This is a genomic window from Anaerosalibacter sp. Marseille-P3206 (assembly GCF_900155565.1).
GTDB lineage: Bacteria > Bacillota > Clostridia > Tissierellales > Sporanaerobacteraceae > FUHM01.
Genome location: NZ_FUHM01000002.1, coordinates 576,714 through 1,038,086 on the forward strand (window position 1 = coordinate 576,714; position 461,373 = coordinate 1,038,086).

General features: G+C 31.0%; 465 protein-coding genes, 4 tRNA genes, 3 rRNA genes, 4 pseudogenes, 2 riboswitches and 5 other annotated features (2 of these 483 running past the window's edge). Of the genes and pseudogenes, 58 read left to right on the plus strand and 418 right to left on the minus strand.

Annotation, left to right across the window (positions count from 1 at the left end; all coding sequences use genetic code 11):
• From BQ9840_RS04120 to BQ9840_RS12485, 22 genes and pseudogenes are all read right to left on the minus strand, one after another.
• On the minus strand, positions 1-342 hold the 5' end (the start) of the coding sequence (locus BQ9840_RS04120; RefSeq protein ID WP_077368364.1) for a sensor histidine kinase. Its footprint begins 1,110 nt before the window's first position; the window shows 342 of its 1,452 coding nt (coding positions 1-342); it begins with the start codon at positions 340-342; its stop codon lies beyond the left edge, outside the window.
• A 9-nt stretch (positions 343-351) separates the two neighbouring features.
• Positions 352-1,041: a response regulator transcription factor gene (locus BQ9840_RS04125; RefSeq protein WP_077368366.1), complete on the minus strand. Its 690-nt coding sequence runs from the start codon at positions 1,039-1,041 to the stop codon at positions 352-354.
• Positions 1,042-1,726: 685 nt separating this feature from the next.
• Positions 1,727-2,008 carry a type II toxin-antitoxin system YafQ family toxin gene (locus BQ9840_RS04130; protein ID WP_077368368.1) on the minus strand — a complete coding sequence of 94 codons (282 nt, stop codon included), beginning with the start codon at positions 2,006-2,008 and terminating at the stop codon, positions 1,727-1,729.
• The gene (locus BQ9840_RS04135) at positions 2,005-2,277 is read right to left on the minus strand and encodes a type II toxin-antitoxin system RelB/DinJ family antitoxin (protein WP_077368370.1); all 273 of its coding nucleotides are present in this window, start codon (positions 2,275-2,277) and stop codon (positions 2,005-2,007) included. The genes BQ9840_RS04130 and BQ9840_RS04135 overlap by 4 nt, the downstream gene beginning before the upstream one ends.
• 259 nt (positions 2,278-2,536) lie before the next feature.
• Positions 2,537-3,655: a restriction endonuclease subunit S gene (locus BQ9840_RS04140; RefSeq protein ID WP_369800216.1), complete on the minus strand. Its 1,119-nt coding sequence runs from the start codon at positions 3,653-3,655 to the stop codon at positions 2,537-2,539.
• The gene (locus BQ9840_RS12685) at positions 3,652-4,386 is read right to left on the minus strand and encodes an SAM-dependent DNA methyltransferase (protein ID WP_200804869.1); all 735 of its coding nucleotides are present in this window, start codon (positions 4,384-4,386) and stop codon (positions 3,652-3,654) included. The genes BQ9840_RS04140 and BQ9840_RS12685 overlap by 4 nt, the downstream gene beginning before the upstream one ends.
• Entirely contained in the window at positions 4,340-5,476 is a 1,137-nt protein-coding gene (locus BQ9840_RS12690) for a VRR-NUC domain-containing protein (protein ID WP_200804870.1), read from the minus strand. Before BQ9840_RS12690 ends, BQ9840_RS12685 begins: the two co-directional genes overlap by 47 nt.
• A 2-nt stretch (positions 5,477-5,478) precedes the next feature.
• Positions 5,479-5,703 (minus strand): helix-turn-helix domain-containing protein, encoded by a 225-nt coding sequence (locus BQ9840_RS04150; protein ID WP_077368372.1) that lies wholly within the window; start codon positions 5,701-5,703, stop codon positions 5,479-5,481.
• A 222-nt stretch (positions 5,704-5,925) separates the two neighbouring features.
• Entirely contained in the window at positions 5,926-6,753 is an 828-nt protein-coding gene (locus tag BQ9840_RS04155; RefSeq protein ID WP_077368374.1) for a CPBP family intramembrane glutamic endopeptidase, read from the minus strand.
• Between the two features lie 11 nt (positions 6,754-6,764).
• Positions 6,765-7,340 (minus strand): TlpA family protein disulfide reductase, encoded by a 576-nt coding sequence (locus BQ9840_RS04160; protein WP_159436073.1) that lies wholly within the window; start codon positions 7,338-7,340, stop codon positions 6,765-6,767.
• 32 nt (positions 7,341-7,372) lie between these two features.
• Positions 7,373-8,284: a 4Fe-4S binding protein gene (locus tag BQ9840_RS04165; protein ID WP_369800169.1), complete on the minus strand. Its 912-nt coding sequence runs from the start codon at positions 8,282-8,284 to the stop codon at positions 7,373-7,375.
• Positions 8,277-8,423, minus strand: a complete 147-nt coding sequence (locus BQ9840_RS12695) for a CD1871A family CXXC motif-containing protein (protein WP_200804871.1) — start codon at positions 8,421-8,423, stop codon at positions 8,277-8,279. The genes BQ9840_RS04165 and BQ9840_RS12695 overlap by 8 nt, the downstream gene beginning before the upstream one ends.
• Positions 8,424-8,534: 111 nt before the next feature.
• Positions 8,535-9,668 carry a sensor histidine kinase gene (locus BQ9840_RS04170; protein WP_077368378.1) on the minus strand — a complete coding sequence of 378 codons (1,134 nt, stop codon included), beginning with the start codon at positions 9,666-9,668 and terminating at the stop codon, positions 8,535-8,537.
• Positions 9,658-9,852, minus strand: coding sequence for a winged helix-turn-helix domain-containing protein (locus BQ9840_RS04175; RefSeq protein WP_077368380.1), 195 nt, complete (start codon positions 9,850-9,852; stop codon positions 9,658-9,660). Before BQ9840_RS04175 ends, BQ9840_RS04170 begins: the two co-directional genes overlap by 11 nt.
• A gap of 35 nt (positions 9,853-9,887) precedes the next feature.
• Positions 9,888-10,148, minus strand: a pseudogene (locus BQ9840_RS04180) (ABC transporter ATP-binding protein); the annotation flags it as partial.
• 436 nt (positions 10,149-10,584) lie between these two features.
• Complete coding sequence (locus tag BQ9840_RS04185; RefSeq protein ID WP_077368382.1) at positions 10,585-11,115, minus strand: YcxB family protein; 531 nt, start codon at positions 11,113-11,115, stop codon at positions 10,585-10,587.
• Between the two features lie 17 nt (positions 11,116-11,132).
• The gene (locus BQ9840_RS04190; RefSeq protein ID WP_077368383.1) at positions 11,133-11,870 is read right to left on the minus strand and encodes a DUF4184 family protein; all 738 of its coding nucleotides are present in this window, start codon (positions 11,868-11,870) and stop codon (positions 11,133-11,135) included.
• Positions 11,871-12,167: 297 nt separating this feature from the next.
• Positions 12,168-13,331: an ABC transporter substrate-binding protein gene (locus BQ9840_RS04195; protein ID WP_077368385.1), complete on the minus strand. Its 1,164-nt coding sequence runs from the start codon at positions 13,329-13,331 to the stop codon at positions 12,168-12,170.
• A 25-nt stretch (positions 13,332-13,356) separates the two neighbouring features.
• Positions 13,357-14,169, minus strand: coding sequence for a hypothetical protein (locus BQ9840_RS04200; protein ID WP_077368387.1), 813 nt, complete (start codon positions 14,167-14,169; stop codon positions 13,357-13,359).
• Between the two features lie 43 nt (positions 14,170-14,212).
• Entirely contained in the window at positions 14,213-14,881 is a 669-nt protein-coding gene (locus BQ9840_RS04205) for a hypothetical protein (protein WP_077368389.1), read from the minus strand.
• A gap of 85 nt (positions 14,882-14,966) precedes the next feature.
• Entirely contained in the window at positions 14,967-16,088 is a 1,122-nt protein-coding gene (locus BQ9840_RS04210) for an ABC transporter ATP-binding protein (RefSeq protein ID WP_077368391.1), read from the minus strand.
• A complete protein-coding gene (locus BQ9840_RS12485; protein WP_159436074.1) occupies positions 16,078-16,242 on the minus strand; it encodes a hypothetical protein in 165 nt (54 codons plus the stop codon). The genes BQ9840_RS04210 and BQ9840_RS12485 overlap by 11 nt, the downstream gene beginning before the upstream one ends.
• Positions 16,224-16,409: riboswitch (cobalamin riboswitch) on the minus strand. Its footprint overlaps the gene before it by 19 nt.
• Before the next feature lie 281 nt (positions 16,410-16,690).
• Between BQ9840_RS12485 and BQ9840_RS04215 the strand changes: the two genes are divergently transcribed.
• Both BQ9840_RS04215 and srtB read left to right on the plus strand, forming a co-directional pair.
• Positions 16,691-17,722 (plus strand): FecCD family ABC transporter permease, encoded by a 1,032-nt coding sequence (locus BQ9840_RS04215; RefSeq protein ID WP_077368393.1) that lies wholly within the window; start codon positions 16,691-16,693, stop codon positions 17,720-17,722.
• Between the two features lie 50 nt (positions 17,723-17,772).
• Entirely contained in the window at positions 17,773-18,555 is a 783-nt protein-coding gene (gene srtB, locus BQ9840_RS04220; RefSeq protein WP_077368395.1) for a class B sortase, read from the plus strand.
• A 23-nt stretch (positions 18,556-18,578) separates the two neighbouring features.
• Here the strand turns inward: srtB and BQ9840_RS12490 are convergent, their stop codons facing one another.
• Positions 18,579-18,722, minus strand: coding sequence for a hypothetical protein (locus tag BQ9840_RS12490; protein ID WP_159436075.1), 144 nt, complete (start codon positions 18,720-18,722; stop codon positions 18,579-18,581).
• A gap of 22 nt (positions 18,723-18,744) precedes the next feature.
• On the minus strand, positions 18,745-19,086 hold the full coding sequence (locus tag BQ9840_RS04225; RefSeq protein ID WP_077368397.1) for a hypothetical protein: 342 nt from the start codon (positions 19,084-19,086) through the stop codon (positions 18,745-18,747).
• Positions 19,087-19,376: 290 nt separating this feature from the next.
• Between BQ9840_RS04225 and BQ9840_RS13045 the strand changes: the two genes are divergently transcribed.
• The 8 genes from BQ9840_RS13045 to BQ9840_RS04250 all read left to right on the plus strand — a co-directional run bounded on the left by BQ9840_RS13045 (position 19,377) and on the right by BQ9840_RS04250 (position 23,224).
• On the plus strand, positions 19,377-19,610 hold the full coding sequence (locus tag BQ9840_RS13045) for a DUF6431 domain-containing protein (protein WP_369800217.1): 234 nt from the start codon (positions 19,377-19,379) through the stop codon (positions 19,608-19,610).
• Positions 19,607-19,789, plus strand: a complete 183-nt coding sequence (locus tag BQ9840_RS12495; RefSeq protein ID WP_159436076.1) for a hypothetical protein — start codon at positions 19,607-19,609, stop codon at positions 19,787-19,789. Before BQ9840_RS13045 ends, BQ9840_RS12495 begins: the two co-directional genes overlap by 4 nt.
• Positions 19,790-19,929: 140 nt before the next feature.
• Positions 19,930-20,028 (plus strand): hypothetical protein, encoded by a 99-nt coding sequence (locus BQ9840_RS13050; protein WP_077370095.1) that lies wholly within the window; start codon positions 19,930-19,932, stop codon positions 20,026-20,028.
• A gap of 8 nt (positions 20,029-20,036) precedes the next feature.
• A complete protein-coding gene (locus BQ9840_RS13055; protein ID WP_369800218.1) occupies positions 20,037-20,252 on the plus strand; it encodes a Mu transposase C-terminal domain-containing protein in 216 nt (71 codons plus the stop codon).
• Between the two features lie 103 nt (positions 20,253-20,355).
• Entirely contained in the window at positions 20,356-21,162 is an 807-nt protein-coding gene (locus BQ9840_RS04240; protein WP_077368399.1) for an ExeA family protein, read from the plus strand.
• A gap of 220 nt (positions 21,163-21,382) precedes the next feature.
• The gene (locus BQ9840_RS13060) at positions 21,383-21,508 is read left to right on the plus strand and encodes an excisionase family DNA-binding protein (RefSeq protein ID WP_369800170.1); all 126 of its coding nucleotides are present in this window, start codon (positions 21,383-21,385) and stop codon (positions 21,506-21,508) included.
• An 8-nt stretch (positions 21,509-21,516) separates the two neighbouring features.
• A complete protein-coding gene (locus BQ9840_RS04245) occupies positions 21,517-21,891 on the plus strand; it encodes an IS607 family transposase (RefSeq protein WP_369800219.1) in 375 nt (124 codons plus the stop codon).
• 13 nt (positions 21,892-21,904) lie between these two features.
• Entirely contained in the window at positions 21,905-23,224 is a 1,320-nt protein-coding gene (locus BQ9840_RS04250; RefSeq protein ID WP_200804872.1) for an RNA-guided endonuclease InsQ/TnpB family protein, read from the plus strand.
• A 334-nt stretch (positions 23,225-23,558) separates the two neighbouring features.
• On the opposite strand, the pseudogene BQ9840_RS04255 reads toward BQ9840_RS04250, so the two are convergent.
• From BQ9840_RS04255 to BQ9840_RS04265, 3 genes and pseudogenes are all read right to left on the minus strand, one after another.
• Positions 23,559-23,936: pseudogene (locus BQ9840_RS04255) on the minus strand (replisome organizer); the annotation flags it as partial.
• Positions 23,937-24,119: 183 nt separating this feature from the next.
• Positions 24,120-25,466: a DUF4885 family protein gene (locus BQ9840_RS04260; protein WP_077368402.1), complete on the minus strand. Its 1,347-nt coding sequence runs from the start codon at positions 25,464-25,466 to the stop codon at positions 24,120-24,122.
• Positions 25,467-25,482: 16 nt separating this feature from the next.
• Positions 25,483-26,367, minus strand: coding sequence for a hypothetical protein (locus tag BQ9840_RS04265; RefSeq protein ID WP_077368404.1), 885 nt, complete (start codon positions 26,365-26,367; stop codon positions 25,483-25,485).
• A 460-nt stretch (positions 26,368-26,827) separates the two neighbouring features.
• On the opposite strand from BQ9840_RS04265, the gene BQ9840_RS04270 reads away from it, so the two are divergent.
• The 3 genes from BQ9840_RS04270 (at position 26,828) to BQ9840_RS04280 (ending at position 29,212) form a co-directional block, all read left to right on the plus strand.
• Complete coding sequence (locus BQ9840_RS04270) at positions 26,828-27,145, plus strand: IS66 family insertion sequence element accessory protein TnpA (RefSeq protein WP_077368406.1); 318 nt, start codon at positions 26,828-26,830, stop codon at positions 27,143-27,145.
• Positions 27,139-27,432, plus strand: a complete 294-nt coding sequence (gene tnpB, locus BQ9840_RS04275) for an IS66 family insertion sequence element accessory protein TnpB (protein ID WP_077368408.1) — start codon at positions 27,139-27,141, stop codon at positions 27,430-27,432. The genes BQ9840_RS04270 and tnpB overlap by 7 nt, the downstream gene beginning before the upstream one ends.
• 169 nt (positions 27,433-27,601) lie before the next feature.
• Positions 27,602-29,212, plus strand: a complete 1,611-nt coding sequence (locus BQ9840_RS04280; RefSeq protein ID WP_077368410.1) for an IS66 family transposase — start codon at positions 27,602-27,604, stop codon at positions 29,210-29,212.
• Between the two features lie 21 nt (positions 29,213-29,233).
• Here BQ9840_RS04280 and BQ9840_RS04285 read toward each other — a convergent pair whose 3' ends face one another.
• The 6 genes from BQ9840_RS04285 to BQ9840_RS04310 form a co-directional block, all read right to left on the minus strand.
• Entirely contained in the window at positions 29,234-29,974 is a 741-nt protein-coding gene (locus tag BQ9840_RS04285; RefSeq protein ID WP_077368412.1) for a hypothetical protein, read from the minus strand.
• A gap of 335 nt (positions 29,975-30,309) precedes the next feature.
• On the minus strand, positions 30,310-30,684 hold the full coding sequence (locus BQ9840_RS04290; protein ID WP_077368414.1) for a hypothetical protein: 375 nt from the start codon (positions 30,682-30,684) through the stop codon (positions 30,310-30,312).
• Positions 30,639-30,857 carry a hypothetical protein gene (locus BQ9840_RS04295; protein ID WP_077368416.1) on the minus strand — a complete coding sequence of 73 codons (219 nt, stop codon included), beginning with the start codon at positions 30,855-30,857 and terminating at the stop codon, positions 30,639-30,641. The genes BQ9840_RS04290 and BQ9840_RS04295 overlap by 46 nt, the downstream gene beginning before the upstream one ends.
• Positions 30,838-31,455 carry a DUF3990 domain-containing protein gene (locus BQ9840_RS04300; protein ID WP_077368418.1) on the minus strand — a complete coding sequence of 206 codons (618 nt, stop codon included), beginning with the start codon at positions 31,453-31,455 and terminating at the stop codon, positions 30,838-30,840. Before BQ9840_RS04300 ends, BQ9840_RS04295 begins: the two co-directional genes overlap by 20 nt.
• A 174-nt stretch (positions 31,456-31,629) precedes the next feature.
• Positions 31,630-32,607, minus strand: coding sequence for a copper amine oxidase N-terminal domain-containing protein (locus BQ9840_RS04305; RefSeq protein ID WP_077368420.1), 978 nt, complete (start codon positions 32,605-32,607; stop codon positions 31,630-31,632).
• Positions 32,608-32,911: 304 nt separating this feature from the next.
• Complete coding sequence (locus BQ9840_RS04310) at positions 32,912-33,148, minus strand: aspartyl-phosphate phosphatase Spo0E family protein (RefSeq protein WP_077368422.1); 237 nt, start codon at positions 33,146-33,148, stop codon at positions 32,912-32,914.
• A gap of 167 nt (positions 33,149-33,315) precedes the next feature.
• Here BQ9840_RS04310 and BQ9840_RS04315 point away from each other — a divergent pair, with 167 nt between their 5' ends.
• The gene (locus BQ9840_RS04315; RefSeq protein ID WP_077368424.1) at positions 33,316-33,561 is read left to right on the plus strand and encodes a helix-turn-helix domain-containing protein; all 246 of its coding nucleotides are present in this window, start codon (positions 33,316-33,318) and stop codon (positions 33,559-33,561) included.
• Positions 33,562-33,755: 194 nt separating this feature from the next.
• Here BQ9840_RS04315 and BQ9840_RS04320 read toward each other — a convergent pair whose 3' ends face one another.
• The 13 genes from BQ9840_RS04320 to BQ9840_RS04380 all read right to left on the minus strand — a co-directional run bounded on the left by BQ9840_RS04320 (position 33,756) and on the right by BQ9840_RS04380 (position 48,316).
• On the minus strand, positions 33,756-34,097 hold the full coding sequence (locus BQ9840_RS04320) for a hypothetical protein (protein ID WP_077368426.1): 342 nt from the start codon (positions 34,095-34,097) through the stop codon (positions 33,756-33,758).
• Positions 34,098-34,290: 193 nt separating this feature from the next.
• Positions 34,291-35,151: a S1 RNA-binding domain-containing protein gene (locus BQ9840_RS04325; protein ID WP_077368428.1), complete on the minus strand. Its 861-nt coding sequence runs from the start codon at positions 35,149-35,151 to the stop codon at positions 34,291-34,293.
• Between the two features lie 25 nt (positions 35,152-35,176).
• Positions 35,177-35,428, minus strand: coding sequence for a hypothetical protein (locus tag BQ9840_RS04330; protein WP_077368430.1), 252 nt, complete (start codon positions 35,426-35,428; stop codon positions 35,177-35,179).
• A gap of 704 nt (positions 35,429-36,132) precedes the next feature.
• On the minus strand, positions 36,133-36,495 hold the full coding sequence (locus BQ9840_RS04335; protein WP_077368432.1) for a hypothetical protein: 363 nt from the start codon (positions 36,493-36,495) through the stop codon (positions 36,133-36,135).
• Between the two features lie 108 nt (positions 36,496-36,603).
• Positions 36,604-36,786, minus strand: coding sequence for a hypothetical protein (locus BQ9840_RS04340; RefSeq protein ID WP_200804873.1), 183 nt, complete (start codon positions 36,784-36,786; stop codon positions 36,604-36,606).
• Between the two features lie 316 nt (positions 36,787-37,102).
• Positions 37,103-38,089: a tyrosine-type recombinase/integrase gene (locus BQ9840_RS04345; protein WP_077368434.1), complete on the minus strand. Its 987-nt coding sequence runs from the start codon at positions 38,087-38,089 to the stop codon at positions 37,103-37,105.
• A 1,304-nt stretch (positions 38,090-39,393) separates the two neighbouring features.
• A complete protein-coding gene (rlmD, locus tag BQ9840_RS04350; RefSeq protein WP_077368436.1) occupies positions 39,394-40,740 on the minus strand; it encodes a 23S rRNA (uracil(1939)-C(5))-methyltransferase RlmD in 1,347 nt (448 codons plus the stop codon).
• Between the two features lie 250 nt (positions 40,741-40,990).
• Positions 40,991-41,383: an FxsA family protein gene (locus tag BQ9840_RS04355; RefSeq protein WP_077368438.1), complete on the minus strand. Its 393-nt coding sequence runs from the start codon at positions 41,381-41,383 to the stop codon at positions 40,991-40,993.
• A 15-nt stretch (positions 41,384-41,398) separates the two neighbouring features.
• Positions 41,399-41,809, minus strand: coding sequence for an acyl-CoA thioesterase (locus BQ9840_RS04360; RefSeq protein ID WP_077368440.1), 411 nt, complete (start codon positions 41,807-41,809; stop codon positions 41,399-41,401).
• Between the two features lie 12 nt (positions 41,810-41,821).
• On the minus strand, positions 41,822-43,579 hold the full coding sequence (gene pyk, locus BQ9840_RS04365) for a pyruvate kinase (RefSeq protein ID WP_077370097.1): 1,758 nt from the start codon (positions 43,577-43,579) through the stop codon (positions 41,822-41,824).
• Between the two features lie 29 nt (positions 43,580-43,608).
• Positions 43,609-44,568: a 6-phosphofructokinase gene (gene pfkA, locus BQ9840_RS04370; RefSeq protein ID WP_077368442.1), complete on the minus strand. Its 960-nt coding sequence runs from the start codon at positions 44,566-44,568 to the stop codon at positions 43,609-43,611.
• A 24-nt stretch (positions 44,569-44,592) separates the two neighbouring features.
• Entirely contained in the window at positions 44,593-44,787 is a 195-nt protein-coding gene (locus BQ9840_RS04375) for a hypothetical protein (protein ID WP_077368444.1), read from the minus strand.
• 76 nt (positions 44,788-44,863) lie between these two features.
• Positions 44,864-48,316: a DNA polymerase III subunit alpha gene (locus BQ9840_RS04380; RefSeq protein ID WP_077368446.1), complete on the minus strand. Its 3,453-nt coding sequence runs from the start codon at positions 48,314-48,316 to the stop codon at positions 44,864-44,866.
• A 410-nt stretch (positions 48,317-48,726) separates the two neighbouring features.
• Between BQ9840_RS04380 and BQ9840_RS04385 the strand changes: the two genes are divergently transcribed.
• A complete protein-coding gene (locus BQ9840_RS04385; protein ID WP_077368448.1) occupies positions 48,727-50,085 on the plus strand; it encodes a YjiH family protein in 1,359 nt (452 codons plus the stop codon).
• A gap of 40 nt (positions 50,086-50,125) precedes the next feature.
• On the opposite strand, the gene BQ9840_RS04390 is transcribed toward BQ9840_RS04385, so the two are convergent.
• Genes BQ9840_RS04390 through BQ9840_RS04400 form a run of 3 tightly spaced genes read right to left on the minus strand, consistent with a single transcriptional unit; the run spans position 50,126 to position 51,815 of the window.
• A complete protein-coding gene (locus tag BQ9840_RS04390) occupies positions 50,126-50,389 on the minus strand; it encodes an HPr family phosphocarrier protein (RefSeq protein WP_077368449.1) in 264 nt (87 codons plus the stop codon).
• A 2-nt stretch (positions 50,390-50,391) separates the two neighbouring features.
• Entirely contained in the window at positions 50,392-51,345 is a 954-nt protein-coding gene (whiA, locus tag BQ9840_RS04395) for a DNA-binding protein WhiA (protein ID WP_077368451.1), read from the minus strand.
• A gap of 35 nt (positions 51,346-51,380) precedes the next feature.
• A complete protein-coding gene (locus BQ9840_RS04400) occupies positions 51,381-51,815 on the minus strand; it encodes an NUDIX hydrolase (protein WP_077368452.1) in 435 nt (144 codons plus the stop codon).
• Between the two features lie 110 nt (positions 51,816-51,925).
• Between BQ9840_RS04400 and BQ9840_RS04405 the strand changes: the two genes are divergently transcribed.
• Positions 51,926-52,963 carry a M42 family metallopeptidase gene (locus BQ9840_RS04405; RefSeq protein ID WP_077368454.1) on the plus strand — a complete coding sequence of 346 codons (1,038 nt, stop codon included), beginning with the start codon at positions 51,926-51,928 and terminating at the stop codon, positions 52,961-52,963.
• Between the two features lie 71 nt (positions 52,964-53,034).
• Here BQ9840_RS04405 and yvcK read toward each other — a convergent pair whose 3' ends face one another.
• From yvcK to uvrC, 9 genes are all read right to left on the minus strand, one after another.
• Complete coding sequence (gene yvcK / locus BQ9840_RS04410) at positions 53,035-54,024, minus strand: gluconeogenesis factor YvcK family protein (protein ID WP_077368456.1); 990 nt, start codon at positions 54,022-54,024, stop codon at positions 53,035-53,037.
• Between the two features lie 20 nt (positions 54,025-54,044).
• Positions 54,045-54,896, minus strand: coding sequence for an RNase adapter RapZ (gene rapZ / locus BQ9840_RS04415; protein ID WP_077370098.1), 852 nt, complete (start codon positions 54,894-54,896; stop codon positions 54,045-54,047).
• Positions 54,897-54,918: 22 nt separating this feature from the next.
• Positions 54,919-55,656: a PHP domain-containing protein gene (locus BQ9840_RS04420; protein ID WP_077368458.1), complete on the minus strand. Its 738-nt coding sequence runs from the start codon at positions 55,654-55,656 to the stop codon at positions 54,919-54,921.
• A gap of 12 nt (positions 55,657-55,668) precedes the next feature.
• On the minus strand, positions 55,669-56,583 hold the full coding sequence (gene murB, locus BQ9840_RS04425; protein WP_077368460.1) for a UDP-N-acetylmuramate dehydrogenase: 915 nt from the start codon (positions 56,581-56,583) through the stop codon (positions 55,669-55,671).
• 46 nt (positions 56,584-56,629) lie between these two features.
• Complete coding sequence (locus BQ9840_RS04430) at positions 56,630-57,946, minus strand: ABC transporter substrate-binding protein (RefSeq protein WP_200804874.1); 1,317 nt, start codon at positions 57,944-57,946, stop codon at positions 56,630-56,632.
• 77 nt (positions 57,947-58,023) lie between these two features.
• Complete coding sequence (nifJ, locus tag BQ9840_RS04435; RefSeq protein ID WP_077368462.1) at positions 58,024-61,548, minus strand: pyruvate:ferredoxin (flavodoxin) oxidoreductase; 3,525 nt, start codon at positions 61,546-61,548, stop codon at positions 58,024-58,026.
• A 215-nt stretch (positions 61,549-61,763) separates the two neighbouring features.
• Positions 61,764-62,693: an HPr(Ser) kinase/phosphatase gene (gene hprK / locus BQ9840_RS04440; protein WP_077368464.1), complete on the minus strand. Its 930-nt coding sequence runs from the start codon at positions 62,691-62,693 to the stop codon at positions 61,764-61,766.
• Between the two features lie 15 nt (positions 62,694-62,708).
• A complete protein-coding gene (locus BQ9840_RS04445; RefSeq protein ID WP_077368466.1) occupies positions 62,709-62,894 on the minus strand; it encodes a PspC domain-containing protein in 186 nt (61 codons plus the stop codon).
• Positions 62,895-62,905: 11 nt separating this feature from the next.
• Positions 62,906-64,771 carry an excinuclease ABC subunit UvrC gene (uvrC, locus tag BQ9840_RS04450; RefSeq protein ID WP_077368468.1) on the minus strand — a complete coding sequence of 622 codons (1,866 nt, stop codon included), beginning with the start codon at positions 64,769-64,771 and terminating at the stop codon, positions 62,906-62,908.
• A 116-nt stretch (positions 64,772-64,887) separates the two neighbouring features.
• On the opposite strand from uvrC, the gene BQ9840_RS04455 reads away from it, so the two are divergent.
• Positions 64,888-65,568, plus strand: coding sequence for a hypothetical protein (locus BQ9840_RS04455; RefSeq protein ID WP_077368470.1), 681 nt, complete (start codon positions 64,888-64,890; stop codon positions 65,566-65,568).
• Positions 65,569-65,579: 11 nt separating this feature from the next.
• On the opposite strand, the gene BQ9840_RS04460 is transcribed toward BQ9840_RS04455, so the two are convergent.
• Complete coding sequence (locus BQ9840_RS04460; RefSeq protein ID WP_077368472.1) at positions 65,580-66,305, minus strand: DUF881 domain-containing protein; 726 nt, start codon at positions 66,303-66,305, stop codon at positions 65,580-65,582.
• Positions 66,271-66,705: a hypothetical protein gene (locus tag BQ9840_RS04465; RefSeq protein ID WP_077368474.1), complete on the minus strand. Its 435-nt coding sequence runs from the start codon at positions 66,703-66,705 to the stop codon at positions 66,271-66,273. Before BQ9840_RS04465 ends, BQ9840_RS04460 begins: the two co-directional genes overlap by 35 nt.
• A gap of 192 nt (positions 66,706-66,897) precedes the next feature.
• Between BQ9840_RS04465 and BQ9840_RS04470 the strand changes: the two genes are divergently transcribed.
• Both BQ9840_RS04470 and BQ9840_RS04475 read left to right on the plus strand, forming a co-directional pair.
• Complete coding sequence (locus BQ9840_RS04470; RefSeq protein WP_077368477.1) at positions 66,898-67,143, plus strand: hypothetical protein; 246 nt, start codon at positions 66,898-66,900, stop codon at positions 67,141-67,143.
• A gap of 122 nt (positions 67,144-67,265) precedes the next feature.
• Complete coding sequence (locus BQ9840_RS04475; RefSeq protein ID WP_077368479.1) at positions 67,266-67,880, plus strand: regulatory protein RecX; 615 nt, start codon at positions 67,266-67,268, stop codon at positions 67,878-67,880.
• A gap of 20 nt (positions 67,881-67,900) precedes the next feature.
• On the opposite strand, the gene BQ9840_RS04480 is transcribed toward BQ9840_RS04475, so the two are convergent.
• From BQ9840_RS04480 to BQ9840_RS04590, 23 genes are all read right to left on the minus strand, one after another.
• On the minus strand, positions 67,901-69,679 hold the full coding sequence (locus tag BQ9840_RS04480; RefSeq protein WP_077368481.1) for an aminopeptidase P family protein: 1,779 nt from the start codon (positions 69,677-69,679) through the stop codon (positions 67,901-67,903).
• Between the two features lie 198 nt (positions 69,680-69,877).
• A complete protein-coding gene (locus BQ9840_RS04485) occupies positions 69,878-70,318 on the minus strand; it encodes an OsmC family protein (protein ID WP_077368483.1) in 441 nt (146 codons plus the stop codon).
• A gap of 51 nt (positions 70,319-70,369) precedes the next feature.
• Positions 70,370-70,918, minus strand: coding sequence for a hypothetical protein (locus tag BQ9840_RS04490; RefSeq protein WP_077368484.1), 549 nt, complete (start codon positions 70,916-70,918; stop codon positions 70,370-70,372).
• A gap of 97 nt (positions 70,919-71,015) precedes the next feature.
• Entirely contained in the window at positions 71,016-72,032 is a 1,017-nt protein-coding gene (locus BQ9840_RS04495; RefSeq protein ID WP_077368487.1) for a GerMN domain-containing protein, read from the minus strand.
• Between the two features lie 57 nt (positions 72,033-72,089).
• Positions 72,090-72,614, minus strand: a complete 525-nt coding sequence (locus BQ9840_RS04500) for a DUF2179 domain-containing protein (protein ID WP_077368489.1) — start codon at positions 72,612-72,614, stop codon at positions 72,090-72,092.
• 120 nt (positions 72,615-72,734) lie between these two features.
• Complete coding sequence (locus BQ9840_RS04505) at positions 72,735-74,855, minus strand: N-acetylmuramoyl-L-alanine amidase family protein (protein WP_077368491.1); 2,121 nt, start codon at positions 74,853-74,855, stop codon at positions 72,735-72,737.
• Positions 74,856-75,067: 212 nt separating this feature from the next.
• Positions 75,068-76,762, minus strand: coding sequence for a peptide ABC transporter substrate-binding protein (locus BQ9840_RS04510; protein ID WP_077368493.1), 1,695 nt, complete (start codon positions 76,760-76,762; stop codon positions 75,068-75,070).
• A gap of 326 nt (positions 76,763-77,088) precedes the next feature.
• Positions 77,089-78,051 carry an ABC transporter ATP-binding protein gene (locus BQ9840_RS04515; protein WP_077368495.1) on the minus strand — a complete coding sequence of 321 codons (963 nt, stop codon included), beginning with the start codon at positions 78,049-78,051 and terminating at the stop codon, positions 77,089-77,091.
• Between the two features lie 2 nt (positions 78,052-78,053).
• Positions 78,054-79,079 carry an ABC transporter ATP-binding protein gene (locus BQ9840_RS04520; RefSeq protein WP_077368497.1) on the minus strand — a complete coding sequence of 342 codons (1,026 nt, stop codon included), beginning with the start codon at positions 79,077-79,079 and terminating at the stop codon, positions 78,054-78,056.
• Positions 79,080-79,091: 12 nt separating this feature from the next.
• Positions 79,092-80,039, minus strand: a complete 948-nt coding sequence (locus tag BQ9840_RS04525) for an ABC transporter permease (protein WP_077368499.1) — start codon at positions 80,037-80,039, stop codon at positions 79,092-79,094.
• Positions 80,040-80,051: 12 nt separating this feature from the next.
• Complete coding sequence (locus BQ9840_RS04530; protein ID WP_077368501.1) at positions 80,052-80,969, minus strand: ABC transporter permease; 918 nt, start codon at positions 80,967-80,969, stop codon at positions 80,052-80,054.
• Positions 80,970-81,253: 284 nt separating this feature from the next.
• Entirely contained in the window at positions 81,254-82,684 is a 1,431-nt protein-coding gene (gatB, locus tag BQ9840_RS04535; RefSeq protein WP_077368503.1) for an Asp-tRNA(Asn)/Glu-tRNA(Gln) amidotransferase subunit GatB, read from the minus strand.
• Positions 82,674-84,125: an Asp-tRNA(Asn)/Glu-tRNA(Gln) amidotransferase subunit GatA gene (gene gatA / locus BQ9840_RS04540; protein ID WP_369800220.1), complete on the minus strand. Its 1,452-nt coding sequence runs from the start codon at positions 84,123-84,125 to the stop codon at positions 82,674-82,676. Before gatA ends, gatB begins: the two co-directional genes overlap by 11 nt.
• A gap of 10 nt (positions 84,126-84,135) precedes the next feature.
• Complete coding sequence (gene gatC, locus BQ9840_RS04545) at positions 84,136-84,420, minus strand: Asp-tRNA(Asn)/Glu-tRNA(Gln) amidotransferase subunit GatC (RefSeq protein WP_077368507.1); 285 nt, start codon at positions 84,418-84,420, stop codon at positions 84,136-84,138.
• A 70-nt stretch (positions 84,421-84,490) separates the two neighbouring features.
• Complete coding sequence (gene ligA, locus BQ9840_RS04550) at positions 84,491-86,476, minus strand: NAD-dependent DNA ligase LigA (protein WP_077368509.1); 1,986 nt, start codon at positions 86,474-86,476, stop codon at positions 84,491-84,493.
• Positions 86,477-86,488: 12 nt separating this feature from the next.
• The gene (locus tag BQ9840_RS04555) at positions 86,489-89,746 is read right to left on the minus strand and encodes a UvrD-helicase domain-containing protein (protein WP_077368511.1); all 3,258 of its coding nucleotides are present in this window, start codon (positions 89,744-89,746) and stop codon (positions 86,489-86,491) included.
• Positions 89,747-89,856: 110 nt separating this feature from the next.
• A complete protein-coding gene (map, locus tag BQ9840_RS04560) occupies positions 89,857-90,603 on the minus strand; it encodes a type I methionyl aminopeptidase (RefSeq protein WP_077368513.1) in 747 nt (248 codons plus the stop codon).
• Between the two features lie 26 nt (positions 90,604-90,629).
• Positions 90,630-91,622, minus strand: coding sequence for a tetratricopeptide repeat protein (locus tag BQ9840_RS04565; protein WP_234978614.1), 993 nt, complete (start codon positions 91,620-91,622; stop codon positions 90,630-90,632).
• Between the two features lie 62 nt (positions 91,623-91,684).
• On the minus strand, positions 91,685-93,841 hold the full coding sequence (locus tag BQ9840_RS04570; RefSeq protein ID WP_077368515.1) for a heavy metal translocating P-type ATPase: 2,157 nt from the start codon (positions 93,839-93,841) through the stop codon (positions 91,685-91,687).
• A gap of 181 nt (positions 93,842-94,022) precedes the next feature.
• Positions 94,023-94,832 (minus strand): nitroreductase family protein, encoded by an 810-nt coding sequence (locus BQ9840_RS04575; protein ID WP_159436077.1) that lies wholly within the window; start codon positions 94,830-94,832, stop codon positions 94,023-94,025.
• A gap of 109 nt (positions 94,833-94,941) precedes the next feature.
• Complete coding sequence (locus tag BQ9840_RS04580) at positions 94,942-96,015, minus strand: ABC transporter permease subunit (RefSeq protein ID WP_077368519.1); 1,074 nt, start codon at positions 96,013-96,015, stop codon at positions 94,942-94,944.
• Positions 95,990-96,889, minus strand: a complete 900-nt coding sequence (locus tag BQ9840_RS04585) for an ABC transporter ATP-binding protein (RefSeq protein WP_077368521.1) — start codon at positions 96,887-96,889, stop codon at positions 95,990-95,992. Before BQ9840_RS04585 ends, BQ9840_RS04580 begins: the two co-directional genes overlap by 26 nt.
• Entirely contained in the window at positions 96,882-97,274 is a 393-nt protein-coding gene (locus tag BQ9840_RS04590) for a GntR family transcriptional regulator (protein ID WP_077368523.1), read from the minus strand. The genes BQ9840_RS04585 and BQ9840_RS04590 overlap by 8 nt, the downstream gene beginning before the upstream one ends.
• 191 nt (positions 97,275-97,465) lie before the next feature.
• On the opposite strand from BQ9840_RS04590, the gene BQ9840_RS04595 reads away from it, so the two are divergent.
• Positions 97,466-99,343 carry an ATP-dependent helicase gene (locus BQ9840_RS04595; protein ID WP_234978615.1) on the plus strand — a complete coding sequence of 626 codons (1,878 nt, stop codon included), beginning with the start codon at positions 97,466-97,468 and terminating at the stop codon, positions 99,341-99,343.
• A gap of 126 nt (positions 99,344-99,469) precedes the next feature.
• Here the strand turns inward: BQ9840_RS04595 and BQ9840_RS04600 are convergent, their stop codons facing one another.
• The 13 genes from BQ9840_RS04600 to BQ9840_RS04660 form a co-directional block, all read right to left on the minus strand.
• Positions 99,470-100,474, minus strand: a complete 1,005-nt coding sequence (locus tag BQ9840_RS04600) for a proline racemase (protein ID WP_077368525.1) — start codon at positions 100,472-100,474, stop codon at positions 99,470-99,472.
• Positions 100,475-100,485: 11 nt separating this feature from the next.
• A complete protein-coding gene (gene prdB / locus BQ9840_RS12935) occupies positions 100,486-101,211 on the minus strand; it encodes a D-proline reductase (dithiol) protein PrdB (protein ID WP_077368527.1) in 726 nt (241 codons plus the stop codon).
• A 12-nt stretch (positions 101,212-101,223) separates the two neighbouring features.
• Complete coding sequence (locus BQ9840_RS04610) at positions 101,224-101,496, minus strand: CBO2463/CBO2479 domain-containing protein (protein WP_077368529.1); 273 nt, start codon at positions 101,494-101,496, stop codon at positions 101,224-101,226.
• Positions 101,496-103,370: a D-proline reductase (dithiol) proprotein PrdA gene (gene prdA / locus BQ9840_RS04615; protein ID WP_077368531.1), complete on the minus strand. Its 1,875-nt coding sequence runs from the start codon at positions 103,368-103,370 to the stop codon at positions 101,496-101,498. The genes BQ9840_RS04610 and prdA overlap by 1 nt, the downstream gene beginning before the upstream one ends.
• 339 nt (positions 103,371-103,709) lie before the next feature.
• A complete protein-coding gene (gene prdR / locus BQ9840_RS04620; RefSeq protein WP_077368533.1) occupies positions 103,710-105,452 on the minus strand; it encodes a sigma-54 dependent transcriptional regulator PrdR in 1,743 nt (580 codons plus the stop codon).
• 254 nt (positions 105,453-105,706) lie between these two features.
• A complete protein-coding gene (locus BQ9840_RS04625; RefSeq protein WP_077368535.1) occupies positions 105,707-106,780 on the minus strand; it encodes a M24 family metallopeptidase in 1,074 nt (357 codons plus the stop codon).
• 19 nt (positions 106,781-106,799) lie between these two features.
• Positions 106,800-109,160 carry a trans-4-hydroxy-L-proline dehydratase gene (gene hypD, locus BQ9840_RS04630; RefSeq protein ID WP_077368537.1) on the minus strand — a complete coding sequence of 787 codons (2,361 nt, stop codon included), beginning with the start codon at positions 109,158-109,160 and terminating at the stop codon, positions 106,800-106,802.
• Entirely contained in the window at positions 109,157-110,071 is a 915-nt protein-coding gene (locus BQ9840_RS04635; RefSeq protein ID WP_255371023.1) for a glycyl-radical enzyme activating protein, read from the minus strand. Before BQ9840_RS04635 ends, hypD begins: the two co-directional genes overlap by 4 nt.
• A gap of 269 nt (positions 110,072-110,340) precedes the next feature.
• Complete coding sequence (locus tag BQ9840_RS04640) at positions 110,341-111,306, minus strand: ABC transporter ATP-binding protein (protein ID WP_077368541.1); 966 nt, start codon at positions 111,304-111,306, stop codon at positions 110,341-110,343.
• On the minus strand, positions 111,299-112,339 hold the full coding sequence (locus BQ9840_RS04645) for an ABC transporter ATP-binding protein (protein WP_077368543.1): 1,041 nt from the start codon (positions 112,337-112,339) through the stop codon (positions 111,299-111,301). The genes BQ9840_RS04640 and BQ9840_RS04645 overlap by 8 nt, the downstream gene beginning before the upstream one ends.
• A 10-nt stretch (positions 112,340-112,349) precedes the next feature.
• The gene (locus BQ9840_RS04650; protein WP_234978616.1) at positions 112,350-113,306 is read right to left on the minus strand and encodes an ABC transporter permease; all 957 of its coding nucleotides are present in this window, start codon (positions 113,304-113,306) and stop codon (positions 112,350-112,352) included.
• 56 nt (positions 113,307-113,362) lie between these two features.
• Positions 113,363-114,298, minus strand: a complete 936-nt coding sequence (locus BQ9840_RS04655; protein ID WP_077368545.1) for an ABC transporter permease — start codon at positions 114,296-114,298, stop codon at positions 113,363-113,365.
• Between the two features lie 126 nt (positions 114,299-114,424).
• Positions 114,425-116,125, minus strand: a complete 1,701-nt coding sequence (locus tag BQ9840_RS04660) for a peptide ABC transporter substrate-binding protein (RefSeq protein ID WP_077368547.1) — start codon at positions 116,123-116,125, stop codon at positions 114,425-114,427.
• A 386-nt stretch (positions 116,126-116,511) separates the two neighbouring features.
• Here BQ9840_RS04660 and BQ9840_RS04665 point away from each other — a divergent pair, with 386 nt between their 5' ends.
• On the plus strand, positions 116,512-117,096 hold the full coding sequence (locus BQ9840_RS04665) for a helix-turn-helix domain-containing protein (RefSeq protein ID WP_077368549.1): 585 nt from the start codon (positions 116,512-116,514) through the stop codon (positions 117,094-117,096).
• Between the two features lie 41 nt (positions 117,097-117,137).
• Here BQ9840_RS04665 and BQ9840_RS04670 read toward each other — a convergent pair whose 3' ends face one another.
• The 4 genes from BQ9840_RS04670 to BQ9840_RS04685 all read right to left on the minus strand — a co-directional run bounded on the left by BQ9840_RS04670 (position 117,138) and on the right by BQ9840_RS04685 (position 121,270).
• Positions 117,138-118,235 carry a GerMN domain-containing protein gene (locus tag BQ9840_RS04670; protein ID WP_077368551.1) on the minus strand — a complete coding sequence of 366 codons (1,098 nt, stop codon included), beginning with the start codon at positions 118,233-118,235 and terminating at the stop codon, positions 117,138-117,140.
• A gap of 147 nt (positions 118,236-118,382) precedes the next feature.
• A tRNA-Lys gene (locus BQ9840_RS04675) sits at positions 118,383-118,458 on the minus strand.
• A gap of 135 nt (positions 118,459-118,593) precedes the next feature.
• A complete protein-coding gene (locus BQ9840_RS04680; RefSeq protein WP_077368553.1) occupies positions 118,594-119,469 on the minus strand; it encodes a DegV family protein in 876 nt (291 codons plus the stop codon).
• 385 nt (positions 119,470-119,854) lie between these two features.
• Entirely contained in the window at positions 119,855-121,270 is a 1,416-nt protein-coding gene (locus BQ9840_RS04685) for a DDE-type integrase/transposase/recombinase (RefSeq protein ID WP_077368555.1), read from the minus strand.
• A 377-nt stretch (positions 121,271-121,647) separates the two neighbouring features.
• Here BQ9840_RS04685 and BQ9840_RS04690 point away from each other — a divergent pair, with 377 nt between their 5' ends.
• Positions 121,648-122,427, plus strand: a complete 780-nt coding sequence (locus tag BQ9840_RS04690; protein ID WP_077368557.1) for a ZIP family metal transporter — start codon at positions 121,648-121,650, stop codon at positions 122,425-122,427.
• Between the two features lie 26 nt (positions 122,428-122,453).
• Here the strand turns inward: BQ9840_RS04690 and BQ9840_RS04695 are convergent, their stop codons facing one another.
• The 7 genes from BQ9840_RS04695 to BQ9840_RS04725 form a co-directional block, all read right to left on the minus strand.
• The gene (locus BQ9840_RS04695) at positions 122,454-122,639 is read right to left on the minus strand and encodes an aspartyl-phosphate phosphatase Spo0E family protein (protein ID WP_077368559.1); all 186 of its coding nucleotides are present in this window, start codon (positions 122,637-122,639) and stop codon (positions 122,454-122,456) included.
• Positions 122,640-122,878: 239 nt separating this feature from the next.
• A complete protein-coding gene (locus BQ9840_RS04700; RefSeq protein ID WP_077368561.1) occupies positions 122,879-123,898 on the minus strand; it encodes a lysylphosphatidylglycerol synthase transmembrane domain-containing protein in 1,020 nt (339 codons plus the stop codon).
• Between the two features lie 73 nt (positions 123,899-123,971).
• Positions 123,972-124,715, minus strand: coding sequence for a hypothetical protein (locus BQ9840_RS04705; protein WP_077368563.1), 744 nt, complete (start codon positions 124,713-124,715; stop codon positions 123,972-123,974).
• 46 nt (positions 124,716-124,761) lie between these two features.
• Positions 124,762-126,231 (minus strand): cardiolipin synthase, encoded by a 1,470-nt coding sequence (gene cls, locus BQ9840_RS04710; protein WP_234978617.1) that lies wholly within the window; start codon positions 126,229-126,231, stop codon positions 124,762-124,764.
• 122 nt (positions 126,232-126,353) lie between these two features.
• Positions 126,354-128,180 (minus strand): translational GTPase TypA, encoded by a 1,827-nt coding sequence (gene typA / locus BQ9840_RS04715; protein ID WP_077368567.1) that lies wholly within the window; start codon positions 128,178-128,180, stop codon positions 126,354-126,356.
• Positions 128,181-128,310: 130 nt separating this feature from the next.
• The gene (locus tag BQ9840_RS04720; protein ID WP_077368569.1) at positions 128,311-130,392 is read right to left on the minus strand and encodes a YcdB/YcdC domain-containing protein; all 2,082 of its coding nucleotides are present in this window, start codon (positions 130,390-130,392) and stop codon (positions 128,311-128,313) included.
• Positions 130,393-130,408: 16 nt separating this feature from the next.
• Complete coding sequence (locus tag BQ9840_RS04725) at positions 130,409-130,810, minus strand: ATP-binding protein (protein ID WP_077368571.1); 402 nt, start codon at positions 130,808-130,810, stop codon at positions 130,409-130,411.
• 167 nt (positions 130,811-130,977) lie between these two features.
• Here BQ9840_RS04725 and rd point away from each other — a divergent pair, with 167 nt between their 5' ends.
• The gene (rd, locus tag BQ9840_RS04730) at positions 130,978-131,139 is read left to right on the plus strand and encodes a rubredoxin (RefSeq protein WP_077368573.1); all 162 of its coding nucleotides are present in this window, start codon (positions 130,978-130,980) and stop codon (positions 131,137-131,139) included.
• A gap of 18 nt (positions 131,140-131,157) precedes the next feature.
• Here rd and yihA read toward each other — a convergent pair whose 3' ends face one another.
• From yihA to BQ9840_RS04835, 21 genes are all read right to left on the minus strand, one after another.
• The gene (gene yihA / locus BQ9840_RS04735) at positions 131,158-131,766 is read right to left on the minus strand and encodes a ribosome biogenesis GTP-binding protein YihA/YsxC (protein ID WP_077368575.1); all 609 of its coding nucleotides are present in this window, start codon (positions 131,764-131,766) and stop codon (positions 131,158-131,160) included.
• Complete coding sequence (gene lon / locus BQ9840_RS04740; RefSeq protein ID WP_077368577.1) at positions 131,753-134,113, minus strand: endopeptidase La; 2,361 nt, start codon at positions 134,111-134,113, stop codon at positions 131,753-131,755. Before lon ends, yihA begins: the two co-directional genes overlap by 14 nt.
• Positions 134,114-134,203: 90 nt before the next feature.
• Positions 134,204-135,484 (minus strand): ATP-dependent Clp protease ATP-binding subunit ClpX, encoded by a 1,281-nt coding sequence (gene clpX / locus BQ9840_RS04745; RefSeq protein ID WP_077368578.1) that lies wholly within the window; start codon positions 135,482-135,484, stop codon positions 134,204-134,206.
• 19 nt (positions 135,485-135,503) lie between these two features.
• Positions 135,504-136,088, minus strand: coding sequence for an ATP-dependent Clp endopeptidase proteolytic subunit ClpP (gene clpP, locus BQ9840_RS04750; protein ID WP_077368580.1), 585 nt, complete (start codon positions 136,086-136,088; stop codon positions 135,504-135,506).
• Between the two features lie 21 nt (positions 136,089-136,109).
• Positions 136,110-137,399, minus strand: coding sequence for a trigger factor (tig, locus tag BQ9840_RS04755; RefSeq protein WP_077368582.1), 1,290 nt, complete (start codon positions 137,397-137,399; stop codon positions 136,110-136,112).
• A 158-nt stretch (positions 137,400-137,557) separates the two neighbouring features.
• Positions 137,558-137,641: transfer RNA gene (locus tag BQ9840_RS04760), tRNA-Leu, on the minus strand.
• A 160-nt stretch (positions 137,642-137,801) separates the two neighbouring features.
• Positions 137,802-139,487, minus strand: coding sequence for a peptide-binding protein (locus BQ9840_RS04765; protein ID WP_159436078.1), 1,686 nt, complete (start codon positions 139,485-139,487; stop codon positions 137,802-137,804).
• Positions 139,488-139,795: 308 nt separating this feature from the next.
• On the minus strand, positions 139,796-140,020 hold the full coding sequence (locus tag BQ9840_RS04770; protein WP_143254313.1) for a hypothetical protein: 225 nt from the start codon (positions 140,018-140,020) through the stop codon (positions 139,796-139,798).
• A complete protein-coding gene (locus tag BQ9840_RS04775; RefSeq protein WP_077368588.1) occupies positions 139,995-140,966 on the minus strand; it encodes an ABC transporter ATP-binding protein in 972 nt (323 codons plus the stop codon). The genes BQ9840_RS04770 and BQ9840_RS04775 overlap by 26 nt, the downstream gene beginning before the upstream one ends.
• Positions 140,966-141,943 carry an ABC transporter ATP-binding protein gene (locus tag BQ9840_RS04780; protein WP_077368590.1) on the minus strand — a complete coding sequence of 326 codons (978 nt, stop codon included), beginning with the start codon at positions 141,941-141,943 and terminating at the stop codon, positions 140,966-140,968. The genes BQ9840_RS04775 and BQ9840_RS04780 overlap by 1 nt, the downstream gene beginning before the upstream one ends.
• Positions 141,944-141,958: 15 nt before the next feature.
• On the minus strand, positions 141,959-142,876 hold the full coding sequence (opp4C, locus tag BQ9840_RS04785) for an oligopeptide ABC transporter permease (protein ID WP_234978618.1): 918 nt from the start codon (positions 142,874-142,876) through the stop codon (positions 141,959-141,961).
• A gap of 15 nt (positions 142,877-142,891) precedes the next feature.
• Positions 142,892-143,854: an ABC transporter permease gene (locus BQ9840_RS04790; RefSeq protein WP_077368592.1), complete on the minus strand. Its 963-nt coding sequence runs from the start codon at positions 143,852-143,854 to the stop codon at positions 142,892-142,894.
• A 97-nt stretch (positions 143,855-143,951) separates the two neighbouring features.
• The gene (locus BQ9840_RS04795) at positions 143,952-145,658 is read right to left on the minus strand and encodes an ABC transporter substrate-binding protein (protein WP_159436079.1); all 1,707 of its coding nucleotides are present in this window, start codon (positions 145,656-145,658) and stop codon (positions 143,952-143,954) included.
• Positions 145,659-146,405: 747 nt separating this feature from the next.
• On the minus strand, positions 146,406-147,452 hold the full coding sequence (gene mnmA, locus BQ9840_RS04800; protein ID WP_077368596.1) for a tRNA 2-thiouridine(34) synthase MnmA: 1,047 nt from the start codon (positions 147,450-147,452) through the stop codon (positions 146,406-146,408).
• A gap of 18 nt (positions 147,453-147,470) precedes the next feature.
• Positions 147,471-148,322 carry an HDOD domain-containing protein gene (locus tag BQ9840_RS04805; protein WP_077368598.1) on the minus strand — a complete coding sequence of 284 codons (852 nt, stop codon included), beginning with the start codon at positions 148,320-148,322 and terminating at the stop codon, positions 147,471-147,473.
• Between the two features lie 122 nt (positions 148,323-148,444).
• A complete protein-coding gene (locus BQ9840_RS04810; protein ID WP_077368601.1) occupies positions 148,445-149,866 on the minus strand; it encodes a spore germination protein in 1,422 nt (473 codons plus the stop codon).
• Positions 149,867-149,879: 13 nt separating this feature from the next.
• Entirely contained in the window at positions 149,880-151,034 is a 1,155-nt protein-coding gene (locus tag BQ9840_RS04815) for a Ger(x)C family spore germination protein (protein WP_077368603.1), read from the minus strand.
• Positions 151,021-152,109, minus strand: coding sequence for a GerAB/ArcD/ProY family transporter (locus BQ9840_RS04820; RefSeq protein ID WP_077368605.1), 1,089 nt, complete (start codon positions 152,107-152,109; stop codon positions 151,021-151,023). The genes BQ9840_RS04815 and BQ9840_RS04820 overlap by 14 nt, the downstream gene beginning before the upstream one ends.
• 112 nt (positions 152,110-152,221) lie before the next feature.
• Complete coding sequence (locus BQ9840_RS04825; RefSeq protein ID WP_077368607.1) at positions 152,222-152,695, minus strand: HAD family hydrolase; 474 nt, start codon at positions 152,693-152,695, stop codon at positions 152,222-152,224.
• 63 nt (positions 152,696-152,758) lie between these two features.
• Complete coding sequence (locus BQ9840_RS04830; protein WP_077368609.1) at positions 152,759-153,871, minus strand: YibE/F family protein; 1,113 nt, start codon at positions 153,869-153,871, stop codon at positions 152,759-152,761.
• Positions 153,872-153,979: 108 nt separating this feature from the next.
• Positions 153,980-154,435 (minus strand): DUF134 domain-containing protein, encoded by a 456-nt coding sequence (locus tag BQ9840_RS04835; protein ID WP_077368611.1) that lies wholly within the window; start codon positions 154,433-154,435, stop codon positions 153,980-153,982.
• A gap of 257 nt (positions 154,436-154,692) precedes the next feature.
• On the opposite strand from BQ9840_RS04835, the gene BQ9840_RS04840 reads away from it, so the two are divergent.
• A complete protein-coding gene (locus tag BQ9840_RS04840; protein ID WP_077368613.1) occupies positions 154,693-155,619 on the plus strand; it encodes a radical SAM protein in 927 nt (308 codons plus the stop codon).
• Positions 155,620-155,632: 13 nt separating this feature from the next.
• The gene (locus BQ9840_RS04845) at positions 155,633-156,508 is read left to right on the plus strand and encodes a pyridoxamine kinase (protein ID WP_077368615.1); all 876 of its coding nucleotides are present in this window, start codon (positions 155,633-155,635) and stop codon (positions 156,506-156,508) included.
• Between the two features lie 93 nt (positions 156,509-156,601).
• Here the strand turns inward: BQ9840_RS04845 and BQ9840_RS04850 are convergent, their stop codons facing one another.
• The 4 genes from BQ9840_RS04850 to BQ9840_RS04865 form a co-directional block, all read right to left on the minus strand.
• The gene (locus BQ9840_RS04850; RefSeq protein ID WP_077368617.1) at positions 156,602-157,447 is read right to left on the minus strand and encodes an ATP-binding protein; all 846 of its coding nucleotides are present in this window, start codon (positions 157,445-157,447) and stop codon (positions 156,602-156,604) included.
• A complete protein-coding gene (locus BQ9840_RS04855) occupies positions 157,438-158,268 on the minus strand; it encodes a nucleotide-binding protein (protein WP_077368619.1) in 831 nt (276 codons plus the stop codon). Before BQ9840_RS04855 ends, BQ9840_RS04850 begins: the two co-directional genes overlap by 10 nt.
• 17 nt (positions 158,269-158,285) lie before the next feature.
• Complete coding sequence (locus tag BQ9840_RS04860; protein WP_077368621.1) at positions 158,286-158,651, minus strand: NifB/NifX family molybdenum-iron cluster-binding protein; 366 nt, start codon at positions 158,649-158,651, stop codon at positions 158,286-158,288.
• Positions 158,652-158,814: 163 nt separating this feature from the next.
• Entirely contained in the window at positions 158,815-159,966 is a 1,152-nt protein-coding gene (locus BQ9840_RS04865) for an aminotransferase class V-fold PLP-dependent enzyme (protein WP_077368623.1), read from the minus strand.
• Positions 159,967-160,170: 204 nt separating this feature from the next.
• Here BQ9840_RS04865 and yedE point away from each other — a divergent pair, with 204 nt between their 5' ends.
• Genes yedE through BQ9840_RS04880 form a run of 3 tightly spaced genes read left to right on the plus strand, consistent with a single transcriptional unit; the run spans position 160,171 to position 161,721 of the window.
• The gene (gene yedE / locus BQ9840_RS04870; protein ID WP_077368625.1) at positions 160,171-161,253 is read left to right on the plus strand and encodes a YedE family putative selenium transporter; all 1,083 of its coding nucleotides are present in this window, start codon (positions 160,171-160,173) and stop codon (positions 161,251-161,253) included.
• A gap of 20 nt (positions 161,254-161,273) precedes the next feature.
• On the plus strand, positions 161,274-161,480 hold the full coding sequence (locus BQ9840_RS04875) for a sulfurtransferase TusA family protein (protein ID WP_077368627.1): 207 nt from the start codon (positions 161,274-161,276) through the stop codon (positions 161,478-161,480).
• A 1-nt stretch (position 161,481) separates the two neighbouring features.
• Positions 161,482-161,721, plus strand: a complete 240-nt coding sequence (locus tag BQ9840_RS04880; RefSeq protein ID WP_077368629.1) for a DUF3343 domain-containing protein — start codon at positions 161,482-161,484, stop codon at positions 161,719-161,721.
• Between the two features lie 50 nt (positions 161,722-161,771).
• Here the strand turns inward: BQ9840_RS04880 and BQ9840_RS04885 are convergent, their stop codons facing one another.
• From BQ9840_RS04885 to BQ9840_RS04940, 12 genes are all read right to left on the minus strand, one after another.
• Entirely contained in the window at positions 161,772-162,593 is an 822-nt protein-coding gene (locus BQ9840_RS04885) for a metal ABC transporter permease (RefSeq protein ID WP_077368631.1), read from the minus strand.
• The gene (locus BQ9840_RS04890; protein ID WP_077368632.1) at positions 162,594-163,358 is read right to left on the minus strand and encodes a metal ABC transporter ATP-binding protein; all 765 of its coding nucleotides are present in this window, start codon (positions 163,356-163,358) and stop codon (positions 162,594-162,596) included.
• Between the two features lies 1 nt (position 163,359).
• Complete coding sequence (locus BQ9840_RS04895) at positions 163,360-164,253, minus strand: metal ABC transporter substrate-binding protein (RefSeq protein WP_077368634.1); 894 nt, start codon at positions 164,251-164,253, stop codon at positions 163,360-163,362.
• 79 nt (positions 164,254-164,332) lie between these two features.
• Positions 164,333-166,159: a glutamine--fructose-6-phosphate transaminase (isomerizing) gene (glmS, locus tag BQ9840_RS04900; protein ID WP_077368636.1), complete on the minus strand. Its 1,827-nt coding sequence runs from the start codon at positions 166,157-166,159 to the stop codon at positions 164,333-164,335.
• Positions 166,160-166,181: 22 nt separating this feature from the next.
• The gene (glmM, locus tag BQ9840_RS04905; RefSeq protein ID WP_077368638.1) at positions 166,182-167,528 is read right to left on the minus strand and encodes a phosphoglucosamine mutase; all 1,347 of its coding nucleotides are present in this window, start codon (positions 167,526-167,528) and stop codon (positions 166,182-166,184) included.
• Positions 167,529-167,597: 69 nt separating this feature from the next.
• A complete protein-coding gene (locus tag BQ9840_RS04910; RefSeq protein WP_077368640.1) occupies positions 167,598-168,953 on the minus strand; it encodes a CCA tRNA nucleotidyltransferase in 1,356 nt (451 codons plus the stop codon).
• A 115-nt stretch (positions 168,954-169,068) separates the two neighbouring features.
• Positions 169,069-170,307: a beta-ketoacyl-ACP synthase II gene (fabF, locus tag BQ9840_RS04915; RefSeq protein ID WP_077368642.1), complete on the minus strand. Its 1,239-nt coding sequence runs from the start codon at positions 170,305-170,307 to the stop codon at positions 169,069-169,071.
• A gap of 21 nt (positions 170,308-170,328) precedes the next feature.
• Positions 170,329-170,565, minus strand: coding sequence for an acyl carrier protein (gene acpP, locus BQ9840_RS04920; protein WP_097677463.1), 237 nt, complete (start codon positions 170,563-170,565; stop codon positions 170,329-170,331).
• A gap of 25 nt (positions 170,566-170,590) precedes the next feature.
• Positions 170,591-171,334: a 3-oxoacyl-[acyl-carrier-protein] reductase gene (fabG, locus tag BQ9840_RS04925; protein ID WP_077368644.1), complete on the minus strand. Its 744-nt coding sequence runs from the start codon at positions 171,332-171,334 to the stop codon at positions 170,591-170,593.
• Positions 171,331-172,290, minus strand: a complete 960-nt coding sequence (fabD, locus tag BQ9840_RS04930; protein WP_077368646.1) for an ACP S-malonyltransferase — start codon at positions 172,288-172,290, stop codon at positions 171,331-171,333. Before fabD ends, fabG begins: the two co-directional genes overlap by 4 nt.
• A 1-nt stretch (position 172,291) precedes the next feature.
• Entirely contained in the window at positions 172,292-173,242 is a 951-nt protein-coding gene (gene fabK, locus BQ9840_RS04935; protein WP_077368648.1) for an enoyl-[acyl-carrier-protein] reductase FabK, read from the minus strand.
• A 15-nt stretch (positions 173,243-173,257) separates the two neighbouring features.
• Positions 173,258-174,253: a beta-ketoacyl-ACP synthase III gene (locus BQ9840_RS04940; protein ID WP_304528587.1), complete on the minus strand. Its 996-nt coding sequence runs from the start codon at positions 174,251-174,253 to the stop codon at positions 173,258-173,260.
• A gap of 444 nt (positions 174,254-174,697) precedes the next feature.
• Between BQ9840_RS04940 and fabZ the strand changes: the two genes are divergently transcribed.
• Positions 174,698-175,123 carry a 3-hydroxyacyl-ACP dehydratase FabZ gene (gene fabZ, locus BQ9840_RS04945; RefSeq protein ID WP_369800221.1) on the plus strand — a complete coding sequence of 142 codons (426 nt, stop codon included), beginning with the start codon at positions 174,698-174,700 and terminating at the stop codon, positions 175,121-175,123.
• Between the two features lie 160 nt (positions 175,124-175,283).
• On the opposite strand, the gene BQ9840_RS04950 is transcribed toward fabZ, so the two are convergent.
• The 18 genes and pseudogenes from BQ9840_RS04950 to BQ9840_RS05040 all read right to left on the minus strand — a co-directional run bounded on the left by BQ9840_RS04950 (position 175,284) and on the right by BQ9840_RS05040 (position 191,529).
• Positions 175,284-175,739: an ATP-binding cassette domain-containing protein gene (locus tag BQ9840_RS04950; protein WP_077368653.1), complete on the minus strand. Its 456-nt coding sequence runs from the start codon at positions 175,737-175,739 to the stop codon at positions 175,284-175,286.
• Positions 175,718-176,790, minus strand: a pseudogene (locus tag BQ9840_RS13065) (ABC transporter transmembrane domain-containing protein). The gene BQ9840_RS04950 and the pseudogene BQ9840_RS13065 overlap by 22 nt, the downstream one beginning before the upstream one ends.
• A 27-nt stretch (positions 176,791-176,817) precedes the next feature.
• Positions 176,818-177,534: a copper homeostasis protein CutC gene (locus tag BQ9840_RS04965; protein ID WP_077368659.1), complete on the minus strand. Its 717-nt coding sequence runs from the start codon at positions 177,532-177,534 to the stop codon at positions 176,818-176,820.
• Positions 177,535-177,570: 36 nt separating this feature from the next.
• Positions 177,571-178,512: a N(4)-(beta-N-acetylglucosaminyl)-L-asparaginase gene (locus BQ9840_RS04970; RefSeq protein ID WP_077368661.1), complete on the minus strand. Its 942-nt coding sequence runs from the start codon at positions 178,510-178,512 to the stop codon at positions 177,571-177,573.
• A 72-nt stretch (positions 178,513-178,584) separates the two neighbouring features.
• Positions 178,585-179,130 (minus strand): 2-oxoacid:acceptor oxidoreductase family protein, encoded by a 546-nt coding sequence (locus BQ9840_RS04975; protein ID WP_077368663.1) that lies wholly within the window; start codon positions 179,128-179,130, stop codon positions 178,585-178,587.
• Complete coding sequence (locus BQ9840_RS04980) at positions 179,131-179,877, minus strand: thiamine pyrophosphate-dependent enzyme (RefSeq protein WP_077368665.1); 747 nt, start codon at positions 179,875-179,877, stop codon at positions 179,131-179,133.
• Entirely contained in the window at positions 179,877-180,938 is a 1,062-nt protein-coding gene (locus tag BQ9840_RS04985) for a 3-methyl-2-oxobutanoate dehydrogenase subunit VorB (RefSeq protein ID WP_077368667.1), read from the minus strand. Before BQ9840_RS04985 ends, BQ9840_RS04980 begins: the two co-directional genes overlap by 1 nt.
• 18 nt (positions 180,939-180,956) lie before the next feature.
• The gene (locus tag BQ9840_RS04990) at positions 180,957-181,184 is read right to left on the minus strand and encodes a 4Fe-4S dicluster domain-containing protein (RefSeq protein WP_077368669.1); all 228 of its coding nucleotides are present in this window, start codon (positions 181,182-181,184) and stop codon (positions 180,957-180,959) included.
• Positions 181,185-181,211: 27 nt separating this feature from the next.
• Positions 181,212-181,886, minus strand: a complete 675-nt coding sequence (locus tag BQ9840_RS04995) for a nucleotide-binding protein (RefSeq protein WP_077368671.1) — start codon at positions 181,884-181,886, stop codon at positions 181,212-181,214.
• Positions 181,887-181,900: 14 nt separating this feature from the next.
• Complete coding sequence (buk, locus tag BQ9840_RS05000) at positions 181,901-182,968, minus strand: butyrate kinase (RefSeq protein WP_077368674.1); 1,068 nt, start codon at positions 182,966-182,968, stop codon at positions 181,901-181,903.
• Positions 182,969-182,985: 17 nt separating this feature from the next.
• Positions 182,986-183,888, minus strand: a complete 903-nt coding sequence (locus BQ9840_RS05005; RefSeq protein WP_077368676.1) for a phosphate butyryltransferase — start codon at positions 183,886-183,888, stop codon at positions 182,986-182,988.
• Positions 183,888-184,973: a butyrate kinase gene (buk, locus tag BQ9840_RS05010; RefSeq protein WP_077368678.1), complete on the minus strand. Its 1,086-nt coding sequence runs from the start codon at positions 184,971-184,973 to the stop codon at positions 183,888-183,890. The genes BQ9840_RS05005 and buk (BQ9840_RS05010) overlap by 1 nt, the downstream gene beginning before the upstream one ends.
• 12 nt (positions 184,974-184,985) lie before the next feature.
• Positions 184,986-186,200 carry a CdaR family protein gene (locus BQ9840_RS05015; protein ID WP_077368680.1) on the minus strand — a complete coding sequence of 405 codons (1,215 nt, stop codon included), beginning with the start codon at positions 186,198-186,200 and terminating at the stop codon, positions 184,986-184,988.
• Complete coding sequence (gene cdaA / locus BQ9840_RS05020; RefSeq protein ID WP_200804877.1) at positions 186,178-187,014, minus strand: diadenylate cyclase CdaA; 837 nt, start codon at positions 187,012-187,014, stop codon at positions 186,178-186,180. Before cdaA ends, BQ9840_RS05015 begins: the two co-directional genes overlap by 23 nt.
• 142 nt (positions 187,015-187,156) lie before the next feature.
• Positions 187,157-188,347 carry a CapA family protein gene (locus BQ9840_RS05025; protein WP_077368683.1) on the minus strand — a complete coding sequence of 397 codons (1,191 nt, stop codon included), beginning with the start codon at positions 188,345-188,347 and terminating at the stop codon, positions 187,157-187,159.
• Positions 188,348-188,410: 63 nt separating this feature from the next.
• Complete coding sequence (locus BQ9840_RS05030) at positions 188,411-189,118, minus strand: PrsW family intramembrane metalloprotease (RefSeq protein ID WP_077368685.1); 708 nt, start codon at positions 189,116-189,118, stop codon at positions 188,411-188,413.
• Between the two features lie 63 nt (positions 189,119-189,181).
• Positions 189,182-190,891 (minus strand): phosphoenolpyruvate--protein phosphotransferase, encoded by a 1,710-nt coding sequence (ptsP, locus tag BQ9840_RS05035; RefSeq protein ID WP_077368687.1) that lies wholly within the window; start codon positions 190,889-190,891, stop codon positions 189,182-189,184.
• Between the two features lie 35 nt (positions 190,892-190,926).
• On the minus strand, positions 190,927-191,529 hold the full coding sequence (locus BQ9840_RS05040) for a DUF5317 domain-containing protein (RefSeq protein ID WP_077368689.1): 603 nt from the start codon (positions 191,527-191,529) through the stop codon (positions 190,927-190,929).
• Positions 191,530-191,746: 217 nt separating this feature from the next.
• Here BQ9840_RS05040 and BQ9840_RS05045 point away from each other — a divergent pair, with 217 nt between their 5' ends.
• A complete protein-coding gene (locus BQ9840_RS05045) occupies positions 191,747-191,944 on the plus strand; it encodes a small, acid-soluble spore protein, alpha/beta type (protein WP_077368691.1) in 198 nt (65 codons plus the stop codon).
• A 14-nt stretch (positions 191,945-191,958) separates the two neighbouring features.
• On the opposite strand, the gene BQ9840_RS05050 is transcribed toward BQ9840_RS05045, so the two are convergent.
• Genes BQ9840_RS05050 through BQ9840_RS05060 form a run of 3 tightly spaced genes read right to left on the minus strand, consistent with a single transcriptional unit; the run spans position 191,959 to position 192,988 of the window.
• Positions 191,959-192,531: a manganese catalase family protein gene (locus BQ9840_RS05050; protein WP_077368693.1), complete on the minus strand. Its 573-nt coding sequence runs from the start codon at positions 192,529-192,531 to the stop codon at positions 191,959-191,961.
• A gap of 12 nt (positions 192,532-192,543) precedes the next feature.
• Positions 192,544-192,804 carry a spore coat protein CotJB gene (locus BQ9840_RS05055; protein WP_077368695.1) on the minus strand — a complete coding sequence of 87 codons (261 nt, stop codon included), beginning with the start codon at positions 192,802-192,804 and terminating at the stop codon, positions 192,544-192,546.
• A 13-nt stretch (positions 192,805-192,817) separates the two neighbouring features.
• Positions 192,818-192,988 (minus strand): spore coat associated protein CotJA, encoded by a 171-nt coding sequence (locus tag BQ9840_RS05060; RefSeq protein ID WP_077368697.1) that lies wholly within the window; start codon positions 192,986-192,988, stop codon positions 192,818-192,820.
• Between the two features lie 147 nt (positions 192,989-193,135).
• Here BQ9840_RS05060 and BQ9840_RS05065 point away from each other — a divergent pair, with 147 nt between their 5' ends.
• Together BQ9840_RS05065 and feoB are read left to right on the plus strand one after the other, a co-directional pair.
• On the plus strand, positions 193,136-193,390 hold the full coding sequence (locus tag BQ9840_RS05065; protein WP_077368699.1) for a FeoA family protein: 255 nt from the start codon (positions 193,136-193,138) through the stop codon (positions 193,388-193,390).
• Between the two features lie 4 nt (positions 193,391-193,394).
• On the plus strand, positions 193,395-195,503 hold the full coding sequence (gene feoB, locus BQ9840_RS05070; RefSeq protein ID WP_077368701.1) for a ferrous iron transport protein B: 2,109 nt from the start codon (positions 193,395-193,397) through the stop codon (positions 195,501-195,503).
• A 49-nt stretch (positions 195,504-195,552) separates the two neighbouring features.
• Here feoB and BQ9840_RS05075 read toward each other — a convergent pair whose 3' ends face one another.
• The 4 genes from BQ9840_RS05075 to dapF all read right to left on the minus strand — a co-directional run bounded on the left by BQ9840_RS05075 (position 195,553) and on the right by dapF (position 199,108).
• Positions 195,553-195,663: an OadG family protein gene (locus BQ9840_RS05075; RefSeq protein ID WP_077368703.1), complete on the minus strand. Its 111-nt coding sequence runs from the start codon at positions 195,661-195,663 to the stop codon at positions 195,553-195,555.
• An 11-nt stretch (positions 195,664-195,674) separates the two neighbouring features.
• On the minus strand, positions 195,675-196,787 hold the full coding sequence (locus BQ9840_RS05080) for a sodium ion-translocating decarboxylase subunit beta (RefSeq protein ID WP_077368705.1): 1,113 nt from the start codon (positions 196,785-196,787) through the stop codon (positions 195,675-195,677).
• Between the two features lie 210 nt (positions 196,788-196,997).
• On the minus strand, positions 196,998-198,257 hold the full coding sequence (locus BQ9840_RS05085; protein WP_077368707.1) for a dicarboxylate/amino acid:cation symporter: 1,260 nt from the start codon (positions 198,255-198,257) through the stop codon (positions 196,998-197,000).
• A gap of 14 nt (positions 198,258-198,271) precedes the next feature.
• Positions 198,272-199,108 (minus strand): diaminopimelate epimerase, encoded by an 837-nt coding sequence (gene dapF, locus BQ9840_RS05090; protein WP_077368709.1) that lies wholly within the window; start codon positions 199,106-199,108, stop codon positions 198,272-198,274.
• Positions 199,109-199,406: 298 nt separating this feature from the next.
• On the opposite strand from dapF, the gene BQ9840_RS05095 reads away from it, so the two are divergent.
• Positions 199,407-199,643, plus strand: coding sequence for an alpha/beta-type small acid-soluble spore protein (locus BQ9840_RS05095; protein ID WP_255371024.1), 237 nt, complete (start codon positions 199,407-199,409; stop codon positions 199,641-199,643).
• A 37-nt stretch (positions 199,644-199,680) separates the two neighbouring features.
• Here BQ9840_RS05095 and BQ9840_RS05100 read toward each other — a convergent pair whose 3' ends face one another.
• From BQ9840_RS05100 to BQ9840_RS05110, 4 genes are all read right to left on the minus strand, one after another.
• Positions 199,681-200,196: a ferritin gene (locus tag BQ9840_RS05100; RefSeq protein WP_077368713.1), complete on the minus strand. Its 516-nt coding sequence runs from the start codon at positions 200,194-200,196 to the stop codon at positions 199,681-199,683.
• Positions 200,197-200,357: 161 nt separating this feature from the next.
• A complete protein-coding gene (locus BQ9840_RS12500) occupies positions 200,358-200,501 on the minus strand; it encodes a hypothetical protein (RefSeq protein ID WP_159436080.1) in 144 nt (47 codons plus the stop codon).
• 78 nt (positions 200,502-200,579) lie between these two features.
• Positions 200,580-201,305: a L,D-transpeptidase family protein gene (locus BQ9840_RS05105; RefSeq protein ID WP_077368715.1), complete on the minus strand. Its 726-nt coding sequence runs from the start codon at positions 201,303-201,305 to the stop codon at positions 200,580-200,582.
• Positions 201,306-201,412: 107 nt separating this feature from the next.
• Entirely contained in the window at positions 201,413-202,015 is a 603-nt protein-coding gene (locus BQ9840_RS05110) for a DUF4230 domain-containing protein (RefSeq protein ID WP_159436081.1), read from the minus strand.
• A gap of 203 nt (positions 202,016-202,218) precedes the next feature.
• On the opposite strand from BQ9840_RS05110, the gene BQ9840_RS05115 reads away from it, so the two are divergent.
• Positions 202,219-202,899, plus strand: a complete 681-nt coding sequence (locus BQ9840_RS05115) for a Crp/Fnr family transcriptional regulator (protein WP_077368719.1) — start codon at positions 202,219-202,221, stop codon at positions 202,897-202,899.
• A gap of 25 nt (positions 202,900-202,924) precedes the next feature.
• Here the strand turns inward: BQ9840_RS05115 and BQ9840_RS05120 are convergent, their stop codons facing one another.
• A complete protein-coding gene (locus BQ9840_RS05120; protein WP_234978621.1) occupies positions 202,925-204,277 on the minus strand; it encodes a [Fe-Fe] hydrogenase large subunit C-terminal domain-containing protein in 1,353 nt (450 codons plus the stop codon).
• A gap of 195 nt (positions 204,278-204,472) precedes the next feature.
• Here BQ9840_RS05120 and BQ9840_RS05125 point away from each other — a divergent pair, with 195 nt between their 5' ends.
• The 3 genes from BQ9840_RS05125 (at position 204,473) to BQ9840_RS05135 (ending at position 207,468) form a co-directional block, all read left to right on the plus strand.
• Complete coding sequence (locus BQ9840_RS05125) at positions 204,473-206,221, plus strand: hypothetical protein (RefSeq protein WP_077368723.1); 1,749 nt, start codon at positions 204,473-204,475, stop codon at positions 206,219-206,221.
• Positions 206,222-206,372: 151 nt separating this feature from the next.
• Positions 206,373-206,789 carry a Fur family transcriptional regulator gene (locus BQ9840_RS05130; RefSeq protein WP_234978622.1) on the plus strand — a complete coding sequence of 139 codons (417 nt, stop codon included), beginning with the start codon at positions 206,373-206,375 and terminating at the stop codon, positions 206,787-206,789.
• A gap of 13 nt (positions 206,790-206,802) precedes the next feature.
• On the plus strand, positions 206,803-207,468 hold the full coding sequence (locus tag BQ9840_RS05135; RefSeq protein WP_077368725.1) for a peroxiredoxin: 666 nt from the start codon (positions 206,803-206,805) through the stop codon (positions 207,466-207,468).
• 56 nt (positions 207,469-207,524) lie between these two features.
• Here BQ9840_RS05135 and cobO read toward each other — a convergent pair whose 3' ends face one another.
• Positions 207,525-208,040, minus strand: a complete 516-nt coding sequence (cobO, locus tag BQ9840_RS05140; RefSeq protein WP_077368727.1) for a cob(I)yrinic acid a,c-diamide adenosyltransferase — start codon at positions 208,038-208,040, stop codon at positions 207,525-207,527.
• Positions 208,041-208,178: 138 nt separating this feature from the next.
• Between cobO and BQ9840_RS05145 the strand changes: the two genes are divergently transcribed.
• Entirely contained in the window at positions 208,179-210,137 is a 1,959-nt protein-coding gene (locus BQ9840_RS05145; protein WP_077368729.1) for an alpha/beta hydrolase family protein, read from the plus strand.
• Positions 210,138-210,185: 48 nt separating this feature from the next.
• Here the strand turns inward: BQ9840_RS05145 and BQ9840_RS05150 are convergent, their stop codons facing one another.
• From BQ9840_RS05150 to BQ9840_RS05285, 28 genes are all read right to left on the minus strand, one after another.
• Positions 210,186-210,812 carry a hypothetical protein gene (locus BQ9840_RS05150; RefSeq protein WP_077368731.1) on the minus strand — a complete coding sequence of 209 codons (627 nt, stop codon included), beginning with the start codon at positions 210,810-210,812 and terminating at the stop codon, positions 210,186-210,188.
• Between the two features lie 44 nt (positions 210,813-210,856).
• Positions 210,857-215,329 carry a hypothetical protein gene (locus BQ9840_RS05155; protein ID WP_077368733.1) on the minus strand — a complete coding sequence of 1,491 codons (4,473 nt, stop codon included), beginning with the start codon at positions 215,327-215,329 and terminating at the stop codon, positions 210,857-210,859.
• Entirely contained in the window at positions 215,322-216,074 is a 753-nt protein-coding gene (locus BQ9840_RS05160) for a DUF6063 family protein (RefSeq protein ID WP_077368735.1), read from the minus strand. Before BQ9840_RS05160 ends, BQ9840_RS05155 begins: the two co-directional genes overlap by 8 nt.
• Positions 216,058-217,557 (minus strand): hypothetical protein, encoded by a 1,500-nt coding sequence (locus tag BQ9840_RS05165; RefSeq protein ID WP_077368737.1) that lies wholly within the window; start codon positions 217,555-217,557, stop codon positions 216,058-216,060. The genes BQ9840_RS05160 and BQ9840_RS05165 overlap by 17 nt, the downstream gene beginning before the upstream one ends.
• Positions 217,544-218,656, minus strand: a complete 1,113-nt coding sequence (locus BQ9840_RS05170; protein WP_200804878.1) for a Wadjet anti-phage system protein JetD domain-containing protein — start codon at positions 218,654-218,656, stop codon at positions 217,544-217,546. The genes BQ9840_RS05165 and BQ9840_RS05170 overlap by 14 nt, the downstream gene beginning before the upstream one ends.
• A 93-nt stretch (positions 218,657-218,749) precedes the next feature.
• Positions 218,750-219,244 (minus strand): GNAT family N-acetyltransferase, encoded by a 495-nt coding sequence (locus BQ9840_RS05175; RefSeq protein WP_077368739.1) that lies wholly within the window; start codon positions 219,242-219,244, stop codon positions 218,750-218,752.
• Positions 219,245-219,291: 47 nt separating this feature from the next.
• Complete coding sequence (locus BQ9840_RS05180; protein ID WP_077368741.1) at positions 219,292-219,813, minus strand: GNAT family N-acetyltransferase; 522 nt, start codon at positions 219,811-219,813, stop codon at positions 219,292-219,294.
• Entirely contained in the window at positions 219,810-220,304 is a 495-nt protein-coding gene (locus BQ9840_RS05185) for a methylated-DNA--[protein]-cysteine S-methyltransferase (RefSeq protein ID WP_077368742.1), read from the minus strand. The genes BQ9840_RS05180 and BQ9840_RS05185 overlap by 4 nt, the downstream gene beginning before the upstream one ends.
• A gap of 16 nt (positions 220,305-220,320) precedes the next feature.
• Positions 220,321-221,511, minus strand: a complete 1,191-nt coding sequence (locus tag BQ9840_RS05190) for a hypothetical protein (RefSeq protein WP_077368744.1) — start codon at positions 221,509-221,511, stop codon at positions 220,321-220,323.
• A 39-nt stretch (positions 221,512-221,550) separates the two neighbouring features.
• Positions 221,551-222,573 (minus strand): hypothetical protein, encoded by a 1,023-nt coding sequence (locus BQ9840_RS05195; protein WP_077368746.1) that lies wholly within the window; start codon positions 222,571-222,573, stop codon positions 221,551-221,553.
• Positions 222,574-222,629: 56 nt separating this feature from the next.
• A complete protein-coding gene (locus BQ9840_RS05200) occupies positions 222,630-223,154 on the minus strand; it encodes a GNAT family N-acetyltransferase (protein WP_077368748.1) in 525 nt (174 codons plus the stop codon).
• Between the two features lie 16 nt (positions 223,155-223,170).
• Positions 223,171-223,692 carry a GNAT family N-acetyltransferase gene (locus tag BQ9840_RS05205; RefSeq protein WP_077368750.1) on the minus strand — a complete coding sequence of 174 codons (522 nt, stop codon included), beginning with the start codon at positions 223,690-223,692 and terminating at the stop codon, positions 223,171-223,173.
• Between the two features lie 71 nt (positions 223,693-223,763).
• Complete coding sequence (locus BQ9840_RS05210) at positions 223,764-224,846, minus strand: GNAT family N-acetyltransferase (RefSeq protein WP_077368752.1); 1,083 nt, start codon at positions 224,844-224,846, stop codon at positions 223,764-223,766.
• Positions 224,847-224,944: 98 nt separating this feature from the next.
• Positions 224,945-225,385 carry an NUDIX domain-containing protein gene (locus tag BQ9840_RS05215; RefSeq protein ID WP_077368754.1) on the minus strand — a complete coding sequence of 147 codons (441 nt, stop codon included), beginning with the start codon at positions 225,383-225,385 and terminating at the stop codon, positions 224,945-224,947.
• A 208-nt stretch (positions 225,386-225,593) separates the two neighbouring features.
• The gene (locus BQ9840_RS12835) at positions 225,594-225,893 is read right to left on the minus strand and encodes a hypothetical protein (protein WP_234978623.1); all 300 of its coding nucleotides are present in this window, start codon (positions 225,891-225,893) and stop codon (positions 225,594-225,596) included.
• Between the two features lie 285 nt (positions 225,894-226,178).
• Positions 226,179-226,607, minus strand: a complete 429-nt coding sequence (locus tag BQ9840_RS05225; RefSeq protein WP_077368756.1) for a histidine phosphatase family protein — start codon at positions 226,605-226,607, stop codon at positions 226,179-226,181.
• 81 nt (positions 226,608-226,688) lie between these two features.
• Positions 226,689-228,008 carry an RNA-guided endonuclease InsQ/TnpB family protein gene (locus BQ9840_RS05230; protein WP_200804879.1) on the minus strand — a complete coding sequence of 440 codons (1,320 nt, stop codon included), beginning with the start codon at positions 228,006-228,008 and terminating at the stop codon, positions 226,689-226,691.
• Between the two features lie 13 nt (positions 228,009-228,021).
• On the minus strand, positions 228,022-228,117 hold the full coding sequence (locus BQ9840_RS05235; RefSeq protein ID WP_077368356.1) for a MerR family DNA-binding transcriptional regulator: 96 nt from the start codon (positions 228,115-228,117) through the stop codon (positions 228,022-228,024).
• A gap of 171 nt (positions 228,118-228,288) precedes the next feature.
• Positions 228,289-229,368 (minus strand): hypothetical protein, encoded by a 1,080-nt coding sequence (locus tag BQ9840_RS05240; protein WP_077368758.1) that lies wholly within the window; start codon positions 229,366-229,368, stop codon positions 228,289-228,291.
• Between the two features lie 43 nt (positions 229,369-229,411).
• Entirely contained in the window at positions 229,412-230,272 is an 861-nt protein-coding gene (locus BQ9840_RS05245) for a CPBP family intramembrane glutamic endopeptidase (protein ID WP_077368760.1), read from the minus strand.
• Positions 230,273-231,089: 817 nt separating this feature from the next.
• Positions 231,090-232,364: an RNA-binding domain-containing protein gene (locus BQ9840_RS05250; protein ID WP_234978624.1), complete on the minus strand. Its 1,275-nt coding sequence runs from the start codon at positions 232,362-232,364 to the stop codon at positions 231,090-231,092.
• Between the two features lie 713 nt (positions 232,365-233,077).
• A complete protein-coding gene (locus tag BQ9840_RS05255) occupies positions 233,078-233,545 on the minus strand; it encodes a GNAT family N-acetyltransferase (protein ID WP_077368762.1) in 468 nt (155 codons plus the stop codon).
• Between the two features lie 669 nt (positions 233,546-234,214).
• Positions 234,215-234,883: a class I SAM-dependent methyltransferase gene (locus BQ9840_RS05260; RefSeq protein ID WP_077368764.1), complete on the minus strand. Its 669-nt coding sequence runs from the start codon at positions 234,881-234,883 to the stop codon at positions 234,215-234,217.
• Between the two features lie 17 nt (positions 234,884-234,900).
• Positions 234,901-235,806: a class I SAM-dependent methyltransferase gene (locus tag BQ9840_RS05265; RefSeq protein ID WP_077368766.1), complete on the minus strand. Its 906-nt coding sequence runs from the start codon at positions 235,804-235,806 to the stop codon at positions 234,901-234,903.
• A 53-nt stretch (positions 235,807-235,859) separates the two neighbouring features.
• Positions 235,860-236,381: a cyclase family protein gene (locus tag BQ9840_RS05270; protein WP_077368768.1), complete on the minus strand. Its 522-nt coding sequence runs from the start codon at positions 236,379-236,381 to the stop codon at positions 235,860-235,862.
• A 2-nt stretch (positions 236,382-236,383) separates the two neighbouring features.
• Positions 236,384-236,770 (minus strand): zinc ribbon domain-containing protein, encoded by a 387-nt coding sequence (locus BQ9840_RS05275; protein WP_200804880.1) that lies wholly within the window; start codon positions 236,768-236,770, stop codon positions 236,384-236,386.
• Between the two features lie 56 nt (positions 236,771-236,826).
• A complete protein-coding gene (locus BQ9840_RS05280; RefSeq protein ID WP_077368770.1) occupies positions 236,827-237,285 on the minus strand; it encodes a flavodoxin family protein in 459 nt (152 codons plus the stop codon).
• A gap of 229 nt (positions 237,286-237,514) precedes the next feature.
• Positions 237,515-238,867: an ABC transporter permease subunit gene (locus BQ9840_RS05285; protein ID WP_159436082.1), complete on the minus strand. Its 1,353-nt coding sequence runs from the start codon at positions 238,865-238,867 to the stop codon at positions 237,515-237,517.
• 148 nt (positions 238,868-239,015) lie between these two features.
• Here BQ9840_RS05285 and BQ9840_RS05290 point away from each other — a divergent pair, with 148 nt between their 5' ends.
• Positions 239,016-239,927 (plus strand): helix-turn-helix domain-containing protein, encoded by a 912-nt coding sequence (locus BQ9840_RS05290; RefSeq protein ID WP_077368775.1) that lies wholly within the window; start codon positions 239,016-239,018, stop codon positions 239,925-239,927.
• Between the two features lie 79 nt (positions 239,928-240,006).
• Here the strand turns inward: BQ9840_RS05290 and BQ9840_RS05295 are convergent, their stop codons facing one another.
• From BQ9840_RS05295 to BQ9840_RS05315, 4 genes are all read right to left on the minus strand, one after another.
• Positions 240,007-241,359, minus strand: coding sequence for an ABC transporter permease subunit (locus BQ9840_RS05295; RefSeq protein WP_159436083.1), 1,353 nt, complete (start codon positions 241,357-241,359; stop codon positions 240,007-240,009).
• 11 nt (positions 241,360-241,370) lie between these two features.
• The gene (locus BQ9840_RS05300) at positions 241,371-242,543 is read right to left on the minus strand and encodes an ABC transporter permease subunit (protein ID WP_159436084.1); all 1,173 of its coding nucleotides are present in this window, start codon (positions 242,541-242,543) and stop codon (positions 241,371-241,373) included.
• Entirely contained in the window at positions 242,540-243,460 is a 921-nt protein-coding gene (locus BQ9840_RS05305) for an ABC transporter ATP-binding protein (RefSeq protein ID WP_077368781.1), read from the minus strand. The genes BQ9840_RS05300 and BQ9840_RS05305 overlap by 4 nt, the downstream gene beginning before the upstream one ends.
• Before the next feature lie 366 nt (positions 243,461-243,826).
• Positions 243,827-245,344: an IS1182 family transposase gene (locus BQ9840_RS05315; protein WP_077368785.1), complete on the minus strand. Its 1,518-nt coding sequence runs from the start codon at positions 245,342-245,344 to the stop codon at positions 243,827-243,829.
• 535 nt (positions 245,345-245,879) lie between these two features.
• On the opposite strand from BQ9840_RS05315, the gene BQ9840_RS05320 reads away from it, so the two are divergent.
• Both BQ9840_RS05320 and BQ9840_RS05325 read left to right on the plus strand, forming a co-directional pair.
• Entirely contained in the window at positions 245,880-247,685 is a 1,806-nt protein-coding gene (locus BQ9840_RS05320) for an ABC transporter ATP-binding protein (RefSeq protein WP_077368787.1), read from the plus strand.
• A gap of 12 nt (positions 247,686-247,697) precedes the next feature.
• Positions 247,698-249,521 (plus strand): ABC transporter ATP-binding protein, encoded by a 1,824-nt coding sequence (locus tag BQ9840_RS05325; protein ID WP_077368789.1) that lies wholly within the window; start codon positions 247,698-247,700, stop codon positions 249,519-249,521.
• 25 nt (positions 249,522-249,546) lie between these two features.
• Here the strand turns inward: BQ9840_RS05325 and BQ9840_RS05330 are convergent, their stop codons facing one another.
• The 6 genes from BQ9840_RS05330 to gcvT all read right to left on the minus strand — a co-directional run bounded on the left by BQ9840_RS05330 (position 249,547) and on the right by gcvT (position 255,982).
• Positions 249,547-250,173: a phosphatase PAP2 family protein gene (locus tag BQ9840_RS05330; RefSeq protein WP_077368791.1), complete on the minus strand. Its 627-nt coding sequence runs from the start codon at positions 250,171-250,173 to the stop codon at positions 249,547-249,549.
• Positions 250,174-250,254: 81 nt separating this feature from the next.
• Positions 250,255-251,679, minus strand: a complete 1,425-nt coding sequence (gene lpdA / locus BQ9840_RS05335) for a dihydrolipoyl dehydrogenase (protein ID WP_234978625.1) — start codon at positions 251,677-251,679, stop codon at positions 250,255-250,257.
• Positions 251,680-253,134 (minus strand): aminomethyl-transferring glycine dehydrogenase subunit GcvPB, encoded by a 1,455-nt coding sequence (gcvPB, locus tag BQ9840_RS05340; protein ID WP_077368795.1) that lies wholly within the window; start codon positions 253,132-253,134, stop codon positions 251,680-251,682.
• Positions 253,131-254,477 carry an aminomethyl-transferring glycine dehydrogenase subunit GcvPA gene (gene gcvPA, locus BQ9840_RS05345; protein WP_077368797.1) on the minus strand — a complete coding sequence of 449 codons (1,347 nt, stop codon included), beginning with the start codon at positions 254,475-254,477 and terminating at the stop codon, positions 253,131-253,133. Before gcvPA ends, gcvPB begins: the two co-directional genes overlap by 4 nt.
• 1 nt (position 254,478) lies before the next feature.
• Positions 254,479-254,862, minus strand: a complete 384-nt coding sequence (gcvH, locus tag BQ9840_RS05350; protein ID WP_077368799.1) for a glycine cleavage system protein GcvH — start codon at positions 254,860-254,862, stop codon at positions 254,479-254,481.
• Positions 254,863-254,893: 31 nt separating this feature from the next.
• Positions 254,894-255,982 carry a glycine cleavage system aminomethyltransferase GcvT gene (gcvT, locus tag BQ9840_RS05355; RefSeq protein WP_077368801.1) on the minus strand — a complete coding sequence of 363 codons (1,089 nt, stop codon included), beginning with the start codon at positions 255,980-255,982 and terminating at the stop codon, positions 254,894-254,896.
• Between the two features lie 126 nt (positions 255,983-256,108).
• Here gcvT and BQ9840_RS05360 point away from each other — a divergent pair, with 126 nt between their 5' ends.
• The gene (locus tag BQ9840_RS05360) at positions 256,109-257,242 is read left to right on the plus strand and encodes an aldo/keto reductase (RefSeq protein ID WP_077368802.1); all 1,134 of its coding nucleotides are present in this window, start codon (positions 256,109-256,111) and stop codon (positions 257,240-257,242) included.
• A 169-nt stretch (positions 257,243-257,411) separates the two neighbouring features.
• Here the strand turns inward: BQ9840_RS05360 and BQ9840_RS05365 are convergent, their stop codons facing one another.
• The 79 genes from BQ9840_RS05365 to BQ9840_RS05755 all read right to left on the minus strand — a co-directional run bounded on the left by BQ9840_RS05365 (position 257,412) and on the right by BQ9840_RS05755 (position 317,803).
• A complete protein-coding gene (locus BQ9840_RS05365; protein ID WP_077368803.1) occupies positions 257,412-258,881 on the minus strand; it encodes a 4Fe-4S dicluster domain-containing protein in 1,470 nt (489 codons plus the stop codon).
• 14 nt (positions 258,882-258,895) lie between these two features.
• Positions 258,896-260,068, minus strand: a complete 1,173-nt coding sequence (locus tag BQ9840_RS05370; RefSeq protein WP_077368804.1) for a SpoIIE family protein phosphatase — start codon at positions 260,066-260,068, stop codon at positions 258,896-258,898.
• A 66-nt stretch (positions 260,069-260,134) separates the two neighbouring features.
• Entirely contained in the window at positions 260,135-260,383 is a 249-nt protein-coding gene (locus tag BQ9840_RS05375) for a (2Fe-2S) ferredoxin domain-containing protein (RefSeq protein ID WP_077368805.1), read from the minus strand.
• A 278-nt stretch (positions 260,384-260,661) separates the two neighbouring features.
• Positions 260,662-261,372 (minus strand): N-acetylmuramoyl-L-alanine amidase CwlD, encoded by a 711-nt coding sequence (cwlD, locus tag BQ9840_RS05380; RefSeq protein WP_077368806.1) that lies wholly within the window; start codon positions 261,370-261,372, stop codon positions 260,662-260,664.
• A gap of 184 nt (positions 261,373-261,556) precedes the next feature.
• Complete coding sequence (locus BQ9840_RS05385; protein WP_077368807.1) at positions 261,557-262,009, minus strand: protein-export chaperone SecB; 453 nt, start codon at positions 262,007-262,009, stop codon at positions 261,557-261,559.
• On the minus strand, positions 262,009-262,404 hold the full coding sequence (locus BQ9840_RS05390; RefSeq protein WP_077368808.1) for a helix-turn-helix transcriptional regulator: 396 nt from the start codon (positions 262,402-262,404) through the stop codon (positions 262,009-262,011). Before BQ9840_RS05390 ends, BQ9840_RS05385 begins: the two co-directional genes overlap by 1 nt.
• Positions 262,405-262,409: 5 nt before the next feature.
• Entirely contained in the window at positions 262,410-262,841 is a 432-nt protein-coding gene (locus BQ9840_RS05395) for a hypothetical protein (protein WP_077368809.1), read from the minus strand.
• Between the two features lie 602 nt (positions 262,842-263,443).
• Positions 263,444-264,022, minus strand: coding sequence for a hypothetical protein (locus BQ9840_RS05400; protein ID WP_077368810.1), 579 nt, complete (start codon positions 264,020-264,022; stop codon positions 263,444-263,446).
• Between the two features lie 84 nt (positions 264,023-264,106).
• Positions 264,107-265,426, minus strand: a complete 1,320-nt coding sequence (locus BQ9840_RS05405) for an RNA-guided endonuclease InsQ/TnpB family protein (RefSeq protein ID WP_200804881.1) — start codon at positions 265,424-265,426, stop codon at positions 264,107-264,109.
• Positions 265,427-265,439: 13 nt separating this feature from the next.
• On the minus strand, positions 265,440-265,535 hold the full coding sequence (locus BQ9840_RS05410; protein ID WP_077368356.1) for a MerR family DNA-binding transcriptional regulator: 96 nt from the start codon (positions 265,533-265,535) through the stop codon (positions 265,440-265,442).
• Between the two features lie 279 nt (positions 265,536-265,814).
• Complete coding sequence (rpsI, locus tag BQ9840_RS05415) at positions 265,815-266,207, minus strand: 30S ribosomal protein S9 (RefSeq protein WP_077368811.1); 393 nt, start codon at positions 266,205-266,207, stop codon at positions 265,815-265,817.
• Positions 266,208-266,231: 24 nt separating this feature from the next.
• Positions 266,232-266,660, minus strand: coding sequence for a 50S ribosomal protein L13 (gene rplM / locus BQ9840_RS05420; RefSeq protein WP_077368812.1), 429 nt, complete (start codon positions 266,658-266,660; stop codon positions 266,232-266,234).
• A gap of 117 nt (positions 266,661-266,777) precedes the next feature.
• Positions 266,778-267,512, minus strand: coding sequence for a tRNA pseudouridine(38-40) synthase TruA (gene truA / locus BQ9840_RS05425; RefSeq protein ID WP_077368813.1), 735 nt, complete (start codon positions 267,510-267,512; stop codon positions 266,778-266,780).
• A gap of 10 nt (positions 267,513-267,522) precedes the next feature.
• Positions 267,523-268,320 (minus strand): energy-coupling factor transporter transmembrane component T family protein, encoded by a 798-nt coding sequence (locus tag BQ9840_RS05430; RefSeq protein WP_097677465.1) that lies wholly within the window; start codon positions 268,318-268,320, stop codon positions 267,523-267,525.
• Entirely contained in the window at positions 268,313-269,176 is an 864-nt protein-coding gene (locus tag BQ9840_RS05435; RefSeq protein WP_077368814.1) for an energy-coupling factor transporter ATPase, read from the minus strand. Before BQ9840_RS05435 ends, BQ9840_RS05430 begins: the two co-directional genes overlap by 8 nt.
• Positions 269,173-269,991, minus strand: coding sequence for an energy-coupling factor transporter ATPase (locus BQ9840_RS05440; RefSeq protein ID WP_200804956.1), 819 nt, complete (start codon positions 269,989-269,991; stop codon positions 269,173-269,175). Before BQ9840_RS05440 ends, BQ9840_RS05435 begins: the two co-directional genes overlap by 4 nt.
• A gap of 138 nt (positions 269,992-270,129) precedes the next feature.
• Positions 270,130-270,471: a 50S ribosomal protein L17 gene (gene rplQ, locus BQ9840_RS05445; RefSeq protein WP_077368816.1), complete on the minus strand. Its 342-nt coding sequence runs from the start codon at positions 270,469-270,471 to the stop codon at positions 270,130-270,132.
• A 24-nt stretch (positions 270,472-270,495) separates the two neighbouring features.
• Positions 270,496-271,443 (minus strand): DNA-directed RNA polymerase subunit alpha, encoded by a 948-nt coding sequence (locus tag BQ9840_RS05450; RefSeq protein WP_077368817.1) that lies wholly within the window; start codon positions 271,441-271,443, stop codon positions 270,496-270,498.
• Positions 271,444-271,514: 71 nt separating this feature from the next.
• Positions 271,515-272,138: a 30S ribosomal protein S4 gene (rpsD, locus tag BQ9840_RS05455; RefSeq protein ID WP_077368818.1), complete on the minus strand. Its 624-nt coding sequence runs from the start codon at positions 272,136-272,138 to the stop codon at positions 271,515-271,517.
• A gap of 21 nt (positions 272,139-272,159) precedes the next feature.
• Positions 272,160-272,558 (minus strand): 30S ribosomal protein S11, encoded by a 399-nt coding sequence (rpsK, locus tag BQ9840_RS05460; protein WP_077368819.1) that lies wholly within the window; start codon positions 272,556-272,558, stop codon positions 272,160-272,162.
• Between the two features lie 19 nt (positions 272,559-272,577).
• A complete protein-coding gene (gene rpsM, locus BQ9840_RS05465; RefSeq protein WP_077368820.1) occupies positions 272,578-272,940 on the minus strand; it encodes a 30S ribosomal protein S13 in 363 nt (120 codons plus the stop codon).
• Positions 272,941-273,010: 70 nt separating this feature from the next.
• Entirely contained in the window at positions 273,011-273,124 is a 114-nt protein-coding gene (gene rpmJ / locus BQ9840_RS05470) for a 50S ribosomal protein L36 (RefSeq protein ID WP_077368821.1), read from the minus strand.
• Between the two features lie 16 nt (positions 273,125-273,140).
• Positions 273,141-273,359, minus strand: coding sequence for a translation initiation factor IF-1 (gene infA, locus BQ9840_RS05475; protein ID WP_077368822.1), 219 nt, complete (start codon positions 273,357-273,359; stop codon positions 273,141-273,143).
• A gap of 47 nt (positions 273,360-273,406) precedes the next feature.
• A complete protein-coding gene (locus tag BQ9840_RS05480) occupies positions 273,407-273,682 on the minus strand; it encodes a KOW domain-containing RNA-binding protein (RefSeq protein ID WP_077368823.1) in 276 nt (91 codons plus the stop codon).
• Between the two features lie 104 nt (positions 273,683-273,786).
• Positions 273,787-274,428, minus strand: coding sequence for an adenylate kinase (locus BQ9840_RS05485; protein ID WP_077368824.1), 642 nt, complete (start codon positions 274,426-274,428; stop codon positions 273,787-273,789).
• A gap of 19 nt (positions 274,429-274,447) precedes the next feature.
• Complete coding sequence (gene secY / locus BQ9840_RS05490; RefSeq protein ID WP_077368825.1) at positions 274,448-275,719, minus strand: preprotein translocase subunit SecY; 1,272 nt, start codon at positions 275,717-275,719, stop codon at positions 274,448-274,450.
• The gene (rplO, locus tag BQ9840_RS05495; protein ID WP_077368826.1) at positions 275,720-276,163 is read right to left on the minus strand and encodes a 50S ribosomal protein L15; all 444 of its coding nucleotides are present in this window, start codon (positions 276,161-276,163) and stop codon (positions 275,720-275,722) included. It lies immediately after the preceding gene.
• A gap of 29 nt (positions 276,164-276,192) precedes the next feature.
• On the minus strand, positions 276,193-276,369 hold the full coding sequence (gene rpmD / locus BQ9840_RS05500; RefSeq protein ID WP_077368827.1) for a 50S ribosomal protein L30: 177 nt from the start codon (positions 276,367-276,369) through the stop codon (positions 276,193-276,195).
• Between the two features lie 13 nt (positions 276,370-276,382).
• Positions 276,383-276,889 (minus strand): 30S ribosomal protein S5, encoded by a 507-nt coding sequence (rpsE, locus tag BQ9840_RS05505; RefSeq protein ID WP_077368828.1) that lies wholly within the window; start codon positions 276,887-276,889, stop codon positions 276,383-276,385.
• Between the two features lie 16 nt (positions 276,890-276,905).
• The gene (gene rplR / locus BQ9840_RS05510; protein ID WP_077368829.1) at positions 276,906-277,274 is read right to left on the minus strand and encodes a 50S ribosomal protein L18; all 369 of its coding nucleotides are present in this window, start codon (positions 277,272-277,274) and stop codon (positions 276,906-276,908) included.
• Between the two features lie 16 nt (positions 277,275-277,290).
• Positions 277,291-277,830 carry a 50S ribosomal protein L6 gene (gene rplF / locus BQ9840_RS05515; RefSeq protein ID WP_077368830.1) on the minus strand — a complete coding sequence of 180 codons (540 nt, stop codon included), beginning with the start codon at positions 277,828-277,830 and terminating at the stop codon, positions 277,291-277,293.
• Positions 277,831-277,866: 36 nt separating this feature from the next.
• Positions 277,867-278,262 carry a 30S ribosomal protein S8 gene (rpsH, locus tag BQ9840_RS05520; RefSeq protein ID WP_077368831.1) on the minus strand — a complete coding sequence of 132 codons (396 nt, stop codon included), beginning with the start codon at positions 278,260-278,262 and terminating at the stop codon, positions 277,867-277,869.
• A 30-nt stretch (positions 278,263-278,292) separates the two neighbouring features.
• Positions 278,293-278,478 carry a type Z 30S ribosomal protein S14 gene (locus BQ9840_RS05525; protein WP_077368832.1) on the minus strand — a complete coding sequence of 62 codons (186 nt, stop codon included), beginning with the start codon at positions 278,476-278,478 and terminating at the stop codon, positions 278,293-278,295.
• 18 nt (positions 278,479-278,496) lie between these two features.
• Positions 278,497-279,039 carry a 50S ribosomal protein L5 gene (gene rplE, locus BQ9840_RS05530; protein ID WP_077368833.1) on the minus strand — a complete coding sequence of 181 codons (543 nt, stop codon included), beginning with the start codon at positions 279,037-279,039 and terminating at the stop codon, positions 278,497-278,499.
• Positions 279,040-279,065: 26 nt separating this feature from the next.
• Positions 279,066-279,380 carry a 50S ribosomal protein L24 gene (gene rplX / locus BQ9840_RS05535; protein ID WP_077368834.1) on the minus strand — a complete coding sequence of 105 codons (315 nt, stop codon included), beginning with the start codon at positions 279,378-279,380 and terminating at the stop codon, positions 279,066-279,068.
• Between the two features lie 14 nt (positions 279,381-279,394).
• Positions 279,395-279,763, minus strand: a complete 369-nt coding sequence (rplN, locus tag BQ9840_RS05540; RefSeq protein ID WP_077368835.1) for a 50S ribosomal protein L14 — start codon at positions 279,761-279,763, stop codon at positions 279,395-279,397.
• A gap of 28 nt (positions 279,764-279,791) precedes the next feature.
• Positions 279,792-280,046, minus strand: coding sequence for a 30S ribosomal protein S17 (gene rpsQ / locus BQ9840_RS05545; protein ID WP_077368836.1), 255 nt, complete (start codon positions 280,044-280,046; stop codon positions 279,792-279,794).
• 6 nt (positions 280,047-280,052) lie between these two features.
• Positions 280,053-280,259 (minus strand): 50S ribosomal protein L29, encoded by a 207-nt coding sequence (rpmC, locus tag BQ9840_RS05550; protein WP_077368837.1) that lies wholly within the window; start codon positions 280,257-280,259, stop codon positions 280,053-280,055.
• On the minus strand, positions 280,249-280,692 hold the full coding sequence (rplP, locus tag BQ9840_RS05555) for a 50S ribosomal protein L16 (protein WP_077368838.1): 444 nt from the start codon (positions 280,690-280,692) through the stop codon (positions 280,249-280,251). The genes rpmC and rplP overlap by 11 nt, the downstream gene beginning before the upstream one ends.
• Before the next feature lie 33 nt (positions 280,693-280,725).
• Positions 280,726-281,400: a 30S ribosomal protein S3 gene (gene rpsC / locus BQ9840_RS05560; RefSeq protein ID WP_077368839.1), complete on the minus strand. Its 675-nt coding sequence runs from the start codon at positions 281,398-281,400 to the stop codon at positions 280,726-280,728.
• Between the two features lie 18 nt (positions 281,401-281,418).
• Positions 281,419-281,754 carry a 50S ribosomal protein L22 gene (rplV, locus tag BQ9840_RS05565; RefSeq protein WP_077368840.1) on the minus strand — a complete coding sequence of 112 codons (336 nt, stop codon included), beginning with the start codon at positions 281,752-281,754 and terminating at the stop codon, positions 281,419-281,421.
• Between the two features lie 20 nt (positions 281,755-281,774).
• Complete coding sequence (gene rpsS, locus BQ9840_RS05570; protein WP_077368841.1) at positions 281,775-282,059, minus strand: 30S ribosomal protein S19; 285 nt, start codon at positions 282,057-282,059, stop codon at positions 281,775-281,777.
• Between the two features lie 29 nt (positions 282,060-282,088).
• Complete coding sequence (gene rplB / locus BQ9840_RS05575) at positions 282,089-282,919, minus strand: 50S ribosomal protein L2 (RefSeq protein ID WP_077368842.1); 831 nt, start codon at positions 282,917-282,919, stop codon at positions 282,089-282,091.
• Between the two features lie 28 nt (positions 282,920-282,947).
• On the minus strand, positions 282,948-283,241 hold the full coding sequence (gene rplW / locus BQ9840_RS05580; RefSeq protein ID WP_077368843.1) for a 50S ribosomal protein L23: 294 nt from the start codon (positions 283,239-283,241) through the stop codon (positions 282,948-282,950).
• Positions 283,241-283,864: a 50S ribosomal protein L4 gene (rplD, locus tag BQ9840_RS05585; RefSeq protein ID WP_077368844.1), complete on the minus strand. Its 624-nt coding sequence runs from the start codon at positions 283,862-283,864 to the stop codon at positions 283,241-283,243. The genes rplW and rplD overlap by 1 nt, the downstream gene beginning before the upstream one ends.
• Before the next feature lie 24 nt (positions 283,865-283,888).
• Positions 283,889-284,521 carry a 50S ribosomal protein L3 gene (gene rplC, locus BQ9840_RS05590; RefSeq protein WP_077368845.1) on the minus strand — a complete coding sequence of 211 codons (633 nt, stop codon included), beginning with the start codon at positions 284,519-284,521 and terminating at the stop codon, positions 283,889-283,891.
• Between the two features lie 60 nt (positions 284,522-284,581).
• Positions 284,582-284,905 (minus strand): 30S ribosomal protein S10, encoded by a 324-nt coding sequence (rpsJ, locus tag BQ9840_RS05595; RefSeq protein WP_077368846.1) that lies wholly within the window; start codon positions 284,903-284,905, stop codon positions 284,582-284,584.
• A 337-nt stretch (positions 284,906-285,242) separates the two neighbouring features.
• Positions 285,243-286,436 (minus strand): elongation factor Tu, encoded by a 1,194-nt coding sequence (gene tuf, locus BQ9840_RS05600; RefSeq protein WP_077368847.1) that lies wholly within the window; start codon positions 286,434-286,436, stop codon positions 285,243-285,245.
• Between the two features lie 24 nt (positions 286,437-286,460).
• Complete coding sequence (fusA, locus tag BQ9840_RS05605; RefSeq protein ID WP_077368848.1) at positions 286,461-288,530, minus strand: elongation factor G; 2,070 nt, start codon at positions 288,528-288,530, stop codon at positions 286,461-286,463.
• 50 nt (positions 288,531-288,580) lie between these two features.
• Positions 288,581-289,051, minus strand: a complete 471-nt coding sequence (gene rpsG, locus BQ9840_RS05610) for a 30S ribosomal protein S7 (RefSeq protein WP_077368849.1) — start codon at positions 289,049-289,051, stop codon at positions 288,581-288,583.
• Between the two features lie 138 nt (positions 289,052-289,189).
• A complete protein-coding gene (gene rpsL / locus BQ9840_RS05615) occupies positions 289,190-289,603 on the minus strand; it encodes a 30S ribosomal protein S12 (RefSeq protein WP_077368850.1) in 414 nt (137 codons plus the stop codon).
• Positions 289,604-289,629: 26 nt separating this feature from the next.
• Positions 289,630-289,872 (minus strand): ribosomal L7Ae/L30e/S12e/Gadd45 family protein, encoded by a 243-nt coding sequence (locus tag BQ9840_RS05620; protein WP_077368851.1) that lies wholly within the window; start codon positions 289,870-289,872, stop codon positions 289,630-289,632.
• Positions 289,873-289,983: 111 nt separating this feature from the next.
• The gene (rpoC, locus tag BQ9840_RS05625) at positions 289,984-293,517 is read right to left on the minus strand and encodes a DNA-directed RNA polymerase subunit beta' (RefSeq protein WP_077368852.1); all 3,534 of its coding nucleotides are present in this window, start codon (positions 293,515-293,517) and stop codon (positions 289,984-289,986) included.
• 53 nt (positions 293,518-293,570) lie between these two features.
• On the minus strand, positions 293,571-297,230 hold the full coding sequence (rpoB, locus tag BQ9840_RS05630) for a DNA-directed RNA polymerase subunit beta (RefSeq protein ID WP_077368853.1): 3,660 nt from the start codon (positions 297,228-297,230) through the stop codon (positions 293,571-293,573).
• A gap of 239 nt (positions 297,231-297,469) precedes the next feature.
• Entirely contained in the window at positions 297,470-297,853 is a 384-nt protein-coding gene (rplL, locus tag BQ9840_RS05635) for a 50S ribosomal protein L7/L12 (RefSeq protein ID WP_077368854.1), read from the minus strand.
• 31 nt (positions 297,854-297,884) lie between these two features.
• Positions 297,885-298,412 carry a 50S ribosomal protein L10 gene (gene rplJ, locus BQ9840_RS05640; protein WP_077368855.1) on the minus strand — a complete coding sequence of 176 codons (528 nt, stop codon included), beginning with the start codon at positions 298,410-298,412 and terminating at the stop codon, positions 297,885-297,887.
• 21 nt (positions 298,413-298,433) lie between these two features.
• Positions 298,434-298,588: a sequence feature (ribosomal protein L10 leader region), on the minus strand.
• Positions 298,589-298,631: 43 nt separating this feature from the next.
• Entirely contained in the window at positions 298,632-299,336 is a 705-nt protein-coding gene (rplA, locus tag BQ9840_RS05645; protein ID WP_077368856.1) for a 50S ribosomal protein L1, read from the minus strand.
• A 47-nt stretch (positions 299,337-299,383) separates the two neighbouring features.
• Entirely contained in the window at positions 299,384-299,809 is a 426-nt protein-coding gene (gene rplK, locus BQ9840_RS05650; protein ID WP_077368857.1) for a 50S ribosomal protein L11, read from the minus strand.
• 98 nt (positions 299,810-299,907) lie between these two features.
• Complete coding sequence (gene nusG, locus BQ9840_RS05655) at positions 299,908-300,459, minus strand: transcription termination/antitermination protein NusG (protein ID WP_077368858.1); 552 nt, start codon at positions 300,457-300,459, stop codon at positions 299,908-299,910.
• Positions 300,460-300,511: 52 nt separating this feature from the next.
• On the minus strand, positions 300,512-300,718 hold the full coding sequence (secE, locus tag BQ9840_RS05660; protein ID WP_077368859.1) for a preprotein translocase subunit SecE: 207 nt from the start codon (positions 300,716-300,718) through the stop codon (positions 300,512-300,514).
• Positions 300,719-300,747: 29 nt separating this feature from the next.
• Complete coding sequence (gene rpmG, locus BQ9840_RS05665) at positions 300,748-300,897, minus strand: 50S ribosomal protein L33 (RefSeq protein WP_077368860.1); 150 nt, start codon at positions 300,895-300,897, stop codon at positions 300,748-300,750.
• Positions 300,898-301,119: 222 nt separating this feature from the next.
• Positions 301,120-302,313, minus strand: a complete 1,194-nt coding sequence (gene tuf, locus BQ9840_RS05670) for an elongation factor Tu (protein WP_077368861.1) — start codon at positions 302,311-302,313, stop codon at positions 301,120-301,122.
• Between the two features lie 70 nt (positions 302,314-302,383).
• Positions 302,384-302,459: transfer RNA gene (locus BQ9840_RS05675), tRNA-Thr, on the minus strand.
• A gap of 58 nt (positions 302,460-302,517) precedes the next feature.
• Positions 302,518-303,165: an RNA polymerase sporulation sigma factor SigH gene (gene sigH, locus BQ9840_RS05680; RefSeq protein ID WP_077368862.1), complete on the minus strand. Its 648-nt coding sequence runs from the start codon at positions 303,163-303,165 to the stop codon at positions 302,518-302,520.
• 89 nt (positions 303,166-303,254) lie between these two features.
• Positions 303,255-303,788, minus strand: coding sequence for an NYN domain-containing protein (locus BQ9840_RS05685; RefSeq protein ID WP_077368863.1), 534 nt, complete (start codon positions 303,786-303,788; stop codon positions 303,255-303,257).
• Positions 303,775-304,521, minus strand: coding sequence for a 23S rRNA (guanosine(2251)-2'-O)-methyltransferase RlmB (gene rlmB, locus BQ9840_RS05690; protein ID WP_077368864.1), 747 nt, complete (start codon positions 304,519-304,521; stop codon positions 303,775-303,777). Before rlmB ends, BQ9840_RS05685 begins: the two co-directional genes overlap by 14 nt.
• A 63-nt stretch (positions 304,522-304,584) precedes the next feature.
• A complete protein-coding gene (thyX, locus tag BQ9840_RS05695; protein WP_077368865.1) occupies positions 304,585-305,358 on the minus strand; it encodes an FAD-dependent thymidylate synthase in 774 nt (257 codons plus the stop codon).
• A gap of 18 nt (positions 305,359-305,376) precedes the next feature.
• Positions 305,377-305,730 (minus strand): Mini-ribonuclease 3, encoded by a 354-nt coding sequence (locus BQ9840_RS05700; protein ID WP_234978626.1) that lies wholly within the window; start codon positions 305,728-305,730, stop codon positions 305,377-305,379.
• Positions 305,731-305,799: 69 nt separating this feature from the next.
• Complete coding sequence (gene cysS, locus BQ9840_RS05705) at positions 305,800-307,197, minus strand: cysteine--tRNA ligase (RefSeq protein WP_077368867.1); 1,398 nt, start codon at positions 307,195-307,197, stop codon at positions 305,800-305,802.
• Positions 307,184-307,861: a serine O-acetyltransferase gene (gene cysE / locus BQ9840_RS05710; RefSeq protein WP_077368868.1), complete on the minus strand. Its 678-nt coding sequence runs from the start codon at positions 307,859-307,861 to the stop codon at positions 307,184-307,186. Before cysE ends, cysS begins: the two co-directional genes overlap by 14 nt.
• A 70-nt stretch (positions 307,862-307,931) precedes the next feature.
• Positions 307,932-308,159 (minus strand) — a binding site (T-box leader).
• Positions 308,160-308,211: 52 nt separating this feature from the next.
• A complete protein-coding gene (gltX, locus tag BQ9840_RS05715) occupies positions 308,212-309,696 on the minus strand; it encodes a glutamate--tRNA ligase (protein WP_077368869.1) in 1,485 nt (494 codons plus the stop codon).
• A gap of 78 nt (positions 309,697-309,774) precedes the next feature.
• Positions 309,775-310,635 carry a DUF1002 domain-containing protein gene (locus BQ9840_RS05720; RefSeq protein ID WP_077368870.1) on the minus strand — a complete coding sequence of 287 codons (861 nt, stop codon included), beginning with the start codon at positions 310,633-310,635 and terminating at the stop codon, positions 309,775-309,777.
• Between the two features lie 125 nt (positions 310,636-310,760).
• The gene (locus BQ9840_RS05725; protein ID WP_077368871.1) at positions 310,761-312,485 is read right to left on the minus strand and encodes a proline--tRNA ligase; all 1,725 of its coding nucleotides are present in this window, start codon (positions 312,483-312,485) and stop codon (positions 310,761-310,763) included.
• 96 nt (positions 312,486-312,581) lie between these two features.
• Positions 312,582-312,792 (minus strand) — a binding site (T-box leader).
• Between the two features lie 44 nt (positions 312,793-312,836).
• Complete coding sequence (locus tag BQ9840_RS05730; protein WP_077368872.1) at positions 312,837-314,009, minus strand: ABC transporter permease; 1,173 nt, start codon at positions 314,007-314,009, stop codon at positions 312,837-312,839.
• Positions 314,002-314,730 carry an ABC transporter ATP-binding protein gene (locus BQ9840_RS05735; protein ID WP_077368873.1) on the minus strand — a complete coding sequence of 243 codons (729 nt, stop codon included), beginning with the start codon at positions 314,728-314,730 and terminating at the stop codon, positions 314,002-314,004. Before BQ9840_RS05735 ends, BQ9840_RS05730 begins: the two co-directional genes overlap by 8 nt.
• A 74-nt stretch (positions 314,731-314,804) precedes the next feature.
• Entirely contained in the window at positions 314,805-315,281 is a 477-nt protein-coding gene (gene ispF / locus BQ9840_RS05740) for a 2-C-methyl-D-erythritol 2,4-cyclodiphosphate synthase (RefSeq protein ID WP_077368874.1), read from the minus strand.
• 10 nt (positions 315,282-315,291) lie between these two features.
• The gene (gene ispD / locus BQ9840_RS05745; protein ID WP_077368875.1) at positions 315,292-316,032 is read right to left on the minus strand and encodes a 2-C-methyl-D-erythritol 4-phosphate cytidylyltransferase; all 741 of its coding nucleotides are present in this window, start codon (positions 316,030-316,032) and stop codon (positions 315,292-315,294) included.
• Positions 316,033-316,137: 105 nt separating this feature from the next.
• Positions 316,138-317,235, minus strand: a complete 1,098-nt coding sequence (locus BQ9840_RS05750) for a PIN/TRAM domain-containing protein (RefSeq protein ID WP_077368876.1) — start codon at positions 317,233-317,235, stop codon at positions 316,138-316,140.
• Between the two features lie 79 nt (positions 317,236-317,314).
• Positions 317,315-317,803 (minus strand): CarD family transcriptional regulator, encoded by a 489-nt coding sequence (locus tag BQ9840_RS05755; RefSeq protein WP_077368877.1) that lies wholly within the window; start codon positions 317,801-317,803, stop codon positions 317,315-317,317.
• A 232-nt stretch (positions 317,804-318,035) separates the two neighbouring features.
• Between BQ9840_RS05755 and BQ9840_RS05760 the strand changes: the two genes are divergently transcribed.
• Positions 318,036-318,452 (plus strand): DUF1573 domain-containing protein, encoded by a 417-nt coding sequence (locus BQ9840_RS05760; protein WP_077368878.1) that lies wholly within the window; start codon positions 318,036-318,038, stop codon positions 318,450-318,452.
• Between the two features lie 40 nt (positions 318,453-318,492).
• Here BQ9840_RS05760 and disA read toward each other — a convergent pair whose 3' ends face one another.
• The 7 genes from disA to fusA (BQ9840_RS05795) form a co-directional block, all read right to left on the minus strand.
• The gene (gene disA, locus BQ9840_RS05765; protein WP_077368879.1) at positions 318,493-319,569 is read right to left on the minus strand and encodes a DNA integrity scanning diadenylate cyclase DisA; all 1,077 of its coding nucleotides are present in this window, start codon (positions 319,567-319,569) and stop codon (positions 318,493-318,495) included.
• A gap of 5 nt (positions 319,570-319,574) precedes the next feature.
• Positions 319,575-320,933 (minus strand): DNA repair protein RadA, encoded by a 1,359-nt coding sequence (gene radA, locus BQ9840_RS05770; protein ID WP_077368880.1) that lies wholly within the window; start codon positions 320,931-320,933, stop codon positions 319,575-319,577.
• Positions 320,934-321,008: 75 nt separating this feature from the next.
• Positions 321,009-323,447 (minus strand): ATP-dependent Clp protease ATP-binding subunit, encoded by a 2,439-nt coding sequence (locus tag BQ9840_RS05775; RefSeq protein ID WP_077368881.1) that lies wholly within the window; start codon positions 323,445-323,447, stop codon positions 321,009-321,011.
• A 15-nt stretch (positions 323,448-323,462) separates the two neighbouring features.
• Positions 323,463-324,479 carry a protein arginine kinase gene (locus tag BQ9840_RS05780; RefSeq protein ID WP_077368882.1) on the minus strand — a complete coding sequence of 339 codons (1,017 nt, stop codon included), beginning with the start codon at positions 324,477-324,479 and terminating at the stop codon, positions 323,463-323,465.
• A 10-nt stretch (positions 324,480-324,489) separates the two neighbouring features.
• Positions 324,490-324,996 carry a UvrB/UvrC motif-containing protein gene (locus BQ9840_RS05785; protein WP_077368883.1) on the minus strand — a complete coding sequence of 169 codons (507 nt, stop codon included), beginning with the start codon at positions 324,994-324,996 and terminating at the stop codon, positions 324,490-324,492.
• A 10-nt stretch (positions 324,997-325,006) separates the two neighbouring features.
• Complete coding sequence (locus tag BQ9840_RS05790; RefSeq protein ID WP_077368884.1) at positions 325,007-325,468, minus strand: CtsR family transcriptional regulator; 462 nt, start codon at positions 325,466-325,468, stop codon at positions 325,007-325,009.
• A 228-nt stretch (positions 325,469-325,696) separates the two neighbouring features.
• The gene (gene fusA / locus BQ9840_RS05795; RefSeq protein WP_077368885.1) at positions 325,697-327,760 is read right to left on the minus strand and encodes an elongation factor G; all 2,064 of its coding nucleotides are present in this window, start codon (positions 327,758-327,760) and stop codon (positions 325,697-325,699) included.
• A gap of 264 nt (positions 327,761-328,024) precedes the next feature.
• On the opposite strand from fusA (BQ9840_RS05795), the gene hisC reads away from it, so the two are divergent.
• A complete protein-coding gene (hisC, locus tag BQ9840_RS05800) occupies positions 328,025-329,107 on the plus strand; it encodes a histidinol-phosphate transaminase (protein ID WP_077368886.1) in 1,083 nt (360 codons plus the stop codon).
• A gap of 51 nt (positions 329,108-329,158) precedes the next feature.
• Here the strand turns inward: hisC and BQ9840_RS05805 are convergent, their stop codons facing one another.
• The 50 genes from BQ9840_RS05805 to purR form a co-directional block, all read right to left on the minus strand.
• Entirely contained in the window at positions 329,159-330,664 is a 1,506-nt protein-coding gene (locus tag BQ9840_RS05805) for a M3 family metallopeptidase (RefSeq protein WP_077368887.1), read from the minus strand.
• A gap of 112 nt (positions 330,665-330,776) precedes the next feature.
• Complete coding sequence (gene ileS, locus BQ9840_RS05810) at positions 330,777-333,878, minus strand: isoleucine--tRNA ligase (RefSeq protein ID WP_077368888.1); 3,102 nt, start codon at positions 333,876-333,878, stop codon at positions 330,777-330,779.
• Positions 333,879-333,937: 59 nt separating this feature from the next.
• Positions 333,938-334,144: a binding site (T-box leader), on the minus strand.
• Between the two features lie 59 nt (positions 334,145-334,203).
• The gene (locus BQ9840_RS05815) at positions 334,204-335,193 is read right to left on the minus strand and encodes a lipoate--protein ligase (protein WP_077368889.1); all 990 of its coding nucleotides are present in this window, start codon (positions 335,191-335,193) and stop codon (positions 334,204-334,206) included.
• 83 nt (positions 335,194-335,276) lie between these two features.
• Positions 335,277-336,500 carry an NAD(P)/FAD-dependent oxidoreductase gene (locus BQ9840_RS05820; protein ID WP_077368890.1) on the minus strand — a complete coding sequence of 408 codons (1,224 nt, stop codon included), beginning with the start codon at positions 336,498-336,500 and terminating at the stop codon, positions 335,277-335,279.
• Between the two features lie 124 nt (positions 336,501-336,624).
• A complete protein-coding gene (locus BQ9840_RS05825) occupies positions 336,625-337,887 on the minus strand; it encodes a uracil-xanthine permease family protein (RefSeq protein ID WP_077368891.1) in 1,263 nt (420 codons plus the stop codon).
• A gap of 254 nt (positions 337,888-338,141) precedes the next feature.
• Complete coding sequence (locus BQ9840_RS05830) at positions 338,142-339,011, minus strand: radical SAM protein (protein ID WP_077368892.1); 870 nt, start codon at positions 339,009-339,011, stop codon at positions 338,142-338,144.
• Positions 339,012-339,023: 12 nt separating this feature from the next.
• Positions 339,024-341,297 carry a vitamin B12-dependent ribonucleotide reductase gene (locus tag BQ9840_RS05835; RefSeq protein WP_077368893.1) on the minus strand — a complete coding sequence of 758 codons (2,274 nt, stop codon included), beginning with the start codon at positions 341,295-341,297 and terminating at the stop codon, positions 339,024-339,026.
• Between the two features lie 268 nt (positions 341,298-341,565).
• Positions 341,566-341,682: ribosomal RNA gene (gene rrf, locus BQ9840_RS05840) — 5S ribosomal RNA — on the minus strand.
• Positions 341,683-341,715: 33 nt separating this feature from the next.
• Positions 341,716-344,789, minus strand: a 23S ribosomal RNA gene (locus tag BQ9840_RS05845).
• Positions 344,790-344,910: 121 nt separating this feature from the next.
• Positions 344,911-344,987, minus strand: a tRNA-Ile gene (locus tag BQ9840_RS05850).
• Between the two features lie 108 nt (positions 344,988-345,095).
• A 16S ribosomal RNA gene (locus BQ9840_RS05855) occupies positions 345,096-346,625 on the minus strand.
• Together the 16S, 23S and 5S rRNA genes with 1 tRNA gene alongside form the textbook arrangement of a ribosomal RNA operon.
• A 234-nt stretch (positions 346,626-346,859) precedes the next feature.
• Positions 346,860-347,432 carry a uracil-DNA glycosylase gene (locus tag BQ9840_RS05860; protein WP_234978627.1) on the minus strand — a complete coding sequence of 191 codons (573 nt, stop codon included), beginning with the start codon at positions 347,430-347,432 and terminating at the stop codon, positions 346,860-346,862.
• 5 nt (positions 347,433-347,437) lie between these two features.
• Entirely contained in the window at positions 347,438-348,010 is a 573-nt protein-coding gene (locus BQ9840_RS05865; RefSeq protein ID WP_077368895.1) for a uracil-DNA glycosylase, read from the minus strand.
• 104 nt (positions 348,011-348,114) lie between these two features.
• Complete coding sequence (gene lysS / locus BQ9840_RS05870; protein WP_077368896.1) at positions 348,115-349,617, minus strand: lysine--tRNA ligase; 1,503 nt, start codon at positions 349,615-349,617, stop codon at positions 348,115-348,117.
• 12 nt (positions 349,618-349,629) lie between these two features.
• Positions 349,630-350,106 (minus strand): transcription elongation factor GreA, encoded by a 477-nt coding sequence (gene greA, locus BQ9840_RS05875; RefSeq protein WP_077368897.1) that lies wholly within the window; start codon positions 350,104-350,106, stop codon positions 349,630-349,632.
• Positions 350,107-350,206: 100 nt separating this feature from the next.
• A complete protein-coding gene (locus tag BQ9840_RS05880) occupies positions 350,207-351,121 on the minus strand; it encodes a hypothetical protein (RefSeq protein ID WP_159436085.1) in 915 nt (304 codons plus the stop codon).
• 154 nt (positions 351,122-351,275) lie between these two features.
• Positions 351,276-352,247, minus strand: a complete 972-nt coding sequence (gene dusB, locus BQ9840_RS05885) for a tRNA dihydrouridine synthase DusB (protein ID WP_077368899.1) — start codon at positions 352,245-352,247, stop codon at positions 351,276-351,278.
• A gap of 37 nt (positions 352,248-352,284) precedes the next feature.
• A complete protein-coding gene (locus BQ9840_RS05890; protein WP_077368900.1) occupies positions 352,285-353,058 on the minus strand; it encodes a type III pantothenate kinase in 774 nt (257 codons plus the stop codon).
• Between the two features lie 18 nt (positions 353,059-353,076).
• Positions 353,077-353,823 (minus strand): ECF transporter S component, encoded by a 747-nt coding sequence (locus BQ9840_RS05895; protein ID WP_077368901.1) that lies wholly within the window; start codon positions 353,821-353,823, stop codon positions 353,077-353,079.
• Between the two features lie 208 nt (positions 353,824-354,031).
• Positions 354,032-355,207, minus strand: a complete 1,176-nt coding sequence (locus BQ9840_RS05900; protein ID WP_077368902.1) for a sodium ion-translocating decarboxylase subunit beta — start codon at positions 355,205-355,207, stop codon at positions 354,032-354,034.
• Between the two features lie 25 nt (positions 355,208-355,232).
• Positions 355,233-355,628, minus strand: a complete 396-nt coding sequence (locus BQ9840_RS13015; protein ID WP_077368903.1) for a biotin/lipoyl-containing protein — start codon at positions 355,626-355,628, stop codon at positions 355,233-355,235.
• A gap of 11 nt (positions 355,629-355,639) precedes the next feature.
• Positions 355,640-356,011 carry an OadG family protein gene (locus BQ9840_RS05910; protein WP_077368904.1) on the minus strand — a complete coding sequence of 124 codons (372 nt, stop codon included), beginning with the start codon at positions 356,009-356,011 and terminating at the stop codon, positions 355,640-355,642.
• A 13-nt stretch (positions 356,012-356,024) separates the two neighbouring features.
• Positions 356,025-357,569, minus strand: a complete 1,545-nt coding sequence (locus BQ9840_RS05915) for an acyl-CoA carboxylase subunit beta (RefSeq protein WP_077368905.1) — start codon at positions 357,567-357,569, stop codon at positions 356,025-356,027.
• A gap of 19 nt (positions 357,570-357,588) precedes the next feature.
• Positions 357,589-357,990 (minus strand): methylmalonyl-CoA epimerase, encoded by a 402-nt coding sequence (mce, locus tag BQ9840_RS05920; RefSeq protein WP_077368906.1) that lies wholly within the window; start codon positions 357,988-357,990, stop codon positions 357,589-357,591.
• 13 nt (positions 357,991-358,003) lie between these two features.
• Positions 358,004-358,939: a methylmalonyl Co-A mutase-associated GTPase MeaB gene (meaB, locus tag BQ9840_RS05925; RefSeq protein ID WP_097677466.1), complete on the minus strand. Its 936-nt coding sequence runs from the start codon at positions 358,937-358,939 to the stop codon at positions 358,004-358,006.
• A 15-nt stretch (positions 358,940-358,954) separates the two neighbouring features.
• Complete coding sequence (locus BQ9840_RS05930; RefSeq protein WP_077368907.1) at positions 358,955-359,350, minus strand: cobalamin B12-binding domain-containing protein; 396 nt, start codon at positions 359,348-359,350, stop codon at positions 358,955-358,957.
• 26 nt (positions 359,351-359,376) lie between these two features.
• A complete protein-coding gene (locus tag BQ9840_RS05935) occupies positions 359,377-361,056 on the minus strand; it encodes an acyl-CoA mutase large subunit family protein (protein ID WP_077368908.1) in 1,680 nt (559 codons plus the stop codon).
• 222 nt (positions 361,057-361,278) lie between these two features.
• Complete coding sequence (gene ftsH / locus BQ9840_RS05940; RefSeq protein ID WP_200804882.1) at positions 361,279-363,102, minus strand: ATP-dependent zinc metalloprotease FtsH; 1,824 nt, start codon at positions 363,100-363,102, stop codon at positions 361,279-361,281.
• A gap of 105 nt (positions 363,103-363,207) precedes the next feature.
• Positions 363,208-363,747: a hypoxanthine phosphoribosyltransferase gene (gene hpt / locus BQ9840_RS05945; protein WP_369800175.1), complete on the minus strand. Its 540-nt coding sequence runs from the start codon at positions 363,745-363,747 to the stop codon at positions 363,208-363,210.
• Positions 363,744-365,135, minus strand: a complete 1,392-nt coding sequence (gene tilS / locus BQ9840_RS05950; protein ID WP_077368910.1) for a tRNA lysidine(34) synthetase TilS — start codon at positions 365,133-365,135, stop codon at positions 363,744-363,746. The genes hpt and tilS overlap by 4 nt, the downstream gene beginning before the upstream one ends.
• Before the next feature lie 56 nt (positions 365,136-365,191).
• Entirely contained in the window at positions 365,192-366,055 is an 864-nt protein-coding gene (locus BQ9840_RS05955; RefSeq protein WP_077368911.1) for a protein kinase domain-containing protein, read from the minus strand.
• 9 nt (positions 366,056-366,064) lie between these two features.
• Positions 366,065-366,772, minus strand: a complete 708-nt coding sequence (locus BQ9840_RS05960) for a vWA domain-containing protein (RefSeq protein WP_077368912.1) — start codon at positions 366,770-366,772, stop codon at positions 366,065-366,067.
• 125 nt (positions 366,773-366,897) lie between these two features.
• On the minus strand, positions 366,898-369,255 hold the full coding sequence (gene spoIIE, locus BQ9840_RS05965; protein WP_159436086.1) for a stage II sporulation protein E: 2,358 nt from the start codon (positions 369,253-369,255) through the stop codon (positions 366,898-366,900).
• Positions 369,256-369,541: 286 nt separating this feature from the next.
• Positions 369,542-369,961, minus strand: a complete 420-nt coding sequence (locus BQ9840_RS05970) for a S1 RNA-binding domain-containing protein (RefSeq protein ID WP_077368914.1) — start codon at positions 369,959-369,961, stop codon at positions 369,542-369,544.
• A gap of 76 nt (positions 369,962-370,037) precedes the next feature.
• Positions 370,038-370,364, minus strand: coding sequence for an FtsB family cell division protein (locus BQ9840_RS05975; protein WP_234978628.1), 327 nt, complete (start codon positions 370,362-370,364; stop codon positions 370,038-370,040).
• 46 nt (positions 370,365-370,410) lie between these two features.
• Positions 370,411-370,887 (minus strand): spore cortex biosynthesis protein YabQ, encoded by a 477-nt coding sequence (yabQ, locus tag BQ9840_RS05980; protein WP_077368915.1) that lies wholly within the window; start codon positions 370,885-370,887, stop codon positions 370,411-370,413.
• 15 nt (positions 370,888-370,902) lie between these two features.
• Entirely contained in the window at positions 370,903-371,184 is a 282-nt protein-coding gene (yabP, locus tag BQ9840_RS05985) for a sporulation protein YabP (protein ID WP_200804883.1), read from the minus strand.
• Positions 371,185-371,297: 113 nt separating this feature from the next.
• A complete protein-coding gene (locus tag BQ9840_RS05990; RefSeq protein WP_077368917.1) occupies positions 371,298-371,537 on the minus strand; it encodes an RNA-binding S4 domain-containing protein in 240 nt (79 codons plus the stop codon).
• Positions 371,538-371,554: 17 nt separating this feature from the next.
• Positions 371,555-371,905: a tRNA-binding protein gene (locus BQ9840_RS05995; protein ID WP_077368918.1), complete on the minus strand. Its 351-nt coding sequence runs from the start codon at positions 371,903-371,905 to the stop codon at positions 371,555-371,557.
• A gap of 72 nt (positions 371,906-371,977) precedes the next feature.
• Entirely contained in the window at positions 371,978-372,256 is a 279-nt protein-coding gene (locus BQ9840_RS06000) for an HU family DNA-binding protein (protein ID WP_077368919.1), read from the minus strand.
• A gap of 92 nt (positions 372,257-372,348) precedes the next feature.
• Positions 372,349-373,824: a nucleoside triphosphate pyrophosphohydrolase gene (gene mazG / locus BQ9840_RS06005; RefSeq protein ID WP_077368920.1), complete on the minus strand. Its 1,476-nt coding sequence runs from the start codon at positions 373,822-373,824 to the stop codon at positions 372,349-372,351.
• Positions 373,825-373,911: 87 nt separating this feature from the next.
• Positions 373,912-375,522, minus strand: a complete 1,611-nt coding sequence (locus BQ9840_RS06010; RefSeq protein ID WP_077368921.1) for a putative polysaccharide biosynthesis protein — start codon at positions 375,520-375,522, stop codon at positions 373,912-373,914.
• A gap of 122 nt (positions 375,523-375,644) precedes the next feature.
• Positions 375,645-376,196, minus strand: coding sequence for a stage V sporulation protein T (spoVT, locus tag BQ9840_RS06015; protein ID WP_077368922.1), 552 nt, complete (start codon positions 376,194-376,196; stop codon positions 375,645-375,647).
• Positions 376,197-376,352: 156 nt separating this feature from the next.
• Entirely contained in the window at positions 376,353-377,330 is a 978-nt protein-coding gene (locus BQ9840_RS06020) for a peptidylprolyl isomerase (protein ID WP_159436087.1), read from the minus strand.
• Positions 377,331-377,386: 56 nt separating this feature from the next.
• Positions 377,387-380,893: a transcription-repair coupling factor gene (gene mfd, locus BQ9840_RS06025; RefSeq protein ID WP_200804884.1), complete on the minus strand. Its 3,507-nt coding sequence runs from the start codon at positions 380,891-380,893 to the stop codon at positions 377,387-377,389.
• A gap of 38 nt (positions 380,894-380,931) precedes the next feature.
• Positions 380,932-381,516 (minus strand): aminoacyl-tRNA hydrolase, encoded by a 585-nt coding sequence (gene pth / locus BQ9840_RS06030; RefSeq protein ID WP_077368924.1) that lies wholly within the window; start codon positions 381,514-381,516, stop codon positions 380,932-380,934.
• A 16-nt stretch (positions 381,517-381,532) separates the two neighbouring features.
• Positions 381,533-382,480, minus strand: coding sequence for a ribose-phosphate diphosphokinase (locus tag BQ9840_RS06035; RefSeq protein ID WP_077368925.1), 948 nt, complete (start codon positions 382,478-382,480; stop codon positions 381,533-381,535).
• 15 nt (positions 382,481-382,495) lie between these two features.
• Positions 382,496-383,884: a bifunctional UDP-N-acetylglucosamine diphosphorylase/glucosamine-1-phosphate N-acetyltransferase GlmU gene (gene glmU / locus BQ9840_RS06040; protein WP_077368926.1), complete on the minus strand. Its 1,389-nt coding sequence runs from the start codon at positions 383,882-383,884 to the stop codon at positions 382,496-382,498.
• A gap of 140 nt (positions 383,885-384,024) precedes the next feature.
• The gene (spoVG, locus tag BQ9840_RS06045) at positions 384,025-384,288 is read right to left on the minus strand and encodes a septation regulator SpoVG (protein ID WP_077368927.1); all 264 of its coding nucleotides are present in this window, start codon (positions 384,286-384,288) and stop codon (positions 384,025-384,027) included.
• A 105-nt stretch (positions 384,289-384,393) separates the two neighbouring features.
• Positions 384,394-385,224: a pur operon repressor gene (purR, locus tag BQ9840_RS06050; RefSeq protein ID WP_077368928.1), complete on the minus strand. Its 831-nt coding sequence runs from the start codon at positions 385,222-385,224 to the stop codon at positions 384,394-384,396.
• A gap of 259 nt (positions 385,225-385,483) precedes the next feature.
• Here purR and murC point away from each other — a divergent pair, with 259 nt between their 5' ends.
• Positions 385,484-386,884 carry a UDP-N-acetylmuramate--L-alanine ligase gene (murC, locus tag BQ9840_RS06055; RefSeq protein ID WP_077368929.1) on the plus strand — a complete coding sequence of 467 codons (1,401 nt, stop codon included), beginning with the start codon at positions 385,484-385,486 and terminating at the stop codon, positions 386,882-386,884.
• A 10-nt stretch (positions 386,885-386,894) separates the two neighbouring features.
• Here the strand turns inward: murC and BQ9840_RS06060 are convergent, their stop codons facing one another.
• The 6 genes from BQ9840_RS06060 to BQ9840_RS06085 all read right to left on the minus strand — a co-directional run bounded on the left by BQ9840_RS06060 (position 386,895) and on the right by BQ9840_RS06085 (position 393,505).
• On the minus strand, positions 386,895-387,809 hold the full coding sequence (locus BQ9840_RS06060; protein ID WP_159436088.1) for an LCP family protein: 915 nt from the start codon (positions 387,807-387,809) through the stop codon (positions 386,895-386,897).
• 187 nt (positions 387,810-387,996) lie between these two features.
• Positions 387,997-388,851 (minus strand): 3-hydroxybutyryl-CoA dehydrogenase, encoded by an 855-nt coding sequence (locus tag BQ9840_RS06065; protein ID WP_077368931.1) that lies wholly within the window; start codon positions 388,849-388,851, stop codon positions 387,997-387,999.
• Positions 388,852-388,868: 17 nt separating this feature from the next.
• Positions 388,869-389,648, minus strand: coding sequence for a short-chain-enoyl-CoA hydratase (locus BQ9840_RS06070; RefSeq protein ID WP_077368932.1), 780 nt, complete (start codon positions 389,646-389,648; stop codon positions 388,869-388,871).
• A gap of 349 nt (positions 389,649-389,997) precedes the next feature.
• Positions 389,998-391,305, minus strand: coding sequence for a glucose-6-phosphate isomerase (locus BQ9840_RS06075; RefSeq protein WP_077368933.1), 1,308 nt, complete (start codon positions 391,303-391,305; stop codon positions 389,998-390,000).
• Positions 391,306-391,396: 91 nt separating this feature from the next.
• Complete coding sequence (locus tag BQ9840_RS06080) at positions 391,397-392,530, minus strand: SpoIIE family protein phosphatase (RefSeq protein ID WP_077368934.1); 1,134 nt, start codon at positions 392,528-392,530, stop codon at positions 391,397-391,399.
• A 135-nt stretch (positions 392,531-392,665) separates the two neighbouring features.
• Positions 392,666-393,505 (minus strand): hypothetical protein, encoded by an 840-nt coding sequence (locus BQ9840_RS06085; RefSeq protein WP_159436089.1) that lies wholly within the window; start codon positions 393,503-393,505, stop codon positions 392,666-392,668.
• A gap of 251 nt (positions 393,506-393,756) precedes the next feature.
• Here BQ9840_RS06085 and BQ9840_RS06090 point away from each other — a divergent pair, with 251 nt between their 5' ends.
• Positions 393,757-395,040 carry a methyl-accepting chemotaxis protein gene (locus BQ9840_RS06090; RefSeq protein ID WP_077368936.1) on the plus strand — a complete coding sequence of 428 codons (1,284 nt, stop codon included), beginning with the start codon at positions 393,757-393,759 and terminating at the stop codon, positions 395,038-395,040.
• A 28-nt stretch (positions 395,041-395,068) separates the two neighbouring features.
• Here the strand turns inward: BQ9840_RS06090 and BQ9840_RS06095 are convergent, their stop codons facing one another.
• Entirely contained in the window at positions 395,069-396,208 is a 1,140-nt protein-coding gene (locus BQ9840_RS06095) for a THUMP domain-containing class I SAM-dependent RNA methyltransferase (RefSeq protein ID WP_077368937.1), read from the minus strand.
• A gap of 137 nt (positions 396,209-396,345) precedes the next feature.
• On the opposite strand from BQ9840_RS06095, the gene BQ9840_RS06100 reads away from it, so the two are divergent.
• The 3 genes from BQ9840_RS06100 (at position 396,346) to BQ9840_RS06110 (ending at position 399,192) form a co-directional block, all read left to right on the plus strand.
• Positions 396,346-396,723, plus strand: coding sequence for a class II SORL domain-containing protein (locus tag BQ9840_RS06100; RefSeq protein ID WP_077368938.1), 378 nt, complete (start codon positions 396,346-396,348; stop codon positions 396,721-396,723).
• 309 nt (positions 396,724-397,032) lie between these two features.
• Positions 397,033-398,259: a tyrosine--tRNA ligase gene (tyrS, locus tag BQ9840_RS06105; protein ID WP_077368939.1), complete on the plus strand. Its 1,227-nt coding sequence runs from the start codon at positions 397,033-397,035 to the stop codon at positions 398,257-398,259.
• Between the two features lie 192 nt (positions 398,260-398,451).
• Entirely contained in the window at positions 398,452-399,192 is a 741-nt protein-coding gene (locus BQ9840_RS06110; RefSeq protein WP_200804885.1) for a CAP domain-containing protein, read from the plus strand.
• Between the two features lie 61 nt (positions 399,193-399,253).
• On the opposite strand, the gene BQ9840_RS06115 is transcribed toward BQ9840_RS06110, so the two are convergent.
• From BQ9840_RS06115 to mscL, 25 genes are all read right to left on the minus strand, one after another.
• Complete coding sequence (locus tag BQ9840_RS06115) at positions 399,254-401,443, minus strand: hypothetical protein (protein ID WP_077368940.1); 2,190 nt, start codon at positions 401,441-401,443, stop codon at positions 399,254-399,256.
• Complete coding sequence (locus tag BQ9840_RS06120) at positions 401,430-403,538, minus strand: efflux RND transporter permease subunit (protein WP_077368941.1); 2,109 nt, start codon at positions 403,536-403,538, stop codon at positions 401,430-401,432. The genes BQ9840_RS06115 and BQ9840_RS06120 overlap by 14 nt, the downstream gene beginning before the upstream one ends.
• An 11-nt stretch (positions 403,539-403,549) precedes the next feature.
• Positions 403,550-404,131: a TetR/AcrR family transcriptional regulator gene (locus BQ9840_RS06125; RefSeq protein WP_077368942.1), complete on the minus strand. Its 582-nt coding sequence runs from the start codon at positions 404,129-404,131 to the stop codon at positions 403,550-403,552.
• 148 nt (positions 404,132-404,279) lie between these two features.
• A complete protein-coding gene (locus BQ9840_RS06130; protein WP_077368943.1) occupies positions 404,280-404,936 on the minus strand; it encodes a TMEM165/GDT1 family protein in 657 nt (218 codons plus the stop codon).
• A 301-nt stretch (positions 404,937-405,237) separates the two neighbouring features.
• Positions 405,238-405,792 carry a hypothetical protein gene (locus BQ9840_RS06135; RefSeq protein WP_077368944.1) on the minus strand — a complete coding sequence of 185 codons (555 nt, stop codon included), beginning with the start codon at positions 405,790-405,792 and terminating at the stop codon, positions 405,238-405,240.
• A gap of 75 nt (positions 405,793-405,867) precedes the next feature.
• The gene (locus BQ9840_RS06140) at positions 405,868-406,098 is read right to left on the minus strand and encodes a hypothetical protein (RefSeq protein ID WP_077368945.1); all 231 of its coding nucleotides are present in this window, start codon (positions 406,096-406,098) and stop codon (positions 405,868-405,870) included.
• A gap of 22 nt (positions 406,099-406,120) precedes the next feature.
• The gene (locus BQ9840_RS06145; protein ID WP_077368946.1) at positions 406,121-406,606 is read right to left on the minus strand and encodes a DUF7689 domain-containing protein; all 486 of its coding nucleotides are present in this window, start codon (positions 406,604-406,606) and stop codon (positions 406,121-406,123) included.
• Between the two features lie 514 nt (positions 406,607-407,120).
• Positions 407,121-407,375: a cysteine-rich small domain-containing protein gene (locus BQ9840_RS06150; protein WP_077368947.1), complete on the minus strand. Its 255-nt coding sequence runs from the start codon at positions 407,373-407,375 to the stop codon at positions 407,121-407,123.
• Complete coding sequence (gene cobK, locus BQ9840_RS06155) at positions 407,359-408,108, minus strand: precorrin-6A reductase (protein ID WP_077368948.1); 750 nt, start codon at positions 408,106-408,108, stop codon at positions 407,359-407,361. Before cobK ends, BQ9840_RS06150 begins: the two co-directional genes overlap by 17 nt.
• On the minus strand, positions 408,105-408,824 hold the full coding sequence (cobJ, locus tag BQ9840_RS06160) for a precorrin-3B C(17)-methyltransferase (protein ID WP_077368949.1): 720 nt from the start codon (positions 408,822-408,824) through the stop codon (positions 408,105-408,107). The genes cobK and cobJ overlap by 4 nt, the downstream gene beginning before the upstream one ends.
• 2 nt (positions 408,825-408,826) lie before the next feature.
• Positions 408,827-409,840 carry a cobalt-precorrin 5A hydrolase gene (gene cbiG, locus BQ9840_RS06165; protein WP_077368950.1) on the minus strand — a complete coding sequence of 338 codons (1,014 nt, stop codon included), beginning with the start codon at positions 409,838-409,840 and terminating at the stop codon, positions 408,827-408,829.
• On the minus strand, positions 409,837-410,592 hold the full coding sequence (cobM, locus tag BQ9840_RS06170) for a precorrin-4 C(11)-methyltransferase (protein ID WP_077368951.1): 756 nt from the start codon (positions 410,590-410,592) through the stop codon (positions 409,837-409,839). Before cobM ends, cbiG begins: the two co-directional genes overlap by 4 nt.
• Complete coding sequence (gene cobI / locus BQ9840_RS06175; RefSeq protein ID WP_234978629.1) at positions 410,585-411,253, minus strand: precorrin-2 C(20)-methyltransferase; 669 nt, start codon at positions 411,251-411,253, stop codon at positions 410,585-410,587. Before cobI ends, cobM begins: the two co-directional genes overlap by 8 nt.
• Positions 411,250-411,795 carry a precorrin-6Y C5,15-methyltransferase (decarboxylating) subunit CbiT gene (gene cbiT / locus BQ9840_RS06180; protein WP_077368953.1) on the minus strand — a complete coding sequence of 182 codons (546 nt, stop codon included), beginning with the start codon at positions 411,793-411,795 and terminating at the stop codon, positions 411,250-411,252. The genes cobI and cbiT overlap by 4 nt, the downstream gene beginning before the upstream one ends.
• Positions 411,782-412,378, minus strand: coding sequence for a precorrin-6y C5,15-methyltransferase (decarboxylating) subunit CbiE (cbiE, locus tag BQ9840_RS06185; protein WP_234978630.1), 597 nt, complete (start codon positions 412,376-412,378; stop codon positions 411,782-411,784). Before cbiE ends, cbiT begins: the two co-directional genes overlap by 14 nt.
• A complete protein-coding gene (gene cbiD, locus BQ9840_RS06190) occupies positions 412,375-413,451 on the minus strand; it encodes a cobalt-precorrin-5B (C(1))-methyltransferase CbiD (RefSeq protein ID WP_077368954.1) in 1,077 nt (358 codons plus the stop codon). Before cbiD ends, cbiE begins: the two co-directional genes overlap by 4 nt.
• Entirely contained in the window at positions 413,448-414,068 is a 621-nt protein-coding gene (locus BQ9840_RS06195; RefSeq protein WP_077368955.1) for a precorrin-8X methylmutase, read from the minus strand. Before BQ9840_RS06195 ends, cbiD begins: the two co-directional genes overlap by 4 nt.
• Position 414,069: 1 nt before the next feature.
• Entirely contained in the window at positions 414,070-415,377 is a 1,308-nt protein-coding gene (locus BQ9840_RS06200; RefSeq protein ID WP_077368956.1) for a cobyrinate a,c-diamide synthase, read from the minus strand.
• Positions 415,377-416,426, minus strand: a complete 1,050-nt coding sequence (locus BQ9840_RS06205) for a pyridoxal phosphate-dependent aminotransferase (protein ID WP_077368957.1) — start codon at positions 416,424-416,426, stop codon at positions 415,377-415,379. Before BQ9840_RS06205 ends, BQ9840_RS06200 begins: the two co-directional genes overlap by 1 nt.
• Before the next feature lie 14 nt (positions 416,427-416,440).
• Positions 416,441-417,373: an adenosylcobinamide-phosphate synthase CbiB gene (gene cbiB / locus BQ9840_RS06210; protein ID WP_077368958.1), complete on the minus strand. Its 933-nt coding sequence runs from the start codon at positions 417,371-417,373 to the stop codon at positions 416,441-416,443.
• Position 417,374: 1 nt separating this feature from the next.
• Complete coding sequence (locus tag BQ9840_RS06215) at positions 417,375-418,226, minus strand: cobyric acid synthase (protein ID WP_077368959.1); 852 nt, start codon at positions 418,224-418,226, stop codon at positions 417,375-417,377.
• 107 nt (positions 418,227-418,333) lie between these two features.
• A riboswitch (cobalamin riboswitch) is annotated at positions 418,334-418,507 on the minus strand.
• Positions 418,508-418,588: 81 nt separating this feature from the next.
• Positions 418,589-419,785 carry a patatin-like phospholipase family protein gene (locus tag BQ9840_RS06220; protein WP_077368960.1) on the minus strand — a complete coding sequence of 399 codons (1,197 nt, stop codon included), beginning with the start codon at positions 419,783-419,785 and terminating at the stop codon, positions 418,589-418,591.
• A gap of 32 nt (positions 419,786-419,817) precedes the next feature.
• On the minus strand, positions 419,818-420,852 hold the full coding sequence (locus tag BQ9840_RS06225; protein WP_159436090.1) for a CapA family protein: 1,035 nt from the start codon (positions 420,850-420,852) through the stop codon (positions 419,818-419,820).
• A gap of 66 nt (positions 420,853-420,918) precedes the next feature.
• A complete protein-coding gene (locus BQ9840_RS06230) occupies positions 420,919-421,881 on the minus strand; it encodes a dipeptidase (RefSeq protein ID WP_077368962.1) in 963 nt (320 codons plus the stop codon).
• A 113-nt stretch (positions 421,882-421,994) separates the two neighbouring features.
• Positions 421,995-422,429, minus strand: coding sequence for a large conductance mechanosensitive channel protein MscL (mscL, locus tag BQ9840_RS06235; RefSeq protein ID WP_077368963.1), 435 nt, complete (start codon positions 422,427-422,429; stop codon positions 421,995-421,997).
• Positions 422,430-422,592: 163 nt separating this feature from the next.
• On the opposite strand from mscL, the gene BQ9840_RS06240 reads away from it, so the two are divergent.
• Positions 422,593-423,081, plus strand: coding sequence for a deoxycytidylate deaminase (locus BQ9840_RS06240; protein WP_077368964.1), 489 nt, complete (start codon positions 422,593-422,595; stop codon positions 423,079-423,081).
• Here the strand turns inward: BQ9840_RS06240 and BQ9840_RS06245 are convergent.
• The 7 genes from BQ9840_RS06245 to BQ9840_RS06275 form a co-directional block, all read right to left on the minus strand.
• Positions 423,078-423,695: a ribonuclease H1 domain-containing protein gene (locus BQ9840_RS06245; RefSeq protein WP_077368965.1), complete on the minus strand. Its 618-nt coding sequence runs from the start codon at positions 423,693-423,695 to the stop codon at positions 423,078-423,080. The genes BQ9840_RS06240 and BQ9840_RS06245 overlap by 4 nt on opposite strands.
• A 12-nt stretch (positions 423,696-423,707) precedes the next feature.
• Positions 423,708-424,988, minus strand: a complete 1,281-nt coding sequence (locus BQ9840_RS06250; protein ID WP_234978631.1) for an NAD(P)H-dependent oxidoreductase — start codon at positions 424,986-424,988, stop codon at positions 423,708-423,710.
• Positions 424,989-425,230: 242 nt separating this feature from the next.
• On the minus strand, positions 425,231-425,773 hold the full coding sequence (locus tag BQ9840_RS06255; RefSeq protein WP_077368967.1) for a TDE2712 family protein: 543 nt from the start codon (positions 425,771-425,773) through the stop codon (positions 425,231-425,233).
• 43 nt (positions 425,774-425,816) lie between these two features.
• A complete protein-coding gene (locus tag BQ9840_RS06260) occupies positions 425,817-426,653 on the minus strand; it encodes a CvfB family protein (protein ID WP_077368968.1) in 837 nt (278 codons plus the stop codon).
• Between the two features lie 97 nt (positions 426,654-426,750).
• Positions 426,751-427,020 (minus strand): TIGR03905 family TSCPD domain-containing protein, encoded by a 270-nt coding sequence (locus BQ9840_RS06265; RefSeq protein WP_077368969.1) that lies wholly within the window; start codon positions 427,018-427,020, stop codon positions 426,751-426,753.
• A gap of 56 nt (positions 427,021-427,076) precedes the next feature.
• On the minus strand, positions 427,077-427,826 hold the full coding sequence (locus tag BQ9840_RS06270; protein WP_077368970.1) for a peptidylprolyl isomerase: 750 nt from the start codon (positions 427,824-427,826) through the stop codon (positions 427,077-427,079).
• A gap of 96 nt (positions 427,827-427,922) precedes the next feature.
• Entirely contained in the window at positions 427,923-429,575 is a 1,653-nt protein-coding gene (locus tag BQ9840_RS06275; protein WP_077368971.1) for a Na/Pi cotransporter family protein, read from the minus strand.
• A gap of 168 nt (positions 429,576-429,743) precedes the next feature.
• On the opposite strand from BQ9840_RS06275, the gene BQ9840_RS06280 reads away from it, so the two are divergent.
• Both BQ9840_RS06280 and BQ9840_RS06285 read left to right on the plus strand, forming a co-directional pair.
• Positions 429,744-430,721, plus strand: a complete 978-nt coding sequence (locus tag BQ9840_RS06280) for a diaminopimelate dehydrogenase (RefSeq protein ID WP_077368972.1) — start codon at positions 429,744-429,746, stop codon at positions 430,719-430,721.
• Positions 430,722-430,822: 101 nt separating this feature from the next.
• The gene (locus tag BQ9840_RS06285; RefSeq protein WP_234978632.1) at positions 430,823-431,539 is read left to right on the plus strand and encodes a zinc dependent phospholipase C family protein; all 717 of its coding nucleotides are present in this window, start codon (positions 430,823-430,825) and stop codon (positions 431,537-431,539) included.
• A gap of 28 nt (positions 431,540-431,567) precedes the next feature.
• On the opposite strand, the gene BQ9840_RS06290 is transcribed toward BQ9840_RS06285, so the two are convergent.
• From BQ9840_RS06290 to BQ9840_RS06310, 5 genes are all read right to left on the minus strand, one after another.
• Positions 431,568-432,374: an ATP-grasp domain-containing protein gene (locus BQ9840_RS06290; RefSeq protein ID WP_077368973.1), complete on the minus strand. Its 807-nt coding sequence runs from the start codon at positions 432,372-432,374 to the stop codon at positions 431,568-431,570.
• Between the two features lie 140 nt (positions 432,375-432,514).
• Positions 432,515-434,605: a stalk domain-containing protein gene (locus BQ9840_RS06295; protein ID WP_077368974.1), complete on the minus strand. Its 2,091-nt coding sequence runs from the start codon at positions 434,603-434,605 to the stop codon at positions 432,515-432,517.
• 84 nt (positions 434,606-434,689) lie between these two features.
• Entirely contained in the window at positions 434,690-436,159 is a 1,470-nt protein-coding gene (locus BQ9840_RS06300) for a DUF445 family protein (RefSeq protein WP_077368975.1), read from the minus strand.
• A gap of 159 nt (positions 436,160-436,318) precedes the next feature.
• The gene (locus BQ9840_RS06305; RefSeq protein WP_200804886.1) at positions 436,319-436,858 is read right to left on the minus strand and encodes a DUF2087 domain-containing protein; all 540 of its coding nucleotides are present in this window, start codon (positions 436,856-436,858) and stop codon (positions 436,319-436,321) included.
• 12 nt (positions 436,859-436,870) lie between these two features.
• Complete coding sequence (locus BQ9840_RS06310; RefSeq protein WP_077368976.1) at positions 436,871-437,242, minus strand: hypothetical protein; 372 nt, start codon at positions 437,240-437,242, stop codon at positions 436,871-436,873.
• A gap of 181 nt (positions 437,243-437,423) precedes the next feature.
• Here BQ9840_RS06310 and BQ9840_RS06315 point away from each other — a divergent pair, with 181 nt between their 5' ends.
• The gene (locus tag BQ9840_RS06315) at positions 437,424-438,425 is read left to right on the plus strand and encodes an aminopeptidase (RefSeq protein WP_159436091.1); all 1,002 of its coding nucleotides are present in this window, start codon (positions 437,424-437,426) and stop codon (positions 438,423-438,425) included.
• A 77-nt stretch (positions 438,426-438,502) separates the two neighbouring features.
• On the opposite strand, the gene BQ9840_RS06320 is transcribed toward BQ9840_RS06315, so the two are convergent.
• Together BQ9840_RS06320 and BQ9840_RS06325 are read right to left on the minus strand one after the other, a co-directional pair.
• Positions 438,503-438,775 carry a metal-sensing transcriptional repressor gene (locus BQ9840_RS06320; protein WP_077368978.1) on the minus strand — a complete coding sequence of 91 codons (273 nt, stop codon included), beginning with the start codon at positions 438,773-438,775 and terminating at the stop codon, positions 438,503-438,505.
• Between the two features lie 8 nt (positions 438,776-438,783).
• Positions 438,784-441,372, minus strand: a complete 2,589-nt coding sequence (locus BQ9840_RS06325; protein WP_077368979.1) for a heavy metal translocating P-type ATPase — start codon at positions 441,370-441,372, stop codon at positions 438,784-438,786.
• Positions 441,373-441,655: 283 nt separating this feature from the next.
• Here BQ9840_RS06325 and BQ9840_RS06330 point away from each other — a divergent pair, with 283 nt between their 5' ends.
• From BQ9840_RS06330 to prxU, 3 genes are all read left to right on the plus strand, one after another.
• Positions 441,656-442,366: a radical SAM protein gene (locus BQ9840_RS06330; protein ID WP_077368980.1), complete on the plus strand. Its 711-nt coding sequence runs from the start codon at positions 441,656-441,658 to the stop codon at positions 442,364-442,366.
• Positions 442,353-442,829 (plus strand): QueT transporter family protein, encoded by a 477-nt coding sequence (locus tag BQ9840_RS06335; RefSeq protein ID WP_200804887.1) that lies wholly within the window; start codon positions 442,353-442,355, stop codon positions 442,827-442,829. The genes BQ9840_RS06330 and BQ9840_RS06335 overlap by 14 nt, the downstream gene beginning before the upstream one ends.
• Positions 442,830-442,968: 139 nt before the next feature.
• Entirely contained in the window at positions 442,969-443,688 is a 720-nt protein-coding gene (prxU, locus tag BQ9840_RS06345; protein ID WP_255371025.1) for a thioredoxin-dependent peroxiredoxin, read from the plus strand.
• Positions 443,689-443,753: 65 nt separating this feature from the next.
• Here the strand turns inward: prxU and BQ9840_RS06350 are convergent, their stop codons facing one another.
• The 3 genes from BQ9840_RS06350 to brnQ form a co-directional block, all read right to left on the minus strand.
• Positions 443,754-444,263, minus strand: coding sequence for a GNAT family N-acetyltransferase (locus BQ9840_RS06350; protein WP_077368984.1), 510 nt, complete (start codon positions 444,261-444,263; stop codon positions 443,754-443,756).
• A gap of 89 nt (positions 444,264-444,352) precedes the next feature.
• Complete coding sequence (locus tag BQ9840_RS06355) at positions 444,353-445,117, minus strand: NADPH-dependent oxidoreductase (protein ID WP_077368985.1); 765 nt, start codon at positions 445,115-445,117, stop codon at positions 444,353-444,355.
• 82 nt (positions 445,118-445,199) lie between these two features.
• Positions 445,200-446,531: a branched-chain amino acid transport system II carrier protein gene (brnQ, locus tag BQ9840_RS06360; RefSeq protein ID WP_077368986.1), complete on the minus strand. Its 1,332-nt coding sequence runs from the start codon at positions 446,529-446,531 to the stop codon at positions 445,200-445,202.
• Between the two features lie 115 nt (positions 446,532-446,646).
• Positions 446,647-446,904: a binding site (T-box leader), on the minus strand.
• 235 nt (positions 446,905-447,139) lie between these two features.
• On the opposite strand from brnQ, the gene BQ9840_RS12505 reads away from it, so the two are divergent.
• Positions 447,140-447,280: a hypothetical protein gene (locus tag BQ9840_RS12505; RefSeq protein ID WP_159436092.1), complete on the plus strand. Its 141-nt coding sequence runs from the start codon at positions 447,140-447,142 to the stop codon at positions 447,278-447,280.
• A gap of 149 nt (positions 447,281-447,429) precedes the next feature.
• Positions 447,430-447,870 (plus strand): uroporphyrinogen decarboxylase family protein, encoded by a 441-nt coding sequence (locus tag BQ9840_RS13070; RefSeq protein ID WP_369800222.1) that lies wholly within the window; start codon positions 447,430-447,432, stop codon positions 447,868-447,870.
• Positions 447,871-447,898: 28 nt separating this feature from the next.
• Here the strand turns inward: BQ9840_RS13070 and BQ9840_RS13075 are convergent.
• From BQ9840_RS13075 to BQ9840_RS06465, 20 genes and pseudogenes are all read right to left on the minus strand, one after another.
• Positions 447,899-448,075: pseudogene (locus tag BQ9840_RS13075) on the minus strand (B12-binding domain-containing protein); the annotation flags it as partial.
• A 322-nt stretch (positions 448,076-448,397) separates the two neighbouring features.
• Positions 448,398-448,829: a hypothetical protein gene (locus BQ9840_RS06375; protein ID WP_077368989.1), complete on the minus strand. Its 432-nt coding sequence runs from the start codon at positions 448,827-448,829 to the stop codon at positions 448,398-448,400.
• Between the two features lie 78 nt (positions 448,830-448,907).
• Positions 448,908-449,408, minus strand: coding sequence for a DUF4367 domain-containing protein (locus BQ9840_RS06380; protein ID WP_077368990.1), 501 nt, complete (start codon positions 449,406-449,408; stop codon positions 448,908-448,910).
• Between the two features lie 10 nt (positions 449,409-449,418).
• A complete protein-coding gene (locus BQ9840_RS06385; RefSeq protein ID WP_077368991.1) occupies positions 449,419-449,877 on the minus strand; it encodes a hypothetical protein in 459 nt (152 codons plus the stop codon).
• On the minus strand, positions 449,861-450,418 hold the full coding sequence (locus BQ9840_RS06390; protein ID WP_159436093.1) for an RNA polymerase sigma factor: 558 nt from the start codon (positions 450,416-450,418) through the stop codon (positions 449,861-449,863). The genes BQ9840_RS06385 and BQ9840_RS06390 overlap by 17 nt, the downstream gene beginning before the upstream one ends.
• 476 nt (positions 450,419-450,894) lie before the next feature.
• Positions 450,895-451,269 carry a type II toxin-antitoxin system death-on-curing family toxin gene (locus tag BQ9840_RS06395; RefSeq protein ID WP_077368993.1) on the minus strand — a complete coding sequence of 125 codons (375 nt, stop codon included), beginning with the start codon at positions 451,267-451,269 and terminating at the stop codon, positions 450,895-450,897.
• On the minus strand, positions 451,266-451,508 hold the full coding sequence (locus tag BQ9840_RS06400; protein ID WP_077368994.1) for a type II toxin-antitoxin system Phd/YefM family antitoxin: 243 nt from the start codon (positions 451,506-451,508) through the stop codon (positions 451,266-451,268). The genes BQ9840_RS06395 and BQ9840_RS06400 overlap by 4 nt, the downstream gene beginning before the upstream one ends.
• 63 nt (positions 451,509-451,571) lie before the next feature.
• Positions 451,572-451,853: a hypothetical protein gene (locus tag BQ9840_RS06405; protein ID WP_077368995.1), complete on the minus strand. Its 282-nt coding sequence runs from the start codon at positions 451,851-451,853 to the stop codon at positions 451,572-451,574.
• 195 nt (positions 451,854-452,048) lie between these two features.
• Positions 452,049-453,131, minus strand: a complete 1,083-nt coding sequence (locus BQ9840_RS06410) for a hypothetical protein (protein ID WP_077368996.1) — start codon at positions 453,129-453,131, stop codon at positions 452,049-452,051.
• A gap of 102 nt (positions 453,132-453,233) precedes the next feature.
• Positions 453,234-453,938, minus strand: coding sequence for a hypothetical protein (locus BQ9840_RS06415; RefSeq protein ID WP_077368997.1), 705 nt, complete (start codon positions 453,936-453,938; stop codon positions 453,234-453,236).
• Between the two features lie 122 nt (positions 453,939-454,060).
• Positions 454,061-454,807 (minus strand): hypothetical protein, encoded by a 747-nt coding sequence (locus BQ9840_RS06420; RefSeq protein ID WP_077368998.1) that lies wholly within the window; start codon positions 454,805-454,807, stop codon positions 454,061-454,063.
• Between the two features lie 187 nt (positions 454,808-454,994).
• Complete coding sequence (locus BQ9840_RS06425; RefSeq protein ID WP_077368999.1) at positions 454,995-455,615, minus strand: hypothetical protein; 621 nt, start codon at positions 455,613-455,615, stop codon at positions 454,995-454,997.
• Positions 455,606-455,866 carry a hypothetical protein gene (locus BQ9840_RS06430; RefSeq protein WP_159436094.1) on the minus strand — a complete coding sequence of 87 codons (261 nt, stop codon included), beginning with the start codon at positions 455,864-455,866 and terminating at the stop codon, positions 455,606-455,608. Before BQ9840_RS06430 ends, BQ9840_RS06425 begins: the two co-directional genes overlap by 10 nt.
• Before the next feature lie 22 nt (positions 455,867-455,888).
• Positions 455,889-456,410 carry a hypothetical protein gene (locus tag BQ9840_RS06435; RefSeq protein ID WP_077369001.1) on the minus strand — a complete coding sequence of 174 codons (522 nt, stop codon included), beginning with the start codon at positions 456,408-456,410 and terminating at the stop codon, positions 455,889-455,891.
• Between the two features lie 195 nt (positions 456,411-456,605).
• Positions 456,606-457,175, minus strand: a complete 570-nt coding sequence (locus BQ9840_RS06440; protein WP_077369002.1) for a hypothetical protein — start codon at positions 457,173-457,175, stop codon at positions 456,606-456,608.
• A 92-nt stretch (positions 457,176-457,267) separates the two neighbouring features.
• Positions 457,268-457,717 carry a hypothetical protein gene (locus BQ9840_RS06445; RefSeq protein ID WP_077369003.1) on the minus strand — a complete coding sequence of 150 codons (450 nt, stop codon included), beginning with the start codon at positions 457,715-457,717 and terminating at the stop codon, positions 457,268-457,270.
• A gap of 780 nt (positions 457,718-458,497) precedes the next feature.
• Positions 458,498-459,046 (minus strand): hypothetical protein, encoded by a 549-nt coding sequence (locus BQ9840_RS06450; protein WP_077369004.1) that lies wholly within the window; start codon positions 459,044-459,046, stop codon positions 458,498-458,500.
• Between the two features lie 16 nt (positions 459,047-459,062).
• Positions 459,063-460,070, minus strand: coding sequence for a hypothetical protein (locus tag BQ9840_RS06455; RefSeq protein ID WP_077369005.1), 1,008 nt, complete (start codon positions 460,068-460,070; stop codon positions 459,063-459,065).
• Between the two features lie 98 nt (positions 460,071-460,168).
• Positions 460,169-460,618 (minus strand): hypothetical protein, encoded by a 450-nt coding sequence (locus tag BQ9840_RS06460; protein ID WP_077369006.1) that lies wholly within the window; start codon positions 460,616-460,618, stop codon positions 460,169-460,171.
• A gap of 80 nt (positions 460,619-460,698) precedes the next feature.
• On the minus strand, positions 460,699-461,373 hold the 3' portion of the coding sequence (locus BQ9840_RS06465; protein ID WP_077369007.1) for a DUF4367 domain-containing protein. It continues 12 nt past the right edge of the window; only the last 675 of its 687 coding nucleotides appear in the window; the start codon falls outside the window, past its right edge — the gene reads right to left on this strand; its stop codon occupies positions 460,699-460,701.

Here is a 461,373-nt window from a genome sequence, read left to right on the forward strand (position 1 = left end):
TATTCTTTCTTGTTCCAATTCTGAATATAATTGATCATTTGGTATTAGAGCATTGTAGTTCTCATCAAGTATAACATAGTACACTGTAATGAAAAACTCCGCATCATTTTTGTCATTTCCATCCTTTTGATGATTGTTTAAGTAATTAGTCCCATGGTAATATATGTCATAGAATTCAAACTCTCTATTGATTTCTTTGGCAGTTAGCTTCTCTATATGTTGATGAATGAGAATATTAAATGTTGCTAATATTAAACAAAATGCTATAAGTATTACACTGGATGGGATTAAAAATAGACTTAACTTTAATTTTTTTACTTTTTTTCTTCGTTTTATTTTCATTATTATCGCCTAATCTTTCAGATTTAACTTAAATCCAAATCCCCAAACTGTCTCAATGGATACATTGCTATTATGAGTAAGTATTTTTTTTCGCAACCTTTTTATTGTATCATCGGTAACTCTTGTTTCTACAAAACTATCATAACCCCATATTACATTGAGCAATTCTTCACGAGAAATTGCTTTGTCCTTATTTTCAATCAAATAACTTAGTAGTGAATACTCTGTATTAGTAAGTTTTAGTTCTTCATTTTTACAATATGCTGTTTTTTGCATTGGATATAACACAATATCACCAAAATTCAGTTTGTCATTTGTTGTTTTTTCTTTCTCTTTTGATATTCGTTTGAAAATTGCTTTAACTCTCATGGTCAATTTAGTGGGAGAAAAAGGCTTGGCAAAATAATCATCGCAACCCAATGTAAAACCTGTAACATAATCCGCATCAGTTCCACGAGCAGTAAGCAAAATAATCGGGACATCTGACTTCTTACGAATGGATGAACAAATGCTAAATCCATCTGTTCCCGGCATCATGACATCCAATATAACTAAATCAGCAGGTGTCTCTTCAAACTCACAGAGTAGTGCATCTCCAGTCTCAAATAGCCTGACCATAAAGCCCTCATCTTCTAAAAAAGATTGTATTAATTCTCTTATATTCTTTTCATCATCAGCTACATAAATTAAATAACTCATATATCATTTTTAACCTCCCTTGATTTTGCAATTTTTAGGCAGATAATATTCTTAACAATCGCATTTTTTTATCAATACAAAACTTTATTCTATTCATTTAATTGTATAATAATATAATTATGATTTCAAATATTGCCTTTGGTTAAATAATGATATTGTTCTTTTATAAAAAGCTTTTGCTTTTTTATAACCCTTATTTAGCATCTTCTGGTAGTGTATCAATTTCATTTTCTAGGTAAATAAACGGAAAATATTCTATGTAATATGCTGTGATTACACAGCACTATCCATTTCTTTTAAAACCTCATCTCCGTATTTTTCCACCACACTTATCAGTATATTAATGAAAGTCTCATATTCTTTAGATTGTAAATAGGTGGTTTCTTTGTTAGAGGCAGATTCTTTTATTTAGGAATTGTAAAACTGCCAAACTTTTTGCGAAATTTCATAAAAAATACCTCAAAGCAGATGATCTAATTTTAATTAATTAGACTGCCTACTTTTGAGGCATCATATCAATTTCTGATTCACTGTTATTTTAATCTATGGCTATCGTTTAATTGCTACATACTATTTATAAATTCTCTGACATAATTTTTATAATTTAATCCACAAGTATATACAATAAAAGTTTTTTGATTTTCTGAAAAATTAACTTTTTTAGCAAAATTTATTAATTCATTATTCATTTTTTGAACAATTCTGAGTGTGAACCCAATCTATAAAGCATAAGCACAAGTACATCGTTTCTGTATTCATATACTAAAAGCCAATTAGGTTCTATATGACATTCCCTCGTTCCTTTGTAATTTCCTGATAAGTCATGATCTCTATACTTTGCTTCAAGGTTTTTACCTTGTGCAAGTAAACCTATGACTTCAAATAATTTATATAACTCTTTATTTTGCTTTTTTGCAAGTTTAAGGTCTTTTTTAAATTGAGTTGTAAATTTTATTTCGTACTTCATACTTCCAACGCTTTCTTCAAATCGTCTATATTTGAATATCCTTTGACAGTATCATCATATGCAATTTTTCTTCCTTCTTCAATCGCTCTTATAGTAAGGCTATTAGGAGTATCTAATTTTAAAGCAAAAGGAATACCATTTTCTCTAATTGTTGTTCTTAAAAATATATTGATAGCTGTTGTCATATTAAGTCCCAACTCAGAGAATATCCTTTCAGCTTGGTCTTTAATCTCTTTATCCGTTCTAATATTTAAATTTGTTGTTGTCATAATTTTAGCCTCCATTCTTATCTATATTATATTCATATTTTCGTTTAATGTCAACACATTGTCATTATTTTTGTTTTGAATTATTAATTTCTTATCCACGAATTCAATTTTGTTATTCCTTCTTTTATTTCTTTAACTAAATTATTATATTTTATTATCTCTCTATTGATATTTCCTTTTTCATTTTTCCTCCTTCAACTATTATACGGAATATGGACTAGATTTATATCCTAATTTACTTCTAATTGCTTAGGGTTATTTATCTATTTACAACTACTTTTGTGGCTTCAATTTTTTTATCTGCCCATTCAACTACGTCTTTTATAACTAGTTTTTTTGTTGCCATTATTATTTCTTCCATAAATACCTCATCTATTTTCCCATAGTTATTTACTGGAGCTTTTATTTTTTGACTCTTTATTGCCTTTTCATTAAAACTATTTCTCCCCCAACTAAAAGAACTGAAAGATTTTCTCATACAAGAAATTAGAAACAAAGCTTTATTTTCATTAAAAGATTTAATTTTTGAGTTTAATATCTTTATTTTATCACCTGTGAAATATGGCTTTTTTTGGTAAAACACTGTAGCTGTGTCTTGTCCAAAAGATATTGTGTTTCCTTCATTAAGATATTTATTGTCTTCTTGCAAATAGCCCTTAACTCCATTGTTGAAAGCTGTCCTTACTATATATGGATGCCCGCTTTCATAAATTTCTACTTTATTTGCATCAAATCTCTTTTTATATGAATTAACTTCAAATAATTCTTCTACTGCATACTCTTTCCAATCCAACTTTTCAAATTGTTCAATTGCCTTTTCTTCTTCCCCCGTTAGTTTATAATCTTTTAAGCCTGTAACAGTTAAATAAGCTTCCAGCTCGGCGACACGCTGAGCTTCCAGCTCGGCGACAAAACTTTCCATAAATTCAAAATCTATTTTTCCGTTTTTGGTTGGTAGCTTAAATTTAACTTTTTTTGCAATACTCCAATGTCTAGAATACCCTTTGTTAGGTATACACTTAGCCCACGCTGAAATTATGAATAACAAGTGATTTAAGTTATATTCTTGTAGAGGTTTAAGAACTTTAACATTGTCCATTACAGAAAAATTAGTTTTTGAAATATTAAAAGTTCTCGTGTGGTCACCAAATATTATATAAATTGGATTTTTTTCTTCAACAATATAACTTGGCTTAAGTGTTGTATAACCCATAATTCCATTGTTATCAGAAATCGAAGAATATACCGCAGTATCTCCTATTCCATCTAAATCTGTTTTTGTTAATTTAACACTTGTTGGTAATATTCTAAATAGCTGATTATATGTATATTCGCCCCACTGAACGTGTTCAAGCTTCTCATTCAGTAGGGCATCTATTTTCCCAGGTTATCATTCTCCTTGCTTGAATTTTGAATTAGGTTTGATACTTCCCACGCTAAATAATCAGCTACTGTTTTCTTAAAATCTTCTAACCTTGGCTTGATATCTATTGGTGCCGATTGATTCCAGTCTGCTCCATTTTTAGGATCTATTGTCCCCTCATAGTATTCTTTTTCTGTAAATATATTTAGTTTGGATTTACCAAAACGAACTAAGTCTACTACTTCTTGATATCTTTCCTTCGCCCTATCTGTATCTACAAGATTATTACTTGCTTTTTTTCGATTAGTTCTTGTATATCCATCATTTGAAAAATCTATGAATTTAACTATTTGATCCTTGTGATGTGGCTCGCCTACCCTAAATACATAAATGTTTGTTTGTACACTTGATTTCCCAATGAATAAGTCAACGGGCATTTTTATACTTGCAAGTAATGTGGAATGCTCTAGTATTCTTTTGTTATATTCAATTGCTTTTCCTGAACCCGCTGAGTTTTGAATGATGATAGCTCCATAACCTTTATCCATCATAGACAATGCTTTTTCTACAAATATCATTCCATTTCCCTCTGCTGAATAAGGTGGATTTAAAATAAATGATGTAGCAGGAAACTTTTCATTTTTTTGGTTAAAACTATACATTCCATCAAAATCAGTCAATGAGTTTTTATTTAAGATGTTAGAAGACCCATCTCCCATCATAATCATATTTAAAATTGCTAACATATAGACACTTGACTACATCGTTAAGTTTGTCTTGTGTGAATCCTAACCATGAATACATCTCATTAAACAATTTGCCTGTAAAATCTGTAGTTAACCCTATTTTATAATAAATTCCTAAATCGTCTACTATTTTTACAAAAACCCTTTTTAGTTGACTTTCTCCATTTACTGGTTTGTTTATATTTTCAGTTGTGAGTGTGTTTTGCAAAGTTCTTACAATTAAGTCTTTTTTAGCTTTAGGTAGATTTTTCTCTTCTAAAAAAGAATTTATCTTTCTAAGTATAATATCTCCATCTGTATTGCCTATTTCTATTGATGACTTTAAATCTTCTTTTTCAAGTGGTGTAACTTTTCCTGGAACACCTAGTGTAGCCATAATAGATGCTGCAACAAGATATACCCTATCGTTTTCACTAAGTCCTTTTTCTTCTTTATAGATATCATTATTCAACTTAACTAAACTTGCATTAATTTCTTTCTCTTTTTGTTCTCTAATTCTGTCTAGTTCTTCTTGAGATAATGATAGCTCTTTTAGTTTACTTGTAAAATTATCAAAGTTCTCTTTTTTTAAAAAAGATAAGTCTGTGTATTCACCGACTTCTTGTCCAATACCTAAGTTTTCTTTAGATACATGATATACACCTATTGAATGATGTAATTTCCCCACACCATCTTTATAGCCAGTTATACCGATAGCTATAACTTCTGTATAGCTCGTATAGTGCAATATAGCATTTGCATAATGTATTGCACCATTTACTGCATAGGAATTTATATTCTTATAGTTTGGTTCATTTTTTGCATTTGTGTTTTCAACTTGATTGTTAGAGTCAAGTTTCACTAACTTATCTTTATATCCTTTATATTCAATTAGAACTGGATAATAGTTAAGATTGCTATCTTGAATTAATAGTTTGACATCTGGGCGGTTTCCACCACTTCCACCACTCTTTGATTCATATTCGCTTAAAGCCTTATCTATTTCACTATTTAAGCTTTCCTGTTCTAACTTATAATCTAATTTATAATCTTTTAGCCAACCATTCACCAAATCAGCAATATTTGGTTCAACAGACTGTATCTTTGCCATATCTATATCTCCTTATCCATTCCATATTTATAGTCAAAACTAATCACATCATTTGGTGTGCAATCTAAAGCTTTACATATCTTTTCTAAGTTTTTCATTGAAATATATTCATTTTTTCCCATATTTGCTAATAGATTAGAAGAAATACCCACATATCCTTGAAAATCTGTTTTTTTCATATCTCTTTTAGCAAGTTCTATCCATAATGGTCTATAAGAAACTCCCATACTATCCCTCCTATGTTTGATACTTCATTATATCATGAACCTTGCTAATTCGAAACATTTTCTTTTGCATTCCAAATTTAATTCAATTTTCTTACTTGATTTCCTTCTCTGTTTTAGTATTAATTGATACACACCTTGGGATTTTTGCCAAATCTTCTAACAAAAGCACCAACCTATTGTGAAAATAAGTCAGTGCTATGGACAATACTATTTTCTAAAGCATTAAAATTGCTTTGGTACAGTTTGCTGGATATCTTCTGTTCTTCGCAACATCTTATACAGGAAATAGCCCATAGGAACAATCATAATTACTACGACAATGTTAATTATCATTTCTCCAATACCTTCTGGTATCATGCCTGATATGGCAGACATTAAGTTAATAGCCATGTGACACAGAATGGGATATAGAATATTACGTGTCTTTTCATATATAATAGCTGCAACTAATCCAAACACAAAAGTGTAAACTGATTGGACAAAAATCATATGGCACAAACCAAACAGTAAAGCGGAAACAATTATTGGAAACCAGCCTTTTTTTATTTTTTCCAAAGAACGAAATATTACTCCACGAAAAGCCAGTTCCTCCAAAGTAGGACCCAAAATTACGAAAAGTAAAATGATGATTGCTGGATTTAAGCCCCTCATTGCATATTCAGCTTTTGCTAAAATACTCATACTTTCTGAAAATGAAGGAATCTTTTCTGCAAATGTCAGCCACAAGAAAGAGATGCCTGCTACGCCTAATCCCATAACAATCGATTGTCCAACATATTTCGGTATCAGTCCAATACTGTTTTCCTGTTTTTCTTTCCCAAATACCATCTGGTAAATACCAAAGTATATACCAAGCATTATAGTATTTACAACAATTTCTATCCAAATATCTTGCTGCATTAAGATCTGTGGTGAAATTTTAAGCACATCCATTAGCAAAGCATAGGTTCCCATTAGTAGTAGGTTTTCAAGAAATAAACTGCTAATCACCATTAGAATAATTAAAAGAATATATCCAATTATCTTTCCTGTTTTAGCATTTGTTTTCATACTATGCCTCCTTACTGCTTGTCATTTTCAATGATTTTATCAATACGATTGTTCAAATCATCAATTTGTTTTTGATTGTCAATAGAACCAACAATTGGTTCCCCGATAATATTGCCTTCTCTGTCAATCAAAAGTGTAGTTGGAAAAGCAAAGATATTGTTCAAATAATTGTCAATTTCTTCGCCATGTTCCATAATCAAATTAGGGTAGGTAATATTATTATCTTTTAGGATTTTTTCTGCCTGTGAATAAATGGTTTTATCCATACTTACATCATCTATACACACACCAACTAAAGCGACACCTTTTTCTTTAAGTTCTTTGCTTAATGTCTCAAGCTGTGGCATTTCACTTACGCAAGCCTGACATCCTGTAAACCATAGATTTAATACCGTAACAGGATTGTCCTTGAACATATCCTGTGTAAACTGATTACCTTGAAAATCTGTTGCATTAAAATTGGGAAATATACTTGTATTTGATGATTGGTTTTTAACGTTATCCTTTTGACTTCCACATGCTGTTAGTGATCCAATAATCATGATTGCCATTATAATAATCAAGAGTTTTTTTAATATGTTTTTCATTTTATTCACCTTTCCTTTCATTGATATGTTTTTTATGCTTGTTCTTTTTGTTTAGTTTTAAATTTGTCGCCATGAGATAAAGATGTAAAAATCGCACCAGTTGGACACGATTTTATACATTCTCCACAGCGAATACACTCTAATGAATCTTTACATTTTGTAATATCTACATCCATTTTACAGACTCTACTACACTTACCGCATGAGATGCAGGAATTTTTATCAACATGATATTTGTAAAAAGATATCTTGTTAAAAAGAGAGTAAAATGCACCTAGAGGACAAATCCATTTACAAAACGGGCGATAGAAAATAATGGACAGCCCAGAAATAGAAATCAATATAAAAGACTTCCATGTAAACAACTTTCCTAAGGTGTTTCGAATTGTAGGATTGGTAAGTGCCAAAGGAATACCACCCTCCAATATGCCCTGTGGACAAATATACTTACAAAAATAAGGAGGTGCTATTCCTGAATTATCAACTAAAAATACTCCCATAAGCCATACGACCACAATCAATATGACATACTTCAAATACCGAAGAACTTTTAGTTTTTTGGTACTAAACTTTTTAGTAGGAATCTTATAGAGCAAATCCTGAAACCACCCGAACGGACAGAAGAACCCACAAATCAATCTGCCGACCAAGACCCCAAACAGGATCAAAATTCCCGTAATATAATAGGCGAAGTTAAATTTTGAGGAACCTACTACTGCCTGAAAAGAACCAATAGGGCATGAACCGGTAGCTCCTGGACAGGAATAACAGTTTAGTCCTGGCACACACATTTTTTTACCACTGCCCGTATAAATCTTCCCGCTCATAAAATTAGGAAGATGTATATTGGTAAATAATGTTGCAAAAGCCTGAACCCAGCTACGCCTTGCTCTCAGATGAGAGAATATATTCTTTTCTTTAATTATTTTAAATGGCTTACCCAATTCCGACACACTCCAAACAAATACGTATAGCCTTGGAGAATACTGTGCTCACTTCGCCCCTATAAGCCCCATATACAATAAAACTAAAAGCCAGTATAAGAACTCCAAATCTTATTTCTTTTTTCTTTTTTTCATCCATGCTATCACCTCATATGCTTAGTTTAACAAACAGGGTATAAAGTTTGTGTTAAGAAAGATTTTTCTATAAAAAAACTTGCCAATAAAGGCAAGCTATCTTGAAATTCGATTTTTATTTCTTGAATGCAACTTGAAATATGCTTCCTTGAGGGATATTGTCTGATACCGAAATGCTTCCACCCAATCTTGAAATTATATTTTGCACCAAAGCTAGCCCGATACCATAGCCTCCTGTAACTCTGCTTCTTGATTCCTCAATGCGATAAAACAAATCAAAAATATGCTTCTTTTTTTCATCTGAAATCCCAATCCCAGTATCAGCAACTTGAATTACTACTTCCGATTCGGATTCAGATAACGATACCTCAACAGAGCCACCCTCCACATTATACTTGATAGCGTTATCTATCAAATTTAGCAATGTCCTTTCCAGAAGCATATCATCTGTCAAAACTTCAACATCTTCACCTTTAATTGTCATACTAATTTCTTTTTCTTTTGCCTTATCTTCTACATCAAGCAGTATTTCCTCTAAAAGTGATCGTACATTTACCTGTGAATATTGGGGCTGGGCATCTCTGCTCAAAAACAAAATACCCTCTACCAACTCTGATAGTCGGGTCACATTGTTTTCCATGGTGGAAATAAAGTCTTCAATTTCTGTATCCTTCAGGCTCTGCTTTTTCTTGAAAACATCAATTTTTGTACGGAGTACTGCTAACGGAGTACGAAGTTCATGAGCAACATTTGCGCTGAATTGTTTTTGCTTTTCGTAGCTTTCATAGATCTTATTCAGTGCTGCGTCAAAGCTCTTGGAAAGCTCCTCCAATTCATATCCGCCTTTAGACATTACGATTTCATTACGCAGGCTCTCCACATTATCAATATCAATTAGAGAAACTTTTTCTGTCAGAACCTTCAAAGGCTTAATTACATGCATGATAATAAGGAAAAATGCCAACAAGCCAAGCAGGATAGTTGCAATCATCACAGAAAAAGAATACATTTGAAATTCAGTGGTTGACTTGAGCTGAGCATTATCCACAATCAGAAGCAAAATGTCATTTTCTTGTGAGTCCACAAGCACATTTTCTAATTCCTCTCCCATTTCATTCATTAACGTCTCTTGTCGTTTGCTGATAGCAAAGTTTGAGAGTATTGTCATGGCAATAAAAATCAGTATTACAGATATTAAAAGCTTGAACACGATTGACTTTTGAAAAGGAAATGTTTTTTTACTCTTCACTAATCAAATACCCCTTTCCAATTACATTAGTAATCATATTTCTACCTGTGCTCTCTTTTAGCTTTTTCCGCAGGGCTGACATATGAACACGAACAGCATTGCTGAAACTGTCCGCTTCACTATCCCAAACATGCTCAAATAATTCTTCTTGAGTGACATACTGTCCGGAATGCAACAGTTTCAATAGATTTTAATCTGTGAGATATGATGATTACAGTTTTGTCTTTCTCCACCTGAAAGTTCTGCTCCGTTTTCCCAAATAAAGGTGTTGTAACCCTTTTCAAGTTTTTCTATAAATTCTTTACAATTACCAAGGCGTGCAGCCTCTTTCACATCTTCATCTGTTGCATCTTTTTTTACCAACCCTTATATTTTCTAAGACAGAATTATTAAATAAAATCACATCTTGAAAAACAATAGATATTTTTTCAAAAAACATTTGGTAGATATATCTTTAATGTCCTTGTCATCAATGGTGAGTTAGGCAAAGAGTATCTCAAAGACTATCTCAACGCAAGTATAGTTGAAATGGATGTTCACCAGATAAAATTCTCTAAACCCTTTGATGTTATTTTGTGCCTGCAAAACGGATTGTCTGCCATGGGTGCTTTAAGGCGACGATCCATTCGCCCGAGGATTTGAAAAAATTGGCGAAGAGTCGGGATACCCCTATCAGGTGCAAGAGGTGGATGAGTCTAGTGTGTTTTTAATCGTCTATAAGACTTAAATAAGCTGTAAAGTAAGTGGAAAAATACCCAAGAAGATAAATTACTTTAACATGAACGGAAAAGTTATCCTATGTGGCATATGTGTGGCATAGGGACGTTTTGTTTGCCACCCTATTTGATTTGTATCCAAACTAAAACGCCCATATCTTCCTATTAGCTAGGTGATAGGTTTTCTTTAAATTTATAAATTATATCCTTTTATACTTTTTCCCCATTGTATTTTCATATAAAGATCTCAACATTTCAATGGTTTCCTTATCCATGTCTTTTTTTCTAATTAAAGAAGCCTGATTCATATTAAAATAAGTAATGAAATAATCTTTTGACTCTAATACTTGATAGAACTGGCTATACTTAATCTTAGATTCCCCTTCAAATACTGTGCTCTTAATAATTAAATAATCCTCATAGAAATCTAATGTTTCTTGTGAATTAAATACTCCTGTTTTGTCAGTTTTAATTCGCTGCTTATTTCTCCTCTCAATCTTAAAAATTATAGTAAGAATTGCTACCATAGCTAACAAAATCCACAAGGCAATAAATTTTGTTACACTAAATTGATTGTCACTATAAGCAAGAAAAGCAGCCATCAAGGCAGCTATCAAGAGTATAAAAGGGATTATCATCTTGCTCCTTAAGAATGTAGCTATATATAAAAACTTATGATAGTCTTCTTTTCCCATAGAAGTTTTTACTGTAAATAATTTATTATCGTTCACGTCTATACCTCCCATAATTAATAATGATTACTTTCTATCTTTTTTAGATTAATTCTAATTAAGGAAATTAACAATACAGACAAAAATCCACTATTCATAATAGCTATTACCATCTCACCAATAGAAAAATTTCCCTTTATTATAAAAATCATAAGAAATATAAAGATACTTATTAATATTACCTGTAGCCAATATTTTATTTTTTCATCTATATCGTAATTGTAGACTTCAATTTTTTCTAACTTTAGTATATATCCAATTATAATCATGAAACCTAATATAGTAGAACCATGTTGTAAATACTTGTATATTGGTATATTTAATATAGTATTAGATAATACATCTATTTTGTTTACAAAAAATCCGTTTTTGTGGGTAAAACTATCCCATACTACATGTGTTGCCATCCCTATAAAAGATGAATATGAAAAAATAATAAACTCCTTAAAACTATTTAATTTTATTTTATCATTATATAATACATTTAGATGTTGATTTATTCTCCTAGGCAAGTTTGAAATAAAGTCATTTTTTATAACTTTATAAAAAATTAAATATAATAAAATAACCAAAGGTAAATTTATTAATAAAAACCCTTTTATACTATGACCAATCACACTCATAGGTTTAAAATGTATAAAATATTCAAAATCTGGTGCCATAGTTCCAAGAATCATAGCAGCATTATTTATATATGATTTGTGTTTTTTTGTAAAATTAATTACCGCTGCTGGATGAGCTAAAGTAAAAGCCATATCTTCACCTACTTTATTTTTTCTATATTACTCATAGTAAAATCATATTGAGATACTTTTTATTATATTATAAAATAAGAAAAATAGGCAATCTAATTTATAAACTTCGAAAAGAAAAGAATATGACACAAAAGCAGTTAGCAGATGCATAAAAGAAATTTTATCTGGAGACTTAATTTCTAATGAAAAGGATTAGTTCCATTAATGAGAAAAAGCCTAAAATAATAGCATTTAAAACAATAGCTACTAAATTAGGCTCAGTTCAAAATTTCAAGTATTGGGTTTAATGTTAGCAAATTACTCTAATCTATAAAAGTGTTTCAAATCGGAAAACTTTTCATCATCTTCTGTAAGTATTGTTCTGATTTCTTTTATAATTGTTCCAAATTCACTCGAGTTTTGGTAAAAATTCTGACCTGTACACCATACATTACCTTCTTTTACAGCTTTAAAGTTAGAAAATAATTCATTTTTATCCAAGAGTTCTTTTAAAGAATTCATTCCTCCAGTAATAGTACTATTGTATATAATATAATCTGCATCCTTTGCAGTACTATAGAATTCTTCCATACCCATTTTAGTAGTAGAAGTTGCTTTACTAGGGTCTCCTAAATTTTCAAAAATGTACTTTCCACCTGCCATCTCAATCATCTTAGGAACATAGTCATGTGAATTTCTAGCTGATATGCTACCTGATGAACCTACATAGAAAAATGCAACCGTTTTTCCCGTATTCTCAATATCCTTTAGTTCATCAAGTATCTTTGCCTGTTTGTTAAATATTTCTTCTCCAAGTTCTTCTTTATCTAAGAGTACTGAATATACTTTTATCCATTCTGTACGTCCTAGAGGATGAGGTTCATAACTTGACTGTTCAACTAAAACAGTTAAACCCAATTCTTCAAGTTTTTCTTTTATTTCAGGAGCGTGGGTAATCATACTTGATTGAATTGATAATTTGCAATCCTCCGCCATAATAAGCTCATAATCAGGTTCACTATATTTACCTGAAAATAGTATGTTTCCCGCTTCCATTTCCTTAACTACGTTCTCATTAGCCCATCCTTCAGCCTTTGTTCCTGATAGTCTAATAGTATTAAGTGAATCTAATTCATCAAAAAATGTCATGGCAGCTGTTGCTACTAAGTATATGTTGGAAACTGGTTGTTGTATAACAGCAATATCTTCTTCGATTCCCTCAGGAACTTCCATATTTTCTGGGACCACTAAAAATCTAGTATTATTACTAATAGAAATTAATGCATATCCACCTTCAAAATAATCAACACTAAAATTTTCAGCATATTTAATATCCATACTATGATCAAATTTTAAATTCCCAACTACAGGTAATTCTCTATCAATATTTTTATCAGTACTTACTTTAGATGAACAGCCCACCAGCATTAATAATGTCATTGTTAATATCAGCACTATTGATATAAGTTGTTGCTTCTTCATTACATACTCCTTCTTAATTATATATTTATTGTTTTCTCTTTTTGAACATAATTCCAACAACCGCAACAGCTAAAATAACTATAAAAATTATAATAACTTTATTGGAATCTAGAATACTTTTAGATGAAGGTTCCTGAACTTTAATAGAAGCATCAATTACTTCATCTGCATTATTCTCTAGTGTTTCCTTTTCAGCATCTTCAACTGTAATATTTTCAGTGTTTTTTTCTTCAGCTTTATTACCATTATCAGTAATATTACTTGTACCATTTGATTTTTCACTTTCGCTATCTTTAGAAATTTCGTTTGTATTATCGTCATTTAAATCATTGGAAGTGTTGTTTTTATTATCATTTGCCTTGTCTACTTTTTTTTCATTTGTGTTTTGATTTGCATTTTTTTCTGTATTGTTGCTTGTTCCTTTATCTTTATTGTTAATGGTTCCTTCAGATGAAAGCTTAATTTTATAATCTATTTCCTTAGGAGAACTCATAGCTTCGGTACAAGCCGTAATCTTTATTTCTGAATCAAGTGCTGATATAGGAATTAAAAATGTTGAATTTTCACCTGCAGCTGCAGTATTATAATAGTAATTTCCATCAACAATCATATATGTGTAATTTGAACTTGTTAATGTAATCGTGGCTGTCATTTTTCCATTTGAAACAGTTAAGTCTGTAGGCGAAATTGCAGTTACTCTACCTGTACCTCCAGTAAATGTTAGCTCAACTTTATAGTTTCCATCTAAAGGTATTTCGGATGCATAAGAATTAAAGGTACTAGTTAATATAATCATCATCGTAAAAGTCATCAATAAAATCTGTTTAGTTATTTTCATATCCTTAACCTCTCCAATGCCATGAACTAAATTTTCTATTATTTTAATTACTATTAAGCTTCTCTGTTAATTTTTTGTTTTTAGCAATAATACCTACACATGCAATTAACACTACAGTTGAAATAACTAATCTGTTATTATCCCCTGTTTTAGGTATAGGCTCTTCTTGTGTTGATGACACTACTATTTCTTCGTTAACATTTTGTTGTTCAGCTTGTTGTTCTTGTGTTTCTTCTGTTTTTTCTATTTGTTCTTCTTTTATATCTTCTATTTGTTCTTCTTCAATTGCCACAAGTGTACTTGAGTTAAATGTTAAAGTTCGACCATACCATGTTTGTTTCTTAATTGAAAAAGCTGCAACATTTATTTCTGTATCTAATGCTGAAACGGGAATAGTATAAGTGTACATATTGTTTTCATCAACTACATAGTTTATTGCATCCATTTCACTTGAACTAGCTGCTTCTTCTTCTGTTCCCATATACAACTTTGAATAACCTGTACCGCTAAGTGTAATAACTGCAGACATATTTCCATCTAATACATTAAGTTTAGCATCAACAACCTTAAACATTTTAGAACTAGATGTGACTTCAATTGAATAAGTTCCATCTGCAACTAATTCATCAGCAAATACCACAGATGACATAGCACAACTTAAAACTAACATCATTACTAACATAACCAATTTACTCTTTGAAAATTTTTTCATTATCTTTTCCCCCTTATAGAAATAATATTATTATATTTCTAAAATACAATAGATAATTTATTGCATTTTAGATTATAATCTCTCTTTAAGCTTCTATGGTAAAAAACTCTTGAAAATTATGTACTATCTTAATATTTAAATTTTTCGCTTCATCAATGAGCTGTTTATTTAATTTATTATGTTCTCCTATTTCTGTACCAGCATCGATAAGATATTTAGACTTTTTCAACCCTTCGTAAGCCTTTTCATACAGGAACTTTTCTATTGGCTGGAATGGCTTTGCAACAAAAACCTCACTTCCTAAAGCTCGTGCAACCTGATAATCTATATCATTTTCATAGAGTATACCTGTACGAAAAGCTAATCCATTTTTTTGAAGTTCTCTGTAATAAGGGATTCCACATCCATTACCAGCAACAACAAAAATCTCAGGTACTCCTGCTACTTTAGGTAGTTCTATACTTCCAAAAAACATATTATAACGATTACTTTCAAGATTATAAAGTTCTTCAATTATCTTATCTTTAAAAACCTCTTCTGGTGTTCCGTAGTACTTTATAGTGCTTCCTTTTACACACATAATCATGTCAGAAACTTTCGGTGCTAAGTCAATTTCATGTAAGGACATAATTACAGAAATATTTTTTTCCTTTGCCATTTTTCTAAGAATATTTAGAAGTTTAATTTTGTGATGAATATCCAAAAAAGAGGTTGGTTCATCTAATACAATTATTTCTGGTTGCTGGCAAAGGGCTCTAGCTAATAAAATACGCTGTTTCTGCCCATCACTTAAAGTCATAAATTCTCGATTCTTTAGATCAATTGCTTCAACTTTTTCTAAACAATCTTCTATAATATCACGATCCTCCTTAGTTAAAGTACCGAAATTGTTTGTATAAGGATAGCGACCTAGCCCAACAATATCTTCACAAGTCATGTATTCAGTGGAAATACGTTCTGTAAGAACCACTGAAAGACTCTTAGCAATATCCTTGTCAGATAAGGACCTAATATCATTTTTGTTAATGTATACAGTCCCTGCAACATTTTCTAAATGCTTCGTTATTGTCTTTAATATTGTTGATTTACCTGATCCATTAGGGCCAATTAGAGTAGTTACCTGCCCCTTCTTTATTTTCATATTAATATTATCTATAAGTACTTTACGATTATAGCCTACGGCTAAATCCTTAGTTTCAAAAAACATATTCTTCTACCTCTTCTTCAGAATATTTTTTTACAATAAAAAACAGCTTTTTACAAAAATAGTAAAAGCTGTCCGAATTTACAGAATCAATAGTATAGTACCATCCTAAATCAAAAGCCATATCCCCATAGCTTTGAAAAGTTTTATTTAGCAAGCAGGTCTCCTGACTTATGCTTTAACATTACTTTTTCACCTTCCCAGATAATATCCAGTGGCATTTAATAAAAAGTAACTCGACATTTACAGTGGCGGGTCCGTGTGGGAATTACACCCATCTTCCCTATTATCCTAATAAAAGGAACTCGTAAATATTATATTTAATTTTTACACTATGTATAGTATCATAGAATAAAATCAAAGTCAATTTGTTTTAATTTCATAATTTCTATTAGTTAATTAAACTCTATACAAGTTTTAATATGATTAAAGTTTGACATAGGTTTTAATCAATGCTACAATTACTACGTCTTAATTATTAGAAATTTCATTTATATCCCCAAGTTTTTAAATTGTTTTTTACTTTTATTGAAAGGTTTTTTTATAAATACTTTTTTGTATGTATTTAATTTTTTACAAAAATAATAGAAAAGGAAAATATATTTATGAAAAATTACAATTTAAGTAAAATAATACGCTATCAAATTGCTTTTATTTTATTAATGTCCGCATTTGTTTTATCAATTATATTAAGTATAAACACAGGTACGGTGAATATATCCACTAAAGAAATATTTGAAATTATTTTGTTAAAAGAACATGCAGGTACAATCGCTAGTGATATCATTTGGAAAATAAGATTGCCAAGAATATTCACAGCAGCAATACTAGGAGGGGCTCTCTCTGTATCTGGTTTTCTATTGCAAACTTTTTTTAGAAACCCAATTGCGGGACCTTTTGTTCTTGGTATATCTTCTGGAGCAAAAATGTTTGTGAGTTTTGTAATAATAGCAGTATTAAAACACGTTAGTAGCGTACCTTCTTATGTTTTAATTATTGCTGCCTTTGCTGGCTCTATGATGTCTATGGGTTTTGTTATGATTGCTGCAGGAAAAGTAAATAATATGTCCATGCTCTTAGTAGTTGGTATTATGATTAGTTATATCTGCTCAGCAGTAACAGACTTTTTAATTACATTTGCTATGGAAAGTGATATTGCAAATCTAACAGTATGGTCAATGGGAAGCTTCTCAGGTGCAAACTGGACAGATATTAAAGCTATATCAATGATTGTATTTCCTTCATTGATTGCTATATTTATGCTTTCAAAGCCAATGGGTGCATATCAACTTGGTGAAGGCTATGCCAAAAGTATGGGAATAAATATTAAGCTTTTTCGTTTTCTTCTCATAATATTTTCTAGTCTTTTATCTGCTACTGTAACAGCATTTGCAGGACCTATATCTTTTGTCGGAATAGCTGTACCACATCTTACAAAATTTATTATGAATACAGCTAAACCAATCATTATAATACCTGCAACCTTTTTATGTGGTGGAGTTTTTTGTACTTTTTGTGATTTAATTGCACGTACTGCTTTTTCTCCTACTGAACTTGCTATAGGTACAATAACATCAATTTTTGGAGCACCTATAGTAATTTTGATTATGTTAAATAAAAATATGAGAAAGGCTTAAAATAAGTCTTCCCTGTTTTTTATTTAATTTTAAAGGGGTTATAATAAATAATGAAATATAAAATAGAGCAAAAAAAATATCTACATGTAAAAATTCAGCTTCTATTTCTTTTAGCAGTAATAGCCTGCTGCATTTATCAAATTGGTTCCTATGTACTAAATCTTTATTACAATAATAAATTAAATAGCCAATTGCAGGAATTATATGTAGTTAACAGAAGGAAAATGGAACCTGTTAAAAATAATAAAAGTAGCGAAAACAATGAATCTAAGGAAGAAAACATATCATATTTCGAAGAATTACTAGCAATTAATTCAGATGTGATTGCTTGGATTAAAATCTCTGATACAACTATAGATTATCCAGTTGTAAAAGGTCAAGATAATGAATATTACTTAAATCATAATATAAAAAAAGAAAGTTCTGTTTCAGGATCAATTTTTATGGATTATCGTAATGAAGGAAACAACCAAGACCTTAATAAAATTATTTATGGACATAATATGAAAGATGGGTCTATGTTTAAAGCTTTAACTAATTACAAGAAAAAAGAATTTCTTATAGCTCATCCCATTATTGAATTAAACACATTAAATGAGTCTACACAATGGGAGATTTTTTCCGTATATATAACTGATACAAATTTTAACTATATAAAAACAAATTTTGATAACAAAGAAGAATACAGTAGCTTTTTAAAAGAACTTAAAAATAAATCTCTTTACGATACAGGTGTAAATATTACTAGTGACGACATCATTTTAACATTATCTACTTGCACCTATGAGTTTTCAAATGCCAGATTTGCTATTCATGCAAAACTTGTTAAATAAAAGATGGAATAATTGTTAATGCACTAATAAGATGTACATGATTTGTCATATACAACAAAATCACTTTTCTCCCTTGTCCCTCTTGGCATAATATCACCCCTATTTCTCATTATTTTAATTGGTGACAAACAAAACGTCCCTTCGCCACTAGTGCCACACCCTACCAAATTTTCCTCCTATCATCTTTGTTTAAGAAAATTTAGATATTGTTTTATTAATCTTTTTCAAAAATTCTTCGTATTCATACTCCAAACCATTTTCATCAATTAATTCTTCAAGTTTTTTAATCCACTCCTTGCTTCTATAGTGAATCTTATACTTACTATCATATTCATTAAAAGAACTAATACCTTCTTTTTCACATTTAGATGAAAACATTTCATAAGCTTCAATCAAATATGAAATCATAATCATCTCTTCTTCAAATCTGTCTCTCTTAATCCAAATAGGAATGGCTCGGTAATGCAATGCTAGATATACTAATTTATCAATATCTATGGACTCTCTATCAAATATATTGTTATAAAGCAAATTACCTCAGCCTAAAAACTCCTTTAAAAATCAAAATATTTCATCTCTTAAAGCATAGTCAAATTAATTAATCTGACTAATTTCTAATCAAATTATTTAATCTGATGTTTTAAAATATAAAAGTCATGGCAATAATCCTAATAAAAAAGAAATAGGAAAAGAGTCCTCAGCTATAGACCCTTCTCCTAAATCCAAATTCTTTTTTATTAAATTATACTATGATTATTAACAACTTTCTCAAAAATATAACTGAATATTTGAATTTATAAAAAGAAATCTATATTTCCCCTATATATGGTTGTAAGTTTTGTGGTTATGAAGGAATGCTCCATAGACATGGATACTATTCCCGTAATGTTATTACTAAGCATTGTATTAGAAGAATTAGTATTCTTAGGGTAAAGTGTCCTTCTTGTGGTAATACTCATGCTATTTTACCAAGTTTTCTTATCCCATATTATCAGTACTCCCTTGAATTTATCTTTAAATGTCTGTATTTATCTTTTGTTTTAAAAAACGTATGAAAGAGAATGTATCTATTACAAATTCATTTTTTGCTGATTTTGATTCCCTTTATTATGATATGGATAATCCTAAAGTATCTTCTATTCTTGATAAAATTAAACGTTTTCCAAAAGATATTTTTGATTTTAATTATATATTCTTTAAATCTATGCCAAGGTATTTCTTTTCTAAGATTTAACACCATTATTCCAAGGGATAGCTATGCCCATTTTTATATTATTGTTGCTTTTCTTATGGCTTTTTCCCTATTTATATTAATTTTTTCATTTTAAGGAGTATAATACTTCGCAGGGTGTTAGGGAATATGCCCCTGCAACCATTAAAGAATGGCTTCGCCTATACAGAAAATTCGGTATTGATGGTCTTTATCCTAAGATAAGATCAGATAAGGGTAAACCTAGAAATCTATTGATTTAATTAAATTTATACCTACTAAGCAAGAGCTCGATTACGTTTTTCTCTACAGAGTTACTCGTAAGGTTAAGAATGATGCAACTATTTCTATACAGAATATATTATTTGAGGTTCCTTTAAAGTATGTAGGCGAATCTATTAATGTTAGATATGATCCTACTGATATGGGTAAAGCATATATATTTTCTGATGATAATTTATTGTTAGATACTATATATCCTATTTAAAAGATTGATAACTCTAAGATTAGAAGAGAACATAATGCAAAAGCTGTTGATTTCTCTTCTTTTAACCCTAATGAAAAAGATAATGAAAGGAGCATGAATTAATATGTTTAAATCATTTTACGGATTAACTAGTGATCCATTTTTAAAATCTATCGAAACCAAAGAACATTTTAAATCTAAAGATTTTAATGAAGCTTTAAGCAGGCTAGAGTTTTTAAAGAATACTAAGGGTTTTGGTTTAATTACTGGTGAACCTGGTGTTGGTAAATCATTTCTTCTTAGATACTTTGTTAATTCTCTAAATCCTAATCTTTTTAAACCTGTATATATCCCTATTTCAACCTTAACGGTTATGGATTTTTACAGGGCATTATGTAGTGGTCTTGGAATAATTCCTTCTCATAAAAAGGTAATTATGTTTAAACAAATCCAAGAATCTATCTATACTTATTATCAAAGCAAAAATATTACTCCTGTAATTATTGTAGATGAGGCTCAGTTTCTTAAAAATTCAGTACTTGATGATTTAAGAATTATATTTAACTTTGAAATGGATTCTAAGGATTATGCTATATTAATTTTATCAGGGCAGACTCCATTTATTACACAGATAAGCAGGCAACCTCATGAAGCTTTACGCCAAAGAATTGTTGTAAATTATTATCTTAAAGGTCTTACAAAAGATGAAACTAAGGAATATATTAAATCTAGACTTGAATCTTGTGGATGCTATGAACCAATATTTACTGATAGTGCCTATGAATTATTATACTCAAGTTCCAACGGTTCTATTAGAACATTAAATTCTTTGGTAAGAATGTGTCTTATTTCAGGTGCTAATGAAAAACTTAAATCTATTGATAGTGAAGTAGTTTTTATGGCTCAAAATGAATTAAATATTGTTGCGTAAATTCTAAAGGTGTGCCTTCTTCTTTAGGAAGGATAGGGCTCTGCAGGGATGCAACTCGAGCGTCCTAAAGAGGTTATACCCTTAATCTCCCCTTCCTCGGGGAGAAGGCACACCTTTTTTTACACATTAAGGGGTTTTAAAACAGTATACTTAAAACTAATTAAAATTACTTAAAAACATTGCATATTAAATAAATTTATACTATACTTTATAGTAAGGGGTGATTATCATAAAACTTACTATAAAAGAAGCAAGTGAATATTTAGGAGTTGCAAAATCAACTCTAAGAAGATGGGAAGATGAAGGGAAGATAGAGTTTCTTCATCAGATCAAAAAGAAGATTTAGAAAGGCAAATTAAAACAGTAAGTGATTATTGTAGTGCAAGAGGATATCAATTTAAAATAATCAAAGACATAGGAAGTGGCTTAAATTACAATAAAAAAGGGTTAAAAGAACTAATAAAATTAATATGCGAAAGAGAAATTGACAGGATTGTAATTAATTATAAAGACAGATTAATAAGATTTGGATACGACATAATAGAACAAATGTGTGACTTTAATGGTGTTAAAATTGAAATAATAAATTATACAGAAGATAAAACTTATGAAGAAGAACTAGTAGAAGATGTTCTATCAATAATAACAGTATTTTCAACAAAACTATATGGCAGTAGAAGTCATAAGGCAAAAACAATTCAACAAGAAAACAAGGAACTATTCAAATAGCCGAAGGCGGTGAATGAATGTAATGATATTCAATAGAAAAATAGAAGTTATCTTTACAAAACAAGATGAATTAATTCTAGATGGACAATCTAAAATATGTAATTGGCTATACAATTATCTTTTGGAAATGACAATAAAAGATTATAAAGAAAATAATAATGACAAAAAACTCTTGACAGGAAGGAACTTAAGAAATCAAGTTCCAATACTAAAACAAGAGTTTATTTTTTTGAATACAGTACATTCATCACCACTCAAAAACACAGCAATAAGACTGAAAGAAACATACAAAAAATTTTTCAACAATGAAACAGGATATCCTAAATTCAAATCATGGAAAAAACATTGGTTTTCACTATATTATGATGAACCAAACAAAGGCTTTAAACTAATAGAAAACAAAAATTTACAAATAACCTTAGGAATAAATAAAGAAAATAAAAGAATAAAAGTAATAGGAAAACTAAAAGAAAATTTAAATTTAAGAAACACAGACAAAATAAAAAACTTCAGATTATGCAAACAACAAGGCAACAAATTCTATGCAATATTTTGTATAGAAAGAAAAGACATAGACAAAAAAGAAACAAACAAATGGATAGCAATAGACCAAAATCATAAAAACTTCTTTGTAGCCATAGACAATACTGGAGTAAGTTATGAATTTGAAAAACTGCCACAAACAAAATATTGGGACAAAGTAATAGATGAAATAAAATCAAAGAGAGATTTATGCAGCAGAAAATCAAAACTAATAGAAACAGAAACAGGGAGAAGCTATTACCTACCAAGCAAAAGATGGACAAAGCTAAACAATGCATTAGACAATGCTTACCACAAGAGACGAGAACAAATAAAGTCAAGTTGTTATAGCATTGCTAATTGGATAGCAAAAAACTATGACTATGTAGCAATAGGAGACTATACTCCTAGTCTTAATACTGCAACTTATGATAATATGCATAGAAGCATGTTAAATCAAGAAATAATAGGAGAATTTAGAAACATACTAAAATGGGTAATGGAAAGAAGCGGTAAACACTATTCAAAAGTAGACGAAAAAGATACAACTAAAAATTGTTGTATATGTGGAAATAAAGAAAAAAAAGATCCACAGATAAGAGAATTTACATGTCAAAAATGTAAAACTAAATTATCAAGAGATATAAACAGTAGTGTTAATATAGCTAAAAAAGATAAATTATTGTCTGGTTCGGACTATGTTGATTGGGATTTATACAACTCAACATATACAGCTAAATGGAATTTTAAAAAAAGTAAAATTCTATTTACTGGCCATACGTTAGAGAAATCTAATATATGGATGAATTAAATCGAGAAGGTGATACTTCTTGAGCAAAATCTATTTGTATAAATATATTTTGATATATTTGAGTAGGTTTTGTAGAACGGTAACCTTAAAGGCGAAAAATCCTAGGGGTTTAAGGGGACAAAGTCCCCTTTCTTTTATTTTCAAGGTGCAATAATTTGACTTATTTCATTAAAATCTAGCGGTCAGATTGTTTAATTTGCTTTTTTATGTACTTTTCATCCTAATTTTAGGCTAATTTAATTTGATATTTGTGGGGTGGAATAATCTGCTTCGTAACAATCAGTTATAGTGCTTTCTATAACTGTGTTGTTATTATAATCAATTTTCAAGTAAGTAACTCTATATCTATCTCTATCTCTCCGTTACAGTTTTCTTGCAGTGGTGTTGCATTGCAATGCTTTTTGATTATTTTTAATCTACCTTGATTTTTTGAACGTCTTGTAGAAGCCGTTTCAGAACCTATAACACTTGTTATTTCTGTTAAAAAACACTCGTCATTTTCTACGATAACTTCCATCAAACTTTGTGCTACAAGATAATTTGCTGTAACCATTACATCGTCTTCTGTTTCATCAATCGTTAAAGCAATTTCTTTTAAAAAATCCGTTTCTACTCCGTCATAATATATTTTCCTTAGCCTTTTTATCCTCTTGTCCGTGAAAAAATTTTCTTTTAGCTTTAACCAATAATATCTTCTGTTTTCTGTTGACATTCTTTTTCCTCCTGTTTTTGAAATAAAAAAAGGCAATAGCTTTTTTCTCTACTACTGCCCACATACATTTCTATTTCGAGACGGTGAAAAGGCGTTTTTAGTCTTTTATATCGTCTTTAACAGATTTCCTTGTCCTTGCTCTTAAAGTTCGGCTCAAGGCTTTATATTGTTTTTTATGATAACTTATATTTTTACTGAAAAATTCATCGTTGACAACTGAGAAAACAAATTCAGCAATCCTTTATCCTTATTGATGGATGTATTGACCATTTCAGAGATAACACTATTTTGAATGCCGTACACAAAAAGTTGATTTGGAATTTTTTCGTAAAGAATATTAAGATTTGTTCCAATAGGGATATCAAACAGGTTTTTGCTAAAAAAGTCATCGAGAGCTTTTTTTACATCAAATTTTTGCGGCAAATTCTCATTTTGTTGATAGGTATTTTGATACGCATGGACTTTTTTAGAATCCACAAAAAAAGACTTTCCCTTGTCAATGAGTTTAATCCCATCCTTAGAGAGTTCATAATCGTCTACACCTTTTTCTCTTGCCATATCATGTATCCAGTCATTTTGTCCTACCCCATATTTGTATTTTTGGTGCATATCCACTAGATGACCATTTTGAAACCCGATATCTATGAAGTCATTTTCTTTCAGAATTCCTTTTTTTGAAAAATATTTAATATCCAAGCCTAATAGACCGAGTGCGTCCCTCTGTTCTTTCTTGGTATTGCCTTTAGTTGCTTCTTTGACACCTTCAGAGATTTTAACTAAAATATCTTCGCCATCTTTTGTAAAGAAACTGCCGTCTCTTGCTTCCAAATCTCTCATATCAAGACCTGTATATTTGAAAATTTTATCCGCTAAATTCCAAAGTCGACTCTTTTCAGGATCATATTGTTGAGACAGGCTTATCCCTGAAGAAGACTGAACCATGTGCAAGGATAAAACAAATGAATTCTGATCTTGGTTTAAAATATTCTCAATATCTTGTTTTAACACATCATCTATATTTCCTAAAACGGAGATCCTTTGAGTATATAAGTCACTTCGAAAAATCAAAGGAACATCATTCGGAATATAAATACCGTTTTCCTTAAAAAGTTTAGACACTTGAAAATCCATGTTTAGGCGATCATGTATTCGACTCCTATAACTCTCTATTTCGCCATGAATTCGAGGAACTTCATTGCCATAATATTTATAGTCCTCCACAGAATAGAAAATAGGGTTACCTCCATCCAAAACATTCATCTCATTTTGATAAGCATTCATACGATCTGCTGAAAGATATTTACCATCTAAAACCCGATAGTGGGCGTAGGTTTTATCAAAATACTTTCTTCGTATATGTTCTTTGGGATCCGCAAAAGACTTATTCTGACGATTGATTTCTGCATACATTTTATCAATTTTGTCTTTTAATTCTCCTGACGGACCCTTATATAAATTTTTAGCTGTTCGTCCTTCCAATTTATAGGGAGAACTGCCAGAATTAGTCACAGTAATCCTTGCAATATTCATTGTATCCTCAATCCTCCTATCTAAAGTTCCAGCCAGAAGTTATGTCATAAAGATAGTTTACTCTTAATTTCACATTACTCATAGTTGATCTTGCTGTTGCTTTAGCATTATATTTGAAAGACCACCTTTGTTTTACTGGTATTTCATCAGATAAGTCGATGTAATAATAACCGCTTGTAGCACTAGAAACCCTAGATTCATACCAAGTAGATTCAGTTTGAGGCATAAGCATATGTCTTACATTTCCCTGACTTGGAGACATACGGCTACTCGTTTCTACGCTTTTTACAATAGCACCATCTGGAATACTCGATTCTCTGGATAAGTCGACTGTAATAACACTGGAATCAACTCCAGATAAAGACATACTAGAGTTGCCATTATTTCGTGCTGTTCCTCGAAAATCAAAGGTTTTTGTTGTGCTTTTCATCCTATCAGCAAAATTTAGAGAAAAGAACATATCTCCTATATAATTTCCTCTCTCTACTTTTAAGAAATAAGAGGTAGCTCTAGAACCATCGGCTCTTACTGCCAAAAACTTAATAAAATTTGACGGATTAGCAATTTGGCTCACACGCATTACTTCGTCCATAGTATTTGCATCATATAAGACAAAATTCATGCCATCGTAATCATTACTACGAGAGCAAGTAACATAAATTTGTTCATCTGAACTCATGTTAAATTTAAACCAAGCTTCTGTTTGATCTTTATCAATAGCACAAGTTTTGATATTTTTGTATTTCCAATGACCAATGTTATAAGCAGTACTTGGACTATTGTTACCAATAATAGCATGTTCTGGATTGATTTCCGCATGTACCACAATTGCATTTGTAAATAGCAATGCAAACACAAATAAATTAACAAGCACTTTCTTTAACAAACCAATTCTTTTCATAAGAAAATCCCTCCTTTTTAAAATAAATTTTTATGTATAGTTTAGCATGACCTGTTATTAATTATATCGGATATTACCATCAAAAGTTAAGGGGATTAGTAAAAAAGCAATTAATATTTAATCCGCCCCTTTTCCCTGTCAATGGTAAAATGCACGAGCTATCCCTCGCCCTTGACAGTAAAAAATTTTCTTTTAGCTTTAACCAATAGTATCTTCTGTTTTCTGTTATTTCTTCTCCTTATATAATGTATTTAAGTTGTTAGAGGTGTCAAATGTATTATTTAGGTATTGATATTGGTAAAAAACACTCGTGTTGCTTCACTTGTTGATGATAAAAAGCAAGTTGTATTCAAGGCTTTCTCGTTTTCAAACGTAAGCGTCAAATCCACCCCACATTTTAAAGAAATACTTTCTATGAGATAATACCTTTAAACATCATCAATAAGGGAGGTTATCTCAAATGACTGAAGAAGAAAGAAAACTTTGGACTGAAAGAATCGAAGATTATAGAGCCAGTGGTTTAACAGCTATTAAATGGGCTGAAGAAAACAATGTTTCTGTCCATACACTTAGATATAAGATTACTCAATTTAACAAAGAAAAGGAACAAATATCTAAAGGAACACAGTGGGCATCAGTTGTTCTTGAAAAATCAGTAGTTGAAAAAGAAATTTATCCATCATTAAAAGTTACCGTAGGTAAAGCAACTATTGAAGTAGCCAAAGGATTTGATTCAGATACTTTTAAAGATGTTGTGAGGATACTTTCACAATGTTAAACCAAAGTCGCATAGATCAGGTTTACTTAGCATTAGGAGCAACAGATCTTAGAAAGTCTATTGATGGATTAGCTGTTCTTGTGCAGGAAAGTTTTAAGTTGAATCCTTTTTCTAGGAGTCTATTCGTTTTCTGTAATAGAAAGAAAGATAAAATTAAAATATTAGAATGGGACATCAATGGGTTTTGGCTCTACTACAAAAGATTAGAAAAAGGTACCTTCAAATGGCCGAATGATTCAAATTCTAAAACTATTTTAATTAGCATAGAGAATTTAGATGGCTTTTAGATGGTTTATCAATAGAACAAAAAGATGTACTCAAAGAAGTTAATGAAAGAATAATTATATAGATTGCTTCAAAAATCAAATTTGGAAAAGTCTTAAAGAATATTGATAAGTGGATATTTTAAGACTTTTTTTGCTTTTCTTTTTACACCCATGATAGTATGATTAATACATGAAAACATTAGAGAAAACATCCAACAAAATTGAAAACGATGAATTTAATATAGAAGAAGCTTTTAAAGAACTTCAAAATCAAAATATACTTTTAACTCAACAAATTGAAGAATTAACTGCTAAATTAAATTGGTATGAAGAACAATTTCGTTTGAGTCAACAAAAACGTTTTGGCTCATCAAGTGAAAAAATTAATCCAGACCAATTATCTATCTTCAATGAAGCTGAAAAAGAATCTAGACCTGAAAAAGAAGAACCCACCATTGAAGAAATTACATACAAACGTAGTAAAAATAAAGGATTAAATAAAAAACCTTTCGAAGATCTACCAGTGGAAGTAATAGAATACGATTTAGACGAAGAAGAAAAAACTTGTCCTGAATGTGGTAGTCTCCTTCATAAAATGAGTAAAGAAGTTAGGCGTGAATTAAAGGTAATTCCAGCAGAAGTTAAAATAGTGGAACATATATGCTATGTTTATGCTTGCAGACAATGTGAGAAAAATAATACATTTACACCAATTGTAAAAGCTAAAATGCCAAACCCTGTTTTAAAGGGTAGTTTTGTATCACCTTCTTTAATGGCATATGTGATGGATCGTAAATACTCTGAGGCAGTTCCATTATACAGGCAAGAACAGCAATTTAAAAATTTTGGAATAGATTTATCTCGTCAAAATTTAGCTAACTGGATTATCTATGGAGCTAATAATCATTTAAAGGTTCTTTACGATAGGATGCATGATCTTCTTCTAAAAGAATCAATAATCCATGCAGATGAAACCAGTATGCAGGTTTTAGATGAAGTAGGCAAAAAACCTACAAGTAAATCATACATGTGGCTCTATGCTACAGGAGTATATTTTCCTCAAATTTTCTTGTATGAGTATCAACCTTCAAGAGCTAAAAAGCATCCAAAAGAATTCCTAAAAGGATTCAGTGGATTTCTTCAAACTGATGGATATCCAGGATATAATGCTGTAGAAAATATAACTCTAGTTGGGTGCTTTGCTCATGCAAGAAGAGGATTTACCGATGCACTGAAAGCATTGCCTAATGATTCAACTCTGGCGAGAACTAATGCCGAAGAAGGCATTGAATTTTGTAACAAACTATTTAAACTTGAAAAAGAATTCAAAAAAGAAAACTTATCCCCTGAAGAACGTTACAAACAGAGACTAAAGAAAAGTCGACCAGTTCTTGAGGACTTTTTGTCATGGCTAAAAGAAAAAGAGAAGCAAACCTTGCCCAAAAGTAGTCTTGGAAAAGCCATCAGCTATTGTTTAAACCAGTGGGATAAACTAGAATCATTTATGCTAGATGGAAGATGTGAAATAAGCAACAACAGAGCAGAACGGGCAATTAAGCCATTTGTAATAGGAAGAAAGAATTTTCTATTTTCAAAGTCCCCTAAAGGTGCTCAGGCCTCTGCCATAGTTTACAGTATAATAGAGACGGCAAAAGCAAATAATTTAAATCCATTTTACTATTTAACATATCTATTTGAAAAACTGCCTAATATAGATTTAGATAATCTAGAAGAGTTAGATAATCTTCTACCTTGGTCAGATTCAATTCCACAAGAATGTAAAGTTCCTAACAAAGAATAGTATAATATATGGCCTCCATCTTTAATAGGTGGGGGCTATTTGACCCTTTCCCCTGCTTTTAACACACATTTCAACAATGATTTTTGCCAACAAAAACCCTTCATCTCCGTATTCTCTTTCATCCACATTTATAATTAAAGATTTATCTCCCCTTGAAACAGATGCTATATCCAGATAGTTTTTAATATTAGAACTATTAGTAGAGTCTGATAGCGATTTAAGGATATATCTTAATTGAACTATATTAGCATAATCATTGTTTTCTTCATAAAAAAAATCATAAAAGAAACTAGATATGTCTGCCAATATTGGATTGTTTGAAATCTCAATACTTTTAAGCATTTCTGTGACACATCCATTTATATTGGAAGGGAACTTATATAGGTCATATAGGTTAAACTCCTTATTTGGGAATCCTTCTAATAAAAAAACTATTACATTCTTCAAAAAAATTAACTGATAGTAATAATCCTTTTCATGTTTTTCTGAAAAATCAAATTCGTATAATCTAAGAGTATCCATAATTGTGTCCAAATCCAATATAAGTGGATTGAAAGTATATTCTTTATTATTAAAAGGATTCACTTTATAGTATCCCCTATTCTTTTCAATATGCATATTTATAATTTTATTAAATTCAGTTGTAGATTCTGCAATAAATATATTGCATGATTTCTCTTTAAGCATGCTTTCTTCAGAAGAGATATTTACTAAGTCATTATACAATTCAATTGTTTTATATAGGTCTTTTTTAAAATTCAAAAATTCTCAACTCCTTTATGTTTTATATCTTATAATATACATAATGGAGTTTAATTATGAAAATTAAATTATTCATCATAGTTTAAATAAAGTGTTAAGAGAATAAGAATAAGAGTAAAAGTTACCCCTTGTCTTTAATCTTTGTCCCTTATATCTTAAACCTCCTTTTAACCCTTATTCCCGTCTTTTAAGACTATCTTAATTCTATTCCATTGAAGAATGAATTCATGTCTATATCTCTTATTAATATGTATATATCCTATTTGGTAATGTAACCCTCTATCCTTATTAAAAACATCTTCATGATTTAAGCCATACTTCATAGTTCTTTTTTCTCAATTTATCTCAAAGGATTGAGCCTTTGGTAAATATGTTTTGGGAAACTGATTAGTTTTATATTTTCCAAAGCAATTTTCAACTGTAAACATTTTAACTTTATTTCCTTCTATTTTAATTAAAATATCTGAAGCCTGAATATTTTCCATATTCCATGCCAATATTTCTGATATAAAAAATTTTTCAAATGGAAATTCTACCTCATAAGATATATTCTTAAATATCTCTTGTTTTTCAACCCCTAACCCTTGTACCTGCATTATCTCTGTATTAAAAAAAGAGCCAAAGTCCAAGTCTAAAACTTGAACCTTGACCCTTTTTTCCGTTTTTAACTCTGCATTTCCATTTGCTCTAAATATTTTTTTGCTATCCATGACAATCCTTTATGCATAAGAGCTGAATTATCCCAATCAATCTTTTTTACCACTTCTTTAGCCAATCTTTCTACTTCAATTTCTTCCATTGGTCTTTTTAAGAATGTTAACATTTGATTTTTAATTTCTTTTTCAGCAAAGTCTAAAAAAGATTTATCTATTGTAGTAATCATTTAAATTCAACTCCTTTCTTTCATTTGTTTTTATATCTAATACATATACTTCTTTTAACTTTAATATATCACATAATTCTTGACTATGCAAAGATAATTGTTTCATACTTGTTTGTTTCTTTAGTTTTTCAATTGCTTCTTCTTTAGATATTATACCCATTTTGTATTCAGTTATTATTTTTATGGGAATACTATCACTCATCACTCCAAAAATAATATCAAAATTATGTTGATTTTGTCCTCTAACATTTTTAGTCCTGTTTTCGAATACAAAAGATGCAAATTCATTATCATATGCATTTAATATTTTAAAATTATAATTTTCGTTCTGTAAATATACTAATGGACAAAATTCAAAACCTAAAATAATTGGTTCTGAATCTATTAAAACTCCTACCTTTAACAAATCTGATATATATTTTTCAGCTCTTTCTTTAGTTGGAGATAAATAAAAGCCATATCCAAAATCTAAAGCATCTGATGTGTCTTTGTTATAATCAGCTAAAATTCCCCTATTACAAATACTATTCCAATTATCTAAAGTTGTTGCATGATACCACATATCATTACTTAAATATTTTTTTATTTTATTCGACAAGTCTATTTTAATTACCCCCTTTTTTTGCTACTTCTATTAAAATTATACCATTTTTATTTTCTCAATTATTTATCCAATAAATAAACTTTAATAGGAGCTAAGGCTAAATATCCTTAACCCTAGCTCCTATTCCTTGAACCTGTTTCTTATCCCTGTCTTTATCCCTTGAACCTGCTACTCCACTTCATGCATTCCACCAAGTTTTATCGTAAATGGATATACCTTAGTAGTATTGCCGTTTCTTATGGAGATTTCATATTTTACTACATCTCCACGTTTAGCACCATATTTCATTGGCAAGCCAGCAGTAGGGAAATATCCATTCATACTCTTCCATTTTGTTCCCTTGGTATATTCAGGATTACTTACACATTCAAATTTAATTTCATAATTTTTTCCCTTATATTCTTCTTCATTCATAACACTAAAAGTAAACCATAACCCATTATTACTTTCTGCATCTAATTGTATCACCGGTTCAATAAATCCATTCTTCTGATTCTTTTTATAATCAAAATAATGTCCTTCACCTAAATTCATAGTACTATAGTTGTATTTTTTAGCTAAGTCAACTATATGTTGATTGTATCCTTCGCCAACTTTAGTCAATTCTGCTTGTTTTGTTGTAACAGTTGTTGCATTTGTTGGCTTTTCTGGCTTCTTTCCTGTATTGATTTCAATACAATTTACTCCATTTTTTCTTTCATATTTTACATCTGCACCCATTGCTTCAGATACAAATCTAAGTGGTACATATGTTCTATGACTACCTTTTGCAGGAACTAGCATTGCCTTAGTATCAACAGGCTTTCCATCTTGAACATCAATTGGTACCATCTTGCCATTTACAATAGCAGTATTCTTACCAATTTGTAGTTCAATTTTAGTTTTTTCATTGCTTACAAAAACCTTTTGGTTCCCACCATCCCATTTTACATCATATCCCATATTTTCAGATATAATTCTAACTGGAATCATGGTTCTACTAGTCTTCGTAAGATATGGATGTCCTAACTCGTCAGTAAAATTAACTACTTTGCCGTCTATAGACAGGTTGTAGGGCTCTAATTCATCTGCATAACTTGTAAGATTTAAGCTAAGCCCTACAAGGATTAAGGAAAATAGGATTAAGGTTTTTATGTACTTGCGCATAATATTCCTCCTCTGTTAGTATTTACTATATTATTATATCATAAAAGTGAGGACAGGGGCAGGGGCAGGGGCAGGAACAAGGAAAATAAGGGGTAAGGATTAAGGAACATAAGCAGGTTCAAGGGGGAAAAACAGAAAAAACAGGAGTAAGGGACATAATGCATAAGGCTTAAAAGGTAAAATGAGGATGTCTCGCTGGGCGAACTTGGAGAGGCAGGAATAAGGATTAAAGCTTTAGGAGTAAGAATTATATGCCTTTTGCACCCTTCTATTCACTCTCATTCCTTGAACCTGCTTTTATTGCTTAACCCTGCTTTTTCCCCTTACTTCTTAAACCTGTTTTTTTCTTCTTCAAATACTCTACTATAATTTCATCCAATCTCTGACTTATTTCTAATATTCCCTCACTGTTTACTTCGTTGTCATTTACCAAAATACTCTGATATAATTCATCCCTATTTTCTTCAATCACTTTCTTTAAATCTTTCAAACTATCTTTTCTATCTTTATTTTGTTTTTGCATAATTCTTTCACTTTTCATTAGTTTTTCCCCCTGGTTTTTATATGTTTATAACCGAATGAATAGTAACTAAGAACTTAAATAAAGCTAATCACATAAAAATTATTTTTTGTTCTTTATTAGAACATAACAATGCAATTCCTTGGATAAAATACAATTGTTCCAATAAAGAACAGAGGTGATTGGTAATGAAATTAATTATAGATTCAGAATTACGTAATATAGCAGGACCTAGGATAAAAGAAGCTAGATTAAAAAATAATATGACACAAGAAGAACTATCAATTAAACTTGAAACATTAGCTGTATATATTGATAGAGCAAGTATTTCTAAACTAGAACAACAAAAAAGAATTATCACTGACATTGAGCTCATAGCTATATCCCAAATATTAAATGTTAGTATCAACTGGCTTTTAGGACTAAATAATTAGCTTTGTTCTAATAAAGAACATTATACCATTTGGTCTTGTTTTTGTAAATTTAACAACATTATTTTTATAAAAAAAGAGTATAGTAAAACACCTTAGTTTTCTCATAAATAAACCAAAACCTAAATTCTTAAAGTTATCTAAACAACTTCAATAAATAAACAAAAAAATAAAAGAACCATAAATAATGGCTCTTATTATTTTCTAGCAATTCTTCTATTTTTAAAAATTTCATTTAATAATTCCTGTAAAAATTCTTCAATTTCATCTCTCTCAAATTCTTTTTCATAAAACTTTTCTCCTAAAACTTCTTCAGATAAGCTATTTAATGTTTTTATACCCTCTACACATTTTTGATATTTTTCTTCTGCTTCTCTTTCAGCTTCTTCGTTTCTTCTTGAATATATTTGAGCTTTTGCTTCTTTCTTAGCTACTAAGGTTACATACTCAGCAAGACATATTGTTATATTACCAACTATTATTTTATCTTCTTCATTAACCCTCGACATTAATTTATCTATTTTATTCATAATTTCCATTATTAATTCCCCCTCTTTTTTAGTATCTTCATTTCTTAAGATTACATGTTTTTAATTATAGCAACTATAAAAAATCCAATTAAAAACCATGCAGTAGAATCTAATATTTCATAAACAAATCTTTCCTTTATTTCTTCATTAAAATTATTCATACTTATATCTCCCTTCTATATTAAATATTAATTTCACATCATTAATACATTTTGTCTTCTACAATTCTCATTATTTTTCCTCTAACCCGTTCCTCTTCTTCCTTAACTTGATTAATTTTGAATACTACTTTATCTCCTTCTGATATTTCCATATATTGAGGATTTGAACACAGTGCATCTAGCCCTTCTGTAATAGTAACGAATACTCCCCATTCCTTTATACTATTAATAACCCCTAATACAATATCGCCACTGTTAAATTTACTTAAATCAATTTCATATTCTCTATTATACTTTTGGACACTTTCAACATTTATTTTTTGATTAGAGTTAATTTCTCTGAACTTTACATCTATTTTATCTCCTATATTAAAAAAATCACTTATTTTCAAATGAGTATCGCTAAAGTCTGAATTTTTAAGGATTGCTGATATCCCCATTATATCAACATATGCTCCATATTTCATAAGACATGTAATTGTAGCATTAAATACTTCCTCATTCTTCAATCTTTCTATTATGTCATCTTCAAGTATTTTCTGTGCTCTTTTTCTAGAACAATATATAGTCTTGTTCTCTTTATCAATATCTTCAACTGTAAAACAAACTTCAAATCCTACAAATCTTCCTATATCTTCCCAATCAATTTTGTAATCAATATCTTCTTTTTTTATAATACCTCTAAACTCTCCTAAATCTATATTTAAAACCTCAATTCCTAATTTTTCATCAACTTTAGCTGAAATAACAAATGCATTTAATATATCCCTATTAGCTTTAGCCCTTGCATAGAATTTTTCATCTCTAATATTTTCATCAGATTTTTTAAATTTAAATAAATTCTTCAATTTCAATATGATATTTTTACTTTTTAAAACAGCTTCTTTGTAACCCTTAATCATAACGAATCCTCCTTTAATTTTTAATTTACATATTAACTTCTATAGTTTTGGTAATTAAATAAACTGTTAACATAATAATATTGCTTTCCAAATATTCTACTTCACCATACAAACCATAAGGTTTCTGATTCTTTTCAAATTCATATAAAAACTCACCTTCTTCTTTCGGTAAAGTCTTCCCTATGTCTTTAATCAGTAATTTTACTTCTTTATTTGTAAGCTCAATTTTTTCTGCACTTCTTCTAAAATCCTTGCCTATTTTTAATATACAATCCATTTTACATACTCCTTTTTTAGTTTTTTCACATAGACTTTATGCCATCTTTTGTCGCAGCCTATATGCTCCATATATAATTTTCAAAAAACAAAAATAAAAAGGTTAGAATTTTGGACACACTGGTAGTGGGTCTCCAAAATTCTAACCTTTAAATATCTATTATTAAAAATTACTTTCTTTGATTCTAAGGCTTTAATCACAGCTACTCCTCCATGATTATATATTTTTCCTAGCATCACAAGAACAAGCAATTTTTCTCCTGAAAATCACTTGAAAACTTGTTTTTGATAATGCTAGGTAGGTATAAATATAATCACCATGAAGGTAATTTAAAATCAAAGTTAATATTTAACTAAATATGAATTATTAAGTTGTATACATATGTTAGCATTCAAAGTCTAAAATGTCAACTGTAATTTCTAGTTTCTTCTAGAAACTAAATAATATTAAATTAAACTCTCTGCAGCTAAGGTGAAAATTTGGCATTTTACTCATTTGTAGCGATTTTTCATGTTAAAATCATGTACTTATTGTATGGATTATTGCAAAATAATAACACGGTTCAATCATTATAAGAAATTATAAGAATTTATCTTGTAATAATTTAATGATTATAAGAAATTATAAGAATTTATACGAATTTATAAGAAAAGCAGGTTAAAACTTTAGGGATAGGGATTAGGTATAAAAGAAAAACCTTGAATCTAAATGTTGTCTTCATCATAAATTTTTTGTGGTAACAATTCTTTAAAATACTGTTCAGAAAATAATGGAACATGATAATCTCTATCGACCATCAGCATCATATCTTCTTTTTTAATATACTCATGATATATTCTTATAATTATATATTCTAATATTTTATAATTGAATTTTAAGGTATTCTTATATTGCTCTGATGAGAGTTCTAAAAAATCTTCTTTAATACTTATTTCCGTCACTAAAGGGTACCATTTTGTTTCTTTTAACCCTATAAGTTTGAATTTGAGGCTAAATCTACACTCTGGACCTAAATTCTGTATATAGTTAATTATTTCTATAGGAGAAGCGTAAGTGATGCAATCCAATATAATAACCTCCCTTACATCCTTATTCCTTAACCCAACTTTGTATATTCCTATCCTAGTATAATAAGCTACAACGGTTTATCAGGCCTATTAATACAAAACATACAATTAGGGTCTCCACAACTTTTTTTCTGTCCATTCGTTACAATTAGCACAAAAGTATGAATCATATTTCTTATAGTAAATCAATTTATTGTTACATTTACTGCACTTTTTATCTGTAACAAATCCATCTATTTTTAGATTATCAATTATTACTTCTTCAGAATTATTACTTTCAATAATTTTCATATATTTCACCACGCTTATATATTGTCACTTAAAATACCTTAATAAATATTCCAAACACTTTCTATATAATACCACATTTTCTACAATATTTCTTATGTTTGGGAAAACAAGGACAAACATTAGAAAAATCCACAAGAGAGTTTTTAATGGACCAATTATAGATTGTAAACTTCAGCTTGAGATGCAATTTGAATAAGGAATAACATTGGATATACTTTGTATTCAATTGAGCATTTCCACTCAAATATATTCTCTAACTTAATCTCTAAATACTTAATTAAACTTGATTTTGCTACATCATCTTCCTTATGAAAAACTAAATTATTATATTCTTATATGGATGTTTATAATAAAAATAATTGATAACTTCAGTTTCAATTCCACTATTGTTAGGTCTATAATATTTTAATGTAGACATATCTATACCTATACTTTCACTAATAAATTCTAATGATTTACCTGATTTAATCATTTTTTTAATGACAGTATGTCTGATATTTTTTAGAGATAACTTTTTATGTGAAAAGCTACTTTTCTTTTTAATAGAACTTATTCTACCTTGTAAAGAACTATAATGTAATTTTTTTAATGCCTTTGTTTTCCCATATGTAGTTAAAAATAAATTTGCCCCATTTGGTATTTTTTCTTTATCTATTTTTTCAGACACTATTTCATGATAATTCATTATATCTTCAATAATTTCATCATACAAATAAAATTTTCTCACATTAGGCTCTCTAAAATAAATTTCCTTTTTATCTAAAATAATATAATTGTCATCATCAAGTGCCATATCTGATTCTTTTTGATAAATCCTTATTGAATCTATTTCTTTTAAAGTACACCCTGTATAAAACATTATTGAAAAAAGAATTCTATTACTCAATTTTATCTGTTCATTTTTATCTTCATTAATAATTTTAAATAATTCCTTTATCTCCTTATGGGTAAACACTTCATAATTAATATTTCTAATTCTTTCAATTCTAACCTTGTCATATTCCATTACTGTATTATCGCCATTTTTCTTCAAAAAAATAAAAAAACCTTTTAAGTATGAATAATAATTATTAATCGTTACAGGGGATGTTCCTTTTTCCAGCTCCTCATCAAAAAATTCTTCGATAGTATTGTGTTTCACATCTCCTATCTTTTTCTCTTTTTTATTTATGAATTTTATAAATTTCTTTGAAGTAGAAATTCTATTATCTGCTGATAATCTTGCAGTATAATACTTTCTGCAATATTCCCCAAACCTTTCTAAGCAATTTTCATTTATATAACTTATTTCCTTATTGTTCATATAATCATCCTTTCAATTTTAGATGTTACAAAACAAAATACTTATCTAATGGTATAAATATATTATATTTCCTTACTATTTAGACCTCTAACAACATTAGTGTCTTTGCTAAGTTTTCTTTCTGGCTTTTTATACCTAGAATTATAAATAATTATTTTATAATTCTACATAAACTCACCTTGCCTATATTATCTTCCCTCCCCTATTTCCTACCAAAAATTAAGGTTCCCCAAAGAATTGTGACAGAAATAAGAAATAAAAAATAACTATTTATATGAAAAAAATCAAGATAAAATAATTGAATAAACAAAGAATTTTCCCCTATTAATTCAACCTTTTTTTATACCTTATCTTCTGTCTTTTCCCTTATTCCTGTTTCTATCCTTATTCATATCTTTCCTCCCTTAATCCTTATTCCTTTTTTTTACTTACCCCTTAAGAAAAGTTCATCCCATTTTCTTCCACGATTTTGAATTCGTTTTTATTTTTTCCCTATTTCCTGTCCTTACTATGTTCCTTTATAAAAAAGTTTTGCTTTTTCACCCCCCTCAAACCCTGATACCTTCGTCGAAAATTTAATAAAGTTTTGCTTTTTTCCTCTCTTTTTTCCCAATTTATTCCACGAATTGAAAGCAAGACTCTATTAAAATTAGAATAAAGTTTTGATGGAAAAGCAGGGTTAAGGATTAAGGATTAAGGCTCAAGGGATTAGGATTGGGGACAGGCTCAGGGATTAGGGTTAAAATTAGCAGAGGTCAAGTTTAGACAGGGCTTAAAGGCAGGTTCAAGGGTTAAGGAATAAGTATAGGTTCAAAATTTTAGATTAAATCTAAGATAAAGAAGGAAATGATAATGTGATAAAATGCAGGAATTAGAGATAAAAAATAAGGATTTATATGAAAAAAAGAAGGATAAAATAATTGAATAAACGAAGAATTTCCTATCATTATTTCAATCTTTTATCACGTATTATTCCTTGATTCTTATACCTTTCTTTTCTCCTATCTTCTATCCCTTATTTCTGTACTTTCCTGCCTTTCTTCCTTATTTCCCGTATTTCTTCCTCTCTTTTCTCCCTTATTCCTTGCTCGTGCCTTTGTTCCTGTCTTTTATCTCTTCCTTGAACCTTAGAGCATTGTTCCTTTCTTTATCCTTGAACCTTGTCCTATTTTTATCCTATCTTTTTCCATCTTTTCTCCTGTTCTTTTTCCTTTTAGTCTTAGAGAAAATATTGAGGAAAATTTGAAAGAAGCAAATGTTTTTTATAATAGAAGCAAGAGTTTATTTAAAAGAGCAAAGGTTTTTTATATTAGGACAATTTCCTTTTGTATCAACGCTATGCACTCAACATGTCCAGTCCAAGGAAACATGTCCACTGGCTGTACTTCTTCTACCTTATACCCCTTCTCCACTAAGTATCCAACATCTCTTGCTAGGGTTGATGGATTACAGGATACATAAACTACTGATTGTGGTTCTATTTCTATTATTGTATCTAGTACCTTTTGGTCACAGCCTTTTCTTGGTGGATCTAGAACTAACTTGTCTGCTTTGATACCCTTCTCTACTAACTTTGGAAATACTTCTTCACTTGTACCATGGATGAACTCTACATTATCTATTTTATTTAGTTTTGCATTTTCCCTTGCATCTAATATAGCTTCTTTTACTACTTCTATTCCATATACCTTTTTTGCTTGTTTTGAAAGGAATAATGATATACTGCCTATACCACAATATAGATCAAATACGGTTTCATCTCCTGATAATCCTAGAAATTCTATGGCCTTTTTATATAATACTTCTGTTTGAATTGAATTTACTTGAAAAAATGAATTAGGTGAAATATTGAACTTCAAATCTCCAATATAGTCTATTATCTTTTCTTTACCATATAGCTTTATAAATTTATCTCCATATACTACCGGACCTTTTCTCCTATTTATGTTTTGATAAATGCTTACTACATTAGGACATTTTTTAATTATCATATTAATTAGATCATCATTATGAGGTAATTGACGAGATTGTGTAACTAATATTACCATAACTTCATTATCTTTATTTGTCCTTATACCCAAATGACGAATAGCTGTTATATTGTACTTATTTATAAACTCCTTTAATATTCTAATGATTCTATCTCCTGTTTCCCCTTGTAAAATACAAGTATCCGTTTCTACTATTTTATAGCTACCTCTTTCATAAAATCCTATGAGAGATTTGCCTTTACTTATTGCAACTGGTATTTGAACATTATTTCTATATCTATATGGTGAATCCATTCCAATAGTATCATTAATTTTTATATCTTCTAGGCCTGCTATTTTTATCAAATCATTTTTTACTTTTTTCTTTTTCCACTCCAATTGAGCCTTATAGTCAAAAGATTGAAACTGACAGCCACCACATCTATTTGAAACATTACATTTTGGTTTTATTCTATAATTTGAAGATTTAATAATATCTAATACCTTACCCATACCATAAGATTTTTTTAGTTTTGCGACTTCAAACTTTACAATATCTCCAATTAATCCCCTATCTAAAAATATGGTGAAATTATTAACCTTTACAATTCCACCACCTTCATGACTTATATCCACTATTTCTCCTTCTACTATATCTCCAACCATTACTGGAACTTCCATGTAAATCACTCCTATAATTAATGTAATTTTAAAATATATCAATATTTGATATTTGTCAACAATATATAAATAAGTTATTGCAAGGGAAAAACAGGGACAATGAACCTGTCCCCATGTCCCACATGGCCTCGAACCTGTCCCCATGTCCCAAAAAAAGAGAGCACATATAAATGTGCTCTTAGAGAATCAGTATGCCTATGTCATTAATTAATATGATTATAGACTTAAATCTAATATTTTATACATTAATTTACCATTTCAAAAATAAACTTGCATTTCCTCTGCGAATCTTATTTTGAAGTATTCTCTTTATATAGTTTTTATAGAATTCCCTAGTTCCAGGAAAAATCATTGTTATACCTATAATATCAGTTACAATACCAGGAACAACTAAAAATACTCCTCCGATTATAATACACAAACCTGTAAGTAAATCATCACTTGGAATATTGCCTTGTGAAAGTTGTCTGTTTATACTTGATATAACTACTTTTCCTTCACTTCTTGCTAAATAGTATCCTGCTATTCCTGTTGCTATTATCAAAAGAATTGTAGTCCAAAATCCCATATTTTGTGATGCCTTAATCAAAATATATAAATCAATTATAGGTGTGACTATGATGAAAAATAATATTTTTGACATTTTTCATTCTCCTTTTTACAACAAGTTTTCTAGAGTCCTCCAAGCTTCAGGATGTCTTCTTCTAAAGTTAATAGGTTTAAGTTCACTATCAACAAAAGCATGTCTAGTAAATCCTTCTGCGATCAATGTATTGTCGCTAATTCTATATATTGTATAGTTTAAGCGAAATCTAACACCTTTTAATTCAACTAATTCAGTTTTTATTAAGACCTCATCATCAAATTTTGCTGAATTGATATACTCACAACCTGCTTCTATTACTGGTAGGAACACATCTTTTCTTTCTAGTTCGCCACATTCTAAATTCAAATTTCTAAAAAACTCATTTCTACCAACTTCAAACCAAGTAAAATAGTTACCATAATATACTACACCCATTTGGTCTGTTTCTTTATATCTTACTCTAATAACCGTTTTGTTCTCCATATTATGTCCCCCTTACAGTATTCTAGCCTCTCCTTTATAAATTGAACCAGTTATACTATCTACAGTTACTATATCTCCATCTTTTAACTCAACTGTAGCATCTTGAACACCTACAACAGTAGGTAAATTTAAGTTTAATCCTACTATTGCTGCATGGGATGTAAGTCCCCCTTGTTCAGTAATTATTGCTGAAGCACTTTCTACATACTTCATCATATCCCTGTCTGTGGAGTTGCAAACTATCACATCTCCATCGTTAAACTTACTTTCTAACTCTTTTGCACTATTTCCTACTACTACTTTACCAGTAATTGCTTTGTTTCCAATTCCTACACCTTTTAATAATCTTTCACTTACAGTATGGACTTTGATTAAATTAGTAGTACCTGATACTCCAACTGGTATACCTGCAGTAATAACTATTAAATCCCCTTGTGCAATAAAGTCTTTTTCAAGTGCACTATGAATTGAAAGGTCTATAACTTCGTCTGTGGAACTAGTCTCTTCTGACAGTACAGGATATACTCCCCAGACAACAGATAATCTTCTCATTACAATTTCAGTAGTAGTAGCTGCAATAATTGGAGCCTTTGGTCTAAATTTTGAAACTGCATTAGCAGTATAACCTGAAGAAGTTGCAGTCAAAATAGCACTGGCGCCTAAATCTTGAGCTGTAGTACATGTTGCTTTACTAATAGCATTAGTAGATGACACGCCATTTACTTCAGATTTAGTTTTAAATATTTGTTTATAATCAAGTGCAGACTCAGCTTTTATTGCAATATTGTACATAGTCTTAACTGATTCTAATGGATATTTCCCTGCTGCTGTTTCCCCTGAAAGCATAATGGCATCTGTACCATCAAAAATTGCATTAGCCACATCCGTTACTTCTGCTCTAGTAGGTCTAGGATTTCTCATCATAGAATCAAGCATCTGTGTTGCAGTAATTACTGGTTTACCCATCTCATTACATTTCTTTATTAATTGTTTTTGAACTATCGGTATTTCTTCAGTTGTAATTTCAACTCCTAAATCTCCTCTAGCAACCATAAGTCCATCAGATACCTTGAGTATTTCATCAATATTATCTACTGCTTCTTGATTTTCAACTTTAGAAATAATATGAATATGCTCTCCACCATGTTCTTCTAATATCTTTCTTATTTCCAATACATTTTCAGCTTTCCTAATAAATGAAGCTGCTATAAAATCAACACCATTTTCAATTCCGAACAATATATCTTCATAATCCTTTTCAGTAACTGCAGGTAAATTAACTTTTACCCCTGGCACATTTACCCCTTTGTGGTCAGTTACTGACCCACCATTTTTAACAAGACAACAAATATCTGTATTGTCTTTAATCTCCTCAACATTTAACTCTATTAGTCCATCATCAATTAGTATTCTATCTCCTAATTTTACATCTTTAGGTAGTCCTTCGTAATGAACATTGACAATGTTTTTATCTCCTAAAACATCTCTAGTAGTTAGGGTAAAATATTGTCCCTCTTCAAGATAAACCTCTTTATCCTTAAAATTTCCAATCCTTATTTCTGGACCTTTTGTATCTAACATTATTCCAACTGGCAAATCCAGTTCTTCTCTTAGTTTTTTTATGGTCTCAATTCTTTCTTTATGCTCTTCGTGACTTCCATGAGAAAAATTAAGTCTAGCAACATTCATCCCAGCTAACATTAGTTTTCTTAGAGTTTCTTCCTTTTCTGAAGCAGGACCAATAGTGCATATTATTTTTGTCTTCTTCATTGTCTTTTTCATACTGTACACCTCACCTTTTAAATAGAAAGTATCTTTGCTATATCATACATTTCACTATCAAACTCATTATTGATACTAAGAGCTTCTTCAAAATCCATATCTACTATTGAATTTTCCTTAACACCTATTGCTTTTCCTGACTTTCCTTCCAGCAATAATTCTACAGCCCTATAACCCATTTTACTAGCTATTATTCTATCAAATGCTGTAGGTACTCCTCCTCTTTGAATATGCCCTAGTATTGTTACTCTAGTTTCAGTACCTGTTTTTTCTTCAATTTCTTTTGCAAACTCATATGCATTACCCACACCCTCAGCAAGAGCTATAATGCTATGTAATTTACCTCTATTTCTACTCTGAATAAGCTTTCTACAAACTTCATCAATATCTATTCCTTCTTCTGGAACAATAATACTTTCAGCTCCTCCTGCAAATCCTGCATATAAAGCTATATCTCCACATCTTCTCCCCATTACCTCTACTATATTTGCTCTACCATGTGAACTAGAAGTATCTCTGATTTTGCTTATAGCATCTACAACAGTTTCTACTGCAGTAAAAAATCCTACTGTATAATCAGTATATCCCATATCATTATCTATAGTACAAGGCACTCCAACAGTTGGAACTCCATTATCACTTAAAAGTTTTGCTCCTCTAAAAGAACCATCACCACCAAGAACAACCAATCCATCTATATCAAATATTTCAATAACATTCTTAGCCTTTTTTATTCCACTTTCAGTTGCAAACTCTTCACATCTAGCCGTTCTTAGTATGGTACCACCACGGTGTATAATGTCTGCAACACTTGACAAATTCATTTCTTCAATATTTCCATTAATAAGTCCATTATACCCTTGTTTAATCCCTAATATTCTCACATTGTTATATATACCAGTTCTCACAACAGCTCGTAATGCTGCATTCATACCTGGTGCATCTCCACCACTAGTTAATACTCCAATAGTCTTCATATACTAGCCTCCCATATTGCGTATTTATATATATCCTAAATCTATCAATACATTTTGAACTTCTTGTGCTTCAAATTCAGGAGCCAATATTTCATAATAGACAATATCCCCTTCTTTCGAAAATAAATTAGATTTTATAAGAAATCCTTCTTTAGTTAATGCATCTACAATTTCTTTTGTTTTTTCATATCCTTCAGCTACATACACTGCAGTCCACATTTTTAGCACTCCTTATCAAATATACTAAAATAATTATAACACAATATACATTTTTTGTTCGCATATTTGATATTTATTAACGTACTTTTACACAATTTTCTCCAACTACACTTTTTAGTTCACTAAGCAATTTCTCGTTTTTTATGTCTATCCATAGATTTCGTTCCGCCATTACTACTTTGTCTTCTCTTTCCAAATATATATATACAGGAATATCTCCCCTGTAATTTGAAAATATATCCTTTAGCATATTAAACGTATTCATGTATTTTTCATCGCTTATTTTTATATATAATTTACCACTCTTAAACGAGTTTAATGGTGTGATTTTTTCACAAATTATTTTTGGTTCTTCTTCCTCCGCTGAACTAATACTTCCTTCTATAACAACTATACTATCTTCACTTATATATTTTAAATATCTATCATATATTTTGGGGAAAACAATGACTTCTATAGCCCCATATAAATCTTCAAGGGTAAGAAACGCCATCATATTGTTATTCTTTGTTATCTTGTTTTTTACATAAACAATAATTCCACCAATAGTAACTCTCTTGCCATCAAAATGCTCTATACCCTCTTTCATTTGAAATAATTCAGATGTGGTTATATTAGAGACATTTTTTAATTCATCTTCATAGGGGGCTAGCGGATGACCACTTATATATATTCCTAGCATTTCTTTTTCCATTGCAAGTAATGCCTTTTGTGTAAACTCGTTTAAATCTGGTAGATTGTCTTCTTCTATTTTTGTATCGAAAGAATCAAACAACGAAACTTGCCCTTCGATATTTCTTCTTCTATCATTGTGAACCCCATCCATAATATTTTCAAATACCGCCAATAGTTGAGCTCTGTTTCCTCCTAGAGATTTCATAGCATCACATTTAATCAAGCTTTCAATGGCTCTTTTATTCATTACTGAAGAATCTATTTTTTCTATTCTTTGGCAAAAATCTGTAAAACTATTAAATAGTCCATCTTCTCTAGCTTTTATAATTACCTTTATAAGATTATCCCCTACATTTTTTACTGCACTTAGTCCAAATCTGATTTTTCCATTTGATACTGTAAACTTTCCATAGCTTTCATTTACATCTGGAGGTAGAATATCAATATTAAGCTTTTTACATTCTTGAATATATAGAGAAACTGAATTTGTATCTCCCATAACACTAGAAATTAGTGCTGCCATAAACTCAACAGGATAGTAATATTTTAGCCAAGCTGTTCTATATGCTACTACCGCATAAGCTGCAGAGTGAGACTTGTTAAAAGCATATTTAGCAAAATCAATCATTTCATCATAAATCTTGTTAGCAGATTTTTCATCTACTCCATTTCTTATTGATCCTGGAATTACCACTTCACCACTTTCATTTACTTGTCCATATATAAAATGCTTTCTTTCCTCCTCCATCACATCCATTTTCTTCTTACTCATAGCACGTCTTACTAAATCAGCTCTACCCATAGAAAATCCACCAATATCTCGTACTATTTGCATAACTTGTTCTTGATATACAATACAACCATAAGTAACCTCTAGTATTGGCTTTAGTTTAGGATGGAAATATTCAATCTTTGATGGATCATTTTTGCTTTCTATATATTTTGGTATCTGATTCATAGGACCAGGTCTAAATAGTGAATTGGCTGCGATAATATTCTCAAACTCTGTAGGCTTTAGTTCCTTGAGAAAATTTCTCATACCTGCACTTTCAAATTGAAATACACCTAATGTATCAGCATTGCTAAACATCTTATATACATTTGGATCATCATATTCAAAATCCGAAAAATCTATTTTTATTCCATGGTTTTTCTCAATTAAATCAATAGCATCTCTAATAACAGTTAGTGTTCTAAGCCCTAGAAAATCCATTTTTAGCAAACCTAGTTCTTCAAGCTCTGTCATATTAAACTGAGTCGTTAAAGAATCGTTGTTCCTAGATAGAGGAACATATTTAGTTATAGGTTCTTTAGATATAACAACTCCTGCAGCATGAGTAGATGTATGCCTAGGTAATCCTTCTACGGCAATGGCTAAGTCTATTAGCTTTTTTACCTCTTCCCTTTCTTCATACGCTAAACGCAATGTTTTATTTACATCTAAAGCTTTTTTAATAGTCATACCTAATTCTGTAGGAACTTGCTTTGCTATAAAATCAACATCTCCATAAGGCATATTTATTGCTCTTCCTACATCTCTAATAGCTCCCCTAGCAGCCATAGTACCAAAAGTTGCTATTTGGGCTACTCTATCTTTACCGTATTTTTCTACAACATAATCAATTACTTCTTCTCTTCTCTCATAACAAAAATCCACATCTATATCCGGCATAGTAACCCTTTCTGGGTTTAAAAACCTTTCAAATATTAGATTATATTTTAAGGGATCTATATCTATAATTCCTAACGCATAAGATACAATACTTCCAGCAGCAGAACCTCTTCCTGGCCCAACCATTATCTCATTGTCTTTGGCATATTTAATAAAGTCCCAAACTATGAGAAAATAATCAGTATAGCCCATATCTACTATAGTGTTAAATTCGAAGTAAAATCTTTCTTTAATTTCACTTGTTATCTCACTGTATCTATTTTTTAGACCCTCAATACATAATTCTTTTAAGTATTCGACATTTGTATAACCCTCTGGAATTTCATACTTGGGTAGATGAAGATTACCAAATTCTATATCTACATTACATCTTTCACTTATATTCACAGTGTTTTCTAAAGCCTCGTGGGGAAATAACTTTTGCATTTCCTCATAGCTTTTTAAATAAAACTCACTGGTTGGAAATTTCATTCTATCTTCTTCATCTATAGTCTTACCAGTTTGAATACAGAGAAGTACATCATGAACTATTGAATCTTCCTTTTTTAAATAATGAACGTCATTGGTTGCTACTAAGGGTATACCTGTATCTTCACTTAACTGGATTAACTTTTCATTTACAAGTTTTTGTTCTCTCAATCCATGGTCTTGAAGTTCTAAGAAAAAATTATTTTCTCCAAAGATATCTTTATATAATAGTGCTGTTTTCTTTGCTCCTTGTATATCTCCATTTAATATTTTCTTTTGTACTTCTCCACCTAAGCAAGCACTTAATGCTATAATTCCTTCACTATATTTCCTTAAAACATTGTGATCCACTCTTGGTTTGTAATAAAACCCGTTAACATAGCCTTCTGAAACTATTTTCATTAAATTTAAATATCCAGTATTGTTTTCTGCAAGTAATACTAGATGGTATTGGCTTTTGTCTTTTGGATCCTTATCTGTATATAAACCCATAGCCACATAAACTTCACAGCCTAATATAGGCTTTATTCCTCTCTTTGTAGCTTCTTTATAAAAATCAACAACTCCAAACATAGCTCCATGGTCAGTAATGGCAATAGAATCCATTCCTAATTCTTTAGTTCTATCTAACAGTTCTTCAATTCTATTTGCTCCATCTAAAAGACTATACTCAGTATGAACATGAAGATGTACAAATTTACCTTTATTATTCATATGGATATCCTTTCTATTGTTTTTTCTATCTTTATTTTATCATAAAAAAGGCTTCTATCGAAATATTATAAGAAAGCCTTTTTGAAACTCATTTATAAAACATTATTCATCATACTCATAGGTAGAATTTAGATTTATTATATGATATACTTGAATAAAATTGCAAAATTTGTTGACAAGTGCAAAATATTTTTTGCATTTATCTTAGGTTTATATTGGATTTAGTGAATATATTTTCCCAAAATAGATATTTTACACTGTTTTTATATTATTTATGATGGCATGAAATTTGCAACTATATTTACAATTGAGAAGTATAATAATTTTCAAAATAATTTAAATTTGTATTGGGGGTGTTAAATAAAAAAATGGCTTTTAGTTTCTAAAAATTATACTAGGAGGTATTATTAATGGACGAACTTGCAAAGAAAAAATTTACTGCAGCAGATTATATTAAGTTTATTTTACCTTCAATTATAGGAGTACTACTATTTATGATTCCTTTTAAAGTTGAAGGTGATACTACAATCTTTGTTGCACTACTTGCTAGCAAACTTACTAATTTAATCGGTCCAGTATTACCAGTACTTGTTTTACTAATAATATTATTTTCAGGAATAATGACAATTATTTATAAAGCCTTTAAACCGGCTTCATGGGAAAACAGTAGTTTCTTAAAGGATACTTTTGATGTAAGTACTTTTTGGTTAATTGTAAGAGTAATCGGTATGATATTAGCAGTAGTAGTATTCTTCGAATTAGGACCTGAAGCTTTATGGTCAGAAGATACTGGCGGATTGATATTAAATGACTTGTTACTTTCACTATTTGCTATATTTTTATTTGCTGGATTTTTACTTCCATTCTTAACAGACTTTGGTCTATTAGAATTCATTGGAGCAATGCTTACAAATGTAATGAGACCAATATTTATGTTACCAGGCCGTTCATCAGTTGACTGTATTGCTTCTTGGGTTGGCGATGGTACTATAGGAGTTGCTCTTACTAACAAACAATATTTAGATGGATACTATACAGAAAAAGAAGCTTGCGTTATATCTACAACATTCTCTGCTGTATCTATTACATTTTCATTAGTTATTTTGTCCCAAGTAGGACTAGAAAGATACTTTGGTCAATGGTATCTAGCAGTTTTAATAGCAGGAGTTGTAGCTGCTATAATCGTACCTAGAATACCACCTCTATCTAGGAAAAAAGATGAATATTATCGTGGTGTAAAAAAAGACATTACAGAAAATGTTCCTGAAGGATTTTCAAACGCTAAATGGGGAGCTTATATGGCTGCTAATAGAGCACAAGAAAGTGGACATATTGGTGGCTTTGTAAAAAACGGTACAAAAACTGTTTTAGACATGTGGCTTGGAGTTATGCCAGTTATAATGTGCTTCGGTACTTTGGCATTAGTAGTTGCAGAAAACACACCAGTTTTTGATTGGTTAGGAATTCCATTTATACCACTACTAAAACTACTAAAAATTCCTTTTGCAAAAGAAGCATCAACAACTATGGTTGTTGGATTTACTGATATGTTCTTGCCTTCAGTTATAGGTGCTAGTATAGAAAGTGAACTTACTAGATTTGTTATTGCAGGAGTTTCAGTAACTCAACTTATTTATTTATCAGAAGTTGGTGCAGTAATACTAGGTTCTGACATTCCAGTATCTTTTGGTGAATTGTTCATCATATTCTTAGAAAGAACTATTATTACACTACCAATACTTGCAATAGCAGGACATCTTGTATTTTAATATTAAAATCCGGATAAGGGACTATTCCCTATCCGGATTTTTAATCAATCATTCTGTTTTCAATTAAATCTATTAAGTCTTCTAATGCTTCTGATTCGTCTTCGCCTTTAGTAATAATGGTTAATTCCTCTCCTTGGTAAGCTCCAAGACTCATTACACCCATTATACTCTTACCATTTACCTTTTTGTTGCCAGATTCTATGTATACATCACATAAATACTTGTTTGCAACTTGTACAAAAAGTGCAGCAGGCCTAGCGTGAAGACCTACTTCATTTTTAATTATCACTTTTCTTTTTTCCAATATTAGTCACCCTTCCTTAGTTTGTCAGCTATTTCTTCTATTCTTCTAAATCTGTGATTTATTCCCGATTTACCTACTGGTGGATTTAACATACTCCCCAATTCTTTCAAACTTGCATCTTTGTGTTGTAAGCGCAATTCTGCTATTTCTTGAAGATTTTCAGGCAGCTTTTCTAAACCAATTGTTGCTTCAATACATTCAATATTCTCTACCTGTCTTAATGAAGCATTTATAGTTTTCTCTAAGTTTGCAGTTTCACAATTTACTATCCTATTTATATTATTCCTCATATCTTTTAGAACTCTGATATCTTCCAATTTTAATAAGGCTAGATGAGCTCCCATTATATTTAAAAGATCTACAATTTGCTCGCCTTCTTTTAAATATACTACATAGCTATCTTTTCTTAAAACTATCTTTGAATTGAGTCCAAAGGTATTAATTAGCTTTGAAAGATTTTCTGCATGTTGTTCATTGTTTGTAACAAATTCTAAATGATAGGTTTTTTCTGGATTGCTTATAGAACCCCCTCCTAAAAAAGCTCCACGAATATAAGCTCTCTTACAACATCTATTTTTTATAATAGCATGTGGGATTTTATAATTGATTTTAAATAGATCACTACTATCTCCCTTAATAAGTCCCACATCGTTTAAAATCTTTTTTGTAACATTTGTACTACTTACAGCTATTAAATAGTTGTTGTTTTTTTTCAGTTGTTTATTCTTCCTTACCATAACATCCACATTAGTTTCATATAACTTTTTAAGTAAGGAAAAGGTTCTCCTAGCAATTGCAGCATTCTCTGTTGTAAATTTTAAATAGACTTTATTATTGCCACTTATTTGAATAAAGCCATTCATTCTGACTAAAGCAGCTAGTTCTGCAATAGCACAACATCTATCTTCTAATAAAATACGCGAAAGTTCATTTTTAGTTGCTGACGAAAAAGACATCTATATCTCTCCTAAACCTTTAATACTTTAATATACTATACTTCATTAATACTCCCTTGTAAAGAGGTTTTTATTGCTTTTATTGCTTTTGTCATTATAGCCTTTTCATCTTCATATTTAAGTAGACTAGTAGCTCTACTTATATGGACATATCTAGCCTCAATAAAACCTTCTTCTTTCTGAGGAACACTATTCATATCACTTGCTCTCATTAAAAACCAATGAACCGTTTTGTTAACTAGCTCATTTTCCCTGATACTTTTAAAATCATAATTTATTTCTCCTAAATATTCTATTATTTTAGCTTTAACTCCACTTTCTTCTAATACTTCTCTTAATGCAGCACTTTTCAATCCTTCACTATTTTCAACCTTACCTTTTGGAAGTACCCAATCTCCATTGAACTTTCTTAACAACAGCACTGCATTTCCAAATACTACTACACCTCCAGCACTCACTTCCCTAATCATAGTACCACTCCCAAATACTTTTTCTTTTCAATTATTATTATACCATTTATCAAGGATTTTTTGACTATTTGTAGTATAATTATATATAGAATATTTAAGGAGGTATTGAAATGGACATCAAAATGGATTATGTAACTAAAACACTTTCTGAATTATTAAACATTCCTAGCCCTTCTGGGAACACTGAAGAAGCAATAAACTTTGTTGAAAATGAATTCAAATCCTTAGGAATAAAAACCTATAGGACAAACAAAGGAGCATTAATTGGAACAATCGAAGGCGAAAACAAAGACAAGGAAGTAACTCTATCTGGTCATGTTGATACCCTCGGTGGTATGGTTAAGGAAATTAAATCAAATGGCAGACTAAAAATCACACAAATCGGGGGTTATATATGGAATTCTATCGAAGGTGAATACTGTACGATAGAAGCTAGCAATGGTAAATCTTATACAGGTACTATATTGACCACAAAAGCATCTACTCATGTTCATGGTGGGGAAGCAAAAGATTTAGAGAGAAATGAAAACAGTTTAGAAATTAGAATTGATGAAAAAGTTCTAAATGATAAAGATGTTGAAAAATTAGGAATATGTGTTGGTGACTATGTTTTCTTCGACCCAAGATGTGAAATAACTCCTAGTGGTTTTGTTAAATCTAGACATCTAGATGATAAGGCAGGAGTAGCTTCTATATTAGCTATAGGAAAATATCTAGTTGAAAACAATTTAACTCCTAAATATACTACAAACTTTTTCATAAGCAACTACGAGGAAGTTGGACATGGTGCTAGTGCCGCTATTCCAGAAAAAACATTTGAATTTATAGCAATAGATATGGCTGCTCCAGGAACTGGGCAAACTTCTGATGAATATAGCGTTACCATATGTGCAAAAGATTCTACAGGTCCTTATGATCTAGAACTAAAAAAACGACTAATAAATTTAGCTAAAGAAAATGATTTAAATTACAAAATAGATATATATCCTTATTATGGTTCTGATGGTAGTGCTACCTTAAGAGCTGGACATGATTTTAAAGTTGGCCTTATAGGACCTGGTGTTGATGCATCTCACTCCCATGAAAGAACACATATTGAAGCATTAGAAAACACAATTATACTCGGAATATTGTATTTGATAAGATAAAAAATGTTAAAGCGACACTCGGACGGTATACTTCTCAGGATGAGACAAAAAGAACCGTCCCCGCTGTCGCACTAATGTCTTAGTTTTGTTATTATTTCGCTTACTTTTAATGTATCATGACGAATGTAGTCTTTTTTTACATCTATTAAATTGTCTTTTATAACTGTAATTCCCATATTACTTAATTTTACTTCATCTTCTTTTGTCAAAATAACAGGTTTAGCTCCATCTTCTTTGTATTTTTCAAGAATTTCTTCTGGTATCTCTTCTATATTTGCTATACAATAGTCTATTAAATTTTCTCTACTATGATTGAGTATAGCTTCAACATGTTCAAATACAGTATATCCATCTGTCTCACCTGGCTGAGTCATAACGTTTGAAACATATACTACAATAGCTTTTGAGTCATGGATATGATTTATCATATCATTTACAAGTAGATTAGGTATAACACTTGTATAAAGACTCCCTGGTCCAAGAACTATTATATCTGCCTCTTCAATTGCAGAAACAGCCCCTTCCAAAGGATATGTCATTTCTGGTTCCATATAAACTCTTTTTATTTTACTTAAATATTCTTTGTTTTTTAATGGAATATTTGATTCTCCTTGAACTTTCATACCATTTTCCAATTCAGCATATAAGGTTACATTTTCCAATGTCATTGGCAAAACTTTTCCTGTAACTGCTAATACATTAGAAGCTTCTCTTACTGCAACTTCAAAACTACCGCATATTTCATTCATGGCTGCCAAAAATAAATTTCCAAAGTTCTGACCCTTCAGTTTACCTTCTTTAAATCTATATTGAATTAATTTTTCCATAATAGGTTCTGTATTTGCTAATGCTAAAATACAACTTCTAATATCCCCTGGTGGAAGCATACCTAAATCCTCTCTAAGTATACCAGAACCTCCCCCATCGTCTGCTACTGTCACTATGGCAGTAATATTAGACGTATACTCTTTTAGACCTCTTAGTAGTATAGATAGTCCAGTACCTCCACCAATAGCAACTATTTTAGGTCCTTTAGACAATTGTCTCTCTCTATAATTCATTTCATTTAACTCCTCTTTATTTATTTGCTATCCCTGTGACTTAATATAACTCTATTACCCTCTTTCGAAAGAATTTCCTGTATGAAATTAGCTATAGCTACAGATCTATGTTTTCCTCCTGTACAACCTATTCCTATAACTAATTGAGTTTTTCCCTCTTTTATATAGTAAGGTATAAGAAAATTTAACATATCAATTAACTTATGAATAAATGTTTTTGTTTGCTCCCATTTTAATACATATTCCCTGACATTTTCATCATTACCAGTATAATCCTTTAGTTCTTCTATATAATATGGATTAGGTAAAAATCTGACATCAAATATTAAATCTCCATCCAATAAAATCCCATATTTAAATCCAAAAGAAACTACTGAAATAGTTAACTTTCTAGACTCCTCACCTTCAACAAATATTTTTCTTATTTCTTCTTTCAACATACCAATAGTAAAATTTGAAGTGTCTATTATATAATCTGCTTTACTTTTTACTTCTTCTAGTAACTCTCTTTCTTTATTTATACCATCAATCAATCTACCATTAACGCTTAGTGGATGGGGTCTCCTTAACTCTTTATACCTTTTAATCAATACAATATCAGATGCGTCTAAAAAAAGTATTCTATATTTTAAACCCTTTTCACTTAGCTTTTCTAAGCTATTAAAAAGCGCATCAAAGAATTTCCCACCTCTAATATCCACCACTACAGCTACCTTTTTTATATTTCTTTTAGATTCATAACATAACTCTGCAAAACCAGGTAATAATTGTGGTGGAAGGTTGTCCATACAATAGTAATTAATATCTTCCATTGCTTTCATAGCCTGACTTTTCCCAGCTCCAGATAATCCTGTGATTATAAGAAATTCCATATCCATATTTTCCCTCCGTTAATTAATCCTTGATGTTTATTATCCTTTCTAGGGGTACTTTAACCTGTTTTGCTCTTTTTATACCTTTTTCCAAATTACCAACATCCTCTGGTCTATGTGCATCACTACTAATGTAGAAATTAACACCTTCTCTTAGAGCAATTTCTATTTCGTCTACAGTTAAATGGCTGTGACTTGAATTTATCTCCAATGCTGTACCCTTTTCTCTTGCAGCTCTAGCTAATCTTTCTATATCAACATATACCTTAGAACCAGGATGTGTAATTATATCTATAGGATACCTATCCATAGCCTTTATTAATGCTTCTGTATTCATTTTCATAGCCTTAGACTTTAGTCCAGAAAACATCTTAGAAAGTCCATTAAAAATATAAAGTTTATAGAAATCTATTGGATTTCTAGGCATAGCACCAAAATGATATCCTAATAAAAGTATATCTAAGTATTTTAAATCTTCTTCTGTCACATCTATAGTTCCATCATAGCCAAGTAAATTTGCTTCAACGCCTAGCAGTATCTTTAGGCCTTTTGGCTCAAATTCCTTATTTAATTCATCAATCTCTTCTCTCATTACTTTTAAGTTTTTTCTTTTTACTCCATAACCAACATGCCCAGGACCATGATCACATATTGCAATCTCCTTCAAACCCTTAATATAGGCTTCTTCAGCGTTATCTCTTATAGTACCCTTTCCATGGCTATATATGGTATGAGTATGATAATCTCCGTAAATTTTCATATATTTACCTTCCTATTCTTCTCCAACAAATTTTATTTCTGGTTCTAATAACACATCATATTTATCTCTTACTATCTTTTGCACTACCTTAATGAGATTAACAACATCATTACAAGTAGCATTGTCAACATTTACTATAAAACCACTATGCAATTCGGAAACTTGCGCTCCTCCTAGGCGTATACCTTTTAGTCCTGAATCTTCTATTAATTTTCCAGCATAATGTCCTTCAGGTCTTTTAAAAGTACTTCCTCCACTAGGAAGATTAAGAGGTTGTTTAGTAGTTCTCCTTTCTGTATAGTCCTTCATTTTTCCTGAAATTTCATCGTAATCTCCTTCTTCAAGTTCCATTTCCACTTCTACTACTATAAGACCTTCATCTTGTACTCTACTTCCCCTATATCTAAACTTCATTTCTTCATTAGATAGTTCTATAATTTCTCCATTCTTATCTATACACTTTACCTTAGTAACAATATCCTTCATCTCTCCACCATAGGCACCTGCATTCATGGTAATAGCTCCACCAATACTTCCTGGTATACCATTGGCAAACTCTAATCCTTTAAGGGAAGCCTTAAGAGCTCTTTTGCTCACAACTGTAAGTAAAGCTCCTGCCTGTGCTTTCAATTTAGTCCCATTTACATTTATATCTCCTAATGCTTCTGCTATTTTTATTACTACACCTCGTATACCAGTGTCACTAACTAATATATTAGACCCATTTCCCATTACAATATAATTTATATTATTATTCCTACAAATATTAATAGCCTCAATTAACTCTCTCTCATTTGCAGGTATTATCATCAAATCAACTGGTCCACCTATTCTAAAAGAAGTATGTTTTTTCATAGGTTCATCTATTAGAACTCTTGCACCTTTCAATTCCTCAACAAACAAATTATATAAATCAGTTTTATTCAAACAAACCACTCCTACAATTAATATTTATATCAATGTATATTATAACTCATTCTGTCAATAATTCTACACGCTTCACCCCATCTAATATGGCTGACTCAGTAGTTTTCTCACCTAATATGGCTTTTCTTACTTCCTCTTGAATTATAATATCAATATCTTTCCAATCATTATCTTTTGGTACAACCTTAGTATAGTAAATAGTATTTTCTATTTTCTTCATCATAGGTTCAGTTATATACATATCATCTATACCCTTTTTAACTGTAAACATGCCTAATTGTTCCAATGTTCTTTGAGTACTATCTTCTGTTAGATATTTTAAAAACTCTACACACATTTCCATTTTCTTTATATCTTCATTTTGGAATACACCAAAAGCTGCAACACCATTAGACAATGTCACAGGAAAGTTAACATCTCCAATAGGAAAGTTAGCTACATCATAATTAAATCCCTTTCCTTCATCTTGAAGCTTTCTTAATACCTTTACAGCCCAAGCACCTGTTGGATATACTGCAACTTTCTTTTCTTTGCTAAACATATCCCAACATTCTCTCTCCCCTATTATACCAAAATATTCAGGTGTTACTCTATATTTATATTTTAAATCCACTACTTTTTGTAAACCTGTTATTGCACTCTCCCCTTTAAATACAAATTTACCGGTTTTATTATCTATAATATCTGCTCCATCACTAAGTATTATTCCCCATAAATTATAATAATTAGGCTCTATAAATGAAATAAATCCAAAATAATCATTTATGCCATCATCATCTGAATCAAATGTAAGTGCACTCATACTATCTACAAATTCTTCATAAGTCCAATTTCCATCAATAGGTGGAGAGATACCCCTTTCATTGAATAAATCTAAATTTAAATACATGGTATATGTAGTTATAGCAAAAGGTACTCCTACTAAATTACCATCATTGGTTACTGATTTTATAGTTTCAAATTTAAACATATCCAATTCCTTATCTGTAAAATATTCATCAAGTGGATGTAACTTGTCAAAATCATGGAAGTCATAACTTATAGGCACAATATCTGGCTTATCACCAGATTCTATTCCTTGATTTATAATATTAGAACCACTTTCCCAATCTAAGGGAGTAAATTCTATATATACACCAGGATTTTTCTTTTCAAAGGACTTTATTTTCTGTTGAATCCAACTATATCTGCTTCCTGTTTCCACATTTAATCTAGGATAGTCCCACAATTTTATTACTCCTGTATATTTTTCATCATCCTTCTCTGTCAATGACTCTACATCATTGTAATGTATGTAAATTGACCAAAATATAAAAAAAGCAATAAGCATCATAGCAATAATTTCTAGTTTCTTGTTTTTCAAAAAAGCCACCCCCTAAATATAAATATTCAGAGGCAATATCTATTATGAAAAAAAGGAGCCATTCTGGCTCCTTTTTATTATTCAGCTAATCTCTTATATTTTTCATATCTTGCTTTTGCATCTGCTTCAGCTTTCTTAAATAAATCTTCTGCAATTTCTGGGAAGGTTTGTTTTAATGAAGTGTACCTTACCTCAGTATTTAAGAAATCAATAAATTCTTCTGTTGGTTCTTTTGAATCTAATATAAATGGATTCTTTCCTTCTTCTTCAAGAAGTGGATTGTATCTATATAGATGCCAGTATCCTGACTCTACAGCTTTCTTTTCTTGAGCTTGGCTAGTACCCATTCCTGACTTGATTCCATGGTTTATACATGGTGCATATGCAATGATTAATGATGGTCCATTATAGCTTTCAGCTTCTTTTAGTGCTTTTAATAATTGATTCTTGTCTGCTCCCATTGCTACTTGTGCAACATATACATAGCCATATGAAGCAGCAATCATACCTAAGTCTTTCTTTCTAACTTTCTTACCTGAAGCAGCAAATTTAGCTACAGCAGCTGTTGGAGTTGCCTTAGATGATTGACCACCAGTATTTGAATATACTTCTGTGTCAAATACCAATACGTTCACATCTTCTCCAGATGCTAGAACATGGTCTAATCCACCAAATCCTATATCATATGCCCAACCGTCTCCACCAAATATCCAAATTGATTTTTTGATGAAGTAATCTTTAAGTTCAGCAATTTCATTTAATAATCCACTGCATTTTTCACAAGGTAATTTTTTGTCTAGTAATGGTAGAATCTTTAATGTTGCAGCTTTTGAAGCTTTTGCATCATCTTTACCTTCTAACCATTCTTTAAATGCTGCGTTTAATTCAGCATCTATGTCTAATTCTATAAATTCTCTAACTAAATCCTCTAATTTGCTTCTAATTTGCTTAATAGCTACACTCATTCCATAGCCTTGCTCAGCATTGTCTTCAAATAGTGAATTTGCCCAAGCAGGTCCTTTACCTTCTTTGTTCTTACAGTAAGGAGTTGATGGTGCACTAGCTCCCCAAATTGATGAACAACCTGTAGCATTAGCAATGATCATTCTATCACCAAATAGTTGAGTTACTATCTTAGCATATGGAGTTTCTCCACATCCTGCACAGGCACCTGAGAACTCAAATAGAGGTTGAGCAAATTGGCTTCCCTTAACATTCGATTTGTCCATAAGATCATCTTTAACATCAACTGTCATAGCATAATCCCAATTTGTACTTTGTTTCTCTACTTGTTTTTCTAGTGGTTTCATAACTAATGCTTTTTCCTTAGCAGGACAGACATTAGCACAGTTTCCACATCCTGTACAATCTAATGGACTTACTTGAATACGATATTGTAATCCTTCAAGTCCTTTGCCCATTGCCTTTTTAGTTTCAAAAGATTCTGGACTATTTTTAACTTCTTCCTCAGTCAATAATATTGGTCTAATAGCTGCATGGGGACATACGAAAGAACATTGATTACATTGGATACAATTATCTATTTGCCACTCTGGAATATTAACAGCTATACCACGTTTCTCATATGCTGCAGTTCCATGTGGGAATACACCGTCTTCTCTTCCAACGAAAGTACTAACAGGAAGTTTGTCTCCTTCTTGTCTAGTCATTGGGATCATAACATCTTTAATGAATTCTGGAACTTCTTTGCAACTAGCTGCTTCTTCTTCAGCAGAGTCTTTCCAGTTTTCTGGTATATCAACCTTAACTAATGCATCGATTCCTCTATCCACTGCCTTATAGTTCATTTCAACAACATCTTGGCCTTTCTTTCCATAGCTCTTAACTATAGAATCCTTTAAATGTTTAACAGCTTCTTCTATTGGAATTACATTAGCAAGTTTGAAAAATGCTGATTGCATTATCATATTTGTTCTATTTCCTAAGCCTATTTCATTTGCAATCTTAGTTGCATCAATAGTATAGAAATCAATATTGTGTTCTGCTAAATATTTCTTTACACTTCCTGGTAATCTTTCATCTAATTCATCAATTGACCAATCAGTGTTTAATAAGAATGTACCATTATCTCTTATTCCATCAACTACATTGTATTGATGTACATAAGATTGTTTTGAGCAAGATACAAAATCTGCTTCATCTATTAAGTAAGTAGACTTAATAGGTTTCTTTCCAAATCTTAAGTGAGATATAGTTACTCCACCTGATTTCTTACTGTCATATGCAAAGTATCCTTGAGCATACATATCTGTACCATCACCGATAATCTTAATAGCACTCTTGTTTGCACCAACAGTACCATCAGAACCTAATCCCCAGAATTTACATCTGATAGTTCCTTCTGGAGCTGTTTTTATTTCTTCTTTTATTTCTAAAGATGTATTAGTAACATCATCTACAATTCCTATTGTAAATCTATCTTTTGGATTTTGTTGTTTTAAGTTTTCAAATACCGCATTAATTTGTGATGGAGTAGTATCTTTTGAACCTAATCCATATCTTCCACCAACAATTACTGGAGCATTTTCACTTCCGTAGAATATTGAACGAACATCTAAGTATAGGGGTTCTCCAATTGCACCTGGTTCTTTAGTTCTATCAAGAACTGCTATTCTCTTAACAGTCTTTGGTAATACATCAAAGAAATACTTCTCTGAAAACGGTCTATATAAATGTACATTTATTACTCCTACTTTTTCTCCTTTAGCCATTAAGTAGTCTACAGTTTCTTCTATAGCTTCAGTTACAGAACCCATAGCTACTATTATGTTTTCAGCTTCTGGATGACCATAGTAGTTGAATGGTTTGTATTCTCTTCCTGTTAAATCAGATATTTCCTTCATATAATCATTTACTATATCAGGAACTCTGTCATAATATGGATTTGCAGCTTCTTTTGCTTGGAAGAAAATATCTGGGTTTTGAGCTGTACCCTTTGTATATGGATGTTCAGGATTTAATGCTCTATTTCTAAATGCTTTAACTGCATCCATATCTACTAATTTTCCAAGGTCTTCATAGTCAATTAATTCGATCTTTTGAATTTCATGGCTTGTTCTAAATCCATCGAAGAAATGAACGAAAGGCACTCTACTCTTAATAGATGTTAGATGTGCAACACCAGCCAAATCCATTACTTCTTGAACACTTCCTGCCGCAAGAAGACCAAAACCTGTTTGTCTTGTTGCCATAACGTCTGAATGATCTCCAAATATAGATAGTGCATGACCAGCTACTGCTCTTGCAGTAACATGAAATACGCCTGGTAATAATTCTCCTGCTATTTTGTACATATTAGGTATCATTAAAAGCAAACCTTGAGATGCTGTAAAAGTAGTTGTCAATGCTCCTGCTGATAATGAACCATGAACTGCTCCAGCTGCACCTGCTTCTGATTGCATTTCAGTAACACGAACTTCTTGTCCAAAAATGTTTTTTCTACCATGGGCAGCCCAATCATCGATTAATTCTGCCATAGTTGATGATGGTGTAATAGGATAAATTGCAGCTACATCAGTAAAAGCATATGCTACATATGCTGCTGCAGTATTTCCATCCATGGTTTTCATGACTTTTGTCATTTATAGACCCCCTTTGGATATTAGTACTTTGTATAATAAATTTGACACTCCCATATATAATAGGATGCGTCTATTCATTTCAACACAATTTTAGTATATTAAACATCATTCGTAAAGTCAACCAACAAAAGATATTTTAATAGGCAAAAAATCATGGATTTTATGCAATTATCGATGTTATAGTATTCTTTTGTTAATAAATTGTCAAGTTTTAATTATACATTTTTTCTCATATTCATCATCTCTTTTACTCTTTCATCTAGTGCTAATGCTGCATTATAACCTAATAATTTTTGTCTATTATTTCTTACAGCTACTTCAACTATCATAGCTGTATTTCTTCCAGGTCTTACTGGAATAACTAATTTAGGTACTCTTGTTCCAAGTATATCTATGTATTCCTCATCTAATCCAACTCTATCGTATTCCTTTTCTTCATCCCAAAATTCCAATTCTATAACCAAATCAATAAATTCCCATTGTTTTACTGCACTTACTCCATAAAGTCTCTCTATATCTATTATTCCAATTCCTCTAATCTCCATAAAATGTCTTATAAGTTCTGGACTAGTTCCTCTAATATCATCTTCTACCTTCTTTATCTCAACAGCATCATCAGCTATTAACCTATGTCCACGCTTTATAAGTTCTAAAGCTGTCTCACTTTTACCTACACCACTTTTCCCCATTAAAAGTATTCCCATGCCATAAACTTCAACTAAAACCCCATGAATTGTAATTTCAGGTGCTAGAACTTCATCTAAGTAATTTATGAGATGATTTATGAATTTTGTTGTTGATAAATCAGTTCTTAAAATTGTTCTGTTTTTTTCTTTCCCTGACTTTAGTATTTCAGGGAAAACATCCAAATCCCTACATATGATTAATGCAGGTATAGGATAAGAAAAAAGCATTTCTGCAATCTTTAACTTCCTATCATCTGATAAATTATCAAAATAACGCCATTCTACATTGCCGATTATCTGCAATCTCTCATATGCAAAAGATTCAAAATACCCTGCAAGTTGAATACCAGGTCTATTCATTTCACTTATTGTAATCTTAATATCATGAATATTGTCTGCCTCATGTATTACTTCTAGTTTTAAATCTTTAATTATTTTATCTAAAGTAACATATTCCATATAATCACATCCTAATCATTCTGGTATTATTAAACAAGCTATAAAATAAGCAATAAGTCCAGGAAATCCACAGCTAAATAAAGATAAAAATACCCACCCAAGCCTTACAATCGTAGGATCAATATTAAAATACTCACCTATTCCTCCACAAACACCACAAATTTTTCTATCAACAATGGATCTTCTCAATTTCTTTTCCATTTTTAGCCCCCTTAAGATTTTTTAGCTTTAAAATAATTATACACTTCTTCTGCTACTAGTCTATTCATCCCATCTACTTTCGCTAGTTCTTCTAAAGTTGCATTTTTTATACCCTCTACACTTCCAAAAGATTTAAGAAGAGATTTTTTTCTTACTTCTCCTATTCCTTTTATATTGTCCAAATCTGATTTAAACATCTTCTTACTTCTTAAACTTCTATGATAACTAATGGCAAATCTATGTGCCTCATCCTGAATTCTAGTTATAAATCTAAATGTAGAACTATCCTTAGCTAGTTCTATCTCTTTATTATTATAGATAATTCCTCTAGTATTGTGATAATCATCTTTCACTAATCCACATACTGGCACATCTAATCCTAATTCAAATATTACCTTTTCTGCAATATTTACCTGTCCTTTTCCTCCATCTATCATTATCAAATCTGGAAAACTTGAAAATCCTTTTACTTCTATAGAATTTTCTTTCATAAGTTCTTTTTCCTTAATCCCTCTTCTAAATCTCCTTTCAATAATCTCCTCCATGCTAGCATAATCATTGGGTCCTTCTACAGTTCTTATTTTAAATCTTCTATAGTCACTTTTCTTCTCATCACCATTTTCAAATACAACCATTGAGCCAACAGGCTCTACTCCTTGGATATTGGATATATCAAAAGCTTCAATCCTATAGGGAATATGTTCTAAATCCATTAGTTCTGCAAGTTTTTCTAAAGACTCTTCTCTCTCTTTATACTTTCTCCTATTTTGTTCTCCATATTGATTAAGAGTATTTAATGCATTGGTTCTTACCATTTCCATTAGCTTACTCTTTTCGCCCCTCTTAGGGATTCTAATAGTAACCTTAGAACCTCTCTTTTCACTAAGCCATTTAGATATTAACTCTAAGTCTTCAAATTCCTCTTCTACAAATACCTCTTTTGGCACATATGCAGTTCCCAAATAAAACTGCTTTATAAAAGAACTTAATACTTCACTTCTATCTAAATGTTCAACATCATATATTATAAAATGCTCCCTTCCTACTACTTTACCTGATCTTATAAAAAATACTTGAACACAAACTTCTTCAATTCCTCTAGCCATTCCTATAACATCTTGATCTACTATATTTGTAGAAACAATTTTTTGTTTTTCTAGTATAACTTTTAGAGAGTTAATTTGATCTCTGTATTTGGCTGCACTTTCAAAATCCATTTTACTTGAAGCGTAAAGCATTTTATTCTGTATTATTTCTACTAATTTATCTTCTTTTCCATTTAAAAACATTATTATTTCATCAATCATTTCATTGTATTTTCCTTCATCAATATTACCTTGGCAAGGTGCCAAACATCTGCCAATATGATAATTTAAGCATGGTCTATCTGTAACTTTACCTCCATCAAGTTTCAAATTACAAGTTCTTATGGGATAAAGATTTCTAATTATCTCTAGGGTATCATTAACAGCATATCCACTTGGATAAGGTCCAAAATATTTTGCTCCATCTTTCAAAACCTTCCTTGTCTTTATCACCCTAGGATATTTCTCATTAGTAGTAACCTTTATATATGGATAGGATTTGTCATCCCTCAATAATACATTATACTTAGGTTTATGCTTTTTTATTAGATTTGATTCAAGTATAAGAGCTTCTATCTCATTGTCAACTATTATATATTCAAATTCATAAATATTTTTTACTAATGCATTTAATTTAGGAGTATTACTTCTTGAGGATTGAAAATACTGTCTCACCCTATTTTTTAAAGATATAGCTTTTCCTACATAGATTATCTCTCCGCTGTCATCTTTCATAATATATACCCCGGGCCTATCAGGTAGTTTTTTTAATTCCTCATCTATATCAAACACAATATCACCCTTCTAATAACTTATTATAATTATAATATCATATTTTTAAGTCTAAATTGAAGATACATTTTTTATAGGTTATAATATACTAAATAAACAATTTAGGGGGTTTTATTATGGTTGGAATGAAAAAATCTATAGCACTTTTCATATCATTTATAATAACTATAGTTTTTATCTCATCTATATCTATTTTATTTAACCCAATATTTAATAAATTATCCGAAAATCAAATAAAAAACATAGTCCTTCCCATTACATTATCTTCCGGACTTATGTTTTTTATATTATTTCAAGCTACATTAAAATTAAAATGGAATAAAAAATTATTAAAGCAAAGCGAAATATTAGTTAAGCTAAGAGGTGATAATTTCACTAATTTAGAAAAATCATGGCTTTATATATTTTTAGCACTCATTTATTTTTCTCCAATATTGAGTAATATTCCTATTAAGTCAATTTCTACAAACACAATATTTCCCTTTATAGCTTTCTGTATAATAATATCATTGTTACTAAAATTCTCAGAAAAAACTATAAATATTATATTTACTAAAAAAGGAATTATAATTACAGGACTAGATTTAAGAGTAAATATACCGTTAGGTCAAGCCCTTCGAAATGCTACAGGATACTATCCCTATAGTGTAATTACAGGATTCTTACCTTTAGAAAACAGCATTGAACTTTTCCTTCAATATGAGCAAGGAAAAATAATCGTCAAAGCAGAAGGGGAAGTGAAAAATCAAATATTAGGTATATTAAAAGCTAATAAAATAGAGATTAGAAAATTCTAATAGATATATACCTATTTACTTGATTCTTCTAAAGGGTTTGCATATTTAAATTCTATAGCTTTATTGTTTTTAGGCATCAATATTTGTTCCTCTTTTGTAATATTTATGCCAAAAAAACAATCTTCTCCTAAATTTTTAACAATATTATAAAGGTGATCCTTATCTCCCATTGCTTTAATGACAAAGGGAGTATTTGTTGATTTGCCATTTATCTCAAAATGATTGTTAGCTAACTCCATCTCTGTATAATTGGTTATTCTAATATCGTTTACCGAAATAGCCTCTGCATTACCAATTCTTAATAAATTAATGGTAGTGAACAATATTTCCTTTTTGTCATTTAAAACTTGAGGGTCATAATTATAATAATAATCATCATATAAATCATAAATTTCAATTATAATTCCAGAGCCCTGTATATCTTCAAACCCACACATCATTCTATAATTTTGTATTTCATTAAAAATCTCATCAGTTTCTTTGTCTTTTATTACCTTTTTTTCATGTTTTTTTACTGCCCTATTAATCCTTCTTATCTCATTATCCAAATGCCTATTCTCTTCTTTAAGCTTTTTTATATCTGCTGAAAGTTTATTGTTTCCCCTACTATAAGGAGTATTCAAATCTGGTACACTCTGCACAGTCTTAGCCTGAAAAGCCATTAATATACCTAAGAAAATACTTACAATAAAAATAAGCAATCTATTTGTTATTTTGATTTCTTTTAATTTTGTCATAATCCCAATCACCTGTTTTTGTTGTTTTCTTTTTCCTTTCAGTTTGAATATTAGCAAATAGCAAATAAGCTAGTATAGAAATTACAAATGAGATAATTGTACTGTGAGGAATCCTGCTAGTAATTCCTTTTAAATTACTTTGGCATATTTGAATCTTTTTCTCTGTTAAACTGAAGCCTTCAGGATTTTCTAATGCCTTCATTATGTCTATACCCATTTTTCCCTCAATAACACAGCTTGCTGATATGAATATTCCTATAACTAAAAAAGATATCATTATTACATTTTTGTATAATTTGTTACTTCCTTTGTATTTAATAAAAAAATTTCTAAATATGAAAATAAAGTTAAAGAATACGATTATTAAATTTAAAAAAACTAATAATCTAAGTAATGTCATCCCAATTCCTCCTTTTATTGTTTGATTCTATAATCTATTATACTATTATACTATTATATTATTATATTTTTCACAATATTTGAAATTAAGTGTTAATTTTTCGTCAAGGTATGTTATCATATAAATAGACATATTAAACATTTTTAACAAATAAATATATTATGGAGGTTAATATTTCAGGGGGTGAGATTAGTGGTTTCTCATAAAAAGCTAAGAACTCTAAATATTGGGGTAAAAGAATTAAAAGATGATGCCATTTATTTCTGTGAAGCAAAAAACAAAAAAGGGGAAAAAATGAGAGATGAATTAATCGAAATTACAGGAAGAGAGCTTAAAGTTCTAACAGAAATGCAAGGTTTCAAAAAAGGCATGGTTAGATATAGTAAGATATTATTCTATGATGTAATAAAAGAAAAGCCAACAGTTCCAGTGGATTAAGTAATGAAAATAGGGTGAATAGACGTATTATATTGGTCTATTCACCCTATTATTCTATCAACAAAGTAAATATTATGTTAAACTAATAGTAGCTAAAAATTCAAAACAAAAGAGGGATTAAAATGAAAATTACAAAAATACAATCACAAAGAGATGTAAATAGAGTCAATATATACATAGATGAGAAATTTGCCTTTGGACTTTCTATTGAAATTGCATATAAGTATAATCTTGAAAAAAATATGGAAATTGATGAAGAATATATTGAAAATGTATTAAAAGCTGAGGAACAAGATAGAGCTAATAATTATGCTATAAAATTATTGTCTTATAGATGGAGATCAGAAAAAGAAATTCGAGATAAAATGATAGAAAAAGGCTATGAAATAGATGTCATTGATAATACAGTTGACTATCTATATAGGCAAAATTTATTAAATGATAAAAGATTTGCACAAACCCTCGCACGTGACAAAATAAACCTTAATAAATGGGGTAGTTACAGGATTAAACAAGATCTATATATGAAAGGCATATCCAAGGATATAATAGATGAAGTTCTAGATGAATACTGTGATGATGAATATGAAAGAGCCATGATATTAGCTAAAAAGAAAATTACTTCTTATAAAAAAGATGATAAAAATGCTACTTATCGTAAGTTAGGAGGGTTTTTACAGAGAAAAGGATATTCATATGACTGTGTATCTAGAATTTTGAAAGAATTGTTAGGATGAAAAAAGCCCTAAAATAGGGCTTATATATTTCTAGTTTCATTTTTCAACCATTCTTTTTCATTTTCATTTAAATATGGTGAAAGCTTGTTATAAACTTCTTCATGGTAGTTATTTAACCATGCTCTTTCACTTTCATCTAACATATTTACATCAATTCCGTCTAAATCTATAGGACAGTAAGATATTGTTTCAAATTTCATAAATTGACCTGAATCAGTTTCTATATCTTTTCTAACTATTACATCATTCTCTATCCTTATACCATGTTTTCCTTCTTTATATACTCCTGGTTCGATAGTTATTACCATACCTTCATCTAATACTACTTTGTTTGGAGCTGGAGAAATTCTATGTGGACCTTCATGAACATTTAAGAAAAATCCTACACCGTGACCTGTTCCACATTTGTAGTCAATACCTTCTTGCCATAGAGGAAATCTTGCTAATACATCAAGATTTGAACCAGTAGCTCCATATAAGAATCTAGCCTTTATAAGATTAACATGACCCTTTAGTGTCAATGTAAAATCTCTTTTTTCTTCTTCTGATATAGGTCCTAATACTAAAGTTCTTGTAATATCTGTAGTTCCATCTAGATATTGTCCGCCAGAGTCTATTAAAAGCATTCCTTCTTTTTTAAGTTGATAATCTGATTGTTCTGTTGCACTATAGTGCATCATAGCAGCATGTTCTTTGTATCCTGCAATAGTACCAAAACTTGGTTCTATGAAATCTTTTTGCTGACTTCTAAACTCTATTAACTTTTCTGCAACTGACATTTCTGATATAGGAGTTTTTCCTATATTTTCATCTAACCAATACATAAATTTAACTAATGCCACTCCGTCTTTTATGTAGGAGTTCTTTAGGTTTTCTATTTCAACATTATTTTTAACTGCTTTTAAATCAGTTGTTATATTTCTTCCTTCAACAATCACACATGATTTTGGAATACCACTATATAGCCAACTATTGATTCTACTTGGGTCTATGAATACCCTACTATTTTCTTTAATGCCTTCAACAGTTTTTCTTACATCATCATATTCTTTAAGCTCTATACCATTATCATTTAAATATCCTTTTACTTCTGTTGGAACTTTTTCACCATGAACAAATAAGTATGCACTATCTTTAGAAATAAGAGCATAGGAAGTAACCACAGGATTTGACTCTACATCTTTTCCTCTAATATTATAAACCCAAGCTATATCATCTAAACTTCCCAATATAAAATAATCAACATTTAATTCATTCATCTTTTCTCTTACATCATCTAACTTTTCCTTAGCAGTTTTTCCAGTATATTTTACATCATGTACAAAAATTTTATCCATTGGAAGTGCTGGTCTATCTTCCCATAGTTCACCTATAAAATCATATTCATGAACTAATTTAATATTCTTATAAGAAACTTTTTCTTCCATTTGTTTTACATCTGATTGTGGAAATACCTTTCCATCAAAACCAATAGTTTCACCTTCTGATAAATTGTCCTTTAGCCAATCCATATAAGAAGGGACTCCTGGTATGCCCATTTTGAAAAGCTTTATTTCACTATTTGCTATTTGGCTTGCTGCTTGTATGAAATATCTACCATCAGTCCAAAGACCTGCAGCATCTTTAGTTACAACTACAGTTCCAGCTGAACCTGTAAATCCAGATATCCATATTCTACTCTTCCAATGATCCCCTACGTATTCACTTTGATGAGCATCATAGGTAGGTATGATATAAGCATCTATACCCTTTTCAGCCATTAGTTTCCTCAATGATGAAATTCTTTCATTAATATTCATGTTTTCTCCCCCTTGCTTTTGAATTACAATTCAATTATATCATAAATTTATATTGTAATGAAAAATTATCACTTTTTTATATTTTTATTAAAAGCATTGCTACAAAGATCACACTAAACCTCTTTCTTTAATTGATATATTTAAGTAATAAAGTTTAAATAAAAAATATTGGGCTTAGCCCAATATTTTTATATTATTCTATTCATATATAATCTCTGTAATAAGTTCTGGTGATTTTTCCAATGTATCAGCTACAGGACATGTTCTATCTATAAATTCAACAAATTTTTCTATATCTTCTTTAGGAGAACTTGATTTTATGTGTATTTTAGATGTTATGGACTGTAAACCTACTTTTACATCTTTATTCTTACCCATAAATCCATCTGGGTCTAATACTCCTTCTACTTCTATCCAAATCTCTTGAAGGTCAATTCTTTTAGCTCTTGCGTAACAACTAGCTACTATACATTTACATCCACCTAATGCACATAGTAACGCTTCTATAGGATTCATACCTTCATCTGTACCACCTAATTCTTTTGGTTCATCCATAATTATTTTGTGATCTCTTGCTGTACATTCTACTTTCATACCTTTTGATAATTTTGCAGTACCTTTGAATACTTCATTTGCCATCTAAATCCCTCCTAATATGTTTATTATATAAGAAAAGGGACAACCCTTTACTCATTTTGACATTATTATACCCCTTACCAAACCAAATCTATCAAATATTATTCCGACTTTATCATTTACATTTAAATCTTTAAAATCTATATTCATCTTGTTATTATTTCTCTCTAAAATAATTACTACATCATCTCTTACTTTTAATCTTGATGATATCTTTGTACTGTTATCATCAAGATACTGTTCAATTCCTAACTCTCTATTTTGAAAATCAATGCTCATTAGAATTCCATAAACAAATATTTCTCCATTTGATGGATTACACTCAGGAATATCCTTATAAGTCCTTAAGGATATTTCATTTTTCTTTTCATTTAATAATCCTTCTCCATCAATTACTTTCACCATTGTTGAAACAGGAGCATATAGCTTGTTATTATAATAAAATGTCTCACCCTTTAAATCAAACTTACCTCCCTTACCAACCAATACCGTATCTTTAAAAGATACATCAATTTTATTGTAATTTCCTTGAGAAAAAACCATGGTATAAACTGAAAACAATAAACAAAATATTATCAAAGCTGAAAAAATCCCCTTTTTCATCTAAATCCCTCCTTCAAAAGGAGTATTGACAAAATTTGAGGATTTATACAAGTCAGTGAGTCAAGGGACCGTCCCCTGACTCACTGACTCACTTGACTTAATATTCATTTGCAAAAACAGGTATAGACTCATTTAGTTCATATTCTATACCAGCTTCTTTTAATGTTTTTCCTTCTATCAACATTTCAACCTTTTCTATATCTTCAAACTGACTTAGTGTAAGTCCTACACTTTTATATATTTCATCTAATATATATCTTTCATTAGCCTCATCTAGAGAAGCAAATGATAAATCTACATAGGCCACTCCTTCTCTAACTTCTACTCCCTGTAGATTGGCTTCAGATGGGATGCTTGAGTAAAGATTTATATCTGAAGGAGCTCCTTTGAATAATTCTTCAAGAGCTGTAAATACATTTGGCATTGGAGCCAATGTAGGAATAGTCACAGGAACAAAATACTCAAATTCCTCATTGTCATTGCCCTTAAAATATACCACAACTTTTGACCTATATTCCCCATCACCTTTCACTAAATTAATAGCTTCTCTTCTAAGTGGTTGATTTATCTCAGTACCATATTTTAGAGAATCTAATGCCTTACCCTCAACAAGTATATTTACTTCCCTAATTGCTGGAAACTCTGTAAGAGTATACACTACCCCTTTAATCAAATTTTCTTCATCTGCTTCCGTTTGATAATTTAGAAATTCTTGAGAAAAATCAACTTTGCAAATACCTGTATCGGCATCGATAGTCATACCCTTAACGATTGTTCCAGGAGGAATAACTGGAATAAGACCTGTGGAAGCTAAATTTTCCCTTAAAGAAGGATTATCAGTCATATTCTTAAGTGCTAATTTTGCAATTCCCTCTTCCCATGGTATCTTCCTCATAACAGGAACTAAAAAACCTTCACCATTTTGAAAATAGAGTACTGTATTTCTTAGTCCATCATCTTCAGTTACATCAACATTCTCTTCATCGCTTCTAATTATTTCTATATCGTCATCCTTTGAAAATAAATTACTTAGAAAACTCTTCTTTTTACATCCGTATAAACTAATTCCTATACATAATATAAGTACTATACAAAGAAACCTTTTTATTTTCATCCCCTACCCCCCTTAGCTTTTCTAATATATTATATTAGAGAGTAGAAGATACTATGATTATTTCTTTTTTATAGTTGAAAAATAACCTCCACTTATTGGCTTTGTACTACTAACTGTTATAAATGCATTTTCGTCATACTGATTAAGTATTTGTCTTAATCCTGTTAAATCTTTTCTTTTTAAAGTAATATTTAATATATCTCTTGTACCTTCTTTGCCATATCCTTTTAAAACTGTAACACCAAAACCATTATCACGTAATTCATTTACTAGTTTTTCATTTTTATCACTACTAGTTATAACCTGAGCAGATAAATTTCCTAGTGCAATTTTCTCCTCTATACTTATACCTACAAAGTTTCCACATGCAAATCCCAATGCATAAGCAAGTAAATTTCCTGGATTGCTTAATCCACTAACAACTTTTCCTAAGGCTATTACATAAACAATAACCTCAAAAAAACCTATTAATGCGGCTTGAACTTTTCTTCCTTGCACTACCATTAGTGTTCTTACTGTTGCCATTGAAACATCCACTATTCTAGCGAAAAAAATCAATAAATACCCTAAAAACAAATCCATCTTAATACCTCCCTATAAAATAATAATAAAGACTTTATTAAGTATACCTTATAACAAAGTCTTTATACAAGGATAATTCCTATGTTTTGCAAAACAAGACAGGGAATTGTCCCTGTCTTATTAATACTCTTTGAAATATCTTTCTATAGCTTTAACTATACCATCTACAACCTTATCTTGAAACTCGCTATTTGTTATAAGTGCTTGATCTCCTTGATTACTTATAAAACCTACTTCTATAAGAGCTGCAGGCATATGAGATGTTCTAAGCACTGCTAATTTAGGTCGTTCTACTATACTCCTATCCTTAAATCCAGTAGTCTTAATTACTTCTTCTTGTATCATCTTTGCTAAATCAAGACTACTACCATCACCTTCTGATTTACTTGGGTGATATAATGTCTCTAAACCTGAAGCATTTCTATTATTATTTGCATTAGAATGAATACTAATAAATATGTCAGCATTATTATTATTTGCAATGTCTGTCCTCTCATATAATCCCTTATAAGAGTCATCACTTCTTGTCATTATAGTATTATATCCCAATGATTTTAATCTATCATTTAATTTATGAGAAATACTGATAGTTACTTCTTTTTCCTGTGCACCATAGCAAGCACCAGGGTCAGAACCACCATGTCCAGGGTCTATAGCTATCAGTCTTTCACTAGGTGATACATCTTGATTTCTTACAAATGTTATAGCTATTTTATTGTCAATTTCCCTAGATATTACATTGTATATAACACTTCTTTTAAAATTAACTACTACTTTTTTATAGCCTAGTTCTTCTCCAATAACTATATTGTCAATAAGATTGTCTCCAATATTTAAAGTGCCATTATTAAGTTTTACATTTTCTAAGGGGACCATGATCTCCATAGTCTTTTTTACCGAATCATAATTCACACTATAATTAGTATCGTTTAATGCACTAATTATTAATTTTCTCTCACTATCAACTTTAGAAAAATCTATTCCTTCCCAAGCATTTTTCTCTGGTATAATAATTATTCTATTTCCTTCAGATTTTACATTGACATTTTCTTTACTAACTCCATCTTTAATATCAATTACAGCTCGCACAATTTTATCCTCTAAAGAAAATTGAGAAACCCTTACGCCTTTTACAATTCCCAAATCATAATTGTAATTTTTTTGTTTATCTAAATCAATTGTAGAATCTAAAATGTCTATTACCATTCTATTTGGATTAGTCATTTTGAAATTATTTGTTTTAGGGATAGTACTATTATATATTACAATAGCATCTTCTCCATTAACATTTTCTATTTTAATATCTAAAAATTTGTTTGAAGGCTGCACTGGTTTTACTGGTTGTGTTGGTTGTACTGGTTCAATAGGTTTAACTACTGGAGTTGATGGAACTTGTGAAGTCGGAAATGAAATTTCTAAGTTTTTTCCATCACCAGATTGATCAATATTATACTTTATATCTTCTGTCAAATGAATCACTACTCTAGTTACATTTGGATTAACTGAAAACTGAGAAGTGCTTATTTGTTTTATAGGATCTTGTCCCACTGGAATATTTACTATTCCAGAACCATCACCATTACCTTGATTCTTAAGATTTAATTTGGAATTGGGAATGTCAATAACTAGCCTTGGTGGATATTCAAGATTCATTTTCTCATACTTGAAAGAACTAGAACCTGAAATTTTTATTTTAAGAAGATTATCTGTTTCAGTTTCTATGCTGATATTGTTTATTTCAGCTTCGTTCTCACTACTTCCACTTTTGATGTTAACAATCCCTCTATTATTATCCCAAGCTACACTATAGCCAAGTGTTTCAGAAATAAATCTTATAGGAACCATAGTTCTTGAATCATTTACTAGTTTAGGCGGTGGTGTGTTTTTAGGTAATTTTTGTTTTTGTCCGTTTATGTATACATTTGGACTTTCTATACCTAGTACTACTTCTTTTCCCTTGTCTATTACTGTAACTGTTTTATTCTTTTGGTTCCACTTCACTTCTGCTCCTAGTCCATTTGCAACAAACCTTACAGGTACCAATGTACTGTCTTTATAGATAAAAGAAGGTATGTCAGAACTAACAGATTTGCCGTCAATTAACACTGGTACAGTTCGTACCTTCTGAGTTCTACCATCGAAATTCATGGTAGTATAACTGTACTTAGAAGCCGCAAAGGAATTGGAACTAAACAATAAAAAAACTACTAGAAGGGTAAATACTATCTTCACTTTCTTCATAACTTTTGCCCCTTTCTACAGTTTTCTACTAAATTATAATCTTCTTAAATAATTTATATCATTACTATATTTGTTATGTCAACTAAATAGGGGTTTTGTAACCATAATGTAATATTAATTATCTACCTTTTACTTCTCCAATAAAGTTAAATAATATGCTATAAAACCAAATAGAGGCCTATCAATTACTGATAGGCCTTATTAAAAATATATTATTCTTCTACTATATATGCCCATTTCAAATCTAAATCTGATCCAACTGGGAATCTAGCAACATCTCTAACTTTGCTTTTTTGCATTATGTTTCTTGCTGGAACATAGATAGGGAATATAGGAAGTTCTTCTGCCAATACATTTTCAGCTTCAATCATAGCATCAATTCTTTCATCCCCGTCACCTTCAATAGCGTTCTTGATAGCAGCGTCATATTTTGCATTGCTCCAATAAGCATCATTGTTACCACCATCAGTTACAAACAAGTCCATAAATGTTAGTGGATCATTATAGTCTCCACTCCAACCAGCTAAAGTAGTAGTATAATCTTTTTGATTGTATTTGTCTAAACGAATCTTAAATGCAACTGCTTCAATTTTAACTTCTATACCAAGATTTTGTTTCCACATACTTTGAATAGCTGCTGCATATTTCTTAGCATTATCTGATTCACCTGTTAAGAATGATAAATGATCCTCAACTTGTTCTTTAGTTGCACCTAATTCTTCTAGTGCTTTATCAAAATATTCTTTTGCTTTTGCTGCATCATGTTTTGGAATTACAAATCCACGATTTTCAGCAAATTCTTTCCCATCTTTACCTGGTAGTAATGGTGGACATAATCCGCCAGCTACAAGTGAACCATTTGCTAATACATTGTTAACAAAAGATTCTGAATCTATAGCATATGCTAATGCAAATCTTAAGTTTTGATTGCTTGTGTATTTATCTTCACAGTTAAATTGTAAATACCAAGTAAGTGCATCTGCAAAACTTTGGAATTCAGATTCGTTCTTATATCTATCAATAAATTCTGCTGGAACTGAAGTTATATCAAGGTCATCACTTTCATATAGATTGATAGCAGTATTACTATCTACAATCATATCACCTTGTACTTCTTCAAGTTTTACACTTTTAGCATCCCAATAGTTTTCATTTTTCTTAAGGTTTAATTTTTGTTCGTGTTGCCACTCACTTATAACAAATGGACCACTGTAAACCATTTTGTCAGGAGCTGAAGCAAATTCATCACCGAATTTTTCAACTGCAGCTTTTTGTGCAGGTACAAATGTTACAAATGAAGTTAGACTTAGGAAAAATGGTACTGGTCTTTCTAGTGTAACTTCGAAAGTCTTATCATCGATAGCCTTAATACCTACAGTTTCCTTATCTGTAGTCTCACCATTAAAGAATGCAGCTGCCCCTTTGATTCCTGCTGTATCTGTCAATTGGTATGAATATTGAGCTGCTACATCTGGATCGATAGCTCTAAACCATGCGAATTCAAAGTCATAAGCAGTTATTGGCGTTCCATCTGACCAATTTGCATCTCTTAAATGGAAAGTATAAACTGTTTCATCATCACTTACATCCCAACTTTCTGCAAGTCCTTCACCTACAGTTCCATCTGGATTTAATCTTACAAGTCCTTCATAACAAGCAGTAAGGATTTCAATAGAAACGGAGTCAGTTGTAGTCTGTGGATCTAAATCTGGTGGTTCTGCACCCCAGTTTAATTTTAAAACTTGCTCATCTGCTAATTTTTCGCCTTCTTCTGTATCTGGTGCTTCTTCTTCCCCACCTTCTGTATCTACTGGTGCAGGATCATTTTCTTTACCACAACCAGTCAAAGCCAATGATAATACCATAGATAATACTAGTAAAAACACTAACCATTTGTGCTTTCTCATGAAGCTTTCCCCCTTATCATTTATAATTTATTATAAATATGGTCCTTAATAATTATAAAGGAATCACCTCCCGATTTAATTTTCTTACTATTTAAACTATTCTATATAATTTTGAAAATTCCTTCATTTTTGCAAATAATTAATAATAAAAAGTAATTAATTATCGACATTTTTTTTACACTTATTTCTTTTCATTATTATTATGTTTGTTTTTGTTTAATTAATTTAATGAAATTATAAAGAATATTTAATATATTGTCAAGTTAAAGTAATACATATTCTATATTTATGTTATATTTACCATTTACATTACTTATTTTTATACTTTATTTAACCAAATGACAAGCAACAAAGTGTTCTGGTTTTACTTCCCTTAATTCAGGTGTTTCTTTTCTGCATATATCTTCCGCATAACTACATCTACCTTGGAATTTGCATCCAGGTGGTGGATTAATTGGACTTGGTACATCCCCTTCAAGAATAATTCTCTTTCTTGTTCTCTCTATAGCTGGATCAGCAATAGGTACTGCTGAAAGTAGTGCTTGAGTATATGGATGTAGTGGATGGTCATATAATTCATGACTCACTGCCTTTTCAACTAGTGCACCTAAATACATAACAGCAATCCTATCTGAAATATGCTTAACCATACTTAAATCATGGGCTATAAACAAATACGTCAACCCAAGTTCCTCCTGCAAATCCTCAAGAAGATTAACTACCTGAGCTTGTATAGATACATCAAGAGCTGAAATAGGCTCATCACATACTATAAATTTTGGTTCAATAGCTAATGCCCTTGCAATTCCTATACGTTGTCTTTGTCCTCCACTAAACTCGTGTGGAAAACGACTGGCATGTTCTCTACTAAGTCCTACTATCTCTAATAATTCATAAATCCTTTTCTGTCTCTCTTTTCCCTCATACAAACCATGAATATCAATACCTTCACCTACTATATCAGTAACTGTCATTCTTGGGTTAAGAGAAGCATAAGGGTCTTGAAATATCATCTGTGCCATACGTGCAAATTCTTTTTTCTCGTCCTTTTTTAATTGTGCAATATTCATATCATCAAAAATTACTTCACCGTCAGTTGCTTCATATAAGCCTATAATGGTCCTGCCTACAGTAGACTTACCACATCCTGATTCTCCTACAAGACCAAGGGTTTCTCCTTCTCTTATATAAAAAGTAATATCATCTACTGCCTTTAATGAAAGACCTCCTCCTACATTAAAATATTTTTTTAAATTTTTTACATCAATTAAAGTCTTTTTTTCTTCCATAACTAATTTGCACCTCCTTTTACCAAATCATTGTCTACCTTTGGTGCCAACTCATGATGTAACCAACAATGTGAGTAATGGGAATCAGTTATATTAAATCTATTAGGATGATAATCTTTACATATAGTCATTGCATAATCACATCTAGGCGCAAATGGACATCCTGGAGGTGGTGCAAATAAATCCGGTGGAGTACCATATATTGGTATAAGCCTTTCTTTTTGTTTTCTATCGAGCCTTGGAACTGATTTTAAAAGTCCCCAAGTATAAGGATGTTTAGGATCATGGAATATTTCGTCACTAGTGCCGCTTTCAACAATTACTCCTGCATACATAACCGCTATCCTATCAGATACCTTTGCAACAACTCCTAAATCATGAGTTATTAGTATTATTGCAGTATCGAGTTTTATTTGAAGTTCTTTCATAAGTTCCATTATCTGAGCTTGAATAGTAACATCTAAAGCAGTAGTTGGTTCATCAGCAATTAACAACTTTGGATTACATGCTAATGCTATAGCTATCATAGCTCTTTGTCTCATACCACCACTAAACTCATGGGGGTATTGATTAGCACGTTTTTCTGGCGTTGGTAATCCAACTAATTTAAGCATTTCTACAGCTCTTTCCTTTGCTTCAGCTTTAGATAAATGTTGATGCTTTATAAGTCCTTCCATTATTTGCTTTCCAACTTTCATAGTTGGATTAAGTGAAGTCATAGGATCTTGAAATATCATACTTATATCCTTACCTCTTACAGCTTCCATCTCTTTATCGCTATATTTCACTAAATTGTTACCTTCAAAAAATATATTCCCTTCCTTTATTCTTCCTGGTGGCATTGGTATTAATTGCATTACTGTCTGAGCAGTAACTGACTTTCCACAACCAGATTCTCCTACTATCGCTAAAGTTTCTCCTCTATTTACATGAAAGGATACGCCTCTAACTGCTTTTACTTCCCCTGCATAAGTGTCAAAAGACACATGTAAATTATCTACCTGTAGCAGTAATTTTTCATTATCCATTTTATTCCCTCCTTATTTCCTTAGCCTTGGGTCTAGGGAATCTCTTAGACCGTCTCCTAAGATATTAAAAGCCAACATGGTTATACATATTAGTAATGCAGGGAAAAACAATTGATAAGGATGTATTAGAAGCATTCTAGTACCTCTTTGAGCAAGTGTACCCCAACTAGCATATGGTTCAGGTATTCCTAATCCAATATAACTTAACATTGCTTCTGTAAATATTGCCCCTGGTACTTGGAAATTTAAATTAATTAATATTGGTCCCATAGTATTTGGAATTAAATGCTTTGTAATAATTCTTGAAGTATCTGCTCCTAAAGTCTTTGCAGCAAGAACAAACTCCATCTGCTTTAATTGAAGAACTTGCCCTCTTACAAGTCTAGCCATACCACCCCAACCTGTAATAGATAATGCAATAATAATTGTACCAAGCCCTTGCCCTAATACTACCATTAATAATATTACCCATAGTAATTCAGGTATTGAATATATAATCTCTATAAAACGCATCATAATCATATCTGTTCGGCCACCTAAATAGCCAGATATACCACCATATAAAATACCTATAGTTACATTTATTATTGTTGAAACTAATGCAACAAACAGAGATACTTTTGCACCTTCCCAACATCTTACAAATATATCTCTACCAAGTTCGTCTGTACCAAACCAGTGCTCAGCACTTGGCCCCTTATTTATAGCAGAAAAATCTTGAAAATCATATTCCCAAGGTCTCATCTTAGGTCCTAAAAATGCCATAACTACAACTGCTAATAATATAATAAGGCTTACAATTGCCAATTTATTTTCTTTAAGCCTTCTCCAAGCATCTGCCCAATAAGTAAGACTTGGTCTTACAATTTTATCATAGCTAGCTTTATCTTTACCTATTATTTCAAACATATCTTTGGTAAATTGTACTTGTTGAACTTCAGTTGTTTTAACATTAGACATTTCCTTCCCCCCTTAATCAAGCCTTATTCTTGGATCTACTAAACCATATACAATATCTACAATAAACATCATCACTATTAAAATAATTGCATAAAATATTGTGGTTCCCATGATAAGAGTATAGTCTTGGTGGGTTATACTCTGTACAAAATGCTTACCAATTCCAGGTATAGCAAATATATTCTCTATAACAAAGGACCCTACAACAACTCCAGCAATTGAAACACCTAATATAGTTACTATCGGTAGTATTGCATTTCTAATTGTATGTTTCCAAGTAACAGCTGCTCTAGAAAGTCCCTTTGCCTTAGCTGTTCTTACATAGTCTTGACTCAAAACATCTAACATACTTGTCCTCATCATCCTAGCAATATAAGCTATTTGTCTAAGACCTAGTGCAAGAACCGGCATTACATAGTGAGCTGGCGTTCCCCATCTAGCAACTGGAAGCCATTGTAATTTTACCCCAAAGAAATATTGCAATAATGCAGCAAATACAAAACTTGGTACTGATACCCCGATAACAGCTATAATTATTACAAAGTAATCAAAAAATTTACCCCGCTGAAGTGCAGCTATTATTCCAAAAGTTATTCCTACTATTGCTCCCAAAGCTAAAGACATCATTCCTACTTTGGCTGAAACTGCAAAACCTTCTTCTATAATGTCATTAACAGACCTATTTTTATATTTCATTGAATCCCCTAAATCACCTTTTAATAAATTCTTAAGATATGTTCCATATTGCACTATTAAAGGTTTATCTAAACCATATTTTTTCTTAAGTTTTTCCATGATTTCTGGTTGGATTCTCTTTTGATCAGTGAAAGGATCCCCTGGTATTGCACGCATTAAAAAGAATGTAACAGTTACTATAACCCAAAGAGTAATAATAGCTACCCCTATTCTTTTTAAAGTATACTTGAGCATATAAACACCTCCATAAAATTGTATTATTGTGAAAATTTAATCTTATTTGATTATTAAGAAAATTCCAAACCCTCCTTTCCTTCAATATATAAATTTAATTAAAGGGTTTCCCCACTTCTATTTGAAGATTGAGCAAACCCTATTTAAATACAAATATAATTTTCAGAAAGTTTTAATTGTTCACAATATATTCTTATTTCTAATAATATATAAAAATACTGATTTTTACAATTAAATCTTTGTTAAAATTCTATTAAAAAATTGTAATATCATTGTATAGTTTATCATTTTTTCTCTATTATTTCAAGTACCAATTTATTCACAAGTTGGGGATTAGCCTTACCTCTAGTAGCTTTCATTACTTGGCCAACTAAAAATCCTAACGCTCTATCCTTACCATTATGATAATCTGTTACAGATTGTTCATTTTCACTAATTACTTTTTCTATAATTGTTTTAAGTTCTCCTTCATCACTTATTTGAATTAGGCCTTTTTCTTTAACTATAGTACTTGCTGATTTTCCTGATTCAAACATATCCTTTAAAACTTTTTTGCCTATATTATTGCTTATCTTGCCATCTTGTATAAGAATTATAAGTTCAGCTAAGTCTTTTGGCTTTAAGGTTAAGTCTTCTGCTTCTATTTCTTCATCTTTTAATCTTCTTAAAACATCTCCCATTACCCAGTTACTTACCTGTTTTGGATCATTTACGTATTTAACTGTTTCTTCATAGAAATTAGCCAATTCTTTTGTTTGAGTTAAAACTCCTGCATCGTATTCAGGTAAATCATATTCCTTTATAAATCTTTCTTTTTTGTCTTGAGGTAGTTCAGGTAAGTTCTTTTTAATTGTTTCAATCCATTCTTCTTCTATTTTCATCTTAACTAAATCTGGTTCAGGAAAATATCTATAATCTGCAGCATCTTCCTTTGTTCTCATAACTATTGTTTCATTTTTTACTTCATCCCATCTTCTAGTCTCTCTAACTGCATCTTTTCCCTCTTTAAGAAGAGCAATATGCCTTTTTTCCTCATATTCCATAGCTTTTACTGCTGCTTTAAATGAGTTTAGATTCTTTAGTTCTGTAATAGTTGTTCTAACTCCTGTTTCTTCGTCAACTACATTGATATTCACATCACATCTTAGAGAACCTTCTTCCATCTTGCAGTCAGAAACTTCAATATATCTTAAAGTAGCTTTTAACTTTTCAAGAAACTCTCTTGCTTCCTCTGGAGAGTTCATATCTGGCTGTGTAACTATCTCAATCAGTGGTACTCCACTTCTGTTGAAATCAAGTAGAGAACCTCCATCTTCTGAGTGAATTGATTTTCCAGTATCTTCTTCTATATGAATTCGAATTAATCTTATAGTCTTAGGTCCATTTTCATTTTCTATTTCAATATATCCTCCATCACATAGAGGAATATCATATTGAGATATTTGATATCCCTTAACTAAATCAGGATAAAAATAATTCTTTCTATCCATTTTAGTTTCTCTTGCAATTTTTGAGTTAAAAGCAAGTCCTGCTTTTATACCATATTCAACTACTTTTTTATTTATAACTGGAAGTGCACCTGGAAGACCTAAACATACAGGGCAACAGTGAGTATTTGCTTCTCCACCAAACTCTGTAGTACAACTACAAAATATTTTTGAATTAGTCATTAGTTCACAATGTATTTCAAGTCCTATTATGGTTTTATAAGCCATTTATATCACCTCTGTTTCTCTCATAGTTATAGGCTAGTTTAATTATTTTTTCTTCTTCAAATCTATTCCCAATTAATTGAAGACCTACAGGTAGCCCTTCTACAAAACCACATGGAACTGATAATGCACATACTCCAGCTAAATTTACAGATACTGTAAGGATGTCAGACATATACATAGCTAGAGGATCATCCGTCTTTTCTCCAATTCTAAATGGTAGTATTGGTGCTGTAGGAGAAATAATAGCATCAAATTTTTCAAATGTCTTATCAAAATCTCTTTTAATAAGAGTTCTTACTTTTTGAGCCTTTTCATAGTACGCATCATAATACCCACTACTCAATGCATAAGTTCCAAGCATAATTCTTCTCTTTACTTCTTCACCAAATGATTCTGTTCTAGAATTTATATATAATTCTTCTAAATCATCATATTTTTCTGCTCTATATCCATATCTTACTCCATCTAATCTAGCTAAATTAGAGCTTGCCTCAGAAGTAGATATTAGATAATAACAGGAAAGAGCATAGTCTGTATAAGGTAGTGAAATTTCCTCAATCTCTGCGCCTAAGCTTTCTAACACTTTTACAGCATTATAAACTCTTTCTTTTACACTTTTATCTATGCCTTCACCAAAATATTCCTTAGGTAATGCCAATCTCATACCTTTTATACCTTCAACTGTTGCTTTTGTATAGTCGATTTTCTCTTTGGAAACAGATGTAGAATCTCTTCTATCAAGTCCAGATATTGCATTTAATAGTAAAGCTGCATCTGAAACATTTCTTCCAAAAGTACCTATTTGATCTAAACTAGATGCAAATGCAATCAATCCATATCTAGAAACTAATCCATATGTAGGCTTTATCCCTACTATACCACAGAAACTTGCTGGCTCTCTAACAGAACCTCCTGTTTCTGATCCCAATGATAATGGCACTTCAAATGAAGCAACTGCTGCTGCTGAGCCACCACTTGAACCTCCAGGAACTCTCTCTAAATCATGAGGATTTTTTGTCACTTTAAAATATGAAGTCTCAGTAGAAGAACCCATAGCAAACTCATCCATATTGGTCTTTCCTATGATTATTCCATCTTCACCTTTTATCTTTTCTATAACTGTAGCATCATAAGGGGGTACAAAGTTTTCTAACATCTTTGAACCACAAGTAGTTTTTATACCATTAGTCACAATATTGTCTTTGATTCCTATTGGAATACCTGCTAGGTAACCAATTTCCTCATTGTTAGCAATCTTTTTATCTACTAATTCTGCGGTTTTTAATGCTTCTTCACCATTGGTGGTTATAAAAGCTCCAATAGAACTCTCCATTTCTTCTATTTTTTTTATGTGACTCTTTACTATTTCTACACTTGATACTTCTTTATCAATAAGCTTTTGTCTTAGTTCAATAGCTGATAATTTTGTTAAATCCAATATACTCACCTCTCTATTCTAATACTTTAGGTAGTTTGAAATATCCAAATTGACTATCTGGAGCATTTAAAAGTGCTTCTTCTCTAGAAAGACTTTCCTTAATTTCATCTTCTCTCATAAATTGATACTCTTCACTAATTTGGTAAGTTGAATCTATGTTTTCTGTATCAACTTCACTTAATTTATCTACATACTCAACTATTTGAGAAAATTTATTGGTAAAATCAACTATTTCCTCTTCGCTAAATTTTAACTTTGAAAGATAAGCTATATGTTTTACATCATCCTTTGAAATCATTGCAATCCTCCTTCACATAACAAATTCTATTTATGAACTATTTTATCACTTATGCATTGATAAAATCAAATTAAATCAACTCCATAAGCCTTACTGAATCTATTATTTCAATTCCTAAACTTAATGCCTTTTCATATTTTGAACCAGGAGATTCTCCAACTATTACATAATCCGTCTTACTGCTTACACTTCCTGTGACTTTTCCACCCATTTTCTCTATTTTTTCTTTTATTTCAGCTCTTGAAATTCCTTCTATAGTTCCTGTTATAACCACAGTTTTCCCACTAAAGAAACTTTCACCTACAGTATCATCTTCTTCATAAACAGGATTCACTCCTTCATTTAAAAGTTTCTCTATACTTTCTAATATCTTAGAGTCATGGAAAAATTCTATAATGCTATTTGCTATTACATCTCCAATATCAGGTATAGTAATTAGTTCTTCGTGTTTAGCATTCTTAATGTATTCTAATGATTTATAATGATTTGCTAAATCCTTAGCGGTTTTTATTCCTACATTCGGAACACCTAGAGCATATATAAATGAAGCTAAATTAGTTTCTTTGCTCTTTTCAATAGCATTAAGTAAATTGTTAGTCTTCTTTTCTTTGAAACCTTCTAAATTAATTAAGTCATCATATTTAAGCTCATATATTTCAGGGATATCTGTCAAATTTAATTCTTCAAAAAGCTTTTCAGCAGTTTTTTCATTGAAGCCTTCAATGTTCATAGCATCTCTACTTGCAAAATGAACCATTCTAGAAACTAATTGAGGTTTGCAGGATAATGAATTAGGACAAAATATATGAACCCCATCCTGTACCAATTCACTTCCGCAAGCGGGACAATATTCTGGCTTCTCTATAGGCTGAGTTTCATCATCTGTATCCATAACTCCCATAATCTCAGGAATTACCTCATTAGATCTTCTTATTAGTACTCTAGAATTTAACTGTACTTTTTTTCTAAGTATATCATCCCAGTTGTTTAGTGTTGCCCTCTTTACTGTTGCGCCTCCTATTTCCACTGGTTCTAAAATTGCTGTAGGTGTAACCTTTCCAGTCCTCCCCACATTCCATTCTACACTTAATAGCTTAGTAGTTGTTTCTTCTGCCTCAAATTTATAAGCTATAGCCCAGCGTGGAAACTTTTGAGTATATCCAAGTACTTCCCTTGTTCTCATGTCATTTAGCTTAATTACTACCCCATCTGTTAGAACGTCTAGAACTTTTCTTTCTATATCTATTTTGTCAATCTCTTCAATTACTTCTTCCATTGTATTGCAAACAACTCTATAATTATTTACAGGTAATTTATTGTCTTCTAAGAACTTAAGCATCTCCATATGTGTAGAAAACTCTTTTCCTTCTATATATCCAACATTGTAACAATAAGCTATAAGATTTCTTCTCTTTGTCTCCTTTGGATCAAGATTTCTCAATGCTCCGGCAGCAGCATTTCTAGCGTTTTTAAGTGGTTCAGAGCTGATTTGGTTGTAGTTCTCTAAGGCTTTTAAAGGCATAAGGCCTTCTCCTTGAATTTCAATCTTACCTTTAAAAGGAATCTTTAGAGGAATAGTTTTTATAGTTTTTAATTGAGGTAATATAGCCTCACCAACTATACCATTTCCTCTAGTGGCTCCTTGTATTAGTTCACCATTTTCATAGGTAAGATTGATAGTTAATCCATCAAACTTATACTCTGTAACATAAGTAGGAAGAGGTAATTTTTCTGTATTGTTTTGATTGTACTCTTCAATTAATCTTTTAATTCTGCTGTCCCAGTTTTTTAATTCTCCAATACTTTGACTTTTATCTAAACTCCAAAGTTGATTTATATGAATATGTTTTTCAAACTTTTCTAATGGTTCTCCACCTACTCTTTGAGTAGGTGAATAGGGAAAAATCTTCCCTGTTTCCTTTTCTAAATCTACTAACTCGTCATAAAGCCTATCATACTCAACATCACTTACTTTCGGATCATCTAATGTATAATAGTGGTAGTTTAAATCATCAAGAATTTCTATAAGTTCTTTGATCCTTTCAATTTTATCCATTTAACAACCTCCTTATATTATTTCTATAGGTGCTAAGGATAAAAGAAGCTTCTTTATTCCCTTTTCTTCAAAAGCTACAACCAACTCCATATCTCCACCTCTATCTACTGTTTGAACTACAGTACCTACACCCCACATCTTATGTTTTACTTTTGTACCAACACTAACATCTTTAACATCTACATTTGTATTTTTAATATTATCATTTTTTCTAGAAAAATGCTTTACAATCAAATCCTTTTTACTAGTTTCTTCTTTTTCATCTTCCATATTGATTAATTCTTTAGGAATTTCCTCCAAAAATCTAGAAAATCTACAATAATTAGTATTACCATATATAGTTCTCATATTTGCATAAGATATAAATAATTGTTTTTCTGCTCTTGTGATAGCCACATAACAAAGTCTTCTCTCTTCTTCCAATTCACTTTCTACATCTAACGCCCTTGCAATAGGAAATAAACCTTCCTCCATACCAACAAGAAATACAACAGGAAACTCTAATCCTTTGGCGCTATGAACAGTCAATAGTGTAACAGATTCTAAATCATCTTCAGTCTTGTCCACATCAGAAAGAAGTGAAATATTTCCTAGGAAATCTTCAAGAGTTCCCTCTGGATTTTTGAATTCAAAATCTACTGCAACAGAGATAAATTCTTTTAAGTTCTCTATTCTAGTATTAGATTCGATTGTATCTTCCGCTACTAGTTCTTTAATATATCCAGTACCATTTACCACTTCTTCAACAAAATCCTTTAATCCCAAAATCTCCTTCATAGCTAAAAATTTATTTATCATAGTAGTGAAATCACTAAGATTGTTTTCCGCTCTTTTTGATAATCCTGGTATTTCTCCTACATCTAATAATGCACTGTATAAGCTTTCTCCTCTTAGAGAAGCATATTGTTCTACTTTTTCAATAGTTGCATTTCCTATGCCTCTTTTAGGAACATTTATAATCCTCTTTAGAGACACATCATCTAGTGGATTTTGAACAAGTCTTAAATAAGAAATAACATCCTTTACTTCTTTTCTGTCATAGAACTTTACTCCTCCAACTATTTTGTAGGGGATACTTCTTCTCATGAAAATTTCCTCAAAAATACGAGACTGAGCATTGGTTCTATATAAAATAGCAAAATCACTAGGTTTAAATCCTTCACTTTTTATTAACTCTTCAATTTTACAAGCTACAAAATCCCCTTCTTCTCTTTCATCATTTGCCATTTTAACTACTACTTGTCTTCCCTTATCATTAGAAGTCCAAAGAGCTTTGTCTTTTCTCTCAAAATTATTTTTAATAACTGAATTAGCTACATCTAATATATTTTTTGTAGAACGATAATTTTGTTCTAATTTTATTATTTTTGTATTTGCAAAATCCTTTTCAAAATTCAATATATTAGAAATATCAGCACCCCTCCACCCGTATATGGAGTTATGAATTACAATATCTTCACAAATATATTGTCTAAAATTAGGAACTGAAATATCATATACAAATCCACTATATTTTTCTAATGAAGTTTCCTCAACTATATCTTCTAATATTTTCCCATCTTCATATACTGGAATACTCATATTAGGCCTTATATGAGATGCAGGCATATAAGTAAAGTAAATATCTTCAGTTAATCTAGCTCTTTTCACAACTTCGATATCTTCTTCTAACTGTTCTAATTTTTTGCTATATTCAACTGCCTCATCATAATCTACTCTTTCCGTCTCCACCCTCCAAGTTTCTCTTTTCCCAGCTCTTACAGGAAAATTTGCACTTACAACATTATCTTTTAATTCGTCACCACTTGTATTAAATTGTATTCTATGACTATACCATCCTAATTTTTCGCCAGTTTTTTTTCCACTAAAGAAAGATAAATTTACAATTCTCCTTGCAGTTTGTCCTCTTATAACACCATTTGGTCTATGGTGTGGGTATTCTTCAAATAATAATAAATCCTCCATTAGCTTAACTACATTTTTTCTAGTATCTATTTCATCAAATAATTTATCTATATAATCCTGTCCTAAAGTCATATTTCTACTTGCAACTTGAAAAACCGAAGTAGGTATTTGATATTTCATAGAAAATAATTGTTCATAAAATGCTGCTTCTTCTTTGCTTTTGCATGTTTTAAGAATCCATGACCTATCCCCATGTTCCTGATTCAATCTAACCATAAGACCATTTACTATTTCCCTATCTCGTGATCTCACTCCTTGAGTCATGCCTATTCTGTATCCCTTATCTCTTCTATACATCAAATAAACATAGTATACACCTGGTTCTGGATTAAGTTTACCAAACATAATATGATTTGGAGTAGTTTTAATTATTTTTCCTGATTTAGTTTTTATCCTTATTATAGGGCCCTGATACTCTTTCTTCATTATTTTATCAACAGTACCTTCTAATATTTCTCCTCTACCAGATGCTGAATAAATCTTATCATTTTCCTTTAAATCTTCTATAGGAATTTTACCTCTTGTTGTAGTAATTTTAGAACCTTTTAGTACGCATTGATCATCATCTCCAACAACACATAGGTTCTTATACTTTTGTGATAATAGTTTCACCAATTCATATTGAGCCTTGTTCGTATCTTGATATTCATCTACAAATATATATCTAAACTTTTTTTGATAGTATTCAAGTACATCTGAATAGCCTTTTAGTAAATCTATAGCCTTAAGTATTAAATCATCAAAATCCAAAGCATTGTTGTTTTTTAACTTTTTCTCATATAAAGCAAAGATTTCACCAACATTTCTATTGTAGAAGTTTCCATAGTTTTCATTTATATACTCATCCGGTTTTACCATTGTATTCTTGAGTGAACTAATAGTGCTTAGAATGCTTCTTTCCTTATATGTGTCCTTATCTAAGTTTAATTCCTTGATACATTCTTTTACTACAGTCTTTTGATCATAACTATCATATATTACAAAACTACTACTATAACCTAATTTCTCAATATTCATTCTAAGAATCCTAACACATATAGAGTGAAAAGTACCTATCCACAAATCATCTAATTTATCTCCTATAAGACTACCAACCCTTTCCTTCATCTCATTAGCAGCCTTATTAGTAAAAGTAATAGCTAAGATATTGTATGGAAGTACATCCTTTTCCTCTATTAAATAAGCAATCCTATGAGTTAAAACTCTAGTCTTACCACTTCCTGCTCCCGCTAAAATAAGTAAAGGCCCTTCTCCATAAAGAACGGCTTCCTTCTGTCTATCATTTAGCCCACTTGTATAATCCATATTTTCACCATCCTAAAAAACATTTGTTTCTTTCTTATTATATAATAAAGTCAACAAGTATTCCAATAAATTATTTACAACACAAAGGGACGGTTAAAACCGCCCCTTATCTATTGTTGTGTTATAATTATAGGACCATCTTTAGTTATTGCTAGTGTATGCTCGTATTGAGCTGAAAGTTTTCCATCTGTTGTTCTAGCAGTCCAACCATTATCATCAACTTTACATTTATATGTTCCCATGTTAACCATAGGTTCAATAGTAATTACCATTCCTTCCATAAGTCTAAGTCCTCTCCCTGGACGACCAAAATGAGGTACTTGAGGGTCTTCGTGCATATCTCTTCCTATTCCATGACCAACAAAATCCCTTACAACTGAAAAACCTTTAGACTCTACATAAGTCTGAACAGCATGAGAAATATCTCCAATTCTATTCCCTATTACAGCTTTCTCAATTCCAATATAAAGTGATTCCTTAGTAACTTCTAAAAGTTCATTTACCTTAGGGGAAACATTTCCAACTCCATAAGACCAAGCTGAATCTGCTAACCATCCATTCAAGTTAACCACCATATCGATTGTAACTATATCTCCGTCTTTTAGTGGTTTTTTGTTTGGAAAACCATGGCATATTTCATCATTTACAGAAGCACATGTTGCAAAAGGATAGCCCTGATATCCTTTTTGTTCTGGAGTTGCATTGTGTTTTTTTAGAAACTCCTCTGTAAATTGGTCTATTTCATATGTAGTTATACCTGGCTTTATTATTTTTGCAATTTCCTTATGACAACTTGCTAATATTTCGCCAGCTTTTCTCATATTTTCTATTTCTTCTCTAGTCTTTATTATTACCATATTAACCATACTCCTTTTCTAATTTATTACTTTATTTTTTCTATTTTGTTCAATAAATCTTTAAACCTCTCATCATCATATAGATTTTCTAAATCCGAATCTTCTTTCATTATATTTATGAAATCAGGATAAAGCAATATCGCTTTTCTAAGATCATTAAATGCTTCATCTTTCTTGTTTAATTTTGCATAACAGCAAGCCCTATTATAATATAAATACTCTGCATATGGGTTATATTCAATTCCTTCTGTTAATACATCTATGGCTCCTTTTATTCTTCCTTGTTCAATATAAATAACAGATTTATTTAAAAATGAATAAGGATATGTGTTATTCTCATTAATGGATTTATTATAGTATTCTACTGCTTTCTTAAGATTTTTTAACTTTTTTTGTATTACACCCATATTAAATAATGCCTTATAATAATTTGGATTAATATCAATGCTTTTTTTTACCATTTCATAAGCTTTATGATAATCATTTAATTCTTCAAATATACTTCCTAGATTGTTATATGCAATATAATCTTCTGGAACTAATTCAATTACTTTTTTATAGAACTTTATAGCTTTTTCTTTTTCACCTATTTCATCAAATATATTGGCTATGTAAAAATAAGCTCTATCATATTCAGGATTTATTTCTGCTGCTTTAAAGTAGTTTTCTAATGCCCTTCTTTTTTCACCTAATCTCTCATAAAGAGTTGCCATCCCATAATACGCTCCAGCTTCTTTATTATCTGCCTTAGTTATTTCTCTATAAGCTTTCAACGCCTCTTTGATATTGTCCATTTCATCATATATGAAAGCTATATTATAAAGTATATCTATTGTATCATCTTCATCTCCAGGAAATTTCAATGCTTTTTGATAAAACTTTATTGCTTTTTCTTTAGAATCATCTAGATAAAAATTTTCAGCTAGTATTATATAATTATATCTTCTATCAAGACTATTTAAATAATTTTTCATTAATTCTGCACCTCTTAGATTTATTATCTCCTTATAGTCTATCATATTTTCTATGATTATTAAAAATAATAAATTTTTAAAAATAAACAAAAAAAGTAGAGAAATATCTATTCCTCTACTTTTAATGCTCTCATTGAATTTAAAATTGCAATAATTGACACTCCAACATCTGCAAATACTGCTTCCCACATTGTAGCTACACCAAAGGCTCCCATTATTAAAACTATAAACTTGACCCCTAAAGCCACAACAATATTTTGAGTAACTATTCTCTTAGTTCTCTTTGAAATTTTTATTCCAGTAACTATTTTTTTAAGCTCATCTGTCATAATAACTATATCAGAAGCTTCAATAGCTGCATCGGAGCCTAATCCTCCCATTGCAATTCCCACATCTGCTCTTGCCAATACCGGTGCATCATTTACTCCATCGCCAACAAAGGCTACCTTGCCTCTTGTTGATTTTTCTAGCATTATTTTTTCTAATATATTGACTTTATCCTGAGGTAATAGTTCTCCATATACAGTATCAATACCCAAAGTTTTGCTCACTTCATTAGCTACTATACTGTTATCTCCTGAAAGCATTATAGTTTCTCTTATACCTAGTTTTTTTAATTCCTTTATAGTATCACTAGCCCCTTCTTTTATCTCATCTGATATAGTAATATATCCTACATATTGTTTGTTTATTCCTACATGGACTATAGTTCCAAAGGCATTTGTTTTTTTTACTGCAATACCTCTTTCTTCTAGAAATTTACTGTTCCCTACAACTATTTTATCCCCATTAACTTCTGCCTCTATTCCCTTTCCTGAAACTTCTTTGTAATTTTCAATTATACTTTTATCAATTTCATTTCCATAAGCTTTTAATATAGATTTCCCAATAGGATGGTTTGAAAATGCTTCTCCATATGCTGCATACTTTAGCAAATCATCTTCAGTATAACCTTCCATAGGTTTTACATCTGTTACTTTAAAAACTCCTTTTGTGAGAGTTCCAGTCTTATCCATAACTATAGTATCAACTTGATTCAATGCCTCTAAATAATTTCCACCTTTGATTAGTATTCCAGATTTAGAAGCACCGCCTATACCTCCAAAGAATCCTAGTGGAATAGATATCACTAGTGCACAAGGACACGATATTACTAAAAATATCAAAGCTCTATAAACCCAGTCACTTAAACTTAAACCAAATAATAATGGTGGAATAAGTGCTATAACAAGTGCACTTATAACTACTACTGGCGTATAGTATCTAGCAAATACAGTTATAAAGTTTTCAGTAGCTGCCTTTTTACTAGATGCATTCTCAACTAGATTTAATATTTTAGAAACTGTAGACTCACCAAATTCTTTAGTTACTTCTATTTTCAATAAGCCATCATTATTTACAAATCCACTTAAAACCATATCCCCTTCTCTGACACTTCTAGGCACGTTTTCTCCAGTTATATTTGAAGTATCTACCATAGAAATTCCTTCAATAATAACCCCATCTAGAGGTATTTTTTCTCCTGGTTTGACTATTATATGACTTCCTACATGGACATCTTTTGGATCCACTTTAGTTATTTCATCTTTACTTATTAGATTTGCATAGTCTGGTCTAATATCTAATAATGCTTTTATAGATTTTCTTGAATTGTCAACTGCAAATCCTTGAAAAAGTTCTCCTACTTGATAAAATAGCATTACTGCTACACCTTCAGGATACTGACCAATAGCAAAAGCTCCTATTGTAGCCACTGCCATAAGGAAGTTTTCGTCAAATACTTGTCCTCTACTTATGTTCTTAATAGCTCTAATGAGAATTTCTCCTCCAACAATAATATAGCTTAAAAAGAAAAATATAAACTCCTTAGTTCCACTCAATTTAAACAATATTGGTATTAAAAATAGAATTGCACTAATTGCTATTTTAAAAATCTCATTTTTTTCAGGTTTTCCATGTTCATGAGTATGACCATGATTGTGAGAATGATCATGGGAATGATTATGATCATGAGTATGATTATGTGCATTTAAATCTTCATTTTCTAACACTTTTACATCTGGTTCCATTTTATTAACCATTGTTTTAATCTCTGTAATAATTTCATCTGAATTATTTTCTGTCTCTATTTGTACTTTTAGCTTTTTTGAAATAAAATCCATAGTTGCATTGTCAACACCAACTATGTCATTTGTCTTTCTCTCTATTTTACTGGCACAATGTGCACAATTAAGTCCTTCTAATGTCAATACTCTCTCTACCATCTTTCTCCCCCTTTACTTGTGAATATATGAATAAGTGTTCATATGTTTAATCATATTATACTTTCTATTTATCCCCCTGTCAATAGAAAACAAAAAATTAAAAAGGAGACCACAAGTCTCCCTAAAATTAAATATTTATTAATATATTGAAAAAACTTAGATCTCCAACACTATGGATAATTTATAATTTGAACTCCCCTATTATTTTATAAACATTTCCATCCATTTCTCTGTTATCCATACTTAGAAAATCCCATTTTCCACTTATACCTATAGCTTTAGCCATGTTTTCAAAATAGTACATAATGATACCTGCATCTACTAATCTAAATTTTTCATCATTACATTTCAAAATTAAAACCACTCTGTCATCTTTTAAAACAAATCTCCAAGGTTGATTGTTGTAACTTGATGGAGCAAATCTTATATAATAGAATAAATCACTTAATCCTCTATTTTCAATTTCATCTAATTCAATATTTTTTCCTATCTCATCTTTATAAACAATTTCTTCTATAGACAATCTACAACTTGCTACATCTTCTTTAAAAGGATTTTTAACTGCGGGATATCCAACAGCCAATAAATAATTAACTTGACTTCCGTTATCTAGTATTTCTTTCTTTGTCTTTTCATCAACATTTTCTATACTAATCCAACAAGTTCCCAATCCTAATTCAGTAGCTTTTGTTATCAAACTTTCCATAGCATAAGAGGCCTTTACAATTGACTTTGTTGAATCATTAAGTATATCAAGAGATATATAATGAGGACTTTTAATCATAACACCAGCATATCCACCTTTTCCTATTAAAGCTTCATAAATACTTTTCCCGTTCCTATAAAGAGAAAACTTAAAATGTCTAATATTAACACCTGATTCTAAAACATTACCATAATCAATTAACTCATTTAGTATATCTTGATTAACTTCTTTGTTTTTATACTCTCTTATAGACTTTCTATTTGTTAAAAAATTTCTAATAAGCACAATATATCATCCTTTCTTCAAAGTATCTAATACTCTTATACCACCAAAAAATGTTTTTAATCTTTTATGCTAATTTAAAAGGCTTCTTTTAAAAGAAGCCTTTTTTTATTTATTCTTTAATTCTATTAAACTTAATACTTAATTTTGATAAGTACCAACCTAGAAGTCCTCCGACTATATAGCCAAGAACAAGGAATATACTTTTATATGCATATACATGATAGGTTAAATCTTCAAATATCCAAACAGAAATAAGTCCCATCAAAAGTGCTGTACAAACAGTAACCCCTACTTTGAAAAATGTTTCTATGTTTTCAAACTCTAGAGTCTCTCCACTTCTCTCGATTTTGTTTTTGTCAAATAGTATCTTTGATATAATAAATAGTACAATTGATAATGTTATATAATAGATATAGTGTTTTGATCCTCTATAAGAGCTATTAAACACTTCAAAAAAGCTATACTCTGCTACCTTATCCCATATATCACTAAAACCACTTAATCTCCAAAATCCTGATCTAAGCCAGCAGCTTATATTAGAAAATAAAAGATAGGTAAATCCCATAGGAAATACTAAAAATATTGCTGTTAGAATAAATTGTGCAATAGTTGTTCCTGCTAATGTTCCAAACAAAAATGCAAAACTTAAAAAAGGTAATTGATAATAAATAAATTTAATAATCCAAGTTAACACTTGTATTGCTGAATAAAATATCCTCAAATTTGAATTTAAAACTAATGCTAAAAGCATTATTAAACCATTTAGTAAAAATGGAAAAACTATAGCTACTAGTGCTACCAATAATTTGCTAAAAAATATTTCATATCTGGTAAAAGGCATTGTAGACAATACTTCAAATGTCTTTCTCCTCTTTTCCTCTCCAAACAATATTGCTGCAACAACAACTGGAACAACTATTACGATAATTGGATAAAATTCATTTACATCTTCTAATTGATAATTTACATCACGTATACGGCTTTCCAGTATTTCATCTTCATTATACTCATAACCTTCACTTTCATAAAATGTAATTTCATCTTTATATCTTTGATATGCTGTAGTTATAGGTAATGTGGTTACAAAGAACATGATTATAGCAACAATAATAATAATTGGAATAATCATCTTTAAATCTTTTTTAAATAGAGATTTATTAAAGGGTAATGTCTTCAAATACATATCCTTCCCCTCCCATCTTATATATAAATATTTCTTCTAAGGACATATCGATAGTTTCAAGTAATATTGGATTATGCTTTTTAAGCAATTCTATAAATTCATCAATATTATCATTAGTAATTATCTGATATACCTTTCCTTTGTTTTCTATACTTAAAATAGCCTTGTGATTAACTATTTCCTCAGGTATACTATCTTTAAATGCTACCTGAATTTTTCTAACCTTAGTCTTTAGCTCATCTATATTTTCTTCTGCAAGTATTTTTCCATTATAAATTATTCCTATATGGTCACAAATACGTTCAAGTTCACCTAAATTGTGAGTAGAAATAAGTATTGTAGTTTCATTCATACTTACTTCCTCTACCAAAAGATTAAGCACTTCTCTTTTGATAACTGGGTCAAGTCCTGAAGTTGGCTCATCAAGTATAAGTACATTTGGCATTATAGATAAATTTAATAATAATGAAACTTGAGTTTTCATTCCCTTAGATAAATGCCTAATTTTTTTATTTTCATCTAACTTAAATAGTTTCTTTAAATTTTGATATCTTTCTTCATTCCACATAGGATAAGTGTTTTTATAAAACTCTTTCATCTCAGCGATTTTAAAATTTGGATAAAAGTATTGGTAATCAGAAACATATCCTATCCTAGATTTAACTTTAGTATTCTCTATTATATTTTCACCAGTTATAATTGCGCTTCCACTTTCAGGTTTATAAATTCCTACTAAACATTTAATAAGTGTAGTTTTTCCTGCTCCATTTGGACCAATAAGGCCATAGATAGAACCCTTCTTTACCTCTAGATTTACATTGTCTAATATTTTCACTCCACCTAAGTACTTATCTATATTTTCAGCTTTAATCATCTTTCTCCACCCCCTCTAATTCACTTATCAATTTTTCAATCAAATTACATATATCTTCTTTTGTAAGCCCCATATAATAGGCTTCAACTATTCCTTTTTTAAACAGTTCTGATACTTCCATTAATCTTTCCTCATCCTTTCTTGGCTGATAATCCTCTGAAACAAAAGTACCTCTACCTCTAATAGTAACTGTCACCTTTTGTCTTTCTAGCTCTTGATAAGCTTTTTGTATAGTATTAGGATTTAAAGTCAACATCTTTGCAAGTTCTCTAACAGAAGGTAGTTTTTCTCCAGGTTCTATTATTCCTTTCAAAATTCCTTCCTTCACTTCATCAATAATCTGTTCATATATTGGAGTACTACTTGTAGCATCTATATTTAACACTTTATCACCTCCACGTGTACAGTGTGTATTAGTTGTATTAGTACACTATAATCAGTATAGTTCACAAAAATATAAATGTCAAGATGTTTTTATTAGTCAATATTTATGTGAGTCAGGGGACGGTCACCTGACTCATTGCCTCCATTATTGTTAATGAAATAATAATATGATACAATCAAAAAGGTGATATTATGAAAATTGAATTAAATAAAAATCAGAAAAGTGCATCTCTTCATAAAGATGGTCCAGCTTTGGTATTAGCTGTACCAGGGGCAGGAAAAACTACTGTTCTAATTCAAAGAACACGAAACTTAATTAAAATGTATAATGTTGAGCCAAACGAAATTCTCTCTATAACTTTCAGTAGAGCTTCAGCTAATGACATGAGAGAAAGGTTTGATAGTATGTTTGGCTCTACTTGTTTTCAATCTGTAAAATTTTCTACTATTCATAGTTTTTCTTACACAATATTAAGAGAATATGCCTTTAGAAAAAATATCAAATACACATTAATTGAAGGTCAAAATCAATATACAAATAAAAATAAACTCCTAAAAAAAATCTATTATGATTTAAATGGAGAATATATAACAGAAGAAAATCTAGAAGGCATTGTAAATACCATTGGATATATAAAAAACATGATGTATACAATAGATGATTTCTTAGAAGAAAATAAAATTGATATAAAAAATTTCAAAGAAATATACAATATCTATGAAGACTATAAGTCAAAATACTATTTATTAGACTTTGATGATATGCTCTTATTTACATATAGAATACTAAAACAAGATAAATATTTACTCAATAAATATAGGAACAAATACTCGTATATACAAGTAGATGAAGGACAAGACACATCAAAACTTCAATTAGAAATAATAAAAACTATTGCTACTCCTAAGAACAATCTATTCATTGTTGCAGATGATGACCAATCTATATATGGATTTAGAGGAGCTTTTCCAAAGGGACTACTAAATTTTGATAAGGACTATCCAAATGCTAAGCTATTTTACATGGAAGAAAACTACCGCTCGTCTAAAAATATAGTAAATGTATGTAACAAATTTATAAAGCAAAATACCTTAAGATATAATAAAAATTTATTCACTAAAAATAAAATCTTAAAACCTATTCAAATAATTAGAGCTGAAACTGTACTTGATCAATATGAGTATTTGATAGGTGAATTAAAAAAATACAATGATTATCCAAATACAGCAATTCTATATAGAAATAATATCTCTGCCTTAGGTCTTATAGAGTACTTAGCAAAAAATGATATCCCTTTTTACATAAGAGATAAAAAGATTAACTACCACAATCAATGGATAGTAAAAGATATAGTTGAGTTTTTAAAACTTGCATATGATGATACAAATATACAGGCCTTTGAAAATATCTACTACAAGATGAGAGGATTTACATTTAAAAAGTATGTTAGTTTTGCAAAAACTTTAGATTACAATATGTCTGTATTTGATAGACTCCTTAAATATCCTAGATTAAATGAAGACTATGTAAAATTATATAATGAATTAAAAAGGGACTTTAAATATTTAGCAAAGCTAAATCCAAAAGATTCAATTGCGTTTATAGAAAGCAATTTGAAATATGAAAGATATCTTAAAGAAAACTCCATCAAATTTGGATATACTTATGATTCACTTAAAACAATACTGTTTGATTTAAAAATGATTGCAGAGAATACAGAAGATATAAATGAATTTTTAGGTCGCCTTAAATATTTAGATTATTTGATTAGTCAATCCTCTAAGGAAAGAAATGGTGTAACTTTAACTACAATTCACTCTGCAAAGGGACTTGAATTTAAAAATGTATATATGGTAGATTTAATTGATGGAGATTTTCCAACTTCTAATAGTATTGAAGCTTTTTTCAAAGGTAATCTCGATCTTTTAGAAGAAGAAAGAAGACTTTTTTATGTTGGAATGACTAGAGCTAAAGAAGTATTAGATCTTATAACTGTTAAATTTAGAAATGATAAAATAGTGGAGCCTTCTAGGTTCTTAGTTGAACTTGAAGAGTTGTTTAAAGAATAAGCTAATGTATATTAGTTAATGTATTACATTAACCTCTTTAGAACTGTAAAAATAGCCAATCTAGGGTTAAAGTTGAACTTTAACTTTAACAAAAAAATATAGAACGACTCCTGTCGTTCTATATTTTTATAATAAAAAGCCATCTTTAAATGGATCATCTGGATCAACTACAATTTGATTAAATCCTGTTATATATGCTCTTCCTGTAATTTCAGGAACAATTCCAGAATATTCTCCTATTTTTGTTTCTTTTACAACTCTTCCTCTAAATGTAGTTCCAGTAATACTTTCATATACAAATGGTTCATCTATACCGATTTTCCCTTTAGCATATAGTGTTGCTAATTTTGCACTGGTTCCAGTACCACAAGGAGAGCGGTCAACCTGTCCCATCCCAAATATTACTACATTTTTCAAATCTGCTCCTTTAGTTGAAGGTAAGTCATATATTTCTACTAAATCAATTGTTTTTATATGAGGCTTTTCTGGATGTAATATATTAACATCTCTGTTTAATATATCTCTTATAGCCATTCCAATATCTACTAGTTCATTAACATTTTCTAAATCTACCTTCATTCCCAATTCTTTTGCATTAACTAATGCAAAAAAACTTCCCCCAAAGGAGATATCTAATTTTACTTTTCCTACATTAGGTACTTCAATTTCTAGGTCTTCTTTGTATAGGAATGATGGAACATTAGTTATAGAAGTACCTTTAACTTTTCCGTTTTCTACTTCTACTCTAGCCTTTATAAGTCCAGCTGGAGCTTCTAATACTATTTCTGTCACAGGTTCTACCTTTTCAACCATGCCAGTTTCCACAAGCATAGTAGATACACCTATAGAACCATGTCCACACATGTTTAAGTAGCCTCCACCATCCATAAATATAACACCTATATCAGCCTCTTGACAAGTTGGTTGGGTGATTATAGCACCAAACATGTCCTTATGACCTCTTGGTTCATGCATTAGCATTGTCCTTATATGATCCATATTCTCTTCTAAGTATTTCTTTTTCTCTGGCATGGTGTTACCAGGTATTACAGGGAGACCACCTACTAGAATTCTAGTAGGCTCTCCCATTGTATGAGTGTCAACAACATTAATGCTCTTAACAAATTCCATGATATACCCTCCTATACCTTAGCTACATATTCGTAAGGTAAAGTTATTATCCTTCCAGGAGTCTCTATTTCTACTAATTGCTTTAATGTATCTTTAACTATTCCTGTTTGCATTGGTATATTGTTAGGTTCTCCAGCATTAGCTCCCATTGGTACTAATGGAGCTGTACATCTTGGTGTACCAGTTTGTCTTACAACAGGAGGAAGAGCAGCAATAATTATAGTTGGTATTCCTGCTTCCTCAATCGCTCTCTGCACAAGCACGGCAGAGCGGTGACAAGTACCTCACCCTCCTGTCATTATTACTCCGTCTACTCCTTCTTCCTTTAAGATTTGAGCTATTTCAGGTCCTGTATGTTCGATGAAGTATTGAACGTCTCCACCGCCACCCATGAAACCTATATGTTTCGGAGCTACACCTTTTATAAATCCTTCATCAGCTAGCTCTCTAAGTCTATCTATAGGGAACATACAATTTATATCTTTATTTACATCACTATTATCGTATCCACCATGAGATACCATTAAATCTTCTGATTTTACGTCACCAGGAACAATTCTATAGGAAGTATCTCCTGATAAATTAAATCTTTCATCAGATTTTAAATGCACACCTGCTGCTGTGGCTATAGCAATAACCATTTCATTTAATGGCTTAGTTACTGGAGTCCACACAGGTTGTGGTGTAATAGGTACATATATCTCAGATTGAATACCTTTTATCACTGTAAGACCCATCATTTTCCCTCCTTATAATTCACTACCGTTATCAATTCTTTTTTGAAGTTGTCTTTTTCCATATAAATAATGCTCATTTATTTCTTCATCAATAACCTCAGGATAGGTCATTAAAAATCCTACTATCTGTCCTTCTTTGAGATTATTTTCACTGATGACCATTCTTTTAGGAACCCTCATCTGTCCCATTCTTCCCTTAAAATCAATAACTACAGATCCATCAGTTACTTCTATTATTATACCTTCATAATATCTTTCTGAAGAAATATATTTAAGTTTATCCATTATTTTTCACCATCAAGGTCTTTTTCATATTTTCTTCTTCTCTTTTCACTCATTTTTAGAGAAGTTTCATTTTTAACAAGCTCTATCTTTCTACCAGTTTGTTCTTCAATTAATTTTATATTGTTTTTCTTAACTTCAGGATTGAACTTTCTTTCTGGAGCTACTACTTCTTCTCCAGCCATCTTAGTTTTTAACATGCTTAAAGCTCTTATAGCATCTTCATGGCATAGACAGTTATTACCTAATACTTCATTTTCAATACCTTGTCTTGACTTATTATTGTCAATCATAGCGTCCATATATTTGTTTCCTACAACAAGTTGTCCTTGAACTGCTGAGAATGTCATTCCAACTACTGATACATCTCTCATACCTATTTCTTCTATATGGCTAGCAAAATCAACGTGGTTGTTTCCAAAGCCTTCTGTTGTAACAATAGCTCCATCAACATCCATTGCTTCAATTGCCATTCCAAGAAGTTTTGATACATAGAATTTCTCAGTATTTGCTTGAGGTGAACCAACAAATACTACAGCTGCTAAATCTATTTCATCATCTTTCATTGCTTCTAATACTAATGGTTCTCTGAAATAATGTCTTGAAGTTTCTTTTGAAGCTGGCCCTATACAAGTTAATGCATGAATACATCCATCTAATACTTGTAATGGTGAAACTACTATAGGCACATTACCTAAGTCAACATTTGCCTTAGCTCCTATTACTCCTACAGGTTCTTGAGGAAGTATATAGTTATCATGCATAGCACCTTGTCCCATTATTTCTTTAACTATAACTACTTTCTTCTTGCCAGGTCTTCTCTTTTGAACAAATTCTTCATTTCTTACAACTAAACTTTCATCAGCTTTCTTCAAAGCTTCTCTTATTTCTTGTGTAATAAAGTCAGTAGCTTTGTGAGCAGCCATAGGTCCTGGTCTTTCCATGTTCTTACCAGCTTTTATTATTACATTTGTCTTTATAAATATTTCTCCCATTTCTGGTGAACCAGGTCTGCTCCACATGATATTTTCTTCAAGTATACCTTCTGATGAACCAAACTCACCTATTTGTACACCATTCACATCTGTTCCTGTTACCATGACAATTGCACCATCAATAACCCTAGTTACTCCTCCACCTACTTCGCCTTCTTCTTTTGTAGCTATAGGTTGAACATCCATGATAGTATCTGAATATTCATTGTATCTTTCAGGTGTTATGATATCTAAAGTCATACTTACTACTAAATCTTGTGTTTTTACAGCATCTTCACAAATACCTTCTCTTATATAAAGAGTTGTTCCATCTATTTTAGTTTCTTCTCCAAATTTTACTTCATCAATTTTGAAATACTTTCTTTCAAGTTTTCTTAATTCTTTTTCTTCTTGAACAACCTCTTCACTTTTGCTTTCTACTTGTGGCACTTCGATAGCTTCCACATTTTCAGCAAAGCCTTCTCCCATCATAGGATAAGGAATTTCAATATCTATATCTTTACCTTCTCCGATATGGATTTTAATGTTTCCAACACTAATTTCTTCTTGACTATTTGTGTTTGCAACTTTAATTTCTTTTTCTGGTGATTTTTCTTCTACTTCTTTACTTTCATCTTCACTTTCAATTTCAGTTATTCCTTCTAGTAAATCTTCTGTTAGGGGGGTAAGTGAATCTATTGTTTTTAAAAGTTTTGCTCCTAATACCTGTCCTATTTTAAGGGCATTTTCTGGTATTGTTACAAGTCCAGAGTCTTCTAAATCTGGAATTAAATTTGGATCTTCCAAATTTTCAGGACTAATAATAGTTCCTTCTTCAAATCTACAGCAAGTAACTGCATAAGAATTCTTATGCTCCATAGCTGTTTCCATTGTTATTGACATATTATCCCTCCAATCTATATTTTGTTATATTAATAACATGCTTAAATATCATATCACCCTCACCATATTATATTGCAATATTCATGCCAAAGAAATAGTTCCTGAAACATTGATTATTGATACCTTTTCAGGAACTAAAATATTTACTTATGACTATTTTTAGACTATTATTGTTTTTTTGCTTTGAATGCTTAAGTTTTCAAGGCAAAATCTTCGACTACATAAAGTCATTAGTCTATTATTAGTCGTGTATTTTACTTATTGCGATTTTTAAAAACAATATTTTTAAATTCTAAACAATCCCCTCTATTATTTTAACATATTATTTTATTAAATCAATTAATTATCCATTCCATATTTTTTAAGTTTAGAATGAAGTGTAGTCCTAGGTATATTCAAGAGTATAGACGCTTCTTTTTTGTTACCATTTGAAATTTCCAATGCCTTTTTTATAATATTTAATTCAAATTTAGCTAATGATTTATTTAAATCAAAACCATCAACATTATAATTATAAAAATCACTAAAGTCTCTCTTAATAATATATTTTGGCAGATGTTCTAACGAAATAACTCCATTATTACACATTATAGCCATGTGTTCTACAACATTTTTTAGTTCTCTTATATTTCCTTTCCACTCATTTTCAACTAGTATTTCCACAACATTGCTTTCTATTTTAGGTAGTGGTTTGTTATTTTCTTTACAAAATTCTTTCAAAAAATAATCTACTAAAGGAACAATATCTTCCTTACGTTCTCTTAATGGTGGCAATTTAATTTCAACTACATTTATCCTATAAAAGAGGTCTTCCCTAAATGTTTCTTCTTTTACCATCTCAAGTAAATCTTTATTGGTAGCAGAAATAATTCTCACATTTAATGGTATATACTTTTCTCCTCCTACTTTTCTTATCTTTTTGTCTTGTAGTACTCTTAGTAGTTTTCCTTGCATAGATAATGGCAAATCACCTATTTCATCTAAAAAAAGAGTCCCTTCATTTGCCAACTCAAAAAAACCACTTTTACCTTCCCTATTTGCCCCAGTAAAAGCTCCCCTAGTATATCCAAAGAACTCACTTTCAAATAATTCATAAGGTATAGCACTACAGTTTACTGGAACAAAATTTCCACTTAAACCACTGCAAAAATGTATTGCCCTCGCAAATTCTTCTTTTCCAGTACCACTTTCTCCTGTAATAAGTACTGAAACATTGGAAGGAGCTATCTGTTTAGAAATATTAATTTTCTCTTGAATCTTATTGCTACTTCCTATTATTCTTTTAAATGGTTCTTGAGCATAGCCTTTTATCTGTCTTTCCAATATCTCTAACTGTTGTCTTGCCTTATTCAATTCATTTTGCAGTTCTTCAACTTCACTTATATCTTTTTCTGTACTTACTACTCCATATAGTTTTCCATCTATAATAATAGGTGAAGCACTTATTATTACATGATATCCTTCCTTTGGAGAGTGATAGATGTTTTTAACACCCTCTTTTGTATCAGAAACCTTTAAATCCATAGCATTGGGAAAATATTTTTCTAATAGTTTTCCCTTAAGCTCAGTTTCACTAAAACCATAGAGTTTTTCTGCGTTTTTATTCCATATTACTATTCTTCCTTTACTATCAACAACGCATACTGCTTCGTGAATATTATCAAATATATGTTTTATAGCTAATTCTGCTTCTTCAACACCTTTATAAAAATAATCTCCAATATGTTCTTCTCTTAGAATACCTACAATTACTCCATTTTCCAAAACCAAAAGCCTTCTAATATTGTTTTTAATCATTATACTTCTACAATTAAATATACATTCATTAGAATCAACTGAAATAATATCTCTTGACATAATCCTATCTAATGACACTTTAGAAAAATCTTGACCCATTACTTTTTTAATATCTGACATAGTGACTATTCCACAAATATTATCTTCATCATATACTATTATTTCTTTTTTGATATTGTGAAGTAAATGCTCAACTGCAACATCTAAATTTTCTTCTCTATTCATTTTGAAAAAATCACTACTCATTACATCTTTAACTGGAATACTGTAGGATTGTAAAAACATATTAACACCTCTCTTATCTAATTAATAATAGTTTACACTATTTATAAATTAATCTCAATTTTATTGTTAATTTTTATAAAAATAGAAATACTATATTATGAGGATTGAACATTTTTAAGAAGGGAGTGCAAGAAGTGGCAAAAGATAAGAACAATAAAAAAGGTTCTAACAAAAAACAAAAAAGTAGTAAAGACAACAATAAAGAAGAAGGTTAGCAAAACCTCAGGCCAAAGCCTGAGGTTTTGTTAAGTAAATTATATTGTAATAAGTTCTTTAGGGGAATGTGTAATTATGTCTATTCCATCTTCTTTTATAACTACTGTATCTTCTATTCTTACACCGCCCCATCCTGGGATATATATTCCAGGTTCAACGGTTACAACAAAGTTTTCCTTAAGAACTGTAGTACAATTTACTCCCATAAAAGGAATTTCATGAAGTTCAAGTCCCAATCCATGACCTAATCCATGTCCAAAATACTTATTATACTCGCCCATGGACTCTCTTACTTTTTTGTCTACTTCTTCACCAGTGATACCTGCTCTTACTGTATCTAATCCTATTTGTTGCGCTTTCTTAACTAGATTATAAATCTTAAGTTGCTCTTCACTAGCTTCACCAACAACAACGGTTCTAGTCATATCAGAATGATATCCTTTGTATAATGCTCCAAAATCCATTGTCACGAAATCTCCATATTCAATAACCTTATCAGAAGGTTGCCCGTGAGGAAGAGATGTCTTCTTGCCAGATATAAATATGGTATCAAAACTAACATCTTCAGCTCCTAATTTCCTCATCTTATAGTCTAGTTCCAATGCTAATTCTATCTCTGTCATGCCAACTTTTATTTGTTTAAGTATATGTGAATATGCTTCATCTGCTATTTCTGACGCTTTCTTTATAAGGCTTATTTCTTCTTCATCCTTAATAATTCTTAATCCTTCAACTAAATAAGAAGTTGGTACCAATTCTATATCTTGAAGTTTTTTAGACATATTCTCATACATACTAAAAGTCAAATATTCCTTTTCAAATCCTATTCTCTTAACCCCATCCTTTTTTGCCAAATCATTTACTGTTTCCATAAGTGGCTTCCAAGGTGAAGTTGAACCATATCTTACAACATCAAAACCATCGCATTGAGCTTCTGCCTGTTCTGTATATCTAGAATCTGTAATGAAATAATTATTTTTACTTGTAATAAATACAAAAGAATCACAACCAGTAAATCTACTTATATACCTTACATTTGGTACAGTAACTAAGAAAAGCCCATCAATATTATTTTCATCCATTACTGTTTTTAATGCATCTATTCTTGACATCAAAACACCTCCAATTATATTAAAAGCTGTCATGTTCTGTACGATTAATAATCTCATTTTGTAACTCTGTATTTAAATCACAGAAATAATCACTATATCCTGCTACTCTTACAATTAAATCCTTGTACTTTTCAGGATACTTTTGTGCTTCCTTTAAGGTTTCAGCATTTACTACATTAAATTGAATATGATGACCACCCATTTTGAAATATGCTCTAACTAAATGCAACAAATTGTCTATTCCTTGTTCATCCTCTAATAACCTAGGTGTAAACTTTTGATTTAGAAGTGTACCACCAGTTTTTATATGATCCATTTTTGAAGCTGATTTAATAACTGCTGTAGGACCATATTGATCACGTCCCTGTACTGGAGAAATACCTTCAGATAGTGGTTCCTTAGCTTTTCTACCATCTGCAGTTGCTCCTAATACTGAACCAAAATAAACATGACATGTAGTAGGAAGCATATTTATTCTATACTGTCCGCCCTTCATATTCACTCTACCATTAACAGATTCATAGAACATATCAAATACTACTTTCATTATATCATCTGCATAGTCATCATCATTACCATACTTAGGAGTATGATTTATAAATCTACTTCTTATATCTTCATAGCCTGCAAAATCTGAATCTAGAACTTCTAGCAATTTGTCCATAGACAAATATTTTTCATCATAAACATTCTGCTTAATAGATGCTAAAGTATCTGTTATAGTTCCTATTCCTACCCCTTGAATGTAACTAGTATTGTATCTAGCTCCACCAGCATTGTAATCCATTCCATTTTTTATACAGTCATCAATTATTATTGATAAGAATGGACAAGGCATATATTTTTGGTATATCTTTTCAATCATATTGTTTCCTCTAATTTTTATATCTATAAAATGATTCAATTGTTTTTCAAAAGCTTTCATTAATTCTTCAAAAGTTTTAAATTCTCGTGGATCTCCAGTTTCGATCCCAAGTTTCTTTGAAGTAACAGGATCAACTCCATTGTGCAATGTTATTTCTAATACTTTGTTTAGATTAAAATATCCTGTCAATATATATGCCTCTTTTCCAAAAGCTCCAGTTTCAACACAACCGCTATTCCCACCACATCTGGCATCTTCTATAGACTTTCCTTGTCTTAGTAATTCTTCTACTACTGCATCTGCATTGAATATAGATGGTTGCCCCCAACCTTTTTTAATAATATGAAGGGCTCTTTTTAAGAATCTATCTGGATTTTTTTGACTAAGTTGAATATTTGAACTAGGTTGTAATAGTCTCATTTCATCTATAACATCTAAAACCATATAAGTTACATCGTTAACTCCATCTGAACCATCAGCTTTTAGTCCTCCACTATTTATATTAGCAAAATCTGTATAGGTACCACTTTCCTTTAAAGTAACTCCTACCTTTGGAGGTGCTGGATGGTTGTTGAATTTAACCCAGAAACATTGTAACAATTCCTTTGCTTCTTCTTCAGTCATTTTACCTTCTTCAATGTCTTTTTTGTAGAAAGGATATATATGTTGGTCTAATCTTCCTGGATTGAATGAATCCCAAGGATTTAATTCAGTTATGACTCCAACATGGACAAACCAATACATTTGAAGTGCTTCCCAAAATGATCTTGGTTTGTTAGCAGGTACATGTGAGCATATCTCACTAATCTTAAGTAGTTCTTCTTTTCTCTTTGCATTAAATTCCTTTTCAGCTAAAGCCTTTGCTGCCTCACTATATCTCTTTCCATACTCTATTATTGCATCACAACATATGAGCATAGCTTTAAGTTGCTCTTGTTTTTCATAAGAACTATCATCATTAAAATAATCAATTTTTGATAAACTTTCTTTTATCTCTTCTTTAAAATCTAAAAATCCTTTTTCGTATATTTTCCCATCTCCAGCAGTATGCCCTGGTGCTCTTTGCTCCATAAACTCAGTAAATACCCCTGCGAAATAACAATCTTTCCACTCATCAGTCATTTGATCAAATATTTTTTCTCTTATACTTTTGCCTTTCCAAAAAGGTATTATTTCCTCTTTTTGAATATTAGCTACTTCTTCCGATACTTGAAAAGAAATTTTTTCCCTATCATTGATCATTTTAAGATCTTCTAATGTATGACAGCATACTTCTGGATAAGTTGGAGTTCCCTTAGGTTTTTCTCCTCTTTCTCCTACTATTAACTCACCCTCATTAATACATATAGCTTTCTTCTCCATTATAGCCTTAAATGTTAAAGCTCTCAAAACAGGAGTTGAAACTTTTCCATAATACTCTTTATAAGTATCTGTTACGATTTTTGCCCTTTCAATTGACATAAAAGGTTGTGCATTAAGACTATTTTCTCTCAACAATCTAACTCTTTCATTCATTTGCTTAATCCCCCTCCCAAGATAATGTTAATTCCTTTTTTTAGAAACTGTTCAGCTACTATTGTCTTTTTATCTTCAGATAAAATTAATTTTTCTTGAATCTTATATTCTTTTCCTGTCCTAATATATTTTTCTCTTCCAAAATCATGATAAGGAAGAATATTAACTTCTCTAAATCCAAGACTAGCTAAAAACTCTGCAAATTGTTTTATATCTTCTATATCGTCATTTACTCCAGGTATTAATGGAATTCTTGGAGCAATCTTTGTTTTTTCATTAACAAGCTTCTGCATATTTTTAAGTATAATCTCATTTGATACACCCATATACTTTTTGTGTTTTTCATCATCTATAAGTTTAATATCATATAAAAATAAATCTACATACTCTACTAATTGTTTGAATTTATCCCATTCTCCGTACCCAGATGTATCAACAGTTACATGAATACCCTCTTTATTTAATAATTTTACCATACTTAATAAAAATTCAAACTGCATTAGAGGTTCTCCACCTGAAATAGTTACCCCTCCACCAGACTGATCAAAAAAGATAATATCCTTTTTTACTTCTTTAAATAACCATTCATCAGTAACTAATTTTCCCGCAAATTCCAATCCTCTAGTAGTACAATTTTCTACACATTTACCACATAGATTGCATTTTTCCCTGTCAAGTACAACTTTTCCATCTTTAATTGATAAAGCTTCTCTCTCACAAACTTTAACACAATTTCCACAGCCTATACATCTATTTTTGAAAACAAGTAATTCTCTATCTAAAAATTGTCCTTCTGGATTGTGACACCACCAACACTTAAGTGGACAACCCTTTAAAAAAACTGTGGTTCTTATTCCTGGACCATCATGAATAGAAAATCTCTGTATATTAAAAATATAACCTTCAGTCAAGAGATCACCTCTTTTAGTCATGTAATATTATTTAAGTATATTATATGTTATATTTAAAAATATTTCAATAATTTTCATATATATGAATTTTTACTCTTATGTAAGATATTATTATAAAATCATACAAATAAAATAAGCACAATTAATGTGCTTTTTAAAAATATCTTAGAAATAGGGGGAGAACAGTATCCTTTTTTGGATACTGTTCCGAGTTTAGTGTTTACACTAATATATTATTAAAATATTTAATAATCAAGAAATTAAAATAACTATTTTTGAATCAAATGACAAGCAACAAAATGTCCCTTCTCAACTTCACGAAGTTCGGGCATTTGTTTTTTACAAATTTCTTTTGCCACCTTACATCTAGACTCAAACTTGCAGCCTGGAGGTGGATTAATAGGACTTGGTATTTCACCCTCTATTGGTATTCTTTTTTTCTTTCTTTCTTCTTCAGGATCAGGTATTGGTATAGATGACAATAATGCCTTTGTATACGGATGTAGTGGATTTCTATAGAGCTCTTCACTTTCTGCAAGTTCAACTAAATGCCCTAGATACATTACTCCTACCCTATCAGAAATATATTTTACCATTGATAAATCATGAGCTATAAATAAATATGTTAAGTTTTTCTTTTTTTGCAATTCCATTAAAAGATTAACCACTTGTGCTTGGATTGAAACATCTAGAGCAGAAATTGGCTCGTCACAAACTATAAATTCAGGTTCTATAGCTAATGCCCTAGCAATTCCAATTCTCTGTCTTTGACCACCTGAAAACTCATGAGGAAATCTAGAAGCATGTTCTTTATTTAATCCAACTGTTTCAAGTAATTCAAAGATTTTATCCTTTCTTTCTTTTCCTCTATAAAGATGATGTATATCAATACCCTCTCCAATGATATCTTCAACAGTCATCCTAGGATTCAAAGAAGAATATGGGTCTTGAAATATAATTTGAGCCCTTTTTCTAAATTCTTTTTTCTCTTTTGAATTAAGTTTGTGAATATTTATACCATCAAACAAAACTTCTCCATCTGTAGCCCCATATAAACCTAATATAGTCTTTCCACAAGTAGTTTTTCCACAACCCGATTCTCCAACAAGACCTAGAGTTTCACCTCTATGAATATCAAAACTTATATCATCAACAGCTTTTACTGTTGCTTTTCTTCCAGCTTTAAAATGTTTTTTTAAATTGTTAACTTGAACTAATACTTCATTGTTATCCATTTAATTCACCCCTTTGTAGCAATAGCTCTGGAACATCACTAGTATCTGCTTTTTCGTGGTGTAACCAGCAGTAAGATTCATGATTCTCTCCAAAAGTTGTTGTAGCAGGATATTTCTCCCTACATATTTTCATTCCGTACTTACACCTTGCAGCAAAGGGACATCCAATTGGTGGATTAATTAAATCTGGAGGAGTTCCCGATAAGGAATATAATTTTTCTTTCTCATGAACATGTAACTTTGGTACAGATTTTAAAAGTGCAAAAGTATATGGGTGTTTTGGACTATAAAATATTTCATCTTTTGTTCCTTTTTCAACTATTTTACCAGCATACATTACTTGTATTCTATCTGCAACACTAGCCACTACACCTAAATCATGAGTTATTAAAATTACACCTGTATCCAATTCTTTCTTTAAATCATCTATCAAATCCATAATCTGCGCTTGAATAGTTACATCTAGTGCAGTTGTTGGTTCGTCTGCAATTAAAATATTAGGATTGCACGCAAGAGCAATTGCAATCATTACTCTTTGACGCATACCTCCCGAAAACTCATGAGGATATTGATTTAACCTTTCCTTAGCATTTGGCATCTTAACAAGCTCTAACATTTTAAGTGCACGTAATTGAGCTTCTCTTGGCGATACATTCTCATGGATGATAATACTCTCAGCAATTTGTTTACCTATTTTCATAGTAGGATTTAAAGATGTCATTGGATCCTGAAATATCATAGAAATTTCTCTGCCTCTAACTTTAACCATCTCTGATTCACTCAATTGAAGAAGATTTGTCCCTTTAAAATTGACTTCTGAATTTTCTCTGTCAATTATAGTCTGAGAACTTGGTAATAATCCCATAATTGCCTTAGAAGTAACAGTCTTCCCACAACCAGATTCTCCAACAATAGCAAGTGTTTCACCTTTATCCAAATGAAAATCAACACCCCTAACCGCTTTTACAATTCCTGCATAAGTCTTAAATGAGACATTTAAGTTTTTTATTTCCAAGATTCTTTCACTATTCATATAATTTCACCTACTCCCTCAATTTTGGATCTAATGCATCTGAAAGGCCATCACCAATTAAATGAAATGATAATGTAGTAATAACAATCATTAAACATGGGAAAAACAATTCATGAGGATAAAACATTAATCTCAACTGTCCCGCTGAAGCTAATGACCCCCAACTAACTTCAGGTGGCCTAACTCCTATCCCAATATAACTAAGGAATGCCTCTCCAAAAATAAATCCTGGTACTGACATTGTGATGTCAACCATTATAATTCCCAATACATTTGGTAAGAGATGCTTAAAAATAATTCTATTCATATCTGCACCCAATGCAACTGCAGCTTCTATATAATCATTCTCTTTTATTTGTAGCACTTGACCTCTAACCATACGAGTAGTACCAACCCAAGATGTAATACTCATTGCAAATACTAAAGAAAATATACTTCTTCCCATCACCAAGGTTAGTATTATAACAATAATTAAATACGGTAGATTTCCAATAAATTCACAAACTCTCATTATAAGATTGTCTACCCAACCACCTTTTAATCCTGCAATTACACCTAAAAGTGCACCAATAACAAACATTACAAGTGTACAAAGAAGACCTATTAATATAGAGATCCTTCCACCTACACACACTCTTGTAAAAATGTCTCTACCCATATCATCTGTACCAAACCAATACTCGGAATTTGGTTTTAAGTTTTTAACAGAAGAATCTATATATTGATAGTCTTTGCCTGAAATTGTAGGCCCTAAATATAAAGTAACAATTACTGCTACTAATAAAATTAACCCTACTATAGCTAATTTGTTTTCTTTGAATCTCCTCCATACATCAGCCCAATATGTTATTGAAGGCTTGTTTAGTTTTTCAGAAGATAGTCCTTCAGTACCCACTCTTTCAAACATATCATCTGTTAAAGCTACATCACCTTCAGATACATCTATATTGTCATTTATAATATCCACGTTACTACCTCCCTTACTTTTTCAGGGTAATCTACAAAACTTACCTTTTATAATCATTAATCTTCAGAACTTGCAATTCTAATCCTTGGATCAACAATTCCATACATAATGTCTACAATAATCAATGATAAAACATATAATGCTGCAAAAAATATAGTAAATCCTAATATCATAGTATAGTCATTGTTTGTAACAGCATTAACATAGTAAGAGCCAAGACCTGGTATTGAGAATATCCTCTCAATTACAAAAGAACCTGCAAATATGCCTGCAATTGCAGGACCAGTCATAGTAACAATAGGAATCATAGAATTCCTCATAATATGCTTTCCAATAACTCTTCCCTTTTTACATCCTTTTGCCTTTGCAGTAAGAATGTAATCTTCATTGATTACAGAAAGGGTACTGCTTCTCATAAATTTTGTATAACTTGCAATACCACCAATAGCATATGCTAATACAGGTAAGATATAATGCTTCAACTCACCCCAACCAAATACAGGAGCTAGACCCCACTTAAAAGCTAAAAAGTATTGAAGTAATGCCGCAGATACAAAACTTGGTACACATATAGCTAACACTACAAGAACCCTTATCACATGATCAGGCACCTTACCCCTATTAATAGCTGATATTAACCCCAATAAAACACCTATAGTAATTTGAAGTGCCAAAGCAATAATACCTATCTTTGCTGAAATTGGAGCATTTTTCTTTATGATATCATTTACAGATTTTCCAGTATATACTATAGATTCTCCAAAATCCCCTTTTGTTAGAAGGTTTTTCATGTATATGCCATACCTAACAACCACAGGCTTATCAAGTCCATATTTTGTACGAATTACTGCTTGTGCCTTTTCAGGCATTTGTCCTACTTTTGATGCAATAGGGTCTCCTGGAGCACCTGCTATTAAGAAAAATGTTGCTGTTACAAGTAAAAATAAAGTAAGTAAACCATAAAACGTTCTCTTAAGAATAAACTTAAACATAACTTCACCCCTCATCATATACTGATACAACATTTTGATAAACAAGACATAAATTGATCATGTCTTGTTTATCAATAAATTTAATTTTTACAAATTGAAATTCTCTTAAGCTATATTTATTTATTCTTATTCCATAAATATCTTAGTATAATCTACTCCAGCATTGGGACTTAAAACATAGCCCTTTAAATAATTAGCTTTATAATATGTTCCTACTGCACAATAAACAGGTGAAATAACTCCTGTACCAACTAATATCTTTTCTGCTTCATAGAATAATTCTGCTCTTTCCTTATCATCAGTGCTCAAAGATGCCTTTTCTATTAATTCATGATACTTATCAGCATCAGGACCAGTCCATCCTGATTTTTTGCTATTAAAGTATCCATTAACAGGATCATATATACTTAATAATGTACTAGGATCATTGTAATCAGGACTCCAGCCAGCAGTACATATATCATAATCTCCTTCATCAACCTTATCCCACATGATATTCCATTCCATCATATCGATAGTAATTGTAACACCTAATTTTTCTTGCCATTCTTGCAACAGCCACTCTGCTGACTTTTTAGAATATTCAGAAGTTCCTCTTGTTGCATATCTAACTTCCATCTTTGATGGATCTGGATCAAGTCCTTCTTCTTTAAGTCCTTCTATTAAAAGTTCCTTTGGATCTGGATATTCTTTTTCCAAATCTTTTAATATATTAATATCTTCATCAATCATATCTTTATATAGATTTTCACCACAGTTAATAACCTCTGGTACCAAAGAATAAAGTGGTGAAGAAGCACCATGATTTAAGTCTTCATTGTATTTATCTCTATCTATTGCTAAAGAAAATGCCAATCTTATTTTTGGATTCTTAAAGTATTTGTTTGAACAATTAAATCCATAAAACTCAGGCGCATTATCTACTAATTCAAATTTTGTATATTTATCTCCTTCTGTTTCAATTTTTCCTTGCCAGTCAGGATCAGTTGTTCCTACAAAATCAGTATCTCCAGAAAGTAATGCTTGAACTGCAGCAGATGGTTCTTCAACAATATATCTATTAATCTTTTCAAGTTTTACACTTTCTGCATCCCAATACTTATCATTTTTCACAAAAACCATCTTAACATTTGGTTCCCAAGTTTCAACGTTGAATATTCCATTGGTTACCATTTTATCTACTGAAGAACCATATTCTTCTCCCCATTCTTCATACTTGTCCTGTCTAATTGGCTTTGCTCGATCAAGTAATTGAACAAAATATGAACATGGTTTAGTCAATGTAAATTCAACTGTTTTTTCATCAACAGCTTTTACACCAATATCCTCTGGGTTTTTTCCTTCTTCATAATGTGCTTCTGTAAAATTAAGAATAATACCATCAAATAACCAAGCATTGGTAGATCCTACTGCTGGTGTAGCCATTTGTCTGAATGTATAAACAAAATCGTCTGCCTTTACAGCTTCTCCATCATTCCATACAGCATTATCTCTAATCTTAAAAGTATATACAGTACCATCGTCATTCATTGACCAGTCTTCTGCAACTCCTGGCTTTATTGTTGCGACACCGTTTTCATCAGATACATAGTAAACTAAACTTTCAAGAATCATTCTTTGTACTCCATAATCAGGTTCTGTTGTATTAGTTATTGGGTTCAATCCTGTAGGCTCATCTAAAGTACTAAATCTATATATTTGTTCTCTACCTTCTCCACCACCAGTATTTTCCCCGCCAGTTGTAGATTCCTTGCCACAACCTGCTAGTAATCCCATACACAATAATACACTCATTACTAATGAAATAATCTTTTTAGTTTTCCCCATAATTACCCTCCTATTTGATGTTACTTTTTTCTTAACATTTAAATTTTTCTGATATTTATGCTTTTACTTCAAATAATTATGATATACTTCCCCCCTTTAATTTTTCTACAATACAAAATTTTCAGTTATTTTTAAGTATTTTTAAAAATGCGAATATTAGTTTATAACTTTAGTATAATATAGAATTAAATTTTTTTCAATACAAAACCACTATATTTTTCACAAAAATGAATAATTTGCTTAACATTTTTGATATTTGCAAATTATATTCATCAAATTATAATGATTTTCATAAGTATTATAAATTATTTATTGAATCAACCACCTTTTAATGGTAATATAATAGATGTATACAATATGCAGGCATTTATTAATGGAGGTTAAAAATGGGTCAAGAAATTGGAGAGAAGCTTAAAGAATTAAGAACATCACAAAAAATGACACTAAAAAAACTAAGCGAACAAACTAATTTATCAATAGGGTATTTATCTCAACTTGAAAGAGGGCTGACTTCTGTTGCCATATCTTCTTTAGAGAATATTGCAACAGCCTTAGGGGTAAGCTTAAGTCATTTTTTCGAACCCCCTTCTACTAATAAAAATAGAATAACACGAAGCTTTGAACAAAAATTATCTATTATTGAAAATTCTAGATTTATATATCACAATATAGGAAATGATAAAGAAACAGAAAATATGTCTCCTTTTATCATTACAATACTTCCAAATTACACACATGAAGAGGTTATTCCCTATTCCCACGAAGGAGAAGAATTTGTTTATGTATTAGAAGGTATTCTAAGTGTTTTTTTAGAAAATCAAAGATATGAACTCTATCCAGGGGACAGTATGCATATAAAATCTACATTAAGACACAATTGGGATAACTATACTAACAAATTAGTTAAAATATTATGTAATTATTCTCCTAAGATGTTTGAATTAAAAGACCGAGCAAATATTAATTATTAAACCAAAAAGAACAACTTTTAAAAAGTTGTTCTTTTTTATAACTATTTTAATTCAATTATATCTGTCTCATCTGTAGTAAAGTACTCATTTTCTCTGATTTCATAATGCCCAGAGCTGTAAGGATTGCCTTCTGTAGATATATAAACTTTATTTACTCCATAGTAACTACCAAGAGTGTTTACAATACTGTTTAAAAATTGAGTTTCTTGAGAACTTCCAGCATTCATCTCTTGAATTAATTCTTTAGAAAAATCTATTCTTACTATACCTTCATCTTTATTAAGTACAATAGAATTAATTTTTGTGTTTTGCGAAATAGGTGAAATTACTTTTTGTGATGGAGGATTTTTAAAAGTTCTCTCAATCAATTCTTCCACTTTGTCATTTGTTCTAATTTGTACATCTATATCTGTATATGCTATATTTAAATCTGTTGAAGTTGGATAGTAAAACCTCACACTTTGATTAAGTCCATAATCTTCTTTTAAATCCTGAAGAAGTGTTTTTACCTCATAATCACCATCTTTGTAAATACTCGCTACAAGTCCTATTCCTTGTGCGTAGTAGTCTAACTGTTTAATATTGTTTCCTAACTCAGTTGTAACTTCTAGAGCTTTTAACTTGTTGTATGGAGTTTCTATTTCAACATTATAACCAGTGATAGTTCTTTTGTTTCCGTTTTTTAATCCCCAAGTAGAACCTACTTTTAATGGTTCTTTTAATACCACTTCATAACTTTCTTCTTTTTCTACAGTATCAAGTAAGTTTTCAGTATGATAGACTTCACCTTCAGAATATATTTCTCTCAATTCTCCATCTTTATATTCAAGTATCGTAACCATATTTGTCCCTGGGTTCATAGTTTTAAGCTGAGCTCTATCATCACTAATGTATTCAAAATATGTCTTCATTTCTGCGTACTCATTGCCTTCACCTTTGTAAGAGTAAAGTGTATTCTCTTTAAATGGAAAATAGTCTGAAATACTAGTAGATACTTCTATCTCTTCTTCTGCTTTTTTGTTTTCTTCAACTTTTTCTTGATCTTTTTGAATATCATCTTGTCCATTCGTATTAGTACATCCCGTAACTAAAGTAGTTACTAAAATCAATATTAAAAATATATTAATTATTTTCTTCATGAATATTCACTCCTTAAACATTTAAACTCATATTTAACTATATATTTCCATATTACATCAGTTATTATTCTTTTTTAATATTATATCATCTTTTATGTATAAAGAAAACAAAAGCCTTGTAGTAAAATCTACAAGGCTTTAAAATTATGGTGCACCTTCAGGGACTCGAACCCTGGGCCCACTGATTAAGAGTCAGTTGCTCTACCATCTGAGCTAAAGGTGCTAATCTCAAGGACAAGAATCATTATACTATGTTTTTTTCATTTTGTCTAGTGTTTTTTTGATTTTATTTTATTTTTATTGAATAAACTTATGATTACTTAATTATTGGCATTGTATCCCATAAAAAGTCAGGATTTTACTCCTGACTTGGGCTTTCATTTAAGAAAAATACTGATAATGTTCCTGGACCAGAATGTGCTCCTATAGCACATCCAATAATATTTAGTACAAAATCTGTACAACCATATTTTTCTTCAATCATTTCTTTTAATTTCAAAGCTCCTTCTATATCGTCTCCATGATTTATTCCTATTGTCTGATTTTTAAGATCTGCACTACCACCACGTTCTTCCATTATCTCTAACATTCTCTTTAAAACCTTATTTCTTCCTCTTACCTTTTCTACGGGACGAAGTGTTCCATCTTCGGGTATATCTAGTATTGGCTTAATATTAAGTAATCCACCAACTACTGCTTGTGCTCTAGATACCCTACCACCTCTAAATAGATATTCTAAATCATCAACAGTAAAAATATGTTCTATATGTTTAACATAAAAATCTAACATATTAAGTATTTCTTTTTTACTCTTTCCCGCTTTGGCCATTTTGGCTGCTTGATAGACTAATAATCCAAAACCTACAGATGCAGATTTAGAATCTACTATATCAATATCTAAATCAGGATATTTATCCTTAAGTGACTCCTTAACTAATACAGAAGTATTGTAAGTACCTGATAACCCTGATGAAAAACAGATATATATAGTACTTTCTTTGTTTTTGGCTATTTCTGTAAACTTCTCTTCAAAAACATATGGTGGTATTTGTGCGGTTTGGTAAACCTGACCATTCCTCATATCTTCATACATTTTCTCAGGTTTTAATGTCACCCCATCTAAGTACTCTTTTCCATCTTTACTTAGCAGTATAGGTATGGTATCAATATCGTATTCTTTTAGTATCTCTTTCGGTAAATCACATGCACTATCAGACAAAATCTTTACTGCCATTAAAAACACCCCCTATATACTTAACTTAATTATAATATAAAAAAATGTACATGTAAATCCTGTTATTCAAAAGAAATAATAGTAATATATAAAATACTAAAGAATAAAATATATAAGGAATACTTGGTAATGTAAAAAGTTTTATGAAAAAATAAAAGTCAAAAATAATACTTTTCAATTAAATTTTGAGTGGGATCTCCCGCCACCCTTGACAAAAAATAAGAAAATGCTTAGTTAAAACTAACAAGGGCGAGGGGAACTCAAAAACAAGACAACGCAAATAAGCCCTTGAAATGTTCATTATAGCATTTTCTTAAACATTTTTGTCAAGGGCAAGCCTACGGTGGCTAGTGCTGCTGGGCTCAAAGAATCTAAAAACAAGACTTTAAGCACAAGAAGATATGTATTCTTCAGACAGTTGTATTAATTTAATCCATCTTGCAGGCATATTGGGTAAATCCTCAAGTTCAGGAATAACAACAGGTACACTAGCTTCCAATGAAGCATGAGGTCTTAAAAAGTTGAAATAAACAGCAAACAATGTAACAAAAGTAACAGAACCATGCTGGGCACCAAATCCATGAGAGGATTTGTAATTGCCTTTAAAAGTGCGATTAAGACGTTCGATAACTTGCTTAAGTGGTCTAAATTCTTTTGAAACAGGATCATCATTAGTAAGACCAATGACCTGTGAAACATCAAAAAATATATCATGTTGGGCAAAAAAATGTTGAGCAAGAAGGTAAATAGGATTACCATCAACAATGATATTAAGATTCTTTGGAATTTCCTTAAATTTAGACAAAACATCATCTAAAGCAATAATAGCTGAAGGAGTGTCACGATTAGGAGAAACATGGTAAGACAAAATAATCTTCTTAACAGCATCAAAGAAAAAGAAGATATAATGCCATTTACCATTAACCCTAATATAAGTTTCATCACCACAAATAGAGTCAGATAGCTCATAAGGGTAATTGTCAACAAATGGCTTAGTAATAACACTTACAGTGTTAGCATAATTAAGAACAGTTTGATGAGAAATATCAACCTGATGAATATCTTTCATGATAGCAGCAGTCTTTCTAGCACTTAGGCCATAATTAACATAATAAGTTAAAACAAGACCTAAAACATGATTGGAAGCATAAATCCTTGGCAAAGAAACAGAACCTTTAACAGGAGAAGTTCTAGATAAAGGCTTAAAGTTAATATTAAAAGCTCTGTAAATATAATGCATTTTAAAAGAATGAGGCTTAATCTCAAACAGCTCCTTTTGTTCTTTAGATAAAGAATTTTTGTTTTTAAGATAAAAAGAGCACTCATTGTTTTTACACTTGTAGATAACAAAGAATTTACGATCCTTAATAGGCTCAAGAGCCTTGTTACAATGAGGACATCTTAAAATAACAGACTTGGAAAATTGATTTTTTCGGCTAAAAGTTGATTCACAAACCTTGCATTTAAATTGGCCTCTGCCACCGTTGTTATCGTATATGTAAATGTGAGGAGCACCACAACAAGGACAAGAAATAGATTTAGGAACAGGAACTTTAGAGTTAACAGGTTTAAGCTCTTTTCCTTTATCCAACAAATAATTCTTTAAAAGAACTTTGTGATCATATTTCTTAACCTTATCAAAGATAGGCATTTCGTCGACTTTCAGTTTACGATAAGGCTTATCAATGGGTTCATCAGGTAGCTTCGAAGCTTTAATAGCACCTAAACAAAATAGAAGATATAAAATAATGTTATTTTGGACTTGAATAAAGTATAGTAAATAAGTTATAATATCGAACATGGATGACAATTCCTTTCTAGTTAGATTTGTTTGACGACGATATTATAACTAATGAATGGATATTTGTCATCCATTTTTGTATATAAAAACAAAAAATATTTAGCTCTCTTTAGGGGGTAAATATTTTTATTAAGATAAATGTTTGAAAATCAAGGATTGTCAGAGATGTATATTAATATTTTTGACAATACCGAATACTTATGAGGGGTGAATCTATGAAATTTTTCTTTATTAGAAAAAAAGTTATATATTTTATTGTAGGTATTGTAATTGGAATAATTCTATTATTAGTATTTTTATCTCAATAGGTTTATATTCTAGGATGCTGGGTAATTTTAAGATATTGAATCTATTATAACTTGAAAGGATGTTTGCTTATGAATTTTATTGACCCTAATAATACTTTTCAAGTGGGAATGTTAGCAAGTATTATAGCAGGCCTTTTAACTGGTGTAGGCGCATTACCCATCTTTCTTACAAAAAATATATCTAATAAAATGCTAGATACACTATTGGGATTCGCAGCAGGTGTCATGCTGGCGGCTACATCTTTTTCGCTAATCATACCTAGTATTGAATTTGGTGGAGGCGGAGCAAAAGCTGCATTAATTACTGCTATAGGAATACTGGTCGGAGGTGTTTTTTTAGACATAACAGACAAGTATTCTCCTCATGTACACTTGTTAGATAAACGTGAAGAAGGTAGAGATTCTTCATTAGCAAAAATATGGTTATTCATTATTGCAATAACAATACACAACTTTCCTGAAGGTCTAGCAGTAGGTGTAGGATTTGGAAACAATGATATTAAAAATGGATTGACTTTAGCATTGGGCATTGGTCTTCAAAATATGCCTGAAGGATTAGCTGTAGCTCTAGCATTAGTAAGCGAAAAATACAAACCATCTAAGGCTTTTTTTATTGCATTACTAACTGGACTAGTAGAACCTATTGGTGGACTATTAGGTTTGTGGCTTGTAAGAATATTTGAACCTATACTCCCATTTATATTAGCTTTTGCAGCTGGTGCAATGTTGTTTGTAATAAGCGATGAGATAATACCAGAAACCCATAGAGGTGGTCATGAAAGGGCCGCAACATATGGTATTTTAATTGGATTTGTTGTAATGATGTTTCTAGATGTCACTCTTGGATAAAATGGTTAAAAAGAAGCAAGGGTATTTTACATCCTTGCTTCTTTTTTATTGCGTTTTTCAAACTCATAATATTTAAATATTAACTTGTCCAATTCCATACTATGTTTTAATACTTTATCTCTGTCTATTTCAGCACACATAAGCCTATTTAACTCATCTCTTTTTATCTCTATGTTTTCCTTTAACTCTATTATGTATTTCTGTTTTCTCATCTCTATTCCTTCCTCTCTACATTCCCTATTACATGGATTATCTTTATATGTATTTTAAATTCACTCCTTATTATATTTATTACCATGTATTATAAATAATAAACAAAATTAGTAAAAAAACTCAACTTCTCTATTATATCAATTTTTGATAAAAAATCCATATATCTGTAACCATTTTTAAATATAATATATTAAGTTTTATTAATAAATTTTAAACAGCTCTGATTGATCAGAGCTGTTTAAGCAATTACTTTTTTCTTTCTCATTATATAGTCAATTAAAGTTACCAAACCTGTGAAAATAATTCTAAAATAATAACTAATAATTCTCCATAAAAGTAGAGCATATACAATTAAGTTTTTTGTAAATAAGGGTTTGAAAAGTAAATAATATCCTCCCTCAGAAGCTCCTGCTGTACCTGGAGTAGGTATATACGAAGCTGCCATATATACAAGGGATTGTATGGCAATTATATCAATCAAACTAGCATCATTTAATCCCAAAGACAAATATACAAAATAAGTAATACTAAAATAAAAAGTCAATTGTACCATTGTTAAAATCAACAATATAATACTTTTCTTTTTATTCTCTTTAATCTTTTGTATGCTTAGAAGATATTCCTCCATAGCCTTATCTAGTCTTCCCACATATTTATCTATATCTTTCATTATATTTATTTTATTTAAAAATCTATAGACAAATAATACTATTGGCTTAATCCAGTCTGGTTTATAAAATAAAAGTATTATACCAAATAAAACTATCAAATTTATTGTAAATCCAATTATGACAAATGGTAGCGCTGCTTTTGCTTCTGTAAATAGAAATGAAAGCTTTAACATAAACATAACTAATGAATAAATTGTAACAGACATTTGATAAATTAAAAACTTATTGAATAAGATTAGAGAGCCCTTAGGTACTGAAATATTATCTTTTGACATCAAATACACTTGAACAGGCTGTCCTCCAGTTGAAAATGGAGTAATAGCGCTATAATACTGTCCTATAACTGCTATCTTTAAAGATTTAAAATAATTTATTTTTCCATATACAGTTCTCGTAATTAGATTTAATACCAATCCGTCAAAAACCCAATCTCCAGCCATCATAATTACAGCAAATAATAAATAAATACTATTTGTATTTGAAAGAAGTCCTGGTAAATCCTTTAAATCTACACTTGCAGTTATTATTATCAATGTCATAACTGTAATAATAAGCATTATACAAAAATTTATCTTTTTATTTTCCATAAAATCCTCTTCTTTCTTGCTTGGATAGGTTTATCCTTTAACATAAATTTCCCCCTTATTTAATAGGATATGTTTATTTTTCCAACTGTTTTATATTTTTTAAAATGATATCCCTCTTTATAGTTAATAAATTACTATTGTTTTCTTTTAATACCTTTTTTAAATCTTGTAAAGAAAAGCTTAGCTTATCTAAAACTTTAACTTTATTTTTATCTTCTCCTATCTTATTCCTTAAACTAGTTAAATGTACCTCACCTTCAGAAAGTAATTCATTAGCCTTATCTAATTCACCACTCTCTCCCATCAAATATGACTGAAATACATAATATTTGATTTTACATAACTCACCTTTTATTTCATCCTTATATGAATCAAAATAAGGTGATATATACAGATACACTTGACTTCCATTACTAATAATATTATACACTTCTTTGTTTTCTACAGCTAATGTAAATTTATTCAAACTTTCTTCTAACTTATCAGTTCCTTCACTAATTGGAACTTTTTTTGCTCCTTCTATTTCATAGCTATTCCAATTATGATGTATTTCTTTAACGGTTTTATTCATATTTTCCCATGACTTATTAAGTTTTTCTTCTTTTTTTTCTTTTTCTTCTTCTGGTTCTTTTGCTGTAGTATTTAATTCTTCTAAATCATCAAAAACAGAATTTATGCCTTCATAAATACTATTTAAACTACTAGGTGCTTTTTCTTTTTTTTCGTAATTAGCATTTTTACTTGATTCTTTTTTACAAGAAACAAAAGAAATAGCTATAATGAATATAAAAATTAGTACAATATGTTTTCTTTTCAATTGTCACCACCTCAATTTTATTATAACCAGAGGTGTTTTTTTTATGTTAAAGTATTGGAGACAGTAGCCTTGAAATAGACTCTTTAAATTTAACTAAAAGAGATCTTTTCCCATAGCCATCACTAGTTATTTCTACACATCTTTCCAAATCCTTTAATATTTGCTTAGTGATTTCACTATTTACTTTTTTATCATATATAAATGCATTAACTTCAAAATTCAATTTAAAACTTCTTATGTCCAAATTTGCTGTTCCTACTGATGAAACCATATCATCCATCACTACTACCTTGCTATGCATAAATCCATCTTGGTAAGTATAAAACTGAACTCCAGCTTCTAACAATTCACCTATATATGAAAGACTGGCCCAGTATACAAAAGGGTGATCTGGCTTATCTGGTATTAGTACTTTTACATCTACTCCTGATAACCCTGCTACTTTTAAAGCTTCCAATATACTATCATCTGGGATGAAGTACGGTGTTTGAATGTATACTTTTTCTCTGGCATTGATGATCATCTTTAAATATCCATCTTTAATGCTAGTCCATTTCGAGTCAGGACCAGAAGAAACTATCTGAATCCCAGTTTCCCCTTTACCTTTTACTTCAGGAAAATATCTTTTACTTACTTCAATTTCTTTTTTTGAAGCAAATCTCCAATCTAATAGGAATCTCCACTGAAGACCTGCTACTGCAGTACCATTTATTTTACAATGAGTATCTCTCCAATAACCAAATTTATCCGTATATTCTATATATTCATCACCAATATTAAACCCACCTACAAAACCTTCTACTCCATCAATTATGCAAATCTTTCTGTGATTTCTATAGTTTACTCTCAGACTTATATAAGGTAGAAATGGAGGAAAAAAACAGGCCACTTCTCCTCCAGCATCTATTAAGTCATTGAAATAATTCTTAGGTAAACTTCTACCTCCCATGCCATCATAGAGTAACTTTACCTCAACACCTTCTTTTGCTTTCTTGACCAATGCATTTACGATTTCTGTTGATATATTGTCACTTCTAATAATATAATACTCCATATGAATGTATTCTTTTGCATTATTAATACTGTTTAAAAGAGCATTAAATTTGTCTACCCCTGAAAAATATAGTTCAACCTCATTATCTTGAGTATATATAGAAGAATTACTCATCAGATGAAATTGAATAATATCTTCATGAGCAGAAATTTTAGGATCATTATAATTAAATCTATTCTTCACTATGTTTTGCTCTTGATTTGCTACTAATTCATCAAAATACTTATCCTCTTCTTTCTTTATTTCAAAAATCTTTTTCTTTCTCATATCCTGCCCTAAAAATAAATAAATCAAAAATCCGATACCTGGTAAAAAGAAGAGAATCATGACCCATAGCCATGTGGTTGTAGGATTCCTTCTCTCAAAAAATACCAACAAAATTGCCAATAATATGTTTATAAGAAGTATGTTTTCTACAATCCACTTCAATACAGATATAAAAGTTTCCATATCATCACCCATGTCTTATTATTTTTTCTAGACTAGCTTACTCTTTCATTATACCATTTTTTATTTATTATTTAAGATGAATATGTTATTTTTATAATTCTTTTAAAAAAAAGGAGCATTAAAATGCTCCTTTTCTAATTCCTCTTCTTTGATTTATATCTTTTGGTACTATCCAATATTTTCTTTCTAATTCTTAAGTTCTTAGGGGTTACCTCTACCAATTCATCATTTTCAATAAATTCTAATACTTGCTCTAAACTCATTATCTTAGGTGGAGATAGCCTTAACGCTTCATCCGAACCCGATGCTCTTACATTTGATTGTTGTTTCTTTCTACATACATTTACTTCAATATCCATACCCTTTGGATTTGAGCCTACAACCATACCTTCATACACCTTCGCCCCAGGAGTAATGAAAAGTATACCTCTTTCCTGAGATTGATAAAGACCATATGCAGTTGCTTCTCCTGTCTCATATACAATCAAAGAACCTTGTGTCCTTGTTGGTATATCTCCTTTATAAGGTGTATAGCCATCAAATATAGAGTTTAGTATACCATTACCCTTAGTATCAGTCATAAACTCAGATCTATAGCCTATAAGGCCTCTAGCAGGGATAGAGAATATAAGTCTTGTATAACCACCATTTGACTCAGTCATGTGGACAAGTTCTCCCTTTCTCTGTCCAAGTTTTTCTATTACAGTACCAATAAACTCTTCAGGTACATCTATAGAAACACTCTCCATAGGTTCATGTTTCTTTCCATTAATATCCTTATAAAGAACTTCTGGTTTTGAAACTTGAAACTCATAACCTTCTCTTCTCATATTTTCTATCAATACTGAAAGATGTAATTCTCCTCTTCCAGATACTTTGAACGCATCTGTTGAATCTGTTTCTTCTACCCTCAAACTAACATCAGTTTGAAGTTCTTTAAATAACCTATTTCTTAAATGTCTAGATGTTACATAGGTACCTTCCTGCCCTGCAAAAGGACTGTTGTTTACTGAAAATGTCATTGCTATAGTTGGTTCTGAAATCTTAACAAAAGGTAGTGGTTCAGGTGCGTCTATATCACATATTGTATCTCCAATATGAATACCTTCTACCCCTGTTACAGCTATAATACTTCCTACTTTTGCAGTTTCTACCTCTACTCTGTTTAATCCCTGGAATTCATATATATTTGATATTTTAACTTTTTTTATTTCATCCTTCTTTTCATTGTTTACTAAAACTACTTCATCGTTAATGTTTATTGTTCCTCTTTCAATTTTACCTATCCCTATTCTTCCTATATATTCATTGTAGTCAATAGTAGAAATCAATATTTGTAATGGTCCCTCTTCATCTCCCTCAGGAGCTGGAATATATTTAACAATAGTCTCAAAAAGATCATTCATATCTTCCTTAGGGGTATTTACATCTAATGTAGCCATTCCTTGTTTCGCAGAAGCAAATATAAATGGACATTCTAATTGATCATCATTAGCACCTAAATCTATAAACAAGTCTAATACTTCATCAATAACTTCATCTGGCCTAGCTTCTGGTCTATCAACTTTATTTATACAAACTATAACTGGTAATTCTAATTCTAGTGCCTTTTTAAGAACAAATTTAGTTTGAGGCATTGGTCCTTCAAACGCATCAACTAATAAAACTACTCCATTAACCATCTTCAATACACGTTCTACTTCTCCACCAAAGTCAGCGTGTCCAGGAGTGTCTATAATATTTATCTTAGTATCTTTGTAATATACTGCTGTGTTTTTAGAAAGTATTGTTATTCCTCTTTCCCTTTCTATATCATTAGAATCCATTACTCTATCTTTAACCACTTGATTTTCTCTAAAGATACCACTTTGTTTTAAAAGGGCATCTACTAATGTAGTTTTTCCATGGTCTACGTGAGCAACTATTGCAATGTTTCTAATGTCATCTCTTTTTTTATTCATAAAATTTCCCACTTCCTATTTAAAATAATTACTATAATAGTTTAACAGAACTATTTTATCATATAATAGACAAAAATCAACATAATACTTCTCAAAACAATAGCGGAGATTAAGTCCCCGCCTTATTTTACTATTCATTAAATAAATAATTATAAATCATAATAGCTGCATCTTCCCTTGAAAGCTCTGATTTAGGTCTTATATAGCCATTATTTCCTTCTACTATATTAAGCCCTCTTGCTACTGAAATATATCCCAGCAAATTCTCATCAATCTCTTTTGAATCCTTAAATATATCTTTGTAAATATAAGTTGCTTCGGCAATTTTATCATACTTCATCATTTTAATTATATATTTTATACTTTCCTCTTTCGTTATTGTTTCATCTGGAGATTTTTCACTCTCCTCAATAACCTTCATATTGATAAGATAATTATATAAATTTTCAATTGCTCTTTCATCTTCTAAATTAAAATTAGGAGTATTTGTCTTTGCCAGTAAGTATAAAAATTCACTTTGAGTTATTTTTTCCTTTGGTTTAAACCTATTACCTGGCAATTCTAAACCATGCTCTGCTAATACCTCTATCTTTTCTTTTGCATAACTTTCATCAATATCTATATATCTTTGAATAGTTTTTACCTTAAAGGGCTTTCCATTATAATCTAGTATTTCCCCAGTTTCAGCACTAATATTCAAAGGTTTATCAGGACTAATCAAATAAGCTAATACAATATTTTTAGAAAGTTCTTTTCCTTCTATAAGTTTATTTTCTTCAACATACTCTAATTTCATTCCTATTTCATTAAATAATATTTCATAAGCATCGTCTAATGAAATATTATTATCTAAATCAGGTATTTCTCCTTTAAACCAATCTCTATTATATCCTATAACCTGTCCACTTTTACCATCAACACTAACACTGATACTATCACTAGCAATATAAGCTTGATTATGCTTTCTAATAAAATTAAAATTATATATTGTATCTTTCTCTTTTTCGCCTAATATATTTTCAAACAGCTCAATTTCTTCAACTTTATCTGGTTCAATCTTTTTTATATAATCTCTAGCTATTTCTAATGCCTTAATGCGATCAAATTTTATTTCACTTTTTTTATCTTCGGGATATTGATAATAAAAGCTTTTTAATTCTCCTGTTTTTGCATCTAAAGATACATCATAGCTAAAAACTATATTTTCTTCCTCTTCTTTATTAAAATTCATCGTCCAAACATATTCACCTTTATTTTTCCAATAAGAATAAAGGTTTAAATCATTTAGTTTGTAAGCTGTGTCAATTTCTAAAATTTCTCTTGCACTATTTTCTATCTGTTCTTCAGAAAGCAAATTTGATATGCCTTCTACAGCTTTTCTTTCATCTGGACTTAAATCAACATTTCCATTTGCTTTAGTATTTAATTCATTGTATTCATCTAAAAATCCATATCTCTTATAATTAAATAATTCTCCAGTATTAGCCTCAATACCTTTTTGTCCATAAAGTGTAGTATACACTAAGTACATTCTCGGTGTATCTGATGTATAGTCTGTTTTATAGACTAAACTTAAACCCATTTTCTCCTTATATAATTTCTTTGCATCTTCTAAGCTAATAATATTATTCTTCTTTGGAAAACTTAAGTTTCTATCCCAGTTAAGATTATAACTTAAAAGTTCTCCTGAATTTTTATCTATAGATACAATTAAACTATTATCAATATAAGGAACATTATTTTCAATTCTGAAAAATCCATAATTATATTCTCGACTTTTAGGATTTAAGGGTTCTTTTGATTCACTATATTTCAAATTATTAGCTATATAAGGATTTACTTTTTCAATATATTTTAAAGCTATATTTAGTCCTTCTTCTTTAGAAATCTTAGGTAGTTTAGGGTAATTTTCATCATAATTTGCTTTGTATTTATTGTAATTTATAATAGTCCCGTCAGAATAAACGCTTACACTAATTCCTCCTAATTTTCCACTACTATCATTCCAATTAAGATAAAATATAGTATTTCCATCATAAGAACTAACACTAGAATCAAAAGTATCGTATTCATCTATTATGTTAAATAGTTGTTTAGATTTTATAATAGCTTCTTCCATTTTTTTATTATATTCAGGTTCACCAAAAGAAACGGTTGGTAAAACAATTAGAAAAGTCATTACAATAGCTAAAAGTAAAGCTATTTTCCTCATATTTATTACCCTCCTGCTATAAATATTTAACTGATATAATCTTATTATTTTCTACATAAAACTCATCACTCAAACCATTCACAATAACAAGACCTCTACCACTGCATTTTAAATTTTTAGGATCATAAAATTTCAAATCAAAATCAAAACCTCTACCTTCATCAGTCACTTCAATCCTTATAATATCTTCTTCTATTATTATAAAAAGATTGACCAACTTATCCCTATCATATTCATTTCCATGTATTGCTCCATTAGCTACAAGTTCATTTAAAATAATTCTTATATCAAACATTGTAGTTTCATCTTTAACAACAAGTTTTAATTTATTTATAACATCTTCCATGAAATCTTTAATAACATAAAGGTCACTACATACTGATCCAATAAATTTAAAGGACAAGATAATCACATCCATCTACATATATTTTAGAATTATATCGTACAACTATATGTATTTTACCCATTAAAAAATATATTAATCTATTTTTTATTTTAGAATTTATTAATATTAAATAAATAGTTTAAATTAATAATATGTGGGGTAAGATTGTCTATAACAAACTAAATGAAAGGAGAATTGTTATGGATAAATATGTATGTGTACCATGTGGATATGTTTATGATCCAGCAGAAGGTGATCCAGATAACAATATAGCACCAGGAACACCTTTTGAACAACTACCCGATGATTGGGTATGTCCAGTCTGTGGAGCAACAAAGGACTTATTTGAAAAAGAAAATTAATCATAAAGAGCAGCAATCTTAACTGTCTTGCTGCTCTTTATTTATTGTTATCACTTCTTCAATAGCGCCCCAAACATTTTCTACATTTAACTTCTTTTCTGCTGAAAATGGAATAATATCATTTCTATTTTCTACCATTAACTTTTTCTGAATGATGCTTCTTTGCTTTTCCCATTGTCCTCTAGAAACTTTATCAGCTTTAGTTGCCACTATTATACCATTAAATCCAAAATCTCTTATCCACTGATACATCAATGCATCGTGATCACCTGGTTCATGACGAATATCCAATACAAGTATCACTTCAATCAAATTTTGTCTATTATGAAGATATTCTTCTATCATATGTGCCCATTTTTCTTTTTCTCTTCTAGAAACTTTAGCATATCCATATCCAGGTAAGTCTACAAACCTAAACTGATCATTTATATTATAGAAATTTAGAGTCTGAGTTTTCCCCGGTTTACCACTAGTTCTAGCTAAATTAATCCTATTGACCAATGTATTTATCAAGGATGATTTCCCTACATTCGATCTCCCTGCAAATGCAATTTCTAATATTCCATCCTTAGGATATTGACTTTCCTTTGCAGCTATTGTTTCAAGAGACGCACTAATTACTTTCACTATTATCACCCTCTATTATTAAGGCTTCATCAAGCACTTGAAGCATATTATCGACTAGGATAAATTCTATCTTCTTCTTGACTTTATCTGGTATTTCTTCTAGATCACTTTTATTTTCTATAGGAATAAGAATTTTCTTAATTCCCGCTCTATGAGCAGCTAATACTTTTTCTTTTATTCCACCTACAGGCAATACTCTTCCCCTTAGTGTTATTTCTCCAGTCATAGCAACGCTACTATCTATAGCTCTATTTGTCAATGCTGATATAACTGCTGTAGCCATAGTTATACCTGCAGAAGGACCATCCTTAGGTATAGCCCCTTCCGGAACATGAATATGAATATCCATATCTTTATAAAAATCGTCTTCTATATTGAGTCTTTCAGAATTAGCCCTAATATAGCTTATTCCTGCCATTGCTGATTCCTTCATTACATCCCCTAACTTACCGGTCAATTGAAGCTTACCTGTTCCTTTCATACAATTTACTTCAATAGATAGAGTTTCTCCACCAACTGCTGTCCAAGCAAGACCTGTTGCTACTCCAACTTTGTTCTTATCGTCAGCTAAATCATACCTATATTTGGGGACACCTAAATAATTAGCTAAATTTCCTCTATTAACTCTTACTGTTTTTACATCATCTTCTACTATCTTTTTTGCTGCTTTTCTACAAACATTAGCAATATTCCTCTCTAGATTTCTAACCCCTGCTTCTCTAGTATAATTATTGATAATATCTCGTACAGCAGGTTCGGAAACAGAAAGGTTTTCTTTACTTAGCCCATGCTCTTTTAATTGTTTAGGAAGTAAATGTTCCATTGCAATATTAAACTTTTCCTCTTCAGTATATCCTGAGATTCTAATTACTTCCATCCTATCTAATAGTGGTGCTGGTATGCTAGATGTTGTATTTGCAGTTGTAATAAACATAACTTTTGATAAGTCAAAAGGTGCTTCTAAGAAGTTGTCTGTAAATGTATTGTTTTGCTCAGGATCTAAAACTTCTAAAAGTGCACTTGCTGGATCTCCCCTAAAATCACTACTCAATTTATCTATTTCATCAAATAAAAACACTGGATTTTTTGATCCTGATTTCTTTATTAAACTTATTATTCTACCAGGCATTGCACCTACATATGTTCTTCTATGTCCTCTTATCTCCGCTTCATCTCTTATGCCACCGAGAGACATTCTTACAAACTTTCTATTTAAAGATTTTGCTATAGATTTTGCTATAGAAGTTTTTCCCACTCCTGGTGGTCCAACTAAACATAAAATAGGACCTTTCATATTCTTTTTAAGTTTTCTTATAGCAATAAATTCAAGTATTCTCTCCTTTACGTCTTCTAATCCAAAATGCTCGGTATTTAATATTTCTCTAGCACTCTTAATATTTATCTTATCTTTTGTTTCTATATCCCAAGGTAGTTCAACTATCCAATCTAAATATGTTCTTATAACACCCGTTTCAGCAGAATTAGGTGACAATCTCAACAATCTATCTGCTTCATCTAATGCCTTTTCTTTTTCTTCCTTTGGCATTTTTATTTTGTTTATTTTTTCCTTATAATTTTCTACTTCTTCAACAAGTTCATCTCGCTCACCTAGTTCTTTTTGTATTGCTTTCATCTGTTCTCTTAAATAGTACTCTTTTTGAACTTTGGAAATTTGCACTTTTACTCTTTGATTTATTTTTTCTTCTATTTCTAAAATTTCAATCTCTTCTTGCAAAATAAGATGAAGAATTTCCAATCTTTCATAAAAATCAAAAGCTTCTAATATTCTTTGATTATCTTCTGGCTTCAAATATACATAAGAAGCTACCATATCCACTAATCTTCCTGGGTCCTCAATTTCTGTAATAGTTAATAATAATTCAGGAGAAACTCTACTACTTAAAGTAACATATTCTTCGAAATCATCAACTACAAGTCTCATTGCTGCTTCAATTTCTTTATCTATTTTTATGTCTTCTAATTCATATGTAAATTCCTCAATTTCTGCTTCAAAGAAAGGTTCTTCTTGTTTTATATTTATTATTTTTCCTCTACTAACTCCTTCGATTAAAACTCTAATACTTCCTCCTGGAAGCTTTAACATTTGCTTAATCTTAGAAACAGTACCAACATGGTAAAAGTCATCTATACTAGGATCGTCTTTTTTAGGGTCTATTTGAGAACATAAAAATATTAGTGAATCATCAATCATAGACTTTTCCAATGCATTTATAGATTTTTCCCTTCCTACATCAAAATGTATAACCATATAGGGAAAAACTGACATTCCCCTTAATGGTATAAGAGGTATATCTCTTTCAACAATTTTATATATGTCTTTTTTCATGGTTTCACCCCTCTATTTAATCTGCCCTAATTTATCTTAACTATATTAATATAAGTATTAACAAAAAAGACTCACTATAATGTGAGCCTTTTATGATGCTGTTTCTCTTTTACCTGATTTCTTAGCCCTACTTTTTTTCTTAGCATCTGAAACTAGTAAAGTAGGTTCAGCTGAATTTAAAATAGTATCTTTAGTTATAATGCATTTTTCAACATCTTCTCTTGATGGTATTTCATACATTATATCTAACATATTTTCTTCTATTATACCTCTGAGTCCTCTAGCACCAGTTTTTCTCTCTATAGCTTTTTGTGCAATCAATTCCAATGATTCATCTTCAAACTCTAGCTCTACTCCATCTATAGCAAACAATTCTTTGTACTGTTTTGCTAGTGAGTTTTTAGGTTCTGTTAATATTCTTACAAGAGCTTCTTGGTCTAATTCTTCTAATGTAACTATAATAGGTAATCTTCCAATAAACTCTGGTATTAATCCATATTTGAGTAAATCTTCTGGTTGTATATTTTTCAAAAGGTCTCCTATATTTAATTTCTCTTTACTTTGAATGTCCGCACCAAATCCAATTGAAGACTTGCCAATTCTATTTTGAATTATCTTTCCAAGCCCATCAAAAGCTCCACCAACAATAAACAATATATTAGTTGTATCTACTTGAATAAACTCCTGATGAGGATGTTTTCTTCCACCTTGTGGCGGAACATTTGCAACAGTACCTTCTAGTATTTTAAGTAGTGCTTGTTGCACTCCTTCACCACTAACATCTCTAGTAATAGATGGATTTTCCGTCTTTCTTGCTATTTTATCTATTTCATCTATATAAACTATCCCTTTTTCTGCTCTCTCTATATCATAATCTGCCGCTTGAATAAGCTTCAATATAATGTTTTCAACATCTTCTCCAACATATCCTGCTTCAGTTAATGATGTAGCATCTGCAATTGCAAATGGAACGTTTAATATCTTTGCTAATGTTTGAGCTAATAGTGTTTTTCCTGAACCTGTAGGTCCAATCATTACTATATTGCTCTTTTGTAATTCAACATCACTTTTTTTAGAACTTTTTCTGTTTATTCTCTTGTAATGATTATAAACAGCCACAGCTAATGCTCTTTTTGCTCTTTCCTGTTTTATAACATAATCATCAAGGGTTTCCTTGATTTTTGCAGGCTTTGGTAACTCTTCAACTTCATATTCAAAACTATCTTCAAATTCTTCATCTATTATATCTTGACAAAGTTCTATACATTCATCACAAATATACACATTTGGTCCAGCAATAAGCCTTCTCACTTGATCTTGAGGTTTCCCGCAAAAAGAACATCTTAACTGCTTTTCATCAAATCTTGCCATTATGACACCTCACTTAAAGTTATTTTCTGAATTCTATTACCTCATCTATTATACCATACTTTTTAGCTTCATCAGCAGACATAAAGAAATCCCTATCAGTATCTTTGGATATTCTTTCTAGAGGTTGGCCTGTTCTTTCGCTTAATATCCTGTTGATTTGTTCTCTAGTCTTTACAATTCTTTCTGCATGGATTCTAATATCTTCTGCTTGGCCTTGTGTACCACCTAATGGTTGATGTATCATTATTTCAGCATTTGGAAGAGCAAATCTTTTCCCTTTTGTACCTGCTGCAAGTAAAAATGCCCCCATACTAGCTGCCATTCCCATACATATTGTTGATACATCAGGTTTAATATATTGAATTGTGTCATATATTGCAAATCCTGCAGTTACAGACCCACCTGGACTATTTATATATATTTGTATATCTTTATCTGGATCTTCAGCTTCTAAAAATAGTAGCTGAGCTACAACTAAGTTTGCAGTAACTTCATTTACTTCTTCTCCTAAAAATATAATCCTCTCTTTTAAGAGCCTAGAATAAATATCATAGGATCTTTCTCCTCTATTAGTTTGTTCAACTACTACTGGAACTAAAGCCATATATACCCCTCCCAATTATATTTACATAAACCTTGCATTTTCCATTAATGCTTCAATGGTCTTATCTCTAATTATACCCGACTTTAAGTATTCTAAATCTCCTAGTTTCATATCCTCTTTGAATTTTTCTACATCTTCGTGATTATATTCTTTAGCCATTCTTTCCAATTCTTTTTCTAAATCTTCATCTGAAGCTTCAATATTTTCGACTTTTGCTATTTCTTCTAATACAAGTTCTGTTCTAACTCTTGTTTCAGCAGATGGTCTTATTTGTTCTTTCAAATCTTCAATTGATGAATTAGTCAATTCAAAATATCTATCAATTGAAAGTCCTTGTAATCTCAATCTGTAATCAAATTGTCCTATTTCATTTTTAACCTGATTTTCGATTAATACTTCTGGTATATCTACTTGACATGCTTCTACTACTTTTTCTATTACCTTGCTTTCTCTTTCAATTTCTTCTTTGTTTTTAGCTTCCTTTTCTAGTCTTTCTTTTATACTTGCTTTTAATTCTTCTAATGTATCAAATTCGCTTACATCTTTTGCAAATTCATCATCAAGTTCTGGAAGCTCTTTTTCTTTGATATCATTGATTGTAACTTTGAAATTAGCTTTTTTGCCTTTTAAACTGTCTTCAAAGTAATCTTCTGGGAAAGTAACTTCTACATCTACTTCTTCACCTTTTTTCTTGCCAATTAATTGTTCTTCAAAACCAGGAATAAATCTTCCAGATCCAATTTCAAGTTGTTGGTTTTCTGCTGTGCCACCTTCAAATTGCTCTCCATCTATGTAGCCTGCAAAATCAACATTTAATATATCTTTTTCCTTTGCTTCTCTATCAGAAGCATCTACTAATCTTGAATTCATTTCTTGAAGGTTTTTAACTTCATTTTCTACATCCGCATCTGTAACATTATACTCCACTTTTTCAACTTCTATGTTTTTATATTCTCCTAAAGTAACTTCTGGTTTAATAGTAACTTCAATTTTAAAAATAACTGGTTTTCCCTTTTCTAGTTGCTCAATATCAACTTCTGGTGAATCTACTGGTTCAAGTTCTAATTCGTCAATAGCCTTTTCATATTCTTCAGGTAATATAATATTTAACGCTTCTTCATAAAATATACCTTCACCATAATTCATTTCAATAATTTTTTTTGGTGCCTTACCTTTTCTAAAACCTGGTATACTGAATCTACCTCTCAATTTCATATATGCCTTTTGTACTGCTTTTTCAAATTTATCTTCACTCACTTCAATAGTAAAGGTTGCACGATTATTCTCTTTCTTTTCTAAAACAGAATTCATATCTATTTTCCTCCTTAATCACTTTTTTTATTTTCCAGTTAAGTTAAACTATTATACCATAAAATTATATCATAAAATATATGTATATCAAAGTAATCTATTTGTTTTCTATTATTCTATAATATGAAAAAAACCAATGGAATAACCACTGGTTTAGTTGGTGCGGGAAAGAGGACTTGAACCCCCACGTCAAAGACACTAGATCCTAAGTCTAGCGCGTCTGCCAATTCCGCCATTCCCGCATAGCTTCTAAAAAACTTACCTTTTTATTATAACACAACCAATTTGCTTGTCAATATTTTTTTGAAAAAAATTTAAATAATAGAAAATAAGCCTTGTTAATAAAATAAAAACCCGGAAAACCGGGTTTTTATTTTATTAATATTTTTATTACAATAAAAATTATTGTGCTATTTCAACATTTAGTATTACATTACGATTTGTAAAGCTTACATATGGTGATGTGTTCCAGTTACTAACACGTTCATTAACTGCTTCCCATTCTAAGTTTTGAGTTAAGAACATATATGGTAGTTCTTCGTTCATCAATTTAGCCCATTCATGATAAATTTCAGCACGTTTTGTTTGATCAAATTCTTTTCTTCCAGCTTCCATTAGCTTATCATTTTCTTCATTTCTAAATCCAACTGAGTTATTTCCTGAAGGAATATCTTGTGAAGAATGGAATAATTCTAATGCGTCTGGATCAATACTTAATGACCAAGCCATATTGTACATATCAAATTCACGTTTATCATAAACTTTTTCAACTAATGAGTTGTATTCCATTAAGTTTGGTTCTACCTTAACACCAATCTTTTCCCAATCAGCTTTTAACATTGGAATCATAGTTTCAACAAATTTACTATCAGTATAAGTATCCCATACAAAGTCTAATTTATTGCCGTCTTTTTCTCTGATTCCATCTGCTCCTGGCATCCAGCCTGCTTCTTCAAGAAGTGCTATAGCTTTATCTGGATCATATGCATAGTCGTTTATATCATCTGTATATGCCCATGATACTTGTGAAATAGGTACATTACATACTTTTGCATATCCTTGATAGTATACATCAACAAATTGTTGTCTATTAAATCCATACATTAATGCTTGACGAACTCTCTTGTCAGCAAGTCTTTCATCTCTTAAGTTCCATCCCATGTATCCATAACCATTTTGAGGATATTCAACTATATTTACATATCCAGTACCTTCAATAATTTCTTTGTTTTCTCCCTTAGGTGGAACTTGGATTTGAACGTCAATTGTTCCTTTTTCAATTTCTGACATAGATGTTTCACCAGTAGTAAATTTGAAAATAATTTTATCAACTTTTGCAGCTCCCATGAAGTAATCTGGGTTAGCTTTAAATTCTATATATTGTTTTGGTTCAAATTTTTCAAGTACAAATGGACCTGATCCCATTGGAGTTTGCATTTGTTCTTTTATAGCTTCTACATTTCCTTTTTTGTATTCTGGAAAAGCATGTTTTGGCATTATTGCAAAACTACAGTCCCAAATATGTGTTGTAAGTGCTTCAGTAAATGTAAATGAAATAGTGTGGTCGTCAATTACTTTGATACCTTCAATACTTTCAGCATTACCATCTCTGTACTCATTAAGTCCAACAATTTGACTTACTTGATCTGTATATCTTCCATCATAAGTTGGGTCACATAGAACCATGTAAGTAAATTCAATGTCTTTTGCTGTTAATGGTTCTCCATCACTAAACTTAACATCATCTCTTAAGTGGAAAGTATAAGTCTTATGATCTTCTGATAATTCCCATTCTTTTGCTACATGAGGAACTGGATTTCCCTCTTCATCATTGCTTAGTAGTCCATCATAAATCAAATCTACAACATATCCATCATATGATGTACTATAGTATACAGGTATAAAATCACCTTTTACTTCACTCATACCAATTATAAGAGTTTCTGCTCCATCTCTAGTTTTAGCTGGATTAGAACTTGAACTACCTGTATTTCCTTCAGATGTTGAATCGTTATTACTTCCACAGCCTGCTAACACTAGTGACAATACTAGTACAAGTGAAAGTATTAATGCTAACTTTCTTTTCATTTTAATTACTCCCCCTTTTTCTATTTTTATACTTTTGTGAAAATTTGCAACCTGTTGCATTATACCATCTAATTTCCGTTGATGTCAATGGAAATTGGATGGTATAATCCATTGTTTACGTTTTTTTAACATAGATATTTCTACAGTATCACTCATACATATATACTTCGTTTTTGTTTTAAAGTACAATTTTATTAATTTATTTTAATAATGTAATAAAAAAATTTAATTTTACTAAATATTTGTTCAAGGGATTAAATGGAACTAAAAAAATAAAAAAAGTTGCAAATAAATTGCAACTTTTTTTATCATCTCATAAATACTTTCGTATAAAACAATACAAATAGAGCCATGATTCCTACACCAATAAACATGATTGGAAGTAGTATTTGGAAAGCCGCAATAATCATGGCCAAAATATCTGTATTAGTGAACTCGAAAGGTTCTTCCTCATGTTTTTTATCTACAGATCTTTTTACTTCCTTTTCTCTTTCTTTTATAGATTTTCTATTTGGCAAAGTGACACGCCACAAAATGGTCTCCTCCTAAATTTCTAAATTCAGGTGTTTGCTCCTTACAAATATCCTTTGCATACATACAACGTGTGTGGAACTTACAACCAGATGGTGGATTTGCAGGACTAGGTATATCACCTTTAAGGATGATTCTATTCCTCTTCTTATCTGGATTTGGTTCAGGTATTGCTGTTAATAACGCTTGAGTATATGGATGTTTTGGATTATCAAATAGAGTATTCTTATCAGCTAACTCTACTAGTGTACCCAAATACATAACTCCTATTCTATGGCTTATATATTTTACTACTCCCAAGTCATGGGATATAAACAAATAAGATAATCCACGTTCATGTTGTAAATCTGTCAATAAGTTAATAACTTGAGATTGAATTGAAACGTCAAGAGCTGATACTGGCTCATCTGCAACTATAAATGATGGGTTAAGAGCTAATGCTCTTGCAACACCAATACGTTGACGTTGTCCACCAGAAAACTCATGAGGATATCTGTTCATGTGGTATTTTGCAAGACCACAACGTTCAACAACCTCAGTCACATATTCATCTAATTCTTTACCTTTTTTATATATTCCATGCTCAATAAGAGATTCCCCTACAATAGCAGAAACATTCATTCTAGGATTTAATGAACTATATGGGTCTTGGAATATTATCTGCATTTCTCTTCTAAGTTCTTTCATTTCTTCTTTAGTAGTGTTTAGTACATCTTTTCCCTTATAATGTACTGAACCTTCTGTTGCTTCTAAAAGATTTAGAATAGTTCTTCCAGTAGTAGATTTTCCACAGCCTGACTCACCTACTAGTCCTAATGTTTCACCTTTTTTAATAAACATAGAAACACCATCAACAGCTTTTACGTCACCTACTTTTTTTCTAAAAGCACCACTGTATATAGGAAAATATTTTTTTAGATTTTCAACTTCAAGTATTACTTCACTCATTATTTAGCCACCTCCCCTGCTCTAAAGCAGCTGACTTTATGCCCTGGCGATATTTCTCTCAATTCGGGTTGTGATTTTCTACATTCATCAGTAGCATATTTACATCTTGGATGGAAATAACATCCTTTTGGTAAATATAATGGGTTTGGAACAGAACCTTCAATACTTTCTAGTCTATCTCCTTCTTTAACAAGAGAAGGTATAGAGTTCATTAGTCCAATTGTATAAGGATGGCTAGGATTTGCGAACAACTCTTTAACTGGAGCATCCTCAACAATTTTACCAGAATACATAACTACAACGTGATCTGACATCTCTGCGACTACCCCTAAATCATGAGTAATAAGCATGATTGAAGTATTAAGTCTTTCTTTTAGAGAGTTCATAAGATCAAGAATTTGTGCTTGAATAGTTACGTCTAGAGCTGTAGTAGGCTCATCTGCAATGAGTAACTTTGGTTGACAGGCCAAAGCCATAGCTATCATAACTCTTTGTCTCATACCTCCAGATAGTTGATGAGGATACTCATCTACAATCTTGTCGGGTCTAGGTATTCCAACTACTTTTATCATTTCAATTGCTTTTTTCTTAGCTTCACTTTCACTTAAGTTTTGATGTAACATCAATACTTCCATGATTTGAAATCCTACTGTAAACACAGGATTCAATGAAGTCATAGGTTCTTGGAATATCATAGATATATCATTTCCACGAATATGTCTTATATCTTCAATAGAAAGTTTAGTTAAGTCTCTACCATCAAACATGATTTCTCCACTAACGATTTTTCCTGGAGGATCAGGTATTAAACGTAGTATAGACATAGCTGTTATGCTCTTACCACAACCAGATTCTCCTACTATTCCTATAGTCTTTCCTGCTTCTACTTCAAAGTTTACGCCGTCAACGGCTTTAACTACTCCATCATCAGTGTAAAAATAGGTCCTTAAATCTTTTACTTGTAACAGCTTTTCCATATCTCTATCCTCCTATCATTTAGACTTAGGGTCAATTGCATCTCTTAATCCATCACCAAATAAGTTTATACTCATAACTGCTAGGAAAATCATAACTCCCGGTGGCAACCATAACCAAACACGGTTCTTCAAAACGTAAATATCTCTAGCGTTTTGAACTAAGTTACCCCAAGTAGGAATAGGTGGTGTTACCCCAAGACCAAGGAAGGAGAGTCCTGTTTCACTCATTATAGCCCCAGCCATACCTAATGTTGCACTAACTATAATATATCCTAATGTATTTGGTATTAAATGTTTCCAAATGATTCTACTATCTCTAATACCTAATGCTTTTGCAGCTTGTATAAATTCTTGTTCTCTAAGGGATAGAATTTGTCCTCTAACCATTCTTGCAAGTCCACCCCAACTTAGTAGACCTATTATAAACATCATGATATACATTCTCTGTTCAGGCGCAACATCCGTACCTATAACCGCCGAAATCGTAATTGCTAAAGGTAGGAATGGGAATGCCATAAATATTTCAACTACTCTCATAAGTAGATTATCTACCCATCCTCCATAGTATCCAGCAATTCCACCTACAAGTGCACCTATAATTATCTCTATAATTACAGCAAAGAGCCCAACCTTCATAGAAACTCTTCCACCGTATAATATTCTAGTTAAATAGTCTCTACCAACTTCATCAGTACCCAATAAATGTGCTTTTGAAGGTGGTTTATTTATTATACTAAAGTCCATTTCATAAGGATCATAAGGTGTTAAAACTGGAGCTAGTAACGCAGATAAAACCATAATTATAAAAATTACTAGTCCTACTTTTGCTACTTTGTTCTTCTTAAATTTTCTTACCATTAGCTTCCAAGGGGTTAATATTTCTTGTTCTTCTTCTTTTCTTTCAATTTCAACAGCTGCTTTTTTATCAGTCACTTGTTCTCCTCCTTCCTACTCTACTTTAATCCTTGGATCAACTAGAGCATATCCAATATCAGCTAATAAGTTTCCAAGTAATGTTAACATTGCAAAGAACATATTTAATGCCATTATCATATTATAATCTCTTGCACTAATAGCGTCCATCATAACATTCCCTATTCCAGGCCATACGAAAGTAGTCTCAAGAATAACTGCTCCAGAGAAAAGTCCTGGAATCCAGAATCCTATTACGGTCATTATTGGTATAAGAGCATTTCTAAATGCGTGTTTATATATTACAACCTTTTCTGAAAGACCTTTTGATCTTGCAGTACGAATATAATCTTGGTTAATTACTTCAAGCATACTAGTTCTAGTATATCTAACTAAACTAGCCATACTTCCTATAATTAATACAAGAGCTGGTAAAAACATATGATTTAATACATCTCCAACATGAGCTAATCCTGTTGCATTTTTACCTGGTGTAACCATCCCATTAATAGGGAACCAATTCAATTTTACTGAAAAAACATATATCAACAATAATCCAAAGAAAAAGGATGGCATTGATATACCTATAATAGAAAATACTGTCCAGAAATTATCTGTCTTTGAATATTGTTTAACGGCACATACTATACCGATAGGAATTGAAATTAAAAATGCTAATACAAAATCAAGAGCATTTAAAAGAAAACTATTCCATATAAATTGTGGTACTACATCCTTTACAGGTCTTTTATAAATATATGATTCACCAAAATCACCTTTTAGTGATCTGCTTATCCAATTAAAATACTGTACAGGAAGTGGCTTGTCCAATCCAAGTCTTGCACGTTCAGCAGCTTTTTGTTCTGCTGTTGATTTTGGATTAAGGTTTGCTCCTACAGGATCTCCAGGTGCTAATTTTACAATTGAAAATATTACTATAGATATAATTATTACTACTGGTATTAAGTGTAGTAATCTTCTTACTATATACTTTAGCATGATTTCCCTCCTTTAGTGTTGTAAAGTTTGCTATTACATAATGCAAACCCGGCTTTTACCGGGTTTACATTATATAAATTTATTAATACCCTAGAAATTATTGTTCTATTTCTACACCAATTATTACACTTGGATTTGAAAAGTCAATATATGGTGATGTGTTCCAATTCTTAACACGTTCATTAACTGCATCCCAGTGTAAGTTTTGAGTTAAGAACATATATGGTAGTTCTTCGTTCATTAACTTAGCCCATTCATGATAAATTTCAGCACGTTTGTTTTGGTCAAATTCTTTTCTTCCAGCTTCCATTAGCTTATCATTTTCTTCATTTCTAAATCCTATTGAGTTGTTTCCTGAAGGAATATCTTGTGAAGTATGGAATAATTCTAATGCGTCTGGATCAATACTTAATGACCAAGCCATATTGTACATATCAAATTCACGTTTATCATAAACTTTTTCAACTAATGAGTTGAATTCCATTAAGTTTGGTTCTACCTTAACACCTATCTTTTCCCAGTCAGCTTTTAGCATTGGAATCATAGTTTCAACATACTTACTATCTGTGTAAGTATCCCATACAAAATCTAACTTCATGCCATCTTTTTCTCTAATTCCATCTGCTCCTGGCATCCAGCCTGCTTCTTCAAGAAGTGCTATAGCTTTATCTGGATCATATGCATAGTCGTTTATATCATCTGTATATGCCCATGATACTTGTGAAATAGGTACATTACATATTGTTGCATATCCTTGATAGTATACTTCAACAAATTGTTGTCTGTTAAATCCATAAGTTAATGCTTGACGTACTCTCTTATCAGCAAGTCTTGGATCTCTTAAGTTCCATCCCATATATCCATAACCATTGTCAGGATATTCAACTATATTTACAAATCCAGTACCATCTATAATTTCTTTGTTTTCTGATTTTGGTGGAACTGCAAGTTGAACGTCTATTGATCCTTTTTCAACTTCTGACATTTGAGTTTCAGCTGTAGTAAACTTAAAAATCATTTTGTCAACTTTTGGTGCTCCTAAGAAATAATCTGGGTTAGCTTTAAACTCTACAAATTGTTTTGCTTCAAATTTTTCAAGTATAAAAGGTCCTGAGCCTACTGGTGTTTGCATTTGTGCCTTTATAGCTTCAATGTTCCCTCTTTTGTAATCTGGGAAAGCATGTTTAGGCATTATCGCAAAACTACAGTCCCAAATATGTGTTGCTAGTGCTTCGCTAAATGTAAAAGAAATAGTGTAGTCATCAATTACTTTGATTCCTTCAATGTTGTCAGCTTTACCCTCACTATACTCTTCACGTCCTATGATTTGACTAACTTGATCAGTATATCTTCCATCATAAGTTGGGTCACATAGAACCATGTAAGTAAATTCAATGTCTTTTGCTGTTAGTGGTTCTCCATCACTAAACTTAACATCGTCTCTTAAATGGAAAGTATAAGTCTTTTTGTCTTCTGATAATTCCCATTCTTTTGCTACATGAGGAATTGGATTTCCTTCTTCATCATTGCTAAGAAGTCCATCATATACTACTCCTACAACATATCCATCATATTCTGTACTGTAGTATACAGGTATGAAATCACCTTTTACTTCATGCATACCAACTATAAGAGTATCTGCTCCATCTCTAGTCTTAGCTGGATTAGCAACTGAGTCTTCTACTTTCTCATCTTTAGCTTCGCTATCAGTATCTGCTGGTGCTGGATCCTTTTCACCACATCCTGCTAATACTAATGATAAAACTAGTACTAGAGAAAGTATCAAAGCTAACTTTCTTTTCATTTTAAAACACTCCCCCTTTTTGTTTTTATACTTTTTTGAAACTTGTAAATTTATTGTATTATACCATCCATTGTTCATAAATGTCAATGGACAACTATGGTATGACACATTATTGACAATTATACATTATGAATATTTATTCATAATCCTTTATACATATATTTATTGATTCAAGTATTTATAATTTACATGAAATTAAAAACATTATACATTAATATTACTTATTCTACACATATTAATATAGTCCTCTTTTTAAGTATTATATATTACAATTTAAATAATTAAATAATTCGAATTGTATAGACAATTGCAAACATTTGAAAATCACAGACTCTTTTTAATATGCAAAGATTTAGAATTTAATAACGTATAGTATTTTCTATAATTTCTTTCAAGAATGAATTTTCTGTATATTCTATTAAAGTCCTTTTTAAATTATATTATAAAGTATAGTAAGATAGAAGCTTATATTTAGAAAACATCTACTATTAATATGAATTTTAAAATTAAATATCGATACTTTTAAAACTACTGAATTGTTGTTAATATATAGTTTTATATAGTTATATTATTAATTTGTTTTTTTATATTAATAATACTTACCTTGCATATTTATGTATTACAAAACGATCAAAAGAGAAATTATTAATTTTTTGTAACTCTATATTAAACAAATATTAACCAGTGTTTAATATTAAAGTGAAAAAAACTTTACTTTTCACTTTAATATTAAAAAAAATGATATTATTAAACAATCTTTTTAATAATACCTCCACCTATAACAAGTTCCCCATCATATAAAACTACTGATTGTCCTTTTGTTATAGCTCTCTGTGGCTCTTTGAATTCTACAATTATTCCATTTTCATATTTCCTAACTATTGCCTCTGACTCTCTTGTTCCATATCTGATTTTAGCAGTAACTTTCATTTCATCTGATATTGTTTCAAATGGAATAAGATTAAGTTCTTCAGCATAAAGAACTTTATTAAATATTTTTTCCTCATCCGCCAATACTACTGTATTATTTTCAGGAACAATATCTTTGACAAACACTCTTTTGCCCAATGCAATACCTAGTCCTTTCCTTTGACCTATAGTATAATTGACAATCCCTTTATGCTTACCAAGAACATTTCCTTGTTCATCAACAAAGTATCCTGATTTGACTTTGTCAGGTACTCTTTCTTTAATAAACCTTCCATGGTCATCATCAGGAATAAAACATATTTCTTGACTATCTGGTTTATTATGAACTTTTAAACCTATTTTTTCTGCTATATTTCTTATTTCTTCTTTTGTATAGCTACCTAATGGCATGAGAGTATGTTCTAATTGATATTGAGTCAAATTATACAATACATAAGTTTGATCTTTTTTTGTATCTAAGGATCTTTTTAGAAGATATCTTCCTGTAGCATTATCTTTTTCTATCTTAGCATAGTGACCTGTAGCTATATAATCTGCACCCATTTCATTAGCCTTTTTTAGGAATTCATCAAATTTTATTAATTTATTGCATTTAACACAAGGGTTAGGAGTTCTGCCATTTAAATACTCATCAACAAAATAATCTATTACCTTTCTTTCGAATAATTCTTTGAAATCCAAAATATGAAAAGGAATATCCAATTTATCTGCAACTAGTTTAGCATCATTAACTGATGTGATAGAACAATCAATAACACTCATTGTTACTCCAATAACATCATAACCAGATTCCTTTAGTATATATGCTGCTACAGAACTATCTACTCCACCACTCATTCCTAGAACTACTTTTTTCTTCAACATTTTCACCTACCTTATCACCTATACAATATTAAAACTATCCTCATCTAATATCAAATCGGAAACTTCAGATATTATATATTCAATTTCACTTTCATCTATTTCTAATATCTCTAATGCAAATTGTGAAAATCCATAGGCCATTCCATCAACTCCAAGTCCTACACCCATCATCATAGTTATAGCATCTGCAACATGTACTATAGATACTAGCTTAGGATTCTCTTTTGACTTTTCTGGTGTATGATGATATTCTATGGCTTCAACTAATTCACTAGGAAAATTCCATTTCTCCGCAACCTTTCCACCAATTTGTCCATGATCAAAACCTAAAACTATACTTTCTGCTTCCAAAAAAGATCTACCTTCTGATTCTACCATTTCTACTATCTCGTCGTACTCATTTTTTACATAATGATTTAGTATAGTCTTTCCAATATCTCTTATAAGTCCTGCTATATATGCTTGTTCTGGTTGCTCAAACCCTTTGTACTTTGCAATATATCTTGAAATAATAGCACAAGTCTGAGATTGATTCCAAAGATCGTTTTTCCCTAGAGCATATCCTTCTAACTCACCTAAAAGATATTTACTTACAGTAGAAGCAAGTACTATACTCTCAATAGTCTTAAATCCTAGCAATACTGTTGCTCTAGATACTGTGCTTATTTTTCTAGGATACCCATAATGGGTAGAATTAGCTAGTTTTAGTACTTTACTAGTCAAGCTTTGATCTTTAAGTATTTCCATTTCTAAATCACCAATAGTGGAATCTGGATCTTGGGTAATTTCCATAATCCTATTTATTCTATTTGGCAAAACAGGCATTTCATCTACTTTTCCTACAATAGTATCTAAATTATATTTTTTCATATTCAACTCCCCATTTAATTATATTCAATAAATAAATTATATACTCTTTTGATTATTTATTCTATGAATATAAAGACGCATTTTTTAATTATAATTATTATATCATAATATATTAAGTATAATTACCTTTTAGTCTTATCTTTTGTATTGATATAACTAGGTCTTTCTTTGTTTGTAACTATATCAGCTAGTAAAAAATCTTTGATATCTTTAAAACTAAATGGAGCTAAAGGTGCTGTATATGGTATCCCAACACTATAGGTAGAAACTAGTATAACAACTAAAAAAGTATAGCCCATTATAAACCCAAACAATCCAAATGCCCCTGCACATAATATCATAAAAAACTTAAGTAATCTCGTAATATTAACCAAAGCATAATCAGGAAGTGCAAAAGATGCCATTGAAGAAAGAGACACTATAATTACCATAAGTGGACTTACAAGCCCAGCAGAAACAGCCGCCTGACCTATAACTATAGTTCCCACAATTCCTATAGAAGGACCTATTTGTCTAGGAAGCCTAGTATTTGATTCTCTCAACAATTCTACAACAAACTCCATAATTAATGCTTCTAATAGAGCATTTACTGGTACAGATACACGTGAATTGGCCAAAGATAATATATATTGGGATGGTAGTATATCAGGATGATATGCTACAACAGTTACATATAGTGCTGATAATGTAAGTGTTAATAGTAATGCTATAAACCTTATTATTGATACAAAAGCAGATATATAAGTACTTTCATAGTGATCATCTCCAGAATCTAAAAACTCTAAAAAGGTTCTAGGAGCAATTAATGCAAAATTACTCCCATCTACTATAATAGCTACCTTACCATCTAATAATTTCCCCGCTACTGAATCTGATCTCTCAGAAGTGCCAATTTGGGGAAAAATCTTTTTTCTATCAGATAAATACTTTTGTATATATCCTGACTCTAATATTCCATCAATCTCTATTCTATTAAGTTGATCTTTTATCTGATTTAGATAATTAGTGTTTACTATATCTTCTATATATACTACAGCTACTTTTGTTTTTGTTCGTCTACCAATTGAAATACTTTCTATTCGTAATTCTGGATCTTTTATTCTATATCTAATAAGAGAAAGATTCGTTTCAATACTTTCAGTAAAAGCATCCCTAGGAGCTTTTATACCAGTTTCAACTTCAGGAGATTCAACATTTCTTTTTTCTCTTTTAAGCACATCAACAACCAAGTAATCATCTTCATTAGGAGATAATACTATTGTTTTACCCTCTAAGAGATAATGTTCTATTTTTTCTTCATCACTATCAAATTCAACTTCATCAACAAAAATTACAGATTCAGCTAATTTTTTCATGGTTAATTTACTATTTTCTGTATACTTAAGTATAGGCTTAATTATATTCTCAGAAATACTCTTTCTATCTACAATAAGAGAAATATATAATAGGTATATTTCTTTATCTAAAGATAATAACTTTCTTACATTTACTCCAGTATTCTTGTTATCTAACTCATTCATTTTTTCTAGAAAATTGTTCTTCATAATTCTTCATCTCTCAATCTTTGTATATCTCCAATAAATTCGTATTAATTAGCTTTGTTTTTACTTTTACAGTAAAATTAATATTTGGATACTCTTCTTTCCATGAAATATTCTTATATACTTCAGGATTCTGTGCTCTAAAATATCTTGCAAAATCAAAACAATCTATCTTAAAATCTTCTTGAGATTTTTTGATTATATTTAATACATCTTCTGTTATTCTATTTTCAATAGATTTTTCTAATGGTTCAATATCCTTTTTACTATGTAATTGTTTATGGTACGGATATTGAATTTCTGATTTCAAATCTAAGACAATGTCTATATTAATAGAATTATTTGTAGTAGAAGTTTTTATTTTTCTCTTTTTTAGTGATGTTTTTACTGAAATATCTTGTGTTGGATGTATCGGACATTTATATGCTTTTCTTTGAACAGCATTTTTAGAAATAAGAAAATTAACAGTACTTACCTGGTTAGGTTTTATAATATCAATTAACTTAGAATAATCCGACATCACTGCATATCCTAAAACTGAAATGCTAGAATCTCTAATACCTATATAAGGAATTAAATATCCTACATCTTTAAGCAATATATCTGAATTTGTTTCATAGATAGTTTTATATACAATATTACCCTCTTCACTTAAATGTCTCAATGTATCTTCTATAGCATGACCTATAGATATATCATTCTTAATTTTAGTATTAAACAATTCATTTGTAGGAATATCAGATACAGCAATTAATAGTGCACTTCTGAAGCCAAATAAATTTATTACTCTATTTATATATGAATCTATTCCAGGATCTTTAGCATACTCCTTACTAAAAACTACTGCACGAGTTGCACCAGAAAAATCATTTAGTGGTATTTCATTGTTATAATTTGCTCTCGCTTCTTCAAAATCTTTGCCCTTTGAAACAAACGTAAATGAAGATGTGATAGAAGCTGAACCTATTTGTCCTCCACCTTCTTCTTTTCCTCCTTTACTAGGACCTAATCTTGCAATTTCTCCGGAAAACTCAACTCCCTTACTATTATGAACATTATCTACTCCAACAGATAGAGTTATACTTCTTTTATTTACGTCATTATAATCCCAACAACCTGTTAAAATTAAAGAAATAATTATTATGATAATTAACACCCTATACTTTTTCATTCTTTTTCACCTGCATTGTTATAAATATTATTAACGGTATTACAATTCCACATATAATACCTAATTTTGATGTCATTTTTATTCCACTTTCTACTTCCATTACTGATCTGGGTAATAGAGAAATAATGTATTGAGCTATTGTCACTGTTAACAATATATATTTAGTCTTAATTTTAGGTAATACTTCATTTATTAAATTCGTTGTTCCATACACAAAAACACAAATTGAAGTAAATAAATTCATAGTAGAAAACATTAAGTATAAACCATCTAATCTTCTTAAGGTTTCAAGCTTATAAACATCCAATCCTCTTAAAGTTTGAAAAACAATAGTCTTTTGATTTATTATGTTTTCTATACCTCCAATAGATAACACAGACTCAAAAATGATAATATACAAAATTCCTATGCCTAATATAGTAAGTATTGTATGCTTAAAAATATTAGTATTATTTTTTTTATTCAACGGTATAAAAAAAACAGCCTCAATTCCCAAAAATGGAAATATTAGATTGAATGTAGATTTCAAATATTTCTTTACTTGTGAACTCTCAAAAAAAGGCTGTACGTTTATCAACTTTGCTTTAGTAAGCATTATACCTATAATGAACAAATAACCAATGATTACAATTAAACTATATATTTCCGCAAGTCTTCCAATAGCATGAAGTTTTTTTGAAACTGCAAACATTGCTATAAAATAAAATACAAAAAGTGTCGCCCATATGGGAGTTTTATTTAAAAAAACAAGCCTAAGAACTTCTGAATACATCCTCAAAATTAATGATACAATAAGCATAAAATATAATATATATAATGTAGTTATTATTGTTGATATATACTTTCCATATAAATCTCTAGTATATTCATACAAAATTTTATTTTCATTGTTATACTGTATATATGTTATAACATATGCCATAAACATGAAGAATAATGTATTGATTATTAAAGTTATCCATCCCCCTGTTCCTGCTGATTCCACTATATTTTTAGGTAAATTTACAATTTCATATCCTACTATAACTGCAAATAATAATAATGAAATTTGTCTATTTGTTAAATACTGTTTCATTAATTTCTCTCCAATTCTTAATCATTTCCTAGTTTTATTATTCCTTCATATTAATGTAATATTCAATTTAAACATGAAAAAAGCTTGTATTTTTGAAATACAAGCTTAAGAATTAGTTTCTAAGTGTTGCTTTTAATCTATTTGGTTTTAGTAATAAGTTAATTCCATCTATTATATTGGTAACAACTATATCTGATTCAAAAATGGTTTTTGAAAAACACCCTTCACTCCCTATTACCCCAATAGATAATGTACTTATTTTAAACATTTCTGAATCATTTCTTCCATTACCAAAAGAAGCAGTTATATCACTTCCAAGTCTTTCAACAACTTTTCTTTTTTCTAATATGGCATTTCCTTTATCAAATTTTTCAATATATACAGGAAGTCCACTACACTCTCTTTTAACAGAACCATTTGTATCAGCAGTAAGAACATATACTTTTACACCTTTATTTGCTAAATCTTTTATAATTTCTATTACTCCATCAACCAATACGCCGTCTTTAGCTATTGTTCCATTAAAATCAAATACTACATTGTGAATGTTTAAAGTTTTATATCCAGGTACATCTATAGTAATCATATTCATCTCTCCAATTGTGATAATGAATTTCTTATGCTATATCTAATCCTTGGTATTAGCAAATTAGTCTTTATCTATAACTGCAGTCTTATTTTTATTAATCAATACACTTGCAATAAATGCTGTTAATGGAATAGTAAGTACTAACCCTATACTACCAGCTAAAGATCTAATAACTTCTGTTGCAATAATATCAAGATTTATTATTTTTACCATCGAAGTTTCATAGGCCATAAACAAAAGTAACATTGGGATTGTACTTCCAGTATAGGCTAAAATCAATGTATTAGTCATAGTTCCCATAATATCTTTGCCTACATTCATCCCAGAATCAAACAAATCTTTCCTTGTTATATCAGGATTTGCATTATAGATTTCCTCTATAGCAGAAGAAATAGACATTCCAACATCCATTACAGCTCCCAATGAACCTAATATGATACCAGAAAACAATAAACTTCTAAAGTCAAAGTTAACTTCCTGTGGTATATATGCTAACATCATAGCTTCGTCACTACTAAGTCCTGTAAGTTTTATCTTACTACCAACAAAATAAGCTATAAGACCTGCAATTAAAACTCCTGCACTTGTCCCTAGTATAGCTGAAATACTCTTACTATTAATTCCACCTACAACAAATATGGTTAAAACTGTGATACCAATAGAAATAATAATTGTAATAGGAATAGGATTTGCACCTTTTAACATCATTGGTAATAGAATCTTTAATATAGCAAGTACCGTAATTGTTAAAGTGATTACAGATTTTAAACCCTTTTTCCTTCCTATTAATAGTATTAACAATATAAATATTATAGTTAAGTAGAATATGTAATGTTGACGCATATAGTCGGTAATAAATACATTTATATCACCATCTTCAATTTCTTCAATTGAAACTACAACTTTGTCTCCTTCTTTTACTATAATATTGAAAGCAAAATTTGATGATAATTGATTTTCCGTATCAACAATTTCATTTTTATATTTACCACTGGTTATTTTTAATTTTACATTTTGATATTGTCCATCATATTCTTCAGCTTCTATCATATCACTAGCATCTAATACAATAGCTGTTTCCATTGTCATATTTGAATCTTCAACTGATTCTGCATAAACATTTAATGAACAGATTAATAATAGTATAATTAATAGTATCGATGTTTTTTTCATAATATCCCTCGCAATGTATTATATTTCTTATCTAGTATAACATATTATTTTATATCAAGACAATCATTTGATAATACGTGAAACATAATAAAAAAAAAAGATATCAAATTAGATATCTTTTTTTTGCCTTTCTTTTTTACACCATTTTTTACAAAACTCAGGTTTTTTACTACAAATAACATTTTCTGAACCACAGATAGGACAAATGTATTTATCCTGCTCATAATTAATTTCATATATATTACCACAATCAATACATTTCAGAGTACAAAATTTCATCTTATAATTTCCACCACATATCCTTATGGCATTTCCTTCAGTTAAAGCAATAGCTACTTTTTTCCTTGCACTATTTATGATGTTTTGAAAAGTTTGCCTTGATACTTGCATTTTTTCTGCACACTCTTCTTGAGTTAATTCTTCAATATCCTTAAGCCTCATAGCCTCTAGTTCTTCTACTTTTAATTTTATTTCTTGTATTTCACATTTAGACTTTCCCCAGGGAACAAAATAAGTATTCTCTGGAAAGAATTCCACTTTCCTAAATCTAGTAGGCCTAGCCATTTAATTCACCCCGATTTCTGCCATGTCTTTGTCTACCTCTAAAACAAAGAATTTTCTTATATGCTTTTCGTTTTGGACTTATGTTCTTTATATTTGTATTATATATCATTGTTAGTTTATGTCAATAACTTTTATTGTAATTTAATAAATGTGTTTGAATTGACAATGGTAAAGTGTATTTATATAATATAAACAAAAGCATACATTTAAACAATGTATCGGTATGAAAATATAAATATATTTTAGAGGTGATAGGTATGAAAAATTTCAAATATGTTTTTGGACCTGTTCCTTCAAGAAGAATGGGAATTTCTATCGGGATAAGTCCTATACCTAAAGGACATTGCAATTTTTCTTGTATATATTGTCAATTGGGAAGGACAAGGTGCATGACAAATAAAAGAGAAGAGTTTTTTAGTTGTAATGATTTAATAGAAGAATTTAAAGAATATTTAAATGATGAAATTAATTTTGATGTAGTCACTATAGTAGGTGAAGGTGAACCACTACTGTATAAAGATTTAGGAATTTTAATTAAAAAATTAAAAAATATGACTGACAAACCTATAGCAGTTATAACCAATGGAGCTTTGTTATCTGATCCTTCTGTAAGAAATGATTTAAAAAATGCCGATATAGTACTTCCTTCTATAGATGCATGTAATGAAGAGATGTTTAAAAAAATTAATAGACCACATGGAAATATAAAATTCGATGATGTTGTGGAAGGACTAAAAATTTTTTCAAAAGAATATGAAGGACAACTTTGGCTTGAAACTATGATTATAAAGAATATCAATGACAATAAAGAATTCTTTATTAATCTAAAAAATTTATTAAGTACAATAAATTATCATAGATTATATATTAATTCTCCTGTTAGACCTCCAGCAGAAGGCTTTGTAGAACAACCTTCAAAGGAAAGCATAAAAGAAGCCATTTCAATATTAGAAGGTATATCTATAGATGAACTAGTATCCGAAGGCTTCTATAGTGAAGTAAAAGATGATTACGAAGCCGTTATGAGCATTATTAAAAGACATCCAATGAACCAATTTGAAATAAAATCTTTTATAGAAAAAAGAGGAAATTCTAATACAGAAGAATTTTTACAAAGATTAGATGACGATGACAATATAGAAGTAATAAATTATAAAAATTATTATACTTATAGACTGAAATGAAAGGGGAATTCATATGAAAAATCCTGTAAAAAAGGTAGCAGCTATTCATGATTTGTCTGGATATGGAAGAGCTTCACTTACAGCAATAATCCCAATACTTTCATCTATGAACATACAAGTATGTCCATTCCCTACAGCAATTCTATCAAATCATACTGGAGGATTTGATAGTTTCTCATTTGTAGATTTGACAGATTCAATGGAAGATTATATGAATCATTGGGCGAAGGAAAATATTAAGTTTGACTGTATTTATAGTGGCTTTTTAGGCTCTTCAAAACAAGTTGATATAATTTTAAACTTTATTGAAACTTTTAGTAATGATTCTTCTATTATTGTTGTAGATCCTGTTATGGGAGACAACGGAAAACTATATCCCACTATAAATAAAAAAATAGTTGAAAAAATGAAGATATTAGTAAAAAAATCTGATATTATTACTCCCAATCTTACAGAAGCTACATATCTATTGGGAAAATCATATGTTAAAAACATTAATGAAAATGAAGTTAAAAAAATGTTAATAGATTTATCAAATATGGGACCTAAAATAGTTGTCATTACAAGTATTCCTGACACTGCCATATCAGGCAATATAAGCGTTTTTGGATACGACAAAGAAAGTAGTGAATTTTGGAAAATAAGTTGTAAACATATTCCTGTAGAATTTCCTGGAACTGGTGATGCATTCACTAGTGTACTAATAGGAAGTCTACTTAAAGGTGATAGTTTACCTATAGCACTAGAGAGAAGTGTACAATTTATCTCTATTAGTATTAGAGAAAGTTATGGCTATAATTATCCAAGAAGAGAAGGAATTTTATTAGAAAAAACTCTTGACACTTTAAAGATGCCAATTATAAATAGCAACTACGAATTATTGAATTGATGGAATTTTAATTTATATGTAATTTTAAATCTATTAAAAAGGCTTCTACTGAAACATTATAAGGAAGCCTTTTTGTGTTCTCTCTTTTCTTTTTTAAATAAGTTTTTTGATATTATCCCACATTTCTTCAATAGCCTTTTCTGCTATACTATCCTTATAAAAAGTTATTGGTTTTAACTCATTTATAGATTTCATCACCATATCATCATATGGAATCTTCCCAACTAATTCTATTCCACTATCATTTACGAAATCTTCTATTTCATCGGCTACTTCTTCGTTTATATCATATTTATTTACACAAACCATAGTAAAAACTTCAAAATGTTCACATAATGTAACTACTCTCTTTAAATCTTCTAAACCTGATTTAGTTGGCTCTGTTACAATCAATACTGCATCACTGCCAGTTACAGAAGCAATAACAGGACAACCTATACCTGGAGAGCCATCTATTATAGTTAATTTTTCATCTTTATTAAATTTCTTTGCTTTTTTACGGAGAAATGATATAAGAAGTCCTGATGCATCGCTTCCTATTCCCATCTCTGCTCTAGCAATGACTCCTTGATCTGTTGCTGTTATAAATGTATCTGCTACTTTTTCATCTTCTAATACTATGGCATCCTGAGGACAAACTAAAGTACATGCCCCACATCCCTCACAGGCAAAAGGGTCTATTTCAAAATTATTAATAGCATCAAATCTACAAACTTCTTTACATCTACCACATTGTATACATTTTTCTTTATCTAATATAGCTATTTTGCCACCGTAGAAATCTTCTTTTTCTAAATCTCTTCCTTTATAATACATATAAAAATTCGATGCTTCAACATCACAATCTACCCTCATAACATCTTTCGCAAGTTCAGATAGTGCTGTAGAAATTGTAGTTTTCCCTGTTCCACCTTTTCCACTTAATACTACTAATTCCATTTCAGCACCCCCTTTGATCTATTTGCTAATAATTCAAATATATGTTTGAATTTTGTATTGTCATATAGAATTTCGCCCTTTGAATAAGCTTGTGCTATATCTCTTCTATATGGTATACTTCCAATTATTTCGATATTTTCTTTTCTACTATATTGTCTTATTATATTATCCTTTCCATCATCTTTATTTATAATTATACCAAATGGAATATGAAACATCTTTACAACTCCTACAGCAATTTTTAAATCATGAAGTCCAAACTCTGAAGGTTCTGTTACCAATATTGCAGCATTTGCATATCTTAATGTGTTAACTACATTGCAGGAAGTTCCAGGTGGACAGTCAATTAAATTATTTTCACCTTTTAAATCTTTAAGAAGTTGTTTAATAACTGGTACTGCCATAGGTTCACCTATATTTAATATCCCTCTACTACAATTTATATCTCTAACTTTCCCACTTTCAATATTTCCAGTTTCCCTTTTGTCATATTTTATAGCATCGTATTTACATGCAATTTCACACGCTCCACAACTATGACATAATTTTTCAAAAAGAAAAATTTTATCCCTTACCTTTGCAAGTGCATTAAATTGACATGCCTTTACACATTCTCCACAGGCAACACATTTTTCATCATCTATAACTGGATATTCTACCATAACCTTTTCTGTTTTTTCTATTTTGGGTTTCAAAAATAAGAATCCATTTGGTTCTTCTACATCACAATCTACATAATTAAACTTCAATGCAAGAGCTAGATTGGTGGAAACTGTAGTTTTTCCAGTTCCACCTTTTCCGCTAAGTATTGCTATATTCATTGAATATTCACTCCAATCTATTTGCTTCCCCCATGGTGTGCAGGACCAGACATAGTTATTTCTTGAAGTTCGTCATTGTTATACTTTTTAAGAACTTCACTTACAGCAATATCTTCACATTTATATGCTTTAATTCCTTCCTTTTCAATAAGCTCAAAGGCATTTGGTCCTAAATTACCTGTTATTATCACATCTACCTTTTCATCAATTAATTGATTTGACGCAGCAATACCTGCTCCACCACTGGCTAATTTTGCCTCATTTTCTAAAACTTTTATTTCTTCAGTATCAGTATCGTGAATTTGAAAATATTCACATCTACCAAATCTCTTATCTAATAAACTATCTTTGTTTTTTCCTGAAGCAGAAATACATATCTTCATTTTTTATTCCTCCTAATTGTAATTGTATTTATAGACTTATTTTAATATTTACATTTGTTATTTTTATATTACTCTTTTTCTTAATTATTGTCAAATGCCAATTAAAATATCCTAAAAAAACTGCTTATTAAATATATTATTTATAAGCAGTTTTTTTAGGTCATTATTCTTTTATTATCTTATTAATTGCATTTAATGCATAATCTACATCTTCTACTGTATTGAAGTGACTAAAACTAAATCTAACTGTTCCCCTTGGAAATGTTCCTAAAGTTTTATGTGCAGAAGGTGCACAGTGAAGACCACATCTAGTCATTATGCCAAAATCATTGTATAAATTATAAGATACTTCTGCATTATCCATATTAGGAAAATCTACTGAAATCACAGCTGTTCTATCTTTAATATCGCTTTTCCCTACTATATTCAATTCAGATATATTCAAAAGACCTTCTAAAAATCTCTTTGATAAGTATAACTCTTTTTCTCTTATAGAACTAACTTTTTCACTTAATATATACTTCAAACTAGCATTTAATCCATATATGCCCGGAATATTAAGTGTTCCAGCTTCAAACTTATCAGGCATGTATTCAGGTTGTATTTCCTTCTCTGACAAACTGCCTGTACCACCTTCTATAAAAGTGTCTAGCTTTGAAACCATATCGTCACTTATAACAAATCCTCCCATACCTTGAGGCCCTAAAAGTCCTTTATGTCCTGTAAATGCTATAGCATCTGCATTTAATTCTTTGTAGTCAATATCTAAAAAACCTGCTGTTTGCGCAGTATCAATAATGAAGTGCAATCCATTTTCTTTACATATATTCCCTACTTCTTTTAAATCCAATATAGTACCACAGACATTTGAGGCTTGAGTCATGACTACAGCTTTTGTATTGGGTTTTATGTATTTTATTATGTCTTTTGGATTTAATTCTCCATATTTATTGCAGGAAATCCTAGAGTATTCACTACCACTATTAACAAGACTTGTTAGTGGCCTCATAACTGCATTATGCTCCATTGATGATACTATTACATGATCTCCTGATTTTATTAAACCTTTCATCAATATATTAAGGCTTTCTGTAATGTTTTTAGTAAATATTACATTTTCAGGTTTATCGAAGTTAAAAAGTTCACATATTAATTCTCTAGTTTCAAAAACAATATTTTCTGCTTCAAAAGAACTTTTGTAAGCTCCCCTGTTTACATTACACCCAATATTTAATAAATAATTTGACATACTCTCCGCAACTTTAGGTGCTTTAGGAAAAGAAGTTGCACCGTTATCTAAATATAGTTCCTTCATATTTAAACACTCCTTATATTTTTACCGTAAAAAATATTCTTAACAAAAGGATATCTTTATTTATAGTATTAAACAATAACTATTTAAAATAATTATACCAAATGATTGTTGTATAGATATATTTTATTATACATTTTCAGATTTAATTGTTAAGATTTAGATAAAGGGATATTATTATAACTTAATTTTTAAGGAGGTTTTTTCATGAGTGAAAAGAAAAAAATAATTATTGCAGGAGCCATAGTCGGGATAATATCTGTACTATTGGTTAAATTTGGTAACCCAGTAAATATGGGATTCTGTATTGCCTGTTTCATTAGGGATATTGCAGGTGGGATAGGATTACACAGAGCACCAATAGTTCAATACATTCGTCCTGAAATAGTAGGACTTGTATTAGGTGCATTTATTATTTCTATGAAGAACAAAGAATTTCAATCAAAAGGTGGTTCTTCACCATTTACTAGATTTGTTTTAGGAATTGCAGTAATGATAGGTGCCTTAATGTTTTTAGGTTGCCCACTAAGAATGGTATTAAGACTTGCTGGTGGAGACCTAAATGCAATACTAGGAATAGTAGGATTTGTAGTAGGTATTTATATTGGCGTTTACTTCTTAAATAAAGGCTTTAACCTAAGAAGAAGTTATAATTTACCTAATTTTGAGGGATATCTTTTCCCAATTGTAAATGTTGGATTGTTTGTTTTATTATTATCTGGATTTAGCATGTTAATATTCAGTGAAGAAGGTCCTGGTTCAATGCATGCTCCAATATGGATTGCATTAATTGCTGGATTAATAGTAGGTATATTAGCACAAAAGACAAGACTTTGTATGGTTGGTGGTACAAGAGATATGATTATGTTTAAAGACAATTATCTTTTAGCAGGGTTCATATCAATTCTTGTATTTGCTTTCATAGGAAATTTAGTATTTGGATATTTTAATCCTAGCTTTGCTGATCAACCTGTGGCTCACACTAATGGACTATGGAACTTCCTTGGAATGGTTCTAGTGGGATGGGGTTCTGTACTTCTTGGTGGTTGTCCATTAAGACAACTAATATTGGCTGGAGAAGGAAATACGGATTCCGCAGTAACAGTTATGGGAAGTTTAGTTGGAGCAGCTATATGTCATAACTTTGGATTAGCTTCTAGCCCAAAAGGTGCTACACCTAATGGTCAAATAGCTGTGATTATATGCTTTGTATTAGTTCTTATTATTTCTGTTGTAAACTCTGAAATGCTTGTAAAACAAAAAAAATTAGGTAAATCAAGTAATAACTAGTTTGAAGGGAGCTGAATATAGTGGAAAAAATTGATGTAAGGGGAATGTCTTGCCCACAACCTGTACTAATGACTAAAAATGCAATTGAAAAACATCCTGAAGGAATAGATATTTTAGTTGATAACAACACTGCAAAAAATAATATTACTAGATTTCTAAAAAACTTAGGATATAATCTGGAATTTAAAAATGAAGAAGAAGATACATTGATTGTAGTGAGGAAATAATATGAGTGAATATGTAGCAATATTTTTTACTCATTCTGGAGCAATAAAATTTGACCGAAAGCTAAAATCATCAAATATAAAATGTGAATTGATGCCTGTACCACGTAAACTTAGTTCTAACTGTGGAATAGGTGCAAAGTTTAAATATGATAAGGATATAAATGATTTAGTAGATAATGAAGTTGAAAAAATATTTATCCTAAAAGACAAAGAATATGAATTAGTATATAGCGAAAATTAATAGCAAGGTGGATATATTTAAATATATCCACCTTGCTTAATATTTTGTCTTTATACAGTTTGTTCTTTTTTAAATAATTTGGTAATAGCTAATGATATAACATAGGAACAAACAGCTATGATTATTATAGTTGCTCCTGAAGCTATGTGTAATTTATATGAAACAAAAAGTCCTAATAATGAAAAAAACAATCCAAATACTATAGATAATCCCATAATCTTTTTCAAATCATAAGTAAACAATTTAGATATAGCTGGTGGCACTGTTAAAAGTGCAATTACTAGCATTATACCTACTACTCTTATAAGTACAACTACACTACAAGCCATAAATAAAAATACCATATACTCAATCAATTTTACATTAATACCAATTACTTTAGAAAACTCTTTGTCAAATAAATAAGATTTTATAGGATTAAAAAATCCTATTATCATAACAATAACAATAAAGTCTAAAATAGCCATTATATATATGTCTATTTTAGAAACTGTAAGTATATCACCAAATAAATATGATGATATATCAGGAGGATATCCAGGAGTAAGTGAAATAAATATAATGCCCAATGCCATACCCAATACCCAAAACATTCCTATAATAGTATCAGAATTTATTTTTGATTTTTCTTTTATAGTTACTACCCCAAAAGAAGAAGCTATAGCAAATATTAATGCTCCTATTATTGGTTCTATATTTAAAAAGTATCCCATTCCTATTCCACCAAATGCCGCATGTGCAATACCTCCACTTAGCATTACCAGCTTCTTTTCAACTATTATAGTTCCAATGATACCACAAATAATACTTGCAAGAGCAGCACTGATTATAGCATTTTGTAAAAATGTATATTTAAAAATAGAATCTATCATCTAAAGTTCCCCCTCATGATTTCTAAATACTCTGTGAGGTATATCCCCATGAGCTATAGCATCTACTGGACAACCATAGACCTTATCTATTATATCTTTATTGAGCTCGGGTTCTCCATGATAAAACAACTTTTGATTTAAACAGGCTATTTTATCAATATAGGAAAAAACAAATCCTCCATCATGAGTTACTATCAATATAGTCATTTTTTTGTTTAATTCTCTAAGTATTGAATATATATTGTTTTTAGATTGTTCATCTAAACTTGCAGTTGGTTCGTCTAATAGTAAAAGTTTTGGCTCAGTACAAAGAGCACGTGCAATTAGTACTCTTTGTAACTGCCCACCTGAAAGCTGTCCTATTTGCCTATCTTTTAGTTCAAATATATCTAACATATTCATAATATTCTTTGCATATTCAATATCTTCTTTTGAGTACCTATGAAAAAACTTTATATTAGATTTTAATCTCCCCATAAGAACCACATCAAAAACATCTATAGGAAATGTCTTTTCAAACTTTGTAAATTGAGGCACATATCCTATAGACCTACTTTTATCTAAAGGTTTACTTCCATATATTTTTATTTTACCTCTTTTAGGTTTAACAAGTCCCAAAATTGTCTTCAGTAGAGTGGTCTTTCCTCCACCATTGGGACCTATAATTGCAACAAATTCTTTATCCTCAATAGTCAAATTTATATCCTTCAAAACATTTATATTATTAAAATCAACGCTTAAATCTTCTATTTCTATTGCATTCATATTAATTCACTTCCATTGCTTTTTTAAAAGTTTCTGCCATTGTTTTAAGATTATCTATATATTTTGGTGAAAGTGGTTCTATGATTTCAGCTTTTCCACCAATTTCTGTTGCAAGAGTACTTGATTGTTTGCTATCTATTTCAGCTTGATAGAATACAATCTTTATTCCCTCTTTCTTGGCGAAATCTATTGTCTTTTGAAAGTCTTCTATAGTAGCTTCTTTTCCTTCATGTTCAAGAGCTATCATTTGAAGTCCATAATCATCTGCAAAATAACCAAAAGCAGGATGATAACATATAAATGTCTTTTTCTCTAAGGAAGATAAAGAGTTCTTAATTTCAGCATCAACTTCATCTAGTTCACTAATATATTTTTCTGCATTGCTTTCATAAAAATCTTTATTAGAAGGATCTATTGTTGAAAGTTCTTTTGCTATTATTTGAACCATCACTTTTGCTCTCTTTGGAGAAAGCCAAATATGTGGATCTCTATCTCCAGATTCAAATTTTCTTTCACTATAAACTTTTGAAACTTCATCTGCCATATCTACTATTTTTACATCCTTGTTAAATTCCCCTACCTTAGGAAGTATACTTGCCTTTTCAGTAGGTACACCTATAGTGAAATATATATTAGCCTCGCTAAATTTCTCCATAATATCTGGAGTAGGTGCAAAGTTTCCTGGACTTTTCCCAGGTGGAATCATAGTTATAACATCAACTTTATCTCCACCAACTGCTCTTACAAATGTCTCCTGTGGTACTATAGAAACAGCAATATTAATTTTATCTTCTATATTTGAACCATTACTTTTTTCATCTGTACTACATCCAGACATCAATATAACAGAAAGAATAATAGAAAACAGTAAAGCCCTTTTAGTAATCTTCATCATTGCCAACCCCCATCTTATTATTAATATAACTAAAAGGAAACAAATTACCGTGTTTCCTTTTATATTTCCCGGGAAATTGTTATTCTACTGTTACTGATTTAGCTAAATTTCTTGGTTTATCTACATCACAACCTCTTTGTATTGCCACATAATAGGCAATAAGTTGTAATGGTATAATAGCTAATGGTACAGCTAATTCATTTATCACATCGGGTATATATATAACTAAATCAGCTACACCCTCAATTTCATTATTCCCCTCTTTTGCTATAGCTATTGTATATGCTCCTCTTGCCTTTACTTCCTTTATATTGCTAATCACCTTATCATATAAATAGTCTTGGGTTGCCAAAGCTATAACTGGTGTATCTTTTTCTATCAAAGCCAAAGTACCATGTTTCAATTCTCCTGCTGCCATAGCTTCTGAATGAATATAGGATACTTCTTTTAATTTCAAACTTCCTTCCATAGCTACATAATAATCAAGTCCTCTACCTATATAGAATATATCCCTGCTTTTATATAAATGTGAAGCTATATCCTCAAGTTTAGATTTACTTCTAAGTATTTTTTCTACATCATCAGGAATAGAGTTCAATACTTCTAATGCTTTTTTATATTCATCTTCATCTATTGTTTTTCTTACATCAGCAATATAAAGTGCAAGCAAAGCTAATAATACTACTTGAGTTGTATAGGCTTTAGTTGAAGCAACAGCAATTTCTGGACCTGCCCAAGTATATAATATATAATCAACTTCCCTAGCTATAGAACTTCCTACTACATTACATATTGCTAATGTCTTTGCTTTCTTTTTCTTTGCCAATCTCAATGCGGCTAGTGTATCTGCAGTTTCTCCTGATTGGCTTACCACTATAAGTAATGTCTTTTCATCTATAAAAGGATTATTATATCTAAATTCCGAAGCAACATCTGTAATTACAGGTATCTTTGCATATTTCTCTATAAGTTTTTTTCCAACAAGTCCTGCATGATATGCTGTACCACAAGCAACAATATATATTTTTTCAATATTTTCTATGTCTAAACTATTAGTATCTATATCGTCTAGTCTTATCCTTCCATCATTTCCTATTCTAGGAAACAATGTGTCTTTAAGCACTTTTGGCTGTTCAAATATCTCTTTTAACATAAAGTGGTCATAACCACCTTTTTGTGCTTCATCTATATTCCAAGTTACTTTATATACTTCCTTTTCTATAGGATTTCCATCAAAATCCATTAAAATTACATTATCTTTAGTAAGCTCCGCCATCTCACCATTTTCTAAAATATATATTTCTCTTGTCCAATCAATTACTGCTGGTATATCTGAAGCAATAAAGTTTTCCCCTTGTCCAATACCTATTATTAATGGACTATCTTTTCTCACTGCTATAAGCTTATCTGGTTCGTCTAAAGACATAATTCCCAGTGCAAAAGATCCCTTTAATCTTTTTATTGCCTTTATTACTGATTCCTTCAAATCTCCTTCATAATACATATCTATTAAATAAGGAATAACCTCAGTATCTGTTTCCGATACAAATTCATATCCTTTTTTAATTAGTTCTTCTTTTATTTCTAAATAATTTTCAATAATTCCATTGTGAACGACTGCAATATTACCTTTTTTATTTTGATGAGGATGAGAATTAATATCTGAAGGTTCTCCATGGGTTGCCCATCTTGTATGACCTATCCCTATATGACTATGTTTTGGTGATACTTCTAACTTTTCTTCTAAATTATTAAGTCTTCCTTTTGATTTAACTATTTTTAGTTTATTTTCATCTATAAAAGCTACACCTGCTGAATCATATCCTCTATATTCTAGTTTTTCTAACCCACAAGTCAATAATTCTATTGCATGTTTATCACCTATATATCCCACTATTCCACACATTTTTTTAACCTCCGAAACTAAATTAATTACCTAATCTTTCTTCTATTAAATCTGCAAGTTCAGTCGCTACCTTTAATAGGTCATTATCATCTTTTGCTTCTATCATTACTCTTACCAAAGGTTCAGTGCCTGATGGTCTTATTACAACTCTTCCTTCTCCATGAAATATTTCTTCAATTTTTTCTATTTCTTGTTTTATCACTTCATCTTCCATGAATCTATTTTTTAATTCATTTTTAACTTTGGCATTGACTAAAACTTGAGGAAAGTTAGTCATAAGTTCATTTAACTCAGACATCTTTTTCCCTGTTTCAACCATAACAGAAATCAATTGAATTGCTGTTAGTAGTCCATCACCAGTAGTATTATGTTCTAAGAATATTATATGACCTGATTGTTCTCCACCTAAAACATAATCACTACTTAACATTTCTTCTATAACATATCTGTCTCCAACTTTTGTTTTTACTACATTTATATTCTTTCCCTTTAAGTACATATCTAAACCCATATTAGTCATTACTGTTCCTACTACAGTATCGTTTTTCAATTTTCCTTTTTCTTTTAGACTTGTTCCACAAATAGCTAATATATGATCTCCATCAACTATATTTCCTCTTTCATCTACAGCAATAAGCCTATCTGCATCTCCATCAAAAGATAGTCCTACATCTGCATTTGTCTCTAATACTAACTTTTGTACCATTTCTGGATTTGTAGAACCACAGTTTACATTGATATTAACTCCATTTGGTTCATTATTGATAACTACAACTTCTGCATTTAGTTGTTTTAATAATTCTAAAGCAACATCATATACTGCACCATTTCCACAATCTACAGCAATTTTTAACCCACTAAAATCTACATCTACTGTATCTTTTAAATATTCTATATAAGCTAGTCCACCATCAGTTATTTCTATTTTTTTACCTATACTAGCACCAGTTGGTCTATTATTGATTGCTTCTGGATTTAATATATACTCTTCAATTTCTTCTTCTATATTATCATTTAATTTATATCCATTTTCATTAAAAAATTTTATTCCATTGTATTCAACTGGATTATGAGAAGCCGATATAACTACACCACTTAAAGCATTGTATTTTCTAGTTAAATATGCTACTGCTGGAGTAGGCACTACTCCTACACTAATTACATCTAGCCCTACAGACATTATTCCTGAAATCAAAGCAGCCTCAAGCATATCTCCAGACTTTCTTGTATCTTTTCCTACTACTATTGGGCCTTTCTTTCCTTTAGACAAAACAAAAGCTCCTGATCTTCCTATTTTATATGCTAATTCTGGTGACAATTCTTCATTTGCTATACCTCTAACTCCATCTGTGCCAAATAATTTTCCCATGTTTTTACCTCCTACTAATTTATGACATTTATATAATAGCATAATCATTTTATATCTACAAATATTTTTTTAATCATCTTTATTACAATTTAACGGAAACTTTTTTAAAGCTAAATTGATTAGTTTCTCTTTATTGTTTAAAGAGGGCTTTTCCATAACTCTAGTTAATAGATATTCAAGTATTTCTCCTATTATTTTCCCTTCTTGATAACCCACTTCAATTAAATCATTTCCATCTATATTTAATTGTTCTATTTCATAAGCTTCATTTTTATCTAATATTTCCTTTACCCTAATTTCAGTTTCAATTATGTTGTCAATAGAAGCATCTTTGTTGGAACAACTTCTATCTGCTTTTTGTAGAGAAAAAAGATCGTGAATATTTTCCTCTCCAACTCTTCTTATTAATCTCTTTAATCCTTTATCACTGAAATTACTATGATGTGTCATATGTTCTCTAACCAATATAAAAACATCTTTGATTATATCTTTTGGAAACTTGAGTCTATCTAATGCACTTTTTGATATCTTAGCTCCAACTTTATTGTGATCATAAAAATGTCCTATACCCTTCTCATCTACTGAAAAACAACTGGGCTTTCCTACATCATGAAATAGTGCTGCTAGTCTTACTTTTAGATTTACAGGAGTACTATCTACTACGCATAGTATATGATTAAATACATCTTTATCATGATGAGGATTGTGTTGATCAAATCCAATAGCAGGAACAAACTCTGGTAGTATTATTGGGATAAGTCCCATTTCTTCTAATAGTTTCAATCCCTTTGAAGGAGTATCACATAGCAATATCTTTACTAACTCCTTATTAATTCTTTCTATACTAACTTGAGAAACACATTCACTATATTTTTTCCCAGCTAAAAAAGTATCTTCATCTATTTCAAAATCCAAAACACAAGCAAATCTAATTGCCCTTAGTATTCTCAAATAGTCTTCTTGAAATCTTCTTTCTGGTTCACCAACACATCTAATTGTTCTTCTTTGTAAATCTTTAACTCCATTAAAAGGATCAACTAATCCTCTTTTTCTATTATATGCAATAGCATTAATAGTGAAATCTCTTCTAGACAAATCATCTTCTATAGAGAATACAAATTCTACCCACTCTGGCCTTCTGCCATCTATATAATCCCCTTCTCTTCTAAATGTAGTTATTTCTACATCATCTTCATCTAGATGAACAATTATTGTTCCAAAAGCCCTCCCAATATCAATGGTTTTTTTATCAATAAATACTTCCTCTATTTCTTCTGGTAGTGCATTTGTAGTCACATCAAAATCTAAAGGGCTTTTATTTAATAATATATCCCTTATACATCCACCTACAATATATGCTTCAAATCCATTTTTCTCTAGTTTATTTAATATGTACTCTATATGATTTGGAATCTTTATATCCATAAATTAACTTCACATCCTCTTTTCTCAATATTATTAGTATATCATAGTATGAGTACTAGAGAAATAATATATACAAAAGAAGGCTTGAATTATAAATTCAAAGCCTTCCTAAAATTTATTTTTCATATTTTTTAAGTAATATAGCTGCATTATGTCCACCAAATCCCAATGAATTTGATAATGCATAATTCACTTCTCGACTTTTTGCCTTATTTGGCGTATAGTCAAGATCGCATTCTGGATCAGGTGTTTCATAATTTATTGTTGGTGGTATAATACCGTTTTCAATAGCTAAAACTGATGCTATTGCCTCAATACCACCTGCAGCACCTAGGAGATGTCCCGTCATGGATTTTGTAGAACTAACAGATAGCTTATATGCATGTTCTTTAAACAATTTCTTTATAGCAAGGGTTTCTAATTTATCATTATAATAAGTACTAGTGCCATGTGCATTGATATAATCTACTACATCAATGTCTACCCCTGCATCTTCAATTGCGAGCCTCATAGCTTCTACAGCCCCTAAAGCTTCTGGATCTGGTGCTGTTATATGATAAGCATCTGAAGTAGCTCCATAACCAATTATTTCTCCATATATATGTGCATTTCTATTTAATGCATGTTCCAATTCTTCAAGTATTATAATTCCTGCTCCTTCTCCTATTACAAATCCATCTCTGTTTTTATCAAAAGGTCTACTTGCTTTTTCTGGTTCATCATTGTTTGTTGAAAGTGCTTTCATTGAACAGAAACCTGCTACAGATATTGGACTAACTGCAGCTTCGCTACCACCAGTTACTATCAAATCAGCAGCTCCATTTTGAATCATTCTAAAAGATTCTCCTATAGCATGATTTCCTGATGCACATGCTGTTGTAACAGTAAAGCTTGGCCCTTTAAATCCATAAGTCATAGTTATTTGCCCTGGTCCCATATTTGATATCATCATAGGAATAAAAAATGGACTTACTCTTCTTGGACCTTTTTCCATAAGTTTTGTATGTTCTGATTCAAGGGTTTCAATACCACCTACACCAGAACCTAATATAACACCAACTCGTCTTTTATCAATACTTTCTAGATCTATTTTACTATCCTCTATTGCCAACTTAGTAGCTGCAACTGCAAATTGGGCAAATTTATCCATCCTCTTTGCCTCTTTTTTATCCATATACTCTTCTGGATGAAAATTTGCTACTTCGGCACCAATTGTACTCGTATAGCCTTCTGTATCAAAGTTTGTTATATGTGATATTCCAGACTTACCTTCAATTAGAGAATTCCAATAGTCTTCTTTTCCAGTACCTATTGGTGTTATAGGCCCTAGGCCAGTTATGACAACTCTTTTCAATTCAGTTCCCTCCAACTATTACTAAGAAATCTTAGTTTTAACATAATCTGCAATATCTTTTATGTTCTTGAATTTTTCTGCATCTTCTTCAGGAATTTCAATATCAAATTCATCTTCTATTGCCATCATTACTTCTACAGCATCAAGTGAATCTGCTTCCAAATCATTCATGATTGAAGTCTCAGGTTCTATAGTGTCTAAATCCTCAATTTCAAGTTGATCAGCAATAATTTCTTTTACCTTTTCAAATATTTCCATTATAAATTCCTCCTTAAATAACATTTTACATTAGCATACCACCATCAACATTTATTATCTGTCCTGTGATATAATTAGCTTTTTCACTGCATAAAAAAGCTACAACATCAGCTATATCTTCAGGTTTTGCAAATCTCTTTAGTGGTATTTGATTCAACATTTCTTTTTTTATTTTATCATTTAACACATTTGTCATATCAGTTTCTACAAATCCAGGTGCAACTCCATTTATGTTGATACCACGACTACCTAATTCCTTTGCAATAGACTTAGTAAATCCAATGATTCCAGCCTTTGAAGCACTGTAGTTTCCTTGACCTGGATTTCCTGATATTCCAACTACCGATGCTATGTTTACAATTTTACCATATCTCTTTTTCATCATTCCTCTTACAACTGCTTTTGTACATAGATATACTCCTTTTAGATTGGTATTGATTACATCATCCCAATCTTCAGTTTTCATCCTTATAAGGAGATTATCTTTTGTAATTCCTGCATTGTTAACTAAAATATCTATTCCACCTATTTCACTATTTACTATTTCAATCATATTATTTACTTCTTCTTCATTTGAAACATCAGCTTTAATAGCTATTCCCTTTACGCCATATGTCTCTATCTCATCTATCACCTCCTCAGCTCTATTACTATTACTAATATATGTTATAGCTACATTGGCTCCTTCTCTAGCAAGTTCTAGTGCAATAGCTCTTCCTATTCCTCTTGAACCTCCAGTTACTAGTGCATTTTTATCTTTTAGAGTCAATTTCTCTCCTCCTTATTAAAGAAATCCACTACTTTTTCTAATCCTGATATATCACTTATATTGAAAGTATTTACTTCCTTACCTTGAGATTTTGCAATTCTTTTTACAAATCCAGTAAGGCTTTTTCCCGGTCCAATTTCAATAAATGTATCTACTCCATCATTTAACATAGTATTCACTGAATCACACCAAAGCACTGAACTACTGACTTGTCGTACTAGACTAGATTTAACCTCTTCTTTGTTAGTTATTGGTTTTGCATCTACATTAGTAACAACAATCTTCTTTAAATCATTTATCTTAACTTTGTTTAACTCTTCACTTAGTCTTTCACCTGCTGGTTTAAGTAAGCTTGAGTGAAAAGGTGCACTAACTGGTAAAAACACAGCTTTTTTTGCTCCTCTTTCTTTTGCACTTAGTGTTGCTTGTTTTACTGCCTCAGTTTCACCAGAAATAACTATTTGACCAGGACTATTGTAGTTTGCAATTTCAACTACACCATAACTTAATGCACTGTTTATTCCTTCTAATACCTTTTCTTTTTCTAATCCTAATATAGCTGCCATGCCACCCTTTCCTATTGGAACAACTTCTTGCATATACTTTCCTCTCTTTTTAACTAAAGGAACTGCTTCTTTAAATTCTAGCGCATTTGCTTCAACTAATGCAGAATATTCTCCTAAACTAAGCCCTGCAGTATAATCACAATCTATTCCTTTTTCCTTAAGAGCTCTTAACATCGCAATACTCGTTGTAAGTATAGCAGGTTGTGTATTTTCAGTTTTTACAAGTTCTTCATCTGGGCCTTCAAAACAAACTTTCCTTATATCCATTCCTAAACTCTCATTTGCTTCTTCAAATACTTCTCTTGAAACAGCGAAATTATCGTAAAAGTCTTTGCCCATTCCAACGAATTGAGCACCTTGACCTGGAAAAATAAAAGCTACTTTTCCCAAATTACTCACCCCTCTTTAAACTTTCTAACCTATCTAAACCTACTTCAGCCTCTTTTATTATGTCAATAATAATTTCTTCACATGATTTCACATCATTTATCAATCCAGCGACTTGCCCTGCCATTATAGAACCATTGTCCATATCACCTTCCATAACAGCTATTCTTAGCCTACCTGCACCTAACTTTTCAAGTTCTTCAAAAGGAACCCCTTTTTTTTCTAATTCTAAGTATTCCTTTGTAAACTTATTTTTTAGAACCCTTACTGGATATCCTGTACTTCTTCCTGTAACTATTGCATCCCTATCTTTAGATTTCATTATCTTTTCTTTGTAATTGTCATGAGCTATACACTCAGTGGAACAAACAAATCTAGTTCCTATTTGTACTCCATCAGCACCTAAGGACAATGCTGCTAAAAATCCTCTTCCATCTGCGACTCCACCAGCTGCAATAACTGGAATATCTACAGCATTTGAAATTTGAGGCACTAAAGACATAGTAGTTAACTCACCAATATGACCACCAGCTTCAGTCCCCTCTACTATCACTGCATCTACACCTTCTCTTTCTAGCCTCTTAGCTAATGCAACTGTTGGCACTACAGGTATTACTTTTATCCCACAACTCTTTAATCTATTTATATATTTTCCTGGGTTTCCTGCACCTGTTGTAACAACAGGAACTTTTTCTTCACAAACCAAATCCATAATATCATCAGCAAATGGGGACATAAGCATTATGTTTACCCCAAAAGGTTTATCGGTATTTTCCCTTAACTTTTTTATCTCTTCTCTAATAACTTCTTTTGGAGCATTTCCAGCTGCTATAATTCCCAGCCCTCCAGCTTTTGAAACAGCTTGAGCCAATTCATGAGTTGCTACCCAAGCCATTCCTCCTTGAATAATCGGATATTTTATGTTTAATAATTCACATAGTCTTGTGTTGAACAATTTTCACCGTCTCCTTTACTTTACCCATTTCAATACTACACTAGCCCATGTAAGCCCTGCACCAAAGGCTACTAATAGTACAGTATCATCTTTTTTAATTAGCCCCTTATGATAAGCCTCATCTAATGCTATAGGGATTGAAGCAGAAGACATATTTCCATATTTATCTAAGTTTACATAAACCTTTTCTTTTGGAACCTTAAGTCTCTTAGCAGAAGATTTAATAATTCTAATATTTGCCTGATGAGGTATAAGATAATCTATATCTTCCAATCCAATATTTGCCTTTTCCAAAGCCTTTAAAGAAGCCTTCTCCATTGCTCTAACTGCGAACTTAAATACTTCTCCACCATCCATATGTACATAATGAAGTCTTTTCTCAACAGTTTCATGAGAAGCTGGCATTCTAGAGCCTCCTGCTGGTTGAGTAAGAAAATGTCCATTAGCTCCATCTGCCCCTAAATCATAGGAAAGTATACCCTTTCCATCTTCACATCTCTGCAAAACACATGCTCCTGCCCCATCTCCAAATAATACACAAGTGCTTCTATCTTCCCAATCTAGAATTTTTGATAAGACTTCAGAACCTATAACCAATACAGTTTTATAAGCTCCTGTTGCTATAAAGTTTGACCCTATAGCTAGTCCATATAAAAATCCTGAGCACCCTACTGAGATATCAAAGGCAGCAGCATTATCTGCTCCAATATTCTTTTGCACAATACATGCTGTAGAAGGAAAAGCCATATCAGAAGTAACTGTTGCTATAAGAATTAAATCTATATCCTTAGAATCAATATTTGCATCTTTAATTGCTTTCAAAGCAGCTTCTGTACATAAATCTGAAGTTGCAATGTCTTTATCTGCTATTCTTCTTTCTCTAATTCCTGTTCTAGTATTAATCCATTCATCAGATGTATCCATTATTTTGCTCAAATCATCATTAGAAACTATTTTTTCAGGCACATAACTGCCCATTCCAGTAATTCCTACAGAATATATACTATTCAAAATGTACACCTCCAGTTTAAGCATACTAAATTCAAGGGTTCTTTATATGAACGCCCTTGTGTGTCATTAAAAAACACTATAGATAAAGCTCAATGTATATGTGAAATTTATACAAATTATCAAAATAAACATTTAGAGTAATTATATACTATAATCTCTTATTTATCAACAATGTAATATGTTGTGAACTTAAGTCTATTTCGTAAAATCCCTTATTCATCGCACTTATACAAGATTAAATATTATTGACACTAGTGTCGACAATGATATTATATCATTTTTGTAAATTAAAAAAAAGAGGTGTTTTATAATCAATGTATTTGAATATGTAATTATAATATGATATATTTTACTAATGAAAAGCTAATTAAAGTTTATATTAATTGTTATTTTTTTTCAATATTTATTTACTATAATTATTGTAAAAGAGGTGGAAATATGTCAATTTCTTTAAATATTAAGGAAATAAAACGAATAATTCCTCACAGATATCCTTTTCTACTTGTAGATAGTGTTGAAATAATCGATTCAGGAAAAAGTGGAAAAGGATATAAAAATGTAACTATAAATGAACCTTTTTTTCAAGGTCATTTCCCAGAAGAACCTATTATGCCCGGTGTATTAATTGTTGAATCTATTGCACAAGTAGGAGCAGTTGTGATTTTAAGTGAAGAAAAATATAAAGGAAAAACCCCATACTTTGCTGGATTAAATAAAGTTAGATTTAGAAAAAAAGTTGTTCCTGGAGATGTACTAGAAATGGATATAGAAATGATAAAAATGAGAGGTTCCATAGGTATAGCTAAAGGCATAGCTAGTGTTAAAGGCGAAGTAGCTTGTGAAGGTGAATTTATATTTGCAATTGCTTAGTTTGTAAGCGTCAAATAGCCTCCATCTATTAAAGATGGAGGCTATTTATTATACTATTACTAACTTATTCTATTTTTATAATTTCATCAAAATTGTCGAGAAAACTTTTGTTAGTAGTATGAGTTACTACAATTACCATTTTACCCGACAATTCTTTAATCTAATTGCCTATATTATTCTCATTTTCTGCATCTAACCCTGAGGTCGGCTCATCAAAAAGAATTACTTGGGGATTTTTGAATATACTTCTTGAAATCTCCAATCGTTTTTCCTCTCCACCAGAGAGAGTTATGCTTGAATTATTTCCTATAACTTTACTTATAGGATGGGTAGTAATAAGTTCTTTCAATCCGCTTTTTATTAGTGCTTTTTTTATTTCCTCGTCATTATAAGAGTGGAAAAGAGCTACGTTTTCAGAAATAGTAGCCGTGAAAATATCTGGCTTTTGTTTGACGAAGGATATGTTATCGTAATAAGACATCAAATCAATATCTTTTAAATTTGTATCATTTACATTGACTCTACCTTCATCTACTTCGTAAAGTCCTGAGATGATATTGAGAAGTGTAGATTTACCACTGCCACTTTCACCTACTATAGCATATTTCTTTCCCATCTCAAAATATGGCTGAAATTACAAAATATAGGTTTGTCATTGTATGAGAAACTTATGTTGGATATTTCAATAAACTTAATGGGCTCTTTTAATGCCATTTTATTGCAGTTAGTACCTTTATTAGGAGTTTCGTTTATATAGTCACAAAGCTCATCGGTAATTTTTTTACTAGATACCAATTCAGTAAAGGTAGAACTCAAATACTGAAGAGGACCGGAGATGGTACTCATCAAAGTAGTCATTGCAATTAAATCTCCTACTGTAATTTTTTTTAGAATCACAAAGAAGCCACCTATTATCCAAGTGCCTGAATAAGCAATTCCTCCAAGGAAAAATGATACTGCATAGGTTAAACCTTGAAAAGACTCGAAATCTATTTTTTTACTTTTTAAATCTTCACTTTTTTCAGCTAATTTTTCAGAATAATTTGGAATACTGTTTCCAACTTTTAAAGTAATGATAAAACTTACAAATTCCTGAAATAGTGAAAAGTAATTATCCTGTTTTTGAGATACTAAATTCCTCTTATCTTTTAAAATTTTTTTGATATATAAGGGGATAACAGAGGAGCAGTCGATAAAATTACCATCAAAATCGCAAATTTTGCCTCTAGCTGAAAGGATAGAACAATAGATAGAACAAATATAAATAAACTGAGTATAAGTCCTGAAAGAGGCTTTAAGTATTCATTTTCCACAATATTTGCATCATTTACCAACTTTGATATGATCTTGCTTTTATCCGCATTCGCTATAGAAAAACTGTCAATAGTACTTATTTTCTCTACAAGTTTTGATCTTATATCATGCATTACACAATGCACCAGTTTTGCCTTTGTAACTCTGGGAAAGTAGTCAAATAACATATCTAGTATAAGATATAAAATAGAAAATATGGAAACCCAGACCAACTTTTTAAAATCGCCTGATAATGCAGTATCGGTAATTACCTTGTATATGAGAGCCGTAGCCACCTGAATCGTTGCAGCAATAAAACATATTAAAACGTGAAAAAACAATTCTTTTTTGTTATTCATTAATAACGATTTCATATTTACACCTCCTAACTATATTAACAATTATCTTAATTGTATCCTAAAATTAGGAGAGAGGCAATGGAAACTAACCAATTCTTTCATATGCCTTAGCTTTTCTTCATCTATATCTCCAAATGGACTACTATCTACTCTTATAGCTGTACCAAAATGTACTTCCCTTACCTTGGTAGTATTTATAATATACTCTACATTATCAAAGTTGAGTCCTCCGCCTAGCATTATTATCATTCGATTTTCAGATTCTCTTATCATAGTATTTATGATTTCTAAATTATCTTCAATCTTCCTTTTTCCACCAGAAGTCAATATTCTTTTTATTTGTGGATAATTTTTTAAGATAGAAATGCTTTTTACAATATCTACTGATTCATCTATTGCCTTGTGAAATGTAACTTCTAACTCTCCCGTATGCTTCAACAATAATTTTAAATTTTCTTCATCTATATTCCCTAGTGAATCTAATAGTCCAAAAACTACGCCATTTGCTCCTAAGTCCTTTGCAATTTCTATATCTTCTATCATAGTCTCTATGTCCTCATGGGAGTATACAAAAGACTTCGCATGTGGTCTTATCATCACATTAACAGGTATATTAACATTTTCTAATACCTTTTTTATAAGCCCATAACTAGGTGTTAATCCGCCCTCAGTTAAAGCAGATATTAGTTCTATTCTATCTCCACCGTTTCTCTCTATTTTTATGGCATCATCTACACATGTGCCTATTATTTCAATCATAATATCCTACCTTTCCGAAACTTCTTTACATATCAATTACTTTATTTCCTTTTTCATGTAGTCTTCTATCCATTTATCTTTTGCTTCCATGTATTTTGTTTTCCCATCTATTTTCTTGGCCAAATATATTATTGGTTTCATATCTTCTCTAGCTATTACAAAGGAAAATTCATCTATATTGGTACCTATTCCCCATTCTCCATTATTGTTCATACAAACTACGGAAATATCTCTTGAAATATTGGCTTTGTGCTTTAGCTTTTCACTGAATTCTATTACTGCTCTATCAGCTGCTTCTTGAGGATTTAACCCTTCCTTCATAAGCCTAACAACTTCATAAGATAAGCAACCTTTCATTATATCTTCTCCAACTCCAGTAGCAGCTGCACCACCTACTTCGCTATCTACATAAAAACCACTTCCACAAAGTGGTGAATCTCCAACTCTACCTTCTCTTTTCATAAATAATCCACTAGTTGATGTTCCAGCACACATTTTTCCATATGTATCTAGTGTAACAACTCCAACTGTATCATGTCCATCATAGGCCTTCATATTTTCTTCAGAAAAGCTCTTTTTCTTTTCTCTCCAAATTTCCAAGGACCTTTCAGTAGCCATATCTTTTTCTTCAAATCCATTTATTCTTGCATATTCCTCTGCGCCACTTCCTACTAAAAAATTATTGTATGATTCTTGACTTAATTTTATGGCAATAGATATTGGATTTTTGAATCCAGTTATACCTCCAACAGCACCAACTGACATTTTATCTCCATCCATAAATCCAGAATCTAATTCTACAATTCCCTTTTCATTGGGAAGTCCACCATATCCAACAGATCTAAAGCTTGGTTCATCTTCTACTGATTTAATCGTCTCCTCTATAGCATCAACTGCTGAATGTTTTTGGGTAAGTAATTTACTTCCCTTTGAAACTCCATCATATGCCATTGCCCAAGTAGCTATAATCCCCCACATAATATCACCTATCTCCTTTCTTTTGGAAAAACAAAAGCCAGCACATGCTGGCTTTTGTTTATAAACTAATACTTATAATTGAGATTTAACAGCCTCTGCTCCTTTTTCAAGCGCTTTCTTATTGATAGGAAGAAGTTTAGCTTTACTTTCACCAAATACTTTTGTGAAAGCTTCTAATACAGATTCAACTTTTACTATTTTTGTAGCTTCTAGATAAGCACCTAGCATTACCATATTAGCTACTTTGTCATTACCTAAATCTTTTGCTATATCATTAACTGGAATATAGTATACATCAATATCTTTTCTTGTTGCTTTTTGTTCTATTAATGATGAATTGATGAATAGTTTTCCTTCTGGTAAAATTTCATTCTCAAATTTATCTAATGATGGTCTATTCATAACTACTGCTGAAGTTGCTTCTACTACTACTGGTGATCCAACTGGTTCATCAGATACTACAACAGCACAGTTAGCAGTACCTCCACGCATTTCTGGTCCATAGGATGGAAGCCAAGATACGTTTTTGTCTTCAATCATTCCAGCATAAGTTATAAGTTGTCCCATAGCCATAACACCTTGTCCACCAAAGCCTGCAAATACTATTCTACTTTCCATTTATTCCACCTCCTCAGGATTTCTAAAATTTCCTAGAGGATAATAAGGTATCATATTTTCTTCCAACCATTTTAATGCTTCTACTGGTGTATATCCCCAGTTAGTTGGACAGGCAGAAAGTACTTCTACTATTCCAAAACCTTTACCTTCTAATTGAAGTTGGAAACATTTCTTTATAGCTTGTTTTGCTTTTCTTACATTTGCAGGATTATTAACTGCTACTCTTTCAACAAATTTTGCTCCATGGATAGTAGCTAACATTTCTGCTATTCTAAGTGGTCTACCACAGTGAGCTTCATCTCTACCATAAGGTGCTGTAGTAGCCTTTTGGCCTACAAGAGTAGTTGGAGCCATTTGGCCTCCTGTCATACCATATATAGCATTGTTTATAAATATAGTTGATATTTTTTCACCACGATGTGCTGCATGAACTATCTCAGCAGTACCTATAGATGCTAAGTCTCCATCTCCTTGGTAAGTAAATACAAACTTATCTGGGTGAATTCTCTTGATACCTGTAGCTACTGCAGGTGCTCTACCATGAGCAGCTTCGTGCATATCACAGTTAAAATAATTATATGCCAATACTGAACAACCTACTGGTGCAACTCCTATTGCATTGTCTAATACTCCTAGTTCTTCTAAGGATTCAGCAACTAATCTATGAACTATACCATGAGTACATCCTGGACAATAATGAGTTTGAGCATCAGTTAAGCCTCTAGTCTTCTCAAATACTACAGTCATTATTTTTCACCTCCATAGATTTCCTTAACCTTTTCAGCAATTTGATTTGGTGTAGGAATCATTCCTCCAGTTCTTCCAAAGAAATGTACTGGGAATTTGCCATTAACAGCAATTTTAACATCATCTACCATTTGTCCTGAGTTCATTTCAACTGTTAGAATTCCTTTACACTTATCACTTATCTTGTTAAATTCATCATATGGATATGGCCACAATGTAATAGGTCTTATAAGTCCTACTTTATAGCCTTCTTTTTCCAATGCTGAAATAGCAGTCTTTGCAATTCTAGAAGTAGTTCCATAAGCAGCTATAACAACATCAGCATCTTCTAAATTGTATGATTCTACTTTTACTTCATTTTCAGTTATTTCTTTGTATTTGGCTTGAAGTCTCTTGTTATGTTCTTCTAGTGCTTCAGCAGCCAAATATAGTGAGTTAATGATATTTGGTTTTCTCTTTCCACCTGTTCCTGTTGTTGCCCAATCTTTTGGAGGAAGGTTTCTCTTCTTAGGTTCCTTAAATTCAATTGGTTCCATCATTTGACCAATCATTCCATCTCCAAGTATCATAACTGGGTTTCTATATTGATCAGCTATATCAAATCCCTCAATTATTAAATCTACTAGTTCTTGTATATTAGCTGGTGCTAACACTACTAATTTATAGTCACCATTTCCTCCACCTCTTGTTGCTTGGAAATAGTCAGTTTGTGAAGGTTGAATACTTCCTAGTCCTGGGCCACCTCTCATTATGTTAACAATAACACATGGTAATTCTGCTCCAGCAATATAAGAAATTCCTTCTTGTTTCAATGAGATTCCTGGGCTTGATGAAGATGTCATAACTCTTGCACCTGCCCCAGCAGCTCCATAAACCATATTTATAGCAGCAATTTCACTTTCTGCTTGTAAAAAACATCCCCCTATCTTTGGTAATTCCCTGGACATATATTCAGGTAATTCACTTTGGGGTGTTATTGGATAACCAAAAAAGTATTTACAACCTGCTTTAATAGCAGCGGCTCCAATAGCTTCATTTCCCTTCATGAGAACTTTAGCCATAACTTAACCCTCCCTTTCTTATTCAGTAATTCTTTCAACTGTAATAACAACATCTGGACACATAGTTGCACAACTAGCACATCCTATACACTTGTCCATCTCTTTAACAGTAGCTGGATGATATCCCTTAGCATTGATAGTATCTATGTCTAGAGATATGATTTTCATAGGACAAACTGAAACACAAAGCCCACATCCCTTACAAATATCTTCATTGAATGTGACCTTGCCTTTTGCCTTAGCCATTTTGACCCCTCCTTACATTAAATTTAATTAAAGCATCCAATCTTCCCTCATGTACAACTTAATTGGGAAAATCTCACCTTGTAAGTTTGTTGGTAACTGTTTAGCAACATCTTCTAAAGCTACTATATATTTAATTGGAATTTCTAACTTATTTGAAACTTCTTCAGCTAACTTCTGCCCTTTCAATACATCTTCTACAGTTGTACTCTTGAGCATATGGGTATTGTTAATTATACCTGTAAATTTAAGTCTAGCTGTACCTTCTATAGCATGTAAATATCCTATAGCTTTTTCCACAGTATCTGTATCAGGTCTGTTTGCATTCAATACATAAAACATATCATAATTGCCTTCTATAAGATATGGATTATATCGACCTAATACTCTAGCTCCTGCTGGATCTCCTCCCACGTCTAATATTGTCTCATAACTTTCATCTTGTAGTGGGCCATATACTTCTGCTGAGATAGCAGGAATATCTACTGCTGAAGCCTTAACAGAGCTTGAAATCATCTTGACTCCTAGTTCTGATAAGATATCTTCTTTTTCCCTACTTCTAAAGTATAAGTTTACAACATCTAAATCTGCAAGAGCAACTTTTTTCCCTTCACTTGCCAACTTAACAGCATAGTTAACACTAAATTCAGTTTTTCCACTGCCATAGTGGCCAGTTATAACTTTAATTCTCTTGTCTTTAATCATATATTCACCTTATTCTATAAATATTCTTTAGCTTCCTCTTCTCCTCTTAAAACTCTTAAACCACCTTCAGCTAATGCACTGAGTTCATCTTCACCTGGATAAATATATACTTCAGATATAAACTCTACACTTTCTTTAATCCACTGTGTAAACAACTTGTCATGAGCAATTCCACCAGTAAGTATAATACCATCAACTTTTCCCTTTAATACTGTTGCACAGCTTCCAATTTCTTTAGATATTTGATAAGCCATTGCTTTATAAACAAGTTCTGCTTCTTTATTTCCCTTTTCAATCATTTCAGATACTTCTCTTGCATCATTTGTTCCTAAATAAGATACAAGACCACCATTGCCTTTAATCTTCTTTTTCATTTCTTCAAGAGTATATTTACCTGAGTAACACAATTTTACTAAATCTCCTACTGGAAGTCCTCCAGTTCTTTCTGGTGAAAAAGGTCCTTCTCCATCAAGAGCATTGTTAACATCAATGATTCTACCTTTTTCATGAGCTCCTACTGATATTCCTCCACCTAAATGAGCAACTATCAAATTCATATCTTCATACTTTTTCCCTTTTGATGCAGCATGTCTTCTTGCTACTGCCTTTTGATTAAGGGCATGAACTATACTCTTTCTCTCAATATCTGCCATACCTGAAATTCTAGCTATATCTTGCATTTCATCTACAACTGTTGGATCAACAATAAAAGCTTTCTTACCAATGCTTTGTGCAATTTCATTAGCTATAATGCCTCCTAAATTTGAAGCATGTTCACCTAATACTCCAACTTTTAAATCTTCCAACATATTCTTACTAACACTGTAAGTTCCACCTTCAATTGGTTTTAAAAGTCCACCTCTACCTACAACTGCACTAAGTGAATTGATTTCAATACCATTTTTATTTAATGCATCTACTATAATATCTTTTCTAAATTCATATTGATCATAAATTTTGTCAAATTTAGATAATTCTTCTGTAGAATGTCTCAATGTTTCTTCAAAAATAATCTTATCGTCGTCAAAAACTGCAATCTTTGTTGATGTACTACCTGGGTTTATAACTAATAATCTCTCCATTTTATGTCTCCTTTCTATTACTTTGAAGCTGCTAAAACTCCTAAAGCAATGGAGTACAACTTAGCTTCCTCTGTGTCTGAACGTGAAGTTAGTACTATAGGAGCTTTTGTACCAACAATTAGTCCTGCATTTTTACCTTCTGCAAAGAAAGTCAAGGATTTGTATAATACATTTCCCGCTTCAATAGCTGGAACCAATAGTATATCTGCTTCTCCAGCTACAGGACTATCTATTTCTTTGTGAATTGCTGCTTCTTTTGAAATAGCATTATCTAATGCCAATGGACCAGCAACTGTACAACCTTTAATTTCTCCATTTTTATTCATGTCTTCTAATTCCTTAGCATGAATAGTAGCCTCCATTTTTGGGGAAACCTTTTCCCTTGCACACACTACGGCTACCTTAGGATCATCTATATCTAAACTATGTGCAAATGTAACTGCATTTTCTAGTATTTCTTTCTTTTGATTTAAATCTGGACTAATATTCATTGCAGCATCAGTTACAATAAATATTTTTTCATAAGTAGCTACACTAAATACAGCAACATGGCTGATTATCTTTCCAGTTCTAAGTCCTATTTCTTTATCTAGTACTTGTTTCATTATAACTGCTGTATCTATAATACCCTTCATAACAATATCAGCTTTTCCACTGCTAACAAGGCTAACTGCAGTTCTACAAGCTTGTTGACTATCACTTTCATCAACTACTTCAAACAATGAAAGGTCTACTCCTACTTCCTGTGCAACTGTTTCTATTTTTTTCTTGTCTCCTACTAAAATAGCATCAGCAATTCCTAATTCTTTTGCCTTACCAACTGCACCTAATACTTCTTTATCTTCAGCTACAGCTACAGCTAATTTCTTTGGGCCTTTTTTCTTTGCTAATGCTAATAAATCATCAAATGACTTAAGCATTATATATTCACCTCATCTTCATAAATTTTTTCTTTTTCTTCTCCATTAATAACTCTTAAAACTCCTTTATTCAATGCATCCATTTCATCTTCACCAGGGTATACCACTATTTCTGAGATAAATTCAACCATTTTACTTATTATATCTACTAAATAATCAGAATAAGCCAATCCTCCAGTGAGAATAATATTATCTACTTTACCTTGAAGAACTGTGGCCATAGCACCAATTTCCTTACCTACTTGATAAGCTAATGCACTATATACTAATTCTGCATTTTTATCTCCACTATTAATTTTGTCTTCTATTTCTACACCATCTGTAGTACCAAGATATGATGCAAGTCCACCTTTACCTTTCAATTTAACCTTCATTTCATCTAATGTATATTTCCCTGAATAGCATAATTTAACTAAATCACCAACTGGAAGCCCTCCAGTTCTCTCTGGTGAGAAAGGCCCCATTTCACTTGCGTTGTTTGCATCTATAGCTCTACCATTTTTAACTGGAGATACAGAAATCCCTCCACCTAAATGAGCAACAATAAAATTTAATTCTCTTAGATCTTTGCCTAATTCCTTTGCCCTCTTATAGGAAACTGCCTTGATATTCAAAGTATGATTCAAGGATCTTCTCTCTATTTCTTTTAGTCCAGATATCCTAGCTACGTCTTCAAATTCATCTACTGCAACAGGATCAACTATATAAGCTTTTATATCTTCCTTATCTGCAATACCTTTTGCCAAAATTCCACCAAGATTTGAAGCGTGTTCTCCTTGAATTCCAACTTCAAGATCCCTAATCATCTTATCAGTAACTCTATAGGTGCCACCTGGCATTGATCTTAGTAAACCACCTCTCCCTACTACTGCTACTAGAGAGGAAGTACTTATTTCTATGCTTTTTAACCAATCATATATAAGGTTTAACCTATAGTCATACTGATCACTAATCTTATCATACCTTTCAAGCTCTTCACGGCTGTGAGATATCTTATGAGAATTAACTTCTTCTTCCCCTTTAAAAAGTCCAACCTTAGTAGAAGTAGAGCCTGGATTAATGACTAGTACATACTCCCTATTCATATTGTCACTCCTTTACTGTTTTTTTAATACAATTGTTATATCAGATGGTACGATATTTTCTACAGTTACACCTTCAATATCTGTTATATTTACTTTCACCTCATGAGTTCCTTCATCTAATCCAGATAAATCTATTTCTGGTGTTAATGAGGCTTTTGTTATATTGTTTAATATTCTTTCCTGTCCCTTAATATTAACTACAACATTTCCTATTGAATCACCATTTTCAATAGATAATCCTTCTTCTAGATTCTTTACATTTATATCATTAAATTCTAGTTCAATTGACTTAGTAGCAATTCTCTCTAAATTCAATTCCACTTTTACCTTTGTATTTGGTTTTACCAATTCAACACCCTCAGGTAAAACTAAATCTGTCTCAACATTGCTATTACTTAAAAGTTCATTTATATCAATTGGAACAGTTTTTATAGATGAAATTTCACTTAGTACATCTTCATAACCTTTTATTTCAACTGTTTTTGGAGTGACTTTAAAATTACTTATTTGATAATCATCTGGTAGTTCACCAATTGTTTGTATTTCTATAGGTACTTTTTTCGTTTTATATATAGGTAATAACACTTCAACTACATTTGGATCCTTTTCCACGCCTCTTATATCTTTTCCCTTTTCATCAATTAGTTTAATAGGACAACTAATTTTTATATCACTAGTTTTATCTGTTACATCTACTACAGCCAATACATCATTAACTGAATTAACCCAACTCTTTGGTCCCTTTAAAAATACAGATTGAGGTTTTACTTCTCCTTTGCCTAAACTGTACCCAGAATCTAGTTCACCAATAATCTTTAAGTTTACTGGTTTTTCCTTAGAAACTATGCTTTCAAATTTAAAAGAAACTTCCTTTGGACTATAATCTACAATTTCTACTCTATTAGGCACATTTAAATATATGGGAACTCTCTTTGTACCTTCTGAATAACCACTTAGATCAACTTCAGCTATAATATCTTTTTCACTAATATCTTTAAGATCATTTCTCTTACCAGAAACTTTTACATCAACCTTTAATTCTTGTGGGGACATAAGAGCTAAACCTGAACGTTCTAACTCATCAAGGTTTAAATATTTTACTTCTATATTCCTATAAGGACTTGTCATTCTTGGGTTTACTTCATTCATCACATAACTCCATAAAATGATAGCAATAACTAGTGCAAAGATTTTAACTGTAAGATCATTCTTCTTCTCTTTGCTCATCTTTACGCCTCCACTTTCCTATAAATGATTGTTTTTGTTCATTAGGTTTATATAATTCTATAAGTATTTGTTTCAGTGTTTTTGCGTCTAAATACCTAGAAAGATTACCTTTGTCCGCAATAGAAATAGCGCCTGTCTCTTCTGAAACAACAATTGCAAGAGAATCTGATTTCTCCGATATGCCAAGTGCTGCTCTATGTCTTGTACCTAGTTCTTTACTCAATGAAGCATTGTCAGTTAAAGGTAAAAAGCAACCTGCTGCTTTTACAATGTCTTCTTTTATTACTACAGCACCATCATGTAATGGAGTATTGGGAATAAAAATATTGATTAATAGACCGCTAGATACCAAACCATTGATTCTAGTTCCCGTTTCTACAACTTCATTTAATCCCGTTTGTTTTTCTATGACAATTAAAGCTCCAATTTTTTGTCTTGAAAGAGATGCTACTGCATCTACTATCTCATCAACTACCTTGTTTACAGTTTCCTCTTTTACTTCTACAAAGGATTTAGCAAAAAATCTACTTCTACCAAGATATTCAAGAGCTCTTCTAAGCTCCGGCTGAAATACAATAAGTATTGCAAGTATACCTACTGTCATGGTTTTTTCTAATATCCAATAAACTGTATATAACTTTATCCATTCACTTATCTTTGTAGCAATAAACAATAAAATAATACCTTTTGTAAGCTGTTCTGCCCTAGTTTCTCGTATAAGCATAAACAACTTATAAAAAGCACAAGCTACTATTAATATATCAATTATGTCTCTCATTCTTATGTTTAAAAAAAGATCAATTATATCTTGCAAGGCCAACACACCTCATATATTATTTTGTTTTATAAATACTTACATTATTATTATATAACAAATAATTGTTATTTTAAATAAATATAAGCAATGTACATTAAAATAATAATTAAATTTTATTAACATAATAGGCCAGTCTAACTTACTGGCCCATCAAACTCATAGTATTTTCATAGGATTCTTTTACTTTTCCGTGTATAGCATCGTCTATTTGCTCCATATTTGACTCATCAATTGGGATTATTTCATATTTGGCCACACCGTCTTTACTATATTTATATACCCAAGTAGGAGTATATGTAATATTTTTTATTATTGTTTCATCTTTTGAAAAATCCTTCTCTACTTCAACTGTTACCATAATTCCATCTTCAGTATATTTATTGTTAATAGTTTCTCTTCTCTGATTTGATATGAAATTCCCTAGAGAATAGATAATAAAGTTATCTTTCCCATTGTGCTCTATTATTTCAGACTTTTGAATGACATGAGGATGACTTCCAAACACGATATTCGCACCCCACTCTACCATTTTCCTACCAAGTTCTAATTGTTCCTCTGATGGTTCTCTCTGATACTCATTTCCCCAGTGGATAAACACTACAACTAAATCAGAGCCCATCTCTACTGCTTTTTCAATATCAGTTTTAATCCTTTCCTCATCAATTAAATTAATCATATTATTTAATTCTTCTTCAGTCAATGTGTACTCCATTCCATTACAACCATAAGTATATGAAAGTAGCCCTATGTTTATATCATTAATTTTTTCAATTAATATTTTATCTCCCGGTTCATTAAAAGTTCCTATATTTTTAAAACCATATTTTTTTAATGCCTCTATAGTATTAACAAGACCTACTTTTCCTTGATCCAAACTGTGATTATTAGCAGTTGACAGTATATCAAATCCTGAATTTTTTAAAGCTTCTAAGCTTTCAACTGGTGAATTAAAGTTAGGATATCCATGAAAACCTCTATCGCTACCTGCTGTAACTGTTTCAAAGTTTACTAAACTTAAATCCGCTTTCTCTATGTACTTTTTCACGTATTGAAAGCAGTCATTAAAATCATAAGTACCACTCTTTGAATCATAGGCACCTATTATTTGAGGTTTATGAAACATAACATCTCCTGCAGCTAAAATAGTAGCAGTAGAAACTATAGGTTCTTGTTTTATTTCTTCCTCTTTTTGAACTTGTCCACCTATTTCTTCACTTAAAAATTCCCTATCATCTTCATTAATACTCTCTTCTTGTGACATATGATAGGAAAATACTGTTACTCCTATCAAAAGAACAATAAGAATGAGTAATAGTTTGTTTTTATTCATAAGCTTCTCCTCTACAATTTCATTACTAATATTGTATATCTTTATCTATTATAGTTCAATACATTATTCTCTTTCCTTTTTTTCACCTAAAAATCTAGATTTAGAATCATATAAATATGTTCTGAGTTTTTTCTGATTGAGCCACCAAAGATATATAACATATGGTAAAAATATTATAGTCAATTGAGGGAGATTTGCCATGAGTATGAAATCATATATTCCATGAAATATCATAGGCATAAATAGGGATTTTCTTAAATTACTTTTTCTTCTCTCTTCATTTGTGGCAAACTTTGCTAAAGACAAATAATAACCCATAGTAACTGCAAAAACTCCATGAGCTGGTACCGAAAGAATACCTCTATAAAGACCTATATATGGATTGTAGCTAAATCTATATACTACATATATTATATTTTCCACTGTAGCAAAACCCATAGAAGAAAACACAGCATATACTATCCCATCTAATTTTTCATTGAAAAATTCTGTATTGTAAGCTGTTTTCATAACTACTAGTCTTTTAAAATATTCCTCTGTAAAACCAGCTACTATAAAAGCGGTATAAAAAGAACCAACAACACCAGGAAATATATTCAAAGCATTTAATATTTCTTCGACAAATATAGTAGGAATAACTGCTAATGCACCAAATACATAGGTTTTAAATAGCATTTTAAAAGGTTCTCTATCATATCTGTCACTAAAATAAAGACCTATTACTATAATAGCTGCAGGAACAATTGCAATTATAAATAATCTAGTTTTCATTTGTGCACCTCCATATCTTTTAATTAGTATTTGAATTTCTCAATAAAAATAACCACTATTTTTTTAATAATTAGTGGTTATTTTTTCTTCAATATATTTTTTAACTTCTAAAGGAGTAGATAGTTTTAACACTTCTCCTACTATACTTTCCATTTTACTCTTTGAAATATTGCTTATAATCCACTTGGTTTTAAGTATAGAAGAAAAACTCATGCTAAACTCATCTAATCCCATTCCCAACAATATTGGAATAAGTTTTTCATCCCTAGCTGCTTCTCCACACATTCCTACCCAAATACCTTCTTTGTGACCATTATCAATGATTAATTTAACCAATCTGAGTACCGCTGGATGATATTGACTATATAAATATGATACCTTCTGATTTCCTCTATCTACTGCCAATGTGTATTGAATTAAGTCATTGGTACCGATACTAAAAAAATCCACCTCTCTCGCTAGAATATCTGATTGAATTGCTGCAGCAGGTGTTTCTACCATTATGCCTATTTCAATATCTTTATTAAATGTAATGCCTTCAACTTTGAGTTGTTCTTTTACTTCTTCTATAATTGCCTTTATAGTTAAAACTTCCTCTATATTTGATATCATTGGAAAAATAATCTTTATATTCCCAAAAGCACTTGCTCTTAAAATAGCTCTCAACTGAGTTTTAAAAATATCTCTTCTATCTAAACAAATTCTTATAGCTCTATATCCCAAAAAAGGATTCATCTCTTTGGGTAAATCTAAATAAGACAAATCTTTGTCTCCACCAGCATCTAAAGTCCTTATGATCAATGGTTTTCCTTGTAATTTTTCAGCTGTAACTTTGTAAGTTTGAAACTGTTCTTCTTCTGTAGGAAGCTTGTCTCTATCCATATACAAAAGTTCTGTTCTGTATAATCCTACACCATCTCCATCATATTCAATTACTTTGTCAATATCATTTGGAAAAGTAATATTTCCTGTAATCTTAATTTTTACGCCATCTTTAGAAGTGGTTTCTTTTCCTTTTAGTTTATTTAATTTCAGTATAAATTGTTCGAACTGCCTTTTCTTCTTACTATAAATCTCAATCTGTTCACTTGTAGGATTTAAAATAACTATACCTTCATTTCCATCTACAATCATAGTATCTCCATTTTTTGCACTCAAAGTGATATCTTTTACCCCAACAACATAAGGAAGCTCTAGTGTTTTTAACATTATTGAAGAATGTGATGTTTTTCCTCCATTTTCAGTTACAAAACCTAATACATTTTTACTATCCAAATGTGCTATATCTGAAGGAGTTAAATCATCAGTAACTATAATACATTTTTCTAATTTGGATAGTTCTATATTTTTCTTTCCTAATAAATTCATCAAAAGCCTATTGGAGATATCTAAAATATCTGCTGATCTCTCCCTTAAATAATCATTGTCAATACTCTTTAATATTTGAACAAAATCATCTCTTACTTCTTTTACTGCCCATTCTGCATTTATACTTTCTCTTTCAATTTTTCCCTTAATCATACTGATAAATTCAGGATCTTCTGCCATCATCTTATGAGCTATAAATACTTCAGATTCCTTTTTCCCAATTTTTTTTAGTGTGTTTATATATATATGGTCTATTTCATTTAAAGTTTTTTCAATTGCACTATTTAATCTATCTAATTCAGTAATAACTTGACTAATATAATATTTTTCGACTTTTAATTCTATATTCTTTTTTACGAAAACTTTTCCAATTATTATTCCTGGTGAAACACCTATACCTTCCATATCAACCTCCTATACTATATTCTACCCTGCAAATATTATAAATTTGGCCTATATGTAAAATCTAATACTTTTCCCCTTTCTCTATCACTTAACATAGCTCTTTGTATTAATAAAAATAATCCAACTGCTATTATAATATCTCCAATACTTATTAATTTAGCAAATGGATAAGGTTGTGGAATAGGTATAATATCAGATAAATAATAACATTTAGTACTCTTATCAATTAAAGTATGAGTCAAAACATCATTAGTTTTTAATAAATTTGCTTTTTCAGTTAATGATGCGAAGTTTAAACCTTTTAATGAAACAGGCATTTTACCACCATTAAATAAAATGGAAATGAAATTCAAAAGACTTCCTGTAAAAATCGTTAAAATTCCCCTCTTTTTCATATTTAAAATTAAGCCCATTAAAGTTATTAAATATACTCCAATATGCATATAACTAAAATTGCTTTGAATAAATTGAGCTATCTTCCCATCTGTAAAAGACTCTACTAAAACACTTGATTTTTCAATTAAAAATGCTCCAACAAATAAATACCAGCCCTTTATACAAATTTCACCAATATTCCTTATCTTACCTCCTCTAATTTTACCAATAATTAATGCAGATCCTAGTGATTCCATTATCATGTTTTGCCCTCCTCTATCATTTTAACTAATTATGTTATGAATAAAATATATATTATTAATAATACTATAATTCTACAAAAAGCCCTAATTTCCTTTAAAATTTTTTTAAAAAAATAGTTTAGTTTATTCATTTTTTGTTTTTTCTATTAAATACCTGTATTGTAATCAGATATTTGCAAAAAATATATTACAAGAAATAAAATCTAGGAGGTATTCTATGAAAAATATAGACCCTAAATCAAGAATAGCACTTGAATCTTTTAAAGCTGAAATGAGTAAAGAATTAGGTCTTGATGTGACAATGGATAAGACTAAAGATAATATTAACAATATTTTTACTGCCGGTAGGGTTGGAGGATTGATGACTAGGAAACTAGTTGAAATGGGAGAAGAAAATTTAAAAGATAAAAATTAGCCCCTAAATGGGGGCTAATAATATTTTTTGCTATCTAGTTGTTCTTGAACTAATCTTAAAGTTTCTCCAAATCTTTGGAAATGGACAATTTCTCTTTCTCTTAAGAATCTAAGTGTATCAGTAACACCTGGGTCATCACTTACTCTTATTAAATATTCATAAGTTGCTCTTGCTTTTTCTTCTGCTGCCATATCTTCATGTAAATCTGCTATTGGATCAGCTTTTGATTGGATATATCCTGCTGTCCAAGCTTCTCCAGCTGCATTGTGTGGGAAAGGACTCTTTCCATGGTTTACATAGTGGGCTTCAAAAGGAGTTCCTTTTATTTTTTCCACAGGTGCATCTTTTACAAGTTTCCAAACTAGCGAACCAATTATTTCCCAGTGCGCTAGTTCTTCGGTGCCTATATCAGTTAATATGGCTTTACCTTGATTTATAGGCATAGTCCATCTCTGTGTTAAATATCTAATTCCTGCAGATAGCTCTCCATCTGGACCACCAAATTGCTCTATTATCATTGCAGCTAATGCAGGATTACAAGTATCTACTCTAACAGGATATTGAAGTTTCTTTTCATAAATCCACATATTCTAACCTCCTTAACAAGATGTAAAATCAAATTCCCAAGGCCATGGGCTTTCTATATATCCCCAAGGATATTTACTCATTGAATCATTAGTCAATGGAGTATATTGAGCTTCATATAGGGATACTAATTCTCTTCGTTTTTGTACATAGGTATTATGAAGTCTTATTGCTCTTTCATCACAGGGATGAGTATTTAAATATAGAGCTGTTTCAGTTAAAACAAACTCTACCTCCATTATTTGCTTTAAAAGACATGCTTGATTATTATCCATAAAAACACCTCCACTAATATCGCCCATTAAATTCATATGGTTTATATAATTCAGGAAATATTGTTCCTTTCCTTAACGCTTCTTCAGGACTATACACTTGATTCATATACTGGAATGGTACATAAGCTCTTGCTAAGTTTTTATCTTTAGAGCTTGATTGCTCGTAATGATAGTTTTGATTCATGCTATTTCCTCCTTCATTTTCTTTCAATATATATTACGCTTTGTAAGCCTTAATAGTTCCTCATATTCTGATGAACTTTTCCCCTATTCCTTACATATAATGGCTATAGAATTGACTTCAAAATACGGTTCTTAAAGGAGGCAAATTATGAGTTGTTTAAATGAAAGTATTTTGTTAAGTAAACTTCCTGTGGGAAAATCAGGAGTAGTAATAGACTTGTTAAATGAAGGAGATAAAAGAAGAAGGTTTCTTGACTTAGGCCTTACATCAAATACATTAGTAAAAGTTGAAAGGCTGAGCCCCTCTGGCAATCCTATTGCTTTCAATATTAGGGGCACTATATTGGCTCTAAGAAAAGATGAAGCATCCAAAATATTGATAAAAGTAATTGATAGGAGGTAAAACTATGGGGCTTACTCAAGAATCTAGTGGACTAAATTTGGTAAAGTATGAATATACCTTTGAAGAGTGTGAAGAGAAGACTGTGATTGCATTAGCAGGTAATCCGAATACTGGCAAAAGCACTCTTTTCAATTTTATGACAGGTCTAAAGCAGCATACTGGGAATTGGCCTGGAAAAACTGTCCTAAATGCATATGGTAGTTTTAAACATGGAGACAAAGAATATATGATAGTAGATCTTCCTGGAACTTACTCTATTTTAGCAAATTCTGAAGAAGAGGAAGTAGCTAGAAATTTTATTTGTTTTGGAAACCCAGAGGTAACTGTAGTCGTTGTAGACTCTACATGTTTAGAAAGAAATCTAAATTTGGTACTTCAAATAATGGAAATAACAGATAATGTAATTGTTGCTCTTAATTTAATGGATGAATCTCAAAGAAAAGGGATCAAAATTGATGTCGATAGATTAGAAGTATTATTGGGAATACCTGTTATACCTACAATAGCTAGAGATGGTGTAGGTATAACAGAGATTATAAACACAATTAACAACTTAGAATCAATAGTTAAACCCAATAAAGTAAAGTACAGTGAAAAAGTTGAATCATTAATATCAAAAATTGAAAATATACTATTAGAATATCTAGATAAAAGTGCAAACACTAGATGGATAAGTCTTAGATTAATAGATGGAGATATAGAAATAAAAAATCAATTAGAAAAGTTACTATTAAAAAATGGTGTTGGTAGAAAACCACTAGAGAAAATTGAAGAAATGTTAAGTGAATATGAAAATATTGGGGATGAAATAGTAACTGAAATATATTATTATGCTGAAGAAATTGCAAGTATAGTTACAGAAGTTGATAAAAGTAAAAAAATAAATTGGGATAAAAAAATCGATGACATTCTCACAAGTAAAATAACAGGTTATCCAATAATGATATTACTACTTGGAGTGATTTTCTGGTTATCTATTGTAGGTGCAAACTACCCATCTGAACTTTTGGCTAAGGGTTTGTTTGCATTGGAGGACAAATTGACATTGTTATTTACACATTTAAATGCTCCTGATTGGCTATACGGGATGCTAGTACTGGGAGTGTATAGAACACTTGCATGGGTTATATCTGTAATGCTCCCCCCTATGGCAATATTTTTTCCACTTTTTACGCTCCTTGAAGACCTAGGATACTTACCTAGAGTAGCTTTTAACCTTGACAACTCATTTAGAAAAGCTGGGACTAATGGAAAACAATCATTGACCATGTGTATGGGATTTGGATGTAATGCTGCTGGAATCATAGCCTGCCGTATTATAGACTCACCAAGAGAAAAATTAATCGCCATGATAACTAATAATTTTGTCCCCTGTAATGGTAGATTCCCAATAATAATAGCAATTTCCACTATATTTGTTGGAGGACTTGTAAACAGTAAATATAATTCAATCATTGCCGCAATTTCTGTTGTAGTAGTTATACTCATTGGAATATTAGTGACTCTTTTAGTTTCAAAATTTTTATCGGTTACTTTCTTAAAAGGCATGCCATCATCTTTTACATTAGAACTTCCCCCTTATAGAAAACCTCAATTGGGAAAGATACTTATAAGAAGTATTTTAGATAGAACACTATTTGTACTTAGCAGAGCAGTAATAGTAGCTATTCCCGCTGGTGCTATTACATGGATATTTGCTAATATCAACATAAATGGAGTCAGCTTATTGCAATCATGTGCATCTTTCTTAGATCCATTTGCTACATTATTAGGACTTGATGGAATTATACTAATGGCTTTTCTTTTAGGTTTGCCTGCAAATGAAATAGTACTTCCCATACTTATAATGGGATATATGTCGCAAAATACTATGATGGAATTAGAAAGTATAGATTCACTAAAAACACTGTTACTAAATAATGGTTGGAACTTTGTCACTGGAATCAACTTCATGCTTTTTTCATTGCTTCACTTCCCCTGCGGTACTACAATTCTAACTATGAAAAATGAAACAAAGGGACTTAAGTGGCCAATATTTACAATTATTTTAACAACTAGTATAGCTGTTTTAGTTACTTTTATTATAAACATGATTTCAAAATTTTTTATATAAAAAATAGCCATATTATTGAATTAAGTTATATTCAATAATATGGCTTAATTTATTTCTCAGGAAAAATTTTAACCATAAGTTTTATAGAAAAATAAAATATTATTAATATTGAGAAAGTTGTTCCCATTCCATATAGTAACATTTTAAATCCAATATTCATGACTATCCCTCCTAGGAAAGTAATGCAAGTACTACACTACCTGCGATAATAGAACCAATTTGCCCTGCCACATTTGCACTTACTGCTTGCATAAGTACAAAGTTAGTCGGATCTTCTTCAGTTGCAAGCTTTTGTATAACTCTTGCCGACATAGGAAATGCAGATATTCCTGCTGCACCTACCATAGGATTGTACTTTTTCTTTACAAATAAATTTAAGAATTTTGCAAATAAAACTCCTCCAGCTGTATCAAATATAAATGCAAACAATCCTAAAGCCATTATTTTTGCTGTATCAATACTTAAAAATGCTTCAGCAGTCATTGTTGATCCTATTGTTATTCCCAATAAAAGAGTTACTAAGTTGGCTAGTTCATTTTGTGCTGATTGAGAAAGTCTATCTAGTACTCCACTTTCCCTAATTAAGTTCCCAAACATCAACAATCCTATCAACGTAACACTTATTGGTGCTATGATTCCCGCAATTATCGTTACTACTATAGGGAATAAAATTTTAACTGTCTTAGAAACCTTAACTTCCTTGTACTCCATTCTTATTTTTCTCTCATCGCTTGTAGTCAACGCCTTTATAACTATTGGCTGTATTATTGGCACTAATGACATATAAGAATAGGCGGCTACAGAAATAGGCCCTAATAAACGTCTTGCAAATCTAGATGCTACAAATATAGATGTAGGTCCATCTGCTGCACCAATAATCCCTATACTAGCTGCTTCTTTGATATCGAATCCTAGAAGAAGTGCAAATATTATAGTCATGAATATGCCAAATTGAGCTGCTGCACCAAAAAACAACATAGATGGCATCTGCAAAAGTGGAGTAAAATCAATCATGGCTCCAACTGCAATAAATATTAGTGCGGGAAAAAGTTCATTTAAAATACCTGCATTTTTTAATATTCCTAGTACTCCCTCATCACTAGTAATCCCAGGTATTCCTGAAATAACAGGGATATTGGCTAATATTGCCCCAAAACCTATAGGTAATAATAGCATAGGCTCGTATTCTTTCTTGATGGCAAGATAAATAAGTCCTCCACCAATAAAAAACATAATCACTTGTTGATAATTTAGATTATTAATACCTAAAAGTAACTGCTCCAAAATAAGCCCCCCTTTTTTTATATATAATTAAAAGACCTTTATTTAAGCTTAATAGCTTAAATAAAGGTCTCGCCGTTCAAAAATTAGCCGGGTTTTCACCGTATTGACGACTAATTAAAGCAGAACCTCCCTGCCCAGCTACTCCCCTTTATTTATATCTTATACCTGTAGTATAGATTAAACAAAGAAATATTTCAATAGATTTTGTTTTTATTTAGCATCTTCATTTGCTGTAAGTTTTTTAACCATCCAGTCCTTGCCTTCCAATACTCTAGTTACCATCATAGAGGCAACAGTGTCTCCAGTAACATTGACCATAGTTGCTGGTGGATCTACTAAATATCCTATAGTTGCTATTATTGGAAAAGCTTCAGGTGGAAATCCATACATGTTGACAATCAGCATCTCTCCTATTAGTCCTCCACCTGGTACTCCAGACATAACTACACCACTTAATACTGATATTACAACAGCAGTAACATAAGTACCTATCCCCTTAAAAGGCATATTAAATACACCAAACATAAAGGATATCTTTAGTATAGAACTCAAACAAGTTCCATCCATATGCGCTGTAGCTCCAATAGGTAATACAATATCCCTTATATCTTTTGGCACTCCCATTTTCTTTGCAGAATTTAGATTCACAGGTAATGTTGCAATACTACTTTGAGTTGCTAAAGAAGTTATAGCTACCGGGAATATGTTTTTAAAATAATTCTTAACTCCAGGCATACCTCCTGCAAAATAAGAATAAAAGAAAAATGCTACAAAGAAATATATTATACAAATTGGATAATACACTGCCATAGCCCTAGCATAAGAGCCTAAAAGTTCGGGGCCAAAATTACCTATAAGCGATGCAAAATATGCTCCCAAACCAATAGGTGCATAATACATGATTATAGACACCATTTTCAAAAATATTTCTGAAAGTACATTTAATGCATCTGCTACTTTTTTGCCTTTTTCGCCTATCAAACTAACGCATAGTCCAAAGAACATAGAAAATATTATTAAAGGTAACATGTTTTTTCTAGAAATAAGCTCTGTAAAATCTGTAACAGTAAGAGCTGCTACTATTTGAGCTCCTGTGTTTAAAGGTTTTATTTCTTCTGCTTTAGGTATTTCAATATTTACATCTTTTGCAGGTGGAAATATATTTACCATAACAATCATAATAAGTGAAGCAATCAATCCAGTAATAATAAATACTAACAACATGGTTCCAATTATCTTACCTAATCTTTTCCTATCTGCCATACTAGCTACAGAACTCGATATAGTAATAAAAACCAAAGGAACAACAATAGTAAACATTGCATTTAAAAATATATCCCCTAAGGGTTGAAATATAGTCGCTTTTTCTCCCATTATAAGTCCAATTATACTACCTAAAATTATAGATGATAGCAAAATAATAGGGAATTTATAATACTGCCAAAAACTTTTCTTTTCTGCATTTTCCATTCATTTTTCCTCCTTTATAAATTATCAAATTCACCTGTGCAAATGGTTTTAGCTCCTCCACTCATATAAATTTCATAGTCATCTTCTAATTCAACCTGAAGTTCTCCACCTTCAGTTTTAACTTTTACAGTATTGTCAAGTTTCCCCAATCTATGTCCTATTACTACACTAGCACAAGAACCAGTTCCACATCCTAGAGTTCTACCTGCCCCCCTTTCCCAAGTATATATATTAATATGATTTTTGTCTAAGATTTCTATAAAATTAACATTTGTTTTTTTTGGAAAAATACTATGTACTTCAAGTTTTGCACCAAGTTCATTTATATCAATTGAAATTATATCATCAACAAAAATAACTGTATGAGGTACACCAACCAAAACTGAAGAAAAAACTATTTCTTTTCCAACTATATTAAGTTTCTCCAAAATAACTTCTTCTTTCATAATATCTACAGGTATACTCTTGGCTTCAAATGTAGGATATCCCATATTTACCCTTACAGTATTGACTTTTCCAAATTCATCCGTTTCTAATCGGATTTTTTTAATCCCAGCAAGTGTTTCTACAGTGAATTGTTTTTTATTAACCAATTTATTCTCATAAACATATTTAGAAAAACATCTAATTCCATTACCACACATTTCTCCTCTCGAACCGTCTGAATTATAATATATCATCTTTATATCTGCTATATTGCTTTTTTCACATACTAAAATCCCATCGGCTCCTACGCTAAAATGTCTATCACAACTTTTTAATGCCAATTCGCTATAATTATCTATTTCATACTCTAATCCATTATAAATCACAAAGTCATTTCCTGCACCAATCATTTTAGTAAAATTCATTTATACCACCCTTTTCATTATAATTGCTTATTAGTATATCATTATACCACTCTGTTTTCACCATTAAAATATTATTTCATTAATCAACTATAAAATGTGTGTAAATTAGCATAAAAGCATATTGTTTTGCTTAAAATATACATGATAAAATGCTGTTTTATGCATTTTTTTATAAAAATTATGGATATTCAAGAAATTTAGTATAAGTGATGCAAAATTTGCATGATTATTTAAACTTTTTCTACACATAATACTAATACACCAAAAAAATATAACTATATGAAAGGAGTTGAACATGGTGGCTACTAATAACAATAATAACACAAGTAACAAAATATTAGTTCCTGAAGCACGTCAAGCATTAAATCAAATGAAAACTGAAATTGCAAGTGAATTAGGTATGACTAATTATGAAACAATGGATAAAGGTAATTTACCATCAAGACAAAATGGTTATGTTGGTGGATATATGACAAAGAGATTGGTAGAAATGGCTCAAAAGAATATGAGTGGTGGTGGAACAACTACATTATAAATACATTAAAAAAGATAGGTCAATTGACCTATCTTTTTTAGTTTTCTGAATCTACTGGTGGAGTAAATACTCTTTGTGACAATTCTTGATCTAGCATATATAATCCATGGCTATTTTCGCCCATTCTTTCCAATCTTGTAAGTATAGATTTCATACTATTCTCTTCTTCTATTTGTTCATCAACAAACCATTTTAACAAACTTATAGTTGCATGTTCTTTTTCTTCTGTAGCAATATCCATTAATTTATAAATTCTACTTGTAACAAATTTTTCATGTTCAAGAGCTTTTTTAAATACATCTGTAACAGATTCAAAATCATTCTCAGGTTCTTCTAATCCTAGTATTTTTACTGTTCCATCCATTTCATTTACAAAATCAAAAAATTTCATAGCATGAAACTTTTCTTCTTCTGCTTGCACTTTGAAAAAATTCTCAAAACCAGATAAATCTTCACTAGCACAATATGCTGCCATAGCTAAATAATAATGAGCTGAATATAACTCATACTTAATCTGTAAATTTAATTCTTCAAGTAATCTTTTAGATAGCATATACAATACCTCCTTAAATATCTTCTACTTTTATATACCCAGAAATCTAAAAATTAACCATAAATGTAATTTTACAAACTATATCATATCTTTACCAAAATGTCATAAATAATACAAAAAACTTCTATTAAAAAAATAGAAGTTTTTTGTATAAAATAATATTAGCGATTATAGATTTCTTTAATTCGACAGCCTTTTCTTTTCATCATAGCCTTCCAAATAAGTTCATGAACTAAAGACCTAAATTCAATTTCATCTCTATATAAAATTTGACCTCTTTTGATTTCAAATCTTTTGCAAATCATAATAAATCATCTCCTGTTACATCATATTTCTATTATCAACTAGAATAGTATAAGCAAAAGTTTGTACTTTGTAAAGAGTTAATCCATAAGAATTATATTAAGTTTTTCATAAATATTAGGACCTATGCTATCAGTTATTGGTAAACCATTATCCTTTAAAAATTTAATGAGTGCATATTTAGTTCCATCTCCATAAACTCCGTCTATTGAGCCATTATAGTATCCTTTTTGTTTTAATCTTTTTTGAACTTCTTGAACATCTGCCCCCCTATCTCCAGGTCTTAATACTCTAAAACCATGACCAAAGGGTCCATTGTCACCCATTGTAAGAGTAACTGATGTATTGTATTTAACTAATGAATACAACTCCTCTACATCCTTATTTTTCATCCTAATGCATCCATGAGAAGCATTGTATCCAATAGATCCAGGTTTATTTGTACCATGAATTCCATACTTTCCCCAAGGAACATTAAGTCCCATCCATCTAGAACCAAAACCTCCTCCCCACATACCCTTTTGTATAATTTTGAATGTACCTAAAGGTGTGGGAGTACCAGGTTTTCCAGTAGCTACTAAATATTTTTTTACTATTTCATTGGTATCCAAATCTATTAAATATAGTAGCTTTTTATCAACTTCAATATGTATTGCATAATTTCTTTCATCTTGTTTTACATATACATCCTTGTTCTCATAATTAATAGCTTTTTTAGTTAAAATTTTATGTATAAAATCCCCTACAACTAATACTATAACAACTAAGATAAAGCACAATAAAATCAACTTAACCCTTCTCAACACCTTAACTCCCCCCTCATATTGTAATAATATGCTAAGGTGTTTTAATTTAAAACTAAAAACTTAATTAAAAAGCCTATCCAAATTTGGATAGGCTTTTTAAGACTTCATTATTTAAAATTTATCTTTATATTTTCAAAACCCATGCTTATTAAAAATGTTCTTAATAATTCTTCTGCATTTTCTTCTGCTTCATTTAATATCCCTTTGTCTATGACTTCTTTTGCCATATTTTCCTTTTCTTTGACTAATACATCATATAAATCTTGAATCTTTAACTGATTAAATAGCGACTCTCTTTCATCATAAATATAAGTATCTTCTTCATTAATTACATTGTCTAATATTGTAGCTTTATCTAAAATTATCTCCACACTTTTATTGTCCTTTACATCTACTTTTAGTGTACTTAAGTCTACTCCTGCCTTTATATAACCATTATACTTAATTAAAAAACCTTTGCTTGTAAAAGGAATACTCATATCTTTCAACTTTTTGTTGTCTTTATATGCTACAACATTTGTATAATTATATTTAACTGTAGATAAATCTAACAATTTCACTACTTGTTCTTCAACATTGCTTGACAAAATACTTGTATCTCTCTTAACTGCATACTTATAATAAATAGTTCCTCCTACTAATATCGCTAAAACAACAATTATTATTGCAAAATACTTATTCTTATTTGCTTTCTTCCTATTGCTTCTCAAATAATCAACCCCTTTTTTTGACTTTATTATAATTCTACAAAAAAAGCCTTTCATTTTCAAGAAGTATTCTTTATACAACTATTAAAGCCCATTTTGAAAAGTTTTATATTAGAGATAACTTGAACTTTCCTATGGGTTATAATAAAATTAGTGTATAATTATGGTAAGCTTTGTTATTATTTATTTTCTTTTGGAGGATGACAATGAAAGATACTTTAGAAACCTTAACAAAATGTGTTTTATTTAAAGGATTGACCATGGAAGAAATAGAAAAATTACTAGAAGGAGTATCAATCAGCTTAAATACATTTGCCAAAAATGAGGTAATTGCTATTGAGGATAGTAAATGTATTAGTATAGGAATTATAATTAAAGGAAAAGTGGAAATCCAAAAAATATTCCCTTCTGGTAAAATAATAACGCTTAATACCTTTAAGTCTGGAAATATTTTTGGAGAAGCTTTGGTCTTTTCAGGTGAAAATGTTTATCCTTCTACAATAATGTCTATTGATGAAACAAAATTATTATTTGTCCATAAAAACGACATAATAGACCTTTGCAAAAAAAACGACATATTTCTCAACAATTTTATGACAGTACTATCTGACAGAATTCTTATGTTAAGTGGAAGAATACGAAATTTGTCATATGAAACTATAAGGAAAAAATTAGCAATTATGCTTTTGGATGAATATAAAAAACAGAAAAATATATTTTTAACTTTTCAATGTACAAGAAAAAAAATGGCTGAAATACTTGATGTTCCAAGACCATCATTGTCTAGAGAATTAGTAAACATGAGAAATGATGGCATAATTGATTTTGATAAAAATATAATAAAAATTATTGATCTAGATTTGCTAGAAGAGTGTTTAATCGATTAACAAAAAGGGTGAGAAAGGTATATGGTCATTCTAATATTCTTTCTAAAATACTAATTTTATCACTATCATTAAAGTCTTCGATATTCTCTATGCCAATAGCCTGAAGAAATTCTTTCATAATCTTATTTTCTATAGAAATATTAATTTTTGATTCTTCTCCATAATTATCTACTGACATTTTAGCTTTTTCTTTTGGTATAAGTACCTTTGGTCCTCCTACACAACCTCCTACACAACCCATCCCTTCAAGAAATCTAGCATCTGTATTGCCAGTAAGACCTTTTTCAAGTAGTTTCTTGCATTCAGAAACTCCACTAGCCTGTTCAGATGTAAAAAAATGTGCCTTGTCTGGAAACAAACCATTTACTGCTTCTTCAACTGCTAAGGATACCCCACCAATTCTTCCGTAAATTCTTCCACCTTTAGATGAGTATTGAGTAGACAGTTCTTCGTGAAACTTTGAAGGTTCAATATCTAGTACATCAAAAATATCTTTCAGTTCAGTATAAGTGAGAACAAAATCTATAGCACCTTTTAATTCATCTAACTTTGCCTCTCCCTTCTTTGCAACACATGGACCAATAAATACAACCTTGCAATCTGGATCAATTTTTTTAATAACCTTTCCTGCTGCAATCATGGGGGATACTGATGGAGAAGTGTGTTTAATTAATTCCTTGTATTTTCCCTTGATCATAGCTACCCAAATAGGACAACAACATGAAGATAGCATAAAATCATCTTCTATATTAATATGTCTATTAAACTCAACTGATTCCTTTATAGTTAGCATGTCTGCAAAAAATGCTACTTCAACCATATCAGAAAATCCAATACTCTTTAGAGCAGCTCTCATCTGACCCATAGATACCTCATCCCCAAATTGACCTATTATTGAAGGAGCTACAGCTGCCATAACTTTGTTATTTTCTTTTATAATATTTGCTAGAGGTATAAACTCTATTTTGTCAATATAATTATTTTTATCGCAAGCTTCAACACATTTGCCACAATCAACACATGCTTCTATGTTAACTTTAGGCAAATGTGTTTCACTATCTAAAATAATAGCATCAAAGGGACAGGCATTTTGACATAAGGTCTTTCCATCTACCTCTATACAATTTTTAACACAAGTATTTGTGTTTAAAACTACTTTTTTTGACTGTTTGTAGTTTTCTATTGCTTTTATTAAATCAGATGAAAAATTTTCAGAATACCTAACTTCTACTCCACATAGTGCAGACACTACTGTTGAAAATGACTCTTTATCAATTTCTTTCTTGTCCATTATTTCACTTAATTTTTCTTCAAATACATCTTCATAATACGACTTAAGTAATTCTTTAAATAATTCCCTATAATTATTCTTTCCCAAATTTATCCCTCCCATATCTATATAATATCTTACCCAGTTTTATTAATTTTAAAATAGGGTATTAATTATATGAAGATAAAAGCCTATATAGGCTTTTTATCTTGCTGAATATTATTAATTCATTAATATATACAAAAATAACATATTTAGTATATAATATTATATACTATTATATTTTTTGATTTGGAGGATAATATGGTAAATCTGAATTATGAAGAAATAATGAACATACAAGAAAACGCTACAAAAAAGCTTTTAACATATATAGATGATTTTTTTCAAAGAGAAAAAAAAATTAACTCTATAGAATTCTATTATCCAGATTTCGATGAAAGAAGAACTAGAATGGCTTTTAATGTTTGGATAAGCCTTGACTATATAACTAAATATGGTAAAAACTTCATTGAACACTTTTTAGAAGATTCTATGGGAATTTTGAATGATCAGGAAAAAGAAATACTTGTTGAGAGAAACAAATCCAATATCAGTCTCTTTGAAATTAAAAATATCAAAGGAGATCTAATGTATGTAGAAGACATTTTAACTAACAAACACCATATAGTTTGGGAACCTGAACTATGTAATATCATAGATAAATCAGAGCTAATATTTGGTAGAGTATCAAAGGTGTTAATATATGAAAAGTTTGTCGGTGACATTAGTTTTTTGCCTGATTTTATAAAGAATGTTTTTTTAGATAAAATACATTTTGACTATGATATGATAAAAAAAGAAGAACCTAATATAACAATGAAAGAATACTTGAGAAAATATAGTTTAAATGTATACAAAATATATACTGACTGTATTTATGAAATACTAGAACTTGATGATGAAGAAAATTTAGAATTAGCTATAGAACTTGATGAATTTGAAACCTATTTGAGTGAAAGCTTATCAGAAAACACAGTACGAAAACATATAAAAAATCTAATAGCTTTTTATGACTATTATCTTTACGACAAAAACTTTAGTCTCTATGATATAGACAAAATTAATTTTGAACATTTTATCAAAAAGGGAATATATGATAATTTTATTCAATCTCAAAACCAGCTAAATTCTTATATTGCTACATTGAAAAAATATATTAGATTTCTAGTAGAAAATGAAAAAAGCAAAGACTTTGAAAAAACCTATAAAGATATATTGGCAATAGGTAAAAACCGTTTTGAATATTTTGAACCTAAGGAACCTATAAATATGCCTCTATACTGGGATACACAGTTAGATGCTTTTGTAAAAGAAAACTTAAATGAAAAAGCAATTATTTTTATTGAAGACTATGAAAAATTCTTATTCTATATAAAAAATAACAATGTAGAGTTAAATTCTAACAATAGATTTATAAATAATAATCATCTATTAAATTTAAATAATATACTCACAAACAAACTAATATTTAAATCAATAATCAATGTAAAACAATTCGATATCCCCTTAGTCCATATATTTTATAAATTTTCACTAGGAAAAAATATATTAACTATTAATAACAACACAATAAAACCATATTTGAGAAAAGAAGAATATCTAAATTTAAAAGTTGAAGAAAAATTGTCCTTATTTATTGATTATATTTGGAACACTCTGTCTTGGAATGAACTTTCAAATAATTATTATGACAATATTGAACAAGACTACCGTTTTGAAATAATAAGTAACTTAAGTAAACTAGATATTGATACTATATATGATTATGATGAAATAAAATACAAAGAAATTGAAACACCAATATTTGATAACTATATACTATTATACTTTAACTATATAGGACTTATAAATTTAAAAGAAAATTCATTATTTGAAGAAAATGCTTTTCAAACAATCTCACTTTCATCCTTAGGGAAAAATATATTTAATGTACTAAAAGAAAACAACTACAAGAATGTTAAAAACATGGGAAAAATAATCCATATTAAAGAATGGATAAAGAAGAAATAATAGATAGTAGCAAATTAATTTGCTACTATTTTTTTAAAAAACACTTGACAGAGTAGTTTTTTCTCTGTATAATTAAATTGTAATCATTACAGTAATGAAGTCATTACAAATGATTGATTTATAATTATTCCTTTGGAAGGGAGTCCTAATATTGAAAACTGATGTAGCTTGGATGAAGGATTATTTAAAAAAACACTCTATAAAACCATCAACTATAAGAATAAAAATGTTGAAGTACTTAATGGAAAACAGAATTCATCCTACAGTAGATGAAATATATCATGCACTACTAAAAGACATACCTACCCTTTCTAAGACTAGTGTCTATAATACTTTAGATATTTTCTTGAAAAATGGTATAGTCTCCCTTGTGACTATTGAAGAAAAAGAAACAAGATATGATATTGACACATCTCTTCATGGTCACTTTAAATGTGAAAGTTGTGGTGAAGTATATGACTTTCAAGTAAATGCTGAAAATTTAAAAGAAGAAGGAATTGAAGATTTTGATGTATTAGACAAAAAAATTTATTATAGTGGAATTTGTGAAAAATGTAAGAAAAAATAAAGGAGGAATAAAAATGGAAGAAAGAAGAATGCCGTTATTAGGAGAAAAGTTTCCATCTATGGAGGTAGTAACAACACACGGAGTAAAGAAAATACCAGAAGATTATCAAGGAAAATGGTTTGTATTATTTAGCCATCCAGGAGATTTTACACCAGTATGTACAACAGAGTTTATAGAGTTCTCAGAAAGAGCTGAAGAATTCAAAGCATTAAACACTGAACTTATTGGTCTATCAGTGGATCAAGTATTCTCACACATGAAATGGGTGGAATGGATAAAGGAAAAAGCAAATGTAGAAGTACCATTCCCAGTTATTGCTGATGAACTTGGAAGAGTATCAAATCAACTTGGTATGATTCATCCTGGCAAAGGAACAAATACAGTAAGAGCTGTATTCATAGTTGACGACAAAGCTAATATAAGACTTATAATGTACTATCCACAAGAAGCAGGAAGAAATGTAGATGAAGTGCTTAGAGTTGTAAATGCTCTTCAAACTACAGACAAATATAAAGTTGCAGCTCCAGAAAAATGGCCAAACAATAAACATTTAGGAGATAAAGTAATAGTTCCTCCAGCTGCAAACGAAAAGGCTGCTAAAGAAAGATTAGAAGCTGCTAAAAATGGAGAATTTGAATGTCTAGATTGGTGGTTCTGCTACAAGAATTTAAATAAGTAATATAATAGGCCTAGGATTGCACTAAGTTGCAATCCTAGGCCTAAGTCATTCTTAATTTAAAATTCTATTCCCTTTCTTGCCATTACTCCATCATTATAATAATGTTTTACTTCTTTCATCTCTGTAACTAAATCTGCTAACTCAAGTATCTCCTTAGGTGCATTTCTTCCTGTGATAACTACTTCTACATGAGGTGCTCTTTCCTTGATTATATTTACAGCTTCCTCAACTGTAAATAATTTGTAATAAAGAGCTATATTTAATTCATCCAATACGACCAAGTCATATTCTCCACTTTTTAAAACCTTTTCAAATACTTTCAAACCTTCTCTTGCTACCCGTATGTCTTCTTCAGTAGGATCTTTATATATAAAACAATCTCTACCAAATTGATGAATCTTAAAACCTTTTAAATATTTTTCTATATTTAATTCACTGTATTCCATACCCTTTACAAACTGTCCAAAAAATACTTTCTTCCCTGCTAGATAAGCCCTAATAGAAAGTCCTAAACTTGCAGTAGTCTTCCCCTTACCATTTCCAGTATAAACATGTACATATCCCTTTTCCATTCTCTACCTCCTATCCTACTTTGCCTTTGTCTACTTCATTATATTATATAAATTTAACAATTTAAATACAACAATTCTTTATATTTGATGTATAATAATATATGTAGGGACTCGAAATATTTTTATGGAGGGATGATGATGGGAAACTTAAAACTTGATGATTTTACAAAGTATAAATTTCTTTCTGGTCTAAAATATTCTCCAGATGGAAAATACTTAGGATTTGTTGTGCATAGAATGGATGTAGAAGAAAACAAATATTTATCGAACATATGGCTGTATGATACATTAACAAAGGAATATAAACAACTTACCTCTCTTGACAGTGAAAAAAGCTTTTTTTGGTTAGATGATTCTAATATTATCTTCCCCGCTACTAGAAATCAAAAGGACAAAGAACAATTGGAAAAGGGAGAAGAATTCACTACCTATTACCAAATAAATATTCACGGTGGTGAAGCTGTAGAATGCTTTAAAGTACCTATTTCTGTATCAGGTATTGAAAAAATAGACGATAAAAATTATTTAGTAACAGGAATATATAATCACTATAAACCTGATTCCAGCTTATTTAAAGAAGAAAAAGATTATGAAGTATTAGATGAAATCCCTTTCTGGTCTAATGGAAACGGATTTACAAATAAGAAAAGAAATAGATTATATAAATTCAATAGCGCAACTGGTGATATTACACCAATTACTGATGAATTTACAGATATTGGTTTGCTTAAATTAAATCAAAACAAAACAAAGGCAGTAATTATATCAAATCATTATAGAGACAAAATGACTAAAAATTCAAATTTATATCTATATGACATAATAGAAGATAAGCTTGAAGATTTAACCCATGAAGAACAATTTAGCTATTCTTATGTAGATTTCTTAGGAGATAATATAATATTTGCTGGAAGTGATATGAAAGATTATGGAATAAATCAAAACAGCAATTTCTACACATTAGATATAAAAACAAAAGCAGTTGAAAAAATATGTGATTACGACTATAGTATTTGGAATTCTGTTGGTTCTGATTGTAGATATGGAGGAAATAGAACTTTTAAAGTTGATGGTAAGTATCTATATTTTGTTTCTACTGAATGGAATTCTTCATATATAAAGAGAATTGATGAAAAAGGAAATGTTGAAAAGGTAACTACTGATGGTGGTTCTATTGATGGATTTGATATCCTAAATGGAAATATCCATTTTATGGGTCTTAAAAACATGAAACTTCAAGAACTATATGCCCTTAAAGATGGAAAAGAAGTACAACTGACTTCATTTAATGAATGGGTTATAGAGACAAAAGATATATCAAAGCCAGAAAGAATTACTTTTGAAACAGAAGATGGTACAACTATTGAAGGTTGGATATTAAGACCAGTAGATTTTGATCTAAATAAAAAATATCCTGGAATACTTGATATCCATGGTGGCCCTAAAACTGTCTACGGAGAAGTTTTCAATCATGAAATGCAATACTGGGTAAATCAAGGCTATGTAGTATTCTTCTTAAATCCTAGAGGAAGTGATGGAAGAGGAAATGAATTTGCAGATATAAGAGGAAAGTATGGCACTATTGACTATGACGATATTATGAAATTTACAGATTTAGTATTGGAAAAATATCCATTTATTGATTCAAATAGATTGGGTGTAACAGGTGGTTCCTATGGTGGATTTATGACCAACTGGATAATAGGTCATACAGATAGATTTAAAGCTGCTGCTAGCCAAAGAAGTATCTCCAACTGGATTTCTAAGTTTTGTACTACTGATATAGGATATTACTTTGTAGATGACCAACAAGCTGCTACCCCTTGGGGTGATGTAGACAAACTATGGTTCCACTCACCACTTAAATATGCAGACAAGGCAGTGACACCTACACTATTCATTCACTCTGAAGAAGATTATCGTTGTTGGTTAGCTGAAGGGATTCAAATGTTTACTGCATTAAAATATCATGGAATAGACGCAAGACTTTGTATGTTCCGTGGAGAAAATCATGAGTTAAGTAGAAGTGGAAAACCAAAACATAGAATCAGAAGATTAACCGAAATCACTAATTGGATGGATAAATATTTGAAGTAAGCTAAATGAGTCAAGGGACGGTCCTTTGACTCATTTCCATTCATGCTTTTAATTAAGTTTATCTAAGTCAATTTTTCTATCAACAAGGGTGTCTAATTTATCTTTCATATCCTTAAGTAAAGGAACTATTTCACCAGAAAGTATTTCTGGAACATAGTCATGATCATCAGTTAATAATATTTCTTGAAATCCAACCATTATTTCTCTTAATGAGTATGTATCCTTAGCAAAATAATTCCATTTTTCATAGTCATTAATTATATATATAAGTTCAGTATCAGAATCCAATGTAGAAAAAGCATCTAATATCCACTTTATACCACCAAATACATTCACTAACTCTTCCCAAGACTTTTTGGTTGCATCTTTTCTAAAATCATTTGCTAATATTTCAATATCAGGTATAAATCCTTCTATCATCTCACTCATGTACACAACCAAATCTCTAGCCAATTGCCTAGGAGTTTTAGCAATAACTTTTACAGCATTTATGTCTTCTAGATTGTTTGAAAAATAGTGATTAAAATTATCATATATCTTTTCCCCATTTACTTCTAAATGGCTAATAACATAATTTGACTTTAAGGCCATCTTTTCTACCTCTTTTAAAGTCTGTATGATTGCATTTATATCTCTCTCACATTCTAAAACTTTATCTAAAAAATATATTTTCATATGAGTTCAACCTCCATAAGTCTAAATGTCTAACACTAGGATGATTATGACATTCTTTTTCTTCCTCCATGCATTACTTTTCCTGTAATTAAGCTATCTCTATCTCCTTCTCCAATCCTCAACTCCCAAAACACTGGGAATCTCTCACTGATTTCTACCTTTATAATTTCAGGAGCAGCAAAAGCTATTATTTGAAAATTTAACTTATCTGCAATTTCAAACACAGGATCTAGTATATGTTTTGCTGAAGCCTTCCCAAAAGGATTGTCAAGGATAAGAACAGTCCAAGGTCTTTCATTTCCAACATGTCTTTTCCTATAATTCATAAGCATCATTATTACAAAGGTATTTATTGAAAGAGTCTGTCCTCCACTTCCCTCTGGCATATCTCCTTCTCCCTTATTAATAGCTTCCCATGTAGTATAATAATAATCTCGTGGTTTTGCAACTCTAAACTCATTTTTCTCTGTCATCTTATAAACCATTAGAATTGGATATCTACCTTGAAGTGCTTTAGAAAATATAGTTTTGTCACTCATTAATTCTTTTAATTTTCTATCATCAATATCCTCAATATTTTCATTTTCTTCAATAGCTTTTTCTATAGCTTCAACAAAGTAATCTTTTAATAAGAAAAGTACATCTTCCTCATCTCTAGGAAGCTTTTCTTCTCCCTTTAATTTTACAAGAGGAAAAGAATAGTTGTTCTCATTTACATAAACCATGCCTGCTACCATTTCTTTTAATGATTCTACTATCTTTATAACTCTTTTTGAAGCCCTAATAGCCCATTGATTCCTCGCCTGTTCAGCCTTTTCCTTATCACTAGACAGTGTGTTTAATTCTATTTCAAAATGGTTCTTCATGCTATTAAAGGATTCTAAATTCCTTCTGAATCTATCAACTTTAACCTTTTGAATCTCATTAAGTATCCTGTCTTTTAACAATTCATCATACACCTTAGCTTGAACATTTTCTTTAAAAGCTTTCAAATATTCTTCTCCATTAGTTGTTTCTCTATCTAAATTATCTTCAATTTTATCATACCTTTTGAACCACTCATCCACTTCAAAATTTGGATTTTTAACTACCTTTTCCTTTAATATTTTGTTCATCTTACCTTTATGGAAATCCAATTCTTTATTAGCTTTCAATTTAATGATATATTCATTTAAACCTATTTTATATATTGTTCTTTTCTCTAATATATCTTCTGCTTGATTTAAAAAGTTCTCATTATCTTCATAATCTTTTTCTATATTAATACTCTTTTGCAATAAATCTAAATCTGTCCATAGTTCTGCAGCTCTTTTGTATGCTTTTTGAATCTTGTCATTGATTTTCACAACTGATTTTTTCTTTTCTTCTAAGCTTCCCAATAATCTATCCCTATCTGATTTTAGACTATTGAATTCATCTTCAAGAATTTTTAATTTCTTTTCTATTTCTTCTATAATAATATTTATTTCATTTAATGGTAGCTTTAAGTCTTCATAATTCTCCCACAGTACATCTATTTTGTCTAAATTATTCCTGCAACTTTCTATTTTTTCTTGAAAGATCTCTATATCCTTTTGAATAACCATAATTTGAGAATCTCTCTTTTCAATATCACTAGCTAATGCTTTTCTTTCTTTTAAGTCAATAAATATATCATCTTCACTCAGTAAATAAGATGGCATAGTCGAAATCTCTAAATCTATAGATTGAACCAAATTAACCCTAACCTCAGGTACTACTTCTTTTATTTCACTTAGCTTATTTTTTATCTCTACATCCCATTTTTTAAAATCTACTTCATTAGATTCCTTTTTCTTTTTCACTCGACCAATTTCCATATCTATTTCTTTAAGTTTAGCGTTGATATCTTCTAATTTATCTATGTTTTCTTTATATATTATCTCTTCTTCATCAATTAATAACTTCATTTCTACATACTTCTCTAATACTCTCAAATTGTCTTTTATTTTTTCCCTTTCATCTTTTAAGGACTTCAAAGTGTTTTTTATTATAATTAGTTCACTTTCTTCTTCATGTATTGTAGCCTTAATCTTAGCTTGTTCTATTTCAAATGCTTCAAGTACACTTTCATGTTCGCTTATTTCCTGTATAATTTCAAATGAATGCACACTGCTTTCCCAATTTTTAATATCATTAATTAATCTATTTAAATTATTTATTCCATCTTTTATACTTATAATAGCATCTTTTATATGCTTGTATTCCTTATCTATTCCATCAATCCACTCAATGTATTTTTGATTATATATAAAATCATAAGCCTTATTGTGTACTGATACAAATTCCTTAACAGATTCTTTTCCCATATTCGTTCTTAGATATATTGGGATTAAGTTGTGAAGTAAAAAATCACTATCTATACTTTTCTCTATTACCTTCCAATCTTCTTGATTTCCTATAACTAGTCCATACATAAAAGAAGGATTTTTAGCTAGTATATTGTCTATTTCTTCATGGTCTAAATCACTTAAAAACTCCATGCCTGTTTGAACATTTATTCCAATATCCATTATTCTTTCTTTAAGACTTAGTACATCCTTATTAGGTATCCAGTAGTTTCTATCCCTATTTAGAGACTTGTCTATATTGTTTTCCCAAAGATTTTTTTGTAATTCCTCTAATTTTTTGTCCTTTTCATCTAATAATTCTTCTATTTTGTATAGTTTCTCACCAATCCAGTTTGGAGTCATCTCTTCTCTAATATCATCAAGACCCAATTCCCAACATATCCTTCGCTTCAAATCTAACTCTATTTTTTCTATATCGCCTAAATCTTTCTTTAGCTTTTTAATTTTATCCTTCTCATTTTTAATCTCTATTTCAATTTTATTTTTCTCTATTTTAAAATTACTGACATTCTCTATTTTACCTTCAATTTTAGATTCAAGTTTGGCTATATTTTTCTCTTTTTCTTGAAGTTCACTTTTTATATCTTCTAAAAGCTTTTCTGGAAAACTCATGTTAAATGGATCAAATATATTTGATAGTTTTTTAAACTCTTTATCTAATTGTTCTTTTTTAATTAAAAATAAGTTTATATTATTGTTAAGTTCCTTTTCTACTTGTAAAACTTTATCTTTATTTGTATTCTTATTTTCTAACTGTCTATTTAAATAATTTTTATAACCAAAATAATTAATAGAAACATCTTCCCACTTTAGTTTTAGTAAGTCCCACTTTTCCCTTATCATTATATCTAGTTGTTCTACTCTTTTTCTGGTATCATCTAATTCTAAGGCCTTTATTAACCTCATCTTTTCATCTAGTTTTTCTTTCAAAGAGTTGTCATACATATTCATTTCTGATAATATTCTATTTATTTCATAAAACTTCTTTTCTTTCATCAATTCTTCAATACTATTCTCTTTTTCAATTATATTGTTTGCTAATTCCTTGTTTTTGTCTTCTATTTCTCTTATCTCTTTATTTAATTCAGCATATTCTAAATTAGCTCTTTGAAAATCTAATTCTTCTTTTTTTGCTTTACCTTTTTTTATTTCATCTTTCCACTTTTCTATATCTTTTTCTGCATTTTTTTCTTCATCTTTTATAATGAAATATAGATCATTTCCATCAGCTATGCATCTTTCTTTCATATCCAAAATCTTTGTACCTATTTGTGCATTTTCTATTAGTGGATTAATAGCTATTACTAAATCTCTAAAATCTTCTTCTCTTTTCAATAAAATAGGTAAGTTTTGTGTTATGTATAAGTTGCTCTTGAACATTTCCTTCAAACTATCACTGTCATTGTCATAATTCTTCATGTTTTCAGATATAGCAGGAAGTATTAAATTATCAAATATTGCTTTATTATCCGTAGCTTTTTCAAAATAATCTCCAACTCCACCTTCTACTTTGTTTATAACTTTTAAAATTTCCCATTCAGATTTATATATTCCCCATCTCTTCATATATTCATAGTAATTAGAATCAAGTCTCTTAACACTAGATTGAGAATATCTTACAAAATCTCTCCCATTGTCCTCTATGAATTTTTCAAACATTTCATATTCTACAGACTCACCCTTGTCCTTATCATAAACAGGGATATTTTCTAGAGTATAGAAGCCATTGTTCTCATGTTCATAAGTATATAAAAAATAATTAAGCCCTATCTTTTCTTCCTCTTCTTCATTTTTTGATGTACTTCTCTTGTAAGCTTTCATACATATTCCCGTAATAAGCCATTTTTCTGGTAATGTATCTAGTTTCCATTCTAATAACACGTGAAGGGTATATGGATATAGTCTTCCTTTATGATCATAAAACATGGAGATGACTTTGTTTCCATTGTTCTTTCCCCATCTAGTTTCAGGCATCATTATTTGAAATAAAAGTTGCATCATTACACCTTTTCCACCACCATTTTTCAATGTGAAAAGAGTATGATCTGGTTCTTCATCTCTTGTAAGATCATAGATAGAGTTTTCATGTTCTTTTTTGAAACCATCATATTTACATCCAACCAATCTAATTTTAGAAATCCTAGGCATCTAAAAATTCCCCCTTCGTGTCTTCTATAAGGCTCATTATCTCTTCATATCTTTCCTGTCCATGATATAGGTAATCAAGTCTTTCATATAGTTCATCTTTAGGTATTATTCTAGATTCTTTAATCATATCTATGATAAGCCCTTCATCTTTTAAGGGTTTTAATGCTTCATGGATAAATCCAAGTCTTGTATCAGCTGAAATGCTAAATGGACGTTCTTCACTCTTTGATGGTTTTGAATGGGATAATTCTATTGTCCATAAGGTATGTATATCATCAATAGCTATAGCCCAATCCTTAGAAAAACTTTCTTCTTCGTGAGTTCTTTTTTCCCAAGATTCTATGGTCTTAGTGATAATCTCTTCCAATTTGTAATAGGATATACCCTCTTCTTCTGCCCTAAGTCGTACAAACTTTTCTTTGTCAATTTCTGATAAGAATATACATATGATGATATTTGCCAAATAATAATATTTCTTCTTTTTAAGCCCTTTGTATTTACTTTTCATATGAGTATAGGAAGTAGCAAACATAGAATCATATGAATTACTCACTAAATGTATATTGCCTCCAACATGAAAAACTATAAGCCCTCCTTCATCAGCCATAGTTTTAACAATTTCCCTTACTTCCAGATTCTCAATATATTCATTCCCCAATGCATCATTTATAGATACTATTTTGTTTTTCAAAAGATAGAAAAAAACCTTAGAAGCTTTTTGTATGTTTTCATTTGAATAACTCATCTTTTTCCTCCTCCACATATATAGTATAAGGAGATATACGTATTTCTCTCCATAAAAGAGGTTCTTTGTCTATTTCAATTTTACTCTTTATCTTTTTCTCATGAAGTACTTTATACTTTTCATCACTGTCGCATAAAAGGCTAAAAAGCTTTAGTCTCTCATCTATTCCTTCAAAATTATCAATTAAAACTACTTCCGATATAGCAAACATCATAAATAGTTCGATATTCTCTCGTTGACTAAGCCATTTTTCTTTGTTCTCATCACTTATTTCATTTAGTTCTCCTATGGAAAACTGACCCTTTTCTAAAAGTGAGTCAAATATACTACTCCATAACTCAACTATAAGTTCCCAATCAGTTTCTTCAGTAAACCAGTTTTCCTCTTCTTCCTCTTCATCATATTCTATTATCTCTTGCGTATAAGTCCTAACCATCTGCTCCTCCCAAGCCCAGTTTAATGGATATATGAAGTCAACTTGTGGAGAAAAAAGTGGTGATAATATATATTCTAATTGGTCAAAATTTCTAAGTCCATTTTTCACTATGGTATTTTTCCATATATCTTTTTTGAAACTAACATTTGAAGTCTTCCAAAAACTCTCTGGATATTTAACTCTTACTTCCATCTCATAAGCTATATTTTCCATAACTATCTTAGCTAAATTGTCATGAAGTATCCTAGCCTTTTCTAAATTTTCAAACATTAATTCTGCTTCGTACTTCTTTTCATCAGGCAGTGATTCATATCTACTCTTCCACGAAAACATATCTTCAAATACACTTTGCTCATCTTCAAATTGTTTTCTTATTTCCTCTTCTGTTTTTCTGGCATTTCTTTGCCTATCAAAAAAGATAACTTGAGGATCTCTTATCATATCTTGTCTATGATCCTTTTCCCTTTTGATTAGGGTTCTAACTCTAGCAATAAGGTTGTCTACACTTCCCTTCGCCTTGGTAAAATTTCCTGTTTTTATTAATTGAAGAGTGTAGAACTGTTCTACGTCGAATCCAAATTCCTCTAATATCTCTCTAGTAATAAAAATCATCTCTTGGGATTCTTCAGTAAGCATATATACTGTAGAACCACCTTCCTCCCAATGACTGTGCTCTCTATCTTCTTTCAAATATCTAAATACATATTCTTCCCTATTTTTAGTTTGCTCATTGTATATAGTAGAACTAAAGTTTTCTTGTTTACTAGGTTCTCTATACCACAAGGTACCATCTACAATTCTCTCAATATTATCCTTTGATGTTTCAATCCCCATATCTCTAACTATCTCTTCTGTAATATGAATCATATCCACTCTAGTTCTATTTGGATTCTCTGTTAACTCTCTTCTAAATATATTTAATAGGATAAGAAAACATATTTCATGAGAAAACTCATTGAGCTCACCTACATCCATACCAGTCCCAAGCATCCTTATTGGTTCTATTTTTTTCATTCTATCAAAAAATCCACTTTCAATTACTTCCAATTTTATCACCTTTCAGTATGTATTCATATGTTATATACTCCTGAGGAATCCTCAAATCCCTTGTCCACAATTCTTTCAATACCTCTCCATAATTCTCAAGAGAATAACTAGCTAATTCATCTAATACAAAATTTAAATCCAAAACATTTTTGTTTTGACCAATGCAAGGATGTTTTTTTGCTATTTCTATAAGATTTATATATGCTTTGAGATGTAAGTTTATATTTAAATCACTATACCTCTCTTTAAAACTTCTATATATCATAAACCCTTCCGGATCAATATCTCCAAAATATAGTATTTCTAATTCTAATGGTCGAGCTAATTCTTCAATAAATGAAAAGCTATTAATTATCTTTTTACCTTGACCAAATATAAGTAAATCAGGTACATCTCCAAAAATATCTATTTCATTTTCACATGCTCTTTTGTAAGAAAAGAAAGTAGAATGGTTCTCAAGGATTATTACCTTTTTTATACTTTCTATTCCCCTTTTCCAGTATATGAACATTTCTCCATACTTTTTCATCTTTAAATCTTCATATGTAATATTTAATCTTGAAAGTATTTTGTTATCAATTTTTTCTTTTCTTTTAGAATACAAAAACTTCTCATCGTAGAAAAGTTCCAAAGACCTTTCTTCTAAGCTTGCCCATTCTCTATTATCTCTTATTTTTAAAAAGTTGTAAATATTTTTTATATATTCCCATTCTCTTTCATTTTGACATTCTAAATGTCTTTCATAGTAACCAAAGTCAAGTAAATCAGACATTTTCATCATCTCATTTTTATCCCATTTAGAAATCTTCTCTTCAGTTATTATCTCCCACTTGCCTTTTAGAGGAGGATTCATACCATTATAATTTGACCTTTTTATCTCTTTAACTATTCCCTCATCTACTGCTTTGGTAAGCCCATTATATAATCCTCTATAACCACCGTTTTTTTCATATCCGCTTTTCCCTTTATACTTATTGATAAGATAATTTTCTAATTCTTCAAGTGTAAACCGTTTTCTATTCTTGTTCTCCATATAAACCTTTGCAAATTTAATTATATCTTTATACACAATTTCACCACCATATTCTTCTAAATCCATTTATATATCCTATTTTATCATAATATACATTCATATTCCTGATTTTTTGATAGAAAAAATGCCAGTTATAATCACTGACATTAGTTTTATCTGTTATATACTCAATGTATAAGAAAAGCCATTAGCTGTATTTCCACTTTTCTTAAAGCCTACACTTTCAAATAATCTTTGAGAAGCAATATTATAAGTATATATTTCACGAACTTTTATTTCTTGATAACCTAATTCTTTTGCTCTTCTTATTAATGCCTCTATTACCTTTTTACCTATACCTTTGTTTCGATAATTTTTATCTCCTATAACAATAGGCATATCATCCTTCCAAAAAGTAACATCACCAATTGGTATAAATTCATTATTCTCTAATATTTCAATAAAGTACAATTCACCAACATTATTTAGGTATTGATACATACTTTTTAAGGTATTAAAATCATATTTTTTTGCATTTAAACCATCAACTAATTTTACAGTATCTTCATCTTGATACCAGTCAAATGCAAAGGAAAATTTATTATCAAATTTTTTTAACCTTAAATTAGAATCAATATTAATTATCTCAGGTTGATTTATATCTTTTATTGGCATATTATTTCCTCTTTTCTTGGCGTATTCAATCTTGTATTAAAATTTCTTTAACCTTCAAAATAATCTTCTTCTAATATCCCATACCAATATTCATCTATCCATTTTTCATTATGAAAATTGGCTTTCCTGAAAACAGCTTCTTTTTTCATGTTTAGCTTTTCCAACAAACTGCTTGACCTATTATTACCTGCTACTGTGGTAGCAAAAATTCTATGAAGTTTCAATTCTTCAAACCCATATTCTATGAGTGCATTACTAATTTCAAAAGCATATCCTCTTCCTTGATAATCTTTGTTTATTATCCATCCAATCTCATATACATTTTCATATTCATATGGATGAAATATAACATGTCCTATGACTTTACCGCTGGACTTTTCTACCAAGGCAAATACACTTGGATCTTCACAAATAAATGTATCAACAAATTTTTTTGCTTCTTTGTAGGTAAATGGTGGTTCAATATGTTCCATTACATCTTCATCACTTAAATATTCAAATACATCCTGATAATCATCTTTATTGAATTTACGCATTACTAATCTTTCAGTGAAAATTTGTTTAATCATATGTCTATATTCACCCCTTCTAACTCAAGTAGAAATCTCTTTACATTTGTTTTATCTCCTGCAAAACCTACTAAATCTCCATTTTTACCTATAACTCTATGGCAAGGAATAATTATTGGTACTTGATTTGCTCTATTTGCTTGACCTACTGCTCTTACTGATTTAGGATTTCCTATTGTTTCTGCTATTTGTAAATAGCTTTTTACTTCACCATAAGGTATCTCTCTTAATGCATTCCAAACCTTAATTCTAAATTCTGTGCCTTCAATAGACAAGGGTAGTTGAAAATTTACTCTCTCTTTCTTAAAGTATTCATCCAATTGAATAATAACATCTTTGCAAATTTGTTTATCTAATTTAATATCTGCATTTTCTATTAGATAATCTTCCCAATCTTCTTTAAAAAGGAATACTTTTTTAACCCCAATTTCATCTACTACTACATGAATCAGTCCTATTGGTGAATCATATGTATCATAAACAATTTTCATAATACACATCCTTTTTTTACATAATAGTAAAACTTCTTAAATATCTTCCTTCTCCATCTATATATTCTGGAGATTGTACAAAACCAACTTGGGCTAAATATTCATTTGTAAAACCAAAGACTTGATACCACAGTTCTATTGCTATTTCTTTCATACTGTTTTTATGTTTTATAGCAGTTAATTCAATAGCTTCTTTTTCAAATCTATCAAAGGTAGATTTAACTATATCACATATTTGATTAAGAATAATATCTGATATTTCATTAATAATCTCATTATCTGTCCTTTGAAAAACAGGAACATTACAAACAACAGTGCTATCTTCCTCATTTATACTTATATATTCAAGTTCTTCAAGAAACTTAACCATATCTTTTTCACTTATAGACAATTGATTATATACTATTTCATTCTTATAACTCTTCAAAACTATTTCGCCACATTTTTCTGCAATCTTACGATTCTTGTTCTCAATTATTTTTATATAATCTAAGTTTAGATCACTAAATGGAGTTGATCTTTCAAGGTTTTTCTCAATCTGCCTAAAAAACCTAAACATATCTTTTCTAATACCATCTGAATCTCCAAAACTATTGAAGATAAAGTTTTGACTTCTATAATTATTGCTACTACACAGTATTTTATTACTATGGCTTTGCACAACTTCACTATCTTCGTATCCAAATATTATATAATCTCTATTTCCTGGCTGAATTTTAGAAGGTGAAAAAACATTCTTCTTTTCGAAAAAATCAAAAGCTGTACCATCAAAGATATCATCACAAATTACATGATATAGTAGTCTTTCTTTAGGAATGGATGAATAGTTAGATAACTTAGATAGTTTATCATAAATCTGTCCCTTTATTTCAATTATTTTGCTACCTATAACTTCTCCAATATCCTCAAAATACTTATCTAATAAAGGCATGTCCTCTTCTAAAAATACAGGAAAGTTTAATTTATATTTGTTTTCAATTATATCTATTGCATTAATACGTTTTAAACTTTTTATTATACAATCAAATTCTTCTTCATTAATTCTTATTATTTTTATAATTTCATCTTTTGATATAGAATATGGTTCATTGTGAGCTAGTAAGTATAATATCTCTGGTACAAATTCTTTACTACATACATAACCAGGATTAAATTCATCATAGGGACCATTATCTCCAAAAAAATATATATCTAATTTCTTATTCATATGTTTCCACCTCATTAACTTTATCAAACTTTTTATTAACTAAAAGCATTCTACAGTTTCCTCTGGTATTTCAACATAACGTGAAAATAACTCTAATTCTATTTCACCGCTGAAATCTTTATCTACTGCTTGCAACACACATTCTCGTAACTTATATCCATTAATTCCTGTTTCATCACATTTGCAAATAAATCCTATTGACCCACTAGAATCATGCACTATTGGCTCTGCTTCTAGATAATCTTTCATCATAAAATTAAGTTGAACATTATCTAATGTTTCATATTTTATAACAGCTAAGTTTTTATCCCTTGGACATAAATTTTCCATTGCCCTATTAAAATCCTTGAGCATCTCTTCTCGCATCTCTAGATCTTCTATTTGTTCAGATTTTGTTAATGTATCTTCATAAACATCATAAGAGTAAATTTCATTAATAAAAAAGTTCTTTTCCTTCTCAAGGATAGGATCATAATAAACAACTTCTGAACCTATATCCTGTTTGCCAAACTCTACTGTGAAAGGACATTGGATTGGTATTTCTTCTATATTTTCGTCAATGTGTAATACCACTGATAAATCCTTTTCTTTATCTATATTTGGAATAATTTCACCTTCTGCTTGTTCATATACCGTAATAACAAGGCTCTCTAATTTAACATCATCCCATTCATCTGGAAGCAAGCCTTTTTCAGCAAAATGCTGTAACTGCATCATTCCTTCTCTATTCATATCATGAATTGGAGCACTACTTGATGAATCAAATCTAATAAGTTGTTCTTGTATCTCCATTTCTTTTATATATAAATATTTATCTTTTCTTCTCTCCTCAATACTATTCAGAAGTTCCTCTCTATTTGTCTTAAATTCTTCTGGATATTCATTATCAAAATCATCCACAATTAAATCTTTGTTTTCATACATTAACCATAAACGGTTTTTGTCTTTTTCTATTGTAAAACTCAAAACTAAAACATCTAAACCTTGAATATTTGCACGTTTATTAATAACAAATTCTTCCTTTGGGAGCAACATCTCCTGCATTAAGTATCTTAATCTCATTTGTATCACCTTCCATTTTTATATATTTCTTGAATTAAATAAAATGTATATACCTTTCATTTTAACTCCAATGTCATAATATAAGCATCGTAATATTCTTTATCAATTTTGAAATATTTCTTATAAACTCCTATGATTTCAAATCCAGCTTTTTTATACATTCTAACCGCATAAACATTATCTGATCTAACCTCTAAATCTAATACCTCGATATTTTTAGATTTTGCAAAATTAATTAATTCTACTATCATTTTAGTTCCTATTCCTAAATTCCAACATTTTTTTAAAACTGATATTGCCAATGTTCCCCTATGCTTAATTCTACTTCTTGATAATCCTCCAATATTCCCCATAGCAACAATTTCATTATTTATTTCTCCAATTAGCATTACTGAATTTTTTGAATTGTTAATTGCTTGGATAATATTTTTCTCTTCATTTACAGTACAATTAAGTTCATTGATACTAAAAGTTAGATTATCAGATTCACCACTTACCAAATTAATATAATCTAATACTCTTTCAGCATCATCTTCCGTTACTTTTCTTATGTTAAATGGTTCATCACTTTTTGAATCCATCTCTTCTTCCCTCCACCTACTTATTAAAAACCGACATTATTATTTCATCATAATATTTTCCATCTTTGAATATTTCATCTTTCAAAATTCCTTCTACCTCAAATCCACACTTTTCATAACTTTTTCTAGCCCTCATATTAAATGAAAATGTGCTTAATCTTATTTTACGAATATTCATCTTATTAAAAATAAAATCCATAAGTACCTTCATTGCATCTGTGCCATATCCTTTTCCCCAATATTCCTTATCTCCAATCATAATACCAACAGTTGCCACACGAGATAACCAATTGACTTCTTGAATACCACAGCCACCAATATATTTTTTTGTTTCTATATCTTCTATGGCAAAATTATAACTGCCATTTTGACTACTTTTCTGTGATTTTACCCATTCTTCCTCTTCCCATAGAGTCATAGGAAAAGGAATATTAGTGACTAACAATTTTTTAAGTTCTTCATCATTTACAAATGATGTTGCTTTTGGTACGTCTTCTTCTCTATAAGCTCTTAAGCAAACTTTTTCTCCATAATACATTTACAATTCCCCCTACAAGTTATAATTTTTCGATACTCGTCTTCATATTACAATATTCTTGATAAATACAATCACTTTAATCCTATCTCCATTTCTATCATTGAATCCTCATTATCATCTATAATCTCAACACTTATCTTATTAACAATAGTTTCAAAAACGTCAGTTACTTCCCTTGTTTTTTCAATTGCTGTTTTATACTTTTCTTCACTTTCTACCTTGCCAACAGTCATATGAGGATCATATGATTCTTTTTTTAACCACTGAGGAAAATATTGTTCCAATATTCCTGTATATAGATTTCTATGAATTTCAACTATCTCCTCTTTACCTTTCTCAATATTTAGGAAAAGATAATTTCCAAAAGAATTAACTTGTGTAATACCTTTAAGCACTAGAGGAAATGAATTTACTGATGCTAAAACTTCTTCCAGATGCTTTTTAAGCTGAATAGAATCTATACTACTTTTAAATGGAAATACAAGTGTTATATGTGGTCTAACATGACTTGCTAACGGATCATACCTTTCTCTTATTTCATCAATAACCTCCATATTACTGAACTCAGGAAAAATCATTATACATCTTTCAAGCATTATATCTCTCCTTTTAACTGTTATCCTTCTATTGAATTCTTCCCTCAATATAGCATAATTTAGCCTGTCCCACTTTCTTCCTGCAAAATATACAGCTTCTCTTTCTATACCTTCTAATGTAAAGCCTAACTTTTCCAACACACGTTGTGTTGCTTTGTTTTGTTCTAAGGTATTTGCGGAAATTCGTTCTAGGCCAATGTTATTAAAACCATATTCTAAAATTAACTTTACAGCCTCGGTTCCATATCCCTTACAACGATCTTTAATTCTTGAAATACCTAATCCAATAGTACAACATCGATTTTTCCACTCAATATCTTGAAGTGCAACATCTCCTATCACAGTTCCATCAAGTAAAAATACTCCCAAACGAATATGCTTATTTCCTTGAACATCTTGAATTTCATCAAACCACTTGTCTGCATTCTCATGTGAATGACCAATATTCAAAGGTTCAGTCATTGCCTCAAAATCATATTCAAAATCATCCCACATTTTTTTACAATGTTCTCTTTCAAGTGTTGCAAGATATATATCTTTGCCATTTAACTTCAACATAGCTATTCCCCTCCGTTATTCATAATTCCACACAACATTTATTTAAAAAATTTCATTAATATGATAATAGTGATATTAGATTTAATAGTAACCTTCCTTTAATACCCATAAAAAATCTCTATTTTATTTTTAGAGTCTTTACTATTTTGTAATTCCATCAACAATGATTTGACAAAACCACCTAATTCATAATTATCAATTTCTTTTAAATCTACCCATTCATATTCCTCTGCTTCATCATTTAAAGCGACATTATAAGAATCTGTTTTGCATATATAATCAATAAATATAAAATGTTTCCCTTCATGAAAAGTATTACTAAAAACACTCTCTTTTAGACTTATTAATTTAATATCATATATCTTTAAACCAGTTTCTTCAAATATCTCTCTTTTTAAGGCTTCTTCCATTTTTTCACCTAGTTCAATATGTCCACCAGGTATTACATATTTGTTATTCCATTTATGAGACTTACATAGGAGTATCTTATTATCTGGATTAAAAATAATTGCTCCAACAGTAGGTTCAGGGTATTTCATATATATCACTTCTTTCTAATATCATTTTTTCAAAAATTGCTTTTGATCTTTAAGATAATTTTTGACTTCCTCATTATTTAATTTACGAATTTGAGCATTAGGACTTTCAATGTATTTCCTAGATATATAGACAGGGTTTTTGTCCTTACACTCTTTATCTTTATTTTTAATTAATGACTTTATTGCACTTTTAAGTAATCATATATAATTACTTTTGTTTTTCATCTATATATTTTTTCATAGCATTTATATGCATAGGATAAAATGCATTTTCATTTTCTTCTAATAAAGTTTTCAAATTTGACAATGAAATCCATCTAATATTTACTGATTCATCTGATTGTTGTAACGATTTACCTGTTGCTTTACAAATAAATGTTTGTAACATTATAGAGTAACCACCACTTAAATTTTGTGATGAATAGAATGGATTGAAACTAATAACTATATATTCGTTACAATTACATACTGCAGTCTCTTTTTCTCCTTGAATTTCTGTTATTATCAACCCTGTTTCTTCTTGTATTTCTCTACGTAATGCATCAAATATATTTTCATATTCTCTTACTTACCCAGCAGGAATTTCAATTAATCCATTCTCCAAATTATCATCTTTTTATATCTTTCTTGTATTAAAATATGCAAAACACCATTAATATCTTTTTCAATTATTGCACCTACAGCTGGTTTTGCAAATATCTCCATTCAATTTACCTCCATAAAATAATATTTACTTACTCATTTTTTAAAAAATAAATAAATTTACCTTAAAGTCTATAAATCAATAATCTTGCTAAATTTCAACTTCCTCAATACTCTCAAGCTGCATATCACTGAACTTAAAACATAAGATATATGGCATTTTATCAACAATTTTCAAAAAATCAGCATGTCCAAAGTCTGAATTGTAATAATTAATAATTGTACTTAACGCAGTGCCATGAGTTCCAATAACTACACTTTTCCCTAAGTTATTTTTTATAATATTTAAAATCGCAGTGACATTGCGTTCTTGAACTTCTCTTAAGGATTCCCCTCCCAAAAGTTTAAAATCAAAATCTTGCCACTGTTTTTCAGAAAATCCTCTAAAATCTTCTACCCATTCACCAACTCTACGTTCACATAAATCATTGTCAGTTATAATTTCAAGTTCACTATTGTCTGCAAAATCTTTTATCGTATCAACAGCTCTTTTATATGGACTTGAATAAGCGGCAGCAATACCGTTCTACAAAACCTACTCAAATATATCAAAATATATTTATACAAATAGATTTTGCTCAAGAAGTATCACCTTCTCGATTTAATTCATCCATATATTAGATTTCTCTAACGTATGGCCAGTAAATAGAATTTTACTTTTTTTAAAATTCCATTTAGATGTATATGTTGAGTTGTATAAATCCCAATCAACATAGTCCGAACCAGACAATAATTTATCTTTTTTAGCTATATTAACACTACTGTTTATATCTCTTGATAATTTAGTTTTACATTTTTGACATGTAAATTCTCTTATCTGTGGATCTTTTTTTTCTTTATTTCCACATATACAACAATTTTTAGTTGTATCTTTTTCGTCTACTTTTGAATAGTGTTTACCGCTTCTTTCCATTACCCATTTTAGTATGTTTCTAAATTCTCCTATTATTTCTTGATTTAACATGCTTCTATGCATATTATCATAAGTTGCAGTATTAAGACTAGGAGTATAGTCTCCTATTGCTACATAGTCATAGTTTTTTGCTATCCAATTAGCAATGCTATAACAACTTGACTTTATTTGTTCTCGTCTCTTGTGGTAAGCATTGTCTAATGCTTTATTTAGCTTTGTCCATCTTTTGCTTGGTAGGTAATAGCTTCTCCCTGTTTCTGTTTCTATTAGTTTTGATTTTCTGCTGCATAAATCTCTCTTTGATTTTATTTCATCTATTACCTTGTCCCAATATTTTGTTTGTGGCAGTTTTTCAAATTCATAACTTACTCCAGTATTGTCTATGGCTACAAAGAAGTTTTTATGATTTTGGTCTATTGCTATCCATTTGTTTGTTTCTTTTTTGTCTATGTCTTTTCTTTCTATACAAAATATTGCATAGAATTTGTTGCCTTGTTGTTTGCATAATCTGAAGTTTTTTATTTTGTCTGTGTTTCTTAAATTTAAATTTTCTTTTAGTTTTCCTATTACTTTTATTCTTTTATTTTCTTTATTTATTCCTAAGGTTATTTGTAAATTTTTGTTTTCTATTAGTTTAAAGCCTTTGTTTGGTTCATCATAATATAGTGAAAACCAATGTTTTTTCCATGATTTGAATTTAGGATATCCTGTTTCATTGTTGAAAAATTTTTTGTATGTTTCTTTCAGTCTTATTGCTGTGTTTTTGAGTGGTGATGAATGTACTGTATTCAAAAAAATAAACTCTTGTTTTAGTATTGGAACTTGATTTCTTAAGTTCCTTCCTGTCAAGAGTTTTTTGTCATTATTATTTTCTTTATAATCTTTTATTGTCATTTCCAAAAGATAATTGTATAGCCAATTACATATTTTAGATTGTCCATCTAGAATTAATTCATCTTGTTTTGTAAAGATAACTTCTATTTTTCTATTGAATATCATTACATTCATTCACCGCCTTCGGCTATTTGAATAGTTCATCTTCCCATCTTCTTAGAGTTGATTTTGCAACTCCTAAATATTCACTTGCTTCTTTTATAGTAAGTTTTATGATAATCACCCCTTACTATAAAGTATAGTATAAATTTATTTAATATGCAATGTTTTTAAGTAATTTTAATTAGTTTTAAGTATACTGTTTTAAAACCCCTTGATATCAGATATTCATTATTCTATAGTAGACAGATAATTTTTAATCAAATAACTTTAATACAGTTATTTAATATATATTTTATCTAAATTTCACTTCTTCTTCTTTTATATCTCTTAAATAATACTTCCCACTAACATTGTAGCTACAATATGTAGAGTCATTTATTATTTTGATTAATTCTTTAATATCGCCTTCAAATTCTATAGGATAACTTTGTTCTAAATCATTTATTTGATACTTTAGCTGTTGAAATTCTTTTGATTCTCTTATTGCATCAATTAAAACCATATATTTCATATTTAAAGATTCTTCCTTATTTTGTTTTAAAAACTCTCTAAACTTATTGGAACGAAAATCCTCTTCAATTTTCTCTTGCAATTCCTCTTCTCTGTATTTCAATGAGGCCGTGTCTACAATTATATAATCTCCTACAACTTCAAATACCTTATCTACATCAATAAAATGATCCAATACAAAATATCTATCATCCGTTTGTTTCCCTTTTTCTTTTATTTCACCACTCTCTATAACTTTAACCTTTTTACCTACAGCCATTTCATTTTGAAGTCCACCGTCATAAGATATCTCATAATGAGTCCCTTCAGCTAAATATACTCCCTTATTATCTATCCATGAAAAAACAACACAATCTTTTATAGGTATCAAATTATTATTATTTAAATCATATATACTATCAACAATATATACATAATTACCATCACTACTCCATTGAATTTTATACTCATCAAAACTCCATATAGAGTATGGATTCGTAGTAATATCCTTGTAATTTTCATATATAACTTTTTCACTATCATCATATACTAATATTAACTTTTTATCTTCAGTACAATAAATCTCTTTTTTCCCATCTTGAGATTGACTAATTTTGTATCCATCTATATTTTTGTTCGTATCCACACTATTTGGTACTTGCTGAACATTTACAGATTTAGAACATGACATTAATAATACAGTTGTCATTGTCAATATTATTAAACTTAATAGCCTTCTTTTCATTTTATTTATATCCCCCCCAACAGAATAACAATAAGGTTCTCTGCTACTTTTAACCATCAAAATTTTGTTTTCACATATAATAATTGCTCCGACTCTGTAATTAAATTTACCTTGTTCTGTTCTAAAAGTACAATCCATAATAATTTCACCTCTTTAAATTATCCCAATTATCCCTTTATTTTTATTGCTCTCCCTCATTATGTAACAATAACAATGCAACCATAATAACTATCCAGTAACCAATTACAGCAATAATAGATGACTCAACTCCAAATGAACCACCTGTCAAAATAGCTGATTTAGATAACATCTTATAAGAAAAAATAGCCTCTGTATTATGTTTAATGTTAATATCTAGAATATCACCAATCATAATAAAATTCCACATTCCATGTACCAATGCACTAGACCAAATTGAACCACTTTGATATACAATCAAGGAAAACATAATACCTACGCTTGTCCCTGCTATTAACAGTAATATTATATCTCTCAAGTTCATATCTATGTTTATAATATGCAAAAGTGCAAAAATAACCGATGGAACGATAACAGCAGCAAACCTTCCCCAACGTTCTTCTACCATCCTCATAATAAAACCTCTGAATACCATCTCTTCAACAACTCCAGCACTAATTCCAGCACCAAACAATGCAACAAGAATAATGTTTGTAATTTTTGATACGTTCATACTATTTGCTACAAAAATTCCTGTTGTACACATTAAAGCACAAGACACACCAACTGGCAATAGTAATGCACATAAAGCCCATACTGGACTTACTTTTGGTTTAGTAATACGGCAATCTTCTAATTTAATGTGAATTACTTTTTCACAATATAACTTAATAAGTCCATAAGTTATTCCAACATAAATAACGCAGTTTAAAAATGCCATAATACCCTCTGGTAGTGGTAAACTATATGCAATACTACCTATGACACTTGAAAAAATTAGTATGCCTATCCCTGTAATTATATGCCTTAGCGCTTTAGATCTATTTAAATTCACTCTAACATTTGTTTCTTTTTGTTTACACATTTTTTATCCCCTTTTTTATTAAAATTTTGCTCCTATATACTTAAACGTTTTATTTAATGACTTTATTGCACTTTTAAGTAATCATATATAATTATTTTTGTTTTTCATCTATATATTTGCTAAATTTCAACTTCTTCAATACTCTCAAGTCCACTATTCTCTGCAAAATCTTTTATCGTATCAATAGCTCTTTTTATGAACTAGAATATATAGCAGTAATATCCCTATTTATCAATACATTGGCAACTTTTTTCTCTCTTTACCTCCACCTCACTATTCCAACACCTGTTGTATTTCCTTGTTTTGATCGAAATTACTTGCAGAAATTCGTCCCTGTTTCCTCAAAAATTTCTCTTTTTATTGTCTGTTCAATCTATTCACCAGAAACCATACCCATACCAAGAAGTCCCCAGTTCCACAGGCTGGTTCGGATGGAAAATTGGGTTTTTCTTATGATTTTATTCTGTTTTCATGTTTTGAATATAAATTTAGAGAGAACTAGTTTATTGATTAATTATCTCTAAGGTTGTTGTTTACCATATTCAATGGTACTTATTGTTTTTTGAGTTGCCAAGATTTATTCATGTCATTACTTTGACACGAGGGGTTATACTTGGTAGTTAGTTATTTGCTGATTTAGAAAAAAATAAGGTGTTAATATTTTTCATGGTAAGACGTTTGATATAAAAAATGTGTAATAGGTGCGGGACGGCAAAGCCATCCCCTACATATGATAAAACCAATATTGTAGGGGCGACCTGTGGTCGCCCGTTGTACGTCATATAATCCAACATATATTCATTAATAAATAAAAACACTATTTTAGTCTATAAGTTGTTCCAGGCCCTTTGCCTAGTTTTTGTACTATATTTTTATCTATAAGATTATTTATTATCCTGAGGGTCTTGGATTTGTTAAATCCTAATTTTTTATCTATTTCTCCCCTTGAAAGTTCTATTTCATCTTTCAATATATTAAGGATAAGAAACTCTTCTTCTGATAAATCTAATTTATTAATATCTATAACTGGTAATCGTATACATATACTATTTCTACTAATATCAAAACTTGGTTTAGATAAACTACCTTCATATTCTTTATTTATTCTCGTTATCCCTGTTCCAAATTTCTCTATAATATCTAATCTATAAAATACACCTGCTATTATAGGGTTTCGTAATACTGAAATATTCCCATATAAATACTCATTCGTAGAAATACCTTCTGGTAATCCTCCAGGTGAATTTATTTCTATTCCATCTTCATACATGGATATTTGTATATACGTGTTTATATCCCAAACTCTATGAACTATTGCATTAGCTAGAGATTCTCTGAAAGCTTCCCTGGGAATTAGTTCTTTTTTTACTCTTTTATACCCTTCTATTTCTTCATATTGATAGTATTGTTCAAAAATTTCTATTGCTCTATCATATTGAGATAATAAAGATTTTTGACTAATCGTTTCTCTATATAATATTTGACTAATATCTTTCCCAAATCTTACTATATCAAGTCCAGAAAACTCCATGTTGTTATTGTCAGCTAATAATTCTGCTGCAGTATTATAATATCCATCTTTATTATACAAGTTTAAAGTTTTTAAAATATCTAAATTTATATTTTCTATTCCTGCCTTTTCTTTTAATTTAGATTCTAATTTCTCGAAATTTAAGTCTTGGGATGATGACCTTCTCTCTTCATAATCCATATTTATTCCTTCAATAGCCAATCTCCTTAATTCAAATCTATCTACCTCTAAAGTAGAAGTATCTGATCTTTTATAAGCTTTTCCTTTGTAGTAATATGGAGTATCCCTACCTTTCATAACATTTAATATGATAATAGTCTTTTCATCTATTTTTTCCACTCCTATTTTAAAACTTGGAGCTGGGTCCATGGAATCATTTATCATATTCTCTATCCTTAGGCATTCATCTTCTACATGGTCCATTCCTACTAAATTACCATTATCATCTATCCCAAATATAATCTGTCCGTCATTATAGTTTGAATATGCACTAACTGTTTTCAAAAATGTCTTAGTTATCTCTTTTTTAAATTCTAGATTAAACTTTTCTCTCATTCCCATTATAATTACCTCCCCAACATCTATAATCAAATTTTATCATAGATATTTAGCCCTTGCAACGATGTATAAAATCGTTATATATATCGTTGCATTTTAAAACGACTATTTGATTATCGTTGCACAACGATTAAGGCGATATTTATGTGCTTTATTTATTAAATATTACTTTATACCTTTTTTAAAATTATTAAGGATAGAACTTCAAACCCATTGATTTATCTCTACTTCGTGCAAGTGTCATTATTATAGCACGTTCCCCACAGGCAGGGTCGGATGGAAAACACGTTTTTTGTAGGCTTTATTGCTATTTTTATAATTATAGATATAAGTTTACAGAGAACTAGTTTATTGATTAATTATCTCTAAGGTTGTTGTTTACCATATTCAATGGTACTTATTGTTTTATTAAATTCTTTCTATTTTTTCATGTCATTACTTTGACACGAGGGGTTATACTTGATAGTTAGTTATTTACTGATTTTGAAAAAATTAAGGTATTAATATTATTTATAGTAAGACGTTTGATATAAAAAATGTGTAATAGGTGCGGGACGGCAAAGCCATCCCCTACATATGATAAAACCAATATTGTAGGGGCGACCTGTGGTCGCCCGTTGTACGTCATATAATTCTACTATCATGTAACAAAATAAGTTATTTTATTTTGCTTTAATTAATATCTTTCATACAAAAACTATCGTTCATATAATCTTTTATAAAGCCTTAATCATAATCAGGCATGGATTCCACTCATCACACAGTGTTGGAAATACCTCTAATTTGGAAAAACCAAGGTTTTTATAAAAAGCAACGGTTTGATCATATTCTTTATAATGTCCCTCATCTACAGTTTTTACCTGCAAATACTTATACCTACTTTTTGCATACTGCTCTAAAGCAATATACAATTGTTTTCCAATACCCATTCTATGATATGCTTTTTTAATTCCCATACAATACAATTCTCCAGTTTCCTTACTGCTTTCACTTAAAACAATAAACCCAATGGTTTCCTTATCATTTCTTGCTACCCATAAGGGTAATTGTCTTGAATCTTCAATATATCTTTTAATGCTTTCTGGTAATCCAAACCACTCCGGCAAATCCAATAGCACCTCTGAAACGATCTCTTCCTTTTCTTCTGGATCATCTATTTTTATAATATTAAAACTATTTCGCATAATTATCCTCCTATTCTAATATTCTTACATAACGTTTCTCCATTGTAGATATGCACATCTCGTTTATTTCTACAATTAATAACTTTCTGAATAGCCAGTAACTATATGAAATTTACTTATATTATAGAATCTATCATATTGTTAATGCTTATTTCCACAGACCTTCCTCCTCCATAACAAAATAGGAATATTATATAACATCTTTATAAAAATTATAACTTTAATACTATGTTAATCTTACTTTTCACAAGCAACATACCAAATACTGTTGCCTATAAAACCACGTTTCCTATATAAATTAAATAAATTATTGATATTATTACAATCTCCAGAGACTGCTGCAAGTTTTGCTTTCCCTTTCATCCTAATTAACAATTCATTAACTAAAGATTGGTCAAAACCTTTCCTTCTATACTCTGGTACAATTTCTTAAAAAATTAATTGAATCCTCATTGAGTGGATTTCTAAACGTTTTAATTTATATATTATCAATAATGTTGCAAAAATAAATATCAATAACACTGTATTATCTCCGTACTTTTTTTGTTAACTCTTGAACTTGAATCATATTCTTCATACCTATTTTCCCTCCTCTGAAAGAAATTTAATACTTATATCTGCAATATGTCTAACATTCCAGTTAAAAATCTGTAAACATTTATCTTAATACTATCTATTTCTTAAATAATACATCCGATTTATAATATTAAATTGCTTGAAATTAATCTCTTCATATTTTTCAATAATAAAAAATGGATCTATAACTTTTTCTATCATTTCATTGCTTAGGTTCCATAAGTACAACCCTGTATTTTCTTTATAAAATTCATTAGAGATTTTAGTAAACTCATATTCTTTTCTTTGTTCCCTAGTAATATATGGGTTTAACTTTAATAGAATCTTACCATTAGGTTTAACTATTCTATGTATGTTTTTAATTAATTCTTTTGAATCTTCAGGTATTAAATTATCTAAGATATTAAATAAAATAGCACTTTCATAGCTATTATCTTTAATTTCGTTCAACTTTTCTAATCCACCACAAATTACTTCAGCTCTATCTTCATATTTGAATTTTTTTATGACACTTTTAGCTATCTCTATTGCATTATTACATATATCTATTCCACGAACATATTCCATTCCTTTATCTAAACAACGACATATTACTTTTCCATTCCCACAGCCAAAGTCTATTGTAGATTGATTGCTATCTACAAGCCAACTTAACCCGTTCTCAATTTCTTGTATTTGTATTTTTTCAACAGGATTATATTCCTGAGTCTGTCCAAAAACATTATCCCAATATTTTATTGTATCTTTATATTTATTTATCATTTTAATCCCTCTTTAATTTAGTTTTCAACCATTCCAGATACCACATGTAATAATAAAATAGTATAATCCCAAATATATTTTCTTTTCTTTATCAATTCCAACCTTTTCCCAAATCTCTCTTCAATTAATTGTTTTAATTCTTTCACTTCTTTATCTGATAGTCCATTTTTATTTTGATATAAACCCATATTTACAACTTCCAATAGTTGCTCTTTTTGGGTCTCAAATATTACAACTTTTTCATCATAACTATTTCTTGCATCATCGATAGCTACAGGAATAGCAATTCCATCAACTTGAATGTCTTTAAAACCAAGTTCAGCAAACAATGTAGGCAATTCTACAGGATCAGGCCAGTATTTCCCTACATTATATTTTTTATACATTTCATCTGTTCCTTTAAACAACTTGTCCAAAAGTTCCATTTCACGTTCACTTTGTTTTGGTAATAACTTAGGTTCAGTTTTAATATATTTATCAGGCCTTGCACACATTACAGAAACTCTTCCATTAGGCTTACATACTCTTTTTTGTTCTAATAAAAATTCCCTATTGGGTACATGCTCTATTACAGTATGGGATATACAAGCATCTACTGAATTGTCTTCTAATGGAAGTTTTAGTGCATCACCTTCTAAATAGCTTATATTGTACATATTTTGTTTTCTTGCTTTTTCTTTAGCGTAATTTATGAATGTTGTATCTCTATCTATACCTATTATTTTAGTTTCGTTTCCTAGCCAACTAGATAGTTTCCTAGTTATTGCACCAGGACCACAACCAACATCAACTATAGTCATTCCTTCTTTAAGTCCAACAATATTCAAAAATAAATCCTTTCTATCATTTCTAAATCTTAATTCTCTACTTAAATCAAGCATTAAAACTCCTTGTATATTTTCTGACCAAATATTATTTTCCATACTATTCCTCCAATTAAATTAATAAAATAATAAATACTGCCCTTCTTCAAATATTAATTCTCAATAATAGCTATTGCTCTCACTGGAGAACCATCTCCAGATTTAATATTTAGTGGTAATCCATAAAACATAAATGTTTTGCCTTTTGGTATTAGTTCTAAATTAATTAAATTAGTATAAGTAATAATTTCTTTACCTAATAAAGCTCTCTCTAAATCTTCTGATATATTTCCACCTACAAATCCTGGATTTGAATTGATTATTCTGTCTAACTCTTCTATTCCTATCTCTTCAATAAAAAACAATCCTACTTCCTTTGGCCAGTCTTGACATACTTCAACAACTTGTGCTTTACCAAAAAACCTCTCAATAGGTATCTCATCTAATGTTTGTTTTCCTTCATGCATATGAGAAAATGCATCTACATGAGTTCCTGTGTGTGATCCCATATCTAAACGTCTTAATTCCCATGTATCCCTTTCATATGTATGAACTACGTCAATACTCACTTCTGGATCTCCTTGAAAAACATCCATACCTGTATATAATGGTATGGATAAATCAATAATTTTCATATTTATTCACCTCGTATGTTCTTTCCACACTTTGGGCAAAAGGAATAATCACTTTTAATAGTAGCACCACAATATGGGCAATAATTATCATCTGCTTCTCTCTTTATAAATTTATCAGAAGGGTCACCTTCTTCAGATGAATCTGTTATATCGTATTCAGAAAACCTATTTTCACTAGTAGCATTTTTATAATGATATACTGCTTGAATAATGCCTACTATTACGAAAATAATCCCAAATAACGGAAATATGCTTCCTTCAATCCCAAATGGAGAACCTGCTGTCATACTAAAAGCCATAATTGTCCAAAATATACCGAAGATTATTGCAACTACAGATCCTATAAAGGACATTCCAGATGGACCACGTCCAGGTTTAATACTTTTCATAATCATACCTCCATTAATAATAAATTTAAAACTCAATAAATATTCTTCCCTCGGTACTAACTTACTAACTTTCGCAGCATCATCTCAGCAAAATCCTGAGCCTTTTTTATATCTTCCTCATTAGGTCTCCCCTTACCAATGCCTCCAATAAATTTAAATGGTCCAAAGGTGTCATAGCCCTTACAACTGAAACTTCCAATTACGACAATTCCTTTTTCTTTTAATTTTTCTTCAATGGATTTGTTGTAACTTTTTTTCTCCATACTACTAGTTGAAAAAACAAATGACTTTTTATTAGCTACACTTGGTAACTTTTCAATTAAATTAAACATAGTTTTATGAAATTTACCACCATATATTCCTGAGCCAAAACCTATTAAATCATAATTTTGTAGTTCATTAATACTTACGTCAGTTACATTAATAATATCTGCATTTAGCGTTTCTGCCATAGCTCTGCCTATCTTTTCTGTATTCCCATGATGTATTGAAGCATAAATTATTAAAGTTTTCAAATTTATTCACCCCTATTAACCTCGTTCCTTACATATTCCACACTTTTTGTAAATATCCTTTTTATTTATTCATAAATACTTATATTATATTTCCTAACGATAAAGAAATAGCCACAACTTCTTGAAAACAAAAGGTTGCAGCTATTATTTATCAAAATATATCTTCCCCTGTGCTAACTCACTAACTTTTCCTTAAACTCTTTGGGACAAGGAACCTGTCCCCCCGTCCCTATATATCCTGTTTACTAAAACGCCAATAGCCAATAATATTAAAAATAATTGTTCCAACTAAATATAGTGTAAACACCTGCCAATAAGTTACAAGTCTATATCCTGCCGGAATTAGCCCTACATTCCCAAGAGATGGCAAATCAAATACTGTATTAACAAATGGTGCTCCTATCATCCCCGGGATAAAACTAAGTACCAATATTCCTATACTCACGCTTTGAGCAACAAAAGTTTTTTTGAAAATTGCCGATATCATATACCCTAAACTCAACCAAAACAATATTCCCATTAATATTAACGAAAAAGATATCAATAAATATTTCCATAGGGGAATAAGTTTAATAGTTTCAAATACCTTATTTACTCCCCCTTTTAATATATACTGTGATAGACCAACTGGTGTTGTTTGTGCTGGGTTTAAACTGGTCGTATAAGATTCTACATCAGGGTTCCATCCCGTCATAATCTTTTTATTACATAATACTGGATAAGAAATCCCATCGAAACCTTCAGCGAAACCTGTTATCAATGTCATCAATAACAATGGTATTAATAGAATTAGAATGATTGTGATAAAGTTATTGACAAATATTCGCCTGTAGCAGCTTAATCTGTTATGAGAAATTGACAATTCAGTTTTGAGATAGTCTTCACTTCTAGCCTGTCCTAAACCACTAGACCCCAACATAAGAGCAATGATAAAAACAATTAAGGCAAATCTTTTAGAAAAAATATTATAAATAAATGAAAAAGGTTTAGTTGAATAATAACTTTGATTTGACAATCCCTTATTTAGCAATTCATAATCATGATTAAAAAGATAAATCCACATTAGTTTCGCCTTATCATATACGTATTTTCTCCAAAGTTTTAAATCCTTAAATTCAGGAAAATCCAACTTTGCCCTTATTTCATCATATTCCTTGCCAAAATACTGTCTAGGACTGGGGATTAGTCTTCTCTTATCATTCATGTTATTTACTTCTTCCCAATCACTATTAAACTCAGTATCTCTATTCCATAGTAGCAAACTGTCCCTAGCTCTGTTTAGCAAGAATTCTCTTTCATCTCCATTTTTTAATGCTGAATCAATATCTTTTACCACCTGAAGTATATATCTATAATATTCTTTTACTACCTCAGGTTCATCTTGTTTCGAATGAGAATAATATTCCATTTCATAATAATTTGTTAAGTCTTCATACATCCAATGATTTACCTTTAAATACTCATCTTTTCTTCCTCTGAAATATGAACGCATAACCACTAGATAAATAAATACAAAAAGTAATAATACAAAAAATTTTTTGTCTCTAAAATTCAATTTTAATGAAGCTTTAATTTTATCCACTATAATCCCCCTTACATATCACTATTCTCGAGAAATCTTTTCCCTTTACATCATCCTTATTTGCTTATATAATATATAATAATCAAGGTAATTATAACCAATTTTAAATCAGGTTTATCCTCAACCTAATTCCAAGGAGGCGAATACTTTGTATTGTAATCTTCAAAACTTTGGAGAAGAAATACGTAGCATTAGAACTAATTTAGGATTTACTAAAAAATATGTCTGCGAAATCTCGGGAATCCATGAAGATACCTTACGAAATATTGAAAATGGTAGAGCAATCCCTATGCAAAAAACTTTAGATTTACTTTCTCCAATATTAAAAAAAGATTTAAATAAACTTTTACTAGATTATAGACTAAATAATTATTCTGCCTTAGAAAAAATAAAAAATACATTAGAATCTAAAATAGATAGAAATGAATTTGAAACTTTATCAGAAGAATTAAATAATTTAAAAGCTTTATCCAAAATCGAATCAAATAGCTATTTTGTCGATCTGATAGAACAATATATATTACTCATAGAATCTATAATATTAAATAAAAAGTATAATAAAATTAATGAATCCCTTGACAAATTAGTTGAAGCTATTAAAATTACCACTGATAATTTTTCAATAGATAACTATAATAATTTCGTATACAGTTCTATAGAAATAAGAATTCTAATGAACATAGCTCTATTGATTAGCAAATTTGAATCCACCGAAAAAAGTCTTGAAATAATGAATTTCTGTATGAAATCAGTAAAGCCAAACGAAGAACTTTATCCCAAAATATGCTATTACCTCTCATATACTTATCACAATCTTAATATCCATAAAAATGCTTTAAAATACTCAGATTTAGGAATAAAATATTGTATGCAATATAGAAACTATAATGGATTAAACCTTTTATACTTTAGAAAAGCGATTGCTGAATATCTTCTTGGATATAAATCTTATATAGCTCCTCTTAAAAAATGTATATATTTTTGTGAAGTATTAGAACAATATGAATTGAGAGATTTGCTTATGTCAAATTGTAAAAAGCTTTATAATATAGATATTTAAATCCTTTATAAAGAGGAGATAAAATTATGTCTCCTCTCTAAAATTATCTTTCTGGGACAAGGAACCTGTCCCCCCGTCCCTATATATCCTGTTTACTAAAACGCCAATAGCCAATAATATTAAAAATAATTGTTCCAACTAAATATAGTGTAAACACCTGCCAATAAGTTACAAGTCTATATCCTGCCGGAATTAGCCCTACATTCCCAAGAGATGGCAAATCAAATACTGTATTAACAAATGGTGCTCCTATCATCCCCGGGATAAAACTAAGTACCAATATTCCTATACTCACGCTTTGAGCAACAAAAGTTTTTTTGAAAATTGCCGATATCATATACCCTAAACTCAACCAAAACAATATTCCCATTAATATTAACGAAAAAGATATCAATAAATATTTCCATAGGGGAATAAGTTTAATAGTTTCAAATACCTTATTTACTCCCCCTATTGATATTAATTGCGATAGACCAACTGGTGTTGTTTCTGTTGGGTTTAAACTGGTCGTATAAGATTCTACATCAGGTTTCCATCCCGTCATAATCTTTTTATTACATAATACTGGATAAGAAATCCCATCGAAACCTTCAGCGAAACCTGTTATCAATGTCATCAATAACAATGGTATTAATAGAATTAGAATGATTGTGATAAAGTTATTGACAAATATTCGCCTGTAGCAGCTTAATCTGTTATGAGAAATTGACAATTCAGTTTTGAGATAGTCTTCACTTCTAGCCTGTCCTAAACCACTAGACCCCAACATAAGAGCAATGATAAAAACAATTAAGGCAAATCTTTTAGAAAAAATATTATAAATAAATGAAAAAGGTTTAGTTGAATAATAACTTTGATTTGACAATCCCTTATTTAGCAATTCATAATCATGATTAAAAAGATAAATCCACATTAGTTTCGCCTTATCATATACGTATTTTCTCCAAAGTTTTAAATCCTTAAATTCAGGAAAATCCAGCTTTGCCCTTATTTCATCATATTCCTTGCCAAAATACTGTCTAGGACTGGGTATTAGTCTTCTCTTATCATTCATGTTATTTACTTCTTCCCAATCACTAGTAAACTCAGTATTTCTATTCCATAGTAGCAAACTGTCCCTAGCTCTGTTTAGCAAGAATTCTCTTTCATCTCCATTTTTTAATGCTGAATCAATATCTTTTGTCACCTGAAGTATATATCTATAATATTCTTTTACTACCTCAGGTTCATCTTGTTTCGAATGAGAATAATATTCCATTTCATAATAATTTGTTAAGTCTTCATACATCCAATGATTTTCCTTTAAATACTCATCTTTTCTTCCTCTGAAATATGAACGCATAACCACTAGATAAATAAATACAACAAGTAATAATACAAAAATTTTTTTGTCTCTAAAATTCAATTTTAATGAAGTTTTAATTTTATTCACTATAATCCCCCTTACATATCACTATTCTCGAGAAATCTTTTCCCAATAAGATTTATTAGAATATTTAATAGTAGCAATATCATCCCAAGATACATAACATTTTTATTTGAAAATACTGCTTTTAGATTAAGAAAAGAAAATGGCCATATCCTCCAAAACAAAGATTGTTCTAAGAATACCTCACGGAATGAATAGTCCATTATAAACAAAGAAATCATAATTATTATAATATTAGCTCCATTTTTAAATATTTGAGATAGCAATAAAGTTAAACTTATAGTAAATACTATTCCCAATATAATAGCTGGTGTCATTTGAGTTATAGCACTACTCCAAGGTACCATACTTGTTTCACCATATTCCACAGGATATATTGTACTCCCAAAGCCATTTACCAAAGTTGCCACAATAGTAGACATTCCTAATAGGATTATGCTTATCACAAGGGCATTTAATATTGAAAACAGGCACTTTGAGTTAAAAATTTTGTTTCTCCTATATTCTTTTGTATACAATGATTTGTAAGCACCAGTTTCAAAATCTAATGAATACATATCATAAAATAATAGAATTAGTAATATAGCCCAAATCAATGAAAAAGGATATTGAATTTGCAGCAATAAAAAGTTTTGTCCTGTTGCCTCAAATGGTGACTCAAGGGGAACAATGTTGTTATCTCTTAAATACTTAAGTCTATTTAAATCTTGGGTTAATTGTTTTTCACTTACATCAACAAGTATATATGAGTTTTTACTAATTAATTCAAAATTATCCAATTGAAATTTTCTCCTTTTAATTTCAATTGATAATCTTTCAGGTTTATCATAATTTCGTTGTAATTCTTTATCATATTCCAACAACTTTTCATATATATCAAGCGTTTTTAATAATTCTTCTTTTTGTTCATTTAGTTGTTCTATGAATTCTTCATCAGCATTTTTATTTGCCATTTCCTCTTTTATAGCATCTTCAGTCATATATATTTGATTCTTTAAAGATTTGACTCTATTCTCTATCTCAAAGCTTTCCATACTTAAATTTTCTTTATACTCTTGAACACTTTTTAAGTTTTGATATTGAAGTAGAAGTACAGAAAGACTCAATATTATGGCGAAAAATATTATAGTGAAAATTGTACTTTTTCGCCAAAATTTTTTTCTTTCAAATACTAGTAAACTTTTCAAACCAATTCCTCCTCATATATCAATCGATAAAGTTCTTCAATTTCATCTGCTACTGGTAAAACTCCATAAATATTAAGTTGCTGAAGTAAAACATTTTGCATTAATTTGGATAAATCCTCCACATTGTTTATAAAGACTACCACATCAGATTCATTAAGATAGTATCTTGATATAAGTTTATCTGTTTTCATTTTTTCAAAACAATTTTTAATATTATCAAAATTTTTAGACATTTCATCTTTGTTTAATAGTATTTTATATACTTTGTTACCATTACTTATATCATGTAAAGAATCCACTAGTTGTCCATTTTTTATGAAAATCTTTCTTGTTACTAGTTTTTCTAATTCCATTAGTTGATGGGATGATATTAATATTCCACATCCAGAACTTGCCAAGTTGACTATTTCTTCTCGAAATGAAAATACTCCTTCTGGATCAAGTCCATTAAATGGTTCATCTAAAATCAGATAATCAGGTGATGATAAAAGTGTAATTCCAAATGCTAGTCGTTGTTTCATTCCCATTGAATAGTTTTTTGTCTTCTTTTCAAGGCCTTTTCCTAAATTAATTAATCCAATAATTTCTTCGATTTTTTCATTTTCTACTTTATTAAGTGAAGCAAATAGTTTAAGATTTTCTAACCCACTGAGGTTGTGATATAATCCTGGTGCTTCAATCATTGCACTGACCTTTTTTAAAGATTCGTGTTTTTTTGGATTAACAGGTTTTCCTTCAACTAAAATTTCACCTTTGTCTGGATAAACTAGTCCTACCATACATTTCATTGTGGTAGACTTTCCAGAACCATTGGGTCCAATAAAACCAACAATTTCGCCCTTATTAAGCTCAAAATCGATTCCATTTAATACGGTATTTTTACCATATCTTTTAAATAGGTTTTTTACTTCTATCATAAGCTAACCCTCCTTGTGATTTTGATAAATCTATTTTCCATTACTTCCTACTTTTTATTATATAGTAAAAAAAAGTGATTTCAACTAGATCGTGTTCCAGTTTTCCCATTAATCCATATATGAAACGCATGCGTAAAATATACTTCTTTATGGTTTATTTGTACAATCATATCATGATATATTTCTTCATGCCATTCATTACTTAAGAAATTTACTTTATTAAAAAGGTTCTCAAACTCAGCTATCTTTTCTTGACTAAGAACACCTCCATTATTGTACGCTTTTAAACTTTGGGACAAGGAACCTGTCCGAGGCCACTGAAAAAGTGCCCTTTTAATAACACCTTAATCCTAAAATAATTATTTTCTAATAAAATACCAATTTAAATCTAAAAAACTTCATAATAAAAGAGAATTTAGAGGATAGTATGCTTGCTATCCTCTTTAAATTAACTGCTATTGCAGTTAATTTTGCTTGCGTGGACATGCTTCTTAAACCGTACCCTCGAGCACGGTTTAATCCATGATGATTTTTCATTTCACCATTTTTCCCTTCATGGCAAGCTCTTTTTTTGTATTTTTCTTTGAATCCATCTGTTTTTTGTTCTTGGCTGTATCCATAAAATTCAGGAGTGTTTATACCTACTTCAAGAATCTTACCAATATTTTTGCCAGTTTTGCACTCTTCTCTTTTACTACAATTCCTGCACTTTTCCTTTTCAAAGTAATATTTATATGTCTCTTTTCCGCTTTTGTCTTTTCTATGTTTTTTTCTTATTGTTATGTTTCCTTGGCTACAAAACCATTCATCTGAATCTTTGTTGTAACTAAATATTTCTTCATCTATTTTATATGACATTTCACTTATTGGGATATATGCCTTTGCTTCTATTTCCTTTATTTTATCTAATATGGGCTTTCTAAAATATGCTTTATCTCCAAAGACTTCTTCTACTTTTAGACCTGTTTGATTAGTCAATTCTATTAATTTATCAAAGTTTGTTCCATCTACATATTCTCCACTTTTTACTGTTACTGCTGTTATTATCCTCTCATCAGTTGTCATCATAAATTCTGTTTTATATCCAAAAAAACGTTCTGTTTTACTTTTATGCCCGACTCTTGCTTCTTGGTCAACTATTGATCTAACTCCTCTTTGTTCTATGAATTTTGGATCTTTTAATATTTCTTTTGCATTTTCCAAAACTTTTATTGTTTTAGGATTTTCCTCTTGATTAACAATGTTTTCAACTTTTTCAATTTCTTTTTCAAGATAATCCTTCATAGTTTTCTTTGCTTCTTTATGATTTTCAATTTGTTTGTAATCTGGAATATCTTTATCTATATTTTTAGGTAGTTCTCCTGATTCTTCTTCATAAGTTTTAAATATTTTCTTTGCTAAGTGTTTTATTACTCTTTCAGGAGTAGCTTTGAAAGTATTAGCTTCTGTATGGGTTGCATCTATGCTAATACCAGTATCTTTAATTATTCCTTTTTCTATGCACTGTCTTACAATTTCAGTTATTATTTGATCTAATGTTATATCATTTAATCTATGTACTCTAAATTTAGATAGTAAACTTGAATCTGGCAAATCGTCATCTGGATTTATTCCTAAAAACCACATAAATGCTAAGTTTAATGAACATTCTTCAATTAGCTTTTCATCCGACAAATTGTACAAGTACTGTAATATCAAAAGTCTAATCATAAGTTCAGGGTCCTTAGCTGGCCTTCCATAGTATTTGTTGTATGATACTTCAAGTAGTTTCGTTACAAAACTTAAGTCTATAGCTTTATTTATTAATTTTAATGTATGATTTTCTGGTATTTTATTATATAATATTGAGTAGATGCTTAATTGATTATTTTTGCCTTTAAGCATTGCAAATCCTCCTTTTGGTTATGTTTTCTTATCAATTACATTATACCAAATTAAGGAGGATTTTGCTTTTCTATTTTATATTTAATTCATCTTACATATTATTACATCGTTTTTCAGTGGCCTCGAACCTGTCCCTACGTCCCTAAAAAAACACTCTGCTATATTACAATTGTGTTACAAATGAAAATAATGGTTGAATTTTCCCAAAAATAAGAATAGAATAGACAATGTACTAAATAATAAAGGAGGTCTGGATGATGATAGTAATAAGCATAGTACAAATCAAAGAAAATTTAAGTTCAAAATCCACGACCTATGATCGTTTTTGATTGAATACATAATTCATTAGAATATCAAAAACCATAGGTATGGTTGCCTATGGTTTTTTTATGCGCATTAATAATGCCTAGATTTATACTCTTATACAGTCTTTTTGTATATATCAGGTTTTTATTTTATTGCACGTTGTAGCCATGGGTATACTGACTTATTAGTCTAATAGCCCATGGCTATTTTGTTTGACAGGAGGGATATTGTGAAAGGACTAAAATCGATTTTTAAATTTATGAAAGGAAACAAACACATTTATGTTCTAAGTATTGTATCTATTATTTTGGCAACATTCTTTACAATACTAGGACCACTATTAATAAGACTTACTATTGACTCTATCATTGGTAATGAAACTATTAATAAAGAAATACTTTTGAAACTAGTAGATTTTCTTGGAGGAAAAGAATATCTAAAAAGTAACATTTGGATAATAGGATTAATACTTATAGGTTTGACAGCTTTAAGAGGACTATTTTTATATTTGAAAAATACTCTTTCTAGCAAAGCTTCAGAAAATACTGCAAAAACTATAAGAGAAGAAATGTATGATCATATACAAAGACTTCCTTATGAATACCATGTAAATGCAGATACTGGGGATTTAATTCAAAGATGTAGTTCAGATGTAGAAACTATAAGGCGTTTCTTAGCAGTTCAACTAGTAGAAATAGGTGGTTCTATTTTTACTTTGGCATTTATATCCTATGTCATGTTTAACTTAAATGTTAAACTTGCATTAGTATCTATGGCTGCTGTACCAATTATATTTATATTTGCCTTTGTATTCTTCTCAAAAATACAAAAAGTATTTCTTGAAACTGATGAGGCAGAGGCAGAATTATCTACAGTATTACAAGAAAACTTAACTGGTATTAGAGTTGTAAAAGCCTTTGCAAGACAAAATTTTGAAATCGCAAAATTTAGTGAAAAAAATGAAAAGTTCAAATATTATATATGCAAAATAACTAGACTAATGGCTTGGTATTGGTCAATATCTGACCTTATTTGTATGTTGCAAATAGGAGCTGTAGTTATAGTAGGTAGTATGTGGGCAGCTAATGGAGAGCTATCTTTAGGTACATTGGTTGTATTTATTACCTATGAAGGTATGCTACTGTGGCCTGTTAGGCAAATGGGAAGGATACTTACAGATATGGGAAAATCAATAGTTTCTGTAAATCGTATTGAAGAAATACTTAATGAGCCTATAGAAATTGCAGAAGAAAACTTCCAAAAACCTAATATAGATGGAAATGTTAGTTTTGAGGATGTTTACTTTGAATATGAAAAGGGAAAACCTGTGTTAAAGGGAGTCTCCTTTGATGTAAAGAAAGGAGAAACTATAGCTATACTTGGACCTACTGGTTCTGGTAAGAGTTCATTGGTACATCTTCTTCCAAGACTATATGAATACAATATGGGTTCTATAAAAATTGATGGTATAGAACTGAAAAACATTGATAAAAAATGGGTTAGAAAAAATATAGGATTAGTTCTTCAAGAACCTTTTCTGTTTGCTAAAACAGTTAAGGATAATATAAAGATTGCAAATTCTAAACTTGAAGATAGAAAAGTATATGAAGCAGCAAAGATAGCTAGTATACACGAAGATATTGTATCTTTCGACAAGGGGTATGACACTCCTGTAGGAGAAAGGGGAGTTTCTCTTTCTGGAGGTCAAAAACAACGTATAGCTATTGCAAGAACTATAATCAACGAATGTCCTATAATTGTTTTTGATGATTCCCTAAGTGCAGTAGATACAGAAACAGATATTGCTATTAGAGAAGCACTGAATAAAAGGAAAAATAAATCCACAACTTTTATTATCTCCCATAGGATATCTACAGTAATGGAAGCAGATGAAATCATAGTAATAGACAAAGGTAAAATCGTTCAAAAGGGAACTCATGAAAGCTTAATAAAACAAGATGGTCTATATAAAAGAGTGTATAATATTCAAAACTCAATTGACCAAAATGTTGAAAAAGTAAATATAAGAGGATAAGAGGTGGTATTGATGGATGAAATGAAAGAAGAAATAGTTAATGAAAAAATTAACTTTTCATTTTGGAAAAACTTTTTAATATATGCTAAGCCTTATAAAAAAAGCTTTATTTTCTTAGCTATTGTTAATGCTGGAGTAGGTATAATTGATGCTCTATTTCCACTTCTAAATGGTAAAGCCATAGATGATTTTGTAGTCAATGGAACTACCGCTGGTTTGGGGAAATTTGCAACAATATATATATCACTAGTATTGATTCAAGTAGTAAATGTATGGTTTTTCATAACTACTGCAGGTAAAATTGAAGCAAATATAGCTTATGATATAAGAAAGATTGCATTTGAAAAACTACAAGTACTTTCCCTGTCTTACTATGACAATAAAGCTGTTGGTTGGTTAATGGCTAGAATGACTTCTGATATCAATAGGCTTAGTGAGACAATATCTTGGGGGCTTATTGACTTTGTTTGGGGATTTACAATGATGATATGTATTGTAGTTATAATGTTTTCATTGAATGTAAAACTAGCCCTTATCACTCTTGCTGTAATTCCTCCATTGGCCATAATAAGTGTCTATTTCCAAGAAAAAATACTTGTAGCCTATAGGAAAGTAAGAGCGATTAATTCAAGAATTACAGGCGCTTTCAATGAAGATATCTCTGGCGCAAAAACTACTAAGACATTAGTTAGAGAAGATGAAAACTTACAAGAATTTACTAAATTAACTAGTGAAATGAAAGAAAGTTCTGTAAAGGCTGTAACAATATCCTCCATATATTTACCAATAGTATTGCTATTAGGTAGTATAGGTACTGCTCTTGCACTTAATTTTGGCGGTAAAGGTGTTGCTCTAAATATAATAAGCTACGGAGTATTGGTATCCTTTATTAACTATACTATACAATTCTTTGAACCTGTAAGGCAAATGGCTGCAATATTTGCAGAATTGCAATCAGCACAAGCTTCAGCAGAAAGAGTCTTTTCTCTAATTAACGAAGATTTAGAAATAGAAGACAATATAAAAGTAACAAATAAGTATGGAGACTTTTTCAATCCTAAAAGAGAAGCTTGGCCTGAAATAAAAGGAGAAATAGAATTTAAGAATGTTTCATTTTCATATAATACTGGAGAAGAAATATTAAATGACTTCAATCTACATGTAAAACCAGGAGAAACTATTGCCCTTGTAGGTGAAACTGGATCAGGAAAAAGTACCATAGTTAATCTTCTCTGTAGATTCTATGAACCAACAGAGGGAGAAATATTATTTGATGGTGTTGACTATAGAGAAAGACCTCAAATATGGCTTCATGAAAATTTAGGATATGTTCTCCAATCTCCACATCTTTTCAGTGGAACTATAAAGGATAATATAATGTATGGAGATCTAAATGCTAGTGAGCTAGATATAATAAGAGCGAGCAAACTTGTTAATGCTCATGATTTCATAATGGAACTAGATAAGGAATATGATACTGAAGTTGGTGAAGGAGGAAATCTCCTTTCTACTGGACAAAAACAGCTTATATCCTTTGCTAGGGCAGTTTTAAGAAATCCAAAAATATTTGTATTAGATGAGGCAACTTCATCTATAGACACTGAAACAGAAAAGATAATTCAAGACACTATCCAAAAAGTATTGAAGGGAAGAACTAGTTTCATAATAGCCCACAGGCTTTCTACTATAGTAAATGCTGATAGAATACTGGTAATCAAGAAAGGCAAGGTAATTGAATCTGGAAACCACAGAGAATTAATGTCTAAGAAAGGTTACTATTATAGACTATATACAAATCAATTTGTAGAAGAACAAAGCAAAGTAATATTAAACTAAAATAAAAGCACCTTAATAGGTGCTTTTATTTATATTGATAATTTTTATTGTATAAATAAATAATGAAAAGAAAAAATAAAAATCCCATTATATATCCACTTAAGACATCTGAAAACCAATGAACTCCTAAATACATTCTACTATACCCTATAAGGCCTATGATAATAAAATTTCCTAACCAAATTAGTATTTTTTTGCTCTTATCTTTGATATTTTTAGTAAATAAATAGGTCATAGTTGTATAAAAACACATTGATATCATAGAATGACCGCTTGGAAAACTATACCCACCTTGTTTAATTAAAAAGTAATTTATAGGCCTTGTTCTTGTTACAATATGCTTTAAGGTTGTATTTAATAAAGAACAACCCACCGTGGAAAGTATAAGTGGAACTATATTTTCTCTATGTCTATATCGAATAGAAAAAATAAGAATAGCTAATCCTGCTATTATGAGAAAATATGTAGAACCAAAAAAGGTTACAGCTTTCATGAATGTAGTTTTCATAGGAGTAATGTTTTTATGTATGCTTTCCATTACTGCTTCATCTATCCAAATACCACTTTCTTTATTTTTAGCTAAAAATGCAAATATGAGAAAAATAATCAATAGTAAAAACACTATAAATAATGTTCTTTTTTTCCCTTTCATTTGTTCCTTCTCCTTTTATATAAAAATATAGGATAAATAGTTATATACTATCTATCCTATATTGATTATACCATATTTATATTATCTTCTCTTCCTAGGCTTAGCCATATGAATAGCTTGATCATTCAATCCTAATGTTGCTTCTGCAAAGGCTTCACTAAGTGTAGGATGAGCATGAATAGTTTTCGCTATATGTTCAACATTTAACTCATTGGCAATTGCCAATGCTCCTTCATGAATCAAATCATTAGCATGAGGTCCAATGATGTGAACACCTATTATCTTGTTGTTCTCATCAGCTAATACCTTTATAAATCCATCAGTTTCTCCTAGAGTTAATGCCTTTCCATTAGCCCCAAATAAGAATTTACTAGATTTAAACTCAATACCTTTTTCCTTAGCTTCTTCTTCAGTAAGACCAACGTGAGCTACTTCTGGAAGACAGAATACACAGTTTGGATATACATCTAAATTGATCTCTGGCTTAATTCCCATAAGTTTTTCCATTACATATACACCTTGACTAGAAGCCACATGAGCAAGTTGAATTCCTACATCATTCACATCTCCAATAGCATATATCCCTTCAACATTGGTTTCAAAGTCATCATTTACATGAATTCCCTTATGAGTATATTCTATGCCTACTCCATCTAGATTTAATCCTTCAACTACAGCTCCTCTTCCTGAAGCTATTAGAACCTTATCTCCTACTACTTCCACTTCTTTATCTTTTGTCTTATATTTGGCAACAACTCTTAGTTTGTCCCCTTCTTTGATTATTTCCTTTGCCCTAATATCCATATATACATCTATACCTTGTCTCTTTAGATAAGGCGTAATTCTCTTTCGAACTTCCATATCTGCATTTTTTAACATCCTTGATGCAAGTAATATTACATTAGAACCTAATCCATTGTATATACTTGCAAACTCAACACCTATAACTCCTGCACCTACAACAATTAATGTTTCAGGTATTTCTTCCATATCAAGTAAATCATCACTTGTAATAACTCCTTCTAAATCAACACCCTTTGTTTCTGTCATTGTAGGTTCCGAACCAGTAGCTATAACAATATTGTCAACAGATATTTCTCTTTCTTCACCATTGTCACATTGAACCATTATAGTGTTCTTGTCTTTTATAGAAGCCTTTCCACTTATGAGTTCTATATTGTCATAGGATTTAATAAGACTTTCAATGCCACCCTTTAGTTGATTTACTACTTTGTTCTTTCTTTCCTGTAGAGCCTTGCCATCTAAATGAAAACCATCTACAGTTATTCCAAACTCTTCACTGTTTTTAATAGTTGACATTATTTCAGCATTTCTAAAATATGTTTTAGTAGGGATACAGCCTCTATTGAGACATGTTCCCCCTATTCCTTGCTTACCACTTTCAATCAGATAAATATTTGCTCCTAATTGTGCTCCTCTAATAGCTGCTACATATCCTCCAGGTCCAGCTCCTATTACTGCTATATTCTTAACCAAAGTAAACACCTACCCTTCGTATTTAAGTATTGGATTCCTTGCTGCTCTCGTTTCATCTATTCTCCTTACTGGAGTATTGAGAGGTGCTTCTTTTAGTTTTTCTGGATTTTCTTTAGCTTCATTTGCTATTTCCTTCATCGCCTTTACAAATTCGTCTAATGTTTCTACACTTTCTGACTCTGTTGGCTCTATCATAATAGCTTCATGAACAATAAGTGGGAAATAAACTGTTGGTGGATGGAAACCAAAATCAAGAAGTCTTTTTGCTACATCTAATGTAGCCACTTCTAATGTTTCTTCCTTAATACCACCTAGTACAAATTCATGTTTACATACCCTATCTATTGGAAGATTGTAATCATCCTTTAAGCTAGCTGCTAGGTAGTTAGCATTTAACACAGCCATTTCACTAGCCTTTTTAAGCCCATCACTACCCATAGATAGTATATATGAATAAGCTTTAACTAATACACCAAAATGTCCATAGAAATCTTTAACTTTTCCTATAGTATTAGGTCTATTGTATTCAAGATGATATTTATCTCCATCTTTCTCAACTACAGGTACTGGTAGGAATTCTACTAGTTCCTTCTTTACTCCTACTGGTCCACTTCCTGGTCCTCCGCCACCATGTGGAGTTGAAAAAGTCTTGTGTAAGTTCAAGTGAACTACGTCAAATCCCATATCTCCTGGTCTTGTTATGCCCATGATAGCATTTGCATTTGCACCATCATAGTATAGTAACCCACCACAATCATGGATAAGTTCAGCTATTTTCTTTATATCTTTTTCAAATAAGCCTAATGTGTTTGGATTTGTAAGCATTAGACCTGCAATTTCATCACTTAAAACTTCTTTTAAACTATCAATATCTACTAATCCATCTTTATTTGATTTTACTTCTACTACATCAAATCCTGCCATTACTGCACTAGCTGGGTTTGTACCATGAGCAGAATCTGGTACTATTATTTTAGTACGTTTAGTATCTCCTCTTTTCTCATGGTATGCCTTAATAATCATCATACCTGTAAGCTCTCCATGAGCACCAGCAGCTGGTTGAAGAGTTACTCTCTCCATTCCAGTGATTTCACATAGAGACTTTTCCAAATTATACATTAACTTTAATGCACCTTGTACTGTCTCTTCTGGTTGATATGGATGGATATCTGTAAATCCTTCAAGTTTTGCCATATCTTCATTGATCTTAGGATTATATTTCATTGTACAAGAGCCTAATGGATAAAATCCTGTATCTAATCCATAGTTTTTATTTGAAAGATTTGTATAATGTCTAATGATATCTACTTCGCTTACTTCTGGAAAATTAAGCTCTTCTTCTCTCAAATAGTCAGTTGGAATGAATTCACTAATGTCAGTTTCTTCAACATCAAGTTCTGGTAGTTTATATCCAACTCTACCTGGTACTGATAGTTCAAAAACTAACTTATCATACTTTTTCATTTTATCCCCTCCAATACATTTACTAATTTATCGATTTCTTCTTTGGTTCTCTTTTCTGTAACACAGTAAAGAATACCATCTTTATATTGGGGATAATATGTGTCTAATAGGAATCCTCCTATTATATTGTCTTTAAGCAATTCATCTTTGATTTTATCTCCTCTTATATCACTAGTTACTGCAAATTCTTTGAAGAAAGGTTTATCAAACAATGGTTTATATTTGCCAGTATTTATCATACTATTGTATGCATAATGAGCCTTTAATGCACTTTGAGTTGCTACTTCCTTCAAGCCATTCTTACCCATAGCTACCATATATACAGCACTAGCTAAAGTATTAAGTCCTTGGTTAGAACAAATATTTGATGTTGCCTTTTCTCTTCTTATATGTTGTTCTCTAGCTTGAAGAGTAAGTACAAAAGCTCTATTTCCATCTGCATCAACAGATTCTCCTACAATTCTTCCTGATAGTTTTCTCATATTCTTTTGTGTTGTAGCAATAAATCCTAGATAAGGACCTCCAAAGTTAAGAGGTAATCCAAGAGATTGACCTTCTCCTACAACAATATCTGCTCCTAGTTCACCAGGGGATTTTAATATTCCTAATGATATAGGGTCTACACTTACTACTAACATAGTCTTTTTATTACTATGAGTAATCTCTTCAACAGACTTAACATCTTCGATTATTCCAAAGAAATTTGGATTTTGAACTATTACTGCTGCTGTATTCTTTCCTATGTTTTTTTCTAGTTCTTCTAAATTTGTAACTCCATCAGTTTCATCTATTTCAATCACTTTTAAACCTTGAACATGAGCATAAGTTTTAAGCACTCTTCTTGAATCTGGATGTACAGTTTTAGAAACTACTATTTCATCTTTTCTAGTAATATTAGTAGCCATAATAGCTGCTTCTCCTAAACCTGAACCAACATCATATAGTGAAGCATTTGAAACATCCATACCTGTCAAATTTGCTATAAGGGTTTGGTACTCAAATATATATTGAAGTGTCCCTTGACTTATTTCTGCTTGATAAGGTGTATATGATGTATAAAATTCACTTCTTGATATAACATGGTTTACCACAGAAGGTATATAGTGGTCATATGCTCCAGCCCCTAAAAAGCAAGTAAGATCATTTGTAGTTTTGTTTTCTTTTGACAATTTAGTAAGGATGTTTCTTACTTCCAATTCAGACATTGAATTTGGTAAGTTTAGTGCCCTATTTAATTTTACTTCATCTGGAATATCACTAAAAAGGCTTTCTACTGATTCAGCTCCAATAACTTCCAACATCCTCTTTTCATCATCACTTGTATTAGGGATATAAGGATACATTTTATTCCTCCTCTGCAAGGTACTTCTCATAATCTTCAGAATTCATTAAATCATCTAATTCACTTGTATCGCTTAATTCAATCTTAATCATCCAGTTTTCATAAGGATCTTCATTTAATAGATTTGGTTCATCTTCTAATGCTTCGTTTGTTTCTATTACCTTTCCTGAAACTGGCATATATATATCTGCAGCAGCTTTAACAGATTCAACAGCTGCAAAAGCATCTTCTTTTTCTAATTCATCATCAATACTAGGTAATTCTACATAAACAATATCTCCTAATTGTGCTTGTGCATAGTCTGCAACTCCTACAAAAGCTTCTTTTCCATCAACTTTTATCCATTCATGATCCTTTGTGTAAAGTAAACCTTTCATAACTTTCATTAAAATTACCTCCTTAAATTTGTTTTATTTTTTATCTTTGATAAAATCTTTTATTTATTACTTGAGCTTTAACAGGTTTATTTCTTATTATTACATCAAATTCAGTTCCCTTTTTGGAGTAATCTATATCTACAAGGGCTGTTCCAATATTCTTCTTTAGTGTTGGAGCGAAATAACCTGTAGCTACATAACCAATTTTGTTTCCATCTTTCTGTACTTCATATCCTTCTCTTGGGATACCTCTTTCAATAAGTTCAAATCCTACAACCTTTCTTGTAGGGTTTTCGTTTTGTTTTACTAATGCATCTTTTCCTATAAAATCTTCTTTATTCAATTTTACAAAGAATTTAAATCCACCTTCTATTGGAGAAACATCTTGAGATATTTCATGACCATATAGTGGAAGACCTGCTTCAAATCTTAAAGTATCTCTACATCCTAATCCTGCTGGCTTAATTCCATATTCTTCACCAGCTTCAAGTATGCTATTCCATACCTTTACAATTCCTTCTTTGGATGTGTATATTTCAAATCCATCTTCTCCTGTGTATCCTGTTCTTGATACCAAGCATTTTGTATCTGCTACCATTATATCTTTCTTTAAGTGGAAAAACTTTATTTCAGAAAGATCTTCATCTGTCAATTTAGATAATATCTTTTCAGCATTAGGTCCTTGAAGAGCTACTTCTCCAACTTCATCAGAAATATTTTCCACTGTAACATTAAAATCTTTTACTTGATCTTGCATCCATTTAAAATCTTTATCTGTATTTGATGCATTTATTACTAATAAGTATTCTTCTTCACTAATTTTATATACTAACAAGTCATCAACTACACCACCATCTGGATAGCACATAAATGTATATACTACTTGATTTACTTCTAATACACTGATATCATTTGTTAAAAGATATTGAAGATAGTCAAGTGCTCCTTTACCTTTTACTGTTACTTCTCCCATATGGGATACATCAAACATGCCTGCTTTTGTTCTTACAGCACCATGTTCAGCTATAATTCCTTCATATTGTACAGGAAGTAACCATCCTGCGTAATCCACTATCTTACCACCTTGTTTAACATGTTCATCGTATAAGGGGGTTTTCTTTGATACCATTTATACCATCTCCTTATCTATTTATATCTTTATATTTTTACCCATATTAGGGTGTTTATAAACAATTTTAATTTTTAAAGGATTTACATTAAAAATGTCGTATAATAAAAACAGGAGGTGTTCTTAATGCAATATCGAAATTTTACAAAAGACAATTTAAAAGTTTCAGCATTAGGATTTGGATGTATGAGATTCCCAATAGTTAATGGCAATTCAGGAAATATTGATGAACAAAAATCCATTGAATTGCTTAGGTATGCCATTGATGAAGGAATAAACTATATAGACACTGCCTACCCTTATCATCAAGGCAATAGTGAGAATCTCGTTGGTAAAGCCTTAAAAGACGGCTATAGAGAAAAAGTCTTCTTGGCTACTAAACTGCCAGTATGGCTTACTGATTCTTATGAAGACTTTGAAAATTATTTAGATGAACAACTAAGTAAACTAGATACTGACCACATTGATTTCTATCTATTACATCAATTGAATAGTAGATTTTGGAACAAAGTTAATAGTTTAAATGTATTAAAATTTTTAGATGAAGCTAAAAAAAGTGGAAAAATTAAATATGCTGGATTTTCTTTTCATGATCAACTTGATGTATTTAAAGAAATCATAAATTCATATGATTGGGATTTCTGTCAGATACAATTAAACTACTTAGATAGAAACTACCAAGCTGGTGAAGAAGGACTTAGGTATGCTAAGAGTAAAGGACTTTCTGTAGTGATAATGGAACCTATAAAAGGTGGTAAACTTTCTAATCCACCAGAAGAAATTCAATCAATATGGGACAAGAGTACAGTTAAGAGGACTCCTTCTGAATGGGCATTGAAATGGGTTCTAAATCACGAAGAAGTTTCCGTTACACTAAGTGGAATGAGCAATTTAGAACAAGTTAAAGAAAACTTAAAAACATCTTCAGAGTCTTTACCAAATTCACTTACAGAAAATGATCACAAACTTATAGACAGCGTTATTGAAATATATGAGGATAAAATAAAAGTAGGTTGTACTAACTGTAAATACTGTCTTCCTTGTCCTCAAAATGTTAGGATTCCTGATATATTTGAACTATACAATAATGTATATGTATTTAATGCAGAAAATCCTTCTAAGAGTTCATATGAAAATTTAATGAATAAAAACCTAGACGCTTCACAATGTATTGAATGTGGTCAATGTGAAAATAAATGTCCTCAAAATTTACCTATTAGAAAACATTTAAAAGCTGCTCATGATGTACTAACTAACTAATATTTATCTTTCAAGGTACAGATATTTTGATATTGATTTAAATTATACAATAAAGGCTTCTATGTTACGATATAAAAACAGAAGCCTTTATTGTTATATTTTTCTCAATAATATTATACACCATATTTTAATAATTAACTATTGTTCAAGTATTTATTTTTAAAAATATTTATTTTCTATCTAAATCAATATGTTGAACTTCAAATATCCTTAAAGAACTTTTCACATCTTCTTCAAGAGCTAATTTTCCATATTTATCAACTTCATTCTTATCCTTTGACCCATGGTGTAAACTTGCAGGTCCTGCTACACATCCACCTACACAAGCCATACCTTCAATAAAGTTGCCATCAAGTCTATTTACTTTTGCCATCTTTAGTGCCTTGTCACAGTCTTTAATTCCATTACATACTACTGGTCTAAAGTCAACTTCTATTTCTTCATCTTCTACCACATGTTTTACTGCTTCAGTTACTCCACCACTACGAGCAAATATCCTTCCAAAATAGGACGCATTGTTAAGATAACCATCATTACAGTTTTCTAAATCTATCTCAGCTGCATCTAGCATAGCCGCCAACTCTTCAAAAGTCATAACATATTCTATATCACCAATTAAATCAGGCTCCATCATTTCACGCTTCTTAGCTACACAAGGTCCTATAAATATAACTTTAGCCTTAGGATCTATATGCTTTATAAATCTGCCCATAGCAATCATAGGTGATACAGTATTAGAAATCTTTCCTTCTAGTTCAGGATAATTTTTCTTTATATATGCAACAAAAGCTGGACAACAAGATGTAGTGACTAATCCTTTATCGTCAATTGTCTCTGCAAATTCCTTTGCCTCATGTAATCCTACCATATCTGCACCTAATGCAGCTTCTACTACATCATAAAATCCTAATTTTTTAATACCACATACAACTTGTTCAATATTTGCATAAGTAAACTGACTTGCTATAGCTGGAGCTACGACCGCATAAACATGAAGATCATCATTAGTTTTGGCTTCTTTTAGTAATTCTATTATATCAACTATATAAGATTTGTCCATAATAGCCCCAAAAGGACATTGAGTAATACAAGCACCACATTGAATACATTTTTCATCATCTATCATAGCTTTCTTTGTTTCATTGTTAAAAGTAATAGCACCTGCATTACATGCTCTTCTACAAGGTCTCATAATATCAGCAATAGCATTATAAGGACAAGCTTCCTTACATCTTCCACATTCAATACATTTACTTTGATCTATATATGCCCTTCCACCAATATGAGTAATAGCACCCCTTGGACATGCTTCTGAACATCTATGAGCTAAACATCCTCTACAAGCTTCTGTTACAAAAAATCTATCAACAGGACATTCATCACAGGCAACTTCTATTACTTCGATGATATTTTTTCTTTTTGTATTGCCACCCATTGCTAATTTAACTCTCTCTTTTGTTATTTCCCTTTCTTTATATATACAACATCTAATACGTGGTCCTGGGCCTGGATCAATAATAAATGGAATAGTATCTTTCTCTTCATCCAATGTACCATCCATTGCTAATTTTGCTACCTCTTTCAATACCTCGTACTTAATTAATTGAACATCGCTTTCAAACTTCCTTACTTTGTCCATGTCTTCCTCCTTGTTTATACATATCTTAAACTCACTTTTGTTCCTAACTTCTCCATTGTCCTAATGAGTTCATGTACTATTTTTAATTTAACACTTAAATCTATTGGAAAATCTGGATTTTGATGAGCAGGATTTACAGCTTTCCCAAACCATAAATTCAAATGTGTACACTCTTCGATTAGAATTTTTGCTAATTTTGAAGCACCATCTTCTTTATTTAAACTTTGAGCTAGATTGTCTCTGTTCGGGGAATCAATATATTTTTTTATCTTTTCTATTGCTTTGTTCAATGTAATGACCCCTTCTGTTACGAGATCAATTCCTTCTATTTCAGCAATCGGTGGTATTTCTGGATCAATAAATTCCATGTTAGGAATTACTCTTTTATTTAATTCTCTTGCTACAATCTTGGCTGCTGTTCCCCCACATACTACCTTTTTCCCTGAACCTTTCATAAACTTTATAATTGCTTCACTATCTTTAGATAAATCTTTAGGTGGTCCAGTAAATAAATCCACTATTTCAGGTTTTCTTATTTTTATTGATACAACAGTAGTATCATCTCCGGGTTTGTCCATATATAAATATTGACAAATGTCAACTAAGTTTCTTGAAATTTTCCTAGCACTCCTTTCATTTTGACTATTTCGATTTAAATATTCACCAACATTCTTCCACTGCCATCCAAGATTCAATGCTCCACCAACTCCTGCATGAACTACTCCATCACTTATTATAACCAAAAGGTCGTCTATTTCAAGTTGAATATAGGATTTCTTTACTGTAGTCCCGTTTATTACTATTTCTTCCTTTTCAAGAGGGATTATCTTGCCGTCTCTAAATAAGTATATTGGTGGATTTTCATACTCTGCTACATAAGCTTTACCATCATCAAATATCTCTACTATAGTGAAAGTAGAATATGCTAATTTCCTAGCTTTACATACAGGTAGTGCATTTATAATAGTATCAATCGTTTCATAAATACTTGCTCCTTCTTTTAACATAGTAATAGCAGTTTTTGATGTGAAAGTAGAAAGAATATTTGCATTAACTCCGCTACCAAGTCCATCTGCCATTACAACTATAGCCTTATCTCTTTGCCTGATTATTTCTACTTTGTCACCACATAATTCTTCTCCGTATTTAGTTATACTATTATAAGCTATATCTACAAAATAAGTCATTTTATATCACCATCTTCATAGTGAAAACATATACTTGTTTCTGCCATTCCTTCAATAAAACCAATATTACAACCTTCTAACTACATGGTTGTCAAAGAACTCCTCAGAATTACTTTCATTAACAGAATATATTTCTTCTTCGTCATCTATTTTTACTGATACTGCTTTTGTACACTCGCCTAAACAAAATGCAGCTTTTACAACTACTCTGTCATCCAGCCCCCTGTTTTTAATAATATCTTGGAAACTATTTATTACATTATAAGAACCTTTTATGTGGCAAGCACTTCCTATACATACATTTAAAGTAACCACGTAACCCCTCCTCCTTATAATATTCTCCATAAATAGTATACAATTATGTTATTTTTTTATCAAGCTTAAAGCTTGCTTTAAATTGTTAATAATTTTAAATATTTATTTAAATAAAAATTTAATCCACATTATCCACACTATCCACAATTTCTAGTGGATAACTTATGTAAACTACCTTTTTAGTATTTCATTGTAATTGAAGTAGTTTTATTTACATAATATTTTTTTATCCACAGTATCAAATATAATCCACAATAATTATCCACATTAAACTGTTTTTAATTGCTTTCATTAATATATTTCATAATACCTACATATATGGCCCAAGCTATTTTTTCTTGGTATCTTTCATCAGATAACAATTTTTCTTCTCTAGAATTTGATAAAAAGCCACATTCTACAAGAATTGATGGAACATCTACTTCTTTTAACAAATATACATCTTCTCTTTCTTGAGGTATTCTTTTGTTGTCTGTATCTAATACCCTTCTTAATTCTCCTTGTACTATTGTTGCTAATCTTCTGCTTTCTTCACATCTACTTTTATAAAAGGTTTGAGCTCCGTAGTATTTTGATTGTGGAAAACTATTTAAATGTATCGTTAAAAATATATCGCAATTACCTTCATTGATTATTTCTTTTCTTTTTTTCAAATCCTCTGTTTTCTTCTGTTTTGTAGAACCAAGGTTCTCTGTATAAAGGCCTTTTTTATCATCTCTCGTTATAACTACAATTCCTCCACTTTGTTCAATAAATCTCTTTAGTTTTAATGCTATATTTAAGTTGATTTCATTTTCACTTATTCCATTTTTACCAACTGCCCCTGGATCGATCCCCCCATGTCCTGGATCTATGCCGATTACTTTACTTGTCATAGGCGAATATGAAGAAACCACTCTTTCCTTCATCAAAAAAACAAAAATTAATACTATTATTAAAAGTATTAAAAAACAATATATGTATTTATTTTTTATATATATAATTTTCAAAACAAATCCCCCCTAGACTATCTCAAGAATAGTATATTAAGGAAGGATTTGTCCTTATTACAAAAAAAATAAACACTGGAAATCCAGTGTTGTCCAGTTACACTAAAGTTTGCTTGTAGAAAATTCGCTGTATATCTTTCTTAATCAAACTTTGTTAGTCAATAATAAAATAAAACTTAATTTATTAGGATTTATTATCTGAACTATTATTTTTATATTTCATCATTGCATATATATTAACCATAGGCAAATTAATAGGAGGCATACCTGATAATGAGGTTACTGAAGTAATATATGCTCTTGATATTTGGGATAGTGTTGCTGTTCCATTTACTTCTAGCATTTCTTTAAATTTATCTATAGAAAGTTTACTCTTAGAACCAATAAAGTTCCCTCTCATTTTTAAATGAATTTTGAACGATTCACTTTCTTCGATTTTTCCAGTTAAATTCACAATAAAATCAACAATCCCTAAATAACCGTCTTCTAATTCATTACAACTTACAATTTCATAGTCCATATCATAATCAACCTTTATTACTTTATCTTTTGTATTCGATAAACTATTTTGTATAGAAAATTCGATTACTTTATTGTTTAAAAACTGAAAATCAGCCATTATTTTATTTGTTTTCATTATGCAGCAAACCCCTTTAACTCTTCTAATTCTTCACATAACTTTTTATTTGTTTCATTAGCTATCTTCTCTTCTTCTATATTATATTGAATTAATACATCAGTATGTTTTTCCTCAAAAGTTAATTCAAATTTCCAACCTAGTTTTTTAGAAATTTTAAATAAAAATTCTATCGAAGGATTATATTCTCCACTTTCCAGTTTTGAAACCATCGCCTGTGTTATGTCTAATTTATTAGCTAAGTCCTTCTGAGTCATATTATTATCCAACCTATAATTTATTATTTTACAAGCAATATCAACAAGCATATCAGATAATTCAAATTCTTGTTTTGTTTCCTCATCAACATCATTAAAAATGTCCCAAGGACTTTTTAAAATACCGTTTATTGACATATTCCTCACTCCTTATTATTAAGAACATTTATTATTTCATTTTTTCTAACTCTAGCAATTCTTTTACCGCTTTCATAATCAGATTTGTTTTTTTCCTCAAATACATTTAACAAGATTGCTTTACCATTTCCATTAATATCAATAAAAGAAAATAGAATTCTTATATTTTTTTCACCAAATAGTCTAATACTATATAAGTTATCTTCGTCAAGTAACTTCTCAAATAAATCACTATTACCAAGAAAACATCTTGTTTTTAAACCTTCCAAAAATCTTAGACTCTTTTGGTATTTACTCAAAAATGTTTTTTTATATCCACTACTTTCAATAATATCTTCCAGTTCATTATTTAAAGTATAATAAATTTTTATATATTCAGTCGGATATTCTGAATCAAAAGGATAAATAATATTATCAAGTACTTTTTTCTCGTTCACTATTTAGTATCTCCCTTTAATAACATTATATAACTTATAAGTTATATTTGCAACTTGTTTTATATTTTTAATCTCTCTTAAAGGAAATTTTATCATAAATTGCTTAATAATTAAAGTAAGATGCTTTTTATGGTAACTTTAGTTTGCTCATCCAATGACAAAGCCTGCTCACCTTGAAAGTTAGTGATTGCAATGTCCATCGCCCATAATGATATTTGAATTACAAAGTTTGCTCGTGGATAAACAGGCATAATTATACTTAAATGTAAATATGATATTCATAGGATGGATATCATATTTACATTTTTATGTATATTGATTTTACTGACCTGCGAGGGATTATAGTTTCTTAATTTGGAGGATTCTTTCTGGGAGATGAGATTATTTTCCACAAATAAAATGCACCAGTCTGGCGAATTATAGTCGTACTTCTCTCTCAACATTACATATTTATCAGACGCCATCAATAAAGGTTTATTGTTTATCTGAGACATCATCTTTCACTCCTCAACCAGTCTTTTGTTTGTCAAGTATTAATCGAATTACATCCAAGAACTATTTAAAAACATAACTAATACTATGACATCATAATTAAAATCTTTTTATAAGTTTCTTAATATATTAAACTCACCAAATACTTTATCTAAAATATTATTCGATTCCAACTGTAATAAATCAGTTGTTGTATAAACTACTCTTTTAACTCCCCAATATTTGTTCTTAATATTCTCAGTTTCAGGTTCAGAAATGAAATAAACATTAGTATTATCTAAATTCTTTTCTTTAAAATTGCTTCCTTGACAATCTATTGGTTCAGAAAATACCCAATATGCTGTAGGTGATATTGCACCTTTAGTCCATTGAGATATATTTTCATATTCAAATTTTGACAAGTAAACTATCGGAGTATCTTCAAAACTTAATTCCATTGCAAATATAGGTCCATTTTTCCAATCATTTTCTAACTTTTTATCATTTTGTAACTGATATAACTTTATAAAACTGCGAATAAACCATCCACCGTAGTATGAATCTGATTTATATCTTAAAAACTTATCTGTTACAGCCTCATAGCCACAATCATTGGCGATAGAATCACAATACCTCATTAATTTATCTACATTTTCATATATCTTGTCTATAACATTAAATGCATTTTTAATATTCTCACTTAAATTCATAATACCGTTCTACAAAACCTACTCAAATATATCAAAATATATTTATACAAATAGATTTTGCTCAAGAAGTATCACCTTCTCGATTTAATTCATCCATATATTAGATTTCTCTAACGTATGGCCAGTAAATAGAATTTTACTTTTTTTAAAATTCCATTTAGCTGTATATGTTGAGTTGTATAAATCCCAATCAACATAGTCCGAACCAGACAATAATTTATCTTTTTTAGCTATATTAACACTACTGTTTATATCTCTTGATAATTTAGTTTTACATTTTTGACATGTAAATTCTCTTATCTGTGGATCTTTTTTTTCTTTATTTCCACATATACAACAATTTTTAGTTGTATCTTTTTCGTCTACTTTTGAATAGTGTTTACCGCTTCTTTCCATTACCCATTTTAGTATGTTTCTAAATTCTCCTATTATTTCTTGATTTAACATGCTTCTATGCATATTATCATAAGTTGCAGTATTAAGACTAGGAGTATAGTCTCCTATTGCTACATAGTCATAGTTTTTTGCTATCCAATTAGCAATGCTATAACAACTTGACTTTATTTGTTCTCGTCTCTTGTGGTAAGCATTGTCTAATGCTTTGTTTAGCTTTGTCCATCTTTTGCTTGGTAGGTAATAGCTTCTCCCTGTTTCTGTTTCTATTAGTTTTGATTTTCTGCTGCATAAATCTCTCTTTGATTTTATTTCATCTATTACTTTGTCCCAATATTTTGTTTGTGGCAGTTTTTCAAATTCATAACTTACTCCAGTATTGTCTATGGCTACAAAGAAGTTTTTATGATTTTGGTCTATTGCTATCCATTTGTTTGTTTCTTTTTTGTCTATGTCTTTTCTTTCTATACAAAATATTGCATAGAATTTGTTGCCTTGTTGTTTGCATAATCTGAAGTTTTTTATTTTGTCTGTGTTTCTTAAATTTAAATTTTCTTTTAGTTTTCCTATTACTTTTATTCTTTTATTTTCTTTATTTATTCCTAAGGTTATTTGTAAATTTTTGTTTTCTATTAGTTTAAAGCCTTTGTTTGGTTCATCATAATATAGTGAAAACCAATGTTTTTTCCATGATTTGAATTTAGGATATCCTGTTTCATTGTTGAAAAATTTTTTGTATGTTTCTTTCAGTCTTATTGCTGTGTTTTTGAGTGGTGATGAATGTACTGAATTCAAAAAAATAAACTCTTGTTTTAGTATTGGAACTTGATTTCTTAAGTTCCTTCCTGTCAAGAGTTTTTTGTCATTATTATTTTCTTTATAATCTTTTATTGTCATTTCCAAAAGATAATTGTATAGCCAATTACATATTTTAGATTGTCCATCTAGAATTAACTCATCTTGTTTTGTAAAGATAACTTCTATTTTTCTATTGAATATCATTACATTCATTCACCGCCTTCGGCTATTTGAATAGTTCATCTTCCCATCTTCTTAGAGTTGATTTTGCAACTCCTAAATATTCACTTGCTTCTTTTATAGTAAGTTTTATGATAATCACCCCTTACTATAAAGTATAATATAAATTTATTTAATATGCAATGTTTTTAAGTAATTTTAATTAGTTTTAAGTATACTGTTTTAATCCCCCAGTTAATGACATCCATCCATTAATCATGAAAAGTTTTAAACCAGCGTTCAATTTTACCTTTTAACCGAGGTGAATTAGGGGTTATTTTTCATAAAGAAAAAACGCCAGATTGGTTTTCCAATCTGACGTTTTGTATCTTTCTTGAACAAACTTTGTAATTCCAAACAAACTCGCTTGGAAATCCAGTGTCTATCTCTTTGAGAATTGTGGTGCTCTTCTTGCTTTTTTAAGACCATATTTCTTTCTTTCTTTCATTCTTGGGTCTCTAGTCAAGTATCCAGCTTTCTTAAGTACTGGTCTTAATTCACTATCAGCTTCTAATAGTGCTCTAGAAATACCATGTCTAATTGCTCCTGCTTGACCAGTAAATCCACCACCGTTTACATTAACTATTACATCATATTTATCTAATGTATCAGTTATTTCTAATGGTTCTCTAACAAGAACTTTTAATGTATCGAAATTAAAATACTCATCTATATCTTTTTTGTTAACAGTTATATTTCCACTGCCAGGAACTAATCTAACTCTAGCAACAGATTTTTTTCTTCTACCTGTTCCGAAATATTGTACTTTAGCCACTTACAGTCCTCCTTTCCTCAAAAACTAGAACTCATAAACAACTGGTTTTTGAGCTTCATGATTGTGTTCAGATCCTCTATATACCTTTAATTTTCTACCCATTGATCTTCCTAAACTGTTCTTTGGAAGCATACCTTTAACTGCTAATTCAATAGCTTTTTCTGGTTTTTCTTTCATCAATCTATCATAAGAAATTTCCCTTAATCCTCCTGGATATCCTGTATGATACTTGTAACTCTTTTGTTGTAGTTTCTTTCCAGTCAATCTAACTTTATCAGCATTGATAACTATAACATAATCACCAGTATCAACATGAGGAGTATATATAGGTTTATTTTTTCCACTTAAAATTTTTGCAATTTCACTTGCTAGTCTACCTAGAACTTTTCCTTCTGCATCTATTATATACCATTTTCTTTCAACTTCATTTGGTTTTGCCATATAGCTTTTCATCTATTTCCCTCCTTACTTCAACCTTGTTTCGTTTATATGTCAAAATCCGGGGCTAGTGGATTTTTTCATTCAAACACTCTTATATATTGTAATACAAGGGACCTAGTGTGTCAAGAATTAATAGAAAACTTTTTCTAAATATAGTCCATTTGCAGGTGCAGTGTGACCTGCAGACATTCTATTCTTTGATTTTATTATTTGAGAAATACTATCTTTCTCTTTTTTCCCATTTCCAACTTCTACTAATGTCCCTACTATTATTCTAACCATATTATATAAAAAACCATTGCCTTCTACCTGAAATATTATCAAGCTATCTTGTTTAGTTATAGAAATAGAATGAATAGTTCTTACTGTATCTTCTATCTCACTACCTGATGACATAAAAGCTTTAAAATCATGAGTACCTAAAAATTGCTCTTTAGCTACATTCATCTTTTCAAAATCTAATTCATATGGTATGTGATAAGCATAATTTTTATATAGTGGACTTCTAATAGGTCTATTGTATATTAAGTATCTATATCTTTTACCTATTGCGTCGTATCTTGAATGAAAATCTATAGGTACCTCTTCCGATTTTGTAATAGCTATATCTAAAGGAAGTTGGCTATTTATTGCATATGAAAATTTGTCCTCAGGAATTTTAGAATTAGTTATAAAGTTGGCCACTTGACCCTTAGCGTGTACACCACTATCTGTTCTACCAGATCCAATTAGATTTACATTCTCTTTAGTAATATTATTTATTGCCTTAACTATTTCACCTTGGACAGTTATTGCATTTGGCTGTACTTGCCAACCATGATAATTTGTACCTTCATATTCAATAGTAAGTTTTATATTCCTCATTGAAATCCCTCTATATATACCTTGTTGCTATTATTATTCCAAAAAATACAGTCATTATTATAAGTGCCACATAATCATGCTTTACCATTTTTATTTCATTGAGTCTAGTTCTATTATCTCCACCTCTATAACATCTAGCTTCCATTGCCATAGCTAGTTCATCTGCTCTTCTAAATGCATTTACAAACAATGGAACCAATAGTGGTACTAAATTTTTAGCTCTATTTAATATATTTCCACTTTCAAAATCAGCACCTCTAGCCATTTGAGCTTTCATAATCTTGTCTGTTTCTTCTAATAGGGTTGGTATAAATCTTAATGCTATAGTCATCATCATGGCCAATTCATGAGCTGGAAGTCCAATTACTTTTAATGGTGAAAGCAATTTTTCTATACCATCTGTTAGTGATATAGGAGATGTAGTCAATGTTAACAATGAAGTACCCATTATAAGAAATATTAGTCTCAATGCCATAAAAGTAGCTTGTCTTAAGCCTTCTTCTGTTACAGTTAATGGTCCAATATTGAACAACTCTACACCCTTTGTCATAAATAGATTTATAAAAAAGGTAATTAAAATAATAAATGTCAATGGTTTTAGACCTTTAACTACATATTTTATTGGTACACCTGATAGTTTTATAATTGTAAGTATAAGTCCTAGGACCAATAAATAGGGATAAAACTTGTTTATAAAAAAAAGCGAAATGATAAATGCAAAGGATATTATTATCTTTACTCTAGGATCTAATCTGTGTATAATCGTTTGTCCCGGAAAATATTGTCCTATAGTTATGTCTTTAATCATTGGCCTTTCTCCTTAAATATTTTAATAACTCTTCTTTAGCTTCCTCTATAGTTAGTATATCATCAGAAATAGGATTTCCCTTTTCTTTATATACTTTCATGAATTTTGTCACCTGAGGTATGCCTAGTCCTAAATCTTCTAACTTATTTGAACTCTTGAAAACTTCTCTTGGTGGTCCATCCATGGCTATTTTTCCACTATGCATAACTACTATTCTGTTTACCAGTTTTGCCACATCCTCCATACTATGAGAAACTAGAATAATAGTTATATTACCTTTTTTATATAATTCAAAAATTTCTCCTAATATTTCATCTCTACCCTTTGGATCTAAACCTGCTGTAGGTTCATCTAGTACTAAAACCTTTGGTTCCATAGCTAAAACACCAGCAATAGCTACTCTTCTCTTTTGTCCTCCACTCAATTCAAATGGTGATCTGTCTTTTAGTGTATCGTATTCAAGGCCTACTAAATCCATCGCCTTCATTACTCTTCTTTCTACCTGTTCATCACTTAGTCCTAAGTTTTTAGGTCCAAAAGCTATATCTTTAAACACAGTTTCTTCAAATAGTTGATATTCTGGATATTGAAAAACTAAACCAACCTTTTGTCTCACTTCTTTTAATTTAGCACCTTTTTCAGTTATATCTATACCATCAACTATTATTTTTCCACTACTAGGTTTCGCTAAACCATTTAAATGCTGTATGAGTGTAGACTTTCCAGAACCAGTATGTCCAATAAGGCCTATAAATTCTCCTTCATTAATATCTATATTGATTCCATTTAAGGCTTTAGTTTCAAAGGGAGTATTTGGATTGTATACATATGTTAAGTTTTCAATTTTTATAATCATAATGCCATCACCAATTCCTCAATAGTCAAAATGTCATCAGGCACATCTATTCCTTCTCTTCTCAACTCATAAGCTAATTCAGTAACTTGAGGAACATCAAGGCCTATTTTTTTCATCACATCTACTTGACTAAATATTTCTCTAGGACTTCCATCCATTATAATACTACCTTGTTCCATAACTACTATTCTATCAGCCTCTACTGCTTCTTCCATATAGTGGGTTATATGTACAATAGTCTTATGTTCTTCTCTGTTTAGTTTTCTAACTGTATTCATTACTTCTTTTCTTCCAATAGGGTCTAACATTGCAGTAGGTTCATCTAATATTATGCACTCAGGATTCATAGCTAATACTCCAGCAATAGCAATTCTTTGCTTTTGTCCTCCAGAAAGTAAATGAGGCGCATGTTTTACATATTTGCTCATCTCTACAATGCTTAGTGATTCATCTACTCTTCTTCTTATTTCAGCTGGATCAACTCCTAAGTTCTCAGGCCCAAAAGCTACATCTTCTTCTACTATAGTTGCTACCAGTTGATTGTCTGGGTTCTGAAATACCATACCCGCAGTTTCTCTTATCTTCCAAACCTTTTCTTCATCTTTTGTATCCATATTATTAACATAAACATTACCAGAAGTAGGTAAAAGTAATGCATTCATTACTTTTGCAAGTGTAGATTTTCCTGAACCATTATGGCCAAGAATCACTACAAATTCGCCTTTATTAATTGTTAAGTTTATGCCTTTAAGAGCCATGTAATTATTGTTTTCAATAGAAGTATATTCATAATAGACATTTTCAAGTCTTATCATTTCCTTTGACATTGCTACCCCTCATTTTTAATATTTATCACTAGTTAATGATATCACATGACATTTTAAGAATCAATTGAATTAGCTGTTTTTTATATAACTAAAAGGGACTAAGTTGAAAACTTAATCCCCCACCTTCTATAACAATTCTATTATGGCCATTTCTGCACCGTCTCCTCTACGGGGACCCATCTTTAATACTCTAGTGTATCCACCGTTTCTTTCGGAGTATTTTGGTGCAATTTCGTCAAATAACTTTTTTACCACATCTTCATTGTATATATAAGATAACACTTGCCTTCTTGCATGTAAATCTCCTCTTTTAGCAAGCGTAACCATTTTTTCAGCCATTCTTTGTGTTTCTTTTGCTCTAGTATAAGTAGTTTCAATTCTACCATGTTCTAACAAATTAGTTACTTGATTTCTTAGCATTGCTTTTCTGTGATCAGTAGGGCGACCAAGTTTTCTTAATTGAGCCATGTACTATCCCTCCTTCATTACTTGTTACTCATCGCTTTTCTTAAGACTTAATCCTAGTTCAGCTAGTTTGTTCTGAACTTCCTCAAGGGATTTCTTGCCTAGATTTCTTACTTTCATCATGTCGTCTTCTGTTTTTTGAGTAAGCTCATCAACAGAGTTTATTCCTGCCCTCTTTAAGCAGTTATAACTTCTTACTGATAAATCTAGTTCTTCTACAGTCATTTCTAATACTTTTTCTTTTTTATCTTCTTCTTTTTCAACCATTATTTCAACATCATTTACATGTTCTGTAAGGTCTATAAATAGATTTAAGTGCTCAGTAAGTATTTTAGCACCAAGGGATGTAGCTTCATCAGCTTTGATTGTCCCATTGGTCCATACTTCGAAAATCAACTTATCATAATCAGTTATTTGACCTACTCTAGTGTTTTTAACTTCAAAGTTAACTTTCTTAACTGGTGTAAAGAGTGAATCTACAGGGATAACTCCTATAGATTGATCTTCTTTTTTATTTCTGTCTGCTGTAACATATCCTCTGCCCTTGACCATTTCTAATTCCATGTAAAGTTTTCCTTCACTGTTAATAGTCGCAATGTGTAAGTCTTTGTTTAATATTTCAACATCAGGACTTGTGATAATATCTTCAGCAGTAACTTCTTTTGGCCCTTCTACTTCTATCCTAAGCATAGCTGGCTCATCAGAATACATTTTAGCCGCTATATCTTTGATATTTAATATGATTTCAGGTACATCTTCTAGTACTCCTGGTATAGTAGTAAACTCATGAAGAACACCTTTAATCTTAATTGATGATACAGCAGCACCAGGTAATGAAGAAAGTAATACCCTTCTAAGGGAATTCCCTAAAGTTGTTCCATAGCCTCTCTCTAGGGGTTCTAAAACGAACTTACCATATGTTTCATCTTCATTCATTTCAACTACTTCAATTTTAGGCTTTTCTATTTCAAGCATTAACAATAACCCTCCTTATAATTATAAATATTTCAATACTTCGAGGGCAACTGATTCTACATAGTAATTTATTATTTAGAATACAACTCAACTATCAAGTGTTCTTGGATTGGAATGTCTATTTCTTCTCTTGATGGTTCAGATACAATTTTACCCTTCAATTCATCTGGAGTTACTTCTATCCACTTAACTGTTGTTCCTCTATGATTTTCAACTATTTCTTTAAATCTTTCACTGTTTTTGCTAGATGCCTTAACTTCTATTATATCTCCTGGATTAGTTAAATAAGATGGAATATTAACTTTCTTTCCATTTACTGTGAAATGTCCGTGAGTAACTAATTGTCTAGCTTCAGCTCTTGAAGATCCGAATCCCATTCTATAAACTACATTATCTAATCTTGATTCTAGTATCTTTAGTAGGTTTTCACCTGTTATACCTTTCATCTTATCTGCCATATTGTAGTATTTAAACATTTGAGATTCTTGAATACCATAATATCTACGAACTTTTTGTTTTTCTCTTAATTGTAATCCATATTCAGTAAGTTTCTTTCTTGAGTTTCCATGTTGACCTGGAGCATAATTTCTCTTACTTACTGGACATTTATCTGTAAAACATTTATCTCCTTTTAAGTAGAGCTTTTGTCCTTCTCTACGACATAGTCTACATGTTGGACCAGTATATCTTGCCATTTACTTCTACACCTCCTATAATTAAACTCTTCTACGTTTTGGTGGTCTACAACCATTATGTGGTATTGGAGTTACATCCTTAATCAAACTAACTTCAAGTCCTGCAGCTTGTAGTGATCTAATAGCTGCTTCTCTTCCTGAGCCCGGCCCTTTTACATATACTTCTACAGTCTTAAGACCATGTTCCATAGCCTTTTTAGCTGCTTCTTCAGCTGCTTGTTGTGCTGCGAAAGGAGTAGATTTTCTAGAACCTCTAAATCCTAATTGACCAGCACTTGCCCAAGAAAGTACATTTCCTTGTGCATCACTAAGTGTGACCACAGTGTTATTAAAAGTTGATTGGATATGTGCCTGACCTTTTTCTATATTTTTACGTTCTCTTCTTTTTACACGAGTTTTAACACCCTTCTTAGTTGCCACTTATCTATCCCTCCTTTGTCTACTTCTTCTTGCTTGAAACCTTAACTGGACCTTTTCTAGTTCTAGCATTAGTCTTAGTCCTTTGTCCTCTTACTGGCAATCCTCTTTTATGTCTCATGCCTCTATAACAGTTAATTTCTTTTAATCTCTTAATATCCATTGCAACATCTCTTCTAAGGTCACCCTCAACGTGGTAGTTATCAACTACACTTCTCAATGAAGCAATTTCTGATTCAGTTAAATCCTTTATTTTTGTATCTGGATTAACTCCTGCTTTCTTCAAAATTTCATTAGATCTTGATCTGCCTATACCATAAATATAAGTTAGACCAATCTCTACTCTCTTATCTCTTGGTAAGTCAACACCGGCGATTCTAGCCATTCAACCTTACACCTCCTATTTACTTCTACTGAAAATTTATATAAAAAAGCCGCGGTAATTTCTATTTATATTAACCTTGTTTTTGCTTATGTCTAGGGTTTTCACATATAACCATTACCCTACCATTTCTCCTGATGATCTTACATTTTTCACACATTTTTTTTACTGATGGTCTTACCTTCATTACAATCCCTCCTATGCTACTTATTTCGCCATGTAATCCTTCCTCTAGTCAAGTCATAAGGTGATAGCTCAACAGTAACTTTGTCTCCTGGAAGTATTCTTATATAATTCATCCTAAGTTTACCAGATATATGAGCAAGTATCTCATGCCCATTTTCTAGCTTTACTTTAAATATAGCATTTGGTAGCGCATCTACTACAATGCCTTCTACCTCTATAATATCTTTTTTAGACATCCAGTTATCGAACCTCCTGTTCAAACCAAAATCAATATCTTTTAATATCACTTATAAAAAGGTTCTAGCAGTTTCCTAATATATGCATTATTTATTTTGGTTCCATTTTCCAATTTGTCTTTTAGTTCTGGAAATACAGTATTGTATACGATAACATGATTTATCTTTTTCTTCTTGGGATTATCTAATTTTCTAATATCCCCATCAACAATATACATATACTTATCATCAATTATATCCAAAACTAAAAATATATAACCTTTATCACGTCCAGCTCTTGACTTAACCACCTGACCGACGGCTATGTCACTAGTTGAATCCATTCACTTCACCTCTCCATAGCGTTTTGTATCTCTTACAAAACAATCCTTATATATTAAGTTACTTGACCAGCTATCGGAGAAAGGCATTAGCCTTTCTCAGCCAATTATTTTAAGGATTTAACAATATCTTTAAATACACCTTCAATAGATTGTTTGCCGTCAACATTAATTATTATACCTTTTTTTGAATAGTAATCAATTAAAGGTTTTGTTTGTTCCATATAAACTTCAATACGTCTAGCTACTGTTTCTTCAGTATCGTCATCTCTTTGATATAATTCTTCGCCACATACATCACATTTTCCGTTTTGTTTTGGAGGGTTAAATTCAATATGATAGGTAGCTCCACAGCCTTTACAAATTCTTCTACCTATAGCTCTAGATATTAGTGCTTCTTTAGCTACATCTATATTTATAACATTATCTAGTTTTAAACTCATCTCACCAAGTGCTTCGTCTAAAGCATGAGCTTGATTAACTGTTCTTGGAAACCCATCAAGTAAAAATCCATCCTTACAGTCATCTTTAGTAAGTCTGTCCTTAACGATTGAAACAACTATATCATCTGGAACAAGTAAACCACTATCCATATATTCTTTAGCCTTTTTACCTAAATCTGTTCCTCTTTTAATATTATCTCTAAAGATATCTCCTGTTGATATATGTGGAATGTTATATCTTTTAGTTATTTGTGCTGCCTGAGTACCCTTCCCTGCTCCAGGAGGGCCTAATAATACTAACCTCAAGATAATCATCTCCTATATTTTATAAGAAGCCTTTATAGTGTCTCATAAGCATTTGTGCTTCTATTTGTTTTACAGTTTCAAGTGCCACACCTACAACTATAATAAGTGCTGTACCACCAAAGTTTATATTTAGTTTAAATATAGATGAAATAATTATTGGTAGTGAAGCTATTACAGCTAGAGAAATAGCACCTACAAATGTAATTCTTGAAATTACTTTATTTAAATAATCTGAAGTTGGTCTTCCAGGTCTAATTCCTGGTATAAAACCACCATATTGTTGTAAATTCTTTGCATATTCTACAGTGTTAAATTGAATTGCTGTATAGAAATAAGTGAAGAATATGATTAATAGAATATTTAGTATGGAGTAAACCCAAACTCCAACACTACCTGATGGTGTTAAGTATTTTGTTATCCACTGTGATGGCTGTCCTTTTGCAAACAATGCTATTGTCTGTGGAAATGCCAACAAAGATGAAGAAAATATTACAGGGATAACTCCTGCCATTGAAACTTTTACAGGAATATGTGTACTTTGACCACCATACATTTTTCTTCCAACTACTCTTTTAGCATATTGTACAGGGATTCTTCTTTCTCCCTCTTGCAATGCTATAACAACACCTATTATAAAAAATGCAAATACTAAAAATAGGATTATCCCTAATATATGAACTGTACCTGCTTTGTATAGAGCTACTGTCTTTGCGATTTCACTAGGAATTCTTGAAATGATACCAATAAATATTATTAGTGATATTCCATTTCCTATTCCTTTGTCAGTAATTTGTTCTCCCAACCACATTAAAAATGCAGTTCCTGCTGTTAGAGTAATAACAACTATTGACACTTGAATAAACCCTCTTGATATTAGAGCTCTGTTGAAAAAGCCAATAGTTATACCTATTGCTTGGATTAAAGCTAATATTACTGTACCATAACGAGTCATCTGAGCAATTTTCTTTCTACCTTCTTCCCCTTCTTTAGCCATTTCTTCTAAACGAGGAATTGCAATAGTAAGCAATTGAATAATAATTGATGATGTTACATAAGGATAAATGTTTAAGGCAAATATACTAAAGTTACTGAATGTTCCTCCACCCATTAAGTCTAGAAATTCTAAAACGCCACCTTTGGACATTTCAAATATTTCCTTAATAGCAGCCTTGTTCATTCCTGGCACAGGTATACTTGAGCCTAATCTAAATATCAAAAGCATAAGTATTGTAAACAAGATCTTCTTTCTAATATCAGGAATTCGCCATGCATTTCTTAATGTTGAAAGCATCTAAATCACCTCAACCTTTCCCCCTGCAGCCTCTATCTTTTCCGCAGCAGTTTTACTGAATTTATGTGCCTTTACAGTAAGCTTTTTATTGATCTCTCCATCACCCAATATTTTGACCCCATCATTTATTCTCTTAATCAAACCTTCACTTAATAACATTTCAGGTGTGATAACGGCATTGTCTTCAAATCTATTTAATTCACTTACATTAATGATAACATATTCTTTTGCAAATATATTAGTAAATCCTCTCTTTGGCATTCTTCTGTATAGAGGCATTTGACCCCCTTCAAATCCTGGTCTAACTCCACCACCTGAACGGGATTTTTGACCTTTTTGTCCTCTACCAGCAGTTTTACCTTGACCGGAACCTGTTCCTCTTCCTAATCTTTTAGTTGATTTACTTCCTCCACCTTTATTAGGTCTTAAGTTCTGTAGTTTCATTGGTACACCTCCTCTTTTCTAATCCAATCTTACTCTATCACTTCAACCATGTGATTTACTTTTTGAATCATACCTCTAATTTGAGGAGTATCTTCTTTTTCTACTACTTGACCAACTTTCCTTAGTCCAAGAGCTTCAACAGTTTTTCTATGTGCTTCAACTTTTCCAATTTTGCTCTTGACTAACTTTATCTTAATTTTAGCCATCTTTTACTCCCCCCTAGCCTATTATTTCATCTACTGACTTTCCTCTTAATTTAGCAACATCTTCTGCTTTCTTAAGATTTTTTAATGCTTCCATTGTAGCATTTACAATATTTCTTGGATTACTTGAACCAAGTGACTTAGTTCTTATATCTCTAATACCAGCCAACTCGCATACCGCACGAACTGGTCCTCCAGCTATAACTCCAGTACCTTCTTGGGATGGTTTTAGTAGAACTCTACCTGCTCCAAATATTCCTAGTATTTCATGTGGTATTGTAGTTCCTACAAGGGGAACTTCAATTATATGCTTCTGTGCGTCTTGTATAGCTTTTCTAATAGCTTCTGGAACTTCTAATGCCTTAGCCATTCCAACACCTACATGGCCATTTTCATCTCCAACAACTACAAGAGCACTAAATCTAAAGTTTCTACCACCTTTAACAACTTTGGCAACACGATTGATACTAACAACTCTCTCTTTTAAGTCTAATTCGCTTGGATCTATATATGAACGTTGCATTTATTCCCCTCCTTTTCTAAAATTTAAGCCCAGCTCCTCTAGCTCCATCAGCTAGTTCTTTAATTCTGCCGTGGTAAATATATCCACCTCTGTCAAAGACTACTTCTTCTATGCCTTTTTCAACAGCTCTCTTACCAACTAATTCTCCTACAGCTTTTGCAGCTTCTTTTGTATCAGTGCTCTTTAGCACATTCTTTAATTCACTATCTAATGTGGAAGCTGCAACCAATGTATGACCTTTAGTATCGTCAATAATTTGGGCATAAATGTGATTTGAGCTTCTAAATACATTTAGTCTTGGTCTTTCAGGAGTACCATATATATTTTGTCTTGCTCTTCCATGCCTTTTTAGCCTTTTTTCGTTTCTATTTATTTTTTTAAGCAACTCTTATCACTCCCTCCTACTTACCAGTCTTACCAACTTTACGTCTTATGATTTCGCCTTGGTATTTAACACCTTTTCCTTTGTATGGTTCTGGCTCTCTTTGTGATCTAATAACTGCTGCATAGTTTCCAACTTTTTGTTTTTCTATACCTTTTACTATAATCTTATTTTGTTGAGGTACTTCTACTTCTATACCTTCTGGATCTTCCATTTCTATAGGATGGGAATATCCCAAGTTTAATATCAACTTTTTCCCTTGTTTTTGTGCACGATATCCAGTTCCCTCAATTTCTAAGGTCTTAGAATATCCTTCAGTTACACCTTCAATCATATTCGCAATTAACGTCCTAGTTAAACCATGTAGTGATTTATGTCTCTTGTTTTCTGTTGGACGGTTTACTGTAATTTCGTTGTCTTCAATTTTTATAATCATAGCTGGGTTTAGTTGTTCTTTTAGTGTTCCCTTTGGTCCCTTAACCTCAACTAAATTATTGTCATTTATTTTAACTTCTACTCCTGTTGGAATAGTAATTGGTTTTAATCCTATCCTTGACATGAGTGCACCTCCTGTTCCTTAAAATTACTTGTTAAATTACCAAACATAGCAAAGAACTTCTCCGCCTACGCCTTCTTTTCTTGCTTCTTTATCAGTCATAACTCCACTTGATGTTGAAAGTATGGCAATTCCAAGTCCTCCAAGTACTTTTGGTATTTCATTACTTTTAACGTATACTTTCAATCCTGGTTTTGAAATTTTCTTTATCCCGCTTATTACTTTTTCATTGTTTTGACCATATTTTAATTGTATTCTTATGATACCTTGCTTGTTGTCATCTATCACATCAAAACTTTTAATAAAACCTTCATCTAAAAGTATTTGAGCTATTTGTTTTTTCATATTTGATGCAGGTACATCCACTGAATCATGCTTAGCATTGTTCCCATTTCTTACTCTTGTAAGCATATCTGCAATTGGGTCAGTCATCATATTTAGCTACCTCCTTTCAACACTTACTTACTACCAGCTAGCTTTTTTAACTCCTGGAATTTGTCCTTTGTATGCTAATTCTCTAAAACATATACGGCATATACCATATTTTCTTAAATAAGCATGAGGCCTTCCACATATTTTACATCTATTGTATTCTCTTGAACTATATTTAGCTTTTCTACTTTGTTTAACAATCATTGACTTCTTAGCCAAAATTTATCCCTCCTTTATTTACTTTTTAAAGGGCATTCCCATAAGCTCTAAAAAGGCTTTTGCTTCTTCATCTGTTTCTGCAGTAGTTACAACTATTATATCCATTCCTCTTATACTTTCAACTTTATCGTATTCAATTTCTGGGAAAATCAATTGTTCTTTAATTCCTAAAGCAAAATTTCCTCTTCCGTCAAAAGCTGTTGGACTTACTCCTCTAAAGTCTCTAACTCTTGGTAATGATATATTCATCAATTTATCTAAAAACTCGTACATTCTTTCTCCTCTAAGAGTAACTTTCACTCCAATTGGCATACCTTCACGTAGTTTAAAGTTAGCAATTGATTTTTTAGACCTAGTAACAACAGGTTTTTGACCTGCTATAAGAGTCATTTCTTCTACAGCACTTTCTAATAACTTTGGATTATCTCTAGCTTCACCGATACCCATATTGATTACAACCTTATCCAATTTTGGTACTTCCATTACGTTTTTATATTGGAATTTTTCCATTAAACCTGGAATAACTTCTTTTGAATATTTTTCTCTTAATCTGGAAGTCATATTCCTTACCTCCTTTCAATAGTAGATTATTTATCTAGTTCTTCTCCACATTTTTTACAAACTCTTGTTTTTTCACCGTTTTCAAGGAACTTATATCCTACTCTTACTCCTTGCTTATCTTTATCACAATAGTACATAACCTTTGAAACATCTATAGGGCTTTCTTGATGTATTATTCCACCTTGTTGAGTTGGTCCTTGAGCCTTTTTATGTTTAGTTGACATATTAATACCTTCAACAATAACTCTATTTTCTCTAGGAAAAACTCTAAGAACTTTTCCTTTTTTGCCTTTATCTTTTCCAGCTATAACTATTACTGTATCTCCACTTTTAATGTTCATAACTACACCTCCTCTTATAGTACTTCAGGTGCTAATGATATAATCTTCATGTAGTTTCCTCTTCTTAACTCTCTTGTAACAGGTCCAAATATACGAGTTCCAGTTGGTTGCCTGTCATCTTTTATTATAACAGCTGCATTTTCATCAAACTTAATGTAGCTTCCATCATTTCTTCTAACACCTTGTTTTGTTCTAACAATAACTGCTTTAACTATTGCTCCTTTTTTAACAACACCGCCTGGTGTTGCACTTTTAACAGAACAAACTACCACATCTCCGATATTAGCATACCTTCTATTAGATCCACCTAAAACTTTTATCACTAATAGTTCTCTTGCTCCTGAGTTATCTGCCACCTTGAGACGGCTTTCTGTTTGAATCATCAGATTACCTCCTTTCCACGTCTAGGGACTATTTTGCTTTTTCTATTACACTAACTAGTCTCCAGTTCTTATCTTTACTTAAAGGTCTAGTTTCCATTATCTTCACTACATCTCCGATTCTACATTCATTGTTTTCATCATGTGCTTTAAACTTTGTAGTCTTCCTAATTTGTTTTCTATATAAAGGATGAGTAACAAAAGTTTCTACTGCCACTACAACGGTTTTATCCATTTTATCACTTACAACACGACCCACTCTTACTTTACGATTTCCTCTTTCCATTTTGGGCTAAACCTCCCTTCCTATCCCTAGTTCTCTTTCTTTCAAAATAGTCTGCACACGAGCAATATCTTTTCTTACAGCTTTAATTCTCATAGGATTATCAAGCTGACCTGTAGCTAATTGGAATCTTAAATTAAACAATTCGCTCTTAAGTTCTATTAACTTACTATCAAGTTCCTTATCTGTAAATTGGCGAATTTCATTAGCCTTCATTAGCTTCACCACCCTTTTCCTCTCCATCTTCACGAGTGACAAATTTAGTCTTAATTGGCAATTTGTATGCTGCCAATCTCATTGCTTCCCTTGCCACATCTTCAGGAACTCCTCCCATTTCAAAAAGGATTCTTCCTGGTTTAACTACTGCAACCCAGTATTCAGGTGAACCTTTACCAGAACCCATACGAGTTTCAGCAGGTTTTTCTGTTACAGGTTTGTCTGGAAACACTTTAATCCAGATGTTTCCGCCTCTTTTAATATATCTTGTCATAGCTCTTCTTGCTGCTTCTATTTGATTTGAAGTAATCCATGCTGGTTCAAGAGCTTGTAGTCCATATTCACCATAAGTTATTTTGTTACCACGAGTTGCTTTACCTTTCATTCTACCTCTATGAACTCTACGATATTTCACTCTCTTAGGCATTAACATAATACTTCCTCCTTCCTACGTTAACTGAATATACTATTTATTTACGACTTCTCCACGGGATTCTCTATCTACCTTTTTAGTAGGAAGAACCTCTCCTTTATATATCCACACTTTAACACCAAGCTTTCCATATGTTGTATCTGCTTCTGCAAAACCATAGTCAATATCTGCTCTTAGTGTTTGTAGAGGTATTGTTCCTTCGCTATATCCTTCTGTTCTAGCCATATCAGCTCCACCTAATCTACCTGAAACTGAAGTTTTAATACCTTTTGCGCCTGTTCTCATTGTTCTTTGTATAGCTTGCTTCATTGCTCTTCTAAAAGAAGTTCTTCTTTCTAGTTGTCCAGCGATATTTTCAGCAACTAATTGAGCATCTAATTCTGCAATTTTTACTTCCTCTACGTTTACAATTACATTTTTCTTTGTAAGTTTTTCAAGGTCTTTTCTTAGTGCTTCAACACCTGAACCACCTTTTCCTATAACCATTCCTGGCTTAGCTGTATAAACAGATATCTTGATTCTATTTGCTGCTCTTTCTATTTCAACTTTAGAAATTCCAGCTATAAATAATTTTTCTTTTATTAGCTCACGAATTTTATAGTCTTCTATTAAATAATCACTAAAATTGTCTTTGTCAGCATACCACTTTGAGTCCCAATCTTTAATGATTCCAACCCTTTGGCCATGTGGGTTAACTTTTTGACCCATTAACTATCCCTCCTTCTTCTATTCTCTCTCCTCTACAACTACGCCTATGTGACTACTTCTCTTAAGTATTGGATAAGCTCTTCCTTGTGATCTAGGTCTCCACCTTTTCATAGTTGGGCCATCATTAGCATAGGCTTCTTTAACATATAGATTATCTCTATCTAAATCAAAATTATTCTCTGCATTTGCAATGGCAGATTTTAGCACTTTTTCAAGTTCTTTAGCACCTTTTTTTGGTGTGAACTTTAGTATTCCAAGGGCTTCATCTACATTTTTGCCTCTGATTTCTCTAGCTATATAGTTTACTTTCAAAGGCGAAATTCGTATATACTTTGCTATCGCTCTAGCTTCCACCTAAATTCCCTCCTTCACCACTATTTTAACGCTGTAGACTTCTCAGTCTTTTCACCGTGTCCTCTGAATGTTCTAGTTGGAACAAATTCTCCTAATTTATGACCGACCATGTCCTCAGTTATATAAATAGGCACATGTTTTCTTCCATCATGAACAGCAATAGTATGACCAATCATCTGAGGAAAAATTGTTGAACGACGTGACCATGTTTTAACTACCTTTTTCTCGTTCTTATCGTTAAGTTCATCAATCTTCTTTAGTAAATGATCATCACAAAATGGTCCTTTCTTTAAAGATCTACCCATGAATTTTCCTCCTTTCTTTAAACATCTAACTATCTGGTTCTTCTTCTTACGATATATTTGTCGGATTTCTTATTCTTCTTTCTTGTCTTATATCCAAGTGTTGGTTTACCCCATGGTGTCAATGGACTTGGCATACCAATAGGAGTTCTACCTTCACCACCACCGTGTGGATGGTCGTTTGGATTCATTACGCTACCTCTAACATGAGGTCTGTTACCCATATGTCTACTTCTACCCGCTTTACCTATAGTCACATTTTCATGTTCAATATTTCCAACTTGACCTATAGTAGCTCTACAGTCAAGTCTTACAAGTCTGAACTCTCCTGAAGGAAGTCTTAATTGTCCATAATCTCCTTCTTTAGCCATAAGTTGAGCTTCTGATCCAGCTGATCTAACAAGTTGTGCTCCCTTACCTGGTTTTAATTCTACATTGTGCACATTTGTACCAACTGGTATATTTCTCAATGGCAATGCATTACCAACTTTAATATCTGCTTCTACTCCAGATTCAATTACATCTCCAACTTTTAATCCACTTGGTGCTAGAATATATCTTTTTTCTCCATCAACATAGTTGATTAATGCGATATTTGCAGTTCTATTTGGATCATATTCAATAGTTGCAACTTTTCCTGGAATACCATCTTTATCTCTTTTAAAATCGATAATTCTATATTTTCTCTTTGCACCGCCACCTCTATGACGAATAGTGATTTTACCATGGGAATTTCTTCCGCCTGTTCTATTTAAACTTACTAATAGTGACTTTTCTGGGTCTTGTTTTGTAACTTCTTCGTTTGCTAGTCCAGTCATTTGTCTGATAGCTGGTGAAGTAGGTTTATATTTTTTAATACCCATTATTATTCCCTCCTTCTTCTAAGTTTTTCTATTCCATACCTTCGAAGAACTCAATTCCTTTGCTATCTTCAGTTAAAGTGATAATAGCTTTTTTCCAATTTGCTCTTCTACCCACATGGACACCCATTCTCTTTTCTTTACCAAGCATATTCATAGTGTTTACTTTGTCAACCTTTACATCAAACACTTCTTCTATAGCTTTTTTAATTTCACTCTTATTAGCTTTTCTATCAACAGCAAAAGTGTACTTTCCATCAGCCATAGCATCCATACTTTCCTCAGTAATTATAGGTCTAATAATTATATCGTGTGGAATACGCATTATGCATACACCTCCTCCACTTTACTTACAGCTCCTTTTGTTATAATGAAGGAATCATAGTTCAATATATCATAAACATTTAATGTGCTAACTAATGTAGCTTTTACATTAGGAATGTTTTTAACTGATTTTATAACATTATCATTCTTTTCATCCATAACAATTAGTGCTTTTTTCCCTGCTTTAATATTAGCTAATATTTTAGCCATTTCCTTAGTCTTTGGTTCAGCTAAGTTCAATTCATCTAATACTATCATTTCATTTTCTACTACTTTTGAGCTAAATGCGCTCTTCATAGCAACTCTTCTTACCTTTTTAGGAACATTGTAACTGTAGTCTCTTGGCTTTGGAGCAAATGATACTCCTCCACCTGTCCAGTGTGGTGCTCTTATACTACCTTGTCTTGCTCTACCGGTTCCTTTTTGTCTCCAAGGCTTTCTTCCTCCACCTCTAACTTCAGCTCTAGTTTTTACACATTGTGTTCCTTGTCTTCTATTTGCAAGATGATTCTTAACCATTTCGTACATAGCGTGTTCATTTATCTCAACACCAAATATACTATCTTTTAATTCCATTTCACCAACTTGCTCACCTAATACATTGTAAACATTAACTTTTGGCATACGGCTTCCTCCTTTCTACCTAAATTATTTAGATACTTTAACACTTTCTTTAATTGTAAGTAGTCCGCCTTTTGGTCCTGGTACAGCACCTTTTATTAATAATAAATTCTTATCAGCATCTACCCTAACAATTTCCAAGTTTTGAACTGTAACTCTTGCATTACCCATTCTACCTGCACCTTTTCTACCTTTAAACACTCTTCCAGGATAAGATGCAGCAGATCTTGCTCCACCAGCTCTGTGGTATTTAGAACCATGAGTACTTGGTCCTCTTCCATATCCATATCTCTTAATAGTTCCTTGAGTTCCTTTACCCTTTGAAACTCCAATCACATCTACCTTATCTCCAGATTCAAACATGTCTGCCTTTAGTTCTTGGCCAACTTCATACTCATCTGGATTTTCAACTCTAAACTCTCTTATATATCTCTTATATTCAACTTGTGCTTTATCAAAATGGCCTTTTAAAGGCTTATTTATTTTTCTTTCTTTAACATCTTCATATCCTATTTGAATTGAATTGTAACCATCTTTATCTATGTTTTTAAGTTGAACAACTTTTAATGGTCCAGCTTCTACTACTGTTACAGGAATAAGTCTTCCATCCTCTTCGAAAATTTGAGTCATACCAATCTTTTTACCTAAAATCTTCTTCATTCTATATTTGCACCTCCTATTGTCTTACAGCGGATTACAATTTGTAATCATACTAAGAAATTATAATTTTATTTCAATGTCAACGCCTGCTGGTAAATTAAGTTTCATTAAAGAATCAACAGTCTTTTGATTTGGATTTGTTATATCAATAAGACGTTTATGAGTTCTTTGTTCAAATTGTTCTCTAGAATCTTTATATTTGTGAACCGCCCTTAAAATAGTAATAACTTCTTTTTCAGTTGGTAGTGGTACAGGACCTGACACAGTAGCTCCTGTTCTCTTAGCAGATTCAACAATTTTTAATGCCGATGAATCTAAAAGCTCGTGATCATAAGCCTTTAATCTGATTCTGATTTTTTGTTTTTGACTTCCTTTGTTTGACATGTAATTCCCTCCTTCTATCCCATGTTATCATTAATACTTGGGACAAGAACTGCCGATACACTTAACCAGGTGTGTTGTATTGTTTTTTTATATCATAGTTAAGCTTGACAATTCTAGTCGCCCGATTTGAAACCGGACATTCTCAGCAAAAATTACCTGAAAATGAGTTTCAGCAACCTCTTGCTTCATCGCAATGTCAGAAATTGCACACTTATTAAGTTTACATTATTTCGACTAAAAACTCAAGGGTTTTTTTGAAATTATTTTATATTTTTAATGAATATTAAAAGAAGGGTTACCCCTTCCTTTAATATTCATTTTCAATTATCTTTATAAACTATTTTATAACCTTAGAAACAACACCTGCTCCAACTGTTCTTCCACCTTCACGAATAGCAAATCTTAATCCTTCTTCCATTGCTATTGGTGTGATTAATTCAATTGTAAATTTAGCATTGTCTCCTGGCATTACCATTTCTGTTCCTTCTTCTAGTTCGATGTTTCCTGTTACGTCTGTTGTTCTAAAGTAGAATTGTGGTCTGTATCCGTTGAAGAATGGTGTATGTCTTCCACCTTCTTCTTTTGTTAGTACATATACTTCTGATTCGAATTTTGTATGTGGTGTGATACTACCTGGTTTTGCTAGTACTTGACCTCTTTCGATTTCTGCTCTTTGTACTCCTCTTAGTAATGCTCCTATATTATCTCCTGCTTGTGCTTCGTCTAGGATCTTTCTGAACATTTCTACTCCTGTTACTACTACTGTTCTTGATTCTTCTGCTAGTCCTACTAGTTCTACGCTATCTCCTGTTTTTAATACTCCTCTTTCTACTCTTCCTGTTGCTACTGTTCCTCTTCCTGTTATACTAAATACGTCTTCTACTGGCATTAAGAATGGTTTGTCTGTTTCTCTTTGTGGTTCTGGGATTTCTGCGTCTACTGCTTCCATTAGTTTTACTATCTTGTCTCCCCATTCGCTATCTGGTTGTTCTATTGCTTTTAGTGCTGATCCTACTACTATTGGTGTGTTGTCTCCATCAAATTCATATTCATTTAATAGTTCTCTTACTTCCATTTCTACTAGTTCGATTAGTTCTGGGTCATCTACCATGTCTTCTTTGTTTAGGAATACTACTATCTTTGGTACTCCTACTTGTCTTGATAGTAAGATATGTTCTCTTGTTTGTGGCATTGGACCGTCTGCTGCTGATACTACTAGTATTGCTCCGTCCATTTGTGCTGCTCCTGTGATCATGTTCTTTACATAGTCAGCGTGACCTGGGCAGTCTACGTGTGCGTAGTGACGGTTTGCTGTTTCGTATTCTACGTGTGATGTGGATATTGTTATTCCTCTTTCTCTTTCTTCTGGTGCCTTGTCTATGTTGTCATAGCTCATAACTTCTCCTGAGCCAAATCTTTGTGTTAATACTGATGTTATTGCTGCTGTTAATGTTGTTTTACCATGGTCTACGTGACCTATTGTTCCTATGTTTACGTGTGGTTTGGTTCTCTCATAATGTGCTTTACCCATTTTGTATTCCTCCTTAATAACAAATTATTTTTTACCTAGTACCTTTTCAGCAATGCTGTTTGGTACAGGTTCGTAATGGTCAAATTGCATTGTATATGTTCCTCTACCTTGTGTATTTGAACGAAGGTCTGTTGCATATCCAAACATTTCACCTAGAGGTACAAATCCTCTTATAACTTGTGCTCCACTTCTAGATTCCATACCTTCAATTCTACCACGTCTTGAGTTTATATCTCCTATTACATCACCCATGTATTCTTCAGGCACTATTACTTCTACTTTCATAACAGGCTCTAAAAGAACAGGTTTTGCTTTTGCCATAGCATCTTTGAAAGCCATAGAACCAGCTATCTTAAATGCCATTTCTGAAGAGTCAACTTCATGGTAAGATCCATCATACAATGTAACCTTTACATCTAATACTGGATATCCACCTAGTATACCGCTATTCATAGCTTCTTGAATACCATTGTCAACTGATGGAATGTATTCTTTTGGAATAGCTCCTCCAACAATTTTATTTACAAATTCATAACCTGCACCTGTTTCATTAGGTTCAATCCTAATTTTAACGTGACCGTATTGTCCACGTCCACCGGATTGTCTAGCATATTTTGTATCTGTTTCTGCCCCAGTTGTAATACCTTCTTTGTATGCTACTTGAGGGCTACCAACATTTGCTTCTACTTTAAACTCTCTAAGAAGTCTATCTACAATTATTTCTAAGTGTAATTCTCCCATACCTGCAATTATAGTTTGACCTGTTTCTTCATCTGTATAAGTTTTGAATGTTGGATCTTCTTCTGCTAATTTTGTTAATGCTATAAGCATTTTTTCTTGACTAGCTTTAGTCTTTGGTTCTATAGCAACATCTATAACTGGTTCTGGGAATTCCATAGATTCAAGCATAACTGGATGTTCTGCATCGCATAGTGTATCTCCAGTTCCAGTATCTTTTAAACCTACTGCTGCTGCTATATCTCCTGCATGCACTTCATCTACCTCTTCCCTCTTGTTAGCATGCATCAAAAGTATTCTTCCTATTCTTTCTTTTTTACCTTTAGTAGCATTGTATACATAACTACCAGATTTTAATGTTCCTGAATACACTCTAAAGAAAGCAAGTTTTCCAACATATGGATCAGCCATAATCTTAAATGCAAGAGCAGAAAAAGGCTCCTCATCAGATGATTTTCTTTCTACCTCTTCATCCGTATTAAGATCTATACCTTTTATTGGTGGTATGTCTAATGGTGAAGGCATGTAGTCTATAATAGCATCTAATAGTGGTTGAACTCCTTTATTTTTGTAAGATGATCCACAAAGCACAGGAGTAATTTCTACATTTATTGTAGCTTTCCTTATAGCTCGCTTAATCTCTTCAATTGAAATATCTTCACCTTCTAGATATTTCATCATTAAATCTTCATCATGTTCTGCTATTGATTCTAGCATTTTTTCTCTATATTCAACAGCTAATTCTTTCATATCTTCAGGTATATCAACTATTTCTACATTAGAACCCAATTCATCATGATAAACCCTAGCATTCATGTTGATAAGGTCAACAACTCCCAAGAAATCATCTTCCTTACCAATTGGCAACTGTACGGGGACTGGGTTAGCTTTTAGTCTTTCTTTTATCATGTCTACTGCTCCGAAAAAATCTGCTCCTAATATATCCATTTTATTGATAAAAGCCATACGAGGTACATTATACTTGTCAGCTTGACGCCATACTGTCTCTGATTGTGGTTCTACCCCGCCTTTGGCACAGAAAAGTGCTACTGCACCATCGAGAACACGAAGAGATCTTTCTACTTCAACAGTGAAATCCACGTGTCCTGGTGTGTCTATGATGTTTACTCTGTGATTTAACCATTGACAAGTTGTAGCAGCTGAGGTAATTGTTATTCCTCTTTCTTGTTCCTGTTCCATCCAATCCATTTGAGCTGAACCCTCATGGGTTTCTCCTATTCTATGAATCTTTCCAGTATAAAAAAGTATTCTTTCTGTAGTAGTTGTTTTTCCAGCATCTATATGAGCCATTATACCTATGTTACGAGTTTTTTCTAAAGAAAAGTCTCTAGGCACAGTACTCCTCCTTTCTGCATATACGTCCCCAAATTAAATTTTTATTTATATTAAAATCTATAATGTGCAAAAGCTTTATTAGCTTCAGCCATTTTATGAGTTTCTTCTCTCTTCTTAACACTTGCACCAGTATTGTTAGCTGCATCTAATATTTCTTTAGCTAGTCTTTCTTCCATTGTCTTTTCTCCTCTAGCTCTAGAATATCTTACAAGCCAACGAAGACCTAATGTTTGTCTTCTTTCTGGTCTAACTTCCATTGGAACTTGGTAAGTAGCTCCACCTATTCTTCTAGCTTTAACTTCTAATACTGGCATTATATTGTTCATTGCTTTGTAGAATACTTCCAATGGTTCTTCTCCAGATTTTTCTCCAACATATTTGAATGCTCCATAAACAATGTTTTGAGCAATTCCTTTTTTCCCATCTAGCATTATTTGATTTATAAGTTTTGTAACTACTACATCATCATATATTGGATCTGGCATTACATATCTTTTTTGAATATGTCCTTTTCTTGGCACTTCGCTTCCCTCCTTAACCATAAATTAGTAAATTCATAGGTACTCGACAAATAATCTTGCCGTAGTGCACAAAAATGCATCTATATCTATATAAATGGAATTTTAGTCCAATGCATTCTCTAGCACAATTTGTACATATTATTTCTTAGGCTTTTTAGCACCATATTTGGATCTAGATTGCATTCTGTTTTCAACACCAGAAGCATCCAATGTTCCTCTAACAATATGGTATCTAACACCAGGTAGGTCCTTAACTCTTCCACCTCTAACTAATACAACACTATGTTCTTGTAGGTTATGTCCAATTCCTGGAATATAAGCTGTAACTTCCATTCCATTTGTAAGTCTAACTCTGGCAACTTTTCTAAGAGCTGAGTTTGGCTTCTTAGGTGTTACAGTTTTAACAGCTGTACATACACCTCTTTTTTGTGGTGAGTTAACTTCTGTTGTTCTCTTCTTTAGTGAGTTGAAATTTACTCCTAAAGCTGGAGATTTAGATTTGTAAACAACTTTTTCCCTACCTTTTCTTATTAACTGGTTGATTGTTGGCATTTAGGCACCTCCTTTTGTTTTATTATTTATTTTAGTATTGCAGCAGTAGCTGCACTTACATCAATACCACAAGAACTACCAAGTTCTTTCATTGTATCTACGTAAACAATATCTATTAATTTTTCTTTACAGATGTTTTCAATATCACTTACTACCTTGTCTTTAGCATCTTTGGCAATATATACTATATCTGCTTCATTATTAATAACAGCTTTTCTTACTTGTTTCATACCTACAACTTTATTATGTGTACACAGTTTTGACAACATAAAGTTTCTTCCTCCTTTTAAACATCTTAAAGATTATGTAGAGCAGTAGCTCTACATAATCTTTATGCCTCAAAGAGTCCACTTCTATTTACACACTCATATATTCTATCATCAGTTAATTTCACTGTCAACAATATTTTTTTCTGTTCCGTTTTCAGTATCCTCTATTTCAGGTAAAACTTCAATGTTTTTGTATCTCTTCATTCCAGTACCAGCTGGTATTAATTTTCCTATTATAACATTTTCTTTAAGACCTAATAAGTGATCTTCTTTACCTTTAATTGCTGCTTCAGTAAGCACTCTTGTAGTCTCTTGGAATGAAGCCGCTGATAAGAAAGAATCTGTTGCAAGTGAAGCTTTAGTTATACCTAGCAAACTTCTTCTTCCAACTGCAGGTTTGCCTCCAGCCTCTTCAACTTCTCTATTTACATCTTCAAACTCAGTTAAACTAACAAGACTGCCAGGTAAAAGATCAGTGTCACCAGAATCTTCTACTTTTACCTTGCTAAGCATCTGTTTAACTATTATCTCAATATGCTTATCGTCAATATCAACACCTTGTAATCTATACACTCTTTGAACTTCTTTTACAAGATAATTTTGAACTCCTGTTACGCCTTTAATCTTCAAAATATCATGTGGATTAACAGATCCCTCTGTTATTTCATCTCCTGCTTCAACAAAATCTCCATTTCTCACTTTAAGTCTTGAACCATATGGGATACTATAATTCTTCGCTTCCCCATCTTTTGATGTAATAACTACTTCTTTCTTCTTTTTAGTTTCATTTATACTTACTTCTCCAGCAATTTCAGCTATAGTTGCTAATCCCTTTGGCTTTCTTGCTTCAAACAACTCTTCAACTCTAGGTAAACCTTGAGTGATATCCGCTCCAGCAACTCCTCCTGTATGGAAAGTACGCATTGTAAGCTGAGTACCAGGTTCACCAATTGATTGAGCCGCAACTATACCTACTGATTCACCAATATTTACTACATCTCCTGTAGCTAAGTTTCTACCATAACATTTAGCACATACTCCATGACGAGTTTTACATCCTAGAACTGATCTTACTTTTACTTCCTCAATTCCTGACATTTCAACTGCTAATGCAGCTTTTTCACTTATAATCTCATCTTTTTTAACTATTACTTCACCAGTTTCTGGATGAACTATGTCTTCAAAAGAAGTTCTACCAGTTATTCTATCTTTTAAATCTTCTATAACTTCTTTTCCATCTTTAAAAGCTCTAGATACTATATATTGATCTGTACAACAATTTTCTTCTCTAACTATAACATCTTGACTAACATCTACAAGTCTTCTTGTCAAATATCCAGAGTCAGCTGTTCTTAGTGCAGTATCAGCAAGACCCTTTCTAGAACCGTGAGTTGAAATAAAGAATTCCAACACACTTAAACCTTCACGGAAATTAGCTTTTATAGGAATTTCCACCGTTTGACCAGAAGCATTAGCCATTAGCCCTCTCATACCTGCAAGCTGTCTAATTTGGTTTTTACTACCTCTAGCTCCTGAGTGAGCCATGATGAACACATTGTTTAATTTATCAAGTCCATTCATCAATGCATCTGTGACTTCTTCTGTAGTTCTATTCCAAACTTCTATAACTTTTTCATATCTTTCTTCATCAGAAATCAATCCTCTTCTATAGGACTTTTCATATTTATCTACTTCTACTTCAGCTTTACTGATTAAATCAGCTTTTTCGTCAGGAACAATTATATCTCCCATACTAATAGTTATAGCCCCTATAGTTGAATAATGATATCCTGTTTCTTTAATATAGTCAAGAACTGCAGCAGTTACAGTATTTCCATGTACTCGGTAACATTTTTCTATTACTTTTCCAAGCATTTTTTTATCTACAAGAGTATCTATTTCTAGTGAGTATTCATCTTTACTTCTATCTACAAAACCTAAATCTTGAGGAATTCCTTGATTGAATATAAATCTTCCTACAGTACTTTCAACAAGTTTTCCTCTTTCATCACCTTCGTGTTTAACTCTAACTTTTACTCTTGCGTGAATTCCAACTTCTTTATTATAATAAGCTAAAAACATTTCTTCAAAATCTTTGAATATTTTTCCTTCACCTTTCTCCCCAGGATTTTCTACAGTTAAATAGTAGCTTCCAAGTACCATGTCCTGAGTAGGTGTAGTGATTGGTTTTCCATCCTTTGGTGCTAGTATATTGTTTACTGAAAGCATAAGAAGTCTTGCTTCAGCTTGAGCTTCTGTAGATAATGGAACGTGAACTGCCATTTGGTCACCATCAAAGTCAGCATTATATGCTGTACAAACTAATGGATGTAGCTTTATAGCCTTACCTTCTACCAATACAGGCTCAAATGCTTGTATTCCTAGTCTATGAAGGGTTGGAGCTCTGTTTAGTAGTACAGGGTGATCTTTAATAACAACTTCTAAGACATCCCATACAACAGGTTTAACTCTCTCAACCATTCTCTTAGCACTTTTTATATTATGAGCATGACCTTCTTCAACAAGTTTCTTCATTACAAATGGTTTAAATAATTCTAATGCCATTTTTTTAGGTAGTCCACATTGATAAAATTTAAGCTCAGGTCCAACAACTATTACAGATCTCCCTGAATAGTCAACTCTCTTTCCAAGTAAGTTTTGTCTAAACCTTCCTTGTTTACCCTTGAGCATATCTGATAATGATTTTAAAGGTCTATTGCCGGGACCTGTTACAGGCCTACCTCTTCTACCATTATCAATAAGTGCATCAACCGCTTCTTGAAGCATTCTCTTTTCGTTACGTACAATTATATCTGGAGCAGACAAATCTAATAGCCTTTTCAATCTATTATTCCTATTGATTACTCTTCTATACAAATCATTTAAGTCAGAAGTAGCAAATCTTCCACCATCTAACTGTACCATCGGTCTTAAGTCTGGTGGTATTACTGGTATTACATCTAATATCATCCACTCCGGTCTATTGCCTGATTTTCTAAATGCTTCTACTACTTCTAATCTTCTTATAACCCTAACTCTTTTTTGTCCAGTAGTTTCTTTAAGCTGCATCCTTAAATCTTTAGATTCTGCTTCCAAATCAATTTTAGACAGTAACTCTTTTATAGCTTCTGCTCCCATTTCAGCTCTAAATCTATTTTCATATTTTTCTTGAGCTTCTCTGTATTCCATTTCTGTTAACAGTTGTTTTTCAGTAAGAGGGGTATCTCCAGGTTCTATTACTATATAAGCTGCAAAATACAATACTTTTTCCAATGACCTAGGTGACATATCAAGTATAAGCCCCATCCTACTAGGTATTCCCTTGAAATACCATATATGAGAAACTGGAGCAGCAAGCTCAATATGCCCCATTCTCTCTCTTCTTACCTTTGACTTAGTGACTTCAACACCACATCTGTCACATACTACTCCTTTGTACCTTACTCTTTTGTATTTACCACAATGACATTCCCAATCCTTTGTTGGTCCGAATATTTTTTCACAAAATAGCCCTTCTTTTTCAGGTTTTAATGTCCTATAGTTTATTGTCTCTGGCTTCTTTACTTCTCCCTTAGACCATTGTCTGATCTTTTCAGGAGAAGCTAACCCAATTTTAATTGAATCAAAATTATTTAATTCAAACAAGGAGCTTTCTCTCCCTTCTTAGTAAAGTTTTCCTTTATAAATAAAATGATTAACTAAAAATCATCATCTTCAATTTCATCTAATTCAAAATCCTCATCGTAATCTTCTTCTTCATCTTCCTCTATATCTTCTTCGTCAAAAGACCTATCATCTACTATTTCTTCGCCTATTAAATCTAAATCTTCTATATCATCATCTGATTCTTTTATCTCTATTTCATTATCTTCTTCTGTTAATACCTTTACATCTAATGCTAAACTCTGTAACTCTTTAATCAATACTTTAAATGACTCAGGAACACCTGGTTCAGGAATATTTTCTCCCTTAACAATAGCCTCATATGTTTTTACACGTCCTACAACATCATCTGATTTAACTGTCAATATTTCTTGAAGTGTGTAGGAAGCACCATATGCTTCAAGAGCCCAAACCTCCATCTCACCAAATCTCTGTCCACCAAATTGTGCTTTACCTCCAAGAGGTTGTTGAGTAACCAGTGAATAAGGTCCTGTACTCCTAGCATGTATCTTATCATCAACCAAGTGATGTAGTTTCAACATATACATATAACCAACAGTTACAGGATTATTGAAATACTCTCCAGACCTTCCGTCTCTTAAACGAATCTTTCCATTCTCTGGGTATCCAGCCTTTGTAAGGGCATCTATTATATCTTGTTCATTGGCACCATCAAATACAGGTGTTGCTACATGCCATCCAAGTTTATTGGCTGCTAAACCTAAATGGACTTCTAAAACTTGCCCTATATTCATACGAGAAGGAACCCCTAATGGATTCAATACTATTTGTACAGGTGTACCATCTGGTAAATAAGGCATATCTTCCTCTGGTAATATTCTAGATACAACACCTTTGTTACCGTGACGACCACACATCTTATCCCCTACATTTATCTTCCTCTTAGTAGCTACATATACTCTCACCATTTCATTAACTCCTGGTGGAAGTTCATCTCCGTTTTCTCTTGTGAATATTTTTACATCTAAAATAATTCCCGTCTCTCCATGAGGAACTCTAAGGGATGTATCTCTTACTTCTCTAGCTTTTTCTCCAAAAATAGCTCTCAAAAGTCTTTCTTCAGCTGTAAGTTCAGTTTCACCCTTAGGTGTAACTTTTCCAACTAGAATATCTCCAGACTTAACTTCAGCTCCAATTCGTACTATACCTCTTTCATCTAGGTCTTTAAGCATGTCATCCCCTACATTAGGAATATCTCTTGTTATCTCTTCTGGACCTAGTTTCGTATCTCTAGCTTCAGATTCATACTCTTCTATGTGAACAGATGTCAATACATCTTCCATTACTAGTTTTTCATTTATTAAAATAGCATCTTCGTAGTTATAACCTTCCCAAGTCATAAAAGCAACCAATAGATTCTTTCCAAGAGCTATTTCACCCAACTCTGTACTAGGACCGTCTGCTATAACTTGACCTTTCATCACTTTTTCATTTTCTTCCACAATTGGTCTTTGATTTATGCAAGTTCCTTGATTAGAACGTTTAAACTTAAGAAGCTTATGTTTTTCTAATTGTCCATTATCATCTCTTTTAATAACTATTTCACTAGAAGATACCTTTGTTACTATCCCAGCATGTCTTGCTAAAACTACTACTCCTGAATCCATAGCTGCCTTATATTCGATTCCTGTTCCTATTATTGGGGATTCAGTTTTCAATAGAGGCACTGCTTGACGTTGCATGTTTGAACCCATTAACGCTCTATTTGCGTCATCATTTTCAAGGAAAGGAATCATAGCTGTACCAACTGACACCAATTGCTTTGGTGATACATCCATATAATCTACTTCTTCAATTGGATATATGTCAATAACTCCATTTTTTCCTCTAGCAACAACTCTATTGTTTATAAATCTTCCTTCTTCATCTAATAATTCATTTGATTGAGCAATTACTAATTCATCTTCTATATCTGCAGTTAGATATTCTATTATGTTAGTAGCTTTCTTATTCTTATTGTCAACTTTCTTATATGGTGCTTCAATAAACCCGTATTCGTTAATTCTTGCATAAGTTGTAAGAGAAGTTATAAGACCTATATTTGGTCCTTCTGGGGTCTCTATAGGACACATTCTACCATAATGAGAATGATGTACGTCTCTTACTTCAAATCCAGCTCTGTCTCTACTTAAACCACCTGGCCCAAGAGCAGACATTCTTCTCTTATGAGTTAATTCTGCAAGAGGATTAGTTTGGTCCATGAATTGAGACAACTGGCTACTGCCAAAAAACTCTTTTATAGATGCAACTACAGGTCTAATATTTATAAGAGCTTGTGGTGTTGCCACATCTATGTCTTGAATAGTCATTCTCTCTCTAACTACTCTCTCCATTCTTGAAAGACCAATTCTAAATTGATTTTGTAGAAGCTCCCCTACTGAACGAAGCCTTCTATTTCCTAAGTGGTCAATATCATCAGTCATACCGATGCCATTAAATAAATTAAACTCATAATTAATACTTGCAACAATATCGTCCTTTATTATATGTTTAGGAGAAAGTTCCCTGATCCTATCTTTCATAGCTTCCTTTAATTCTTCAGGATCTTCATAGTTTTCCATAAGTTCTTTCATCAATGGATAGTAAACTTTTTCCTTTATGCCTAAATCTTCAGTTGTAAATGGTAAATTAAACGCATTAATATCAACAAAATTATTACCTATAACTCTAGCTATACTACCATCCTCTAATATAACATCAACTCTATTAATTCCACTATTTTCAATTTCTATAGCCTTTTCTCTGTCAATTTTTTCTCCACTTTCAACTAGAATTTCTCCAGTTTGGAAATCCACAACATCTTCTGCAGCCTTTTTACCAACAAGCCTATTGTGTAATGCCAATTTTTTATTGAACTTATATCTTCCAACCCTAGCTAAATCATATCTTCTAGAATCAAAAAATAGATTGTTGATAAGGGTACTAGCACTTTCCACAGTTGGTGGTTCTCCAGGTCTTAATCTTTTATATATTTCTATTAAAGCTTCTTCTTCTGTCTTTGTGTTATCTTTCTCTAATGTCTTTAATACTTCTTCAGTTTCACCAACTAACTCAATTATTTCTACATTACTATTATACCCTAATGCTCTCAATAAGGTAGTAACTGGTAGTTTTCTAGTCCTATCTACTCTAACATACACAATGTCATTTGAGTCAGTTTCATACTCAAGCCATGCTCCTCTATTAGGAATGACAGTTCCAGAATACAGCCTTTTACCTACTTTATCAATTTCTTGAGCATAATAAACTCCTGGAGATCTAACTAACTGACTGACTACAACTCTTTCGGCACCATTTATAATAAAGGTACCTTTTTCCGTCATCAATGGAAAATCTCCCATAAACACTTCCTGTTCCTTTACTTCACCGGTTTCTTTGTTTATAAGTCTGACCTTTACTTTAAGTGGTGCTGAAAAGTTTGCATCTCTTTCTCTTGACTCATCCTCATCGTATTTGGGTTCATCTCCAATATAATAATCTACAAACTCGAGAATCAAATTCCCAGTATAGTCTTGTATAGGAGAAATGTCTTCAAATACTTCTCTCAAGCCTTCCTTTAAAAACCAGTTGTATGAACTCTTTTGAACTTCTATTAAATCTGGTAGGTCTAATACTTCATTGATTCTTGAATAACTCATCCTAACACGTTTCCCGTATGTAACAGGATGCACCATGTAAAATTCACCCCTTATTAAAACTAAAATAGCCAAAAGTATGTGGTTACTTTTGGTAATTCCTCGAAAAATAAATCTATTATAGTATTGCCAATAACTAAATTTTTTATTCCTTGTTAGTCAAACTTCGATTCTTATGCATCTTATGATGTTAGCACACTAGTATAAATATGTCAAGAAATAATTTGATTTATGTAAAAAAAAAGGCTCTCTTTTTTTGAAAGCCTTTTTTTAATATACTACTTTAATTCTACTTCTGCGCCAGCTTCTTCTAATTTAGTTTTGATTTGTTCAGCTTCTTCTTTTGGAGCTCCTTCTTTAACTGCCTTTGGAGCACCATCTACTAATTCTTTAGCATCTTTTAGACCTAATCCAGTTATTTCTCTAACAACTTTTATAACTTTGATTTTTTCTTGTCCTGCTGATTTTAGTATAACATCAAAATCTGTTTTTTCTTCTGCTGCTGGTGCTGCTCCACCTGCTGCTGGTGCTGCTGCTACTGCCATTGGTGCTGCTGCACTAACTCCAAATTCTTCTTCTAATTCCTTAACTAATTCTGATAATTCTAAAACAGTAAGATTTTTAACTTCTTCAATTAAATTTTGAACTTTTTCGCTTGCCATTTCAAAAATCCCTCCATACAATTTTTTATTTTTATGCTTCTTGTTGTTTTCTAATTGCATCTAATGCATATACAAGATTTCTAATATTGCCTTGAAGTACATTAACAAATCCTGTTATAGGAGCATTTAATCCTGCTAATGCTTGAGCAACAAGTACTTCTTTTGATGGTAAACTAGCTAATGATTTAACTTCTTCAATATCTATTATCTTACCATCTACAATTCCTGCTTTAATTTCTAATTTCTCATGTTCTTTGGCAAATTCGTGAGTTATCTTAGCTACTTGAACTGGGTCATCAAATCCAAAAGCAACTCCATTTGGTCCAGTTAAATGCTCATTAAAGTCTTCGTAGCCTGCATCCTTAAAAGCAAAACGCATCATTGTATTTTTGTAAACTTTATATTCAACGCCTGCCTCTCTATATTTGCTTCTTAACTCTGTCAATTCTTCAACATTTAATCCTCTATAATCTACTAGTACTACAGCTTGAGCTTCATCAACTTTTCCTTTTATTTCTTCAACTATTCTTTGCTTTTCTTGGATTACTTTTTCTTTCAACTAGTTTCACCTCCTTAGGATGAACACATATAAAAAAGTCCCTCCGTAGACACGAAGAGACTTGTATTTTTATTAATTAATATACAAATTAATTAGCAAATCAAAAGTCTAACCTCGGTAGGAATATTTAAACCACTATAGGTTCCTACTGTCTACGGTAACTTGTTCAATTGTCAGTAATTATTTTAACAAGTAAAAATTACTTTGTCAATATTAATTTTAATATTTATCCATAATTTTTTGTCCATTTATCTTAATTCCAGGACCCATAGTGCTTGCAAGAACAACGTTCTTTAGATATTTTCCCTTTGCTGCTGCTGGTTTTGCTTTAACTATTGCATCCATAATAGTAGCAAAGTTTTCTTTTAATTTTTCAGTCCCAAATGAAGCCTTACCTATAGGTACGTGGATAATACTACTCTTATCTACTCTATATTCAACTTTACCTGCTTTTATTTCCTTTACAGCCTTTTCAATTTCAAAAGTAACTGTTCCAGATTTTGGGTTTGGCATTAAGCCTTTTGGTCCTAATATTCTTCCTAATCTACCAACTACCCCCATCATATCAGGAGTAGCAACTACTACATCAAAATCAAACCAGTTTTCAGATTGAATCTTTTGAACTAGTTCATCTCCGCCTGCATAGTCTGCTCCAGCTTGTTCTGCTTCTTTGATCTTATCACCTTTTGCAAATACTAGAACTTTTCTAGTTTTACCAGTTCCATGTGGCAATACTACTGCGCCTCTAACTTGTTGATCCGCATGTCTTGGATCTACTCCCAATCTTACTGAAAGTTCAATTGTTTCATCAAATTTAGCCTTTGCAGTTTTTTGAACAAGTTCTATTGCTTCTAGTGGATCATATAATTTATGTCTATCAATTAATTTTGCACTATCTTGATATTTCTTACCTCTTTTTGCCATGTTTATACCTCCTCGTGGTTTTATCGGAAAATCCTCCCACTTTATTTCTACTCTTCTACTACAAAGCCCATACTTCTTGCTGTTCCTGCTACCATGCTCATAGCAGCTTCTATACTTGCTGCATTTAAGTCAGGCATTTTAATTTCAGCAATTTCTTTAACTTTGTCTTTTGAAACTTTAGCTACTTTTTTCTTGTTTGGTTCTCCAGAACCTGATTCAACTCCAACTGCCTTCTTTAGTAATACTGATACAGGGGGAGTCTTTGTTATAAATGTAAAAGATCTATCTTGGTAAACAGTAAGAACAACTGGAATAATCATACCAGCTTGATCTGCTGTTCTAGAATTGAACTCTTTTGTAAATTGCATAATATTCACACCATGTGGTCCTAATGCTGTACCTACTGGTGGTGCTGGAGTTGCTTTTCCAGCTGGAATTTGTAGTTTAACTACAGCTATAACTTTCTTTGCCATCTAGTTCCACCTCCTCATTTCCTATGTGGTTTGGCGGGATAAACCCTCCCACTTAAAACATCTATTTAAAAAAAGCAATTTAGCTTTTTTAAACAAATTTAAAGCTTTTCTACTTGATCAAAATCCAGTTCTAGTAAAGTTTCCCTTCCAAACATAGACACATAAACTTTAATCTTTTTCTTTTCTAAATTGATGCTGTCTACAGTACCCATGAAATTTTCAAAAGGTCCTGAAGTAACTTTAACCGCATCTGATTCTTTTAAATCAATACTTGGTACAATTGTTTCCTGTACCCCTAATGCTTTAACTTCTTCATCTGATAGAGGAATCGGTTTTGAGCCTGGTCCTACAAAACCAGTCACTCCTCTGGTATTTCTTACAAGATACCAAGATTCATCATTGACAATCATTTTTATGATTACATATCCAGGAAAAAGCTTTCTTTCCTTTACTTTTTTCTTCCCAGATTTAGTTTCAACATATTCTTCAGTTGGAACTGCAACTTCAAAAATGTCGTCAACCATTCCTCTATTTTCAACCATCTTTTCAATATTTGCTTTTACTTTGTTTTCATGACCGGAATAGGTATGTACAACATACCATTTAGCCTTTTTAGCTCTTTCCTGTCTAGTTTCTTCCTTATCCACCATAGATATGGGGCCCCTTTCTCTCTATATATTGTTGGCCCTTGCCTCCTTCATATTACTTTATAATTAATGACAACAGGCGATGGATACCTAAATCTAATACCCAAACAACTAAACCAACTATAGCTACCATTAAAATTACAACACCTATATAGTTGAGTATTTCTTTTTTTGTGGGCCATATAACTTTTTTTGTCTCAGCTTTAACGCCTTTAAAATATGTTTTAGCCTTTCCTTGCTTTGCGTTAGTTTGAGCAGACATTTAACTCACATCCTTACCTTTTTACTTTACTACTTAGTTTCTTTGTGTAATGTATGAGTCTTACAGAATTTACAATATTTTTTTAGTTCTATTCTTTCTGAATTGTTCTTTTTATTCTTTGATGTTGTATAATTTCTTTGTTTGCATTCTGTACAAGCCATAGTTACTTTATCTCTCAATGAAGCCACCTCCTATGGAAAAATGTATATGTGAACATGTGTTTATTTCGGGTGAAAATACCCATAATTATCTACATTACTTAATATAAACTATCACAAATTAAATATTATGTCAATAAAAAATTAAAAGGAAAAAAACTCTTATTGATGTAAGAGTTTTTATGATTTTCATTATTTGTCATTTGAAAAAAGACTGAGTCAAAAGACTCAGTCTTTTATAAACTATTTTATAACCTTAGAAACAACACCTGCTCCAACTGTTCTTCCGCCTTCACGAATAGCAAATCTTAATCCTTCTTCCATTGCTATTGGTGTGATTAATTCAATTGTAAATTTAGCATTGTCTCCTGGCATTACCATTTCTGTTCCTTCTTCTAGTTCGATGTTTCCTGTTACGTCTGTTGTTCTAAAGTAGAATTGTGGTCTGTATCCGTTGAAGAATGGTGTATGTCTTCCACCTTCTTCTTTTGTTAGTACATATACTTCTGATTCGAATTTTGTATGTGGTGTGATACTACCTGGTTTTGCTAGTACTTGACCTCTTTCGATTTCTGTTCTTTGTACTCCTCTTAATAATGCTCCTATATTATCTCCTGCTTGTGCTTCGTCTAGAATCTTTCTGAACATTTCTACTCCTGTTACTACTACTGTTCTTGATTCTTCTGCTAGTCCTACTAGTTCTACGCTATCTCCTGTTTTTAATACTCCTCTTTCTACTCTTCCTGTTGCTACTGTTCCTCTTCCTGTTATACTAAATACGTCTTCTACTGGCATTAAGAATGGTTTGTCTGTTTCTCTTTGTGGTTCTGGGATTTCTGCGTCTACTGCTTCCATTAGTTTTACTATCTTGTCTCCCCATTCGCTATCTGGTTGTTCTATTGCTTTTAGTGCTGATCCTACTACTATTGGTGTGTTGTCTCCATCAAATTCATATTCATTTAATAGTTCTCTTACTTCCATTTCTACTAGTTCGATTAGTTCTGGGTCATCTACCATGTCTTCTTTGTTTAGGAATACTACTATCTTTGGTACTCCTACTTGTCTTGATAGTAAGATATGTTCTCTTGTTTGTGGCATTGGACCGTCTGCTGCTGATACTACTAGTATTGCTCCGTCCATTTGTGCTGCTCCTGTGATCATGTTCTTTACATAGTCAGCGTGACCTGGGCAGTCTACGTGTGCGTAGTGACGGTTTGCTGTTTCGTATTCTACGTGTGATGTGGATATTGTTATTCCTCTTTCTCTTTCTTCTGGTGCCTTGTCTATGTTGTCATAGCTCATAACTTCTCCTGAGCCAAATCTTTGTGTTAATACTGATGTTATTGCTGCTGTTAATGTTGTTTTACCATGGTCTACGTGACCTATTGTTCCTATATTTACGTGTGGTTTGGTTCTCTCATAATGTGCTTTACCCATTTTATATTCCTCCTTGTTTTGTTCTTTATTCAAGAAAGTAACCCTGCTTTTCTTGCAAATATTAATTCTTTGGAGCCCATGACCGGACTTGAACCGGTGACCTCTTGCTTACCATGCAAGTGCTCTACCTGCTGAGCTACATGGGCACTTATAACCACTGTAAAATATTCTACTATCTTGGAATATTATTGTCAATAGAAAAAACTAATCTTCCTTCAGTTCTAAGTATCTTTCCAATTTTCTCTTTACTCTTTGCAATGCATTGTCAATACTTTTAACATGCCTTTCTAATTCTACAGCTATTTCCTGATATGACTTTCCTTCTAAATAAGCTGTAAGAACTTCCAATTCAAGATCACTAAGTATTTCTCCAATTTTGCACTCCATACTTGTTAACTCTTCCCTACCTATAATAAGCTCTTCAGGATCTGTAATCTTTACTCCAGAGATTACATCTAACAACGTTCTATCTGAATCCTCATCATAAATAGGCTTGTTAAGGGAAACATAAGAGTTTAATGGGATATGTTTTTGTCTTGTAGCAGTTTTAATAGCTGTAATTATCTGTCTAGTTATACATAGTTCTGCAAAGGCTTTAAAAGAAGTGAGCTTGTCCCTATTATAATCTCTAATAGCTTTGTAAAGGCCTATCATTCCCTCTTGAATAATGTCTTCTTTATCAGCTCCAATCAAAAAATATGACCTAGCTTTTACCCTAACAAAATTCTTGTACTTGGTAATAAGGTACTCCAGTGCTATTGGATCACCATTTTTGGCCTCTTCTACAATATCTTCGTCCTCCATGCTTTCAAAATATAAAGCATTTACTTCACTGTATAAACCTAATCCCACCAAGATCCCCTCCAAAGTTTGTTACAAATAGTTAATCTTTTTCAATTCAATTAATTAAATTATAAATGTTTATATTTTAATAGTCAAGGTTATTCCTCACTATTTCTCCATTTTTCAAGTTTTTTAATAGTTTCTTCATCTAATCGTCCAATAATTAAATCATTAATTTGCTTTTTCTTTTTACTCTTATTTTTTATTAGCTTTTTGTAATTCTGTATTTCTACCTCTAATTCTCTAGATGAGATCCTTGTCCCACCCCTGCCCAAGACAACTTGTTGTTCCATCCAATCAGAAGTAGCAACTCTTACTTTTTTAATTCTACCTATGGAATCTAGGGTTCTCTCAATAAAATGATCAGCTGTTTCATTTTCCTTGGTATATACTACGTCTACACCTTTAATCTTTTCCTTTTTCCCGCTATTACTCTTTACCATATGAGCATCAAAAACTATTATTACTATAATGCCTGTATAGTGTTGGTATTCAGCCATTATCTCTATGAGCTCATTTCTCGCTGCTTCCAAACTCAACTCACTTAGTGAACGTAAACTTTCCCAAGTATTAATGATATTATAACCATCAACAAAAAGATATTCCTTTGGCTTCCACCTATTTTTTTCCATATCTCTCTCTTACCGCTTCATATATTAGTATGGAGGCAGCATTTGAAGCATTTAAAGATGAAATATCCCCTAACATAGGAATCTTAACTAGAAAATCACAGTTTTCTTTTACTAATCTAGATATACCTTTGCCTTCACTCCCTATAACCAGTGCCTTAGGTCCACTAAAATCTCTTTCAAAATAATATTCTTCTGCATCCATATCCGCACCATATATCCAAAGGCCATTATCTTTAAGTTCTAATATTGTATTAGTAATATTGTTTACTTTTGCAATATGCATATGCTCTACTGCTCCTGCAGAAGCCTTAACAACAGTCATAGTAACTGAAGCAGATCTTCTTTTCGGTATAATTATACCATGTACTCCAGCACATTCAGCTGTTCTTATTATAGAACCTAGATTATGAGGATCCTCAATTTCATCTAATATCACTATAAAAGGATCTTCATCTGTTTTTTTTGCAATATCTAATATATCTTCTATAGTAGAATATTTAAATGGAGTAACTAGCGCTGCAACTCCTTGATGTGGGAGACCCCCTTCAGAAATAGTGTCTAATCTATTTTTGTCTACATATTGTACGGGGATGCTCTTATCTTTTGCTATACCAAGTATTTTATTTATAGAACCTTTTAACTCTCCCTTTGCTACTAATATTTTTTCAACTTCTCTTTCAGATTTAAGTGCTTCTATTACTGGGTTTCTTCCAACGATATAATCGCTATCCATGTTTTTCACTCCCTAATCCATGATTGATACACATTGCTTTTAGAGTATCCTTCACTTAATATTTTAATACATGTTTTTAAATTTATCTCTTACTTTTATCATTTCTCCACAAGTCATCTTTCCTTCAGGACAAGGCCCTATTAAACAACTTGGCCCACAATTCTTAAACAATGTAGGATATACAGCTTTTACAAGTCTTAACATTTCCGTTGCCAACTCTCTAATTTCCCATTGAGCTCTATTACAACATCTAAGCCTAAAAAAATTGAAAAGACTTCTTGCATTCATAGTAAACACTATCTTCGTCTCACAAGCATTTGGAAATACATATCTAGCATCTTCAATTGCTTTCTTTTCAGCTGTAATTCTAGCACTTTTTTCATCATATCCCTTTTCTATAAGCTCTTCAAAATGATCCTTAAATAGTATATCTGTAATCTCGTTATAATACGTTTGATCTTCTTCCATGGCTTTAACAAACAATTCTCTTGCCTTTTGGTTTGATTCTATATTAGGTGGTATACAATAATCAAATTGATCTAATTTTACATATCTTTGAGATTGTTGTGAATAACTAGCTATTCTATGTCTTACTAGTTGATGAGTAAGCACTCTAGATACACCTTCTACACCAAATGTAAAAGTAATATGTTCAATAGGTGATTCATGCCCTAAATCCATTAACATATTTAAAAAATTGTCAACCTTTTCTTCATCTAAATGTTCTTCTATTCTATCAATGCCTACAGGTGAATAGCAGAGTTTTGCTGCTGATGCAACTAGCTTTTCTCCTTCTGGCGTATATCTTAATAATTTAACTTTTAGCTTGCTACTCAAAAACCTCACTCCTCCTAATTAATGTGAAACAATTTTATCGAACAATTCCATCATTCTTGCTTCTTGTCCTGTTAAATATAAAAAACCTACTAATGTTTCAAAACCAGTAGCATATTTATAATCTATAATATTTGCATTTTTAGGTGATGAATAAGTTTTTGCATTTCTACCTCTTTTTACAATCCCCTTTTCATCCTCTGTCAAATCTTCACTTAAAAAATGTACAATATCTGATTGAGCCTTAGCTTTTACATAATGTGTTGCTTCTTTGTGAAGTTCATGAACAGGTTTGTTACTTTGCAATAAATAAGTTCTTATAAACAGTTCATAAACTGCATCTCCTATATATGCTAACTGCAAGGGTGAAAGCATAGAAGCCTCCCTCGCAGTCATATTATTATTCATATTTTTTATTGGATTAATTTTATTATTCTCCATAAGCTAAATTCTCTTCCATTTCACTCCCTCTTTGGTATCTTCTATTATGATACCTTTTTCCTTTAATTCATCTCTAATCTCATCTGCTAATTTGTAATCTTTATTTGCCCTTGCTTGACTTCTTTTCTCTATCAATTCTAGTATTTCTTCTTCTAGTAATTCTTCTTCTTTTGATAATATTGCTAAAACTCCTGATAGTTCCATCAACATATCATAAGTATATTCTATCAGATTTTTGGATGTTTGTTCATTAAAATTACTATTTGATACTTTAACTATTTCAAAAAGTGAAGCTATAGCATCAGCTGTATTTAAATCATCATCCATACTTTCTTTGAAATTAGCTTTAAATCCATCAATTTGTTCTTTTGTTTTTATTTCTTCATCAATTAATTCTCTATCTTTAGTTTTATCCATTAGATAAAGAAGATTGTTCTTTCCATTATACAATCTTTCTAATCCTCTTTCAGCTTGTGCTATTAGTTCCCTACTGAAGTTTACAGGGTTTCTATAATGAGCTGAAAGTATAAAAAATCTTAAAACTTCTAAATCAAATTCCTTACTTATTTCTCTAACTGTAAAGAAATTAAATTTCGATTTTGACATTTTCTTGTTTTCTACATTGATCATGGCATTGTGAAGCCAATAGTTTGCAAAAGGTTTATTATTAAGAGTTTCACTTTGAGCTATTTCATTTTCATGGTGAGGAAACTGTAAGTCTTCTCCTCCAGCATGAATGTCTATAGTGTCTCCTAAATAAGTTTTTGCCATCACAGAGCATTCAATATGCCAACCTGGTCGACCTTTTCCCCAGGGACTATCCCATGAAGGTTCTCCAGGCTTTTCACTCTTCCAAAGAGCAAAATCCATAGGGTTTTTCTTTTCCTCACTAACTTCTATTCTAGCACCACTCATTAATTCTTCAATATTTTTCTTTGAAAGCTTACCGTAATCTTTTGCCTTAGATATATCAAAATATACATTTCCATTTACATTATAAGCAGCATCTTTCTCTATTAAGCCTTCTATGAATTCTATTATTTGACGAATATTATCAGTTGCCCTAGGATGAATAGTATCTTTTTCGTCTATTAAAAGACCATTTGAATCCACAAAAAATTCTTCAATAAATTTGTCAGCAATCGCTCTAACAGTAGTTCCCTCTTCATTAGCCTTCTTAATCATCTTATCATCTATATCTGTAAAATTAACTAAATATTTTACTTCATATCCACTATATTTTAAATATCTTCTAAAAGTGTCAAATACCACTAGTGGCCTTGCATTTCCTACATGGATATAATTATATACTGTAGGTCCACAAACATACATAGTTACTTTTCCATCTTCATTAGGAACAAAGTCAACCTTCTTTTTAGTTAAAGTATTATACAACTTCATTTTTCACTTCTCCTTCCATTTTATAAATATAGTTTTCTAATATTTGTATCCTTTCCTTTAGGCATTCTATCTCCTGATAAACAGGGTCTGGTAATCTTACTTGATCCAAATCAATTTCATCTCTATCTTTTACACATTTTAGCCTCTTATTATCCTTAACTACTATTCTACCTGGTACTCCCACTACTGTACAGTTTGGCGGTACTTCTTTAAGTACTACAGAACCAGCCCCTATTTTCGAATAATCACCGACTGTAAATGGTCCAAGAACTTTTGCTCCTGAACTAATCACTACATTGTTACCAATAGTAGGATGTCTCTTTCCCTTTTCTTTGCCAGTTCCACCAAGAGTAGCCCCTTGGTATATGGTGACATTATCTCCTATCTCTGTAGTTTCTCCAATTACTACAGCCATACCATGATCTATAAAAATTCCCTTTCCTATTTTTGCACCAGGATGTATCTCGATTCCAGTTAGAAATCTCCCCACATTTGAAATAAATCTAGCTATTAAATATAGTCTTAAACCATAGAAAAAATGAGAGATCCTATAAAAGAAAAGGGCATGTAATCCTGGATAACATAAAACAGCCTCTACCCAACTATTCACAGCAGGGTCTCTATCTCTTATGGCTTTTATATCTTCTTTTATAGTTTCCCACATAATAATCCTCCTTTATAGACAAAGAACAATCTTGTGTCTTATTTTTAAATATAATAAAACCGTCTCCAAAAACAGAGACGGTTTTTCCGCGATTCCACTCTGATTGGGTTCTCCAAATTAAACAAAGAAAGCCCCAACTCAAAAACAATAACGGTGTCAACCGATATGCCATACTATATTTCAGGCAATAGCTCAAAGGTGCACTTCAATCTAATAAGAACTTAAGGTTTCTCTCAGCTAGGTAAAAACCTCTCTCTGTTAGTGTGTCAGATTTACTTTTCCTTTTCATAGCTTATATTTATTAAAATATTATATTACATTCTACATTATATTAACACTTATTTCAAGTATTATTTTATATAGTTGTTTTCTACATATTCTATGCGTTTTAATATATTTTGTTTACCTAAAACATAAATAATATTTACTAATTCAGGTCCATGAAGATTTCCAGTCAATGCTGAACGAACTGGCATATATAAATTTTTCCCCTTGATACCAGTTTTCTTTTGAATCCTCTTCATAAGTCCTTTACAAAATTCTTCATCTAATTCATCTACTTCTTGAAGTTCTTCTCTTATAGCTTGGAATAATGTAGGAACTTGTTCTCCATTTAACACTTCTACTACTTCATCATTTTCAGGTTTAACTTCATCTCCAAAAAACATTTCAACCTTTTCTACCACTTCTTTTGTAGTAGATAGACTTTCTTGAACAGTAGATACCATAGCTACTATCCAATCATATCTTTCTTTTACATCTTCATCTGTTATAAATCCTGCTTCTTTTAGATAAGGTATTGCCAAATCAGTAATATCTTCTGGACTAAAACTTCTTATATAATGTCCATTTACCCAATCTAATTTATCTTTGTCAAATATTCCACCTGTTTTTGCAACTCTATCAAATGAAAATTGTTTAATCATCTCTTCCATAGAAAGAATTTCTTCAGTTCCTTCTGGACTCCATCCCACTAGTGCAAGATAGTTAACCAATCCCTCTGAAAGATAACCGCTAGCTCTAAAGTCTTCTACAGAAACATCTCCCTGACGTTTACTCAATTTTTTCCTATCCTTGTTTAAAACAGTTGGAAGATGAACATAATCTGGCTTTTCCCAACCAAATGCTTCATACAAATAAACATGTTTAGGTGTAGAAGGAAGCCATTCTTCTCCCCTTATTATATGAGTTATATTCATAAGATGGTCATCAACAACTACAGCTAAGTGATAAGTTGGGAATCCATCAGACTTAAGCAATACTTGATCGTCTAAGTCATTAGTATTAATAACTATATCTCCCCTCACAAGGTCATGAAATTTAATATCTCTATCATGAGGTAATTTTAGTCTAACAACATATTCCTCTCCATTGGCAATTCTCTTTTTAGCTTCTTCAATATCTATATTTCTACAAAAACCATCATATCTAGGTATAAGTCCCTTTATTTTTTGTTCTTCTCTTACATTATCAAGTCTTTCTTTTGAACAAAAACAATAATATGCGTATCCCTTTTCAATTAATTCATCAACATATTTTCTATAGATATCAAGTCTTTCAGATTGAATATATGGACCATATTCACCTTTTTGTACCACTTCACCATTTTCAACAAATACACCTTCATCATAGTCTATTCCAGCCCATTCTAATGAATTGATTAGGTTTTCTATAGCACCTTCTACGAATCTAGTCCTATCTGTATCCTCAATCCTCAATATAAACTTTCCATCATTGTGTCTTGCAAATAAGTAATTATATAATGCAGTCCTAAGTCCACCAATATGTAAATATCCAGTTGGACTTGGAGCAAATCTCACTCTTACTTGTTCCAACTATAGCCACCTCCTAATTTATCTACCTGTATATTATATAACATGAATTTGTTTGTATCAACAAAGTAAAAACACTTATTATCCAAATAGTCTACTAAAAAGGTCTTCAAAAAAGCCAATAATCTTATCTAATAGAGATTTTACTTCTTCGCCTTGAGAAACTATTTTGTCAATCTTTCCTGAAATATCTTTAAGCTGAGTTTTAATTTCATTCAAATCTAAATCTAGTTTTGAAATTCTCTTCATAAGTCCAATTATTTCATTTACTTGATCATCGCTTAATTCTACACCTAGTTCATTAGCTGCAGCATTAACAGCCTTCTTAATATTCCTTTTGCCTTTAATATTATTTCCAACTACATTTACCTTTACATTCTCAATTAATTCACTAGCCTTATCCGCACCTATTTCATTGCCTAGTACTGCAGTTTTTGCAATTTCTTCACTAGCTACCTCTTTTTCCTTTTCAGTTATATCCTCACCAGTTAAATCTTCAAAAGCCTTTATTACACCAGTTAGAGCAGCAGTTCCAGAAACATTTACAGGACTTGCTACTATTATTTTTGCATCTTTTATTCCCGCAGTTATTAATGCGTTTTTATACATATCTTCTGTTACCCATGAGATATTATGAGTTACAACACTTATCCCTTCACCTTCATTTAGTTTCTCCACATAAGCACTAGATATAGCTCTAGTCCCCAAAATCTTTTCATCTATATATTTACCTAAGTATTCTCTTTCTTCCTTGTTTGTTACCTCTACTATTTCAACACTTTCATCTGCGCCAAATAAGTTAAGCATATCTTTTTTCTGTGCTTGTGATAGGTTTTGTCCTAAGCAAATTACCTTGTTGTTATTTACTGCTTGATCTGCTAAAGCCATGTTGCTTATAAGTAATAATATAACTAAAACAGTAGAAGTTATCCTCTTAAACATGAATATCCCTCCATTTTTTCTTTTAATAATACCTTATAAGATAGAATATCTTATTATGACAGCTTTTACAAGTAAAAAGTATTTTGATTAAAAGAAGGGTATGGATATCCATACCCTTCTTTTAACTATATACTTAGTCCTTCTTTTTCAAATTCTTCTTTTATTTTACCAACTATTTCTTCTACATCTATTTCCATCTTCTCATCGTCTCTTCGTAGTGAATATTCTACTATATTTTCTGATGCTCTTTTACCTACAGTTATTCTTATAGGTATTCCAATTAAATCTCTATCGTTGAATTTAACCCCAGCTCTTTCGTTTCTATCATCAATCAATACTTCTAATCCTAAGCTTTGAAGCTTATCATATATTTTTTCTCCAAGTTCCATTTGCTCTTCTTTTTTAGTGTTTATTACTGTTATTATTACATGATATGGCGTAACTACTAGTGGCCAAATTATCCCCTTATCGTCATGATATTGTTCTACTACAGCAGCCATACTTCTAGATACTCCAATACCATATGAACCCATAACAAAAGGCTTTTCTTTACCATTTTCATCTAAATAAGTTGCCTTCAAGCTATCACTATATTTTGTGCCTAATTGGAATATATTTCCTACTTCTATTCCTCTGTCCATTTTAAGAGTAGCTCCACATTTAGGACAAATATCTCCTTCTTGAATTAGCAATAAATCGTCTACAACTTCTCCAGTAAAATCTCTACCATAGTTTGCATTAACTATATGATAATCTGTTTCATTTCCTCCAACAACAAAGTTTTTCATCTTAGTAACCCTTGAATCTACTAAAAGCCTTACTCCTTCTTTAAGTCCTATAGGGCCTGAAAATCCTGATTCTGCTCCAGTAATATCTTTAATAGTCTCATCATCTGCCATTTCTAATTCATGTTCTGCAATTCCTAGTATATTGCATAGTTTTGTTTCATTTAATTCCCTATCCCCTGGAATCAGTGCAAATATAGGCTCTCCTTTCGCCTTATATATAAGAGCTTTTGCAGTATCGCATTCTTCTATTTTTAGAAAATCAACTAATTCTTCAATAGTTTTTAAATTTGGAGTATAAACCTTTTCTTTTTCTAGCTCTTCTTCATTTTTTTCTTTTACCTTATATATAACCGTAGCTTTTTCATCTGTAGCAGCATAGTCACAACTATTACAATAAGCTATCTCACCTTCTCCAACTTCTGACATAGCCATGAACTCATGGGATACCTTTCCACCCATAGCTCCTGTATCACCTTGAACTACTTTGTAATTAAGTTTAAGTCTTGTAAACACCTTATCATATGCTTTCCACATATTTTCATAAGCTTTTTTCAATCCTTCTTCATCCATATCATAAGTATAAGCGTCTTTCATTATAAATTCTCTACTTCTTATTAAACCAAATCTAGGCCTTTTCTCATCTCTATACTTAGTCTGTATTTGATATAAGTTTAATGGTAATTGTTTGTATGATCTAACCTCATCTTTGATAAGATTTGTAAAATATTCTTCATGAGTTGGTCCAAGACAAAACTCTCTACTATTTCTATCTTTTAATTTAAACATTTCTGGGCCAAAATTATCCCATCTTCCACTTGCTTCCCATAGTTCCTTAGGTTGAATCGCACTCATTAAAAGTTCTTGAGAGCCAGCTCTGTCCATTTCTTCTCTTACTATTTGTTCAATCTTTCTTATAACTCTATATCCAAGAGGTAAATAAGAATAAACTCCTGAAACTAGCTTCCTCATCATTCCTGCACGAAGTAATAATTGATGGCTAGGTATCTCTGCCTCTGATGGAACTTCCCTTAATGTTGGTAAATACATTTTTGACATCCTCATAGTTTTTTCCTCCTCATATTTTTGAGTTATATTCTTTAATGAGTCAAAGGACCGTCCCCTGACTCATTTAACTCATTAAAAAAACCTTCATCTCAAAATAGAGACGAAGGTTAATTCGCGGTACCACTCTAATAGATTTATAAATATAAATCCACCTTAAAAGCTATAACGTAGCAAACGTTTAGACCTACTTTTTCAGCCTAAAAGCTCAGGGACGGGTTCAATACCAAGGGGGCTAGAAGTTTTCCACCTTATAACTTCCTCTCTGTTGCCATTAATATTTACTATTTCCCTTCAAAGCTAAATATTATTTTTATAATACTAAATAAAATCTATTGTGTCAAATATTTTTTAATTTCTAAAAACTACTTCTTCCTTCTCAAACATCTTTACAGTTATAAATAAAAAGAACAATATATAGATAATACTCCATCCAACAGTAATAATTATATGCTTATAATTATATACAGAAACAACTATTTCTTTTATAATTCCTATGGTGTTTAGTATAGGAATGTGAAAATAATACTCTGGAACTGCCTTGCCATCTACAAACATAGTCAAATATACAGGAACCATTATAATAATAGTTATAGGACTTAAATATGTTTGAGCTTCTTTAAAACTTCTAGCGTAGAAACTAATAGCAAGCTCAATACTTGCAAAAGCAAAAGCTAAAAGAAGACAAACCAAAGATATTATACCTACTCCTACTATAGACATACTGATTCCTTCCCCCATAAAATCTGGATTGATCTTTGTAGCTATTAAAAAGCCTATTAGAGAAGCTAATGTGCCAAGAACTCCAGCTACCACTACAGCAAAATATTTTCCCATGAGAATAGAGCTTCTACTAGCCTTGGTAGTCAACAGAGGTTCTAGCGTTTGCCTTTCTTTTTCTCCTGCCCCCAAATCAGTAGCAGCAGCTATTCCTCCAACTGCTGACCATAATGTAAGCATCAAAGGGAGCATCATAGACATCATCATCGTACCTATTCCGCCTTCTTTAGATACAGATACTGCTTTTATATCAATAGGCTCTAATATACTTATATCTACACCTACATCATTGAGCCTTTTTTCAACTACAGATTGAGTATATATAGAAATTATTTCCGTCATCCTAGATCTAGCCATCTCTGATTTTTGACTGCTTTCATCATAGATTATTTCTATTTCTGGATTGTCTCCACGTTCTAGCTTATCATCAAAACCTTCCTTTATTTTTACTATTGCTTTTATATCTAATTTTTCCAACGCCTTTTTAGGATCATCCTTTTCAATTATTTCTACATCCTTATTATCTTTAAGAAAATCTAAAAATGAACTATCCCCTTCACTAATCACACTAATCTTAACAGGTTCTTTACTTTCCTTTACCATATCTGAACTGCCAAAACCAATTGCAAATGCAATCAATGGAAAAATCAAAATAGGAATAAGTAAGCTCGAAATAATAGTTTTTTTATCTCTAAAGGTATCCTTTAGTTCTTTTATAAAAACTATATTAGTATATTTACTCATATTTTCCACCTACCAATCCCATGAAAATTTCTTCTAAATCATCTTCACCATATTTTTTTCTTAAACCCTCTAATGTAGATTGCTCTACAATATTTCCTTTATGAATTATCCCTACTTCATCACATAATTTCCCAACTTCATCCATTGAATGACTTGAGAATATAATGGTTTTGCCTTGATTTTTAAGCTCTTTTATAAAGTTGTGAACTATACGGGTTGCTGAAACATCAAGTCCTGAAGTAGGCTCATCAAATAGCATGATAGATGGATTGTGAACAATACTCCTTGCTATTGCTACCTTCTGTTTCATTCCCTTAGAAAACTTTCCAGCTCTTCTATCAATGAAATCTTCCATTTCAAGAATTCTAGACAACTCATCTACTCGTTCATTTATTTCTACCTTGTCCATACCATTCAATAGCCCAAAATAAGCAATATTTTCTCTTGCTGTAAGTCTATCATATAATCCAGCTTCTCCACCAAAAAGTATTCCTATTTCTCCTCTAATCTTTTCTGGTTCACTTGCTAAATCATATCCATTTATAACAGCAGTACCAGAAGTTGGTTTTAGCATAGTAGCTAAAATCCTCAGTGTAGTGGTTTTTCCAGCACCATTTTCTCCTAAAAGACCAAATACTTTCCCTTTATCAACTTTAAAAGATATGCTATTTACAGCTACTATCTCTTTAAATTTCTTTGAAAGTTTGATTACTTCTATCATTTTTTGCCCCCTTTTCATTATTTTTACTTCTATTTGTTTGAAAAAAGGTTGTAATAAAAATACAACCTATAAAATTACTTTAATTTATTTAATATGCAAACACATTTTGAAGATATACCTTCTTTTCTTCCTTCAAAGCCAAGTTCCTCTGTAGTAGTAGCTTTTACACTTACATTTTCAATTGAAGTATGAAGTGCATTTGCTATATTTTCTCTCATAGCATCTATATATGGAGCAAATTTGGGTCTTTGTGCAACTATTATACTATCTATATTGCCAATTTCATATCCATTATCAACCATTATTTTATATACTCTATCCATGAGAATCATACTAGAAATATCTTTGTACTCCATATCTGTATCAGGGAAATGTTTTCCAATATCCCCCAAAGCCATGGCGCCAAGTATACTGTCATTAATAGCATGAATAAGAACATCCGCATCAGAATGACCTAATAATCCTTTTTCATAAGGAATTTCTACTCCACCCACTATGAGTTTTCTTCCTTCTACCAATTTGTGAACATCATAACCTATACCTATTCTCATATTAATCACCCTATCTTCCTTGAAATAAAAGTCCTTTATTCCTAAGAAACAATTCTTTATCTTTCACAAAGGATTCTGCAACTATTAAATCCTCCGGTGTTGTTATCTTAATGTTTTCATAACTACCTTCTATCATCTTAACATTAATCCCTAATCTTTCTACTAGCATACCATCATCTGTACCTACAAATCCATCTTCTATAGCCTTTTTATAGGCTTTTAGAAGTGTGTCTTTCCAAAAGCATTGAGGTGTCTGAGCAGCCCATATATAGCTTCTATCAGGGGTGTTTTCCACATTGTCTAATGTATCTACTATTTTGATAGTATCCTTAACAGGAACACCAATAATACAGGCATCATATTTTGTCACTCCTATAATGCCATCTTCTATATTTTTCACTTTTACAAAAGGTCTTGCACCATCATGTGTAAGAACTATATTGCATCTCTCATCTAGTGCCAATAAGCCGTTGTATACAGAATCTTGTCTTTCTTTCCCACCTCTTACGACTTTAGTGACTTTTTTAAAATTGTATCTTTTCACTATTTCTCTTTTACAATAATCAATTTCATCTTCTTTTGCAACTACAATTATTTCATCTATATATTTACATTTTTCAAATTTTTCCAAAGTATGTGCGAGAACTGCTTTATTATTTATTGAAATAAATTGTTTGTTTATACTGCTTCTCATTCTATTGCTCATTCCCGCTGCTGCAACTATGACTGAAACAAAGTCGTTTTCATACATTTTTTTCACCTCAAAGTCATTATAGCATAATGTGAAATAACAGGAAACATCTTTCCACAAATATATTCTCCAAAGGGCAAAAAAATATTAGGGTCTAATTAGACCCTAAACTGCTCTATCAACGGCTGATTTTGGTTTTGCAAATATCATTCTTCCAGCAGAAGTTTGGAGAACACTAGTCACCATAACTCCGATGGTTTCACCTATATGTTTCTTGCCACCTTCTACAACTATCATTGTTCCATCATCTAAATATGCCAATCCTTGACCTATTTCCTTGCCATCTCTTATAACTTGAACCACCATTTCTTCTCCAGGAAGAACTACTGGCTTAATTGCATTGGCAAGTTCATTGATATTTAATACATCTATTCCTTGAACTTCTGCTACCTTATTTAAATTGTAATCATTTGTTATAACATTCCCTTTTATCTTTTGAGCTAATTTTAATAACTTTGAATCTACTTCTGGAACTTCTTCTATTTTGTCATCTACAATGATTACTTCAATATCTAATTCCTTTTGAATCTTATTTAAAATATCCAAACCTCTTCTTCCTCTATTTCTCTTTAGTGAATCTGAAGAGTCGGCAATGTGTTGAAGTTCTTCAAGAACAAATTCTGGTATTATAAGGGGACCTTCAATAAATCCTGTTTTACATATATCAGCTATTCTTCCATCAATTATAACACTGGTATCTAATATCTTAGGACACGCTTTGCAACTTGACTTAAGTTTATCTCTAGTAGAATTTTTCTTGAATACATTTAATGCATTAGTAAAGTCTTCTCTCTTTCTTGTAGGAATCTTAATACCTAGATAACCAAATATCAAATACAAAATAATAGATATAATCGTTCCCAAATATGGTATCTTTAAATTGTAAAATGGCTGACTTGATAAATAAGCTATAATCAATCCAACTATTAGTCCAACTGAACCCATCATAATATCAGAAGCTGGTATATCTTGTATTTCCACTTCTATAAAATGTATGAATTTTTTTCCTCCCTTAATGAACTTTGGAGATAGAACGAAAAATATAATTCCAGAAGCAATAATAATAGTTATAAAAATTAAGAGCCCTAATATTCCTTTGTTTGTTAAATTTATTATGCCGAGAAATTTTAGCCCAGCCATGACACCATATCCAATTAAAATACCAATTAATGTTATAATGAATTTTGCTATCTTATCTGCCATAAATTCACCTCCTCCTTTATCTTTATATATTACCATAATTGAAAAATATATAACATATTTTTATTAAATAATTTAAAAATTAAACTGCAGGGCAATTTATGGCGTCATCAATTAACTTTTCTGTCTCTTCTTGATCAATACCTTTTGAAAGAACAATTTCGCTAACAAGCATTTGTTTAGCGTTATTCAACATCTTTCTTTCGCCAGTTGATAGTCCTTTTTCATTGTCTCTAATCATAAGATTTCTTACAACAGACGCAATTTCATAAATATTCCCACTTTTTATTTTATCCATATTTAATCTATAACGTCTATTCCAATTTTGTGGCATTTTTGTTTGTCTACCCTTTAACACATCAAAAACCTGTTCTATTTCGTCATCTCCAGCTATTTCTCTGATGCCAATTTCCTCAACATTTTTAACAGGAACCATAACTCTCATATCACCAATAGGCATTTTCATAATATAATACTTCGCTTTTTCACCTAATATTTCTTTTTCCTCAATGGCAATAATGATACCAGCACCGTGCATTGGATAGACGATTTTATCTCCAATACTAAACATAGTGACACAACCTCCCAATTTAATCATACTTGTATAATTATTATACAATAAAAGGCAATGATTGTCAAATTTATTATTGTACCATAATATTCATTACATTGTCAACCGAAATTTAAATTCAACTTATTTCTTAAAAAGCCAATTAATAATGAAAAATAATTATTTGACAACAGCTTGTCTCCATCAGTATAATAAAAGTATGAAACAAAATAATTGACTGGGGTGGGAAAGCATGGATAAAGATATTGAAAATATAGATAACGATATATTTTGCGATGATTTCCAAAACATGGTGTCAAAGGTACTCATTAGACATAAGAGTATCCTAGATATAATCACTAAACTTGATGAATATAATGCTCGAATCAATAGAGCAGTAGTTAAATCCGTTACCTCTTGTGGATGTATTTCTATTGATGCCTCTAAACAAGAATATGATAAAGAAACCCTTGAAGAATTAAGATCTTCATTAAAAGACCATATTGAAGGAGAACTATGTGAAATTTGTAAAGAAAAGATTCAAGAAGAAATCGGATCTCATGTATTTTACTTAGCTGCACTTTGTCAAACTCTAGGTATAGATTTTTCAGAAGTTCTTAATAACGAATACAAAAACATGAAGACATTAGGAGTTTATAGTCTTAAGTAGTAAGTAAAAAGGCTAAATTGATTATAATCAATTTAGCCTTTTATATTATATGTCTTTCTAAAAATAACTGCTCTTGAAATCTTCTTAAGCCTTCTTTGATAGTTCTTGCTCTTACTTCACCAATTCCTTCAACTAGATCTAATTCTTGTGTAGAAGCTCTTAATATCTTTTGAAAATTATCAAATGTATTTATTATGTTCTCTAGTACATTTGAAGGAATTCTAGGAATTTTATTTAATATTCGATATCCTTTAGGATAAATATTTGAATCTAGAGTTGCTACTCCACTATCATATCCCATGATATTTGCTATAGTATATAAGTCTAATAAACCTTCTTGGAACAAAGTTCTAATCTCGTCCCTTATCTCTATATAAGATTTATCATCTCTATTTAAATAATCCCTTATAATGTTTAATCCATCATCTAGTACACCACTCATAATCTCATCTTGTTGCATACTAATAAGTCTTCCTTCATTACCTAACTCTATCATATACCTTTCTATTTCATCAGATATCATTATAACCATTTCTATCCTCTGTATAACTTTTACTACATCATAAACAGTAACTAAATCCTCGAACTCTAACGCTGTTAAATTATTCATAGCCTGATTTAACACATTTTTATACTTTTCCAATGTCTGTATGGCTTGATTTGCTTTGTTTAATATTTCATTTGAATCTTTTAAAACATATTTAATATTCCCCTTATACAAAGTTATGATATTCCTTCTTTGAGATATGGCAATTACTAAATTATTTGTTTGTTTTGCAACTCTTTCTGCTGTTCTATGTCTTATACCTGTTTCATCTGAGGAAATTGTTTGGTTTGGAACTAGCTGTGTATTGGCATATAATATCTTTTTCGAATCATTGCTTAATATTATTGCCCCATCCATCTTTGCCAACTCATACAGGTGAGAAGGAGTGAAATCACAGTTGATATTAAAACCACCATCTACTATTTTTAAAACTTCTTCACCATCTCCAATTACAATTAACGCTCCTGTTTTTGCATTGACTATACTTTCAAGCCCTTCTCTCAATGGAGTTCCTGGAGCAACTATCTTAAGAGATTTATATATATCTCTTTTTATGTTCACTTCTACCATTTGAACTAACCTCCCAAAACAATTTCTAATGCCTCTTCTACCTTATTTATCCCAATAACTTCTATACCATCTATACTATTCATATCCTTAAAATTAATCTTTGGTATTATAGCTCTTTTAAATCCTAGTTTGGCAGCTTCATTTATTCTCTTATCAATAAAACTAACTCTTCTAATTTCTCCTGTAAGCCCAACCTCACCCATAACTATAGTCTTAGAATCAATATATAAATCCCTATAGCTAGAAGCTATTGAAGTAATAATTCCCAAATCCATCGCCGGTTCTTTTGTCTGCAGTCCTCCTACCACATTTATATATACATCACAGTTCTGCATACTGTATCCCAGCTTTTTTTCCAATACAGCAATCATTAAAATAGCCCTATTGTAATCTATACCCATAGTTGCTCTTCTTGGCAAACCAAAAGCAGTCTGACTAACTAAAGATTGTACCTCTACTAGCATTGGCCTTGTTCCTTCAATACATGGTACTATCACTGTCCCAGATGTGTTTTGTGGTCTTCCAGAAATCAAAACCTCTGATGGATTTTCTACTTCAACAAGACCTATATCTCTCATTTCAAACATTCCTATTTCATTTGTAGAACCAAATCTATTTTTAACTGCCCTTAAAATCCTATAACTTTGATACATTTCCCCTTCAAAATACAATACAGTATCTACCATATGCTCCAATACCCTAGGCCCTGCAATAGAACCTTCCTTAGTTACATGTCCAACGATAAATGTTGCAATGCTATCACTCTTAGCTATTTTCATCAATGCATGCGTTGCCTCTCTAACTTGACTTACACTTCCTGGGGCAGAAGTAATATCTGAATCATATACTGTTTGAATAGAATCCACAATCAATATGTCTGGAGAAATATCGTTTATCGTATTCTTTATTATATCCAAATTTGTTTCTGCTAAAATAAACAATTCATCAGATTTTAAATTTAATCTATCTGCTCTCATCTTAACCTGTTTTGGTGATTCTTCCCCAGAAACATATAATACTTTTAAACCACTATTAGATAATTCACTAGCTACTTGAATTAGCAATGTAGATTTACCTATCCCAGGATCCCCTCCAACAAGAATTAAAGACCCCTTAACTATACCTCCACCTAAAACTCTATCTAATTCATTTATTTTTGTCATTATTCTGTCTTCTTTATCAATTTTAACATCTATTAGCTTTCCCACTGAAACACTTTTTAAATCTACTTTTACTACATTGTTTTTTTCATATACTTCTTCAACAAAACTGTTCCACTCATTACAAGATGGACATTTACCTAACCATTTAAAGGATTCATAACCACAGTTTTGACATATGAATTTGGTCTTAATCTTAGCCACCCTATCTCCCCCTACTAAAAAATACAATCAATTATATCCTACTACATTTTTATCATCATTAAAAGAGCCTATATCTTAAGATACAGGCTCTTTAGAAAATACTAATTTGTCATCAACAAAATCAATATATATATTGTCCTCTTTAGATACATTTCCCTTCAAAATTTCTTCTGCTAATTGGTCTTCTATCATTTTAGTAATTGTACGTTCTAATGGTCTTGCACCATAAACAGAATCAAATCCACTTTTGCTAATATGTTCTTTAGTTTTTTCACTTACTTTAATATTTAAATCCATTTTATGAAGTCTTTTTTCTAAGTCTTTGATCATTATGCCTACAATATCTGATACATGTTCTTCATTAAGTGGGTGGAACATTATAATCTCATCTATCCTGTTTAAAAACTCTGGTCTAAAAGTTCTCTTGAGTTCATCAGTTATATTCTCTTTAATCTTTTCATATTCGCCTTTTTCTTCTTCCTCAGGTGCAGAAAATCCAAGTACATTTTGTTTTCTTAAAGTTGAAGCCCCTACATTTGAAGTCATTATTATAACTGTATTCTTAAAATCGACTGTTCTTCCCTTTGAATCTGTAAGCCTTCCATCATCTAATATTTGAAGAAGTATATTAAATACGTCTGGATGAGCTTTTTCTATTTCATCAAATAGTATGACTGAATAAGGGTTTCTTCTAACTGCCTCTGTCAGTTGTCCTCCTTCTTCATATCCAATATATCCAGGAGGTGAGCCAACTAACCTTGATACTGTATGCTTTTCCATATATTCAGACATATCTATCCTAATCATTGCCTTTTCATCACCAAAAAGCGCCTCTGCTAATGCCTTAGCTAAATAAGTCTTCCCCACTCCTGTAGGGCCAACAAATATAAATGTTCCCACAGGTTTCTTTGGGTCCTTAAGACCTACTCTAGCCCTTCTAACAGCATTAGAAACAGCTGCAACTGCCTTATCCTGACCAATTACCTTTTCATGTAGTAATTCTTCTAAATTTAGTAGCCTCTCACTTTCTTCTGTAGTCATCTTAGTTACTGGTACACCAGTCCAATCTGAAACAACACTTGCAATTTCATCATAACCCACTTCCATAGAAAAAGTCTTCTTCTCTTGTTCCCAATTTTCTTTGTTTTCTTGTAATTGTTTTTTTAACTTTTGTTCCTTATCTCTTATACTTGCAGCTTTCTCAAAATTTTGTGTGTTTATAGCTTCTTCTTTTTCTTGAGATAATTCCTCCAATTTTTCTTCTATATCTTTTAAATTGTCTGGAACAGTTACAGATTTTAATCTTATCATAGATGCAGCTTCATCTATTAAATCTATGGCCTTATCTGGAAGAAATCTGTCTGTGATATATCTGTTTGATAGCTCTGCTGCAGCTTCTATTGCTTCATCCTTAATCCTAACTCTATGATGTGCCTCATATTTGTCCCTTAATCCAAATAGTATTTTCATTGTATCCTCTACAGTTGGTTCTTCTACCATAATAGGCTGAAGTCTTCTTTCCAACGCTGGGTCCTTTTCAATATACTTTCTATACTCATCTATTGTAGTTGCTCCTACAACTTGAAGTTCCCCCCTTGCAAGAACTGGTTTCAATATATTAGAAGCATCAATTGCTCCTTCAGCTGCACCAGCCCCTACTATGGTATGGATTTCATCAATAAATAGAATAATATTTTCATCTTCCTTTAATTCTTTAAGTACAGCCTTAAATCTTTCTTCAAACTCACCTCTATACTTAGCTCCTGCTAACATACTTGGTAAATCTAATGTTACAACTCTTTTTCCCTTAATTAATTCTGGTATTTCTCCTTTAATAATCTTTTGGGCTAATCCTTCAGCTATAGCAGTTTTACCTACCCCTGGTTCTCCAATGAGAACAGGATTGTTTTTAGTTCGTCTACTTAATACTTGAATTACTCGCTCGATTTCTTTTGCCCTACCTATTACTGGATCTATCTTACCATCCTTAGCAAGTTTATTTAAATCCCTACTATATTTATCAAGGTTTGGTGTTTCCATTGATTCACCCATTTCACTTTGATTAGATTTTGAAAATCCTTCAGTCAGCATTTCTATAATACTTATTTTTAATTTATCTATATCTATACCAAAACTTTCTAAAACGAAAATAGCTACTCCTTCTCCTTCTTCTAGTAAGCCTAATAGAATATGTTCTGTACCAATGTAGTTATGTCCCAATTTTCTAGCTTCTAGAAAACTCAATTCGAACACTCTTTTCGTCCTCGGTGTAAATCCCAAAATTTCAGTTTCATAACTTCCTTGACCAACAGCATTAATCACTTGAGTCCTAGCCAATTCAATATTAACACCCTCTGCTTCTAATGCATTAGCAGCTATTCCTTCACCTTCACTTATTAATCCTAACAATATATGTTCTGTTCCTACATAATTATGTTTTAGTATTTGAGCTTCTTCTTGTGCTAATAGTATGGCCTTTTGAGCTCTTTCTGTAAATCTACCAAACATAGCCATATTATCCCTCCTAATTTAAAGCTTTCCTCTTATTAATTCAGCTCTTTTTATCTGTCTTTCTTTTAAATCCATTTCTCTGTCAAAGTATTTCTGTAAACTTGCTGGTTGAATGAGAATCATAAGATTTGTTATTTCTTTGGCATCTATATTTTTAATTATACCCATTTCTATGCCCATTTTTACATATGAAAGAAGATTCATAGCCTCTTCTGATGACATTATCCTTCCATATTTTAATATCCCTAATGATCTATACAACTTGTCTTCTACTTCGTATTTCTTAGATACAAGCAGATTATTTCTCATTTCTCTTTCTTTATCTATAATCTGTATGACCACATTTTTTAGCTTTTGGATGATTTCTTCTTCTGTTTCTCCCAGAGTAGTTTGATTTGATATTTGAAATATATTGCCTAATGCAGTAGTACCCTCTCCATATAAACCTCTAACAGTTAAACCTATTTGACTAACAGCTCGAAATATATTGTTTGCATAACCTGTATAAACTAAACAAGGCAGATGAATCATTACAGAAGCTCTTAATCCTGTTCCTGTATTAGTAGGACATGAAGTTAGGTAACCAAATTTTTCATCAAATGCAAAATCCAAAGTCTCCTCCAATGAATCATCTATTTCACTACACAAAGTCCAACACTCATCTAATTTTAAACCTGTCATTAGGGTTTGAATTCTCAAATGATCCTCTTCATTTACCATAATAGTTGCTTTCTCATCTTTTCTAAGAAAAAAACTGCTCCTATCCAAATCCTTTATAAGATTTGGACTTATCAGATGTTCTTCAACAAATACATTCCTATCTAATGAAGAAAGTTCTTTGATTTTGTAATAATCATAATTAACATGTTCATCTGTTCTTTCTATTGCCCCTAATACCTTATTATTTATAATTTCACTATCTTCTAAAGTCATTTCTTGAGGAAATTTTATATTTTCTAAATTTCTTGCAATTCTCACACGACTACTTATAACAACATCTCCATCAATTCCTGACTCATCATACCATTTAGTCATTTTACCACCTCTATTTATCTTCCATTTGACTTTGAAGAGCTTTAATTCTATCCCTAACCACAGCTGCTTCTTCAAACTTTTCAGTCTCTACTAATTCATTTAACTCATCTTTCAACTTATTTATTTCCTTCTTTAATCCTATTACTCCACCAGCTCTTTTAGGAATTTTTCCAACATGATTGTCATCACCATGAACTTCTCTAAGTATTGGTATTAATTTTGACTTAAATGACTCATAACAATGAGGACAGCCAAATTTACCAACTTGTTTGAATTTAGAATAACTCATTCCACATACTTCACATCTTAAATCACTGTAATCAACTTTTACAGGACCACCTTGAAGATTGTCTATAAGCCCTGTCAAAAATTTATGAAAAGAAAAAGAAGTATCAAATTCAAACTCCTTATATTTTTTAGAACATTCCTCACACAAATGTAGTTCAGTTACATCTCCATTTAAAATCTTAGTAAAATGCATAGTTGCTTCATTTTTGCCACAATCCTCACATAACATACCTATCCTCCTATTCCTTCAATAATATCAACAACATATTTTTCAATATATCAGCTCTAAGTTCATTTCTATTCCCCGTAACACAAGCTAATGACCTATCTCCTAAAGCTACTTTCATCAAATAGGCTTCTCTTTCTGTTATTATATCTTCTTCTAGAAGGCTATCTATTATACTATATGCTTTATTTTTAGTTATTGAGTTTCCAATAGTATTTACAATCAATTCATTGATAGTCTCTTCAGTATCAAATTCTACCTTCACTATCTTTATATACCCACCACCGCCTCTTCTACTCTCTACATAGTATCCCTTATATGGAGTAAACCTTGTGGTAAGAACATAGTTTATCTGAGAAGGAGCACAGTCAAAATACTCTGCTAACTCATTTCTCTGAATTTCTACAACTCCATCTTCTGTTCCTTGAAATAATTCCATAATAAATTCTTCAATTATATTACTTAGTCCAGACATATTTCCACCTCTGTTCTTTGACTTTGACTTACTTTGCCCTTATAATTATTTTGACTTATTCTTATATCTTTTTCAATACCCGTATTTTGTCAAAAATATTCATTTTCTATGAAATACACTATATTACTTATTAATACTTACATATACTCAATATTAATATGAACATCATACTTATAATTTTCTTTAATAAAATATTAGAGCCCAACATAAATGTTGAGCTCTAGAATATTATTCCTTTTCAGCCTTTGCTTCTTCTATTATCTTTTCACTTATATTAGAAGGAACTTCTTCATATCTTGCAAATTCCATCTTGAAACTTCCTCTTGCTTGAGTCATACTTCTCAAGTCAATGGCATACTTAAACATTTCTGCCATAGGAGCTTCTGCCATTACAAGTTGAGTTCCATCTTCTTGTTGGTCCATGCCTAATATCCTACCCCTACGTTTGTTCATATCCCCCATGATATCTCCCATATAATCATCTGGAATCAATATTTCCACCTTCATTATTGGCTCTAAAAGCACTGGTTTTGCCGCTTCTATACCCTTCTTGAAAGCTAGAGAAGCTGCAATCTTAAATGCCATTTCATTGGAGTCAACTGGATGATAAGAACCATCAAACAATACAGCCTTCAAATTAACTACTGGATACCCAGCAAGTACCCCTTCATCTAAACATTCTCTAAGACCTTTTTCTACTGCTGGAATATATTGTTTTGGAACTGAGCCTCCAAATATCTCTTCATCAAATACAAATTCTTCATCACATGGTTCAAATCTAATATGAACATCTCCATATTGTCCCGCTCCACCAGATTGTTTCTTATGTTTTCCTTGAACGCTTGCAGTTCCTTTGATTGTTTCCCTAAATGCAATCTTAGGGTCTTTCAAATTCACTTCTACCCCGAAAGTATTCTTAAGTTTGTTAACAATTACATCAAGTTGTACATTTCCTTGACCACCAATTAATTGTTGTTTTGTTTCATTGTTTCTCTCAACTACAAATGTTGGATCTTCTTCTACAAGTCTTTGTAGAGAAGTACCAATTTTTTCTTCATCACCTTTTGCCTTTGGTTCTACAGCTGAAAATAGGCAAGGTTCTGGATATTCAATCTTTTCATATTCAATTATATTTGACTTAGTACACAATGTATCATTTGTTTGAGTTATTTGAAGTTTCGCAGTAGCACCAATATCTCCAGCTACAATTTCTGGTACTTCAATTTGATTTTTCCCTCTTAATACAAATAGTCCACCAAGTTTATCTAACTCATCTTTATCAGTATTAAATATTTCAGTATCCTTTGTGATCTTCCCTGACAATACTTTAAATAGCGAAAGTTTTCCAACAAATGGGTCAACTATAGTTTTAAATACAATTGCTGAGAATGGTTCTTTTACATCTACTTTTCTTTCAACTTCTTTTCCATCTATATATCCTTTATTAGCTCCAACTTCACTTGGTGTTGGAACATATTTACCTACCATATCTAATAAAAGGTCTACTCCCATAGCTTTGTCAGCACATCCTACAATTAGTGGAACAAGATCACCATTTTTTATAGCTTTTTTTAGACCTCTTGTTATTTCTTCATCAGTAAAAGCTTCTCCTTCAAAGAACTTTTCCATTAGTTCTTCTTCAGTTTCTGCTACTTTTTCTACTAACATTTCCTTTATTGAAGCAACTTCATCCTTTAATTCCTCTGGAATTTCTATATCTTTAGCATCTTTTCCATTGTACTCTTTCCCGATTTCATCAATTACACTTACTAAACCTTTGAAGTTTTCTGATGAACCAATAGGTAGTGCAAAAGGAACTACTTTATCTCCCAAACCATCTTTTATTTGATCCAATACTTTTTGGAAATTGATATTTTCTTTATCCATTTTATTTAAAAAAATTGCTTTTGGAATATTGTGTTTTTCAGTATACTTCCATGCTTTTTCTGTTCCAACTTCAACTCCTGAAGAAGCATCTATTAGTAAAAGTGCTGCTTCACTAGCTCTTAATGCACCATACATTTCACCAGCAAAGTCAAAATATCCAGGTGCATCTAAAAAATTATATTTCATATTATTCCATTCTACCGGTATCACTGATGATCCAATAGATACCTTCCTTGATATTTCTTCTTTGTCAAAATCTGAAACTGTATTTCCATCGTCAACTTTTCCCTGTCTCTTTGTTACTCCACTTAAGTAAAGTATAGCTTCTGTCAAAGTTGTTTTACCGCTACCACTATGTCCTATGAAGGCTACATTTCTGATTTCATCTGTTTGATATACTTTCATAATTTCTCCCCCTTAGCTAGCGTTTTATTTTTATAACTATTTATATTCCACAAAGGTCTTAAAATTACTCTTAAAACCTTTATTTGACTAAAAGATAATGTTTTTGTGAAAAAAACAATTATTCAGAATAAATTAAATTTAATATCAATATTGATTATATCATGAATTCAGTAATTGTCATAGTGTTTTTTATTGTTGCCCTAAATTATAGACACTGATATACTAGAATATGAGAGTATAATAATTTGAAGGGAGCTGGTTTTTTTGTCTATATCTTATAGAGAGGAAATCAAAGATCTAAAACCTTATAAACCTGGTAAACCTATAGAAGATGTAAAAAGGGAATATGGTTTAGATAGGGTTATCAAATTGGCATCAAATGAAAACCCACTTGGGTGTTCAGAAAAGGCAGTTGAAGCTATAAAAAAATCTCTAGATAATTTGTCACTTTATCCAGATGGAAATACTACAATACTAAAAGAAGCACTAGCTAAAAAGCTTGGCATTGGTGTTGATGAAGTATTGCCAAGTAGTGGTGCAGACGAAATGATAGATCTTATTTCAAGAACATTCGTTTCAAAAGATGATGAAGTAATAATGGCAGATATAACTTTCCCAAGATACATAGCAACTACTAAGATCATGGGAGGTACTCCTGTTATAGTACCCCTTAAAGATTGGACTTATGATTTAGATGGTATGCTTGAAAAAATAACTGACAAAACAAAAGTAATCTGGCTATGTAATCCTAACAATCCAACTGGCACAATAGTTACTAAAGATGAAGTACTAGCTTTTCTAGACAAAGTTCCCGAAAACGTTGTAGTTGTATATGATGAAGCTTATAGAGAATTCGTGACAAGAGATGATTATCCAAAAAACAGTATAGAATTTGTTAAAAAATATCCAAATGTTATCGTTATGAGAACCTTTTCCAAGATATATGGACTAGCTGGTATCAGGGTAGGATATACTATTGCAAATAGTGAAATTATTGAAAACATTAATAAAGTAAGAGGGCCTTTTAATGTGAACTCTCTTGGACAAGTTGCAGCAGTTGCAGCATTAGAAGATGAAGATTTCTTGAAAAAAGCCTATGATGTAAATCTAGAAGGCAAAAATTATATATATGAAGAATTTGATAAAATGGGACTAAAATATCCAGCATCTGAAACAAATCACATATTTGTAGATGTAAAAAAAGATGCAAATGAAGTGTTTGTTGAAATGCAAAAAAGAGGTGTCATCATAAGACCAATGGGTGGTACTTTCATCAGAGTTTCCATAGGTACAATGGAAGAAAATAAAATATTTATTGAAACTCTTAAAGAAGTTTTAAATATTTAAATTAAAGCCAAGGAAAAATTTCCTTGGCTTTATATACATATCTATTGTTTTTTAGAAATACCATTTTAGTGAGAATTTTTCACCACTTATTCTTTCAAACAATTCCTCATATTTGTAAAGACCTGATGGTTCAATAACTTGACTTATGAGGAAATCTCCAAATTCTTTTGGTTTTTCCGCAACTGAATTTACATTGTATTTCTTGTAAAATACCTTTTTAAGCATTTCACAAGTTACATCCCCCATAAAATAATTATGCATATAAATAGGATGAGTAGTATGATGAATTCTATATCCAAATGGAGGCTCTTCACTTAGTGGTGTATCTCCAAATAACTCACTAAAGACTCTATGATATACTTCATATATATCATCTAAGGATTTGATATCATTTTTATATAGTTCTTGATCAAAGAATATGTCTCCTACAAATCTTAAATAATCTAATTTATCATATTCTTGTATTTCTTCAAATTCCTTTTTAACACTATCATCAAAGAAATTCTTAGTAAACATTTCATCATATAAGAATCCACCAAATAAATTAGCTATTCCTTCACTTATGATTCCACTTACACCTTCATTTAATATTACTTCTTCTGGTTTTAATATAAAAGAGTGTATTCCATGACCAGTTTCGTGAAGAAGAACTCCGTATTCATGGTATTTATTTTTTACATTAGCAAGAATTCTTGAATCCTTTCCTGTTTCAATAGGGAAGTTGTAACCCCATTCTGATTTATTTTTTCTTGAGAATATATCATAAGTAATATTGAACTTGTCAATATCTATTCCAAAGTTCAAGAAAAAGTTTCTTAGATAATCATAGTAATTAGACATATCAACAGAAGTATTAAGTGATGGTGCTATTTTGGATTTTACATAAGCTCCATCCCAAGGCATAAGTTCTTCTTCATTGATAAACTTTCTAGCATATTCACTTCTTTTACTATTTAATGTATCAATATATCCACTTAAATCATCTTTCCAATTGTCAAAGATATTAGGAGATAGTTCGTCCATTTTTAACTTATGCTCTACAAAATTATTATCTCCATAGGCTTTTGCATATTCTTTTCTTAAATTGATTAAATCAATAAATCCACCATCTACTAATGGTTTGTTGATTTGATTTCTAGCAAAATATGCTTTTTTTCTCAAATCTCTATCTTCTGACTCAGATAGTATTTGAGCTATCTCTACCCCTGATACTTCCTTGCCATCAATCTTAAATCTAAATGTATTAAGTATCTGTGAAAGATCATTTGTCTTCTTTTGAATTTCTATATTTAATTCATTTAATTCTTTACTTAAATGATATGGTTTAATTGCATTATATGCTATTTCAACTTTTCTCTTATCTTTTGCATCCAAATCTTTATCTAAATACTCACATACAATATCGTAGTTTTTCTTATCTCCTAAAAAGTCATTAACCTTTTTATAAGCTTCTTCTATTCCAAGGTCGTATCCTACAGTGTATTGAACCCAGCTCAATCTACTTAAATCTACACTTAGCTTTTGTAATTCTAAAGCTAGCTTTTCTAACTTTTCCATGCATACTCCCCCTTGTATCTTATTTTAAATTAATTATACCACATTTATTTCGATACTAGAAATAAATATTTCAAAACAGCACAGGAAGCTTTAAGTCCCCTGTGCTGTTTTGTTATTGTACTTTTTCTAATTTGATTCCTGTTTCTTGCCCGTTTAAGTCTTGTTTTTCAAAGGAATCATCATTTACTTTTTCTATGGAAACTGCTAGGGTTTCTTCTTTGATGAAGTCTTCATAAAGTTTAACTGCAGTTTCTATTTCATCATTTCCATCATAGAATATCTTTATATTGTCTAACATTTCATATCCATTGTTCTTTCTCATCTGTTGAATCTTTGATATAAACTCCCTTGCATATCCTTCATTGATTAAATCAGGAGTCAATGTTGTATCTAGAATTACAAATAGATTGTTTTCCATGGCTACATCAAAACCTTCTTTTGAAGAAATAGTCACCATTACAAAATCCTTTTCTATTTCTACATCTTCTCCACCTAAATTCAAAGTAATCTTACCATCTCTTTCTAGTTTTTCAACAGTTTCATGAGGATTTACTTCATTTAGTGCCTTTCCTAGATCTTTGATCTTTGGCCCTAGTACAGGTCCTGCTACTTTAAAGTTTGGCTTCAATGAGTAATTCATGAACTTAGATAAATCCTTTTCAAATACAACTTCTTTTACATTTAACTCTTCTTTTATAAGTGGAACTAAGTCACTTATTATATCTTCATGTTTTCCATCAAGTAGTACTTCACTCAATGGTTGACGAACTTTGATTCTTACCTTTTCCCTTGAAGCTCTTCCAAGACCTACTAAATCTCTAACTAAATCCATTTTATCTTCAAGTTTTTTATCTATTAGTTCTTCGTAAACCCTAGGATAGTTTTCTAGATGAACTGACAATCCACCAGTTAATTTTCTATACATTTCTTCAGACATAAATGGTACAAATGGAGCTGTAACCTTGCATAATCCTACTAATATTTCATAGGTAGTAAGATATACTGCCTTTTTGTCTTCATCTAGTTCTGTAGCCCAAAATCTTCTTCTAGAACGTCTTATATACCAGTTTGACATATCTTCATTGATAAATTCTTGAATTCTTCTTACAGCTCTAGTCAAGTCAAATTCATTCATATCTTCTTCTACATTTTTAAGCAAACTATTGTATTTTGAAAGAATCCATCTATCTAACTCTGGTCTATCACTATATGCTACGCTAAATTCTCTTGGATCGATTTCATCTGTATTTGCATATAGAGTAAAGAAATTATATACATTTCTTACAGTTCTAAAGAACTTACTTTCAACTTCCTTAAGGCCATCTTCATCAAATCTAGTTGGAGTCCAAGGTGGTGATACATAAAGTAAATACCATCTTAAAACATCTGCACCATATTTGTCGAAAAGTGAAAATGGATCTACAGTATTTCCTCTAGACTTTGACATCTTTCTTCCGTCTTTGTCTAGTATAAGGTCATTTACAAGCACTCTCTTATAAGGAGCTTTTCCTGTAACAAATGTTGAAATAGCTAGAAGTGAATAGAACCAACCTCTAGTTTGGTCTATACCTTCAGAAATAAATTCTGCGGGGAACAATTCATCAAAGTTTTCACTGTTTTCAAAAGGATAATGATGTTGAGCAAAAGGCATAGAACCACTGTCAAACCAAACATCCACTACATCCTTCACTCTAGTCATAGTAGCGCCACATTTTTCACATTTTATATGAACATCATCTACATAAGGTCTGTGAAGTTCGATATTTTCATCTATGTCTTCTATAGCTTTTTCTGCTAATTCGCTTCTTGAACCTATACTTGTGGTATGATTACATTCATCACATCTCCAAATATTTAATGGGGTTCCCCAATATCTACTTCTTGAAATTGCCCAATCATTTAGGTTTTCAAGCCAATTTCCAAATCTCTTTTCTCCAACAAATTGTGGATACCATTCTACCTTATTATTATTTTCAATTAACTTTTCTTTTAACTTAGTAATTTCAATATACCAACTTGGTTTTGCATAGTATAGTAATGGAGTATGACATCTCCAGCAATGAGGATAGTTGTGAAGCATTCTTTCCTTCTTAAATAGCTTTCCATTTTCCCTTAACCACTGGATTATATCTGGATCTGCATCCATTACAAATTTACCTTTCCAAGGTGTATCTGTAAACTTACCTTCTTCATTTACTGGTTGAAGTACTGGTAGATCATATCTAACTCCAGTATTGTAGTCATCTTCACCAAATGCTGGTGCAGAGTGAACTATTCCTGTACCATCTTCAGTAGTTACATAATCAGCAAGTGAAATAAAGAATGCCTTTTTGTCAGTCTTTATAAATGGTAAAAGTTGCTCATATTCAACATATTCTAAATCCTTACCCTTCATCTCTTCAAGGATTTCATAATCTTCTCCTAATACCTTTCCAGCAAGAACTTTTCCAACATAGTATATTTCATCATTTTGTCTTACTTTTATATATGTTTCTTCAGGATTTACAGTTAGTGACACATTACTTGGCAATGTCCAAGGTGTAGTAGTCCATGCTAAGAAATATTCATCTGCATCTTTTTTCTTAAACTTAGCAATTACTGTTTCAGTTTTTATTTCTTCGTATCCTTGAGCTACTTCATGGGAAGCTAGCCCCGTTCCACATCTTGAACAGTATGGAAGTATCTTGTGCCCTTCATAGACATAACCTTCTTTGAAAAATTTGTCTAATATCCACCATACAGATTCAATATAATTGTTATCTAATGTAATATAAGGATTGTCTAAATCAATTTCATAAGCCATTCTCTTGGTCATATCTCTCCAAAGGCTCTCATATTTAAATACAGATTCCTTACATTTTTTATTGAATTTTTCCATACCATAAGCTTCAATGTCTTGCTTATTGTTTAGTTTAAGCTGTTTTTCCACCTCTATTTCTACAGGAAGTCCATGAGTATCCCATCCAGCTTTTCTCTTCACACGATACCCTTGCATAGTCTTATACCTACATACAGTATCTTTCAAAGTCCTACCCATAACATGGTGAATTCCAGGTTTTCCATTTGCTGTTGGAGGACCTTCATAGAATACAAAACTATTATCTTTGTCTCTTGTTTCTACACTTTTTTCAAGTAGATTTATCTCATCCCAGTAATTTGAAACATTATTTTCTCTTTCATTTACTGGCAAATTTGATAGTTCCTTAAAAGCCATTTCATATTCATCCTTTCTCTCTAATTTCTTGTTAAATTAAAAAATCCCTAAGTCAAAAACTTAGGGACGAATTTATCGCGGTACCACCCACATTATAAGTATACCTTATCACTTCATTTACATAACGCCATAGGCGAAATATCCTACTTATTTCAGATATTTAGCTCCGAGGTGATCTTCATGAAAAACTTAAATATAATCTCTCACCAATTGATTATTTCTCTGTAAATCAGTTTTTTCATTACTCTCCTCATCAAAGCCTTTAAATATTAAATTTACATTTTGATTAATGATATATCAAAATATACTCATTTGTCAAGTCAAATTAATCTATAATTAAATCAAACAATTCTTCCTTAGAGATACCAGCAAAATAGTATTCTAAATCTACATTTTTCAACACATTTTGTATTTCTTCTCTTTTGTATTTTGTGCCAATAATCTTTTCTTCTACATCTTTTAATTCACCATGACCAAAGAAATCTCCATAAAATTTAATATCTTTAACTATTCCATCACGAATATTTAATTTTACTTCTACTTTTCCACTTGCAAATCTTCTATCCTTTTCTATATTGAAAGAAGGAGATGTTCCAAATACCCATTCCCAAGTGCCATATCTTTCTTCAACCAACTTGTTAATATTTGCATAATCTTCATCACTTAACTCATATACCTTTATCTCTTCGTCTCCACCAAACATACGCTTTAATAATAGTTTTTTGAAATCTTCTACTGTTAAATCTTCTTTTAAATGATCAGTTATTTTTGTTACTCTGCTTCTTACTGACTTAACTCCTTTTGACATAATCTTATCCTTTGATACCTTAAGTGCCTTTCCTAGTACCTCTAAATCAGTATCAAAGAGAATAGCCCCATGATGAAGCACTCTTCCCTTGCTCTTGTATTGAGCATTTCCACAGAACTTCTTTCCATCTATAACAATATCATTTCTTCCAGTAAACTCTGCCTTGATACCTAAATCAGCCAATACATCAATTACTGGTTGAGAAAAAGTTTTAAAATCAAAATTGCTAGAACCACTACTTTTAGAAATAATGGTATAGTTTAAGTTCCCTAAATCATGATATACCGCTCCACCACCTGAAAGACGTCTTACTACATTAATATTATTCTCTTTCACATAATTAACATTTATTTCTTCTATGGTATTTTGATGTTTCCCTACTACTATTGTTGGTTCATTTATCCACAACAAAAATATTTCATCAAATTCATCTAAATAGTTAAATACATATTCTTCTAGAGCTAAATTGAATTGAGGTTTATTACAATTATTTTCTATGTATATCATATCTATAGCCCCCCTTAAATTTTATAAAGTACAACAATTTAAATTATAAAGTATTTACTAAAATAATCAAGTTATTAATAATTTTACAATGTCGCATTTAGTCCAGCTACATAACCTGATGACCAAGCCCATTGTAGATTAAATCCTCCACAATCCCCGTCAATGTCAACAACTTCACCTGCAAAGTACAATCCACTTATCAATTTTGATTCCATAGTCCTACCATCTATTTCTCTTGTATCTATGCCACCTGCAGTCACTTGTGCAAAATCAAAAGATTTGCTCCCAATTATATTAAATCTCCAATCTGTAAGTATTTCAGCTAATGAATCTATTTCTTCATTTGAAATATTGGAAACTATTTTTCCCTTGTCAATCCCTGCTTCCTCTAATATTACTGGAATTAGTCTTTTATTTAATAGTCCAATTAATCCAATTTCTATTGTTTTTTTCGGCATATAAGTAAATCGTATTTTCAAATATTCACTTAGTTCTTCTTTGCTCTTGCCACTTATTATAGACACTTTCAATACAGGTTTTTTGTTTTTATTTAATAATTCCAATGCTCTTCTACTCAATTGAAGTATTGGGGGACCTGATATACCATACTTAGTAAATAGAATATCTCCTGAATCCTCTCCAATATCTTTTCCATTATTCAATAAAGTTGCTGTGCCTACTATCTTTACCCCATCAATTCTCTTAAAAAAATCACCTTGTAACTTAAGTTGAACAAGTCCCGGAAATACAGAAACAACATTATGTCCCAATGATTTTGCTAAATCATATCCATTTCCATCTGAACCAGAAGAAGGCATTGCATTTCCTCCTGTGGCTATAATAACTTTATCCCCCTTGATTCTTTTATTGTCATCTAGAGTAAGTTTAAAGACATTTCTTTCTTTCTCTATTTTTTTTACATATGAGTCACAAAGTATTTCAACTCCTATTTCATCTAACTCATATCTAAGTACATCTAATACACTAGAAGCTTGAAAAGAAAGTGGAAATACTTTTCCCTTATCCTCAACTACATGAGTAATTCCTAACCTTTCAAAAAAATCTATGGTGGTTTCTACATTGAACTGAGAAAGAGGACTGTATACAAATTTCGGATTATTACCATGATAATTTTTCACATCTAAAAATACATTTGTATAATTACATCTTCCATTACCAGTTGCTAGTATCTTCTTTCCTACTCTTGGGTTTCTTTCTAAAATGGTAACTGAAGCCCCTTTTCTTCTAGCTGAAATTGCAGCCATCATTCCTGCTGCACCACCACCTACAACTATTACCTTAACCATAATATTTACTCCTTTTTAAACATTATCAATAATTTTATCATTCCATTTTATTTTATATGTTATTACGAATTTTGTCTATTCAAAAAGCCCTTCTTCATTTGAAGAAAGGCTCTATATTAACTCACTATTTTTCGTTCTTATTTAATACTGCATTTAAAGCTACACCAACTATTGCTGCAAAACTTAATCCTGATATTTTTACAGTTTTAGTTACTGGAATTCCTATGGTTATTCCAAATTTCTTTTCTACAATACTACTTCCAAGGCCAAAAACTAATATTGTAACCATTACTATAATGTTCTTTGTGTTAAATTCTACTTTATTGTTCTTTATAGTCTGAACTCCTACTAGAGATATCATACTAAATAACATAATACTTATTCCACCCATTACTGGAACTGGTATAGTATTTAGAAATGCTCCTACCTTTGATACAAATCCTAATGCTATGGCAAATACAGCTGCTAATCTAAGAATTGATGGATCATAATTTTTAGTTATTGCAAGAACTCCTGTATTTTCACCATAAGTTGTATTTGCAGGTCCTCCTATTAATGATGCTGCTATTGTTGCAAGACCATCTCCTAGAAGGGTTCTATTTAGTCCTGGGTCTTCTATAAAGTTCTTCCCTACTACTTGTCCATTTGTAGTTATATCCCCTATATGTTCCATAAATACAGCTAATACTACAGGAGCTATAATAGCTATTGCTCCAAAATCAAATTTTGGTGCGTTGAATGGAGGCAATGAAATAAACGGACTCTCTTTTACTATACTCATATCTACTATTCCTATTTTATAGGATACTAAATATCCAACTATTACTCCTGTTAAAATCGCAAGTTGCTTGAAAAAACCCTTACCTTTAAAATTAACCAATAATGCAGTTGCCAGAGTTATTGCTGCTACCATAAAGTTATTGCTAGCCATGTCAAATGCTGTTGGTATAAGATTCATACCTATTACAATTATCATTGGTCCTACTACTTGAGATGGTAAGAATTTTTGTATTTTCTCAACACCTATTTTTTTAATTAAAAGAGATACTATAACATATATTAATCCAGCTACAAGCATACCGCCTTGTGCATATGAAAAGTCTCCATTGTATAATTTATTAACAGTTATTACTACTGGAATAAAAGCAAAGGATGAACCTAAGAACACTGGTACTTTACCCTTTGTACATAGGTGAAATATAAGTGTACCCATTCCTGCTGAAAATAATGCTATAGATGGATTTAAGCCTGTTAGCATAGGTACTAAAACTGTTGCACCAAACATAGCTATTAAATGTTGCAGTGCTAGTACTACTTTCCTTGAAGAACTTTTTAAACTAATTTCTTTTTCTAATTTTGAATCACTTCTTAATACATTGTCTGTCATAAAAAAAACCTCCTCATATTATTTTGGGAGATTTAATCTCCTTTTTCAGTCTCACGGGACTGATTTAAAAGGCATACTTTAACTGATTGTGAGATAAAGGCTACAAAAAAAACTTCTTGCTTACAGCAAGAAGTTATATGCATAAAAACTCCTACATTTTCACAATCTTGCCAGTCTCACAGGACTGAGTTAAAGACTTGTGCACCTTTTATCTTTTCAATTATACCACTTTTATTTTGAAATAACAACATGTTTTATAATCGTCTTAGAAATTCTCCTTCTTCTAAATTCACCATCTGTAATCCTTCTTCTATTTGAGCTAAAATAATTTGCTTATCCTTGTTTAACGTACCTCTAAGGGGAACATAATTAGAAGCATGATTACTTCTGAAAATACAATTGTCAATATCTAAACCTTCAACAAATAACTTTGTCTCAGTTAATACTTCTTTTGGAGTCAAAATCTTAAATTTCCCTTTTTCATGGTCACTATAGAGTTGAGTACCTTCTTCTAATAGAAGTGTCAAAAGTCCAACATAATTAGGATTGATTTCATTTATTACCCTAGCTGACTCTATGGCATGTTCCCTAGATAGTTTTCTTCCACCTATACCAGATATAAGGGTAACAGAAAGCTCTATATTTGAATCAATTATTCTCTTTCCAGCCCTTATCATTTCTTCAGAAGTTACACCTTTATTAATACTTTTTAGTATAATATCGCTTCCAGATTCTACTCCTAAATAAACGATACCAAGGCCTAATCCTTTTAACTCCATTAGTTCATCCCTGCTTTTACCAAGTATAGATCTAGGGGAACCATATATTCCAACTCTTTCACATTCGGGAAAAACTGTTTTTATTTCCTTTAAAATCTTTATTAGATCTTTTGTCTTTATAATTAAGGCATCTCCATCAGCTAAAAATATTCTCTTTACTCTTTTATAATATTCTCTCCCAGCTGAAAGATCTTCCAATATTTCTTCTACACTTCTAACCCTAAAATTCTTCTCCTTATACATAGAACAAAAAGTACATCTATTGTGAGAACATCCTATAGTAGCCTGAACTATAAGACTATAAGCTTCACTAGGAGGCCTATACAATGCACCTTCATATCTCATATTTTCACTCCTTTAACCGCATTTAGAAAATCCGCAATTTCTACAAATATTACATCCACCTTCATGCTCCAAAATACTACCACATTCAGGACAAATTGATTCATTATTCATTGAAATATTTTCTATTTTTGAAGACTCTAATTCTTCATCCAAAGTACATGTTAAATCATCTACTGTAGAATTATCTACTTCTACACAAGTATTCATAGCCCTTTCCAAAGCTTTACCAATTGCATCTGGACAAGAAAGAACTTTTATTTCTTTATTAGTAGCTTTTTGTCTTAATGTAGAATGACATCTTATGCCTTTAAGTTGTTCAATTATCTCTTTTACATCCATACCAGACCTCAATGCAATAGATATTAGCCTACTTGTTGCTTCACTTTGACTTGGACATCCTCCAGCTCTACCTAGATTTGTGAATACTTCACATACGCCATTTTCATCAGAATTAACAGTGATATAAAGATTTCCACAACCAATTTTAACTTTTTCAGTAATTCCTCTTGTAATAGCTGGTCTCATTCTTGGTTTTACAAGGGGAAGACTTCCCACCATTACTTCTCTTTTTTCTTCTTTTTTTGCTGTACTCAATACTTGATTTTCCCTACTGCCATCTCTATAAATAGTTACACCTTTACAGCCTAATTTATAAGCTAGCATATATACTTCTTCAACATTTTCTTTTGTAGCATCATTTTTGAAATTAACTGTTTTTGATACTGCATTGTCTACATGTTTCTGAAATGCTGCTTGCATCTTAACATGCCAAAATGGAGATATATCATGGGCAGTAACAAAAACACTTCTTATATCTTCAGGAATTTCTTCTATATGTTGTATGGAACCTTCTCTTGCTATTCTCTCCATCAATTCTTGTGTATAAAATCCTCTTTCTTTGGCAACCTTTTCGAAATAAGGATGTACCTCTAATAATTTATCGTTGTCCATTACATTTCTAATAAATGAAATTGCAAATAACGGTTCAACACCACTACTAGCCCCAGCTATAATACTTATTGTCCCTGTTGGCGCAATTGTAGTAGTCGTAGCATTTCTCATAGGAGTTCCTTTTTCATAGTAAGTACTCAATTCATATGCTGGGAATACCCCTCTTTTCTCTGCCAATTCCATGGATTTTTCTTTAGAAACCTTATCTATAAAACTCATCAATTCATCTGCTAAATCTACAGCTTGTTGTGAATTATAAGGAATGCCAAGATAAAACAATACATCTGCAAAACCCATGACTCCTAATCCTATCTTTCTAGTCTTTTTTGTCATTTCATCAATTTCAGGCAATGGATATTTGTTCATATCTATTACATTGTCAAGAAAATGTACTGAAGTTCTAACTGTTTTATCTAATTTATTATAATCTATTTCATAGCCATTGGGTCCTTCTACTACCATCTTAGCTAAATTAATAGAACCTAAGTTACAGCTTTCATAGGGTAAAAGAGGCTGTTCGCCACATGGGTTAGTACTTTCTATCTCTCCTAACTTTTCAATTGGACTTGCTTCATTTATCCTATCTAAAAAAACAATACCTGGTTCACCAGTATTCCATGCCATTTCTACAATATGCTTAAATACTTTTCTTGCATTTAACTTTCCTACCACCTGTTTAGTATGAGGATCTATAAGCTCATAGTCTTCATCATTGTTTACTGCTTCCATAAATTTTTCTGTAATCCCAACACTTATGTTAAAATTTGTGATCTCAGCTGTGTCACTTTTGCATTCGATAAAATCCATAATATCAGGATGGTCAATCCTTAGTATTCCCATATTGGCACCTCTTCTGGTACCTCCCTGTTTTACAGCCTCTGTAGCTGCATTAAATACCTTCATAAAACTTATTGGTCCAGAAGCAACTCCGCCTGTTGACTTCACTGTTGAACCATTTTGTCTAAGTCTAGAAAAACTAAATCCAGTTCCGCCACCACTTTTATGTATAAGTGCTGCGTTTTTTATTGCATCAAAAATTCCTTCCATAGAATCCTCAATTGGCAACACAAAACAAGCCGACAATTGTCCTAATTCTTTTCCTGCATTCATTAGAGTAGGTGAATTTGGAATGAACTCTAAATTAGCCATCATATCAAAAAAACTTTTTTCTGTATCATTTATATCTGCATTATCATCATATATACTATCTGCTTTTGCTAAAAATTTTGCAACTCTTTCAAACATCTCTTTTGGTGTTTCAATTATTTTTCCACTTTCGTCCTTTGTTAAATACCTTCTCTCAAGCACTTTAAGTGCATTATCTGAAAGATTCATTATAACACCTCCAAACAACTATATTTAGTGTATTCCTAAACTAATAGTACTATTTATTGTATCATTCATAAAAAAAACTGTCAAAGAACTAAAAAGACAGTTTTTGCTACTAATAATAACTTTTCTATGTTTTATTGATTTTTTTATTATTTAAAGCCAAATATCTAAGTTTATTGGTTAAAACCATTTACAATTCATTATATGTGTCAATAACATAAGAAAAAAGCCCTACCTCGACCTACGAGATAGAGCTTTTTATATATGTATGATCTGGCAACTTCCTACTCTCCCAGGGCGTTACCACCCAAGTACCATCGGCGTTTAGAGGCTTAACTTCTGTGTTCGGTATGGGAACAGGTGTGACCCTCTAGCCAACGTCACCAGATATTGATTTTGAAAAATCACAGTAAGAATATAATTGGTCAAGCCCTCGACTTATTAGTATCCCTTAGCTAAAAGTATTGCTACTCTTACACCTAGGACCTATCAACCAAGTAATCTACTTGGAGTCTTACCTTAAAAAGTGGGAAATCTCATCTTGAGGGAGACTTCGTGCTTAGATGCCTTCAGCACTTATTCCTTCCAGACATAGCTACTCAGCTGTGCCTCTGGCGAGACAACTGATGCACCAGCGGTCTGTCCATCCCGGTCCTCTCGTACTAGGGACAGCTCCTCTCAAATTTCCTACGCCCACGACGGATAGGGACCGAACTGTCTCACGACGTTCTGAACCCAGCTCGCGTGCCTCTTTAATGGGCGAACAGCCCAACCCTTGGGACCTACTCCAGCCCCAGGATGAGACGAGCCGACATCGAGGTGCCAAACCTCCCCGTCGATGTGGACTCTTGGGGGAGATAAGCCTGTTATCCCCGGGGTAGCTTTTATCCGTTGAGCGATGGCCCTTCCACTCGGTGCCACCGGATCACTAAGTCCAACTTTCGTTCCTGCTCCACTTGTAGGTGTCGCAGTCAAGCTCCCTTATGCCTTTACACTCTTCGCACGATTTCCGACCGTGCTGAGGGAACCTTTGAGCGCCTCCGTTACTCTTTGGGAGGCGACCGCCCCAGTCAAACTGCCCAACTGACAGTGTCCCAAGACTGGATTCACAGTCTCTGGTTAGAATTTCAGCATTGCAAGAGTGGTATCCAAAGGACGACTCCACCAAAGCTGGCGCTCTGGTTTCTCAGTCTCCCACCTATCCTGTACAGGCAATACCAAAATCCAATGTCAGCCTACAGTAAAGCTCCACGGGGTCTTTCCGTCCTGTCGCGGGTAACTCGCATCTTCACGAGTACTACAATTTCACCGGATCTCTTGTTGAGACAGTGCCCAAGTCGTTACGCCTTTCGTGCGGGTCGGAACTTACCCGACAAGGAATTTCGCTACCTTAGGACCGTTATAGTTACGGCCGCCGTTTACTGGGGCTTAAGTTCGGAGCTTCGCTTTACAGCTAACCCTTCCCCTTAACCTTCCAGCACCGGGCAGGTGTCAGCCCCTATACATCGTCTTTCGACTTAGCAGAGACCTGTGTTTTTGGTAAACAGTCGCTTGGGCCCATTCACTGCGACCAGTCAAAGCTTACGTAGCAAGTACTTCACTTTAACCGGCACCCCTTCTCCCGAAGTTACGGGGCTATTTTGCCGAGTTCCTTAACAAGAGTTCTTCCGAACGTCTTAGGATTTTCTCCTCGCCTACCTGTGTTGGTTTGCGGTACGGGTACCTAATATACTCGATAGAGGCTTTTCTTGGCAGTGTGGAATCAGCTGCTTCACTACTTATTTTTCGCTCCCCATCACTTCTCGGAACTCTCCTACGGATTTGCCTATAGGAGCTTCCTACTAGTTTGGGCGCACACAACCAACGGTGCGCTCAGCTTATCCTCCTGCGTCACCCCATCTCTCAAACGCATATAGGTAGTACAGGAATATCAACCTGTTGTCCATCGCCTACGCCATTTGGCCTGGGCTTAGGTCCCGACTAACCCTGAGCGGACGAGCCTTCCTCAGGAAACCTTAGGCTTTCGACGGGTAAGATTCTCACTTACCTTATCGCTACTCATGCCAGCATTCTCTCTTCTGTACAGTCCACCACTCCTTACGGTGTAGCTTCAGCCCGTACAGAATGCTCCTCTACCGATGCAAATGCATCCCACAGCTTCGGTGACAGGTTTTAGCCCCGGTAATCTTCGGCGCAAGGTCACTCGACCAGTGAGCTATTACGCACTCTTTGAATGAGTGGCTGCTTCTAAGCCAACATCCTGGTTGTCTGTGTAACCTTACATCCTTTCCCACTTAACCTGTACTTAGGGACCTTAGCTGGTGATCTGGGCTGTTTCCCTTTTGACTACGAAACTTATCTCCCGCAGTCTGACTCCCAAGAAACATGACTATGGTATTCGGAGTTTGATAGGTTTTGGTAACACTATGTGCCCCTAGACCATTCAGTGCTCTACCCCCACGTCACTATTCTTGAGGCTAGCCCTAAAGCTATTTCGAGGAGAACCAGCTATCTCCGGGTTCGATTGGAATTTCACCGCTACCCACAGGTCATCCGATAGCTTTTCAACGCTAAACGGTTCGAGCCTCCACGAAATTTTACTTTCGTTTCACTCTGCCCATGGGTAGGTCACCCGGTTTCGGGTCTACGATATGCAACTAAACGCCCTATTTAGACTTGGTTTCCCTACGGCTTCGCTGCTTAACAGCTTAACCTTGCTGCATATCGTAACTCGCTGGCCCGTTCTACAAAAAGTACGCGGTCGCACATATAAAGTGCTTCCACTGCTTGTAAACATAGGGTTTCAGATTCTATTTCACTCCCCTCCCGGGGTTCTTTTCACCTTTCCCTCACGGTACTTCTTCACTATCGGTCACCAGATAGTATTTAGCCTTGGGGGGTGGTCCCCCCTGCTTCCCACAGGATTTCACGTGTCCCATGGTACTCTGGATCATGGCTTTAAGTTATCTTGTTTCGCCTACAGGACTATCACCTTCTATGGTAGACCTTTCCAGGTCCTTCGACTACAAGATTGACTTAAGTTGTGCCAGTCCGCAACCCCAGGTATTCAACTCAGCCTTGCTGAGTTGAAAATTTAAAATGTTAAATTTTAAATTGTGAATTAAAGTGTTATTTACTTGATTGCTTTAACATCTTTTAATTTAAAATTCACAATTCATAATTTACAATTTCCAACTGAACAAAGTTCAGTTGAATACCTGGTTTGGGCTGTTCCCCGTTCGCTCGCCGCTACTTGGAGAATCGATTTTTCTTTCTTTTCCTCAGGATACTTAGATGTTTCAGTTCTCCTGGTGTTCCCTCACCTACCTATGTATTCAGTAGATGATACCTAGAGTTTATCTAGGCAGGTTTCCCCATTCGGAAATCCCCGGATCGAAGCTTGTTTGCAGCTCCCCGAGGCATATCGTCGCTTACCACGTCCTTCATCGGCTTCTGGTGCCAAGGCATTCACCCTATGCTCTTATTAGCTTGACCAGTAAAATTGTATTTATATAACAATTTCTTTCTTACTGTGAAATTTTCAAAGATCAATTTTTGTTGCGTTTGACCTACATCAATTCACTAACGTTCATTGTGTTAGGTCATAAGAACTTAATGGTGGGCCTGGGTGGACTCGAACCACCGACCTCACGCTTATCAGGCGTGCGCTCTAACCACCTGAGCTACAAGCCCTAAACAGTGAAAACAGCTTCGCAGTTTCGCAAATTAAATTTGACGTTCACTGCATTTGACCTACATCAATTCACTAACGTTCATTGTGTTAGGTCATATTCTCCTTAGAAAGGAGGTGATCCAGCCGCACCTTCCGATACGGCTACCTTGTTACGACTTCACCCCAGTCATTGGCCCTACCTTCGACAGCTGCCTCCTTACGGTTAGCTCACTGGCTTCGGGTATTGTCAACTTCCATGGTGTGACGGGCGGTGTGTACAAGACCCGGGAACGCATTCACCGCGACATTCTGATCCGCGATTACTAGCAACTCCGGCTTCATGTAGGCGAATTGCAGCCTACAATCCGAACTGGGATCAACTTTGTGGGATTGGCTACCTCTCGCGAGGTCGCTACCCGTTGTATTGACCATTGTAGCACGTGTGTAGCCCAGGACATAAAGGGCATGATGATTTGACGTCATCCCCACCTTCCTCCGATTTATCATCGGCAGTCCCTCTAGAGTGCACAGCCGAACTGTTTGCAACTAAAAGTAGGGGTTGCGCTCGTTGCGGGACTTAACCCAACATCTCACGACACGAGCTGACGACAACCATGCACCACCTGTCACCTCAGTCCCCGAAGGGAAAGAACTATCTCTAGTTCGGTCCGAGGGATGTCAAGCCCTGGTAAGGTTCTTCGCGTTGCTTCGAATTAAACCACATGCTCCGCTGCTTGTGCGGGTCCCCGTCAATTCCTTTGAGTTTCAGCCTTGCGGCCGTACTCCCCAGGCGGAGTGCTTAATGTGTTAACTGCGGCACCGAGGTTTGACCCCCGACACCTAGCACTCATCGTTTACAGCGTGGACTACCAGGGTATCTAATCCTGTTTGCTCCCCACGCTTTCGTGCCTCAGCGTCAGTTACAGTCCAGAGAGTCGCCTTCGCCACTGGTATTCCTCCTAATATCTACGCATTTCACCGCTACACTAGGAATTCCACTCTCCTCTCCTGTACTCAAGCCCTGCAGTTTCAAATGCTTACCACAGTTAAGCCGTGATCTTTCACATCTGACTTACAAGGCCGCCTACGCACCCTTTACGCCCAATAATTCCGGACAACGCTCGCCCCCTACGTATTACCGCGGCTGCTGGCACGTAGTTAGCCGGGGCTTCCTCCTAAGGTACCGTCATTATCTTCCCTTAGGACAGAGCTTTACGATCCGAAAACCTTCATCGCTCACGCGGCGTCGCTGCATCAGAGTTTCCTCCATTGTGCAATATTCCCCACTGCTGCCTCCCGTAGGAGTCTGGACCGTGTCTCAGTTCCAGTGTGGCCGGTCACCCTCTCAGGCCGGCTACCCATCGTAGCCTTGGTAAGCTTTTACCTTACCAACTAGCTAATGGGACGCGAGGCCATCTTGCACCGCTAAAGCGCTTTAACTTAAAATTCATGCGAATCTTAAGTGTCATAGGGTATTAATCCCGGTTTCCCGAGGCTATCCCCTTGTGCAAGGCAGATTCCTCACGCGTTACTCACCCGTCCGCCGCTAAGTTTATATGATTCCATCCGAAGATTTCCTCATATATCCTTCGCTCGACTTGCATGTGTTAGGCACGCCGCCAGCGTTCGTCCTGAGCCAGGATCAAACTCTCATAAAAAAGTTTTACCTGAACAAATTATTTAAAATTAATAAACTCAAGGATTTGCTGTTCACTGTTTAGTTTTTAAAGTTCATTGTTGACGTTGCCGCCAACTCTTAATACTATATCAGTTTTTTCATCTGATGTCAACAACTTTTTTTATCTTATCACCAAATCTTTTTTTAAGATTTCCTGGTGACAAGTATTAATACTACACTGTTTTTATATAAAAGTCAACACCTTTTTTAAAATTTATATTATTTTTTTCAATTTCTTTAAATCATCCACATATACTTTTCTTAGTTCCCGCCTGTATATAACCGCTGCTGGATGATAAAGAGGATACACATTATAGTCTATTTCATTAATAGATATATTAAATAGAGTTCCATGGACTTCGCTTATTTTGTGTTCTTTTTGAAACAAAGCCTTAAGAGGTGTGTTTCCAAGGGGCACAATAATCTTAGGCTTAATAATATCTATCTCTTCTAATAAATATCCCTTAAATAATTCTATTTCTTTTTTCGTAGGGGTTCTGTTGATTACCCCTTGAGTCTTTAAACTTTTCTTAGTTGGTCTATACTTTACGACATTAGTTATATATACCTCTTCTCTATCAATTTCAAGTATTTCTAAGAATTCATCAAAGTTTTTACCCGCTTGGCCCACAAATGGTTTTTGAAGTTTTACTTCATTTGACCCTGGTGCTTCTCCTATAAGAATTATAGAACTATTTATATTCCCATGCCCTAAAACAATTTTTTGTTCACTATATTCTTCTAATATTTTTCTATTTAATCTATCTATCCTTTGTTGCTTTAACAAATATCTCATCCTCTCTTTTCTACATCTAATATTTCTTCATATTTTGCTCTTAAACTCTTAAGGTCTTCCCAAGAATCTCTTTTTTTACTTTCATCTCTAAGTAGCGCTGCTGGATGATAAGTAGCCATAATATGAAATTTGCCTTTTTTAATCCAAGCTCCTCTTTCTTTTGATATTTTAAAATCTTGACTTATTATATTCCTAGCTGCTACTGCTCCTAAGCAAACTATTATATCAGGATCTATTAACTTTACTTGCCATCTTAAATATTCTATGCAAACTTTGCTCTCGACTTCTAGGGGATTTCTATTGTTTGGTGGCCTACATTTCACTATATTGCCAATATATATATCTTCCCTTTTAAGTTCTATAGAAGATAGCATCTTATCTAAAAGTTGACCTGCTTTTCCAACGAAGGGTCTCCCCATCTGGTCCTCGTAGTATCCTGGCCCTTCTCCTATGAACATTATCCTAGCATGAGGGTTTCCTTCTCCAAATACAGTATTGTTTCTTTCTTTATATAGTTCACACATTTTACATTGAGATACAATGTATTTTAATTGATCTAGAGTATACATCAAATATCCCCCCAGTTTAAATCTATTACATATATTTTATCATAATACTTTTAACACTTGCAATTTAAAAGCCTGACCTTAAGTTTAAGGTCAGGCTTTATTATCTATTCTTCTTTATTTGATTCTTCGTCTTTTTCTACAGGCTTCATTGTTGGGAATAGTATTACGTCTCTAATGCTTGATTGATTTGTCAATAGCATTATCATCCTATCTATACCTATTCCTAATCCTCCTGTTGGAGGTAAGCCTACTTCTAGGGCATTTACAAAGTCAGTATCCATCATATGAGCTTCGTCATCCCCTAGTTCTTTTTGTTTTAACTGATCCACAAATCTTTGTTTTTGATCTATAGGATCATTTAATTCACTAAATGCATTTGCAATTTCCCAAGTGTTTATAAATGCTTCAAATCTATTAGTCTTTCTTGGGTCATCTGGATTTCTCTTAGCTAAAGGTGATACTTCTACTGGGTGACCAATAACAAAAGTTGGTTGTACCAAATGTTCTTCACAAAACTCTTCAAACATTTCACTTATTACATGACCCCTAGTCATACCAGGTTTTAATTCTATCCCTTTTTCTTTAGCAATTTTTAGAGCTTCTTCATCAGTATTTATTTCACTGAAATCTACTCCAGCATATTCTTTTATAGCATCTTCCATATCAAGTCTTCTCCATGGTGGAGTCAAATCAATTTCTTTTCCTTGATAATTGATCTTAGCACTTCCAAGAGTCTTTTCTGCTGCATATGCAACTAATTCTTCTGTTAGTCTCATCATCTCTTCATAGTCTACATAAGCTTGATATAATTCAATGTTTGTAAATTCTGGATTATGTTTGTAGTCCATGCCTTCATTTCTAAACATTCTACCCATTTCATATACTTTGTCAAATCCACCTACAATAAGTCTCTTTAAATATAATTCATTGGCAATCCTTAAGTACATTTCAATGTCTAGTGTATTGTGATGAGTTATAAAAGGTCTTGCATTTGCTCCTCCAGCTATAGGGCTAAGTATAGGTGTATCAACTTCAATGAAACCTCTATTGTCTAAGTATTCCCTTACAGCCTTGATAATCTTAGATCTCAATATAAATGTTTCCTTAACTTCAGGATTAACTATTAAATCCACATATCTTTGTCTATATCTTAAATCTGGATCTTTTAAACCATGGAATTTTTCAGGTAAAATTTGTAGTGATTTACACAATAGAGTAACTTCACTTGCTCTTATAGATACTTCTTGAGTTTTTGTTTTAAATACTTCTCCTCTTACACCTACAATATCTCCAATGTCATAAGTTTTAAATGTTTCATATTCCTCATCACCAAGAGCATCTTTTTTAACAAATAACTGGATTTTTCCTTCACTATCTTGTAAATCTACAAACATTACCTTTCCATGTCCTCTCTTGGACATGATTCTACCGGCAACGGATACATTTTTTTCTTCAAATTCTTCAAAATTATTTACTATATCAGAGCTGTAATGAGAAAAATCATATTTTTCAATAAGAAATGGATTCTTACCCTCATCTATAAGTTTATTTAACTTTTCTCTTCTCAAAATCAGCATTTCATTAAGATTTTCTTCCGTTCCTGACATTAATAGACCTCCTTATCTTGTAATACTAATAACTTCATACTTGATTATTCCATCTGGAACATGTACTTCTACTGTATCTCCACTTTTACTACCTAATAATGCACTTCCTACAGGAGACTCATTTGAAATTTTACCCTCATAAGGATCAGACTCTGCTACCCCTACTATAGTATACTCTATTTCTTCGTCATATTCCAAATCTTTAACTAATACCTTTGAGCCAATACTAACTCTATCTGTAGTTATATCTTCATCATCAATAATCTTAGCATTTCTAAGCATAGTTTCAACTTTAACGATTCTCTCTTCAAGTTGAGCCTGTTCATTTTTCGCTTCATCATATTCTGAATTTTCGCTTATATCTCCAAAAGCCAGCGCTTGTTTAATCCTCTCAGCAACTTCTTTCCTTCTTACTGTTTTTAATTCATCTAACTCGTCTTCAAGTTTTTTCAAACCATCAACAGTTAAAAAAACACTTCTTTCAACCATTTGCCCTCTCCCTTTCAATTATATTTAGGCATTTTACCTTGACCATATAAATACAAAAATGGTTCCCAATACTCTTTATATGGTGACTATTATAGTTTAGCTACTTTTTATTGTCAAGCCCTTTGATAGGTATTCTATACCTAATTTTGTTATCAACTAATTCTTTTATAGAGTAATCTTTATCATGTACTACTACTTTCTCAAAATCATCAACATTATAATCCTTAAAAGCTTCATATTTGTAAGAAGGTATCTCTCCTTTGTCTTCAAATAATTCACTTTCCATTATGAAGTGATCATAAGTAAATAAAAAATCCTTAATTATGACCAAACTACTATTAAACTTCTCTAATGCCTTTGACAAATTCTTTTCCAAACTTAAATCAAATATTATTGTCTTACTTCTTATATTTTTTAAATCTAAAGATACATTATCTTTAAGATTAATAATAATATTATAATTTGTCAATATCCTGTTGATATTCTTACTGAAAAATATTGATAATCCAGTATTATTGTAAACATCTTCTGCTATTTGTTTTATTTCTTCTTCGTCTTCTCCTGTAACGGTTAAAAACCTTACTTCTTTAGATAGATTTAATATTAGCTTATAGGTTTTAGAACTTTCATCACTTATTATAAGTATTTCTTTTTTGGTCAAATCCTCACCAAGAAAATTGTGTATCTCTTTTAGTACATAAGTTAAAAAATATACCCTAGCGTCTTTTCCATCAATTACACTAAGGCCTGTTTCATTTTCTATATAGTTTATATCTTCTACTGTTAATAAATATAAATTATCTAACACCAAGAACTTATCTTCATCTGACTTTATTTTATTAATACTAATTATCCCTTGTATATACTCTTCTTTAGTTAGTTCATTGTAATCAGTAAAAATCCCAACGCCCTTTCCAACTATCACTCCATTATGATCAGTAAAATTTGTTACAAATCTAGGTTTTTTTCTTTTAAACCATTTATCAGGCACATACTTTAAAATACCCTTTTTCATATGTTTTAAATATTTTTTTGGATAAATAACATATAAAAAGTCAAAACATTTCAATCCCCCTCGTTAAAAGGAAACACGGTTCTCTGTTTCCTTTTAGTGAATTATTAGTATAGTATTATATGTGCCATGTAGTATGGGTATTCTATGAAAAACATTAATATTTTATAGCATTTACATAGTCAATTAATAGTTTTTTCATATCATATACTGTTTCTATTGTATTCACTTGATTTTTAATTCGTGCCGAATCCTTAATACCCTTTATATACCATGCAATATGTTTTCTCATTTCTCTTACTGCAATTCTTTCATCCTTGAATTGGCATAATAATTCTAAATGTTCTATAGCCTTTTTTATCTTATCTTCATAACTCGGATAGACTACATCTTTCCCATTTATAAGTTCAATAATGTTTTTAATAAGCCAAGGATTACCTCTTGAACCACGTCCAACCATAATCCCATCACATTTTGTATGCTTTAACATCCTTATTCCATCTTCAGGTGTAAATATATCTCCATTGCCTATTACAGGTATTTTTACATTTGACTTAACTTCACCTATTATGTCCCAATCAGCTTCTCCAGAATAAAACATATCTCTAGTCCTACCGTGAACAGTTATGGCACTAGCGCCCTCCTTCTCAACAATTTTTGCTATATCCACAGCATTAATACTAGAACTATCCCAACCTTTACGAATTTTCACTGTAATTGGCTTTTTTGAAACTTTAACTACTTCATGTACTATCTTGCCGACTAAGGATGGATCCTTTAATAGAGCACTTCCATCTCCATTCTTTACTATTTTAGGAGCTGGACAGCCCATATTTATATCAATAATATCTATATCCTCTCGATTATTAAGCTTCTCTTCAACAATCTTAGCCATAATACATGGGTCAGAACCAAAGATCTGCATAGCTATTGGTCTTTCTCTTCTATCGATTAGGGTGAGTTCCTCTGTTTTTTTGTCATTATAAAATAGTCCTTTGCTACTAATCATTTCAGTATATAAAAGTCCAACTCCCATTTCTTTGCATATGATTCTAAAAGATACATCAGTTACACCTGCCATGGGAGCTAAAAATACATTGTTCTTAAGTTTTATTTCTCCAATCTTCACCAAATCACCCCTTATCTAGAAATAAGTAGCCTTAAGGCTACTTATTTCTTTCATATATTATTCTCAATCCTTCTAATGTCAATAATTTGTCTATCCTATTAATATGCTCACTTTCACTAGCTATTAAGCTTGCAAATCCTCCTGTAGCTACTACTTTATCAACTACACCTTCGTCTTTTAATTCATATTTCATTCTTCCAATAATATTGTCTACTAGTCCCACATATCCATACACAAGACCAGATTGAATACTATTAACTGTATTTTTACAAATAACCTTTTCAGGTTTGACTAATTCTACTTTTGGTAGCTTGGCAGTTCTTAAAAATAACGCTTCACTAGAAATTCTAATTCCTGGTGCAATAGCACCTCCTAAATAGTCACCTTCTTTAGATATTGCGCAGAATGTAATAGCTGTCCCAAAATCTACAATAATGATTGGACCACCATATTTTTCGTAAGCGGAAACTGCATTAACTATTCTATCTGCTCCAACTTCTTTTGGATTGTCATATCTAATATTCATACCTGTCTTAATTCCCGGACCTACTATAAGGGGATTACAATCAAAATATTTCTTACTCATAGCTTCTAAAGTGTACATAAGTGTTGGTACTACAGAAGAAATAATGACATCTTTCACATTTTTAGGGCATAGTCCATGATATTTAAAAATCTGTTCTAAAAGTAGTCCATATTCATCAGAGGTCTTATCTTTATCTGTAGCTATTCTCCAATCATTGATTAACTCTTTGCCATCATATACACCTAGAACAATGTTTGTATTTCCAACATCTATTACTAACAACATTATATTCACCACCTAATATTAAACGCTCTTTTTTAGAGATGCAACAACACTGGTTACAATTATCATGGCTATTATTATCTCTGGGATTCCATTTGTTATACCTATTCCTAAAATTACCTTTCCTGCAGTTGCAGGATCTAAACCTAGTTTTAATGCATACTCTTCACCATATATAAAATACATACCTGATAGTACACCAACGGTATTTGTAAGAGTTCCAGTTGCTGCTGATACTACAAGTTCTACTGCATTTCCTTTTAGTTTCTTATGAGAATAGTATCCCACAAATATAGTTAGAATTATAAGCAATATATTAAATAACTTTATCCACATGCTAATATCACTATTAAGGCTTTTAACACTAGCTTGAACTAAATAAACTAATGTAGCTACCCATATAGTATATAAAGTCATTCTTGAAGCCTTTTGACCCATTTTTTTAAACAATATATATACATAATAAGAGACTATACCTATGAGAACTCTAGGTAATACCGATATTAATGGATTGTAAAGCATAAATGATACGGGTGTTGGATTCATAAATGCTTGTAAAATACTAAATAGCCCAAATATTAATCCTACTAATCCTCCAACAACAGGCCCTTCCATTATAGCTCCAATAATGACAGGAATGTGCATAATAGTAGCCTTAGTAGGTCCTACTGGTATAAACCCAAGAGGAGTAAGCCCTAGGGCAACAGAAATACCACCTAGAACTCCCACTACGGCCATTTTCTTCACGTCAAAGTTTTTCTTTTTCATTTTTATACCTCCGTTCTAGTTCTTTTTTAGATACCAGACGATGCTTAATATTATTTGAAGGAATAGTCCAGCTCCATTATGGATGCTAGCCTTACATTCTTCCTAAATCATTTTAATTTGTTTTTTGTTTTTTTTCAATAGTTATTAAGAATTGTTAATAATTAAACAATGAATTATGTAAAAAAGTGGAGGAATTCCTCCACTTTTTTTATCCAAAGAACATCAATAATAATCCTGCTGCTACTGCAGAACCTATTACACCAGCAACATTTGGTCCCATAGCATGCATAAGTAAGAAGTTTCTTGGGTTTTCTTCTTGTCCAACTTTTTGAACTACCCTTGCTGCCATAGGTACTGCTGAAACTCCCGCTGCACCTATAAGCGGATTTATCTTGCCCTTAGTTGCTTTACACATTATCTTTCCGAATACTAATCCTGCTGCAGTTCCTAGTGAGAATGCAATAAGTCCTAATATTATTATTTTTATAGTTGAAGGTGAAAGGAATGTCTCTGCATTTGCTGTTGCTCCAACTGTAGTACCAAGGAATATGGTTATTATATTAATTAGTTCATTTTGTACTGTCTTTGAAAGTCTCTCAACTACTCCTGATTCTCTAAGCAAGTTCCCCATCATAAGCATTCCAATTAGTGGTGCTGCTGAAGGAAGAAGTAATACAACAAATACTGTTACTATTATTGGGAATATGATTTTTTCTTTCTTTGAAACCGGTCTCAATTGTCCCATAACAATTTGTCTTTCTTCTTTTGTAGTAAGAGCCCTCATAATTGGTGGTTGTATAATAGGAACTAAAGCCATATAAGAATAAGCTGCTACTGCTATTGGTCCAAGCAACTCTGGTGCCAACTTACTTGTCAAATATAGTGCTGTAGGTCCATCTGCACCACCGATTATTCCTATACTTGCCGCTTGTGGTCCTGTAAATCCTAATGCAATAGCTCCAATAAAAGTAAAGAAAATTCCAAATTGAGCTGCTGCACCTAATAGTATACTTCTAGGATTTGCAATAAGTGGTCCAAAATCTGTCATTGCACCTACTCCCATGAAGATAAGTGGTGGATATATCCCAAGTTTAACCCCTTGGTATAGGTAATACAATAGTCCTCCAACCTGTTTAGTCTGTGGAACTAGTGCCCCCGTAGCATCTTCAACTACTTCTACTATTGGTGGATCCATAAGTCCACCTAGTGGCAAATTAGCTAAAAGCATTCCAAAGGCTATTGGTACTAAAAGGAGAGGTTCATATTCTTTTTTTATGGCTAAATAAAGAAGTATAAAAGAGATAATAATCATTATCACTTCTTTATATGTCATTGCAGCAAATCCAGTGCTTTGCAAGAACTCTGTTAGTATTTCAAGTAACATTTAGTTTACCTTCCTTTCTTTAGTGTTATTCAATTGACACTAATTTATCGCCTGTATTTACAGAAGCGCCTTTATTAGTAAGTATAGCTGCCACCTTTCCATCTCTAGGAGCTACTATTTCGTTTTCCATCTTCATAGCTTCTAATATTACTAATATTTGTCCTGCTTTTACTTGATCTCCTTCTTTTACATCTATACTAAGTATTGTTCCTGGCATTGGAGCTTCTACAGTTTCTGCACCTTCAGGAACATTTACTGGTTTCTTTTCCTCTTTTGGTGCTGCTTTAGGTGCTGGTGCTGCTGCTGGTTTTGGTTGTGGTTTTGGTTGACTAACTACCCTTTCTTCTGATACTCCATTTGATATTTCTTCTACTTCTACCTCATATTGCTTTCCATTTACAGTTATAAGATAATTTTTCATCCTTAGACCTCCTATAATCTATTAGATATTTGTTCTTGTCTTCCAATTCTTGACCATACAGGTCCACCTTGTGGAATTCGTTTTATACTTTTTATATTTAAATCCGAAACATTTACACCCATACTAGCTGCAATAGCTGCTGCAATTACTGCAACTAATTCCTCGTCATCATCTTCTTCATCCTTTGAAATTTCAACTATTTCTTCTTTTGCTACTTTAACTGGAGCTTTATTTTCATTAACCTTTACTCCTTTATCTTTAGTAGCAACAGCTCTTAGTGCATCGATTATATAAGAAATAATCAGTAGTGACAAAAAAACAATTGCCATACTAAAAACCGTAACTATTAAACTTTGTCCAAATGTAACGCTATCTCCTAACAATCATATCACCTCTTTATAGGGGTATATTTCCATGCTTTTTAGCAGGTCTATTTTCCCTTTTACTTTCAAGCATTTCAAAAGCACTTACAAGTCTTTGTCTTGTAGTACTTGGTACTATAACATCATCTACAAATCCACGAGAAGCTGCAATATATGGATTAGCTACAGTTCCTCTATATTCATTTATCTTTTCTTCTCTCATAGCTATAGGATCGTCTGCATCTTTTATATCATGTTTAAATATTATATTAGCCGCTCCATCTGGGCCCATAACTGCTATTTCTGCACTTGGCCATGCAAATACTTGGTCTGCTCCTAAATCTTTACTGCACATAGCAAGATAAGCACCACCATATGCTTTTCTAACTATAAGTGTTACCTTTGGTACAGTAGCTTCACTATATGCATAAAGCATCTTTGCGCCATGTCTTATTATTCCGCCATATTCTTGCTCTGTTCCTGGTAAGAATCCTGGAACATCAACTAAGTTTAGTATTGGTATATTATAGGCATCGCAAGTTCTTATGAATCTACCAGCTTTATCAGAAGCATTTATATCAAGACAACCCGCTAAGAACTTAGGTTGATTAGCAATAACTCCAACAGATTTGCCATTTAATCTAATAAAACCAGTAATCATATTTTGTGCATAATAAGGTTGTACTTCAAAGAAATCTCCGTCATCTGCTATACTAATTATTATATCTTTCATGTCATAAGGCTTGTTTGGATTGTCTGGAACTATTTCGTTTAATTTGTCTTCCATTCTATTTAAATCATCATCTGTAGGCACATGAGGTGGTTCTTCTAAGTTGTTTGATGGTAAAAAGCTTAATAATTTCTTTATTCTTTCAATACAAGCTTCTTCAGTACTATCTACAAAGTGAGCTACACCGCTTGTCCTATTATGAGTCATAGCTCCACCTAATTCTTCTTGACTTACTTCTTCACCTGTAACAGTTTTTATAACTTGAGGACCAGTGATGAACATCATACTAGTCTTTTCAACCATAAAAATAAAATCAGTAAGTGCTGGAGAATATACTGCTCCTCCTGCGCTAGGTCCCATTATTACAGATATTTGTGGTATAACACCAGAAGCTAATGTGTTTCTATAGAATATCTTTCCATATCCTGAAAGTGCATCTACACCTTCTTGGATTCTAGCTCCACCTGAATCGTTGATTCCAACTAGTGGTGCACCCATTTTAACTGCCATATCTTGAACTTTGCAAATCTTGTTGGCATGCATTTCTCCAAGGGAACCACCTAATACTGTAAAATCTTGCGCATAGGCAAAAGTAAGTCTACCATTTACAGTACCATAACCTGTTACAACTCCATCAGTTGGTGCTTCTACCTTTTCCATACCAAAATTAGTACATCTGTGTGTTACAAAAGCATCGATTTCTACAAAACTTCCTTCATCAAAAAGTAAATTTAGTCTTTCTCTTGCTGTGTTTTTACCTGATTTGTGTTGCTTGTCAATTCTCTTTTCCCCTCCACCAAGTTTTAGTTCTTCCTTGGCTTTGAGAAGATTCTCAAGTTTATCTTTCATTTTTACCCTCCTTTGGTCATTAGTCCCTTTCACAGAGTTCAACTAAAACTCCATAAGTGCTCTTTGGATGTAGGAAAGCAATTTTTGCCCCACCTGCTCCATAGCGAGGTTTTTCATCAATCATTCTAATCCCCTTAGCTTTCATTTCTTCTATAGCTTTTTCAATGTCATCAACTCTGTAAGCTATATGTTGGATGCCCTCTCCCTTCTTTTCTATGTATCTAGAGATAGGTCCTTCTTCATCTGTAGATTCTAATAGCTCTATTTCTGTGTCTCCTATTGGAAGAAATGCTACTTTAACTTTTTGTTCCTCTACAACTTCAGTTCCTCCACATTCTAAACCTAGTACTCCTTCATAAAACTTTAAGGTTTCATCTAAGTTTTTTACTGCTACCCCTATGTGGTCAACTTTTTTAACCATTACACTACCTCCTTCATCTTTTTATTAATTCTATTATTGAATCTTTTGCAGTATATGGGTCAATTTTTCTTGTAACTACTTTATTGGACAATTCATCTAGAATGTCTTCCTCTTCAGCCTTAGCGATGATCATATCAAATAAATCCTCTTCTACAAGTTTGATTAGCTCTAATCTTGTATTTCTATTTCTTCTCTCTTCAAGTTTTTTAGTATCTTCTAAATACTTTCTGTGATCTATAAGTTTATCAATTAACTCATTGATTCCCTTGTTTTTCCCTGCAGATACCTGTAAAACAGGAGGTCTATAGTCGGATTTTTCGTTTAAATCTAAGTTCATTTCTATTTCAAGTGCTGTCTTGTCTGCACCATCTAAATCAGATTTATTTATCGCAAATACATCAGCAATTTCCATTATCCCAGCTTTTATAGCTTGAATATCATCACCTAAATTTGGTACCATGACCATGAGTACTGTATCAGCCATTTTAACAATATCTATTTCAGATTGACCAACCCCTACAGTTTCTATAAATATATAGTCAACCCCATAAATATCTAGTATTTTCACTGCTCCTTGAGTTGCTTTGGAAAGGCCACCTAAGTAGCCTCTAGTTCCCATACTTCTAATAAACACATCTTTATCCAATGCTAGATCACTCATTCTTATTCTATCCCCTAGTATAGCCCCACCTGTAAATGGGCTAGTAGGGTCAATAGCAATAATTCCTACCTTCTTACCTCTTTTTCTCAATTCCTTTGTCAATCTATCAGTAAGAGTACTTTTACCACTGCCAGGAGGTCCCGTTATTCCGATAACATAAGCATTCCCTGTATGTTTGTATAGTTCCTTTATTATTCTAAATCCTTCTTCTTCATTGTTTTCAACCATTGTTATAAGTCTAGCACAGGCCCTCTTATCTCCATTTAATAACCTTTCTTCTAAATTCAAATTAAGCACCACCTGTTATCTTTTTAAATGGTTCTCTATATACTCCACAATATCCTTAGTAGATGTTCCTGGTGTAAATATAGCTTCTACCCCAGCTTCTTTAAGTCCATCAATATCTTCTTCTGGAATTACTCCTCCGCCTATAATCAACATATCGTCTACCCCTTGTTCTCTAAGTAGATTTACTACCTTTGGGAACAAGTGATTGTGAGCTCCTGAAAGAATACTCATAGCTACTACGTCTACGTCTTCTTGCACAGCTGCGGCAACAATTTGTTCTGGTGTTTGCCTTAGGCCTGTGTATATAACTTCCATTCCAGCATCTCTTAGTGCTCTAGCTACTACTTTAGCTCCTCTATCATGTCCATCTAATCCAGGTTTTGCCACCAAAACTCTAATAGGCTTATCCATTTTTTTGCCTCCTTTTAAATATTAAATTATAATATTACTGATTGTTCATATTCGCCAAATACTTCTCTTAAAACTCCACAAATTTCCCCTAGTGTTGCATAAGTTTTAACTGCATCTATTATATAAGGCATTAGATTCTCTTCAGTTTCTGCTACTTTTCTTAATGTATTTAGAGTTTCTTCAACCTTTTCATTATCCCTTTCATTTCTTAACACAGCAAGTTTTTCTCTTTGAAGTAATTCCATTTCAGGATCTACTCTCAATATATCCTTCTTTTGGTCTTCTTCAATTTGGAATTTGTTTACACCAACTACGATCTGTTCTTGACTTTCTATAGCCATTTGATAATTGTACGCACTATTTTGAATTTCTTTTTGAATATATCCTTTATCAATCGCCTTTGGTGCGCCACCTAATTCATCTATTCTTTCAATATACTTCATAGCTTCTTCTTCAATTTTATTTGTTAAGCTTTCTATATAGTAAGAGCCTGCTAATGGATCTATTGTATCAGCAGCTCCACTTTCATGAGCCACTATTTGTTGAGTTCTTAAAGCTATTCTTACAGATTCTTCAGTTGGCAATGCTAATGCTTCATCTCTAGAATTTGTATGTAGAGATTGAGTTCCTCCAAGAACTGCTGCAAGAGTCTGAATAGTAACTCTAATTATATTATTATCTGGTTGTTGAGCAGTAAGTGTTGAACCTGCAGTTTGTGTATGGAATTTAAGCATCATTGATTTTTCTTTCTTTGCTTTAAATCTTTCTTTCATTATTCTAGCCCATAGTCTTCTAGCCGCTCTAAACTTAGCCACTTCTTCTAATAAATTATTGTGTGCGTTAAAGAAGAAGGATAGTCTAGGAGCAAAATCATCTACATCTAATCCAGCTTTAAGTGCTGCTTCAACATATGCAATTCCATCTGCAAGAGTGAAAGCAACTTCTTGAACTGCTGTAGAACCTGCTTCTCTTATGTGATAACCACTAATACTTATAGTATTCCACTTTGGCACTTCTTTAGAGCAATATTCAAAAATGTTTGTTATAAGTCTCATGGATGGTTCTGGTGGGAAAATATAAGTTCCCCTTGCAATATATTCTTTCAAAATATCATTTTGAATTGTTCCTCTTAATTTGTCTTTTGATACACCTTGCTTTTCAGCTACAGCTATATACATTGCCAATAGTACACTAGCAGGTGCATTGATAGTCATAGATGTACTAACCTTATCCAACGGAATGCCATCAAATAATATTTCCATATCTTTTAGTGAATCAATTGCAACTCCAACCTTTCCTACTTCACCTTCGCTTAATGAATGATCGGAATCATATCCTATTTGTGTAGGTAAATCAAAAGCTACACTAAGTCCTGTTTGACCTTGATCTAATAAGTATTTGTATCTCTTATTTGATTCTTCAGCTGTTGCAAAACCAGCATATTGTCTCATAGTCCAAAGTCTACCTCTATACATTGTAGGCTGAACTCCTCTTGTAAAAGGATATGCGCCAGGAAAACCTAGTTTTTCTTGATAATCCAATTCTTCAACATCTGCTGGCGTATACAATCTTTCAGTTACCATCTCTGAACTATTTGTGAATCTTTCTTTTCTCTCTGGGAATCTATCTAAGACCTTTTGGACTTTTCCATCTTCCCATTGTTTCTTTGATTCTTTTACTGTTGCCACCTTCTTTTCATCAAACATACTTTAACCTCCTCAATTTAAAGTATAAAAAGAAATCCTTTTCCCTATGTCTTAATTTTTATCCCTATAGTCTATTATATTATACAATCTACGTTTTTTTGCAACATTTATTTCAAAAAATTATTAAAATGAAGTAAATATTTCATTTTTAATTATAACACCTCTACACAAAATCTTCAATTTTTTTAACGAAAAAAAGCAGTTAACTTTAGTTAACTGCCTCTATACACTCATAAATACTTCTTCAAATTCTTTTGAATCAAGAGTTTCTCTTTCAAGTAACGCTTGTGCAACTGCATGAAGTTTATTCATATTATCTTTTAAAATTTGTTCTGCTCTTTGGTAAGCCTTGTCTATCATACTTCTCATTTCTTTATCAATTGATGCTGCAACTTGTTCACTGTAATTCCTTGCTCTGCCAAAGTCCCTTCCTATAAATACTTCTTCATCATCTGTTCCATATGTCATAGGTCCAAGTTTATCACTCATACCATAGTGAGTAACCATCTTTCTAGCAAGCTTTGTAGCTCTTTCAATATCATTTTGGGCCCCTGTAGATATATCTTCTAACACTAATGCCTCTGCTACTCTGCCGCCTAATAGACTAACCAATTCATCTTCCATTTCATTTTTCGTCATAAATGACCTATCTTCTTCTGGCAAATATGCTGTAAATCCACCTGCCATACCCCTTGGTATTATTGTTACCATGTGAACTGGGTCAGCATTTGGAAGAAGTCTTGAGGTTATTGCATGACCTGCTTCATGATAAGCAGTAAGTTTTCTTTCTTCTTCGCTAACAACTTTACTCTTCTTTTCTGGTCCTGCCAATACCTTGATAGAAGCTTCTTCAATGATATTCATTGGAATTTCTTTTAGATTATTTCTAGCTGTCAATAGTGCAGCTTCATTAACTAAATTTTCAAGATCAGCTGGAGTAAATCCAGGTGTTCTCTTTGCTACAATTTCTAAATCCACATCTTCCGCCAATGGTTTGTTTCTTGTATGGATTTTTAATATTTGTTCTCTTTCCCTTACATCAGGAACTCCTACATATACTTGTCTGTCAAATCTACCAGGTCTTAATATAGCAGGGTCTAATATATCTGGCCTATTTGTAGCTGCCATAACTATTATACCTTCATTTGTTCCAAACCCATCCATCTCAACTAACAATTGATTTAGAGTTTGTTCTCTTTCATCATGACCTCCGCCAAGACCTGCGCCTCTTTTTCTACCAACTGCATCGATCTCATCTATAAAAACTATACATGGTGCATTTTTCTTAGCCTGTTCGAATAAATCTCTTACACGGCTAGCACCTACTCCAACAAACATTTCAACAAAATCAGAACCACTTATGCTGAAAAATGGTACACCAGCTTCTCCCGCAACAGCTTTACTTAAATAGGTTTTTCCTGTTCCAGGAGGGCCTACAAGAAGTACACCTTTTGGTATTCTTGCACCTAATTCAATATATTTTCTAGGGCTTTTTAAGAAATCTACTATCTCTTTAAGCTCTTCTTTTTCTTCTTTTAAACCTGCAACATCTGCAAATGTAATTTTCTCACCATCATCATCTTTATGCATTCTAGCTTTACTCTTCCCAAAGGACATTACCCTATTACCTCCACCTTGGGATTGTTGCATAAAGGTAAACCATATTATTACAAATACTAATATCACAAAAATAGTTGGAAGTACATTTAGTATCCAAGGAGTACCCGCTTCTTCTTCTCCCTTATAGGACTTAATCTTGCCCTCTACCACTTGTGGATCTGCATATCTTTTATAAGTGTCTACAAGCTCCAAAGGTAAAATAGTTGTAAACTGAGTGCCATTCTTTAACTTACCTTGTATAGTTATTCCCCCAGCAGTACTAGTACTCTTTATACTTTCAACTTCTTCTTTTTGTAAATGTCCAATTAGCTCTGTAGAGTCTATTTCAACAATTGGTTCTACATCTTTTCCAATCATCTCAACAACCAAAATTATTATAATGAGTATAAGTAAATAAAAACTTACACCCCTGAAAAATTTTTTCAAACTAAGTCCTCCCTTCTAGTGCTGGACATACTTATATATTCTAAAATTATAACACATATAATTTAAAAAAACAATAATACACATATTTACTTCTTTTAACATCTATTATTTTCTCAACGATGACACAAAGGGAAGATTTCTATATTTCTCTGCATAATCTATACCATAGCCAACAATAAACTCATCTGGAACTACAAATCCAATGTAATCTACGGGCACATCTACTTTTCGTCTTTCTGGCTTGTCAAGAAGTGTACATATCTTAACACTTTTTGCTCCCCTCTTTTTCAAATTATCAGTTATATAGCTTAGAGTAAGCCCAGTATCAATTATATCTTCAACAATTAATATATCCTTACCCTTAACATCAGCATCTAAATCTTTTACTATTTTCACCACTCCTGATGACTCTGTTGAATTTCCATAACTTGATACAGCTAAGAATTCCATTGTTATTGGTAAATCTATACGTCTAGCTAAATCTGACATAAAAATAGCAGCCCCTTTAAGTATACAAACCAACATCAAATCCTTACCCTCATAATCCTTTGTTATTTGTTCTCCTAACTCTCTTACTCTCTTTTGTAGTTCTTCTTCAGAGACAAGAACTTCTTTAGTAATATCCTCCATTATTCTCCTCCTCAAATTTGATTGTTTTTTATATATTTTACTACCAAGACATTTTTTGTCTCAGGGGTAATTTTATAATATTCACTAGTTCTCATTCCTATAATCCATATAATATTCTTCTCATCTACCAATATAGGAATAGTATCTCTATCTGGAATTGGAACTTTTTCATCAATAAAATAATCTTTAAGCTTTTTGGTTCCCTTCATCCCAAAAGGAACAAACACATCCCCTGGCAATCTATTTCTAATTGTTAGAATGCCTACTATTCTATCATAATCAAAATATTTAATAAACCCATCTTTAAAATTAAACTTAACTTCTTCAACCGGTAAAACTTTTGATTCAACAGCAAAACCCAGCTCCTTAAAATATGTATATTCTCCAATAGAAATACTCTTATTATACGAAACTTTCTCTTTTCCTTTATCTACTTCTATTATTAAATCATCATAGCTTGTCTTAGCTTTTATACAGTTGATTAAATCAATACTCTTACCAGTTTCTCCTTTAGATAATTCTACCACATCTCTAATATGAGTTTCTGTTATTCCCTTAAGATTACCTGACAATTTCTCAATGCAATGTCTTATTATTCTAAACTTAATTGCTTCATGTTCTAATAAAAATTTACCCCTACATAAAATTATACTATTTCCATCCTCAAATTTCACCATCTGTTTGTATTTTTGATGAGAAAGTTCTTTAAGAAAACTACTATCCCTTTGAGAAGTCGCAGAAATCCTCCAAAGTGTATCTACTATATTGGGATTGAAATTCGACTCTATGTAGGGAATTAACTCTAATCTTATTTTATTTCTACTGTAAATAGGTTCTAAGTTCGTCCTATCTAATCTAGTTTTTATATTATTTGACTTTATATATTCTTCAATTTCACTTCTAGAAATACCTAAAATCGGTCTAATAATATCATCATTTTTGTATTCCATGCCTCTTAGCCCATCAATTCCTGTGCCTCTCATAAATCTCATCAAAAGCGTTTCAGCTTGATCATCTTTGTTGTGAGCTACTGCAATCTTTCCCCCACCCAACGATGATATTATTTCTCTAAAAAACTTATATCTGAGTATTCTTCCAGCATCTTCAGATGAAATTTTGTGTTCTCTTGCATATCCATCCATATCAATTCTTTTAGAATAATAAGGAATGTCATTTTTCAAAGCCTCATTTTTTACAAACTCTTCATCTTCATCTGCTTCCATTCCTCTAACACCATGATTTACATGGGCAACATAAATAGAAAAAGGTATTTCTTTACGAATTTCCATAAGAACATATAAAAGTGCCATAGAATCAGGCCCTCCTGATACACCTATTAGCACCTTTTCATGAGGATTAATCAATTCATATCTTTTTATACACTCCATAGCCTTACTCTTCATATCTCTACCACCTATTTAAACTTTTGTATACTCTCTACATATAATACCCTTTTGCTCTAAAAAAACCAAACTTTTATTCCAAATATTATTGAAAACATGCAAAAAATAATGCTCCCAATAAAAAAGTAGTCTATCTTATGAATTTCTATATGGGTGTTTTTAGAATTCCAAGATAGTTTCATTAAATCAGATTTATATTTCCTTAACGATACATATGTACCACTTAATCCGCTTTTTAAAATACTTTTTATGTTTTTATTTAATCTTGATGCTTCAATTTTAGTAATTATCTCTTTTAATTCAAATATAATAGGGCTATATTCTCTATTGAATATTAAAGACACTATAATCATACATGTAGTAAATATTATTTGTTCTATGTAATTATTGTTTTTAGAATTTCTCCAAGAAATTAAATTGTAACATGGTGTATATTCTATCATAGATTTATTTTTTTCTACAACCCCACCAAAGTCAATAAAATAAATACAATCGTCATTAACTAATAAAATATTCTCTAATTTCATATCAGTATATTTAAATCCTAGCTTGTATACATCTTCTAAAAAATTGGCTATTTTCAATCCTACATCAAAAATAATTTTTAGAGACAACTTATTCTTCTTGGCATATTCTTTTAAGTTGTCTCCTCTAATATAGTCCATTACAATAAAATGATAAATTCTACCTTCTATTTCCCAATCATCATAATCGTAAACTTTAGGAATAGAAGGTAGGCTCTTAAGCTTATCCATTATATAATATTCTCTAGTAATAGAAGAAGTGTTTTTAGATATTTTTATAGCCTTTATAGCTCCAATGCTGTCTCTAACCTTAAATATCTTACCAAAAGCACCCTCACCTATTTTTTCTAATAAAGTATAACTTTTTTTATTCCATTTACCCTTTATCACAACCATATTGCTCACCTAAATAATATAATCTGAAAGAACCCCTTCTTCTCTCTCTTGTACATTTTCATTGAGAAGCATATGTATACCTCCTTCTAAAGCAGGTCCTGTTGGAGTCACTCCCCCTATAGATATAGACTCCATATGCTCCTCTAAATATGCAATATCAGATGTGAAATTGGCAAGAACTTTATAAAAGGCCTCATCCCCTGGATAAGTTATAACTCCTACTTCTGATTTCCCCTTTCTTTCCTTCAAAAATCTTAACAACTCTAATACACTCATTTTTGAAGCCTTTATCTTATTTTTCATACTACCACTAGTATCTAATATTAAAAGGCATTTAATGGGTATCTCATCTTCTAAATTTTCCATCATCCTAATTATCTTACCTCTAGTTTTTGGAGATACTTCCTTTGTGTCCTTGTCTATTATACATTTAAGTTCTTTGTTTACCAATTCTTCAATACTTCTTTGAACAGATGCTACTGTCACCATGCTTAGTGCATTAGAGAGATTCTCCAAGTTTGTTATCTGACAGATGCCTCCTCCACTTGAAGCAATCTCTTCTACTTCTACTAAGGGCATTTCTTTTAGACTATTCTTTACAATTCCTATGGTGTTAACTCTTATTCCCTTTTCATATGCCTTCTTTGCTGCCTCAATAGGACTTATCCCTAAATTAGATTCACCATCAGTAATAAGTACTATTTGTTTTAAATTCATAATATCACTCCATTCTCTTTTTATGGATTATTAACAATTGTCATAACTTTATTCATTATATGATTGTTTACATTTATCGGTTAATCGTTTTAAGAGAATGGCTGAATTTCAGCTTATAATTTTTGCTACTTTTTTGCCTTCCATACCTTAGTTACCAAAACTGTCATATCGTCTTTAATCCCGTCCTTAGAAACCTTCTTTGCTTCTTTTAAAATCATATTGGCAATAGTTTGAGGATTCAAGCTGTCTATCTTCTCTATTATATCTATTATCCATTTTTCCTTATTACACACTTCTTCATTGGATTCCAAAACCCCATCAGAAATCATAATTACAAAGTCCCCATCATCTAAATCTTCTTCATATATTTCTATATCCAAATCCTTTAACATGCCTACTGGTAGTGAATGAGAACTTATAACCTCAACTTTATCTTGTTTCTTAATAAATGTAGGAGCAGCTCCTGTTTTTATAGCTTCAAGTTTCCCCGTATATAAATCAATATTGCCAATATCCAATGTGGTAAATATTTCATCCCCTGATTTCAACATCAAAATCGAATTGATTGTCTTTAATCCAAGTTCTATATCAAAGCCTGCTTCTAAGAACTTTTCTAATAAGGATATAGCTATTGTACTTTCAAAACTTGCCTTTTTCCCTACTCCCATACCATCACTAAGTGCTGCAAAGTACTTGTTATTCTCTTCTCCAAAAGTAAAAGAATCCCCTGATACATTATTATCTGACTCATTGCTTTTTGCAATCTTTGTAATAGCACTAAATCTATTAGCCTTTACTAATTTATATCTGGTCACCTCTTTTGGTCTAATATTGTTTACTATGAACTGACCACTCAATGGTATACCTATAACTTCTGATACTATTTCTCTAACATTTTCTAGAGAGTTTTCGTTTTTAAAATGCTTATTTACCTCAATATATATTTCAAAATCATCATCAAACTCAGCAACAGTTACTCCCGCTGCATCTACTCCCGCTACCCGCAGTTGAGAGTAAACACTTTCCTCCACTTCCGAATTAAATGTAATCTCTTTGTTTATATCATTCATAATCTCTTCCATTATTTTAGATATGCCCATAAGTTGCTCTGATACGAGTTTTCTATTTTCTGTGAGTTTTCTCTCCCACATATAATTAATCCTATACCTCTCAAAAACACTATTAGTTTTTTCAATTACCTCTTCTGTTTTGATGCAAGTGTTAGTAAAAAGTTCTGGAAGACTGTCCTCATGAATCTCTCCCGTCATCTCCAGTGAAGCTAGCAAATTGAAAAAGGAATAATACGTAGTATACAAATCTTCTTTCCAACAAAATTTTCTCATTGAACATTTATTGCAAGTCTCCTTTGCAACTTGATCTATCAAATGAGTTACATTGTCTGTACATACATCTTCATTTTCCACTGCCTTTATAAATATATTCCCTAATTCATTGAATATTTCTGATACATCCATTAGTTTTCTAGTTGTCAAATCTGATATTCTATCACTACTGTATGTGTCATTTTTATCTACTGCCAAGCTTTTTAATGAATCATTAAAAACATTTTCTAGAAAGTACCTTGATAATACAAAGAATAACAAAAGACCAATAGATAGTTCCTTATAATTTAAAAAGCTTGTACTAAACCCATTTATATAGAAACTTAAAATACAATTTCCAAGAATAAATCCTAATATTGAACCGATTTTTCCTAAATCCTTAAAAACACCAGATAAAAGACCTGAAAATCCAAATATAGCTAGAATAAAAGGCATATCAACTTGAGCTATATAAGAAATCATTCCCACAATAACACCTATACCAGCACCTAATGGTGCTCCAAAATAATATCCAAAAGTTAATACAGTAAAAATACTTATAATATTTTTAAAAGATATTGAAGAAAAACCTATATCTCCTAATCCTGCTATGGCAAGAGATAGGGTTATAAAAACACATATTATTTCTTCACTAGTATACTTTAATTTGTAGTTTTGTTCTATTTTTGGAATGCTATATGAAAAAATATAAGATAAGGTAAATACAACTAATCCTTCAAAAGTAATCATTACAATATCATAAATAAATACATCCTTAAATACAAACAAATCTACCAAACTAACTCCTAAAAAAACTATCGAAGATAAAATTGAAGTCTTTAATTTAGTCATCTTTTTGTTTTTACTTAATTGAGTATTGAGTACATAGATAATTCCTGCAGTAAATAGATAATTATATCCACTTAACCCATGAAAGCTAATTATACCTAATAGAACTGATATTAATGATATAAAAGAAAAACTAGTTCCAATGCTGGCTGATAGAAAAGAAATTCCAAAAGGTGTTAATCCTTTTATTATTCCTGCTCTAGATATAAAGAAGCCTAATATGCCAATTAGAATATAATACCTCTTAAAGACCATCTTCTGTACAGTTTTTTTCTCCTTTAATGAGATCACCGCTGTTCTACTATCCAACATAAAATCACCCCTACTATTATTTTCATTTTCATAATAGCAGAAAACATATGCAATAATTGTCAATACTAGTTGCCTAATTATAAGAATATTTAGACAAAATCTCATATCATCTTTTAAAATATTCCTTTTTTTGGTTAATCTAAAATACTTAATGTTAACCTTGTATTCAAGTAATCTCAACAGCTTTAAGTTAAAGTGACAAAATTATACATATGATGTGAAATTATGTACTTTTAAGTTATGTAATATATATCAAAAACGAAAAAAAACCGGAATCATCCGGTTTTTAAAAACTCATACTACTTTTACCACGAGGTCTAGCTCCAGAACCTTTCTTAGTTTCTCGGCTCTTCAACTGATCTTGTCTTTCATTACTTTCTTTCAAAAACATTGAAAGTTTATCTTCAAAAGACATATTCTTTTGCTTATTGTCTGTTTTATCCCAATCTATTTCAATTGGCATGTTGGACTTTGGTTTAGCTTGTCTAATGGAAAGACTAATCTTCCCATCCTTACTCTTAGATAAAATCTTTACTTTAACTTTTTGTTCTTTTTTTAAATAATCACTTACTTTTTCTACATAATCATCTGATATTTCAGAAATATGGACCAATCCATTCTTTCCTTCTGGTAGTTGAACAAAAGCACCAAAGTTCGTTATTCCGGTAACAGTGCCTTCAACTACTTCACCAACAACTACGGGCATAAATAAATAATTCCTCCTTAAAATATATTGTATTTACTCATAAGTATATATTAGAATACATGATATGTCAATCTGGTCAGTTGCTATTCTTCATCAAAAATGGGTCTTTGTTCTTGTTTTTATCCACATAGATTATTTCCCTTGGTTTAACCATTTTAAGTTCTTCTCTTGCTACTTTTTCAATGAATTCCAATGAATCACTACTTTTAATTTTACTGTCTAATTCTTTTATTTCCATTTGAAGAACTTCAATTTCCTCTTCATTTTTTGCCTTTTCAGCTTCGAGTTCCTTCATCATACTCCTTTGAGATATTAAGGTACTTACTATATATATGGCAAACATGAAAATCAATACATGTCTAAACCTTATTCTTCCCTTATTTTTTACCTTTCCCTTAGCCATAATTACCACCTCATAAATGATATTCTACACAATATTAAAAAATCCTTTATTTTTTAGTAGAAATTAACTTTAAATTTTTTTTCATATTTTTAATACCCTGTTTACAAGCTTGTTTAACTTTTTTATTCTTATTAATAAATGGCCTTAATATTGTTTTTAAAAAGCTAAAAGGTAAAAGTAAAATTTTGTAGAGTCTTTCTAATATAATAAATATAAATTTTAATATTTTTATACATAGTGGATAAATTATCTTACTTAATATTTTGATATACAAAAAAACTCCTAAACATAGACCGACAAATAAGTATCCTCTTAATTCTCCAAAGCTGCTCTTTATTAAAATATAAAAAGTTATTGCCACTACCATTATCCAAAATAATAAATCTCCAATAAAAGTCTTTAACTTATTAGGTTTAATAAAATATCTAAAAGCTTTATATATATCAAATAATAAACCTATAATAAGTCCACCATAAAAAAGAGTTAAAAATATATAAAGTTGCACTTTAATAGAATTGTCCATATCTCATCTCCAAAATCACTTAAACATTTTCCCTAATAAATTTCCTTTAGAACCAAATTCCTTATTGCTGTAAACTATTCCATTTATAACTCCATCTATTTTTACATTTCCATCTTCTAAATTTAATTTGTTGATATTAAGACCTTCTCCTTTTATAGTAATACCCCCCTTTATGGTGTTTAGTAAAATAATATTGTCATTAAAACTTTCTACCTGCTCAACCCCTGTTATAGTTAGTTTTTTTCTATCTTCTAAATATATGTTTTGATTTTTAAATTTTATATTATTATCACCCACATTTATTCCCCCCTACATACATACTATTAAATAATATGTATAAAAAGGTGTGTTTATTACATATAACTGTACAAAAATAATAAATAGGACAGAGTATCCACTGTCCTATTTATCTATAATACTTTATATAATTCCTGAGCCTTATCCTTTGGTACATTATCCATCACAGCAGCTACTTCTACCTTCATGGAACCATTCCCGAAATTTAACTCTATTATATCCCCTACTTTTATTTCATCTCCTGGTTTTGCTACTTTGTCATTTAGTTGTACTCTTCCTTGTTCACATGCTTCTTTAGCTACTGTTCTTCTCTTAATTATCCTTGAATTCTTTAAATACTTATCTATTCTCACACAGATCCCTCTTTCTTTTAACCAACTCTTGTGCCATTTGGAACTGGTTTTTCTGGTTGAGCTAGTACTGGTATTATTCCATCTTGATAACCTATATCAAATAGCATTCCTTCAGAAACTTCACCTGCCATTTTCTTTGGTGCTAAGTTTACTAAAAATAATGCTTGTTGTCCTACTATTTCAGTTGGATCTTCCCTTTCACCTTTCATGCCTACTAAAATTGTTCTTGAAAATTCTTCAAAATTAACAGTTAGTTTTAATAGTTTATTTGACTTTTCTACATCTTCTACTGATTCAATAGTTCCCACTCTTATATCAATTTGATCTAGAACATCTAAGGTAATATTAGGTTTAACTTCAGCTGTCACAATTACCCCTCCTATAATATATTGTATTTGAAAAAAACCAGGTCACTGGACCTGATTTTTTTATAACCAATTTTACTTATTTACTGATTCTTTTAATGCTTTTCCTGCTTTAAATACTGGTGCTTTTGAAGCTGGAATTTGTATAACTTCTTCAGGATTTCTTGGGTTTCTTCCTTCTCTAGCTTTTCTTTCTCTTACTTCAAATGTTCCAAAACCTACAAGTTGAACTTTTTCTCCACTTGCTAATGCTTCTTCAACAGCTTTCATAAATGCATTTAATGCACTTTCTGTGTCTTTCTTAGTTAAATTAGCCTTTTCTGCCATACTAGCAATTAATTCTGCTTTGTTCATAATTAATTCCTCCTCACAAATTGTTTAAATCAATACATATAGCATATTCTATGTTTTTTCTTAAAATCCTTCTTTTTTAGTCATTTATAGTGTTATTTATTTTTATGTATCTTAGCTTCATCCCATAGTGCGTCCATTTCTTCTAAACTCATTTCTTTTAAATCTACTTTTAACTCTTTACTTCTTTCTTCCATATAAGCAAATCTGTCTATAAACTTATTAATGGTCCTGTTTAATGCCACCTCTGGATTAATATTTAAGAACCTGCAAACATTTACGATGGCAAACAATAAATCTCCCAGTTCTTCTTCTATTTTTCCAAAATCACCACCTTTAAATAAATTCAACGCTTCTAACACTTCATTCCACTCTTCAACTACTTTTTCCATAGCTCCATCTATACTGTCCCAATCAAATCCTATATCAGCAGCTCTACATTGGACTTTAAAACTCCTCATAAGAGAAGGTAGTTTTGGTATATCTTTTAGTCTATCTGTGTAACCATCAATGTTACGGCCCTTAAATTTTATTTCATTCCAATTATATACTACTTCATCGGATTTTTCTACTTTTTTTTGCTTAAAAACATGAGGATGCCTTAAAATTAATTTATTGCATATATTTGAAGTCACATCCCATATATTAAAATAACCTTCTTCTCTAGCTATTTGACTATGGAATACCACTTGAAGAAGTAAGTCTCCTAATTCCTCAGATAAATTGTCTATGTCATCTTTGTCTATAGCATTTACAACTTCATATGCCTCTTCAATTACACATTCCCTAATAGACTGATGAGTCTGTTGTATATCCCAAGGGCAACCCTCATCACCTCTAAGCCACTCCATAATGCTTACAAGATCATTCATATCATAAATTTTTTTACTTATTTTGTCCACTCTAGGAATATATATACTTGTCAAGTAGTTAATATCCTCAAGTCTATCTAATTCATACAATGGAATATTGTAAATCTTCTCTTCTCCTTTGACACCAGCACTATTTATAACATATATTCCATACTCATCCCCATATATTTCCGATAGTGCTAATTTTACAAAAGAAGCAATTCTACTATTGTAAACTTGGGTAATTATGTTCCCACTATTTATGTCCACATATTCGCCTTTTATATTTAAACCATCTATTATTTTTAACCCATTAACCGGATCATGACCTACAGCTAATAGTATAGGGTCAATAAAACTCATTCCAGGTATTATTTCTATCTCTATATTTATATCTTTACCCTTATTAATTAGTATATCAACAGTTTTTTCTGCAACTAAAGGGTTTCCCGGTACAAAATAGTTTACAACTTTGTGTTTTCTAACTTTTTCTATTAAATCACTAACTATAAAATCATATACCTTTTGAAAATTTTCTCCATCTTCATATACATTATCATAAGTATCATATGGAATACCTTTCTCATTTAAATAGGAAATAGTAGGATGTATCTTTGTCCTTAGTACATTTAAATCCCCACTATTTAACCTTTCTATGGCACCAAGAGTCAATGAATTTGTATCGCCAGGACCTAATCCCACAATATATATTTTCTCCATAGCAGTTTCTCCTTTGTACAATAAAATTATTAAGCCTCAATACAATTATATCAATATATTAACACATTTAGCAAAGTTCTATGAGTTTTATATTTTTAACAATTTAATTTTTACTAGTTTATTGGCGATTTTCTCTCCTTTTGGTAACATCTTGAAATCTTCATATTTAAGAGAACCTGTTCTCAGTAGCAATACAAAATAAACTACAACTCCCATTAAAATAGCTACAATTGTAGCCAATCTATCTCCTACAAGGGAATTAAGTAATACATGACATAACTTTGCAACTACAGCCATACCTAAAGCTGAAATAAATGGTTTCACAAATACTTCGCCTGTATTGAATTTAATCATGGTATATTTCCTCACACTTATAATATCCAACACAGCAGCAATTAAATATGCAACTACAGTACTAATAGCTGCACCCTTTACATTGATGCTAGGTATACTTGTAAGAGTATAAGTAAGTATAGTTTTAACAACAGCACCTACAAACAAATTCCTTACAGGAACAATAGGTCTACCTAAACCTTGAAGTATTGCTGTAAGAGATTGTACCAATGTTAAAAACACAACTCCTAAAGCCAATATTTGAAGAATTTCACCTGTACTATTTAAAGACTCTATAGTGTTTTTAAAATACAACAATCTAATAATAGGTTTAGCTAGTACAAAAAGCCCAAATGCACTTGGAAGACCAATTAACAATGTCATTCTTACCCCTGAAGACACTATGTTTTTAATCTCTCCATATTTCTTCCTAGTATGTGCCTCTGAAATAGCTGGCACTAAACTTATGGCTAGAGCCATTGAAAAAACTTGAGGTAAATTAATTAATGTTTGGGCAAAACCTTTTAGTTGTCCATATAAATCATTTGCTTCAAATTCACTAAGCCCTATTGCTTGCAATCTTCTCATAACTAATGCAGCATCTATTGTATCCATAATAGGTGCTATAGAAGCACCAATAGTTATTGGAATTGCTATTATCAATAGTGATTTGATAATCTTACCAGTAGTTTCTTCTTTATAGTTTGAACTTTGGTTAATTTCATTTTTGATTTCACTCTTTTGAGATAAATAAATTATAATCATGGCAACTGTTCCTGCAACAGCCCCTATAGATCCTCCAAATGAAGCTCCGCCAGCTGCTATAGGGATACCTTTATCCAATAAATAATAACTGAGAAATAAACCTACAATCACTCTAAAACTCTGTTCTGAAACCTGTGATATAGCAGTTGGTGTCATAGATTGTCTCCCTTGAAAATACCCCCTAAAAGCTGACATAATTGGTACGAACATTAAAGCTGGGACTAAAGCAATAAGTGCATAATATGCATTTTTATTTCCCAATGATTCAACAATGTTTTCAGCATTTATAAAAACAAATACACTAGTAAGTACGCCACAAATTACAAGTCCTGATAATGCAACTTTAAAAACTCTATGTGCCCCTCTATAATCTTCTAGAGCTCTTTTTTCAGATACTAGTTTTGCCACTGCTACTGGAAATCCTGATGTAGATATTGTTAGTAACAATACATAAAGCGGATATGCAGTCTGATAATACCCCATTCCTTCAGTCATAATAATATTACTTATAGGAATCCTATAAAAAGCTCCTAGTACTTTAACAATTATACCTGCGATTCCTAATATAGCTGCACCTTTTAAAAAATTCTCCTTAGTCATATTTAACCTCCTAAAACTCCTCATTTACTATTAGTAATAAACTACATTATATCAAAGATATATTTCAGAAGGAACATCTTTATTACAGAAATAATTAAGCCTACCTAAATAGGTAGGCCCTTTTAGCTTTCCATTTGCTTTGATAAAAAGTTTGCAGCTGTTTCAGCTAATTTTAATTCAATTTCTCCCATGCTAGTACCTGGTTCTTTTGATATGAATATAACAGAACCAATTGGATCACCTTGCATTACAATAGGAACTATTATTTGTGCAACATACTTATCTACATTTTCATCTTCAAAAAATAATCTTACAGGTTTATTATTTGCTGTAGTATTGTATACTGTTCTGTTTTCCATCATTTTTTCTAGATCTTGACTCACTCTGTTGTCTAAGTATTCTTTTCTAGAGCCACCAGATACAGCTATAATAGTATCTCTATCAGTTATAACTACCATATGATTAATAGTTTCATACAATGCTTCACAATATTCAGTTGCAAATTCATTTAACTCTCCTATAGGAGAATATTTCTTAAGGATAACTTCGCCTTCTCTATCGGTAAATATTTCTAGTGGATCTCCTTCTCTTATTCTCAAAGTTCTTCTGATTTCTTTAGGAATAACTACTCTACCTAAATCATCTATTCTTCTAACTATTCCTGTAGCTTTCATTTTTTCCCTCCTTATGTATTTAGTTTCTATTGTGTATTTATTATTTTACTTAAAAGAGTATTTTATACATCAGTGGTAAAGTTAACTTAATGTAATACATTAAGTTAACTTTAAATTAAAAGACCCTATAGCATGCTATAAGGTCTTTTATATATTTTACTTTTCAGTTTTTGATTCTTCTTGCTTTTCCTCTTGTTTCTCTTCTTTTTCCATATAAGTTTTTACTTTTGCTTCTTCCCTCAATTTCTTAATGTTTTCTTGATATTTAGTATTTTTTAGATTTTCCATTACTTCATCTTTTAAATCTTCAAAGTTTTCCAATCTTTCTTCTACTTTGATTATATGATAACCATAATCACTTTGAACAATATCACTTATCTTTCCAGGTTCCAATGAAAATGCAGCTTCTTCAAATTGTGGTACCATATCACCTTTTCTAAAATATCCTAAATCTCCACCATTAACAGCTGAACCTGAATCAATGGATTCTTTGCCAGCCAATGCATGAAAATCCTCTCCATTTTTAATCTTTTCTAATATACTCTTAGCTTGTTCTTCTGTTTCAACTAATATATGGCTAGCTTTAACTTTTATATAACTATCTTTATTTTCTTCAAAATGTTTTTTTGCTTCTTTTTCATCAATTTTTAATCCTTCGATGTACTTAGTTCTATATTTATCAATAATCATTTCTGTTTTGATTCCTTCTTTAAAATACTCTTCAGTCAAATTATTTTCACTTAAGAATGTCTTATATTTCTCATCGCTACCAAGTACTTCTTTATAACTTTTTATTTGATTATTTAATTCATCATCTGTAACAGTAATTTCTTCTTTTTTCGCATTTTCTAATATTATCTTTTCCATAATAATTTTTTCTAGCACTTGTTCTTTGATAGCTTCTTCGAATGTTTTGCCATTTCCTGCATCTTTACTCATGATGTCTTCCCCAAACTGTTTTTTATATACATTCTTATACATATCAAAATCCTTATCAAACTCTGTTTTAGAGATATTTTCCCCATTTACTTTTGCTACAGCATCTTTTGGAGCTTTCTCACAAGCAGCAAGAGTGAATGTAGCTAAAACTACTAGTGCTAAAATTAATAAGACTTTTTTGTTAAATTTAATCAATAGAAACATCCTTTCTCATTTTAATATTCATTATAAATATATTATATATCATATTGTCAACTAAGAGAACCTCTAATTTTTTCAACTAACTCCTTTAGCCCTGTTAACAAGTCTTTTCCTGGCCTAAATCTAAAAGATGGTTTATTTGACAAATCAAAGTATATTCTTCTTCCATACTCCTTTGAAAGTTCGTGAATAAGGCTAGCAGTAATATTATTAGACGAACTCAATTCCAGTTTGATACCATCTTTAATTTGTGTAATAGATATTATACCTAAGCGACTAGAAACATATTTTATATAGGAAATTTTCATTAAATTATCAACCTGAACTGGTATATCTCCAAATCTATCTATAAGTTCTTCTACTAAATCATCATAATCCTCTACAGTTTCAATACTAGCAATTTTCTTATATATTTCTATCTTTATTTCTCCTTCTTTAATATATCTATCTGGAATAAATCCATCTACATTTAACTCTATAGTAGTATCTACAAGTTCCTGATGATCTTCACCCTTAAACCTTCTTATTGTTTCATTTAAAAACTTCACATATAAATCATAACCTATAGCTTCAATATGTCCATGTTGTTCTAATCCTAGGAGATTTCCAGCCCCTCTAATTTCTAAATCCCTCATAGCGATTTTAAATCCAGAACCAAATTCTGTAAACTCCTTTATAGCCTTTAACCTTTTTTCTGCTACCTCAGACAACACCTTGTTTCTTTCATACATTAGATAAGCATAGGCCAATCTATTACTCCTTCCAACTCTTCCCCTTAACTGATATAGCTGAGATAAGCCCATCTTATCTGCATTATTTACGATTATAGTATTTACATTTGGGATATCTAATCCTGTTTCAATAATAGTAGTACAAACTAAAACATCATAGTCTCCTTCTAAAAAGTCTAACATTATACTTTCTAACTGTCTTTCACCCATCTGTCCATGGGCTACTGCTACTCTAGCTTCAGGTACAAGTTTCTTTATGATAGAAGCCATTTTATCTATAGTCTCAACCCTATTGTATACAAAGTAAACTTGACCATTTCTAACTATTTCTTTTATTATTGCTTCTCTGATTAATTGTTCATTGTACTCTACAACATAAGTCTGAATAGGATATCTTTCTTCTGGTGGCATGTCAATAACACTCATATCCCTAATACCTATTAAAGACATGTGTAGTGTTCTTGGAATAGGTGTAGCTGTAAGAGTCAATACATCAACATTTTCTTTTAACTGTTTTAGTGATTCCTTATGCTTAACACCAAATCGTTGTTCTTCGTCTACAATCAAAAGTCCTAAATCATTAAATATAACATCTTTTGATAGTAGTCTATGGGTCCCCACTATGATATCTAAATTGCCTTTTCTTAGATCCGCTAAGTCTTTTTTCTGCTGAGCTTGAGTCCTAAACCTACTAAGCATTCCAACTTTTACAGGAAAGTCACCAAATCTTTCTATGATAGTATTATAATGTTGTTGTGCTAATATTGTTGTAGGTACTAAAAAAGCCACTTGTTTATTATCCATAATAGCTTTAAATGCAGCTCTAATAGCAACTTCAGTTTTCCCATAACCTACATCACCACATAGAAGTCTATCCATTGGTTTTTGCTTTTCCATATCTCCTTTTATTTCCTCAATGCATCTTAACTGGGCTTCTGTTTCTTCATATGGAAATACATCTTCAAATTGAGCCTGCCAAGGTGTATCTTTGCTAAATGCATATCCAGTGGAAACTTCCCTCTTAGCATATAGTTCTAGCAATTCCTTTGCCATATCTTCAATAGCCTTTTTAGCCTTAGCCTTAGTCTTAGTCCACTCTGAACTACTTAACTTATTTACCTTAGGTTTGTTAGAATCAGAACCAATATATCTTTGGATTAAATTCATTTGGTCAATAGGAACATAAAGTTTATCTTTTCCTTGATACTTAATAGTCATGTAGTCCTTTTTAATTCCTTGTATATCTAATTGCTCAATTCCTAAATATTGACCAATACCATGATTTTCATGTACAACATAATCTCCAATTTTTAAATCTGAAAAACTAACTATTTTTTCCCTATCCTTTTTTGTAGGTTTTCTTGTTTTTCTTTTAATAGTTCCATATACTTCTTTGTCACTAATTAGTGCAAATTTAATATTAGGATACTCAAATCCCCTATGAATAGAGCCTTCTGTTATAAATATTTGACTTGTCTTAATTTCTCTATTTGAATCTTCTACATAAACACACTCTATACCTTTTTCCCTTAAAACTGTCTCTAATCTCTTTCCTCTATCTAAAGTTCCTGAAAATATTATAGTCTTATATCCTCTATACTTATAATGATTTAATTCCTCAACTAAAAAATCTATCTTATTGTGAAAAGACTGCATACTCTTAGAAGTAATGCCTATTATAGATTGTGGTCTAAAAACATCATCGCTTTTAAGAAGTGCTGAGGTAGTAATACATATTTGTTTTTTAATAGCTTTCTTAATCATTTCAAAATCAAAGAAGATATCTTGATGCTTTGGTAGCAGTTCTCCACTTTCATAAACATCTGCAAACTTAAAGTTAAATTCATTTTTCTTTTCATTTGTACTCATTTCTACTCTACTAGGTTCATCTATCAATACTATGCTTTCTTCAGATAGATAATCTACCAAACATCCTAGTTGATTATTAGGAATATACGGAACTATCATATCTACATTAGAAACGCTTAATCCTTCTCTTACAGTTTCAATATATTTTTTGAATTTTTCTTCTAATTTATCTCCAACAATTTGATTGTTTTTAAATTTAGAAATCACATCTTCTAAATCATTTTCCATATTAGTTGCTACTTCATCCTTATAGATATCTAGCATAAGTATTTCTTTCGTTGGAGTAATATATACTTTAGCTACATTTTCGATTGACCTTTGCCCTATTAGGTCAAATGTTCTAATAGAGTCTACCTCATCATCAAATAATTCTATTCTAAAAGGATTTTTGCTGTAAGGTGGGAAAAAGTCTATTATTCCTCCTCTTACACTAAACTGCCCTACCCCTTCTATTGTAGTTACCCGTTCATATCCTTTAGTTACAAAACTATTTAATAATTCATAAAGGTCTACAGTATCTCCATAGTTTATTTCCTCTGTATATTTATGAAATAAACTATTACTCAATATTTTACTAAGTAAAGCCTCAATATGTGTAACAACAACTATTTTTTCTCCCCTACTCAATCTAGTAAGCACATTTAATCTCTTATGTACAGTTTCATAGCTAAAGGCCTCAATATCATAAAAAACAACTTCCCTAGAAGGAAAAAATTCTACATTGTCATTTTCGAATTTTTTTAAATCTTCAAAAATCTTTTTTGCCTTAACTTCATCACTAGCTATAACTAGTACTTGCCTATCTATCTCTTGTCTAACTCCATATACTATATGCCCAATATTTTCGATTCCAATTCCGTGGATACTTATGGGGCTTATATTCGATTTTATTTCTTCAACTAACTTTTTATAGGAGGTCATGTTTTTTAATGGATCTATAAACATGTTTTGAGTCATTTAATCATCTCCTTGTGAAAATACCTTAAGCCCAGGTTTTATTCCTGGGCTTGTTTGCTCTTTGCATTAAAAATATTCATAGCAGTGTTTACATTGTCCTTAATAATAGTTTCAACAGCCTCACAAGTTTTTTCTAAGGCCACTTCTATAACTTTTCTATCATCACCATTAAACCTACCTAATACAAAATCTGCTAAATCATGATTTTGATTTACAGGCTTTCCTATTCCAACCTTAACTCTAGGAAAATTATCTCTTTGTAGATGATATATAATAGATTTTAAACCATTATGAGTTCCAGCACTTCCCTTACTTTTAATCCTTATAGTTCCAAATTCAATATCTATGTCATCTACTATTACTATAATGTTTTCAATAGGTATTTTATAATAATTATATAAATCTAATACACTGATTCCACTATTATTCATATAAGTTTGAGGCTTTACTAAAAAAACTTTTTCATTACCTATTCGGCCTTCACCATATACACTTTTAAACTTAATCTTATTAATAGGTATATTGTTTCTCTGGGCTAGTAATTCCACTGCATCAAATCCAATATTGTGTCTAGTATTAGCATATTCTTTACCAGGATTTCCTAGTCCTATTACTGCATACAAGTTATCAACTCCTTAATCAGTCAAACAACTTACTAACTGATTCATTCTTGTATATTCTTAAAATAGCTTCTGCAAACAATTCTGCTACACTTACAACTTTTATTTTATCAATTTTCTTTTCTTCAGATAGAGGAATAGTATCTGTAACAACAAACTCTTCTATTTCTGAATTTGCAATTCTCTCAACAGCTGGGCCAGAAAGAATTGGGTGAGTACAACAAGCATAAACTTTTTTTGCTCCAAAATTCTTTAATACACTTGCTGCTTTAGCAATAGTTCCAGCAGTATCAATGATATCATCTATTATAACCACATTTTTGCCTTCAATATCACCTATTACATTCATCACTTCAGAAACGTTTGCTTTTGGTCTTCTCTTTTCAATTATAGCAATTGGTAAATCTAATAAATTAGCAAAATTTCTAGCTCTAGTCACTCCACCTAAATCTGGAGAAACTACAACAGTTTCTTCATCAACTATATCTTTAAAATAATCAGCAAGAATTGGTACTCCAGTCAAATGATCTACAGGAATATCAAAATAACCTTGAATTTGTCCTGCGTGTAAGTCCATAGTTAAAACTCTATCTGCTCCAGCTCTAGTCAAAAGGTCTGCAACCAACTTAGCTGTTATAGGTTCTCTTGCTTTAGTCTTTCTATCTTGTCTAGCATATCCATAGTAAGGTATAACTGCATTGATTCTTCCTGCTGAAGCTCTCTTAAGTCCATCCATCAATATTAATGTTTCCATAAGATTGTCATTTACAGGTGGACAAGTTGGTTGAATTAAAAATACATCATATCCCCTTACTGTCTCATCAATATTTACTGTTATTTCTCCATCACTAAATGTACCAACTTCACACTTACCAAGTTGTACACCTAATTTCTCACAAATTTTCTCTGCTAATTCTCTATTGGCATTTCCTGTAAACAATTTCATACCGCTTCCGCTTAAGTTCATTTTAAACTCCTCCCGTTATTTATTTTTGTCTAAAATACCTTTGTCAAAAACCCAGCCTTCTTTATTTACTTGCCTAGCTCTTGCAATAGATAAATTACCTCTGCCAACTTCGTCTGTTATAGTTGAACCAGCAGCAATATATCCATATTCCTTAACTACTACAGGTGCAACTAAGTTAGAATTACTTCCAACAAAAGCATTATCTTTTACTACCGATTTTTGTTTTATTTTACCGTTGTAGTTGACAAATACTACACCACAGCCAATATTTACATTTCTACCAACCTCTGCATCACCTATGTAAGAAAGATGACTAGCTTTAGAATTGTCTCCAATAGTAGAGTTTTTGACTTCTACAAAATCGCCAATTTTTACATTTTTACCTATATGACTATTTGGTCTTAAATAAGCATATGGGCCAATTTTACTCTCATCATCCACACTACTATCAATTATAGTGGAACTTAATATTTCTACATTATTGCCAATTTTGCTATTTACTATTTTTGCATTTTGACCAATACAACAATCTTCTCCTACCTCACTATTCCCTTCAATCACTACTCCTGGATAAACAACGGTATCTCGTCCAATCACTACACCATCTTCTATATAAGTGTTTTCAGGATCGATTAGGGTTACACCATTTAGCATATGACTTTGATTAATCCTATTTCTCATTATCTTTTCTGCCTCTTGTAATTGTACCCTTGAATTAATTCCATAGATTTCTTCTTGATTTGCTATCTTGTATACTCCAACTTTTAGTTTTTCATTTTTTAATACTTGTACCGCATCTGTTATATAGTATTCACCTTGAGCATTGTCATTATCAATTTTATCTAAGGCAAATTTTAAGTACTTTCCTTTAAAACAATACATTCCTGAATTAACTTCTTTTATTTTCAGTTCCTCACTAGTTGCATCTTTATGCTCTACTATAGAAACAATATCTCCAGCCTCATCACGTACTATCCTTCCATATCCAGTAGGATCTTCTAAATCAGCTGAAAGCACTGTACAGACATTGTCTAAAGAGTTATGATACTCAATCAATTTATTTAGTGTATCCCCTGTAATTAAAGGAGTATCTCCATATAAAATTATAACACAACTATCATCAGCAATGTACTCTTTTCCCTGCATAACTGCAAAGCCAGTACCATATGGGACATCTTCCCCTATAGGCTGAGTGACAAATGTAACATCGTCATCTCTTATGCTATCAATTACTTTGTCTGAACCATGGCCTACTACTACAACACTTTTTCCCATATTAGCCTCTCTACTTGCATCAATGACATACTTTAATAAAGGCTTTCCACATACCTTGTGCAATACTTTAGGATACTTAGACTTCATCCTAGTACCTTCTCCTGCCGCAAGTATAATAGATATATTCATATAAACACCTCTATCCTTGGAATTTATTCTTCCAATAATATTCTATACAATTTAAAATATAAGTCCATACCTGTTTATGCTTTTTTTTATTTTTTGAAAAATTAAACGAGAAAAAAGGACCTTCTAAGGTCCTTTCTATCTTACTCTTCGCTTATATTTTTTTCATATTCCATAAATATTGCATCTTGTATTTTACTTCTAGTCTCTGAATTAATTGGGTGTGCAATATCCCTAAACTCTCCATCTGCCATCTTTCTGCTAGGCATAGCTACAAAAAGTCCATTTTGTCCATCTATAATTTTAATATCATGTACTACAAATTCGTTATCAAAAGTAACAGAAACTATAGCTTTCATCTTACCCTCATTAGTTACCTTTCTAATTCTTACATCAGTTACTTGCATTATCCTTCACCACCTTCCAAAGAAGTCATTTTAGGAAATTATTAAATATTCACTATATTCTATAAATTTTACGAAAATCCTTCTTTTTGAAGATAATTTTTTATTTTATTTGAATTGTCTTAATAATTCAAAATTAGAAGACATTGAAATTTCTCCATCTACCTCATCCACCTTTTCAAGTTTCAATAGAGCCTTGTAACCTTTAATCAATTTTTCTTCAGGTTCCAAAGTAGTTATCAATACACCTATACCCTTAACCTGTGCATTAAACTCACCCATCATTTCTTTTATACCCTTAATTGTTCCACCAGCTCTCATGAAATCATCAACTATTAACACATTTGCACCTTCCTTTAAAGCCCTCTTAGAAAGGGACATAGTTTGTATAGTCTTTGTAGAGCCAGATATATAATTTATATTTACTGCAGTCCCCTCAGTAATTCTCATGTTTTTTCTAATTATAACCAATGGAACCCCTAAAAATTCTGCCGTCATTAAACCTATAGGTATACCCTTGGTTTCAATAGTCACCACATAATCAATATCTCTATCTATGAACTCATCCGCCAATATCATACCAATCTTTTTTACAATTTGAGGATTGTTAAGTAAATCCATCATATAAATAAAACCACCAGGTATAAGTCTTTCCTTCTTAGACAATTCACTACATAAATAATCCAAAAACTTTTTAGTTTCCTCTTTATTATTACCAGGTATAAACCTTACTCCTCCATTAGCACCAGGAATAGTTTCTATTACCCCTATATCAAGTTTTTTTACTAATTCCTTCATGATACCTATATCTCCACTAATACTAGGTTTTTTTACATTAAATAATTTTGAAAAATAATTATAAGTTAATATTTCATTGGGCCTATTTGTAAATATATACATAAGCCCTGCAATTCTTTCATTTCTCTTAAATTTTCCCATGTATATCACCACAATCAGATTTTTTTATTATTTCAGTATATTATTTTAGTATATTCTTTTTTCTGGCTTATTTCAATAGAAATCAACTTCCGCTTTTTAATTTTATACCTTTATGATATAATCTAACAGTGACAAATGAATGATATTAGAATAATATAATAATAACCAATTTTATTGGCAATAATAAAATATATAAGGGAAGATATTTTTCCCACAAATTGAAATTTAAGTCATATATTATTTCAGGAGGTATTCATATATGTTTTCATTTAACATAATAGAACATGATTTTTCCCATATTCACTTCATTGGTATAGGTGGGATTAGCATGAGTGGTTTAGCAGAAATACTAATAGATGAAGGTTATACTGTATCTGGTTCTGATATGAACTCTTCCCTTATTATTAATAAGTTAGAATCTCAAAAGGCTAAAATTCATATCGGTCATAGTGCTGAAAACATTAATGGTTCAGATTTAGTAGTATATACAGATGCTATATCAAAAGATAATGTAGAATTGTTAGAAGCAAAAAAATTGGGAATCGAAACTGTTGATAGAGGAACTTTTTTAGGTAAGTTGATGAAAAATTATAATAAGTCTATTGCTGTATCTGGAACCCATGGAAAAACTACTACAACTAGTATGTTAGCTACAGTACTTAATAAATCAAATTTAGACCCTACAATACTATTAGGTGGGGAACTTGACGCAATAGGTGGAAATGTAAAAATAGGCAGTAAAAATTTAGTCCTTACAGAAGCCTGTGAATACAAAGGAAATATACTAAAATATCAACCTACTATGGCTATAATACTAAATATGGAAGAGGATCATTTAGATTATTTCAAAAATATAGATCATATAGTAGAAACTTTTGCACAATATGCTAGCGGAATAAAAGAAGACGGTTACTTAGTAATAAACATTGACGATGAAAATTCACAAAGAGTTATAAATGCATCTAAATGCAATCTAATCACCTTTGGTATAAATAGCGATGCAGACTATAGTGCAGAAAATATATCCTTTACTGAAGAAGGCTTTCCAAAATTTGTTCTCAATGTAAAAGGCAAAGAAAAATATTTAGTTACATTGAATGTAATGGGAATACACAATATCTACAATGCTTTGGCAACTTTTGCTGCAGCTCATACATATGGTGTAGATATTGAAACCATTATTGACTCTATAAAAGATTATGTTGGAACTCACAGAAGATTAGAAACTAAGGGCTTTATAAATGGTGTAAAAATAGTAGATGATTATGCCCATCATCCTACAGAGATTAAAGTAAGCTTAGACGCCTTAAAAAACACATCCAAAAATAAGCTTTGGTGCGTTTTTCAACCACATACTTATTCTAGAACAAAATCATTATTAGATAAGTTTTCTCAATCTTTTTATGATGCTGATAAAGTAATTTTAACAGATATATATGCCGCAAGAGAAGCAGATACAGGACTTATTCATTCAACTAACTTGGTTGATTCATTGGTAAAAAAAGGAGTAGATGCAATTTATATAGAATCCTTCGAAGACATTAAAAACTATTTATTAGCAAATGTAGAAGAAGGAGATATAGTTGTAACAATGGGTGCTGGAAATGTGTATAAAATTGGAGAAATGATTTTAGAAGATAATAGACAAAGAGCAATCTAAAAAAAGCCTTCTACTCTGTAGAAGGCTTTTTTACTACTCCGTAAATACTTTCCATCAATTTTTTTATTTCAATTTCATCATAAATATAGTATGATAAATTCTTTCCATTTATCTTCTTAAATGTAGCTATTCCCGGAAGAGTGCTAAAGTTAATATTTTTCTCATCAATTCCAAGTGCATTTTTACCAAATGTGAATGCTTCTGTTATAGCAATATCAGTTTTTACATTGTCTAAACTGGTTTTTATTACAACTGGTAATTTTATACTTAAAGATTTTTTTAAAAAAGATTTCAAAAATTCTTGTTGAGCTTTTACTCTGCCCAAATCCCCATTTTTATATCCACCACTACCTCCATTTTGCTTTCTATACCTTAAAAAATCAATAGACTTATCTCCATTCAATGTTTGCTTTCCCTTAGGAATATCAATGTATAAGGGAGGTTTTGAACTAGGGTCTGTATACTTCATGTGAAAAGGCACTGTAACATCTACTCCGCCTACAGAATCTACAATCTTTTTCACACCATCATAATCCACCATTACATAATAGTGAACTGGAACTCCTCCCAAAACATGGGTTACAGCCTTTTTAACTCCATTTATTCCATGAGATGCATATACTGCATTTATCTTTCTCATTTCTGCTGCTTCATAGCCTTTTCTATAGAGATAAGTATCCCTAGGAACACTTATCAAGTCTACTTGCTTTTTCACTGGCTCAAAAGAAACAAATATCATAGTATCAGAGCGAATATCCTCCATTCCCAAAACAACAAAGTTAACTCTTTTGCTTTTGTTTATTGCACTTTCCAATGTATATATGGGTTCTTCTTCAGTTACCTTCTCTTTTGCTTTTTCTTCATCTTTTATCTGTACTTGTGAGTAGTTCTTTATTTCACTTCCTCCATAATTTTTTAGATACATATATGAACCAAGAAAAAAGGCAATAATAAAGCACATAAAAGAGATTATAAATACTTTAAAGAAATTTTTCATCAATAAGCGATTTTCATCTCCTTTCTTCCAATGTATAATATTATTTTGCACTATTTATGTTTTTTTAGTCAAAAAAAAAGGGACAGTTCACTGTCCCTTTTATCATGCTATCCTATTATTTTGTATAATCGTAGAATCCTTTTCCTGTCTTTCTACCTAATTGTCCACCTCTAACCATCTTTCTTAGTAGTGGGTGAGCTCTATATTTTGAATCACCAAATTCATTATATAATACATCCATGATAGCCAAACATACATCAAGACCTACTAAATCACCTAAAGCTAAAGGCCCTATTGGGTGGTTTGCACCAAGTTTCATTGCTTCGTCAATGTCTTCAGCCTTTGCAACTCCATCTCCTAAAATACCAACAGCTTCATTGATCATTGGGATAAGTATTCTGTTAACTACAAATCCTGGAGCTTCTTCAACTTCAACTGGAGTCTTGCCAAGTTTTTCAGCTAATTCAAATATAGTATTTCTAGTTTCTTCACTAGTTGCAATTCCCTTTATAACTTCAACTAATTTCATTACTGGAACTGGATTGAAGAAATGCATTCCAATAACCTTTTCAGGTCTATTAGTTGAACTTGCTATTTCTGTTATTGATAATGATGAAGTATTGCTTGCAAGTATTGCTTCTGGTTTACAAATATCATCTAATTTCTTAAATGTTTCTCTCTTAACTTTCATATCTTCTGCAATAGCTTCAATAACTAAATCACAATCTTTTAAATCTTCATATTTTGTAGTAATTTCAATTCTTGAAAGAACTTTTTCTTTATCTGCTTCTGTAATCTTTTCTTTTTTAACCATTCTACCTAAGTTTTTATCAACTGATTTAAGACTTCCTCTTGGATTAGCTTCGTCAATGTTTCTAACCCACATAACAACATCATACTCGTTTTGTGCTAACACCTGAATTATACCAGATGCCATAGTTCCTCTACCTAATACGCCTATCTTTTTCATAAAAACACCTCCAAGTATTATCTTAATTTATAGTTTGGTGTGCGTTTTTCTAAAAACGCTCCCATACCTTCTTTTTGATCTAGAGTTGCAAAACAAAGTCCAAACAAATCTCTTTCTATAGCCATTCCAGTTTCAATATCTGTTTCTATTCCTCTATTTATAGATGCTTTAGCAAATCTTACAGCCAATTGTCCCTTGGACAATATCTTATTTGCTAATTTTAAAGCTTCATCCATAAGTTCATCCTTTGATACTACCTTATTAACCAAACCAATTCTATATGCTTCATTTGCATCAATCATATCTGCAGTATATATTAATTCTTTAGCTTTTCCTAATCCAACTAGTCTTGAAAGTCTTTGCGTACCTGCAAATCCAGGTATTATTCCTAAGCCTACTTCTGGTTGTCCAAATTTCGCCTTCTCTGAAGCTATTCTAATATCACAGCACATAGATAATTCACATCCACCACCTAGTGCAAATCCATTTACAGCTGCTATTACAGGTTTCTCCATTAGTTCAATCTTTCTAAATGTAGATAATCCTAATTTTGCAAATTCTCTTGCACAAGCGGAATCCATATCCTTCATTTCACTAATATCTGCACCAGCTACAAATGCTCGTCCTTCTCCTGTAATCATTAGTATATGTATATCTTCATCATTCTCTATCATATCTACAGCTTCATTTAACTCTTTAAGCACTTCAGTGTTTAGAGCGTTCAAAGCATCTGGCCTATTAATTGAAAGTATTCCTACATTTCCTTCTCTTCTGAAAATTAAGTTATTAAACTCCATTTTCCCCCTCCTAAACTTAGGTATTTTATTACTATCACAATTTAATTTTATCAAATAAAAATGAATAGTGCAATGCTATCTTTGATAATTGATTAACAATCTGTTGGCAATAAATAATGTAAATACCCAAAATCACAGTATTTCTTCCTTTTACTCCATTATACTATTATTCTTTATACTCTAAAGCTTATATAAGCTCAATAAAAAAGCTTAAATTCTAATTACTCCAATTTATAATAAGGTCTAAACCCTTTGTTTTACATAAACTTCGTTAAAAGATTGTCACCATTTTCCAAACAGTGGAAATGCAGAAATTTATAGCTAGAGTTTAAAACTCTAGCTTTTAATCTTAACACCTAGGCTTACCTAAAAGTCTAAACATATTTTTTTTATATTTCTCAACTCCAGGCTGGTCAAAAGGGTTTACCCCAAATAAGTATCCACTGATAGCACAACTTTTCTCAAAGAAATATATAAGCTTTCCTAAATAATATTCATTTAGTTCTGGAATATTTACAATAATATTGGGAACTCCCCCATCAATATGAGCTAAAACAGTTCCTTCAAGAGCTTTCTTGTTTACAAAATCTATACTCTTTCCAGCAAGATAATTAAGTCCATCTAAATTTTCCTTTTCACTTTTAATAATCATATCTTTTCTTGGTCTATCTATTTTTAAAACTGTTTCAAATATATTTCTCTTACCATCTTGAATTAATTGTCCCATAGAGTGAAGATCTGTCGTAAAGCTCACTGATGATGGATATATTCCCTTTCCATCCTTTCCTTCACTTTCACCAAATAGTTGTTTCCACCACTCTTGAAAATAAAACAATCTTGGTTCATAACTTACTAATATTTCAATGTCTTTTCCTCTTCTGTATAAAATGTTTCTAAGTATAGCATATTGATAAGCACTGTTTTCATAAATATTTAAATTCTTGTATTCTTCCATGCCTTCTTTAGCTCCACTTAAAATTTTGTCAATATCTATCCCTGCAACTGCAATAGGAAGAAGCCCTACAGAAGTAAAAACAGAATATCTACCGCCTATATCATCAGGCACTGTAAAGCTTTCATATCCTTTATTTGTAGCCAATTCTTTTAGTGCACCTTTATGTGCATCTGTAGTTACATATATTCTTTTTTTAGCTTCTTCACTTCCATACAGTTCCTCTATATATTCTTTGAAGATTCTAAAGGCAATAGCAGGTTCTGTAGTAGTTCCTGATTTAGATATAACATTTATGCAAATATCTTTTCCCTTTATTACTTCTAATAGCTCCATAATATAGGTACTACTAACATTGTTTCCTACAAAATATATCTCTGGGCCATTTCTTTTTTCAGAAGTAAGTCTATTATAAAAACTATGAGTTAAAGTTTCTATGCAAGCCCTTGCACCTAGATAAGAACCCCCTATTCCTATGACAACAAACACTTCTGAGCTTTTTCTTATCCTCTTAGCTGCACATTTTACTCTATTGTATTCATCTACATCTATGTTTACAGGATAATCAACCCAACCAGTATACTCACTTCCTGGACCTTTTTTACTATGTAATAAGTCATGAGCAGTAGATATATATTTACCTAAGTTTTCAATCTCATATTCACTAATAAAACTATTAGAATAATCCAAATAAATATTCTCCATTCCTAACCTCCTCAATCCTACATTCACATATTTATGATACCACAATTAAATAATAAAATCCTAGAATCTAAATTCTAGGATTTTTATATATCTATTCTAAAACTTCCATTAAGACCACAGCATAATCATCCTCATGATCTCCCCATCTAAATTGCTTTACTTCTCTATTTACAGCTCTTAGTATATCATGCCCACTTTTTTTTATCACTCGAATGACACCTTCTAGTCCAAATTGTTCCTTTTTTAGATTTTCCATCTCAGTAATACCATCTGTATATAAAAGTACTTTATCTCCTTTTTCTAATTGTACTACATCTTCTACATAGTGAATTTCATCAAATATATAAGAAATAGGAAAACCCCTCAATTTCATCAATTTAATTTTATCATCATTAAAAAGAACAGGTATGCAATTATGCCCACCATTTGAATATTTAAATTCGTTGGTTTCAATATTCAAAACACCATAAAACATCGTAAAATAATTTTCACTTTCTAATCCTAAATCTACAAACCTCTTGTGTAGTTCAGTAAGTGTATCTGCAGGACTCATGAAATCATCCTTTATAGCTCTCATAGTTTGTCTAACAAACATGGTCATCATAGATGCTGTTATACCATGGCCAGCTACATCACTTATATAAATACCTATATGTTTATCATCGATATAATAAATGTCAAACATATCACCACTTAACATATCACAAGGTCTATAGAGATAATCAACTTTAAGATTTTTATATACTCCTTTTTGAGGCAGTATTTTTTCTTGGAGAGTTCTAGCAAACATCAAATCTGTACTCATTTTTTTGTTTTTGTCTTTTAACTCTCTTTCTAACTTCTTTTCTCTAGTTATATCCCTAAACACTTCAACAGCAGCATAGATATTCCCATCGGAGTCAAATATAGGAGAACTCTTCACTGAAAAGTACTTGTCCCCAACTCTTTCTTCCTTTTGAACAATCTCAGCTGTTTCAATACTTCTTTGAGTGATACAGTAGGAACAAGGAGCAAACTTTCCTAATGGTTCATAACATTTCTTGCCTTTAAGATCATCTCCTAAGCTCTCTCTCATGGTTTTATTAGTATAGATAACTGTGCCTTTCTTGTCCACAACTCTAACCCAGTCAGCCATTCCCTCTAATACATGGTAGTTGAGAATACTCTTATCTTTGTACTCTTTAATTTTTTCTTCTATAAATCTAATTTTTTCTTTTTCCAACATTGGCATCACCCAATTTTATTATAATTTACACCTATTTTCATCATATCACAGTAAGCGTATGAAAATAAAGAGCAATTTATATATTTTGCAAAAAAGCACTCATTCCTACATGTAGAATGAATGCTTCCTCTGTTACTACTTAATAGTGGAATTATAGATCACATTTAAAAATTCCGGATTAAAAATATCTTTCTTCACAAAAGATCCTTTTTCATAATCAAAAGTATAATCCGATAATTTTAAAACTGCTGAACCTGTTTGCAAAGTCATAATATGATATTCATCTTTAGAGGTAAATACCCAAAACTCTAACATACCTAGTTGAACATAATCATCAAAGAGAACATACTCATTGTCTTCATCATTTATTAATAAAAACCACTTCTGTCCATCATCCCACATCATTTCTCCATTTTCATCTCTTTGAGCTGTTGTAAACATGCTAATCGTCTCTATTTTCCCATCTCCATTAAAATCTATATTTTCTCTATCTAATAATGTCAACTGAGAAATATCTAACTTGTCTGATGAAGGGAAAATAGCAGTAAACTTTTCTCTAACCTCTTCTTCCGTCTCTTCTTCTTCCTCAGGTTCTTCTTTTACAATACTTTCATATATAGTTTTAAATGTGTCATTTTTTTCTATTTCCTTCAATACTAAAGAACTATTGTCCTTCACAGTATATGTCATAAAATAATAATCATCTTTTTCAATAGCCTTCCACTGTGACTCATTCTCAACTTTCATTACCAATTTTTCGATTTCATTTTCATTTTCTCCAAAAGTTTCAACGGTGATGAAATGACTACTACCTGTTTTGTTTTTCTCTATAACTAATCCAGATATTATCTTGAGCTGATTTCTATTTTCACCTACATTTTTAAGAACATAAAAAGCTCCTAAAATAACTAAAATAATAACAATAATTGTAACATTTCTAGATTTCTTGCTCATTTTCTCACCATCCTTTTTCATAATACTATCATTTAATGTATTCAATGGCAACATATTTATATAAATATATTACTTACTTTTATAACTGACATGTGAACACTATGTCAGTTATTCATACATTATGTGATTTTTTAGATTTTTTAATCTGATTTAATTAATTTGCTATTCCAATTATTTCATTTTTAGTATACAATATTGTTACGATAGTTATATTTGTAGAATATTGATTTTTGTTATTATTTAAAAATAATAATATATAAAGGGGGATTTACATGGAGAAAAAAAATAAAAAGGCTCTTAATTTTAAATCAAAACTTATTTTAATGAACATAGGAGTTTTAATATTAAGTACAATTGTTTCTAGCTTATTATATGACCTCATTGGAAAGTTTGTTGACATAAATCCTAAATTTGCTATGTTCTTTTCAACTTTAATCAATATAGGAGTTATTGTACTTTTAATCTACTTATTAATTTCAAAGATTTTAATGAGGGATATTGATAAAATAATAAAAGATGTTGAGAAAATTGCAAAAGGTGACTTCTCACAATTAAAAATTAAAAATGAAAATGGTGAATTAGGTAAAATAAATACATCTTTAAACAAAATTACTTCTAATTTTAAAAGTGTTCTCGATGAAATGAAATCTGACTCAGAACTATTAGCTGAAAGTGCTAGTTCTCTATCTGATGTAATAGAAGAAACTACAGAATCTGTAGAAAATATAGCTTCTAATATAAACGACATCGCTAAAGGTTCTGAAAACACTTCTTCAAATATAACTGAATTAAGTGAAGCCATATCAAATCTAACAGAGCTTTCACAAAAAACTGAAGAAAATACTCAATATGCCACAGATCTTTCAAAAGAAATGGCAACTTCAGCACAAAATGGAAGTAGGGATATGGATAAGATAATTGATAAAGTGACTTTAATTGATAAATCAACTAAAAACACAGCTGAAATCATAGATAATTTAAATAATAAGATAAAAGATATAAATAATATCGTAGTAATAATAAATGAAATATCAGAGCAAACCAATCTGTTAGCCTTAAACGCTGCAATAGAAGCTGCTAGGGCAGGAGATGCTGGTAGAGGATTTGCTGTAGTTGCTGAAGAGATAAGAAAATTAGCTGATGAAACCCATACTAATTCTGAAGAAATATCTAAAATAACTAATTCAGTAATAGGAAGTAGTAACGAAGCTGTAAACAGCATCGAAAAAGTTAGCAATGTTGTAGATGAAAGTGTTGGAGTAGCTAAAACAACTAAAACTTCCTTTGAAGAGCTATTAAAGAAAATATTTGAAACAGACTCACTTATAGATGATATTGCAAATGCTTCTAAAGAAATAAGGGACAATAGTCAATATGTATTGGATAGAGCTTCAGAAGTTTCAGCTATTTCACAAGAAACCACAGCAGCATCTGAAAGTAGTGCTGCTGCAGTAGAAAGAAATCTTGCTTCTATGGAAGAAATCACTTCTTCTATTGAAAGTTTGTCTAAAATTGCAGAGGATCTAAATACTATGGTGGAGAACTTTAAGTTTTAATCTCCACCTTTTTTTCTATCTTCTAACACTAATCTTCTCTTGGAGGTCTAGGTCCATAGTATTGATAATAATCTACCTTAATTCTTCCATTAAAAAGCTTTCTTTTTTTGTCAGCTTTTTTCCCATATAGATACTCAAAACTCTCATTGGAAGTAATAATATAAATAGACCAAGTATCTAATTGTCTAAATTTCTTTCCCATATCTACATATAATTTTTCGACTTCTTTTACTTCTCCAATCCTTTCACCATAAGGTGGATTAGATATTATTACACCATATTCTTCATTGGCTCTAAATTTAAGTACATCTCCTACTCTAAATTCTATACAATCATCTACTCCCGCATTAAAAGCATTTTCTTTTGCTATTTCAATTGCTTCACTATCAATATCAGAAGCATAAATCCTAAGTTCCCTATCCTGAATAATTGCTTTTCTAGCATTTATTCTTTCTTCTTTCCAATATTCTTTTTTAACCCTAGGCCACTCCTCTGAGGCGAAGGATCTCTGTATTCCAGGTGCAATGTTTTTTCCTATCATTGCTGCCTCAATTGGAATAGTTCCTGAACCACAAAATGGATCCGCTAATATCCTTTCATGATTCCAAAAACTTAAATTTACAAGGGCTGCTGCAAGAGTCTCCTTTATAGGTGCTTCAACACTGATTTCCCTATATCCACGTTTATGTAGACCTTCACCACTGGTATCTATAGTCAAAGTAGCTATATCCTTAAGTAAGGATACTTGTATTGTAAATTTGGCCCCTGTTTCTTGAAACCATTCTGTATTGTATTTAGTCTTCAATTTTTCAACAACAGCCTTTTTTACTATAGCTTGACAATCAGGCACACTCATTAGCTGAGAATCTACTGCCTTGCCAGTTACCGTAAACTCTCCATCTAATGTGATCCATTCTTCCCAGGGAAGAGCCTTTGTCTTTTCAAATAATTCTTCAAATGTTGTAGCTTTAAATTCTCCCATTTTTAATAATACTCTATCAGCACTTCTAAGCCAAAGATTAGTTCTAGGAATATCTCTTTCTTCTCCTTTAAAGGTAATCTTTCCATTTTCAACTACTAAATCATTATAATTTAAATTTTGTAATTCTCTTTTTACCACCGCTTCTAAACCAAAAGTGGTTGTGGCAATTAGTTCTATTTCACTCATATAATCTCTCCTTTAATTATCGATTCTATTATATTATATCTAATTTTTTAATAAATTACTTTATAAATGTGTATTATTAATTATGGTTGGGTATATACTCTTACAAGTGTGAAAGAACATATAAGGAGGTTTTTAATATGAAAAGTTTAGGTTCATTGATTCAAAGTGGAGACTGGAAAGGTGAAAAACACGTACCAACAATTCATCTACCTGAAAAAATAAAAAAAGGTGAAGAAATAGAAATTAAAACAATGATTGGAGAAGAAATTCCTCATCCAAATACATTTGAACATCATATTTCTTGGATTAAAGTATTCTACATTCCAGAAGGTGGCAAATTTCCAATAGAAATTGGAAATTATAACTTTACTGCTCATGGTGAAGGTGAAATATACTGCGAACCCTGTATTGTTACAAAAGTTAAACTTAATAAATCAGGAACAATTCATGCTTTAAGTTACTGTAATATCCATGGTCTTTGGGAATACAGCACTGATGTAGTAGTAGAGGACTAATAGTCCTCTATTTTTTCCCCTTGACAAGTAAATTTCTTTGTATTAACATATATGATAAATTACATAGTATAAAACTATGAAGGATTTAGTAGCCTACTATGGTTAAAGGACAGAGAATAGACTGTTAGTGAGAAGTCTATAACTTATAGTCAGGTGAATTACACTCTGGAGTTTCAATAGGAAACTATTGCGGCCATCACACGTTATGTGATTAGAGACATATTTTGTGAATTAAGGTGGTACCACGGGTTCTTCTCGTCCTTAGATGGATAAGAAGAGCCCTTTATTATTTTTAAGGAGGTTTTTTAATTGGGTAATGTACTTGAATTGTTAAAAGAAAGAGGATATATAGATCAAGTTACTTATGAAGATGAACTTAACGAATTATTGACAACTGAACCTGTTACTTTTTATATTGGCTTTGATGCTACTGCAGATAGTCTACACATTGGTCACTTTGTTCAAATAATGGTTATGAAACATATGCAACAAGCTGGGCATAGACCTATAGCTTTGCTTGGTGGTGGAACCACTATGATTGGAGACCCTAGCGGAAAAACTGATATGAGAAAAATGCTTACTAGAGAAGATATAGATCACAACGCTAGTAGATTTAAAGAACAATTATCTAATTTTATTGACTTTAGTGATGATAAGGCAATTGTAGTAAATAACGCTGATTGGCTATTAAATCTTAACTTTGTAGAATTCTTAAGAGAAATAGGTATACATTTTTCTGTAAACAGAATGCTTACAGCTGAATGTTACAAAAATAGACTAGAAAAAGGTCTTACTTATTTTGAATTTAGTTATATGCTTATGCAATCCTATGATTTCTTAAAACTTTACAGAGACTATGGATGTAAACTAGAAATCGGTGGAAGTGATCAATGGTCAAATATATTAGGTGGATATGAACTAGTTAGAAGAATTGAAAAAGATAAAGTTTATGCTATAACATTTAATTTACTTACAAATGCAGAAGGCAAAAAAATGGGTAAAACTGAATCTGGAACTATTTGGCTTGATGAGGAAAAAACACCACCATATGAACTATATCAATACTTTAGAAATATAGATGATAGAGATGTAGAAAAATGTCTTGCAATGCTAACCCTATTACCTATGGATGAAGTTAAAAGACTATCTTCATTAGAAGGAGCTGAAATAAACAAAGCAAAAGAAGTTTTAGCTTATGAAATAACTAAAATAGTTCATGGAAGTGAAAAAGCAGATAGTGCACAAAAAGCTGCAAGAGCCCTTTTCGAGGGTGGAAGTGAAGCAGGTTCTATTCCAACAACTGAGATAGCTCGTTCTAAATTTGAAGAAGGAATAGGTCTATTAGATTTACTAACACAAGTAGGACTAACTAAATCTAACAGCGAAGGAAGAAGACTAATAAAACAAGGTGGACTATACATCGAAGAAGAAACTGTATCTGATCCTAATACAGTTATAAAGCCAGATAAATTTGTTGATGATAAGCTAATGATAAGAAAAGGTAAAAAAGTATATCATCAAATTAAATTAGTTTAAAATATATTAAATCATTAAAGAAGCTAAGCAAAATTACTAGCTTCTTTTTTTCTTCCTATATATGCATATGATGCCACATATTAAGGGTTTATCTCAATTGTCATTAATGTTATACTTTTAAAAAATCAAAGAAAGGGGGACGGATCAGTAACATTAAAGTATTACACTCAAAATCTAAGGAGGTAAGAAATAGTGAAAAAAAATATAAGAAAGAATATTACATCAATAATAATAGCATTAATGATTTTCTCCACAATGAGTTTTGCATATGGTGAAAGTTATACAATTGTAAGGTATTATTATCCTTACAGCACGAGAACTACCACTAATAATTACTATAATAACTATAGCCAAAATAATATTAGTAAATATTTATTTACTTATAATACTAACACTAACTACTATAGATATAGTACACCAACAACTACAACAACTACTAACACATCAACAAACAATAATACAAATACTTACACTCCTCCAACTACTAATAATACAAGTAGCAAAGATACTACCACTGTAACTACTACTCCTAGCCAAAATACACAATTCACTGCAAATGCTATGGAATTAGAAGTTATAAGATTAGTAAATGAAGAGAGGAAAAAAGAAGGACTAGCTCCTTTTACACATAGCCCAGAACTTTCAAAAGTAGCAAGAGCTAAATCACAAGATATGGCTGACAAAAATTACTTTAGCCATACATCACCTACTTATGGTGATCCATTTGCTATGATGAAGAGTTTTGGAATAAAATATAGAACTGCAGGAGAAAATATCGCTAAAGGTTATTATAGTGCAGAATCAGTGGTTAAAGGTTGGATGAACTCATCAGGCCATAGAGCAAATATATTAAACCCTAGTTTTAATAAAATAGGCGTTGGATATGTAAATGCAAATGGTACAACATATTGGACTCAACAGTTTACTGATTAAGTATTTACTTTTTCAATAAAATAAAGCATCCTAGACTTTTGTCTAGGATGTTTTTTATCTATTATTTATTCTTTTTGAAAAGGCCTTTTAACCAAGCAATAAATCCATTTTTTTCTTTAGACTCAGTTTCAACTTCTAGAGATTCTTTTTCTTCTTTACCTTTTACCTCTTCAGTCTTCATTACAAATTTAACACTGCCATCCATATTGTCACTTATTCCTGTAAAACTACTATAATCCTTTGAAAGATCTACTAACTTATCTTTTGTTTCCATAACGGAATCAATGTCTAAATCACTTTCATTGACTTTATTTTTCATTTCCATTATTCCTTCATTGTGGAATTTTTTCATATTTTCATCAAATTCACTTGTTCCATCTGCTAATTTCTTTGACCCCTCTTTAAGTTCTACAGAACCTTGTGATAATTGTTCAGTACCTTGTGATAGTTCTAAACTACCATTGTATAATTCACCAGCACCAGCATTTAATTGTCCTAGTCCATTTGTTAGCTTTTCTGAACCCTCTGAAAGTGCTTTTGAACCTTCTACAAATTGAGCTGTACCTTCATTTGCTTTACTTGAACCTTCTTTTAACTCAGCTGCACCTGCTGAAAGTCCTTGACTACCTTCTACCAATTTGTTTGAAGCTTCTGCAATACTACTTGTTCCTTCTGATAATTGTCCTATTCCACCTGCTACATCTTTTTGCCCTTGATTGATTTTGCCTAAATTTAAGCTCAATTGATTTGAAGCTTCTTCTGCTTCTTTTAGTCCTTCTTCTACTTGAGTCAATCCTACAATCAATTGATTACTTGATTCAACCAATCCTTCCAATGCTGCTCTTTGTTTTGCCAATCCTTCAGCCATTTTTTCAGCTATTCCAGATGCTCCTGGCACTTTCCCAAGTCCCTTTACAGCTCCATCTAGTCCATCTAATCCTTTAAGTAATAGTTCAACTACTTTAAGTTCTTTTTCTTTTCCCTTTTTTATTTCTTCAATAGCTTTAGTACTTTTACTTATTCCCTGTGTTAATTTTTCTTGTCCTACTACTATTTGTTCAGTACTTGATACAATATTGTTCATGCCTTCACTCATTTGTCCAGTCTTTTCTGGAATTGTTGATATGCCCTCTGATACTTGTACTGCACCTTTTGAAAACTCTTCAGCACTAGAACTAAACTTTTCAATTCCTTCTCCCAAACTTCCATATCCTTCTCCTAATTGAAGTGCACTTTGGGATAATTTATTTACTCCATTGTTTATTTCTTTACTTCCCTCATAAGAAGCACTTACTCCATCTTTCAAGCTTTTAGCTCCTTCACTTAGTGAATGTGCTCCCGTATTAACTTTATTTATACCTGTTGCAAATTGTTCTATTCCATCACTTAAACTCAATTGTCCTTCTAATAGTTTGCCTGTAGCTTCACTTAGCTTTTCACTAGCTTCAACAATCTTGTCTATTCCATCTAATAATTCATCAAAATCTCCTGCACTTTCAAAATCATCAACTTCTGGAAGGGAAGATGTTGCTGTAACTACTATAGAACTCATTTCAAAATCTTCTACATCGGCAGTAACAGATAAATATTCTGGAATATCAATAATATTTTTACTTAAATCCAAACTTTCCTTAAGTCCAGGTAATGATATATAAGTTACTACCTGATTATTTCCATCAGAAACTACTTTGCCACTATTTGTCTTAACATTTTTAAACTTATCTATAGGTAAATTCATAACCACAATACTGCTAAAAGGTGTATATACATTTTTCTCTTTGCCATTTTCTAATTTTATAGTATGGCTTTCTTTATTTTTAACTGAAACATCTATTTTAATTTCCCCAGATTCCCCTATTATACTTTTAGGTTCTACTTTTTTTCCATCTAAATAGTAACTAATATTTACTTCTAGTGGTAACTCTTTATCAGTAGTACCTTGATAGAAAATATCACTATTGTCTGTTTCCCAAACTATAGAATCTCCATTCTTCTCAGGTACTTCATCACCTTTTACATTCACCACATCCTTTAGAAAAGTCTTGTCTGTAACTTTTCCTAAAGATTTATCAGAATGCAGCCTAATACTAGATGTCTTCTCTATTGGATTGCCTTCTGAATCTAAATTTACATAAACAGTCTCATCTTTAATCACTTTTCCTTCTGCATATGCAAAAGAAAAACTTGACATAAGCATAACTAAAACTATTGCTAAACTTGTGGTTCTTAAAATTTTACTATTTGTTTTCATATATAACCCTTCCTTCTTTTATTTTGTCAACAATACTTGTATTCCAATGTCTAGATGTTGCTTTTATAAATCCTTCACATGCTATCAAAATACCTGGTAGTATAAATAATATTACACCTGTACTTATCAATGCACCTCTTGCTATCATTGCACTAATGGAACTTATAATTTGTATCTTTGATATAGCCGCTACTCCAATAGTTGCTCCAAAGAATGTAAATCCACTAGTAACAATTGATCTAGCTGATTCCTTAACTGAAATATGCATGGCTTCAAACTTGTCATGTCCATTTCTTATCTCTTCCCTAAATCTAGTAGTGAGAAGAATTGCATAGTCAACAGTTGCACCTAATTGTATAGAACCTATTATTATTGTTGATATAAATGGTATAGAATTTCCAGCATAGAAAGGTATAGACATATTTATAAATATTGCTAATTGAATAACTGCTATCAACAACAATGGAATTGAGAAAGATGTAAATACTATACCCACTATTACAAATATTGCTAATATAGATATTAAGTTTACTTTCTTAAAGTCTGTATCTGTAATCTTTATTAAGTCTTTTGTCAAAACTCCTTCTCCTGTAATCAATGCTTTTTCGTCATATCCCTTAACAATCTTTTCTAACGCATCTATTTGTGCATTTTCTTCATCTGTAGCTGCCTTAAATCTTGAATTAATAAGTACTAATTTGTATCCTCCCTTTTGGAATTGATCTTTGATTTCTTGTGGTATAAAATTCTCTGGTATTGCAGGTCCTAAAAACTTTTCATAGCTTATAACTCTTTCAATTCCATCAAGTTTCTCTATTTTATCAACCATTTCTTTCATTTCGTGGTTTGGCGTACTATCTGAAACTAATATCATATGAGTAGTCATCATATTGTAATCATTTTTTAGCTTTCTAAAAGCTATTACTGAATCAATATCATCTGGCAATGACTCATCTATATTGTAATAAACTTCGTTGTGACTTTGACCATAAAATGCTGGTATGAATAATAGTATTCCTATAACAATAAATGCTTTATAATGTTTTGTAACTAAATTTGCTAAGCCATTAAATTCAGGTAATACTGTCTTATGACTAAATCTGTGAATCAACTTATCAAATACTAGCATTAATGCAGGCAATATTGTTATTACAGAAAGTAATCCAAGCAATACACCTTTTGCCATTACAATTCCTATATCTCTTCCTATAGTCAATTCCATAGCACATATTGCAAGGAATCCAGCCACTGTAGTTAGTGAACTACCAAAGATTGAAGCTGCTGTTTTTTGTATTGCATTTGCCATAGCTTGATTTTTGTCATCATTCTTTTCACTCTCTTCATTAAATCTATGGAGAAGGAATATTGAATAGTCCATTGTTACTCCTAACTGTAATACTGCTGCTAGTGACTCAGTTACATAAGAAATCTCTCCAAAGAAAACATTTGTTCCAAAGTTATATAATATTGCAAATCCCATACTAAAAAGTATTATAAAAGGAATAATTGTAGATTCTAGTGTAAGTATTAATACTAAGATTGCAAATACTATAGCCATCAATACATAAACTGGAGTTTGTCTATCAGCAATATCTATAGTATCCCTCATAGCAGAAGCTGTTCCAGCTAAAAAGCATTGTTTATTTAATAAACTTCTTATACTAACTACTGCATCCTGAGTTATATCTGAAGATATTTCATTGCTAAAGTGAATCATCATCAAAGTGGAATCTTCCCTGTAAAATGCATCCTTTAACTCATTTGGAAGTATTTCTTTTGGTATTCCAAAGTCCACAAAATCATTTATCCAAACTATCTTCTCAACACCTTCAACTGCTGCAATTTTGTCTTTTAATTTTGCAACATCTTTGTCTTGCATATTTTCAATGATTAAAAAGCTGGTTCCAGAGTTTTTATATACATCACTTAATATTTGTTGACCTTTTACTGAATCTAATTTCTCTGGCAAATAAGTCAATATATCATAATTAATTCTTGTTTTTGCCATTCCATACAGTGATGGCAAAATGAGAAGTGCTGCTACAATTAAAACTAGCACTCGGTTTTTTGCTACAAAATAGCCAAATTTATTCATCTAATCATCTCCTATATCAATTTCTTAATTGTCTCAAATAATAATGGTTTCATTTCATCGATACTGGCAGGTTCATTTAATATTATAGAACTGTAGCAAACTGATCCTGTCAATTCTAAAATGATAAAAAGTAATTTCTCTGTCTCACCCTCCTCTAATCCCAAATCTTTAAGTCCCTCATCAAACATTGTGCGTATTTCATTTATTTCTTTATAGTCTTTTCTTGCCTTCTTAAAAACTCCCCAAGAAAGATTTTTATAAATTAACTTCAAAAGCAGTTTATTATTCTTTAAATACTCTATAATATAATCTATAAAGAAAAGCACTCGTTCTTCAAAATCAATAAATTCTTTTGTATTAGTCTCTCTTATAGCTTCACTTAACACTTGACTACTTTTATCTAAAATTATCTTATCTAATATGTCATACTTATCTTTAAAGTATAAGTAAAAAGTTCCCTTGGCTACTCCCGCTTTTTTTACAATATCGCTAATAGCTGTGTCGTGAATTCCCTTAGTAGTAAATAGTTCATAAGCTGCTAAGTAAAGAGAGTTTTCCTTTTGCTTCTTGTTTTTCTCTACCTTTGATACCACTAATTCATCTCCTCTCTAAAAAGTGACCATCGGTCAACAATTTTTATTATATTACTATTATGACCATTGGTCAACTTTTTTAAACAATTATTTAGTTAACTTTTTGTAATAAATAAAAAAGGCCTTAGATTTATCTAAGGTCTTTCACTTATTTTTTATTAATGAGTTTTATTAAAAAAATTAAAATCACAATTGATAAAATAACAAAATATAAAACTATGTTAATAGTAGTTAAATACCTTGCTGGCAATGTTTGAAATAACTTAATAGTACCAAATGTTATAAATACAGTTGCAGAAGCTATTTTTACAGCTATCTCAGGTATCTTTTTACATATTTTACACCCTACAAATATTCCTATTCCACTTACAGCCACCATTCCTAATGTTGTTCCCAAAAGTATAAAAAATGGAAACTCCCCTTCAGTAGATAGTGTCATAGCTGTAAGTTGAGTTTTATCTCCTAATTCTCCAATAAAAAATGCTAATGCTACAGTAAATATAGGACCAAAGTTTTTCTTTTTTTTACTTTCTTCTTTGTCCTCTTCATCAACTAATGCCAATACTCCAAATGCTACAAATAATAGTCCAGCAATTATTTGTATAAGATTTAGGGGGATTATTTTTGATATGTATCTTCCCAATACTATAGCTATACCATGATTTAAAAACACCCCTAATGCTACTCCAATTAGCACTTCAATAGCACTAAATTGAGTTGCAAAAGTCATAGCTAAAATTTGAGTTTTATCACCCATTTCAGCAGCAAATATGAGAAGAAAGCTTCTCAATAGTTCATTTAACAATTCTTTTCCTCCTTTTTGTATTATTAAACAAAAAAGACTTTTAGTTTAATAGTATTATATCCTATTAAACTAAAAGTCTCGCTCCTCTTTTTAAACAAGAGTAAATAGGACCAGGTATTTCTACCAGTATGTTGACCCTATTTGCATAGTTGCAGCTACTCCCTTTTAGAATTATATTCTTTTATCATATTGATTATACTATATATATCATTTATTTACAAGAGTTATGCTTTCTCATCCTTTCACTGTTAATAGCCATAATCTTTTTGTTTATATAATCATATTAAATATATCTTCTAGCTTATTTCAACTTATCTAAATTTTTAAGGACATCATAAACTCTTTTATCATTTCTATAATCTCCATGAGTATCATTGTTAATTATCTGAATTGTATAGGTATTATGACTATTTTTATTTTGTTTATAGAACAATTCAGACCAGTCTATTGTTGGTACTGAAGGTGCTATTGCAGATGAAGCAAATGACCATGATACTCCCATATAAATTCTTTCTCCATTTACTACTACAATGAAAGGTTTATGAGATAATGATAAATGATTTTTTCTTAATTCATCTATATATTTATTAGACTTTATCAATAATTTGTGTTCAGTCCAATCATACGAAACTAAATCTTTATCAGTAAATATTGCCTCATCTTCTAACAATAAAGTATCCAAAAAACAATTCTGAATATCAGTTATTTCATTTAATACTTTATAAATTGCAAACTCATTAGAATTATTTTCTATCAATGCACTATTTAATTGTTTCCCTTTAATATTTGAGATGCTCAGAAAAATAATTAGTAGAAATACAAATACAATACTAACGAATGCAAATACCTTTTTCATAGCAAACAGATCTCCTTTATTAACCTAGTTTTTACATATACAATTATATCAGTTATTTAATTAAAATTTAATTTACTAGTTTTTCTGTACACTTTCAACTAATTTACGCAATCCATTAAATCTACTTTTATTATTTTCTATCCATTCTTTATCTAATAAATCTAAATCTTCTAACATTATCTCGTTATTTAACCACTTATTATCTTTTACTAAATAATTAATTTTTAAAGGAACTGCTAAAGTTTTAATTGAGAAAATAGTAAAAAATATTACTATTGTTGAAATAACAATTAAAAATTTTTTCAAATATAATCATCCTCCCCATGATTTATTTTTTATACATACTTCTCATTCTTCCATATTCACCATATGGATAGAACGGATCCAAATCATCATTTCGTATTAATTCTAATTTACCCCATTTAGAAATAATATTATCTACTGCTGTTCTTTTCGCAATATGGCAAACCTTACTTCGATCATCTGGATAATCATACGTTATTAAGTCAGGATATGAACCTTGATATACTTCATATCCAAAATAGCCTAAATATTCAGTCATTTGATCATCCGTTGGATTAGCTCCCCCCCATGGCCAATCCCAAGTAGGAGGATGACCTCCAGGTTCATCCAAAGCATATCCTAAACAATTATAACTAAAATCCCATGGGCCAACGACATACCAATTACATCCATCTTTAGTTACCCAATCATAATAACTTTTTTCTCTATACAGCCCTTCAACAGTACTTCCAAAATTAAAACTCGTTAAGATAATCACAAAAACTAAAATACTAATAATACTTTTTTTCATAACTCTCACCTCATCTAATTAAGAATATTAATAAATAATAGTTTCATTTATTTTTTTCTGTACTAATATAAATCATATATAACACCTCCTTATCAACCTTGGCATTGTTAAAACGGTAACCTAATTTTAAACTCTGACCTGTTTTTTATAATTTTATAAAAGTAACTTGTCCATCTAGTTTTTAATGTAATTAATTCATCTAAGTGTTCATAATTACTCTTATTAAAAAATACTATTTGATATATTTTATCCATTATATTAATAATATGCCATATAACTTGCACTGTCAAATTTTTCAAACAATGATATTCATGGTTTTACTGTTAAATATGTCGAATTAAGTGAAATAATAAATCTTATAAAATCATTATCATTAAATACACATTTGAAAACACCTAACAACATACATTGTTTTTTACTTTAGATATGCAAAGCATAAAATTACATCCGTTTTTCAATAAAAAACTATGCTACTTCATTATTTAGCATAGTTTTTACACTTTAATATTTAAAACTACTTTCTCATCCTTTCACTGTTTATAGCCATAATCTTATTGTTTATATAATCATAGCCATTTGGCGAGTGTGGTATTAGACAATTAGTGCAATCCTTAATACCTTGGTTGTTAATATAATTTCCACCACAATCTTCTAAGAAATATAATGGACAATAACAAAACATACAATTAAAATCCTCTTCATTTTTTACCTTATGACATGGGAAATATTTACAGGCAGTATTTCTATAAAACCTATATGAGTTTTCCATCAAAATTCTCCTCTCTTATTATATTTTCAATGACATCTAAGTCATCAATACCCTCACACATTTCTCTTCCAATGACAATAGCTGTTATACCTAATTCTACACAAGCTCTAATTTTTTCTTCAGTTCCTCCACCCTTACCGCTATCTTTCATGACTACATAATTTGACTTATATTCACTAAACATTGCTTTATTTAATTTATAAGAAAAAGGACCTAATACTGCAACAATATCTTTCATTTTAACATTATTTTTTTTACATTCCTCTATACTATCTAGAGCAGGAAGAACTCTATAAATATATCTATTTTCTCCTCTAATCTTTTCAAAATCTACTATGTTTTTAGACCCTGTGGTAAAAAACACAGTTCCTTTAATATTCTTTAAATACTCTATACACTCTTCTAAACTATCTAAATATACTGCATCTGATGATATTTTTGACTTCGCCCTTTCATATCTAATATATCTTATATTTTTTATTTTGGATACTTCTTTTGCATTTGCACTTACAATTTTGGCATAAGGATGAGTCAAATCAACTATAAGACTAATTTTATGTTCTTCAACAAAATGAAGCATCTCAACCTTGTTCATTCTCCCAACTATCATTCTATCAGATTTTATAAATTCTCTACTTCCTTCAGTAGCACTAGTTACTACAAAATCATCTATATCATCTAGTCTAGTTACAAGTTTCCTTGCCTCACTAGTTCCACCTATTATCCATATCAAAGGTCATACCCCCTAGGAGTTATCATCTTGCCTTCCTTTGTGTATGTTTTACTATTTCCAACTATCAAAACGCAACACATATCTATAACATCATAGTCTATTTTTTCTAATGTAGTAATATGTTTTTCCATACCATCTCTGCCTGAATTCTTTACTATACCAACAGGGGTGTTTGGAGATTTGTACTTTAGCATGATACTTATAGCTTTTTTAAGATGATCTACTCTAGTTTTGCTCTTTGGATTGTATATAGTTATCACAAAATCACCTTCTGAAGCACATTCTATTCTCTTTTCTATTACTTCCCAAGGCGTCATAAGATCACTTAAACTTATTGAACAATAATCATGCATAATAGGAGATCCTAATTCACTAGCTGCTGAAAATGATGCTGTCACACCTGGCACTATTTCTACTTCTATATCATCTGCCATTTCAAGTATAGGGCCAGCCATACCATATAGCCCAGCATCCCCAGTACTAACTATAGCTGTATTTTTGCCTTCCCTAACCTTGTTTACAGCAAATTTACATCTTTCTATTTCCCCTCTCATTCCTGTAGAATACAATTCCTTACCATCTTTCAAATCACCTAAATATTCTATATAGGGAGTATATCCTACTATCACATCACAACATCTCAACACTTCTACAGCCTTTAAAGTCATATTCTCCATACCACCTGGCCCTATTCCTACTACATATAATTTCGCCATCTCTATACCTCCTTTGATACTGCTATTGTTATTCCATTGCATTTAGTCTTTTCAACAACAATTTTTCCTCCAGCAAGATATGCACAAGGACCACTTACTGAAGATACACCAACTGTTTTCTTGACAAAACTACTTCCTTCAAACATATCTTCAATCTTTTGTATCTCTTCTACCGTATAAATATTCATTGGACATTTGAAATATCTTGAGGCTTCTATGATACCTAATTCATCTTTTTTTATCTCTATAGTATTTATGGACTTTATGGATTTTTCCGATAGATTATTATCCTTTAAGGTACTAATTATAGCTTCAATGATCCTTTCTTCACTTATACCTTTCTTACATCCTACACCAATGTTTAAATTCTTTGGTCTTAAGATAGTGTAAGATATATCTATTGGTACATTTTCATTAGAAGTTACGCATATTATCCCACACAATTCCTTACTGTTTATTTCTTTTAAATTATTAATATGAATCAGATTATCATAATTGATTTTTTCTTCCATTTCAGAATAAAAACCAATCCTTTCCCCATTTACCATCATGGTAGTTAGTTTTTTTATGGTCTCTATATTTTCCATTTTATAATTCATCCTCATGGCAAACATATCTACAGATTCTATCCCTCTTCCATCAGATGCAGTAGTAATGATAGCTTCAGCCCCCAAAACATTTGCTACCCACTTACACAACTTATTTCCTCCACCTATGTGACCAGAAAGCAAAGATATGGAATACCTGCCTAAATCATCAACAACCACAACAGCTGGATCTACAATTTTACTAACTATATATGGACTAATCATTCGTACAGCTATTCCAGTAGCAGAAATAAATACTATTCCATCATATTCTCTAACAATATCTTTCAATACGTTTTTTATGCCGTCTTCAACTTTTGAATTTTGAAAGTGATCCACTACTATATCTGAATTACTATCTCTATGTTCTACCAAGAACTCACCTATTTCACTACCTCTGTTAGTAAAGGATATGCAAGCTACTTTCATTTTGAAGCCTTTCTGTATTCATGGGAAAACTTAGGATCGTAGAGCTTTGATCTCTCATATTTACCATATATAAAATCTCCAACAAGTATTTGAGCTGTTTTGTTAATACCTTCAGCTTTTACTCTTTCTGCTATATCTTCAAGGGTTCCTATGATAGTCTTTTCATCTTCCCAAGTAGCCTTATATACAACAGCAATAGGTACATCACTTCTCCCATAGCCTTTCTTTAACTTTTCTACCACATTATCAATTTGTTGAATAGAAAGGAATATAGCCATAGAAGCACCATAAGAAGCTAACTTCTCCAAATCTTCGCTTTCTGGAACACTTGTCCTTCCTTCAATCCTAGTTAATATTACTGTTTGACTTACCCCTGGAAGAGTAAACTCCCTCTTTATAGCGGAACATGCAGCAGTAAAAGAACTAACTCCCGGAACCACTTCATAGGAAATACCCTTATCATCTAAAATATCCATCTGCTCTCTTATAGCACCATAAATAGTTGGGTCTCCTGTATGAAGTCTTACAACCTTTTGAGCTTTTCTTTCCCCACTCTCCATTACTTCTATCACTTCTTCCAATGTCATAGATGCACTATTTTTTATTTCACATTCATCTTTGCAAAATTTAAGATGTTCATTTGAAACCAAACTCCCTGCATATATGACAATATCAGCTTCTTCTAACAATCTTCTTCCTTTTACAGTTATTAAATCCACATCTCCTGGTCCAGCTCCTACGAAACTAATCATTTTTTAGCCTCCTTCCAATAATAAAAGACATATAATCCTTATCAGCTAGTATCTCTTCTCTATCTACTAAAACTAATTCTTCAGGTAAAGTACATCTTTTGATATAAGAATATGAAAATTTGTTTTTTTCTAATATGTTTAAAATGTCCTCTTTATTCTTTGAAGTCTTAAGTACACAAATAGAATCGCAACATTTTAAAATATCTTCATCAACCATCTCATCACATAGTAGAAATCTGTCTCCTTTTTCTGTCAGTGCAGTTTTACAAACTGCTGCTCCTGCTGTAAAAGAAGTAATCCCTGGTACTATTTCCACTTCAACCCCTATTTTTTCTATCTCTTCCATAAGATAAATAAATGTACTATAAACCATTGGATCTCCAATAGTTAAAAATACTCCACATCCATTCTCTAAAATTTCTTCTTCTATTGTCTTAGCTGCACTACTATAATCCTTTCCCTTAACTTGTCCCATTGGAAAGTCTACAAAAACCACTTTTTTATCTAATATAAAAGGCTTTACAGTATCTAATGCCATCTTTTTTCCCTTATTATTAGGAGCAAAAATTACATCAGCCTCATTTATCACCCTTACAGCTTTCAAAGTCAGATGCTCTACATCTCCTGGTCCAGTTCCTACACCATATAGTTTTTTCATCATTTCACACCCTTCACTATAAAAATAGGATTGTTTCCCTTCATTAGACCTAGTTTATCCACTACGGCTGTTTGAATAAGTCTAGTTTCTATATTTTTATAATTAAAATGATTTAATAATTTTATAAATTCATTTGTATTTTTTAATGTAACAAAGTTTCCACATACTATACCATTGTCTTCAAGATTATCTTCAAGATAATCAAATATATCTACTAATTTGCCACCACTGCCCCCTACAAAACATTTATTAAATTTCATCATAGGTAAACAATCCGGTGCACAGCCTTCTATTATATCTATAGAAACACCAAATTTAGAAGCATTTTTTTCTATAAGCTCTACACCTTCTCTTTTCATTTCTATAGCATGTACCTCTCCCTCATGTAAAGCTGCTTCTACTGATATGGAACCTGTTCCAGCCCCAATATCCAAGAATATATCTCCCTTTTCTATTGCTAACAATGCAATAGTTAAAGTCCTTACTTCAAATTTGGTCATGGGAATATTTCCCCTTATAAATTCCTCATCTTTAACCCACTTCATTTTCTACCACCACCACAGCTAGAGAAGAATAATCTTCTACTTCTTCCCCTACGCTTATTTTAATAATTTTTTCATCTTCATAAGATAGATTATATCCTATGTACATATTTCCTCTTACTCCAACTTCATGTAGACCTTTTGATAGAACACTAGGAGTATTTTCACTATCAGTAAGCATTATTGTCAATTTCGACTCTAATACCTCTTCTAGATTACCTGTTCTACCATGGAAAGACATAAACTTCCCACCATGCCAACTCTTTTTAAGTTTTCCCATCATATATTGAAAAGAAGATATTCCGGGTAAAACTTCATCTACATTTATGTTTTTTACTTTTAAATATTCTACTATCCCATAAAAGCAAGGATCCCCTGATGCTAAAATTAAAAGATCACTATTTTTCAAAGAATATTTATATACTTCTTCTACTCTTTTAACTATTATAAAATCATTTCTTATATCCTTTAGTGTTTCCCCTACTCTGCCAAAGGCTAGTACACATTTAGCTTTTTCTATCTCTTCTCTTACCTCTACAGTCAAATATTTTGGATTTCCAGGACCTATTCCAGCTACTGTAATCAAATAAATGCACCTCTTTCCATAGAGTATATAATCACCTTTACCGGATAATCTTCATCTTTTAAATACCTTCTAATCCTATCTTCTGAGCCTCTTTCCATATCATAGACTACTTCACTAAATCCCTCATCTATACATATGTTTAAGGCCTCCTCAGCTGTCAATGCACTACCTACTTTGTTAAGTAAACTCATAGGAGCGTTTCTTAAAGCCAAATAATATATAAAGGCTTCTAGTCTAGCATCGCAAACACTACTATGGGTATTGAACACCCCAATAGACAGCTTTGCAAACTTTCCAATATGCCCAATAAGAGTTATAGATTTTATTCCACTATTGTATACATAATGTATGCTATCACCAATATAATTGGAGATTTTCACCTTTCCTTCTTTATAACCTAGTGAATCAGCAATCTTTTCTCCATAATTTCCTGGAACCAAAACAATATTTTCCATACCATATCTTTCTTTAACAGCGTCCACTTCAAGATATATGGTTTTAATAAGGGCTTCCTCAGACATTGGATAGACTATTCCCTTAGTTCCAATAATAGATATACCTCCCTCAATCCCTATGTTTTTATTATAAGTCTTTTTACCTATTTCACTTCCCATGGGAGCATATATTATTACATCTACTCCAGAGTTTGAAACCTCTTTTACTGCCTTTTCAATCATTTGCCTTGGAACAGGATTTATAGCCGCTTCTCCGATTTCACCAAATAATCCTTTTCTATTTATTCTTCCTATGCCCTCTCCACCATCAATACATACTTTGCCATCATTTCTCTTTCTAACCTTAGCATATATTTCCATGCCATCTGTTACATCTGGGTCATCTCCACCATCCTTGATAATGCAACAACTCGCCCAATCATCTTCTATACTATGGTTTTTAACCTCTAATTTCAGTCTAATACCTGCAGGAGTATCTATTTCTACAAAATTTAGTTTTTCTCCAAATTCCAGCATAGTAACTGCTGCCTTAGCTGCTCCAGTAGCACAACTTCCAGTTGTATAGCCACATCTAAGCTTTTTACCATCCTTGATTACATACATTTCATCAAGGTTCATCTTCCTACCACCATATATAAAAGAGCATTTACAATAGAAGCTGCCACATTGCTACCACCTTTTGTTCCAACAGTTGTTATGGAAGGAATATCGTATTTTCTCAATTCCTCTTTAGACTCAGCAGCACCTACAAAACCAACTGGCACACCTATTACAAACTTTGGATTCACCTTTCCCTCATCTATCAATTCTAAAAGCCTAAAAATAGCTGTTGGTGCATTTCCAATTATGAACATATCTATTCCCTTAGAAACAGCCAAATCCACAGCACACGCAGACCTTGTAGTGCCAAGCTTTTTAGAAAGTTCCACAGTCTCTTTATCATCTATGAAATACTCTAAATTGCATTTAGTCTTTGACAATGCAATTTTATTTATCCCAGAATAAGCCATCTTAGTATCTGTAAATATTGTTCCGCCTATCTTTATACTCTCTTTTGCAATATTTAAAAAATCATTTTTAACCACTACTATCTTTCTATAGTCAAAATCCCCAGTAGTATGAATCATTCTCTTTACAACAATCTTTTCTTCATCTGAAAAATTAGTATCACTCATTACTTCTTCAATAATATCCATACTTTTGTTTTCTATTTCCATAGGTTTTTTTATATACATACTATCTCTCCTTTTGGGCTCTATCTAATAGATGATTAAAAGCCTTCATATTTCCTAAAAAATTAATATGAGGATATCCTGCTAGAACATTTTTATATTCATATCCACACTCCCATTTTCTCTTGCTCATTGGCTTTGAAATACTATATACTCCTTCTCCCTCAATTTCCATTATAGATTTGTGAAATTCATTGCCTGGCAATATATCTCCCTTTTCTCCTAGAAGGCAATTTTTTTTAAGTTCCATATTTAAATATCCAAATCTCTGTAGCCTATCCGTCATAGTACTACTTCCTTTAAATACTCCACACATCTCATAACCTTCTATATATTCCATCAAATACATAAATCCTCCGCCTTCAGCATAAATACATCCACCATTATCAGCAAAATCCTTTATTGAGTGTTTCATACTTACATTCGCTGAAAGTTCTTGTAAATGTAGCTCTGGATATCCTCCCCCTAAATACAACAAATCACATTCTGGCAAGTTCTCATCTCTAATAGGTGAAAAATATACAACATCACATACATTTTCAAATAATCTCAAATCCTCACCATAATAAAAAGAAAAAGCACTATCGTAGGCTATAGCTACTCTTAAATCCCTTTTATTTGGATAGATATATTTAGATACATTTACATCACTCATAAGCTTAACAATTCCATCTAAATCCACATTCTTTTCAACTAATATTGAAACTCTATCTATTATTTCATCTATATTTTCTATCTCATCTGATTGTATTAGTCCTAAATGTCTACTATCTATTTTAAGAGATTCATCCTTTTCAACATAGCCAAGTACTTTTATTCCTACATATTCTTCAATTTTTTCTTTCAACAAATGATACATAGAAAAGCTAACTTTGTTTAGTATTATTCCCTTTATCATAGAACCTTCAAACTCAACCATTCCCTTTATTTTAGGAATAATAGAAAACATCTCACCCTCAGGGGTATATACGAGAATTGTGTTAATATTTAGTACTTTTGAAATATCATAAGATGAGTTTAAAAAGGTATTGTGTATTCCATCAAAATATCCCATGGCCCCTTCTACTACTCCGTATTCTCCTTCTGCCATGGATATAGAATTTTTAATTCCATCTGTTCCCATCATATGAATGTCCAAGTTTCCAGCTCTCGTACCTGCAGCCTTTTCTAAAAACTTTGTATCAATATAATCTGGTCCAGTCTTATACCCACATACATTTAAACCTCTTTTTTTAAATGCTCTTATAATTCCTAAAGTAACAAAAGTCTTTCCACTATTACTTGAAGGAGCTGTAATCATAATAGTTTTCATCAATATTCACCCAATTCTTTAAAAGATTTTATAAGTTTCATGTTTTTCTCTCTATCCTTAATAGCTACTCTTATATACTCACCATCTAATCCTTCAAAACTAGAACATTTTCTTATCACAATTCCTCTTTTTAGAAAATAATTGAAAACATATTCTTCATTCCATTTTAAAAGTTTAATGAGTATGTAATTTGACTGAGTACTATATGGTGCTATTCCTTCTAAATTAAATAGCTCACTAAGTAAATATTTTCGTTCCTCATGAATATAAGCTTTACTCTTTTCAATGTAATCCTTACATTGAAAAATATATCCTCCAGCACAATCAGCCAATGCATTAACACTCCATGGCAATTCTATATTTCTATACCTTTCCACTATATCTAGCGAAGTACAGCCATATCCTAGTCTAATTCCTGGAAGAGCAAAAAATTTAGTTGCAGCTCTAATGATTCCTACATTTTTAAAATTATATTTTTTAAAAATTTCTATGCTATCATAATCTTCAGGACAAAATTCAAAAAAAGCTTCGTCTAAAAGTAAAAATCCATCTTTTTCTCTTATGATTTTATATATGCTAAGTAATACATCTTCTTCAATTCTCATTCCTGTAGGATTGTTGGGATTTCCTAATATCAGTAAATCTCCTCTTTTAATATTGTCTTTTAAACTCTGTAAATCTACTTTAAAATCATCTGTATATTTAAGTTTTAATACTTCTTTTTTGTGTACTTTACTTCGCAATTCATATTCTGAAAAAGAAGGAATAAAAACCAATACTCTATCAAATAATTGTATAAAATTATCTATTATTTCCACAGCACCGTTTCCCACAACTACATTTTTATCTTCACAATTTAAATAATTAGCAACACTTCTCTTAAGATTCCTATACTTAATATCTGGATAAGCTTTTAATTTTTCAAAAGAGTTTTCAAGGATTTCTCCTAATCCTTCAGGAGGTCCCAATGGATTTATATTACTAGAAAAATCTATTAAATTGCCCTTATAAAAATCTCTATATGAAATCAAATCTCCACCATGTTTCATCTACTCACCTACTTTCAAACTACAATAAATAAAATTAACCAAATAGCAATAAATAATATTTCCGTTCTATACATAATATCAATAGTTTTTTTAATATCTTCTCTTTCTATAGTTCTTTTTTTATCTCCAATAGTTGGCTTTTCAACTAATTTTCCAAAGTAGTAGCTACTACCTCCCAACTGAATATTTAATAGTCCTGCCACTGCTCCTTCTGGATAGGCACTATTAGGACTCTTATGATTTTTTCTATCTCGTATCATTATTTTAAAACCATTTTTTACATCATACTTAAATATTGATGAAATACACATTAAAACTCCTGTGATCCTTGCAGGTATATAATTAAAAATATCGTCATTTATTGCGGGGAAAAAACCTAAATCAATGTACTTATCATTTTTGTATCCAAGCATGGAATCCATAGTGTTAACTATCTTGTACATCATTCCTCCAGGAGAACCAAATAGCAAAATATAAAATAGTGGAGCAATAACTCCATCAGAGGTATTCTCTGCAACAGTTTCAACATCTGCACTTACTATTTCACCTTCATTTAGCTTTGTTGTATCTCTTCCCACTATATAAGATAATTTCACCCTAGCATCCTCTATACCATTGGAAAAAGCATGATATACCTTCATAGCCTCTTTATGAAGGCATCTAGCTGCTATACATGTATACATTAGATAAGTATTTACAATATGATAAGCCACATCATATTGCTTTAGCCATTTAAGTAATACAAAGGGAATAGAAAAGGATATAAACATATTGAAAACAACTATTATAAATCCACCAAATTTTAGTCCCTTTCTACTTTTAAAAACCTTTCTTACTAATTTATCTTCCTGTGAAATAATATTGCCCATTAACTTCACAGGATGAGGAAAGCTATAGGGGTCCCCAATTAAAAAATCTAATACCACTGCCAAAAGTAAATCTACCATATTATTCACCTACATTTATGTCTAATAATGAATAAATATATTCCATATCCATATTTTCTCTAACTACCTTTGCTAATTTCTTGATTTGTTCTATCTTTTCCATTTCATCTTGAGCACTACTATTACATTTCTTTTCATAATCAGTTAAACTATCTTCGTCTTCTAATTCTATATGAACATATGGGATAGTTCCAACTACGGGAATATCAAGTAATTCTTCTATCATGTCTATTCCTGATTGTAAAAGAGATATATCTCCTCTAAATTTATTTATCACTAAACCTTTAATTCTCTTTCTTTCTTCTTCCTCTAAAAGCATTACTGTTCCATAAAGGGATGCAAACACCCCTCCCCTATCAATATCTGCTATTAAAAGCACAGGAGAGTTTGCCATTTCAGCCATTCCCATATTCACAATATCATTTTCTTTTAGATTGATTTCAGCAGGACTACCAGCTCCTTCTATGACTACTACATCATATTCACTTTCCACTTCCTCAAATGTTTCTAATATCATGGGTCTTAAACTTGTTTTAAATTTAAAATACTCTACTGCATCCATATTTTCAGATAATTTCCCTTTTAAATAAACTAAACTAGACCTATCACCAGTAGGCTTTAATAAAATTGGGTTCATCCTAGGATCTGGCTTTAGTCCTGCAGCTGTAGCTTGTAATGCTTGTGCTGTACTTATTTCTAATCCATCTTCAGTAATATAAGATTTAGATGACATATTTTGAGCTTTAAATGGAAATACACTTAAATTATCTTCTACAAAAATTCTACATAGAGCTGTACAAAGCATACTCTTACCTGCAGAAGAAGTAGTTCCCTGTACCATAATACTACTCATGACTTCACCTCCAAATTTAAAAAAAGAACTTCTCTCGAAGTTCTCTTGTCATAAAAGTTCATATTTTTCATTTGTGAACCAATCAACAAGCACTGTCTTTCCCTCCGAAAGATGGCTTTTGTTCAGGCAGGTTTCCTGACTCATGGCTCAATCCTCCTTCCTCCTTCCCAGCAATAGCCAGTGGATATGGAATTCGTCACCATTCACAGTAGCGGGGGCTGTAGTGGGTTTTAACCACTTTCCCTTTTAACCCATAGGGCACCTAAACTCTTATTCTATTTTCTATTCCATGATATCATTTTTTTAGATTTTATGTCAAATAGAAAATAGTGAGTCAGGGGACCGTCCCTTGACTCACTAACTCAAAATAAAATATCTGCAATATTTAATATTGTCTCATCTTTGTTTAATACAGAAAGAAAATCTACCTTATTTACTAACTTAGTTAAAAAACCATTTTCCCTTTTTAGTTCATCACATTCATGTTTTTCTAATACTAAATTTAAAAATTCATCGAAACTATATATTTTAAATCTTTCCACCTCATATTTTTCTGCTAAATGTTCAAGAAATCTAATAGCAATATCTTCATAGTCATTCCCCTTATTAGTACCAACTAATGTACTTATTTTAGGTATTATATATTCAAATATTGCCCTCTTATAAGGTACGCCTTCTATTCCTAAAGTTTTTCCAACTTGAAGAATCTTTTCTTCTCCAAAACTTAAGAACTTATTTATGAAATAATCTTCATCCCTTTTCCCTTCGATATAATACTTATATCCCTTCAAACCTCTAAGTGCTTTCAATCCATCATAGTAGCCAAGTTCCATATCCCTTATAGCAGTTTGACTTTCAAATTCTAAGGTCTTACCCAAATCATCTACAGGGGAAATATATATTACATTTAATCCCTTATCATCTATCTTTTTTAATCTACCTGGCCCATGAGTTCTAACAGCAATTATATCTTTATAACCTTTGTGAGAAAGTAAATTTATAGGTAGATTGTTATAAAGTCCACCGTCTATAAATTTCTTACCATCAATTTTTTCACTCTTAAAAGCAGGAAAGTTTGCACTTGCTATTATATAGTCAATTAATTTTCCCTCTGGAATATCTTCTATATATAATTCCAAAGGCTTTAAGTCTGTAAGAGAAACTGTTACTATTGCAAAATCCTTTCTAGATTCTCTAACCTTTTCTTCATCTATTACTTCATTTAATAATTCTCTTAGTGGAGTTATATCTAATCCCTTATCATCTAATACAGATTTTACTTTTCCAGCTAAATTTTTAATGTCTTCTTTTCCTAACTTACCTTTTTTTATCTTTTCAATTTCTTCATCACTAGCAGCTATAACTCTTGAATATGTCATATTTGACCAAAGTTCAACTGCCTTTTCGTATCCACCTTGGACTAACATAGCCCCATTCAATGCTCCAACGGATGTACCAGCAATCCCACCAATTTCAATGCCCATCTCCATTATAGCCTTATATGCTCCGATATGATATGCTCCTTTTGCTCCTCCACCTTCTAATACGAGACCATACATATAATTACCCCCAATATTATTTGAGTTATATACTAATTTATCTCCATAAAACCTTTACCATTTACCTTACTCCCAAAAGGTTTAGACAATTTATTTATATTATTAATAGCTTCTGCTTTTTCCTTTCCTTCTAAAGGTATTGGCCTTCCATTTATAATCTTACATGGTATTACATTTATACTCTGAATCTCTTTGTCTACTATGGTTACTTGACTAATCATAGTATTAGTGCCTGCTTTGCTTGCTGAATTAAATATAAAATTGCCTAGACTATAGAATATCGGCTTTCCATTGTACACTTCTATTCCCTGCAATACATGAGGATGGTGTCCCATTACTATATCAGCTCCACAATCTATGGCTTTCTTAGCCACATTGATTTCCTGTTTTCTAGGAGTAGTTATCCTCTCTACTCCCCAATGAATAGATAGAATAACAATATCAGCTTCCTTTTTCATCTCAGCTATTTTCTTTGTCATTTCGCCTACATAATAATCATAACCACTTACAAGTCCTGATCTTTCGCTAGTTGCGTACCATTTCATATCAGGAATAACCCTTGAAAAAGATAGTATTCCAATTTTAACTCCCTTTTCTTCGATTATAACTCCCTCTATTGCTTCCTTCTTATTTTTACCAGCACCAGTATATTTAATATTGTATTTATCTAAGCATTTCAATGTATCCATTAGTCCACTATAACCATAATCCAAAATATGATTGTTTGCCAAAGTAACAACATCAACACCTGATTCAGCCATTCCCTTTATTGAATTAGGATTGGATCTAAAGTTGAATTGTTTGTTAGGCCACTTTTTCCCTCTAGTAGTCACACTAGTTTCTAGGTTTAAAATAGTTAAATCATCTTCATTAAAATAACAATTCACTTTATCAAAAGGATAGTTGATGCCATATTTACTAATATGTTTTTTTAAAGCTCCATCAAAGCAAGTATCTCCAGCTAATGAAATAACTACTTTTTCATTTTCCTCTTTGGCTTCATCAGCAATACATATATTTGAAAAAACAATTATAAAAACTAATAATAAAATAATAAACTTCCTCACAATTTTTCCTCCTTAGCATATTGTATACAATTATATAATACACTAAAGAATTATGAAATATAAGGATTATTTAAGTATATTTTCTAAAACACCTAAAAAGTTCTCTCCTAATACTTTTTTGATTGTTGTTTCACTATATCCTCTTTTAATAAGTTCATTTGTTACAATTGTTGCTTTGCTACAGTCTTCTAAACCTTTCAATTTTGGTGATCCCAAATAACCATTAAAATCAAATCCTAAACCCACATGATCTTCTCCTGCTACATCTAATAAATATTCCATATGATTCATGTAAGTATCTATTGAAACTTCTCCTTTTTCCTTGTCACCAGTAAAATAAGTATTAACCCCTATAACACCACCAGTATCTGCAATAGCCTTTATTTGATCATCACTTAAATTTCTCACATGATTATATAGTGCCTTAGCATTTGAATGAGAGGCGATAACAGGAGTTTTGGCGATTTTCATTATATCCCAAAATCCTTCCTCATTTAAGTGAGACACATCTATTATAATACCTAAATTTTCCATCTCAACTATTAGTTCTTTTCCAAGTTTACTTAATCCCCCTGTCTCCCAACTACCCGATGCAAAATAGTTTCTCCAATTCCATGTAAGTATAGCACTTCTAAGACCAAGCTCATAAAATGTTCTAAGTAATACTATTTCATTGCTTATAGGCTCCATACCTTCCATAGAAAGAACTACCCCAATTTTGTTTTCCTTTAATGCTTTATGTAAATCCTCTTTATTGTAAATAAGTATAGCTTCATCATTATTATCTAATTGTTTTTTTAATTCTGATACCTCGATTAATGCTTCCTTCAAGGACCCTTCAGGATGTAAATTTTCAAACAAATTTACAACTACTATATTTACCCCTCCCTCTTTTAAAAGAGGCATATGATAGGCGTTAAATATTTCTTCATCTTTATTTCCTTCCATCTTGTTTTTTAAAATATGAAGTGGTATATCTGAATGTGCATCTACTACTATAGAACTATTGTGCAAATCTAAATAATCCATTACTATCCCTCCAAAATTTTATGGTTACTTATATACTAACTCATTTCAGACACTATTTGAAGTTGAAATTACAATCTTCACTGAAATCGAAAAAACTCTTCAATAGAAGAGTTTTAATCTGCAAGTTCTGAAGTACAATGAGGACATCTCATAGCTTCTAGTGGAATTTCACTTAAGCAATACTGACATTTCTTTGTAGTTACAGGCTTAGGTTCATCTTTCTTCCTAAATCGATTAATCTGCCTAATCACTATGAAAAGTGAAAAAGATATAATTAAAAATTCAATAACAGTATTAATAAAAACACCATAATTTAAAGTTGCAGCTCCAGCATCCTTTGCTGCTTGAAGTGAAGAATAGCTTGTCCCATCAAGACTTATGAAAAAGTTGCTAAAATCTACTTTCCCAATGAGTCCACCTATAATAGGCATAATCACATCATTAACTAGAGATGATACTATTTTCCCAAAAGCTCCACCTATGATTACACCTATAGCTAAGTCTACAACACTTCCTTTCATAGCAAACTCTTTAAACTCCTTAAACATTTTCCAACCTCCAATTGTACAATTTTATATATGATATTTAATACCCATAATTCTTAAACAAAAACACTCAATTCTCAATATTAGCATATTCTAATATTGAAATTTATAACTTAATACATATATAATAGAATAAAACATAAGATTGATAAAGGAGATTTGAAAAATGGAAAGAAGAGATAAAATAAATTATTACTTAGATATAGCTGAAGTAGTAGCTGAAAGAGGGACATGCTTAAGAAGAAACTTTGGTGCTATTATAGTTCAAAATGACGAAATAATTTCTACAGGTTATACGGGAGCTCCAAGAGGAAGAGAGAACTGTTGTGACTTAAACTATTGTAAAAGAGAACAGTTAAACATCCCAAGAGGAACTCGCTACGAACTCTGTAGATCCGTACATGCTGAAGCCAATTGTATAATAAGTGCTTCTAGAAAAACTATGATTGGCGCTACACTTTATTTAGTATGCAAAGATGCCAAAACTGGAAAGCTAGTTGAAAATACAAATTCCTGCGCAATGTGCAAAAGGCTTATTATAAACGCAGGAATTGAAAAAGTAATTATAAGAGATACTGTAGATGATTACAGAATAGTATCCGTAAGTGAATGGATAGAAAATGATGATTCCCTAAATGATGATATGGGATATTAATCCACATTTCCATTTAATGCTTCTTTTGCAAGGGTATCTACTTCTTCATTGTATTTATCACCTGAATGAGCTTTAACTTTTACAAACACAACTTTTAGTTTGTCTTTAATGGAATTATAATACTTCACATATCTTTTAGTGCCAACTTTGTTGGCCTTCCACTCTCCAGTGGCCCATTTTTCTATACCCATATAATCATAATACAAGTAGAGTATATCTACATTGTTTTTTAGAGCAATGTCCATAGCAGCCATTGCTCCTTCTATTTCTCCCGCTACATTTCTCATCTCTATAAGTTCACCATCATTTCCCCTACTAGAACTAGTTATCTTATTAGATTCAGTAAACATTATAGCCCCATAAGAATAATACCCTTTATTTTTATCAAAACTACCATCTACATAAGCTATCATTTCATTATCTTTTAAATCAGATATATCTTTGTCTTCCTTAAATTCTTGATTCCCATTGACAAAATCTAAAGCCTCTTTTAAAGTCAAAAAACTTTTGTATTCTGCCCCTGAAAAACCCTTCACTTGTTTCTCGCATTCACTCCAAGATTCATAAACCCCTATATTTCTTCCCTTTTTAACCCCATAATACTTCTTTTTCAAAAAATCACCTCGTTAAAACATTTCCTCTTGTTTTTGTCTAAGTTTATATAGTAATGTACTCTTGTCTAACTCTATCATATCGTAAGTAATAAATTCACCTTTTTTAACATCTCTTTTTAGCACAGTTCTATCGTTAATTAGTCCTATTGGAACTAATTTTTCTCTTTTGGCTATTTCATATCTTTCTAAGCTTCCATACACTGTATATCCACCTATGCTATCTAGTCTTTCACCAGCTTTTAAATCCTTCTTAGCTACAGTTATTGTATCAGCTACCATTCCACAATTTGGTGCTATTGTAGCTTCATTGTTTACACATGCATTATAAATAGTTAATGGTGTTTCTAAACTTGTTAGATGATATGGCCTATATAGAACATAATTAGGTCCTGAACCCATATTTAAATACTCTAATTGATTGTGTACCTCTTCTAGATTTGTTGTAAATATTGCATATACCCCTGGAGCAATTCCCCTTACATAGTCAACTGTATAGTAACTATTTAGAACTCCTCCCTCTTCTTTTAATCTTAAGTGATTTTTCAAGTCATCTATATTACTTTCTATGCCATGACATCCTCTAATATCTGGCACAAATCCAGTAGCATTACAAACACAATTAAGCTCTATCATAGTATTTGTTCCATCAATGAATCCTGCTAACATATTGGGCTTTAACTCTTTTCTCATTGCTTCTTCATATACAGTATCTGGATTTACAGATAGATTTATAGGGTTATTCTTTCCTTTTCCTAATGCTAAAACTTCAAAACCCAATCCTATTGCAAAATCATACAGTTCTATCACTGCCCCAGGCTCATCTCCTGCAGTGCCTGTATATACTACTCCTGCATCTAAAGCATATTTATGTAATATAGGCCCTACTACGCAATCAGCTTCTACATTTAGCATGATGATATGCTTATTGTTTCCTATTGCATCTACTGCAATCTTAGCTCCTGTTTCTGGAACCCCTGTAGCATCTACTACTGCTTGTATTCCATTAACCTTTGCTGCAACATCCATGTATTCAGCTGCAACGTATTTTCCTCTTTCAATTGCAGTATTTATTTTGTCTATAGAATTTGTTACTACTATATCTTCTTTTCCTATTCCTGCAGATATAAGTGAATTTATTGCCTTTTCAACATTTCTATTTACTACTAGAGATGGAATCATTCCCTTTATTCTAGTCATCTGATTGACTAATCCTTTGCCCATCTTTCCAGCACCAATTATTGCTACCTTTATTGGTTTACCCTGATTTGATAACTCCTGTAACTTTTTATTCATTATTAACATAATCTCATCCTTTCAATTTGGTATTACTCCAAATCACTAAACATCTTTTTGTGTAATATCTATCTTCATGTTAAATATTCAAACTTAAAATTTACATATTCTATTATACTAGAAATGTAAAAATATAAAAGAATTTTATTTAAATCTCAAAAACAACAAAACTGTGGACAATATTTTTTTCAATATAATTTTATCCACAGTTTAACCACAATCAGTTTAAATATTAACTAATCTTATTTACTTAAAAGTTCTTTAAGTTTTTCTTCTATATAATCTACTAAAGGTAGTTCCCCGATAGTTACCTTATCTTCTTCATATAGATCTGCTTTTATTTTAAAGAAGTTTACAATCAGTTTGTTTTCAACAATACTATACTCTTCTTCTAATCCCGGAACAAATATTACTTCTAATTCTTCATGTTTTGTATCACCATAATTTTCATTTAATTTTTCTACAAGGCTACTTAAATTTAATTTCTTTACTGGTAAAACCATCATTTCAGTAAATCCTAAATCCTCTAACATCCACATGTTAAAATTCCAAAATCTTCTTTCCTTTTTGCTTTCACTATTTAACATTTCTCTGTTTGAAATAGCACTTAAAACTCTTCTTACAGAATCACTATTGAACTCATCGTCATATACATACTTCATATCTTCTTCATCAGATAATTCAATTATGTACGTTTCTCCAACCTTTCCCTTTTCACTAGTGACTTGCCAATAATAGTACATCATTTCAATAATATTGTACCTTACACCTATTCTTTTTATCATGGTAACACTCCCTTTTAATTAGAATCAAGTAAATTTAATTATATCACATTTTTTTAAATCTAATGCCACCATTAAAAAACTCAATTTTTTCTTCCTTCAAAAGTCTTCCTACTGCTCTTTTAAATGCACTCTTACTCATATTCAATTCTTCACGTATTCTCTTAGGGGAACTATCATCGTTAAGATTAAGCTCTCCACGGTTTTTCTTCATCTTGTTTAGTATAATCTCTGCATCCTTATCTATTTGCTTATAAGACTTACTTCTTAAGCTTAAATACAGCCTACCATCTTCCCTTACCTTTGTAATTCGAATATCAACTTGATCTCCCGGTCTAAATACTCCATATATTTCATTCTTAGGTATTAGTCCATCATACAAATTGTCTACCGCTACAAAAGCACCCATATCAGGGTTCATGCTGTAAATAGTACCAACAGTTTTGTCATTTTCTTTATATGGAGAATTTGTAGAAAGGAGATTTTTAATTTGCATAGTCGCACAAGGTCTATTGCTTTTATCAATATACACTCCTACTAAATATGTTCTACCCTTTTCAACTCGTACAGCCTGTTCTTTGAAAGGTAGGAACAGATCCTTATCTACTCCCCAGTCTAAAAACGCACCTATCTTTGATGTAGATACAACTCTAAGTAAACCTATTTCTCCAACAGTCAACTTAGGCTTAACTTTTGTAGCAACTAATTTATCATTTGAATCTACATATACAAATACCTCAAGCCTATCTTTTACCTTTGTTCCATTTGGCACTTCTTTTTTCCCTAAAAATGCACTTTCTCTACTATTACCATCACTTAAATAAACCCCTTTAGGACTTATCTTTACAACTTCTAACTTTTGAATCTTTCCAACTTCTATCATCTTGCACCACCTTTTATATTTACCTTTATATAGTATTCTATCACAATTTCATCTATTTATTTTATTAAGTTTGTCTAAAAAAAGAAAAAGCCGTACATTATTTATGTACAGCCTTGTTTTTATTAATCTCTATATATTCCTTCAATGCATTAGAAAGTTGGTCAGGACATGAAGTTGGTTTACCACCACAAGTAATCCCTGAAAGTTTTTCAATCACTTCTTCAATATCCATTCCCTCAGCTAATTTCGAAACACCTTGTGTATTTCCATCACAACCACCTAAAAAGCTAATATTTTTTACCTTTCCATCAACTACATCAAAGGTAATTCTCCTAGAACAAACACCTTTTGGAATATACTCATACATCTCTTGAATTCTCCTTTCCTATCTAATAGCGAAATACATATATTACAAAATTTAATTTAGAAATTGTATTTAACTTCGTATTTGCCTTTCAACTCTTCTGTTTTATTTAAATATTTTTCTTGTTGTTTTAACAACAATACTTGTGCTGAAACCTTTTCTCTTGCTTCTTCTAATGTGCTTGTTTTCTTTTCCTTATGATCTTGTACCTTGATTATATGATATCCAAACTGTGTTTTTACAGGTTCACTAACTACTCCAACTTCAAGTTCAAATGCTGCCTCTTCAAATTCTTTTACCATTTTTCCCTTAGTGAATTCTCCTAAGTCACCGCCCATACCTTTAGAAGGACATATAGAATACTTTTGAGCCGCTTCTTCAAATTCTAATCCATCTTTTATCTCATTGATGATCTCTAGCGCCTTTTCTTCATCTTTAACTAATATATGACTAGCTCTAACACTTTCAGGAGTATTGAAGTATTCTTTATATTTATTGTAATAATCTTCTATTTCTTCATCTGTTGCCTTTACATCTGATAATAATTTTGAAACAGCATATTGTTTCAATATATTAGCTTTTATTATTTCTAATTCACTTTTGAATATTTCATCATTATCAAGGCCTTTTTCAATAGCTTCAAGATAAAGTAATTCCCTACTTACCAATTCTTCTACTACTTTTTCCATACCTTCTTTTGATTGAAATTGCATTGCAACCTGTGGATTTAATTGACCTAAAAACCCCTGTACATCCTCTTGTGTTATTTCCTTTCCATTCACTACTGCTAATACTTGGTTTTCATTCATCTTCTTATTCTCCTTTGTTTGATTATTTTTCCTCTGTCTTCGCTATTAGAAAGTAACATATAGTTTTTTTATTGTCAATAGAAGCTACTGTGATTACTAATTGTTTTCTCTTTTGTTTCCAAACAACTCATCTTTAGTAAACATGGCTATCTTATATACATGGTCTGCAATTCTTTCAAGATGACTTATTATATCAATATATATTACACCTGAATCTATACTACAAGTCCCTTCATTAAGCCTTTTTATATGATTCTTTTGAAACTCATTACACAAGTAATCCATTTTATTTTCAAGTTCACACATTTTTTCAATAGATTTTTGATTTTTATTCTCAACAGCAATAATTACATTGTCAAACATTTCTATCAAGATACCCTCTATTTCCTTTAATTCATTAACAGCAGTATCAGTAAACTCAAGGTCCTTTTCCATTTTTATTTTACATAAATCAGTTATGTCTATAACCCTATCCCCAATTCTTTCTATATTGTTTATACTGCTTATCATAGCAGGAACCATAATAGATTGACTTTCTGTAAGTTCCTTTTTTGAAATTTCAACAATGTACCTGGTAACATCTTTCTGCATCTTGTCTATCATAACCTCATTGTCACCAATTAATGCTATTTTCTTACTATCGCCTGTATATACCAAATCCATTACATCAATAAACATAGCTTTTACTATCTTAGCGCCTCTTATTATCTCTGAACGTGAAGCTTGTAACCCTGCTACAGGAGTATCAATAAGCAGTTTATCTAATACTTTCTTGTCTGTATGATTTTCACCCTTTGGCCTTATTACTTTATTAAGAAACTCAACATAGTATTTTGTTAAAGGTAAAAATATTATAGCATTTATTGAATTAAATAGTGTATGAGAATTAGCAATATAAGCACTTATATCAGCTTTAGGTTGAAAATACAATGTTACCCCAGAAACTATTTTTAAAAAAATAGGTAGAGTTAATCCTGTTAGTATAACTCCAAATAAATTATAAAAGGTGTGAGCCCATGCAGTTCTTCTGGCATTAATATTACCTGTCATACTTGCAAGCTGTGCTGTAAGACAAGTCCCTATATTGTCTCCTAACATAATACATACTGCAGATCTTAAATCTAGTAAACCTGCTTGAGCCAGTACCATTACAAGTCCAATGGTAGCAGCACTACTATGAACCATAGCTGTAACACAAGCCCCTAAAAGTACACCTAAAATAGGAATTGAAGCATAGTGTGTGAAAAAGTACTTCAATGATTCACTTTCTTTCATATAAGGAACTCCACCATTTAATATCTTAAGACCTAAAAACATCATTCCAAATCCCATCATTGCTCGGCCGACATTTTTTAATGTTTTATTTTTAGAAAACTGACTTATAGCAAAACCTATTCCCAACACTGGAAGTGCAATATCAGTTAATTTAAACTTAAAACTAAATGCCATAAGTTGAGCTGTTATTGTAGTTCCTATATTAGCACCATAGATTATTCCTAAAGCTTGCGTAAGGTTCATAAGGCCTGCATTGACAAATCCAACAGTTAATACTGTAATAGCAGTACTGCTTTGTACAATTGCTGTTAAAAAAACTCCTACTAAAAAAGCACTCCAGATCTTCCCAGTTAATACTGATAGAATTTTTTTCATCATATTACCTGAAGCCTTTTCTAGACCATCCCCCATCATATTTACGCCATACATTAGTAAAGCTGTCCCACCAATAATACCAAAGATTAATTCTTTCATATAATTCCTCCATTGCAATGTAGTAATATGTAGAATTTTAGCACATTAAAATTATATAACTAATTGGGAATAAAGTAAATGAAACTTCTCTTAAAGTGGATAAATAAAAAAATTTGTGCTAAACTATTTATTATAAAATTATAGAAATCTTTAAAGCAGAGGTGCACTATGGAAAATAAAATACGAGTAGGAATAGTTGGATATGGTAATTTGGGAAAAGGTGTAGAATCAGCTCTAAAACTTAATGATGATTTTGTCCTCAAAGGTATATTTACTAGAAGAGATACCTCCCTTGTAGATGCCAATTCAAAAGTTATCCATATTTCTAAAATACTAGACTATAAAGATGAGATTGACGTTTTAATCCTTTGCGGCGGTTCAGCTAATGACCTACCAGAACAATGCCCGATCCTTGTAAATGATTTTAATACTGTAGATGCTTATGATAATCATGGTAAAATACCTGAATACTTTAAAAAAGTAGATGAGGTAGCAAAAAAATCCAACAAGATAAGTTTAATTTCTATAGGATGGGATCCAGGACTATTTTCTCTTAATAGAATGCTAGCTCAAGCTCTACTTCCAAATGGAGAAAGCTATACTTTCTGGGGAAAAGGTATAAGTCAAGGTCATTCTGATGCTATTCGAAAAGTTAAAGGCGTAAAAGCTGCAGTTCAATATACAGTGCCTTCAGAAGAAGCAATTAAAAAAGTTAGAGCAGGTGAAAATCCAAATCTTGAGGCCAGTGAAAAACATAAAAGGGTTTGCTATGTAGTACCTTATGATTTTAATGATGTAGAAAGAATTGAAAGGGAAATAAAATCTATACCAGATTATTTTCTGGGTTATGATACTACAGTTCATTTCATCACTGAAGAAGAATTACAAAAAAATCACTCAAATATGCCTCATGGAGGTTTTGTAATACGCACTGGTGAAACTGGGAATAATCATAAACAAAAAATCGAATTCAATCTATCTTTAGATAGTAATCCTGAATTTACTTCTTCTGTACTGATTGCTTTTGCTCGTGCAGTTTATAAGATGTCACGAGAAGGCAAAAGTGGTGCCTTTTCAATATTTGATGTTCCACTAGCTTATATTTCTCCTATGAGTGGAGAAGAATTGAGAAAGAATTTTTTGTAATAATGAGTTATAATATATCCCTAGTCCCCGAATATTCAGATAGGCTAGGGATTATTATTTATAAAATAGCAAATAATAATATCACTTGACTATATAAGAAGGTGATTGAAATAGAAATACTTGAAAAAGCTTATTACCATTTTCTGAGTACAATTCTAGGAATTGCAAATCCCATTAAAAAATCAATAATTAAAACCCAATGTAAAGTTCACAAGGCTATTAATTTGGATGCCTTAATAATTCTTAAAAATGACATATATACAGATGAGTATAATTTTTTTTACAACTTTATACTAGATATAAATGAAGGGGCTGTATGGGCAGATCAAGATTTTAAAAGCTCAAATCATCTTTATAATCCCTATAAAAAAAGGGGATTGTACGTAAGAAAAAATGCAATGGATTTAGCAGTAGAGTATTATTACAAAGCTCTAAGCCTATGGAGAAATGAAGAATTTAGTGAATCACTATTCTATCTAGGTGCTACACTCCACATTATTCAAGATATGACCATCCCTCAACATGCAAATATACGCCTTTTAGATAATCATCATCAATATGAATCCTATGTGAAACGTACATATGACTATATAAGGGATTTTCAAGTGAAAAAAGGAACTTACTTACTTGATACTGTTGAAGATTATATAAGATTTAATGCTAGAGTTGCCATCAAAATATACAACAATTTTAAAACAATATCAAATGATGAAAAAAGATTTTATCACATAACTAAATGTGCTCTCCCCTTAGCAAAGAGAACAACTGCTGGAGCAATGGTAATGTTTTATGATGATATAAAAAAAGGCTTCTATTGAAATACTATTAAGAAGCCTTTTTTCTCTATTAAGATGCTCTAGAATAAATTGGTGTATTTGGATTGTTAGGATTGTCAAAATCAGTTGATATATATTCATAAATATATTCTTCTACTTTAATCCCCATATTTCTCAATCCTTCATTTCCAAACATTACATTGTATTCTAGTATATAAAGATTGTTACCTACTACTGCTATATCAAATCCAGCATGATTTATATCCAATGTAGTTGCAACTCTTTCAACTAATTCTATAGCTTCTTGAGGAATATTTGTATAATCATAACTAGCACCTTTTGCAATATTGTTATGAAATTCTCCCTCTTTTGCTATTCTCCAATATGCACCTATTACTTTGTTACCTACATATACTATTCTCAAGTCTCTGTCTATAGGAAGTTTTTCTTGAATATACAAAACACTATTGTTATCAATATAATTTTTCAATTCTTGTCTATTTTTAATAAGAAAAACTCCTCTTCCCATAGAATTTTTTATTTCCTTTGCTACTAATGGATAACCAAATTCCTCTTCAATTGTTTCTATATTTACATCATTTCTACTTAGTACTTGAGTATAAGGTACATTATTAGGAAAAGTAGCCCATAATGCTCTAGTAGTTTCAATCTTGTTATGTCCTAATTGGTAAGTGCTGATATTGGGAAATATCTTCTTTTTAAGTCCATAAACTAATGAATTCACTTGCCAATATTCTGGAAACAATATATAATCTGCTCCTTTAACCTTATCTATTTCTTTAAATATATTTTCTGGCTTTATATAAGTTACATTTGGTATACCTATTGTTCTAAAAGGATCAAAGGTAATTAACATAGTTTTTCACCACCTCATAAATATATCAAAATAATTTTACTACATATAAAAAGTATTTTTCAATACTTTTTTTGTAATAATTAAATATATTTATAAGGCAATAAGTTAGTAAGTTAGTGCCGGGGGCAGATATTTATTTATTAAATTCCTACTTTATCAAGTTCTTGTAAATTATATAGTTTTATTATTTTCATCAATTTCAATGGATATTGTGAATCTGTTGCATAGCCACATCTCTTTAATGCCCATGCCCCTTGAGTATAATCATACATTACTTCTCTAAAAGGAGCATATCTTTCCTTGTTAAGTAAAAAATCCTTATGGTCTTTCCAACTTTCTCCAACATTATTGTATGCTCTAAACTTATCATCAACACGATAAAGCTTACCATTATATTCTTCACTTGTATTAGATATAACTGAACCTGCTGATCCCTTTCCCTTTATTCCAAAGAGGTTTAAAGAAAGCTGTCCACTATATTTATCTACAGGAACATATTGTCCCCAACCTGTTTCAAGTATAGCTTGAGCTGTTTGTAGTGCAGCTGACATTCCTGTTTTTTCATAAGAATTCTTAGCTAGTCCCGAAGCCAGTCCCATAAATTTATCTTTCTCGATAATAGGTTTTGAAGTATATATTTTCCCTAAATATATTCTAATTGGAATCTCTTCACTTTCAATCTTTTTACCATTATATCTTCCTATAGCCTTAAGACTCCAACTTCCTTCATCCTTTTTAGTTGGTGTATAATTGCAATCAGCTGAAGAAATCTTATTTGAAGCAATAATCTTTTTCTCTCCTGTTTTTGCTCTTGTAAGTATATAATCTACACTATCTAATTTTACATTGCTTGCTATCTTTAACTGAACAGCTTTTGTTAACACTTGTTTTGGTCCTACTCCTTCTAATAGAAGTTTTGGAGTTCCTACTATATTTACATTTATCCCTTCACTTTCATGAATTCTTCCTTTAGTATCCTTGACTCTAACTAAAAGAATTTTTGAACCTGAATACTCAGTTCCTGGAAACCAATTATAACTTCCATATGGAAGTTTCTTCAAGCTTTCTTCCCTACCTGTATTTAAATCTTTTAAAACATATTCGGTTTCATTTACATGAAAGTTTCTAAAAGTTGATAATGTAATTGGTTTATCTATGGTTTGTCCATTAGACACTCCAGTTAGTGACAATCTACGAGGAATTTCAACCTCAGTAGTTATTGTTTCACTATTGTAATCCTTACCAAAACTATCATAAGCAGTTACCTTAAAAGAATATCTTCCACTTTCATGAACCATTGGAGACCACTTATACACTCCTTGTGGATCTGATTCATTAGTTATTGTTTTCTTCCCTGTATTTAAATTAGTAATTTCATATTTTACATAGGATGCAACAAAATTTGCATCTGCTCCAAGGGAAACTGTATCATTTACCAATACATCTTGTTGAACTCCAGTTAAGGATACTTTAGGATCAACATGAACATTTACCAAAATAGCATCTCCTGCTATGAAACTTCCTTTATTATCATAAATAGCTGCTACGAGAACTCTTTCTCCACTTTCTTCTAAATTCGGTAACCAATTATATTTTCCAGTTAAATTACTTCCTCTTGCTACAACAAAACCCTTAGCTGTTTTTGGATCCAATAGTAGATATTTTATCTCTTTAGCATTTTTTATATTATTATCTGGTAATGAAATTTGTAACTGAGTTTTTCCTTCTATAACTTGTCCTGATTCAATAGATGTAATTTTTACATTATAAAATGGTTCAATATCTACTTTTGCATTAGAATTAATACTAACTATTCTACTATTTGCATCCCAATTAACGCCAACTCCTAATACATACTTAAGTAAACTAAGAGACACAAAAGGATGACCGTTTATAATCTTGGGAGGTATATCTACTAAACCACAGCTTTTTTCTTTCCCTTGATATTGAACCAAATAGCTATCAATTTTTAAGATTATTGTATTATCGGCTTTTTTAATTGTAACAATCTTATCTTTGCCATTCCAATCAACTTTTGCTCCCAATTCTTCAGCAATAAATTGAATAGGTACTAGAGTTCTACCATTTTGAATTATAGGTGTTGCCAATGAGGTAACATCTTTCCCATCTAATACTAATCTGATTTGATTAGTGGCAAAGACCCCTGTACTAAATACTAGCATTACCATTACAATAAGTAGGCTCAAGCTAATTATGCTTCTTTTTTTCATTTTTCTCGCCTCTCTTTAACTAAAATATTGGATTGTTCTTAACTTAATTATACCACAATCAATAATGCAAAAGTAGTTTCCCTTTTATTTGTAAATATTCTGCATAAGGGGTGTTAATATGCCCATTATTCCTCCAAGGAGTGCACCTAGCCAAGTTATCGCCTTCAACTCTTTGTTTGCTATTTCAACTATGATCTTTTCTGCAAATGCTACATCAAAACTGTTTATTTGGTTTTCAACAACTTTTGAAATATTTAACAGATCTATAATATATGGCAATTTATTTTTTACAAATCCATTAAAAATATTGTTTGCAAAATTTCCAATGCTTGCAATTGTTGTTTCATCAATATCTTTAAGTATATAGGATATAGGTTTGTTTAAAGATTTTTCAACAATATCTTGTACAATTATAAATACCTTGTCATATAGTAACTGTGAATTTAAAATCGTTTCCATTTTATTTGATATTAATTTTAATAAATTTTCTTTCACAGATGGTTCTGATTCTTTTAATTTTTCCTCTAATATGGAGGTTAACTCTTTCTGAGTTTCTTTATTTGAAATATAGTTAAATACAATTTCTGAAATCTGTGATGCATCTTTGGAACTAATATTTGATGAGATACCAGAAGCAATATCCGATATTTTAGTTTCCAATAATTTATCTATTGAAGTTTTAATAATCAATATTACTCCATTTATAGTTTCTGGATTGTCAATATTATTTTCTATTGAACTAAGTACCTTTTCTGAAATTTGTTCAGAACCCATGAACATAGTTATTAGCTTACTTACATTTTGAGAAATAATCTTAGTAATCAATTCTTTAAGCCTTATCTTAATATCTGGATTTTCAAACATATCATGTAATACATTTTCAATCTTTTCATCATGCTCATCAATATATATCTTAATAGCCTCTACTACATCCTCTGGAACTATTTCACCCAAAGTTCTTTCATCATGTATCAAGCTATTTATTTTATCATCTACAGCATTATTAAATAATGTTTTTATTTCTTCTGAAGTAGATAACTCATATAAATATGATTCTGCTTTTTCCTTTATAATTTCATAAAAATCATCATTATATTTAAGAAAAACTTTATTTTCAATTAAATCCATTATTCCATCTTTAAATTTCTCGCTCTTTAATTGATAACAAATAAAAACTGTAACTCTTTCAACTATTATATTTAATAATTTATCATAGTTTTCATTACCAATACTCATTATCAAAGTTTTTATAGACTTATCACTTTCCTTTAGCCTATCTATATTGTGTTCAACCCATGCATTTACCTGATCATTCATTTTATCATTGCATAAAGATTCAGTAACTATTTCAGGCGACAAAAGATGCACAGCTATTGTTTGTCCTACACTCTTTGCAATTCTACCTTTTTCCTTTGGAATAAGTCCTGGCGTAAACGGTACATGAATACCCCAAATTTTTATCTCTTCGTAAGGTCTAAATAGCATTTTTATAGCAAACCAGTTAGTAATATATCCTATAATAGCTCCAACTATAATTGGTATTATAAATTTCATTTTTTTCCACCTCTTATACTATAAATCTTTCCCTAATGTTTAATATATAATTATTTAATCATTATAACATATCTTAACTCATCATTATAAAAAAAGACTTATATCAAAGCATTAAAAGCTATTAAGAAATAATGGGATGGTTCAACCATCCCATTATGCCTATTTCCTCTTATATATCCCATTATTTCTTTCCATAAGATCAAAGCCTATTAAATCTCTTCTTATTGTACAAAAATCATCGTGAAAATCTGCAATTATTAGATTAACTTCTTTTTCCGTATACTCCCTATCCTTTTCAAAACTCTCTACTATTTTTTCTAAGATAATTTGTCTTTTCTTTTTTTGTACTGGTATTTCAATTAACTTATCATATTTGAAAAATGAGTTTAAAACCTTTTCTCTATACTTTTCTTCCCTTTGATTTAATATTTCTTCTTCTTTTCTATTATCAGTTATTAAATCTTTAAGATTCATTGAAAGCATTTCTTCATTTAAACTATATACAGTATAATATTGTTCCTTCCTACAAGATACAATATTAGCATCTAATAGTTTTTTAAGGTGAAAAGATATAGTTGAAGTTGATAATTTTAATCTTTCAGCCAATAATTCTACATACATAGGCTCTATCATCAAACTATTTATTATTTTTAGCCTTGAATTATCAGATAGACATTTGAAAATCTCTATTGCACTCAATTACATCACTCCTTATTTGTCCATTTTACTGTAATAATCCTTAAATTTACTTTTCAAACTTTCTGCTTCTTCAATTTTTATTTCTTCAATTATTGCTTCTTTTTGTTTGTCAAATTTTAATGCTTTCTCTTTATTTATATACCATGGTTTTGTTATTTTATCAAAGAAGCTTAAGTACTTATCTTTTAAAATTTTAGGATCATCACTATTACTAATAGTAAACATCTTAGAAAATATCTCAATAACATTTAGCCTTATTTTTTCTAAATTTGCTTCATCAAGTCGTTCCTCTTTTTTAAGATTTTCTATTTTTACTTTTGATTCATTACTCTTTTCCTTAAGAAAAATCAAATAATTATCCTTTAGCCATTTAATATCTTCCATTTTTATCCCTCCCACGATTTATATCCTTATTCTACAACATTTAATATTTTATTTCAATATGTATATAATCATATTTTAATATTTATTTCTATATTTGCAAAAATGGATTGTTTTTTGATAAGGTTTGTGTTAAGGTTTATATTGATGTACATCGAATTAAATTTATTTAGGAGGAATGAAAATGGATTTTATAAGTCTTATACCAAATATTTGTGAAGGATTTCCTTTTGAAAAAGGGGATTCTGTTTTATTAAACTTTTGGGGTGATAATGGAGATTTAGAGATATTAGACTTGATTTCAGAACAATTAAGTAAAAAAGGTGCTATTCCTTTTAAACTTCATTGTTCAAAATTCTATTATGAAAAAGTAATTCTAAATTTAATTGATAATGATCAGGAAATTCCTCAAGAGTACTTTGAGTATCTATCCTCTTTTAAATCTGTAATAGACATTTTTATGTATACACCCAGTTTACCTAATAGTATTTCTGAAGAAAACATTCCTAAGTTTAAAAAACATTTAACTGAGTTATTTAATGCTTTAACTGATGATAAAAAATATTATATACAGCTAACCGTCCCTACAGAGATAAATGCTTTAAGGGCTGGCTTAGAATATGATATTTATAATTCTAAAATATGTAATGCACTGTCTGTAGACTTTCCTAAATTAAAAGCGGACTGCAAAAAAAAGGTTGAAAGTCTAAAGGATAAGAATAGTGTAGAAATATTTACTGGTAATAAATATTCTTTGAAATTAGACATTGGTGGTAGAAAATGGTTTGTAGATGATGGATGTGGTGATTTCCCACCAGGAGAAGTTTCTATTGCACCTATAGAAGAAAACAGCAATGGAAATTTATTAGTTTCAATAATCAACTTTAAGGGACAAATATATAAGGATGTACTTATGACTTTTAAAAATGGTAAGCTTGTAAAATGTTCTATTAAAGAATTAGATGAATTTTTCAATTCACTACCAGAAAACTTCAAGGTTTTATGTGAATTAGGAATTGGTCTTAACCCTAAAGTTAAAGAATTAATTGGTTTTACACTTATTGATGAAAAAGCTCTAGGAACTTATCATATAGGATTAGGAATGAATCATCTATCTGGTGGAAAAAATAATTGTCCATTCCATATGGATTTTGTTTTCTATTGTGATAGTATTATTTTTAAATAAGTAATATATAAAAAATGATTAAGACAAGAATATTAAACTCCTTCCTAAATCTATAGGAAGGAGTTTTTTACCTGTTACTATCTTGAAAGTTTATCTATTATCTTTATTATCTCATCAACTTTCTGTTTCTTATCTGTACTATCTTCAGAATCAAAAGCTTCTGTTACACAATGCTTTAGGTGAGCATCCAAAACATCTTTATTGATGTTTTTTAAAATACCAATAGATGCCATTAGCTGATTAGAAATATCGATACAATAACGATCATCCTCTACCATTTTGATAAGCCCTTCAATCTGTCCTCTTACTGTCTTTAGTTTTTTTAATGTCAATTCTCTATCTGCTTTCATATTTACACCTACTCTATAATAGAAGTTACTTCATAACCTGCTTCTTCTACTGCTTTTTTCAATACTTCATTAGACACTTCTTTTACTAAAGATACCTTAGCAGACTTATTCTCTAAATTTACCTCTACACTAACTCCATCTATACTATTTAAAGCCTTTTCTACATGCATTTTACAATGATTGCACATCATACCTTCGATTTTCAAAGTCTTTTCCATCTTTTTATCATCACCTTTACTATTATTTTTTTGAACTACTGTTACCTTTGTCACTGATACATTTTGTGTTTCGTTTTTATGAGCATTTTCTATTTTAGCTATAGTAGGTTTAAATTTACGCAATCTTAGTGCATTTGTTACTACAAAAAAAGAACTCATACTCATAGCTAATGCCCCAATCATAGGTGTCAGTTTTAACCCAAAATGAGGATATAAAATTCCTGCTGCTAAAGGTATTCCTAAACTATTATAAAAAAATGCCCAAAAAAGATTTTCTTTGATATTTTTAATAGTTGCCTTAGATAACTCCATAGCTCCTACTGCATCCATCAAATCACTTTTAATTAAAACTATATCTGCTGATTCCATAGCTACATCTGTACCTGCCCCTATAGCTATTCCCACATCAGCTCTTGCAAGAGCTGGTGCATCATTGATGCCATCTCCAATCATAGCAACTTTTTGACCATTTTGTTGAAGTTCCTGTATTTTTTGATCCTTTTCCTGTGGTAGTACTTCCGCTATTACTTTATCAATTCCCAATCGTGAACGTATAGCTTCTGCTGTGTTTTTATTGTCTCCTGTAAGCATTACTACTTTTACGCCCATTTCTTTAAATCGTTCAACTGCATGACGACTAGTAGACTTTGGAACATCTGCAACTACAATAACCCCTAGTAATGTATTTCCTTTTGCAAAGTAAAGTGGAGTTTTACCTTCTTTAGAAAAACCATCAGACAATGCTCTTACAACTTCTGTACTAACACCTTTTTCATTCATAAACTTTTCATTTCCTGCTGAATAAAAAACTCCATCTAAATATGCTTCTACTCCACGTCCTGTTGTAGCTTTAAAGTTATTTGCTTCTTTTATTGAAATATTTTTTCCCTTTGCATAATTTAATATTGCATCTGCTAAAGGATGTTCTGAGTTTTTCTCAAGTGCCTGTGCAATTTCTAAAAATTCTTCTTCGGAATTTACAGACCCAAGTACAATATCAGTTACACGAGGCTTTCCTTCTGTCAAGGTTCCAGTTTTGTCCATAACGATGGTATTTACATTATGAAGTATCTCTAATGCTTCAGCAGATTTTATAAGTATACCATTCTCTGCCCCTCTACCTGTACCAACCATTATTGCAACAGGGGTCGCTAAACCCAAAGCACAAGGGCAAGAAACAACTAAAACTGCTATTCCAATGGATAAAGCAAACTCAAAATTATATCCTGCAAGTAGCCATCCTATGGTAGCAATTAATGCAATACTCATTACCATTGGAACAAATATAGCACTAATTTTGTCTGCTAACTTTGCAATAGGTGCTTTAGTGGCATTTGCATCTTCAACTAATGCTATTATCTTTGCAAGTGTAGTATCTTCTCCTACCTGTGTTGCTCTAAATTTGAAAGCTCCTGACTTATTAATCGTTGCTGCACTCACACGGTCTCCTACCTGTTTTTCTACAGGTATACTTTCACCAGTTAATGCAGACTCATCTATAGAAGAGCTTCCTTCTATTATCACACCATCTACAGGAAGTGAAACACCCGGCTTTATGATTACAATATCTCCCATCTCAACTAATTCTACAGGAATTTCTTCTTCTATACCATTTCTTTCAACTATAGCAGTCTTTGGTGCTAAATCCATTAATCTTCTAATAGCTTCTGAAGTTTTCCCTTTAGAACGTGCCTCCAAAGATTTTCCTACTGTAATAAGAGTAAGAATCATAGCTGATGATTCAAAATATAAATCATGATAATATTTATGAACTAATTCCAAATCTCCAATACCCAATCCATAACTCATTCTAAAAATGGCAAATACACCATAAAATAAAGCCGCTCCAGATCCTATTGCTATCAATGAATCCATGTTGGGATGTCCCTTAAATAGTGTTTTAAATCCCACTATAAAAAACTTACGATTGACAAAAATAATTGGTAATGCAAATAAAAATTGAATAAAGGCAAAAGAAACTGCATTTTCTATTCCAGATAAAAAGGATGGTAAAGGCCAATTAAACATATGACCCATTGATACATACATCAAAGGTATCATAAATAAAATAGAAACCTTTAAACGCAGATTCATACCTTCAATTTCTTTAGCCATTGGATTTTCAGACAGCTCTACTTTAAAATTTTGTTTTTTCCCTTCCTCTGTCTTTAAAGATGCTCCATATCCAGCATCTATTACTGCATTTATTATATCAACATCTGAAATTTGACTTTCATCGTATTTGACACGCATACTATTAGTCAGCAAATTTACAGTTACAGATTCTACTCCTTGAACTTTTTTCACACTACGTTCTACTGCTGCTGAACACGCCGCACAAGTCATACCAGTTACATCATATTTCTTATCTTTTTTCATCATTGACACCTCCTTCACCACCCCCACCGGGGTGTATGTGATTAAATTATATAACTTTTTATTCTTTATGTCAATAATCTAAATCAGAGCAATTATTCCTAACATTTAAAATAAAAAGGATTACTACTGTTCGTAAGACTTGCTCCACTAATTTCATTAGAATAATTAGCCATACTTTTCAATTTATACTTGTATTTCTACTTAACATATGTTAAATTATAATGGTCTTTTAATATATTTAGTGTTTCCTTGGCACCCACTACAAAAACAAGGGAGTGATAAAATGATAAGATACAATAAGATTTTAGATAAAAATCCAAGAGAAATTGTACTTTTAAAATCACGTCCCTGCAAATGGGGACGTTGTTTTTTTTGTGATTATATTCAAGATAATTTGGAGGATGATAGTAGCATAAATGAATTTAATAAAAACATCCTAAATAATGTTACTGGAGAGTTTAAAAAACTTGAGGTAATAAATTCAGCATCTGTATTTGAATTGCCAAAAGAAACCCTCAAATATATAAAAGATATTGTGTCTTTAAAAGGAATAGAAAAACTATATTTTGAAAGTCACTATATTTATAGGCATAGGCTTGATGAAATAAGAGATTATTTTAAAGGCATAGACATAGTCTTTAAGTGCGGCATTGAAACCTTTGATGATAATTTTAGAAATAATTATCTCAATAAAAATGTACACTTCAAAGACTATGAGGAAGTAGCTAAATACTTTAAATCAATTTGTTTATTGGTAGGGATTAAAGGGCAAACTAAAGAAATGATTGCAAAAGATATGGAAATTCTACAGGAGTATTTTGAACATGGTTGCATCAATATATATGTAGAAAACTCTACTCCTGTTAAACAAGATAAAGAATTGATTTCTTGGTTTAAAGAAAATTATTCATATCTACAGGAAAGTGATAATATTGAAATTTTATGGAATAATACTGATTTTGGAGTAGGAGGAGATGCTGATGAAAACAAATAAACTTGTAAAGGGTGGAATTGTAATAGCATTGTATGTAGTGTTAACCTATGCCTTTTCTTCACTAGCTTATGGTCCACTACAATTTAGATTATCTGAAATAATGACATTGCTGGCCTTTATTGACCCTTTTTATGTTTTACCTCTTACACTTGCTTGTGCTATATCTAATATAGGAAGTCCTTTTGGAATAATAGACGTAATATTTGGGGCATTAGCTAGTTTTTTAGCATTATATTCTATGTCAAAAACAAAGAATATATTTGTAGCTAGTCTTTGGCCAGCTGTATTTAGTATTATTATAGGTTTAGAAATATTATTTCTATCAAAAGAACCAATTAATTTCTTTCTAGTAACTGGACAAATAATGCTTTCTCAATTTATAGTAGTATCTATAATAGGAGTACCTATATTCAAATTTATTCAAAAAAATGATTATATGATGAATATATTAAAGAATGATTAAGAAATAATGGGATGGCTTGAGCCATCCCATTATTTTTTATTATTTTATATTTAAAATACTTTTTTGTGGGTATAACTATATATAGATAAAACCTATAGCTTATGAGATTATTATAATATTTATCAATAGGAGTGATTGTATGGACAATGAGATTAAAGTAAGCTGTACTAGACCTAATATAAAAAAGCATTCAGAAAATGAAGCTGTAAAGATATCTGAAACAATTAAAAAGGAGGAAGATTATAAGATGATAAAAGTTGGTAAACCAGCACCAAAATTTACTGCATCAGCTTTCCATAATGGTAAATTTACAAATGTTAGTTTAGAAGATTATAAGGGAAAATGGGTACTTTTATGTTTCTATCCAGGAGATTTCACTTTTGTCTGAGCTACTGAAGTATCAGCAGTTGCTGAAAAATATCCTGAATTACAAGATTTAGACGTACAAGTTCTTTCAATAAGTGTAGACTCCACATTCGTTCATAAAATGTGGAACGATCATGAATTATCTAAAATGATCAATAAGGATATTCCATTCCCAATGCTATCTGACCAAGATGGAAGTATTGGAAAAATGTATGGAATTTATGATGAAGACAGTGGAGTTGAAACAAGAGGAAGATTTATTATCGACCCAGATGGCATAGTTCAAGCTTTTGAAGTTCTTACACCACCAGTTGGTAGAAATGTAGAAGAAACTATAAGACAAATAAAAGCTTTCCAATTAGTAAGGGAAACAAAAGGCAAAGAAGTTACTCCTTCAGGTTGGAAACCAGGAAAAACCACTTTAAAACCAGGAGCATATCTTGTAGGTAATGTTTGGAAAGAATGGAAGGTTAGTGAGGCTTTTGACGACTAATAACACATATATAATACAAAAGGCAGAGTTTAATATCTCTGCCTTTTGTATTATATAGAAAAATTCTAGAAACTTTCATCTGTAGCAAGTTTATTTAGTGTATCACCTGCAATACGGTATACTGTCCAATCACTCATTGGACAAGCACCCATTGAAATATAAAAATCAATACTTGATTTATTCCAATCAAGGCACCACCATTCCAAACGTCCGCACCCACGGTCAACAGCAATTTTTGCCAATTCTTTTAAAAATGCTTTTCCAAATCCTTTACCACGTGTCTCTGGTTTAACATATAAATCTTCAAGATAAATACCAGCTCTACCTAAAAACGTAGAAAAATTGTGAAAAAATAGTGCAAACCCAATTGGTTCTCCATCTAATTCCCCAATCAAAACTTCTGCTTTTTCCTTTTCAAATAACCATTCATGTAAAATCTCTTCTGTTGCAACAACTTCATTAAGCATTTTTTCATAATCTGCAAGTTCCTTGATAAACTGTAGAATCAATGGTACATCTTTTTCCACTGCAAAACGAATCTCAAAATTATCAGCGCTTGTATTTTTACAATCCATAATATTTCTCCCTTCTAGTTATCTATCATTTATACAAATTATAGCATAATGCTGAGGAAATTGATTAATATCCCAAACTCTTATTTGTATTAATTGTTTATATGAAAATCAAAACCCATTTTCTTTACAATATTTAATATTCCCTGTCTTTTAGGATTAGCATTATTGAACTTTGCAACCACCTGATTGCTAAAGCTATCAACTCTTTTATTGGCATCCCTAAGATCGTAATAGGTACGCATTTCTTCATCGTAATCCTTCAATTCTTCTAAATAATTATCAAAAATAGTATATTTATTCTCAAAAACTCTATATTTCATATCCATTCTTGGCTTAAGCTGTGGATTTTGATTTGGATATCCAATACCAAGTCCTACAACTGGAAAAGTCAACTGAGGTAATTGCAAAATTTCACAAATCTTTTCAGAATCATTAAGTATACTACCTAAGTAAACTGTACCTAAGTGGATAGCTTCAGCTGCATTTACAATATTTTGACATGTAATACAAGCGTCCGTAAAAGCTGAGAAAAAATTATCCATATCTTTTGCACTCTCTTCAACAGAATTTTTTTCTTTGGCAATATGAGAATTTCTATATAAATCAACTATAAAAATTAAAAGTTCCGGTGCTCTTGCAACATACTCCTGTTTGCAAACTTTGGATATTTCTTTTTTAATCTCATTATCCGTAATGCAAATAATTGATGAGGCTTGCATACCATTTGAAGTAGCTGTTCTTCTAGCGACTTCCATCAATTTTTCAAAAACCTCTTCTGGTATACTTTCATCAGTAAACTCTCGAATAGTTCTATGTGAAAGTTGCTGTTGAATCATTTCATTTTTTTCTATCATTTTTCATTCCTCCCCATAAGATATATTTATATATACCCATTCATATAACAAAGTGTTCCTGATTTTCAAAACTTATATAATCTCATTTAGATTCCAGCGTATATTTTTGCTCAAACCCTTTATTCCTTATACTTCCATAAACAAATCCTACTATTGCTCCAACAGCTGCTGGAATAATCCAACCTAATCCCTTTGTATAAAATGGTAGAATATTAAGAATATTAATCTTTAGTCCAAATTGTCCTAATGCATCTAGGATGCTGACAGAGGAAGTACATACCATAGCAAATAAATACACATAAGAATTTCCCCTGAAAAAATCATTTAAAAATGAAAGTACCATTAGAACAATTGCCATTGGATATATAGCCGTCAATACTGGAACAGAAAATTTGAGTATTTGTGTCAAACCTACATTTGCAAATATCATACTTGATACTGATAATATTGTAATAAAAATTCTATATGAAATCTTAGGAATTAACTTTGTAAAATATTGACTACAAGAAGTTAAGAGTCCTACTGATGTTGTTAAACAAGCTAAGGAAAATATTATTCCTAATAATACTGCTCCCTTTTGTCCAAATAAATAAAATACCACATTTGTAAGGGTTTGAGCCCCATTTTCAGTTACTCCAAATCTAGTCTGTGAAACAGCTCCTAAATATGCAAGCATTACATATATAATTGACAATAACAAACCCGATATTGCTCCTGCCTTTATTGTATTTGACACAAGTCTTTTTTCTTCTGTTACTCCCATTTCTTTTAAAGCAATAGAAATTACAATGCCAAAATTAAGGGCTGCAATAGCATCCATTGTCATATATCCCTCTAAAAATCCTTTAAGTAAAGGATTTTTAGCATAATCCCCAATGGGTGCTGCAAATTCACCTATTGGTTTAAACAAACTAAATACAAATATGCTTACTATTAAAACCAATAATGTAGGTGTTAAAACTTTTCCAAATCTATCTACAAGTTTTGATGGTGACATACATAACCAATAGGCTATTCCAAAATAAACTATGGTATATATTAATAATGGCAAACTACTTGCATTTACCGTGTTTGATAAGAATGGTGAGATTCCCATTTCAAATGCTAAGCTTGCTGCTCTTGGTATACCTAAAAAAGGCCCTATTGATAAATAAATTAAAACCGTAAAGGCAAAGGCAAACCTTGGATGTACACGACTTGCCAGTATATGAAGTCCTCCAGATTTAGCAACTACAGCAATTGCAAGTATTGGAAGACCAACAGCTGAAATTAAAAACCCTGCCATTGATGCCAACATATTTGTTCCTGATAATTGTCCTAAAAGAGGTGGAAATATTAAATTTCCTGCACCAAAAAACATTGAAAATATCATTAAACTCACGAATAATAACTTTCTACTTTCCATTTTCCCCATTTTGAAAACCTCCAATTCATTTTTGTAATATTATGAATATAGTTTATAATACCAATATCACTTTCCATATTCTTCCCCCTTTGTTGTTTATTTTAAATAAAAAAACCCGTCCCCAAAAAGGGACGAGTTATTCTCGCGTTACCACCCTAGTTCTATAAATTAATATACAAAAATTAATTTATAACACTCATCAACGTACATAATAATACGTGTTCCTTTTAACGGTGGACTACCTGCATTACTTACTAATCTATATTTCAGCTCTGCTTCTCGGAGATGATTTTCAACTAATCTTTGTACATTGGCTTTCACCATAACGCCAACTCTCTATAGAACAATAAATTAGTTTACTCTTTCTCTTCATAGAATTTATATATGAATTTTTTGTTATTATATATCATATATTTGCCAATGTCAATATAGTAGATACATTTTCTTGAGATTTAAGTGATTAATCTGTGATATGCCCTATTATATCACTTTTGATTATGTCTCAATATCATAAATTAATGTACAATATACTAAACTACAATTATAATTAGTTTAGACTAAATTTTGAGGAATGTCTAAATGATACTACATTTCTTCAAAATACAACAGGTGATAAAATGCGTTTAATTGATTATATTAAGAAAAGAGAAAACAGATTAGTTTTTCCATGGATGAATACCATAGCTTTGCGGCTTACTGATTATGAATTGTATGAAGTTTATGAATCTGTCGAAAAGCAAATAGAAGTTACAAAATAATGGATAATGTTTTTAATGCAGATTTTGTTTATCCTTTGGATGATGGGGCTATATTTGAAGATACCCTTGAAATGCTATCTATAAAAAATGGTTATGACTCTCCTTTAAAAAATCCAATAACAGATATTGAATCATTGTCAAATCTAATAATGCCATGTCCTTATAAAGATGGTAGAATGCCAACGAATATTAAAGCTTATGAACTTATTTCACAAAAATTTGACAAGCCATTGGCAGTATCAGTACCAGGACCTTTTACTATTGCTGCTGAACTTGCTGGTGTAACACATATAGCAAGAAGCATAATAAGAAATCCTGGTTTTGTCAATGGACTCGTTGATTTTACTACAAGGATGGTGTCAAATTATTCCAAAGCAATAACCAAGCATGGAGTCAGATTGATTTGTATTTCTGAACCTACCGGGATTATCCTTTCTCCTAAAAAGTTTGAAGAACTTATTAGCTCTAATCTAAGAAAAGTGTTTGTAAATTTAGATACAGATGCGTGGAAAGTATTACATGTCTGCGGAGATAGTACTCACCTCCTTCAACAACACCAATTATTATTTTTCCTTTGCTTTTTTCCATAACTGTATTTGTAGGTCTCAATATTTCTAAAGCAGCATACATAGTATCTGCACATACTACAACTTCAAGAACAAAATATTCATAGTTATCAAAAAGTTTACCTACTTTTCCCATTCCTTTTGAAAGTCCTTCCAAAATAACGGTTTCTGGATTCATTCCTACAGCAATAGCTTCCTTTGCCAAACTAACTGCAGTTTCTTGTTCCATATTCACATTTATAAGAGTAACAATCCCATACTCATTATAACAATTTTAAATACTATAAAGCCTTACGATAACTACCCCATCATTTAATACATAATAATTTTAACTACATTTATCTTTTCTATACTTCCATGAACTTTTGTAAATAAGTACATCCTTGTTAATTAAATCAAGAAATAAATTCTTCTATTATAGATATTACTTTATCATCTTGTATCCTGACCCAAAATGGAATCTTACGAATGATATTATCGTTACCCTATGGTTTTTTATTATAACAAATACATTTTTCCTTCCTTTCTCAATTCATAAGTCAGTAATACCTTTAAATTTCACAAGTCCCAGATGTAGCCACAGCATTTTCACCATCCACAGTCACTACAACTCTAGTTCGATATTTAACACCTGAAGTTCCTCTATAACTTTTAGATAAAAACACATTGCCTGTTCCTTTTAAACTCCACGATGTTACACTTGTCCATCTTCCAGAGCTATATTTTTCTAAGTACATTGTTCCGCTAATTGAACTAGAAGAGCTTTTAGCTTTTATATATACCTCTGGATAAAGGGTAGTGCCTTCTGCTGAAATACTTGGTGAAATACCACTAATATTATCCCACATTGGAGTGATTATCTGATAGTCCATATTTTCTAGCGTTTGTTCTTGTTTTTCCATAGCGTAGGTAGCATTTGGCATACCACCTCCCGCTAACAATGCAATGGCTAATGTTGTTACCCCAATTCTTTTAAGTTTCATAAAAAATCCTCCTTAGCTATTATTTAGGTTCTTACCTATATAACGCATAAGGAGGAAAAAGGGACATGTTTTTTTAAATTATTTTGAAATACTTTCAGCAACCTTTAGAATCTCATCCTTATCCAAGTTTCCTAATATATGGCATTCAACACCATCTTGATACCATATTAGATAAGTTATTTCATTAGTTTGCCAAATATATGCTTGAGATCCTTTAAAAATAATTTCTTCTATTTCAACCCCTTCTGTATCATAGTATGATTTGTTTTCACCTGATGAAGTAAATAATTTCATATCAAACTCTTCATTACTATCTGCTAAATAATTATAAATCAGCATATTATGACCCTTATGAATATCTACCAATTTGAATCCAGTTGGAATATAATTAATTTTAAGTGATGTTAGGTCTATCGAATTATTATCTTCATCTATATTTATAAATATGCTAAATTTTTCAAACACTTCAATAGCCCAATCAAACACCTTTTTACGTGCTTCTGCGTTAACCGCCAAAACAGCAGAGAAACTTAGGATACATACCAATATAAAAATAGCTACCTTTTTGGTTATTAACATAAATATGTTATTAGGATTCTGTATTAATCTTAATATCTTTAAGTTTCCGTCTGAAGCTCTTAGAATAGTTAGGTTTGTGTAATGCTAGGGTATTATCATAGTCTTTTGTATCTTCTATAAGAGCTATTTCACAAGCTTTTTTCATAGAGTTATCATTAATCCATGAATCTTTAAGTCCTATAAAAGCAGATAGCATTTTTTGTATATAACGTAATTTACCTATAACATTTTCTATCTCAAGTATCTTTTCTGTTTTAGAAGGAGGATTATTAAAACAATATCGAAAAAAAAGAATATTACGATACTCCAATGGTAATAAACCTATTTTTATAGCTAATTGATCAACCTGCTCATCAGTTAATGATTGATACTTAATACTATTCATATTTAATTTAGTGATTGTTTCTAATTCATTCTGAAAAGATAATTGACATACCTCTTTCATAATATTGTTAGCTATTTCGGACACTCATATCACCCTCTTCATAATATAGGCGTAATTTTTTTAAAATGCGTTGGCCACGTTTCTTTGCAGCTTCTTCAGTAATTCCTAAAAGCTCTGAAATATCTTTAAACCTCATTTCATTGACAAAGCGCAGATGAACAAAAAATTTTTCATCATCTGAGAGTCTATCAATACAGGAAAGTAATTGTTCTTTATTTACTGTTTCTAAATATTCTTCTTCAATATGATAATCTCCTTCGTTGTAATCAAAATAGTCTACATTCTCTACATATATAATTTTCTTACGTTTTCTTATAATATTCATTGTTTCATTCTTCAATATTATAACGCAGTAGGGTTCTATTTGGGGACATGGCAAAGCAGATATTTTTTCTATATTGTCAATAATCTTTAAAAATGTTTGTGATACAGCGTCTTCTGCATCAAATTTATTCTTTAATATATTAAAAGAAATATTATACATTTTGACATTCATTTTTGAAAAAATCCTATTAATAAAATCTACTTCGTCATCTGTCATCGCACCAAATAGTATAATTATCAAAATCTTCACCCCCATGAGCATTAAGTAGTAAATCAATTATAACATGGATTTACCTAAATAATAACAATTTTATTTGCTAACAAATATTGAATTATTTTAGATTTTAGGATATCATCTCTCTAATTATCCAATGTCATCTATATTTTACCCTATTTTTAAGGGTCAAAAAACGGTGTTTTTTCATCGATTTTTGACCCAATTTTTGTCCTTCAACCACTATATGTTGTGGTCAAGCACTACTTTTTCCCCTTATCACCACAATACGTCATCAGAATTGTACTCTCAGTCGTAGAATGTACCCAATCAGCCTTCGCTATCGCTCGCCTTCTTGGACATTCCTGACATGAGGCGTACATCTGCTTCTTCAGTCGCTTCACTCCCTCACAAGCAGTGTTACGACTTCAACGTGCCTTGAGAGGTCAATAATGATGCTGTATGAGGATATTAACCCCTTGGTGAAAACTAAAATCTATATCTTAACTGTGATCTATTATCCAATTTAATAAATCTTCATCATCTATTGATCCATCTGCAAGACCTAATCCTAAGGTAATCAATTCTTCATCTTCACAAGTAACTTCAACCCCATTTATTTCTAAGAATGTTATCATCACTAAAATTCCAATCCTTTTGTTCCCATCTATAAAAGGATGGTTCTTTACTAAAAAGTAACCTAACTTTGCTGCCTTTACTTTTATTGTACTATAAATATACTCACCATCAAAAGTTTGAAATGGAGCATTTAATGCAGAATCTAATAATCCTTCATCCCTAATTCCATCACTACCACCAGTTTGACTTATTAACATACTATGAATTTTTATTACTTGTTTTTTACTTAACCTTTTCATTTTGCCAATTCCTCAAAGGCTTTCATATGTCTAGATAAAATATTTTTAGCTATATCTTCTACTTCTATATCATCAATTATCTCTTCTTTTTCCAATTGACTATACTCTATTAGTACATAGCGTGGTTTATTATTCTTTAGTATTACCGCTGCCCCATTTTCGTCTACCATTCTTGCTATTTTTGAAAAGTTTTGATTAGCTTCTGATATTGAAACTAAGTTATTTATATTAATATTCATAAAATCATCTCCTATCTATTAATATTATACACTGTTATTTAGGATAAATTCAACCTAAATAAATCATTCTAAAGAATAATTATTTATCTTCCCAAAACATTCTTTTACTAAATATTTGTATCTACATCTATCCACATTAGCTATCAGATTAGAACCAATGTATCTACATTTATTCCAACCCTTGTTAGTATTAATATCATTGTACTTACAATCTTTCACACCCCCTTGGCAGTTAAAATAATTATTGATGACTATACCACTTCTCCTTGGTTGGAAATTTGGAACCACAACCATTAGTTGCTCTATTCCTTCCAAGGATGTTCCATACATAAATAATTTTGACATTGTTCTCAACCCTTTCTTTTCTGTTTTTAGGCATAAAAAAAGGCTAAGTTTTGTTGGCCTCTCATTGACCTATACTTCGCCTTTTTATTTTCTATATTAATTTTTATTTATATATAATAAATACACCAAGATTTTTACATATTAATGCCTTTATAGTTCAACTTATCATGGGTTATCAATCTATTCTTTATTTCCTTAATAACCCCAAGCCCTATACATTCTATTAACAACTCGCATATTTCTATATAAACTTAAAGATAGCCAATTGACATAGTCATAAAAGTCTTTATACATATTAAAAGAAATAGATGTTAATTCTCCAACTGCATCTCCTGCCAAGCTTGAAAACACTGGAGATAATACAATAGATACTCCTCCACTTGCATAAGCTAAAATACCTGTAATGGTTGCTTTTATAATTGTTCTACTTACATTTATATCGTAATTTTCAAGACCTAAATCATTATTTAAACGGATTATGTAATCCTCCGCTGTTTCTGATTGATTGAACAAATCAAATATAGATGGAATTATATCTTTTAATGTATCTACATCGTCAATTACTGGTATTAAATCATTATACAAATCTTTACTTATATTTTCCTGTTCCTTTAATGCATTAAATATCCCTTGATAGTTAGTATTGTTACTATAAATTGAAATCACACCAGAAACCACTCTTTTTAAATTTCTAGATGTATTAATAGCAGATCCCTTAGACATATAGGTATCATACGTTGTTCTATCATCATTAGTAATCCAAGCACTAAAGTATCCATCATGAGAATTATAATCGACAGGAGTGACTACTGAAGGATCACTTACATCTATATAGTGAGATAAATACATGTATACTGTCTCTGTCTCCAAATCTTTTGCATTACTATCAATCTTTTTATTTTCATTAGCTATATATGAAGCATATCCTATTCTATTGCCTAAAAGATTTGCATTTTCTCTATGGTCACTGCTTTCAGAGGACAAAGACTCTAAAATAGATGTTTCGTATTCACTAGGTTCAATATCTAATGAGTTTATATAGCCCTCTAATTCATTGTAAAATAAAGTATCCTTTTCAAAAAGATTTAAGAAATCATTAAAAGTTATCCCAAGAGGCTCAAGAACACTATTAATATAGGCTATGTCTGATATAAAGTCAGACATAAATTCTCTGTCTATATTAGTAATATTATAATTAGATGCAAATATGGTTGAAGAATAAGACACTAATATAGTTATTACTAAAAAAATACTAACTAACCACTTGTGTTTTTTCAAAACAACCAGCTCCTTTTTATAGTTTATTAACCTAAGGCAATATGCTATAAATTTAATCATCTCTTACCCAAAGCTATATTTATCAAACAATTCAAACTAGGTCTAGTGTAATGTACTATTATTATGGGAATTTATTCTATTAAGTAGATAATAATCCGCATCAGTAATGTTATATATAGGATGTAACCCATAGTATATTCCAATGATAAGACACTGTATAAAATATCGTATATCAATTACGATACCTATTTTATCTATAACAAAAGATTCAAGTTTGGAGGACGGCCAATATATAAAGCCTGATAAAAACATCTTCTTTAAAAAAGTTAAATAAAAAAGATACGTTAAAATGAATATCAAGGATATTATAATTACATGTGTACTCTTTTTAATACTACTCTTATTAATTAAACCAATAGGTTTATTAAGTTTTTTACCTTCCATATAAGGTTTACCTGAAGGTATGCTTGGTTTGCCTAAAAGTATAATATAAAAAGCTAATGCAAAAACTATAGTCCATCGAGCTGTATTTTGGTAAGGATCAATACGATTAGGATATGTTATAAAAGTATCCAACCACCATCCAAAAATAAAATGACCAGAAATTAATACTATTAATAAAAACCTCCTTGATAATTTAATTATTTTTATTGCTCTTTTTCTTTCTTTAAACTCAAGCATCTTATTATAAATAAATAAGGATCTTTCATATTCATCTATAGGAAGTTCCCTTTCTAAAAGTGATTCACAATTAGGGCAAATATATTCGTCATCATAACAATAAAAATTACATTTCTTACAATTCATAGTTGTTCTCCTTTATTAACTTAATATAAATACCCCTAAAATAATTCTAGACCACTCCAGCACTATTTTTAAAATATTTAATTAAAAAATAAATTAATAACTATTTTTATTCTTGTCCCCTTCTATGAGCTATAATCAGCCTTAAGTTTATCCTTTGATAATTTACCTATGTATAATCCATTAGCCTCTTTTGCTACTTTCTTATACTTTAGGTTTGCACTTTGGAAATTTCTTTCTTTTTCATCAATACAAGCTAAAACATAAAGAATTTCTAGTTCAAATCTCTTACTCATCTTATCTTTTGGATAGGAAGAAAATAATCTTCTACTAGCTTCATAATCACCTTCATAGAAATATTTATTAGCATCTAAAATAGCCCTTAGATGTTCAGCTCTCTTATTTTTTAATGGATATTTACTTGCTTCTTTATACATCTCCCTAGCCTTATCACAATCATCTAAATTATAATAAACTATCATAAGGGAAGTATAATAACCAACTAGGGAATTATTTGTTTTTGGTAGTTGCTTAGGATCTACTTTATCTAAAAACTCCATAGTTTTATTATATTCTCCAAGACTCATATAAGCAAAGGCTAAGTCCATATTTAATAAGCTATTTAACTCTTTATTTTTTCCAGCATATCTATAGGCCTTATGAGTCTCTTCTATAAACTTTTCTGGATCCAATTTTTCTTCTAGAATGGAGTATCTTTTTCTCTGTTTAATATTCATATATAAAATATATCCTAGAGTAACTAGACCTATAGTTATAATTCCACCCTTTAAAAAAGACATCTTAAAAATATAATTTGTAATAAATGTAAATATTAGTGTTACAACTATAAGGATATATTTATTTACCATCATATTTTCTTCACCCTCTTTCTTATATTTTTGTTCTCTTATTAAACCATATGTAAGTTTTAAAGCTTTTTATCCTCCTTCTATTTATATTATCAACTTCTTTACTTTTTATAGCAATAAGAAAAACCCTTGACGCCCCAAGTATTATTTTATCAAATAATTTTAAGAAACTTAGTTCATTTTAAAAATATCACTCTATCCATTCATCTAATACTTGTCCATCTATTGAAAATTCCATATAATAATGGTTTAATAATTTATCTTTTAAATATACATCCAATCTTACTATAAATGTATCTGGATAGCCATCTTGATACATAAAATATGATTCAATATAAGCCATATTCTCCAATTTATAGTTTAATTCATCAATACATATATCTCTCATTTTTTCCTCATATTCATCTTTGTAATCAATCCTCCAGTTTTCATAATATCTTTTTAATCCATCTATTAAAAACTTTTTTAAATCAGATTGCTTTTCTATCCATTTTTGAAATTTTGTAATTATAATGCTTTTAATATCCGGACCTTTCTGTAAGTTTCCTAAAAGGTATTCCTTAGAATATGATAGTATTTCTTGACATGTTTCATCATCTAAATTTATTAAACAATATATTACTATTATTCTAAAATCATCTAAGTCTTTTACTAGTTTAAAGTTAACCAATTGTATTTCTGTGTTTTTATAATTATTTAAAGAATATTTTTTTATAGTCTCCTCTTCCCTTAAAAATCTACTAAATTCTTCTTCTGTATAATTATCTAAGTTGTTAATTTTAATTAAATTTGATAATTCTCCTATATACATAATTTAACCCCTTGTATTTTTATATCTATAATCCTAAATCCTTCAGTTCTAATAGATTCCAATAACTCTTCATAAGAATTATACAAGGCATAGTTTTGTTCTCTTACATTTATAAATTCACATTTATCGTCACTTCTACTTAAAGTATATTCCTTACAATTAAAAGTGAATCCAATTTCCAATCCAGTTTCTATATCTTTCATAAAATCTTCTAATTTATAGGTTTTATTCAATATTATATTTCCTTTCATTAATACAAAATACAATACATTTTTAATAAGGCACCTTCAACGGATCTTCTCCTTCTTGATTAAAGAACTTGTAATAAAGACTTACCAGCCTTCCTTCTAAAAATACTTTGCTTTTTAAATCATTATCGTTTATAAATAATAAATTATTATTATTTATAAAATCAAACATCTTTTTATAAATCAAATCATGTTCTTTTAAATAAGGTACATCAGATACTAAAAAGCCTTTATCTATGCCATCTTCTTTTTTAAGATATTTCCAAAAATGAAAAGTTATTAATGGCTTTTGATTAGATATAAGTATTTCTAAAAAATATAAATCACTTGATTCTAACAGTAAATTAATTTCTCTAGAAAATAAACTTTCATTTATTTCACTTAGAGTAACAAGATATGTTAAACAAGTTGAGGAATTTAAATCTGTTAAATCATCAACATAATGTCTTCCAAAACATTTTAATAATTTTGTCTTCCAATATAAAGATTCCTTTAAACTTTCATCTGAATAATGTGTTTTTTCTATTTTGTCTAGTATATTAGACATTAATTATCACCTCTTTTAATGAATAGGGTAGCCATGTATTGTACCTTTACTATCACCATGAACCTTAACTCTTGTTTCACCATTAGGTCCAACTTTTCTTCCAAAATCATAAGTTTTAACTGAATTATCACCCTTTACAAAACGACCCTTTTCCCATGCCTCTTGTGTCTCCTTAACACCATTTCTGCCCTCTGGTCATTGAGATTTGCGTCTATCATTATTATTATGACCTGGTACATGTTTACCCTGTTTCCCAGCATCTACCGGTGGAGAATTTTTATGATTCTTGTCAGTAACTTTTCCTTGATTCGGAAGCTTGTCTTTTGGACCAACAACTTTTGCTTTTGAAAACACTATTCTTTCAATTGCATTAATAATAGTATCGAATAATTTACTTCCTGCTTCAACTACTTGGTTCCCTAATTTTATTAAAGTTGGCGTTACTATTATTGTTCCTATTAATGGTATTACCCATTGTCCTATTGCCCAAGCAGGTATCGCTATAGCTGCAGATACCGTATAATTATTATCCAAATTACTTGAGTAATCTACGCTTATATCTGGTACCTTATAAATTTTATCAACATTATTCTGGATATATTCTATTAATTCTTCTTCAGTGATTTTTTCTCCTGATATTGTGTGGTAATACTTTGTACCTTCATTAAAATTATTTGTAAAAGATTGTGCATAAGTAACATTATATGATAAAATCATGCTTAAAACTAGAACTAAACTCATTAATCTCATAAAACTTTTTTTCATAATTTATCTCTCCTTTTTATTTTTAAAATATTATATAGCTATATTTAAATTTTATACTCTCATATTAAACACCCCTTTCCCATACATGGTAGTTAATATTTCTGTTCACTGCTTGTAATGGTCCTTATTTCTTTATCTCCATTATGTATAGCAGTTACTTTTGTCACGACTCTATATTTATAACCCTTTGATACCTTTGTAGTCTCATATATTCTTATACGATGGGAATTGTCTGAATCAGAGAAGGATTTAACCTTTGTCCACTTCCCATTTTTGTATTGCTGTAATTCGGCATTTACACTTACTTTATTTGTAATCCCTTTATAGCCATCAATTGATGCTGTTACTGTGGCATTACCTTTTGAATCTATAATTAGATTTGTAGATGCTCTTGCTGTATATTTCATATATGGGACTATTATAGATATATTGCCAATTGGTTCTATTGGTGATGAAACATGTCCTCTTGCAAAGCTAGGTATTGCTATTTGTAATAATATTACTGTTGATAATCCAATTTTAATTAGTTTTTTCTTAATCATAAAAAGACCCCTTTCATTTGTTCTTACTATATCAACGAATGAAAAGAGTCTTTTGTGACACTAGATTTAAAATTATTTTTTTATTTATTATTTATTATGCTTTCAACCAGTATATTCTACATTAAACTTAATATCACAGTTATTTTTGTAATAATAAATGCAGTAAATTTTTTTCTCATAAAAATCTTACTTATGTGTTTTAGTTTCACACCTATATACCACATAAAGAGGATAAAAGGGACAAGTTTTATAAATCTAGTATTATTTATTCTTCATTAGGATAAAGAACTTCTTCCCATTCTCCTAGTCTCTGTAAAGTTTCATATACTTTATTGCAAGAGGGATATACTGTACAAATATACTCATGAGAAACAGTTCCTAAAAACAATTTATTTCCAATAAAAAAACTTAAATCTTCTGGTAAATCCTGAAAATTACCAAGCTTTCCATTTACTCTTTCTAATAAAAATATATTATCAAAAGTTTCCTCAATTATTTTTTACTTCTTCGTCAGAATTATATATATAGTTTTCTCATTTTTCTTCTAACATAATAGCAGTGCCAATGAGTTGTTTTTATTGTTTTATTAAAAACGGTTAAACTCTCTTTAGAAACTTAGCATGTTTTGTAAATTTTTTATATTTATCAAATGAATTATGTGAACATAGATTTTCTAACTAATAATTGTATAGTTACCCTATCACATATTTAGGGAACGGCAGAACTTTAGTTTCTTTTTAGGTTCAAGTCATAATACTTAGGTAGTTTTTGCTATAAATTTTATAAATCCAAACTAGGAATCACTACTTCTTCATCAATCTCTTGAAATTCATATTCCCTAAGCTTCATATCATCCATAGATTTTGTTTTTATCATTGCAAGATAATCCATATGTGATAAAGTAGCCATTAATAACTTACATTCCTTATCGAAAAAACATAGATCTTCTGGAAGATGTAACAAGTTATCCTCCTGGTCTCTAAAGACTACATTTAAAGTATTCTTAAGTAAAATATTCTTTGTAGTTTCATTGAATTCATAAACTAATACCCTATAAAAATACTGGTCTTTAAATCTATCAGATACTTCTGGACGCATAAACCAATTTTTAGGTGAAAATTCTTTTATCTTATAAGGTTCTAGATCTTCTAAAAATCTTTGATACTCTATCTCATCTGAGTATATCCATTCTTTAAAGCGTGGATTGTTCCCATCTGGATCACAAGTTATACTACCTTGTTTACTTACTGTAAAATATTTAATATGTGTTAAATATTTCAACACATATGATAGTGAGACTAAATTTCCCTTCTTTGTTAAATACAACATAAAATACTTCCCCTTTCTAATAGATAAACCAACAATGTGCATTACGATAATTTCTAGCATGATAGTGATTCCAATAACCTGAACCAGAACCATGTGAGTTATGATAAATAGCTCCACCAAGAGAATCACATAATCCACGTGCTCTTGAATCAGATATTGCAAAAACACCAGCAGTTCTACTATTAATTTTTATTATCTCAAGTGCAGTGTTTCTATCTATATCAACAGGTGCAACCCAAACTTCATTCCTATACAAAACTGCCGGATAGTATAAGTCTTTTCTTTTTTTCATATCGTTAACAGCTTCTTCTGCTCTAGTATTACAGTTATATCTTTTTTTCCCAATTCTTATTGTTCTACCGGAAACTGATACATTTGTACTTGAATTAACCTTATCCAAAACCTTAGCTTTTAAATCAGATAAAGCCTGTCTTATTGAACGCGAAGCTGTTGAAAAAGTTCTGGTGAAAAGTCTTTCTATTCTACTCCACTTTGGTCCTATTTCATCCCAATTAGCAGCTAGATATGCAACTGTAATTGTTCCTGTTATTAATAATAATATGTCACCTGCTGGTAATGGTCCATCTGCGATAGCAGCTGCTAAACTGGCTGCTACTGATTTAAATAACATAGTTGCTGTTCTAGATAATTCTAATGCTTCAATTCCCACATTAAATTCTTTTAATGCTATGGAAACTGATTGTGCTTGCATTTTTAAATTATTGGAGGGAATACTAGAATTATTGATATCGTGATAACTATTTTTATCGTTTAAATTGTAATTAATTATATAATTTCTATCTATATTATCTCTATAAAATTCTTGTTCTTCAATACTTGACTGTATCATTTCAATAAATAAAGTTTTTTCGTATTCATTCATATTTAAAATTACTTCTTTTAATAATTCAATATCATCATATTCTTCTGAATATGCATTTAAAACAATTTGATCTGCAAATACACCATTACCCAATGATAATAACATAATTATTGCCATAATTAAACTAACTATTTTTTTCATAATACAATCTCTCCTTTATTTTATCTTTTAAATCTTCGTGTAGTCATAAATAAAATTTAACCCCTCATATTAACTACCACCTTTTTAATACTTGGTAGTTAATATTTCTGCTCACTGCTTGTAATGGTCTTTGTTTCTTTATCTCCATTGTGTATAGCAGTTACTTTTGTCACAACTCTATATTTATAACCCTTAGATACTTTTGTAGTTTCATATATTCTTATACGATGTGAATTATTAGAATCAGAAAAAGAAGTAACCTTTATCCATCTTCTATTTTTATACTGCTGCAATTCAGCATTTATACTAACTTTATCTGTAACCCCTTTATAGCCATCAATTGAGGCTGTTATTGTAGCATTGCCCTTTGAATCAATGACTAAATTTGTAGAAGCTCTTGCTGTATATTTCATATATGGGACTATTACAGGTATATTCCCCACTGGTTCTATTGGTGGTAAAACATGTTTTTCAGCAACAGTTGGCGTTGAGATTTGCAATAACATTACACTTAATAATCCAATTCTAATTAGTTTTTTCTTAATCATAAAAAGACCCCTTTCATTTGTTCTTACTATATAAACGAATGAAAAGAGTCTTTTGTGACACCTAATTTAAAATTATTTTTTTATTTATTATTTATTATGCTTTCAACCATCTTTAATAGCTCATTTTTATCATATTCTGAAATGATGGCATAAATATAATTACTATCATTCCAATAAATTTGATTAATGTTTTTATTAGTAAAATAAATAATTTTCTGCTCTCCTATTAAAAGTTCTTCTATATCTATCCCTTCTGTATCAGTTATAATTGAATTTGCTGTAATTTTAGCTTGCTCAAACATTATTTCAATACCATTATCATTCTGCCAATAGATAAATTGTTCATAAGAGTTAATTTCATGCTCTATAATTTTAAAATTATCTGGAATATAAGTTGGATTTACTGGTATTAATTTTCCATCATCTATATTTTGTTTTTCCTTAAAAATTATTGATGTGAATTCTTCCCATACTTCTATGACTACTTCAAAAAATCTAACCCTATATGCTTCTACACTCATTGTTGTAGCAAAAGCTATAGATATAAATATTAAAAATATAATTGCAACTTTTCTACTATAGTTTACAAATGTTTTTATAAAAGGAGATCTTCTTTCTTCTCTTATAAGTTTATTCATCTTTTTTTGAAATCTCTTTGAGAAGTTATGAGATAATGCTTCTTCCTTAGGCAAACTATCAATCATTATATTTTCTGCACTTTTTATATATTTATATAGGAAATCATCATCCATTAC

Excerpts from the sequence above, each read along its gene's own strand:
- BQ9840_RS04125 (WP_077368366.1), bottom strand. The coding sequence starts at position 1,041 with ATGAGTTATTTAATTTATGTAGCTGATGATGAAAAGAATATAAGAGAA.
- BQ9840_RS04130 (WP_077368368.1), bottom strand. The coding sequence starts at position 2,008 with ATGAAGTACGAAATAAAATTTACAACTCAATTTAAAAAAGACCTTAAA.
- BQ9840_RS04135 (WP_077368370.1), bottom strand. The coding sequence starts at position 2,277 with ATGACAACAACAAATTTAAATATTAGAACGGATAAAGAGATTAAAGAC.
- BQ9840_RS12685 (WP_200804869.1), bottom strand. The coding sequence starts at position 4,386 with ATGTTAGCAATTTTAAATATGATTATGATGGGAGATGGGTCTTCTAAC.
- BQ9840_RS12690 (WP_200804870.1), bottom strand. The coding sequence starts at position 5,476 with ATGGCAAAGATACAGTCTGTTGAACCAAATATTGCTGATTTGGTGAAT.
- BQ9840_RS04150 (WP_077368372.1), bottom strand. The coding sequence starts at position 5,703 with ATGGGAGTTTCTTATAGACCATTATGGATAGAACTTGCTAAAAGAGAT.
- BQ9840_RS04155 (WP_077368374.1), bottom strand. The coding sequence starts at position 6,753 with ATGAAAACAAATGCTAAAACAGGAAAGATAATTGGATATATTCTTTTA.
- BQ9840_RS04160 (WP_159436073.1), bottom strand. The coding sequence starts at position 7,340 with ATGAAAAACATATTAAAAAAACTCTTGATTATTATAATGGCAATCATG.
- BQ9840_RS12695 (WP_200804871.1), bottom strand. The coding sequence starts at position 8,423 with ATGGATGAAAAAAAGAAAAAAGAAATAAGATTTGGAGTTCTTATACTG.
- BQ9840_RS04190 (WP_077368383.1), bottom strand. The coding sequence starts at position 11,870 with ATGGCTTTTACTTTAGCTCATCCAGCAGCGGTAATTAATTTTACAAAA.
- BQ9840_RS04195 (WP_077368385.1), bottom strand. The coding sequence starts at position 13,331 with ATGAAGAAGCAACAACTTATATCAATAGTGCTGATATTAACAATGACA.
- BQ9840_RS04200 (WP_077368387.1), bottom strand. The coding sequence starts at position 14,169 with ATGAAAATAACTAAACAGATTTTATTGATGACTTTTACGATGATGATT.
- BQ9840_RS04205 (WP_077368389.1), bottom strand. The coding sequence starts at position 14,881 with ATGAAAAAATTTTCAAAGAGTAAATTGGTTATGTTAGTAATGATGTTA.
- BQ9840_RS04210 (WP_077368391.1), bottom strand. The coding sequence starts at position 16,088 with ATGTTTTTTGAAACTAAGGATTTAGCCGTAGGCTATAATCGTAAAGTA.
- BQ9840_RS04215 (WP_077368393.1), top strand. The coding sequence starts at position 16,691 with ATGAAAAATTACAATTTAAGTAAAATAATACGCTATCAAATTGCTTTT.
- srtB (WP_077368395.1), top strand. The coding sequence starts at position 17,773 with ATGAAATATAAAATAGAGCAAAAAAAATATCTACATGTAAAAATTCAG.
- BQ9840_RS12495 (WP_159436076.1), top strand. The coding sequence starts at position 19,607 with ATGAAAGAGAATGTATCTATTACAAATTCATTTTTTGCTGATTTTGAT.
- BQ9840_RS04240 (WP_077368399.1), top strand. The coding sequence starts at position 20,356 with ATGTTTAAATCATTTTACGGATTAACTAGTGATCCATTTTTAAAATCT.
- BQ9840_RS04250 (WP_200804872.1), top strand. The coding sequence starts at position 21,905 with ATGAATGTAATGATATTCAATAGAAAAATAGAAGTTATCTTTACAAAA.
- BQ9840_RS04260 (WP_077368402.1), bottom strand. The coding sequence starts at position 25,466 with ATGAATATTGCAAGGATTACTGTGACTAATTCTGGCAGTTCTCCCTAT.
- BQ9840_RS04265 (WP_077368404.1), bottom strand. The coding sequence starts at position 26,367 with ATGAAAAGAATTGGTTTGTTAAAGAAAGTGCTTGTTAATTTATTTGTG.
- BQ9840_RS04270 (WP_077368406.1), top strand. The coding sequence starts at position 26,828 with ATGACTGAAGAAGAAAGAAAACTTTGGACTGAAAGAATCGAAGATTAT.
- tnpB (WP_077368408.1), top strand. The coding sequence starts at position 27,139 with ATGTTAAACCAAAGTCGCATAGATCAGGTTTACTTAGCATTAGGAGCA.
- BQ9840_RS04280 (WP_077368410.1), top strand. The coding sequence starts at position 27,602 with ATGAAAACATTAGAGAAAACATCCAACAAAATTGAAAACGATGAATTT.
- BQ9840_RS04290 (WP_077368414.1), bottom strand. The coding sequence starts at position 30,684 with ATGGATAGCAAAAAAATATTTAGAGCAAATGGAAATGCAGAGTTAAAA.
- BQ9840_RS04295 (WP_077368416.1), bottom strand. The coding sequence starts at position 30,857 with ATGATTACTACAATAGATAAATCTTTTTTAGACTTTGCTGAAAAAGAA.
- BQ9840_RS04305 (WP_077368420.1), bottom strand. The coding sequence starts at position 32,607 with ATGCGCAAGTACATAAAAACCTTAATCCTATTTTCCTTAATCCTTGTA.
- BQ9840_RS04310 (WP_077368422.1), bottom strand. The coding sequence starts at position 33,148 with ATGAAAAGTGAAAGAATTATGCAAAAACAAAATAAAGATAGAAAAGAT.
- BQ9840_RS04315 (WP_077368424.1), top strand. The coding sequence starts at position 33,316 with ATGAAATTAATTATAGATTCAGAATTACGTAATATAGCAGGACCTAGG.
- BQ9840_RS04320 (WP_077368426.1), bottom strand. The coding sequence starts at position 34,097 with ATGGAAATTATGAATAAAATAGATAAATTAATGTCGAGGGTTAATGAA.
- BQ9840_RS04325 (WP_077368428.1), bottom strand. The coding sequence starts at position 35,151 with ATGATTAAGGGTTACAAAGAAGCTGTTTTAAAAAGTAAAAATATCATA.
- BQ9840_RS04330 (WP_077368430.1), bottom strand. The coding sequence starts at position 35,428 with ATGGATTGTATATTAAAAATAGGCAAGGATTTTAGAAGAAGTGCAGAA.
- BQ9840_RS04340 (WP_200804873.1), bottom strand. The coding sequence starts at position 36,786 with ATGAAAATTATTGAAAGTAATAATTCTGAAGAAGTAATAATTGATAAT.
- BQ9840_RS04345 (WP_077368434.1), bottom strand. The coding sequence starts at position 38,089 with ATGAACAATAAGGAAATAAGTTATATAAATGAAAATTGCTTAGAAAGG.
- rlmD (WP_077368436.1), bottom strand. The coding sequence starts at position 40,740 with ATGGAAGTTCCAGTAATGGTTGGAGATATAGTAGAAGGAGAAATAGTG.
- BQ9840_RS04355 (WP_077368438.1), bottom strand. The coding sequence starts at position 41,383 with ATGTCAAAAATATTATTTTTCATCATAGTCACACCTATAATTGATTTA.
- BQ9840_RS04360 (WP_077368440.1), bottom strand. The coding sequence starts at position 41,809 with ATGGAGAACAAAACGGTTATTAGAGTAAGATATAAAGAAACAGACCAA.
- pyk (WP_077370097.1), bottom strand. The coding sequence starts at position 43,579 with ATGAAGAAGACAAAAATAATATGCACTATTGGTCCTGCTTCAGAAAAG.
- pfkA (WP_077368442.1), bottom strand. The coding sequence starts at position 44,568 with ATGAAGACTATTGGAGTATTAACTAGTGGTGGAGATGCACCAGGTATG.
- BQ9840_RS04375 (WP_077368444.1), bottom strand. The coding sequence starts at position 44,787 with ATGTGGACTGCAGTGTATGTAGCTGAAGGATATGAAAAAACAAAAGAA.
- BQ9840_RS04380 (WP_077368446.1), bottom strand. The coding sequence starts at position 48,316 with ATGAATAATAAAGGTAAATTTGTACATCTTCATGTTCATACTGAGTAT.
- BQ9840_RS04385 (WP_077368448.1), top strand. The coding sequence starts at position 48,727 with ATGGACGAACTTGCAAAGAAAAAATTTACTGCAGCAGATTATATTAAG.
- whiA (WP_077368451.1), bottom strand. The coding sequence starts at position 51,345 with ATGTCTTTTTCGTCAGCAACTAAAAATGAACTTTCGCGTATTTTATTA.
- BQ9840_RS04400 (WP_077368452.1), bottom strand. The coding sequence starts at position 51,815 with ATGATTAGGGAAGTGAGTGCTGGAGGTGTAGTAGTATTTGGAAATGCA.
- BQ9840_RS04405 (WP_077368454.1), top strand. The coding sequence starts at position 51,926 with ATGGACATCAAAATGGATTATGTAACTAAAACACTTTCTGAATTATTA.
- yvcK (WP_077368456.1), bottom strand. The coding sequence starts at position 54,024 with ATGAATTATAGAGAGAGACAATTGTCTAAAGGACCTAAAATAGTTGCT.
- rapZ (WP_077370098.1), bottom strand. The coding sequence starts at position 54,896 with ATGGAATTTCTTATAATCACAGGATTATCTGGAGCTGGGAAAAGTCAG.
- BQ9840_RS04420 (WP_077368458.1), bottom strand. The coding sequence starts at position 55,656 with ATGAAAATTTACGGAGATTATCATACTCATACCATATATAGCCATGGA.
- nifJ (WP_077368462.1), bottom strand. The coding sequence starts at position 61,548 with ATGACAAAAGTCATGAAAACCATGGATGGAAATACTGCAGCAGCATAT.
- hprK (WP_077368464.1), bottom strand. The coding sequence starts at position 62,693 with ATGGAATATGTTACTTTAGATAAAATAATTAAAGATTTAAAACTAGAA.
- BQ9840_RS04445 (WP_077368466.1), bottom strand. The coding sequence starts at position 62,894 with ATGGAAAAGAAATTGAGAAGATCCATTGTTGATAGAAAAATTTGTGGT.
- BQ9840_RS04455 (WP_077368470.1), top strand. The coding sequence starts at position 64,888 with ATGGTTGGAATGAAAAAATCTATAGCACTTTTCATATCATTTATAATA.
- BQ9840_RS04460 (WP_077368472.1), bottom strand. The coding sequence starts at position 66,305 with ATGACAAAATTAAAAGAAATCAAAATAACAAATAGATTGCTTATTTTT.
- BQ9840_RS04465 (WP_077368474.1), bottom strand. The coding sequence starts at position 66,705 with ATGACATTACTTAGATTATTAGTTTTTTTAAATTTAATAATCGTATTC.
- BQ9840_RS04475 (WP_077368479.1), top strand. The coding sequence starts at position 67,266 with ATGAAAATTACAAAAATACAATCACAAAGAGATGTAAATAGAGTCAAT.
- BQ9840_RS04480 (WP_077368481.1), bottom strand. The coding sequence starts at position 69,679 with ATGAATATTAATGAAAGAATTTCATCATTGAGGAAACTAATGGCTGAA.
- BQ9840_RS04485 (WP_077368483.1), bottom strand. The coding sequence starts at position 70,318 with ATGGCAAATGAAGTATTCAAAGGTACTGCAAAATTATCAAAAGGTATG.
- BQ9840_RS04490 (WP_077368484.1), bottom strand. The coding sequence starts at position 70,918 with ATGAAAAAGGGGATTTTTTCAGCTTTGATAATATTTTGTTTATTGTTT.
- BQ9840_RS04495 (WP_077368487.1), bottom strand. The coding sequence starts at position 72,032 with ATGAAAATAAAAAGGTTTCTTTGTATAGTACTTATATTATGTATAGGA.
- BQ9840_RS04500 (WP_077368489.1), bottom strand. The coding sequence starts at position 72,614 with ATGGATTTGTTTTTAGGGTATTTATTGATTTTTTTCGCTAGAATAGTG.
- BQ9840_RS04505 (WP_077368491.1), bottom strand. The coding sequence starts at position 74,855 with ATGAAGAAAGTGAAGATAGTATTTACCCTTCTAGTAGTTTTTTTATTG.
- BQ9840_RS04510 (WP_077368493.1), bottom strand. The coding sequence starts at position 76,762 with ATGAGAAAGCACAAATGGTTAGTGTTTTTACTAGTATTATCTATGGTA.
- BQ9840_RS04515 (WP_077368495.1), bottom strand. The coding sequence starts at position 78,051 with ATGGAAGAAAAAAAGACTTTAATTGATGTAAAAAATTTAAAAAAATAT.
- BQ9840_RS04520 (WP_077368497.1), bottom strand. The coding sequence starts at position 79,079 with ATGGATAATGAAAAATTACTGCTACAGGTAGATAATTTACATGTGTCT.
- BQ9840_RS04525 (WP_077368499.1), bottom strand. The coding sequence starts at position 80,039 with ATGTCTAATGTTAAAACAACTGAAGTTCAACAAGTACAATTTACCAAA.
- BQ9840_RS04530 (WP_077368501.1), bottom strand. The coding sequence starts at position 80,969 with ATGCTCAAGTATACTTTAAAAAGAATAGGGGTAGCTATTATTACTCTT.
- gatB (WP_077368503.1), bottom strand. The coding sequence starts at position 82,684 with ATGGCTTATAAAACCATAATAGGACTTGAAATACATTGTGAACTAATG.
- gatC (WP_077368507.1), bottom strand. The coding sequence starts at position 84,420 with ATGATTTCAAAGGATGATGTAAAACATATAGCTTATCTTTCAAAGTTA.
- ligA (WP_077368509.1), bottom strand. The coding sequence starts at position 86,476 with ATGGATAAAATTGAAAGGATCAAAGAACTTATAGAAATTCTTGATGAT.
- BQ9840_RS04555 (WP_077368511.1), bottom strand. The coding sequence starts at position 89,746 with ATGGATTATACAAGTGGGCTAAATGATAGACAGAAGGAAGCCGTTCTT.
- map (WP_077368513.1), bottom strand. The coding sequence starts at position 90,603 with ATGGTAATAATAAAGACTAGAGAAGAAATAGAAAATATGAGAAAAGCT.
- BQ9840_RS04565 (WP_234978614.1), bottom strand. The coding sequence starts at position 91,622 with ATGATAGACTATAAGGAGATAATAAATCTAAGAGGTGCAGAATTAATG.
- BQ9840_RS04570 (WP_077368515.1), bottom strand. The coding sequence starts at position 93,841 with ATGGTAGAGAGAGTATTGACATTAGAAGGACTTAATTGTGCACATTGT.
- BQ9840_RS04580 (WP_077368519.1), bottom strand. The coding sequence starts at position 96,015 with ATGTATTTGAAGACATTACCCTTTAATAAATCTCTATTTAAAAAAGAT.
- BQ9840_RS04585 (WP_077368521.1), bottom strand. The coding sequence starts at position 96,889 with ATGATTAAAGCTGAAAATATAGATAAGTACTTAGGTGGAGTGAAAATA.
- BQ9840_RS04595 (WP_234978615.1), top strand. The coding sequence starts at position 97,466 with ATGAAAATTGAATTAAATAAAAATCAGAAAAGTGCATCTCTTCATAAA.
- BQ9840_RS04600 (WP_077368525.1), bottom strand. The coding sequence starts at position 100,474 with ATGGAATTTGTTAAGAGCATTAATGTTGTTGACACTCATACAATGGGA.
- BQ9840_RS04610 (WP_077368529.1), bottom strand. The coding sequence starts at position 101,496 with ATGGATAAACTTAAATATATTTCTTCAGAAAGATATTATGAAGGTATA.
- prdA (WP_077368531.1), bottom strand. The coding sequence starts at position 103,370 with ATGTCAATAACAATGGAAACAGCTATGGAGCATAAGAATTCTTATGCA.
- prdR (WP_077368533.1), bottom strand. The coding sequence starts at position 105,452 with ATGTTTTTACAATCCTACAGTATTCCAGTTAAAGATGTAATGAGTAGT.
- BQ9840_RS04625 (WP_077368535.1), bottom strand. The coding sequence starts at position 106,780 with ATGTCAAGAATAGATGCATTAAAAACAGTAATGGATGAAAATAATATT.
- hypD (WP_077368537.1), bottom strand. The coding sequence starts at position 109,160 with ATGAATGAAAGAGTTAGATTGTTGAGAGAAAATAGTCTTAATGCACAA.
- BQ9840_RS04640 (WP_077368541.1), bottom strand. The coding sequence starts at position 111,306 with ATGGATAACAATGAAGTATTAGTTCAAGTTAACAATTTAAAAAAACAT.
- BQ9840_RS04645 (WP_077368543.1), bottom strand. The coding sequence starts at position 112,339 with ATGAATAGTGAAAGAATCTTGGAAATAAAAAACTTAAATGTCTCATTT.
- BQ9840_RS04655 (WP_077368545.1), bottom strand. The coding sequence starts at position 114,298 with ATGTTTAAGTTTATTCTTAAGAGAACGTTTTATGGTTTACTTACTTTA.
- BQ9840_RS04660 (WP_077368547.1), bottom strand. The coding sequence starts at position 116,125 with ATGGGGAAAACTAAAAAGATTATTTCATTAGTAATGAGTGTATTATTG.
- BQ9840_RS04665 (WP_077368549.1), top strand. The coding sequence starts at position 116,512 with ATGGGTCAAGAAATTGGAGAGAAGCTTAAAGAATTAAGAACATCACAA.
- BQ9840_RS04670 (WP_077368551.1), bottom strand. The coding sequence starts at position 118,235 with ATGAAGAAAATAATTAATATATTTTTAATATTGATTTTAGTAACTACT.
- BQ9840_RS04680 (WP_077368553.1), bottom strand. The coding sequence starts at position 119,469 with ATGGCAGTAAAGATTTTGTCTGATAGTGCATGTGATTTACCGAAAGAG.
- BQ9840_RS04685 (WP_077368555.1), bottom strand. The coding sequence starts at position 121,270 with ATGTTCGATATTATAACTTATTTACTATACTTTATTCAAGTCCAAAAT.
- BQ9840_RS04690 (WP_077368557.1), top strand. The coding sequence starts at position 121,648 with ATGAATTTTATTGACCCTAATAATACTTTTCAAGTGGGAATGTTAGCA.
- BQ9840_RS04695 (WP_077368559.1), bottom strand. The coding sequence starts at position 122,639 with ATGAGAAAACAGAAATACATAATAGAGTTAAAGGAAAACATAGAGATA.
- BQ9840_RS04700 (WP_077368561.1), bottom strand. The coding sequence starts at position 123,898 with ATGGAAAATAAAAAGATAAATTTTTGTATAATGCTTATTATTACAGTT.
- cls (WP_234978617.1), bottom strand. The coding sequence starts at position 126,231 with ATGGGTGATGATATGGAAACTTTTATATCTGTATTGAAGTGGATTGTA.
- typA (WP_077368567.1), bottom strand. The coding sequence starts at position 128,180 with ATGAATAAAAAAAGAGATGACATTAGAAACATTGCAATAGTTGCTCAC.
- BQ9840_RS04720 (WP_077368569.1), bottom strand. The coding sequence starts at position 130,392 with ATGAGGAAAATAGCTTTACTTTTAGCTATTGTAATGACTTTTCTAATT.
- BQ9840_RS04725 (WP_077368571.1), bottom strand. The coding sequence starts at position 130,810 with ATGGATGTGATTATCTTGTCCTTTAAATTTATTGGATCAGTATGTAGT.
- rd (WP_077368573.1), top strand. The coding sequence starts at position 130,978 with ATGGATAAATATGTATGTGTACCATGTGGATATGTTTATGATCCAGCA.
- lon (WP_077368577.1), bottom strand. The coding sequence starts at position 134,113 with ATGAAAAAAGACATATATAAAATTGTTGAAAGAGATATACCTCTTATA.
- clpX (WP_077368578.1), bottom strand. The coding sequence starts at position 135,484 with ATGGCAAGATTTGATGAAAAGCAGTTAAGATGTTCTTTTTGCGGGAAA.
- clpP (WP_077368580.1), bottom strand. The coding sequence starts at position 136,088 with ATGGCTTTAGTTCCAGTAGTAGTTGAACAAACTAATAGAGGAGAAAGA.
- tig (WP_077368582.1), bottom strand. The coding sequence starts at position 137,399 with ATGAATTCTGTTTTAGAAAAGAAAGAGAATAATCGTGCAACCTTTACT.
- BQ9840_RS04765 (WP_159436078.1), bottom strand. The coding sequence starts at position 139,487 with ATGAAAAGAAAGTTAGCATTAATACTTTCACTTGTACTAGTATTGTCA.
- BQ9840_RS04775 (WP_077368588.1), bottom strand. The coding sequence starts at position 140,966 with ATGAGTGAAGTAATACTTGAAGTTGAAAATCTAAAAAAATATTTTCCT.
- BQ9840_RS04780 (WP_077368590.1), bottom strand. The coding sequence starts at position 141,943 with ATGGAAAAGCTGTTACAAGTAAAAGATTTAAGGACCTATTTTTACACT.
- BQ9840_RS04790 (WP_077368592.1), bottom strand. The coding sequence starts at position 143,854 with ATGCTAAAGTATATAGTAAGAAGATTACTACACTTAATACCAGTAGTA.
- BQ9840_RS04795 (WP_159436079.1), bottom strand. The coding sequence starts at position 145,658 with ATGAAAAGAAAGTTAGCTTTGATACTTTCTCTAGTACTAGTTTTATCA.
- mnmA (WP_077368596.1), bottom strand. The coding sequence starts at position 147,452 with ATGTTGAAGAAAAAAGTAGTTCTAGGAATGAGTGGTGGAGTAGATAGT.
- BQ9840_RS04805 (WP_077368598.1), bottom strand. The coding sequence starts at position 148,322 with ATGAAAAAATATAATTTAGATACTATTGTAGGAAAAGTAGATGAAATG.
- BQ9840_RS04810 (WP_077368601.1), bottom strand. The coding sequence starts at position 149,866 with ATGAAGAACAATTTTCTAGAAAAAATGAATGAGTTAGATAACAAGAAT.
- BQ9840_RS04815 (WP_077368603.1), bottom strand. The coding sequence starts at position 151,034 with ATGAAAAAGTATAGGGTGTTAATTATCATAATAATTATTTCTTTAATT.
- BQ9840_RS04820 (WP_077368605.1), bottom strand. The coding sequence starts at position 152,109 with ATGAAACAGTATTTAACAAATAGACAAATTTCATTATTATTATTTGCA.
- BQ9840_RS04825 (WP_077368607.1), bottom strand. The coding sequence starts at position 152,695 with ATGATTACTATAGATGTACCTGGATATAAAACTTTAAACATTCACAAT.
- BQ9840_RS04830 (WP_077368609.1), bottom strand. The coding sequence starts at position 153,871 with ATGAAAAAAACATCGATACTATTAATTATACTATTATTAATCTGTTCA.
- BQ9840_RS04835 (WP_077368611.1), bottom strand. The coding sequence starts at position 154,435 with ATGGCTAGGCCTACTAGATTTAGGAAAGTGGAATTCTTTCCAGAGAAT.
- BQ9840_RS04840 (WP_077368613.1), top strand. The coding sequence starts at position 154,693 with ATGAAAAATTTCAAATATGTTTTTGGACCTGTTCCTTCAAGAAGAATG.
- BQ9840_RS04845 (WP_077368615.1), top strand. The coding sequence starts at position 155,633 with ATGAAAAATCCTGTAAAAAAGGTAGCAGCTATTCATGATTTGTCTGGA.
- BQ9840_RS04850 (WP_077368617.1), bottom strand. The coding sequence starts at position 157,447 with ATGGAATTAGTAGTATTAAGTGGAAAAGGTGGAACAGGGAAAACTACA.
- BQ9840_RS04855 (WP_077368619.1), bottom strand. The coding sequence starts at position 158,268 with ATGAATATAGCAATACTTAGCGGAAAAGGTGGAACTGGAAAAACTACA.
- BQ9840_RS04860 (WP_077368621.1), bottom strand. The coding sequence starts at position 158,651 with ATGAAGATATGTATTTCTGCTTCAGGAAAAAACAAAGATAGTTTATTA.
- BQ9840_RS04865 (WP_077368623.1), bottom strand. The coding sequence starts at position 159,966 with ATGAAGGAACTATATTTAGATAACGGTGCAACTTCTTTTCCTAAAGCA.
- yedE (WP_077368625.1), top strand. The coding sequence starts at position 160,171 with ATGAGTGAAAAGAAAAAAATAATTATTGCAGGAGCCATAGTCGGGATA.
- BQ9840_RS04880 (WP_077368629.1), top strand. The coding sequence starts at position 161,482 with ATGAGTGAATATGTAGCAATATTTTTTACTCATTCTGGAGCAATAAAA.
- BQ9840_RS04885 (WP_077368631.1), bottom strand. The coding sequence starts at position 162,593 with ATGATAGATTCTATTTTTAAATATACATTTTTACAAAATGCTATAATC.
- BQ9840_RS04890 (WP_077368632.1), bottom strand. The coding sequence starts at position 163,358 with ATGAATGCAATAGAAATAGAAGATTTAAGCGTTGATTTTAATAATATA.
- BQ9840_RS04895 (WP_077368634.1), bottom strand. The coding sequence starts at position 164,253 with ATGATGAAGATTACTAAAAGGGCTTTACTGTTTTCTATTATTCTTTCT.
- glmS (WP_077368636.1), bottom strand. The coding sequence starts at position 166,159 with ATGTGTGGAATAGTGGGATATATAGGTGATAAACATGCAATAGAATTA.
- glmM (WP_077368638.1), bottom strand. The coding sequence starts at position 167,528 with ATGGGAAAATTATTTGGCACAGATGGAGTTAGAGGTATAGCAAATGAA.
- BQ9840_RS04910 (WP_077368640.1), bottom strand. The coding sequence starts at position 168,953 with ATGGATATAAAGATTCCAAATCATATAGAGTACATATTAAATAAACTA.
- acpP (WP_097677463.1), bottom strand. The coding sequence starts at position 170,565 with ATGGAAATATTTGAAAAGGTAAAAGAAATTATTGCTGATCAACTTGAA.
- BQ9840_RS04950 (WP_077368653.1), bottom strand. The coding sequence starts at position 175,739 with ATGGGAAAGAAATATGCTATAGTAGGTGAAAGTGGCAGTGGTAAATCT.
- BQ9840_RS04965 (WP_077368659.1), bottom strand. The coding sequence starts at position 177,534 with ATGATTGAAATAATAGGCACATGTGTAGATGATGCCATAAAAATAGAG.
- BQ9840_RS04970 (WP_077368661.1), bottom strand. The coding sequence starts at position 178,512 with ATGTGGGGGATTATAGCTACTTGGGCAATGGCATATGATGGAGTTTCA.
- BQ9840_RS04975 (WP_077368663.1), bottom strand. The coding sequence starts at position 179,130 with ATGGAAAGTAGAATAGTATTTGCAGGCTTTGGTGGACAAGGTGTTATG.
- BQ9840_RS04980 (WP_077368665.1), bottom strand. The coding sequence starts at position 179,877 with ATGACTGTAGTATTTGAGAAGACTAGAGGCTTAACTGATGCTCAAACT.
- BQ9840_RS04985 (WP_077368667.1), bottom strand. The coding sequence starts at position 180,938 with ATGGCTAAAGTTCTCATGAAGGGAAATGAAGCTATTGGAGCCGCTGCT.
- BQ9840_RS04990 (WP_077368669.1), bottom strand. The coding sequence starts at position 181,184 with ATGGCTAAGGCAAAAGGCAAGGTCACATTCAATGAAGATATTTGTAAG.
- BQ9840_RS04995 (WP_077368671.1), bottom strand. The coding sequence starts at position 181,886 with ATGATTAAAGACAAGAGAATTAAAGTTATAACTGGCCACTATGGCAGT.
- buk (WP_077368674.1), bottom strand. The coding sequence starts at position 182,968 with ATGGAGAGATTATTAGTTATAAACCCAGGTAGTACATCAACAAAGATT.
- BQ9840_RS05005 (WP_077368676.1), bottom strand. The coding sequence starts at position 183,888 with ATGCTTAAGTCATTTGATGATTTATTAGCATTAGCAAAGAAAAAAGGC.
- buk (WP_077368678.1), bottom strand. The coding sequence starts at position 184,973 with ATGAATAGGGAGTATGTACTAGTCATTAATCCAGGCTCTACTTCTACT.
- BQ9840_RS05015 (WP_077368680.1), bottom strand. The coding sequence starts at position 186,200 with ATGAGCAAAGAGAAGAAGAATGATCTTACAGTTAAAATCTTTGCACTA.
- BQ9840_RS05025 (WP_077368683.1), bottom strand. The coding sequence starts at position 188,347 with ATGAATAAAAACAAACTATTACTCATTCTTATTGTTCTTTTGATAGGA.
- BQ9840_RS05030 (WP_077368685.1), bottom strand. The coding sequence starts at position 189,118 with ATGAAAACTAGATTATTTATAATTGCAATTGTTCCTGCAGCTATTATA.
- ptsP (WP_077368687.1), bottom strand. The coding sequence starts at position 190,891 with ATGGAAGGTATAGGTGTTTCACCAGGAATAATAATTGGAAAAGTTTTC.
- BQ9840_RS05040 (WP_077368689.1), bottom strand. The coding sequence starts at position 191,529 with ATGATAATGGAATCACTAGGATCTGCATTAATTATTGGTAAAATTAGA.
- BQ9840_RS05045 (WP_077368691.1), top strand. The coding sequence starts at position 191,747 with ATGAAAAATATAGACCCTAAATCAAGAATAGCACTTGAATCTTTTAAA.
- BQ9840_RS05050 (WP_077368693.1), bottom strand. The coding sequence starts at position 192,531 with ATGTGGATTTATGAAAAGAAACTTCAATATCCTGTTAGAGTAGATACT.
- BQ9840_RS05055 (WP_077368695.1), bottom strand. The coding sequence starts at position 192,804 with ATGGATAATAATCAAGCATGTCTTTTAAAGCAAATAATGGAGGTAGAG.
- BQ9840_RS05060 (WP_077368697.1), bottom strand. The coding sequence starts at position 192,988 with ATGAATCAAAACTATCATTACGAGCAATCAAGCTCTAAAGATAAAAAC.
- BQ9840_RS05065 (WP_077368699.1), top strand. The coding sequence starts at position 193,136 with ATGAGTTGTTTAAATGAAAGTATTTTGTTAAGTAAACTTCCTGTGGGA.
- feoB (WP_077368701.1), top strand. The coding sequence starts at position 193,395 with ATGGGGCTTACTCAAGAATCTAGTGGACTAAATTTGGTAAAGTATGAA.
- BQ9840_RS05075 (WP_077368703.1), bottom strand. The coding sequence starts at position 195,663 with ATGAATATTGGATTTAAAATGTTACTATATGGAATGGGAACAACTTTC.
- BQ9840_RS05085 (WP_077368707.1), bottom strand. The coding sequence starts at position 198,257 with ATGGAAAATGCAGAAAAGAAAAGTTTTTGGCAGTATTATAAATTCCCT.
- dapF (WP_077368709.1), bottom strand. The coding sequence starts at position 199,108 with ATGAATTTTACTAAAATGATTGGTGCAGGAAATGACTTTGTGATTTAT.
- BQ9840_RS05100 (WP_077368713.1), bottom strand. The coding sequence starts at position 200,196 with ATGCTATCTAAAAGATTACTTGAAGAATTAAATTTACAGATTAAGTAT.
- BQ9840_RS12500 (WP_159436080.1), bottom strand. The coding sequence starts at position 200,501 with ATGATTTGCAAAAGATTTGAAATCAAAAGAGGTCAAATTTTATATAGA.
- BQ9840_RS05115 (WP_077368719.1), top strand. The coding sequence starts at position 202,219 with ATGAAAGATACTTTAGAAACCTTAACAAAATGTGTTTTATTTAAAGGA.
- BQ9840_RS05125 (WP_077368723.1), top strand. The coding sequence starts at position 204,473 with ATGGTAAATCTGAATTATGAAGAAATAATGAACATACAAGAAAACGCT.
- BQ9840_RS05135 (WP_077368725.1), top strand. The coding sequence starts at position 206,803 with ATGGAAGAAAGAAGAATGCCGTTATTAGGAGAAAAGTTTCCATCTATG.
- cobO (WP_077368727.1), bottom strand. The coding sequence starts at position 208,040 with ATGGAAAAGGGATATGTACATGTTTATACTGGAAATGGTAAGGGGAAG.
- BQ9840_RS05145 (WP_077368729.1), top strand. The coding sequence starts at position 208,179 with ATGGGAAACTTAAAACTTGATGATTTTACAAAGTATAAATTTCTTTCT.
- BQ9840_RS05150 (WP_077368731.1), bottom strand. The coding sequence starts at position 210,812 with ATGAAAATATATTTTTTAGATAAAGTTTTAGAATGTGAGAGAGATATA.
- BQ9840_RS05155 (WP_077368733.1), bottom strand. The coding sequence starts at position 215,329 with ATGCCTAGGATTTCTAAAATTAGATTGGTTGGATGTAAATATGATGGT.
- BQ9840_RS05160 (WP_077368735.1), bottom strand. The coding sequence starts at position 216,074 with ATGAGTTATTCAAATGAAAACATACAAAAAGCTTCTAAGGTTTTTTTC.
- BQ9840_RS05170 (WP_200804878.1), bottom strand. The coding sequence starts at position 218,656 with ATGGATTTAGAAGAATATGGTGGTGAAATTGTGTATAAAGATATAATT.
- BQ9840_RS05175 (WP_077368739.1), bottom strand. The coding sequence starts at position 219,244 with ATGCCAATAAAAGATATAAATCAACCTGAGATAATTAATATTGATTCT.
- BQ9840_RS05180 (WP_077368741.1), bottom strand. The coding sequence starts at position 219,813 with ATGATTAAACAAATTTTCACTGAAAGATTAGTAATGCGTAAATTCAAT.
- BQ9840_RS05185 (WP_077368742.1), bottom strand. The coding sequence starts at position 220,304 with ATGAAAATTGTTTATGATACATATGATTCACCAATAGGACTGATTCAT.
- BQ9840_RS05190 (WP_077368744.1), bottom strand. The coding sequence starts at position 221,511 with ATGAATAAGAAATTAGATATATATTTTTTTGGAGATAATGGTCCCTAT.
- BQ9840_RS05195 (WP_077368746.1), bottom strand. The coding sequence starts at position 222,573 with ATGAGATTAAGATACTTAATGCAGGAGATGTTGCTCCCAAAGGAAGAA.
- BQ9840_RS05200 (WP_077368748.1), bottom strand. The coding sequence starts at position 223,154 with ATGGATTCAAAAAGTGATGAACCATTTAACATAAGAAAAGTAACGGAA.
- BQ9840_RS05205 (WP_077368750.1), bottom strand. The coding sequence starts at position 223,692 with ATGTATTATGGAGAAAAAGTTTGCTTAAGAGCTTATAGAGAAGAAGAC.
- BQ9840_RS05210 (WP_077368752.1), bottom strand. The coding sequence starts at position 224,846 with ATGTTGAAGTTAAATGGCAAAGATATATATCTTGCAACACTTGAAAGA.
- BQ9840_RS05215 (WP_077368754.1), bottom strand. The coding sequence starts at position 225,385 with ATGAAATACCCTGAACCTACTGTTGGAGCAATTATTTTTAATCCAGAT.
- BQ9840_RS05230 (WP_200804879.1), bottom strand. The coding sequence starts at position 228,008 with ATGAATGTAATGATATTCAATAGAAAAATAGAAGTTATCTTTACAAAA.
- BQ9840_RS05240 (WP_077368758.1), bottom strand. The coding sequence starts at position 229,368 with ATGGATTGTACTTTTAGAACAGAACAAGGTAAATTTAATTACAGAGTC.
- BQ9840_RS05245 (WP_077368760.1), bottom strand. The coding sequence starts at position 230,272 with ATGTGTAAACAAAAAGAAACAAATGTTAGAGTGAATTTAAATAGATCT.
- BQ9840_RS05250 (WP_234978624.1), bottom strand. The coding sequence starts at position 232,364 with ATGGGAATGAGAGAAAAGTTTAATCTAGAATTTAAAAAAGAGATAACT.
- BQ9840_RS05255 (WP_077368762.1), bottom strand. The coding sequence starts at position 233,545 with ATGCGAAATAGTTTTAATATTATAAAAATAGATGATCCAGAAGAAAAG.
- BQ9840_RS05260 (WP_077368764.1), bottom strand. The coding sequence starts at position 234,883 with ATGATAAATAAATATAAAGATACAATAAAATATTGGGATAATGTTTTT.
- BQ9840_RS05265 (WP_077368766.1), bottom strand. The coding sequence starts at position 235,806 with ATGGAAAATAATATTTGGTCAGAAAATATACAAGGAGTTTTAATGCTT.
- BQ9840_RS05270 (WP_077368768.1), bottom strand. The coding sequence starts at position 236,381 with ATGAAAATTATTGATTTATCCATACCATTATATACAGGTATGGATGTT.
- BQ9840_RS05275 (WP_200804880.1), bottom strand. The coding sequence starts at position 236,770 with ATGAAAAGTATTAAACCTGGACGTGGTCCATCTGGAATGTCCTTTATA.
- BQ9840_RS05305 (WP_077368781.1), bottom strand. The coding sequence starts at position 243,460 with ATGATAGAAGTAAAAAACCTATTTAAAAGATATGGTAAAAATACCGTA.
- BQ9840_RS05315 (WP_077368785.1), bottom strand. The coding sequence starts at position 245,344 with ATGCTTAAAGGCAAAAATAATCAATTAAGCATCTACTCAATATTATAT.
- BQ9840_RS05325 (WP_077368789.1), top strand. The coding sequence starts at position 247,698 with ATGGATGAAATGAAAGAAGAAATAGTTAATGAAAAAATTAACTTTTCA.
- BQ9840_RS05330 (WP_077368791.1), bottom strand. The coding sequence starts at position 250,173 with ATGAAAGGGAAAAAAAGAACATTATTTATAGTGTTTTTACTATTGATT.
- gcvPB (WP_077368795.1), bottom strand. The coding sequence starts at position 253,134 with ATGAAAAAGTATGATAAGTTAGTTTTTGAACTATCAGTACCAGGTAGA.
- gcvPA (WP_077368797.1), bottom strand. The coding sequence starts at position 254,477 with ATGTATCCTTATATCCCTAATACAAGTGATGATGAAAAGAGGATGTTG.
- gcvH (WP_077368799.1), bottom strand. The coding sequence starts at position 254,862 with ATGAAAGTTATGAAAGGTTTACTTTACACAAAGGATCATGAATGGATA.
- gcvT (WP_077368801.1), bottom strand. The coding sequence starts at position 255,982 with ATGGTATCAAAGAAAACCCCCTTATACGATGAACATGTTAAACAAGGT.
- BQ9840_RS05360 (WP_077368802.1), top strand. The coding sequence starts at position 256,109 with ATGCAATATCGAAATTTTACAAAAGACAATTTAAAAGTTTCAGCATTA.
- BQ9840_RS05365 (WP_077368803.1), bottom strand. The coding sequence starts at position 258,881 with ATGGACAAAGTAAGGAAGTTTGAAAGCGATGTTCAATTAATTAAGTAC.
- BQ9840_RS05370 (WP_077368804.1), bottom strand. The coding sequence starts at position 260,068 with ATGACTTATTTTGTAGATATAGCTTATAATAGTATAACTAAATACGGA.
- BQ9840_RS05385 (WP_077368807.1), bottom strand. The coding sequence starts at position 262,009 with ATGAAAACAAATAAAATAATGGCTGATTTTCAGTTTTTAAACAATAAA.
- BQ9840_RS05390 (WP_077368808.1), bottom strand. The coding sequence starts at position 262,404 with ATGTCAATAAACGGTATTTTAAAAAGTCCTTGGGACATTTTTAATGAT.
- BQ9840_RS05400 (WP_077368810.1), bottom strand. The coding sequence starts at position 264,022 with ATGAATTTAAGTGAGAATATTAAAAATGCATTTAATGTTATAGACAAG.
- BQ9840_RS05405 (WP_200804881.1), bottom strand. The coding sequence starts at position 265,426 with ATGAATGTAATGATATTCAATAGAAAAATAGAAGTTATCTTTACAAAA.
- rplM (WP_077368812.1), bottom strand. The coding sequence starts at position 266,660 with ATGAAAAGCTATATGGCAAAACCAAATGAAGTTGAAAGAAAATGGTAT.
- truA (WP_077368813.1), bottom strand. The coding sequence starts at position 267,512 with ATGAGGAATATAAAACTTACTATTGAATATGAAGGTACAAATTATCAT.
- BQ9840_RS05430 (WP_097677465.1), bottom strand. The coding sequence starts at position 268,320 with ATGATTAAAGACATAACTATAGGACAATATTTTCCGGGACAAACGATT.
- BQ9840_RS05435 (WP_077368814.1), bottom strand. The coding sequence starts at position 269,176 with ATGATTATAAAAATTGAAAACTTAACATATGTATACAATCCAAATACT.
- BQ9840_RS05440 (WP_200804956.1), bottom strand. The coding sequence starts at position 269,991 with ATGATAAGACTTGAAAATGTCTATTATGAATATACTTCTATTGAAAAC.
- rplQ (WP_077368816.1), bottom strand. The coding sequence starts at position 270,471 with ATGGCTCAATTAAGAAAACTTGGTCGCCCTACTGATCACAGAAAAGCA.
- BQ9840_RS05450 (WP_077368817.1), bottom strand. The coding sequence starts at position 271,443 with ATGCTTGAAATAGAAAAGCCTAAAATTGAAGTAGTTGAAATGAATGAA.
- rpsD (WP_077368818.1), bottom strand. The coding sequence starts at position 272,138 with ATGGCAAGATATACTGGTCCAACATGTAGACTATGTCGTAGAGAAGGA.
- rpsM (WP_077368820.1), bottom strand. The coding sequence starts at position 272,940 with ATGGCTAGAATCGCCGGTGTTGACTTACCAAGAGATAAGAGAGTAGAG.
- rpmJ (WP_077368821.1), bottom strand. The coding sequence starts at position 273,124 with ATGAAGGTAAGACCATCAGTAAAAAAAATGTGTGAAAAATGTAAGATC.
- infA (WP_077368822.1), bottom strand. The coding sequence starts at position 273,359 with ATGTCTAAAAAAGATATTATAGAGGTAGAAGGCATTGTAGTAGATGCG.
- BQ9840_RS05480 (WP_077368823.1), bottom strand. The coding sequence starts at position 273,682 with ATGGATTCAACTAGTGACATAGCCGTCGGTCAGGTGGTTAAGTCAAGA.
- secY (WP_077368825.1), bottom strand. The coding sequence starts at position 275,719 with ATGCTTTCAACATTAAGAAATGCATGGCGAATTCCTGATATTAGAAAG.
- rplO (WP_077368826.1), bottom strand. The coding sequence starts at position 276,163 with ATGAAACTACAGAACTTAAGACCTAATAAAGGTGGAGGAAGTAAATCA.
- rpmD (WP_077368827.1), bottom strand. The coding sequence starts at position 276,369 with ATGGCTAAAATTAAGATAAAGTTAGTCAAGAGCAAAATTGGAAAAGTT.
- rpsE (WP_077368828.1), bottom strand. The coding sequence starts at position 276,889 with ATGCAACGTTCATATATAGATCCAAGCGAATTAGACTTAAAAGAGAGA.
- rplF (WP_077368830.1), bottom strand. The coding sequence starts at position 277,830 with ATGTCAAGGATAGGATTAAAACCAATTACTATTCCAACAGGAGTAGAA.
- rpsH (WP_077368831.1), bottom strand. The coding sequence starts at position 278,262 with ATGATGACTGACCCAATTGCAGATATGCTTACAAGAGTAAGAAATGGG.
- rplE (WP_077368833.1), bottom strand. The coding sequence starts at position 279,039 with ATGACTTCCAGATTAAGAGAAAAATATTCAAAAGAAGTTATTCCAGGT.
- rplX (WP_077368834.1), bottom strand. The coding sequence starts at position 279,380 with ATGAACATTAAAAGTGGAGATACAGTAATAGTTATAGCTGGAAAAGAT.
- rplN (WP_077368835.1), bottom strand. The coding sequence starts at position 279,763 with ATGATTCAAACAGAAAGCCGTCTCAAGGTGGCAGATAACTCAGGAGCA.
- rpsQ (WP_077368836.1), bottom strand. The coding sequence starts at position 280,046 with ATGGAAAGAGGAAATCGTAAAGTAAGAGTGGGTCGTGTTGTAAGTGAT.
- rpmC (WP_077368837.1), bottom strand. The coding sequence starts at position 280,259 with ATGAAGGCTAATGAAATTCGCCAATTTACAGATAAGGAACTTGATAGT.
- rplP (WP_077368838.1), bottom strand. The coding sequence starts at position 280,692 with ATGTTAATGCCTAAGAGAGTGAAATATCGTAGAGTTCATAGAGGTAGA.
- rpsC (WP_077368839.1), bottom strand. The coding sequence starts at position 281,400 with ATGGGTCAAAAAGTTAACCCACATGGCCAAAGGGTTGGAATCATTAAA.
- rpsS (WP_077368841.1), bottom strand. The coding sequence starts at position 282,059 with ATGGGTAGATCTTTAAAGAAAGGACCATTTTGTGATGATCATTTACTA.
- rplB (WP_077368842.1), bottom strand. The coding sequence starts at position 282,919 with ATGGGTATTAAAAAATATAAACCTACTTCACCAGCTATCAGACAAATG.
- rplW (WP_077368843.1), bottom strand. The coding sequence starts at position 283,241 with ATGCGTATTCCACACGATATAATTATTAGACCTATAATTACTGAGGAA.
- rplD (WP_077368844.1), bottom strand. The coding sequence starts at position 283,864 with ATGCCAAAAGTTAATGTTTACAATGTATTAGGTGAGCAAGTTGGTGAA.
- rplC (WP_077368845.1), bottom strand. The coding sequence starts at position 284,521 with ATGAAGAAGATTTTAGGTAAAAAGATTGGTATGACTCAAATTTTCGAA.
- rpsJ (WP_077368846.1), bottom strand. The coding sequence starts at position 284,905 with ATGTCAAACAAAGGAAGTCAAAAACAAAAAATCAGAATCAGATTAAAG.
- tuf (WP_077368847.1), bottom strand. The coding sequence starts at position 286,436 with ATGGGTAAAGCACATTATGAGAGAACCAAACCACACGTAAACATAGGA.
- rpsL (WP_077368850.1), bottom strand. The coding sequence starts at position 289,603 with ATGCCAACAATCAACCAGTTAATAAGAAAAGGTAGGGAAAAAGTTGTT.
- BQ9840_RS05620 (WP_077368851.1), bottom strand. The coding sequence starts at position 289,872 with ATGTTGTCAAAACTGTGTACACATAATAAAGTTGTAGGTATGAAACAA.
- rpoB (WP_077368853.1), bottom strand. The coding sequence starts at position 297,230 with ATGGTGCATCCTGTTACATACGGGAAACGTGTTAGGATGAGTTATTCA.
- rplL (WP_077368854.1), bottom strand. The coding sequence starts at position 297,853 with ATGGCAAGCGAAAAAGTTCAAAATTTAATTGAAGAAGTTAAAAATCTT.
- rplA (WP_077368856.1), bottom strand. The coding sequence starts at position 299,336 with ATGGCAAAAAGAGGTAAGAAATATCAAGATAGTGCAAAATTAATTGAT.
- rplK (WP_077368857.1), bottom strand. The coding sequence starts at position 299,809 with ATGGCAAAGAAAGTTATAGCTGTAGTTAAACTACAAATTCCAGCTGGA.
- nusG (WP_077368858.1), bottom strand. The coding sequence starts at position 300,459 with ATGGTGGATAAGGAAGAAACTAGACAGGAAAGAGCTAAAAAGGCTAAA.
- secE (WP_077368859.1), bottom strand. The coding sequence starts at position 300,718 with ATGTCTGCTCAAACTAACGCAAAGCAAGGAAAGGCTAAAACATATTTT.
- tuf (WP_077368861.1), bottom strand. The coding sequence starts at position 302,313 with ATGGGTAAAGCACATTATGAGAGAACCAAACCACACGTAAATATAGGA.
- BQ9840_RS05685 (WP_077368863.1), bottom strand. The coding sequence starts at position 303,788 with ATGGAAAAAAATAGGTGGAAGCCAAAGGAATATCTTTTTGTTGATGGT.
- rlmB (WP_077368864.1), bottom strand. The coding sequence starts at position 304,521 with ATGGATAGCGATTATATCGTTGGAAGAAACCCAGTAATAGAAGCACTT.
- BQ9840_RS05700 (WP_234978626.1), bottom strand. The coding sequence starts at position 305,730 with ATGCTTTCACCCTTGCAGTTAGCATATATAGGAGATGCAGTTTATGAA.
- cysS (WP_077368867.1), bottom strand. The coding sequence starts at position 307,197 with ATGAAGTTGTATAATACTTTAACTAAAAAGAAGGTTGACTTTGTTCCT.
- cysE (WP_077368868.1), bottom strand. The coding sequence starts at position 307,861 with ATGTGGGAAACTATAAAAGAAGATATAAAAGCCATAAGAGATAGAGAC.
- BQ9840_RS05720 (WP_077368870.1), bottom strand. The coding sequence starts at position 310,635 with ATGTTTAAGAGGATAACTTCTACTGTTTTAGTTATATTATTACTTATA.
- BQ9840_RS05725 (WP_077368871.1), bottom strand. The coding sequence starts at position 312,485 with ATGAGGATGTCAAAAATGTATTTACCAACATTAAGGGAAGTTCCATCA.
- BQ9840_RS05730 (WP_077368872.1), bottom strand. The coding sequence starts at position 314,009 with ATGAGTAAATATACTAATATAGTTTTTATAAAAGAACTAAAGGATACC.
- BQ9840_RS05735 (WP_077368873.1), bottom strand. The coding sequence starts at position 314,730 with ATGATAGAAGTAATCAAACTTTCAAAGAAATTTAAAGAGATAGTAGCT.
- ispF (WP_077368874.1), bottom strand. The coding sequence starts at position 315,281 with ATGAGAATAGGTATAGGTTATGATGTTCACAAATTGGTAGAAGGAAGA.
- ispD (WP_077368875.1), bottom strand. The coding sequence starts at position 316,032 with ATGTATGAAAACGACTTTGTTTCAGTCATAGTTGCAGCAGCGGGAATG.
- BQ9840_RS05750 (WP_077368876.1), bottom strand. The coding sequence starts at position 317,235 with ATGGCAGATAAGATAGCAAAATTCATTATAACATTAATTGGTATTTTA.
- BQ9840_RS05755 (WP_077368877.1), bottom strand. The coding sequence starts at position 317,803 with ATGTTTAGTATTGGAGATAAAATCGTCTATCCAATGCACGGTGCTGGT.
- BQ9840_RS05760 (WP_077368878.1), top strand. The coding sequence starts at position 318,036 with ATGGATAAAGATATTGAAAATATAGATAACGATATATTTTGCGATGAT.
- disA (WP_077368879.1), bottom strand. The coding sequence starts at position 319,569 with ATGGTAGAAGTGAACATAAAAAGAGATATATATAAATCTCTTAAGATA.
- BQ9840_RS05775 (WP_077368881.1), bottom strand. The coding sequence starts at position 323,447 with ATGGCTATGTTTGGTAGATTTACAGAAAGAGCTCAAAAGGCCATACTA.
- BQ9840_RS05780 (WP_077368882.1), bottom strand. The coding sequence starts at position 324,479 with ATGACTAAATGGTATGATGAGTCAGGAATTGATGGAGATGTTGTTATA.
- BQ9840_RS05785 (WP_077368883.1), bottom strand. The coding sequence starts at position 324,996 with ATGTTATGTGAGGATTGTGGCAAAAATGAAGCAACTATGCATTTTACT.
- BQ9840_RS05790 (WP_077368884.1), bottom strand. The coding sequence starts at position 325,468 with ATGTCTGGACTAAGTAATATAATTGAAGAATTTATTATGGAATTATTT.
- fusA (WP_077368885.1), bottom strand. The coding sequence starts at position 327,760 with ATGAAAGTATATCAAACAGATGAAATCAGAAATGTAGCCTTCATAGGA.
- BQ9840_RS05805 (WP_077368887.1), bottom strand. The coding sequence starts at position 330,664 with ATGGAAAAGTTAGAAAAGCTAGCTTTAGAATTACAAAAGCTAAGTGTA.
- ileS (WP_077368888.1), bottom strand. The coding sequence starts at position 333,878 with ATGGCTTTTAAGGAACTATCAAATTTGCCAGTAAATGAAAGAGAAAAT.
- BQ9840_RS05815 (WP_077368889.1), bottom strand. The coding sequence starts at position 335,193 with ATGATATACATAGAAAATAATTGTAATAAACCTCAATTCAATTTAGCT.
- BQ9840_RS05820 (WP_077368890.1), bottom strand. The coding sequence starts at position 336,500 with ATGGTTAAGGTAATAGTTGTAGGTGGTGGTGCAGCAGGAATGATGGCT.
- BQ9840_RS05825 (WP_077368891.1), bottom strand. The coding sequence starts at position 337,887 with ATGACAGACAATGTATTAAGAAGTGATTCAAAATTAGAAAAAGAAATT.
- BQ9840_RS05830 (WP_077368892.1), bottom strand. The coding sequence starts at position 339,011 with ATGAGATATGAAGGTGCATTGTATAGGCCTCCTAGTGAAGCTTATAGT.
- BQ9840_RS05835 (WP_077368893.1), bottom strand. The coding sequence starts at position 341,297 with ATGAATCTTTCAGATAATGCACTTAAAGTGCTTGAGAGAAGGTATTTA.
- BQ9840_RS05865 (WP_077368895.1), bottom strand. The coding sequence starts at position 348,010 with ATGTATACTCTAGATCAATTAAAATACATTGTATCTCAATGTAAAATG.
- lysS (WP_077368896.1), bottom strand. The coding sequence starts at position 349,617 with ATGTCAGGAACGGAAGAAAATCTTAATGAAATGCTGATTTTGAGAAGA.
- greA (WP_077368897.1), bottom strand. The coding sequence starts at position 350,106 with ATGGTTGAAAGAAGTGTTTTTTTAACTGTTGATGGTTTGAAAAAACTT.
- BQ9840_RS05880 (WP_159436085.1), bottom strand. The coding sequence starts at position 351,121 with ATGAAAAAGGGTATTTTAAAGTATGTGCCTGATAAATGGTTTAAAAGA.
- BQ9840_RS05890 (WP_077368900.1), bottom strand. The coding sequence starts at position 353,058 with ATGTTGTTAGTAATAGATGTTGGAAATACAAACATTGTTCTAGGTGTA.
- BQ9840_RS05895 (WP_077368901.1), bottom strand. The coding sequence starts at position 353,823 with ATGAAAAAGAAAAACTTTGACGTGAAGAAAATGGCCGTAGTGGGAGTT.
- BQ9840_RS05900 (WP_077368902.1), bottom strand. The coding sequence starts at position 355,207 with ATGTTACTTGAAATACTAACAGAGTTCTTGCAAAGCACTGGATTTGCT.
- BQ9840_RS13015 (WP_077368903.1), bottom strand. The coding sequence starts at position 355,628 with ATGAAAAATTATCTTATAACTGTAAATGGAAAGCAATATGAGGTAGAA.
- BQ9840_RS05915 (WP_077368905.1), bottom strand. The coding sequence starts at position 357,569 with ATGAAAGATAAACTTGAGAATCTTCTCAAAGCCAAGGAAGAACTAAAA.
- mce (WP_077368906.1), bottom strand. The coding sequence starts at position 357,990 with ATGGTTAAAAAAGTTGACCACATAGGGGTAGCAGTAAAAAACTTAGAT.
- BQ9840_RS05930 (WP_077368907.1), bottom strand. The coding sequence starts at position 359,350 with ATGGATAAGCCTATTAGAGTTTTGGTGGCAAAACCTGGATTAGATGGA.
- BQ9840_RS05935 (WP_077368908.1), bottom strand. The coding sequence starts at position 361,056 with ATGTTTGATGAAAAGAAGGTGGCAACAGTAAAAGAATCAAAGAAACAA.
- tilS (WP_077368910.1), bottom strand. The coding sequence starts at position 365,135 with ATGAAGAGTAAGGCTATGGAGTGTATAAAAAGATATGAATTGATTAAT.
- BQ9840_RS05955 (WP_077368911.1), bottom strand. The coding sequence starts at position 366,055 with ATGGTTGTGATAAAGGGTAAATGGAATAAAAAAAGTTATACTTTATTA.
- BQ9840_RS05960 (WP_077368912.1), bottom strand. The coding sequence starts at position 366,772 with ATGAATTTAAAACAAATAGTACTTATTACTGATGGTGAATCTAATTTA.
- spoIIE (WP_159436086.1), bottom strand. The coding sequence starts at position 369,255 with ATGTTGGATAGTAGAACAGCGGTGATCTCATTAAAGGAGAAAAAAACT.
- BQ9840_RS05970 (WP_077368914.1), bottom strand. The coding sequence starts at position 369,961 with ATGCCCGTAGTTGTTGGTGAAGTAGTTGAAGGCACTGTTACCGGAATA.
- BQ9840_RS05975 (WP_234978628.1), bottom strand. The coding sequence starts at position 370,364 with ATGGCTAAGGGAAAGGTAAAAAATAAGGGAAGAATAAGGTTTAGACAT.
- yabQ (WP_077368915.1), bottom strand. The coding sequence starts at position 370,887 with ATGGACAATTCTATTAAAGTGCAACTTTATATATTTTTAACTCTTTTT.
- BQ9840_RS06000 (WP_077368919.1), bottom strand. The coding sequence starts at position 372,256 with ATGAACAAAGCAGAATTAATTGCTAGTATGGCAGAAAAGGCTAATTTA.
- mazG (WP_077368920.1), bottom strand. The coding sequence starts at position 373,824 with ATGGAGAAAATATATATTGTGGGATTAGGTCCTGGCGATACAAATTCA.
- BQ9840_RS06010 (WP_077368921.1), bottom strand. The coding sequence starts at position 375,522 with ATGACTAAGGAGAATTTTTTAAAAGGTGCAGCTATATTAGGAATCGCA.
- spoVT (WP_077368922.1), bottom strand. The coding sequence starts at position 376,196 with ATGAAAGCTACAGGAATAGTTAGAAGAATAGATGATTTAGGTAGAGTA.
- mfd (WP_200804884.1), bottom strand. The coding sequence starts at position 380,893 with ATGACTCAAAACATGTTTATAGATCCATTAAAAAACATGACCTCCTAT.
- BQ9840_RS06035 (WP_077368925.1), bottom strand. The coding sequence starts at position 382,480 with ATGAACTTAAGCGGAAGCGGTATGAAATTGTTTACAGGAAATGCCAAT.
- glmU (WP_077368926.1), bottom strand. The coding sequence starts at position 383,884 with ATGAATATATCTATTATACTTGCGGCAGGAGAAGGTACTAGGATGAAG.
- spoVG (WP_077368927.1), bottom strand. The coding sequence starts at position 384,288 with ATGCAAGTAACTGATGTAAGAATTAGAAAGGTAACTAATGAGGGTAAG.
- purR (WP_077368928.1), bottom strand. The coding sequence starts at position 385,224 with ATGGGAAAATTTAAGAGAAATGAAAGAATTGCAGGGCTTATGTATATA.
- murC (WP_077368929.1), top strand. The coding sequence starts at position 385,484 with ATGTTTTCATTTAACATAATAGAACATGATTTTTCCCATATTCACTTC.
- BQ9840_RS06060 (WP_159436088.1), bottom strand. The coding sequence starts at position 387,809 with ATGTATCTAAAAAATTATGGAGGAAGTGAAATAAAGAACTACTCACAA.
- BQ9840_RS06065 (WP_077368931.1), bottom strand. The coding sequence starts at position 388,851 with ATGAAAAAGATAGGCGTATTAGGTAGAGGAACTATGGCATCTGGTATA.
- BQ9840_RS06070 (WP_077368932.1), bottom strand. The coding sequence starts at position 389,648 with ATGGAGTTTAATAACTTAATTTTCAGAAGAGAAGGAAATGTAGGAATA.
- BQ9840_RS06075 (WP_077368933.1), bottom strand. The coding sequence starts at position 391,305 with ATGGAGAATATTTATTTGGATTATTCTAATAGTTTTATTAGTGAATAT.
- BQ9840_RS06080 (WP_077368934.1), bottom strand. The coding sequence starts at position 392,530 with ATGTTGGAAAAAGAAAAAATTAGATTTATAGAAGAAAAAATTAAAGAG.
- BQ9840_RS06085 (WP_159436089.1), bottom strand. The coding sequence starts at position 393,505 with ATGAAAAAGGATGGTGAGAAAATGAGCAAGAAATCTAGAAATGTTACA.
- BQ9840_RS06090 (WP_077368936.1), top strand. The coding sequence starts at position 393,757 with ATGGAGAAAAAAAATAAAAAGGCTCTTAATTTTAAATCAAAACTTATT.
- BQ9840_RS06095 (WP_077368937.1), bottom strand. The coding sequence starts at position 396,208 with ATGAGTGAAATAGAACTAATTGCCACAACCACTTTTGGTTTAGAAGCG.
- BQ9840_RS06100 (WP_077368938.1), top strand. The coding sequence starts at position 396,346 with ATGAAAAGTTTAGGTTCATTGATTCAAAGTGGAGACTGGAAAGGTGAA.
- BQ9840_RS06115 (WP_077368940.1), bottom strand. The coding sequence starts at position 401,443 with ATGAAAACAAATAGTAAAATTTTAAGAACCACAAGTTTAGCAATAGTT.
- BQ9840_RS06120 (WP_077368941.1), bottom strand. The coding sequence starts at position 403,538 with ATGAATAAATTTGGCTATTTTGTAGCAAAAAACCGAGTGCTAGTTTTA.
- BQ9840_RS06135 (WP_077368944.1), bottom strand. The coding sequence starts at position 405,792 with ATGAAAAAGGTATTTGCATTCGTTAGTATTGTATTTGTATTTCTACTA.
- BQ9840_RS06145 (WP_077368946.1), bottom strand. The coding sequence starts at position 406,606 with ATGAAAAAAAGTATTATTAGTATTTTAGTTTTTGTGATTATCTTAACG.
- BQ9840_RS06150 (WP_077368947.1), bottom strand. The coding sequence starts at position 407,375 with ATGGAAAACTCATATAGGTTTTATAGAAATACTGCCTGTAAATATTTC.
- cobJ (WP_077368949.1), bottom strand. The coding sequence starts at position 408,824 with ATGGCGAAATTATATGTAGTAGGAATAGGGCCAGGTGGTATGGAGAAT.
- cbiG (WP_077368950.1), bottom strand. The coding sequence starts at position 409,840 with ATGAAAGTAGCTTGCATATCCTTTACTAACAGAGGTAGTGAAATAGGT.
- cobM (WP_077368951.1), bottom strand. The coding sequence starts at position 410,592 with ATGATTAGTTTCGTAGGAGCTGGACCAGGAGATGTGGATTTAATAACT.
- cobI (WP_234978629.1), bottom strand. The coding sequence starts at position 411,253 with ATGATGAAAAAACTATATGGTGTAGGAACTGGACCAGGAGATGTAGAG.
- cbiT (WP_077368953.1), bottom strand. The coding sequence starts at position 411,795 with ATGAAGTGGGTTAAAGATGAGGAATTTATAAGGGGAAATATTCCCATG.
- cbiD (WP_077368954.1), bottom strand. The coding sequence starts at position 413,451 with ATGAACCTTGATGAAATGTATGTAATCAAGGATGGTAAAAAGCTTAGA.
- BQ9840_RS06195 (WP_077368955.1), bottom strand. The coding sequence starts at position 414,068 with ATGTATATAAAAAAACCTATGGAAATAGAAAACAAAAGTATGGATATT.
- BQ9840_RS06200 (WP_077368956.1), bottom strand. The coding sequence starts at position 415,377 with ATGAAAACTATTATGATTACAGCTCCTTCAAGTAATAGTGGAAAGACT.
- BQ9840_RS06205 (WP_077368957.1), bottom strand. The coding sequence starts at position 416,426 with ATGAAACATGGTGGAGATTTGATTTCATATAGAGATTTTTATAAGGGC.
- cbiB (WP_077368958.1), bottom strand. The coding sequence starts at position 417,373 with ATGGTAGATTTACTTTTGGCAGTGGTATTAGATTTTTTAATTGGGGAC.
- BQ9840_RS06215 (WP_077368959.1), bottom strand. The coding sequence starts at position 418,226 with ATGAGTAGTATTATGGTACAGGGAACTACTTCTTCTGCAGGTAAGAGT.
- BQ9840_RS06220 (WP_077368960.1), bottom strand. The coding sequence starts at position 419,785 with ATGTATGGTCTCGTATTAGAAGGTGGAGGAGCAAAAGGAGCATATCAT.
- BQ9840_RS06230 (WP_077368962.1), bottom strand. The coding sequence starts at position 421,881 with ATGGATTATTTAGATTTGCACAATAGTTCTATAGTAGTAGATGCACAT.
- mscL (WP_077368963.1), bottom strand. The coding sequence starts at position 422,429 with ATGTTTAAGGAGTTTAAAGAGTTTGCTATGAAAGGAAGTGTTGTAGAC.
- BQ9840_RS06240 (WP_077368964.1), top strand. The coding sequence starts at position 422,593 with ATGGAAAGAAGAGATAAAATAAATTATTACTTAGATATAGCTGAAGTA.
- BQ9840_RS06250 (WP_234978631.1), bottom strand. The coding sequence starts at position 424,988 with ATGAATAAAAAGTTACAGGAGTTATCAAATCAGGGTAAACCAATAAAG.
- BQ9840_RS06255 (WP_077368967.1), bottom strand. The coding sequence starts at position 425,773 with ATGATAAAAAGAATAGGTGTAAGGTACAATATTATTGAAATGATGTAC.
- BQ9840_RS06260 (WP_077368968.1), bottom strand. The coding sequence starts at position 426,653 with ATGATAGAAGTTGGAAAGATTCAAAAGTTAGAAGTTGTAAAGATAAGT.
- BQ9840_RS06265 (WP_077368969.1), bottom strand. The coding sequence starts at position 427,020 with ATGTATGAGTATATTCCAAAAGGTGTTTGTTCTAGGAGAATTACCTTT.
- BQ9840_RS06270 (WP_077368970.1), bottom strand. The coding sequence starts at position 427,826 with ATGAATGAAAACCAAGTATTAGCAGTAGTGAATGGAAAGGAAATAACA.
- BQ9840_RS06275 (WP_077368971.1), bottom strand. The coding sequence starts at position 429,575 with ATGAAAGAATTAATCTTTGGTATTATTGGTGGGACAGCTTTACTAATG.
- BQ9840_RS06280 (WP_077368972.1), top strand. The coding sequence starts at position 429,744 with ATGGAAAATAAAATACGAGTAGGAATAGTTGGATATGGTAATTTGGGA.
- BQ9840_RS06290 (WP_077368973.1), bottom strand. The coding sequence starts at position 432,374 with ATGTTAATTACCTTTGATCCTTTTAGAACAATAGGTATACCAAATGTA.
- BQ9840_RS06295 (WP_077368974.1), bottom strand. The coding sequence starts at position 434,605 with ATGAAAAAAAGAAGCATAATTAGCTTGAGCCTACTTATTGTAATGGTA.
- BQ9840_RS06300 (WP_077368975.1), bottom strand. The coding sequence starts at position 436,159 with ATGAAATTTATAATACCAATTATAGTTGGAGCTATTATAGGATATATT.
- BQ9840_RS06310 (WP_077368976.1), bottom strand. The coding sequence starts at position 437,242 with ATGGAAGATATTAAATGGCTAAAGGATAATTATTTGATTTTTCTTAAG.
- BQ9840_RS06315 (WP_159436091.1), top strand. The coding sequence starts at position 437,424 with ATGGATTTTATAAGTCTTATACCAAATATTTGTGAAGGATTTCCTTTT.
- BQ9840_RS06320 (WP_077368978.1), bottom strand. The coding sequence starts at position 438,775 with ATGAAAGCAGATAGAGAATTGACATTAAAAAAACTAAAGACAGTAAGA.
- BQ9840_RS06325 (WP_077368979.1), bottom strand. The coding sequence starts at position 441,372 with ATGAAAAAAGATAAGAAATATGATGTAACTGGTATGACTTGTGCGGCG.
- BQ9840_RS06330 (WP_077368980.1), top strand. The coding sequence starts at position 441,656 with ATGATAAGATACAATAAGATTTTAGATAAAAATCCAAGAGAAATTGTA.
- BQ9840_RS06335 (WP_200804887.1), top strand. The coding sequence starts at position 442,353 with ATGAAAACAAATAAACTTGTAAAGGGTGGAATTGTAATAGCATTGTAT.
- BQ9840_RS06350 (WP_077368984.1), bottom strand. The coding sequence starts at position 444,263 with ATGGATTGTAAAAATACAAGCGCTGATAATTTTGAGATTCGTTTTGCA.
- BQ9840_RS06355 (WP_077368985.1), bottom strand. The coding sequence starts at position 445,117 with ATGATAGAAAAAAATGAAATGATTCAACAGCAACTTTCACATAGAACT.
- brnQ (WP_077368986.1), bottom strand. The coding sequence starts at position 446,531 with ATGGGGAAAATGGAAAGTAGAAAGTTATTATTCGTGAGTTTAATGATA.
- BQ9840_RS12505 (WP_159436092.1), top strand. The coding sequence starts at position 447,140 with ATGCGTTTAATTGATTATATTAAGAAAAGAGAAAACAGATTAGTTTTT.
- BQ9840_RS13070 (WP_369800222.1), top strand. The coding sequence starts at position 447,430 with ATGCCATGTCCTTATAAAGATGGTAGAATGCCAACGAATATTAAAGCT.
- BQ9840_RS06375 (WP_077368989.1), bottom strand. The coding sequence starts at position 448,829 with ATGAAACTTAAAAGAATTGGGGTAACAACATTAGCCATTGCATTGTTA.
- BQ9840_RS06380 (WP_077368990.1), bottom strand. The coding sequence starts at position 449,408 with ATGTTAATAACCAAAAAGGTAGCTATTTTTATATTGGTATGTATCCTA.
- BQ9840_RS06395 (WP_077368993.1), bottom strand. The coding sequence starts at position 451,269 with ATGAAAAGGTTAAGTAAAAAACAAGTAATAAAAATTCATAGTATGTTA.
- BQ9840_RS06400 (WP_077368994.1), bottom strand. The coding sequence starts at position 451,508 with ATGAATATTAATATAAATAACTTAGTTTCAATATCAGAAGCTAATCAA.
- BQ9840_RS06405 (WP_077368995.1), bottom strand. The coding sequence starts at position 451,853 with ATGTCAAAATTATTTATGTATGGAACATCCTTGGAAGGAATAGAGCAA.
- BQ9840_RS06415 (WP_077368997.1), bottom strand. The coding sequence starts at position 453,938 with ATGAATTGTAAGAAATGTAATTTTTATTGTTATGATGACGAATATATT.
- BQ9840_RS06420 (WP_077368998.1), bottom strand. The coding sequence starts at position 454,807 with ATGATGGTAAATAAATATATCCTTATAGTTGTAACACTAATATTTACA.
- BQ9840_RS06425 (WP_077368999.1), bottom strand. The coding sequence starts at position 455,615 with ATGTATATAGGAGAATTATCAAATTTAATTAAAATTAACAACTTAGAT.
- BQ9840_RS06430 (WP_159436094.1), bottom strand. The coding sequence starts at position 455,866 with ATGAAAGGAAATATAATATTGAATAAAACCTATAAATTAGAAGATTTT.
- BQ9840_RS06435 (WP_077369001.1), bottom strand. The coding sequence starts at position 456,410 with ATGTCTAATATACTAGACAAAATAGAAAAAACACATTATTCAGATGAA.
- BQ9840_RS06440 (WP_077369002.1), bottom strand. The coding sequence starts at position 457,175 with ATGAAAAAAAGTTTTATGAGATTAATGAGTTTAGTTCTAGTTTTAAGC.
- BQ9840_RS06445 (WP_077369003.1), bottom strand. The coding sequence starts at position 457,717 with ATGATTAAGAAAAAACTAATTAAAATTGGATTATCAACAGTAATATTA.
- BQ9840_RS06450 (WP_077369004.1), bottom strand. The coding sequence starts at position 459,046 with ATGTTGTATTTAACAAAGAAGGGAAATTTAGTCTCACTATCATATGTG.
- BQ9840_RS06455 (WP_077369005.1), bottom strand. The coding sequence starts at position 460,070 with ATGAAAAAAATAGTTAGTTTAATTATGGCAATAATTATGTTATTATCA.
- BQ9840_RS06460 (WP_077369006.1), bottom strand. The coding sequence starts at position 460,618 with ATGATTAAGAAAAAACTAATTAGAATTGGATTATTAAGTGTAATGTTA.